Consider the following 413,664-nt stretch of genomic DNA (forward strand, 5'->3'; position numbering starts at 1 on the left):
CTCCATAATAGATTGCTTGATAAAGCTCTTTGACTGCTTGAGCCAGTCACTCTTGGGAATAGCATAAATGCTACTCAAATTATTGGAATTAACGTTGACATATTGTCATTCAGTTTTCAATGTTCATTTTGCAGTGTTCACAATCAACTATACCATTTTTAAATCTCGTTGACAAGTAATGAAGACTACTTAATATACTATAAAGACTTTTTAATAACTTCGCAAGTATCAATTTTACACTTGCTTGTTTTTAATTTTCAACAGTGTTTCAAGTCCGTGTCGTTTTCAGCGACTTTAATATCATATCAAGTCATCCTCTCACTGTCAACACATTAAAATAACTTTTTTTAAAAAAATCACCCCTCTATCAATAGAGGAGTGATTGGGTCAGTTATTTCTTCTTTCTCTTAGCTGTTACTTTCGTGTTTTTAACTGTCGTTACTTCCTGCTGGCCACGTGCTCTTCGTCTGGCTGCTCTCTCTTCTTTAGATGCCGCATTATACTTCGGCATCATTAAAAGCTGAAACGCATTGCATAGAAGTAAGGGGAAAATCGTACAGTACAACCATGTTGTATCTTCTACCTTTAGGAAAGGGATAAGCTCTACCGTTGTCATTACGATCATAAAGAACATCGCCGGAATCACAACGCCACTGTTTGTCAGTTTCTTCTTATAATAGCTCACAATGATTGCACAGATCAGTACGAGTACTGGAATCCAGATGAATTTAACAACATCACCATTCTGCTGGCCGAAACGTAGAAAACGAAAATAGACTAAATCGAAAAATGCAAATAAAGTAATAACTACTTGAATCGGTTTCCACGCTGTACGGAATATTCCGTGTCCTAGCTGATGTATGAATAAATAACTGAAATACGCCAGCTGACTGATAGAAGCAATAAGAAGTCCATATCCCATAAACCAGATCAATGCCGCGAAGAACTCTCCGATGTCTCCTTTAATAAGAAAGACCGTTAATTTATCATAGGCAAACAAGAGGCTGACTAAAACTGTCGTCAAAAGTCCTATTAAAAGAGTGGTGCCATAAAACTTAAGTAAATTTCTAATCGTCACGCTACTGCCTCACTATCTATTAGTTTTACTGATAATCTTTTCTGCCATACTCTGATAAATATGACCCAGTGTATGATCCTCCCCGTAAATAGAAGGTGCAAAATCCGCTTCATCCCATTCCGGCTGAGCAAGAGGAAGTTGTCCTAATAAATCAGTATGAAGTTCACTTGCCAGCTTCTCACCACCGCCTTTACCGAATACATATTCACGATTTCCCGTCTCTTTGCTCTCGAAATAGGACATATTCTCAACGACGCCGAGTATCTTATGATCTGTCTGCAGAGCCATCGCACCTGCACGTGCCGCAACGAATGCTGCCGTCGGGTGAGGGGTCGTTACAATGATTTCCTTACTCTTAGGCAGAATAGTATGGACATCAAGTGCAACATCACCCGTACCTGGTGGTAAGTCAAGCAGAATGTAATCCAGCTCTCCCCACTCTACTTCCTCAAAGAAGTTATTGATCATTTTACCGAGCATTGGTCCACGCCAGATAACAGGTGCATTCTCTTCTACAAAGAATGCCATTGAAATCACTTTAACACCGAAGCGTTCAACAGGTACTATCATCTGACCATTGATACCTGGTCGTTCTGTAATGCCCATCATATCCGGCACACTGAAACCGTAAATATCCGCATCTACAAGACCCACTCTTTTACCGAGACGCGCAAGTGCCACTGCTAAGTTAACCGATACAGTTGATTTACCAACGCCGCCCTTACCAGAAGCAATTGAAATGAACTGAGCATTCTCAAGTTTACGCTCGACAGGCGACGCTGCCTGACCACGGAACTGCTCAAGCTTATCAGATTCCAGTTCTTCGAAACGAAGTCCGACTGTCTTTGCTCCATTTGTCTTAAGTGTCTCTACAACTTGCTGCTGCAGATCAAGCTGAGGCTGCCCGCCTAACTTAGCGATAGCGATTTTTACGCTGACATGCCCTTTCTCTTCTTTAACTGTTAATTCTTTCACACCATCTGTTTCTTTTAATGGTCTATCAAGTACAGGATCTTTCAGCTGACCAACGAGTTCAATCATATGTTCTTTAGTTAACAAGTTAAACGCTCCTTCTTCTTCTATTAAAGCTAGTATAACAAAAAATAAATAATCACAGTATATTATTCTCATTTGCCTTACTTTCACTGTTCAGGGGTATACTATTATTATTCACAAACTAAATAAGCAGAGGAATGAGACGTCATGATACAGAATCATACAATTATGCAATATTTTGAATGGCATACAAACGGTGATGGCAATCACTGGACTAGACTTAAAGAAGATGCACCTCATCTAAAAGAAAGAGGGATAGATGCTGTCTGGATTCCACCTGTTACTAAAGCAGACAATGTTGCAAACCCGGGTTATAGCGTCTACGATGTCTATGATTTAGGTGAATTTGATCAAAAAGGTGAAGTACGTACAAAATACGGTACAAAAGAAGAACTGAAAGCAGCGATCAAAGCTTGCCATGATAACGATATTAAGGTTTATGTGGATATCGTGATGAATCATAAGGCAGGGGCAGATGAAACTGAAGTGTTCCAAGTAGTAGAAGTTGACGCTGAGAACCGTACAAAAATCATCAGCGAACCTTTTGATATTGAAGGTTATACGAAATTCACCTTCCCAGGTCGTGGTGATAAATACAGTCAGTTCAAATGGAACTATACTCATTTCAATGGAACGGATTACGACCATAAAACAGGTAATTCAGGTATTTATAAGATTTTAGGTGAAAATAAGGACTGGAACGAAAATGTCGATGATGAAAAAGGAAACTTCGACTATCTCATGTTCTGTAACATTGACTACAAGCATCCTGATGTTAGAAATGAAATGATTGAATGGGGAAAATGGCTGATTGACGAGCTCGAAATCGATGGTATGCGTCTCGATGCGATTAAACATATCGAATCTTATTTCATCCGTGATTTTGTCAACGCCATGTATGCTCATACGGAACGTCCATTTTACTTCGTTGGCGAGTTCTGGCTCCCTGATCTCGAAACGAATGAAAGTTTCCTCACGGATGCTGAATATGCGCTTGATTTATTTGACGTAAAGCTCCATTACAATTTCAAAGAAGCTTCAGAACAAGGCCAGGGCTATGATTTAAGAACATTATTTGATTATACACTTGTTAAAGAAAATCCTTTGAATGCCGTAACATTCGTTGATAATCATGATTCGCAGCCTGGTGAAGCGCTTGAATCCTTTGTCAAGGACTGGTTTAAACCGATAGCTTACGCTGCTATTTTACTCAGGTATGATGGTTTCCCGGTTATCTTTTACGGTGACTATTATGGCATCGGCGGTGAAATGCCGATTGAAGGTAAAAAAGCAATGATTGATACGCTGCTCTTCATCCGTAAACATAAGGCATACGGGCTGCAGATTGACTACTTCGACCATGAGCATGTCATCGGCTGGGTACGACGCGGAGCCAAGGAAGTTGAAAATTCAGGCTGTGCTGTTATTATCAACAGCAGTACAGAAGAAGCTGAGAAAACAATGTTCGTCGGTAAAGAACGACGAGGTCAAGTGTGGCTGGACTATAATAATATACGTGAAGATGAAGTTATTATTGATGATGAAGGTAACGGTGTCTTCAAAGTTAATCCAGGCAGTGTATCTGTCTATTGTCAGAAAGACGTATAAAAAGAGAGAGCTGCGAAAAATTCGCAGCTCTCTTTTTATCCTTCATCATTCTGATTTAAATCTTCACTATTCGGATAGAAGATTTCAGTCAGTGCATAAAGAATGGCTATAATCAGTAAAATCACAATAAAATTAATTTTAATATGCTCATAGTTAATATGAATCAGAAAATAGAAAAATAAAGTTGCGGACATCACAATGATGACATGAACATTTGGGGGTACAAAATATTGGTTACCCGGATAAAGCCGCTTCAGATTATTGAACATAAACTCAATCAATCTTAGTAGAAAGAAACCGCCCGCGATATAGGATCCGTAATAAAAAAGGTTATCTGCAAAACTCTGATTATAAGTAAACTCTGCCAGATGCAGAGCGAGAAGGATACGGCTCAGTCCAAATAATCCGAACGATACTAGTACAAGAAAAATAAAGCCTGATACCAGGAAAATGCCTGTCATAAAGGAGAGCGTGATGATTGTATTAAAGTTGAATTTAAAACCTTTCATCAAACGTCTCCTTTCATTTATCCATACATTATCGTCAACTTCTTAAAAAAAGAAGATATACCTATTACAGTATATCTTCTCTTATCTCAGACAATCAATTATAATCGAAGACCCATTTCACTGAATGTATCTCCACCATTGATATCGCCTGATTCAAAACCTTTTTGGAACCACTTCATACGCTGTTCACTTGTTCCGTGTGTAAAACTCTCTGGATTGACACGTCCAGTCGCATTTCTCTGGAGCGTATCATCACCTACTGCATGCGCTGCTTTAATGGCTTCTTCAACATCTCCTGCATCCGTAATACCTGATTTTTCTTCATAATGTGCGTAAACACCTGCGAAGTAGTCAGCCTGAAGTTCCATTGCAACAGAATACTTGTTGAACTGCTCTTCACTTAACTGCTGTCTTAAGTGATTGACACGGTCTGAGATACCGAGTTCATATTGAACATGGTGACCGATTTCATGAGCGATAACGTAAGCCATCGCAAAGTCACCAGGTGCATCGAACTGCTGCTCAAGCTGATCCATAAATGATAAATCGATATATACTTTCTGGTCACCTGGACAGTAGAAAGGCCCCATTGATGAGCTTGCGCTACCACAAGCTGTATTCACACCATTTGAAAATAAAACGAGTTTCGGCTGATGATAAGTACGACCGTTTTCTTCAAATATTTTTGTCCATACATCTTCCGTATCTTTTAACACAACAGATGCAAATTGCTTACGATCATCTGTTTTTTCATCAGATTGTGTCTGTGCCTGCTGCTGTTGAGTCGGCTGCTGCTGACCTGGGTCACCGCCGCCTAAAATATCACCTGGGTTACCACCCATCATCATATAGATGATCGCAATGATGATACCGAGACAGCCGATACCACCGCCACCTGCAGCCATACCGCCGCCCGGAAAGCCGCCACCACCGCTTCCTCTGATATCTTCTACATTAGAACTCCCTTGTCTTCCTCGCCACTCCATACGTTTACCTCCGTCTTCACTAATGATTAATTTAATTGTTAAATACCCCAAAAACGAGCTGATTATCACTCCATAAAAAAATAAGCCGATTTCAACGACTTATTTTTCAAAAGCGTGTAGTTTATCGATAGCTGATAAGCCCTTCGTCACCAGATAATACTGTGCTGCTTCACGTTCAACTGTAACAGTCTCATCTTTTTTATCGCTACCGTATACTTTTTTAACTACATATTTTGTCTTATTATTTTTTGTTTCTTTTTTTACGTATTTCTTCGGCAGCCAGACATGATCTTTTTGAGAAGGATGTATAATAATCGTCATCTTATCCCCCAAGTATAGGCCGACTGTTTTATCAAGCTGTCCTTCTATAAGGAAATTATCTTCTGCTTTTTCTTTCGTCAGTAACTCATTCTGCGGTGTAAGAGCTACTTTAGTCAGTTCACCTTTTACGGGCTGGTCACTTTCAGTCTTAAATTGAAGCATAGGTGCGAGCAGTTCTACTTGATTACGTCCTGCAAATCCCTCAAAGTAAGGTTGATCAATTCCCATCGTCACGACAGGCTTATCCTGACGATTGGCGGTAAACGCTTGTAATTGGTTGTTATCAATATCAAGGATAGTGCCTGATGCGCCTGCTTTAATTGTCTGTTCACCGATGTGATTATCAATTTCTTTTTGCTGCTGTTCAAGAATACTGATATTATTCTCTGCTTTTGTCTGTTCAGATTCAAGCCAGTTAATCTGAGCTTGAAGCGTCGTACTCTCTTCAGGTGCTGCTGTAGCGAGCCTTTCCTTATAAGCTGCAATCTGTCCTTCAATCTGTTCTTTTTCGACACGTTTGTTATCGAGCTGAAGGCTGAGTTCAGTTTGGTCATCCTCTTTGTCGTTCTCACCATAAGTGAAGAGTGGATTTCCTGCCTGTACTACTTCTCCTTCTTTTACATGTAGTTTAACCGCTTCTTTCTTACCCGGCTTTAAATAGTAGGCTGACTGCTGCTGAGCCACTTTGCCTTCTATTTTCAGGGTCTGATTTTTTATATAATTATCCACATATAGCGTATTTTCTGCTTCGTTCGATTTAACGGCCATATAAATGCCGGTGCCTGCTACAATCAATACAATCAGCAGAGACAGCAATAACGGCCAGAACCATTTACTTTTCATAATTCCCCTCATTCATCATGTCTTTCCTTTATTCTAACAGTTCCAGCTGCTGGTGAGATTAAAGTTTTGTAAATCATTTTATGAGACGATCGTCATCTGTTTTGATATGTCCATTAAAGTTCTTCACCTGCTGACGCTTCATCGATTGATGATAACGTACCAGTATAAAGAAGAAAAGAATCGAGACAAAAAGTGAGACAAAGCCCATCCATGTTAATTCTCCTCGTCCATCCGCCAGAATATAGTAGTAGGCAAAATATAGATTGATAAGTGCCATTGCGCCGAATCCGATATAAGGTAACATCTCTACCTCCTACAGAATATGATTATCAACCAGCGCCTGATGGGCTGTCTCGATACTATCTTTACCTTCTTTATTTTTGAGAGGACTGAATTCTGATGTACGGTCTACTTGTAATGTTTTAAAAGAATCAGCATAACGGAAAATGTCAAAATAGAATTTCTCAAATTTCAATGTCTCTTTTTTCTGAATAGCAAAATCTTCATCCAGCTGTTCAAGATTTTTAATCGCTAGATGGTAAGGGAGTGCTTTTGCTGAAGCCTCTTCAAGGAAGTCCCGTCTAAAAATATGAATACCGATATTCCCATTATCAAACTGGTTCTCCATTCCTTCTGGCAGCTCTGTATATTCCATCACCTGTTTTTTATTATCTGCCATGATCACACGACCTACACTCTCACCATTTAATGGCTTAATCGTCTTCGTCGTCACATCTGCCTCCGATTCCACTGCAAGACCGCAGAAAACAGGATCCAGTACTTTGACGAGGACGTTATCAATATTATTGAGATAAATGAAATCGACACCTCTTTTTTTCATGGTCTGATAGAGACCTGTCGCAGCAAGTGCCTCGTAGATACCGCCATTACCATTAGGTGCTGTTAATAAGCGGCCTTGTGCATTTAAGAGCAGCTGCCCTTCAGGTGATAGTGCAACGATATTAGGCTGTTTGAAGAAGGTAATATCTTTCTCGTCATAATTAAAATATTGATACGTCTTAAAGAATTCAATCGTTTCATCATGGTTGATATCACTCGTCATAATAAACCAGGGGATAGTGGTATTACATTCCGCTGACAGTTTCAGCAGCTGCTTCGCCTGAAGTTCAAACAGACTGATATCATTGAAACTGAATGTGCCTTTTGGTCCTGGATGAGCGAGACGTGTTCCCTGTCCACCTGCCATCAGAAGGGCAGCAAAGCGTCCGACTTTGATGGCTTCAAGTCCCAATTGTTCAAGAGACGAACGGCGCTCTTCAGTCATATCTGATTTCACTTCAACATCTACATCTGCCAGATGACCTGCAGGTGCTTCAACTTGTCGATTGACATAAACGTCGTTATAAAGCGTTTCGACTTCTTCCAGATTAATTCCATCCAGATCTAATGCCAGTTGGTTTTTTTCATCCTCTGACATCATGGTCAGCATATCTGCCAATGCGAATTGATTGTGTTGTGTTAAGTCCTGCAAGTTAGCCATAATTTCTCCTTTTAATTCCGTAATTTATTATCAATTTATCCAGCTCATTGTCCGATGAAACATTTCCACATAAATCAAGTAAGCAGTAAGCAATGAAAATGTCGTTGCAAGAGATAAGTCCATTATACCGCCTGTCTTGAAATTGATGGGCGATGTCACTTTAAAATCCAGAGGAAAGAAAAGTGCTACGCCTCTTGGAGTCAGCATATCGAGCAGGATATGACTCGCTATGCCTATTATAGCGCACACGATATAGGTAAAATCAATATTAAGCATCGTCAGCAGCACTGCTACAAGAGCCATAAAGAAAAAAGAATGCGTAAGCGTACGGTGTCCGAAAAAAAAGCTGATCAATTTGCTGAGCAACTTCATATGTCGGCCTATTTTACTGCCCGCATGACAGATATCAGGTACTAGACTGAACAATGCAGTGGTAGCAATGATTACAGCTGACGTCCCCACATCACTCGTTGTCTTCAGGGCATAACCTGTACCTACCAGAATACCAAAAGCGAGATGTGTCTTACCTGTCATCTGACTCCCTCCTTTTAGTTTTCATCCATTTCATCGCTTCACGCTCACTCAGTGGCGAGAGCTGATGATTGCTGACAAATCTTATAACAAAATCAGGATTTGTCTTGGAATATTCCCGCAGTATCCAGCCTATCGCTTTTCTAATAAAAAATTCTTTTTCGTGCTTCAGTTCATCTATCATTGCTATTAAGAGAGATTCATTCATCTGCTCTTTAAATTTAAGCTGATGGAGAAGGCCCGCACGCTGCAGCCAGAAGTTATCAGACTTCACCCAGGACCACATCCGATGAAGTTCATCTTCTCCTCTATTTTTTATGATGTGACCTGCAATATTAGGACTGATGTCATCGATTGAATCCCACCAGCTGTGCTGTAGCAGCAAACTTTCTAGAAAGTACAGGTCACAGGCATAAAGCGTATCCTTCTGACGTTCCAGTATGCGAATCGCCATATAATGATACTCACGCTCTTCTTCTAGAAAGAGGGCCTGCGCGAGGCACTTAAGCCCCTCTCCCTCAGGTAGAGTATATGTCTTAAAAAGCAATTTGTTGATCGGTGCCAAGTCCTTCTTCCTTATACCGAGAAATGGAAACTGATATCGCATATAGCGACTCATCGCTTCAGCCTCCACCTCATTGAGATGAGGCTGATAAGTATCTTTAATCGTTTTTAAATTCAAAATCATAAGTCACTCCGCACACTTTCTTCTATCCGTATTATCCATATATTATACTGTTTATCTGCCAAAAAGAAATTAATTATTCATGTCTATCATTCATGAGAAGAATAGCCGCTTTATTTGTAAGCGTGACAAAAAAACGGTATATTATAGATATACAAACATGAAAAGGATGTGTTTATCAATGGCAATGACAGTAACTAAGAATGATAAAGAGGTTAACATTAAATGGCGTGTTGCAGACATCACTATTCCTAACGAAGATATCGTAAGCGTTAAAGAAGATACAAATATTTATGCAACGACTGAAGAAGATAAAGATAATGTTGTACGTATCGGTTCTACATTCGGTAAAACGAACCGTATTCTTTTAGATACTAAAGATAAACATTACATCATCTATACACATAACGACAAAAAAATTCTTAATGAATTAAATAAATAATCAAATAGGTCGCACATTGTGCGGCCTTTCTATCTTATGGGGAGGTCTGTTCCATGGAAAATTTAAATGACAAAGTCGCTCTCGTAACCGGTGGGTCACGAGGGATAGGACGCGCTACAGCAATTGCTCTAGCTAATGAAGGAGCTAAAGTAGTCATCACAGGACGTGATTTTGATGCATTAAATGACACAATCGAGATGCTTGATACAGATGCGTCAGCTGTCGTCTGTGACATGACGCGTGCTGAAGATATTGAGGCTGCTGTTGCACATACCATTGAGACATTCGGACAGATTGATATTTTAATCAATAATGCCGGAATTATGAAAAATGCGACATTCCTTGAAACATCAGTTGAGGATCTACGTGATATGCTCAATACAAATGTCATCGGTGTTTTCACTATGATGCAGCAAGTACTGCCGCATATGATTGAACAGAAGTCAGGCGACATCGTTAATATTGCTTCGATGTCAGCAGTGAACGCTTCGGCTCAGACTGCTGCTTACTCAGCAACTAAATTTGCAGTGACGGGTCTTACTGAAGGAGTTATGCGTGAAATGCGTGAACATCAGATCCGTACTTTCACGATTAATCCATCAGCTGTACTCACAGATTTAATCGGCGAAACTTCACTTGATCCGGAAAGTATGATTCATCCGGAAGATATCGCAGAAGTGATTGTCAGCCAGTTGAAGTTGAATCGCCGTACATTTATTAAAACCAATCAGATCTGGGCGACTAACCCTGTTAAAAAATAAGGAGGTATTCACATGTTTATTGTAACGAACCGTATTAAAATGAAATCTGGATTCGCTGAAAAGATGGCACCCCGCTTCACTCAAGGTGGAGGTATCGAAGAACTTCAAGGTTTCATCAAGATTGAAACTTGGTCTGTACAAGGCAATGACGAACACGATGAGCTTCACGTCAATACTTATTGGGAAACACTTGAAGACTTCGAAGCATGGAAAACGTCCGATGTCTTCAAAAAGGCGCATCAGCGTCCATCAGGGGGATCACAAGGGGAATCACCGATGCTCGGCTCCGAACTCGTCATCTCAAAACTTGAAACATCACTTGAAAAATAACTAAAAGAGCCTGCTGAATTGAAGTGACCCCCGAAAGTTAGACTTTTTGGAATGGAGAAATCCATTCCTTTTTTTATGCAGTTTTCAAACTTAGAGTTTTCTCTCTCAGTTCGCCTGTAATCCTTCTGTACCCATAGTTCCCATCATTTTCTTCGAAAATCTTCTTTATCTCATCTTCTATCTCCTGGTCTTCATTTTCTTTATCAAACTGTTTCTGCCAGTACATATATGTCGCCTTCGGAAAATTTAGTGCTTCAAGGATAACCTTTAATCTGAATTCTTTTCTGAGTTCCTTAATGACCCGTGATTCGATTTTAGAAGTCGGCTCGGTATACTTATCCCTGAAGCTTTCAACTTTTTTATATAGGCCAGCTCAGCTCTAAGGAGTTCATTCTCGCGTTCAAGGTTTTTGACATAGTCAGTTTTACGCTTATCAAGTTTCTTCGGTTTATTCATCGATGGACGTCCTTTCTTCTTTTCAGTCAATCCATCTATAGCATGTCTGCGAAAAGCAATTCTCCAGGCAGCGATAAGAGACGGATTATTGATGCGGAATTTGGCGGAGGTGATGGTCAGTGAAGCATCATTTTCCCTCATCCATCTCAGTATAACAATTTTATCTTCCAAACTATATTTCGTTCTTGTTTTTTTACGTTCCAGTCCTTCTATGCCGGAGGCACAGTAGGCCAGATACCATTTTCGAACCATTGAATGACCAATTCCATGGCGTTTACCAATTATTTGATATCCTCCTAGACCATTGATATATTCATTTACTACTTTCAGCTTGAATTCCAAATCATATTTAGCCAAATAAAAACACCCCAAACGTTAGATTTTAGGTCTAACTTTTGGGGTGCAGTACAAATTCAACAGGCTCTTTTAGTTAATAAATAAGATGGGCCATCAATATGATGATCGGCAGGATAATAACCGTTCTAATTAAAAATATTGCAAATAATTTAGGTAGGCTGACCGGTATTTTAGATCCTAAAATAACGCCACCTACTTCTGACAAATAGATCAACTGAGAAATACTGAGAGCACCGATGACAAAACGCGTCATTTCACTCGGTACATCCTGAATGAGTATCGCCGGTAAGAACATATCAGCGAAACCAATTAAAATGGTCTGAGCTGCCTCCTGTGCATGTGGAACTTGTAAAAGATTAAGAATAGGTACGAAAGGTGCTCCTAACAGTTTAAAGAGCGGTGTAAATTCTGCCAGCATTGTTGCGATGGTACCTATTGCCATAACAACTGGTAGCACGGCGAACCACATATCCATGATCGTACGGAGTCCAAGACCAAAGAAATCACTAAAGTTACGGCCTCTATATCCTCTTCGAACTGCATTTTCAAAGCCAAAAGTAAAAGCATTATAACCACTTGGAATATCTTCTTTTAATTTTTCAGTCGAACCGTTCGAGTAAGTATCCGGCACCGAAGATAACGGCCAGATACGCGGCGTAATAAATGCCGCAATAAGACACGATGCAATAACTGTGAAGTAGAAATAGAAAAAGTGATTCATAACATCGACTTGTTTAGCGATAACAATGGCAAAAGTAATCGAGACAACTGAGAAACTGGTCGCAATGACTGTGGCCTCTCTTCTTGTATAGAAACCTTCAGCATATTGCTTGGAAGCCATCATCACGCCTACCGTTCCATCGCCAACGAATGATGCGAGATTTTCAACTGCTGAACGTCCCGGCAATGTAAACAGAGGTCTCATGACTTTGGAGAACATTGGTCCGATGAACTCGAATAAGCCGTAGTCCATCAGGAGAGGTAGGAAAAGTCCTGCAAACAGAAAGACGGTAACGAGTGTCGGTAGTAAATCATTGTAGATCAGCTGACCCGTCGCTTCAGTATTCACATATGGTATTGGCAGTTTAAAGTAAACCGCAATAGCAAATAATGTTCCTATAATACGAATTGTTAACCAGATCCAGTTCACTTCAAATAAATTTTTGATAAACGCTGATCTGGAATGGCGGCGAACCGAGAAATAAATCGATAGTAAAGTTGAGACAATAATAATCATCACAATAAATGTCGGCATAAAACTGCCTACTAATTGTTTTAACCAGCCTGCAAGTAAGGCAATCGGCAACGTCGTCTCACCGTCTACCCGAAGCGGTGTCATGAATAAAAATATACCTAATATCGATGTTAAAACGAATTTCCACATACCTATTCTATGCTGACGAGAAGTTAACTTTTCCATTTTTACCCTCCAAATGGATTGAAAATACATAAATATCAAGTATTATACAATCAGATTACAAATTATTGTTAAAATAATCATATCTTTAATTATTTTATACATTTGTATGAATTATTATACATACTTGTTTTACTATTTTCAATACTTAACGATGATTTTTTTGTAGCGCTTTCAAGAGCGAGAACATCATCATGAAAATAACTACTGAGAAGGGTAATGCCGCGATAATCAATACATTCTGCAGGCCCTGTGTTCCGCCTGCATACATAACGATACCTGCAATCAGTGATAACAGGAGTCCCCATGTCACTTTAACAAGTGAAGTCGGATGAATATCACCATTACTGCTCAGCATGCCCAGTACATAAGTAGCTGAGTCGGCAGAAGTGATAAAGAATAGAGCGATAACAAATAAAGTGATGAAACTCATGATTTTACCGAGTGGATAATGCTGTAACATCGCAAAGGTTGTGGTCTCTACCGGGAATTGTGATAAATCTATGCCATTCAACTGCAGATGCACAGCAGATGCACCGAAGACAGCAAAGAAAATGAAGCAGACCAGTGCTGGTACAAAAAGTACACCTAAAATAAATTCCTTGATCGTACGACCTCTTGAAACACGTGCAATGAATATGCCTACAAAAGGTGCCCACGCAATCCACCATGCCCAGTAGAAAACGGTCCAGTTATTGATCCATGTCCGTTTACCGTTCTCCAGTGGTTCGAGTCGTAATGTCATGTCAATAAAATGTGCAATGTAGTTACCTAAAGTATCCGTAAACGTATTTAAAATATATAATGTAGGCCCGACGAAAAATAAAATAATCATCAGCACAAAACCAAGTACCATATTGATATTACTGAGAGACTTGATACCTTTATCGATACCTGTCCATGCAGACCATGTAAAAAGAATAGTTGATACAATTAAAATCAACACTTGTATCATAAAATTACTTGGAATATGGAATAGGTAGTTCAATCCTTCGTTAATCTGTGCGGTACCAAAACCGAGTGTAGCCGCTACACCCATTACTGTTGCAATAATCGCAAGAACATCAATCGTCTTACCGATAGGTCCGGTCATACGTTTTTCTCCGAACAATGGAACAAGTGTCGCACTGATCAAACCTGGATAACCTTTATAGAAGCTGAAATAAGCAAGAACTAATGCGACGACACCATACACTGCCCAGGCATGAATGCCCCAGTGGAAGAATGCATATTGAAATGCATCATCTACCGCTTCATTAGAACCCGGCTTTGCGCCAGGTGTAGCTTTAAATGCATGACTGATAGGTTCTGCCGTCGTCCAGAAGACAAGTCCCATCCCCATGCCTGCACTGAAGAGCATCGCGAACCATGAGGGTAGTGAAAACTCCGCTTCTTCATCAGCAGCACCTAACTTGATGCCACCGAACGGGGAAAAGAGAATATAAAGACAAAATATCAAAATGATTGCCAATGTCAGTAAGTAGTACCAGCCAAAATTCTCCGTAATAAAAGAAGTCATATCTACTGTAATAGACTTCATATTATCGGGCAGTATAGCACCCCATAAAGCAAATAGCATACAGATCGCAGCCGAAATAATGAATACAGGTGTATATCTTTTCATAAATACCTCCCAAAACTTTTTTTACCGGCTACTTATTCCCTTAATCCAATCAATTAATCAACAAACAAAAAAGAGAAGCCGCGGCTTCTCCCCTTATTCAAATATGATGGATTCCAGCATCTCAATTTCTGATGCTCCCATTTCATCACCCGCTATACGGAACTGGGACTTTGCATTTTTAAAGTGTTCACAGGCCTGCTGCATATCGTTCTGTGCAGCATGCAGTTCACCCAGTGCTCGTTCAGTATGTGCAATGCTCAGTGCGTCCTGTGCTTTTGCACGTGCTTGTTTTAAGAGCTCCTGTGCTGACTGATAATCACCTTTCAACATGACAGTATAGCCATGTGCATAATGATTCGTCGCTTGTCCTTCGTGGTCATCGCTAGTCAGTAATGCTGCTTCCTGCTTGAAGTATTCTTCAGCTTGACTGAATTCACTATCCATCTGTTCAATTGTGCCCAGCTGGTGGAGGATGCTTGGTCGTTCTTCATCAGCTGCCTCTTCCAGCATTGACTGATAGTGTTCACGTGCCTTATCGAATTTCTGGTCAACAATATACAGATAACCTAGCGCATGCTGATAGGCGGATGCCTCTTCGCTGCCCGGTGTCACTTCATTTTTCATTTCTTCAAAAATCTTATAAGCCTGGGCAGTCTCACCATTCTCATATGCTTCAAATGCCGTCTCTATTTTCTGATCAATCATTTCAATTCCTCCCTTTTCATCCATTGTAAAGAGCTCTGATAACGATGTCCATCTGAAGACCATGTTATAATCATAATTAATTATATTGAAAGAGGAATGTTATGTCTTATTTTAAACTTTTTACCTTTATTCTCAGCATATTTGTAGTCGGTATGGTCGAACTGGTTGTAGCCGGTGTACTCACGCTGATCAGTGATGACCTCAATATCTCACCTGCACTGGCGGGCCAGCTGGTGACCATCTATGCCCTGACTTTCGCCATTTCGGGACCGCTTCTTGTCAAATTAACTGAACGCTTTAATCCTAAGTATGTTCTGTTAATCAGTCTTGCCATCTTTATGATAGGTAATGCTCTAAATGCAGCAGGACCTACATTTACTGTCATTGTCATCGGCCGTATTATTGCCTCCGCTGCCGCATCTATTATTGTCGTTAAGATTCTGGCTCTTACTGTTGTTCTCAGCCGTCCTGAAGCACGAGGCAGAATGCTCGGTCTCGTCTATGTAGGTTTCAGCGGTGCCAATGTGTTCGGTGTCCCTATCGGTACAAAACTAGGAGAACTGCTGGGCTGGCGTGCAACGTTCTGGTTAATCGTGCTGTTCAGTCTAGTCGCTGCGGTTCTCCTGATGTTCCAGCTGCCGAATAAGATAGCAACTCAACATAGTGAACCTGCTGACAATCAACTTCTTCATCCAAAAGAAGCGACTAAATACATCAGCATTACATTTATTTTACTCGCAGCGAACTCGGCAGTTTTCACCTATATCAGTCCCATTATGCTCGATCAAGGCTATAATCTGACCGATGTCTCTCTGGCATTATTTGTGGCAGGAATCGGCAGTATGACGGGTACCAGTTTTGGTGGCGCTATGACTGATCGCTTCGGCAGTAGAAAATGGCTGTTAATCAGTCTGAGCGTCTTCATGCTATCACTTTTAGTCTTTAACTTTGTATTATCATCATTTGTTGTGCTGCTATTCATCATATTAATCTGGAACTTCTCAGAATGGAGCACAAACCCGGCGATTCAGATGGGAATTATCAATCAGGTTAAAGGTGATACGAGTCAGATTATGGCATGGAATATGTCTGCGCTGAATGCTGGAATCGGTCTTGGTGCATTAATCGGGGGTATACTACTCGAAAACTTCTCTATTTATTCAAGTCCATTTATCGGTGCTTCTCTTATCGCTGTATGTCTGATGATTGCTTACTCAATTAAACGATAAAATCTAAAAAAAGCTGCCGCATAGAATGCGACAGCTTTTCTTAAACTTTACCGTAATAGCAACGCGTAGTATTGGGCACAATAACCATCCCATCTTCTGCGAACGTCTCAAATAACGAAGTCAGGGCAGCTTTAAAGGATTCATACTCCGGTGCATCCTCTTCTGGTGCATAACTGGACGATAAAGCACGTTCAATAAAACATTGCAGACCATAACTCAGATCATTCTGCGCCTCAAAAAGTTCAAAATCACCGTCGAAGAACTGACGAATCGTATCATCATTACTCGTGATTCCGTTACTGTTGCCGATATAATCAGGACAGTAAGCCTTGATGATATCCTCCGTCCGTCTATTGATCAGTGCATCTTCATCTTTCACATTCCATATCAGACAGACTTGTCCACAAGGCATGAGAATACGTCTGCATTCATCACGGAATAGCTGCCAGTCAAACCAATGAAAACTTTGAGCTGCTACGACAAGTTGAACAGACTTATCATCTATCTCCGAATGTTCTGCTGGTCTTTCAAAAACTTCAAGCTGATTGCACAGCAGTCCATCACGTAGTCGTTCTGCCATCTTCTGATTAGGTTCTACCGCTATAACCCGGCAGCCTAAGTCGAGTAACTTCTCAGTCAGCTTACCTGTTCCCGCACCCATATCAGCGATGCACGTCTCTTCTTTAATATTAAACTGCTGCTTTAAGAAGTTTAACAGTTCATCCGGGTAAGATGGTCTACTTCTCTCATAGAGAGCTGCTTTATTTGTGAAAATGTCTGTATAATCCACACATGTTCCTCCCGTCAAGGGACTAGATAAAATACTGTGTCAGTCGCCCTTTATCTTCAATCAATTCTATCATACCATAAGCCCCGTTAATAATCGCCATCTGTGGCGGCTTATGTCCAAAATCCACATCATAAATAACCGGTATGTTTAACTCTTTTGCAATATCCCGGTAAACATCAGGGTAGGTATAATCTTCTTTTATATCTGGTTTTCCGACGCGTCCAAACAATAGACCAGATGTATCTTTAAACCATCCAGCATACTTCATCTGAGTTAATGAACGTTTTAAATCGACTGTATCAAGCTCGCTGTCATCGATATACCACATGACCTGCTCACCTTGTGTGAAATGCTCCCTGAAATACGGAACGTTACCGTAAGGTGTTCCAATCAGATGACGTATCGTATCGATACATCCACCTAATATACGTCCTTCAAACTTTACTTCATGTAAGGGCTGGCCTTCTGCCCCTATGGCCTGCCACTTTGTATTCTCGGTCAAGTTAAAGACCATTTCAGTCGGGTGTTCATGATCCCATTCAAGCTGATACAACACTGATGCCTGCTGAGTAATTTTTTCACCCTGTTTTGTCTCTAGTACATCTGACCACTTTGCTGTCACTTCATCCATTTTTTGTCCTCGTAAATCGACAATATTGGCCATGTGGGCTGTCGCTATACCTGTACGTAGTGTAATCGGCAGAAGAAGTGTGGATATATCAGAATATCCTGTCAGCCATTTGGGCTTTATACGCTCAAAATCTAAATATTCGAGTACTTCGATAGCCAGATGACCGCCCCACGGTGGCATGATGAAGTCAATTCTGTCATCCTCCATCATTGCCATCAGACCCTCAGCTCTCTCTTTTGCTGTCGCTGCACGAGCTTTTTCATGGCCCCATATCATTTCATTTTTAATGACTTCAAAACCCCGTTCTTTCATACGAGTGAATGCAGTCTCGAACATCTCTTTCGCCGAACTGAAAATGCCATTTGAAACTGGTGTAATACCGATTGTACTGTTATCTGGTAGTTGTGGATACTGCATCTTTATCATCCTCTTCTATAATGTCCTGAATAATACCTACTGCACTTAAATAAGTATAGATAATGACAGGACCTACAAATTTAAAACCTCGTTTCTTCATATCCCGACTGATCATTTGTGATAATTCAGTCGATATAGGTACATCTTCTTCACAAGCGTAAGTATGAATAACAAGTTCACCTGCTGTAAACGACAGTAAATACTGTTCAAATGACCCACATTCCTCCTGTACCTTCTGAAAGGTCTGTGCGTTAGTAGTGATACTGCTAATTTTAAGTCTATGCTTAATCATTCCCGGTGCCTGCATAAGCCGTACAATATCTTCTTCCTTATACATGGCAAGCTGACCTACATCGAAGTCATGTAAGGCTGCAGTAATAATAGAACGTTTCTTGAGAATGGTCAGCCATGAGAGACCTGCCTGAAACCCTTCAAGAATGAGCATTTCAAAGAGATACTGATCATCTCCTCTCCTGCCCCATTCATTGTCATAGTAATCAGCCATCAAAGGATGACTGTCTGCCCATTTAGGTCTTACCATAGCCTCACTCCTCATTATTTTTATTATAACTAAAAAAGTGCTTTCCATAACAGAAAAGCACTCCTTTTATATGTTTTTTTCATTTATAGAAAACAAAGCCGATCATCAGTCCAGTTAGCACCACAAGCCAGGGTGCCATTTTCAAGTAATATAATGCACAAAAAAGAACAATAAAAAAGAAGTAGTCACGGATATCCACCAATGTATGGGTGATGATGGGGTTAATCCATGCAGCTGTCAGTATACCGATGACACCTGCATTGATACCAGCTAATGCTCGTCTCATCACCTGCTTCTCCCTTAGCTGATACCAGAAGGGCAGGCATCCTGACACGAGAAGAAAGGCCGGCAGAAAAATCGCAATCATCGCAAATAATCCACCGCGAAACCCAGCCATCACTGCTCCAATGTAAGAAGCAAAGGTAAATAACGGACCTGGTACTGCCTGGGCAAGACCATAACCTGCAATAAAATCATCCGCTGTTATAAAAGAAGGCACAAATTCCTGTTCAAGTAAAGGAAGCACGACGTGACCGCCACCAAAAACGAGCAGCCCTGAGCGATAAAACTTCTCAAAGACGACAAGTGATTCATAATCGTTCAATTTCGCCATTAACGGCAGCGCTAATAATAATACTAAAAGCGATAGGCTGACCATGCCTGTTTTTTTAGAAATCGGTAACTTAAAAGACTCATCCGCTACGATTGAACCGGATTTAAAGAACAGGATTCCCATCATGCCGGAGAATAAAATAATGACTATCTGCGTCAGGGAACTTGAGAACAGAAGACAACCACTGAGTGCCGTCATACTCAGTATAACTGCCTGCCAGGAGCTCAGGCTGATCTTCGCCATACCTATGATAGCTTGTAAAACGACCGCCACAGCGACCAGTTTAAGACCTTGTATCCAGTCAATATCTTCAGGCATAAAGCGGACTGCCAGTATAAGAAACAGAACTGAGGGTAAGGTAAAGCCTAAAAAAGCCGCAATACCACCGAACAGGCCGCCTCTGATCAGTCCGATCCCAATCCCTACTTGACTACTGGCAGGACCGGGCAAGAACTGACATAGTGCCACTAAATCCTGATAGGATTTATCAGACAGCCATCGCCGCTTCCCGACATATTCCTCCCTAAAATAACCAAGATGAGCAGTAGGACCGCCAAAAGAAGTCAAACCTAATTTTAATGCCACTAAAAATATTTCCACTAGTTGTCTCATCCGTCACCTCTTGACTCTGTTTATTCCATACTACAACAGAAAACAAAAAAGCAATCATTAAGAAATTGTAAAGATGTCTGGATTATTAAGATTTTGTGAAAACGTATACATATTTTAACTGTGAGTATATAATAAGAACATTAATAGTGAAAGAGGATGTGACCCTATGACGCAAATCACTATCAAATCCTATAAATATCCTAATGTCCCCTACATTGAATATTCAGGGGAACTGCTGGAAGAGACCAGTCACTACTGGTTTGTAAAATGTCCTGAAAACAATATTCTTAAGCACCATATCAAAAATAAAGAACTCACATATAAGGAAGCTTCTCTGCACTTTTTCTCAAAATATCACGGGTATACAGTCTCAATTGCCATTAATGAGCAGATGGCACCTATCAGTATGTTCTGCAACATTTCTACTCCATGTACGTTTAAAGACGGCCATATCACTTATACAGATATCGATATCGATTACGTAAAAAGCAGTGACGGACAATGGTTCATTAAAAATAGTGATACTTATATTGAAAACAGCCGGCAGTTTCATTATCCTATTCAGCTGACTAACTTCGCTGTCGTCTCGTTACAGGAACTGAAGAATAATATAGCAGATGGCATTTTTCCATTCGATGTCAGCAATTTCAGCTCCATTGAAAAATATTCTGCACACAAAAAATAGCGGTCATATAGACCGCTTTGCTTTATTTAAACCAGCCACGAATCAGTTTTTCAACTTCTGCTGCTTCATCGATGACTTCTTTAATCATCTGTACATTCTTCTGATCAGGAATTAAGTCAGCGATAATCGGTGAATCAAATACAGACTTTACAGCACCTGTAATCGTCTCATCTTTGCGGTCAGCCACTACTGCCTGAGCTGGTTCATCCTTATGTTCTACCCGTTTCTTCGAAGTGAACATATCGAGAACATCAAAAATCATATCTCTCAGCTCATTATAATTATTATGACCCACTAAATCATTCATCAATGTATTCACATCATCATATTTCTTCAATGTCTTACGTGCAGTTCTATAAGCAAGATAACCTGCGCCTGCACCAATACCTATTTTCACCCATTTATTCATTTTGGTTGCCTCCTCTGATTATCTTTAATGTTCTCCCTTTATTCTACCCAGTTCCCTTGTCTGAAAACAGGAACAATTTGACCCTCACGTGTAATACCGTCAATATCAAGCTGGTCGCTGCCAATCATAAAGTCGACATGAATAAGTGAATGGTTAAGACCTAATGCATCCTGTTCTTCATCAGACATGTCACTAGCGCCAAGCACTGGTCCTGGATAGGCTTTTCCGATTGCGATATGACATGAAGCATTTTCATCGAACAATGTATTGTAGTAGAGAATACCTGAATTGGAAATAGGTGAATCCACTGGTACGAGCGCTGCTTCGCCTAATCGACGTGCACCTTCATCTGTGGCTAATAATTCCGCTAATACGTCATAACCTTGCTCTGCTTCGAAGTCGGTAACGACACCCTCTTTAAATGTCAGCTTGAAACGATCGACTAACTGACCATTATAGCTGAGAGGCAGGGTATTGCTCACTACACCATTTACACGGCGATAGTCCGGAGATGTGAATACTTCTTCAGTCGGCATATTTACCCGGATATCCAAGCCTTTACGATTTTTGTGGCCGCCCCCTGTGAAGCGCGCACCATCAATAAGACCAATCTCAAGGTCAGTACCAGGTGCTGTATATTTCAGTCGATCAAAGTTATAGTCCGACAGCCATTTTGCACGTGATTTCAGGAACTTGCTGTGTTCGTCCCATGCTGCGACTGGATCTGGCTGATCGACACGAACTGTCTTCAGAATATAGTCCATCAGTTTCTCTTCTGCTTCTGCAACCGGTAATTCAGGGAACACGAGCGCTGCCCATTCAGCAGAAGGATATCCTACGATACACCAGTTCTGGTCATATTTCATGCGTGAAGCACTTAGTTCCGCCGCTGCTTCGCGTGCCGAGCGATTGGCTGCCATCATTTTATCAGTGTCCGCCTCCTTTAATGCTTCAGGAGACGTCGCATGAATATAGAGCATCGATATTTTTTCTTCTAAATAAAAGTTATTCTTAGCCTTTACTTGCGGTAAAATCTCCTCGAGTGTTTCCACCGTTTGATGTTTGGCATGCTGCAATGTTAAATCAGTATCTGATAGTTCAGTTAATACACGTTTTGCGCCTAATGTATAACAGGACTCTGTCACAGCACGTACCAGGTCAAGTGCCCGAATATCCGAAACAATAGCGACTGTTTCTCCCTGTTGAACATTAAGTCCGACTTTAGCGATGACCTCAGCATATTTTTTAATCTGTTCTTCAAATTTTTGCATATCAATATCACTCCTTAAATATTATTATATCGGAAACCGAAATAATGAGTAAAGCATAAAAAAAGGATGAACACTCGTTCATCCTTATCAATAATTATTGATCTTGCTGTGAAAGGACTTCGTAACCTTGATCTTCTATAGCATCGCGAATATCCTGAACAGTCGCTTTGCTGTCATCATAATCAACGTTTACTTTACCGTTCTCAAGATCGACATTAACTTGCTCGACTCCTCCAAGTGCGCCTACACTTGTCTCAACTGCATTGACACAGTGCTCACATGTCATTCCTCTGACATCTAATGTTTGACTAGCCATTTCAACCACTCCTTCTTTATTAATAGTATACCCATTTATTCGATTGGTATCCAAATTTCAGAGATATATGTGTCTGATTCTATATCACCCGGCAGATAATGTTCTAAAATAGCTGCTTCTCTTAATTTATAATGAGATTTCGGTAAAAATTCATGATGAATATCATCCATGACTTTTCTGAGTGCATAAGGGAGCTTACCCTTTGCCTCAAAAATAAGGTAGCGCCCTACAGGTATTTTGCGTACCTCAAGTTCCGCCGGCTGCTCATCTGAAGAAACGGCAATCATATAATCCAATCTATCATTCGGCTTTGGTATCAGGACCCCTAGAAAACCTGAAATCTGTTGATTATGGTATTGATCGAGTACTTTATCTTTTCCCCGCTTCGTGAAATCTGTCCAATAACTCTGGATACTTCTTCTTGCTTCTGCGGCAGTTTCATAATGTACGCATTCACCTACGAGCGGAATAGATTCGAATGTCACTTCACGATAGTTCATGATAAATCCCCCTGTTATGTTTATAATAGACATATTCATATTACCCCATTTTGTAATCACTCCATCATTAAATAGGAGGCTATTTTTATGTCAGAAATAATTATTGTAAGTGATGTATCTAAATCATATGATCAGCCTGTTCTGAAAAATATCGACCTGATCATCGACCGTGGAATCATTCATGGTTTCATCGGTCCTTCCGGCTCAGGCAAAACTACATTGATGCGCATGCTCGCCGGCCTTGAAACACCTTCATCCGGTTCTATTTACATCAATGATAAACGTATACCGGATTTAAAGCTGTTAAGCGCTATCGGTTATATGGCTCAATCTGATGCATTGTATACTGAATTATCAGGCTATGATAATCTGAAATTTTTTACCCGCCTGTTCAAGATGTCTAAGCGTCAGGCAGAGCTTCAAATACGATATGTAGCAGACCTTGTTAATCTTACAGATGACTTGAAGAAAAAAGTTAAAAACTATTCAGGTGGTATGAAAAGACGCCTCTCACTAGCTATTGCACTCCTTCATCAACCTGATGTATTAATACTGGATGAACCTACAGTAGGTATCGATCCTGAACTTAGAGCTTCTATATGGTACGAGCTCCAGCAGATGAAACAAGAAGGAAAAACAATTCTAATGACGACACATGTCATGGATGAAGCAGAACGCTGCGATTATATTTCTCTCATTCAAGAAGGCAGCATCCTCGTTTCAGGCACACCAGATGAACTGTTAAAAAAATATAACGCATCATCATTTGATGAGGTATTCATTCAAGCTGGGAGAGGTGAAAGAAGATGAGAATATTAGGATTAACACAGCGATTACTAACTGAACAGTTACGCGATAAACGAACGCTTGCCTTGCTTATAATCGCTCCTATTCTTATTTTGACACTCTTCTATTTCGTCTTCACTAGCGCAGAACCGACTGCTAAATTAGGTGCAGTTAATATGGAGGCTTCAGTGATTGATACGATAGAAAGTCAGGATATCGATGTGACTAAACTGAAAACCCCTGACCAGACACTGCTGAAAGATGAGAAGTTAGATGGAATCGCCGAGAAAAAGGGTGATGCTATCACTTTAACGTTGTTAAACGATGACGTCTCAATAGCCAGAAAACTGGAACTCGTTGTCAATCAGACTTACCAGAAAAAAGCCCAGATTACTGTCATCGATGATATGAAAGCTAAATTCAAAGATTTAACTAAGACATTGAATAAAATTCCATTCAGTCCTACTAAAAATATTCAATTTGATGAACCGAAAAAAACTGATATCACAGTAAAATATATTTATGGGAATGAAGATACGACTTTGTTTAATACTTTTGCTCCTCTTCTCATCGGTTTCTTTGTTTTTCTGTTCGTTTTCCTTCTTGCAGGGATGGGTTTCTTAAAAGAACGTATGACGGGAACGCTTGAACGCATGCTGACGACACCTGTCAAAAGGTATGAAATTGTACTTGGCTATGTGCTGGGATTCGGTATACTCGCTGTTTTACAGACAATCGCTATCGTATTCTATGCAGTCTACGTTCTTAAACTAGGACCGCCGGAATCTATCGGCAGTGTCATCATCATTAATATCGCTATTGCCTTTGTTGCTTTATCACTCGGCTTATTATTATCAGCTTTTGCAAAATCAGAGTTTCAGATGATGCAGTTTATTCCGCTCGTCATCGTACCTCAAATATTTTTATCCGGCCTCTTTCCACTGGATTCTCTAGCTCGCTGGATCCAAAGTCTGGCTTTTCTAACCCCTCTTTATTATGCAGGGGATGCACTGAAAGGTGTGATGTATAAGAGGTTGGCGCTCGGTGAGGTTACTTTGGATATAGTAGTGTTATTGCTCTTCGCAACACTCTTTTTAGCACTTAATATACTGGCGCTCAGAAAGTATCGTACCTTGTAAGAAAAAGATAATAGCAATTTGCACTGGACAAACCATAAATTCTGTTATATAATTAAAGAAATTAAATCGAACGTTAAAAAGGTAACACATTCACATGGTACAAAAGTAATCGTGGTTTGTTGATTCTTTTGTAACGTGTGAATTTTTCTTTTTAAAGAGGATTCTGATTTAGTAATAATATATTGGAGGTCATTACACATGACACAAGGTACAGTTAAATGGTTTAACGCAGAAAAAGGTTTCGGTTTCATCTCAGTTGAAGGTGGAGACGATGTATTCGCTCACTTCAGTGCTATTCAAGGTGAAGGCTACAAATCTTTAGAAGAAGGCCAAGCAGTTGAATTCGATATCGAAGAAGGTCAACGCGGACCTCAAGCTGCTAACATCGTTAAATTATAATTACTAATTCAGAGGGGCACATGCTCCTCTTTTTTATTTAATCAAACATTTGTTTGACTTTTTGGACAAGGCAAGTTATACTTAAACAAATAACATCAGACATATACATTCAAGTCATCTTCACATATTACAAAAAGTAATTTTGTTGATAAGTTACTTTTTGTAATATGTGAATTTTCTTTAACAGGATATTGATATTATTTAATAAAATTAATGGAGGTCATTATACATGACACAAGGTACAGTTAAATGGTTTAACGCAGAAAAAGGTTTTGGTTTCATCTCAGTTGAAGGTGGAGACGATGTATTCGCTCACTTCAGTGCTATTCAAGGTGAAGGCTACAAATCTTTAGAAGAAGGCCAAGCAGTTGAATTCGATATCGAAGAAGGTCAACGCGGACCTCAAGCTGCTAACATCGTTAAATTATAATTTAATGGTTAAAAAAACATCTCATTGATGAGATGTTTTTTTGTGTTCATTTATTATAAATCCGCCAGTTCTTCAGCTAAAGGTCTAAATAAAATATTCATCAGACTGAAGACCCCATAAATATAAAATAGAATCTGGAAACCGAATTCTTCAAGTAGAAAACCTGATAAGAAAGTTCCGATGAACTGTCCGGCTGCCAAACTAACAAAGGTCACGATGATTCCCATCGCAGGATATTCCACATAAAGTCTAGCACACCAGAAGGCATAGACACCCATAGCGAAGACATAAACTAAACCAAATAAGCCGGTTGAAAACAGCATCAATGCAAAATTTTCTGTCAGCACTAATGTGATATTCGCAATACCCAACAGTATCGAAGTAATAATATGGATTTTAGTCATCCCTAAACGTTCATTCAGATGACCTGCGAAACCGCCTAACATCCCCCCTATCCCAAGAACAATCCAAAATAAGTTCTTAAGGTCAGCATGCTGCGTCTGGAAAAGATAGGACTGGAAGTAAGTCCAGTAAGCTGAAGTCCCGATTCCTAAGAGTACAGTGGAAATAATCAGCTTCTTACCATAAAAGATATGTTTAAGATCAATACTATAATTCAGATGGCTCATCTCCACTTTCGGCAGCTTCTTATAGCTGAAATACATAATAATCAGACTGATGACTAGAAATAGTGCGTAGCTGATTCGCCATGCGTCACCTACCACCCACACAATCATGCCGACTAATATCAGACCTAAACCGATTCCTGTATTAATCCAGGAATTACTTCTATCCTGATGACCATACTGCACTTTTTCTTTAATAATCTGTCCAAATGGTGCGGTTGCGAGTCCAGCGGAAAATCCTAATATAATGACTCCAGCACCAAATAAAGGATAATGATCTGCAACCATCATGGCATAAAGACCATATAATGACAGCGATCCCGAAATAAGCAGAATAGCACGCGGCTGGTAATACTTAAAGATCGTAAACATGGAAACAATTCCAAGACAATATGTTAAATACGATATGGCTGATATGACACCGGAAACTCTATTAGTCAGATCAAGATCATCACCAAAGTAAGGTAAAAGCAGACCGTAACTAAAGCGGGATATACCATAAGCCATCGCAATAAAAACGATACCCGTAAATACAATTTCTTTCTCTTTATTCAATTTTAGTGTTCTCCTTTATTTAAAATACTTTACCTTATACCCTGACTTAATAAAATAAACCTGTCATTAAATGACAGGTTTATTTGTGTACTATTTTTCTGTTTCACTGAATTGTTTAATTCGAGCACCTATTGCATCACGTACTTGCTGGAATACAGACCAATCCTGACCTGCCGGATCTTCAAATCCCCAGTGTTCTGTTCTGACATGAGCAGGTGCAACAGGGCAGACATCTCTTGCATGATCACAAAGTGTTACGACTAAATCTGCATGATTCAAAATATCAGTATTAATTTTGTCAGAGGTCTGATCACTGATATCAATCCCTACTTCCTTCATAACTTCTATCGCTTTCGGATTGACACCATGCGTTTCAATTCCTGCTGAATAAACGTGCCAGTCAGTTAAATACTTCTTTGCAAATCCTTCAGCAATCTGACTGCGACATGAGTTACCTGTACATAAGAAATAAATCGTTTGAGTCATTTTAATCTCCTTAACCAAATATTTTCATTGATAAATACAAGCCGAGCAACGTAAAGAATAGTACGGGTATCGTAATGATAATCCCTGTTTTAAAGTAAATTCCCCACGAAATTTTAACACCCTTCTGACTGAGAACGTGGAGCCAGAGCAATGTTGCGAGGGAGCCGATCGGTGTGATTTTAGGACCTAAATCACTTCCGACGACATTGGCATAAGTCAGTCCCTGCTGGATAATACCTTGAGCGTGAGACTGGTCAATCGCAATCAAATCAATAAGCACAGTTGGCATATTATTCATAACAGAGGATAAGAATGCCGCCAGAAAGCCCATACCCATAATAGAACCAAACAATGTTCCATTAAATTGATTGATGATATCTGCAAGCACATTCGTCAATCCGACGTTTTTAAGACCATATACAACTACATACATGCCAATCGAGAAGAAAACAATTGCCCACGGAGCACCTTTAATGACTTCACCTGTCTGAACAGCCGGACTTTTTCTTGCAAGTAGAATAAAGACAAATGCAATCGTGCCGGCGATCAATGAGACGGGTACTTGAACGAAGTCACTTACCAAATAACCAGTCAGTAAGAGAAAAAGTACTAACCATGAAATTTTGAATAAGCGGAAGTCCTTAATAGCTGATGCAGGCTGACGAAGCATGGATTCATCATAGCGCTTCGGTATATAGCGTCTAAAATAAAGCCACAAGACTGCAATACTAGCGATCAAACTGAAAATATTAGGAATGAACATTATTTTTGCATATTCAGCGAAACCGATATTAAAATAATCGGCTGAAACGATATTGACTAAGTTACTGACTACTAACGGCAAACTTGTTGTATCCGCTATAAAACCAGAGGCAATGATAAATGGAAAAACTACTTTCTCGCTGAACTTCAAGTGACGGACCATAGCGAGTACAATCGGTGTCAGAATAAGAGCAGCTCCGTCATTCGCAAAGAATGCGGCGACAAGTGCACCCAATATACAGATATATACGAACATCAAGAATGAATTCCCTTTTGCAAGACGCGTCATATGCAGTGCTGCCCACTCAAAGAAACCGATCTGATCTAATATAAGAGAAATCAGAATGACTGCAATAAACGTGAACGTCGCATTCCAGACAATCGTCGTGACATCTATGACATCAGTCAGATTCACAACGCCAAACAGCAGCGCAAGAACAGCTCCCCCTACTGCCGAATAGCCGATAGATAAGTTTTTAGGCTGCCAGATGACAAGAAGCAGGGTCAGTAAGAAGATTATGATTGCAATAATCATCATTGTTCATCACCACACATGGAATGACAGATACATCGTTCATCTGCTGTAAATAACTGCTGATTTAAATTCAGCCAGTCAGAAGTTACCTTCGCATTCAATTGATACATCGTGTTCTTCCCCTCTCTCCATGATTCAACAAGCCCTGTTTCCACCAGCTGCTTCATATGATGACTAAGCGTCGGCTGAGTCACATCAAAATGAGACAGAATATCACAGGCGCATAGCGGACCGCACGATAGTAAATCTAGAATTTCGACTCTATTTTTATCTGATAATACTTTGAATATTTGAGCCATTCTGTCATAGTTCATTACATCACTTCCCTTATATAGATAATCATCTATATATAGAATACACAACATATAGATAATTGTCTATATGTTAAATGTCATAAAAAAGAACGCCGCAGCGTTCTTCTCTTAACAGGCATTAACCATCCAAGTAACTCCGTATGGATCTTTGAACATACCATATAATTTTGTCCACTCTGTCTGTCCAAGTGGCATGGTAGCTTCACAACCCGCTTCAATCGCCTGATTATAGAATGCAGTTGCTTTTTCAATCTCTTTCGTGTCATTGGCGTCAAACGTAAAACAGATATTTACTCCTTCATTGTTGACCGGACGCTGTCCCATTGTATCGCTCACCATAAATCGGTTACCTAGCAGTACAAATTCAGCATTCATCACGAACTTGCTGGCGACTTCTTGCGGCACCTTGTATTCATCAGGCATACCCTTAAACATATCGTCATCTCCCATTGTTTGAGTAATGACTTTGGCTCCAAGTTTATTTTCATAGAACTGCAATGCTTCTAGAGCGTTTGAAAAGTTGAAATAAGTCACTGCTTTAAACATCATCATCCTCCTCTTATTAAGTTATGTTGCATACTACATATATAACTACATTACGATGATATTGAACAGATGACCATCCGGATCCTGGAACATGATGCCGTAGTATCCCATACTCTCATGCGGAGGAGATAATAATCTGCCGCCCAGTTCTTCAATTTTAGCTGCAATCGTATCTACTTCCTCCTTCGTCTGTGCATCAAAAGAAATAATCGTCTCATTATGTGTATGTCCATCCTGTAATTCACGTCCGATATTTTTGGCTATGGCATCCTTCTGAAAGAACATCATCACCTGACTGCCAAGCTTAAAAGAAACACGTGCATCAGCGATATTTCCGCCTCCTTGAGTCATACCTACCCCTTCGTAAAACTGAATCGTCCGCTCGATATCTTTAACGGGCAAGTTAATCCAATATGAGTTCATTTTTATTCTCCTCTGCTATTAATGGCTATTAATTATATCTCTTCTTCAATATAAGGGGCATCGACACTCTTTTCAAATCTGAGTGCTGAAAATCTCAATTTATTTCACCCTTTTTATGTCGACAGTTCTATAATAAAGTTATCTAGGTAGAGGAGTGTTGTCTGTGTTTTATTTATTGATCGCCTTAATCATCGGTCTCGGTATCCCCATTCAAACCGCTATCAATTCAAGGTTAAGGTCCTATGTGCTATCTCCGTTTATCGCTTCTTTTATATCATTTTCAGTCGGTACGGTTTTTCTAATGTTTGTCACACTCTTCACTAAGCATACCCTTCTCATACCACGGGAGATTATCGTTCATTCACCTTGGTGGCTATGGATAGGTGGATTACTTGGTCTGATTGGTCTGACAGGTAATATTCTGCTCTTTCCGAAACTGGGCGGTGTTCAGACTGTTATTCTACCGATTCTCGGTCAGATTTTTGCCAGTATGATTATCGATCATTTCGGCTTTTTCGGTTCACCTGAAATCCCACTGTCTTTTATACGGATAGTCGGTGTCATTCTACTGATTGCAGGGATTGTCGCTGTTATCGTCTTACCGGAATATTTACGTAAAAGACAAGGCCACTCTATCGAACAGGCTGATGGCAGTAAGTTACCTTATCAGTTATTCGGTGTATTAGCAGGGATGTTGATGGCTACACAATCCGCTATTAACGGCAAACTGGGCGGCGTACTTGACTCGCCTGTTCATGCTGCATTTATTTCATTTCTAGTAGGAACCCTTCTACTTTTTATCGGTATCACCTTGATTCTTCGCAATGTCCATCAGGTTAAGCTGGCATTCGGTTCTGATAAGCCGAAGTGGATTTTACTCGGTGGTATTATTGGAGCCTTTTTCGTACTCAGCATGGCTGCTCTTGTGCCGATTCTTGGAACTGGAGTCGTTGTCGTTGCGAGTCTAGTCGGTCAATTGATATGCAGTATTGCCATTGATCAGTTCGGTTGGTTCAATGCAAGACGAGTACCTATTACCGGCGTCCAGATAGCAGGACTGATATTGATGATTATAGGTGTGGTTTTAATTAAACTTGTCTAAATAAGGAGAGACTGCGATGAGCCTCTCCTTATTTGTTAACCATATCAAATGACTTTGGATAGAAATTATATGCCATGCGGTCAAATGGAAACAGTCGTACAACCGCTTCGCCTACAACTTTATTTTTCTTAATTAAACCAAGTTCATAGCGACTATCACTGCTATTATCCCGATTGTCTCCAAGAACTAAGTATCTGCCTTCCGGAATCTTAGACTGCCCTTCTGAGTTAACCATATCTTTGACGCCGATATCTTCTGTCAGCACTCTATGCTGCTTATGCTGTTTATTTTCATCCAGATATTTTTCCTCAACTTTTTTATCATTGATGTAAAGCTGATCTTCCTTATATTCGACCGTATCTCCTGGAACTCCAATCAATCGTTTAATGTAATCCTTATCTTGACTGGCATGAAAAACAATGACATCTCCTCGCTGAATCGAATCCATGGATTTCGCTATTTTGCTGACAATAAGCCGGTCCTTAATACCATGCCTATATTTCTTTTTTCCGGCTCCAATCTCGTCACATCTTTACTGTTAAATAGAATACTGCCATCAGTAGGTTCATATAAACCAGCTAACATAAACAAGGTCGTACTTTTACCACATCCAGATGGACCAAGCAAACTAACAAGCTGTCCTTCTTCAATTTTTAAATTAACATCATGAACTGCTGTTGTATCCTTAAATTTCATCGACACATTTTTAAGCTCAATAGACACTTTATTTCCTCCTCCGCTAGCTATACTAGCATTTCAGAGTAGCATTGAATTTTTAAATGAATGTAAATATTATGTAAATAATTAATAAGAAACAAAAAACCGTAAACTCAAAGTTTCCGGTTCATCCTGTTATTTATTTTGTGCTGCAAAAGCCTTACTGATATTCACTAGTTTTTCCGGTGCATCCAGCATACCCATTGTCACTTCAATAAAATGCATTTTATCTGGCTGCTGATCAACTGTATCCATTACAGTCTTCAGTTCATTTGAAGTACTTGCTTTATGTGTCTGCACATGATCTTTTCCACCAAAAACAGCGGGTAATGCTGTATAGTCCCACATCTGAATGTCATTATAAATTTCCTTTTCACCATGAATCAATCGCTCAACGGTATAGCCATCATTATTGATAAGGAAGATAATCGGTTTCAGCTGATGACGAATCATCGTGGACAGTTCTTGAGCTGTCAGCTGGAATGAGCCGTCGCCGATCAATAGTACGTTGCGGCGCTTCTTATCGGCCATCTGTGTGCCTAATAATGCTGGGAGAGTGTAGCCGATTGATCCCCACAGAGGTTGCCCGATGAACTGATTACCTGCATATAATACTAAGTCATAGGCTCCAAAGAAGGATGTACCTTGTTCTGCAAGTAAAACATCATCTTGCTGCAGAAAATGATTGATCATCTTGAAATAGTTTTCCTGTGTCAATGCTTCATCATTCAAAATGAAGTCAGTCATATGCTCACGATTGAACGGTGTGAAGTTTGCTGTGTTCTCATAATTTAATGTCAACAGACTGCGCATCATGTCGCGTAATGAAACATCGGTATGATAAGTAGAATCAACTCTAAAGTCTTCATCATTAATGAAAATAACGTCTTCAGTCTTAAACTCATAAGAAAAACCTGCTGTTGCAGAATCAGTTAGCTTCGCTCCCAAGTTGATAATGCAGTCACTACTATTCACATAGTCTCTGACATCTTTGTGTGCAATTTTGCCATCAAAGATACCGATATAATGTGGGTTCTCTTCATTGAAAGCCCCTTTACCTAATGATAACTGTGCAACTGGAATATGAGTCTGATTAACGAATTGCTCAAGTTCTTCGTGCAGTTTAAATGAATTGATTTCATGACCTGCAATCAGCACAGGTTGTTGTGCTTCTTTTAGACGTTCTTGAATCAGGTCAGTAAAGACTGAGACATCTTGTGAAAGCATCGGTTGAACCGTCGCCTCTTTCACTTCGATTTCTGTCATCGCTACATCAATCGGCAGATGGATATGTACAGGACGCTGAAAACGAATGGCTTTAGCAATAATACGTGGAATTTCTATAGCAGCATTATCTGCTGTCAGATAAATCTGGCCACATGTAATCGGTTCGAACATGCGTTGATAGTCATCAAAGACACCCTCACCAAGTGAATGGTGCACGTAGCGTTTCGCCTGTTCCACAACCGTTGTCGGTGCTCCTGTAATAGCGACAACAGGCACTCGTTCTGCGTATGAACCTGCAATACCATTGACTGCGCTTAATTCACCCACACCAAATGTCGTCACAAGTGCTCCGAGTCCTTTGATGCGTGCGTAGCCATCTGCCGCATAGCTGGCATTCAGTTCATTCGTATTGCCGATCCATTCAACTTGCTCATGACTGACGATATCATCTAAAAATGCCAGATTAAAGTCTCCCGGCACACCAAATATTTGATCAACACCATATACACTGATCTGATCGATTAAATATTGTCCGACTCTTCTCTTCATCTCGTTCATCCTTTCATTAAGTGAATAAATTAAGTATAATATCAAATATTATTTAAGTCAAAATGGTTGACCTATTTTATCGTTCAGAAATATCAAAAATGATTTATAATAAAGATATCAATGATGAGGTGATTCAATGAAATCGAATGACGATGACTTAATGCTCTTTTATTTTGGCTACCAGACATTCATCAAAACTGCTGATGATATTATTAGTCAATATGGTATGAATAGACAGCACCATCGTTTCCTCTTCTTTATCAGTAAACTACCTGACATTACTGTTAAAGAGCTACTGCAGCTGATGGAAATCTCTAAACAAGGCTCTCACGAGACGCTGAAAACATTAAAAGCTCAGAACTTAATTGAGGAAAGACCTGCTGAACACGATAGGCGAATGAAACAACTCCATGCCACTCATGAAGGTGAAGCCTTAATACAGAAACTTAATCAGGCTCAGATTGAATTGTTCCAGACCGTATTTGAAAGTGCAGGGACTGACTGGCATGAAGTAATCGAGGCATTTGCATCTAAACGTCCCGGCTACGAGATCATCAGTCAATTTAAAAACAAAAAAAAGAGCGATTAATCGCTCTTTTAGTCACCATTGAACATCCAGTTAATTCCATATTTGTCTGTTAGTGCCCCCATCATACCACCCCAGAACTGTTTACCAAGTGGCATTGCGACCTCTGTATCGGGATGTGCGGCAATCTTTGTAAAAATATCATCAAACCGTTTCACTTCATCAGGATTCTGCTGATCAAAGTTCAGTGACAGTGAGATGCTGCGATTAAAATCGCCTGTTTCACTGAAACGATCAGCTGCATATAGCTTCTGCCCGCCCACTTCAAATTCTGAGTGCATCGTCATCTCTTCTGCCTTATCAGGGTCAACGCCAAATTGATCAGCTTGCTCACGACCGACCGGCACCCGATTAATATCAGTTGCACCGAATACATCTTCATAATAAGTGAGTGCTTCTTTAGTATTCTCAAACGATAAATATGGAATTAAACTAGCCATGATCAATAACCTCCCCTTTTTCATAGCACCATCATAGCATGATTCATTGAACTCAAAATGTCAGGGGTGTAAATTTTCTGTTAAAGCTGCTCCATAACAGCAAAATAGTTTTCGTCCGGATCACAGAAATTAAAGACTTTCATATTAGGCATAGCTGTAAGTTCGCCTACTGTAATCCCCTTTTCTTTGAACGACTGGTATAAATCATCTGCATTATTTACATTGAACATAAGTGAAGGCGTCTCCAGGCTCACCATCGGACTGTATTTTTTAATAAATGCCTTATCAAAAATGACAAGAGACGTCTCAGATTCTGCATGAGGTGCTATTTCCACTGACTGATAACCTTCCGGAAGTTCATTTTCAGCCAGCTTTTCAAATCCTACTTGTTCAGTCCAGAACTTAACTACCTCCTGCTGATTATCTACATAAAGCATCACCTGATGTAAACTAGCGATCATTTGCCCACCCTCATTTCCTTGTAATAACTAAACGATACTATAATTGAGATGAAGTTGTAAATCTGCAACTTAAATATCATCGACAAAAAATGATTTTAGAAAATGATCCTCATCCTTCGCTTTGGTCGTTAAATAGCGCTTACCGAATTCATCAAGTAAGCCGTGAAATTCTTTCGCTTCCGCATTAGTGAAGTCATCAATTTGAACCTCTTTTTTAAACTTATTATAGCTCTCCGTGTGTGAATAGCCCAACTGTCTGTAGAGGCGTCTCGTATAACTATCAGGTATAAATTCCACTCGTCCGAATAAATAGACGAGCAGCACATCAGCAGTTTCAGGCCCAATGCCATGCAGTGACAGAAGTGTCTGTCTTAATTCAGAACCCCATTTTTTATCGATTTCATCATATTGATAATCGAATGTTTCCAGCCAATTAAATAGGGCCATCAATGCTTTTGATTTATTTTTATAGAAACCACTCGGTCTAATCAGTTCCTGAAGCTTTTCAATAGAGAGGGCTGTTATTCTATCTGCCTCGAAATTTGTTTTTGCTTTTAAGTTAAGCAGCGACCGCTCTACATTGTTCCAGTTTGTATTCTGAACAAGTATAGCACCGGTCATCATCTCAATTTCACTCTCTGCAGGCCACCAGTGAAGCGGACCCATCTCCTTATATAGGATGTCAAATAGCGCTCTTGAACTAAGCATAGCAATATCTCCCTTGTTATCAATCTGTCTATATTAATTCGTCCACTGATTAATGATCGCCTTTAATAGTTCTACTGAATCTTGCTCTGTTCGATTATTATAATAGTTGGCAAATCTGTGGTCTGCTATATACATTTCCCCTAAACTGCGGTGGTAGTCCTTACTATAAAAGGGAGCCATAATTTCAAGCCACTCTCGATGTGCAAGAAAGGCGCGCTCTGCATGTGAATCATTGAGATCACTGATCCGATGTTCCAGAAGGTAATTCAGCTCTGAGATAAGACGTTCTTCAGCCGCTACAGCCCGGTCATAGTCCGCTTCGGAGAGGTGCTGCCAGTTCTGATTGGAACTCTCCACTGCCTTTTCTCCGTATCGTGCTCTGATTGCCTCACCATATAGCTGCTCATTTTCTTCTAATTTAGCCTGCTTAAAAGCCTCAAACTTCTCATGATCTGTCATCTCAATCTCTCCCTCATAATAGCTTATCGTTTGTTCGATATGATGCAGTAATTTATCCAGCTGTTTACGTTTCTGCAGCAGCTGATGCTTCTGATTAAGTAATGCGTTCTTTACGCTATAATCATCCTCGTCCAGTAGATGCTTGATTTCCTGCAGACTAAAATCAAGTGCCCGGTAAAAGAGGATCTGCTGCAACCTCTCCACTTCTACAGTACTGTATTTTCTATAGCCTGCATCTGTTAAAGTATGAGGTTTTAATAAATCAATGTTATCGTAATACCGGAGCGTCCGAGTACTGACACCTGATAAATCTGCTAATTCTTTTATGGTATACATCAACAACAACCTCCTTAACTTCATCATAAAGCCTGACGTAACGTTAATGTCAAATCTATTCACTAAATAAAGACTTCAGCAACCGCTGAAGTCTTTATTTAATATCTATCCAGAACCGTCTGACTTTAATGCGATTATCCTGCATAAAACTATTATCTTCCTGTCCTCCATTTTTAACAATCACACTGGCAGAAGCAGGATTATCTTCGTCACAAGTCACGAGTGCACGACTAATATTTAACTTTTTCAAGTATTCAAGAGCCTGCTTTAATATCAATGTGGCATAGCCTTTACTGCGCTCAGTCGGTCTAACGCCGTAACCGATATGTCCTCCTGTCTGAAGCAGTGCCTCATTCAGCTCATGACGTATATTCGCTGCACCCATGATTCTATCATCTTCAAAATAGAACAAGGTCGTATTGTTCACCCATTCCGATTCATCTTCACGTTGATTCAATGCAATCAGAAAATCAGCGAAATGATGGTAACGATTAAACTGTGTTGCAGAAGGTACTATTTCATCTGGAACAGACCATTCTCTATAGTAATCCATGAATGCAGTCTCATCCATTTGATTCAAACGTCTGAATTCATTCATATTATCCCTTCCTCTCGAGATGCTTTACTCTTAATATTACTGAAGTTCTTATTTAATTTCAATTTATCCTCAGTTGATTTCTATTAATTATGGCGCAGCTACAAAAAAACACTTCATCATAGTTATATGATGAAGTGCGTTTTATTTAAGCATGTTTTTTATTCTGATTTTTCTTGTAGTAATAAATTGGCACACCGAGTAATGTGATACCAATACCGATGAGTGCAAGTGTTGTCTGTGTCATCAGTGTGTTACCTAGTACAAAGAGACCAGATACAAGTGCAATCAGAGGAATGATTGGATAAAGAGGCACTTTATAAGGACGTTCCATATTGGGTTCTCTTTTTCTTAAAATCATAACTGCCACGAATGTCATACAGTAGAATAGCCAGATAACAAAGATTAACATGTTCGTAATTGAATCAAATGCACCAAGTGTTACCATGACCATCGCAATAATATATAAGATAAGGCCGCTGAACCATGGAGCACCTGAGTTTGTTAATTTAAGGAACCATTTATTGAATGGTAACATGCCGTTCTCTGCCATCGCATAAGGAACACGCATACCTGTCATTGTGTAGCCGTTCAGTGCACCATATACAGAAATCAGGATACCCATTGTGATTAATTTACCACCTTGATCACCGAATAATGCCATCGCTGTATCTGCTGCTGCGTTTTCGTTACCAGCTAATGCTGAGATTGGTAATGTTAATAAGAACGCTGCATTGATTAGTAAGTAGATAGCCATTACAAGACCGATACCTACTGTAATCGCAAGCGGTAAATCTTTCTTAGGATTTTTCATTTCCCCGGCAATGTTACCTACGTGCATCCAGCCATCATAAGCGAACATTGTCGCAAGTAAGCCAGCACCGATAATTGACATTAAGCCGTTATCTCCTTCAATCGGCGGGAATAGTGAAAAGTCGACATTTCCATGTTGGAATAAACCGAATACAATGATAAGTACAAGAGGAATTAATTTAACTACCAGTGTAATAGATTGAAGCATTCCACCCGCTTTTGAACCGATTAAATTGATAAGTAGAATTGATAATGCCGCAATAATTGAAATAGGTACAACTAAATTCTGATCTAAATGGAATAAGTTCACAAGTTGTGTACCAAAGACGATAGCTTGTGCTGCTACGTTAGCAGGAAAATAGATAAATGCAAGCGCCCATCCTGATAAGAAGCCCCAGAAGTCGCCATAAGTGTATTCAAGATACTTTGTCATCCCGCCTGTTTCAGGGATTGCTGCTGCAAGTTCTGCTGCTGTCAGTCCAGCACAGATGGTCATAATACCACCCAGTATCCAGACGAGCAGTGTAAGTCCGACTGATTGTGTAGAGTCTGTGATAGTTGCTACTTTAAAAAAGACGCCTGATCCGATTACTGTACCCATTACCAGCGCGAGGGCCGGGAATAGGCCAATATCTTTTTTTAATTCCGTGTTACCAGCCATTTTCTTCTCTCCTTTTATGTTTTAAACCTTGAAAGCACTTACAGTATACAACAAAACTTAACATTAAAGTACCTTAATTTTAATTATATTTAAATATTTTGTGACAACTTACACAAACTTTTAAAAAGGTATAAATTAATTAATTTATTGTTTATAAATAGAGAAATAATATTTAAATAACGCACTCGATTTTTCGAGTGCGTCTGATTTATTTACCTAAATATTTTTCAATATAAAAGGCAGATTCTTCAATTGATTTATATTCTGTATTGATTACCGTCGCATTGAGACGTTGGAAGACCTCTTCTGCATAACTCAGCTCTTCCTTGATTCGCTTTAAGTTATTATAGCTGGAGGCCTGACGAAGTCCCAATACTTTCACACGTTCAGTTCTGATATTCGCAATATAATCAGGGCTTGCTGTCAGACCAAATACACGCAGTCCTTTTTGGCGATAGACTTCTTCAGGTACCGGTGATTCTGGTACAAGCGGAATATTTGCAATCTTATAGCCCTTATTCGCGAGATACATGCTGAGTGGTGTCTTAGAAGTACGGGATACCCCGACAATGACTGCATCTGCTTCCTGCAGATTAGTAAAATTCTTACCATCATCGTACTTAACTGAATACTCCATAGCTTCAATTCGTTTGAAGTACTTTTCGTCAAGCTTGCGAAAAGCACCTCGCTCCATTAAAGGCTCCATGCCTGTATGATGCTGAATAACATGGATAAGACTTGTCATATAATCGATATAGGAGATTCCTTCACGTTCAGCGAATATCTTACCGAACTCATTCATTTCTTCATCTACTAAAGTGGTCACGATAATAGCATTATTTTTCTTTGCCATATTCAGGATATTAGTGAAACTTTCTTTATCATGGATGAAAGAAAACTTCTTGATTTCAATCATCTCAATCTTAGGAAACTGCGTCAGTGTAGCTTGTATCATACGTTGCGCAGTCTCACCAATTGAGTCTGAGATAACATATATTTTTAAGTCTTCCAACCGTCTTCCTCCTATTTACTCTGTGCCGCTGCTAAACGAGCGCCTGGCACACGGTAAGGTGAACATGACACATAGTCAATCGCAAGCGTATTAAAGTAGTTAATAGATTTAGGATCACCACCGAGCTCTCCGCAGACACCAATTTTGATATCTGATTTTACAGCTTTCGCTTGTTCTACTGCCATCTTGATCAGTCGGCCGATACCTTCTACATCAAGTGTCTGGAATGGATCAATCGCAAGAATATCTCCATCGATATAATCATTGATGAATTTACCTGCATCATCACGTGAGAAGCCATAAGTAAGCTGTGTTAAATCATTAGTACCGAAGCTGAAGAAATCACATACTTCAGCCAGCTCGCCTGCAATCAGACATGCACGCGGGGTCTCAATCATCGTACCAATTTTATATTCAACTGTTACATTAAGCTCATTGATTTTATTGACGATTGTTTCTTTCAGGATTGTGAATTCTTTAATAGTCGAAACAAGCGGAATCATAATTTCAGGACGACAGTTAATCCCTTCATCTTTTAATTTCTGGATACTTGTCATCATCGCTTCGACTTGCATTTCGTACAGTTCAGGATAAGTGATCGCTAATCGACAGCCACGATGACCCAACATCGGATTGACTTCCTGAAGTTCCAGGATACGACGCTCTAATTTCTCGACAGTAAGCCCCAGTTGAGAAGCAACTACTTCGATTTCCTCGCGTTCTTTCGGTACAAATTCATGTAACGGCGGATCCAGCAGACGGACGATCGTCGGTCTCTCTCCAGATAAACGGAAGATTTTCTCGAAATCTTCAGCCTGATATTTCTTCAGTTCATCAAGTGCTGCAACACGTTCCTCATGATTAGATGCAATGATGAAACGACGCATCTGAATCAGACGTTCTTCACCGAAGAACATATGCTCAGTACGGACTAAACCAATACCCGTCGCACCAAACTCATAACCAGCCGCGATATCCTGTTCAGTTTCGGCGTTCATTCGTACATTAAGACGTGCCACTTCATCAGTCCAGCTCATGAACTGCTCGAACTCAGTACTATGCTCTGCATTGGTCGTCTTCACTTCACCATGATAAATACGACCAGTAGCACCATCTACAGAGATAATATCTCCTTCAGCAAGTTCTCCACTTGGGAATTTAACAGTCTTATTCTTCGTATCGATATCAAGATCTGAACAGCCCGTCACACAACATTTACCCATACCGCGTGCCACAACAGCCGCGTGAGAAGTCATACCTCCATGAGTCGTGACAATCGCTTCACTCGCAATCATACCTTCAATATCTTCAGGAGACGTTTCAGGACGAACTAAAATAACTTTCTCTCCTGCTTCAGCGTGTTTTTTTGCATCTGCCGCTGTGAAAACAACTTTACCCGTTGCAGCACCCGGACTTGCAGGAAGTCCAATTTGTGAGATGACTTCCGCATCTTCAAGAGCCTGCGCTTCAAAGGCTGGGTGTAATAACTGATCAATCGATTTTGTTTCTACTTTAGAAATTGCTTCTTCTTTAGTCAGCACACCTTCTTCAACCATATCCACTGCAATCTTCATCGCTGCTTTTGCAGTACGTTTACCATTACGCGTCTGAAGGATGAAGAGCTTCTCGTCCTCAATTGTAAACTCAATATCCTGCATATCATGGTAATGCTCCTCCAGTTTGTGTGTTACATCAACAAATGCCTGATAAACAGCTGGCATCTGTGTATTTAATGTCTCGATTTCTTTAGGTGTACGAATTCCTGCTACAACATCTTCACCTTGAGCGTTCAGAAGATACTCACCGTATAATTTGTTTTCACCAGTAGACGGGTTACGCGTGAATGCCACACCTGTGCCACTCTTGTCTCCGCTATTACCGAACACCATTTCCTGTACATTGACGGCAGTCCCGATGTCATGTGGAATTTCATTCAGTTCACGGTAAATACGCGCACGGTCGTTATTCCATGATTTGAAGACCGCTTCTATTGCTTCGTTCAACTGTTCAAGCGGCTCCTGAGGGAAGGGCTTATAGACTTCTTCCATATAGACTTCTTTAAAATGCTCGCAGATTTCCTTGAGATCTTCAGCAGGAATATCTGCATCTGACGTATAACCTTTTTTCTTTTTATAATCATTGAAATAAGACTCAAATGCATGCATCGGAATTTCGTATACAACCTGTCCGAACATCTGTAGAAGACGGCGATAGCAGTCATAGGCAAAACGTTCATCATTCGTATTATTCGCAAGCTTTACAACGTTATCATCATTCAACCCTAAATTTAAGATAGTATCCATCATACCCGGCATAGAAATCTTCGCACCACTGCGCACAGAAACTAACAGTAAAGCATCATTAGAAAAGGATTTTTCCGTCTTTTTAAACAGAGACTGAAGTTGTTCCTCAAGTTCAGATTTCACCTGATCCGATAAACCACCATTCTCAAGATACTGGATACAAGCTTCTGTCGTGATAGTAAAACCATTTGGAACAGGAAGTCCGAGTCTCATCATCTCAGATAAGTTAGCTCCCTTACCTCCTAATAAATCTTTCATGGATTGCTGACCTTCTTCAAACGCGTAAATAAACTTGCTCATTAAATTCACCTCATTATTTAATATGTTATACTGTTTTGATTATTAGTATGTCACATTAAAATTTAAATAACAATCATTTATATAAGAAAATGTAAAATAGCCCATTCCTGAGAACGGGCTATTTTGTATCTACTAACATGCTGATGGTTAATCAACCAATTAGACTATTAATAAAACAATAGACCAGATATTATTCCAGTCTATCCACCTTAAATGGCATTAACATCTATTTCAATATCAATAGAATGCTTCAACGCTTTAGAGTATGGACAATAATTATGTGCTTTCTCTACGTATTCTTCTGCTTCTTCTTGAGACATATTGTGCAGCGTCACTTCAAGCGCAGCAGCTAACTTGACCCCTCCATCTGCTTTGTCAGGTAATAATGAAGCGGTGACTTTCACTTCTGGTTCTGCCTCTTCTACTTTCGCATTCTTCAAAATAAATATTAATGCATTATTGAAACAAGCGCTGTAGCCCGCTGCAAATAGTTGTTCTGGATTCGATTCAGTCGTTGCCTGACCACCCATTTCTTTTGGTGTCGCAATATCTAAATAGAATGTATTGTCTTCGCTGAAGACTTTACCATCTCTACCACCCTTACTAATAATAGCTGTCTCGTATAACGGTTTGACCATGCTTATCTCTCCTTCTCTATATTAATTAAGTCATTTAAGATATATTAAAGATTATACTATATTATAAATCATTAAGTCAATCGCACACGATTGAAAGGAGTCATAATGGCAGATCATTTAAATCAACTGACTAACCAACTTTGTTTCTCTGTTTATAATGCAAGTCGTCTTTTTATTAAATTCTATCATCAAGCATTGGCAGAATTTGAACTAACTTATCCTCAATATCTTGTATTACTGATTTTATGGCAGAAAGATGAACAACCCTTGCACGAAATCGGTAGACAGCTTAATCTCGCAAGTAATACTCTAACCCCTCTGCTCAAACGAATGGAACATGCAGGTTGGATTGAGCGCCGCGCAGCAGAAAGTGATAAACGTCAACTGCTCGTTTTTTTGACAGAAAAAGGACGTCAGCATGAATCATCTATCCTCTCCAAAATCCAGCATTGCCTCTCTGATCAAAATATCGATCTGAAGTTTTTACAGGAAACACACATCATGACACAGCAACTTGAACAACAGTTAATAGAAATCATCAAAAAATAGGGTCCATTCATATGAATGGACCCTTCTATAAAGTTGAGAAGTGATAAAATCAGCCTTTAACATTCCTTATTGATGATAGCAAAATATGCTCTAGAGGTAAGCCAGTACATCAGACCATAAACCAGCATAATGACTAATGCAACACCCAGATAACTGGTCAAAAAGAGTGAAACATCACGTATACCTAGCAGACCCATCAGCTGATAGATAATCTTGGAAGCAAAAGCTGTGTGAATAATCGCTGTCAGAATCGGCAAAGCAAAAATCCAGAAAATCTGTTTGTTGATACTTGTCTTGATCAATGACTCCGGCAAGCCGACTTTCTTCATAATCTGATAGTTCTCCTTGTCTTCATAACCCTCTGATATCTGTTTGTAGTAAAGAATCAGGAACATACCAGCAATAAGTATAATTGAAACGACTATTCCTATAAAAATCAGACCACCATTCATTTCATATAATTGTTTAGAAACTTCTTTTTTCTGACTAATTTCAATGTTATACTGCTTCTCTATAGATCGAATCTGTTTATTAAACTTATCCTCGTCACCTTTAATATTAAATGATAGACCTGTACTGATTGATGCTGGTTCATATTCTCTCGTTTCAATGTTCAAATCCTTGTAAATAGTTGTCAGACGTTTCATTTCATTATCATCCTTAACTACCATATAAATCGCATCAATACCTACTTTTGCCCCCACATAATCTTTATCCAGATTAATGACATCGAATTCTTTCTGGCCGAGTGTCACATTTTGAAAGTGAGTGAACCGTTCTGCATTGGAACTGATTGCGACTTGACCTTCTTTCAAAGAAAGATGTTCGTCATTCAAAGAATTGTGCCCTTCAACAGTAGTTACAAAACTATAGAATGAATTTTTGATATCCGACTGTGACGGTTTCATTTCCATTGCTTCAAAGGTACCACTCAGGTTATACATTCCTACGAAAATAGCATCTCCTTGTCTGAACTGGTCAACATCAGCATAATTTGATATGTCTTTTTTCAAATTTCCCAGTTGCTTAACTGCCTGGCTTTTAGACATTGTTACCTCATAATCATGCTTCATTACACTCTTTATCTGCATCTCTATCCCTCTATACGTCGTAAGCGACATACCGAGTGTGACCATCAGAAATGTGCAGAGAACAGCAATACTTGCTAGACCCACTGCATTTGCTCTCATTCTAGAAAGTAAGCCTGAGATTGAAATGAAATTTTGAGGTTTATAATAGATGCCCTGTATTTTCTGTAATGACTGCAGCACTAGTATAGTAAGTGACATAAATAAAAGGTATGTACTGATTGTTACGATTAAAACCGCTACAAATATAGTCTGTAATGAGTTAATGACACCTACTGTCGTTAATGCCATATAGTATGCGGCCACCAGACCGATAATCCCCAGCACAAACATTACTATAATGATCCATTTCTTCTGTTTCTTTTCTCCTGCTTTTTGCCCCTGCATCAGCTTTAACGGAGTATTTAAAGTAAGTATGATATTGTTGATCATGAATAAGAATATCATCAGTAAAGCAAGTAAGATTAATGAAATCATTGCAGCCCGCATATCAAACGGGTAATCCATTAAAGTAATGCCTGTACTTTTCACAAGTCGATTTAAAATCATAAAAATTAAGTTTCCGAACAAATAACCGCCTGCAATACTAATAATCGCAATAAGTATGAACTGGATAAGTGCTTCAAAACCAAGAATTAATCTCAGATGCTTCTTTTCCATTCCTAATATGGTATTCAGTGCAAATTCTTTTTTCCTTTGCTTCATTACAAAACGATTGGCATAAATGATGAATACAACTGTCAATATAGAGGTCAGTACATTGGCATAACCGATTAACTGCGGCAAATTTTCATGACGTTCCTGTATATACTCATTACTCATAAGCGATAGCATGATATATTCCAACCCGAACATTACACTTGCAGCTAAGATAAAAGGCATCATAATTTTGCTCAGTGATTTAAAATTTCGCATCACCAGTTTCCAGATTAGACTGAAGGTCATGATTACTCACCTCTTTCATTCAGCATGGCGATGCTATTTGAAATCCGCTTCTGAAAATCTGGTCTGCTGTCACGTCCTCTATAGATTTCATGATAAAGAATGCCATCTTTAATGAAAAGGACACGGTCTGCGTAGGCGGCATCGATAATAGAATGGGTCACCATGAGTATCGTCTGTTGTTCTTCGTTAATCTGTCTAAATAGGTTCATAATATCTTCTGATGTTTTTGAATCGAGCGCTCCTGTTGGCTCATCTGCCAGTAGTAGACTTGGGTTTGAAATGAGTGCACGTGCGATGGCGATCCGCTGCTGCTGTCCCCCTGAAATCTGGTAAGGATATTTTTCAAGCAGCTGACTGATACCCAACGGTTCCGCGATTCTATTCAGTCTTTCATTCATCTGATTGGGTTTAACGTTCGATAGCACAAGCGGCAGGAGGATGTTATCGTGATTAGTCATGGTATGCAGTACATTGAAATCCTGGAAAACGAACCCGAGTACGTCTCGACGAAACTTGGCGACTTCTCGCTGTTTGAGCTGTCCTACATTTTGCTGGTCAATAATGACAGTTCCTTCTGTCGGCTGGTCGAATGTTGCGATGATATTCAGCAAAGTTGATTTACCTGAACCTGATTCACCCATAATCGCAACGAATTCTCCTTCTTCCACTGAAAACGTCATATCTTTTAAAGCCATCGTCTGGTTAGCTCCTTTTCCAAATACCTTTTTCACATTTCTGATATCTAACATGTCCCTCACCCTTTCTGTTGTTATCTCTATCTTATGACAGAATAAAACCGGCTGCCTTTATTTACTCTTACAAAGGCAGCCGGTTATCTTACAAAAATGAAAGGTTTAATCAGTAGGTGTTAAACGGACTGAAAAGGTTGTTCCAACCCCTAGTTCTGATGCTACTATAATCGGTTGATTGAGTTTCTTAGAGATATCATTTGCAATGAACAACCCAATGCCACTTGCTTTATCATTCAATCGGCCATTAAATCCTGAAAAACCCCGGTCAAATATCTTCGGCAGATCGGCTTGATTGATACCGATACCGTTATCTCGGATGGCCAGCATACTTGTTCGAGTATCGTATTCAATCCATATATCTTTGCCGCGTGCATATTTCAGTGCGTTATTAATGAGCTGTTCAAGTAAAATTGACATCCATTTGGCATCAGTCAGTACTTCACTCTCGATACTGTCGTAATGAAGGCGCGTTTGATGGTGAATAAACTGGATAGAATAACGCTTAATAATCGGTCTGATGAGTTCATCAACGGTCACCGGTACAAATAGCATATCCGTACTGTTATTCATCAGTTTCAGATAACTGAGGGTCAGATTCGTATAGTTATCGATCTGCAGAATTTCATGACGCACTCTATCAACAACATCCTCTTCCGGATTTTCGAGCAAGAGCTTCGTTGCTGTAATAGGGGTCTTCATCTGATGGACCCACATCAGAAAATAAGATTCAATTTCATGCTGATAATCAATTTGTTCATTACGTAGCTGCTGAATCTTGTATTCAAGTTCACTATTACGTTCTTTCAAATTAATTTCCTGTTTGTAACTTATAAAACGAATGAGCATATAAAGCATAGTGATGAAAAGCGTAATGCAGGCAGCAAGAATATAAGCTTCTATAGGTAAATTAAAAAGAAAGAAAATCACTAAGAAAAGTATGAGCAGACTCATGAAATAAATGATTTCCAGACGGCGGCTATTGAGAAAAGACAAAATCATAAAGCCACCGCATATCCAATGTTCTTCTTAGTCGTAATAAATTGGTCGAGTCCAAGTGATAGCAATTTTTTACGTAGCCTAGTCATATTGACGGCGAGCGTATTATCATCTATAAAGTGCTCGGATTCCCAGCACTTTTCAATCAATGCGTTGCGACTGACAAACTGTCCTTTATGTTTGAATAGCATTGCTAGAATTTGAAGTTCTGTGTGAGTAAGCGTTGCATGCTGTCCATCATAGTAAACTCTTGCCTCATCAACTGCGAGCTTACATCCATCTACTTCCAGTTCGTTTTTCGTCTGCACGAAATCATACGTACGACGAAGGAGCGCCTGAATTTTGCTGATAGTCACCGACATATTGAACGGCTTTTCAATAAAATCATCTGCACCCATCTGCATCGCCATCACTTGGTCCATGGAGTCAGTACGTGAACTAATAAATATGATCGGCACATTAGAAGTGAGTCTGATCTGCTGGCACCAATGATAACCATTAAACGATGGTAAATTAATATCCATCAGAATAAGATGCGGATGAAAAGCTTCAAACTCTTCTAAAATATGATTAAAATCCTGGATAATCAGCGGATTGAACTGCCAGCGACTGAGTTCATCCTTTAGCGCGCGGGCGATAACGGGATCATCTTCTATAATGAGGATATTCATAAGTCACCTGCTTTCAGTTGGTGCGTTTAGGAGCGCTGAAACGCATCATATATCAGAAATTCGAAATTAAATCTTTTATTTTCTAATTATAACGATTATCTTTTATAATCTGATCAACAATTTCTTGCTGGGACATTTCGTCTTTAAATAATATCTCTTCTGCTACTCCCAGTATATCCTCTTCGAGATACCATTTTTTCATCTCTGCTTCACCAAATGACATATCTTTAAACTGATGACGCCGCAATGTCTCTTCATATGAAATGTTAAAGTAATAGACCGATACATTTCCATGATACCTATCGATTAAACCTCTTAACATCTTGCCATGTTTCTGGTTGGTCAGAATGCCTTCCAATATGACATAACGGCACCTTTGCATACCAAAATCCACTAAGGTCTCCAGTAAATCAGACGATATAGAGCCGACTGTATCCTTTACTCTCAACATCTGTCGTCGCACGACATCTTGCGACACCCGTATCGTTCCTTCTCCCAGCTCCTCTTGTAATTGTTGAGCCGTTGATGTCTTGCCGCGTGCTGAATTACCTCTTAATATAATGAGTCTAGTCATTTTTTAGCTGCCACCTCCACACGTCGCTCCGTCGTTTCAAAAAGTATTCAATTATCAGGCCCACACTCAAAGAAAGCAAAATCGTAATCAAACCTATCACCAATAACGTCCGACTAAAAAACACAATGATACCTAGAACCATTAACATCACCCAGGAAATGCTCACTTGAACAACCGTCAGTAGATAAATATCTTTCTCACGGCTGTACATAAAATGCCCTTCATTAGGTATATCCGTCAGATTCTTTTTCAGCCTTTTGAATATTGTAAAGAGATGCCATGCTAATGTAAGTAAAAACGCCAAGCCCTTTAAGTAGACATTGTCGCTACTCACTACAACTAGAGTCATAATCATAGTAACTATCAATCTTAAATCCTGCGGTCCTGACAATAATACCCCTCCTATTCTTCCCACTTTAATATATCACTATAGCCATACGTAAAGGATTCAATCAAATATGCAATAATCAAAGCAATCACTCCTAAATCAGCCACTATCCAGTTCCATGGTAATGAGAATATAACAATCCCTAATACAATCAAATTTATTCCAAATAATATCAGGAAATTTCTAAAATGATAAAGATAAATATCTTTCTCTCTGCTCATAAGAAATTTACCGTCAAGCGGAGCCTCTTCTAGCTGTTTTCTCATATTGAACAATATGTTCAATATTTTATAGCTAATAAACAGGTTTACAAGTGTCATCACGATTAATTTTGCAGTATCTTTGTCGAACCAATTAAATATCGCTTGAACCCACATGACTGTCACAATACTTATCCAGATACTTTTATCTTTCATGATTTCCTACTAATCCATACATTTATTACCATTGTATAGCGATTATTTAAAAAAGAAAAGCCATCTCCTATGAGATGGCTATGTTAGTATAATAAGCTAATATATTTCAATCTTCATTTTCTCTTTATTTTAAGTGCTGAAAACCAGTTTTTCTTTTTGTTAAAACTAGGGTTACTATAAAACCTATGCATAGTCCCATCACTACCATAATATAAGGTAGCTGGTATAAGTAAAAATTCCACGCTTTACTTTCATTTAAATTTAAATTTAAATTGTAATTATAATCATTAATAATTAGCATCGAATGAAAGCACATAATAAATAACATGCACAGAAAATAAGCAATTATGAATACCATATTAAAATTACCATTAAGTCGATGTACTGAATAAATATAATAGAAGTTCAACATTAAACTAATCCCTGCTGTCATTAATCCAATTATAATATACTCAGTGTGGTGATCTAATAAATTAAATATTCCCCAAATTATAAATCCTATCATATGTGAAACTAGTATTAGTATGACATCTGAATAAACATGCATTTTAGACGTTACAGGAAAAGTGTAATACCACTGTTCTAATTTAAACTTCTTTAAATTAAGTTGCTTTTGACTATATAACGTAAACATACTGAACATAGAAATATATGCAAATAATAGAGCAACTGTAAATTTTTCAGTAGTATCGGGCTTAATCAACGTATTAACCAACCAATTTACTATAAGCAACGTAAATGGAGCAAGAATCAACAATAAATATAAAGCTTTTTCTTTAATGACTATCCAATCCAGCAATAATCTAATGCTCATATTATTCTCCTCTCATAACGTTATAGTTATTATGACCATTAAGCATTTTCATCATTATTATGATGCTACCAATTAACCCAATGGTGATAAATATAATAGGAATCCATCTAAATTCTAAAGAAGTTTGAAACGCAGACTCTTTTAAATAATAGTTATGCACTGGCATATAATAGAATAAAAATAATAATATAATTCCTGCAGAAATCAACCACTCAACAATTCTATATTTTTTTCCATCATATTTGAAAGTCATATGGATAATTACATTTGAAAAAAACGACATCAGTATTAATCCCAACATTGGATACATCAGAATAAAAGCATTAATAGAAGCCAGATAAATACACCATATGATCACTGCCAGTACATGTCCAACCAGCATATTTAAATAATCCCCTTTAATCATCTCTTTTAAATTTTCTGGTAACGTTCTAGAAAATTGCTGCATTTTATTAGAAGAGTCATCTGCATAGTAAAGATAATTAGTACTCGTCAACACAATCATCATCAATAAAGAAGTTGTCATTAATAATGAATTCGTAAATGAAGTATGATAAATAACTGTTAAAATTAAGGTAACTAAATAGAGAGGCGTAAAGATTTTCAATGTATTCAACAAAGATTTACTCAAAACAACAGTCATATAAAAGTGTCTCAGCATTATCTAATCACCGTCTTCTGTAGGCGCTCTTTCTTCATAAAATACATTAATTCATCAAGTGTAATACTTCTACAAGAAACTTTTTCACCAAATAACTCTTTAAATACTCTTCCTTCGGTCGTTATACCTACAAAGCTACCTTCTCTTCCTTCCAACCCTATAATTAGTTCATCTAATTCATCATCAAGCAGTTGATCTGAACCTCTAATTAGTTGATACGAACTGAGTAACTTATCTTTTTCTTCCATCAATCGTAGCTCTCCTAGTTCAATAAAAGCCACAAAGTCTGCAACACTTTCGAGATCAGATGTAATATGTGTGCTAAAAAGAATAGTATGCTGTTCATCAAGCATCAGCTCCTGAAAGATTTGCAGTAATTCTAATCGAAATGTAGGATCAAGGTTTGAAGTCGGTTCATCTAAAATTAGTAGTTTTGCCTGATGACCTAATGCAGTAGCTAAACTTAATTTCACCTTCATACCTTGTGAGAATGATTTTATTTTTTGATGATATGGAATTTCAAACAATGTTAAATATTTTATAAATGTTTCATGTTCCCAGCGGGGATAATACATTTGGAATAGTTTTTCTAATTTCTTAGGGGACTGCCATTCAGGAAAATGATTTTCACTAAAAACAATACCAACATCAGATAAAATTTCAGCTCGTGCATTGTTATAACTTTTACCTAATACTTTAATATCACCTAACTTAGGTACCTTCAGGTTTAACAACTGATATATCAAAGAGGTTTTACCTGCACCATTTTCCCCGATCAGACCAGTAATATAACCTTGCGGTATATCAAGTTCATCAATCTTCAGTTCAAACGTCCCTTGTTCCATATAGAGATTTCGTATTTCAATCGCATTCATCATCATTCCTCCCATAGAAATTCTACAATGTCAGCATATTCGCTACGTTCAATGCTCAACTGTCTGGAAAGTTCAATACTTTCTTTAATTTTAAGTTCAAGCCGTCTCAATGATTGCTCTCTAATCATTGTCTGGTTCCCTTTCGCAACAAATGTCCCTTTTCCAGGAACAGAGTTGATATAACCCAGATCCTCAAGTTCTTTATATGCTCTTTTAGTTGTAATCACACTAATGCCTAAATCTTTAGCTAATGCTCTCATCGATAGCAATGACTCACCTTCCCTTAATTCTTTGCACATAATCAATCGAATTATCTCTGACTTCAATTGCTCGTAGATAGGCTTATCACTTTTTTGATTTAACTGGATGTTCATATTAACCTCCTTCGCCATACTGTATATACACAATATATACAAAGAGTACAGTAAAGTCAATAATTAAATTTTAAAACCTCTTATCTGGTTAAATTACTATGCATCATCTATCTAAAGGAAAAATTCAATATAACTGCTGAAGATTATATGAAATAAAAACAACCGAATCCATAAGGATTCGGTTGTTTTATTACTACTATTCGTTTAACTGTCCGACATTCTCTTTTGCACGCTGATAAATCTGTGCCGGATACTGATGAATACGCATCAGTTCTATCGCATTTGATGTCTTTGTGACACCCCTTTTTAGCAGATAATCGAATGTCACATCATTATCATCAGTCAATGTTTCTGAGAAATAATAAAAATCAAATGCTTCTGTCATCATAGAAGTCAGTTCAATATCATGTGTAGCCGTCATCAATGTTACATTAGGCTTGTCGTTCAAATATTTCAGTATCGCTTCTGCTGAGGCCACGCGTTCTTTTGTATTCGTACCTCTTAATATCTCATCGATGAAAATATATACAGAACGATCAGTCTGTTTCAGTATCCGCTTCAATGATTTAATTTCACTAATAAAATAACTATCTCCGGCCATAATGCTGTCCTCAAGATTCATAGACGTATAGAGATCACCCGGTGCTAAAATAAATCGTTCTGCTGTTGCTGTATGCAGACCTTTAGATAATACAATATTAAGAGCCAGCATCTTCATAAAGGTCGATTTACCTGACGCATTTGATCCAGTTAGAATAATGTTTTTCTCAACTTCGATATCATTCGCAACAAATGACTTCAAGAGTGGATGGTAACCTTCTTCAACAATCAGCTGACGCCCTTCCTCAGGCTGCGTATAGTAACTAAGCGTCTCGCGCCATAATGCTGTTGCATAGCTTAAATCATGCAAGCCAATAGTATGAAAACATGATTCATACGTATCATGATTACGATGCATTACTCCAACAGCATAGTGATAGAGGTGATAATCCGCATTAAAAGCTGTTTTCAGTGCGTTTATAATCTGAAGAAAGAAATTCTGATCATTCTGTTTATCATTCAGCATAAAGTAACTCAAAAATCCTGTGCTTCGAAGCTTTCCTTTTTGAACTGGATAAAATGGGCTTACCTTTGAGAGATGATCGGCGCTTCTAATCAGCTGAACAGCATAGAACAGTTCGCTATATTTCGCTTCATTTCTGGAAGTAAAGTTAAATGACTGCACCATATTAAAGCCGATACTCGCTATAAAAGCCGTTAATCCTGCAGTCCATGAGATTGAAAAGAAGAACAAACTCACAAACGGAAGCAGTGTCGTGATTATATACAACTTATTATAATGACTCGTCCGGATATCCTTAAAAATAAATTGAGAAGGGTCGCTGTTCGCATTTTTACCTAAATCAGCAAGCGCCATCGAAACTTGTTCTCTAAAATCTCTATCCGTTTTAATACGTTCCATCAGTTCTTCGTCTACTTTAGGTAAGGTGCCTGCATTTCTAAGGGCTGCATATAAATACTCCTCACCTACTGTGGTGAAATTATAATTGATCTGTCTGAACACAGTATCCATGTTCAAATCATTCCATGTAATATCATCGATGCCCTCATTTTCCAGACAAATACTAGCGTAGTAACCATCGTAACGGATGTAATCCCCTTTTTGAACCTTAAAGCTTATCCGCTTATCCCATAATCCTTTGATACGCTTGTTCATGTTACGTTTATCGTAAACCATCATAGCTAGCCCAAGCACTAGAAAGCCTAATGTAATCCATACATAGTTCAGCAGCATCATAAATCCCCTTCAAGTTTTCCTTTATTTTCTCATAATGGATTTGTTTTGTAAAAACCAAAAAAAAACCCTCCATAATGAAGGGATTCCTTTACTATTCAGCTGCCAGAACATCCTGATAGTCTTTATTTTCTTCTAATACTTTTTTCGCATATGTACAAACAGGTACAATCTTCTTATTGTTGTCACGTGCATATTGAACAGCCGCTTCTACCAGCTCTTTACCTTTACCTTGTCCTTGCAATTCCTCTGATACTTCTGTGTGGTCAATGACGATTTTGTCATCTCCATTAGATACATATGTCATCATTGCATCTGGTTTTGATTCAGAATCTCCAAGATAAAACATTTGATCACCGTGTTTTACATTACTCATTTGTCATCTCTCCCTTTTAATTATGATAGTTACCTATACCCTTTTTTATTGAAACTTTATCATTGACATTACTACTAACTAGTATTACCATAAAGAATGTTGCTACTAGTTAGTAGTATTTGAGGTGAGAAAATGGATATTTCAGTTGAACGTGACTCTGCTGTACATGCCATGATTGTTTTCCGCTTCGCTGATCGGACAATCAATAAGCATGTCGGCAAAAGTATTAAGCAGTCTAATCTTACTCACTCCCAGTTCGGCGTACTTGATGTGCTGTACTGCAAAGGTGAGATGCCAATCTGCAACTTAATGGAGAAGTTACTCGGTACTGCCGGTAATATGACAGTCATTCTGAAAAACATGGAACGAGATGGACTCGTCTACCGCCGAGTATTACCTGACGACAAAAGAAAATCAGTCGTCGGTCTGACAGACGCAGGTAAAGAAAAGTTTGAACAAGTGCTCCCCGCCCATCGCAGTGAGATAGATGAAGTCTTCGATGTCCTGACAGAAGAAGAACGTCATCAGCTCATCACGATACTTAAAAAATTTAAAAACAAATAAAAAGGAGTTTTTATCATGTCCAAAAAAGTATTAGTTATCAATGGTTCAGACCGTGAAGGTTCATTCAACGGCCAATTAGCAAGCCAGTTAGTAAGCGAATTAGAAAATAACGGTGTAAATGCAGAGGTTCTTGATTATACAGAGCTTCCATTACTCAGCCAGAACAACGAATACCCTAACCACACTTCAGTGACTGGTATCCGCGGACAAGTGAAAGAATCAGACGCATTAATCTTTGTTTCTCCAGAATACAACGGTTCATACTCAGCTCGTCTCAAAAACCTGGTCGACTGGTTATCACGTCCTACTGAACAAGGCAACAACGAAGAAGTAACAGTAATCAATGGTAAACCTGTTGCTGTTGCAAGTGCGGCAAACTCAACTTACGGTAAATTCGTTCGTAAAAACTTAAACGAACTCGTAGCATACACGCGTATGAAACCAATGGACCACGAAGGACTCGGTATCAAAATTCCTGGTTCAGCTTGGGGTTCAGGTCAATTAGAATTAGAAGAAGAACAACAACAAAAATTACAAGCATTCGTTAAAGACTTCATCGCATTTATCGGATAATCCAACAGACTGAGGCACAATCCTCAGTCTTTTTTTATGCTATAATTTGAACAAAAATGTGAGGTCTATACATTTGAAAATTAACTATCTTAATCTATGCATCGAAACAGAGAGACTCATTATTCGTCCACTTGAACTAATGGATTTTGATGCATTCCAACATAGCTTTGCCAGTAGAAATCCTAAGCAGAATGAATTTGATAGTGATGATATTGATGTATCTCACTACACACCTGAAACTTTCTCAGAGGTTATTCAAACATTTACCCAGCTTGCAGAATCAGATGAATCCTATATCTTTAGCATCTTCCTTAAAACTACAGGTGAACTACTCGGTAAAGTTGAATTCTCAACACTTTGCCGGGAACTGACAGGCGATATCAACTGGGGCGTACTGGGCTATATTATTCATAATCAGCACTGGGGACATGGGTATGGTTCAGAAGCAGTAAGGGCAGCCATCCCCTTCGCCATGCAGCATCTGCATTACCACAGAATAGAAGCTCATATCACTCCCACTAATACACGCTCCATCAAAGTGGCTGAACACGTTGAACTGAAATATGAATGCACACGTGAACGTTTTATACGTGAAGATGATCAGTGGATTGATAAATGCATATACTCTATTACAGCACCATAAAAAAAGTCAGCCACAGCTAACTTTTTTTATTTAAAATATGAAATGACTTCGTCTTTATCTTTTCGTAACTGCGGTCTTTTTGGATCATGGTCACGATAACCGAGAGACATCATAACGGAAATACCTTCATCATCATGAATGACACCTGCTTCAGTTAATATTTCATTAACTTTGCCATAATGAAAACCTTCAATCGGACAAGAATCCACACCAATTAAGGCAGCAGCAGTCATCATATTACCTAATGCAATATAAGTCTGTTTACTTGTCCAGTCAAAGAGCGCTTTCTCTGAATCAGCGATATCCATATGTTCAACTTGAAAATCTTTATATAAGTCCAACGTCTTTTCAACCTGTTCAGATGGTAACCCCCATCGTTCAGCCAGCTCACGGAATATCGGAGAATCATACTTAGCATTCTTACGTGCAACGAGCAATACAAAGTGGCTCGCTGTTTCGAATTGTTTCTTTGCACCCCAGCTAATGTCATGCAGAGCATTTTTCACTTCTTCATTTTCCAGAACGATAAAACGCCAAGGCTCAAGTCCAACAGAGCTTGGACTTAGACGACCTGCTTCTAATATATATTCAAGATCACTCTGTTCAATCTTCTTGTCAGGGTCATAAGATTTAATCGCACGACGAAATTCAAATGCTGATAATACCTGCTGTTTTACTTGTTCATTATTCATTGTAAAACCTCCTTACCGGCATAATAACATATTGGCTGCCAGAATTCTTTCTTATAAACTCTGAGATAGAAAAATCAAAAAAGCCTCGTTTCCGAGACTTTCAAAAATTCAAACTATGCTTTGACCCAGCCGACTGCGATTGTTCCATATCCTGTATGAACCCCTGCCACATGCACAAGTGGAAGCTTATCTATTGTTTTGTCAGGATATTGTTCTTTTAACCATTCAACCATTAAATCCGCTTCTTCTTGTTCACCGGCGTATGATACACCGATCTTAGATGGATTATCTTCAGCTACTTCTTTTTTAATCTTCTCATGAATAAAATTCAATGCTTTCTTTTTAGAACGAATTTTCTCAATCGGATATAATTTACCGCCTTCAAATTCGATGATCAATTGAATATTCAACAGTCCCGCAATAATACCTTGCGAACGGCTGACACGACCACTGTTTTTAAGCTGATTCAGATTCTTCGGATAGATGATAAGCGTTCCATCTTCAGCAAGTGTTTTAATCTTCCTAACAATTGCTTCGTATGATTCTCCTGCTTCGCTGGCTTTAATCCCTTCTTCGACCATACGACGAAGTGGATAATCACCTACATCTGAATTGATCACTGTAGATTCAATATCAAATTCGCGACTCGTCATCTCAGAACCCTGGTATGTACCCGTCAGTTCCTTCGTTGCATGGATCGCAATAATATGTTTATAGCCATTATCAATTGCTTTCTGATATGTATCATGAAACGATTGAGGAGAAGGCTGAAAAGTTTTAGCTCCATCACCGTAATCTTTTAATAAATCATAAAATTCATCCGTCTGAATATCGATGTAGTCGACATATTCTTTTTCATTCACTATGACACCCATCGGCACGACGAACACATCAGGGTGTTCATTAATACCAAACCCAGATGCTGAATCTGTAATAAATGCAATTTTACCCACGTCATTACCTCCTTGTTTTCCATATCATAGCATAGAAAAACAGGAATTTACTATTAATATCAAATAAATTTAAAAGGTTAAATTTTAACTATCACCTAATATCTGGAGGTTGACTCCTTTGCCAATTATTATTGATGAAAAATGTTTTTTTCATCAATTTTTCGTGAAATTGAATTGATTCACACTTTATATAGAGGATTTATTAAACACTATTATACTGCTGGTTATAGATGTAATAATAACGGTCACACTTACTATAACAGCCTGATAAATATCCGTTATGTGTATTTCTCCTGTTATCATGTTCATATTATTTTGAATTAGATATAGCGGTGAATAATCTGCAATATGCTGATTTAAATTCAGTAAGAACAAACCAACCACTAGCACCAATATTGAAATGAGTACCCCCATATAACTTTTAGTTACCACAGATGCAAGTATTATCACAGATAACAGCACCACTCCAAATTGCCACACCATCCCGTAACTTATCCATCGCTGCTGTCCTAATGGTTCGAAATAATAATTTGTGTACATATAATGTACTACTATTGAGAAAATATAAGCCATACTCCACAACAAGACTGCCATCAGCCATTTAGATAGAACTACATATTTTCTACTCAATCCTTTAGTCAGTAAAATAAGCAAAGTACCTTTTGAAAATTCAGCTGTTAAAGTACCTCCGAAAATAAGTATCATTAAAATTAAGCCAATCTGATTCATATTCTTGAAAAACTGAGTATATGAATGAAAATAAGTCGCTTCCGGTATCGTTACTTTGTCAGCTAAATCAGGCAAAGAATTTTTAATTATATCAGGCATCATTAAAGCAGTTAGAGGGCTCATAATAGCAATAAAAACCATGATCGCTAATACAGACACAACTTTATAAGTCCTTAAGCACTCCATCCATTCTTTTCTTAACATAACCATTAATATCTTCATTCCACCGCCTCCCTGTACAATTGTTCAAGTGTCTGAACATTTATAGCTATATATTCAGGGTAGACATTCAATCTCATTAACTGTTGATACAGTTTTTGTGTTTCTATCATTTTTGTATTTCCACCCAGTTCAATTTCCATAATTATTTTGTCACTACGTCCCTGTACTTCATAGTGTTCAGACAAACATTGCTGTTCTCTTTCGCTTACCTTCATTTCGACGGTTATCTTATTCAGAGCAGGATAGCGTTTCTGAATTTCATCAAGTGTCAGTAACTGCTGATGGCTTAGCACTATGACTTCATCACAGATACTTTCTATATCAGAAAGAATATGCGTCGAGAAAATCACAGTTGTATAGTTTTTAATCTGCTCAAGAATATGAAGCAAATCTCGCCTGCCTTGAGGATCAAACTCTTTTCATTATTTTTATAAATTATACTCTGTAAAAGTTATTGTCACAATTTACTTCTAAATGATGAAATGATACATTATTACTAACTTATTTTGAAATATGGAGCGATTTAAATATGTAGTTAACTTTTCTTCATTATAATACTCAGAAGATATCTTCTTCGTACATCGCGTCGAGCTTAGTTAAAAACTAAATATCAGCTTTTCTCTGGATAGAGCTTCTCTTTGTACGCGGACAGACGAGTCTGTGATTTGGAGAAGGATATGAAAAAACTATCTATTAATTTTAAATACCTGTATTTCAGTCAGCTATTCGCTAATGCAGGAGATATACTGTACATCGTTGCATTGATTGGATATGTCTATGAGCATACACATTCTGCTCAGGCTTCGATTTATGTACCCATCATCATTACTGCTGCTGTATTTTTAAGCGGCTGGTTCGTACCTTATGTGTATAGCAGATGGTCGAAAAAAGAGATATTATTATTTAATCAAACAGCTAAAACTTTTCTAATGGTTGTTATTCTAATATGTGTGGTGCTCACAGAACAAATTTATTCACTTTATCTGCTCGCTTTCTTCAATGCTTTTCTGGATGGTTTCACAAACCCACTGAAGATGGCATTGATACCTTTAACCGAACAGAATGACCATATTGGTTTTGCTAATGCGCAGATGAGTATGATGAGCGGTATTGTGCAGATCGGCTCATGGTCACTTGGTGGCATATTACTATTACTCGGCAGTGAACGGGTGATTGTTATCACCATAGTTCTGTATATTTCGTCAGTCATGTTAATAAGCAGATTAAATTTGCATCAAGACATCTTGGAAACCGAGCAAACATCTATATTCCGTAGCTTTAATAAAATGGTGACAACTAATAGACTATTACAGGAAAGCCATTTTTTAAACATGTCGACATTATTTGAATCAATAGGTCATAGCGTGTGGCTTGCTGCAATCTTGCTTGTATTTATAGCAGAAAGATTACATGCTAATACCTCGTGGTTCAGCTTTATCAATGCCCTGTTTTTTCTAGGTGTAGTAGTAGGAGGCGTACTCCTTACTAAGTTCAATGATACCTTAATGAACTATAGTCGTTTATATATCGTGTCGATTCCATTAGCACTAGCCCTGCTTAATATCCTGTTCGTTTATAATGAATTTTTATTTGTCACACTCGCTATTTCATTTATCTTTGGTATCTGTGACGAGTTGAGAGCAACTCTTATGCATACTCAGATTCAGATGAGACTGGACGATTATTCACTGACTGCGCTTTATACGCTTAACGGTATGATTTATTCACTGTGCTTCTGTGTCAGCTCATACTTGATAGGTACGATAGCAGATTATTCAGTTGTTACTGCGTTTATAATAGCTGCATGTGCTTACATTATTTGTTTCTTAATCAGTATAAAGTATAGAAAACTATTCAAATAAATAAACAAGCCCGATTTCTTAGATAATAAGAAATCGGACTTCATTCTTTTATTTAATCCACTTATCCGCTTCATGATTCTCTTCTTCATACTGCCAGTAGTATAATGTCTTCAGTAATGTATCATCTGCTGGTCTCAACTCTACTTTTTGCCCTATTATCATCGATATCTCCTCCACAAGACGCGCAAATCACATTTCCGCGTCTTGTGGACCGTTATTATTCTTCATCCATTACAACGCTTGGTGACTCAAAGATTTCTATGAAGTTAATCTGGTGGTCTGTCTTATCCAGTACACGGAATATATATCCTTCATGGAATATTTCATCTGCCTCTTCAAGGTGCGTGACCATCCAGCCACCCATTGTATCAATTGATTGACGTTCCATCGTAATATCCAACAACTTTTCGATATCATTGATGGCTGCACTTGAATGGACTTTGTAGTGATTATCTGCAATTTCGATGATACGGTCCGGCTCTTCTTCGTCATGTTCATCACGAATTTCACCGACTAATTCTTCAATAATATCTTCAATAGTCACGAGTCCACTTGTGCCACCGTATTCGTCCATCAGTACAGCCAGATGGATTCGTTTCTGTCTCATTTTTTGAAGTAAGCTGTTGAGTGACACCGATTCAATATCACGGATCACCGGATTGATATAATCACTCAGCTGACTTTGAATCACTTTTTCCCGATCCATCATTGTGAATTTAATGAAATCCTTCATGTGGATGAAGCCGACAATCTGGTCTTTATCGCCTTCATAAACCGGATAACGTGTATAGCGTTCTTCCGCTACTTTCTCCAGTACTTCCGCCATGCTTGCCGTCACATCAAAAGCGACGACTTCGTTTCGTGGTGTCATAATTTCCCGGGCCACTTTGTCATCAAATTCAAAAACGTTGTTGATAACGTTCAGTTCTTCAATATCAATCTCACCAGACTGGTAACTGTCTGACAATAACAGTCGTAGTTCTTCCTCACTATGCGTCAGTTCATGTTCACCTACCGGCTTAATACCTATCAGTTTGATTAGGAGTTGAGCTGAACCATTCAGAATCCAGATGAATGGATACAGAATACGGTAGAAGAACATAATCGGTTTACTGAACATTAAGGTCACCGCTTCTGCCTTCTGTATCGCGATAGTCTTAGGTGCGAGTTCACCGACTACAACATGCAGGAACGTTGCAATCACAAATGCACCGGCAATAGTGAAGCCATGAATCCAGCCATGCGGGATGCCGATTGTTTCAAATAATGGATTCAATATAAATTCGAATGTCTTCTCACCCACCATCCCGATGCCTAGAGCTGTGATGGTGATACCTAATTGACAGGCACTTAAATACTCATCAAGCTGAGAGACGACTTTCTGTGCAGACTGTGAACCACGCTTCCCTTCAGCGACAAGCTGATTCAGGCGAGAGTGTCTGACTTTAACGATAGCAAATTCTGTCGCTACGAAAAACGCTGTCAAAATGATAAGTATTGTAAATATTAATAAATTGATAAAGGTTTCCAATTAAATCCTCCGTTAATGTAATAGTAATAACAGTGATTTTATCACTGCTAAATCTTTAATAGCTAATTGCTTAATCTGATCCAGATTATCTGACTGGACTATGCGCTGAATGTCCTGTTCCAGTTCTTTCACTCGATTTTCGAGTGTACGTGCGGGAGTGATGATCTGACGGATATCACTGAGAGACTTACCTTGCTGTTTCAGATTTTCTATCATGTGTACCCGTTCAACCATCGCTGCACTGTACATACGATAATTTTTTGCTGTCCGTTCGAAATCCAGCAGATTTATCTGCGTGTAATAATCGATTGTCCGATTAGTGACTCCTGCTGCTTTTGCGAGTTCACCGATTTTTAATAAGTCCTTCCCATTGATTTTCCCTCCAAACCGTCACGTAATGGTTTTATTATAGAGGATTATCATTCTAATCACAAAAAAACAGCCTTATAGAAGGCTGTTAATCAAGTTCCATATCGATATGAGGAATATTGATGATTTCATAAACATCAGATGTCACTTCAAAGCCAAATGATTTGTAGAAATCTTTTAAGTACGCTTGCGCTGATATTTTAATCAGTTTACCGGGATATAATCTTTGAATTTCATCAATAGTAAACTGTACAATCTGGCGTCCCAGCTTCTGTTTACGGTATGCCTCCGGTACAAGTACGCGTCCAAATTTTACATAATCGGGCGTATCAATAATACGGGCATAAGCTGCAATTTTGTCCCCATCTTCTATTAAGACATGTTTACATGTCCGGTCGTAGTCATCAATCTCTCTATAATTTCCCCCTTGTTCAATGACAAAGACTTTGATACGCTCTTCCATAATATCCAACACTTCTTCCGGCGTTAAATCATGCAGTTCTCTTACTTTGAATTCCATCATAACAACCCCTTTAATGAAAGTTATTTTCATTATACACCACTCAAAAAAAGACCGCCCACTTTTGTGGACGGTCGCTATCATTATTCATTAATCGTCAGCTGATCGTCTTTCACGTTGATATTCACTTCCTTGACTTCTGGATTATCCAGGTAGTAATCAGTGATCATATCACGGACGTTCTGTTCAACGACACGACGTAATGGTCTTGCACCGAGTTTTTCATCGTAGCCTTGTTCGATGAGCCAGTTTTTCGCTTCATCTGTGATGTTCATTGTGATTTCTTTTTTATCCAGTGTGCGCTGAACATCTGCTAACATCAATTCAACAATCTGCTGTAAGTCTTCTTTACTTAAATGTTTGAATTCCACAATCGCATTGAATCGGTTCAGGAATTCTGGGCGGAAGTAGTGTTTTAAGTCATCAAAGATGCTGTCTTTATCCGCTTCCTGACCATCACCGAAACCAGCGTTTGATGTTGCGATAATGATTGTATTTTTGAAGTTGACGATATTACCTTGACCATCAGTCAGTTTACCATCGTCCAATACTTGCAGTAATAAAGTCAGAATCTGCGGGTTAGCTTTCTCAATCTCATCAAACAGAATAACTGAGTAAGGATTACGTCTCACTTGTTCAGTCAATGTGTTGGAGTTGTCATCATAACCGACATAACCTGCTGTTGTACCAATCATTTTAGACACTGCTGTCTGATCCATATATTCACTCATATCAAGTCTGATGAGTGAATCTTTGTTACCAAAGAGGTCAACCGCCAGCTGTTTCGCAAGTTCTGTCTTACCGACACCTGTCGGGCCGACGAATAGGAAGCTGCCGATTGGACGGTTGCCTTCATCGAAACCAGCACGGTTACGTCTGATGGCACGGGATACAGCTTTCACCGCATCAGCCTGCCCGATGATTTTTTCTTCCAGACGTGACTGAATATTTTTCAGACGCTCTAAATCATCGGAATCCATTTTAGAAACCGGGATACCTGTTAAACGTTCAACTGTCGCAGCCACTTCATCCACTGTCACTGTGTTTTTGTTGTCATCATGTGCGGCTGACACTTTATCGTTCAGTTCTTTGATCTGTGCCTGAATATTGCTTGCTTTTTCATATTCTTCGTTCTGCACCGCTTTTTCTTTTTCTTCAGTTAATGCAGCGATTTCCTTTTCAGCTTCCACTTTATCCACTGCTGTATGAGCAGCAGAAACGTGTGCTGCTGAGATATCCATCAAGTCAATCGCTTTATCTGGCAATGTACGCTGTGGAATGTACTGGATAGATAAATCGATTGCTGCTTTTAATGCTTCGTCCGGGATTTCTACGTTATGGTGTTTCTCGTAGTTATCACGGATGCCTTTTAAAATCTCGAAAGCATCTTCTTTAGAAGGTTCATTGACCACGACTTCATTGAAACGACGTGATAATGCAGCATCTTTTAAGATTGTATTACGATATTCATCCTGAGTAGTCGCACCAATCACTGAGATTTCTCCACGGCTGAGCGCAGGTTTGATGATATCTGACAGACCTTTACTGCCTGAGTCGCCGCCAGTAGAACCCGCACCAATGATCTGATGGATTTCATCCAGGAACAGAACGATGTTGCCATGTGATTTCACTTCATCCAGCAATTTCTGAACGTTCTCTTCAAATGCACCACGATACTGTGTACCTGCTTCCAGTGCTGAAATATCTAATGAATAGATTTCTTTATCTTTGATTGAAGCAGGCACATTGCCTTTAACAATCTCCTGAGCGAGACCTTCAACAATCGCTGTTTTACCGACCCCTGCTTCACCGACTAAAATCGGATTGTTTTTAATACGACGGCTTAATACTTCCGCTGTATCCTGAATCTCTTTGTCACGGCCGATTACTGGATCTAGTTGACCCTGACGTGCCTCCTCAGTTAAGTTACGGCCTAATTTACCTAATATGCCATCAGCAGATAATGCTTTACCTTGTGATTGAGCAGGTAACTGCTGCTGGTCTTCTTTGAACTGATAGCCTTGCTGTTTAAGTGCTGCTAGTTGTTCAGGTGTTACTTCATGTCCATTTATATAGTAGCGTTTTTTAGTGTAATTATTATTTGCATTCATCTCGTTAAACATACTGTTAAATAATGCATCAAAATCGTTGTTGAAAAATGAGTTATTCATAACTAATTCCTCCTAATATTCAATTGTCATTTTACTATCAAAGGTGTCTTATTCCTTTGATATATTCATTATATACCCAAGGTCAAAAAAGGTCAAACATTTTGTTGACCTTTTTTGACTATTAATTTTCACATAAAAAAGAGCCTCTATTTAGAGACTCTTCCTTCAATCTGATGATTTAATTTTGTCTGGCGGTTACACAGAATGGCATAGGTCAATAAACCTAATCCAAGGCCGATGATAACAGCGGGGCCTTCCTGATCAAAAAGCATACCAATACCTAAGCAGATAAATAATAACGCTGGAATAATATATGTAATATTCATTCTCTCTCCCCTTTTGATGAATATTTCTAGCTTATCATCATTTTACCAGATTCAGGGAGCTTTAAACTATTGTTTTGGATAACTTTTAAGAAATTTTTCCAGACGATTACAGCCTTCAACGATTTCTTCCATTGTACTCGCAAATGATAGACGGATATACCCTTCGCCGTACGAGGTAAAGGCTGCACCAGGTACAACTGCGACTTGCTCCGCTTCCAGCAGGTCAGTTGCAAATTGAAAAGAATCTGAATGGTATGCGGATATATTCGGTAGTATGTAGAATGCACCGGTTGGTCGTTCCACCGGCAGTCCCATCTGAGTCAATCTATCGTATAGATAGTCCCTTCTCTCGATATAGGCTGTATTCATATGCTTAAGCATCTGCTTACTATTTGGATGAGTCAACGCTGCAATTGCCCCGTACTGTGAAGGTGTTGCCACACAGATGGAGTTATAGAGATGCACTTTTGTGACTTGATCAATCGCATATTCCGGTGCCAGTATATAACCCATACGTGCACCCGTAATCGCATGTGATTTAGATAAACCATTAATATAAAAGAGCTGGTTGCGCACTTCCGGATATTCAATAAAGGAATGATGTTCTCCTTCATATATATTCTCGGAATAAATTTCATCAGTAATAATGAAGATTTCCTTATCTTTCAGTAACTGAACAAGTGACTGAATCACGTCAGCACTTAACGTTGTGCCTGTAGGATTCGTCGGATAGTTGAATAGAATTGCTTTTGTCTTAGGCGTAAGCGCCGCTTCAATCTGTTCAGCAGTCGGCACGAAATGTGTGGCTGTCGTATCAACAAATACTGTTTTCGCACCAAGCAACTGGATAAGGGGTTCGTATCCTGCATAAGCAGGCGCCGGAATAATGACCTCATCACCTGCATCCAGAATAGCTCTGAAAATACTATCTATTGCCTCTGAGCCACCATTCGTCACCAGTACTTCAGTTTCCGGGTCATACTCGCTATTGAAACGTTGTGCGGTATAGTCTGTGATGGCTGTTCTAAGTTCTATCAGCCCTTTGTTATGCGTGTAGCGTAACTTGCCGGCTTCTACCGCATCTACCATTGCCTGTCTGATGAAATCCGGCGCATCAAATCCTGACTGACCGAGCGTCAGATTGATACCGTTCTCGTACTGACTGACTTTATTCGCGAACTGACGAGTGCCAGGTACTTGCAAAGCGGTCACACGGTCATTGAATTGTGGCATGATTCATTCCTCCTTAGATGATGTCATTCTGAATCAATTGTGCTAGTGTCTGACGTTTAATAACCGGGCGGACACCTGATTCTGAGACAAAGACAACTGCCGGCTTCACCATCTGGTTGTAGTTTGAGCTCATACTATAGTGATAAGCGCCTGTTGATAAGACTGCAAGTAAATCTCCACGTTTAATACTTGCGGGGAGTTTAATATCACGACGGATAATATCTCCAGATTCGCATAACTTTCCTGCGATGGTCATCGTCTTGTCATGCGTCTCCTCACGGTCAACAAGTCGAAGTTCATATTTCGCATCATAGAGTGCCGTACGAATGTGATCGCTCATGCCTCCATCAATCGAAACATAGTAGTTCGTATCAGGAATCTCTTTAATGGTGCCCACTTCGTACAGTGTAATACCTGCTTCTCCGACGATAGAACGCCCTGGTTCAAGTGAAAGTTCCGGCACCGGATAACTATGAGCTTCACATGCTGCTTGAACCGCCTGGGTAATGGTTTTGATACCTTCTTCTATCGGATAGCTGACATCATCGTCCGTATATTTAATGCTGAAGCCACCGCCGATATTTAGTACTTGAATGTCGATATCATTCTCTTTTAACCATTCAATAACGAGCTTCACAGTTTCTACTGTACCAGTCGATTCAAAAATCTGTGAACCAATATGGAAGTGAACACCCATAAAATCAATATGTTCAGCTGCTTCAATCTGACGAACACCTTCCAGCGCCAGTCTTTTTTTAATGCTGAGACCAAACTTACTATCTTCCTGACCCGTCTGAATGAATTCATGGGTATGCGCTTCAACACCTGGATTAATACGAAGCACTGCTTTTACCTGTTTCGTCGCCAGGCGGTCGATACGTGCAATTTCGTCCAGACTATCAATGACAAAATATTCGACACCAGATTCAATTGCATAGAGTATCTCCCAGTCTGTCTTATTATTGCCGTGGAAATGAATGCGTTCCGGTGCTACATTGGATTGAAGCGCTGTATAAAGTTCTCCTTCACTGACAACATCAAGACCCATGTCTTCCTCTGCCATCATGTTAAAAAGCTGAACAGCAGAAAATGCTTTTGAAGCATAGGAAATCGTGTAATTCAGTCCCGAATCCTGAAGTGCAGTATGGAATCTATGGCACTGCTGACGAATCATTGTTTCATCATAAACGAACAGAGGTGTGCCATATTCACCAGCAATATCTTTGAGCCTGTGACCATGCATCGTCAGTTCATTGTCTATATATTGTAATGTCATTTAAATAATCTCCTTTTTCAACGAATGATGATTGAGGGCACTGAGCTGTTCTGAATTTGCGCCTACCCCTTTGAATGTATGTTCATCTATACGAATATCATTGCTGTATAAAATAACGGTATCACCTTGCTTAACCTTGTCATCTACTTCAACAAAAAGGTGACTCATCATCAGTGCGCGAATCGGATAACGTCTCCCGTTAATCAGACAATCATGCTGACTTCTTGTACGGAGAATACCATCACCATATCCGATATCAATCACTGCGATTTCCGTCTCTTTATCTGCTGTATAAGCGAAACTATAGCCCGCTGATTCTCCTGCCCCAAGAGTGCGGATCTGGATAACATTCGCACTCACTGTCAAGGCCTGGACTGTCACTTTCTCGTCCAGATTTGAGTACGGTCTGCTGCCGTAGAGAATAATGCCAAGTCGAGCATGTGTATGCTGAGCAAAAAGGCCATCTCTAACGAAGCTCGCACTGTTCTGAGCATGTACGAAGTCAAAATGATAATCCGCAAGCATCGCCTCAAGTCCAGTCAGCCATGCTGATTTCTCATCATTATAATCTAGTACATCAAACTCATCGGCATAACCGAAATGAGTCCAGATACCCCTGATATGCATCTGTTCATGCTGTAGACGTTGTTCATCAAGTTTAATGACTGCTCTCATTTCATCGAATGTTTTAAATCCAGAACGATGAAGTAGGTTCTCAAATTCCATGTGAACATGGATGCCAGACAGTTCAGCTTGATACTGTCTGTAAAATTCAAGCGAAGGTAATGTCATGTGTATGTCATTCTCTTTGAGAACCGCAAATTCTGTTGTCGGATTCATCAGGAAAATAGTAGCTTGAGGCGCTAGTTCACGTACGCGTACTGCTTCGTGCAGCACCGTCGTACTGAACGTATTGATACCCGCTGCCAGAAATGCATTCACTGCGAAGTCCAGTCCATAATGGTAGGCATTATTCTTCACCACTGCCATAACCGGCTGTCCTTGTATCACATGTTGAATGTTATCTTTAAATGTCTGTGTATCAAGTGTCCATTTTGCCGTCATAATGTCGCCTCAAATCTCGCGAGAATAGCGCTAAACAAATCTACGCCACCCAGCAGTACATGTTCATCAAAGTTCAATGTTGAAGTATGCAATCCTGTCACAAATTGCTGCTCGGCGTTACGGCATCCTAAAAAGGCAAAGGCTGTTGGAGCGACCTGACTATAGAAGGCGAAGTCTTCACCGAATAAATAAGGTTCCTCTTTTTCAATCCATTCCAGTGATGTCTCTTCACTTGCCTGCTTCATCAGCTGATAGGCATCTGTATCGTTAGAAGTAGACGGATAACCTTCAGAAAATTTTACTTCAACAGCTGTGCCTGTCACCACTGAACAAGCTTCTGCAATCTTTAACATCTGTTCTTTTACTGTCGCTAAGTCATCAGCAGCATATGTTCTGATCGTTCCTTCCAGATAACCGTTAGAAGGCACCGTATTGATTGCCTCACCTGCATGAAACTGACCGATATGCACAATATTCTGCCTGAGTCCCGGCAGATGATAATGCTGAAGCTGTGAAATCTGACTCAGAATAAAGCTCAGCGCTTCACCAGCGGAATGACCTTGTTCTTTATTTGCAACATGTGCAGATAATCCTTTAATGAAAAAACGATATTCTGTCGCACTCGCTGTGATCGGTCCTGGCTTTGATAAAACCAGGCCTTCTTCATTGTTAGGCATCATATGCAGACCGAAAATATAATCAGGCTTTAATTTGAATGAATAGGCATTCAGCAGCTGGTTTGCACCCGCCTCTGTTTCTTCTGAAGGCTGAAATATGAAATAGACAGTGGCCGTCAGCTTGCCCGCATCGTATAACGCCTTAACACGCTTAGCAAATGCGAGCAGAATCGTAGTATGACCATCATGTCCACATGCATGCATAACATGGTCAACACTCGAACGATAGTCCACATCATTCTCCTCATGGATCGGCAGGGCATCTATATCGGCACGAAAAGCAACTGCCTGCTCTGTTGTGCCTTTAAGATAGCCAATCACACCGGTCGGCAGTGGTGTATCATATGGAATGTCCAGCGCATCCAGTTCATTTTTAATGAAAGCTGTTGTTTCAAATTCCTGCATGCTCAGTTCCGGATGTTGATGCAGCCAGCGTCTTGTCTCTTTCAAATATTCATATTCCATTGCCTTCACCTCTTCATTAGTCGTTCAATTTACGGAGTGCCTGTACAATCTCAATTTTAGAACCTTCTACTTCATGCGCCTGTTTAATAACACGTGCCGGCATCCCAGCTACCACTGCACCAGCAGGTACATCTTCCGTCACAATTGCGCCAGCAGCTACAACTGCTCCTTTACCGATGCGTACACCTTCAAGCACAACTGCATTAGCACCGATCAATACATCATCTTCCACAATGACGGGCTGCGCACTTGGCGGTTCAATCACACCTGCAAGAACTGCGCCAGCACCCACATGGACATTTTTGCCTGTCGTTGCGCGGCCCCCGAGTGTTGCATTCATATCAATCATCGTCCCTGCGCCGACAACTGCACCGATATTTACTGTTGCACCCATCATGATAACTGCGCCGTCATGAATTTCAGCATGTTCACGAATCAATGCACCCGGTTCAATACGCGCATTGATTTTCGTCTGATCGATGAGTGGAATAGCTGAATTACGACGATCATACTCCACTTCCACACCTGTTATAACATTCTGATACGCCTCATAGAATGCAGACCAGTCTTTGAAGTCACCGAAAATAGTCTTTGATGATTCGCTGCCGAAGACTTTAAGTGTCTCAGGAAACGCAACTTCGCTGAAATTACCGTTCACATAAACTTTAACTGGTGTCTTCTTCTCGCTGTCACTAATATATTGAATGATTTCCTGTGCTGATTGTAATGTCATCATTATCTCCCCTTTTTATAAGTTATCAAATGTATAGTAGCCTTGTTTTTTGCTCACTAACTGCTCTGCTACATCCAGGCTGCCGCTTGCAAATATATCTTTGCTCTGTGCACGATGGATAATCTGAATCGTTTCGTCGTGACCGGCAAATAATACTTCATGCTCACCTACAATGGTACCGCCACGAACGACATTGATACCGATCTCCTCGTCTGATCTTGCTTGTTCCGTCTGCGTACGGTCATAGACAGGGTACGCAGCTTCGCGTTTTTCTTTAATTGCATCATATAATTTAACCAGTGTGCCGCTCGGTGCATCTACTTTTTTGCGATGATGCTTTTCTGTCAGTTCAATATCGAAATTCTGGAGAAGCGGTACACTGTATTTGATGATTTCAGTCAGGATATGCACCCCGTAGCTCATATTAGCACTGAAGAAGACCGGTTTAGTCTCAGCAGCTCCTTCAAGTGCTTCTATAATTTCTTCCTTGCGTCCTGTTGTCGCCATCACAAGCGGAATATCATGCTGTTTTCTAATTACAGGCAGTGAAAGCTCTGGATGCGAGAAGTCAATGATGACATCCGCTTCCGGCCACTGTTCTTCTATCTTAAATGATGGATAAGGATATATCTTATCTGATTTCGTAATAATACCTGCAATGTGATCACCACGCTCTTCAGCTAGACGTGCAACACGTTCGTTCATTGCACCGTAACCTACTAAAAGAATTTTCATTACGCTTCACCTTTATACGCTTGATAAGCCTCATGAATCACTTTGCTGTCTTCTTCTTCCAGAGGGACAAGCGGTAGTCTCACTTCTCCATTTGCAAACCCAAGTTCAGTCACCAGCGCTTTGATCGGCATTGGATTAACATCGACACCGAGTGCATCAATCAGTGGACTGACTTTATTGAAGAGACGTTCTGCTTCTTGTGGATCAGATGCATATGTCTCGTAGATCGCCTGGAATTCGGCAGGAACTGCATTCGCAACAACCGAAATCACACCGTCACCTCCGCGCTCGTAAAACGGAATAATAGAGTCGTCATTACCACTATAGAGTGTGAAATCAGTTGATACAATCGCTCTGACCTGCTTCAGATATTCCATATCTCCTGTCGCATCTTTCAAGGCAACGATATAAGGATGCTCTGCTAATATTTTAATCGTCTCCGGTTCAATGGTCATATTCGTTCTGGCAGGCACATTATAGAGAACAACCGGTAACTGGACTGCTTCCGCAATCGCTGTGAAGTGGGCCAGTAATCCACGCTGATTTGTTTTATTATAATAAGGTGTAATCAGCATAATGGCATCTGCATCTGCTTCTTTCACTTTCAGCGAGTGCTCAATAGAAGCCGCAGTATTATTAGTGCCTGTCCCTACAACAATCGGCACTCGTCCATCTGATACTCTAACGGCCAGCCTTACAAGTTCAAGTTTTTCTTCCTCAGTGAGCGTTGAACCTTCTCCTGTCGTACCATTGACGAATATAGACTGCATCCCATTATCGATTAGAAATTCGATATGTTTTTCAAATGTTGTATAGTCAACCTCCCCCTCTTTAAAAGGTGTTGTGACGGCGACTGCTGTCCCAGTAAATAATGTCATTATGCTTCTCCTCTCTCTTTAAGTAATGCTTCAAGAATTTGGACTGCATTAAGTGCGGCACCTTTTAGCAGGTTATCTGCCGTACACCAGATATGGAACGTATTATCAAGTGAGTCATCAGTGCGGATACGACCGACGAACACTTCGTCTCGTCCTGTTGAATGAATAGCGAGTGGATATTCATTGTTTTCAACATCATCAACAAGTACAATACCTTCCTGTTTGCTCAGCACTTCTCTAATAGCATCAACAGTCGCTGGTTTTTCGAGCGTTACATCCATTGCAACACTGTGACTATCTTCAACGGGTACACGCACGCATGTAGCTGTCACACGAAGATCGGGCAGATTAAGAATTTTTTTCGTCTCATCAATCATTTTCACTTCTTCTTTTGTGTAACCATCTTCCTGAAAGACATCAATATGCGGCAGTACATTGTTATAAATCGGATGTGGATAATTGGTCGGTGCTGCACCTTTTGCACCTTCGCGCAGATCATTCAGACCAGCAAGACCTGAACCGGACACAGCCTGATAAGTCGTGTAAGCCACACGTTTAAGACCAAACGCTTCAACAAGTGGTTTCAGTGGAACAACTGACTGAATAGTTGAACAGTTCGGATTTGCAATAATGGCACGGTTTAGTTTAGGCTTGTTCACTTCAGGTACAATCAGATCGATATCTCCCTGCATACGGAATGCACTCGAGTTATCAATGACAACAGCGCCTGCCTGTTCGAAAATAGGAGAGAATTTAAGTGATGTACTGCCTCCTGCACTCATCAGAACGTAATCAAATGGCTCTTCTGCGCGTGCTTCAGTCAGTTCCTGCACTTCATAATCCCGGCCTTTAAAAGAGATCACCTGTCCTGCTGATTTCTTAGATGAGAACAATGTCAGTTCATCAAACGGAATCGCTTTCCGTTCAACCACTTCCATCATCTTAGATCCCACTAATCCTGTTGCACCTACAATTGCTAATTTCATTTTTATTTCCTCCTCTTCTATAACTCAAAGACTGAACATAATTTCTCAACAGCCTGTGTCCCATTTTTTTGATCTACTACGTATGAAATACTAATTTCAGATGTTGTAACTTGATAGAACGGAATATTGTTGTTCAGTAATGTCATGAAAACTTTACTTGCAACACCTGACATATCTCTCATCCCTGACCCGATCACTGAAACCTTGACATAGTTCTCCTGAATGTTGAAATTCATTGATGGATATTCTTCATTGAGTACAGTAAAGATTTTATTGATCTGACTTGCATCTGTATCTTTCATCGTAAATGAAATCTGAAGTCCATCCATATTGACAATCTGTGAAATCATATCGATATTGACTTCTTCCTGTTCCAGCATTTCAAATAATTTTTTCAGTAAGGCTGCATCATTCATCGGATAACTGACTGTCACATAATCCATATCCTTATCAAGTGCTACACCGGTGACCGCCTTTTTCTCGAGTATCTCTTCCTGTGCCATAATCCATGTTCCTTTCTCATCTGATAATGTCTGTCCTAAATAAATTGGAATATTATAGTTCTTCGCAATTTCAACACTTCTCGTCTCAAGTACGCCTGCCCCGAGCGCACTCATTTCCATCATCTCCTCGTAGCTGACATAATCCAGTCGTTTTGCCGGATAGAGACGTGGGTCAGTGCCATATACGCCTGCTACATCTGTATATATTTCACATGAAACATTTAATGCAGAAGCAATGGCTACGGCTGTCGTATCACTACCGCCTCGGCCGAGTGTCGTAATTTCTCCAAGCTCATTCATTCCCTGGAAACCAGCGACCACAACTACATCGCATGTTTCAAATGCTTTTTCGAATTTTTGTTCATCTATATTGAGAATCTTACTTTTCAGATGGTGGCCTTTCGTACGGATACCGGCTTGAAAACCTGTCATCGCTTGAGTCGGTACATTTAGCTCCTTCAGAATGATGGACAGATAAGATATTGTCTGCTGCTCTCCTGTTGTTAATAACAACGCTAAATCCTGTTCATTCGGACTTGCGGTTAACAACTGAACATTCTTCAGCAGTTCATCAGTTGTCTTACCCATAGCTGAGACAACCACCACCAGCTGTTCATCTTTCTCAGTCCTATTCTTTAAATAATCAGCAATATTTCTTAGCTTTGTAAAATCGGCTACAGAAGTACCACCAAACTTGATTACTCTCCGCTTTGTCACTTTAAATCCTCCTATGGCATCTGAAAACAAAAAAACAAGTTCATGAAAGGCATGAACTTGTTTTATCTATTTACAAGTGATGCACTCCATTATTTTTAAAATAATGACAGACTGCGAGTTGTTCACCCGTCAATCCAACATAGCCACCCCTGCAAGAACGACTATATTTCGGCATCTCACCCTTTCAGTAAAGTATTTGCAGATTCCAGACTTTACTTACTGATGATCGATGCACCTCATCTCTATCTATTTAATTGTTGTAATTCATTATACATAAGAATTCACAGAATGTACAGAAAATTATAAATAGTACTGGTTACACTCATATTAAATCCGCTGATGATGATTGAGACTGTACTAGAAAACGATATATCTGCTGATAATGTTCATCTAGAAAGTCAGTCCACTTATACCATTCTCCGTCATAATAAATGCTTAATGTCTCCTTAAGAAGTTTTTTTGATAGTTCTACTTTCCCTATTTGAGTGATATCGAAACTTTCTTTAAATCCATCCATATTACCTATGCTTTCAGAATTGAACGATAAAATCCGGTTGCTCTCATCCAATGTTAATACACCCGGAAAGTTCACAATGCGAAATTGAAATGTCTTCATAGAACAGCGTGTTTTCACTTTTAATCATCCCCTTATATTTCCATTATAACTTATTGATACATAAAGATACCCTTATCAAAGTGCTATCTTTGATAAGGGTATTCATCAGCCTACCAGCTGGATTTCTTAACGCCAGGTATTTGACCTTTATGTGCCAGTTCGCGGAATGCAATACGTGATAATTTGAATTTGCGGTAAACCCCTCTTGGTCGACCTGTTACTTCACAGCGTCTCGTCAGTCGGCTAGGTGATGAGTCTCTTGGCAGCTTAGCGAGTGCTGCATAGTTACCTTCACGCTTTAATTGTTCACGTTTTTCTCTGTATTGTTCTACTAATTGCTGTCTCTTTCTCTCTTTAGCGATTTTAGATTTCTTAGCCATAGTTACTCCTTTTTTAAATCGTAATTATTTCGTTTTATAACTATATCATGAATCTGCTGCCTCTGCAAATAAAAAAACAGCCTCATATATATGAGACTGTTCAAGTGATTATGCTTTTGGTTTATCCAAACTTTTTGGAATAAATACTTTACTGAACAAGAATGCAATAACCGCGATCACGATATTAATAATAAATGCGATCATTGCCGCTTTGCTTGCCCCCATACTTGGTGCAAGCATTGAGTAAAGTGCAACCAGTATCGCAATCCCGAAGCCTGATCCTAAAGTCGAAGCCATTTTAAAGATTGCTGACGCAATACCTGTTTTTTCTTTAGGCAGTGTTGAAACCGCTGTATCTAATGCTGGTGTAGCAAATAGACCCACCCCAGCTCCGAAGAAAATAAAACCAATGGCGGCGACAATAATGTAAGTCCACCCTGTCAGGAATGTCAGAGCGAACAGCACAACACCGACAGCAAGAAGTAAAGGAGCGACAACAAGTGCCTTTTTAGGTCCATATTTAGCAATACTCTTTTCTCCTACACGTACGAGGAGAAGCAGCATAATCACATAAGGAAGTGTGACAAGTCCAGACTGGAACGTTGATAATCCCAGGCTTTTCTGAATGAAAATATTGAAAACTGCAATAGAACCCACCGACATATTCAGCAGGAAGTTTGCAGCAATAACACCCGTATAAGCTTTATTGCTGAAAAGAGAGAAATCGATAAATGGATATTGTTTCTTCTTCTCTACTAAATAGAAAATAATGGCTCCAATAATAGTGACTGCCAGAAGCGTAAGACCAACAGGTGTAAAGTAACCTAGAGTCTTACCTTGAGTAATGAAAATACTTAACGCTGCCATCACGATAGTAAAAATGAGTAAGCCGACAAAGTCAAAAGGCGTTGCGACTGTAGCTTTTGATAATTCAATTTTGCGTAAGTTCAGTAAGAGCACTAAACCAATTACAGCAAAGATAATTGAAATGATGAAAATCCACTGCCAAGCAAAATATGTAGAAACAAGTCCGCCGATAATAGAAGCAAGACCAGTACCACCAAACGCACCGATTGACCACCAGCTCAGTGCACTACGTCTTCTATCTCCTTCAAAAACTAAGTTCAGAATGGAGATAGTCGATGGCATCAAGAGCGCCGCTGAGAAACCTTGAATAACACGACCTGTCAGCATGACATAAGCATTCGGTGTCAGAATTAATAACAGTGAACCGATAATACTTAAAATGATACCGAGAAATGCCATCTTCTTCTGTCCGAAGCGGTCAGAAAAATTACCTGCTGCTACCATAAAAATGCCTGTAATTAAAGACGTCAGGCTGATAGATAAATTCAGTATGCTCTGTGATGTATGGAAAGTGTCTTGTAAAACATTCCCTAAGTTCAGGAACGTCTGTGCAAATAACCAGTATGTCATAATGGATAACACAATACCTAACGTGATTAAATTACCCTTTCGATGGGGCAGCTGATGTATAGGGTTGTTCATATATGTCTTCCTCCAATTAAAATAAAATATGAATTTACTATTACCTAAATTTATTTTTTCAAACTTCTCTCTCTATTATATCAGAGTTGACGCTGCAGCTGCTCTATCCATCTCCAGCTGAATAGTCAGAACAATACTGAGAATATAGGTGACTTCTGCAGTAGGTTCCTGGATGTCGATTTCAAATGCAGAATTTAAACTCATCAGTTTTTTAGAAATACGTGCGATCACTCTATCCATGGAATCCTTGATCGTATAATCATAAGCAAAAATAGAGCCTTCTACTACCCAGTCTTCACCTTCTATGAGATAGACAGGTATAAATGACAATGCCTTTTTTCTGACCGTCAACACCTGCTCTCCTTGAACGAAAACATCCATAGTCGTATTAAAGGATGCAGCCTGCTGTTTAATTAAGGCAAGTTCTTCATGATGCAGACTGTCCATCAAGCTGATTTTACGGCGACCTAGTAAATCAGCCCTACCATTCGCAATATAAACAACCTCTCCATCCTCATCAAAAAAATCAAAATTACGATGCCAGGAAAAAGCCTGCTGTTTCGCATAAAGTTTCATAATGGTCTCCTTTATCCGTCTCTATTTTATTTCCAGTACGATACAGAACTTGACTGGATTTATAATGAAGATACTACATAATGAAGTAATATTGAAGTTATCAGTATTGATTGCCTCTCTGCTTTCTGAGAAATCGTTATATTTAACACTAAAGTTTTCCTGTCACAATTATGCTAAAATATAAGTGTTTAGAAGGGAGACTATCATGAAAAAAACAGTAACGATTATAGGTGCCGGACTCAGTGGATTGGTAGCAGCGACTGAACTGCTTAAGCATGGCCATAAGGTGATAATGTTAGACCAAGAACCTGAACAAGCGATGGGCGGGCAGGCATTCTGGTCATTCGGTGGTTTATTTTTAGTTAATTCCAGTCTGCAGCGTAAGTTCCGCGTTAAAGATTCTTACGAGCTTGCTTTAAATGACTGGATGAATACGGCACGTTTTGACCGATTAGAAGATGAAGATATATGGGCCAGAAAATGGGCTGAAGCTTATATCCGCTTCGCTGCTTTCGAAAAGGAAAAATATCTGAAATCAATGGGTATCAAGCTGGCACCCGTCTTAGGCTGGGCAGAACGTGGCGGCACAAGTGCTGCTGGACATGGTAATTCCGTACCACGTTTCCATATTACATGGGGGACGGGCCCTGGATTGATACAACCCTTTGTTGAATACTGTCAGTCACACAAAAACTTCAAATTTTTAGCACGTCATCAAGTCACTGATTTATCCATTCAAGCTAATCAAGTACAACGGATTGCAGGAAATATTCTTGAGCCGAGTGACGTTGAACGCGGTGCACCCTCTTCCCGACTGGCAATTGATACATTTTCAATGGATGTCGATACATTAATTATTACAACAGGCGGCATCGGGGCAAATCATGAACTGATTAAGCAGAACTGGCCGAAACGTCTAGGTAAGGCACCTGAACATATGATTCAAGGTGTACCGGATTCAACAGATGGCAAAATGCTGAAAATCAGTGAAGATGCAGGCGTCCGACTCGTCAACAAAGACCGCATGTGGCACTATACAGAAGGGATCCAGAACCATACCCCTATTTGGAATCAGCACGGTATCCGCATCATACCCGGACCTTCCTCAATGTGGTTCGATGCAACGGGTAAACGATTTGAAGCGCCCGATTATCCCGGATTCGATACCCTTCATACACTCAAATCAATCTGTAAAACAGGCTATGATTATTCCTGGTTTATTCTGAGTGAAGATATTTTGAAAAAAGAATTTGTTTTATCTGGATCTGAACAAAATCCAGATTTAACGGATAAAGATATCAAAAAGATTATGAGTGAACGTTTATCTTTAAAAGCAACCGGCCCTGTCGAAAAGTTCCGTACAGATGGTGCTGACTTCGTTAAAGCCAATAATTTAAAGGATTTAGTAGCGAGTATGAATCAATTGACGAATACAGATTTACTAGACTATGAATCGATCAAAAAGCAAATTGAACTACGAGATTTACAGGTTGACCATCCATTTAGTAAAGACCCACAGATTACTTTCATCAACGGAGCGAGACATTTCCTAGGCGACAAATTTATCCGAACGGCAAAACCTCACAAACTGCTGGATGGCCGTCCTCTGATTGCCGTTAAACTGCATATCATCAGCCGTAAAACACTCGGTGGCATTCAGACTGATTTGAACAGTCAAGTGTTCAATCAAAACGAAGAACTTATCAGCGGATTATATGCAGCCGGCGAAGTAGCAGGTTTCGGTGGAGGCGGCGTCCATGGCTATGGTGCTTTAGAAGGGACTTTCCTTGGCGGCTGCATCTTCAGTGGATTACGAGCAGCAAAAGGTATCTTATCGAAATAAAAAATAGAAATTCTCGTGGGATTCCTGTCACTTGTCACGCAAACCTACTTTGCGTGACGTTTCATTTTGTAGAGAGTTGTTTCTTTACGTAATCATAGTATTCATCAGGTATCATATCAAAATCTGGATGTGATTGATAGTCGAGAAACTGTGTCATGAGTTCAGTGTCATTAAAATGATCCATCTCGAGAACTCGCCACTGATGATAAAATACAAGTTGAAATGCATCATCTAAGTAGGGCAGAACATGCATATAAACATCAGCAGCTACTTTATGGAGATCACTGCTATTAGTTGCAATTGCATAACGTGACAAAGCATCCGCAATACGACGTTCTTCAATATCGTAATCAAAGAAATAGTTAAGAATTCCTTCAATATCTTTCTCTTCAATCAATCCTCTTAATGCTTCAGGCAACTGACTCAGCAATATTTCTTCACTTCTCATAAACTAACTCCTTATTATTCAATTGTTCGATCAGGACAAGGACAGCAGGAGCAATATGATCACTCTCCACTAAATCAAAGTAGCGAATACCCGTGATTTCATTATTACTTGCTACCTCTTCCAGAGAACCGTCATAAGTAAAACACTCAAGTGAAACAGTCGCATCTTGAGGATAAGCAGGTCCTTCAACACACCCGAGATAACGAACAAGTGACGGATCCAGTACCACTCCAAGCTCCTCATAAACCTCCCGAATCGCTGCTGCCATCGGTTCCTCACCCGCTTCAATCTTGCCACCAGGTAAATAATATTTTTCAAGCTCCCTCACTCTCACTAATAACAATTGCTCATCTTTAATATAAACCAGCGCAGCACAATGAATATCTGCCATCATACCCAACTCCTTTCTCACCATTATAACGAAAAACACCAAAGCCTTTTCAGACTTTGGTGTTTTTATGCCTCCACCCAGAATCGAACTGAGGATTCATCATTACCATTGATACGTTATACCACTTAACTATGGAGGCGAAACTAACTACAAGTCTAATAAAAAAAGTTCTAAATTTCAATATTATTTTTCAGAGTCATTTTTAAAATAAGGATGTATATTAATCAAAACTGTAATCACTATACCGATGACTACTAATATACCGATCAGTATTCCTTCGGGAACTTCTGTAAATTCCAGCATCATCATATAAACCGCTGTGAACAGGACGAAGACACCCACTGCCTGAGTCGTTCTTTTCCCGTTATATTTTTTCTTTTCTTCCTCAGACATCGTATTGTAACCTGCAACAAGAAAACTGCCACGTCCCGACAGCATCACAACTCCTATTATCAAAAATAATAATACAACTATTATCATCAGTTTTCCTCCTTACGATATTTATTCATCAATTCCAATGGGATATGACAATAATGGTCAGGATATTTATCCAGATGATCCTGATGTTCTTCGGCACTAGGAATGTAATGAGTTAACTTCATCACTTCTACCGCTATTCTATCCCAGTCTGGTCGTGCTGCTATGTAATCTCTCGCCTTTTTAAGATGATCTTCATTATCACTATAAACACCTGTCCGGTACTTTTCACCGACATCAATGCCCTGCTTATTCATACTGTGAGGATCGATAATCAGAAATAGGTGATCCATCAATTCCTTAACATCAATCCGTTCCGGATCAAAGGTTGTTTTTACACATTCTGCGTAACCATCATACTCACCGTCTAATGTCTGACTTCGTCCATTCGCCCGGCCTGCTTCAGTTGTAATAACACCTGGAATAGTTTTAATAAATGCCTGTACACCCCATAGACAGCCACCAGCCAAATATATGATTTCCATCGTTATCCCCCTTTTTACTATCTTATCATACAGCATCTGTCATTCTGCATATATTGTGTAATCCACTGATTAAAAGGGTAGAAAAGATTAATATCAATCGAGGAGGATCTCTCTTATGAAACGACCTATTATCGGTATCACATCAGAAGTACTGAATAACGGTAATCACCATGCGCTTAAAGAATATACTGATGCAGTCTCAGACCTGGGCGGTGTTCCTCTGCTTCTGGCAAAGACAACGGTGGATGAGGCAATCAAAGAACAAATCAACAGAATCGACGGTCTCTATTTGACAGGTGGTACAGATATCGACCCTGCTACTTATGACGAAGAGCCTCATCCAATGCTGGGTCGCGTCGAGAGTGGCCGTGATGCTTATGAACTTAAGGTTCTTGAATATGCCTTACACAGAAATATCCCTATTTTAGCTATCTGCAGAGGCAGTCAGTTACTGAACATCATTCACGGTGGTTCAATGTATCAGGATATCAATTCCGAGATTGAGGGCGAGTTAATTCAGCATAAAATGCAGTCGGATAGAGATTTCCTGCAGCACTCCATCGAAGTTAAAGCAGGTACCCGTTTTCATGACATCATGGGTGACACTAAATTCCGTATTAATAGTGACCACCATCAGGCAAATGATAAAGTCGGTGAAGGCCTTATTATTTCAGCTACCGCACCAGATGGCGTGATTGAGGCAATTGAAAGCACAAGTGATACCTTTATGTTAGGGCTGCAGTTCCATCCTGAAGCACTCTATCATAAACATGAGCCTTCAAAGAAAATTATTAGTGCTTTTATAGAAGCAGCAGCAGAACATTATGCCTCAATGGGTGAAGAGATTGATGAACAGAAACAGAAAGAAATAGAGTAATGATATTATTACTGACCAGTCTTTTCATTCTCATATTTGTCCATTTATTCTCTAAACATGCGGTGAACGACCACCCCAATATGTTAGCAGGCTATCGTTCAAAACGTTCTATGCAATCAGAAGCCCATTGGCATTTCGCTCAGCAATATGCTAACCGCTTAATGAAAAATATTGCGAAGTGCCTGATTGTGATTGGTGCGATTTTAACACTACTTGAATTCTGGACTGGCTACGACTTATGGATCACCATCATCGGCACTTTTATCCTCATATGTGGATTAATCTATTTCGTCGTCAAAACTGAGAATGCGCTCAAGCGTTTCAATCCGTAAAAGGACACCTCAAATTTGAGGTGTCCTTCAACTTTTTTATCGTCTTCTTGGTGATATCGCTGCAGGTCCATGTGTTCTGACCAGGTGAAACAATGGCAGCCATGCATTCGTATGCTTCTTAGGAGGCAAGTCCTGCCCAAGTCTGCTGATTTGCTGCTCATAGTATGTCAGACCTGCGAAACCACCGATATTATCATCCAGTACCTTTATACCTGTCTTCAGTCGTGGGAGTTCAATATCATTGTAAGTCCCGTTCTGCAGTCTATTAGGCAGATCAGGACGCAGTACTAAAGGTCTCGCTACGCCAATCATCGCCACATCTGTCGTTTCAATGGCTTCTGTCATGCTCTCTTTCTTTCTAAATCCACCGATAACAGCGATCGGTATATCCACTTCCCGGCTGATTTTCTTGGCATAATCAAGGAAGTATACTTCTCCATCACTCATCATTTTTGGTTTCTCGTAATCTCCACCCGAAATTTCAATCAAATCCATACCCAGTTCGGCCATCTTTTTGATAACTGCTGTGGATTCGTCTTCAGTAAAGCTATCCTCTTTAAAATCAGTAGAATTAATCTTGAGACTGATTGGAAACTGTTCACCTAAAGCATCACGCATTCCCTGATAGATTTCAACAAGGAAACGCATACGGTTCTCAAGATTTCCTCCGTATTCATCTGTTCTCTGATTATCATGTGGAGACAAAAACTGACTGACGAGATAGCCGTGTGCCCCATGAATCTGAACACCTGTAAACCCTGCTTCCTTAGCTATTTCAGCAGTTGTCACAAAACGCTTAATTGTATCCTTAATTTCATCTCTAGTCATGGCGCGCGGTGGATTGAACCCACTGCCGGCAGTACCAGAGATAGGAATTGCACTAGGCGCAACAGGTTCTTTCGTCAATGACTTCGGACTCTGTTTACCCGGATGATTAATCTGCATCCAGATATGACTGCCATTCTCAGTACCGGCCTGTGCCCAGCGTTTTAAGGCGTCCATATCTCTATCATCTTCAATGACAACATTGCCAGGTTCACCTAAATAGCGACTATCAACCATCACATTACCTGTCAGTGACATACCAATGCCACCGTGTGCCCAGCGCTGATATACACGAATCAATTCATCGGTCGGACGATGGTTTTTTGCCATGCCCTCACTCATTGCCCCTTTATATAATCTATTTTTAATCACTGTACCGTTTGCTAGTTTAAGCGGTTCAAATAATTGTTTTGTCATCTTTAACACTCCTTTGTTGGTTCTTCACCCATTATAAACTCCATTTAATAAATAGAAAAACTGCACGCCTGAACAGCGTGCAGTGAATGAGTTTATTCAGCTACTTTAGTGAAAGTAATATTTTGACCTTTTGCAGCAGGAACTTCAAATTGATTTAAGTCCTCTACTTTGAAAACAACTGAACCTTGAGAATCAAGCTGCTTAGGTACATCGTTTGTCAATAAAGTATTGAGGCGCTGGAATTCAGCCTCCTGCCCTAAACTGAAACGACCTTGCGGCTCTTTTTTAAGGAGTGCAGCACAGAAATCAGTCATAAACTGAGATTTTGAATAAATCATTGAATGATTCACTAATCGTTGGATGCGTATAAATCTTGCCACGCAATACTTCACAAGAATATCATAACCTTTTTCAGTTGCCTCTTCAGCTGTTAATCCTACACGTGATAACGGCGGATCAATGAACACACTGTATGGTACTTCACCACGATTTTCTGTTGAGCGCTCGCCATTTCCAAATAATTGGTCTTTAACAATTCTAATGTTGTCCTCAAATATTTATCAGTCTTGATTTCGCCCTTTTCACCGAGTTCGATATCAGTACGCGGTTTACGTGCTACTGCAAGTAAAACAGCATCTGCCTCAAATGAATCTTACGATTTGTATCAGCACATCAGCAACTTTAACATTGCGATAGTGCTGTTTTAATCACTCATTTTCTTTTAATTGATAATCCGTCAGAACATGACTGATCTCTCTTGAAATCAGACAATCACTTTGATCGTTACCTGAAAATAAACGACCTTTTGACTTTCCTTCAACAAATGATGTGAAGAGATCAGAGAGTGAAGTCGTCAACGTCTCGCTGTTCGCATGAAAACCACCGTCCTTACCTCGAGAAGCATCAAGATAACCCGTTTCCTTCAATTTATTGGTCACCCGCCTCATCTGAACAGGATTGACACATACTCTCTCCGTAAGCTCAACACTGGTGAACTGTTCATCAGAATGTTTGGCAAGAAAACAGAGAGTATGAATGGCTGTATTAAACTCAAGATTCATTCTCATTCCCTCAATAGAAACTATTATAGTTACAATAAAACGTAATTAATTAATTAATTAAAGAATAGTGCGTATATATCAGAATTTAATCTGACTATCCTTCATTTGCATTCTCACCGTTCATTTTACTTAATATGTTATAATTTGGATGAAATATCTATTTGATTCTCATTTAGGAGGAATTGAGATGGATTATACAGGTCAATCGATTGCAGCGAACTATATCCAAGGATTTGAAGGTGTGGGAGGCAAACTACATTTTTCTGAAGATGGTATGGAATTCAGACCTCACTCTATCAACATACAGAAACCAACGCCCTTTATCCCCTATAAAGAAATTAAAACAATTTCCAAGAGAAATACATTAGGCCTAGTCCCTAACGGTATACTCGTAACTACAATTAACAATGATGAGCATAAATTCGTTGTATATAAAAGACAAAATATTATCGCTTTTTTACAGCAAAAACAGCACTGAGTTAAATTGACTCAGTGCTGTTTTTGTCTGCTATATCATTTAATCTTCACGCTTTTCAATCTGAGTGCGTTACTGACTACACTGACTGATGAAAGTGCCATTGCCGCCCCTGCTATCCATGGTGCAAGTAGTCCAAGTGCTGCAATGGGTATGCCGAGCATGTTGTACCCAAATGCGAATCCTAAGTTCTGCTTGATATTGCGAATAGTGGCATGACTCAGTTTAATGGCCTCTGGAATTAATGTCAGTTCTCCGCCTAGTATAGTAACATCAGCTGCTTCTATCGCCACTTCTGTTCCAGTACCAATTGCTATACCGATATCTGCAAGTGCCAGTGCCGGTGCATCGTTAACACCATCACCTACCATCGCTACTTTGTGGCCTGCGGCCTGCAGTTCTTTAATTTTGTCTGCCTTTTCTTCCGGTAATACTTGCGCGATCACTTCATCTATTCCCACTGAGTGCGCAATGGCCTGTGCTGTCAGTTGATTGTCACCAGTCAGCATGATCACTTCAATACCCATGTCCTTCATTGCCTTGATGGCTTGTGCTGCCGATTCTTTTACCGTATCCTGTACAGCTACAAGTGCGCGGATACGCTGGTCTATGGCAATAATCATCGCTGTCTTACCTTCGTTTTCATAACGTGACATTTCATCTGTATAGTCTTGAACTCCAATGCTGTTATCTGTCATCAGTTTACGGTTACCGATCAATATTTGATGATGATTGATCTCTGTCTGTATACCGCGGCCTGGTATCGCTGAGAACTGTTCGGTTTCCTGCAGTTCTATGTGCTGTCTTTTAGCATAGTCTACGATTGCTGTCGCCAGCGGATGTTCTGATGCTTGTTCACTTGAAGCAAGATACATCAGTGTTTCTGCATCCCCCGTAAAATCAGTGACTTCAGGTGTACCTTTAGTGACAGTCCCTGTCTTATCAAGAACTATTGTATTGATTTCATGTGTGCGTTCTAAATGCTCGCCACCTTTAAATAGAATACCCTGTTCTGCAGCACGGCCGGTTCCTACCATAATTGAAGTAGGTGTAGCAAGTCCGAGTGCACATGGACAGGCGATGACAAGGACTGCGATGGCCGCTACGAGTGCAGGTTCAAATTCACCAGGCGTTACAAATAGAATCCAGATGGCGAATGTCAGGAGGGCAATACCGATTACAATCGGTACAAAGTAACCTGATATAATATCAGCCATACGTTGAATAGGTGCCTTCGACCCTTGAGCCTGCTCCACCACTTTAATAATAGATTGCAGAGCTGTATCGCGCCCTACTTTGGTTGCCTTCATTAGAATATGACCGTTTTTATTCATGGTCGCTCCGATAACAGAATCCTCAATATTCTTTTCAACCGGTATAGACTCGCCTGTCAGCATGGACTCATCAACCGAAGTATTCCCTTTAATAATCACGCCATCCACTGGAATTTTTTCACCTGGTTTTATCACCAGCACATCATCTACCTGCACTTCATCCATCGGAACCATGACTTCCTCGTTATTACGGATGACCCTTGCTTCCTTCGCCTGCAAATTAAGCAGTGAAGAGAGCGCACGTGTTGTCTGTGTCTTCGCACGGGCTTCGAGATATTTACCGAATAAAATCAAGGTAATCAGCACTGCACTTGTCTCAAAATAGAGATGCGGCATGTAATCAGGATTGCCGATCGTCTTGAAGGCCTCATACAGACTATAGAAGAAGGCTGCGCTTGTCCCTAGTGCGACAAGCACGTCCATATTGGCGCCACCGCTTCTTAAGTTCTTATATGCTCCCACGTAGAATTGCCAGCCGATGATAAACTGGACAGGAAATGCGAATGCCAGCTGGAACCAAGGATTCATGAATAGATGAGGAAGTTCTAAATCAAATAAATGAGTCAGCATAGTGAGTAATAATGGTAGCGATAAAAGCGCTGAGATGATGAGTTTATACTTTTTCTTTTTAAGCGCTGCATCTTTTGCATCTGCTTTATTGTTTTCATCTGCTTTGACTTTCGCGTCATAACCCAGTTTACGGATGCGTTCGATTATCTGACTGCTATCCATGCTTCCTGAATAATATTCAACAGCCGCACTTTCAGTTGTTAAATTAACAGTCGCTGATTTAATATCAGGCTGCTTGTTCAGCACCTTTTCAATACGGCTTGAGCATGCCGCACACGTCATACCTATTACGTCGAACTCGCTAAGTTCAGTACGTACTCCGTATCCTAGTTTGCTGATACGCTCTGACAGATCCTGAACCGTTACTTTATCACTGTCATAGTTAACAGCAGCATTCTCTGTTGTTAAATTAACCTGAGCCTCAACACTGTCCATTTTATTCAGCACTTTTTCAATACGTGCTGAACACGCGGCACAGGTCATCCCTTCTATCGATAGATTAACTTGCTGTTTCATTCTATTCACCTACTTTCCGAATTGTCTGAGCACCTTCATGAGCTCAGCGATTGACTCTTCGCCCTCTCCTTTACGGATGGCATCCGATACGCAGTGATTCATATGACGTTCCGTTACTGAAAAGCCGACTTGTTTAAGGGCAGACTCGATAGCACTGATCTGAATCAGAATATCGATACAATAACGGTCGTCTTCAATCATCTTCTGAATACCACGAACCTGTCCCTCAATCCGTTTCAGACGTTTTAATACTTTCTCTTTTTCTTCTTCACTTCTAGGTGTCACTGCATACTTATGTTCCATCTCGCCACGACCTTTCTATACGGTTAGGGGATATAATATCAATTAAAAAATATAAATTATTTCCTTTTATAACTTCATCTTATACCCCCCTATGGTATAAGTCAAATTAAAAAAATAAGCTGCCATACCAGCAGCTCATTTTTATTTGATGATTCTTTTTTTCATGGTATACGCCGGATAGCGGGGTCCTTGAACTTCTTTTCCCAGCTCAAATCCTGCGTTTAGATACATGACTTTTGCCTGCGGATTCGGTTGATCAACAATCAGTGTAATGTACTGAATGCTCGAATAATAATCAGCGACAAAGCCCGGTAAAGCCTGTAATGCCTGCTTAGCATACCCTTTCCTCAGATGATTGGGGTGCGCTGCAAATGAACGGATATATATAGATGAGTCTACTTCAAAAAATGATTGATATTCACTGTCTTTATCAAGCACAAAGAATATCACAGCTTCATCTTCGCTGTTCAGACCGAATACAGGCTGTCTTGAAGATAGTGCTGCCGCTTCTTCAACATTCACTTGAGGCGACTTTACAAATTTCAATTGTTCATCTATCAGCTGAAAGGTGTCGAGCTGATGCTGCAGCGTCTCATTATACATTACGAGTTTCATTCAGCATCTGCTTTTACTGGGTTTCTCTTCAGTACGACATGAAGTATACTGCCTGCAACGACACCGACTGCCAGATTATGTGTAATTAATACAAGAATAATAGTCAGCAGAATCACAGCGATATCCGCTTTTGGCGCACGCTTCATTAATTTAAATGTCTTAAATTCAAAAGTACTGAATGCGACGACCACCATGATACCTGCCAGAATAGACATCGGTATCTGCACAAGAAAGTCTCCCATCACGACAATCAGGAACATCAAAAATAGACCTGCTGATAATGACGATAATCTAGTCGTGCCCCCTGACTTCAGGTTCATGACTGACTGGCCGATCATCGCACATCCACCGATTCCTCCGAATAAACCGGAAAGAATATTCGCGATACCTTGTCCACGTGTTTCTGTATTCTTGTCGCTATCAGAATCAAGTGTCTCATCAACTATACGTGCCGTCAGTAAACTTTCTACTAATCCAACGACCGCCATTGAGACTGAATAAGGCAGAATAATCATCAGCGTCTCAAAGTTAAATGGCACATCTGGTATTAGAAAACGGGGCAGTGATTTAGTGATTTCGCCCAAGTCACCGACTGTTCTAACTTCTGCCCCCGTCATCATCGAGATAATCGTCAGCAGAACAACAGCAATTAAAGGTGCCGGAATTCTTGTAAATACTCTAGGTAATAGCGTTACAATGATAATCGTGACAAGCGTGAACGCATAAGTTTCCCATGAATGTCCGAAAATATGCTGCAGCTGAGAGTGAAAAATCAAAATCGCAAGTGCATCAACAAAACCAATCATAACGGTATTCGGAATATATTTCATCAGATGACCGACTTTAAGGAAGCCGAGTATAATCTGGATAACTCCCATGAGAAGTGTCGCAGCGAATAAATAGTTCACCCCATGCTGCTGTACAAGCGGCAGCACAAGCAGGGCAATCGCACCTGCCGCAGCAGAAATCATGGCCGGTCTGCCACCTGTAAAAGCGATGGTGATCGCAATCACAAATGATGCATATAACCCAACCATCGGATCTACGCCCGCAATAACTGAGAACGCAATGACCTCAGGAATCAATGCCAGGGAAACCACTATCCCTGCTAATATATTGGCCCAGGGATTACTCAGCCATTCTTTCTTTATCTTATCTGTCATGGTGTCCTCCTTAAAATAATCAGTTCAGAGTATAATCCCTCTCAATATCTAATCATGTCTCTAACTCACTCAAATAATGTGATGAGTTGCTGTGTATAGGTCGCTCTTGCTGGCGAAAATAAGTCTGATGTTCTGAAGTCATCTACCACTTTCATCACATTAATACAATCACTGAAACGCATAACATGCAATAAGTTATGTATGATAATAAGCAGGGTAATCTATTATTCTGATGTCAGATCATTAATCAGTTCCATCAAAATAGTTTTTTCATCAATAAAACGCCTCCAGGTGTTATAACAACAAAAACAACCATAGAAAACTCCATGGTTGATCATCGTCAATCTGTTATGAGAAATCACAGTATATCAGCCATAAAATTCAGGTGAACAGCATGCTGTCTCTCACAGTTCTATTAACACTCTATAACTATTTAATTTAAATTGCTAGCGTAACGCTAATTGTCAGTATATTCACTATACAGAAAGCGATTTTATACCACTAATACTATTAATCAGTGCGTACTTTTCTGAAAAGCAAGGCCATCACAAGAAATGCAAGGAGAGACCAGATAAAGATAATGATGACAGGCATCCAGCCTCCATTTTCCGCGAGTTCCATATACTGCGATAGCGGCAAATATTTCATCACTTTCAGAAAACTACTCTCAATACCTAAGAATATTCTAAACATAGGACTCATCGCAAAAACAAATAGAATAGGCAGTAGGTAGAGACTAGTTTCAGACACAGATCTAACAATCAGACCCACGCCGATACCTAAGAATAAGAAGAATAAATACAGACCAATAAACCCTAAAACCATCTTATAATCTGTAAAAATATTCACCTTTATGTTTATCAATGAAATAATAACAGACAGTATCATCATGACCGTTACAACCAGGCTTTTACCTACCAGAATATCAATCATCGTTGCAGGGGAATTAATCAGACCTCTTAATGTGTGCTTCTCATTTTCTTCAGCCAGCATTGTCATCATTGCAGATGTAAGAACTGCGCCTAATGCCATTCCCATTAAAATAATGGCAATAAACTCTCTACCACCCTCCATCTCATCGAACGGCATATTACTATACATAGCGGCAAGAATAATCGGCAATAACGGCATCGTCAAAAGCATCATATTTCTCATAAATTCTTTGAAGTCTTTTTCTGCAATCGCGAGTATTCTATTCATCTTCATCTTAGTTAAGCTCCTTTCCTGTTAGCTTGATAAATACGTCTGATAACGTCGGTTCATTCGTCTGCATTCGTTTGATTTTGCTGCTTCTTATCCAGTCCCTGATCATATCTGCACCTGCTTCGTCCATACTGATAGAATGGCTACTACCATCTTTCAGTTCGACATTAATCGAGTCATCTGAATACTGATATCTCAGTTCTGCAGGTTCATCTACCGCTATTAATTGTCCTTCATTAATTAATGCAATTCTATCGCACAGCGTTTCAGCCTCTGTCATATCATGTGTTGTCAGAAAAATGGTCACACCGTCTTTTTTAAGTTGCAGCAACCCTTTATGGATATGCATACTTGTCTGTGGATCAAGGGCAGAAGTCGGCTCATCCAGGAAGAGGATTTCCGGTTGATGAATCAATGCTTTAGCTAATAAGATTCTTTGTCGCATTCCTTTCGACAGTTTCTTTACAACCGTCTTTTTTTCATCAATTAAATCAACGAATTTGAGCACTTCTTCAATTCTCTCATTTGATACTTCATATAATCCGGCAAACATTTTTAAGTTATCGTAAATGGTCAGACGTTCATACAGCGCACTATTGTCAGACAGTATGCCAATCTGTTTGCGATAATCAGATGTCTGTAAGGCGCTCCCTTTAACCTGCATCACTTGAATAAACCCTTCTGATGCAGCTGTCTCACCGGTCAGCATTTTAATCGTCGTTGTTTTGCCGGAACCGCTTGGTCCGAGTAGTCCGAATATTTCTCCTGCCTCTATTTTCAAAGAAAGTTGATGAACTGCTGTTTTCGTATCATAGACTTTCGACACGTCACTCATTGTAATAATCGACATAACAAAACCTCCTATTTATTTCTTGCACTCATTGTATAGGAGGTCTTCATGTCTATTCGATTGATTTCCTATGAACTGTAGCTAATTTTCCGTGAATGGTACCGTACTCCCATTAAAATAAGTCTGAAATTCCTTTAATTTTGCACGTGATAATGGCACAAAGTTCTGATTAGACGAATCCAGTTTAATAGAGTATGAATTTTTGGACCAGGTAATCATTTCTTTTACCTTCTGCAGGTTGACAATATAGGAGCGATGACATCGATAAAAGCCATATGGACTTAAACGTTCTTCAAGTTCTGTCAGTGAATAATCAGCCAGCCAGCTTTCATTATTTAAGTGAATATTGACCTTACCTTCGAATCCTTCAATAAAGTCGATGTCTTCCGGATTCAGAAATAATGTCTTATCTTCTGTTTTAACCGCCAGCTTAAAAACGTTCAGGACTTGCATATCCTGAGACGTATTCTCTTTTTCCTTTTCATTCTGTTCAACTTCCAGTCGCTTAATGGCTTCGTTCTTCACTTGATAAACTTCATCTGTCAGTAAGATAGCATGATCAATATGTGTCAGAAGGTGGACAATATGATGATCTGTTTCTTCAAAAATAGTCATCAGTTGCCGAATTTGATTAATCGTCTCGAAGTGCAGATTATATAGAATATCGTTAAAGACAAGCTGTTTGCAGGGCTGAATATAAGCGATACATAGTTTCATCAGTACATAGTCATCATACTGAATATGTTTAGTACGTTCACGCTGAATAGCATTAAGATTAAATAGATGAAGCAAGTCATTAACATTAAAATCGCTCTGAAACCATTTTATATAAAATTTAATGTTTTCTTTCACCGTCAGCCGTTCATGAAAAGGCTCTGAAAAACTCTCAGTCCATCTGCCATTAGCTTGATACCAGTCGAGCAGTAACTGTCTTTCCTCTTTTGAAGAGACAATTCCTAGCTGTCTGCTTGCTTCAAGCGTTTTCACAGTCTCGATGAGTGTCATGTGCTTCACTTCCATTCTTTATTGAATGATATTTTGAATCTCCATTAAATCACTTATTGTATAAGTGGCGTTCACTTGTTCAGTCCCAAAATAACAAGTATCAATAGCCATTTGCGCGGCGCCTCTGATATCTGATGTTATAGAGTCGCCTATCATCAGAATCTCAGAAGATTCAACGCCGACTCTTTTCATCGCATATTCAAAAAACTCAGGTTGTGGTTTTGAATAGCCTATTTCCTCGGAAATGAAATGATGAGTAAAATAAGGGAAAATACCTGAACCCTTCATGCGTTTCATCTGTGTGTCATAAACACCATTTGTTGCTGATGATAATATAACGGGTTTATCCTTTAAATAGTCTAGAATTCCAATTGCATGCGGCATTAAATGATGACTGTTATTAATTTCAGTTCTGAAAATCTGTTCCTTAGCACGACCCTCTACTGAAATTTTATGTAATTCAAAGAAATCACTAAAACGCCGGGTTAATATTTTGTCGCGTTCAATCTCGCCACGCTCAAGAGCCTGCCATAACCCTTTATTGATGGTCTGATACTGTTCCAGTAAATCTGCTGTCATCGCTAACCCTTCAGATTCAAACACTTTTGTAATCGCCAGATGCTCACCTTGTTCAAAATCCAGCAGCGTATGATCTAAGTCAAAAAATAGATGCTTATACATAAGTTCTCTCATTTCTTTTTCTTCTATTATATCTAAAATAACAGACATATAGATATATAATACAAAATGAGAGCATATTATTTTGAATAATTACACGACTCTTGTTATATTATAAGTATAAAAATTACACTAAAATTAGAAAGTGGGATTAAAATGTTAAACTATTTATCGGATCTTTATGTTGCGAAGGATATCTTCAAAAGCGGACTTCCAAAAGTGAAAGGCGACGAAGAAACAGCTGCTCAGTTCAAAGAAGGTTTCGGTCTTTCTAAAAACATGATGAAATTTGCAGGTTACTTCGAAGTAATCGGCGCTGCATTCCTTGCATTATCTATCTTTAATAAAAACTTCCGTCGTATTGGTACAGTGATGATCAACATCATCATGGCAGGCGCAATGTTCAATCACTTAAAAGCAGGACACGGCGTAGAAGCTACTAAACCAGCCGGTAAATACTTCGGTCTGAACTTATTATCATTATTATCAACATTCACTAAAAAATAATCATAAAAAAAGAGCTCATCATCTGAGCTCATTTTTTTATTCTTCCTCTAAGTTTTCAGCGTATAAAACCTCTTCTACCATCCATCCCTTTTTCTCTTTTACTAAAGTTAATGCTAGGTGATTACCCTAAACTCTTTGAATCACTGATTTACCAGTGACAAATTTTGATGACTTATACTGACCCAGCTGATTCTTAATAGAATTGAATTTCAAAGGACTGTTGATAACCATTCCATAAGCAATTGCCTTGTGGTCTTTTTGCTTAACTGACTTATTTTTCTCTTCAGAAAAACAAGAATAATATTGTCTTTCTTATCTACATAGATTAAATCACCATATGTGATTCCTTCCATCCTGTCAAAATCTTTCTGCATAGGTTTTCTAAAAACTGATTCAATCTGACCGAAAGTTTAACCTAAGCCCACACCCTTATATTTAAACGTACCTTTTTTCAAAGCTGCTACATTTTTAGCCCTCAATCATTCCGGATGAACAAGTGATTGGCTCGAAATCACTGACTCGTCAACCTCGTGAGTTGGACTAATTCCACCTTTTGCATTTGCATCTAAATGGTGAGTGATAGTCAGTAATAATCCCGTTGTTAGTATGGCACCGTTCACTCCAATAAATTATTTTATATTACATATTTAAGGAAAATTTAAGGTATTGTTTTAACAACAGCTCATATTAAAAAATGCGACTCTCCAATTGGAGAGCCGCATTTTTATTAACTATTCCTGTTTCTCAGCATATATGAAGTTCGGTCTGCTGAGGGCATCTGTTTTTACGCCTTTAACATTTTCTTTAATCAGTGAATTTGAGTAACCGAAGTTTACAGGTAAGATCGGTAATTCGTCCATCAGAATATCTTCTGCCTGATGCAGAAGTTCAAGACGTTTTGTATCGTCTTTTTCTTTAAGTGATTGTTCTAATAACTGATCATATTTTTTGTTTTTCCAGTTTGTGAAGTTACTTGAACTGTTTGATGCATATAACGCTAACACTGGATATGGATCAAGGAAATCGCCATTCCAACCCATACGTGCAAGTTGGAAGTTCTTCTGTTTAAATGTATCAATATATGTTTTCCATTCCTGAGTTTCGATGCTGACATCAATTCCTAAGTTCTTCTTCAGCATTTCCTGAATCACTTCTGCTGATTTCTTGTTGATTCCTTCACCATTTGTTTTTAAAGTCAATTTAGGTAATTGAGACAGTCCTTCTTCTTTTAATCCTTCTGCCAGAAGCTGCTTCGCTTTTGCTGGATCATATTCATAATATTTTTTGCCGTCATCTCTGAAGTCTTTACCTTCACTGTCTTTAACACCATATGATACGTAACCGTATGCCGGCTTCTGTCCACCTTTTAATACATTGGTTACGAATGATTGACGGTCAATCGCGTAGCTTAACGCCTGACGGATTTTTTTGTTATCTACAGGTTTTTCGTTAACGTTAAATGAATAAGTTCCTACTGAGAAATTATCATAGCTGACAAGTTCTTTGCTATCTTTCACGTTTTTCAGAATATCTGCCGGTACTGAAACGAGTAAGTCTAAATCACCACTCTGATAAAGCTGATATTCTGTATTGGTATCAGCAACCATGCGGAAATTAACATCTGATAATTTAATTTTATCTTTATCAAAATACTGATCATTTTTTGTAATCGCAAGTGAATCATTATGTTTCCAGTTTTTCAGTTTAAATGGTCCGTTAGATACTAATGTATCAGCACTTGCTGCCCAGTTTTTACCTTTCTCAACTGCTTTTTTGTTAACCGGGTAATAAGGCGCGCCTGTAATGACTTTAGGGAAGAAACTGATTGGATTTTTTAATTTTACTACAAGTGTTTTATCATCTTTCGCATGAATACCTACATCTTCAAGCTTACCTTTTTTCGTGTTGTAAGCTTCTGCACCTTCGATGAAATATAATGCTGACGGACTGTAGGCAGCCGTCTTCGGATCTAAGACACGTTTCCATCCATATTCAAAATCTTTCGCTGTCAGGTTATCTCCATTTGACCATTTTAAGCCATCTTTTAATGTAAACGTATAAGTTTTCTTATCCGGAGAAACGTCTACTTTTTCAGCTGCTTCAAGTTCAGGTTCACCGTTCTTCCCTTTTTTGTAGAGACCACTATAGATGCTGTCAATGACCCACCATGAAGTCGTATCTGATGCAAAGGCAGGATCGAGTGTGTACGGTTCTCCACCTAAATTCAGATTCAGAACCTGTTCTTTCGCCGGCTTCTTGCTCGCAGTCTGATCTTTCTGTCCTGTCTGTTCTGACTTCTTATCGCCACATCCTGCTAAAATCACTAATAACGCTGTCAACAATACTAAAATTTTCTTCATTTGTCTTCTCCTTTAATGTTGAGCCACAAAGTGCCCTGGATTGATTTCAATATATGATGAGACAGGTCCATAATCTGGACGTATTTCCTTTTCCGGTGAAGCTGGTTTTCTGCGTGAGGGATCCAGTACAGGACTTGAATCAAGCAGTCGCTTTGTATAGGGATGCTGTGGATGACTGAATATCTGTTCACTGCTGCCTGTTTCAAGCAGTGCACCATTATATAAGACAACGATTCGATCACTGATATAACGGACAATATTAAGATCATGGCCGATAAATACATAGGTCAGCTGCTTCTCTTTCTTCAGACGGCGCAGCAGATTGAGCACCTGCGCCTGAACGGAGACATCCAGTGCTGAGATAGGTTCATCAGCAATCAGCAGTTCAGGTTCCACGGCCAGCGCACGTGCAATACCGACCCTTTGTTTCTGTCCCCCTGACAGCTCAGAGGAATAACGATACTTGAAATCTGACGATAAACCGACTTCACTCAGCAATTGATCAACATAATCTTCTTCTGAGACAGCGAGCTTTATGTCGAATCCTTTCACCCCTTCTAAAATGATATCCTTAATCTTCATACGCGGATTAAGTGAAGAATCCGGATCCTGAAAGATCATCTGCACGCGACGGCGAAATCGTTTCAGATTCTGACCTGACAGCTTTGAAATTTCCTGGCCATCAAAAGTGATGCTTCCATGCTGATAAGGTTCAATTTTAGTGATCAGTTTTCCTAACGTAGACTTGCCGCTGCCACTTTCTCCTACGATTCCGAGTACTTCACCGCGCCGGATATCAAAAGTTACATCGTGTAAGACCTGTGTGGAGCCGCCTCCTTTCTTACGATAAAACTTGGATACATCTTTAAGTACTACATAAGCATCAGTCATTGACTCGTGCTCCTTCCGCTCTGTCATCCAGTAGCCAGCAATGGGCTGAGTGCTGCCCCGTCTGATAAGCTGGCGGATAATGGGTCAGGCAGACAGACATGGTCAGCGGACAGCGACTGGCGAATGGACAGCCTTCAGTTATCTGTCCGGCTTGTGGAGGCGTACCTTTAATAGAATGCAGAGGTTTCTCTTTATCCGTCTGTTCACCGACTAATGAACTGAGTAATCCAATCGTATAAGGATGTTTCGGATGATGAAAAATATCTTCTACTGTCCCGGTCTCGACTATCCGGCCGCTATACATGATGCCCACTTTATCTGCAATCTCTGCTACCACGCCTAAGTCATGTGTGATAAGCAATACTGCACTATCAGACTGTTCCTTTAACTTATACAGCAGATTCAGAATCTGTTTCTGCGTCGTCACATCGAGCGCTGTCGTCGGCTCATCCGCAATAATTAGCTGCGGTGATAAGGCCACTGCCATCGCAATCAGCACACGCTGTCTCATCCCTCCGCTCAGTTCATGCGGATACTGCTTAAGACGTGCTTCCGGCAGTGCGATCTCTACATCCTCCAGCAATCGAATCGCTTGTTCTCTGGCCGCTTTTTTCGACATCTTTTTCTTCACAGTGAAAATCTCCATCAGCTGCTTGCCGATTGTCACCGTCGGATTGAGTGACGTCATCGGATCCTGAAAGACCATGCCAATTTCAGTGCCGCGTATCGCAGTCCATTCCTTATCTTTCAACCTGTTTAGCTGTCTGTCATTGAAGACAAGCTTGTCAGCTGATACATCGATATTGCGTGGCAGCATGCCTGAAATTGCCTGAGTCGTCATGCTTTTTCCGCTGCCGCTTTCCCCGACTAAAGCAAATATTTCTCCTTTTTCAATCGAGAAAGAGACGCCTTTAATGATTTCTGTTGTCGATTTCCGCTTTTTAATCTGTACTTCCAGATTATCAACGGTGAGTAATGCGGTCATCCTGTTTCCTCCTATTCAGCTTCTACTTGCAGCGTATCCTGCAGCCCATCACCTATGACATTAAATGAGAACATCGTCAGTGCTATCAGTAGTGACGGGAAAAAGAGACGCCACCACTCACCACTTAAAATGACACTCAGTGCATCATTGGCCATCGTGCCCCAGCTGGCAGATGGGGCCTGCACGCCTAGTCCAAGGAAGCTGAGAAATGATTCAGCAAAGATAGCTGAAGGAATCGTAAAGGTCAGGTTAACGATGATGACTGCCATGATGTTCGGCAAGATGTGCTTTGCAATAATTGTCAGATGACTTGAGCCGAGTAATTCTGCTGCCGTGATAAACTGCTGCTGCTTAATCTGCAGTACCTGCCCGCGGACGATACGGGCCATGTTCACCCAGCCCGTTAAACTTAGTGCAACAATCATCGTCACAAGACCCGGCTTCATCAGAACGAGCAGCAGAATAACAATCAGCAGATAAGGAATACCGTAAAGTACTTCTACAATTCTCATCAGAACACTGTCAATGCGGTCTCCTAATTTGCTTCTGCCCGCTGAATAACCTGCAACTGCACCTACTGCTATACCGATAACGATATCAATCGTCGCTGCGATAATACCGATACCTAAAGAGATGCGGGCACCCAGCCAGATCCGTGTAAAGACGTCACGACCCAAATCATCAGTACCAAACCAGTGTTTACTGTCAGGGGCCAGATTGCCATCAATCAGTGACTGTTCCGCTCCACTATGACCGGATATGACAGGTCCAATAATCGCGAAAAGTGTAATGAAAAATAATACAATTAATCCGATAATTGCCAGCTTATGGCGACAAAAATTGCGTATAAACTCTTTGAAAGTAGACTGTCTATCAGACGTGATCTCAACAGGCTGCTGTTCAACAGCTTCAAACGTCAATGTATCATTCAAAGCGCTCACCACTTTTCAAGGATATTCTCGGATCAATCAAACGGTAACTTACATCCACCAGCAGTAAAGTAATAAGTAACACAAAACTATAGAAAATGGTGGTACCCATAATAACAGGATAATCGCGATTAAAGATACTCTCGACGAAATATTTACCGATGCCCGGGATTGAGAATACTTTTTCAACTACAAATGTCCCCGTCACTACAGCAGCGAAGAGTGGACCTAGAAACGTAATAACAGGTAATAAAGTATTGCGGAGAGCATGCTGAGTAATAATATATGACATCGGCAGTCCTTTTGCTTTAGCCGTTCTGATGTAATTGGAATTCAGCACCTCAATCATATTACTTCGTACATAACGCGTAATAATGGCAAGAGGACCTACCGCTAAAGCAATGGTCGGATTAACCGAGTGCAACCAGGAATCAAAATTGGCGATAGGAAGTAAATGCCATTCCACACCTAAATACTTAATCAATAGCGGAGCTAAAATAAAACTCGGGACAGAAATGCCGATAATGGCAATGAATAAAGAAATAAAATCAGGAATCCGTTGTTTATAGATAGCCGCTAAAGTACCGAGTATAATACCACCCAGTAATGCCACAACAATTGACTGGACACCAAGTAAAGCTGAAGCACCGAGCCCTTCCCCGATAATCGTGTTTACATCACGACTCTCAGACTGGATGGATGGCCCTAAATTGAAAGTGGCAATATTCTTAAGATAAATAAAATATTGAACAATCAAAGGTTCATCCAGATGAAACTTCGCCTTCATGTTCTGTAACTGATCAGCAGACAATGCTTTTGAATCGTTAGAAAACGGATCACCAGGAATGGAGTGCATGATGATGAACGTAATCGTCACAATCAGCCACATCGTCACCACTAAGCTAAGAATTTTTTTGATAAAAACCAATCTTATGATCTCCTTTAGTTAAATTCAGGAATAACAACAAAAAAATCCCATAGACTCGAACAAGTCCATGGGATAGTATATGCCAATAGTCTCGTCTCATCTTTACAACTTGCGTTGCAGGAATTGGCACAGTTTTCAGTATAAACTGACTCTGCTGCCGAGGTTTCGTAGGGCCTGTCCCTCCACCTCTCTGGATAAGAAAACTTTAGTTATTTAGTTGTGGTGTTTCTAGAACTTATATTACGATTAAAAAAAACATACGTCAACCACATATTTAAAACTTCTTTTTAAATAAATATTATTACTCGAATAATTTTATTATTTATCTAACTATTTTTTCTTATTAAAATACTCTTTCTTTATGTGAAAGCAACCATTAAGGCCCGTTACTGTGCTAATTCCGCTTCAGACGATTGATATAGTTGATATTCACTATCTCAGATTTCGATATAAGCACACCAACCATTCTTCCAGCTGATATAATCGCTCTCCCAGTCTGAGGCGTTCACCTGTTGTCATTACTGCGCAGACCGACTTATCTTCCATCACAATCAGTTTCTTCTGCTGATAGATTTTTTCCACACTGGCAATAACCTGCTGCAGCTCTTCTGTCATCTGTGGTGCTGATATTCTGATGACTTCTTCCGACAAATTCGAATCAATTTGTATATCCAGCTGCACCTCTTACCATCTCCCTTTCATCAACTTGCTGTTTACTTCTCTTACATTAAAACAAAAAGATTTCTTTAAAGATATAGCACCTGACTGAACGGTCTATATCAATATGTAAGTGGTATAATAACGCCTATAAAAAACAATCTGCTTCCCAGTTATGAGAAACGGATTGTTTTTTGATCAACTTTCTTTATCACTTTTGCAGGTGTGCCTGCGACAATCGTATTCGCCAGTACATCTTTCGTTACTGTTGAATCTGCTGCCACTATTGCATTCTCACCGATAATTACACCTGGCAGCACGGTCACATTCGCACCAATCCATGCATTTTTCTTCACAACGATTTTCTTCACTATCAGTCCACGTCTTTTAGCCGGATCTGTCAGATGGTTCACTGTAATCAGTCGTGCTGATGGACCGATCAGTACTTGATCTTCTATCTCGATACCGCCTAAATCAACGAAGGTCACATTCTTATTAATAAAGATATCACGGCCGAACTTCATATGTCTGCCGTAATCCGTATAGAATGGCAGCGAGACCACAACGCTTGAATCAATGGTCTGACCTGTCATTTTCTCTAGAACCTTCAGTACTTCTTCATTCGTTCTGAACGTTGTATTTAATTCAAAGGATAACTGTTCATTATCACCTTTATGCTCATGAATTTCGTCATACACTGCATCATCTTTTAATATTTCAATACCTTGGATTTTATCAACGAGTTTCATATATCCTCCTAAAGTCGTGTTATATCCATTGTAACGGTTAATAAAAAACACTGAAGATTTTTGACCTCCAGTGTTCTGATCTATACTTTCCGCACTGTTCTAAACAGCGGGTGTTCAGCTAGAATACTATCTTTCAATCGCTGAACAACTGGATATTTTGACTGCAGGAAATCAGTCGAGTTGTCATAAATCGCAACAAGTTTCCCTTCCTCAAGCACACCGATGCGGTCAGATATCGTGAACGCCGCACGGATATCATGCGTAATAAAGAGATACGTCAGCTGAGCAACTGTTTTAAGTTCAATCAGCAGTTCGAGTATCTTACTCTGCGTTACCATATCTAAGCTACTCACCGCTTCATCCAGCACGACTAGTTTCGGCTTAACGATAATCGCTCGGGCTATAGTCACACGCTGCAGCTGGCCGCCGCTGAGCTGATGAGGGTACTTCTGTAAGTCCGAAACTTTAAGTCCTACTTTTTCTATGATATCTCTTGCTTCTCTTCGTCGTTCTTCTTTAGAGACCTTCATATTGAGCAAAGGTTCTGTAATAATTTTCTCTATGGTCATATAGGGATTGACGGATGACACCGGATCCTGGAAGACTACCTGAATATTACGTCTAACAGCCTGATTGGAAGTATTATAAACCGGTTCGCCCATAAATAAAACCTGACCGCTTGTTGGATGATTAATACCCAGCACCATCTTACCGAGCGTCGTCTTGCCCGCTCCGCTTGTACCGATTAATGACAGACACGTTCCCTCTTCTATCGAAAATGAGATATCCTGCAGAATAGTTTTAACCGGTAATTTACGACCGAATAGCCTGCTCTGCTTCACTTCATAACTGACGTTTTCTACATTCAATAGACTCATCATGATCGCTCCACTTTATCTTCATAGTCAAATGAATAAGGTTTTTTCGTCGTGTATAACGACAGACGAGAAGTGAGCAGCTGCTTCGTATAAGGTTGTGCTGGCGCGTCAAAAAGATTGATGACATCATTCTTTTCTATGATTCTGCCGTCCTTCATCACTGCCACTTCATCCGCCATTTCTGCTATTACACTTAAATCATGAGAAATAAGCAGAATAGCTGTGCCCCACTTTGCCCGTACTTTCTCAAGGAGCATCAGTACTCTTTTCTGACTGTGCAAATCAAGGGCTGTCGTCGGTTCATCTGCAATGATTAAAGCGGGCTCCATACAGGCCGCCATAGCGATCATCACACGCTGCAGCATACCGCCACTTAATTCGAAGGGATAGCTCTTCATAATGCGGTCCGGCTCTGTCAGTTCCAGCTCGAGCATCGTATTGACAGCGAGCTGCCGTGCTTCTTTCTTACTCACTCTGCGGTGCGTACGAATCGTTTCAATGAATTGCTGACCGATTGTAAAGACCGGATTAAACGCGCTCATCGGGTTCTGCATAATCAAAGTAATAATATTCCCTCTGATCTGGCGCATCACTTTATCCGACGCCTCGTTCAGTTCCTGATCAAACAACCGGATATGTCCCGTTGTCTCGACATGCGACGGATGCAGCTGCATAATCGCTTTACTCGTCATCGTCTTACCACAGCCACTTTCACCGACAAGACCTAGAATCTGGCCACGATTGATGGAGAAGCTGACTTGATCAACAAGTCGCTGTTCTTTCACATCTACTACAAGATCGGTGACCGTTAATACGGTTTCAGTCATATTATACATCCCCTTTCCTGTATGATTTGCGGTCGATGCCGTAACGTTCAGATAACGATTCACCTAAGAGATTAAAGCAGCTGACAACGATAAAAATCAGTAATCCTGGATAGACCATAAGCATCGGATTCGTCTGAATATAAGCTTTGCCCTCGTTGATCATAGCACCCCATTCCGGTGTGGGCGGTTGAACGCCAAGTCCAAGGAATGACATGGACGACAGACTCATAATCGCCCAGCCCATCTCCAGTGTGCCGATCACTGTTAAAGGAATCAAAAGATTAGGCAGGATATGCCGTGTAATAACAGCAAGTTGTGAAGCACCGCCAATTCTAGAGGCAGTGATATAGTTCTCTTCTTTCACCGTCTGTACGAGTCCTCTGACGATACGAGCATAATACACCCATTGAACAATAATCAGACCGAGGACAACCTGCTTGATGCCTGTCCCCCATATACCGACAAAACCGAGGACAAAGATCAGACTCGGAATCGCCATCAGACCATCGCCTAAACGCATCAGAATCTGATCAACGATACCGCCTGTGTATCCTGCAATGATACCGACAATCAGTCCGATACCAAGAGCAGCAGCAAAAATCAGGGAAGCATAGCCAAGTGAAATACGCGTCCCGTGAATTAGTCGAGACAGCATATCACGACCGAGATGGTCCGTCCCCAGCCAGTGCTGAACAGAAGGCGACTGCAATCTTTCCGGCAGGTCGACTTTGAGCGGATTATAAGGTGCTAGCCAAGGTGCAAACAACGCAACCAATATAAGGATGATGAGAACTGTGACACTGAAAATAATCATCTTCTGCTGGCCGAAACCTTTTATCACCTTTTTCATCTGAACTGACTTCCTTTTCTGTAGATGCGCGGATTAATAAACATCTGAATGATATCCACCAGCAGGTTGCTGAGCAGATAGACGACTGCCGCTATAATAATATAGGCTCGTATAACAGGTACGTCCCGGTTGAAGATTGCATCGATAAAATAGCGACCGAAACCCGGCCATGAGAACACGACTTCCACGATAATCGCACCTGTCAATAAGTGGCCAAGGTTCATGCCAAGACCAGCTATCATCGGAGAAATCGAATTTCTCAGTAAATGCTTGCCATAAATCGCTGCAGGTTTCAGCCCTCTCGTTCTGGCAAACTGAACGTAAGGTTCCTTCAGCTGTTCCATCACATTGACACGCAGTAAACGTGTATAGATGGCAATCAGCGGGAAAGCAAGCGTCAAGGCAGGCAGAATATAGTTCGTCCAGTCTTCCATTCCGCCGACTGGCAGCAGATTGAGTTTGACTGCGAAGAAATAAATAAACAGGTAGCCTAACCAGAACGATGGAATAGACGCACCAACAAAAGAAAGGAAGCGACTCAGATGGTCGATTCCACTCCCTTTTTTTATACCCGCCAGAAATCCAAGCGGCACACTAATAACGACCGCTAAAATCAGGCTGATTATAGATAATAACAATGTCGGCACTAATCTAAGAGAAATTTCGTTCCATACCGGCTGGTTTGATACATATGATTTTCCGAGATTAAGTGTCAATGTATCTACCACACCCTTCGCATACTGCACGATAAAAGGCTGATCAAGTCCAAGTTCATGCCGTTTTTCTGCCAGCATGTCATCAGTCGCATGAATATGTGCAGCTGAGAAGTAAGCTTCCGCCGGATCAACTGACGATAGATGAATCATGCCAAATGTGATGAAAATCGCGAATAAATAGACCGGTATAATCATCGAAACACGTTTTAAAATAAATTGAACCATACATAACTCCAATTAAAACTTTATTTTTTCTGAATCCCTTCGAATGGATGCTCGTCCCTGTTTGCTGAGAAATTAAAGTTAGTAACATCTTTCTGATAAACCGCTGACTGCTTCAAGTAGGAAATCGGTACGATTGCCCCTTGTTCCTGAAGTGAACTGAGCAGATGATTATAAGTTTCTTTACGTTCATTCTCATCAGTCGACTGCAGCACTGTCTCCACATCTTTAATCAGTTCATCTTTGTTCGGATAAGCAGAAATCGCTTCACTGAAACCAAATCCTTTTGTTGCAATCACGTTTGCAAAGGCATGTGGATCATAAGGAGCACCATAATTACTGAAGAAGTTCAAGTCGAACTGATTCGCTTTGAATCGTTCAACTTGAGTCGTCAATTCAACACCTTCAAGTTTAAGGTCAACACCGAGACCTGCCCACTCAGACTGTAAAGTTTCAGCCATTTTCTTCTGAATAGCTTCAGCTGAGTTATACATAATAGAAACCGTTAATGGCTTGCCGTCTTTTTCACGAATTGTTTTACCTTCTGGTAATTTCCAGCCGGCTTTATCCAGTAATTGCTCTGCTTTTTTTGTGTCATAGTTGATAGGTGTCACTTTAAGATCAGACGTATACGGCAGGTTCGTCGGTAAAATGTAATCTGCTTTCTCTTCAATACCTGATGTCACTTCTTTAACGAGTACATCTTTATTGAAACCATACTGCAGCGCATGACGAACCGCTTCATCTTTAAGTATATCATTGGTTGTATTCATCACTAACTGACGTGTTGCGACAGGCTCTGATAAACTTGATTGATACTGATCATTGGATTTCAGTTGATTAAATGAATCAGCACTCAGCGCACCTTCACCGTATATTAAGTCGATGTCTCCTTTTTCAAAGGCCAGAACACGTGTCTCAGCATCAGGAATTACTTTTACTTTAATCTCTTTAACTGTCGGCTTTTCGCCCCAGTAGTTATCATTGCGTTTAAACGTTGCATACTCATCTGCTTTATAGTCATCTAAAATCCAAGGACCTGTACCGACTGATTTCTCAACACCTTTAGACGTATCTCCATCTTTCGGGAAACCAGATTCAGCGAGAAAACGAACAGGTCGAACAACTGCTAAATCCTGCAGAGTCGGGTAGTAAGCTTCTGTTAACGTTAACTTAAACTGATGATCGCCAATTGCTTCTGTATTAGCGATACGTGAGATTAAACCTAACCAGCCATGTGTCTCTTTATTCTTAAGAATTGCATCGAAATTCTTCTTGACGACTTTAGCATTGAAATCTGAGCCATCAGAGAATTTCACATTTTTACGTAAGTTGAACGTATACTGTTTACCATCCTCTGATACTTGCCATGACTCAGCCAGATGAGGCGTCAGTTTGCCTCCTTTATCGTAACTCACTAGAGGTTCAAAAATCATAGACTGTGCAAATAACTGTGACGGATTATATACATGGGGATTCATTTTACCAATATCCCTTGGCCAGGCGAGAGTTAATGTCTCCTTACTTTTTGCTTTTTCTTCTTTTGTTTCTTCCTTATTATTGCAACCTGTCAGCACGAGTAAGACCCCTATTATTAATATTAAAAACGGCTGAAAACGTAATTTTTGCATCGTCATTATATCCTCTTTTCGTAATTGATAATTATTTTCAATTGTATGCAATAACGCAAGCGCTGTCAACGTTTCGTACCTAATAGAGAGAGTTATTCCGACTAATTTTCTCGTATATTTTGAATACTATTAAATAATATTTCTCGCAAAGAATAAGCCCGGTTATAATAAACACTGACCATGAACTTGGCTTAATCCGTTTAGACTTATTCATTTACTCTCCCCTTCGACTTTCTTTTTGTATATCTTTTCATTAATATAAAAAAGCAGTCATTTTCTAATCACAGAGAATGACTGCTTAATATGATTAGTGATTGCCCATCACCACATGAGCTACATATTTGCCATCTGCAGTCTGGAAATAAACCATATGGCCGTTGACGTTATATGCATACTCCCGATTGAATGACGGATACGTATGAGGATACTTTTTATAAGCTTCTTTCACTTTTGCAACAGATAAAATAGCTGCTATTTTGTTTCATCCATTTCTCTATCGATAACTTGTGCAATCACCCATAACTTCTCCTCAGTCTCTTCTATCTTTTTGTTCAGATCAGTCAGTTCCTGATGGACTCTTGCATCTGTAAAAATATTATCAAACCAGATATCAAAGACTTCATCTTGCTGAGTATCAGATATACTAAATTCAGCAGAAAAATCAATATCCTCAAGTTCCGCTACCACTCTCTGCAGATCATCCTTAAGAATCGCAACTTGCGCATTAAGATTTTTAATATTCTGCCGCTTAAAATAACTCCCCAGCATGCCGTTGCCCATTATATCGAACCAACTCCAGGCCTTCGCATTACTTGTAATTTTCTTTATCTCTGCAATACGATCTAATGCCACATCTACCGCTTCTCTTGCTTCCCTCAATTGTTGATTCATCATCAGACCCCTTTTCTCTCTTCTTTTAGAATGCCATACACGTAACTATCTCTGAACTGACCATCAATCACCTTATCTTGTCTAAGCAAACCTTCATGCCCACTTTCTCCATTACTTTGTATGATGCAATATTCTCACTATCAGTAGATGCAAAAATACGATTTAAGTTCAGTTCATCGAATCCATAGTCGATTAGATACGCTGCCATATAAGTCCCTAAACCCTTGCCATAGTAATCAGGATGCAACAAATAACCTATCTCCCCTTTACGATGGCTACTCTGCACAGTAATCTGACAGGCTCCAATAACTTTATGCGCATCATTATCTTCTAGAACCAGATATTTCAGATGATCGCCAACATTACGAATAAAATTAAGGAAAGCCTCCGTCTCATCAAAAGACTCCAGCACCCAGCTCTGATAACGATAAGTCCGCTTATCAGTTAAAATCTCAAATAGGTCCTGATAATCTCCATCCTCTATTGCTCTGATTTGAACGTTCATATATAGAATCTCCACTCTTAATAATGATCAGCCTTTTATATAATCAACTAATGTCATCTTGTCATTTACTCTTCTTTCTTCGCCATTTCTTACATAACCCATTTTTTCATATAAGTAACAGTTACCTGCTTCTTCCAATATGGTTTCTAAAAACCAATGTTCAGATCCATGAAGTTGTTCAGCCACCTTTATTGCCTTTTGAGCTATACCTCTACCTCTATATTGAGGCAAAATAAATATAGGAGAAATTCTTTTTCTTTCTCCTCCTTTTTTATCCACCACCCTAACAGCACCAACAATCGTTTCTTCTTCACTGACAAAATAATAATAAGTGAAAGGTTGCTCCAAACGTCTTCTAACTAACTCAATATTTTCATTTGCAGGACTTGTATGATAATCCTGATATTCGTCTAATAAACTTTGAAATGACTCTAACTGCATTTTCCAAATTTGTTCAGTGTCATCAACATTTGCTCTGATTAATTTCATATATCCACCTCTTTGTTACTTTCAATTATATACAATTTTTACTTTTCACCCTATTAATATCTGCACATATTTGCTGTGATCCGAATATTTATTTTTTCCCACAAAAAAATCGCCATTTTCAGGCGGTTTCAAATTCATCTATTTCTCTACTGACACTTTTCGCTCATCAAATACTCTTTTCACTACTCTTAACGCATTTAGAACACGTGGGAATCCTGCGTATGGGATAAGGTGTATGACCGCGCCTACGATTCCTTCTGGTTTCAGTCCGATGTTTAGTCCCACATTTGTGTGCAGTTCAAGCTGTGGCTCTGTTCCTAATGTAACCCGATGTGATGCTTAAAGATAGAACCGCCAAAAAAATTCAATTAACAGATGCCTGAGAAGTTGTACTCGCTGAAGGTCAGCGAATTCTGGACTCACTGGATGACTTATCATTACATCAATATGATTTAAAGAAAGGCTTTAATCAGCTCTATCCTGATATAAAAATTAAAATCTCACAGGATGATTCTGAAAAAGTAAGACAGGATATCAACGACGGCACACTCAACCTAGGGATTGTTACCCTTAATTATTTTCCCTCATAATTTAAGGACAGTTTAATTTTATATAAAAAGCTCTCTATACGATATTATCCGTATAGAGAGCAGTGGTTTAACTAGCGATATCCCGTTTATTAAAGATATATGCTGCGAGTGCCACAATAACAATAAGTGCAATGATATTATAACCAAATGAAAACTCGTATGTCATATTTTTTACAGGTGGCATACCGGCAATATATTGATTCATTGACCAGTTAGCCGGCCAGAGATATTTAACAAGTTCTGTTTTTGAACTGATAAAATTGACTGCTAATGAACCAAGGAATAACAGTCCAAGTGCAATACCTTGTGCAGCTGCTGTATTTCTGAGTAGTACTGATAGCACGTAGGCAATCGTTGCTAAGATGATCACCATGATTAAGTCATTCATCATAATCTTGCCTAAATACGGCCAGAATTCAACCATCTTATAACCCCCAGTCTCTGCATCTGATACTGCTAGTTTAGATGTAGGGTTATGTTCCCTTGTAACAAGACCGATTATCGCGGCGACCCCGTATGTGAAAGCAACAAAGATAAACGAAGTCAATAGTACGAATATATATTTAGAGAAGAAGATTTTAATTCTTGAAGCAGGTCGAATCATCAGCAGTTTAATCGTCCCTTGCTGATGCTCACGACTCATCATGCTACCTGCAATAACGATCACCATTAACGCAACTAAATTAATAAGAGGTGAAGTCTCAAGCAAATAACTATATAAGTTCTCCTTCGCAGGGGGCTGAACATTTTTTTCAAGATAAAAACTCAGTCTCGATAATTCCTGTTCGCTGTTTGCTTGAGTGATCGCTTCGTCAAAAGACATTTTACTCGGATCTTTTTTACTAATTTCAGCTACTTTATCACTTAATTCTTTAATATCTGCTTTGACCTCTGTCTTCCAGTCTTTACCGTAAGATTTATTTTCCTCTGATTCACCCGTGGTAAATTGATTCAATGCGAGACCTAACATGAACATCAGTACAATGATAGCAAGCATCACCCAAGTGGCCGGTCGCATAAAAAACTTAATCCATTCATTTTTTATCAGATTAAACATGCTGTTCACCTCCGGTCATTTTCAGGAATCGTTCTTCCAATGTTTCCTTGTTCATAACAATGCTATAAACATCTACATCTGCCTTGACGAGTCCTCTGACAAGCTCAGGCACATCCTTCTGTTTCACTTGGACGACAAGACCATTCTCCTGCATAGATTGAATGCCGAGAGATGAAAAATAATGTTCCGCTGCATCTACAGGATAAACATCAAAACGATGTGTCACCACATCATTTGCTGTGCTAGTCTGGTGGACATCCTCTATACTGATCATCTGACCATGCTGAATGATACCAATACGATCACACATCATCTCCATCTCACTTAACAAGTGACTGGACACGATAACAGACAGACCTTCCTCGCGTGCCAGCTTACGGATATAATCGCGAATCTCTCTTATCCCCTGAGGATCAAGACCATTTGTCGGTTCATCCAGAATTAAAATAGAAGGATTATGCAAAAGCGCCTGAGCAAGACCAAGACGTTGACGCATACCTAGCGAATACTTCTTCACCTTATCTTTAATACTATGTTCAAGTCCCACCAACTTCACGACACGATCAATATCCTCACGACTGACAGCCTTCTGCATACGGGCAAACTGCTTCAGATTTTCAAGACCCGATAAAAAAGGATATAATTCAGGATTCTCAACAATCGCACCGACATGTTCCATCGCCTGGGCACGCTCTGTCGTAATCGGGTGGCCTAATATAGTAATATCACCAGCAGTCGGAGATGTCAGCCCGACAATCATTCTAATGGTCGTTGTTTTACCAGCACCATTCGGTCCCAGAAAGCCAAACACCTCGCCCTTACGGACTGCGAAATTAACATCATTGATAATAGTACGCTTACCAATATCCTTCTTTAAATGAGAAACGGAAAGACTAATATTCTCTTCCAAAACATAACCTCCTTTTTCTTCACTGTACACAAAATCGGAAATATTTGTAACCCAATTACTAGTAATTTAAGGAAACTTTAAGGTAAACAGGAAAATTAAAAGAAGCGAATCAGTAAATGATCAGCTTCTTTAGATACCCTTAAAAGGCTTGGAACATTAAAACACTTATTAACATTATAACCGTTACAATTGCTGTGAATACGGTAACTATCAGAACTTTTTCTAATAAATATTTCTTCTTATCTCTGGGAATCTTATTTATTTTATGACCATTTTCCATAAACTCTAAAATCTCACGATACGTCTGAACATCATGTTTTTTCTTCAATCTTTCAATTTTAATGGCATAATACATGCTTATAGCCCACAGGACTAAAGGTATCATAAAACCAAGGAATCCATCAGTATATTTGATTATTATACCGACGGATATAGCAGCCATCACCATAAACCCTAACATCATATTTCCATACAAATCCATCTTGTTCTTGTCCACAACATTTTTCATTTCTACGACATCTCCTTTAACAAGTTCGTCTAAAGAAACGTTGAACAGAATACTCAGAGCAATCAAGTTCTGCAAGTCAGGATAACTTCTCTCATTCTCCCAATTTGATATCGTCTGACTAGATACATAAATCTTTTCAGCTAACTCAACTTGAGAGAGATTAAGCTCTTTCCTGAAATACTTGATTTGATTTCCTATGTTCATCTTCAACAGCTCCTTCACTTACGACAATAACTTGAAAAAACAGGTAACGCCATCCAATGTCTTTATAATTAGAGCTTTTAATGACTATAAAATGATTTATAGTTATTAATATGCGTATTTTTCCTTACATTTCCCAGACAATGATCAGTGCATCAAATTTGTAATCATAATATGTGCTGCTATATACGGCAGTATGACATCCAGCCGTTCAATCATCATCAAACAAGGCGGCCCTGCCATACTCGCGCTTATCGTATTATTGCTGACTTAGGAGCAGACAGACTCACATCGGGTTTGTCTTTTTTATTTTGTATCCTGCTTTGTGGGCAGCGTCGAACTATGTTATATTTTAAATCGTAACATTACGATTTATAGAGGTGTTCATTTGGATATTATTATATTAGGCGGATTTCTTGGTTCAGGTAAAACAACGCTTCTCCAGCAACTTCTACAATATCAGCAGTCACAAGGATTAAAAACATATGTGCTGATGAATGAATTTGGACAGTATTCTGTCGACCATCTACTCGTAGATGACGATGTTCCACTTAAAAAGTTGCTTAATGGCTGCATCTGCTGCGACTTGAAAGTAGACGTTGAGATACAGCTGCATCAACTCTATCTGCTACATCAACCTGACTGCATTATTATAGAAAGCAGCGGTGTCGCGCATCCAGTTGAAATACTGGACGCTTGCCTGTCACCAGTACTTGCACCCTTCACCACCATTAAAGCATTGATCGGTGTTATAGATGGCACTCTGATTCAACGATTCAGCATCCTAACAGCAGATATTAAACAGCTGCTGATTGAACAGATCAAATACTGCTCGACTCTACTGATCAATAAAAGCGACCAGTTAGGCGACGAGCTGGAGAAAGTTATTTCAGACGTCAGACAGATTGCATCTACCAATCAAATAATAGAAACACAATACTGTCAGCTGGATGATATTAATGTGCTCTTTAAAAATTCAGTATCATCGGATTACGAAACGACCAGCAGACGTTCTCATAGCGGTATCAAATCAATCAGCTGTAAACTAGGTCGACCACTTGATGCCGAGCAGTTCGCAGAGTGGCTCGAACAATTGCCATCCTCCATCTTCCGGATTAAGGGCATTCTATCCTTCACAGAAAAACCGGATACTCTATATCTTGTGCAATATACAAATGGGACTATAGAAACACGGGAAATCCCCATCAAAATTCCACCTTACCTCGTCATTATCGGTGAACAAATGGATAAAGAAAGTATCAAAGATGAAATCGAACACATGCAGTAATAGTTCACAATGAGTTCTTTACAGTTCAAAAAAATTTTGTTAAAATATAAAACGTAATGATTACGCATTAATATATATGCTAACATTACTCTTTTTCATGCGACAAAAAAAGGGCGACTCCCAGCGCCCTTTTTTTATATGAATTTTTATTATTTCTATACAAAAACCCTCCAGCTTCTGCTGAAGAGTTCGATACATCTATTAAATATCCACTTCTGCCGCATAACGATTAAGCAATTGTCTCGTATGGGGTAGCCAGAGCTGGATTAAAGGTCCCATCGCAAAGGTTACGATAATAGTTCCTACAGAGACAGGTCCTCCTAACAGGTAACCTGCCACCATCACGACCACTTCCATAAATGTTCGTGCGGTTTTCAGATCCATCGGTGTGCGTTCAACAAGCAGCATCATAAAGGAATCACGAGGTCCTGCTCCTAACTGAGGTGTGATATATAACGCAATCCCAAAGGTCAGTATAGTAACGCCTATAATATACACTACTAGCTGCATAAACGTTCCATGTACTTCCGGCAGTATGTGATTGAATACATCTATAAATATACCGAGTGTCAGCATGTTAACATAGACACCTATTTTCGGCCACTCTCGGTTCAATAGGAATGTGATAAAGATAATAATAAGACCAATGATGATACTCCACATTCCGATAGACAGACCTAAGTTCTTCCACAATCCATAATGGAAAACATCCCAGCTACTGAGACCGAACTGACTGCCCCTCAGCATCATCGCAATACCTGCGCCCATAATCGTTAAACCTGTTACAAAAAATAACCAACGTACTTTATAATGTCCTCTATACATAAATGAAGCCTACCTTACTCTTAATTAAAGCATCTTGATAAGTGACAAAAATATCATCATTTTAAATCCTTATACAAAATGGCATATGGACATCTTAACACTAATGACAGCCTTTTAAAGAAATAATGCTTAGTCAATAGCTCACCAGCAGCATGATAGAATTCAAATATTTGAAAGCTATTTCCAGGCATACTACAATAATAGTAACTCAGAAAGGATGTTGATATCATGGATATATTTATCGTAGGTGGCAGCGGACGAGTAGGATTAGAACTGGCGAAATCACTCAGTGACAAGAATCATAACGTCACAGTAGGCAGCCGTTCTCCAGAGAAAATTGAAACAGATGGTTTCCATACAGCTAAGCTGGACTTAACACAGTCCGTTGCAGAAGCAGCAGAATCAATCGGTAAAGTAGACCTCATCTACTTCGTTGCAGGCTCACGAGGCAAAGACTTACTGCAGATTGATGCATTCGGTGCAGTGAAAACGATGCTTGCAGCAGAGAAAAATAATATCAAACGCTATATCATGCTGAGTGCATATGAATCACTCAACCCAGATGCATGGGAAGAGAAACCATATAGTGACTTAAAAGAATATTACCAGGCTAAGTACTTAGCAGATAAATACTTAATGGACAGCACGAAACTGGACTGGACCATCTTGCAGGCAGTTGCCTTAGAGGAAGAGGAAGGTAACGGTAAAGGTGATCATGCAACAGAACAATCCGTTGCAATACCAGACGTAGGACTTGCCCTAGCAGAACTCGCTGAACAAGATAATACGATCGGTAAAGTCGTGACAATCAGTAATGGTGATAAAGACATCACTTCATTATTTAAAGATGCATAAAAGAAGAAACACGCCTGTTGATCAGAAGATCAATGGGCGTGTTTTTGTTGTGGAAAGCGTTATTTATTCATTTCTTGGATTACAAGAATTGCTACATATAGAATGACAATTTTTTCTTTGTGCAGGATAATTTATAAATTTCATTAGTAAAATAATAAATATTTAAGTGTATTTTTGGAAAGACTTGAAAATAAGTAAATAATACTTTTTTTAAAAAAAGCACTCCCCGAATAATTTCGAGAAGTGCTGTAAACGTTGATATAATAACGATATTAACGTTTTGAGAACTGTGGTGAACGACGAGCGCCTTTAAGACCTGGTTTTTTACGTTCAGAAATTCATGAAGTTTCAGGTGTAGCCCTATAGTGTCTTAAGCCTTGATATTAAAGGATTTATAAAAATCAGGATATCATTAAAAATCACTCAATTTCACAAAAGGGTAGTTAAAAGGTAGTTAATAATCTGCTGGTCGGCAGTAATATTAATGTATTTAATTATAACTCTTTTTTTAATATTATTACAACTTCATAGTATATAAATAGCCTTCTTATAATACATCTTATGTAAACTAAATATTAAAATTATTTTGTGATATAATCTATGAGTCATCTACTTTCCGTTAGATGAATAATTTAACGGAAGGAGGTGTTACTTGTGGTTGATTACTTCGTTGGTACAATCTGTACAATTATTAGTAGTTGCACAGTTGCTTACTTTACTTATTGGCTAAATAGTAAAGACGAGCAAAATAAGTGGGTGCCAAAACTCACTAAAAACCCCATTTCTAGAAGGACAGAAAAGGGGGGTGTAGCTATAATTGGTACTTTAGTTAAAAAAGTTTAATATACTTAACTTAGAATTTCAGAGCTAGTCACATTCTACACATCGTATCTTTTTATTTGAAGTTATGAATCAAAACTTTATTTATACCATATTAATATTAATTTTTTCTAATTCATGAATTTTAAATTCATTCTTTATTTTTTGATTATCAATCACATTTAAATAATTAAAAATATCACTTTCTCTTAAATTCAGTTCTTGGCTGAAGAACATATATTCTTCCCCCATAGAAGGTTTTGCTATAGAATAATTTAAATTATACTTTATACTCCTATATTCTTCTCCATACATTTGAAATATATTTGGTGAAATATCATAAGTAAGAATCCACAAGCGTTTTTTCATTTTAGTTTTTATCAGATTGGACAGCTCTAAATGATTCTCATGGATATAAAAGTTTGTATAAAGACTAGGACCTTTTTGATAGTAAGGAGGATCAAAAAAGGTAAATGAATTTTTAGTTTTCATTATATTTTGATTAATAAAATCTTTAGCATCTTTATTAGTTAATACTACACTTGACGAATACTTTGATATTTTATATATTTTGTCTATTATAGATTCTTTATTGAAACGACAATCTATTAAGTAATTTCCATCTTGTTTTTTCCCTCCGATTACCCCAGCTTTAATAATTCCCGATCTATTAGTTCTATTTAAAAATAAAGTTGAAAATCCTAATTGCAAAAGATCTAATTCACTGTCAAGTTTTTTCTTTTGTACCTCTTTTTGTTTATACCATTCATCTATTGTTACAGGTGTTTCTTCAATTAACTTTATGAAACTGTCTGTATTATTAAATACACAATACCAAAACGCGTAGATTGATTTGTCATAGTCATTAATCGTGATTTTCTTTACATCATTATTTAAAAGTAACTTTATTGCTACTCCTGCTCCACCGGCATATGGTTCAATGTAATGATTACATCCATTTAATTCTATCAAACTCTTAATAAAGCCATACGTTTTTACTTTTCCACCCGGGTATCTTAATGGACTATAATTATTCATATTGCCTCCTTTCTTAGATTTATTCTTCAATTATTATCTTGTTGTTTTTCATTGTATATTTTAATACTTCTTTTAATTTAGTTATAAATATTTGCTTTTCTTCTACATTATTTTTAGCCCAATATAGAATTGGATCTGACTTTTTCCAATTATCCTTTTCAATTCTGAACCATTCTTTCCAAACCACTCTAGGAGGTTTATTGTAATGTGGTCCACCACTAACATTTTTGTGTTCTTCATTATAGCTTCCATTTCTTATAGACTGAATTACGTTATAATAACTATTATGCATAAACATTTGATATGTATAATCTTTATTTTCTTTCCAGAATTCACTGTTTTCATCTTTAAGTATATTAAAGACAAATTCTTCAGGATTTTCTTTTTTACCAGGGAGAGAAACAAAATTTTTCATCTTACTTATATCGAAAGGTATATCTGAATCCAAGCAGACAATCGAATTATATTTAAATTCATTTATATTTGCCTTGTACAGTGTTTGATAATTCGTACATGATAATTTAACCTTTTGAAAATTAACCAAGCTTGATATTGGTTTGTTGTTATATTTTTCTCCTCTTATCAATTTTTTAAATATATATTCAGCCTCAGCATCTTCAACATATAAATTTATTTTATCTATCAGCAATTTTTCTTTATTGATTATTAAAAATTCATTCATTAAATCCTTTAATTGAGGATCTACTTTTACTTCTAATTTTTTTGAATCATTTAGAAACGTTGATATGATTTTTATTGAATTTGGTCTATACTTACTTTCTAACTTTAAAGAATATATATATTCTAATAGACTCAAAGAGTGTGTAGTAAAAAAAATTTGAATTTTGAATTCTCTAGCCTTATTTATTAGTACATCTAGTAATTTATTTTGTGCTGCTGCATATAGAGTTGCATCAATCTCATCAATAATCAAAATACCGCCTTTATAATTGTCACCAAGAGCATTCTTAAGTTTCCTGAATGAGAACAATGCGAATAGAATTTGACCAATATTATCTTCTCCTGAAGATATCATTTGAATAGTTTTGTCTTCTTCTATAAAAGCAGCTGTATTTTTATTTTTTAAATCAGTATTAATACTTTTAAGATTATTGTCATACCGTTTAAGCAAGATCGATTCATATAAATTGTGAATCATAACTTTCTCTTCTTGTGACAAATCTAACTCTATATCATTATTTTTATTTGATTGAATTAAAGGGCTCACTCTTCCCAAACCCAAATATATAACAGGAAAAACATAATTAGAAGAAATACTATTTTCCCTCCTAGTTACTAACCTAGGAAGTTTTCTATCATGATTTGTTGACTCTATGTCAAATGCAACACCATTAGATAACTCTATTTTACAATGCTTAACTCCTCTTTTATCAAGATCTGACATTTTAAAATGTTCATTTGATTTTGATTCGAAATTTTGTCCAAATAATGTTAGTAAACTATTATACATTTGTATTTTTTCTTTTTCTAATTGTGTTTTATTAGGTTTAGCTTTTAATTTACTTATTTCATCCTTGCTTAAATTCTTTACACATTCAAACTCCTCAATATCAATAACCTGATTATTAAAAGAAAAGCCTTGGGCAATCATTCCCAATATTGTTGACTTGCCGGTACCGTTTTTCCCGGTGATAACATTAATTAATTGACCAGGTTTGATGTGGGCGTTTTCTATAATTCTAAAATCATTAATTTCTATAGATGTTATACTAATTTTATTACTTCCTGCCATAATCCCTTATCCCCTTGTATTATTTTCTTTAAAAAATTATAACATGTTATATAAGGTAATATTACATGTTTTTGAAAGTAATGAAACTTTCAAAAATATATCTAAATTGCAATTACAAGTTAGCCACCCTGACAAATCTAGTTCATATAGAATCCTAGGGATTCACTTAGTAGTTCTCTTTAATTAGTTCCTTCAAAAACACTTCCATCGCTGACTGTCCATTTAGTATCTTGCGTGGATATCTGTTCATCCATTCCTGGATTTTATGGACGGTAGAAGTTGTTACAGTTGAAATGGGGATACCTTTAGGAATATACCGGCTAATAAATCTGTGCTGATTTTCTTTCGTCCCTCTCTCCCAAGAGGCATAGGGGTGAGTGAAGTAGACTTCAGATAATCCTTTGAGGCATTCAGAAAGATCGCTGAATTCAGGTCCGTTATCTGATGTAATGGACTTGAATATTTTAGGGAAAGCATCTCCTGTTTCCTTTATCAGATGACGTAGTGCGTTGACTACATGGCAGCTTTGTTTACCATCAATCTTTAAGATAAGTTCATACCGGCTTTTTCTCTCAACCATCGTGAGGAGAACCTGATCCTCCCCAGACTTCTGGCCGACAACGGTATCTATCTCCCAATGTCCGAAGGTCGTGCGTGTATCCACTGCATGAGGACGTAGTTCGACAGACTGACCCAGTACTTTTTTATTAATACGAGTAAAGCCTGTCGGCTTCTTATTCTTAAGCTTTAACTTCATCAGAAGATTGATATTACGCGTCTTTATCAGTTTTCTGTCAATCCAGTTATAGAGTGTCTTTATGCAGGGTATGAATCTTTCTGGAAAAAGCTTAGCTTTCTTAGCAAGCATAATAACGGAAGCCGGAGACATTTCCTGATGTATCATCAGATGATCGGCCCATTCAACAAAGGGATTTCCTGTGATAGGAATAGGGCGACGTCCTGACTTGATACGATTTTCAAAGTATCTATCCTGAACAAGATCAGGTGAATAGATGCATTTGTAGTAGGTGTAAGTCTTATTATTCTGTATCTGCTGGCTCTTTTGTGTGTAAGTCCCACGCTTTATCTCATTATTGATGGTCTGTGGCGCTCTACCGAGCTTTCCGGCTATTTGTCTATTTGAATACCCTTCATTAATCAGCGTCTGTATGATGATTCGTTCATCTCTAGAAAGGTGTTTGCCCTTAACGGTTTTCGTGTTACCATTGATATGCGCCATACGAATTCATTCCTTTATTGTCGGTGTGAGAACTACAATATTAACATGAATTCGTCATGGCGTATTTTTTTATAAACAATTAATGTATCTTCCACCTTAGGTGGCTAACTTGATTGTATAACTTACCAATAGATTTATATAATAAGAATTTAAAAGTCTTTATAAGTGAATTTCATACTATAAAACTAAGAAAATAAGATTAAGTATCATGTGTATGAATAGCTAGCTATTATAATAGAAGAAACTCAAGCTATTTTTATGATTTAGAACGATTTTCTTCTTTTTCTAGGTATCGATAGATGGTAGATCTTGATACATTCCACTTCTCTGCAATAGTCTTAATAGACGTTCCGTTATCAACTAAAGTCCTGAGAAGTTGAACATCACTTTCATTAAACTTCTCAGGGCGGCCCCCAAGACGGCCCCTTGCTCGAGCAGCCACTCTTCCTGCAGCTGATCTCTCCAGTATAAGGTTACGTTCAAACTCTGCAAAGGCTGCAAACAAATGAAACATTAGCTGACCCGTTGAACTTGACCGATCCATCGTGATATTTTCCTGGATACTATGGAAACTGACACCTCTATCATTTAAGGCATTGACGATTGAAATGAGATCCTCCATATTTCTTCCGAGTCGGTCTAATCTCCAGACAATAACAGTATCCCCTTTCCGAGCAAATTCAATCGCCTGATCAAGTCCAGGTCGCTGACTTTTTGCCCCACTCATTTTATCAGTGAAGATTTTCTCACATCCATAATTTTCAAGACTATCATTCTGTAAATCCAAATTCTGTAATCCAGTAGATACTCGTGCATATCCAATTTTCATCCTGTCTCATCTCTCCTTTAAATGTATTATATCTTAATTTATAATTGGTTATCAAACATAGATTAAGAGACGGGTTATTGTACATAAATTTGGATCAAATCTGACTGAATTGTATATAAAAAAAGAGTGTACAGAAAATGGAGACTTTCTGTACACTTTAAATTGATTTATTACATTATGATTTATACTCCTTCAATCACTAGTTCTATATCTTTTGCTAAGGATAAATTATATTTCAATATTATCTGCAACTCGATTAATATTTTTTCAATAGAAGTCGGATATTTATACATATATAAATCTTTTAATATTTTCTTAATCATTCCATTAGAATAATGACTCACTCCAGCTACAAAGAACTTTCGATTATATTTTAGAAAAATATCTTGGATAGCTTCAGTGTAATCAACATATAAATAATATTCATTAGATAACTGATTATTTTTGAACTTGAAGGTAACTACTGGACCGGGACCTTCCCATTCCTCAGTAACAAAATATCTCATATTATCTCCTTCTTCTTTTTGATTTTTCCTTTCTATATTTATTATTATGGTAACTAACTATTTTACCTCTCTTCGTATAATATCCTCCATTTTTCCCTCTGACTCTATAACCCTTCTTACCATTACTTAATCTCACTTTTTCAAGATTACCTCGTCTTTTATTAGCTTTAAATGTAGTCCTAGCTCTTTGAGTATATCTCTTAACAGAATATCTTCCTTTTACTCCATGCTTCTTATAATGATACTTTGCATTTTGAGCTCTTGATTTAAATGTCCCTTTATCATAATGCCTATAAGTTTTATAATATTTCTTTCCATAATTATAGTCTGCCTTAATAATCATTCGAAATATTTAGAATAAATTTCTAATTAGTTGAAATGATCATAAAGAAAGTAATGAAATAATTCAAGTAATCTCTTACATCTACATGATATTTTTTACAATGTGAATAAAAAGATGCATGTGATTTATTGAGTGCAAATGAAACTACCAAATATTATTATGAGAAAATATGTTTACTAATGTATGAATTCCTGAGAAAAACCGGGTCATTTCATATGGTTTCAAACAGTTTCATATCATTGAATTTTAAGCAGGCTTCACACAAAATAGTTCTCCTAGGGGTAACTAAAAGGTAATTGAATACATAAATAAAAACACAAAAAAAGCACTCTTTGGAATAATCCAAAGAGTGCTTTAAACGTTGATGTAACAACGATATTAACGTTTTGAGAACTGTGGTGAACGACGAGCGCCTTTAAGACCTGGTTTTTTACGTTCAAAAAATTTTGATGTTTGAGCAATAGTCATGAAGTGTCGTAAACCTTGATACTAAAGGATTTATCAAAAAATAAGTATCAGTGAAAATCATATAATTTCAACAAAGGGTACTCAAAGGGTACTTAAAGGGTAACATTTTCAAACTAAAATCTGCTAGTCGGCAGCACTTTAAGTTATCTTCTATCTCCATTTAAATTAGTCTTATACTTCTGCAGGATTTTACATTGCACTAGTGGATTGTTCTATAGATTCTGAAACTAAGGTGTTTTAAAGGTTTTAATTTTTTATGTAGTAATTATATTAGGATCTAAAAGTTCACCTATAACTTATTTTGAGAATGAAATTAAATATGACGATGAAATTATGAACAAATCATTGTTATTGAATTTGGATATACCGTTCAATAAGAGTTATCTAGTAAGCTACAGACGACACTTGATTTCATTTCACATATAATGAGTTGTCATGTTCACACCTTCCTTTTTTGTTGTCCCTTCTGTAATTTCAGAAAAGTACCAATAAAAAGCAAATGGCATATCGACTAAAATCGATATGCCATTTGCTTTTACTTAATCCCTGTTATAGGCAAAAGTGATATCTTAAAGAATGATTAATTAAGATTAGAACCTACTAGAAATTATTTTTTTCTTCAGTTGTGACTTGCCACAAGAAAATCCATATCAGTCCTATAATTAGGACTAAAATTACCCATGAATCTGATAATACTTTAAGTTTTTCTAGTAATGAAAATTCTCTTGGAGTAACTGTCCGTTTTTCGTCAACTGTTTCCTGTTTTTTTTGAAAAGGCATTCTTTCAGAATAGATTAATAATCTTCTGCTACCATCGGGTGTACATGTCATCAGTGTCAAAATATCTCGATTTTTTATGACTGCCAATGATTCTACTTGATCCGGTGTTACAATTTTGCGATTAAAAACACGATAATATAGCTTCTCTTTATAATTACTAATGATAATCTGATCACCGTTCTTCAGTCGATCAATGTGTGTGAACCACTCATGTGTTGGTGAATATGAGTGGGCTGCCAATACACTATTTGTATTATTGCCTCCTAATGGGTAACTGGTCCCAATGACCCGTGAGACGCCTCTATTCAGGTTTTCAGGTGTTGCTTCAGTATATACTGGATAATGTAGTCTTAGAGCTGGTATCCTGATGGTCGCTATTATATCAGCATGCTTCGTCAGATTTTCTTCACTCTCATCTTTTTTGTTTTCAACAGCTGGTGATATGATTTTTGACTGTTGATTCTCTCTTTTATTGTAGTTTTCAAACGTTTGATATTTTAGTTGCTTATCGGGAGAAAGAGATTCGAATGACTGATCAGTTTTTTCAGACTCCACGCTCATACTGTAGTTATAGTAGACTTTTGTCCCAAGGGGATAGATACAGATAGCCAGTCCTATTATAAAGAGGAGTATAATGCTACTCTTTTTCATTCTGAATCCTTTTTCTTCTGCTTATGCAGTAACGGTATAGTAAGTAAATAACCAGGGCAATGAGAATACCAATGAGGTAGTTTTTGTAGACATTTAGAAATTTGAACCACCATGGATCTTTAGTAGCTTCATGTTGTTTTTTTACTTCGGGCGTATAGGGTACGCGATGCCCTGTAACAATTAGCCGATGTGAGTTAATCATATAAGGTGTACAGGTAAGGAGTGTTAGTTCATCTTTTCCTGGACGAATCTTAAGTTTTCGGAAGTCATTTGGTTCGATAACATCAATGGAATCTATCTTGTAAGCCAATATTTCTTTAATATTATGAACATAGACCATGTCGCCTTTTTCGACTTTATCTAAATCTGTAAACAATTTTTTATCCGGAAGGCCACGATGTCCGGTTATCACTGTATGAGTGGACTTTCCACCTACGGGCAGGGAAGTCCGTTCTAGATGACCGAGTCCCTGTTGCAGAATTCGTTCACTAGTTCCAGCGAACAATGGCAGATCCTGATGTATGCTCGGAATTTCTATATGTCCAATTTTCTCATGTACTTCCAGCATCTTAGCATATAGTGCTTTTCCTTCTTCCTTCTGTTTCTCTGAGAAGACATCTGTCAACATTTCACCGTTTGTCAATGTAGTGTTATAAGCTTTTGCTTTATTGATTCGAATATCAATCTCCCGGTCTGACAATGTTTCTAATTCCTTATCAAAATTATTGACGTCATTGCTGGACTGATAATCGTAGTATACTGCCGTTATAAATGGATAGAATAAAATGAGAATGCCCATCAGAAAGACAAGTAGGAAAGTGATATTAGATCGCCTGTTTTTCTTTTTGTTTGATTCGATAGTATCCATGAAAGCTCCTTTCAACAATAAAAAAGGCAGGACAACATACTGTCTCTGCCTCTAACTTTTTAGATTAAGCCTGTTTTTTTCTTCTGTAAAGGATAATAGCTAATGTCATTAACATCAGACCGACTACAGTAAAGAGAATTGTCCCCATCCCGCCGGTATTCGGAAGAATAGATTTTTTATTCAGAATTTGTAAAGAATCCAAGGTATAGGAATTTTCATTGACCGTAAAACCAGTTAAAGGATTAGTAGGAATCGTATAGCCTGTTGGAGCTTGGATTTCCTCCAGTTGATAGTCACCGAAGGCAAGACCTTTCACTTCGAAGTTACCAGAAGTATCGGACGTGAATACGGTAGCAGCATCTCTTGTACCCCAAGTGACTACAAGAGTCGCTGGATCTTGAATCAGATACTGGTCACCTTTTTTAACCACGAATTGTGCCCCTGATAAGTTTGTTGTTCCATCTGTCTTCACGAACTTTTTTCCGCCAGTCTGAACGGCAGGGATATCAGCATCAGCAACTGTTGCACTTCCTACAAGACCATGATTGTTGTCATAAGTTAAAGTTGCAGTGTTAGGAATCTTCTGGCCCATTACTGCCTGATTGTTGATGACTGTTGGAACGAGAATGTTCAGCTGAGCATCCGGACCGGCTGCTGCAATATTTTTAAGTCCAGTTGATGTGAATTTAACTGTCACTAGGCGTGTACCTGCATCATAAGTGGCATTGAAATCAGTACCTGCTGTCAATGTTGTGCCGCCGATAGTTGCAGTGATCTGTTTCGTGTTATCAAAATCAATTACTGCATTCAGTGTGTCGGTTACTGTGTAGTTTGCGTATTCATCGATACCTTTAGGTGTCGTTGGTTGAATGATCCAGTTGAAGGACTGTCCGATATCAAAGGTGCTTAATTTATTATTATCAGTTGCGATATCTTTATCGATGGTCGGGACTTCTTCAAGTGTGTTCTTTGGATAGACGTGTAAATCAGTGATATACCCAGTTCCTGCTTGATTTGTGATAGGTAAGGCAAGGCCGAACGGAACTGCTGCTGAAGTAGCGACTGCAGTTGACGGGTTTTCGATAAACCAGTAATAGCCTTCTGCTAAGCCTGCCACTTGTACAGTACCATCTGCCGCTGTATTACCGGTAGTTCCTGTTGCTGCACTGCCGACATAAGCTGAGACCTGGGCAGCTGTCTCATAGCTGCCTGAGTTTGCAATCATTGTATTAAACTGGTCTTCTGTTACTTTCCAGTAAGTGAAAGAGATATTAGAGATCGGATCACCTGCTGGCGGTGTCGTATTTGTCAATTCATCGTATGTCGCCGTTCTAGCAGTATCACCAGTAATTTTGTGAATCGTTACATTTGTACTTGGGCTTGCTGCATGTGCTGTAAATGGGGAAAAGAGACTGATGAGTAAACTGAGAATAAGAAATAAAGAGAAATACTTGGTAAATTTCGACATGTATGATGCCTCCTGTTTATTAATTAGCGTATGGCTTGGATTTTTTTAATATAAATGCAACAATCACCAATATGATGCCAATCATTGTGAAGGATAATGTCCCTTCGCCCCCTGTATTAGGAAGTACATTGGTATATTGCGGACTTTTGACGGTGACAGGTGTACTGCTACTTAATGTGATTGTTTTAGAAGCGCTGTCGAACCGATAACCTGAGCGTGTATTTGTCTGTTTAAGTGTATAAGTTCCGAGGGGGAGGTCACTGAATGTGATATTCCCTGCACTGTCAGATGTTTGAATGCCTATCAGCTTATTTGTTGAATCATAGAGCTGATATGTTACGCCACTAAGAGGCACATTCGTGTTAGCGTCATACGTATTAACAATGATGCTGGAAGCAGCCTTGTTCACGAAGTTGTAGGCACTGGATACAGTAGTATTATCCACTTTTATAACGCCGGTATTATCGATGAGTATAGTGTGTGTCAATGTATCCTTCAGGTAGCCAGCAGGTGCTGCAGTTTCGTTCAGTGTATAACTCCCAGGGGCTAGACTGGTAAACTGTACTAAGCCGTTAGCATCTGATGTCTTTGTGATGATGGCACCATTACTGGACTTTAAGTTGAAAGTGGAGCCTGACAGTCCTGTACCAGATTCATTGATTTTTTTGACAGTGAAGTTGAATAACCCGACTACTTTAATCGGTACAGAATCGCTGATTAGTTTATTGGGGCTCTGGGCTGTAACGGATAGAACAGTATCTTTCGGTTGAGCTGCTATTTTAACGCTGTAATTCCCTGAACTATCCGCTACTGCATTCCCCAATACTACACCGGAACTGTTACGTACTGTGACTGTAGCACCTGGTTCTGCTGTACCTGTCACCACTGTATCAGCAGAAGTCACCATATTCACAGTGGGTCCTGCCGTTTTTTTTGTGACTGTATTAGAGATACCATTTCTATCATACTTGATACCTAGTTCATCATAAGTCAGTTTTCCGACTGTAAGTGTGTAACTATTTAGATCAGGTGTCGTAATAGGTGTTGTAATCACGACAGTCACTAAGTCATTATTTTTCACATAATCCAGAAATATGGAGGATGTCCCTCCTGATGTTGTGACTGGCAGCTGGCCGGATCGAGTAGTCGTACCGCCATTGGTTACCGTATAATCTACTGAGCTTGGCATGGATATGCCTGTGCTCGTAGTAATATCATTGAACCAGACCGTCTTAGAAGCAAGTGTTCCATATGATAAAGTCAGCGTCCAGTTAATCGCTGTCTGTGTGCTGTTCATCTGACCAAGCAGCGTCATAGTCCCTGAACCTGTCGCAATATTGACAACAGCAGTAGATTTGGAGGACCCATACGTACTAGTTGGAGTCGCGGCTAATGCTCTAAATTGTAACGATGAAAATGTCGGAGTGAATGTAAAAGGCATGGATGTCTGGACAGATGGAGCCGTAACTGTCGGAGTCTCAGTCGTGACACCTTCTGTAGAAGCTTGCTCGGATGTTGGGGTCTCGGTTGTAATGCCTTCTGTTGAAACTTGCTCGGATGTTGGATTCTCGATTGTGACGCTTTCTGTGGAAGCTTGCTCGGATGTTGGGGTCTCGGTTGTAATGCCTTCTGTTGAAACTTGCTCGAATGTTGGATTCTCGATTGTGACGCTTTCTGTGGAAGCTTGCTCGGATGTCGGAGTCTCAGTCGTGATGCCTTCTGTAGAAGCTTGCTCGGATGTCGGAGTCTCAGTCGTGATGCCTTCTGTAGAAGCTTGCTCGGATGTTGGCGTTTCAGAAGATAACTTTTCGATAGGATTTACGTTTATATCGAATCCATTAATTTTGATATCGTATCCTGGAACTTCATCTGCTTCAATCTTGTAGATGATTTTGTTACCTTGGTTATCTTCAAGTGGTAAATCAGTTACTTCATAATGACCATCATCACTGATTTGTTTCATAGCGATAATCTCATTAGAACTCGAATCAATGATCTTAAGATTCACTGTCTGATGGTTAGGATTGCTGATGATACCTTGTACTTCTGTTGATTTGAAAGTGAGTAGTATATCGTATGATTGAATAGAAGCTGTAAAATTTGCTATCGGCACAATCTGAACTGAGTAATTGATTTTTTGTCCGGAATCATTGAACAGTCTCACATTATCAAATGTATAGGCAGTAGTAACTGGAGGAATAATCTGAGAACTTATTACCTGACCTGTCAGTTCATCAGTTAGATTCACAGTTACTGATGGCTGTTCCTGATTAGGTGGAAGATTCTCGAAACTTAGGGTCCCCTGGACACTAGTTGTAGGATAAACCACATCTTGTGCTGAAATTAATGAGCCCTGCATTGTTCCTGATAGAAACATTTTGTAATTCGACTGAGTATTGGAATCGACATATGTTGAAACAGTCAGGACGGTTGCTGGCAACTCTTTTGGTATTAAAAGCTGATAGGATATTCCATCTTGGATGGTCACTACATCTATTCCTTTTGATTTGAAAGCTGTCACAATCTCATTAGTGACAAATTTATGGGTTCCCTCTATGTGGAGAGTGACTTTCTGATCGTCGAATAGCTGATTTTCTGGATTTATCTTAATCTGCCAGTTCATTTGTGAAGCTTCATCACTTGGGCCGGTCACCTCTAAAAGATTAGGGTTAGAAGAAGACTGCGTCAATTGACTCGCTGATGATAGAGGATTAATGATAAACGTATTTAGATATAAAAATACAAAAAGCAGATAAAATAACTTTCTGATATTCAAACACCTCCTTAAAAATATGGAATTATACCAATCATAGTTTCTGTTTGGAATCACTAAGATATTATACATCATCCTGTGTAAAATTAAAATAAACATTTATTAATATCATTTATATTTCGTCGATAGTAAAATTAAACTAAACAACTAAAAAAGCCTTCTGTGCTAAACTCAATATATATTTCCGACCAAAGAAAACATAAGGAGTTAGCACAAATGGTCTATACACATCTTACCACGGATGAACTTGCGTTCATAGAATCATATTACTACCAGAAAATTTCGGTCAGTGAGATCTGCCGGAGAGTTAAACGTTCAAGACAGACCGTCTATAATGTAATTAATGCATTCAAAGCAGGTACATCTGCACTGGAATTCTATCAGAACTATAAGAAGAGAAAAACCCGTTGTGGAAGACGTAAGATCATCCTTCCCAAGCATCAGCTCAGTAAATAAACGATCTAGAAAATTTCTTGGTTACAGGATACCTTTGGAAGTATTTATGAGTTTCATCGAAGATGAGAAATTGTCTAGCTTATTTTGACGAACGAAATGATAAAAAATATTTCATTGCATTAAGTCATTATTTCTTTTCTTGCTCTCTTACTTTCTGCAAATCTTCATCTGAAATTTTAAACGTTACTTCACCTGTTTCAGTATCCAGAACCGCTATAAGTTCAACACCTGTATTAAAAAGTATACCTTGTTTCGTCTGTAGTCTTAAAGCAGATGAACCGTATGCCATCGTCTTCATTTCTTTTTTAGCCATATCTATTCCTCTCCCTGCTTTCTTTTAATTCTACTTCTTAATATCAGAATACCCTTTATTACAAAAATTATCATATTGTAGATTATTTGATAAATAAAAACACTCTCCAGTCTAAACTGAAGAGTGTTGATATATAATAACGAAATATTAACGTTTTGAGAACTGTGGTGAACGACGAGCGCCTTTAAGACCTGGTTTTTTACGTTCTTTCATACGTGGGTCACGTGTTAACATGCCCGCGCGTTTTAATGAACCACGGTATTCTGGATCCGCTTCAAGTAATGCACGTGCGATGCCGTGACGGATTGCTTGTGCTTGTCCAGTGAAACCTCCACCACGTACGTTTACTAATACGTCGTAGTTTCCTTTAGTTTCAGTGATATCGAATGGTTGGTTTAAGTCTAAGATTAATGATTCAAATGGTAAGTAATCACGTACGTCACGTTTGTTGATAGTGATGTTACCTTCGCCCGGTACTAAACGTACGCGTGCTACTGAATGTTTACGACGGCCTGTGCCTTGGTATTCAACTTGTGCCAATTTATTGTCCTCCTCTTAATTAACCACGTAACTCGTAGTTTACAGGTTGTTGTGCTTGGTTTTTGTGTTCTGGTCCAGCGTATACGTGTAATTTTTTGCCCATTTTGTCGCCGAGTGAACCTTTTGGTAACATCCCTTTGATAGATGTTTCAAGTAAGCGTACTGGGTTTTTCTCACGTAATTCACCTGCAGTGATTGATTTTAAACCACCCGGATGTAATGAGTGACGGTAGTATACTTTGTCTGCTGGTTTGTTACCTGAAAGGTAGATTTTTTCAGCGTTGATGATGATGACGTGATCGCCACAGTCAACGTGTGGTGTATAAGTTGCTTTGTGTTTACCGCGTAAGATAGATGCTACTTCTGAAGAAAGACGACCTAATGTTTGTCCTTCTGCATCAACAACGTACCATTTGCGTTCGATGTTTGATTCGTTTGCCATGAATGTTTGACGCATGTGTTTTTCCTCCTAAAATAAAAAAAATTCCCTCTGATTTCTGTCTATATATCTGTAACACAATAAGATTCCGGGGCTTATTGTAGTGGTTGATATTAAACAATACCGTTGTTTATCTTATAACATTCCGGGGTCAGTTGTCAATGGTTTGGGGTGATTTTTCATGATTATTTTTGTACCTGCTGGCACGTCCTGCTCGAGCTCTTCTGCTGTCAGATAAATCTTCTCGAGATAGAGTCCTTCTGCGGGCGCGGTCTTGCCTGCAACCTTTCTGTCACGTGCTGCGATGATGGCTACTGTCTCGCTGCCGTCTTTTTTGCCTTGTCCGATATCGAGCAAATGCTGCACCATGATTCTGACCATGTTGTAGAGGAAGCCTGAACCAATGACGTGGAAGTCATAGCCGTCCGGTGTCTTTGTCACCTTGAAGCTGTAGATGGTGCGCTCTTTATTCTCGATTTCTGTCTTTGCTGAACAGAAGGATGTGAAGTCATGGGTACCGAGGAAGTGTTGAGCCGCTTCGTTCATCAAGTCAAGATCCAGTTCGTGCGGATAATACGTCTCTATCCCGGTCTTCATCACGTCACGATGTAGTCCCTGGTAGATTTTATAGCGGTATGCTTTACCGATACAGTCATAGCGGCTATGAAAGTCTTCCGAGATTCGCTTGACCTCTGTGACATATATATCGTCAGGGAGCGCCGAATTGAAGGCATGCTGCCATTTCTCCGGTGTTAAGTTCAGATGTGTGTCGAAATGGACGTACTGACAGAGTGCATGCACGCCTCTATCCGTTCTTGATGACGGATGGATGCGTACAAACTGTTTATGCATCCGCTTCAGTATACGCTCCAGTTCATATTGGACGGTGCGGCCTTCGTTCTGGATCTGAAATCCTTGAAAGCCTGCACCGTTATAAGTAATCTGTAATAAAAAACGCATGGTCCACCTCTAGTTTCTAAAATAAAGGATAATAATCGCAATCGGAATAATGGCCAGGAGTGTCAGTGTATCAGTCATCTGCCAGTTCAGTCTGCGATACTTCGTGCGGTTGATATCCCCGCGGTAGCCTCTCACTTCCATAGCAACAGCCAGGTCCTCTGCCCGTTTAAATGCCGATACAAAGAGAGGGACAAGTAGAGGGACGAGCGCCTTCAGTCGCTTCATCACATTGCCTGTCGTCATATCAGAGCCGCGTGACATCTGGGCGCGCATGACTTTCTGCGTCTCATCCATCAATGTCGGAATGAAACGGAGTGCAATGGACATCATCAGCGCCAGCTCATGTACAGGAATTCTGATTTTCTTCAGCGGTCTGAAAAGTGTCTCGATAGCATCCGTCAGTGAAATGGGACTCGTCGTCAGCGTCATAATAGTGGTCAGGAAAATAATAAGGACAAATCTTAATGTAATGAAGATACCTTGCTCCACACCGTTCCGGTCGACCGTGATAAAGCTCAGACTGAATAGTGTGCCGCCCCCTTTCGTCCAGAAGATATGCATGACGAGCGTAAAGATCAGGAGCAGCAGAATCGGTTTCAGCCCACCGAGCACAAAGGATAGCTTTAACTTCGCTAAATAGAGTGTTATGAGCACAATCAGTATTAATACCGCATATGTGACGACATTATTGGCAAAGAAGATGATGATGGTCATCAGGAAGACGAAGAGCAGCTTCATGCGCGGATCGAGACGATGTACAAATGAATCCATCGGCACATATCTGCCGAGTACCATCTTATCAAGCATGGTCAGCCCTCCAGTCCTGATACATCGCTGTGAAATCTTCCATCGTTAATGCCAGGCGCGGGAATTGAATCGCATGCTTCTCTTCGACAGCACGCTGCAGCTGAACGACTTTAGGGGGCATGAGGTTATACGGCGAGAGGTCCAGACTGAATATGACTTCAGGTGTCCCCTCCTCTACAATCGTCCCTTCGTGCAGCACGGTAATACGGTCCGCTGTCGCAGCCTGATCCATCTGGTGCGTGACGAGAATAATCGTCATGCCCGTCTCTTGGTGAATCGTATCGAACAGCTGCATGATTTCCTGCTGTCCACGCGGATCGAGACCTGCTGTCGGTTCATCCAGTACTAGTATTTCAGGCTCCATCGCAAGGACACCTGCTATCGCAACGCGTCTCATCTGCCCGCCTGACAGATCAAAGGGTGAACGGTCCAGCAGTGAGGGGTCCAGCTGCAGCAAATCCATCAGTTTATAGGCTCTTGCTTCTGCTTCTACATGAGGGACACCGTAATTAAGCGGTCCAAATATAATATCCTTCAGTACTGTCTCCTCGAACAGCTGCTGTTCTGCAAACTGGAAGACGATCCCCACACGCCTTCTGAGCGGTGCTAGATGCTTGTTCTTAGTCTTAGTGCTCACTATTAAGTCATCGAACTGTATAGACCCTTCAGTGGGCTTTAAGAGCCCGTTCAAATGCTGGATCAATGTCGATTTACCGGAACCAGTGTGTCCAATAACAGCATAATACGCACCCAGTTCGAGTGTGGTCGTAATGTCATAGAGCGCACGCACTTCAAATGGTGTGCCTTTTGAGTAGGCGAAGCCTGCATGTTGAAAATTAATCATAAGTAAGTCAGCAGCTCCTCATCCTTCACAAATTTTGATTCACCTGTTATCAGCTGATACATCCGCATTGAGAACGGCAGAGGTAAACCGAGCGCCTGCAGTTCATCTCCTCGTTCAAATAAGTCTTGCGGAGTTCCCTGCATCAAGAGACGGCCTTGATGCATCACGAGCAGCCGGTCAGCTTCGACCGTCTCTTCCAAATCATGCGTAATCGCAATGACCGTGAGATTTAAGTCATGCTGCAGCTGGCGGATCACTGATAGCACTTCCCGCCGTCCTTCAGGGTCCAGCATGGCCGTCGCTTCGTCCAGAATGATAATATCCGGTCTCAGAGCAATAACGCCTGCAATGGCCACACGCTGCTTCTGACCACCTGACAGATGATGCGGCTCATGCGTCTTCATATGATGCATCGAGACAGCATCCAGCACTGTGTCTACCCGTCTGTGCATCTCCTCATAGTCAATCCCATAATTCTCTAAGCCGAACGCGATATCATCTTCCACAGTGGCACCTACAAACTGATTGTCAGGATTCTGAAAGACCATACCGACCTTGCCGTGGATATCATAACTATTTACTTCGCTCACAGCCAGACTCTCTACAGTAATACGTCCTTCCTGCAGCGGCAGAATCGCACCGAGCAGTTTGACCAGTGTCGATTTACCTGAGCCGTTATGCCCGACGATAGAGACCCATTCTCCTCGATTGATGGAGAAAGAGACATCTGTCAGTGCTGCTGTCTCCTGTTTCTCGTACTGGTAGCTGATATGACTCACTTCAAGCATACTCTTCCCCCCTTTCTCATTAGTATAGCAAATTCAAAACGCAAAAAAAGAGAAACATCTTGCAGTCTGCTATTCTTCATCTAATTAAAAAAACTCCCGAAATATCCGGAAGTTTTTATAGTGCCGTTTAATGATCTAACTCTGTCTCCATATGAATGCGAATCAGCTGCTGTCCAAGTGATGTCGGCGCGAATGTCAGAATGGTGAATGCTCTTTCCAGAACATTCTCCTCCTCATCTTCCCGCGTAATCGTAGAAGCTACAATCTCCTGATCCGCGCGATGAGCACGGTAATGCACATCGAACGTCCACTCCTGAAGCTGACTAAAACGGTCCTTGAAGATCTGGTTAACTCGTTCCATGTTATAAATAACAATATTATCATGACTTACAAAAGTCGCATGCAATTCTGGTGCAAGTATTTCTTCAATCTGACTGAGATCCTGATTCTTCCATGCTGTTAACAATTTAACGTAAGCCATAATGCGAGCCCCCTATAAAAAAAGAATCCATACAAGTGAGTAGGATTCTGATATGCCAAGAATGAAAAAAGCGCGCACTCTGCCACAGGAGTTCACGCATATGAATGTTCAATTGTGGCAGAATACTCTGAGCTAGACAATATCTATGTGTGGTAAACATTATCGTTGCACTCATTTGCTTATAGTATGTGTGTAAGATAAGTGATCTCTATAAACCGGATTATACTAATTCAATGATTACCATTTCTGAACCGTCTCCGCGACGTGGTCCAACTTTCATGATACGAGTGTATCCACCTTGACGCTCGTTATAGCGTGGTGCTACTTCATTGAATAATTTTTGTACTGCGAATTGAGTAGTGTCATCTTCATTAGTGATTTCAACACGGCGTAAGACTTGTGCTGCCTGACGACGAGCATGTAAGTCCCCGCGTTTACCTAAAGTGATTAATTTCTCAACGATTTTACGTAATTCTTTTGCGCGAGCTTCAGTTGTTTCGATACGTTCGTTCACGATTAAAGATGTAGCTAAATCGCGTAACATCGCTTTACGTTGATCTGAAGTGCGGCCTAATTTTCTGTAACCCATGAATCGTACCTCCTTCTACTAGTCTTCTTTTCTTAATCCAAGACCTAAGTCTTCGAGTTTAAACTTAACTTCTTCCAGTGATTTGCGTCCTAAGTTACGGACCTTCATCATGTCCGCCTCAGATTTATCTGCAAGTTCCTGTACAGAGTTAATGCCTGCACGTTTAAGGCAGTTATAAGAACGTACTGATAAGTCTAATTCTTCAATCGACATTTCAAGTACTTTTTCTTTGTGATCTTCTTCTTTTTCAATCATGATTTCAGCGTTTTGTGCTTCATCTGTTAAGTTAACGAAGATGTTTAAGTGTTCAGTCATAATCTTAGCACCTAAAGAAACTGCTTCCTGTGGTGTTAATGATCCGTCTGTCCATACATCTAATGTTAATTTATCAAAATTCGTACTTTGACCTACACGTGTATTTTCAACTGTGTAGTTCACACGCTCAACCGGTGTATACAGTGAATCCACTGGAATGACACCAATTGGTAAATCACTCGTATTGTTATCTTCAGCTAAAGCATAGCCACGACCTGCACTTGCGATTAAACGCATTTTCAGGTGTCCACCTTTAGATACAGTTGCGATTTTTAAATCTGGATTTAAAATCTCAACGTCGCTGTCATGCATGATATCTTTAGCAGTTACAACGCCTTCGTCTTTTACATCAATTTCAAGCACTTTATCTTCATCTGAGTAGATTTTAAGCGCAAGGCCTTTGATGTTCATGATCATTGTTGTAACGTCTTCTACTACGTTCTCTACAGTAGAGAATTCGTGCAGAACGCCTTCGATTTCGATGTGTTTAACAGCCGCACCTGGTAATGAAGAAAGTAGGATACGACGCAAGGAGTTTCCTAAAGTTGTCCCATAACCACGTTCCAACGGTTCAACAACGAATTTACCGAATTTAGAATCTTCACTGATTTCTATTGTCTCAATTCTAGGCTTTTCGATTTCAATCATTTATTTATCCTCCTTCAACAACGTCGAATAATTATTTTTAGTGCTACTGCTATTGTAAATGAACTTGAGTACTAAGAAAAATTATACGCGACGACGTTTGGGTGGACGACAACCGTTGTGAGGAACTGGTGTAACGTCTTTAATAGCAGTGATTTCAAGACCAGCTGATTGTAAAGCACGGATTGCTGCTTCACGACCTGCACCAGGTCCTTTAACTGTTACTTCAACATTTTTTAAACCGTGTTCCATCGCTGCTTTAGAAGCAGTTTCTGAAGCCATTTGTGCTGCGAATGGAGTAGATTTACGAGAACCTCTGAAACCTAACGCACCAGCTGATGACCAAGATAAAGCATTACCGAATTCGTCAGTGATAGTGACGATTGTATTGTTGAATGTTGAACGGATGTGAGCTACACCGTTTTCAATATTCTTTTTAACTCTACGTTTACGAGATACTTGTTTACGAGCCATTTATGTTTCACTCCTTTACTTATTATTTCTTTTTGTTAGCTACAGTTTTAACTGGGCCTTTACGAGTACGTGCATTGTTTTTAGTGTTTTGACCACGAACTGGTAAACCACGACGGTGACGGATACCTCTGTATGAAGAAATCTCCATCAGACGTTTGATGTTTAAGTTTCTTTCACGACGAAGGTCACCTTCAACTTTGTAACCATCAACTGTTTCACGGATTTTGTTTAATTCATCTTCTGTTAAGTCGCGCACACGTGTATCTTCAGAAATTCCAGCTTCTGAAAGAATTTTTTGTGCGGAAGTTTTACCGATACCATAAATGTAAGTCAACGCAATTACAACGCGTTTCTCACGAGGGATATCTACACCTGCGATACGTGCCATTTATAGTGCACCTCCATTTTATCCTTGTTTTTGTTTGTGTTTTGGGTTTTCACAAATTACCATTACTTTACCTTTTCTGCGGATAACTTTACATTTCTCACAGATTGGTTTAACTGATGGTCTTACTTTCATGTTTATAACCTCCTATTTATGATGGAGTTCGTTTATTTGAAACGATACGTGATGCGTCCACGAGTAAGATCATATGGACTCATTTCCACTGTTACTTTGTCGCCAGGAAGAATACGGATATAGTTCATACGAATTTTACCACTTACATGTGCTAAAATCTCATGTCCATTTTCGAGTTCTACTTTAAACATTGCGTTCGGTAAAGTATCAAGTACTGTACCTTCTAATTCAATAACATCTTGCTTAGCCATTATCATTTGCCCCCTTTTTTTAAGTTTCAAGACAGTCAATATACATTGTCAACTCATCTATTATAAATGATTCATTGTCATAAATCTATCGACTTGTTTGGACTTTAGGTGAGGATAACGTCTTATCACAATGATCGATTTTGGAACATTAAAAGTATCTTCACCCGGAGGCGAAACGGTATTATGAATTAAAGGTTAGTTAATATACTTTCAACGTCAGCTGTTACGTCCTGAATATCTCTTGAACCATCAATATTTTTCAGCACACCTTGTGCACGATAGAAATCGAGCAGCGGTTTAGTCTGCTTAATATTGACGCTCAGTCGATTAGCAACAGTTTCTGGATTATCATCTTCACGTTGATATAACTTACCACCATCGATATCACAGATACCTTCTACTTTTGGAGGATTAAATACAAGATGATAAGTCGTTCCGCAAGTTTCACAGATACGACGTCCCGTCAGACGGTTCATCAGTTCTTCTTCCTGAACTTCGATATTGATGACAGCTTCGATCTTACGACCTGCATCAGCAAGAATATCGTTCAGTGCTTCAGCCTGTTCAACTGTACGCGGAAATCCATCAAGTAAAAATCCTTTTTTAGCATCTTCTTCTGCTAAACGTTCTTTCACTATACCAATAGTCACTTCGTCCGGTACAAGTTCGCCTTTATCCATGAATGATTTAGCCTCGTTACCGAGAGCTGTACCATTCTTGATAGCAGCGCGAAACATGTCACCAGTTGAAATATGTGGGATAGGGTACTTCTTAATAATCTCACTCGCTTGAGTTCCTTTACCTGCACCAGGTAAACCCATTAAAATGATATTCATTAATATTCCCTCCTACTAACGTCTTCTGAAACCTCTATATTCACGTTGATTAAGCTGTGCTTTTAATTGAGCCATTGTTTCAAGTGCTACACCGATAACGATCAGTAAACTTGTTCCACCAATACGTAGTGATTGAGGTAAGTTCATGAATGACGTTGCGATCAGCGGCAGTATTGAGATAGCTGCCAAGAACAACGAACCTACAAAAGTTAAGCGATACAGGACACGCGTGATATAGTCCTGAGTTGATTTACCAGGACGAATACCTGGTACATAACTGCCTTGCTTTCTTAAGTTCTCAGCCATCTGTTCAGGATTAACCTGTACAAATGCGTAGAAGTAAGAGAAAGCAATAATCAGTAATACATAGATGACCATGCCAACTCCATGCGTTGGATCTGCATAAGTGGCAATGTTCTGTGCCCATTCCTGTTTAGGAAAGAACAGTGTCAGTGTCTTCGGTAACATGAAGAATGCCATAGCGAAGATAACTGGAATGACCCCAGCTGCATTAACCTTCATAGGAAGGAATGTCGCTTGAGGTGCTAGACGATTGCCTGTTTGACGTTTAGCATATTGAATCGGAATTTTTCGTACTGCCTGCAGTACGAACACCGCACCCGCTGTTAATAAAATCATACCTACAAGTAAGCCAATTGCTTTCAGGAATGCCATTGTTGTATCATCGGCACCAACGAAACTCTGTTGATAAAACTGTCCAAGTGCTGTAGGAATCGCAGATAAAATACCAGCGAAGATCAGCATGGATATACCATTACCTACTCCGTATACGGTGATCTGTTCACCTAACCACACTAAGAATGCAGTTCCTGCTGTTAAAACAAGCGCAATCAACAAGAAGTTCCAGATTGATGTATTATCGATTAACTGGCCTCCAAGCATATTGTTAAAGCTATAACTCATTCCCAGACCTTGAATGAAAGCAAGGATGATAGTGAAGTAACGTGTCACTTGTGTGATTTTCTTACGTCCTACTTCTCCTTGTTTTGACCATTCAGTCAGTTTGGGTACAACATCCATCTGCAGCAGCTGCATGACGATTGATGCTGTGATATAAGGCATTATCCCCATTGCAAGAATAGAGAAGTTCTTCAGTGCGCCCCCACCGAATGTGTTGAATAAATCAGTCACACCGGTATTCGCCTGAGTTTCAAACGCTTCGGGGTTCACACCTGGAACCGGAATATAAGTTCCGATTTTAAAGATTAATAACATTGCGAGTGTAAACAATATCTTGCTACGAACTTCTTTAGTTGTAAAGAAATTCTTGAGTGTCTCAAACATTAGATCACCTCGTGAGTTCCGCCCTTACTTTCAATTGCTTCAATTGCTGAAGCTGAGAATTTATGAGCTTTTACTGTAAGCTTTTTAGATAGTTCACCGTTACCAAGAATTTTGATTCCTGATTTTTCGTTACTGACCACACCAGTTTCAAGTAATAAAGCTGGCGTTACTTCAGTACCTTCTTCGAAACGATCTAATTCGCTTACGTTAACGATAGCATATTCTTTACGGTTAATGTTAGTAAAACCACGTTTAGGAAGACGACGGAATAATGGTAATTGACCACCTTCGAAGCCTAATCTTACGCCACCGCCTGAACGAGAGTTCTGACCACCATGTCCACGTCCACTTGTTTTACCGTTACCTGAAGCCATACCACGGCCGACACGGTTACGTTCTTTACGAGCACCTTCAACAGGTTTCATCTCATGTAATTTCATTACGGCACCTCCTTAATTGATAATCTTAATTATACTTCTTTAACTGTCACTAAGTGACTTACTTTATTGATTTGCCCACGAATCGCAGGGTTGTCATCAACTTCAACTGTCTGATGCATTTTTTTGAGACCTAAAGCAGCAACAGTCTTACGTTGTGTTTCAGGACGACCGATGATACTACGAGTGAGGGAAATTTGTAATTTAGCCATTTGTATGCCCTCCTTAATTTAATAGTTCTTCGACTGTTTTACCACGTAATTGTGCTACTTCTTCAGCCACTTTAAGTTCTTTTAATCCTTCAACTGTCGCGCGAACCATGTTGATTGGTGTGTTTGAACCTAATGATTTAGATAAGATATCAGTGATACCTGCAAGTTCAAGTACGGCACGAACTGGTCCACCAGCGATAACACCTGTACCAGGTGCAGCAGGTTTAATTAATACGCTACCCGCACCGAAACGACCTGTTACTTGGTGAGGTGTAGTACCTTCAACACGAGGAACAGTGATTAAGTTTTTCTTTGCATCTTCGATCGCTTTTTTGATTGCTTCTGGTACTTCTTGTGCTTTACCAGTACCGAAACCAACGCGGCCTTTTTTATCTCCAACGACTACAAGTGCAGTGAAACGCATACGACGTCCACCCTTAACTACTTTAGAAACACGGTTAATTGTAACTACGCGTTCTTCAAATTCTTTTACTTCTCTTTCACGACGCATTAAGTATACCTCCTTTTATTAAAATTGAAGTCCGTTTTCACGAGCTGCTTCAGCGAGCGCTTGAACACGTCCGTGGTATAAGTAACCTCCGCGGTCGAACACGACTGCTGTGATTCCTTTTTCTACGGCTGCTTTAGCGACTGCTTCGCCCACTTTTTTAGCTGCTTCTACATTTGATCCTGCATCTAATCCTAATGTTTGAGTAGATGCTTGTGCAATCGTAACGCCTTGTGCGTCATCAATTACTTGAGCATAGATATGTTTATTAGAACGGTATACGTTTAAACGTGGACGTTCAGTTGTACCAGCTAATTTGCTACGTACACGAGCATGTCTTTTTAAACGTACTTTGTTCTTATCGATTTTAGCGATCATTTAAATACTCCTTTCTTAAGTTAATTACTTACCAGTTTTACCTTCTTTACGACGAACATATTCGCCTTCGTAACGGATACCTTTACCTTTGTAAGGTTCTGGTGGACGAGTAGCACGAATTGTTGAAGCAATCGCACCTACGCGCTCTTTTGAGATACCTTCAACTTTAACGCTTGTGTTTTTCTCAACAGATAATGTGATACCGTCTTCTGCAACGATTTCAACTGGGTGAGAGTAACCAACGTTAAGAATTAAGTTTTTGCCTTGCATTTGAGCACGGTAACCAACCCCGATTAACTCAAGTTTCTTTTCAAATCCTTTAGCAACACCTTCAACCATGTTTGCGAGTAACGCACGAGTAGTACCATGAATTGTTTTGTGTGCTTTAGACTCAGAAGGACGCACTACTTCTAAAGTGTTCTCTTCTAAGTTGAATGTCATATCTTCGTTAAATGTTCTTGTTAATTCACCTTTAGGACCCTTAACTGTTACTGTGTGTCCATCGATCTTGATTTCTACACCAGCAGGGATGTCAATAATTTTCTTACCAACACGACTCATCTGTCGGCACCTCCTTCTTTAATTAATTCTTACCAGATGTAAGCTAATACTTCTCCACCGATGTTACGTTGACGCGCTTCTTTATCAGTTAAAACACCTTCAGAAGTTGAAACTAATGCGATACCTAAACCATTTAATACTTTAGGAAGCTCATCAGCTTTTGCGTATACACGTAAACCAGGTTTAGAGATACGTTTTAAACCAGTGATAACACGCTCGTTGTTAGAACCATATTTAAGAAACATACGGATAACACCTTGCTTATCATCTTCGATATATTCTACGCTTTTCACGAAACCTTCTTTTTTAAGGATTTCAGCGATTTCTTTTTTAATGTTTGATGCAGGGAACTCTAATTTCTCGTGACGAACCATGTTAGCGTTACGCACGCGAGTTAGCATATCTGCGATTGGATCTGACATTGTCATTAAAATATCCTCCTTTCAACTCTTTAATTTTACCAGCTTGCTTTTTTAACGCCAGGAATCTGGCCTTTGTAAGCTAATTCACGGAAACAAATACGGCAAAGTTTAAATTTACGGATAACTGAATGTGGACGTCCGCAACGCTCACATCGTGTATAACCTTGAACTTTGAATTTAGGTTCACGTTGTTGTTTAACGATCATTGATTTTTTAGCCATTAAGTTTTAGCCTCCTATTAGATTAGAGATTACTTTTGAAATGGCATACCGAATTGAGTTAACAATTCACGAGCTTCCTCGTCAGTGTTAGCCGTTGTAACGATAACGATATCCATTCCTCGTACTTTACTTACTTTATCATAGTCAATTTCAGGGAAAATTAATTGTTCTTTCACACCTAGTGTGTAGTTACCACGGCCATCAAACGCTTTGTTTGAGATACCACGGAAGTCACGTACACGAGGTAATGATACGTTAACTAATTTGTCGAAGAATTCGTACATTCTTTCGCCACGTAATGTTACTTTAGCACCGATCGGCATACCTTCACGTAAACGGAAAGTCGCGATAGATTTTTTAGCTTTAGTAACCATTGGTTTTTGACCAGTGATTGCTTGAAGTTCTTCAACTGCAGTATCTAATACTTTAGAGTTTTGAACAGCATCACCGATACCCATATTCACAACGATTTTATCGATTTTTGGTACTTCCATTACTGATGAGTAGTTAAACTTTTTCATCAATTCAGGTGTAATTTCATTATTGAACTTTTCTTTTAAACGAGTCAAAGTGAGAACCTCCTTCCAAGATTATTAAATGATTTCTCCAGACTTCTTCGCAACACGAACTTTTTTACCGTCTTCTACTTTGTAGCCGACACGTGTTGGTTTGTTCGTTTTAGGATCCAGTAACATTACGTTAGAAACGTGAATCGCAGCTTCGCGCTCTTCGATTCCGCCTTCTGGATTCATTTGTGTTGGTTTTTGGTGTTTTTTGATGATGTTAACACCTTCAACTACAACGCGATCTTTTTTAGGAAGTGCTTCAATTACAGTTCCTGTTTTACCTTTATCTTTACCTGTGATAACGATAACTTTGTCGCCTTTTTTCACATGCATGTCGGGACACCTCCTCTTTCTCTATATTATTATAATACTTCAGGTGCTAATGATACGATTTTCATGAAGTTGCCGTCACGTAATTCACGAGCAACTGGTCCGAAGATACGAGTTCCACGAGGACCTTTATCATCACGGATGATAACACATGCGTTTTCGTCAAATTTGATGTAAGAACCGTCGTTACGACGAACACCAGATTTAGTACGAACGATAACAGCTTTAACAACGTCACCTTTTTTAACAACGCCACCTGGTGTAGCATTTTTAACGGTACATACAATAACGTCACCAATGTTAGCTGTTTTACGGCCAGATCCGCCTAATACTTTAATAGTTAATACTTCACGAGCACCAGAGTTATCGGCTACTTTTAAGCGTGATTCCTGTTGGATCATTCTGAGTGACCTCCTTTATCTATTAATAATTAAATGATTACTGATTCTTCAACTACTTCGACTAAACGGAAGCGTTTTGTAGCTGATAAAGGACGTGTTTCCATAATTCTTACGATATCGCCCATTTTCGCTGAGTTGTTTTCATCATGTGCTTTATATTTTTTTGTATACTTGATACGTTTGCCATATAAAGAATGAGTTTTATAAGTTTCAACTGATACTGTGATTGTTTTATCCATTTTGTCAGATACAACTTTACCAGTGTAAACTTTACGATTATTTCTTTCGCTCACTAGAGTGTCCTCCTCTTTTCAATTATTTTTGTTCAGTTTTTTGTTGTTCAATTTCTCTTGCACGTACAACAGTTTTCATTCGTGCGATTGATTTCTTAACTTCACGAATACGTGCTGTATTTTCAAGTTGACCTGTTGCTAACTGAAAGCGTAGGTTGAAAAGTTCCTCTTTAAGCGCTTTTACTTTTGATTCAATTTCAGAAGTGGTTAAATCTCTAATTTCCTTAGCTTTCATTTGTGTCACCACCCAATTCTTCACGTTTTACAAACTTAGTTTTCACTGGAAGTTTGTGAGATGCTAAACGTAATGCTTCACGAGCTGTTTCTTCTGGAACCCCCGCGATTTCGAACATGATACGTCCAGGTTTAACTACTGCTACCCAGCCTTCAACGGCACCTTTACCAGAACCCATACGGACTTCTAAAGGTTTTTTAGTATATGGTGTATGTGGGAAGATTTTAATCCAAACTTTCCCGCCACGTTTCATATAACGAGTCATTGCGATACGAGCAGATTCGATTTGACGTGATGTGATCCAAGAAGCTGTAGTAGCTTGTAAACCATATTCACCAAATGTTACTTCATTTCCGCCTTTTGAACGACCAGTTGTCTTAGGTCTATGTTGACGACGGTATTTTACACGTTTCGGTAATAACATTATTATTTTCCTCCTTCACTAGACTTCTTAGTAGGAAGAACTTCTCCACGGTAGATCCATACTTTAACACCTAATTTACCATAAGTAGTGTCTGCTTCAGCATGTGCATAATCGATGTCAGCACGTAATGTATGAAGTGGAACAGTTCCTTCTGAATATTGCTCAGCACGTGCGATATCCGCACCACCTAAACGACCTGATACTTGAGTTTTGATACCTTTAGCTCCAAGTTTCATAGCGCGTTGGATTGCTTGTTTTTGTGTGCGTCGGAATGAAGCACGGTTTTCTAATTGACGAGCGATGTTTTCAGCAACAAGTGTTGCATCCATATCAACTTTCTTGATTTCAACAACGTTGATGTGTACACGTTTACCCGTTAAAGAGTTTAATGCATTACGTAATTTTTCGATTTCTGAACCGCCTTTACCGATAACCATACCTGGTTTACCAGTGTGGATAGCGATGTTTACGCGATTAGCTGCACGTTCGATTTCTACACGAGAAACAGAAGCGTCTTTTAAGTTTTCTGCGATATATTTACGAATTTTTAAGTCTTCGTGTAACAGAGTAGCGAAATCTTTTTCTGCATACCATTTCGCATCCCAGTCACGGATGATACCGACACGAAGTCCGATAGGATTAATTTTTTGACCCACTGTATTCCCTCCTTAATGAGATATTAATTATTTAGCTTCTTTATCTGCTACTACGAGAGTGATATGACTTGTACGTTTGTTGATCGCGCTCGCACGGCCTTGTGCACGTGGACGGAAACGTTTTAATGTCGGACCTTCGTTAGCATAAGCTTCTTTAACCACTAAACTGTCAATGTTCATGTCATAGTTGTGCTCAGCATTTGCTAAAGCTGACATTAATAATTTTTCAACCACTGGTGAAGATGCTTTGTTTGTCAATTTTAAGATGGCAATTGCTTCGCCAACTTCTTTACCTCGGATAAGATCTAAAACTAATCTCACTTTACGAGGTGCGATACGGATTGTTCTTGCTACCGCTTTTGCTTCCATGGTTTCTCCTCCTTAAATATGAAATTAGCGTCTAGTTTTCTTGTCGTCTGCACCGTGACCTTTGTAAGTACGTGTAGGTGCGAATTCGCCTAATTTATGTCCAACCATATCTTCAGTTACGAATACAGGTACGTGTTTACGTCCATCGTATACTGCGATTGTGTGGCCGATGAAGTTAGGGAAAATAGTAGAGCGACGAGACCAAGTTTTAATTACTGATTTTTTAGTGTTTGCTTCCATTGCTTCAACTTTTTTCATTAAGTGTTCATCAACGAAAGGTCCTTTTTTAAGACTACGAGCCATTGTGGCGCCTCCCTCTTATCCTGCTGTTTGCTGCGACTTATGCCGCAGCCAGCAAGTTGTTTTTATTATTTCTTACGTCCACGAACGATAAGTTTGTTAGAACGGTTTTTCTTCTTACGAGTTTTCTTACCAAGGGTTGGTTTACCCCATGGAGACATTGGAGATTTACGTCCGATTGGTGAACGTCCTTCACCACCACCGTGTGGGTGATCGTTAGGGTTCATTACAGAACCACGAACTGTTGGGCGTTTGCCTTTCCATCTTGAACGACCGGCTTTACCGATATTAATCAGTTCATGTTGTTCGTTACCTACTTGACCGATTGTAGCACGGCAAGTTGAAAGAATCATACGAACTTCACCTGATTTAAGACGGACAAGAACGTATTTACCTTCTTTACCAAGTACTTGAGCAGATGTACCAGCTGAACGTACTAACTGACCACCTTTACCTGGTTTTAACTCGATGTTGTGAATAACTGTACCCACTGGAATATTTTGAAGTGGTAATGCGTTACCTAATTTAATATCAGACTCTGGACCGTTGCTGATCATTTGACCTACAACTAAGCCTTTAGGAGCGATAATATAACGTTTTTCCCCATCAAGATAGTGGATTAATGCGATGTTCGCTGAACGGTTTGGATCGTACTCGATTGTAGCGACTTTACCTGGAACACCGTCTTTATTACGTTTGAAATCAATTACACGGTATTGACGTTTATGACCGCCACCTCTGTGACGAACTGTCAGTTTACCTTGGTTGTTACGACCCGCTTTTCTCGGAAGGGGCTCAAGTAATGACTTTTCAGGTGACGTTGACGTAATTTCAGCGAAATCTGAACCAGTCATATTACGACGACCATTTGTAATTGGCTTATAATGTTTAATTGCCATTGTCGTTTTACCTCCTTAATGGTAAATGGATTTTTTTAGTTGAAGAAATCAATTGTTCCTTCTTTTAATGTTACGATAGCTTTTCTTCTTTTATTTGTGTAACCAGTATAACGGCCTACACGTTTCTTTTTCGCTTTGTAGTTCATTACGTTCACTTTATCAACTTTCACGTCGAAGATTTCTTCGATAGCGATTTTGATCTGAGTTTTGTTAGCACGAGTATCTACATCGAATGTGTATTTATCGTCAGCCATCTGCTCAGATGAACGTTCAGTAATAACGGGGCGCTTAATGATATCGCGAGCTTCCATTAACCGAGCACCTCCTCTACTTTTTGAACTGCTGCTTGAGTCATTACTACTTGGTTTGCATGAACGATATCTAATACGTTCAGACCTGTTGCAGTTACGACTGTCACACCAGGGATGTTACGTGCTGATAAGAATACGTTAATATCTTCAGCGTCAATAACGAATAACACTTTTCTTGGTAACTCAAGTGTTGCTGTCATTGATTTGAATTCTCTTGTTTTTGGTGCATTGAATGTTAATGCATCAAGCACTGTGAATTCGTTGTCTCTTACTTTAGCTGATAATGCTGAACGAAGTGCTAAACGACGCATCTTCTTAGGCATTTTGTAAGAGTAGCTTCTTGGTGTTGGTCCGAATACGATACCACCACCACGCCATTGTGGCGCACGGATTGTACCTTGACGGGCACGTCCTGTTCCTTTTTGTTTCCAAGGTTTACGACCACCACCGCGTACTGCTGAACGGTTTTTCACTGCGTGAGTCCCTTGACGAAGTGAAGCACGTTGAAGATTGATTGCTTCGAATAATACATGTTGATTAGGTTCGATACCGAACACGTTATCGTTCAATTCGATTGAACCTGCTTTAGATCCATCTACTTTTAATACATCATAATTAGCCATTATGCTTATGTCCTCCTTTCAGCTATTATTTATTGCCTTTTTTAATTGAAGTCTGGATTTTAACTAATCCTTTTTTCGGTCCTGGTACATTACCTTTTACTAAGATAACGTTGTTTTCAACATCAACTTTAACGATTTCTAAGTTCTGCATAGTAACAGTATTACCGCCCATACGGCCTGGCAATGCTTTACCTTTGAATACTTTAGAAGCGTCAGATGCCATACCCATTGAACCTGGGCGTCTGTGGTAACGAGAACCGTGACTCATTGGTCCACGTGACTGTCCGTGGCGTTTGATAGCGCCTTGGAAACCTTTACCTTTTGAAGTTGCCGTCACGTCAACGATGTCACCAGTCTGGAACGCATCCACAGTGACTTCTTGACCTACTTCGTATTCAGAAGCATCTACGTTTCTGAATTCACGAATGAAGCGCTTAGGCGCTGTGCCTGCTTTTTTAGCATGGCCTTCAGCTGGCTTAGTTGCATATTTATTAGACTTGCGGTCTTTTTTGTATGCTTGTTTGTCTTCAAAACCGATTTGAACTGATGAGTAACCATCAACTTCTTCAGTTTTTTTCTGTAATACTACGTTTTGTGCTGCTTCTACTACAGTTACTGGAATTAACTCACCGTTTTCAGCGAATACTTGAGTCATTCCCACTTTTCTTCCTAAGATTCCTTTGGTCATCGAAAGTCGCACCTCCTACTTTAAATTATAATTTGATTTCGATGTCTACGCCTGATGGTAAGTTTAAGCCCATAAGAGCATCAACTGTTTTAGGTGTAGGGTTAACAATGTCGATAAGACGTTTGTGCGTACGTTGCTCAAATTGTTCACGTGAGTCTTTGTATTTATGCACGGCACGAATGATTGTGTAAACTGTTTTTTCAGTTGGTAACGGAATCGGACCAGATACTTCAGCACCTGAACGTTTTGCCGTTTCTACAATCTTCTCAGCTGATTGATCGATCACACGGTGATCATACGCTTTCAAACGAATACGAATTTTTTGTTTTGCCATTACTTTACCTCCTCTAAATGTCGTCTATTTTGGTTTGATAGACTTCTCCACGAAAATTGTCTCACACATCGCCATGGCAAAGCGGCCGGGTGTGTCAGTAACCTCTCGCTTCATCGCTTTTAAAAGTCCAACAGTAGATATAATACAGGACTTTGCCGTAAAAATCAACACTTTACACAATAATTGTTGAATTTATTTTCAAACCGTATTTTTATATTCTACCTATTAAAGATAGGGTGTGCAAGTCATAGTGCTTAAAGTCTAAAGACTAACATGATATAATTGAAGTATCTTCCATTAAGGAGGACTTTTTATTAGAAGATAGAAGAATGACAAGGAGGTTTCATATGAAGAATTCATTTCGTATCTTATTATTAGTACTCGGCATCATCGCTTTATTGCGTGAAGTCTTTCTAGGCATACCCGGTTTAGGTGGTACCTATATATTATCACTCGGCTGGGCACCTCTTGGTACGAGTATCTTACTTTTCGGCATAATGGCAATTATCATGTTCGCAGACCGCTATGGCCGCTCTAAAGAGCTGCTATGGGTTCCTGTAATGGGCATCGTATTCAGTTTACTCGCATTCATTCCTGTCATCGGCATGCTGCTGCACTGGATCATGACCTTCGTACTCGTTTACTTCATCATCCGTCTGATGAGTATGCCAGCTCAATATGGTAACACACGTGTGTATTACGGTGGCGATACAGATAAAACAGTTAATAGAAGATAATAAAAAAAAGCACGGCTCATGAGCCATGCTTTTTTTAGTGTTTAACGACCGCAAAGTAGACGACGAAAACGACAAACAACACATACATAATCGGATGAATCTCTTTACGTCTGCCTGCCATAATCATAGTGACTGGATAGAAGATGAAGCCACATGCAATCCCTGTTGCGATTGAATATGTCAGCGGCATCATAATCATCGTCAGAAAGGCCGGCACTGCTATTTCAAATCGATTCCATTCAATCTGATTCAGACTTGAAACCATGAGCACACCTACGATAACGAGCGCTGGTGCTGTTACTGCTGAAGTCACAACGGACATAAGTGGCGAGAAGAAGAGTGCAAGCGCGAAACACATAGCTGTCACTACACTGGCAAAACCTGTACGTGCGCCGACTGCTACACCCGCAGATGATTCAATATAAGATGTCGTCGTCGATGTACCGAAAACAGCACCTGTCATCGTTGCAAGTGAATCAGCAAATAATGCACGGCCTGCACGTGGCAGTTTGTTATCCTTAACGAATCCTGCCTGGTTTGCAACCGCAACTAAAGTACCTGCCGTATCAAAGAAATCAATGAATAAGAACGTTAAAACAACGACAAAGAAATGCCATGTGAAGAGTTGTCCCGGATTCGCAAATGCTTCAAATGCTTTTCCGAATGTTGGTTCCACACTTGGAATCTGACCGACAATCTGTTTAGGTGGATCAATAAGTCCGAATACCATACCGATGATTGCAGTCAGTATCATTCCAATAAAAATACTGCCCGGCACTTTACGCGCCATCAGAATAACAGTAAGCAGAATCCCTGCTACCGCAAGTAAAACATGCGGGTCATGAATATTCCCCATCGTCACAAGCGTCTCTGGATTCGCTGCAATAATACCTGAACCCTTTAATCCTACAAAAGTAATAAAGAGACCAATACCTGCTGATACTGCAAGCTTCAATTCAAATGGTATCGCATTAATAATCGTCTCACGCAAGCCACTCATCGTCAGGAGGGCAAATATCACACCGGAGAATAGGACACCTGTCAGACCAATCTGCCACGGAATACCATATGTCAGAACAACAGTGAAGGCGAAGAAAGCATTCAGCCCCATACCTGGCGCAAGTGCGATTGGATAGTTTGCAATCAGACCCATAAATAAACAGCCGACAATTGATGCGAGTATAGTGGCTACAAATACAGCACCCGCATCCATTCGCATCGACTCAGGTATACCCTCTACCCCTTTGAGTGATAACATCGCTGGATTGACCGCCAGTATATAGGCCATAGAAAGGAATGTCGTCAGACCTCCCAGAATCTCTCGTTTGTAATTAGTGCCGAGTTCGTCAAACTTGAAATAATTTCTCATACGTTCTCCCTTAACTTTATTAAATACTTGTATATTCTATTATGTGCCATATAAAAAAGCAATGTAAAATTCGAACATTATCAGATTAAAATGTTTTATTATTCGTAAAAAAGCCGGGAGCGTCTATCCCGGCTTTCGTCTTGCTCTATAGTTTCAACCCTTTTAAGGCATCCGCAAATGGATTATTAATGGGTTCTTCTTTTTGTGTATATTTCTTCAATTCCTGGCGCGACACTTTGCCAGTCTTCTTAGAACTGAAGCGTTTATCCATCTGTTCCTGCGTTTCATGGAAGCCGCAGACACAGCTGTACATCGCTTTTGGTCCTTTACCATGTAGTGTCAGTTTCTTCTTACAGTTTGGACAGCGCGCATTGGTCTTACGCTGTACGTTTTTCTTCGTCTTACAAGTTGGATCCTGACAGACCAGCATTTTCGCATTCTTCGTCTTAATCTCGAGCATGAATTTGCCGCATGCCGGACATTCTGTCGACGTTAAGTTATCGTGCTTAAATTTGTCTTCACTATCCTTAATACCTTGGATGAGCTTCTCAGTAAAAGCACGCATTTCATTGATGAAGGCTTTACGCTGATATTTACCACGCTCAATCAGTGTCAGTTTGTGCTCCCAGTCTGCTGTCAGTGCCGGCGACTTCAATTCTTCTGGTGCAAGTTCCAGCAGCTGTTTACCTTTATTGGTTACGCGAAGCTTACCACCATGTGATTCAATAGCATTCAAATTGTAGAGCTTCTCGATAATATCCGCTCGTGTTGCAACTGTACCGATACCGCCTGTTTCTTTCAATGTTGAACGACTTTCCTTATCCAGCTTGAAGATGGCAGCTGGATTTTCCATCGCTTTAAGAAGCGTTCCTTCATTAAAATAAGGAGGTGGTGTCGTTTCACCCTGTGTTTTAGAGAGTTTAGCTGATAGCACATCACCTTTATTGAAAGCGGGTGCCGTTTTTTCAGTTAACTGTTCATATAAAGCCTTAAAGCCGAGTTCAAGTGGTCTTTCATGTTTAGCTGTAAACTCTGTTTGTCCTATTTTTACTTTAACAGTCTGAAGTTCATAGCGATAAGGTTTGAGCAATACACTCAGGAAACGTTCAGCGATGAGCTCATAAATATGACGCTCACGTAATGTCAGATCATCCAGCCGTGCCTTCACTTCTGTCGGTACAATCGCATGGTGATCTGACACTTTCGTATCATCGATGAAATGTTTACTTCCTTTAATTGGTGTCTTGATCAAATCTACTACGACAGGTCTATATTGTGTTGCACTCAGTGAAGCCACTCGGTCTCTCAATGTCGGTATCATATCTTCCGTTAAATAGTTTGCATCTGTTCGTGGATAAGTCACAAGTTTATGACTTTCGTATAAATTCTGCATCGTGCTTAATGTTTCTTTAGCAGAATATTGATAGCGTTTATAGGCTTCCTGCTGTAATGAGGTTAAGTCATAGAGCTGATCAGGATATTTCTTTTTTTCCTGACGTTCTACACTGATAACGGTCGCGGTTTGTCCAGACAAGTCTTTGAGCATGTTATCGACTTGTGCTTCATCAAATATTTGATTAGGTCCATTGAAGCGTGTGCCATTGATAACCGCTTCAAGTCCGTAATATTGTCGTGCCTTGAACTGATTGATTTCGTCCTGACGCATCTTGACCATCTGCAAGGTCGGTGTCTGTACACGACCAGTTGATAGCTGAGCATCGTATTTTGTTGTCAAAGCACGTGTTGCATTAATTCCGACAATCCAGTCCGCTTCACTACGAGCAAGTGCCGCATCGTATAGACCCTGATACTGTCTACCGTCTTTTAGTTTATTAAATCCATCTTTAATGGCCTTATCTGTAACGGAGCTGATCCAGAGACGTTTGACGGGTTTATCCCCCTTACACTTCTCAAGAATGAGACGTGCCACCAGTTCCCCTTCTCGCCCGGCATCCGTTGCTATGATAACTTCACTCACATCGCTGCGTTCTATCTGATTCTTCACTGTATTGAACTGCTTACGTGTCTTGCTGATGACAACTGTCTTCATATATTTAGGTAGAATCGGCAGTTCGTTCAATCCCCATGTTTTATACTTAACGTCATATTGTTCAGGATCTGCATTCGTCACTAAATGTCCTAGCGCCCATGTTACGATATAACGATTGTTTTCCATATAGCCTTCTTTTTTCTGATTACAGCCGAGTACACGTGCAATATCACGTGCAACAGACGGTTTCTCAGCAAGTACGACTGATTTCATCGTATCACTCCTTCTCGTCAAGTCATTGCATCATTATAGCATTTTTTCAGTTGAGTTCGTACTTTAAGTGCTGTATGCTATGTTGAAATAAGGAGGAATAGCCATGTTAATGCCCAGACATATTCACGCTCTTGCCTGTTCTGATTTTGATGAAACTTACTTCGCCCACGACCGAAGCAACGCAGAAGATGTAGCAGCTCTCACCCAGTTCCTCAGCACACAGACTGACTTGCTCTTCGGCATTGTATCAGCCAGTACGCTTGATATGATAACGAGCTGCCTTGATGAGATGCAGATGGAATATCCTCATTTTATCTCTTCTAATTCAGGCACCGAACTCTACTACTATAAAGAGGGTGAACTTATCTATGATCAGTCTTATGAAGAGGTATTATTAGAGCAAGGATTCAGTAAAACAACCATTATAGAAACGGTGGAACAGTTGGAACAAGAAGGTATTCATCTTGAACTCCAAGCTTTGTTTGTCAATGCCCCTTTCTCACGTAACTACTATTATTATGAAACAGAGGCTGAGCAGGACAAGCTGCATTTAGAACGTATCCGTAACATTGCCACTCAACACGGCTTAATCGTTAACATCAGCAAATGTAATCCGCTGATCGGTGATCCAGCGAATGCTTATGATGTAGATTTCTTCCCTCAGAGGGCTGGCAAAGATGCGATCGTTCGTTACCTCATTCAAAAATATGATATTGATTTTGAACAGACTTATGCATTCGGCGACAGCGGAAATGATATTAAAATGTTGAAGGCAGTAAAACATGGGTATTTAGTAAGTAATGCGACAGCGGAAGCCAAGTCTCTGTATCCTCACCATGCATCTCATCCTTACAATAAAGGTATACTCTCTATTCTGCAGAAAAGGACTGTCTGATATGAATCGTAATCAAATTGCTCACTTCATCCATACACTCAACCAGCAGCCTGAACATAGAGTCGGCTATTTACCTCGTTCACTTAGTGCAATCGAAGCACTGCTGAATCAGATGAGTGATGGCGACTTTATCATAAGAGAATCATCAGATGGCACTGCTTTCCTCAGTCTAATTAAAAATGAATCAACCGCTCATGTTATCGGTCCATTAACAACTCATCCCGACTTAAAGCAGATACAGGGAATGTGGACAGAATTAACTGAGCGACACCCTGAAATCAGTAGCTATGAGTTCTATATAGATAACCGCCATCAATTTGGACAGCAGGCGATGAAAGCTCTCAAAACACAATATTTAGGCACGCAGTACACGATGACAGCAGATGCTTTATCTGAGAAAATTGATACAAGACAAGTTATTCAATATCAGCCCATCTATAAGAAGAGCTTCTGTGAGTTACTTAAAAATCTCTATATCGATGCATCCGAGAAGAAAAGATTGATTCTCGATTCTCTAGATGACAATCACGAACTTTTTATTCTGCTCAGTGAAGGTATCGTCAAAGGATATGTCATTCTGGAAGTTAATCCACAGAACATCTGTTATATCGATCATGTCGAAACACATAAACATTATCGCCAGCAGGGTATCGGCCATAAACTGGTAGCTCATGCAGCCACTCATGCTTTTGATGTCCATCAGGCTACTCAAATTAAGCTCATCGTTGAAGATAAACGTAAAAAGTCTATCCAGTTCTATGAAAAAGCGGGATTTAAAAAGACAGACGAAATGCACCATTTTAAATATACAGTGCATTGATTCAGATCTAGTAGGTCTGAATCTTTTTTTGTGGTGTTTCACAATGGAACAGCAGGGAATGAGGAGACAAACAGTTAATGTAAAGGAGTTTTTTATGGATATTTTAATTGCATTACTACCTGCCCTGCTGTGGGGTAGTGTTGTACTCATCAACGTTAAGGTCGGTGGCTCTCCGTATGAGCAAATTATGGGGACAGTTATCGGGGCATTTCTTATCGGTGTCGGCACTTATATGTTTGTCCAACCCGAAATGAGCTGGAAGATTCTCATCGTCGGTGTTATATCAGGTGCATTCTGGGCACTCGGGCAAGGGAATCAGCTTAAAAGTGTCGATATGATCGGTGTCTCACGCACCATGCCTATCTCAACAGGGATGCAGTTAGTCGGAACGACATTGATTTCTGTTATCTTCTTCAATGAATGGAAATCGACTACTGCTGTCGTACTTGGTATCAGTGCACTCGTATTACTCGTTGCAGGTGTGCTTCTTACTTCACTGAAAGGTGATAAGGACAAAGAAGAAGGTAAGAAAAATTCGTATGCCAAGGCCATTCCGATTTTAATCATTTCTAGTATCGGGTATATTACATATGTGGTTATCGGACAGTTCTTCGGCGTTGAAGGCTGGGATGCATTATTCCCACAATCTATCGGTATGGTAATCGGTGGTCTATTACTCAGCTTCAAACATCGCCTAGGTCAGAAGGCAGTACTTAAAAACATCTTCCCAGGTATTGTCTGGGCACTTGGTAATATGGCGATGTTCTACTCACAACCTCGTGTAGGTGTCGCAACAAGTTTCTCATTTTCACAGATGTTAGTCGTTGTATCTACACTCGGCGGAATTTTCTTACTTAGAGAAAAGAAAACAAAAAAACAATATATCGGTATTGCAATTGGTATCGTTCTGATTATTGCAGCCGCATTTTTACTAGGTTATGCCAAACAATAAGAAGAATTATTAAGGAGGAATTTTAAATGTATCCAGATTTAAAAGATAAAATCGTTGTTATTACAGGTGCATCAAGCGGAATCGGAAAAGCGATGGCTGAAGAGTTTGGTAAACAAGGCGCAAAAGTAGTCGTTAACTATCGCTCAAGCGAAGAAGAAGCAAATGAAGTCGCTCAAACAGTTAAGGAAAATGGCGGAGAAGCAGTCGTCCAACAAGGTGACGTCTCAAAAGAAGAAGATGTTATCGCACTCATTCAGACAGCGATTGACACATACGGCAGCTTAGATATCATGATCAACAACGCCGGAACTGAAAAAGCAACTCCAACAACAGAAATGTCAGCAGAAGAATTCAACCACGTTATGAATATCAATTTAACAGGCGCATTCGTCGGTAGCCGTGAAGCAGCTAAATATTTCATCGACAATGACATCAAAGGTAACATTATTAATATTTCAAGTGTACATGATGTTATCCCTTGGCCAAACTTCGTTAACTATGCAGCAAGTAAAGGCGGCATGAAACTGATGATGGAAACAATGAGTATGGAATTCGGACCAAAAGGTATCCGTGTTAATAACATCTCACCAGGTGCCATCATGTCTGCACACACAAGAGAGAAATTCACAGATCCAGAAACACGTGCGGAAACTGAAAAAATGATTCCAATGGGTGTCATCGGTGAAGCTCGACAAGTCGCAACAGTCGCAACATTCCTTGCAAGTGAAAATGCAAGCTATATCACAGGTGAAACAATTTACGTTGATGGTGGTATGACGAAATATCCAGCCTTTATGGGTGGTAAAGGTTAGAAACCGAAAAAAAACTCGCTGATTATCAGCGAGTTTTTTTAGTTTAGTCAAATCTCCTCTTTCATTAAGTGACGTGTGGAAAGATAATAGATTACGTTTTGTACTAGTGCTAAACCAAGGACTACAAGCATAACATTGAGCTTAGTGAAATAATTATTAGGAATCAAAAAGAATATACATACCAACACAGGTAATGCCAGTGAGTAAAAGGCATAAACTTTTCTCAATCCCTCGTGTGTGATGTATGACATGCCTTCATCATTTTCATTCAGTTCTGGCGGATAGACTGACATTAAATTAATACGTGAAGACTCGCGTTTGGCTTTTCTAGTGGCAATCGTCCATAAGATAATCGTCACCACGCTGATAAGAATCCCCAGTATAAATAACAGCACCATCCAACCTTCAATAACGATTTCAAAACCATATTCTTCACTGCTTAAATAATGATTAAATGCACTGAAGAGCGGGATCGTTATCAGTGATAAACCTAAAATAGCAGCTACATTCCACAGGGGATATTGCATTCTGTAATCATTTTCATTCATAATCTTTCTCCTCCAGTTCAAATAAATCTTCCACTTTACAATTGAATACTTGACAGATTTTAAGGACAAGGACAATCGACGGTGCAAATGTCCCTTTTTCAATAAAGCCGATAGTCTGTCGTGTAACGCCTACTTTATCTGCTAATTCTGTCTGTGAGAATCCATCACGCGCACGATATAATTTTAAATTCGATTTCATTCCTTCAGCTCCTACCTTAAATGTATAGTATTCTTAACATTATGTAAAGTTTTTCTAACATTTAATATAAAAATCGTCACCTTAGCTTACTAGCTAAGGTGATATCTGATTGGTATGATAGAGATATTATAACGATGAGGTGTTTACATGAATGATTTTATCAAATTACCGAGACTACTATCTATTATTGCCTTTATCATCATGTCTCTAGTGCTTCTTACAGCGATGGCGCTCTACTTCATGATTAATCTTACTTTCTTTCAGGATTTTCTCATTACACAGACAGACAATCTTGCTGTAACCACCCAGGCATTAAAGGATGTACTTCTTCCGTTCAGTATCATTATAGCTGTGCCTTGGTTTCTCAACTTACTCGGCATTCTCTATCTCAAGCGCCACATACTCGCCAGCGCCATCATGCTGATTGTTTCAGGTCTTATGATGCTCTATACCATCATTCTGCCTCTACTTCTTGTCACTGCTGGTACTATGCTGATCATTCGTTACAGACATTATACGAAGAATGAAAAGTATCAGACTCCTTATCAGTAGGAAGTGTCCAGCACTTCCTCCGGCACCCAGCCGACTACTCCATTCCGTTTAATTAGTGCATAGCCTGTATACTTCCCAACTAGCTTTACTTCTTCTCCTACTGTCACATCCATAAAGTAATCCGTATAATCATCTTTTAAACGATGATAGTCTTCTTCCGTCTTTATCCACTCTGTTTTCACCATTAGTTGAGTTTTACTTGAAAGGTGCTCTGCAAATGTAAAATATTCATCGCCTTCAAAGACTTCAATGGCATAGTCAGGGAATGTGAATGTATGGGGTTCCTGGTAGCTCACTTCAAAATCCTGTATCACCATCACAGTTGGATGATGGTCAACAGAAGCTGTATTGAGCGTTCCATCCGCTTCAATGATCAGTGCATTCAGTTGGCCTGTCTCCTTAACTTGATTACCACCATCAATTGCAATTATTCTACGCTCTTCATTTATTTTAACCGCATGACTATAGAGACCTTCCTCCACAAAATTCGCTGCAGGATAATGTCCCACAACGACTGTTTTTGCACATGAATGAGTCTGCTCATAGAATTCAGGCATGGTCAGTGCTACTTCTTTCGGTGTTTCGAGATAATCTGCTTCGATACCTGCGTGAACAAAAATATAGTCCTCAGTCTCAATAGCTACTGGACGTTGTCTGAACCACTGCTGATAGTCCCCATATTGATTGAGCACTGCCTGTGCGAAATCTTTTTGCGTCCTGTAATCGTCAAGCATGGTCCCTGTCTGTTTGAGAAATTCATGAGCGACTGTATGTCTGTAATTCATATAAGTATACAGCCACTCTTCTTCCAGCTCATCGAAGAAGCGGTCACAGTTCCCTGCTATCACATAAACATTTTCTAATTCTGACAGCTGCCGTATATACCGCATTGTCCCTAAGCTATCGGGTCCTTTATCTAAAATATCACCGTTAATAATGAGTATATCCTGCTCTGTCCACGCCACTTCTTCCAGCAGCTCCTTAAAAAGTGTCAGTTCGCCGTGTATATCAGAGATAACAATCGTTCTCTTATTTCGGATGTTAAACTGCACTAATTGATCTCTTAGTTTCATCGTATCACCTCTTTCAGCTGTGCATCTGCTGCTGTCACTAATGCGTCAGGTGCAAGTTTCATTTGAGTGCCACGCTGTCCAGCACTGACGATAATAAATTCAAGTACATCTGCTGACTGATCGATATAAGTTGGCAACTTCTTCTTCATACCAACAGGAGAACAGCCACCTCGAATATAGCCGGTTTTAGGCTGCAGTTCTTTCAGAGGTAGCATCTCAAGCTTCTTGACACCTGCTGCTTGCGCCGCTTTTTTCATATCAAGTTCAGCTGATACTGGGATGACAAAAACAAATAAATCCGATCCTGCATGTGTCACAAGTGTCTTATAGACAGTTACCGCATCCTCACCTATCTGTTCTGCCACACTGATACCGTCTGATATATCCTCACTATTATAATGAATAATCTCGTAATTTATTTTCAGTTGGTCTAATTTACGAATCGCATTTGTTTTTATTTTCTTGGTCATTTCAAGTCACCTCATTTAAGTCTTCTTCATTATAGCTTATAATAGATATACACTAGAATTAAAGGAGATTAACATGAATTCAAAACAACAGCTGATTGAACTTAAAGATGAATATGTCCGGATTCAAGGTGATATAGAAAAAGTCCAGTCTACTGGCCACACTGCTGACAGATTGGAGGCACGTCTTATTGAACTTGAAGATGAAATCAGACAAGTCCGTGAACAACTCGACGCCTAATCTCAAATCTTTCTTTGCCATACTGATGGCCATACAGTTCTTTATTTATTTCGGCTTCAGTATCGTCATTCCTGTCATCCCCGCTTTAGTCAAAAGTCTGGGTTTGAATGCCTTTCATATGGGCTTATTATTATCCGTCTATTCCATCGCCTCATTTATCGCAGCACCTTTCTGGGGTCAGCTATCCGATAAAATCGGGCGGAAAAAGATACTTATTATTGGACTGATCGGCTTTGCTGTCAGTTTCCTGACATTCGGTTTATTCATCGATAACCTGGCACTGCTCTACGCTTCCCGTATTATCGGCGGCCTGTTTTCTGGCGCCTGTTTCTCGACAACAACCAGTATCGTGGCTGACGTCACGACTTCAGAAGAACGCAACCGCTACATGGGTCTTATGGGTATGATGATCGGTTTCGGATTTATATTCGGTCCTGCAGTTGGCGGTCTTTTAGCAGGTTATTCTTATCAGCTGCCCTACTTTGTCACGACTGCTATTTTAGTCGCTATTATTATCGGTGTATTTCTCTCGCTGCCTGAAACACATCATCATGAACCAGGGCATCAAGTTAAGCAGAAGCTGAATTATACAGTTCCTATTATAATTCTTCTCATCAGTACTTTTATCGTCACTATGACGATGAGTGGTATGGAAAGCTCATTCCAGTTACTTGAAATTGAGAAAATCAATATCACACCTACTCAGATGGGTATGCTGTTTATGATTGGCGGTCTTGTCAATGGTTTACTGCAAGGCGGCTACTTACGAAAAGTGCAGCATGGTCAGGAAAAACGAGTGATGGTAGCAGGACAGATGATCACCATCATCGCCTTCATCATGTTACCTTTCACAATGAACCTCATCTATGCAGGCATCTGTCTCGTGCTGCTCATGTCAGGTAATGCACTTGTCCGCACATTGCTCACCTCAACTCTGACTAAAACAACTTCATCGAGAAACATGGGTAAATTAACAGGTGTCAGCTACTCTCTTGATAGTCTCGGTCGTATTATAGGGCCTTTATTATTCACGGGGCTTATGACTTACAGCTTGAGTCTGCCTTTCTTCATCGGTGCTGTGACTAGTTTAATTGCACTCGTACTGATCACCATCTACTTTACGAAAGGAACAACTGCATGATTTTATTATTGACATTACTGATTGTCACTTATTTGCTTATCGCCTATCTGAGTCTCTATTTCTTCAATACAAAATTGACACAGATTGCACGTATTATATTCGGTATCGCATTGATCATCTTCTCTTTTACCTGGCTATACGGTCTATCAGGTTCGCTGTGGGTTATACTTATCGTTATCTGTCTCGTGATCAATATAGAAATTACTGCCTTTAAATTTAAAATTAATGACTCAAAAGCTCTACAGATTTTGCATATCTTCACTATTGCGATGGCGGCTCTCATCATCATTACTGCCTTTATGCTCTAACAAAAAAACGGATGAATCCTAAGCTCAGGATTCATCCATTTTTTATTATTTATTTAAGTAGACCTCAAGCAGCCTCTCTAAAAAGGCATCTAACAGACTATCATCAACAGCGAGCGAAACGCGCACATAATGTCGTCCTCTCTCACCGAATGGTATACCCGGCGTCACAAGAACAGACTGTTCTTTCAGTAAATATGTGACGAAGGACTCTCCGTCATAACCTTGCGGTGTCTTTAACCAGAGGAAGATGCCACCATCAAGCGGACTGAATGGTATGTTGTTTTCTTTCAGTACCGCCACTACTTTATCTCTTCGTGCTCTGAAGAGTTCATTCTGCTCATCCAGAAATGGCTGTCCGAGCTTCAAGGCTGCAGTACTGGCATCCTGTAGTGCGCCCCACATTCCTACTTGTGTATGATCCTGAAGTTTATTCAGTCCAGCAATCATTTCCTTATTCCCTACTGCAAAACCGACACGAAAACCTGACATATTGAAGCCTTTAGACAATGAGTAGATTTCTACTGCCACTTCTTTGGCACCTGGAGACTGCAGGATACTTGGATTCTCATGGTTAAATCCAAATGCTGCATAGGCAAAGTCATGAACAATGCGTGTCTTCGTTTCTTTAAAACGATCAACAGTCGCATCAAAAAATGCTCGTGTTGCTACAGCACCGGTTGGATTACTTGGATAGTTAAGATAAATCAGCTTCGTATTGTCTAATTTCTCGGCAGGTACGTCATCAAAGTCAGGCAGATAACCTTTCTCTTCATATAAAGGCAAGGTATAATGCTCACCTCTTGCTAAAAGTACACCTGCCAGATAGTCAGTGTAACCGGGATCTGGCAGTAGCACACCGTCGCCTGGTTCTATCGTACAAAGCGGTAAATGAACAAGACCATTTTTCGTACCGTACAGGATACAGATTTCCTCATCTTTATCGAGATCTACATTATATGTTTCTTTGTAGAACTGCTGAATAGCTGTCTTAAATGTTTCTTTACCTCTGAAAACACCGTATTTATTATTGGCAGGGTCCGCTACTGCCTGCTGCATAGCCGTAATCACTTCATCTGGTGCCGGTTTATCCGGTATCCCTACGGCCATATTAATAAGTGGCTTCTTTCCTATCTCAAGTTTGCGGCCCATCGTTTTTCCGAAATAACTATCTGGTATTGTGTTCAAAATCTCCGTATATGACATTTATCTCATCCTCTCCATAAAAAAATGTCACCGCTTAATAGCGATGACATCTGTCACTTATCTATCAAGCATCCGCTTGCTGGAATTAGCACCGTGCACTTGCCGGTTGCTGAGATTTCACTGGGCCAGTCCCTCCATCTCTCTCTATAAGTTATTAAGTTATCCTTACTATAATATTTCTGTTTTGGCAGGTCAATCCATTATCTGACTTCTGTCACTTTGCGGCGGCGTCTGTTCTTGATTTTCATCAATGTTTCATACACAACCGGCACAACAATCAGAGTCAATAGTGTAGAAGAAACGAGTCCACCGATAACGGTTACGCCGAGTGCTTTACTGATCAGCACTGAGCCGTCCCCACCAAAAAGAAGAGGTGATAGTGCACCTACTGTTGCTAGTGCAGTCATTAATATCGGTCTCACACGTGTTGCTGCTGCTTCCAGAAGCGCTTCACGTGTAGATAAACCTCTATCCTCCATATGAATCACTCGGTCAATCAATACAATAGCATTGGTTACAACAATACCAATCAGCATGAGTACGCCGATCATTGAAGGGACAGAGAGCGTCTCACCCGATAACAGAAGACCGACGATAACACCGATAATTGTAAACGGAAGCGAGAAGAGAATGGCAAGAGGCGCAAGTCCTCCTTTAAATGTCAGTACAAGAATTAAGTACACGATACCGATAGCCGCAAGCATCGCAAGTCCTAGTTGTGAGAAGCTTTCGCCGATGTCTTCACTTGTACCTCCCACATTGACTTTAACATTGTTCGGCTTATCAATCTTATTGATCGCCTGTGAAACATCTGCTGTCGTTTTACCGACATCATCTGCTTTAATCTTACCGTCAACCGTCGCTGATACATCACCGTCTTTACGACTAATCGTATCTGATGACTGGCCTTTTTCAATGGATGCAACATCACTCAACTTAATGTCACGGCCCATCGGTGAAGTTAAGGTTGTATCTTTAAGCTTAGCTTCAGTCCAGTTCGTTTCCTGTTCTTTCGTCAGTATAACATCTGTTGACTGGCCAGCCTTCCCTATTTTAGTGACTACTGTTTCAGGTGAATACTGATTAAGTGCCATCGATACTTGACCCGCTGTTAAACCATTCTCAGCCAGTTTGTTCTGATCGACTTTAATGGTGTATTCTTCATAATTTTTAGAGAGTGATGAGCTAATATTTGATAATGCTTTTTGTTTCTTCATCACATTTTCTACTTCTTTTACTGTGCTGCGGATGGCCTCAGTTGAAGGTCCGACGACAGAGACAGCTACTGTATTAGAAGCACCCCCTGTTGCAAAGTCCTGGTTCTTCCATGTACCTGGATGTTTGTATGTCGCCACTTTATCCAGTACTTTCTCTGCTTCGTCGTCCCAGTTCGGTGTATCTTTATCGTATTCAACCATCATCGCCATATCATTCGATGCGACTGGACTGAATGGATTCTTACCGCCTACTGAGTATTGAATATTATTAACATACTTATTGTCACTAAGCGCTTTTTGAATTTCGTCACCATGCGCAACGACTTCTTCTTCTGTTTCGCCTGGTTCTGGTTTATAAGTCAGCGCCAGTAGTTTATCTTCACCTGTTGAGATAAAAGATGTCCCAACAAGGGGTGTCAGCATTAAGCTGCCGACAAGTAGCAATGTACTGAGTAAGGCAATGAGCCACTTATGATTGAGTGACCACTCCAGGATATTGCGATAAAAATGTGCAATGCGTCCCGGCTTCTCATCATGATGGCCTTTAATACCATTTCTAAAGAAAATATGACCGAGCATCGGCACAATCGTAATCGCAATCAATAATGAGGCAAGAAGTGCAAATACAACCGTCAGTGCAAATGGTCGGAACAGCTCACCGATAGAACCTGATACAAGTCCAAGCGGTAGGAAGACCGCGATTGTGACCATTGTAGAAGACATAATCGGAATAAACATCTCGCGTGTGGCGTCAGCAATTAATGCTGTACCACGTAAAGGCTCACTCTTGCTCGACATTCTACGGAATATATTCTCTATTACTACAATAGAATCATCGATGACACGTCCAATTGCCACCGTCATGGCGCCAAGCGTCATAATATTGAGCGTTACCCCTAACTGTTTAAGAATCAATAATGCAATCAGGATTGACATTGGGATAGATACAACTGCAATAAAGGTTGAGCGAATATTGCGCAGGAACACAAGAATCATCACGACTGCAAAAATAGCACCAATAACTGCTTTTTCAACCATCGTCTTCACTGAATCCTGAATTGGTTTTGCCTGGTCCATCATAAGTAATGCGTGAATATCTTTATTTTCATTAACGTATTGATCCACTATTTTTTTGGCATCATTCGCTACACTGACTGTATTGGCATTGTCAGTCTTAACGAGCTGGATGCTGAGTGAGTCATTACCATTCGTTTTTGAAATTGATTCACGGCTTTGAACGTTTTTAATCGTCGCCACATCACCTAATGTGACAGTTGGCACTTTAGCATTCTTCATTTTTTCAGCCATTGCTGCAGAATCCATCTGTGCTCCAGGTTGCTGACCTGGCGTCTGTGCGCCACTTGCTGAACCTGTTGCTGGAATCTTCAAGGATTTGAGTGCATCAACTGATGTGAATTGACCATCTACTATAATAGATTTTAAGTCGTTACCAAACGTGTAAAGACCAAGCGGTGCATTTGTCGTCGCACCTTTAATGAACTGCAGGACGGATTCCTGTGTCAGTCCTTCTTTCTTTAACTTATCTTCATCAAACTGAAGTTCAACCTGCTCCACTTCCTGCCCAGAAAATGAAACACTTGAAACACCTTCCACACCCTCCAGTTGAGGAAGCAGATCATCCTTTATCTTTTGAGTGAGGCTCTTCAGATCATTCACATCATTAGAAAATGAATAGCTGATGATCGGGAATGTATACATAGAAATCTGATCAATATTTGTATCCTTCACTTCTTCAGGAAGATCTAACGCATCGATAGCTTCCTGCACATCTTTTTCTGCCTTATCCATATCTGTACCAAACTCATATTGCAGAGTAATAGCAGAAGCATTCTGCATCGACTGACTGGATACTGTGTCAACGCCTTCCATACTCTTTACTTTCTTTTCGATCGGGTCAGTTACGTTATCAAGTACCGCCTCAGGTGTTGCACCTGGATAAGGGGTTGTGACTGTGAGAACGGGTGATGAAATACTCGGTAACATCTCCATCTTCATCGTCATAGCTGAGTAAATACCAGCAGCTGCAAGGAGTAACGTCATCAGCCACAGCGCCAGTTTATTATGTAACGAGAAATCAATGATTTTCTTTACCACATCTTGCCTCCTAAATAGTTTGTCTCTTAAGTAATATAGCTTAAATATATTGTCATTACTAATAATAATACCCAGTATTTTCTGGAGACCTTTATCTTATTACCTTCAGCAACTTTCTGTTTCGTTCAACCTTTTTTTCCATTACACTAAAAGAAATGGAGGGGTTATATGCAAAAAGTGCTGATGCTCTTATCAATCTTAATGCACATCGTCTTAATAGCAGGTTATTTCATCAACAGCGGAATCATTTTCTTTACGAGTTATTTCTGGATTATTTTCTGTCTGATTTCTTTATTTATTGGACTACACTATCACTTTTCTAAAGTAAACCTCAATGAAAAAGATCTGACTTATCGTATTTTAGCCATCATTCTTACAATCAGTAGTTCTGTGAGTCTGATTTTCCTTCTATATATTACGTTCATTAATCCATTTCTTTATCTCGATATGCGTTAAAAGTCTCATCCGACTGGATGAGACTTTTTTTATCGACGTCCTAATTTTCTTTTAAGATTCATAATTTGTGGTTTCACCTGTTCAATGAGCTGATAAACCGGTGGGTTCAATACATAATCAAATTCTCCGATTTTTGCACTCAGTTTTGTTCCCCACATCTTTTTAAACTGCCATAATCCGTAATACTCTGATTCTTTATCCGGGTGATTGCTTGTCCCACCGAAATCGTAAGTTTTAGCACCTTTATCACGTGCATAACGCATCATGGTAAGCTGCATGTTATAGTTCGGTAAGTAATCACGGTATTCATTGCTTGAAGCACCGTACAGATAATAAGCTTTATGCCCTGCGAATGTCAGAATAGAACCCGACAGCACCTTACCCTCAGGTGTGGTTTTCTCCATTTCAGTCAGTTCATCTATCTGCTTCTCAAGTTTCGCCAACTGAATATCCAGATCTTTAATCTGGTTTTCAATTTTTTGATTCTTCTCTTTTCCCTCAAGTCGCGCTTTCTTATCCAGGCGTACTTGACGTTCTTCGCGTAGTTTAGGCAGCACTTCACCTGGCACCAGTTTCACAAGAACAAGTTCTGCATCCCCGTCAGGATTGAGCGCATCATAAATATTTTCGAAGTAGGAGACGTCTCTTGTCAGGAAGCCATCTCTTGAACCTGTCTCCTGCATAAGATCTGCAAATGTCTGCAGTTCATCACGACTCGCAATGTATGCACGCGTCCCTTTCTTCTGACTCAGTTTCACACGTGAGCGATTATTTCGCTCAAAACTTTTAATCAGGTCTTCCTCGCTCTGATCAATATTTGTGACCATCGTCATACGCGGCTGGATATAATGCTTACTGAGACCATCTTCAAAGCCTTTATGCTTAAAGCCAATAGATTCCATGTAGTCCACGAGATCTTCTACTTCCGTCACTTCTACATCCGGATCAATTTTAATCGAATAAGCTCGTTCCGCTTTTGCGATTTCAATTCCCTGCTCAAGCAAAGCTTCCACAACCTCATGGTCGCGGTAATCACAGACGAATCCTCTTGAGATATAGCATAATGTATAGGGCAGTCTAGGTACTTTCTTAAAAAGAAGCTGTGCAACACCCGCTACTTCTCCAGCTCTACCAACCGCGATACGCTTACTGTACCAGCCTGCAGATTTTTTCACATCTCCCCATTTAGATAATTGAAGAAGGTCTCCATGAGGATGTGTCTTTACAAATTCATCATGTGCCTTATCTGTTATCGTTAAACGTTCAACTGTCATTGTTCTCTTCCTTTCACTTATCAAGCATCTTCATTATCAATTTGTTATAATAGCCGCATACTAAGAAAACGAGGTTATTATGTTTAAAAATATATTACTTGCCGTTGTCTCACTCATCAATCTGATATTCATCTTTTTGATTCAAGGACATCAATCTGTTAATCATATTGATATCCATATTATTGTCGCAGCCCTTGCTGTAATCCTGAGTGTACTCTTTTTGATTGTAAGAACGACTCGTCTTAACTTCACGTTGGCTATTATAACACTTTTAATCGCCGCAGTTCATATTTCACTCATTGTCATGCATATTTACAATTATGTCTATGCGTGAAAATGATAAGTCGCGCCCCTTATTTCCATAGAAGGATGTTCAATCCCGGACAGTGTGATGGATTCAATACTCTCCTGATCACCTTCAAATAATGTGAAAGTCGGTCCATCTGGAATTAATAATTGTCCATCCTTATAGTCAGCATTGAACCAGTCTATCCAGTTTTGGATAAACTGGTCTTTATTTTGAGTCATCAGCGCAATATCTGTTATATTCACAGACTGAAACATAGATTCCAGCTGCTCAGTGCGCTTCACATCATCATCACCCCACTGAATAAAGAAAGGAAGTTCACGGTCCTGTCTATCATCATCGATATAAAGCAACTGCCAGCTGACCACCGTTCCGTCCGACTTCGTACGAGACATTTTGCTCGGACCGATAGTCGACAGACCGCATGAGATAAAATGGTCATTCAGTGCCTCGATATTATCTGTCCGGAAGCACAGCCGCTTCCAGCCCTCTGTATAATCTGTTCTTTCTAAAGTGGCAGCAAAACTAAGACGTTGTTCTTCACTCGCCGCTGCCTGCTTTAATATATTCTGATCAAAAACATCAATAAATTCAATGTAACTCAGATCGGTATAACTTAAATCATTATAAGTGCCTAGTGCCTCATGACGACCACCTTCATGCAGCTGCAGTAAATCCTCAGGAAACTGAAAAGACGATAAATCATGAATATAGTGAATAATATGATCCCACTGTAATTTCATTATGCTCACCTCTACTTTATTGTAAATAAGAACACAAAAGAAAACACCTTAAAAGGTGTTTTCTGAAGGGAAATCTTATTGTTTTCTCAATTGACCTACATTTTTAGCAAATCCAGCTGTTACATCATTTAAATCATGCGTTATATCAACCGTTACTTTGCCATCCTTGATATCAGAATCAATATTATCTGCGGCTGCATTCTGGAATGTTTCCACTAAATTTTTAGGTTGGTCAAACTGCAGAACATAACGACCAACTGCAACATTAACTGTGTAGCGACCTTGCTTATCCGTTTTAACCTTTTCTACAAGTTTACCGTTTTGATATACATCGACACGAATATTACTTAATTTACGGTCTGGTGTATCATACTTACCGTTATTATTCTGGTCGAAGAATACAAAACCTTTTACATTATGCTTTATAACAGGTACTTCTGTCGTCGGTGCTTCTGTTGTTGGTACTTCTGTCGTCGGTACTTCTGTCGTCGGTACTTCTGTCGTCGGTACTTCTGTCGTCGGTACTTCTGTCGTCGGTGCTTCTGTCGTCGGCACTTCTGTTGTCGGTACGTCAGCAGTCTTCACGATAGAAGTCGGTAGTAATTTATACGCATTAAAGCTATAAGTGACGACACCTTCAATACGGTCATATGTTGCACCGATTTCAAGTGGTTCAGTCGTTTTCACTAGGGATTGATGTCCTGCTGCGTCTGTTACTGTATATTCGTTATGCGTATTGACTGACTCCACTTTTATTTTTTCAATAGCAATATACTCTGCTTCGGTCTCTTCACCAATCTGGTTTAATGCAGTCACTACAGGTACCACTGTTTTTTGTGCTGTCACTTTAACATTTTCAGTTTCAACTTGATAAAGTCCGTAATACTCAGTTGTAGAACCTGTTGCAGTAATAACGTCACCTACTTTAGGTGTGACCGTCTTACTTCTGACGACCATACCTGCTGTCTCGTCCTGAATATAGAGATTATAACCGTCGATAGCTGTAACAGTTCCTGAAACAATTACATTTGTTCCTATTGCTGCTGTTCTTGCTTCTTGAATCATCATCTCTTTTGCAGGTTCTGTTACAGGATCTGCTGGAAGTGTTGTGTCAGGTGCTACAGTATAACCTTGAGCAATGGCTTCTTCTTGTGCGAAGAAGATACGTCTTTCTACCGGAACTTTTTCAAAATCTTCCGGTGCATAATATAACTTCGTCTGTGAATCTCCCACATAACGCTGTAATCCCTTATTATCGTAACGTGCTCTGAACTCGAATGCTAATTCAAGTAATGGATGTGCTGTCTGCCAGATACCTAAATGATTCTGTTTAGCTTCAGCTACAGCATCCTGGAACATATGGTAATCTTCCATATTAGCGACCGGCCAGATGAAATAAGTTGAAGCCATGCCTTGTTTCACCATTTCAAGGTTTGTATTTACATTATCACTCTCTCTAACGACCTGCCCCAAGACACGTCCATATTGGTCAGTAATATTATCTGGATTGACCTTAACAGTAACAGGTGTGCCAGGTGCAAGTAATTCATTGAGAGCTTTTTTAGCCACTTCACCATGATATTTCTGGTTTTGATTCAAATCTGTATCAATCAATGCTGGATCATAAGATGTTAAGTGATACGTTTCAGGTGTATCAATATTAACGAATCTGATTGTATCTGATCCCATAATATCAGGAGAAACTTTGATTGTATCGCCATCGACTACTCTGACGACATTGACATGATATTCAGCTTGCGGTACTTCTGGAGCAGGTGGTGTGACATGTGCACTGAACGTACCTAGTTCAGAAAATGTATCTTTTGGCAGTGCTGTAAACTGCACTGATGGATCATAGGCATTATGAATATCAGTATCTGCAATGAGATTGTCTGCTGTGCGTACAAGCGTCATATCCAATGTTGATACTGCTGAACCAAATGCTGTACCTGGGTCTACACCCACTTGTCCGATTGAGTCATTGATATCACCTGATTTTGTTGAAGCATTATAGTTTTCAAATAATACAAGTGTGTCATCGCCATTAAAATTAACAGCTGTTGAACCTGTTTTTAAATCAGCCTGAGCTAGTATTTCAGGTGCTGCATTCTGGTTAGCAATGACATAGACATCACCTGGTGCAATTGTGCCGCTGAGTTTCAGTTCTGCGACAGTGCCCGATGTTTCATTCGCACCGTTCACAAAGTTAACAAATGAATAAGTAGATAAATCAACAGCCTCTTTTGTCGGATTATAAATTTCAACCGCTTTGTTGTAACCCGTACCTTCTATGTATTCTGAGATAACCAGTTTTCCAGCTGCCTGCACACTTTGAACCGTAAATGACAGTACGAGTGATAAAACCATCATCATTGACAGTATAACCTTGAAAGTAGTCTTCATCTTTTTTCTCCTCTAATTTATAGTAGAATGCTTATCTATTCTATCAATCTAATGTAGAGGTCATATTTAGATACTGTAAATATATAATTAAGAATGTAAAAGAACTGAAAAAAAGCTGTTCACATTGAAATGTAAACAGCTTCCCTATTCATTATGATAATCTATAGACTCTCGCTTCATATGGCTGTAATTGAATGGTTTCAGAAGTTTCTGTATCGTATGCATATTTATAGTTTGCGAGTTTTAAATTCTGTGGATTGAATTCTAGGTTCTCTGAATCATCTAACTCCACTTTTTCATTGGCAAGATTACCGATGACAAGTACTTTCTCATCATCCATTGTTCTCGTATAAGCAAATACTGAAGGATTGTCTGCATAGACAAGATCAAACGTACCATAAGTCATAACGAGATTGGATTTCTTAAAGGCAATCAGCTTTTTGTAGAAATTAAGGATAGAGCCTTCACGTTCCAGCTGATGTGCCACATTAAGATATGGATAGTTAGGATTCACTTTCATCCATGGTGTTCCGGTCGTGAAGCCGGCATGTTCTGACGCATCCCATTGCATCGGCGTACGTGAATTGTCACGACTCATCCGTTGCAGCATATCAATTACTTCTTCTTTTGTCGCTCCATTAATCAGTTCATTGTTATAAATATTCTTCGCATGTACATCATCAAATTCTGTAATATCTTTGAACGGATAATTCGTCATACCGATTTCCTGACCTTGATAGATGAACGGTGTTCCTTGCAGTAACATGTAGACTGTTGCATGACTCGTTGAACTCTGGAACCAATGATCTTTTTCATCCGCCCATGTCGACGGCACACGGGGACGATCGTGATTTTCGATAAAGAGTGCATTCCAGCCTTTATTTTCAAGACCCTTCTGCCATTCTGCAAGTACTTTCTTATAGCCTGGAATGTCGAATGATGTTCCGATATTATGATCCCATAAGTTTAAATGTTCAAACTGAAAGACCATATTGAACTTACCATTCTCATTGCCGACCCAGATATCAGCATCATCTGTTGTAACACCATTTGCCTCTCCAACAGTCATAATATCGTAATTTGAGAAGGTTTTTTCTTTTAATTCTTCAAGGTATTGATGAATACCCGGCTGATTCATATGAGCCTCAAACGACGGGACATAGTTCAAGCCCTCTGGATTAGGAAGGTCTCCTAATTCAAATGATTTTTTTATATGACTGATAGCATCGACACGGAAACCATCAATTCCTTTATCCAGCCACCAGTTAATCATATGGTAGATGGTTTCACGCATTTCAGCGTTCTCCCAGTTTAAGTCCGGCTGCTTACGACTGAATACATGCATGTAATACTGATCGGTAGTGGCGTCATATTCCCAGGCAGAGCCTTCAAAAATACTTGCCCAGTTATTAGGCTCTTTATTGTCTTTTGCATCCTGCCAGATATACCAGTCACGCTTCGGATTATCTTTTGCAATGCTTGATTCAATAAACCATGGATGCTCATCGCTTGTATGATTGATGACGAGATCCATAATGAGTTTCATACCACGTGCATGGACTTCAAGGAGCAGTCGATCAAAGTCTTCCATCGTGCCGAAATCTCTCATGATGGCCTGATAGTCACTGATGTCATAACCATTATCATCATTCGGCGATTTGTAAATCGGACTGACCCAGATAACATCAATGCCGAGCTCCTGCAAATAATCCAGCTTCTCAATAATACCGTTGATATCTCCTATACCATCTCCATTTGAATCTTTAAAACTACGCGGGTATACCTGGTAGCATACCGCTTCTTTCCACCATATACGCTTCATTTTGATTGGCCTCCTGAATTAAAAAAGCTATTAACATGTGCATGCTAACAGCTTTTTGCAGTCATTACAACTTATTAGTTTGTTTCAGCAATTAAATTGTGTTCAAGCTTCTGTCTTTCTTCTGCTTCATTTGCACGAGGGATACGCACACCTGTCTCACCATCAAAGAAATGTGCTTTTGTCATATCCATCACGAGTTTAATAATGTCACCATTACGGAACTGGTGGCTTGCATCAATTTTAGAGATAAATTCCTGTCCTTCAAATACAGAATAGACCATAACTTCTGAACCTAACAGCTCACTCACCGTTACTTTCGTCTCGAATGGTGTGCCTGACTGTGCGTCGAAATGAATATCTTCTGGACGAATACCGAATTTGATATCCTTACCGTTATAGCCCGCAACATCAAGTGTACGAGCCATTTCTGCAGGGAGATCAAATTCATAGTTGCCGATATACATACGATTGTCTGCAATGCGTGCTGAGAAAATGTTCATTGGCGGTGAACCGATAAATTCAGCCACGAAAATATTTTCCGGGAAATCATATACTTCCTTCGGTGTCCCGACCTGCATGATGTCGCCATCTTTCAGTACGACAATACGTGTGGCCATCGTTAATGCTTCTGTCTGGTCATGGGTTACATAAATCGTCGTTGTCTGCAGACGTTCATGTAATTTAGAAATTTCTGCACGCATCTGTACACGAAGTTTCGCATCCAGGTTTGATAATGGTTCATCCATCAGGAAGACTTTCGCTTCACGGACGATAGCACGACCTAATGCCACACGTTGACGTTGGCCCCCTGATAATGCTTTTGGTTTACGGTTCAGATAATCAGTCAGCCCTAGTATCTTCGCTGCTTCTTCAACACGTGTTTTAATCTCAGCTTTCGGCATTTTGCGAAGCTTCAGTCCAAATGCCATATTGTCGAAGACCGTCATATGCGGATAAAGCGCATAGTTCTGGAATACCATTGCAATATCACGATTTTTAGGTGGTACGTCGTTCATGCGTACGCCATCAATCGTCAAGTCTCCCGCTGTAATATCCTCAAGTCCTGCAATCATACGTAATGTCGTGGACTTCCCGCAACCAGAGGGTCCAACAAATACGATAAACTCTTTATCATGAATGTGTAGATTAAAATCTTTAACGACTGTATTACCACCGTCATATGTTTTCTGGATATGATCCAGTTTCAGTTCCGCCATTTAACTTCCTCCTTACACCCACCATATATCAGTCGGTGTCTCTTTAATCATTATTTGTTTTAAGTTTCGAACTGCTGTCTGGAATCCTTCTTCAATCGACATCAGCGGATCCTCATGTTCAATGCTGACGATATAATCATAGTTATATGTTCTAAGGGCACTCATCATCGCTGTCCATTCCTTCAAATCATGTCCGCAGCCTACACTTCTGAACGTCCAGCTGCGCGTGCGGACATCACCATAAGGCTGCATATCAAGAAGTCCGTACATATTGATATTATCCTGATCAAGATACGTATCTTTCGCATGGAAATGGTGGATGGCATTCTCTTTTCCTAAAATCTTGATGGCAGCAACCGGATCAATACCTTGCCACCACATATGACTTGGATCAAGATTCGCACCGATATATTCATTTGTTGCCTCGCGAAGTTTCAGTAATGTATAAGGAGAATGCACTAAAAATCCACCATGTAATTCCAGTGCGATCTTCACATTATTTTCCTTGGCAAGTTGTGCGATTTCCTTCCAGTATGGGATGAGCTTATGCTCCCACTGCCAGTTATAGATGTCGGCATATTCTGTCGGCCAGGCAACAACCGGCCAGTTCGGCTGCTTCGCTTCTTCTGAGTCTCCAGCTGTTCCACTGAAGCAGTTGACCACCGGTACATTCATCAGCGCTGCTAACTTAATCGTCTTTCTAAGCGCTGTATCGGATTCTGTACGAAATGCTTCGTCTGGAGAAATCGGATTACCATGACAGCTGAATGATGAGATGAACAGGTCATGCTCCGCAAATGCTTTTAAATAAACTTCTCTCGCCTCTTCATCCTCGAGCAATTGGTCTACATTGATGTGGTGGCTACCTGGATAACCTCCAGTTCCGACTTCCACTGCTTCAACACCGGCTGCCTGAACGTAGTCCAGCATCTCTTCAAATGATTTATCATTGAATAACGGATTAAACACACCTAACTTCATGATTACTCCTCCTCTATTCGAACAGCTCGTTGCTTTGCTGCACTAATATAAATAGCTTCTATAATGCTTGAGACGTCTTTCGCTTCCGCTGGTTGTACTCGCAAAGGAACTTCGTGCGTTATAGCGGCGATAAAGTTCTCAGCCTGTAAGTACTGGAAGGAATGATCAATCTGTATATAATCAATATTCAGCGTCGTCATCAATGTATCATCCGCCTGATTGACCTTCATCTTGAAAACATCCAGTCCACCTTTTGTGCCTGATATGCTGATATGCTCTTCGTCACTCTCGACGTTCGCAGCCCAGCTTGTCTCAAAGAGCATCGTGATATTATTCTCGAATCTGATGAATGCTGTGACATGATCATCCACTTCAAATGTCTCCGGATTGAACTGCCCCCACTCATTGACAGGATTCGGCATACGGCTTAACTGGTTATAAGTCTGAGCTGAGACTTCCACCGGCTTCTGATTACCTGTCAGCCACATCGCGAGATCCAGCAGATGACAACCATAGTCAATCAATGCACCGCCGCCTTGCAGTTCCTTGTTAGTGAAGACACCCCAGCCTGGCACTTTGCGTCGTCGCATCGCTTTAACCCGCACGACAAGCGGTTCACCGATGATTCCTTTATCGATGATTTTCTTCGCTGCAATCGCTTCCTTCATAAAACGGTAATGATAAGCAATATGAAGGATACCTTCGCTGTTTTCCTCAGCTTTCACCATGGCATCTGCTTCAGCTTGAGTAGTTGCCATCGGTTTTTCACACATGACAGAGATATTCTTCTCAAGCGCAGCGATCGTCAAAGGAGCGTGAAATTTGTTTGGTGTTGTAATCACCACTGCATCAATATGATTCAGCATCTCCTCGTAACTTGAAGCAACATGTGGAATCTGGAATTGATTGGCCACAACCATCGCCCGCTCTGTATTAATATCATAGACATGGGTGATTTCAACTTGATCGAAATTCCTGAAGGCAGGTATATGTCTATCTGTCGCTATACCTCCTACGCCTGCTATACCTAGTCTCACTTTCGTCATGTGTAACGCTCCTTAAACTTGTGTGATTGTTTTATTCTCAGCTGAATTTATCGCTTTAATAATGACATTGAGAGATGCTCGGCCTTCGCGTCCATCACAGATAGGTGTTTTATTTTCTGAAAGTGCGTCAATAAAAGCGTCAATTGTGTGTGAGTTTTTCTGACCCTCTTCATCGTTCGTCTGAATTTCACCGAGCTGCTTCTTCTCAATGTTGCCATCTGCTCCGAAGAACTGATAAGTATCTACATCATCTGCATTCAGTTTTAAAATACCTTTTTCGCCGTAAATAATCGTGCTGTTATCTTCTTGACCATTATACGCCCATGATGCGCTAAGAGAACCGATAATGCCATTCTCAGTTTTAAGTATCAGTACTGCATTATCATCCACATCTGCCTTCTTAGCCGATGTTTCAATCATTGCACCGACTTCTGAGAATTCAGTATCAAGAATGTAGCGCATTAAGTCGGCTTTATGCACACCAAGATCGCCCATCGCACCGATAAACGCACGTTTTTTATCGAAGAACCAGCTATCTGGTCCATCAACACTCCATCCTTCCGGCCCCGGATGACCGAATGTTGTCTTAAATGAGTAAATCTTGCCCAGTTTACCATCTGCTATATCTTTTTTAGCTTGTTGATGTGCTTCGTTAATACGCTGATTATGACCAATCATCAGCATCTTACCGTTATTATCTGCTGCCTGAATCATTGCATCCGCATCTTCAAGCGAAGTCGCCATCGGTTTTTCACATAATACATGTTTACCTGCCTGTAATGCTGCAATCGTCATCTCTGCATGCAGATAATTCGGTGTACAGATACTGACGACTTCCACCTCAGAATTAGCGAGAAGCTCATGATAATCAGAGTAGCTCGTACCACCGAATTCTTCAGCAAGTTCATCGCTGCGTTCCTTGACGATATCGCAGTAAGCAATAATTTCTGCATCTTCGTTGTGCTGATATTCAGGAATATGTCTGTGCGTTGCGATACTGCCGCAACCGATAATACCCACTTTAAAGGTCATCTGTCTTCTCTCCTTTACTCAGATCTTCAAGCGGCTGATAGTTACCATAAGTCGGATAGCCGTTTGTTGTAGGCTTCGCCCATCTCACAGCATTGTTGATGACGCGTTGAATATTTTTGTCGTAATAAGTTGGATAAGTTTCGTGTCCTGGACGGAAGTAGAAAATCTTACCGTTACCTCGTTTAAAAGTCGCACCTGAACGGAAAACTTCTCCACCCTGGAACCAGCTGATGAAAATCAGTTCATCTGGTGCTGGTATATCAAAATGTTCACCATACATTTCTTCCTGTTCAAGCTCAAAGTGCTCATCTAATCCTTCAGCAATGGGGTGGTTCGGCATTACAGTCCAGATTCTCTCTTTTTCACCCACTTCACGCCATTTTAAATCACAGCCCGTACCCATCAGTTTCTTGAATACTTTTGAGAAATGACCTGAATGCAGAACAATCAGTCCCATCCCTTCAAGTACACGCTTATGTACGCGGTCCACAATAGCGTTATCTACTTCATCATGTGCCTTATGTCCCCACCAGATCAGTACATCTGTTGTATTCAGCACTTCTTCTGTCAAACCATGCTCAGCTTCATCAAGTGTTGCTGTCGTCACTTCTGCATCTTCAATGAAAGAAGCAATATGCTGATGAATACCTTCCGGGTAAACACTTCTCACTTTTTCTGATTCTTTTTCATGTCTAAATTCATTCCATACTGTAACTTTCATTCGTCCCACTCCTTTAATGGTTTTGTAGATTGACGTTCGATAATTCGAGTTGGAATCATTTTACTCACTTTTAGCATATCACGATGGCATAAATATTCAATTAATCGACTAGCCGCTTCTTCTCCTAATCGTTCAGGAAAAATATCAACAACAGTCTGAGGAGGACAAGCTGTTTCGTTCAAATAAGAATCGTTAAATGTCGCTGTCTGAATATCCGCCGGTATACGGCGTCCTGCAAGATATAGTTCACTCAGCACATTCAAGTTCATCATACTGTCAGATGTAATGAGTGCAGTTATATCAGCCGGTAATGAGCGAATGATCTGTCTGACATCATCTGTGCCGGCAGCGCCTTCATACGTCGAGAGTGCTATCCCTGCATTTTTGCATGCTGTTCTATATCCCTGCAGACGGTCAATATTAACGGCATATGTCTTATTCTCTGCAATAAAGGCAATATGCCGGTGACCAAGAGAAATGAGATATTCAGTCAGCTGTTTTGAAGCTTCTACATTATCATTATCAATATATATATCATCGGCATCATTTAGTTGTTTACCGATGATAACAAAAGGACAGTTGTTTTCTCTTAAATAGTGGCGGACTCTATCCTCTTCTTTTGAATAAAGAACGATAAAGCCATCAACTGCATTGCCACTGATTAACTCCTTCACTTCAACAAGCAGCTCAGCTTCATCAGCACTTGTTGATATCACTGTCGAATAGCCACTATTTTTACAAATTTTCGAGATGCTCATCAAAACATCTGTAAAAAAAGGATTCTGACGCATTTCTTTTGAAGATGACTTCAACAGAATACCGATTGTATTTGACTGCTTTTTGACAAGTCTTCTTGCTGATACATTCGGAATATAGCCCATTTCATACATGATCTGTCTGACTTTCTGTGCTGTCTTTTCACTGATAGCATCATTGTTGCTGATGACACGTGATACGGTAGAAGGGGCGACATTCGCCCGCTTCGCTACATCCTTGATTGTCACCATACTATTTCACAGCGCCGTCAGAAACACCTTTAATAATCTGTTTCTGTGCGAAGAAGTAACCGATAATAACCGGAATAATTGAAATAGTGAGACCAGCCAGCGCTAAGTGCCACTGTTTCGTATATTGTCCGAAGAATAGGAACAATTTAAGTGGAATGGTCTCCTGCCCAGGTCCGAGAACTAAACTCGGTAACAGGTAGTCATTCCAGATCCAGATAACGTTCAGGATACCCACCGTTACTGAGATAGGTTTCAACAGCGGGAAGATAACATGCCAGTACACCTGCCATTTGCTCGCACCGTCAATCATCGCTGCCTCATCAAGAGATTTAGAAATCCCTTGTAGTGAACCGTGATACAGGAAGATAGACAGACTTGCACCGAATCCAAGATACATGAACATCAGACCCCAGATATTCAAGCTCTGCAGATCACCGAATATTTTAACGAGCGGAATCATAACAGACTGGAACGGCACCAGCATCGCCGCTACAAATAAGAAGAAAATCAAGTTGGACATCTTCCCTTTATTACGGCTGAGCGCATAGGCTGCCATACTTGAGAAGATAATAATAAGAGCCACACTCATAAATGAGACGAGAACTGAGTTCAGAAATGTCTGTGCAAAGTTCAATTGCTGGAAAGCACCAATAAAATTCTGGAACGTGAATGTTTCTGGGGGCTTCAATGTGTTGCTGAATATTTCAAGTTTTGTTTTAAACGCATTGACGATCATGAGATAGAAAGGTGAGAGCCATAATAATCCGATGACCAGTGCGATAATCTCAACAATAAACCACTTGATTTTCATTACATCTCAACCTCTCTTTTCTTATTGTAGTAAACCTGTACTAAACTGATCGCAGTGACAATCAGGAAGAAGACAACTGCTTTCGCCTGTGCAGAACCCATTAAGTTCATCTTAAAGGCCGTGTCGACGATATCCATCGCTACCATTTTCGTTGAGTTACCTGGACCTCCGTTTGTCAGTGATAAGTTCTGATCATAGACTTTGAAAGCGCCAGACAACGTAAGGAACATGCTGACCGTAAAAGCAGGTGCAACAAGCGGGAAGATGATATTTTTAAAACGCTGCCACGTATTAGCTCCATCAATTTCTGCTGCTTCAAGTAAGTCAACAGGTACATTTTCTAAGTAAGCAATATAGATAATCATGATATAACCTGCCATCTGCCATGTTGTCAGAATAACAAGTCCCCAGAATCCAGTTGCCGTATCACTTAACCAGCCCTGCATCCACTCTGAACCGATTGCTTCACCAATACTTGCGAATACTTTAGTGAAAATGAACTGCCAGATAAAACCAAGAATCAGTCCACCGATTAAATTCGGCATGAAGAAAATCGTACGTAAGAAGTTTTTGGACTTAATGCGGCTTGTCACGAGGAGTGCAAGACTGAGCCCGATAATATTAACAATCAATACAGATGCAATAGAATATTTAAAAGTAAACCATAAAGCATTTTTGAAAGTCTCATCGCTCAATAAATTGACATAATTACTGAACCCTACAAAATCTGGTACTTGGGATGTATCGCCGTTCCAGTTAGTAAATGAATAGTAAATACCATATATGAACGGAATAATGATGACCATAAACAATGCGACTAGAACCGGCATTAAAAAGAGCCAGAATGCGAAACTTTTTGTCTTCATTTTTTCACCTCAGATTTTAAAAAGGGGTGCCACAAGATGTGCCCCCCTTTTCAACTATTATTTTCTTGCTTTTTCCCAAGCATCTTGAGATTTTTTGATTGCTTCGTCAAATGATATTTTACCTGTTAAGTAATCTTGTAAGTAAGCACCTAACGCATCGTCAGTATATCCAGTTGGATAGCCTTTGAATACCCATGCAGTTGTTTTACCATCTTGAGAGTACTTATAGATTTCTTTTGATAGTGGATCAGCAATTTTAGATGTATCGTAGTCTTTATATGCTGGAATAAACTTGAAGTCTTCCATTACAATCTGTTTACCTTGATCAGATGTATATAACCAGTCAAGAAACTCTTTTGCTGCTTTTTGAACTTTTTCATCTGATTTTTTGTTGACTGCCCAGTTATTTGCAACACCTACTGGAATTGTCGCTTCACCTGAACTTGTCGGTACTGCAATCAGTCCTACATTTTTAGCTACTTCAGGATTAACCCCTTCAATGGTCGGATAAGCCCAGTTACCTTGCTGAATCATCGCTACTTTACCAGTAGAGAATAATTCTTCAACTTGTTGAGAGTAATCAAGAGATACAACAGGTTGTTTTGAATATTTGTTTTGAATATCTAAATACTGTTTTAACTGATCTTTCTGAGAGAAGGGTAATGTTTTTGCTGCAGCTGCTTTTTGAATATCGTTATCAAAATCTTTTGCTAAGAAAATATTGGCTGCGTGGTCGCTTAATACCCATTTTTCTTTAGCTGGTAATGCGAAGACACCGCTTAACCCTAGTTCTTCTTTTTTAGAATCAATAGTCTGAGAAACTTTTTCTAAATCATCAAGTGTTTTGATATCTTCAGCTTTAACGCCTGCTTTGTCGAAGATTTCTTTATTGTAGATTAAGCCGTAACCTTCCTGGTTCATCGGGATACCATATGTTTTACCATCCTTTTGAACAGGTGCAATTAATGCTTCATCAACTACTGCTTTAGTCGCTTTCATATCTGATAAATCTGCTAAACGGTTCGCGTGTACTTTTAAGTCTTCCGGTCCACCGATATTGAAAATATCAGGTTCGTTTTTAGAAGCAATTTTTGCTTTTAATGCTTGACCGTAGTCATTACCGCCACCAACAGTTTCGATGTTGATTTTCACATTCGGATGTTCAGCCATGTATTTCTTAGCCATTTCTTCAAACTGTTGTTTGAATTCTACTTTGAACTGGAATACGTTAACCGTTACTTGGTCTCCGTCTCCTTTTTTTGCAGTACCGCCGCCTGAACCTGAGTTACCGCATGCTGCAAGAACAGATGCTACGAGTAACGATACAACAAGCATTAATAATGATGATTTTTTCATCTCTTAATCTCCTTTTCCTCTCTATAATAGAAAACGTTTTCATTTCTTAAGCTCATCTTATCACAAGCTATTTTTCATCGTCAATGCTTTTTTGCAAACGATTGCATAAAAGAATAAAAAAAGAACTCACAGGTGTGAGTTCTATCTGTATAACGGTGTAGACTGGTCGATTATATTTTTAGCTACTGCTTTAATATCATTCGTATAGCTGATGATACCTTGAACAGCTGGAAATGCTTGAGATAATCCCATTTCTATCAGTGATCCTAGAACGGATTGGATAGGGTTTAATGATTTTAATTTAAAAGCACTTCTTAGAATTTGGACCATTTTTGCAAAATCCATTACATGAGAAAATGTGTTTTCCGGTTTCCCCTGCTGAGCAATATGTTTCTCGATAGAGGGCCACATATGAAATTTATCATAGACATCGTCTGCCTCTACTCTGAAGTGACTTCGTATCGTCCGTTCAAGAACGCTGTAGCTCTCTCTTGATATCACTTCTTTTAAAGCAGGCGTAAATAATTTTGGAAACACACTATTCACTTTATAGTTGAGATAACTTTCTTTCATTTCTGCACTGTTATACTGTTCAAGATATACTTGATATTGCGCTTCAAATAATGTTTTAAGCTGCTGCTGTAAGGTCTCTATCCCTTCACCTGTCAACGCACTAACAAACAAGTAATCTTTCTGCTCTTTAATATAAGGACGCAGCATGACTTTCAGTTCAGTATCCTTCGTATGTTTCAATGATTCCAGAGAGTCATCATGGTTGACATCAACCATCGCATCTACTTTGTTGTAAATGAAATGTACTTCTTTTTTCTCTTTATAGAGGTATTTAATTAACTCCATATCCGTCTCTCTAATCTTACTTCCAAATACGTAGTAGAAGGTCGAGATGTTACTTGCCTTAATCATTTTCTTATATTGTGATAATGTCACTTCTTCTGTCCCTACCCCCGGAAAGTCTATTAACTCTCCGTATATCGGATAATCGTATGATTGGGCTGTAAGCGTTGCATCTGTATGAACGCCTGTATAGGCTTTAGCCTTTGGCAGTAGCTTGTTGATTAGACTGCTCTTACCCGCATCCGGCTGTCCTATAAATCCGACAGCGTGCGGCGTTCGATTCGCAACAAACTTTCTATAAGCCTTCACTAAGGGATGATTGATCATCTTCATCACTCCATTATTATTATTATAACCTCTCTACCCTTTAACTATAACAATAAATCGAGAGGGCTATGCGTCTCGCGCATTCTTATTCATTAAATAGATAAAATACGGTGCGCCAATTAAACTGACAATGATGCCTGCCGGGACACCTGACGGTTGCAGCAATATTCTACCGATTGTATCAGAGAGCGCAAGTAGTATCGCTCCAATCAATAATGCAATTGGAAGAAACATCTGATGTCTGGGCCCCACAAGACCACGTGCAATATGCGGACCTAATAAACCGATGAATGCAATACCTCCGCTCACTGCAACTGCACTCGAACTTAAAAAGACTGCGATAGCAATCAACAGCAGGCGTTGTCTACTGACAGCGACACCTACTCCTATAGATATATGTTCATGTGTGTTTAAAATATTCAATGTGTTCGCCTTGGCGAAGACCAGTGGCACTAATATAAATACTGAAATGATCAGTATGATGGCAAACGGCCATGTATCACCCCAGATGGAGCCTGCATACCAGGAAGCCACAAATTCCATCTGTTCTTTTTTGAATGTTGAAGTCATCATAATTGAAGCACCACTTAATGCAGTCGCCATACCAATCCCCATCAGCACCATACGGACAGGTTGAATGCCCTCATTCTTTTTATAGCTCAGTATAAATATAATCAGTGCTGTCAGTAAGCCGCCTATCATGCTAAAGAGAGGCAGCACATAGACAAATGTCTGACTATCAACAGGTAAAAATATCATCAGCAGCACAATAAAGAAGCCACTGCCCGCATTAATACCGATGATGCCGGGATCCGCAAGTGGATTCCTTGTGATACTCTGCAGAAGTGCGCCACTTAAGGCAAGTGCAGCACCGCTTAGCAATGTGACTATCAGTCTTGGCATTCTGAATTCATACAGAATCATTGTATCGGTCGATTCACCCATACCGAATAATATCCGGAAGAATTGAGGGATCGTCATTTTGAAATCACCGGTCGTCATACTGAATGCCATTGTCAACAGCACAACGACACACAACACAGTAACACTAAGCCATTGTTTTCTTTTTCTATGTGCTTCAATCATAGTAATTTACCATCCCTTCTCACCAGATAGATGAAGAACGGCACACCTATAATTGAAATAATGGCACCGAGTGGTGATTCACCTGCAAGTCGTGCAATCGTATCTGCTACTACAATCGATAAGCCGCCGAGCAAAGCGGAGAATGGAAGAATCAGACGATAATCTGTCCCCACAAGAAATCTCACAATATGAGGCACCATTAACCCTACAAAGACCAGAGACCCTACTAACGACACAGCGATACCGGCAAGAAGCATCGTCATAATCGAAAAAAAGATACGAATTCGGTTTGTATCTGCACCTAAACCTTGAGCCATCTCTTCACCTAGGCTCAGTGCAGTGAGTTGACGTCCTCTCATCGACACCAGAACGATAATCACCAGAATTACTGGAGCGGCATAAGCAAGCTGCTGCCACGTTGTGCCTGCCACCCCACCAGCAGTCCAGAAAGTAATACTCTGATTCAGGCGGAATATGAGTGCTATACCTGAAGCAAGTGCGGTCAGTAAAGCGGAGATAGCTGCACCGGCTAATATAATACGCATCGTACTGAAACCCCCACGTCTCGAACTGCCAATAAGCAGGACCAATGTCCCACCGATCACTGCTCCAAGAAAACCAGCCAACATAAGCACAAGGAAACTTGCATTTTCAGAAAAAGCAAGAACCATACTGATCATCATCGAAGCACCGGCATTCAGACCAAGCAGTGCAGGATCTGCCAGGGCATTTTTAGTAATACCCTGCATAATAGCACCACTACAGGCGAGCGCCATGCCAACTAGCAGTGCACCGAGCTCACGAGGCACACGAATATCACGGATAATATTGTGACTTTCAATATTCTCATAGTGGAAGAAAGCAGAAAATATTTGACCTATAGAATAATTGACCGTGCCCAGACAAAATGAAATAAGCAGAATAATAATGATAGCGACTACTATCACCATACTTAACATCACATTCTTTACCGTTGTCCTCATCGCTTATATCCTCGTGTAATGTTTGCATAATAAGTCATAAGTCACCAGTAACGGCTTGCCGGTACGTGGATCTGTACTGAGTTCTGCATCAATATTGAACACCTCAGCCAGTACTTCCGTTGTCAGTACATCATTCGTTCTGCCTTGTGTCACAATTTTACCTTTTTTCATTGCAATCAGATGATCAGAGAAACGGACAGCCTGATTGATATCATGCAGAACCATAATAATCGTTGTCCCCTGCTCACGGTTAAGCGTCTGTACTAAATCCAGAATTTCAAGCTGATGAGAAATATCCAGATAAGTAGTCGGTTCATCAAGAAAAATGATATCTGTTTTTTGTGCAAGCGCCATCGCAATCCATACACGTTGACGTTGTCCTCCACTTAAATCGTTGACCGCTCTTTCCTTGAACTCGTAAGTTCCTGTCACGCTAAGCGCCCAGTCAATCACCTCTTTATCTTCTTTCGTCAGTCGGCCAAACCCTTTCTGATAGGGGAAACGTCCATAACTGACCAATTCACCTGCTGACAATCCGTCAGCCACTTCTGGTGATTGAGGTAATATCGCTATTTTGCGTGCTATCTCCTTTGTTGATTGTTGATGAATATTCCTGCCATCCAGTACAACCTGGCCTTCTTTTACAGGAATGATGCGAGCAAGCGCTTTCAACAATGTCGACTTGCCACATCCGTTTGGTCCAATAATTGAAGTTATTCTGCCGTCAGGAATAGTAACGGATAGTTCTTTTACAATATCGCGTTCGCCGTAACCTATTGTAATTTTCTCTCCGGATAATCTGTCCATTTTAAACCGCCTTCATTCAATTAAGTGATAATCATTATCAATGCATTTTATTTTATAGTATAATATGAAACAACGCAACTTAATGAAGTAAGGAGTTCTTAGTTTGAATCCATTATTAGATATAACTGTTATCGGTGGCGGACCCGCAGGTTTATATGGGGCATTTTACGCAGGCTTGCGTGGTATGAAAGTCCGCATTATTGATTTCCAGGATAAATTAGGGGGTAAAGTCAACCTTTATCCCGAGAAGATAGTCTGGGATATAGGTGGCATTACCCCTAAGCCTGCAGGCGATATCGTCAAAGAGATGGTCTCTCAAGGTCTCACATTTAAACCAGCTGTCCATCTTAGTGAAAAAGTCACAAATATTACTAAAAAAGATGAACAGCTTTTTGAGGTGACCACTGACCAGGATAGCTATTTATCAAAGGCTGTTATCATTGCAATCGGTAGCGGCATCATCTCTCCGATGAAGCTTGCCATTGAAGGTGCCGCACGCTATGAGGTCTCAAACCTCCATTATGTCGTCCCTTCTCTCACCCGCTTCAAAAATAAGCGTGTACTAATCTCAGGCGGCGGAAACGCAGCTATTGACTGGGCATATGATATTGCCCCCTTTGCAGAGCACGTTTCTATTCTCTGTCGAAAAGATGATTTTAAAGGTCATGAAGAAATGGTACGCCGACTGGACGCACGAGGTGTCGAAAAAATCATGAGTCATTCCATTTATTCACTGCAGGCAGAAGGCGACACGATTGAATCCGTCATCATTCAGAACTGCCGCACACGTGAACCACGTGAAATCATGGTGGATGACGTTATCATCAATCATGGTTTTCACATGGAGAGCGACCTGCTGGATAAATGTGATATTAAACTGGACCGACAGGATAATTTCTATATTAAAGGTAATGCCGATTCTTCCACACAAATATCCGGAGTATACGCAGTAGGTGATATACTCGCACATGACAGTAAAGTACAGCTTATGGCCGGCTGTTTCCATGATGCAGCTAATGCTGTCAACTTAGCTAAAACTTATATTGATCCATCCGCACATGAAGCAGGCATCGTATCCAGTCACAATGAAGTCTTCAAGGAAAAGAACGAAGAACTGCTCACTCAGCTGCTCTAGATGCAAATAAGCGACAACACAGAGTGTTGTCGCTTATTTGTATGAATTAAAATCGATTAAATGAGCTGCTTCTGCATCCATAATTACTTCTACATGAGGATGATCAAGCAGACTGCTGGCCGGAACTTGAATATCTGATTCTGTCATGTGATAAAGCTTCGCCATAATAGGTGCTTTCTTCTTTCCCAATGCCAGCATAATGATACGATTCGAATATTTTATCGTCTCAATCCCCATGGACACAGCTTGAACGGGTACATCTTCTTTACGTTCAAAGAATCGTGCATTCGCTTCAATCGTCTCCTCTGTCAGTTCAACGATCCGCGTCTGACTGTCAAAAGGTGTGCCTGGTTCATTGAAACCGATATGTCCGTTAATACCGATACCTAGCAATTGTATATCGAACGGTCCTTTTTGTCGGATCATTGCCTCATAATGCATATTATCTGCTTCAACATCCACTGAATCATTGTCAGGCAGATGATACTGCGCTTCTGTCAGACCGACTTTATCAAAAAATTGCTGCTTCATGTAACTTCTATAGCTATTCGGATCATTGGCATCAATATTAAAATATTCATCAAGATTGAAGGTTTCAAGACGGGAGATATCAGTGTGATGATGATTAATAAGCGAAGATAGCTGCTCATACATCTCCTCCATCGTTCCACCTGTAGCTAAACCTAACAGCGGATCTCCATTAAATTGAATCGTTTTGAACAGCTCCACCGCTACATAATGACTAGCCAGTTCCCTACTACCCAAATTCATGAATTTCATCATTTCCTCCTAATGTTCGGACATAAAACCATTACCTAATACATCCCTCACATCATGGACAACAACAAAGGCATTCGGATCAATCTTGCTGATCATTCGCTTCGTTCTAGATAACTGCAATTTATTAATCACACAATACAAAACCTCTGTTTCGCGTTTTGTGTAGTAACCTTTACCATTCAATAATGTCACACCACGTCCGATATCTTCATCAAGCATCTTTGCAATCGGATCAGGATTCTGAGAAATGATAGTGATTGCCTTTTTAGGGTTTGTCCCTTCAATCATGAAGTCCATTGCTTTTGTACCGATATAGAGACTGAGCGTTGTCAGAAGTGCTTTTTCAATCGGCATAACCGTCAATGAAATAGCGACAACGATTAAGTCAAAGAATAATAATGCATACGACGTACTCACATCTAGATACTTATGCGCAATACGTGCCAGAATAGTCGTTCCAGCAGTCGTACCTCCTACCATTACAATCAGACCAATACCGATCCCTACTAAAAATCCACCGAAGATCGTCGCTACGAGTACTTGATCCAGATGCAGCTGCCATGACTCCGTTAAATGCAGGAAAATCGATAACGAAATAATCGAGATAACAGTCAGCACCATCGAGCGTTTTGATAGAAACTTATAGCCCACTCCTAGTAGAACGAGGTTCATAATTAACGTAGAAATGGCCGGCGACCAGCCAAATGCATAAAGAAAGATGAGTGAAAGACCCGTCACGCCACCCTCTCCGAGATTAGCAGGAATGATAAACATATTAACTGCTGCAGAAAAAATAAAAGAACCTAAAATAACGATTAATATTGTTTTAAGAGAAATTTTCATAAAAACACTCACTTTCCAACTTTTTATTCCATGACTACTTTACCTTAAACAGAGGTCAATTAACAACCCGTGCTGAAAGTGCAGCTGTTGATTATTTATTTTATATTAAGGCAGATATTGTTTTAACGTTGTCACTGATTGATCAAGCAATGCTTTTTCATCATCACTGAGTTTTGATTCAATAACTTGTCTTACGCCGTGACGATTAATGATCGCAGGCACCCCGATATAGACATCCTGCTGTCCATATTCACCGTCTAAATATGCTGAGACAGTCAGCACTGCTTCCTCATTATTAAGAATAGCTTTCGTAATTCGCATCAACCCCATAGCAACTCCGTAAAACGTCGCACCTTTTGCTTCTATAATATGATAAGCTGCTTCTTTTACATTAGTGACAATCGAGTCCAGTTCACCTTCATGCTCAGGATGCTGCTCCAGATAATCTTTAAGTGACATACCTGCGATATTGGCAGTACTCCAGACTGCAAGTTCTGAATCTCCATGTTCACCAATGATATTAGCATGAATACTTCCAGGGGCTACATTAAACTTTTCACTTAATAGATAACGAAAACGCGCAGTATCAAGAATCGTACCTGACCCTATCACACGATGATGAGGAAGACCTGAAAATTTCATAGTAGCATAAGTCAGAATGTCCACAGGATTCGTAGCTACGATAAAAATACCCTCAAATCCACTCTTCATAATTTCATCGATAATCGATTGGAAAATCGCTAAATTCTTATTGACCAGATCCAGACGAGTCTCACCCGGTTTCTGCGCAGCACCTGCACAGAGCACGACTATGGATGCATCATGACAATCGCTGTAGTCACCTGCTTTAATCTTAGTCGGACTCGGCGCATAAAGGACACCATGATTAAGATCCATGACGTCACCCATTACTTTCTCTTTATTCAAATCGATGATGACAAATTCATCACATAACCCTTGATTCATCATACTGAATGCATAACTTGAACCCACTGCACCATTACCTACTAAAACGACTTTATTTCCACTTATATGAGCCATATACGTATTCTCCTTTGCTTACTGTAGTTAACTCTCATATGTCCTTACCCTTCTTGAACAAAAAATAGACTGACCTTAAAAGGTCAGCCTATTAACAAGTTGCTGTTGGCAGCTTCGGAATAAGGGATTTTTTTAGTCGGCGGCGTAAGTTTCTCAGTATTCGGTTAGTCATGAAAAAGCCTCCTTTTTCAATCTCTGACCACCTACGATTATATACCTATACTGTTAATCCCTTATGGATTCTTTATGAAGTTGCTGTAAATTTACCAGACGAATAGTCCAACAAATGCAGCAGATAATAATGAAACTAAGATACCTGCTAATAACATCATCGGAACATATTTGCTGACGAAATCAGATGTTTTAATATCAACGATACCTTTTAACGTACCAATAATCATACCGACTGTTGAGAAGTTCGCAAATGAGATAAGGAACGTAACAAGAACAGCTTTCATATGCTCAGGCATCGTTTTAAGTGCATCTTGAATTCCAATCATTACTACGAATTCATTAGTAACAATTTTAGTCGCCATATGACCACCGACTGTTACTGCTTCATTCCAAGGTAAGCCGAGAAGCATTGCAAATGGCGCCATAATTAGACCAAGAATTGTTGATAGACGAATTTCCATACCTGTAAAGCGGTCTGTCAGTGACAGCAGCATGTCAATGAAATGAGCTAATGATACGAATGCAATTAAGAACGCGATGATGATTAAGATCAGTTTCCCTGCTCCTAGTACTGAATCACCAAGGAATGAGAAGAATGGCTGGCGTGTTTCATTCTTGATTTCAACGACATAATCTTCTTCCGGTGTAATACGTACAGGATTCAAGATAGTCGCAATGATGATCGCATTGATAATGTTAAGCGGAATAGCTGTCAGAACCAGTTCACCCGGTACCATCGTTACGTAAGCACCAACGATTGAACCTGAGATACAGCTCATCGACATTAAAGCAATTGTCAGAACACGTGCCGGACTCATTTCGCGTACTTGTGCGTTAGAAACAGCAAGTGCTTCTGTATTACCAAGTACCATCATCTCTACTGAGAAGAATGATTCGAATTTAGGTTGTCCTGTGACTTTGGAGATTAACCAGCCGACCCATTTGATGATGAACGGTAGAACGCCGATGTACATCAGGATATCAAATAATGGTACAACGAAGAGGATAGGCAGCAGTGCGGATACAGCCATATCCATCTTACCCGGGCCAGGTGCTGTCCAGCTACCGAATGGCATGCCGATACCGACATAAGCAGCCTGCAACATCCAGCTGAATCCATCTGCTACTGCTTTAACCGCTGTACGGCCCCAAGGGAATTGTGTGAAGAACCATGCAAGGAATAAGTTGACAACGAGCATGACGGCAACTGCTTTCCAGTTGATGTTCTTACGGTCGCGTGAAAAAAGGTAAGCAACAAGTATAAAAACAAAGAGACCTAGAATGTTAAGCAATAAATAGAGATTCATATTTTCCACCTTTAATTTTGATAGAAAGATTATAGCATTTTTTTCATCTAAATAGTTAAACAATTTTGATAATAAACGAACAATATTTTGTCTATTTATAATGAAATCGTTTGAAAATCGAATGATATACATGTTTTCATGCAAAATATACATCATTTATGACCTAAGATTTTGATTGCTATATAAGCGATGGAGTTGTGATAATATAAGACTATTACATATATTAAACGAGGTTGTATGATGCAAATTTTATTTAGATCTTTTCTTTCTGTTTTACTATTATCCATCTTGATGAGTACACCTGCTTATGCAAAATCACCTGTTGAGATTGCTAATGAACAAGGGGCGCAGATGGGTGCCCAATATGAACCTAACGGCACAATAGTGATCGCCCAGAAAAATGGACAAGTGCTCTATAGTGATGATCCGACGATTAAATGGCCCCCTGCTTCAATGTCAAAACTGATGACAATTTATTTAGTCTATGAAGCGATGGATCAGGGGAAATTCAATAAGCAGACAGAGGTCACTGTTAACCAGAAATTCTATGAAATTTCACAGCTGCCTATGCTGAGTAATAATCATCTAAGACTCGGTGCTCGCTACACAGTTGATGAACTGCTTCAGACTTCAATTACGGCCTCGTCAAACTCAACAACCTATATGCTCTCATCACTTGTTAATAAAAACGATACTCAGTTTATTGACTTGATGAATAAAACAGCAGAAGACTTACACATGAAGGATACACATTATTATAATCCAGTAGGTGCCCCCAATAACTTGATGCGTCAGTACAAGGCTGAAGGCTATCCGGAAGATGAAGACAATATTTCTTCCGCTAAAGACTATGCTATTCTGACCCAGCACTTACTGAATAGACACCCTGATATCCTTAACTATACGAAAAAAGCTGAAGTCACTGTTAAAAAAGGAACGCAGGATGAAGAAACTTTTCATACTTATAACCACTCACTTGAAGGCGCTAAGCTAGGCTATAAAGGTGTGGATGGTCTGAAGACTGGATCGAGTGATACAGCAGGCTTCAATACAACTATTACAGGCCAGAAAAATGACTTTCGCATCGTTCTCGTGATGATGGGGGTAATGGATTGGTATGATCCGCCTGCTGAGTTCAACCGCAATATTATGGCTAATGCTATTATGGATGAAGTGTATAATCGTTACAGTATCAAGAAAGTATTATCAAAAGGCAAGCATACATTCGGAGACGAAGAAGTCTATGTTCACAATGACCTTTACGATATTGTCGACAAAGAACATAAAGGCACATTTCATTACAAAGATGGTCTTGTACATTATGACTATAAGCGACAGTTCGTTGATTCAGACTATCAGCCTCCGACAGTAAAGTATGAAAATTATCGTCATTATGCCATCCGTACATTTATTCATGATTACTACGGCTGGATTATTTCAGGCGTTATTCTTTCTCTTTTAGCTGGCACATTACTTCTTATCTATTCATTTAAGCCGCACTACTTCCGCGACTTGTGGAACAAATAAAATAAAGATGCATCTCACGACCGATGAGATGCATCTTTATTTATGTTAAGTTCTGTTGAAGGAGGATGATATGTTAGATTTTTTAATTTCACCTATTACTATTAATATGCCATTCATTATAATCATAGCAGCATTTTACGTGCTGATTAATATACGATTTCATCACCATTTTCTTTTGCGCTGGATTCATTTCATTCCGATATTACTGCATGAATTTGGTCATGCTATTTTCTGTCAGCTGACAGGTGGTCATGTTAAAGATATTGTGGTGGTGACGAGCAGGCGGGAAAGGAACATGACAGAACGTACAGGGTTCGCTATTACAGCGACAAGAGGTAAATTCAATCAATTTATGACTCTGATAGGCGGCTATCTCTTTCCCCCTATCATTCTGCTGATCAGCATACTGTGCATTAATTACCGCTATCCTGTCATTTTCTGGTTTATCTTAATGCTGATATTTATTTACTATTTATTTAAAACATCAAGAAAGTGGCTGCCCTTTGCGATTCTGATTATCATTTTAACTTTTAGTTATTTTATGTGGCGGCAGCCTGCTTATCAGTATGATTTGCTGAATGACTTTATATATCAGCTGATGATTGCGGTCCTGCTTGCTGATACTTTACTAACGTCCCGTACGTTAACACAAGTTTACTTCAACGGTCATCCCGGATGGGATGGTGCTGCACTGAGTCGTCTCACTCGTATACCAGCCTTTATTTATTACTTTTTCTTCATTATTGTTAATATCGGCTCATTATATTTAGCGTTATGGTTACTATTCTAGAATATCTGTAAAACGTTTACGATTCAATGCGCGTACAATCTGTGCGCTGACTGTACGGATTAAAATAATAACGATAAAAGGAAGAACTGATTTTTCACCCATGATTCCCACTGCTGTACCTCATTATAGCTCAACGTTTAATGCAGGGAGAAGCGGGAATTATTAACATATGACTATTATGAAAGAAGGGTTTATACATGAGTGAAGCAATCAACAATGTACATACTCAATTATTTATAGATGGCGAGTGGATAGATGGCGACAGCAAAGAAACAAAAGATGTTATTAATCCGGCTACGGGTGAAGTCATCGCATCAGTTGCGCAAGCGGGTGAAGCTGAGACGAAACGCGCTATTGAGGCAGCTAAAAAGGCTTACCCCGCATGGCGTGATATGGAACTGAAAGATAGGGTAGAACTTCTTAATAAGGTAGCAGATTTGCTTGAAGAAAAAGCAGACTATATCGCTGAAATCATGACGATTGAACAAGGTAAACCGTTTAAAGAATCTCAGGCAGAAGCAGCAAGTGGTGCTGATCTTTTCAGATGGAATGCTGAAGAAGCACGCCGACTTTATGGTGAACTGATTCCTGCTCCAAATGAACACAAATTTGAAATTGTCTATCAGCCTATTGGTGTGGTAGGTGCTATTACACCTTGGAACTTCCCAGCAGGTATGGTCACACGTAAACTTGCACCTGCACTTGCTGCAGGTAATACAGTCGTACTTAAGCCATCAGGTGATACACCGCTTACGGCACTTGCTATCTTTGAACAATTTGAAGCAGCTGGATTACCAGCCGGTGTGGTCAATTTAGTAATGGGGAGCTCAGAAGAAATCGGTAAAACAATGACAGACTCTGATGTTGTACGTAAACTAACCTTTACAGGTTCAACACCTATCGGTCAAGAACTTTATAAACAGTCTGGTGATACGCTTAAGAAATTATCACTTGAACTAGGAGGACATGCACCGTTTATCGTCCATGCAGATGCAGATGTCGAGCAGGCAGTTGAAGGACTTGCTGCTGCTAAATTCCGCAATAACGGGCAGGTGTGTATCTCTCCAAACCGTATTTTCGTTCACGAAAGTATCAAAGAAGAATTCACTGAAAAGTTACTGACAAAAGTAAAAGAGCTCAAAGTCGGCAATGGTATGGATGAATCAAGCGATGTCGGACCTCTTATCCGTGAAGATGCTATTGATAAAATTCAGGAACAACTGGATGATGCCACTGAAAAAGGTGCTAAAATTCTCATTGGCGGCGAACGTCTGACTGATGGGGAATATGCTAAAGGTACATTCTATGCACCTACTGTTCTCGATAACGTCGATCAATCAATGGATATCTTCTATAAAGAAACATTCGGTCCCGTCGTTCCACTCATCAGCTATTCTGATTTAGACCATGTCATTGAAATGGCTAATGATACTGAATTCGGACTTGCTTCCTATGCCTTTGCTTCATCCGCAAAAGTCATTCAGGAAATCTCAAGACGTCTTGAATATGGTATGGTCGGTATTAATGCCGTTTCAATCTCACAACCTGAAACACCATTCGGTGGTGTTAAACATTCAGGATTTGGTCGTGAGAACAGTCATCTAGGCATTAAAGAATATGTTGTTGAAAAATTCGTCAATACAAGATTTATATAGGTTAATAGAATCGGATACTTCGGTATCCGATTTTTTTATTGACTTTAATTCTTTTTTTGTTATAGTTAGTTAGGTTAACTAACTAAAAGGAGTGTTGTTATGGATGAGAATCAGCGGTTTTTCGATTCAATTCTTCTTATTCATCGTCGTTATGTTGAAGAACTTAATGTCATGCTCAGTCACTACCAGTTATCGACCGCCCAGTGGCTGCTCTTTAAGACTATTAAACAGATGAGTCCGACTACTTTAGTCGAAGTGGCAAAAGTACGCAGCATCGAAAAACCGACAGCCACTAAAATCATACAGCGCTTAATAGAACTCAAATATATTATCACTGCACCTGGACAGGATAAGCGTGAAAAAATTCTGACACTCACTCCACAAGGAGAACAGACTTATGATGAAGTGATGCATAAAGTGAAATTAATTCAATCTCAATCACTTGAATCTGTAGACGTCTCTCTCGTTAATATACAACTGGAACCTGTTATCCATTATTATCATGAAAGGAAATTATAATGACTGAAAATAAACAACCTCTCTGGACTCGTGAATTTATCTTTGTGTCTTTAATCAATTTTATTATTATGCTCTCTATGTTCTTACTGCTGGTCACTATCGCCAGCTATGCAGTAGAAGAATATCATGTCGACAAAAGTACAGCAGGACTTGTTTCCGGTATCTTCATTGTCGGTAGTTTATTCGGTCGCTTCTGGGCTGGAAAATATATCGATATTATGGGTCAGAAAAAAATTCTGATCACCGGTGTCATAATTTTTACAGTAACCACTGCGCTATATCTTATTTCTAATGGCCTGCCGATGCTGCTGATTGTAAGGCTGCTCAATGGTGCAGGTTGCGGGATTGCTTCAACTGCGACCGGAACTATCGCCGCTTTCATTACACCGATCAGCAGACGCGGGGAAGGAATCAGTTACTTTAGTATGAGTGCTGTCATGGCCACTGCTGTCGGGCCTTTTCTCGGTATGCTTCTGCTGCAGTACATCACATTTCAGCAGCTCTTCTATGTCTGTCTGGCACTCGCATTTGTAGCGCTTATCATGCTGCCGTTCATCCATATCCGTCCTCAGACTCATCAATCGGCAGCTTCCAAAGGTTTTAGTTTAGGTGATTTTATCGACAAGAATGCACTTCCTATCGGTTCAGTTGTTCTTGTAGTCTGTCTGACATACTCCAGTATTCTGAGTTTTATTTCATTCTTCACACGTGAGAATCATCTTGTGACGGCGGGTACTCTATTCTTCCTTGTTTATGCCATCTTCATTTTAATTTCCCGGCCATTTACAGGACGTATTCTTGATCAAAAAGGGACCAATATCGTGATGATTCCTTCATTCATCAGTTATATTATCGGTCTGCTATTACTCAGCTATACGCATAGCAGCTGGATGTTATTAGTGAGTGCAGCCTTTATCGGACTGGGTTATGGTAATTTCTTATCCGTCGCTCAAACCATTGCTGTCAAAGTAACGGAACCTCATAAAATAGGACTCGCTACTTCCACCTACTTCATCTGCCTTGATTTTGCACTTGGCTTTGGTCCTTATGTACTCGGTGCATTAATTCCTGTCCTCGGTATGCATGGTCTTTACCGTACGATGAGTATCGTTGTACTCGGCGGTCTCATGCTTTACTTCATCGTCCATGGTCGTAAAGCAGCTCGATATCAATAAAAGCAGAGTGCCCGGCCGGGTACTCTGCTTTTATTTTGCATACTTCTTATATTCACCGAATGTAATAAATCGTTTTCGTTCTGGATCATAAAGTTTATATTTAAGTGATTCAAAACTTTTGCGGATATCAATCGTCGTTGCATGCTGCAACGGCGTCACTTCATTGTGTGCCTGTTCTAACAAGTAGTTCGGAATTCTTGGGCTTAAGTGATGCACATGGTGAAAACCAATATTACCTGTCAGCCATTGGAATAGTTTAGGCAGACGATAGTAGGAGCTACCTTCTACAGCCGCTTTAACATAGTCCCATTCCTTCTCATCTTCAAAATAAGAATCCTCGAATGTGTGCTGAATATAGAACATCCATATCCCTAGCATCCCTCCGATGAAGAGGACAGGTCCCATCACACTGAAAAATCTTGCGGGTCCAAGTAAATAAATCAGCAGACCGTATATCACTAAAATAGCCAGGTTATGCAGATAAGTGTTACGTTTCTCTGCCGGTTTTGCATTCTTGTCATTCATACGATTTGTAATAAAGAGCAGATAAATCGGTCCTAATACAAACATCACAAAAGGATGTCGATAAAGTCTGTATCCAAGACGCGTCATCGGTGTGGCTTCTTCATATTCTTCAATCGTCATCATCCAGATATCGCCGGTTCCTTTTTTATCCAGGTTACCGCTTGTTGCATGGTGCGTGATATGTTCACGACGCCACTTTTCATAGGGAAATAACGTCATAACGCCCGTAATATTACCTAAAATTTTGTTGGCTTTCTTACTTTTGAAGAATGAGCCATGTGTGCAGTCATGAAAAATAATGAAACTACGTACTAAAAAGAACGCCCCTATTCCACCGCATAATATGGATAGCCATGGTGATACACTATATAAAATAAACCCCAATGCTATCAATGCGATATAAAGAACTAATGTGTTCAGTATTTGAATAATACTGATTTGCAGACTAGTTCGCTCATAAGGTTTGACTGATTTTCTAAGCTGTAACTTTTTTTCTCTTTCCATAATTCACCTCTAATAAAAATAATATGAAACCAATATACTGTGATGGAAGTTTAAAAGTAAAAGCAGCTTTTATGTCCCTTTCATTATACACGGGATAGATGCTAAAATCATCAAAAATTTATACCTGATACTAATATCTGATGCTAAATAATATATTATTATATAAATTAAAGATTTAAAAGGTATTAAAAACGGTATTTATCGATTGTTTCAATATTTTAATATAATAAAAAAAGAGGCCTCAGCCTCCTATATAATTCATATTAATCTTCTTTTTCTGTCTGTTTTTGACGCTTTCTTCCGTGCGCTCATCTGAATAGCGATCCTCACGTCTTGACCAGAGCTGTATCAGCTTATGCTGTAGTTCAGCATCAGTCACACCATTACGAATAAACCGTTTCAGATCAAAACCGCCTGTTGCAAAGAGACAACCGAATATTTTACCATCTGAACTTAGACGCACGCGTGTACAGCTCGAACAGAATGATTCAGAAACACTAGTGATAAAACCAATTTTAGCTCCATTATCATGTTCATAATACTTAGCTACTTCTCCAAAATATTTAGGCGCTACAGGCTTAATATCAAACTGTTCAGATAATGAGTCAATCATCTGCTGCTTAGTAATCACTTTGTCGAAATTCCAGCCATTATCGTTACCGACGTCCATAAACTCAATAAAGCGCAGTGTAATGTGCTTATCTCTGAAGTAAGTAACCATCGGCACCATCTGATGCTCATTCATTCCTTTTTGAATGACCATATTCACTTTAATATCAAAACCAATTGATTTAGCATAATCAATCTGGTCGAGAATCGTTTCAGCTTTAATGCCACGCCCGTTAACGGCTTCAAACGTCTCATCCAGCGCATCCAGACTGATGTTAAGACGGCGTAAACCAGCATCGTATAGAGCCTGTCCATGTTTTTTAAGCAGCAGACCATTCGTCGTAAGTCCGATATCTTCTATGCCTGGTATGTGATTCAGTTCTCGAATCAAGTCAGGTAAATCTCGTCTCAGTAAAGGTTCTCCACCCGTCAATCTGATCTTTTTAACACCTAGAGCTGCATACTGTGTCGCTATGCGTACCAATTCTTCAAAGGAGAGTAACTCATCTTTAGGCATAAAGACATAATCATCCCCAAATATTTCTTTCGGCATACAATAAGTACAACGGAAATTACAACGGTCCGTCACTGATATTCTTAAATCTCTGATGGGACGTCCGAGCTTATCGGTTATCTGTTCTGTCATGCTCGCACACTCCTTTCAAGTCTTCCGGGCAATTGATATTAGCATACCACTCACCTTTGACTTCGTTGACATTCACATATTGTGTATGCTCATCATACAGCTGTCGCAATCTCAGTTGATGATGCTTCAGCTGCTGTTCGATTTTCTCTTTAATTGCTGCGGGGTATATTCCGATTGTCGCATGAATCTGAGTGTTATCACGATAGACTGTCGTATTACCATGGAAATGATGGATTAAATGATGGATTGCTTCTACATTGATGAAGGGTGTATCCACTGATACGATAAAATATGCCTCAGCTGGTACTTCGTTCATCACTGTATATAGCCCTGCTAAAGGGCCCATGCCCTGGTACGCTATATTATCAACAATGACAGGATATTTAAAAGCATCTGCCAGCTGTTGATTTGTATTGATGACTATCGTATCAAATCGCTGACATGCCTCCATCGTTTCATAAATATGCTGATAAAACGGCTTGCCTTCTAACAGATGGAGCGCCTTCTGACTGCCAAAGCGCCTTGATTCTCCTCCGGCAAGTATGACACCAATCATCCGCCGCTCACTGGAGGAATCAGTGCAACCACATCTTCCGGCATGATCATATCTGTATCACGTACAAATTCTTCGTTCACCGCCACCTGGAATTTCTCTCCTTGGAGGTCAGGATAAGTTGTACATAAGTGCTGACGGAATGCGGTAACTGTAATCGGTTCACTAAACGTAAACTGATCTTCTCTGCGGTCTACAATCTCTTTCGTATGTGCGAAATAAAGTACTTTCATTATGACTCCTCCTTATAAGAAGAATGGTAGCCGCGCTGGCCTCCCATCCATTCCTCTCCGTCTTCCCAGATTTCTTTCTTCCAGATAGGGACTACTTCTTTAATTCGCTCAATCGCATATTCATTCGCTGCATAGCTGTCTTTTCGATGAGGTGAAGAGACGGCAATGACAACGGCAATGTCTGAAATATCGAGTGCGCCGATACGATGTCCGATGCTGGCGACTGTACCTGGCCATTTTTCATTAATTTCATCCCCGATTTCAGCAAGCTTCTTCTCTGCCATCGGAACGTAGGCCTCATATTCCAGATATTCAGTGCGAATCCCTTTCGTCCACTCCCGGACGATGCCGACAAAAAGACAGACAGCACCTTGCTTAGGATTGACTGTAAACAGACGATATTCATCTGGAATCAACTCATGGTCTACTACTTCAAATTGCTTCATTGTCTTCATCCTTATTATAAAAATTGACTAAAATCAGTCATTGAAATCTCAGCCGTTTCGATGACGCCTTTAATATTTACAAGTTCTCGTAATTCACAATCTTCTGTTGATCTCAGCAACACCAGTTTATCATACGCTGCATGCTTATAGCCTTCAATCAGTATTAAATCCGGCGCAGCGGATATGTCTTCAGCGATAATTTGTTCAAGCGTTTTGTGCCTCATAAGTTTATGGACATAGTCGTAACCTTCCACAATACTTTCATCAGCACCACTTGCCATATAAGTAACATGATCTCTCTTCAAAGGGATATCAATTTCCTGGCCACTCTTATCACCGTGATGTTTAATCACACTGACTGTCATTCCTTGTGCTTTTGCCGCTTCAATCAGACGGTTGACGACAGTTGTTTTGCCGCTTTTCTTATAGCCGACGACCTGCAGTATTTTTACCATGACTGTCCTTGATCAGTCAGGCGGGTTAACATTACTTTTACGGTATCGCCGTTCTGGAATCCTCTTGTGCCACCTGGCAGGATAATCATACTGTTGCTTTTTGCGATAGCAACTACAGCATTACTTTTATTGAAACCAGCTGGTCTGACTGTCCGGTTCACAATATCGAGCTCGGCCCGAATAAAGCGAGTGAATGGATTCGCCTTCGTGAAATCCTCACTGAGCTCAGCCTCCATAACCGGTGCATGAACATGCTTAGCACCAAGCATCTTCTTGATGACAGGTTTTGTGAACAGTTCAAAGCCGGAATAACAGGCACTTGGATTACCTGATAATCCAAACAGCATCTGCTCATCTTTGACAGCTACTGTCGTTACACTGCCTGGACGCATCGCCACTTTATTGAATAGCACATCTGCTTCAATCGCCTTATAGATAGCTGGCATAAAATCAAAGTCACCGACTGAAACACCGCCTGTTGTAATCACAATATCATGCTTGCTGAGCGCTTGCTGCACAATACTCAGCAAATGTTCAAAATGATCTTCTGTCACGCGGTAACTCTCTGTTTGAATATGCATTTCATTAAGTAAGCCTGCAATCATCGGGCCATTTGAGTTGCGAATCTTACCGGGCGTAAGTTCTGCATCTGCTTCAGCAAGTTCACTGCCCGTTGCAATCAAAGCGACAGAGGGTCTTTTTCTAACAGCGACCTGCTGGTAGGAAAATGTAGCCAGAACAGCTATCACACCCGGTGTAATGAGGGTGCCTGATGTAAGGATGACATCGCCTTTTTTACATTCCTCACCTTGCTTTGATATATTCTCACCAGAGGTAAAGGACTTGCGTAGTGTAAAGCCCTCCTCCGTTGCCACGGTCTGTTCCAGCATCACGACTGCATCTGCACCTGATGGGATGGGCGCACCTGTCATAATACGCACTGCTTCGTTATGTGATAAGGTCTTATCACTGACTGAACCCGCTCCAATATGATCGATACTCTTAAACGCAACGCGGTTATCACCACTTGCGCCAGCTGTTGCAGCACTTCGCACTGCATAGCCGTCATATGGTGATTTATCAAACATCGGAATATCATAACTGGCAATAATATCTTCAGCCAGATAATAACCCAGGCTTTTTTCAAGTTCCACTTCTGTAGTCGGCATTTCTGTTGCATATATGATACAGCGATTGATTGCTTCCTGCACATCAATCACCGTTCTTTTTTCCAGCATAGTCATCCCACTTTCTCTAGCAATAAGTTATAATCATTATAAACGAAAGGATGAAACGAATGAATCAATTAACCCATTTCAATGAAGAAGGCCGTGCCCGTATGGTCGACGTGTCAGACAAAGAAGTCACGACACGTGTTGCGACTGCCATCAGTTCCATTGAAGTCAATGCGATCATCTATGACCAGATCATCCATCACACTGCCCAAAAAGGTGATGTGCTTGCTGTCGCTCAAGTAGCAGGTATTATGGCAGCAAAGGATACATCCCGCATTATCCCGATGTGTCACCCGCTTCAGCTCAGCGGCATTGATATCCACTTCAACTGGCAGAATACAGAAAACAAATATATTCTTGAAATCAGCTGCACTGTTAAAACAAAAGGGATGACCGGGGTCGAGATGGAGGCACTCACCGGCGCTTCTGTTACCGCTTTAACTATTTATGACATGACGAAAGCAGTCGACAAGGGCATGATCATTGGTCCCACTTATCTAAAATCTAAATCAGGCGGCAAGAATGGTGACTTCAGTCGCTGATTATTTATTAAGCTCATGCACAATGTGAAAAACCTCTTGTGTAATGAGCTTTTTCATTGCCAGATTAACTGCCCCCACTGAGCCAGGAATCGAGAAGATAACGGTTTTAGCATACGTCCCGCAAAAGGCACGGGATAAAATGGCTCTCGTTCCCACATCTTCTGTATAGCTTAAATAACGGAAGATCTCCCCGAATCCTTCCATCTCCTTATCGACAAGGGGACGCACCGCTTCAATCGTCACATCACGCTGTGCCACACCAGTGCCACCTGTTGTGATAATCACATCCACTTGTTTAAGAAGAGGTTGCACGACTGCTTGTATTGCTTCGTAGTCATCTTTAACAATACTATAATGCGCAATCTCAATCTTACTTTCTTCAAGATGAGAGATAACCGTTCTTCCCCCTTTATCTGTTTCTTCAGTACGTGTATCGCTGACTGTAATGACAGCTGCTTTAATAGCCTTATAATCATTTGTATGCATTTATATCACCTATCCAAATATTTGATAATAAATCTTCTGTCCTTCTGCCACACTCTTTACTTCATGGACAAGCAGTCTGCCTCCACGGAACCAGATAACCGGCTTACGATCGACATAAAATCGGACAAAATAGGGTGTCTGCTGAAACTCAATCTTTAAACAGGTCAGAAAATCAATCAGCTGCCTCATATCTGTCACTGGTGACTCAAACTGCACCGTGTCCCGGCCACAGAGCATGGTCCGTATCGTTCTATTCTGCAGGTGGGGATAAGTGGGTTCATCTCCGCATGTGGCGCAGCTGACCTCACCCATACGACTGAATTTTATGGCGCTATGTTCCAGCGACCATATATCTCCGTAAACCAGTTTCGGTTCGAATGGCTGTTCAGTGAGAATCTTTAAGGCATACGTCGCTTGGTAACTTGTCGCCTGACTGACAGCGGGTTCTATGACACCCACTGTATCACATGTCCTGTTCATAACGGGCAGCATGCCCATGACACAATTGAAGCAAGGGGTGACATCCGGTATAAACGGACATGCAGCATAAGTTGATTCGACACATGCCCCGTATATCCAAGGTATTTTATATTTGTAACAGAAATCATTCACAGTCTGTCTGACATCAAAGTTATCGGAGCCATCAATAATCAGATGACATGATGAAAACGCCGCTTCAAGAAGCGGCGCATCACAATGTTCAATATGAACCTCTATTTCAATATCTGTTCTGATTTTATGGAGTTCTTCCTGTGCCGCTATGACTTTAGGTGTCAGTTCAGCAGCATGCCGTTCAGTGAACAGCGTCTGTCGCTGTAAATTAGAAGCTTCAACATAATCCCGGTCAACTAAAATCAGCTTCTTAATACCAGCTCGGACGAGCGTATCCGCTGTATGGGTACCTAATGCACCGATACCAATGATCCCTACCGTCTTTTCACTGATTTGCTGCTGGCCCTTTAGACCAATACCTTTAAATTTCTGTTGTCTGTCATAACGATTCATGATTAAGCCCTCTGTTCTTTTTTATCCATCCACATCATTGTGATTAATGCTATTATACCAAACAATGCTAGGAAGAAGAAAGCAAGCTTGTTCGTACCCATTGCTGCCGTTACTGCCGCAATAACAAGCGGTGGGAAGAAGCCGCCTAGACCACCCATCATTGATACAATCCCGTTCACTGTTCCTACTTCAGTTGTGTAGTAAGAAGGTACAAGTTTGAAAATCAGGCCATTACCTAGACCCGCACATGCCGCCACAATAAGACAGCCTGCTGTAAAGAAGAAAATCTGATGATTGATGGATAACATTGCTGCACCGATAATCAGACCGATAAAGACCACTTTCAGCGCATCCATCGCACGTAATTTATCTCCTAAAATCCCCCCTACCGGACGTAAAAATGTAGCTAAAGCGATGAATGTACCTGTACGAATACCTGCATCGACTTTATCGAGTCCATAGTTATTGACGAGGAAGTTTGGTAAGAATAATCCAAATGCGACGAAAGAACCAAATGTGATGAAATACCAGAAACTGAGTAAGTATAATTTGTAATCAGGTAAAACACCTTTAATCTGCTGCATAAGAGGTTGTTTTACTTTCGGTTCATCTTTATCACCGAATATGAAGTTGAGTAAGGCAAAGACTGCCATCACGATTAAATACGATTTAATCGTATTGCTCCAGCCGATGTTCGCTGCAATAGCAGGTGCCGCAAAAGCTGATATAGCTGTCCCTAAGTTACCCATACCATAAACACCATTCGCAAAACCATGTTTTTCTTTTGGATAATACTTCGGCACACTTGTAACACCGACTGAGAAAATAGCGCCCCCAATACCGAGGAATAAACCGGCAATCATCAGTGCTGTCGTTGAAGATGCTTCACTTAAGAAGAAGACAGGAAATAAAAGAAAAATAAAACTGAATAAGAAGACTTTACGTGCACCGATTAAATTTGCGAAATAACCCAGCGGAATGCGGAGAATAGAACCTAAAATAACGGGAATCGCTAAAATCAGTGCTTTCTGACTTTCTGGAATTAAGAAATCCTGTGACATGAATGGCAGTAATGGTGCAATAATAGTCCATGCCATGAATCCTGCCATTAAACTGAACGTCTGTAATGGCAGTTGAACTTTACCTGTAGATCTGTTCATTTGCTTCACCTTTTTTCATAAGTTTGTGATTTACTATACAATCTTATTTTAAGGTTTCAATGGCCATTGTCATATTAGGGAAGTGCCCCTACACAGTCGATAATTTCCCTATACGCAAAAAAGTCTCGTGCTTAAGACGAGACTTTTCAACCATATATTTTAGTATTCACCGCTTCCAGTAATATATCTTCATCCTTGATTTTGAAGACTTTTTCCGCCATCGGAAAGAGCACACTTTCTTCTTTGTACATATGTACCATCAGAATTTCGTAACCTTCATTCAAGTCCTTTAATATCAATTTCATCTGTTCTACTGACATATCCACTGAAGGATGTGTCATAAAATGAGTGAAATACTGATTCATTTCATCATGCTCTGCTTCAATCGTCACAACAGGTCCTTGGTTTGTACCCACATAAGCACCAAGTATCGGAAAGAAAAACTTCTCTTCTTTCTGCTGATGCTTATCAAGAACAGGCATAAAATCTACCATTAAGTCTTTAATTTTCTTCATCTGCAGTCTTAACGGCATCTCTGCATCCATTTGACTCGCTGCATAAAGTTCTGTAAACCATTCCTGCATCAAGTGTCTGATGAGGAGATGTTCATTTTCAAGAATACGTAATGCTTTCATCTTAGTATTAAACATTATTATACCTTCTTTAGAAATCCAGTAATTTTTTCTTCATGGCATATTCAACAAGTTCCGGTCTTGATTTGAGCTCCAGTTTATCCATAATTCTTGCTTTATGTGCTTCAACAGTCTTAACAGAGATAAAAAGCATCTCAGAAATCTCCTTATTGCCATAGCCTTTCGCAATAAGTGGCAGTATTTCCAGCTCTCTTTTGGATAAAATCTTAAAAGGATCATTAGTCGCGCTTGCATTACCATGTGTAATGAGTTCATTGACAAGCGACGTCGCCATCTTAGGATCAATATAAGTATCACCTGAATAAACGGTTCGCACTGCTTGCAGCAGCTCCTCGTCAGGTGCATTTTTCAGGATATAGCCATTCGCACCGTTGCGCAGCACGTGGAAAAGGTATTCCTCATCATCATACATCGTCAAAATCAGAATGCGCGTTTCGGGGAAATCCTCTTTAATCTTTCCTGTTGCAATTAATCCTGACTCACCGGGCGGCATACTTAAATCCAGAATCAGAACGTCAGGTCTATGCTTCGCTACTTTCTGATATGCTTCGATACCATCTGCAGCAGTTGCCACTACTTCCATATCAGGCTGATAGTTCAGTATCATCGAAAAACCTGAACGAACTACTGCGTGATCATCTGCAATTATAACTTTCATACTCACCCTCCTATCGGAATGGTCAGCGTCACTTGCGTCCCTCTTCCCGCTTCGCTATTAATGTTCACTGTTCCCCCTACAATCTCTGCCCGCTCCTGCATACCGAATAGACCGAGACCTGTTCCTTTCGGCGGAGAGCTGATATCAAAACCTTTGCCCTGGTCCGCGATTTCTACTGTCAGTTCATCCTTGTCATAAGCAATGTTAATGTAGACTTCATCAGTTTCCGCGTATTTCATGGCATTCAGAATTGCCTCCTGTGTCACACGGTAGACAACCGTTTCTATTTCACTATCAAAGCGACGTCCTTCTAAATTTGAAAGCATCTCCACTTCCAGTCCGTAATTTTTTTCAAGCTGACGGAAATGAGAGCGGAATGCTGCTTCAAGACCGAAGTCGTCCAGTGATGAGGGGCGTAACTCAAGAGATAGATTACGAATATCATCAATGAGTCGCGTCATCGTCCCTTCCATCAGCTGTGTATGCTTCGACAGTTCCTCGTCAGTTTTATATTTGAGCAGACGGAAATCCACGACAACGTTAAGCAGTTCCTGCACTACGCTGTCGTGAAGTTCACGTGATATACGTTTCCGTTCGCTCTCCTGTGTACTGATAATCTTCTGCGTCAGCGTCTTCTGATGATGAATCGCCTGAGTGCGAAGCTGAGGTGAGACATCCTGCATACTGAGCACTTTGATTTTCTCCTCACCTGCCATCTCAACATATGACGCTGAATACGGAACTGTATTGCCCTCCTTATCCTTCATGAATACTTGAAACGTTTCATTCTGAAGTTTCTGGTTGTGAGTAAAACAGTTGATGCATGTCATCTTCTCACTCTCATTAGTGAATCCCTGACAGTAAGTACACAGTGCATCAGTAATCTGACTGACGTTTTCTCCAGTCGTCAAAACTTTTTGAGCTGCATGGTTCATATAAAGAATATGATTATGTTTATCCAGAAAGATAATCATATCAGATGATTCTTCGAAGTATTGCAGCATCCATTTATCCAGGTTGACCACAGTTGAACACATCCTCTCCATAAAAAGGACCAAAACCTGCTGCTAAGTTCAGATCAACTAACTGCTGTATATTGTCAGCAAGCGGTCTGTTTTCACGATTCCCTAATAATAATACCCCTGCTACTCTATTATACTTCCAAAGAGGGACAGCAATAAAGCTCGTCAACTTTTCAGAACGGATAATCGGGTAATTAAATCGGTCATCCGGGAATGTGTGTGCATCAATGTGATGCTCTAACCATGCTCGCCCTGATTTCATAACGGATCCGGCAATCCCTTTTCCGCGCTGCAGGTGGATGCGCTGGTAACGTTCATTATCTGCTCCAGACACATGCAGCCAGCGAATATCATCTTGTACAGCCAGATCGGAAGGCATCGCGATACCAGCAAAATCTACTCGCAATGATTGTCTCAGTTCATACAAATGCTGCTGATAATCAAATGGCATCCTCTGCCTCCTCTCTTTCTATACTTTATGTTTACGATAAAGTATATGACTACGTCCTACATAATTAACCGGCACACTCCAGACATGCACGAGACGTGTAAATGGCCATAATGCAAAAATCAGAAAACCTGTCAGTACATGCAATTTGAAAGCCCACGGAACATCTATCATATAGCTTGCTTCTGGTCGAAGGGCCAGGAGTCCACGGAACCAGACTGAGATAGTCTGACGATAGTCGAAGTGTGGTAATGATGCATTCGTTACAATCGTAGAATAACATCCAATAAATACAATAAATAGTAATAAGATATTGACTAATATATCAGATAACGAACTGAGTTTCCTAACATTTTCGTTTGTGATACGACGTGCAGTGAGTAATAACATCCCAATCAATGTGACAATCCCAAAAATACTGCCGACGTAAACAGCACCGATATGGTACAGGTGATCACTGACACCTATTGCACGCAGCCAGTTTGCCGGTATACCGAGACCGACGACATGTCCCAGTATAACGGGAATAATACCTAAGTGAAACAGTAAACTGCCCCACATTAAACTTTTTTTCTCGATAAATTCACTGGACTTAGCTGTCCATGAGAACTGGTCATACTTAAAACGAAAAAGATGACCGATGATAAAAATAGCAATACAAGCGTACGGAAAAATGACCCATATAAATTGATCAAGCATGCGTTTCCACTCCCTCTTTCAAGCACGCTTTACATGTTTCACGTATCGCGAGCACAAGGTTATAATACGGACTGCTAATAGCTTCAAGCGATTGAAGCAGATTATAAGTACCATCTTCAATGACCATCAGTACTAGATTCATACTCTCCTCAGCACGATCATCATCACGCCAGTCAGCAGCATAAATAAATTCACACATGAGCGGCAGAAAATCTGACAGTTCAGACGATGGCATTTCAAGACCGAACATCTCATACAGTACTTTCAGACGTGCCAGCATCTGCCCACGCTCCTTTTTATCCTGGAATTTGACGAATGTCATATATAAGGTCGTCTTCTGTTCGAAGTCGAACGTGTGCGTATAAACTTCCTGAATCTCTGACAGACTGATTTCATGCATGTCCTTCCAGTACTGGTTCACGGCTTCATATGCAGGATGCTCCGGTGAAAAGACACCCTCAAATTCACGAGGGTGAAAATTTAACTTCTCAGGGTAAATCAACTGGTGGCTGAAAAATCCAAATGACTTCTTATATTGGTAGAGTTTATTTAAATCAATCACGCCAGATGCCTCCGTAGAAGTTATCTTCATAGACTTCTTTTCCGGATTTGCCGACAGCGACTGGTCCACAACCGTCACAATCAGCTCCAAAGTTATCACTTGTATAACCCTCGCCACCTTGAGCGCTATATGTGTTAACGTATCCTTCTTTATGAGAAGTCGGAATTACAAAACGGTCTTCATGCTTCGCAATAGCAAGCAGACGATACATCATCTTGATCTGTTCAGCTGACATACCGACACGGCCCAGCTTCGTCATATCAAACTCCTTACCGCTTGATGCTGCACGCATATAGCTGCGCATCATCGCCATACGTTGAAGTGCTTCTTTAACAGTTTTTGTATCGCCCGCTGTCAGCATATTTGCTAAGTACTGGATTGGCAGACGCATTTCTTCAATTGCAGGGAAAATCATATCCGGATTTCTGATAGAGTCTTTACCTTCGAAGTAGTTCATAATCGGGCTGAGCGGTGGGCAGTACCACACCATTGGCAATGTACGGTATTCAGGATGTAATGGGAATGCAAGTTTATATTCGATTGCCAGTTTATAGACGGGTGAATTCTGTGCTGCTTCAATCCAGTCCTGTGCAATACCATCACGTTCAGCCTGAGCGATCACTTCTGGATCATTTGGATCTAAGAAGAGATCAAGCTGAGATTGATATAAATCCTGTTCATCAGTCACTGATGCCGCTTCAAGTACTCTATCTGCATCATATAACATGACGCCCAGATAACGCATACGACCTGTACATGTCTCTGAACAGACAGTCGGTAATCCTGCTTCTACACGCGGGAAACAGAAGGTACATTTTTCAGCTTTGTTTGTTTTCCAGTTGAAGTAAACTTTTTTGTAAGGACAACCGGTCATACAGTATCTCCAGCCACGACATGCATCCTGGTCAACTAACACGATACCATCTTCATCACGTTTGTACATTGCACCTGATGGACAGCTTGCGACGCAGGCAGGGTTCAGACAGTGTTCACACAGACGAGGTAAGTACATCATAAATGACTGTTCGAAGTTGAATTTGATTTCTTCTTCGATTTTTTCGATATTCGGATCAGTCGGTCCTGTAATATGAGCACCCGCTAAATCATCCTCCCAGTTCGGACCCCATTCCAGATTCATCTTTTTACCTGTAATGATGGATTCCGCTTTTGCGACTGGAGAGTGCTTTGATTCTTTAGCAGTGGTTAAATGACGATAGTTATAAGTCCACGGCTCATAATAATCCTTCATTTCCGGCATATCTGGATTATAGAAGATTTTACCTAAAGCGATCTTAGATAATTTTGAACCTGACTTCAGTTCAAGTCTGCCGTTACGACCGAGGCGCCAGCCCCCTTTATATTGTTCCTGATCTTCCCAGCGTTTCGGATAACCGATACCTGGTTTCGTTTCTACGTTATTGAACCACATGTATTCGGCACCCGGACGGTTCGTCCAGGTACTTTTACAGGTCACACTACATGTATGACAGCCGATACATTTGTCTAAATTCAGAACCATTGCAACTTGCGCTTTAATCTTCAAGCCAGTCGACCTCCTTCATCTTCCGTACTGCTACGTATACGTCACGCTGGTTACCGATCGGTCCATAGTAATTAAATCCGTAGCTGATTTGTGCATAACCGCCCACTAACTGAGTCGGTTTCAAGTGAATACGTGTCGGTGCATTGTGTGATCCACCACGTGTATCTGTAATTTCTGAGCCTGGTGTTTCGATATGTTTATCCTGGGCATGATACATGAACATCGTACCGCGCGGCATACGGTGAGAGACGACAGCACGTGCTGTTACGAGTCCGTTACGGTTGTATACTTCAAGCCAGTCGTTGTCATTAATATCATTTTCGGCTGCGTCATCATTATTCATCCAGACAGTTGGACCTCCGCGGAACAATGTCAGCATATGCAGGTTATCCTGATAAGTTGAATGGATATTCCACTTACCGTGAGGTGTTAAGTATCGAAGGACTAAGCTGTCGACGCCACCTTTGATCTGTTTATCTTTTGTACCGAAGACCATTGGCGGTAATGTCGGTTTATAGACCGGTAATGCCTCGCCGAACTGCTGGAACACTTCATGATCAATGTAATAACTTTGACGACCTGTTAATGTTCTGAACGGTACGAGACGTTCTATATTTGTTGTGAATGGTGAGTAACGCTGACCATCTTTGTTGGAACCTGGGAAGACGGCTGTCGGAATCACTTCTCGCGGTTGTGCAGTAATATTACTAAAAGTAATCTTCTCTGCTGCACGTTCTGCAGAGATATCTTTTAACTTCATACCTGTCTGCTCTTCTAAGTTCTCATATGATTTCTGAGAAACTTTACCATTCGTTGCAGAAGAGACATTTAAGATCACATCAGCTACACGGCGTGCTGTATCAATTTTCGGCAGACCATTTTTCACCGTATCATCATAGTAAGTACCGACCATTGATTTCAGTTCGTTATACTGTTCTTTAACGCTGAATGCCACACCATGCGCCCCTACTTTTCCACTCTCAAGAAGTGGACCTACTGAAATATACTTATTGTATACATCTGTATAAGTTCGGTCGACAACAGCAAATCCCGGCATTGTTTTGCCTGGCACTGCTTCTACCTCACCTTTTGTCCAGTCACGCACTTTACCCATCGGTGTTGCAATTTCTTGAATAGAGTCATGTGCAAGAGGTGACGTCACGACATCCTTGAAGGTACCTGGCAAGTGGCGTTCAGCCATCTCAGAGAAGGTCTTCGCGATTGATTTATAAATATCCCAGTCACTACGTGATTCCCATAGTGGATCTACCGCTGGATTAAACGGGTGAACGAATGGGTGCATATCAGTAGATGAGATATCATGTTTTTCATACCACGTAGCAGCCGGTAGTACAACATCCGCATAGAGCGGTGTAGCAGTCATACGGAAATCCAGTGCAACAAGTAAGTCCAGTTTACCTTCAGTATCTTCACGCCATACAATTTCTTCTGGTCTTTCTGTCTCATTCGGCTCAGCAAGAAGACCGTGCTTTGTGCCCAGTAAATGCTTCATGAAATATTCCTGACCTTTAGCAGAACTTGAAATTAAATTAGAGCGCCATACAAATAAGGTCTTAGGATGGTTTTTCTTATTGTCAGGATCTTCAACTGCGAATTTTGTTTCACGTGAAGCGACGCTATCTACTGCACGTTTTAATATCGCTTCGTTAGTGAATTCACCTGCATCACGCGCTTCCTCACCAAACAATAAACTGTTCTTATCGAACTGTGGATATGAAGGGAGCCAGCCTAGACGAGCTGCTGTAACGTTATAATCAGCTGGATGCTGATGCTTTACATTTTCTGCAAGTGGAGATGTCAGCATATCGACACCTGTTTCTTCATACTTCCACTGATCTGTTGCGAAATAATACCAGCTTGTCGCATTCTGAAGACGTGGAGGTCCCTGCCAGTCTTTAGCAAAGGCAATGGTTGACCAGCCTTCAATCGGACGACATTTTTCCTGTCCAACGTAATGCGCCCAGCCACCACCGTTCACACCTTGGGTCGCACATAACGTCACTAAGTTCAGAACTGAACGATAAATCGTATCTGAGTTGAACCAGTGATTGATACCTGCCCCCATAATGATCATGGAACGTCCGCCTGTATCGATTGCATTCTGTGCAAACTCACGCGCAATCTGCACGATGATTGAAGCTTTAACGCCCGCAACATGCTCCTGCCATGCAGGTGTATAAATACTTTCTGGATCATCGTATCCTTTTGCTTCTAACGCAGTGTTATATCGGTTAATACCGTACTGCGCAATCATCAGATCATAAATAGTTGTATAGTAAACTGTTTCACCATTCTGCAGCGTTGCTTTTTTAGCTGCAATCGGACGTTTAAAAGTACCATTGCCTGCATTGTCGAAGAAGGGGAATGCCATTTCAATGACTTCAGCCTGCTCATCTTTAATTGACAGTGCTGGGTCAATCTTCGTACCATCCGGTGTCTCCAGTTTTAAGTTCCATTTCACATCTTTTTCCCAGCGTTGTCCCATCGTTCCGTTCGGCACAACAATCTTACTTGATAGTGAATCATAAACGACAGGTTTCCATTCGCTATGTTCTGATGTGTCACCGAAATCACTTGAGCGAAGGAATCGCCCTGCTTTTAATGTATCTTCATGCTGATCCAGACGAATGAGGAACGGCATATCTGTATATTGTTTTGCATAGTTGATAAACATCGGTTCCTGGCGTTGCTCATAAAACTCATCCAGAATGACATGAGTCATTGCCTGTGCAACCGCCGCATCCGTACCCGGATGAGGTGCCAACCAGTTATCTGCAAATTTCACGTTCTCAGCATAGTCTGGTGCAACTGACACTACTTTTGTTCCTTTATAACGGACTTCAGTCATAAAGTGAGCATCTGGTGTTCGAGTCAGAGGGACGTTCGAACCCCACATAATAATGTAACCTGAGTTATACCAGTCACTGGATTCCGGTACATCTGTCTGTTCACCCCAGATTTGCGGTGACGCAGGAGGTAGATCGGCATACCAGTCATAGAACGACAGCATTTCCCCGCCAAGTAATGAAATAAAACGAGCGCCTGATGCGTAAGAGATCATACTCATCGCAGGAATCGGTGTAAAACCTGCAATACGGTCAGGACCGAATTTCTTAATCGTATAAATAAGCTGGGCAGCGATTAACTGAGTGACCTGGCGCCAGTTAACACGGACATGCCCACCCATACCACGAGCCTGTTTATAGCTGCGTGCTTTTTCTTCATCTTCTACAATTGATTGCCACGCGCGGACAGGGTCACCATATTCTTCCAGTGCATCCTGCCATAAACGCCATAATACACCTCGTACATACGGGAACTTGATGCGTAACGGGCTATATTCATACCATGAGAATGAAGCACCACGTGGACATCCACGAGGTTCAAATTCTGGCATATCCGGACCACATGACGGGTAATCAATCTGCTGATTTTCCCATGTGATAATACCGTTTTTAACGAATACTTTCCATGAACATGAACCTGTACAGTTGACACCATGCGTTGTTCTGACTACTTTATCATGACTCCAGCGCTGACGATAAACCTTTTCCCATTCACGACTTTTCTCTTCTAGTACTGACCAGTTTCCATTGAATCTTTCAGTTGGTTTAAAGAAACGTAACCCTGTTCCTATTGCCATATTTACAACTCCTTATAGACAGTTTAGTCCTCTTAAGCTATATTATGAAACATTTCACAAACTAAACCTATCGGGGAAACGCCTATCGAATTAGGGGGATTCCCTGAAAAATAATTGATACGGCGCTATGGACATAGGTTATAATAGAAGAAGTGAAGGGAGACACTCTTATGCCAGAAGATATCACTTACAACCAGTCCATCATTAAATATAGTGATGGTCATTATATAGAACAGACTGATGACATCGCGACAGAGTTTCCACTCACCCTCTATGTCAATCAGCAGGAGTTTGCAACAATCGTTTGCAGTCCCACAAATTTGCATGAACTTGTCCTCGGTTTCCTCGCTTCAGAAGGTGTTATCTTCAGACGAGCCGATATTAAGGATATCCATATAGATGATAGTAAAGGGTTCTGCCATATTATACTGAACCGCGAAATTGAACAGCATTATGGTCAATATACAAAACGAATGATCAGTTCATGCTGCGGTAAAAGCAGACAGTTTTATTTCGTAAATGATGCTGCTACCTCCAAGGTCTCACTGACTGATAAAACAGTAACGGCCGCTGAAATCTTTAAGATGATGAATGCTTTGCAGACGGAAAGTACAGATTTCAAACAAACAGGTGGTCTGCACAATGCCGCAATCAGTGACGGTAAGGACTTTTATATTCACCGCTCAGATATTGGTCGCCATAATGCACTCGATAAACTTTTTGGCTACTGTATTGAACAACGAATTCCAATCAGAGATAAAGTACTGATTTTTTCAGGACGAATTTCCTCGGAAATTCTAATCAAAGCTTCTAAAATCGGTGTCGGTATCATCCTTTCAAAATCAGCACCGACTGACCTCGCCATTAAACTGGCGAGTGACTTAAATATTACAGCTGTCGGGTTTATCAGAAATGAATCATTTAATATTTATAGTCATGCAGAACGCATCAAATAAAAAAGGCTCGAGCTATTTCAGCTCGAGCCTTTCACTTTCAGCAGTTCATAACGTTCACTGACTTTTTTGTAGCCTTGCTTTTCATACATCTCTCGTGGTGTATCATTTCCATCCGCAATCAAGATAAGTGATTCCCCGTATGTAAGTACTTGTGCCTGAAGTGCACTCCCAATCCCTTTACCTCTGGCATCTTCCAGGACATAAAAATCATCCAGCTCAATAAATGAATCATTCAGGATAGCTTCAAGCTTACCGACTGGTCTGCCTCCATTGTAGGCTACCAGCTGAATAATCGTCTCATCTCCTAAATCGGCTGTATGCATCTCCTCTTTCAGATCCACAAAATCTTCATCATATTGCAGCTCACCGGCACGACAGACCTGCAGGAAGTCGCTGAATGTCTGATCGTCACATACGACTTTCACTTCTCCAGCTTGACGTTTTACAGATAACTCTTTCGTCTCATATAGTTCCATCTTCTCGATTTTATAATTCTGTTTCTCCGCATAGTTAATAAGTTCCTGCGGCAGCGTCTCGTTCTCCGGAAAAATAAATAGCAGATGCTGCTGATTTCGCGCCTGATGAAACTGCTGCTGCTTGCTCTCATCCTGCTTGAATGTTATCAGGTCAGGCATCTCTTTATACTCGAAAAAGTTAGAATAGTAACGAATCAGTTGTGACGGTGTATGGTAATGCTTATATCTGCTATTATCCTCATACAATTCTGCAACTTGCTTTGTCTCTTTGAATGTCGCCATACCTATCCCCCCTTAACGACTATTATATCGTATTAAAGAAACGTCTTATGGATGGAATTTCTCTTAGTCTGACTGCTAGAAATGCAGCGATGAGGGCCTTAACTAAATCACCGGGTACAAAGACAATGACTGTCTTCAGCGCCTTAATAATAGGTAAATGCAAGTTGAATGCCATAAATAGACCACCGATTAAATTACAGAGAATTGCGCCGATTAAGCCATTGATCAGAAAGACCTGCCAGACATTTAACGACTGAAATTTCCTTTCAGTCAGCAGACCTATTAAATAAGCAACTAACGGAAATGAAAGAATATAACCGCCAGTAGGTCCGAAAAATAAGCCGAAACCACCATGTCCCCCTGATAAAAGCGGGAGACCCATTGCAACCATCAATACAAATAGCAGAACGCTCAGTCCGCCTCTCTTACTCCCTAAAAGACAACCTGCTAAAATATAACCTAAATTTTGAAATGTAAAAGGCACACCGATACCCAAATTAATGGCTGGCAATAAACCTAATACTGCAATTAAAGCAGTAAACATCGCAACGATGACTAAATCTTTCGTTTTCACTCTCATTTCCCCTTTCGACAATAATCTGATTATAACCCAATTGTCAACTTGTTAAAATATAAAGTTTACAATACTGCCCAAAAAAAGATGCACCGTAGCGCACCTTGTTATTTTAGTTTCAGTAATTCTTCTTTTAATACTTTACGCTGGTGTTCCAGTGAAATAGGATCGTTGAACCAAAAGTCCTCTGCATCGTACTGGATGACACGATTGTTTTTTGATGCATCCATGTTTTTCCACACATTTGACTGAACGATACTATTTGAGTCTTTACCTGCATCACTTGAATACAGAACAACATCGCCTGCATATTTAGCGATTTCTTCGGCAGAAATCTTTTTCCAGCCTGTTGGTTTGATATCTTTAGCTACGTCTTCCTGCATCTTCAGACCAAAGGCCTGATAGATAATCTCGGAGCCACGTCCCCAGTTATCACCGTATGCATAAATATCTTTCTGGAAGAACTGATAAATAGTATACGCTAAATCATCGCCTAAATGTGATTTAATTTCCTTACCGTCTTTAGCTGTTTTTTCCTTCCATTGATCAACAAATGCTTTTGCCTCTTTTTCTTTTCCTACAATTTTACCTAGTTCCTCATGAATTTCTAAATACCCATGTTTTGCATAAGATACAGGAATAGTAGGGGCGATTTTTTCATATTTACTGTTATTCTTGTCTGTATCAAAAGAAATAATTAAATCTGGTTTTAATGTTGCGACTTTCTCAACATCACCCGCACCTAATTTTTCCACACCTTTTAATTTCGGAGCTAAAATCTCAGATTGGAATGCATATTCATCAACACCGACCGGCTTAACACCTAAATCCAGTAAATTACCTGTATAGCTTGCTCCCATTAATACAATGCGCTTCGGTTCAGCAGGTATTTTAATCATTTTTCCATTATCTAATTTATAATCAACCATACTATCAGACTTTTCTTCTTTCCCCTTGTCATCTGATGTATTACCACATGCAGCTAAAGTCATGATACATACTAGTAAAGCGAACAGCCACTTTTTCATCCTCTTCCTCCTAATTGATATTCATTCTCATTTATAATACACAGTTTCCGACGTTCGTGCAATCTCTTTATCAAAAAAAGAGTCTTAATGACTCTTTTTGATTTTATTTGCAAGTTGATTCATGACTGCATCTTCCATCGGTGGATTGTGAAGTCCTGCTCTGATACTGCGATAGCGTCTTTCAATCAGACCGCTTGTATTCAGACTTTGACCGCCGATAATACGCATAGCTAAGTCAGTTACTGCGATACCTTTATTCAATACTTGGACTTTAGCTACACCATATGTAGCTAAAAGATTTGATTTGCCTTCTACGTGTAACTGAGCCGCCTGATAGAGGAAATGCCGACTAGTCATCATCTCGAATTCAATCTGTCCTAGTTTTGTTTCAATATGAGGGATGTCAGCGATAACACCTTCTATTGAATCAGGTGAATGTTGAAGGGCAAAGTCAGTTGCATCATCGGCTGCGCCTTGAGCGATACCTAAATAAACAGCTGGAATGAGCAGCAGCCACGGGTTTTCCTGTTTCTCCCGGCTCCACTCTACTCTATAACGATCAGGCACAAACACATCATTAAGTATCAGGTCGTGACTGGCAGTCGCACGCATGCCTATTACATCCCACGTTTCTTTTATTTCACATCCTGTCGTCTCTCTCGGTATATAAAAGAAAGAAAGACCTCCTGTCTCTTCATCATAAGCACCGACAAGATAATGTGTCAGGCGATGACTCATAGAAACATAGGTTTTAACGCCATTAAGCAGCCAGCCCTCTTGATGTCGAACTGCATTGGTCGCAGCTCTGCCACCACGTGTCGGACTTCCCATCGCAGCTTCTGATACAACCCGGTTCGTTATTCCACCGGCCTGAATATCTGTCGCCAATTCAGCCAGCATCTCATCTGACCAGATGCTAAACTCAAAAACTTCCCCCACTACACCAAGATGCCAGCCGATACTCAGCGCCGTCGACTCATCATAAGTAGCCAGTGCTTCATGTATAAGGACCGCTGACTTTACATTACAACCAAAACCACCATGTTCTTCTGGTAATGTCAGGCGGTTATACCCTTTGTCAATCAGCCAGTCTATCAGCTGATGATTCAATTCTCCTTTAATATCTGCCGTGCGCGCAGATTCAATTATCCATTCCCGGTTATCTTCAAATAATGACAGCCATTTTCTTTCTATGTCATTTTCTATAAATAATTCGCGGTCCATATTATCACCTCATAGACATACTACCACTGTTAAAATCAGCCAAACAAAAAAACCGACTTTAAAAGTCGGTTTTATAATCTAAGGCTTCAGTACTACTTTAATATTATTATCTTTTTTCTCATCAAAGATTTCATAAGCTTTTGATGCTTCATCAAGTGACATCGTATGAGTGATGATTTCTGTCGGGTCAAATACTCCATCACGGATCATATCATATAACTTCGGCATTAAGTGAATAACAGGTGCCTGTCCTGTTTTCACTTGCACGTTACGATTAAAGATAAGTGGTAATGGGAAGTTTGCAGCGGGTGTCGCATAAACCCCTGTAATCTGAATCGTACCAAATTTACGAACTGCTTCAGCAGCTGTTTCAATCGGACTGATTGTTCCACGCTGTGGTGTCACTAGATTAGTCGCTCTTTCTTTTAGTTTTACCTGACCATCCATACCGACACAGTCAATAACGACATCTGCGCCGCCTTTTGTATTTTCACGGAGTAATTTTCCGATCTCTTTCTCTTTATCGAAGTTATAAACTTCTACTTGGTTAAACTTCTTCGCATGTTCTAAACGATGCTCAACATTATCAACTGCAATAATACGATTCGCACCTTTTAATTTGGCAAACTTCTGTGCCATTAAGCCAATTGGGCCACAACCTAGTACTATCACTGTATCGCCTGCTTTAACGCCTGCATGTTCTACACTCCAGTAAGCAGTAGGTACGACATCAGATAAGAAGAGTACCTGTTCATCTTTCATATCGCTATCAGGTACGACGAATGATGAGAAGTCAGCAAATGGTACTCTTAAGTATTCTGCCTGACCACCCCAGTGATTGCCGTGCATTTTACCAAATCCGAATAAGCCACCATTGTCCATTTTCCAGTTCGCCTGTTCTTCATTTGAGTTATCACATTGTGATTCCATATCATGCGTACAATAGTAGCACTCTCCACAACCGATATTAAATGGAATAACGACACGGTCGCCTTTTTTAAGTTTAGTGACTTGACTACCTACTTCTTCAACAATTCCCATCGGTTCATGACCGATAACAAAACCAGGATCCATCATCATGTCTCCCTGGTGGTATAAATGTAAATCAGAACCACAGATACCTGTAGCTGTAATTTTAATAATTGCATCAGTTGGTGCTTCAATAATCGGGTCTTTTACCTGCTTCACTTCCATCTTCTTTTTCCCTTGGAATGTTACTGCTTTCATAGTTAGACACCTCATTTTTGTATTTTTGATACTATACCCGTTTCCTCTTATATAAACTCACTTTATATGTACACCTCATTTTTATTTCAGGTTTTAAATTATATTAACTTATGTATAATGGAATTATTAACGACGGGGGGTACACTATGAAAAAAACATTATTATTTTTTTCCTTACTAGCGCTAAGCGGCTGTGCCAATCACGGTAGTTCACAGTCTAAAGAAAAGAGTGTTATAACAGTCTCTGCTGCCGCTAGTCTGAAAGAAGCTCTCAGCGACATTGAAGTAACTTATGAGAAGGCGCATCCGGACATCGATATCAAATTCAACTACGGTGCTTCCGGCTCACTGAGCAACCAGATTAAAGCAGGCGCGCCAGTGGACCTCTTCTTCTCAGCAGCACAAAATAAAGTAGATGATTTAGTTGAGGCGGGTACTGTTAAAAGTGATGATCAGAAGACTGTACTGCATAATCAGCTTGTTGCTGTTTCAAAAAATAAGTTGAATGGACTCTCTGACTTAAACAATAAGGCCATTAATAAAATAGCTATCGGCACTCCGCAAGCTGTCCCTGCCGGTGCTTACGCTAAAGAAGCTCTAAGTAAAGCACAGCTCTGGTCACCGATTAAAACAAAACTCGTTTATACAAAAGACGTCAGACAAGCGCTGACTTATGTGCAATCCGAGAACGCTGATGTAGGGATTGTCTATATGACGGATGCTAAAAATACGGAATTAAAACAGTTACCGATTGATGATGAATTACATCAGCCTATCACTTACCCTCTTGCACTGATCAAGGATAGCTCAATCAACAAAGCGTTCTATCAATATCTGCAGTCTGATGCTGCTAAGAAAGTATATCAATCATATGGATTTATTACTGAGTGAGGCCTTTCTCTCCCCCATCATCATTTCACTGAAGGTAGCCCTGACAGCAACTGCGCTCAGTCTTTGTATCGGTCTCTTACTGCTCTATCTAATGGAACAATCATTTCCCGGGAAATCAGTCATTGAAACAATCATTATGTTACCTATGGTCCTCCCGCCTACGGTCATCGGCTTCCTTTTGCTCTTTTTGTTCGGTAGACAAGGTCTTGGTCATTTACTTGGTGTTAGTCCGATTTTCACTATTTATGCTGCCATAATGGCAGCGACTGTTGTTGCCGTACCTCTCATGTATCAATCACTTAAAATAGGAATTGACAATGTGACCTCCGATGTCATCGATGCTGCTAAAGTAGACGGTGCTGACGGCATGCATATCTTCAGATATATCATCATTCCTTTAGCAAAAAATGCTTTACTGACAGGTCTCTTATTCTCTTTTGCACGTGCACTCGGTGAATTCGGTGCAACACTTATTTTTGCCGGCAATATCCCCGGTCTTACACAGACTATGGCAACGGCTATTTATATCGCAATTGATAATAATGAGTTAAAACTCGCGAGTGCCTGGGTCATCCTGATGATTGTTTTCTCATTTATATTGATGCTACTGATACAGAACTTTAAAAAAAATACATAAAAATAAGAGACGATTTCTGGAATCGTCTCTTATTTTATATTAATTGATTTGAACGCCACCTGTTACACCATAGACTTGTCCTGTTACATAGCTTGCATTATCAGAAGCCAGGAATACATAGACATCTGACAATTCAACTGGTTGACCTGCACGCTGCAGATCTACTTTCTGTCCAAACTCCGGAATCTTCTCCTGAGGTTGTCCTCCTGTAATCTGAAGTGCTGTCCAGATTGGACCTGGGGCAACCGAATTGACTCGGATACCTTTATCAGCAAGCTGAGTTGCAAGTGATTTAGTAATAGATACAATCGCACTCTTAGTGGCTGCGTAATCTACTAAATTTTTGCTTGGATTATATGATTGTACTGATGAAGTTGTAATGATAGAAGCACCTGGATTGAGGTGTGGTAATGCTGCTTGTATTGTCCAGACTAATGAATAGACATTGGTTTCAAATGTAGAACGAAGTTGTTCTGTTGATAAGTCTTCAATCTTTTCAACAGCAGTCTGTTCGCCTGCTACGCTACACAGAATATCAATACCACCGAGTTCTTTAACAGCTTGTTCTACTAATTCCTTGTTGAACGTTTCATCTCTCAAATCTCCAGGAATCAGAACTGCTTTTTGACCCGCTTCTTCTATTACTTTTTTAACTTCCTGTGCATCTGCTTCTTCAGCAGGCAGATAATTAATCGCAACATCTGCCCCTTCTTTAGCATAAGCAATAGCTGCTGCGCGGCCAATACCAGAGTCTCCGCCTGTTACTAAAGCTTTCTTGCCTGTTAATTTATCCGTTCCTTTATATGAAGTTTCACCGCAATCAGGGACAGGCGTCATCTTCTGCTGTAAACCGGGTGCTGCCTGTTCCTGTTTTTCAAACTTGCCGTCGTAATGTTTAGTTAATGGATTTTCATTTATCATCACTATCACTCCCTTATAGTCCATACTATTTCACTGATTCAAGGAATTAAACATAATAGTTTAGCATCTTTTCTTGATAAAACGTTTACTAGTCGGTAGACTAAAAGCGAAGACAACATAAAAAAGGAGAATGTCCTATGACACAATCAACACCTCATATTAAACCAGAAAATAATCCAATCGCAGAAACGATTCTTTTACCCGGCGATCCGCTTCGTGCTAAATTCATTGCTGACACTTACTTGGAAGACGTTGTTCAGTTCAACGAAGTACGTAATATGTTTGGTTACACAGGTACATATAAAGGCAAAAAAATCTCTGTTATGGGTACAGGTATGGGTATCCCGTCCATCGGTATCTATTCTTATGAACTGATTCATACATTTGGCGTTAAGAACTTGATCCGTGTGGGTTCTTGTGGTGCAATGCAGGAAGGCATCAACGTCTATGATGTCATCATCGCTCAAGGTGCCTCTACAGACTCTAACTATGTGGCACAATATGGTCTGCCAGGACATTTCGCGCCTATCGCAGATTACAGCTTGCTTGCACGTGCAAAACAACTGGCAGATGAAAAAGGTGTACCGAATCATGTGGGTAACGTCTTGTCATCTGATATTTTCTACAATGCGAACCAGGAAGCTACTGATAAATGGCGTTCTATGGGTATTCTTGCTGTCGAAATGGAATCAGCTGGTCTTTATATGAATGCAGCTTATGCAGGCGGTGATGTCAAAGCACTTGGCATCTTCACAGTAAGTGACCACTTACTCACTCATGAAGAAACAACTCCTGAAGAACGTCAGACTTCATTCACTAAAATGATGGAAATTGCACTTGAAATCGTTGAATAAAGCACAAAAATAAGAAGCCGTGAAGGCTTCTTATTTTTTGCGTTTATCAAGCTGTTCGTTAACGAAATCAGCGAATACTTGCGCAGTACCGTTACCGATATCCCGAATTCTGATATCTCCCATATCGAACTGTACAGTTACTGCACTATCTTCAACTTCTACACCTTTAATATCATCATAGCTGATGACACGTTGGTAAGGCTGACCATTCATATCTGTTACCATAAAGAAACGCATATCTGTCGGGATATATTCTCCTGTAAATTCTTTTTGGTCACCTACTGCAAATTCAATAATACCGACAACGCTTGGGCCTCTCTTTTCGTTCGGACTTAGTTCTGATGCATTAAATAATTCTGTCATCTTCATTACCTCCTTAATAGTCATTATTCTATACCCATTATTAAAGTTTACAAGTCATAATATGAATAATTGGAAACTTACATAATATTAGCATTCAAATGACTGTTTCGTTAGACTGGGGGTATATATATCAATGAGAGGTGACTTATGCAGCAATGGATTATGGACGTCATGGAGCAGTTCGGCTACATCGGCGTATTTCTGTTAATTTTACTTGAAAATATCTTTCCCCCTATCCCTTCCGAAGTTATATTGACGTTCGGTGGCTTTATGGTTACAAAATCGAATAGTTTGAATTTCGCTGGCATGCTGATTGCTTCGACACTCGGTGCAGTAATAGGCGCATTATTACTCTATTATTTAGGTCATTTACTAGGAATGAAACGTCTGGAATCTATCGTAGAACGTTATGGCAAGTTTCTCCGTCTCTCTAAAGATGATTTGCATAAAGCGGATGCATGGTTTAATAGATACGGAGGTATCGCAGTTTTTCTATGTCGTTTTGTACCCCTTATCAGAAGTTTAATTTCTATCCCAGCCGGTCTAAATAGAATGAATCTTGTGACCTTTACGCTCTATACGACAGTAGGTACCATCATATGGAATGCCGTTCTGATCTATCTGGGTTATACACTCGGAGAAAACTGGGAAAAAGTTCTGCATACATTTGATACGTATTCAACTTTCTTTTATATATTGATGGGAATAGGTATTATCGCTTTCATCATCTATCTCTATAAGAGAAAACCTAAGGAGGATTAATAATGAATAAACAATTTAAAGTTATTATTTTAGGTGGCGGTTCTGGTGGTATCTCCACTGCCAGCCGACTTGTTAAAGCGGGTATTAAAAATATCGCTATTATAGAACATTCAGATTATCATGCCTACCAACCCGCCTGGCCCCTTGCAGGAAGTGGCGCTGAAAAGAAAGAAGACAGTCGTAAAAAAATGAAGAAAATCATCCCTTCAGGCGTGAAATGGATCAAGCAAAAAGTGACAGGTATCCAGGCACCGGAAAGAATCATTCGTCTTGATAACGGTGAACAGGTTAATTACGAATACTTAGTAGTAGCGCTCGGCTTACAACTGGATTTTAATAAAATTGATGGCTTAACAGACACTTTAGGTAAACATGAAGTATGTACGAACTATCTATATGACTACGTCGATTATACTTATCAAACATTAAAAAAAGTAAAGTCTGGCAATGTTATTGTGACGAAGCCTTCAACGCCTATTAAAGGCGGAGTTGCGCCTGAAAATTCACTTTTTACATTCGATGAGTTTTTTAAAAAAAATAAAAAGAATCGACCTACTCTTTATTTAAAAACTGCAAAAGATTTGCTATTCCCTGTCGAAAAGTATCGTAAGCAAATTTCAAAGCTGATTAATAAAAAAGGTATTCAATATGATTTATCGCACGACTTAATCGCAGTCGATGGACCTCATAAAAAGGCCACATTTAAAAATCTCATAACTGGTGACACGTACGATATGTCATTTGATATGCTTCTTGTGACACCGCCAATGAGCGCCCCAGATGTTATTAAGCAGTCATCATTGAGTGACGCTGATGGCTGGCTGGATATTAATAAACATACCCTTCAGCATATCAGACATCAGAATATCTTTGGGATAGGTGATTGTACTAATCTACCAACCGTTAAAATGGGTGCTGCTGTGCGTAAACAAGTACCCGTACTTGCGGATAATCTTGTGGCACAGATAAAAGGTAAATCATTGACTGCCTGCTATGATGGCATGACCGCTTGTCCAATCGCTACTGAGTATGGTCAGGCAATCATGGCGGAATTTGGTTACGATATGAAACCAAAGGAATCACTTCCTATCGATCAATCTAAAACTAATCCTATCCTTTATTATCTTAAAAAGAGAGCTATTCCTTTTATGTACTGGCATGGAATGCTAAAAGGTCATAGTTAAATATTCTATTTTGAAACCAGAATTCAGCTGAATTCTGGTTTTTTACAGTCTTTTATTTCCTTAAATCGTAATTTTAACGATTTATTTTTTAATATTTTATTATTTTTCTATATTCGTATACTGAAATTCGTTACAATACATTTAATAGATAAAAATTAAAAGGACGTGTACGGATGTTCAGAAAATTTCTTAAACCTATTCATAAAAAGCTATTGAGTCACTATGATGACCGTTATAGTGCTCAGACATTCGAGCAGCTGATTACTCAACTTTCTCTCCGTCAGCTGAGTGACAGTGCAATGTATTATCAGCTGGAGTTCAACGATAAAACGTCTAAAGAAGAATTAATTCGTTTACTGACTGAACGTTTTCATAAGGAGAATAGTCTCTACTATGAAATGCTTATCCATAATGAAGCTGAGTTTCATTTACTCCGTGATGCCCTATCTGCTCATCATAATGCATTTAATTTATCCAGTGACGATATGGAACAGATGACTGCTGCTCTTATAGTATTCGACGTTGATGATCAGCTAATATTGCCAAGTGATACATTTGATGCGCTTATAGCATTACCACTTGATAAAATAGAACAGAAGAAAGAGAAATATGAACAAGATTTCACTTTCATTACCAGTAACTTAATGCTGTACGGTTTCTTGACACGAGACCATCTGGAATCTCATTATAAGAAGGTTTATCATACATCTTTTGAACCTGATAGTATCGACCTTTTTCTTTCTATTTATGATATTGAAAGTCATAATGGCTTTATCGTTGATACACTCCTTGACTCATGGGTGGATGATAAAGGAGATTATCAGGACTTAAGATCATTGCCTTATTACGAATTCCAAAATCAGCGGGAGGTCTATGATTATGTGGGGCCTGATCACCATCTTCAGACTTTACAGATGAAATCACTCAGCAAATTTCTGAAGAAAAAGACTGATTTATCACCAGATGAGTGGGACCAGTTAATTGAAAGTATCCAAGTCTATACAATGGGTGCTCCAGATTATGAGAGTGCTAGAGAAGAAATAAGTTCACTTGTCAGAGGTATGTTCTCGCGTGAAGAAAGAAATACATTCAATACGCTTTATCAGGATATGTTCAATCATACGAGACAATGGATGCTGGCAGGACATACACCAGTTGAAATCGAAGAGATGATACGCCAGCAAGAAGAGATTAAGCACTCCCTCAAAACTAATAAAATCGTGACCCTAAATGATATTAAAGCAGCAAAAAAGGATTAATCATCATGACTAATCCTTTTTTATCTATATTAAAGTTTTCTTGCCCAGTGGCGTTGTTCCACAAGGTTGTTTAAGTAGTCTTTTAAATCACTGCCTACTAATACGATACCAGGTTCACCTTCTTTAACGGCTGTTTGAGCAAGTACCGATTGTACTTTTTGAGTGTAACCAATTGTTTTATAATGACGATTTGCTGCTTCAATAGAATCTTTCACTGGCGGCATCAATGGTTCAGCAACATCTGCTACGAGAATACCATCAAATGACGTTGAGTGAACAGTATCAAAGGTTTCAGTCACTTTAAGGTCACCGAGTTTCATCGCACGGTCTGCAATGAGTTTGTAGTTTACTTTATTCGTTGCAAGTTCTTTTAAATAACTCTTGATTTGTTTAGCATCAGAATCAGCAGTAACGAACACAGCTACTGAAAGTGTATCTAATTTTTTAATTGTATCTAAAGTACTTAATGCTTTAGAGACCTTAGTTTCTTTAGATTCTTCATCAGCTGTCGGCACTTCAGCACCTACACGCAAAGCAACTTCTTCTGCTAATTTTTTATCTACTTTATTTAAATTATTAACAGCGTTTTGTTTAACAAAGTCAAGTTTACATTTACCGATTTCGAAGCTGAACGCGTCAGTCAAATGTTGACGTTCTGGTTGTGATAAGCTATTTAAGAACATCTTAGCCTGTGAATAGTGGTCTAAGAAGCTGTCACTTCTTGCACGTACTTTATGTGCTTCAATTCTTTCATGATAGGGTTCGAATCCGCCTTCTCCAGCTGGAGTTGTATGCGGTTCGTTATTGTTGATGCCATTATTATGATAGCTTGTCATGCCCTTATGAATCTGATGTTGATGTAAACCATCACGTTGATTATTAGCAAATGGACAGATTGGTGCATTAATTGGAATCTGATGGAAGTTCGGTCCACCTAAACGTAATAACTGTGTATCTGTATATGAGAAAAGACGACCTTGTAATAATGGATCATTACTGAAATCGATACCTGGAACTACATGAGCCGGACTGAACATCACTTGTTCCGTTTCAGCAAATACATTATCAACGTTGCGATTTAAAGTCATCTTACCGATGATTTGCACAGGAACATCTTCTTCCGGCCAAACTTTGGTCGGATCCAGAATATCAAAATCAAACTTGAACTCATCTTCTTCTTTAATTAACTGGATACCCAGTTCCCATTCAGGAAAGTCTCCTTTATCGATTGCTTCATATAAATCTTCACGGTTGAAGTCGATATTTTTCCCAGCAATAATCTGTGCTTCATCCCATACAAGTGAATGTGTGCCAAGGAGTGGCTTCCAATGGAACTTGACGAAATGTGATTGTCCTTGTTTATTGATCAAGCGGAACGTATTAACTCCGAATCCTTCCATTGTACGGAAACTTTTCGGAATACCGCGATCACTCATCGTCCACATTGTCATATGCGTCGATTCTGGATTTTGTGCAAAGAAGTCCCAATAAGTATCATGAGCTGTGCCCGCCTGCGGAATTTCATTATGGGGTTCTGGTTTAATAGCATGTACTAAATCAGGGAATTTAATTGCATCCTGAATGAAGAAGACGGGGATATTGTTACCCACTAAATCATAGTTACCTTCTTCAGTATAGAACTTCGTTGCAAAACCTCGTCCATCACGCACTGTTTCAGGTGATCCTTTAGAACCTTGAACAGTTGAAAAGCGAACAAAGACAGGTGTCTTTTTAGACGTATCATTTAAGAATTTAGCTTTTGTGTACTTCTCTTGAGATTCATATAATTCAAATTCACCATGAGCACCATATCCACGTGCATGGACAATCCTTTCTGGTATACGTTCATGGTCAAAGTGAGTCATTTTTTCTCTGAAATGAAAGTCTTCCAGTAAAGTGGGTCCACGTTCTCCAGCCTTTACTGAGAATTCATCTTCAGCCATTTTTAAACCTTGATTCGTTGTTAATGCTGCTGGTTGAGTAGTGTCGACTGTATGTGCCTTTAACTGTTTATCTTTTTCATTAGACATTTTCATTTTCCCCCTCAATCGCTTGAATAACTTAAATACTTCTATTACATACCCGATTGTAAGACACAAAAACATTTAATGTGCATATAAATAGTTAAAACTTCCTTATTTTTTCTGTTACTTTTTTATGTTATAATATAAAAAACAATACTTTAGACTTAAGTCAAAGGGGAGTAACTCGGGATGTAGAGTCCTAGTATAATTTCGTCAATACGAAGGGTAACCTTCTGGGATTATAGAACATTTGTTCAGTGAGACCTTTGCCAATGCTACTTGGCAAAGGGTTTTTTATTGTTAAAAATATAAAGGAGGTTCCTTATGGATCCAAGTATTATGATGTCCTACCTCTGGGTTTTACTTGTCTTAATTGTCCTTGAAGGTTTGCTTGCCGCTGATAATGCTATTGTTATGGCCGTTATGGTCAAGCACTTAGAGCCTGAACAACGTAAAAAAGCTTTATTTTATGGGTTAATCGGTGCTTTTCTTTTCCGAATGGTCTCGCTATTCATGATTGCAATCCTCGCACAATACTGGCAAATTCAAGCACTTGGTGCAGCATATTTGATTTTTATGTCTATTAAGAATTTAACCGACTATTTCAAACATAAAAACGATGCGGAAGATGCTGTGCCTGATGCTGCTGAAGAAAAAGCATCTGAAACAAAAGGAAGCGGCTTCTGGATGACTGTGTTGAAAGTTGAACTTGCAGACATCGCATTCGCTATCGATTCAATGTTGGCAGCTATTGCTATAGCTGTGACCCTGCCTCACTATGGTCCTGATTTTATGGGAATGAATGCCGGACAGTTTGCGGTTATGTTTACGGGCGGCATGATTGGTGTTATTCTGATGCGTTTTGCAGCTAATTATTTTGTAGCTATCCTTGCTAAGTATCCTTCACTTGAAGCAGCAGCATTCGCTATTGTGGGCTGGGTAGGTATCAAACTCGTTGTTCTCGTCCTAGCGCATGAAAAGATTCATATTCTACCGCACGACTTTCCACATTCTTGGCAATGGCAATTGATTTTCTGGACAGTGTTAGTAGGAATTGCTTTAACTGGCTTTATATTAGGTAAACGCAGTCAGAAAAATGCTTAAATAATATTTTTAAAAGTGCTCAAGTAAATTTTGAGCACTTTTTTTATACATATTACACCCTGACTTACGTTATAATAAATTTAAGTTCCAGGAAAGGACTGTATATATTATTACTTCAGCTCATTCATTTTCAAAAACTCGATTATTATTAATTCAGACCTTAAATAATATGCTAAAGGACGCTACGTTAGAAGATATCACGATTATCTCTCTCGTTAAAGAAAGCAAAATAACGCGCTCAACGTTTTACACCTATTATCACGATAAATATGAATTATTCGAAGATCTTTTCCTCTATATCTGCATCAATGCTGCTGAATTTATACAATTAACAAACATACCTGCAGATAACGAACAGTGGCTAGCTCTGCTTAAAACCAACTATACTGACACGTTACAGTTTCTTTATGATCATCAACATGTTTTTCAGCAGATTGCTAGTAAAAGCAGATTGTCTGCTATTAGAAAAGGTATTGAACTGTCAAAAGACGAATTTATTTATCGGCTTGAACAATTTAACTATCATCCTGCTATTAATAAAGAATATGTTGCCAATTTCTTTTTATCCGGCTTATTCATGACTTATGAACTCTGGATATCCAATAATTATGATGTCCCGATTGACGAATTAAGTATTCAATTAACCCATTTAACAGTTGCTTATTTCAATCTAACGATTTAAGTTGCTGCTTTTTGTGATGCCTGTCTAAAATTACTTTTCCGCTGAAAGTCAGCCTAACCACATCTTCACATAAAATTAAATTTTCTTGCTGCAATCTCAACATTTCATTGGTGAAATTTTCTACTTCTATGTCTGATAATGCATGAACAGTAAGTTGGTTGATTTGATTATACGTCAGAGGATTGCGATGATTTTTCTCTATTAGATTTAATAAGTAATAAGCTAATACATTTTCCATCCATTTTACTCCTTTTAAGTTTTTTATATCCATTTAATATCAAATTATGCTAATTTAAATTGTGGCAAATTTAAGTCATCACTTATTTAACTTAACAAAAAATGTATTTTGTATTACAATAACATTATAATTAAATTAATGAGGCGTTACAATGCACAATACGAATCAAAAAATATTTTATTTACCCGGACTTGATGGTTTAAGAGCCATTGCAGTGATTGCCATTATTATTTATCATCTTAATCCTAAGTTTTTGACTGGTGGCTTTTTAGGAGTAGATACTTTCTTTATTATTTCAGGATATTTAATAACCACATTGTTATTGAAAGAACATAGAGAAACAGGTTCAGTTGATTTAAGTAAATTTTATGTTAAGAGAATCAAACGACTTTTCCCAGCATTATGGTTTCTGCTCACCTCTGTTTTCATCTATTACTCTTACTTTGAACCTTCTCTGCTTCATCAGCTGAAAAAGGATATGCTTGCTGCTTTTTTTTATGTCTAAAATTGGTGGTACATCTTTGATCATGTAGATTATTTTCAAGGCTTAGAACCTAGACCACTTCAGCATTTATGGTCACTTGCAATAGAAGAACAATTTTATATTTTCTTTCCTATCATGCTCGTTATTCTTTATAAGTATTTTTCCAAAAAAGCCGTTGTCATTTGCTTCTCAATTCTATCAGTTATATAAGCATTGGGGATGGCGGCCCTTTATTATCCAGGAATTGATGTGTCACGTCTCTACTTCGGTACTCATACGAGAGTTCAGACCATGATGCTCTGTGTATTGCTCGCGTTTATATGGCCACCTCATCGATTAAAGAAAAGCCCTTCTTCTCAAGTTAAAATAGTCATCTCTTTAATAGGCTTTATTAATTTCTTTATTTTGATGATCGGTTTTATGTTTATTTCAGAATCAGAAAGCTTTCTCTATCATGGTGGTTTTTTTATTTTAGGAATTATAACTCTTTCTATAATAGCTTCATGTGTTTATCCAGGCAGTTATTTAAATTCATTACTGAGTTTACCTTATTTAACTAGAGTAGGCCGTTTATCCTATAGTCTTTATTTATGGCATTATCCAGTCATCGTCATCATAAATTATTACTTTATTAATGGCCAGCAACCTATTTATGCTTATATTCTGCAAGTTATATTAACTATACTTTTAGCATGGTTTAGCTATCGATTTATTGAATTACCTTTCAGAGGAGACGGTCTGAAATATTTTCAACTTAGTAAATTAAAGCAGCGTTTACCAATCGTCATCTTGTTACTATCTATGATTAGTTATACAGCCTATTCTTTATTACAGGTTGCACCTGATGAAGCAACACAAGTTTATACGACACGCACATTAAGTACTGTTACAAGTCCAAAATTAATACATTCAGTCCAATGGAATGAAAGTACAGAATCAATCTCCGACCAGTACTTAGCTCCTCTATTTATTGGGGACTCCATTCTTGTTGATATTAATCAGAGTTTAAAGCAGCTTTATCCTAATGCGACAATTGACGGAGAAGTGGGACGTAATATCTATAAAGCCATACCGCTAGCAGACCAGTATCAATACATGAATAAAAAAAATGAGATTGTAGTGCTTGGTATCGGTACAAATGGTGATTTTCAAATGTTGCAATTAAATCAGTTGCTTAACAAGTTCAGTAAGGCAAATGTCTACTTAGTGACAACACGTGTTCCAAGAGATTATGAAACACATGTCAATACGCTGATGAAGCAAGCTGCATCTATACATAAGAATGTAAAAATAATCGATTGGTATGCTGCTTCAGCAAATCATCCAGAATATTTTGCTTATGATGGTATTCACCTTGAAAGTCCAGGTATTCAGGCAATGACACAATTATTTTCTGATTCTATTAAATAGCATATTGATTGAAATGGATGTCTACTTGCTTTACGCTTATAGTATCAAATCCGGGGGTGTTAATATGACAGAACAACTTTCAAATCAAGAAAAGCGTCAACGTTTACACGATTTACTTGAGAAAAATGATATTGCAATGTTAACGACTTTATCAGGAGATAAACTGGTCTCTCGTCCTATGGCTTATAAACATTTAGAAGAAGATGCAGATTTATGGTTCTTTACAATGAAAGACACTGATAAAGCTGAAGAGATTAAAAAAGATAACCGTGCCAATATCGCGTTTTCAAAAGAAGGTTATGCTTCAATCTCAGGTACTATCCAGATCGTTGAAGACGACGCAAAGAAAAAAGAATACTGGTCTAAGTCAATGGAAGCTTTTCTTCATACATCTTATGAAGACCCAAATGTCATCTTACTTAAAGTTGAAGCTGACTCAGCAGAATACTGGAGTACTGATCAGACAACTAAAACTGTATTAAACGGCTTAAAAACATTAATCTCAGGCGAAGAGAAAAAACAAGATAAATCACTGAATGACACAGTAGAACTGTAAAAAAAGAGCCCTCGGGCTCTTTTTTTATAAATTAATATCACGATCTTTCCACTTACTCTTTTTTAAGATATAAGTATTGAACCAGGACCAGGTAAAAATAACGAGAAAATAGACAAAAGTAATGCTTGAGCATAATGCCGTCCACATAGTAAATGAGCCGGTTCGACGACTCATAGTATAGAAATGCCAGGCATATAAACTATAAACAATGAGAGCCGAGATAAAGATCAAGTTATTCTGTGCTACACCCCAAATAACAAATATCAGACTAGCCATACTACCTACCATCCAGTAAAGAATACCTATCATAATCCAGAGCTCAGTCGCAGCAGCCCCCGTCGCAAAATGTTTAGCCCAGCCTCTTCCCATTGATTGAATACCATCAGGATACATACGAAAATTCACTATTCCTTTACCGAGATATGCATCTACAGGTAAACCAGCTTGATAAAAAATATCTGCGAGACCAAAGCCTTCAATCAACTGATGACGTATAGCGGAATGGCCATTCGTTTTTTGGTAATGTGCTTTTGAACAAAGGACAACAGGTCCAAATGCTGAAACATGCTTACTTCTGACGGGCGTAAAAATATTCAGCCCTATAATAGTCAGCAGATTAAACCAGACAGATAACTGTTCATAAGGTTTTCGTGTCTGATGATAAGGCTGCACCGAAACCAGTCCACCATTGTAATTGGACAAGAGAATATTCAACGCATCGCTTTTTTCAAACCACGTATCTGCATCCAGAAAGAGTAAAAGATCAGAGTCTGCCTGCATAGCTCCCAAATAACAGGCCGCTGACTTGCCTTGCCAATCTGTTTCTTGAGGAGGAGATAGAACAGTTGCACCGTATTGTCTGGCAATATCTGCCGTCTGATCTGTCGAACCATCATCCACGACGATGCAATCAAATTCTATCGTCTGTTTACTGAGTGAATGGAGTAGATGTGGTAGATTATGCGCTTCATTACGAGCTGGAATAATAATCGTCAGTGTTGCAGCTGAAGTAGAATTCTGCTTCATATATGGCTGTCTGTAAAAGACGATGTGACCAGCCACTATCGATAAAATAATAAAAGCGATAATAGCAATTAGCACTGTTCACGTTCCGAAATCATTCGTCCTACCTGCTGTCCGCTTAAAGTGACCATTGGCATCCCACCACCTGGATTGACTGTGCCACCGACGAAATATAGATTATTAAAATATTCACTTTGTTTAGGATGCTTAAAGCCTTTGTTTTTTTTCTTATCGGAGACTGTGCCATAGATTGCACCACGGTCAGAACCATACGTCTTCTCAATATCCTCAGGCATCCAGAAATCTTCTGTTACAATATGCTTTCTTAAATCTGTTAGTCCCATACGTTCTAACTTAATCAACACACGTTCCCGTAATACTCTATATTCAGCTTGAGTAAAAGATTTTTCTTGAATATATGGAACATGGGGCAGAATTTTAATATTTTCGTGTCCTGCTGGTGCCTGTCCTGCATCTGTTTTATTTGTATTAACAAGATAGATAGTAGGATCGTCCGGAAGTTTCTTATCATGAAAGACTTGCTTGAAGTTCTTCTTTGAATTCTGTGAGAAGAAGAAGTTATGATGCGCCAACTGTGGATATTCACGATTAACCCCAATATGCATCACAATACCGGAAGCAGCAGGTTCAAATTTCTCTTTTTTCTTTTGAATATCAGGTGTCTTAGATAGCATCTTCTCATAGAAAGGAATTACCTCCATATTGGAGACGAAGTAGTCGGCAGTAAGTTTTTCACCCGCCTCAGTCGTGACACTGCTAATCCGTCCTTGCTCAACATCTGCTGATACGATACGGGTACGAGTTAAAAATTTCACTCCTATCTCCTCACCTAGCTTTACCAGAGCTTCAGCAATTCGATTCATACCTCCCGGCACATACCAGGCGCCTTGTGCATGCTGCATATGTATCATCATATTCAGAACTGCCGGTGCATCGTATGAAGAAGAACCTACGTACTTAATAAAGTAACCGAGTAAGGTACGGAATTCTTCATTATTGATACGTTTATCAATACCTTGCTGCATCGTATGAAAATAGTCAAAGCCTTGCAACGCCTGCATGGGTCCATGATGTTTAATTAATGGCCATGTATAATCAATCCCTTGTTCAAAATAACTTTTTTCAGTCATCATATGAATTTTCCCTGCATATTTCAGAAAGCGACGATAATCTTCTATATCCTTCTTGCTTAAATCAGGGTTCATTCGCTCCATCTTATCAAGGTCTCCGTAGAGGTTATAGATGTGACCTGTCTCAAAGAAACCTCGCCATTCAAGGTCAAGACGTACTGTCTTCAGATAATCTTCCATTCGCCTGTCACTGCGTTCAAATAAGCGTTCAAATATATAAGGCATTGTCAGAATAGAAGGTCCTAAATCGAAACCGAATCCTTCCTGTTCAAGACGATTCAACTTCCCTCCAAGATGCGCATTAGCTTCATACAATGTGACATCAAACCCTTGTTGTCTAAGTGTAATAGCTACCGATAAACCACCTAGGCCTCCTCCAATAACAATCACTTTCTTCATCGCTGCTCCCCCTTTAACATCTGCTCTGCATACTGATTTAATTTATTTTTCTGCCATAAGCTGACCTTATTTCGTTTAGACAGACAATTATAATGATGACGTCTCACTTCATTGAGTACCTCTGCATAGACAAGTGTTGCGACAAGGAGTGGTTTTCTACAGGAAGCTTTATAGTCTGAAATGCTGGGATAGAATTCGTTGTACCGACTTTCTGCATCCTGTGCTAATCGTTCCCACATCTCAATGAACGATTCATTAATTGTCAGCTGTGCCAGATTATCTTCGGTATAACCATAAGTTTTCATTACATCACTTGGCAGATAAATACGTTGATGTTGAACATAATCTTCACCTATATCTCTCAGTATATTTGTCAGCTGCATAGCAATGCCTAGACTGTCAGCCATCTGTCTCCCTTCAATAGTATCTTCATCAGCTAAAACAGGGTATAGCAGCTCACCGACCGAACCCGCTACAAACGAACTGTAATAATGAAGATCTTCCATTGTGCGCGGCTGACTGAAGTTAAGATCCATCATCTGCCCTTCCAACTGTTTATCAAACATAGTTAAGTCCAGCGGGAATTTTGACCTTACATCTGACAGTGCCCGCCACATAGGGTGATCAATGCTTATAGATTCCTCAAAGCGCTTCATCTGGACTTTAAGCTCCTGAAGCTTCTCTATTTTTACCGCGAGATCCTGATGGTCATCAACAATATCATCCGCCATACGACAGAACGTATAGATTGCATATACTGCGTTTGCTTCGTCTTTAGGTAGCTGACTGAAACCATAATAAAAACTTTTAGAATGTTTCTTGATGATATTTCTACAATATTCATAATCCTGCTCTATATTCATATAACCGCTCCTTTATAAGGCATCATCCAGCATGAGTTCTTCAGCTGCTATTTTAGAAGATAAGAGTACAATAGGGACCCCCGCTCCTGGGTGTGTACTGCTACCTGTGAAATAGAGATTCTCACAATGTGTCGCTTTACTTTGAGGTCGCAGATGATTGCTCTGCAGCAAAGTAGGCTGGAGACCAAATGTTGCGCCATTATAAGCATTAAACTGTTTTCTGAATTCTTTTGGCGAGATAAATGTTTCTGTTACAATCTCATTTCTGATATTGTGCATACCAGGTAGAGTCTCTACTTTAGATAATGCTTTATCACGGTAATAAGCGACTGTCTCTTCATTCCATTCATATTGAGCTGTTGAGAGTTCTGATATCGGCATCAGAATATACAGTCCATCTTTTCCTGCAGGTGCCATTGTAGGCTCTTCCTTAGACGCAATATACATGTAAATAGACGGATCCGTTAACAGACGCCCTTCAAATATCTGTTCGATATTGTCGTCCAGATCTTCTGAAAAAATAAAGTTATGAATGTCATCAATCTCCTTATACTGCTTATCCATACCCAGATAGAGGACAAAACATGAACATGAATAATCCATTTTATCAATATAGTGATCTGTATATTTCCCTTTTGCTTTTACATCTTTAACGAGGTTTTTCTGAGCATAAGGAAAATCTGCATTACACATTATATAATCTGCGTAGATCATCCCGACATTTGTTCTGATGCCTATTGCACGGCTATTTTCGATCAGAATTTCGTTAACAGGTGCATTGTAATGTATCCTACCTCCCAGTTCTATAAAGAGGTCTGCCATAGCCGTAGCCATACGGTGCATCCCCCCTTCAATAAACCAGACACCGTACAGAAACTCAATCATAGGGATAATCGTATAGAGTGATGGACTCTTAGCTGGAGAGATACCGATGTAAAGCGTCTGAAAACTGATAATATCTCTTAAACGCTTATCTTTAATATATTTAGCCATACTATTTTCGGCATTACCTAATGTCCGTAGCTTCAAGCCTTGTGTCAACGTTGAGAGATTATAGAAATCTTTAGATTCTCTAAATGGACGTTGCAGAAAATGATGTTTTGCGATATTAAAACGTTGGTACAGATCACTGATGTATTTCAGAAATCCTTCTGCATCTTTTTCGTCGACACCTTCAAATAATTCCATCAACTGTACAAGATCATTTGAAACCTTTAACTTTTCTGTGCCATGATTAAAATAAGCACTGTACATAGGTGACAACTTTTTCATTGGAATGTAATCATCTGCATTACGTCCTGTCAGCTCAAAAACCTCTCGGTAAAGCTCCGGCATCATTACGATGGTCGGTCCTAAATCAAATTCATAACCTTCACGTTTAATCCGGTGCATTTTCCCACCAGGTAAACTTTCTTTTTCATAAATTTCAACTTCGTAGCCCGCATGCTGTAAGCGGATAGCAGAGGCCAGGCCAGCTACTCCGGCACCTATCACAATAACTTTTTTCATCGCTTTCTCTCCCTTTCATTTCTTTGTCTCTGCCAGGACTCCAGTTCAGGCGACAGAATATAAGGCACTTGCTTTAGAGCTATTATATCCTTAGCGCCAAGTATCAGTGCAATATCTTTCATATGTGCTTTAAAAAGCTCTATGAATTGAATAGCAGCTTCTACACCATTCAACTCCACTTCTTTCAGAACAGCACGTGATAATCCGACTGCTTTAGCACCCATAACAAGGGATTTAATGGCATCAAGTGGCGTCTGGATACCTCCACTTGCTAAAATATCTATATCTCGCTGGAAAGGAAGACTCTCGAGTAATGACACCGGTGTCGTCTGTCCCCAACCTATTAAATACGACTGATCTTTTTGTGGTCGTCTTTCGTTTTCAATATAAACAAAATTAGTTCCACCTCTGCCACTGATATCTGCACCTTCTATACCGATTGAGGTAAGTTGCTGTAATGTTTCACGACTCATGCCAAACCCTACTTCCTTGGCAATAACAGGTACTGACACCTTCTCATTGATGGCTTCAATATTGGTTAACCAGTCTGAGAAATCTCGGCCACCTTCCGGCATCACCACTTCCTGGGGTGCATTGAGGTGAATCTGAAGGGCATCTGCATCTATCATCTCTATTGCACGCTGTGCGAAATCAAGTGGGACATCGGCACCAATATTGGCAAATACAGTACCGCTTGGATTAATAGTTCTAATCACTTGATAAGTAGGAATAAGTGCAGAATTTTTAAGAGCAGCATGCATGGAACCTACTGCCATTGCTATATTTGTTTCACGTGAAATAACAGCAAGTTTTTGATTGATTTCCCCTGCCCATTTACTGCCTCCTGTCATGGCATTAATGTAGAGCGGGAATTCAAGAGGAAGATTTGAAATCATTGTTTGAAGATTAATATCTGTCTGATTGACACTCGGTATGGAATGATGGATTAACTGAATATGGTTAAAGTCAGACAGTTGTTCTGGATGATTCAAAGCTAATCTGATATGATCATCTTTTCTTTGTTCTCGTTGTGTCATATTTTCTTCCTTTCTTTTTGAGCAGTTGCTCTATTTTAGGTCGGTTATAACGTTGTATGATAATAAAAGGAAGGTTGCTCATTATTGCAAAACCTAAATTCAGCCTCGCAGCCCATTTAGGATTCCATAGATAGAAGAGAGGGAATAGAAGGAGGGAAAATCCATGTGTCATCTCAGCACGGTTCGCTTCAATTCGGAATGTATTGAGCGTTTCATCATCTGTGGCCTCCAAGTTGCGGTGATTAAAACTCTTACTATAAATTGAAGAGCTATCCGGCAGAACGGTCTTCCATTGTTTCACTTTAAACCATCGTTGCCAGACATCACCCCCCTGCTCCCAGGAAAATGTGCGGAAACAGCAACTTAATTTATCAAAAAAATGAGCAGGTATTTTCATAAAGAGATAAGATAAGGAGAGTTGAAGTGTGAGCCATGCAAAAGTATTTTTAATAAAAAGCCAAAATATCTTCATTTTCTTCTCCTTTTTATAAACATGATTTCAAATATCATCCATTTTAGCCGAAATTTAAATATCTTCCCTTTTTATCTTACCCAATATTGTTGTCATTATAAAGCCAGGAGTGATTAAATAATGAATTTTAATTTTAATAATAGCTATCGTTTTTTATCGACAGATTTTTATGAACTGACTGAGTTAAATAGTGTCAAAGAACCAGAAGTATTATTAGTTAACAAAGAGCTTAGTACAGAACTTGAGCTAGACGCTGAAGCGCTGCAACATGCTGCTGCAGAATTATCCGGCAGCACTAAAATACCTCATTCGGAACCTATAGCGCAGGCTTATGCGGGCCATCAGTTTGGTCACTTCACCATGCTGGGCGATGGACGTGCTTTACTTTTAGGTGAACATATGACAAATGATGGTCAGCGTTTTGATATACAGTTAAAAGGTTCTGGTCGAACAGCCTTCTCACGTATGGGAGATGGACGTGCGCCTCTTGGTCCTATGCTGCGTGAATATATAATCAGTGAGGCTATGCATGCACTGCATATCCCTACTACAAGAAGTCTCGCTGTAACAGCAACAGGTGAAACAGTGCAACGCGAGCGAGCTTTACCCGGAGCAGTCTTAACGCGTGTTGCTAAAAGTCATATTCGCGTCGGTACATTTGAATATGCAGCACGCATCAATAAAGTTAAAGAACTGGCAGACTATACGATTCATCGCCACTATACAGAACTGAAAAATTCTCAAACACCTTATATTGATTTTCTAAAAGCAGTTATCGACCGGCAGGCATCACTAATTGCAAAATGGCAATGTATCGGATTTATTCACGGCGTGATGAATACAGATAATATGGCTATCAGCGGCGAAACAATAGATTACGGTCCCTGTGCTTTCATGGATACATTTGACCGTGCAACAGTTTTTAGTTCTATCGACCGACAAAGCCGTTATGCTTATTATAATCAACCAGGTATTGGACAATGGAACTTGGCTCGATTTGCAGAATGCCTGCTGCCTCTACTAGATGATGAGACAGAGACTGCTATCGCAATCGCTAAAGATGCATTAACATCATATGAGCTGCTATTCGATACGTACTGGTTAAAAGGAATGGCTGAAAAAATCGGTATTCATCAACCGAATGAAGACGACCGTGAATTGATTGGTGAACTTCTGGCTACGATGGAAGACCTGGAACTCGATTTTACACAGACCTTTAGAAAGTTATCACTCAAACAGCCGGTAGATAATGCGCTGGACGACTGGAAAATACGCTGGCAGCATAGACTGACAGCAGAAGAGTCTCCTTATGAACTGATGACAGCAGTGAATCCTGCTGTCATACCAAGAAATCATCTCGTTGAAAAATCAGTCAACCAGCTTGATCTGACTGATTTCAAAGATTTACTGAAAGTCGTCACAGATCCTTATAATGATAACCACCCTGCTATTTATCAGACTCCTGCTGAAGAGTCAGAACAAATTTTTCAGACTTACTGCGGTACTTAAACAACAAACAACAGCTAGGCTTAAAAAGCCTGGCTGTTGTTTGTTATTATTTGCGCCAGAATGTCTGACAATCTTTTTTATCTTGAATATTATAATCAATCAATTCCTGCAGCAGTTCATAATGTACAGGTTCATCCCATTTAATACGGAATAACATGGCTGTCTGAGAATAACCCGCTGCCTGAATCTTATCTTTAAATTGCAGGAGTGTTTCCTTTTCAGGGGCAATCGCCATATGCTTTTTAGCGACACTGAAGCCAATAATAAAAGTGCCATGGTGCTGATACATAGGCTGATTCCATTTCATAACAGGTTCAAGCTCAGCATAATTTAAGTGAATCCATTCAAATATTTCGAGCAAGCGTTCACGTTGAGTTACTGGCAGATCAGCTAAAAATGTATCGAATTCCACCCCAGGGCCTCCTTACTTCATTTCATTTTCTAATTTTTCTATATACTCTTGAAGTTTCTCTTTTTCTTCACCTGTTATCTCAGGAAATTGCGGATTAATCTCTTGTAAAACATTAATCATGATTTCTGATACAAGACTTCTTGCATACCATTCATCATCAGCCGGCAGAACATACCACGGACTATGCTCGGTTGAAGTCTGATTCAACATATCCTCAAATGCCTGTTGATATTGGTCCCAGTATTCACGTTCCTTCACATCATTGAATGAAAATTCCCAGTTTTTTTTAGGGTTTTTCATACGTTCGAGAAGACGATCACGCTGCTCACCTTTAGACATATTAAAAAAGAATTTAACGACATGGAAGCCATTTTCAGTCAGATATTTTTCGTAGTCATTAATCTGACGGTAACGTACATCCCATATTTCTTCTCTATTTTTATCATCTGGAATATGAACATCATCAATGAGATCATGTACACGGGTTACGATAACTTCTTCATAATAAGAACGATTTAAAATCCCGATTTCACCGCGCGCAGGCAGTCCACCATGTAGACGCCACATATAATCATGTTTACTTTCCTCTTCTGACGGCTTTTTAAATGAAGTCGTTTTAAGACCTTGTGCGTTTAAATTTGAGAAGATATAACTGATTGTCTCATCTTTACCAGCCGCATCAAGGGCTTGAAGTACAACTAAAATTCCTTTCTTTTCTTCAGCATGCAATTTTAAATGTAAATCTTTCAGTGTATTTACCAGCTCTGGAATCTTAATTTCTCTTATATCATCATTATGTTTCTTCATATCCTCTGAAGTCGGATATTGACTGAGGACAACTTGGGAATTAACAGGCACTTTATAGTTTTCAATATTCATCATATAACCTCCTATTTTCGTATCTATTCCTACAAATTAATGTGACTAAACATTTTTGTTAAGCGTATGATAGTGATAAAGGAGTGATTAATATGACGAAGTTTACTGATATCACAGCACCACAAAATTTTAAGATTTATGACAGTTGTCCGTTACTTAAACTGAAATTCGAATTTAACGCTCATTGTCGTATCTTTTTTACAGTTGATAAATACAAAGACCTCAGTCATCATCATTATGCTTTCTATTTGACTGTGAGCAGCCCAATCAATCATATGGGCCTAGGAGTTGATTTTTTTGAAGTCGAAAAAATATATACTACTTATCTTGCCCCAAAACTAAACGATCAGTTATTAAACCATACACTACCTGAAATGAATATGACTGCTGAAAATATTGCCTACTGGCTCTGGCAGCAATTCGAACAGTACTTACCCTCAGATGTTGACATCGAGACACTTGAGTTATTTGAAGCACCCACTCATTCTGTTATATTGAACCGGCAAATTATGAACGAGTAAGCAGGCGAATGACTTTAAAGTGCAGCAGAAATGCACCTAAGGCCATGATGAAAAGGGATAATATAGCAATACGGCTCGCAGTAGCACCATAATCGCTTAGCAGCCATGTAATGGTTCCATATATAAAAGGACCCATGACGGCTGATAATTTACCACTCATAGAAAAAAGACCGAAAAATTGTCCTTCATGTTCTGCAGGTGATAACTCGATAATAAGTGTCCGTGAAATAACCCATATAGAACCCATTGCAATCCCGAACAGAATGGCACATAAATAAAACCACTCTTTCGGTAATGGTAAACTTGCAAGAATCAAGGCAATCATCAGTACAAGTGCTACCCATTGAAGCGCTTTTGCGGAGCCGATGTGCTTAGCAATATAACCAAATATAAAAGCACCGACAACACTGAAGACTGTCGCAATCATAAAGATACCAATAAAAGCACTATTTGAAAATCCGACGACTGTTGTTGCATAGGGCTGCATCATACTGATAGCAGTAGCGAGGGCATCGTTCAGGAAAAAATAGACGATGAGAAAGATATAGATGGCCGGCTCTTTTTTAGCGAGTTTGAATGTCTGCCATACTTCCTTATAACCATTAGTTTTAATCTGCTGCTTCTTAATCTCCTTTTTATCATCTCTACCAAATATAAAAATGGGGATGCTGAATAACAGGAACATAACTGCAGTCGGTATAAAGGTATCGGCCGCATGTTTAGTTCCGACGAGCCACATAACGCTGAGTACTCCGACCAAAGTACCGAGGTATCCAAGGGCAACACCAAAACCAGAGATAACAGAATGATCCTCTTTCGGTGCGAGGCTGCTCATCATTGCATCATAGAAAACGAGACTTGAGTTATAAGTAAATTTCGCAATCGTAAAAAGGAGAATAATCAGCAGGAATGACAACGGCAGCCCAAATAATGTCTGTTCCATACTAATTTGATTCAAATAACCCATTAGAAATGTACAGCTAAAGACTATAAGACTGAAAATAATAATCCATTTCTTTTTCTTGTGGGTGCGATCGATGTAAACGCCGTACAACGGACTCAGTAAAATAAGAAAGAAAGCAGCTATACTGGCCGAATAGGCAATCCACGTCGAAGCAATCTGTTCCTGTACAGGGTCAGTACCGAGTTGTTCAGTGACAAACTGCGGAAAAAATAAAGTGATGATATTCGCACTGAAGATGGTGTTACTGAAGTCATAGAGTGCCCAACTAAGTACAGGCACTGAGAGCAATAATTTTATATCTCGTTTCATAAAGGCTCCTTTTACACCATACTAGAATCTCTTTTATTATAATGGATTGCATAAAAAAATAAAGCTGTTTCCTAAGAAACAACTTAATATCTCATACAATATTCCTGCAGTTCATCCAGCATTCCTCTTAAATAGTCAGCTTGCGGTAAGGATGGCAGCTCTATAATATCCAGTGACTGCTGATACTCTATCTGTTTCGCTATATGGCTGAAGGCCAGCATATAATCGCTCAGTATCTCCTGGTCAAGCGGTTCAAGCGGTTCTTCTTTCAGACGATTTAGCGTAAAACTAATCTGTTCTAGTAAGGTGATGACTGGATAGTAAGCAGCAATCTTGTTTTGATCTGCTGAAAGCTCTCCAGATGCCTGTGTATAGGTGAGACGACTGTTGAAAATCTGCTGATTAAGTGGAAATGACCGTTCTTTTAAATACGCATCATCAGTCATCGTGAAAAGATCATGGAACGCTACCGCTTCCTGACGAACAAGGGCCGCTAACATACCAGGCAGGCGGGAACTTGCCGTCACACGTCCTAAAATCAATGTGCCGATTACAGCGATGACTACACCGAGCATAACGTCAGTAATCCTTAAATATGCAAAACTTTGTGAGAGGTGCCCCGCTGCTACTGATGACATCAGCAAGACTTGAATCGTTATAAATATCATGGCGAGTGAATAATTAGAGGCCACAATCATCTCTGTAATGCCCCCTGTCAGTGCAATAACAATGAGTATAACGAGAGGACTCGGTTCTAATGGAATGACGAGTAACATAATTGCAAGACCGATTAAAGTACCAATTACCCGCGCTCCTGCCCGCTGCATACTAGATACTGTATGAATACCCAGCATAACGGTATGTGTGGATAACGCGACCCAGTAAGGACGTTCAATATGGAATAAGAGCGCAATAGTAATAGCTGTTGTCATAATCACGGCATATTTAATCGTCATGACAAATACCATAGACTCTGGCGTTAAATTCTCAATTAACCGTTTAAAATAGCTGGTGCCACGTGAACGCATTTTATATGAGACTTGTTCTGGTGGTGCATTAAGAAATTCTTCTGTTCTGAATAGAGCAGCAAAAAGGGATTCGTAGCGCTCATCTGCATCTACTGCTGCGTGCCATGGCGCTTGTTTCTGTCCTTCAATGTTACTGCTGATATAGTGCAGCATCTCTATAAATGACTTCGGCAAATGTTGATGACCTCGTGCATGAAGTTCGAGTAATTCTGCAAAGATGACTTGTGCCATCTCATGGAGAAGAAGTCTTCTCTCATAATGGGATTGATTGAATTTGAGTCCTACATCTGCACTTTTTAACGTACCTGTACTGGCTGTGAACGTCTGCAGTGCTAGATGGCTCTGCTTTTTAAATGCTTCTGAATCATCAAAAGCAGTAGATAATCTTATCAAAGTTCTGAAGTCGTCGATGACGGCCTGCTGCTGTGTTCTATTTTTAAATAGCAGTGCCTCCAGATAAACCAGTATCACACACAATAAGCCGCCCAGCATAACAAGTGCCCCTCTCCATAGAGCAGCCTCAGGGTGAAACGGCATATAAGAAGCAAGTCCAAACGCAACTATAAAGAATGTGGAAGACGGTCCCTTTACCCCTAGTGCTGTGAAGACATAAAAAGGAATAACTGAAAACCCGATTAGTAAAATTGCATACAGCAAAGCGTGGTGACCCGTTAAAGAACCCATTATCATCGCTAGTGCCAAGGTTGCACTGACTAGTAATGACGTCCTGATTTTAGCAGCAAGTGGACCACCAAATAGATAGATATGTGCGAGCGTCCCCATTGATACAAGCAATCCTGATTGTAAGTCTCCAAAAATATAGAAGATAAATAAAGCCATAAAAATAAGCAGCCCTTGTCTGATGCCTTTGGGGACATCGATTTTGGCTGCATCTATCATCAGTAATGATTGATAATAAGCTTTCATGATACTTCCACCTTCCCACAAAAAAGCCACACAAATAAATTTGTGAGGCTTCTATCTTTTACTATTAAGCATAGACCTGTATCCATCTTTTTTCAACTCTATTGCTTTAATCATTCATCCCTTTACCCTGCAAAATCGCGTCTATATACTTCTCAACTCGTGCAGTTCTCGTTTTGCTCTGTTTGGCCTGCCCAATATGAAGAAGATAAGCACGCTGCCTGCCAGGTGTCAGTGCTGTAAATGCATCTTCCAGACCTTCTACCTCATTAAATTTCACCTGCAGCTCTTCCGGTATTTCATAATCATCATGCTTTTTCTTTACAACTCTTTTTCCCGACTTCTCTACTTCAATAGCACCTTTGATATAAGCATGAATTAAAGCAGTTCTAGTATGAATATCTTCAATATCCTTAAAACGCAGTTGTCTGGCCGCTTGAACATTTTCAGTCTGCCGGACTAATTGCTGCTGATCGTCTACCAGCAAGGCACCTTTATGAAACAACAAAGCGATATAATCTTTAAAAGAATGAATCAACACGACATTTTTACCATTCAGCGTGTAGCAGGGATGCATCCATTTAAAATCTTCATCAAGCTCAGTCTGTAGAATGATCGACCTCAGCGCTTTATATTCTTCTTGCCATGTTCGGACCTGATCTATGAAGGCATCAACTTTGATATGGGTCTTTTCCGCCATCTATATTCTCCTGTTTTATATTATTGTCTTAATATTCACACTATATTATACTGAATGCTACACTTGAAAGCGAGGTTATTCTGATGACTAAGATTATAATGTTCAATACAAGAGAAGAAGAAAGAACAGCTGCAAATGAATGGGCGGTTCGTCATAATATTGACTTAACACTTTCGACAGAAACACTGAACTTGAATCACCTTGAACGATTGAAGAATTATCAGGGAATATCCACTTCACAGACTACCCCCATTGATCCAGCCATCTATCCTGCCCTGGAAAAACTGGGTATCAGACAGATCGCCCAGCGAAGTGCCGGATTTGATATGTTCGACCTTAAGCTGGCTAATAAACACCATCTCATTATCTCCAATGTTCCAAGTTACTCCCCAAACTCCATCGCTGAATTTGCTGTCACTACTGCACTACAGCTAGTCAGAAAAACAGCTCAGATTGAAAAAAATATTCAAAATTATGATTTCAGATGGAATCCCGCTCTTATGTCACGCAGCATTAAAGATCTGACAGTCGCAGTAATTGGTGCCGGCCGTATCGGACAACATACAGCAAGGATTTTTAATGGCTTCGGCAGCAAAGTTATCGCCTATGATCCTGTCCAGAATGAAGAACTGACCCGCTTTGTAGAGTACAAAGATTCACTTGAAGAAGCAGTCCAAACAGCTGATATTGTTTCCGTTCATATTCCACTGACTGCTGAAAATCATCATCTATTCAATGAAAAACTATTCACTCAGTTTAAGAAGGGGTCCCTCTTTATCAACGCCGCGCGTGGAGGAATTGTTAATACTCACGCATTATTAGCTGCTGTTAATCAAGGGCATCTCGCAGGAGCAGCACTCGATACTTATGAAAATGAGGGCGATTATTTCAAAAATGATTTCCGCAAAGAAGTGATTCAAGATGAGATGCTTAAGGAACTCATCCGACATGACAAAATTATTATCACGCCTCATATCGCTTTCTTCACCGATGTCGCTGTCCAGAATCTTGTTGAAGGTGGCCTGGACTCAGTTCTACAAGTCATCAACACAGGTACATGTGATAATAGAGTCAACTAAAAAAGCCGATCGATTAAGATCGGCTTTTTCTTATTCTTCTATTTGCTTAATAAATGCTTCTACAGACTCACTGTTCGCCCAGTCATCTATAAACATTGAATCAAGGTGTGTAAGAATCGCACCATCGACAAGCAGATATTCACCGTCTTCAGAATTTAATCCTGCTCTTACGACTTGCTTTCCTTGCTTCGTATAATAATCAGTAATCGCTGCTGCAGCTTCATCTCTTGTCTCGATATATGATTTTACTTCGCTATTTTCAACCATATAAGCGTCTACCTTTGTAGCACCTTCAACCATGCCATTTATCTGAGGAATAATAGGCACTTCAAACCAGTTAATCAGAATAGACTCTGTACTATCAAAACTATAGCGTGTAAGTGGATAACGACTACTTTCAAAGTTAACTTCAGTATAACCACTTAATTGTTCGCCTTCCAGATAATAAGTATCATCTTCAACTGTCACTGGTAATGACTTCAACCAATTCTTAATTTGTTCTTCATTTTCAAATAAACCAACATCTACAATCAGTTCACTCTGCAAAAATTGTAATAGTAACATGAAGTATCCTCCTAATAATGTTCAAATATTATTTTCACGCTTATTATACGTAGAAAAGACAAGAATTGCACATCATGACAAATAAAAGTCTCTATTCCCTCGGAAATAGAGACTTTTTATTAATGACGAATTAAGTAGTCAAATGCACTAAGCGCCGCTGTTGCACCTGAACCCATTGAGATGATGATTTGTTTGAATGTCTGATCTGTACAGTCACCTGCTGCAAAGATGCCTGGTACATTAGTTGCACCGTTACGGTCTACGATAATTTCGCCGCGTTCATTACGTGCGACTTTATCTCCCACAAACTCAGTATTTGGTACTAAACCAATCTGTACAAATACGCCTTCTAAATCAATTGATTTTTCTTCGCCTGTGTGACGCTCTGTATATGTCAGTTTATTTAATTTATCTGTACCTGTTAACTCTTTAGTTGCTGCTTGTGTAATGATTTCTGAGTTAGGCAGTGATGCAAGACGTTCCTGCAGTACTGCATCGGCTCTTAATGACTCACCGAATTCAAGCAATGTGACATGCTCAGTGATACCCGCTAAATCAATTGCTGCTTCGACACCTGAGTTACCGCCGCCGACTACAGCGACACGTTTACCTTCAAAGAGAGGACCGTCACAGTGTGGACAGTATGCGACACCTTTATTTTTATACTCTTCTTCACCAGGTACATTCATATTACGCCATTTAGCACCTGTACCGATAATTAATGTTTTAGATGTCAGTTTTGCACCATTTTCCAGTTCAACTTCAACGATATCATTGACTTTGTTGACATCAGATACACGGACTGCTGTCATAACGTCAATCTCGTAGTCACGGATATGTTCAGCAAGATTTTGAGATAGTGCAGGTCCTGTTGTTTCCTTAATACCGATCAAGTTCTCAATTGCTGCTGTATCGTTCACCTGTCCGCCAATACGTTCAGCGACCATACCCGTACGTAAGCCTTTCCGCGCTGCATATATCGCTGCTGCTGCACTTGCAGGCCCACCACCGATAACAAGTACTTCGAATTCTTCTTTGGCATTTAATTCTTCTGTATCAAGACCGCCGCCGACTTGCGCAACGATTTCATCGACTGTCATACGACCGCTGCCGAACTCTTCACCATTCAGCATAATAGTTGGCACAGCCATAATATCCTTTGATTCTTCACGGAATACGGCACCATCTATCATTGTGTGCGTAATATTCGGATTAACCACTGACATTAAGTTGAGTGCCTGCACAACATCAGGACATTTCGTACATGTCAGACTGATATAAGTCTCAAAATGTAAAGGTTGGTCAAGTTTACTAATTTGATCAAGTGTAGATTGTTCTTCTTTTGGCGCACGTCCACTCACCTGGAGAAGTGCAAGCACAAATGATGTGAACTCATGACCAAGAGGAACACCCGCAAACGTAATTCTCGCCTCTTCCTCAGGACGTGATAATGTAAAACTTGGTGTACGTTTTAATGAAGCTTCTTTTAAAATGATGTGAGATGACATTTCTTCTACTTCATTTAATAATTCCATCATATCTTTTGAAGCTTTATCATCGTCTGTACTTGCAGTGATAACGACATCACCTTCTAACAGTTGTAAGTACTGACCTAATTGCTTTTTTAAAGTATCATTCAACATAATTTCTTCCTCCTTCATTGAGATGCCACAACGCTTTAAACAACGCTGTGGCATTTTGTAACTATTTATTTAGCACTTGTAAATTAGATTTTACCTACTAAGTCTAAACCAGGTGTTAATGTTTCTGATCCTTCTTTCCATTTTGCAGGACATACTTCACCATCATGTGAACGTACATATTGAGCCGCTTTCACTTTATCAACAAGTACACTTGCTTCACGACCGATACCATCGTTATTGATTTCCATTGTTTGAACAACACCATCTGGATCAATTAAGAATGTCGCACGTTGTGCAAGACCTTCTGATTCTTCTAATACATCGAAGTTACGTGCGATTGTGTGAGATGGGTCACCAATCATTGTATATTGAATTTTAGAGATTGCATCTGAGTGATCATGCCATGCTTTATGAGTGAAATGAGTATCACATGAAACAGAATAAACGTTAACGCCTAAGCCTTGTAAAGTTTCATATTGATCTTGTAAATCTTCTAATTCAGTTGGACATACGAATGTAAAGTCAGCTGGGTAGAAGCAGAGAATGCTCCAATCACCTTTCATTGATTCGTTAGATACTTCAATGAATTTGTCTTCTTTTGGATTATATGCATTTGCTGTGAATGGTAAGATTTCTTTATTGATTAATGACATGAATAGTTCCCTCCAAGAGATAGTTATTAGATTTAGATTATAATTATTATAATCTGATACCCTCTTATTGTTACATGTTTGATATTTGAAGTCAACCACAAAAGCTTGGCTCAAATGTGAAAGAATTATTGTTATCTTCGTGATTAATATCACTTTTTCAAGCCCTATATGATTATCAATCAAATATCTATTTTCTCATTCGAATATTAATATACTCTTAAGTGTTATAGTTTCAAAAGAAAAAAGTCAATCCAAATGGACAGACTTTTTACCTTACATCATTAAGTGCTGTAACCGGCCAGTAATCAGCCATCAGAAACGCTGAAAAAACAAGTATTGCAATAACAGCTAAAAAGATAAGATCATAAAAGCTGAATGGTACATAGTAATAATACGTTCTCGGTCCTTCTTTAAAGCCTTTTTTCTCCATAGCAACTGCTAATCGATGTGCTTTTCGAATGTTCTGACTCATCAATGGAATTAATAAATGCTTGATGCGTTTAAATCCTCTATACTGACTGGAATCAATCATCTCATAGCGCATCTTGAGTGAATTTCTCAGCTGAAAAAATGATTCAATCATTAATGGCACCATTCGAATCGCCGCCATAAATGCATAAGCATATTTAGGCTTCACTTTTAAATGTTGCATTAAACTGTAGAAGATCATGACTACTTGCGTTGTAAAGGCGATGGTCAGACCTAGAGCACTGACCATTATCGTCCGCAAAGAGAGATGCAGGCCGCGAAACAGACTTTCAGTGGTGATATGGATAATACCCCATTTGAAAAGTGTATGTATACCATCTCCATAAAAAATCATAAAGAGAGAGGAAGTCACACTGAATAGCGCAATAATCGAAAATAAGGTTAGAACTACTTTTATTTCTGTTCCTGAAAAAATCAGCATAAACAAAAACATCATGATAGCCATATATAACATGACATCAAAACGATGAATGAAAATAACAAAGAAAAAGAGTAGTACACCTACAATCATCTTCGTCAGAATATTAACATGATCCATAAATGTGGTACGCGTCTTCCATTTCTCATACATGATGAACACCTACTTCTGTCAGACGTCCTGATTCAACATGAAGTCTTCTTGATGGATAACGTTCGACGATATGCGAATCATGGGTCACCATCACCAGGGTCTGCCCCTGTCTGACACGTGCTTTGAATAGTTCGAGCAGCTGAAATGTATTCTGACTATCAAGTCCAAAAGTAGGCTCATCAAGTAAAATCATATCAGCCGGTGAACTAAGGGCAGTCGCTACACTTAAACGCCGCTTCTGTCCCATCGACAGCTCAAATGGATGTTGTTTGGACACATGTCTGAGCTGGAGCAATTGTAGCATATGCTCCGTCTTTTCTATTGCTGTCGTTTTATCCTGATGAAAGTAGTTGATGTATATTTCATCATACACGCTGTTCTGTATAAATTGTAATTCTGGATTTTGATAGACCAGATAAAAGTATCGTGCCGCATCTTTCACTTTTCTTAACTTCTGATCGTTATAAGTCATGGTCCCTTTATAAGGCACCATCTGAAGCATTGATTCCAGCAGTGTCGTTTTTCCTGTACCATTGTTACCCGTAACCACTATCCATTCACCTAACCCTACTTCAAGACAGCCCACTTCATAAAGTTTACGGTTCCCTCGTATAACGGCGCCTTGTTCACACTTAAATAATGGCGATGATTGTGACGTATATTGCAACGGTTCTGGTGCATGCTGCCAAGCTCTTGGATGCCAAACACCGTATTCACTAAGAAGATTTTCATAATGCTCCAATATATAGACCGGATTACCCTGCTGAATAATCTCTCCTCGCTCATTCATTACAATGACGCGATCAACATGTTGCCAGATATGCTCTACTTTATGTTCAACAATAACAACTGTCTGATCATGCCAGAGCTGAATCAGAAGTTCCCACAGATGCTCGGTCGCTTCGGTATCCAGCATAGCTGAAGGTTCATCGAGAAAGAGAGTATGAGCATTTTGTAGTAGTGTCCCCGCTATGGCAAGTTTCTGTTTCATGCCCCCACTTAACTGATTAATAGTCTGATCTTCGTCAATTTCAAGTCCAACCAATCGGAGGACCCGCTCAATTTGTGGTTTCATTTCATTTCGTGGGACTTGCTGATTCTCCAGGATAAAAGCCAGTTCTTCATAAACTTTCGGCATACAGAACTGACTATCAGGATCTTGAAAGATTACTGCAGCATCAGTATCTATCTGTAACTCATCATACTTCATCGGTAATTCAATCAAATCAGGTACGATGCCTGCTAAAACATTCAATAATGTACTTTTCCCACAGCCTGAAGGTCCAAGTAGCAGTACTTTTTCTTTATCTTTTATTTCGATATCCAGTTGATCAAAAATTTTATTCTGACCTCCTGGATATTTAAGTCGCAAGTTTGTAACTCGAATTGAATCAGAGTGCATCATAATCTTCCTGCGAAGCTGAACGGAATAGTTTAGTCACACCCGTCTTATCCAGTGCTTTAACGAGGATGTATGGTAGAATGCCTGCCAGTACAGCTCCACTGATGACACGGAATAAAATAAAAATGATTAAATTCCACGTGGCCACTTCTTTCATGTAACCATAGTAATAATCAATAGGTAAACTGATCAAAGCAGCTGCGACACCTGCCAGCATACAGACCATTACACTACGAGATTTGTATCTGAATGCCATAAATACAAGTTCGCATGCTAAACCTTGAAGTAATGCGTAAATTAAAGTAGGGATGTCAAATTTACCCATGACAATCGTTTCACCTGCACCAGCAGCAAACTCAGCAAGTAAGGCAACACCAAACTTAGGTACAATCAGATAAGCAACGACTGCTGCTGCAAACCACATGCCGTAAGCCAATTGATCGAAATGTAGGCCTAGTGGTTTTACTACTTCATATGGTAACCACCATAAGTTGTAGATAAACCCAAAAATCACCGAAACTAAAACTGTCACTAAAATATCTGATAACGTTAAACCTTTTCTCATTTCTATTTCCTCCTTAACAAAAAACACGCAACCATCACGAGATGATTGCGCGTCAAAAAAGACATAGAAAGTCTGTTATCTATACACTTTCCTCCGCTAGCATCAACTAGATCAGGTTCAAAGGGTTCGAGTCAACTCGTCTCAGTTATATAAAACACCCCTAGTGTTTCTTTTATTTATTTGTACTTAAACTCTATACTTGAAAGAATAAGATGTCAACTCTATTTCTCAGGAAATTAAAAAAACGATGCCTCAGCATCGCTTTTAATAATTAATCGTGGTAAACCGTTCTTTCTCTTTTACCTCTAGCTTTATCCTTTTTATCATAACCTAGCATAAAGTACATTGCCGTTACAATAGCGAGGAATACAAATCCAATGATAACCGAAATACGTGTATCTGGATTAATTAACATGAAAACCAGAACTAGAACAAGGAAACCGATTGTCAACCAGTTAGTCACTGGTGCTCCAGGCATTTTGAAGGGATGTGTTGCTATAAGTTCAGGTGATTTTTTTCTGAACTGCATATGACTGATTAGAATCATGAACCAAGGTACCATACCCGGTAAGATAGACGCACTGTATACATATACGAAAATCTTATCTGCACCCGGTAATGCTACATTTAAAACAACCCCTAGGAAAATACCTACTGAAATAGCAAGTACTGCGTAGAATGGAACGCCTGTTTTCATTACTTTAGCGAAAATACGAGGCATTTTCCCTTCATTCGCTAATGTGAAGACCATACGACTTGAACTGAAGATACCTGCGTTACAACCAGACATTGCTGCTGTTACAACTACAAAGTTAATCAGTCCTGCTGCTGCAGTAATACCAATCTTCGCAAATGTTGCTACGAATGGACTACCAATTGTACCTAATTGATCCCATGGATATACAGTAACGATTACAAATATAGCACCGATGTAGAAAATCAGAATACGCCATACAATACTGTTAACAGCTTTTCTGATATTTGTCTGAGGATCCTTTGTTTCACCTGCTGTGATACCGATTAATTCAACCCCTTGATAAGCACCGACTACAATCGAAAGTGCAAATAAGAAACCTGTCAAACCATTCGGGAAGAAACCACCGTGTGCTGTTAAATTACCAAAACCAATCGGATTTCCACCATTACCGAAACCGAATAAAATAACACCAAAACCTGCGATAATCATTAAGATGATTGTTACAACTTTAATCATCGCAAACCAGAATTCAAATTCACCAAATGCTTTAACAGATGCTAAGTTGGCTACAGCTAATGTAACAACAACGATTAAACCTGGTATCCAAGTTGGTAGATCCGGCCACCAATACTGCATATACTGACCTACTGCGATAACTTCACTCATCCCAACGACTACCCACTGGAATATATTACTCCAGGCTGTAGCATAACCTGCTACCGGGTGAATGTAGTCACTTGCATATTCTGCAAATGATCCTGTTGTTGGATAAAGGTAAACCATTTCGCCCATCGCACGCATAATAAAGAATAAGAAAATACCTGCTACTAAATATGCGAGGAGCGCTGACGGACCTGCCCATTTGATTACACTTGATGCACCCATAAATAAACCCACACCAATAGTACCACCTAATGCAATCATCTGAACTTGACGAGAACTCAGTCCTCTGTGTAATTGATTGTCTTCCATCTTTTTTCTCCTTTTTTTAAATATGTCTAAACATATATTTAATATATACTGTTATTATACAGTTTTTTTTGATTAAGTAAATCATAAATTGAAAGCGTTTAAGCATTAAAGTATTAAATAATAAAATTACTCTATAATAGAACATTTTAACCCTATTCAGGCTATTTATATGCTATTAGAATAGTTATTTTCTTGTTTCTTCCTGCTATATAACACACTTATAGATTATAATATAAAAAAGAGCACCCTTCAGTGCTCTTTCACTATTATTAGCGCACAACTTGTTCCTGTACATATTGTGAATATAAAGCATGGGTTTTAAGCAAGGTCTGATGATTGCCTGACCCAGTAACCTGTCCTTTGTCAATAAAGTAAATACAATCAGCATCTACAATGGTCGATAGACGGTGAGCAATCACTAAAGTTGTCCGTTCCTTCATCAGTTGATTTAATGCGCGTTGTACTTGTTCTTCTGACTGAGAATCAAGACTCGCAGTTGCTTCATCAAGCATCAATATTTTCGGGTTGCGCAAGAACGCTCGTGCTATCGCAATGCGCTGCTTCTGTCCTCCTGATAATTTAACGCCTCTCTCACCAATCTCAGTTTCAAGCTGCTCAGGAAATGCTTTGACGAACTGTTCAGCATAGGCAAGTGATAAACCTTGCCAAAGTTCTTCATCAGATAACTCATACGTCAATCCGTATTGCAGATTTTCTCGAATTGTTCCCGCAAATACAGCACTGTCCTGTGAGACAAAACCAATTTGCTGACGCCAGTTTGATAAATCTATATCACTGATAGATGTATTTCCAATTTTAATATGGCCGGAATTAGGTTCATAAAATCGTTCGAGCAAGGCAAAAACAGTTGATTTACCACCACCACTCGGTCCTACAAATGCAATCACTGAATTCTGCTGTGCCTCAAATGAGATATTTTTCAGGATAGGACGATTCTCAACATAATGGAAACTCACATTCTCCATTTTAATAGGCTGACCTGTGACGTCTATAGTCTGACTAAGTGCAGCCGCTTCAACCGGTAATTCAAGCAACTGAACAATCCGTTCCGTCGCACCCATCGCTTTTTGTAATTGTGAGAAGAAAGTAGCAAAGCTTCCTACAGGCATCATGATGTTGAATAAATAAAGTAGAAAAGCAACAAACTGACCACTTGTCAGCGTGCCTGACTGTACACGTACTGCTCCATAACCAAGAACTACGACAAACAGTCCGAGCATTGCAGTCATCATGATAGGCTGCAATACAGCTTCTACTTTGGCATCTTTAATGCCTAATTTGAAGATTTTTTCAATCAATCTACGTCCCGATACTTTTTCATGCGCCTCTCCATTACTAGATTTAATCAGTCTGATCTCAGATAATTTTTCACTGGCATCTGCATTGAAATTTGCTGTCGCTGTCTGCAATTCCCGGCCGATTTTAGACATCATTCGTCCGATAGGTATCATGATCAACGCAATAACCGGGACAGCAAGGAACATAAGAGATGCCATCTTCCAGTCCATCACAAACAGAATGATGAGTGAACCTATCAGCTGTATGCCGCCGGTAATGAAATTCGGAAAGTGTGATGTCATCAATTCTTTAATCACGGTCGTATCATTGACCAGTCTCGAACTGGTTTCTCCTGATTTATGGTTGTCATAATAAGTGATCGGGAGTGCCAAGAGATGATCCCAGAGCTTTTCACGAAGGGATCTGATGGTGCTTTCTCCGACAAAACGGAGCAAATAACTGCCTACTGCACCAAATACGAGCTGTGCTATAAAGGCAAAGGCCAAAATAAACAACATACGCTTGTTAAGGCTCATCAGTTGACTCGAATCCACTAAATTTTTGGTTAGTTGCGGCACTATCAGACTTGCGCCACTAGTCATGAGGCTGAGCAGCATTCCAAGGGCAAAAATCGCTTTCTTAGGATTGACGCTATTCACCAGCGCCATAAAATCCTTTACTTTAAAATTACTTTTTTCTTGTTCTGTCATTTATTGCTCTCCTTATATAGTGAAGCACCTATCTTCATATTTTTTCCATTATGAATAGGTACCTAACTATTGTCAATAAAAAATACACCAGAAAAATTCTGGTGTATGAATGTTTAAAGCACACGTCTAATCAATGTTTTAAGCGGCGGCATTTTTTCAAGTTTGCCTTCTTCAATTAAAGAACGGATTTCGAATTTTGCATAGCCAAGCATTTCATCGAAAACAATCTGTCCAGGTAACGGTGCAGCGTCTTGATCTACGTAGATATTAACAATCGCTGGTTTATTAGCAGCTTTTGCTTGAGCAAGTGCAGGCGCTATTTCATCAGGATGAGTGACATTAAATCCTACCCCACCACAGCTCTCAGCGAATTTTGCATAGTCAATATCTGCCAGGTCAATCGCATACTCCAGTTCACCTGCAGCCTGCTGCTCATATTTAATAAATGACAGCTGCTGATTGTTAAGAACGACTACAATCATCGGCAGGTTGTAATAGACAGCTGTAACAAAATCCTGCATTACCATTGAGAAGCCGCCGTCTCCTGAGATCGCAAAAGCTTCTCGTTCTGGAAAAGCAATTTTACTCGCGATAGCTCCTGGTAATGCACAACCCATTGTACCGAGCCAAGCTGATGTAATAAATTTATTCTGATGGTTAAGTCTTAAATAACGTGTACTCCATACTGTAGAAGTACCGACATCGATAGAGAATGTCGCATCTTGATCAGCAACTTTTTCTATTTCCGCCATTACACGTTCTGGACGGATAGGCCTACTATCTTTCGCTCTATCTTCTTCCAACCATTTATTCCAGTTTTCCATATTTTCCTGACAAGCCTGAAGGAACGGACGTGTTGTGACTGGCTCACATGCATGCGTCAATTCAGGTAATATATCTTTAGCGTGACCGATGAGTGGCACATCCACATCGTAACGTTTACCGATATTTTTAGGATTTAAATCAAGCTGAATACAAGGTACATTCTCATCAGGCAAGTAATCGACGTAAGGATAGTTAGTGCCTAACAGAATAAGTAAGTCAGCTTCTTTCATCGCTTCAAATGCCGGCTTAGTTCCAATTTTACCGATATTACCGAGAGACTGTGGATGTGTATCCGGTACTATACCTTTACCTGGTAAAGTAATCATAGTAGGTGCCTGAATATGTTCAATAAAATCAATGACTTCATCTTTAGCACCTTTTGTACCTACACCTGCTAACACAACTGGGTTTTCACTCTTTTCAATCAGTTCAGCCGCCTGTTTAATTTTATCATCAGGTGCTGCAAAGTGAGGTCTTTCATATACATAAGGTTTATCCAATGTATGGTCTTCAATCTCTGTTTTAAGAATATCACCAGGAATAGTCAGAACAGCGACACCTTGTTCATCATATGCGGTCTTAATCGCTTCATTGACCGTATCAAAGATACGAGCTGGATCTGTAATGATCTGGTTGAATACAGCAACCCCTTGGAACATAGTCGAAATATCTACTTCCTGGAAATAACCTGAACCAATTTGATCAGTATTTGTATGTCCACATAAAACGAGTGTCGGTACATTGTCCATTTTTGCATCATACATCCCGTTCAGTAAGTGAACGGCACCTGGACCACCGATACCAAGTGAAACTGCTATTTTACCTGTCAATTTTGTATAGCTTGCCGCAGCAAGTGTCGCCACTTCTTCATGACGAACGTTATAAAATTTAATGTTCTCTTCTTCCTGTTTTAGTGCATCTACTACTGAGTCAATGGAATCACCCGGAATACCATACACATGATCAATGCCCCAGTTTTTCAATGCTTTTACTAATGCCAGATTTGCTTTAATTTTACCCATGTCATTACCTCCAGTAATCTGCTCACTTTTCCATATACCCGTATTTTTTTATCACTAATCACATTTACAACTGCCGGACAGGGTATATGAAGGTTAAATCAATAGTATAGGGAGGTATTACAATGAAAAAAATCTTATTGACCGGTGGTACAGGACTTGTCGGTTCACGGTTTATTGAACTGACAGACGAAATGCCTTATGAGTTTTACATTATGACACGCTCAGCTAAGGCCGATACTGCTCGTATAAAATATATCAACTGGGACGATATCAATCGTATACCCGATATTGATTTAGTCATTAATCTAGCCGGTGCCAGCCTTAGTCAAAGGTGGACATCTGAACATAAAAAAGCTATCGCCGGCAGTCGTATTGAATCAACGCGTAAATTAAAAGCGATTATCGATCGACAACAAACAAAACCTTTCCTGATTACAGCAAGTGCTGTCGGTTACTATCCACCGGCAAAACATCTGACTTACACGGAGAAAGATACTTTCAAACCTTTTGATTTCTTATCAGAAACAGTCTCCTTATGGGAACAAGAAGCTCAAAAAATAGAAGATACAGGTGTACAGACAGCCTATTGCAGATTTGGTGTCATTTTCTCTGACAAAGGCGGTGCTTTACCGCTGATGATTAAACCTTACCAGTTTTATATCGGAGGCAACATTGGTGATGGACAGCAAGTCTATTCATGGATTCATATCGATGACCTTATTCATGCCTTACTCTATATTTACCATCACCAGCTGACAGGTGTCTATAATATCACTGCTCCCAATCCTGCGACACAAGAAGAAGTCGGAAAGGCCATTGCGGCCACCCTTCATAAGCCGCATATGATACCGGTACCTGATACTGTCCTTGATGTAGTGCTAGGTGAACAATCCATTATGGTCACTGATGGTCAGCGTGTTCTCCCTAAGAAACTGCAGGAAGCAGGCTATGACTTCACATATCCTACGATTGATAAAGCTCTGGTGAATTTATATGGACAATAGTAAAGAACAGAAAAAAGCGGTAGAGAAACGGTGGCGCGAAGAGAAATATAAAGTGATGTATTACAGCCAGCAGCACTATAATTCTATACGCCAACTGATGAAAAACCAGTTGGCTGATATTGATAGATTGAACAGAGAAATTGCTGAAGCTTATTCTATAGAACCGACTCATGGTTCTATGGTCAATACATTCCAGCACATCTGGGGATACTTCAAGAAAAAAGCGACTGAAGAAGAAAAAAAACATATCTTGAACTTAATAGATGCACTGCCTAGTTCCAACGATGCTCTTATTACCGAACTTTCTCAGCTTGCCATCCAATATGAGATCCAGTACTTAAAAGATAGCAGCCTGTTAAAAGCCCCTCTTCATTAAGAAGGGCTTTTCTGCTGCCATCCGCAACGTGGACTGATAGTATCATTCAGCCATTTTTCATGCAGTAATTCCTTATAAGCAGCGTAAACTTTGTCACCCGTTAATTTCACGTCACCATAAACAAAAAAAGGCGGTAACGATTCATGTGAGAATAAATGCTGGTTTAAAGTAATGGTCTCGGCAAGCTGCTCGAGATCTGATTTAAAAGCAGCTGAGCGTTTGCCCCCTCTTCTCTGATGTTCTTCGTCCATTGCAATCAACATCTGATAGAGATCCATTATAAATGGCGAGCCATTATTATAGGCGTGTTTGACAATAGGATGATGGAGATAACGAGTATTTCCTTCGATAATCTTTATCTCAGCCAAACAGACACGAATAATCTGGTACAGTTCCAGTACTTGCTTAGACAGCCGTCTATTATCTAAATATTTGGCACTGATATTATGATCAGCCTCTACTCTAAAAATTTGCATTGCTTACCTTCCTTATCATTTATTTAAAGAACAGCTATTGACGGTGCTTGCGTCCTTCTTTATAATAATTCGTAACCATTACGTTTTATAGGAGGATATATGAACACATTAGCTAAAGGATTTGGTGTTATCTCTCTTGCTGCTCTATTGACAGCATGCGGTAATACAGCAACAGATAAAGAGAACGAGAAAACTCAGGAACATAGTCATGAAGAACACAGCCATAAAGAACATGAGAAAGCGCATGAACACGACCACGGTCATGATCACCATCACATGTCAGAAGCAGATAAAAAAATCTATGAAGGTTACTTTGAAGACAGTCAAGTTAAAGACAGAGCTCTCACGGACTGGGAAGGTGACTGGCAATCCGTCTACCCATTCCTGAAAGACGGTACACTCGATAAAGTTTTCGAACATAAAGCAAAAGAAAAACCATCTATGACTGCCAAGGAATATAAGGACTACTATACAACGGGTTACAAGACAGATGTTTCACGCATTAATATCGGCAAAGAGAATATTGATTTCTATAAAGGTGATGAGAAATATTCCGGCAAATATATTTACGACGGCAAAGAGATTCTGAACTATGAAAAAGGAAACCGTGGTGTTCGCTTCATCTTCAAAAAAGTATCAGGAGACAATCAAGCACCTAAATTCATTCAGTTCAGCGACCATAGTATTGCACCAAAACGGGCTGAGCACTTCCATATTTATATGGGCAATGAACGTGCCGCTCTTCTTAAGGAAATGGAGCATTGGCCAACTTATTACTTCAGTGATATGACAGGCGATGAAATTGCTGAAGAAATTATGGCGCACTAATTTTTCAGATGATATTCAGTTGAATATCATCTTTTTTGCGGCGTGGTCTGACGGCTCGGTACCAGCTGAGGCACATCATATAAATAATAACAAGTTCAATGATATCTCCTCCGTAATACATCACCATCGCCCCCTGCTGCGATTGTTCAGTACTTACGCCTGCAGGTGGATAAGGATAGAATGATTTTGACAGAATTTGATGAAGTGCAATCGAAACAATCATTACAATTGAACGATATTTAAATGAATAAGGATGACGTGTTGGTTCGATTTCAAGCATAACAGACGTCAATAAGTAGCCTGCCATAAATATATGGAAATGAATCAAATAATGCAGGACTGGATAATGATGCATCAGCATAAATAAATCCGTGCGATATAGAAGCCATAAACCGCCTGTATTTAAAATGAGTGCTACAACCGGATGTGTTACGAGTCGGACGTAGCGACTGCCGAGCAGTTTCGATATCCGCCTGCCTTGCTGAGCTGGCAGAGTTCTAAAAAGTAAGGTTATCGGTGTCGCAAGCACTAACAGTAATGGGGCTAACATTCCAAGCAGGAGATGACCATACATATGTGCTACAAAATGATGGTGCATCTGTTCTGCCAAGGGACCTACCATTACAACCAATCCACAGAGCATACCTGCTATCCAGCTCACTATTTTAAATAATGACCATTCTTGAGTCTGTCGTAATGCGGCATATAGATAAGCTACTATTAATAAAACAACAATAAGAACTATCACTATATCCATTACAGGGAAAACATCTTGATGATGCGCATGCATTACTTCATCATCCCTCTACGTCTCGACATGATATAACCGACTATAATCATCAGGAGTCCGGTAATAATCCATACGATATCATAAGTAATGACATTATCGACATAACGAATCTGATGCATTCTCAGCACTTTATGATTGATGATGCCATCATACACTTGAAAAGAACCCATTCCCATCAGTGTGCGACCTATCCAGAACTGCCAGTCAGTCGGATATTTACGTCTGGCATCCGCGAGAAGAAATAGTCCAAATATAATAAAAAATCCACACATGGCATTTAAAATACCGTCTGATAAGAGACCTATCTCCCTAGTCATCTGATCATAAAAATGATGCCATTGCAAAAACTGGTGAAACACAATTTCATCTATTAAACCTGCAAGTCCTATACCAAAAATAAAACCTGACCATTTATGTTCTTTCAAATATGTGCCATTCTGCTTCATATTGATCTCCTCATCATCTTTTAGATACCTCTACCCTCTTTTTTATCATGAACACAAAAAACAGCCATTCGGCTGTTTTCTATTTTACATTAAACAATTCATTAAATGATTCAATAATAGTCGGGTGCGTATAGAGAGCATCCCTTAATACTTCGTAAGACGTCTGCTGTTCCATCGCAAACTTGATCAAGTTAATCAATTCTTCAGATTTAATACCGTAAAGCGTTGCGCCTAGTATTTGATTCGTTTTCTTATCTACAACTGATTTAAAGAGACCTCTTCCCTCATTCTCAATCGTCTGACACGTAATACTTGAAACTTTAACTTTGCCTTCCATAATCTCATAGCCCTGCTCTATAGCCTGTACAGCAGTCAGTCCCACAATCGATATAGCCGGGGTAATAAATACAGTATAAGGGATTATCCCTCTATTTTGAGTCGTTCGTTTTCTTTCTCCGACCAGACCATCTTTAATGATACGGAAATCATCAAGCGAAATATAAGTAAACTGTGGGCCGCCCGTCACATCACCCGCTGCATAAATACCAGGTACCGTCGTTTCCAGATATTCATTGACTTTTATTTCACCACGCGCACCAAGCTCGATATCTGTATTTTCCAGTGCAAGGTCCGTATGAGGCTTACGTCCTGTAGCAAGCAGCACAGCATCAGCCTCGAAGTCACCCTGATCCGTTTTAACGATCACTGAATCACCATTATCTTCAAAGCCTGTAGTATTCGTATTCAGAACGAACTTAACATTTTGAGCCTCCATATCTTTTATGGCGAGTTCAGCAACCTCAGCATCTTCTCGTCCTAAAATCTGGCTGCCACGCTCAAGTACTGTCACTTGTGTGCCAAAACCACCAAATGAAGCTGCAAACTCCAGCGCAATATAACCGCCTCCCACAATAACGAGATGTTCCGGCTGCTCAGTAAGCTGCATAATACCTTCTGAATCATAAATATGCTTTGATTCCTTAATGCCGTCAATAGACGGAATGTTCGCAACTGCCCCGGTATTAATCAGAATATATTCAGCCGTAATTATTTCTTTATGATGATCTGCAAAGTGAAGCTCAATCTCCTTATTAGATTTGAATTGTGCTTTAGCATCAATGACCTCTACATTGTCTTCACCTGATAATTTATGATAGTTTTTCTTATTAAGAAGACCTGTAACTTGATCCTTACGAGCAACAGCCTGATTGAAAGTCATATGAGTCATACTGTCATGGATCAATATTTTGGAAGGAATACAGCCGATATTAATGCAAGTACCCCCGTACATTCTTCTCGATTGTTCAATCACCGCTACTTTATTACCTTGCTGGGCCATAAACTTGGCCAGTGTTTTACCCGCCTTGCCAAAACCAATCACTATTAAATCATATTGTCTCATCAATAAACCTCCCCATCTCAGTTACTCATGCTGATGAAAGCGCTTTACTTTATTATCTCATTGTCATGCAAAGATTTCCATTTGTAACTCAAGTATGGCCAGATTCATATCATCAATATTCCTGTTTTAACTGCTCGATTCTTAAACTGAGATCACTAAAATCAATAATACGTGCCTGTCTATGATACTCTCTATCTTTATTAAATAGAATGACAACGGGTGAAGTAAAAAGACTAAGTTGCCCAGCTACTTCAGGTATCTTGTCTACAAGTAACCAGTAGCCTTCTATATAGTGTTCTGTCACTAATGATTCAATACGTGGATAATCTGCATGACAGACTGAACATCCAGTTATCATCGTATAAACTAATTTTTTATGGCCATCATTAAGTACTGTCACTAATTCATCGTACGAATTTATTTCTTTCATCATTGACCTCCAAAAAAAGAGACAGCGACTTCTGTCGCTGCCTTCATTTTATTCACCTTTTAAATAATCTTGTACAACTGTACCCACTGCTTTAGCAGCAATTAATAAAGATTTTTCACTAATATTGAACTTAGGATGATGATGTGGGAAGATATCTCCGTCTTCCGGTGCAGCACCGACATAGATGAAGGCACTTGGACGTTCTTTTGCGTAATAGGCAAAATCTTCTGAAGGCGGCTGTGCTTCACACTCTTCAACCGGGATATCTTCAAGTTTATCTTTCAATGTCGACGATACATACTCTGTAAACTCAGGATCATTATAAAGAGCCGGATAATCGTCCTTATAATCAAGCTCACATGTCACACCGAACATCTCATCTAATCCTTTAACTAAACGTTTAACTTCTTTTTCAATAGTCTGCTTCGTTTCTTCAGTCAGACCACGTACGTCACCTTCTAATGTAACATGGTCACTAACCGCATTGAATGGGCCTTTACCATCAAATGAACCGATTGTAACGACGCCTGTCTCAAATGGATTTAGTCGACGTGATACAATAGTCTGAACGGCTGTAACGAAATGGCTGGCTGCGACAATCGCGTCATTCGCCATATGAGGGGATGAACCGTGTCCACCTTTCCCATTGACTTTCAGTTTGAAGAATGCACGGCCTGTCTGAACAAAACCAGGTCTGTAATATACTTTACCTGTATCCATCGTACTCATAACATGCACACCTATAACATTATCAACACCTTCAAGTACACCATCTTTAATCATACCTTGCGCACCACCTGGTGGAACTTCTTCTGCTGGCTGATGAATGACGATGACCTTACCTATCAATGAATCTTTCATTTCAGCAAGTGTTTCTGCCAGAACGAGCATATAAGCAGTATGTGCATCGTGACCACACGCATGCATGACACCTGGATTTTTTGAAGCGAAAGGCAGGCCTGTATCCTCTTCAATTGGCAGTGCATCGAAGTCTGCTCGAATGGCAAGTGTCTTACCTGGTTTACCCGAGTCAATCGTTACCTTGATTCCTCGTTCACCTATATTAGTATCAACTTGTACATCTTTATCTTTGTAAAAATCAGCGATGTATTTTGAAGTTTCTTCTTCCTGGAAAGAAAGTTCTGGATTTTCATGTAAATGACGTCTAATCTCAATCATCTTATCTTCTTTTTGTTCAAGAGCCTTGAGTAATTCTGTTGTCATTTTCTTCATCTCCTTTATTAATACATCTACTATACCCGTTATTTCACTCTTTTATCATCATTAGGTACAAGGAAAAGAATAGCCAGGAATGAAATGAGTGCCATCGCGACGTTCACCCATAATGCAACCATTGCGCCACTTGCCATACCTAGGCTGAGGACTGCCGTTGCAAATACGGCACCACTGATCGCCATACCAAAACCATTACCAAGCGATGAAGCCATCTTATAAATACCGGCAGCAACCCCTGCTTTGTTATCTGGTGCTGTAGCTACTGCTGTATCTGTTGAAGGTGTCGCATAAATACCCAGCCCTAGACCGAACAGTAAGTAACCGATTACGGAACTGATAATGTAGATTGTTGATGGCAAGAATGTAAGTGAAATGAGTGCAATACCTACTAATGTAATCAGTGACCCTAACATCATCGGTTTTTTAGCTCCCATTTTCTGAAGCAGTTTTTCACCAACACGGATCATTGAAAGCACCATCACTAGATAAGTCAGTGATAAGAGACCTGCCTGGAAAGATGTAAAACCTAAACCTTGCTGTGCAAATGTATTGGCAACAATCAATGTACCCCCTACTGCGTTCAGCAGGAAGTTTGAAATGACTGCACCCGTATAAGGTTTGTTAGAAAATAAATGAAAATCAATCAGCGGATTTCTAGAAACACGTTCTCTAAAGAAGAACACGATAAATGAAATGACAATTAAAGCAATTAAGCCGAGAGATATAGGTGAAGTATAACCAAATTCCCCACCTTTAGTGATAAACAGTTCAAGTGCAAGGACAAAGACAACAAGAATCATTAAACCCGGTACATCAAAACGTGTTCTTGATTCTTCGTCTGCTTTTGTTTCAGGTGTTCCTTTAATTAAAAAGAACGCGATAATTGAAAGAATAATTGAAAATACGAAAATCCATTTCCACCCCATAAACGTTGCTACTGCTCCACCGAAGAATGAACAGATACCAGAACCACCCCATGAACCGATTGACCAGAAGCTAAGAGCTCTCTGACGATCAGCACCATGGTAATAGGCCTTAACAATCGCTAGCGTTGCAGGCATGATTGCTGCTGCAGATAAACCTTGAATTACACGTCCAACCATTAGTACAGCCGGGATATTGGTTGCGATTACAAGAGCTGAACCGATAATACTTAAAATCAGACCGATTTGTGTCACTTTTACACGACCATATTTATCAGCAATACCACCTGCGCCTACAACAAACATACCGCAGAAAAGGGCAGTCAAGCTGAGGGCGGCGTTGACGTTCCCCATGCTCGTATTAAAGCTTTCTTTTAATGTCGGTACGATATTAACAAGTGACTGAGCAAATAGCCAGAACGTTAATACTGAAAGCACGATACCGATAATCAGTTTATTATTACCTTTGTACGTTTCATTCATTTTTTATTCACCTAATATTCCTCTCATTATTAATCTTAAAATTGATCTCTATATTTCTCTTCACTACTCATCAAACTGTTTATTAACAGCCAGCTTGAAAATATAATCAGAACACAACAAGCCTGACGCAATTGCACCTGCCAGTAAAGTAATTTCCAGTATGATCTCCACAGGTCCTGACGTCTGTTCCATCACCATCTTCATCGCAGCATCATAAGCCAGCCCTCCCGGTACAAAAGGAATAATACCTGGAATCATGAATAAGTTACTCGGTTCTTTATATATTCTAGCCATCATATGGCACATAACCCCGAGAATGATACTACCAAAAAAGTAGCCGTAAATCTGCGGGAAATGGAGTAACTTAATCAGGCTTTCGCTCGTCATCCATGCTGCCGCTCCAACAAAACCGGATGGCAGAAACAGTCGTTTAGGAGAATCAAATAGAACTGCAAAAAAATAAGATGCCGTAAAACTAAAAATTAAATTAATCAGCCAGTCCATTTGCACCTCCTAAAAGATATAAAGTATAGACGCAACGCCGGCACCTATTGCGAATGCTGTAACCGCCGCTTCCAGTCCTTTGGTCAGTGCCATCAGCATATTACCAGCCAATAAGTCCTGCAATGAATTAGTGATAAGGACGCCGGGAACAATCGGCATGACTGAAGCGATGATGGTCACCGATAATTTACTGTCGGGAATAAATCTGTATACGCTTACAATTATAAGCGCAATAAATAACGATGCAATAAATTCAGGTATGAAAAAGTTCCGAATTTTATCTGCAATCTGTTCTTTTATGACAAAACCTAAAGCCGCCGCTACCATCGCTGTTAAAACATCTTGCCATACGCCTCCCTGTAAAAAAAGGAAACTCAGCCCTACAATTGCACTCGCTACTGCTTTATAAACCAGATTATAATTTTTTGTTTTCGTTTTAATATCATATAATTGTTGTAACGCAGCTGGAACTGATAAATTTTCATTCGTTATCTGCCGAGAAGTTTCATTGACCTGAGAGATTTTGATGAGATTGGTATCCCGTTTCTTTACCCTCTGAACGCGTGGATAAGTCAGGTCATGTAGGCTGAAGTTAATCACTGTATTCGTTACAAAACTATTGCAATTCATATAACCGAAGTGATGCGCGATGATATTCATCGTATTCTCAATACGAAAACCATCTGCACCAGATTCCAGTAAAATCTGACCTGCTAAAACGATTACATCCTTTAACTCTTCTTCTTTAATATTTACATTCAAGACCCTTCTCTCCTACTTGTCTTTAATAAAAACATCATACCATCAATCAAGTTAAATCATCATTAAATATATGAACAATTAAAGAAACTGACACGTATAAAATGTGTCAGTTTACATTTAAATAGTTATATTTATCTAATTGATTACATGTTTTTGTGTTGGATTTACATTTTTAATAAATATCTGACTCGTTTTTAAACTGTTTCAGATTCTCTTTAACATCTGCTAAGAAACGTCCCGCAGCAAGTCCATCCAGAATACGATGATCAATAGACAGGCAGAGATTAATCATATCAGCGAACTTAAAGCCACCATCATCCGTTGGCACTACCCGCTTATTGATACTCTCAATCTGCAGAATGGCTGCTTGAGGGTAATTGATAATACCTTGTGACATCACTGAGCCGAATGAACCGGTATTATTAACAGTAATTGTACCACCTTGCATCTGTTCAGGTTTAAGTGTATGATTTCGTGCTGCTTGTGCTAAACGATTCACTTCTTTAGCTATGCCCATTACTGAGTATTCGTCTGCATTTTTAATAACCGGCACAAATAAATGTTCATCAGTCGCTACTGCAACTGAAATATTAATATCCTTGAAATAAGTAATCTCGTTATCCACCCATGAGGCATTCATTTTAGGATGTTTCTTTAGAGCTTGAACAACTGCTTTGATAAAAAATGGATAGAAGGAAAGAGAAATACCTTCCTGTTTTTTAAATTCATCTTTATGTGCATTACGAAGTTTAACGAGTTCTGTGACATCTGCCTCTACCATCAACCAGGCATGAGGAATTTCATTGACGCTTTGAACCATTCGTTTAGCAATTGCTTTTCTGACGCCATCCGGTTTAACGACTGTATCATTGCCTGGCGATAACGGCGCAGGTGCTTCTACTGTTTTCTCTTCTGCTATCAGCTGCTGATTTTCAGCAGCTGCAGGTTGTTCTGATGGAGTAAAGTTCAGTACATCTTTACGTGTGATACGTCCATTTCGTCCAGTTCCTTTAACTTGTGACAGGTCGATGCCCCGCTCCTGTGATATTTTTAAGACAGCAGGTGAATAGCGCATCCCTTCTGTACTCATTTTCTTTGTCTCAGAGAATACGTCTATTTCTTTATTTGCTTCTTCATTAGATGCAATAGCACCTGACATACTTGCAAGCGGTGCTTCAACCGTTTCCTGCTGCACTGCCGGTTTTTCTTCCGGAATCATTGCCGTTTCAGTCGCCTCTGATGTGGTTGCTTCTTTAACCTCTGTTCCTTCAACTTCAATGGTCATAATCGGTTCATGGATTGCAATATCTGTATCAAGTTCTACCAGCAGTTCTTTCACTATCCCTGCAAAGTCAGATGGAATATCAGTCGTCACTTTATCAGAAGTCGCTTCTGCAATGGGTTGATAACGTTCTACTATATCTCCCGGCTTCACCAGCCAGTTTGATATAGATGCCTCGGTCACACTCTCACCTAAACCAGGTAATGTAATTGTTTTAATAGCCATAACTTTTCCCCTCTTCCTAGAATTCTGCAAGTTCGCGAATGGCATTCTTGACTTTGTCTTCATTGATTAAGAAAGCTCGCTCGAGTGATAAAGCATACGGCATACTCGGTGCATCAGGTCCTGCCAGTCGCTGAATCGGTGCATCCAGATCAAAGAGTGCTTCTTCTGCAATGATGGCTGCAATCTCACTCATCACACTCTGTTCCTTATTATCTTCTGTAACGAGAAGGACTTTACCTGTTTTTTTAGCGGCATTGACCAATGTTTCTTTATCAAGCGGATAAAGTGAACGGACATCTACTACTTCAGCATTAATATCTTCTTTAGCCAGTGCTTCTGCTGCCTTCAGCGCGAATTGAAGCGCCATACCGTATGCAATAACCGTCACATCATCACCTTCTCTGACAATGTTCGCTTTATCGAGTGGCACGACATAGTCAGTTTCAGGTACATCTTCTTTTAATAGACGGTAAAGGCGCTTATGTTCATAGAATAAAACCGGGTCATTACTGCGAATCGCTGCTTTAATCAACCCTTTTGCATCATAGGCTGAGGACGGCGTCACGACGCGGAGTCCAGGTTGCCCTACAAAAATCTTATCTGTCGTCTGTGAATGATAAAAACCACCACGCACACCGCCACCATAAGGCGTACGATAGACGATAGGAGTCGTCCAGTCTCCTTTTGTTCGATAACGCATCCGTGCAGCCTCAGACATAATTTCATTTACCGCAGGCAGAATATAGTCCGCAAACTGGAATTCTCCGATTGCCCGGTAACCTCTTACCCCAAGTCCTACTGCTAAACCACCAATCAGGCCTTCAGTAAGCGGTGTATTAAAGACGCGTTTATCGCCGAATTTGGCTGCTAGTCCTTTCGTTACACCGAAGACACCACCTTTGTCGCCACCTACATCCTCACCAAAAATCACTACTTTATCGTCTCTTTCCATTTCTTCAGCAATGCCTCGGTTAATCGCTTCTAAATATGTCATGATTGCCATCATTTTGTTCTCCCCTTCTATTTATCGTCTTCAGCCCACACGCCGACTAATATCTCTGCAGGATCCGGATCAGGCATTGCTTCTGCTTCATCTGTTGCCTGATTGATTTCAGATTTCAGTTCTTTTTCCATCACTTCTATCTCTTCAAGTGTCAAATATCCTTCGTCAATCATCTGTTTCTGGAATGCAGCAAGTGGGTCCTTTGTTTTCATTTCTTCCAGTTCTTCTTTAGAACGATAAATGGACTGATCATCATCTGATGAGTGAGAGGTCATACGTGAGACCATCAGTTCCACAAGTGCCGGTCCTTTACCTTCACGCGCAGCTGCCACATATTTTTTAAATGCTGTATAACACTCAACAAAGTCATTGCCATCTACTCGTATTCCTTCAAAGCCATAAGCTTGAGCTCGGTCTGCCATCTGCTCATTGGCATACTGCTCCTCTATGCCCACTGAAATCGCCCACAGGTTGTTTTCCACTACAAAAATAATCGGCAGTTTCTTAATAGCTGCAAAGTTCATCGCTTCAGCCACTTCACCCTGGTTAAACGAACCTTCACCTGTTGTGGCTACTGACACTGAATCTGATTCTTCAAGTAACGCAGCATAGGCGACGCCTGTCGCTACATTCATCTGAGTGGAGACCGGTGACGAGTGTGAAATGATATTATGTTCCTTAGAACCATAATGGTTAGGCATCTGACGGCCATGTGAGGATGGATCTGCTTCTTTACCAAATGAACCAAGAATAATATCCTTAGTTGTCATCCCCCATGCAAGACAAGCTGTCATATCACGATAATACGGGAGAAAATAATCTTTCTCGGAGTCAAAGGCCATTGCCATAGCCACTTGGCCGACTTCTGCGCCTTGTCCCGAAATATTGAATGATGTTTTACCGATACGAGTGAGCTGCCAGAGACGTTCATCGAGCCGGCGTCCTCTTAATACGTGTCTGAAAGCTTCGATTAATTCTTCTTTAGTGAGTCCAGATTCTTTTAACTTTTTCATTATCTTTTCACTCTCTTTCTTATTTATGAATGGCAAGCCCATATGCGTCAAGTGCTGCTTCCATTACCGATTCTGAGATTGTAGGATGTGCATGGACTGCTTCACCTAGTTCAAGAGCCGATGCATTGAGATAGATTGCCGTACTCGCTTCACCGATTAAGTCAGTAGCATTCGGTCCGATAATCGTAACGCCTACTAAATCATCTGTCTCTTCATCTCTCAGTACTTCTACAAAGCCATCAGCATCTCCATGAATCAATGACTTACCGTTACCTTTAAAATAAAATTTTCCTACTTTAACGTTCATATTTTCCGGGAAATTAGATGAATGATAACCGACACTCGCAATTTCGGGATGTGTGTACGTACATTTCGGTACATCGTTATAATTAAGCGGCTCAACTGTTTCACCACATAAATGATTAACAGCGATTTCACCTTCTTTAGAAGCAACATGTGCCAGTTGCAATGTATTGATACAATCACCAATCGCATAAATATGACTCTCAGTGGTCTGATAGTATTCATTGACATGAATGCCTTTATCATCAAACTGTACAGATGTATTCTGTAATCCGATACCATTGACGTTCGGTGTCCGTCCAACTGCAACCATTACTTTATCAAACTGCATCTCTTGCTGCTCTTTTACTCTGACACTCACTTTATCAGCTATTACTTCAGCTGATTCGACAGCTGCCTGGGTCATGATATGAATACCGCGTTTCTTGAACTGCTTTTTCAGTTCACGGGATACTGATTCACTCTCATTGATAACTAGGCGATCAGCATACTCAATAATCGTGACGTCGACACCGAAGCTATTGAGAAGTGACGCCCATTCCACACCGATTACGCCACCGCCGATTATGGCCATTTTTTCAGGTAGTGTTTCCAGTTCGAGCATACCATTAGATGACAGAATGTATCTTTCATCAATCGCCACATTCGGCAGGCTACGAGGTGATGATCCTGTTGCAATAATGAGTTTTTTCGGTACAATAATTAGATCTTCTTTATCGCTGTCAGGGAAAGTAATCGCCACTGCACCAGATACCGGCGAGAAGATTGAAGGACCGAGAATAGCGCCTTCTCCGTTATAGATTTTAATTTTGTTTTTCTGACATAATGCCTGTACTCCTTGATGCAGTTGCTCTACTACTTTTTCTTTACGCGCCTGAACTTTCAAAAAGTCAAATCCAGCTTCAACACTTGATATACCAAATTCATCTGCACTCTTTACTGTTTCGTATACTTCAGCGCTTCGCAGCAAGGCTTTTGTAGGGATGCATCCTCTATGGAGACATGTCCCTCCTAGCTTTGACTTCTCCACAATCACTACATTTTGACCTTTTTGAGCAGCACGGATAGCCGCGACGTAACCGCCTGTTCCGCCTCCTAATATCAGTAAATCTGTTTCTGCAGCCATAGTTTAACAACCTTCCTTAGTAAATTTGAGCTTCTTCCTGTTTATTCAGAACGCGCATTACACCGTCGTACAGGGCTTCCATCTCTTTCTCACCCGGTACCACTTCGACATGTGCAATCCAGTTGACGTAAGATTTCAAGTACTCCACTACATAAGCAGAGTAACTGATACCTCCTGTCAAAATAATCACATCTACATTACCTTGTAGGACAATCGCCATTTCTCCGATACATTTAGCCACCTGGTAACACATGCCGTCCAGATAGTTCTTAGTATCCATATCACCTGCCAGCGCTTTTTCCTCTACAATACGCATATCAATCTCACCTGTGTAAGATTTAATACCACCTTCACCTGCCAGAATTTTCTTTATTTGTTCCAGACTTAGGCTTTCTTCAATAATTTTTTTAGCAAATGTAATCAGCGGCAGACCACCTGTTCGTTCAGGAGAATAAGCGCCTTCTCCGTCAATGCCGTTCACTACATCAATTACTTTACCATATTGATGGGCGCTTACACTGATGCCACCCCCCATATGCGCAACGATGACATTGTATTTCTCGTACTGTTCTGCCAGGATAGCACGTGCTGCTGCCTTTGAATTCAGGGCGTGAAAGACACTGCGTCTCTCAATACCTTTAAGTCCGCTAATACGTGCAATTTCATGCATTTCATCGACGACCACCGGATCAACTGTATATGCAGATACACCATATTCATCCGCAAATGCCTGGGCAAGACTCGCGCCCAGATTAGAAGCATGACTTCCGTATTCGCCTGATGCCAGATCCTCCAGCATATCCTTGTTAACAAGATAGGTCCCCCCACTGATTGGCTTTGATAGACCACCACGTCCAACTACTGCAATAATGTCCCCTTTTTTAACGTCATTTTCATTCAAGTATTCATCAATTTTGATTTTTCTGAACGCCTGCTGATCATTAATGGATTTAAATGCACCTATCTCCTCAGCAGTGTAACGAATGACCTTTTCACTGATCAGTTCACCATTTCCGAATAGAGCTACTTTACCTGATGTAGAGCCTGGGTTGATCACTAATACTAAGTTTCTGGACATCTCTTACCTCCTATACTTGAACTTGTTTAATGGCAAAATCAAGTGCGAATAGTTTACTTTCTGTCTCGTCACTTCTTGAAGTTAAGACAATAGGTACTTTAGCACCAACAATCGTACCTCCGTTGACAGCATTCCCTACAATGACAAAAGATTTATACAGTGCATTTCCTACGTCAATATTCGGCACTACAATCACATCTGCATCGCCTGCTATCGGTGCTTCAAAGCGCTTATGTCTGACAGCCTTTTCTGATATAGCAAGATCTAATGATAGCGGTCCGTAAATAACAGCCTGCTTATAGTCCTTCATACGCGTCATCACTTCTGATGCAAGAACTGAGGACGGCATCTTAGGATTGAACTTCTCAGCAGAACTCAGCAGCGCAACCTTTGGTGTTTTAATCCCTATACTGTGACAGACTTCCACTGCGTTCTCAATAATTTGTACCAATTGATCAGCAGTAGGTTCAATATTCATTGCAGCATCTGTCAGCATAATCTGTCTATCTATCTGAGGTAGATGGACAAGTGTCACATGAGATAACAATGTCTTATCACGTAAATCGTTCTCTTTTTTCAGCACTTCCTTTAACACAGTTCGCGTCTGAACAAGCCCCTTCATCAAAATCTGGGCATCACCATTTACAATTGCTTTTACTGCTGCTGCCACGCTTTCCTCTTCATCTTCACAATATTGATAGGTCCATAGACCGGGAGCAAGGTTATCAGTTGAATCAAATACGAGAAAGTGAACGTTATCCCCATACGCTTTTTGGGCCGCCATCATGACGTCTACTATTTCCTGACGCGAACCACCTGGGACAGCAATTGTGATCATTTTATTACCTCCCTCAAATTTGTATACGCTTACATTTTTATTATAAGTATTCTTTCCTCTTGATACTATCATTATATCGTGATGATGTTGAACAGTTTCATTATAGAGAGAGGCAACTTAATTGTAATTTATATAATTACTATATAGAATAGAAAAGTAATTGACCTGACTTAAAGGAGTATATAATGGACTCTCCCATATCGGTTTCACTATTCCACCTAATGTAGATGCATTACTGGGTAGGAGAAGGAGAAGCAGGTCCAGGTCCTTCTTATATAGATGCAGAACAGAATAATGAGTTCACTAAGCAGCATATCGAATAGCTAGGTTATAACACAATGCACGTCGCGAAAATGCTGAACACGCATCCTATCCCGCAGAAGGCAATCTGCTTAATTAAAAAATACGCAGGAGTCACAATGAAAAAATTCTTTATAGCCCTGACTTTTATTATGGCAAGTCTATTCATCTGGTCTTATCAGGAAGATTTAAAACGTCTGGTGATGCCAGATCCCATGGCTTATAATACTTATGACAAGGGACAGTGCACATTCTATGTTTTCGATAAAGTGAAGCTGGACGGCAAAATGATAGAACGGTCATGGCGAGATGCAAAATACTGGGCCGAGCACGCAAAAGAAGATGGCTATACAGTAAATCAGCAGCCTGCTCAAGGTGCCTTGCTTCAATCACGAAGGGGCAAGCAAGGTCACGTCGCTTATGTGGAGCATGTCTATCCGAATGGTAGTATTAAAATTACCGAAATGAACTATATTGAGCCTTTCCATGTTTCTGAACGCCTATTAACTTCTTCCGATATCAAGCGTTACCAATTTATCCACCCTAAAATAAATCCAGTCCTATAAAAAAAGACCGCTTCTCATAAAAATTGAGAAGCGGTCTTTCAAATTATAGCGTTTGATACCATTGAATAGCAGCCTGTAATTCTTCCTGTGTTAAGGAATGGCCCTGCTCATGCCAGAACACTTGAACTTCAGCACCTGCTTGTTCAAGCATAGCCTGTAGCTCATCTATTTCACTTTTAGGTGCATAGGGATCTCCTGTTCCAGCACCGATGAAAACTTTCTTGCCAGATAAATCTGGCAGTTCGATACCGCTTAACGGTACTATCGGATGGAAGAGAATCGCTGCATCGAATACTTCATTAGAATGAAAGAGTGAACTCGCTGCAATATTCGCTCCGTTTGAATAGCCGATAGCTACAATCTCACTCGACTGTAATTCATTCTCTTTTGCTGTCTTGACAACAAAATCATTTAATTCATGTGTACGTTCCACTAAATCTTCCTCATCGAACTGACCTATTGCAAGCCTCCTGAAAAAGCGAGTCATACCATTCTCTGACACATTCCCTTTCACACTGATAACAGGTGCTTCTGCATCAATCATCTGAGCGATAGGCAGCATATCATATTCATCTCCACCCGTACCGTGTAACATGACGAGAGTACGTGGATGGGTGCTATTCGTCTCATTTTTTAAAATATGTTGCATCATCATTCCTCCTTACTTAACTTCTTAAATATATTTATTATACTAGATATATTTATTATACTTATAAAAGCAATTATTTTCAATTCTGTTGTTTGAAAAAACCGCTTCTCGTGAGAGAAACGGTTTATAGACTTTCAATCAGTTTAGGCATATCACCTGGTGTGATGATACCTGTGATATCTTCTCGCTTATTAATACTGCCTGTTTGAGTAATCAGAATAACGAGTTTAGAATGACCTTTCTCATTAATAAGGTTCATCATTTTATGTTCTACTTCATATAACGGTAAATCTTCTCTAACAACTAAATACGAAGAACCTTTCTCGTCTTTTGGCAGAATGTCTTTTACATGATAATCTGTCAGCCGCAATAATTCCTCATTCATATGAGCAGCCAGCCAATTCGCTATACCATTATCCGTCAATATACCATGAAACTTCTGACCGCTGAAAACTGGATACTGAGAGACATGATGCTGTTCAATCAGTTCAAGCACTTTTTTAAGGGTATCATCCTCATTCAAAGAAATAACTTGTTTCTTAAACTGACTCACTGTAGCTGGATTCTCAAATTGTAATCGTATTTTCTTGAGAGAATCGATAAATTCTGCTGTAGGTTCTGCAATATTAAACGTATCTTTCTTTTCATGAATCAATAGGTTGCGGAGCTGACGTGCCATATCAATCGTATCCTGATGCTGTTTAATCACTGCATGTTTATCTTTCAACTGGTAGAAGAGTGAACCGAAACTATCATCCCGTTTTGTGTAACGTTTCATCGCTTCGTGCAGCTGATTAAATTCTGAAATAAATTCGTCTAAGTTAGTCATAATGCTCCGCCTTTTTTGTAACTCTCCTGTTAAATAAAACAAGCCGAAGAAGTCATTATCCTCTCCGGTTGCTAATTGTTATTATGAACGGACGATATCGTTTCTTCTACCATTTAAGTAAGCATATACAAGGCCGACAAAGATACCACCACCGATATAGTTACCGATAAAAGCAAAGACAATGTTTTTAAGTACATCAATCCAAGAAAGCGCATCGTAGTTATAGAACATCATCCCTGCGAAGAGCCCCGCATTGTAGACAACGTGTTCATAAGCCATGAAGACGAAGATCACAACACCCAGACCAATGAAAAATGCTTTAGCTAGTGCTTCTTTACACTGAAGCGCAATAAAGATTCCGATATTGATGAAGAAGTTTGCGAAAATACCTTTAATCATAATACCGAGCCATGTCGATTCAATTGTTTTAGCTGTTACTGTTTTCGTTAAAGCAGCGATCATTTCCGGGGTCATAATTTTAGTGCCTGTCATCATACCGAACAGAATAAAACCACCGATGATGTTACCAAGAAAGCACAGTAAGAAGATTTTGATGACCTTACCTAATGAAATGGTTTTATAATAAAGGCCAACAGTAAAAAACATGAAATTACTTGTCAGAAGTTCCGCTTTCGTCAGCACAATCATAATAAGTGCGATACTAAAGGCAATAGCACCTAAAATATTAATAAGACCTGGGTTCGAACCAGCAAACTGTGTCTTGACTGCCAGCATAAAGACCGCCATAATGGCGAGCAGGAAGCCTGAAATAATTGATTTCAGCATAAAGCGTCCTAATTCTTTATCTGCTGTCACTTCTTTTGTAGCCACTTGATTCAGGATATCAGCAATATTCTCCGATGATGTGTAAGTATCTTCCACAGTTTTAACGGGTTTCTCAATCTGCATATTCATTCTCCTTATTGTGAAAAGTTTAACAATATCTTTACACCTTTATATTATCACTTTCCCCTTAAAGTACATAGACTAATCATGTGTAAAGTGAAATTAAAATTAGAACTATTCTTCTCTTATCACATAAAGTGTAATGACAAGATAAAGCAAGTGTCCTATCATCCAAATTGTAAATCCGAGAAACGTGGCATTCAGACTAATCGTAACAGCAAGTTCAGACAACAGGAAGTATAAGAGCATGAACATTGCTACTACCGCCATAATCACATCATTAAAATAGAAGGTGTAATGATAAAAATAAACTAAAGTATAATACAGCAGGATGCCTACTATAATATGCAGGAGCAGCTCCCAGTGAAAAGCAAGATGATCAAATAAAAAATCTACATTAAGTAATAAACGAACTGTCTGAGTATGCCAGACCTCATCCAGAAGTGAAAGAATCAAGTAAAGTGCCACACTGGTCAGTATTGCTGATATTAAACGCCGCATCTATTCTGTTTGCTCTTCTTTCAGATACTCATGCATCAGTTTAAGGGGACCATTATACGCCATTGCAAATGCATACTTTGCAATATCTTCTTTCGATTCTTTCATACCATTTTTGACCCATTCCTTAATCAATCCAGTCTGCGCATTCACAATAAAAGCAAAATAATATTCAATCGGAACGATATCTAACTTATCTGGCAAGTTTATATTATCCTGAATATGTTTACGGACTATGCGGGAAAATAACTGCGGTAAACCTAAGTCCTGATGAATCAATGTCACACTGAAAAAGTCTTTGTGATTGATGATAACCTGTAAAATGACTGCAATTAATTGTGTCGAATATTTCTCCGGATCTCTAAAGACCTGCTGATGATCATGCTGACTTAGAGTCTCTTCCAATTCAGCCATAATTTCTCCTTCTAATTGATCTCTTAAATCAAATTTATCGAGATAATGCAGATAGAATGTCCCTCTATTAATATCCGCTTTCTCTGTAATCTGATTAATCGTAATATCCTTGAATGGCTTCTCGGTCAATAAATTGAAATAAGCATTTTTAATACTTTCTTTCGTTTTTCTTACTCTTCTATCTTCCATTCTTTTCCTACTTTCGTTCATTAATGGACACTTTTAAATAATTAGTTCATTAAGCATCATATTATTTATTATTGATTATTGTGTTCTTTATTAATCGAATTATAATATACAGAGTAATTATTAATCAACAATATGTTCAATGAAGGAGAACAGATATGAAAATTTTAAAAAATAAATTATTTTACATTCCACTTATTGCCGGCTCTTTACTCATCTGGATATTATCACTCGCTTTTTTCCCGGCATTCAACCCTAAACCAAAGGATCTGCCTATCGCAATTGTCAATCTGGATACAGGTCTCGAGGTTCAAGACAAGGACATGAATATCGGTAAAACATTCATTGATAAAATCAAAGATAATAAAGACTTAAATGAAACTGTCGATTTTATTACTGTAGATAGTGAAGATGAGTTGAAGAAAGGATTTGACAGCAATCAGTATTACAGCGCATTAGTCATCCCTGCTAACTTTACTGAAAATGCAACAAGTGCCATGCGTCACGAAATACAGACCGCTAAAAAAGCTGAGGCTCAGGCAAAAGCTGAAGCAACACAAGCCGATTTAAAAGCCAAAGTGGCAAGCGGTGCTATTCCACCGCAGCAAGCCCAGAAAATCGTCCAGGAAATGCAGACAAAAATGAAACAGCTGCAGGCTCAAAATGCTGACCTGTTAAAGCCAATCACGGTTAACAAAGGACAGTTGGAAATCATCATCAACCAAGGTGCATCTTCACAAGCCGCTCAGATCAGTGACAAAATGCTGTCAACTATGGGTGATAATATTAATAACATGTTAAGCAAACAGACAATCAAAACATTATCAGACAACAATGTAAGTGTTACAGCTGACCATATGGAGCAGCTGATGAATCCTGTTGACGTCAAACATACAACAATGAACAAAATTCAGGACCATCAGGCAAACGGTATGGGAGGCATGCTGCTATTTACACCTATCTGGATGGGTTCACTTGTCTCAGGTGTTCTATTATTCTTCGCCTTCCGTACTTCTCACCTTGTAACAAGAGGCGAACGATTAAAAGCATCATTTATGCAGTTTATTATGGGTGCGCTCGCAGCCACCGTGTCCAGCATACTGGGTGTCTGGTTTATCACTCAAGTCCTTGATTTCTACATGCCTGATATCACACAGACAACAATATTTATTGCTATCTCAATGTTTGGCTTTATCATGTTGATTCTCGGTGTTATGTCATGGCTTGGTATGAAAGCTATTCCATTATTCGTACTGCTTCTATTCTTCAGCATGCAGATGCTGACATTACCTAAACAGATGCTGGGTGAGTTCTATCAGAAATACGTTCTGACTTGGGACCCGTTCGGATTCTATGTCGATGGATTACGTGAACTGATTTACCTGAATAAAGACTTAACAATTAATACACCTGTTATCGTGATGGTCGGACTTGCAACGTTCGGTATGGCATCCACACTACTCGCCGCTGCACTCCGTAAGCATAGTGAAAAACGCGCAGAAGTGCCTGCATAGTAGATATTGAACAGCAAATAAAAGGAAGCCTGGCATTCATTCGCCAGGCTTCCTTTTATTTATTATTCGTTTGAATAGTCTTCGTCATCTCTATTCAGCAGCCAGTTGCCTCCATTTAAGTACGTCGCGTAACTCAGCCACATCACGTATGGAATCATCATGAGTCCTGCTTTTTTATCTGCTTCATAGAACTGAACTGCTGCAACGATTGCTGCTGCGAGTAAGCAGTAACTTTCAATCAATGCTGTACCGCGTAGTTTAAGATTGAAGTACAGGATTGACCAAGCGTAGTTCAAGGCAAGCTGTGTATAGTGACTTTTCGTCAGCTTATCATCTTTCTTGCTTTCATACGCCATATTATATGCAACACCCATCACTGTATAGAGTGCAGGCCAGACAACCGGGAATGCTGCAGGGGGTGGCGAGAATGGTGGTGTTTTGTAATCTTTATAGTCTTCCTGTGCTTTTGCTGTTAAACGTCCTATTACGAGTCCCCCAGCTAAAGGGATAAATAATCTAGCTGCTTTTTTATAATTAGCCAAAATAATACCTCCAATAGTAATAAATATATGATTGGTTCTGTCAAAATGGGTTAAGTAGTATGTATACTATATTAATACCCAATATTAGGGAAAGCAATCGACAGTCATAGTCAAAATGTTAAGTGGCAGGAGGACTCATGAATAATTATCATTATATGAACATCAAAACCCAGCAAAATATTCAAGGCAGTTTCATTGATTTACTCTCTGAGAAAGATTTTTCTAAAATCAGCATTCAAAACATTGCTGATAAAGCAGATATCAACAGAGGCACATTTTACCTGCATTATTTAGATAAATATGACTTACTTGAACAGATCATTACCCAACTGCTTCATTCGTTAGAGCATTATATTAATAATATCCAGCAGCAAGAAGTACTCAAATCTGTTCACCAAGGTGATCTCATCTCCCACTCGACACCTATTTTTCAATATATCAAAAATAATCAGAAGCTATTTACTACCTTAATGACTTCCACATATCCTTTTAACTTTCAGCAACAATTCAAACAATTACTCATTACTCAGTTTACTGAAAAAACAGAAGAACCCGCTGATGATCAGACTTATCAAGCCTATATCACAAACTTTACTTCTTCCGCTTATCTCGGTGTCATCGAAGAGTGGATCAATCGGGACATGAAGGAAACACCAGAAGAATTATCAGCACTTTATATGAAAATTATATTAAAGATTCGAGAGATGTGAAATGTTCATCAAACAGATTACCTCTAACTTCAACTATGACAATTTACAGTACTGGCATGACATACCGGCAATCAAAAATATGAACACCTTAAAGTTCACTCAGCCTGTAACTTTATTTATCGGTGAAAATGGAAGCGGCAAGTCTACCTTAATTGAAGCGATTGCTGTCCACTATGGTATGAATGCTGAAGGTGGAGGCCGCAACTTTAACTTCAGTACACAGGATACTCATAGTAATCTCGATGCAGAATTACGCATCGGAAAGTTACATATGCCAGAAGATACTTACTTTTTAAGAGCTGAAGGCTTTTATAATCTTGCCAGCAATATCGATTCGCTGGGAGATATCATTAATAGTTACGGCGGAAAGTCGTTGCACCATCAGTCGCACGGAGAATCATTCCTTGCTCTTATGCAGCACCGCTTCAGAAAAAATGGTCTCTATATCCTTGATGAACCGGAATCTGCACTCTCACCGATGCGACAGATGAATATGCTCGTTCGCATGCATGAATTGGTGATGCAAGGATGTCAGTTTATTATCGCCACACATTCCCCTATCCTAATGACCTATCCAGATGCAGAAATTATAGAATTCAATGATACAGGTATGACATCGGTGAATTATCAGGAGACCGATCATTACTTGATTACTAAGGCATTTATAGAACGACCCAAGATGATGATTGACACTTTATTAAATGAAGAATAATTAAAAAAGACCTTATCATCCTTTCACTTAAATAGTGATTGAATGATAAGGTCTTTTAATTCTAGTGAGTCTGATAACCAGGTTTTCGTGTTTTGTAAATAATAAAACCGATAATAAAACCGATAAGTGCTGGCAGAACCCAGCCCATGCCGATTGAGAAGAATGGCAAATATTTCTCACCGAATGCAAGTACCGCCTGCGCGAAACTCGTATTGACAAGAAACTCGGGACTCGCCTTAATACCATCAATCAGTGCTGCCACCATCGTAAAGTAAATCGTCATCTGATAAACCATTCTGGAATCATGATATGCTCCACTGAATAATGTCAGTAGTATCAGTACGATGGATAATGGATATAAGAACATCAGCACTGGAATAGAATAAGCAATAATCTGAGTCAAACCAACATTGGCGATAATAAATGATACAATACTGACCACTGTTGCAAACATCACATATGTTTTACCTGCAAATAATTCCACAAAGGTCTCTGAAAATGCTGTAATCAGACCGATTGCTGTTTTCAGACATGCTACGATAATAATTAATGAAAGTAAGATGATGCCATATTTACCTAAATAGAAGTTAGCAATCTGAGCGAGTGCAATTCCACCATTATCACTCACTTCGAATTTACCAAGACTCATTGTGCCCATGTAAGCAAGTAATGTATAAATAATACCCATCAAGATAACACTGATTAATCCAGATTTCACTGTTTCTTTAGCAATTATTTTAGGATCATTAATTCCCAGCTTCTTAATAGTTGTAACAATAATGATACCGAATGCAAGTGACGCTAATGCATCCAGTGTATTATAGCCATCAATAAAACCTTTCAGCAGAACAGACTCTTTGTAATTGTCTGAAACAGCTGCACCACTTACGCCACCCATTGGATGAATAAAAGCAAGTAATATCAATAAACCCAGTAGTACTAAAAAGACAGGGTTTAAAAACTTGCCGATGTAATCAAGAATTTTTGACGGTTTACGTGCGAAAAACCAGGCAGTCAGAAAGAAGGCAGCACTGAAAAGCGCTAAGTAAAGTCCGCCCGAGCCTTTCGGAATAAAAGATGAAAACGCAATTTCAAATGAAGTGGTCGCTAGTCTTGGTAATGCGAAAAATGGTCCTATCACAAGATAAAGAAGAATCGTAAAAATATAGGCATAAGTTTTATTAACACGACTCGCGATATCAAAAAGACCATTTGTTTTAGAAATACCCACTGCGATAATACCAAGAAAAGGTAAGCCGATCGCTGTAATCAAGAAACCTAAGTTAGCTGTAAATACATTCGAACCTGCTGTCTGTCCAAGATGAATGGGGAAAATTAAATTGCCTGCTCCGAAGAACAAACCAAATAGCATCGAACCGATAAAAATATTTTCCTTAAAAGTAAGTCTTGTTTTCATAACAATCTCCCCACACTATATTTACTTAGACACGGCTTAAACAATTAGTTAAATCTCTAACACGTTAAAGCATTGGTCATAAGTATCATTTTATTATAGTATAACTGTCAGAAAATTTGAATAAGTTTTTTATTATAGGTCTTATTAATAAAATTGAAGTAGTCTCATTTAACAGTAACTAAAAAATACAGCGGGGACTCATCTGTCCTCGCTGTATTCATTATATTTTTACAACTTTTTCTCGGTTGCGTGTCAAATTATAAACAGACACTGCTAGCTGAACAATTATTGAACCTGCCAGCGTGATACCGAGTCCGTCAAAGTGAAAACCATTTTCTGCCCATATTGCAGTGAATGCGTAAACAAATACGAGCGGATAAACAAAGTCACGATATTTTACTGAGATATAAGCTGCAAGTAATGTTGCTACAATCAACATAATAATCGTCCATGTCAGCTCATCCATTCCTAAAACAGTTGAAATATTAGTCGCTTTAATCCAAGTAAATATATTTACTATAGTTGCAACTGTAACCCAAGCAAAATAAATACCGAATACTATTTTATCAAATGGACGATGCTGTACTTTTCTATAGATCATCACAAGTGTGATCAATAAAGCAGCAATAACGAAAGTCGATAGTAATTTCGATGCTTCTGAGAATACGTATATCCATAACCCATTTAATACAAAATTGGCTGCCGGCCAGTAACCTGTATTTAAATAATCATGTTTGTGTGTCTGATTTTGAAAAGCCATGATAGTGATTCTGATCAGCCAGATGAATAGTAGTATGTATATTAAACCCCAGATTGAGAATGCCCAACCTGCCGGCTGGATAATAGCCTGATTATTATCCGTTTCATCTCCTACGTTAAGTGTAGATAAATAGTTCATAATGAGCATGCCAAAAAATAGCAGCCAGTAAACAAGTACTTTGATTTTAGACATTAAGTAACCTCCAATAGATTGAGTTATTAGATAAATACCCTAAATATTTCTTGTTAAAGAATAAAATCCAAGTAAAGGTCAAATAAAAAACACCCCAGAAGTTAGATTTGTAGTCTAACTTTTGGAGTGTAGTTCATCCATACTTTTTAAGTTTGCTATTTTGTTTTGTAACCGAATTCAGGAATATTTTCCCAACGTTTCTTAAAATAATGTCCACAGCTTTTGGCTTTCTATCTCTCGTGAAAATTCCTTTTTTATTTCCTTGAACGCGTATGATACCGACACTTGTTTCAAAGTCTGCAAAGTTCCACGTCTGTTCACCAACAAATTGAGGATACTAATCCACTACTTCATGGTTGGCTTCATAATATCTGACTTGATACTCTTCCGTGAACATGATGTCATCAATTGCATGAAACCCTGCTACTGTATCTGCACCGTATTCAGTAAACATAATCGGCTTTCCAGGTTGTCTGGCAGTCCATTCATCCATTTCTTTTTTCAGCGCCACTTTTGCTTCTTCCAAATCACCTGACTGTGTATACCAACCGTAATAGCGGTTCAGACATAACACATCAACCAAGTCCTGTACTTCACATACATCTGGTTGTGCCATTAAAATTGTGACAATCGTCACCGGTCTTTTCTGTGAATCCAGTTCACGAGCCAGTTCTATAAAAGGTGTGAAGTATTCTTTTGCGCCTTTTTCATTTGATGCAGGTTCATTAGCAATAGACCACATCACAACCGCCCAATACGAATTGATAAGTCATCTGCAGAGTCATATAATCGTCTGCCGGTTGACTGATCATGTAGCTGTCATGATGATTCAGAAGGATAATATCTCCTGCTTCATACACTTTCTTCTGATTATCAATTGAACAAATCATCTCACCCTTCAGTATAAACAACAGCATAACACCATTACTTTTAGATAATGTTCTTAGACGATTACTGTTAAAATCGATATGATAATAGTTCATTTCGTCCTCTTAAAAACTGTGTTATATCCGCTCGTGAAAAGGTTTGATTTCAGCAAGAAACGTGATAGTGTCTGGTCGACTGATGCGTCTTTCATTGCAACCTGATCCAGTAGACCTGAAATAACATCCGATGCTATGTGAGCGTCTGTTACCGTTTTAACTGTTTTTTTCGATTTGCATTGGAGCACTCCTTGTATGTGATTTTCCAACAATAATACATTCTTATCTGACTCCCCTGCTATTTAAAGAGAACTATAAAATATGATATCCTCAACTGAGAATACTGGTTTAAATAATGCCCCTTCTCGTTAAATATTTCTGAGAATTTACAGGAAGAGCAGTATGCCATTTATCAAATTAAGTCCAATTACAAGAAAAGTAACACTTAGAAACACACGACTTACAACAGAGTCTGATAGTCGCTTATTAAAGACTGAACCCACATACCCTCCTATAACAGCTGCGGGAATAATACTCATTAAATAACTTAAATCAAACTGATCAGTTCCTACTGTCACGAAAGTTGTAGTGAGAGTTGACAACTGAGAAAAGAAAATTGTCACTATAGAATAGATAGTTGCCTCCTTAATCGATAGGCCAAATAATAACATTAATAACGAGACATTGATGGGCCCGCCCCCTATACCGAGCAAGGTCGAGACTAGTCCCAGTGCGAGTGTAGCAATAAAATAAATCGGAAGAGAGTTAAAGCGGTAGGTTTTGAATGGTTTGATATTATAAATCACGACAAATGTGAGCAAAATAACCGATATAATAATCTGAACTAACTGGACTTGAGTTGTCGATGAAAAAAAAATAGTAGATAACTAAAAAGTGATTGTCCCCCAATCCCCCCCAGAATGGAACCGGCAGCAATGGTGACTAACTTATTAAGCTTCGTCGTGAAGCCTGATTTATATTGTTTATATAGTGAGACGATGGACATAGTGAACACTGCTGCTGCAGAGTAGAAGTTAATAGCATCGAGTGGATGGATCTTTAGTGCATCTAGACTAGGTTTAATGATGACTCCGCCGCCCATGCCTGATATCGCACCAATTGTATTCGCAAATAAGATAATAATGAAATAAATAAAGTAATTCATTTCAACCTCCTTTGTTATTTTAGTTTAACATAGGGGAATAACCGTATTAACAATCAATTAAACTTTTTCACTAAAAGGAGGAATTTCATTGACTCAACCCAATATCATTCTGTTATTTGCCGATGACTTAGGTATAGGAGATGTCTCAGCCTTTAATCCTGAGGCTCAGTTCAACACACTACATATTGACCGCCTCGCACAAAAAGGAATACGATTCACAGATTCACACGCTACTTCATCGCTCTGTACACCGTCGCGATATGGCCTGTTAACTGGTCGCTATAATTGGCGTTCCAGACTGAAAAGTTTTGTTATCCCTGGAGACTCAGCAACATTAATTGAAAAGAACAGACTGACATTACCGCAATTCTTGAAGAAAGAAGGTTATAATACGGCAGCAATCGGTAAGTGGCATCTTGGTATGGACTGGACGTTAAAAGAAGATAAAGACTATGCATTATATGGACTCGATCAGAATAAAATTGAATCGGAAACTGCCCCACATCAAAGTGGGCGCTTTGAGTTCGGAAATACGACACAGTTCCCACCAATTGTCGGTCTCGATATCGATTACTCTAAACCTATCCAATATGGACCACTAGATTTCGGTTTTGATTATTTCTACGGAACAGCTGCCTCTCTGGACCAAGGACCCTTTGTTATCATAGAGAATGATTGTGCGCTCGGAGAACCCGTCAACCTGCTCGGCAATCCGAACATCACACGTGTCGGCTCAAACACACAGCAATCAGTCGAGCTCAGTGTTGCCGCTGCTGAATTTAGTCCCTATCACGTACCTGATAATATGCAGAAAAAAGCCCTCGACGTGTTAGATGGTTTTTTAAAGCAGGATGAACCGTTCTTTCTTTATTACCCTAATCACCTTGTACATGGTCCTATTCTTCCTGCTGAACGCTTCAAAGGCAAATCTGGTATAGGCGATTATGGTGACTTTGTGCTTCAATTAGACAGCTATGTCGGTGAACTAATCGATAAATTAGAGGAATATGATGCATTTAATAATACTCTGTTTATCTTTACATCAGATAATGGTGTATCAAGTATTGTCGGCCTTGATGATTTGAAAGCCAAGGGACACGATTCAAGTGCAGGTTATCGTGGACACAAGATGCATATCTGGGAGGGCGGACACCGTGAACCCACTATTATCACTTATCCGGATTTAATCAAAGCTGGACAAGTCTCCAATCATGTGGTGAGCCATTCTGATATTTTTGCAACAATCGCTGAACTGTTGCAGGTTAAAATTCCAGAAGATGCAGCTGAAGACTCTTTTTCTAACTTATCTCTCTGGAAAGGCGAAGAGACAGCAGTTAGAAGGGACATTATTCATTCTTCAGGAAATGGCGGGTTTTCTATCAGACGGGATAACTGGAAGCTGATTCTCGTTGAAGATGGAGGACTTGCAGTCGGTTATGACCGAGATAAAGAGACTTATAAAGAGGTCTTTAAACCAACTGAACTCTATAACATACAGAAAGATATTAGTGAACAGCATAATATAATCGATGACCATCCTGATGTCGTAAAAGAATTAACTGCTGCACTCGCAGATTATGTTAAAAAAGGACGTTCAACAGAAGGAGCGACCCAGATGAATGCACCGGATTGCCCGACAGGCGACTGGGAACAGCTTGCTTGGATGGATCACTATGAAGACTATGTAGCATCACTTAATTCACAAGAGGATCAGGCATGATTTCATTAACAGGTGGCACCTTTCTCATGGGAACAGACGGTAAGGAAGGCTTTCCGATAGATAAAGAAGGCCCCAGACAAATTGTCAATTTAGAACCGTTCAGCATCGCCCCCTATCCTGTGACTAATGAAGATTTTCTACATTTCTACCTTGCCACCGGCTATATTACAGATGCAGAGAGATTTGGCAGTTCTAATGTTTTTCATCTACTGCTTGAAAGTGAATACAAACCACTCAGCTCAGCAATTGACTGGTGGTATGAAGTACCAGATGCTAACTGGCGTTGTCCAGAAGGTAAAGGTTCATCTATCAAAGACCGGATGGACCACCCGGTTGTCCATGTTTCTTGGAATGATGCAATGGCTTATTGTAAGTGGGCAGATGTCAGATTACCAACGGAAGCAGAATGGGAGTATGCTGCAAAAGGTGGTCAGGACACTCTCTTTCCATGGGGGAATGAGCTTGTACAAAACGGAGTGTATAGAGCTAATACTTGGCAAGGCGAGTTCCCTGTATTTAATACGCTTGAAGATGGCTATCTGGGTACTGCACCGGTCCGTACATATGAACCGAATAATTATGGTATCTATCAGATGATCGGCAATGTCTGGGAATGGTGTCTGAATCCCGGACGTATCTCATTAAGTGAATTCACCCATAAAAAAAGTGATATATTTGTCAAAGAAAACGTCACTCCCTCTGCAGAGTCCTATGCACTTAAAGGTGGCAGCTTTCTCTGTCACGCTTCATACTGTCAACGTTATCGAATTGCAGGACGAAATGCCAATACTGCTCACTCCTCAAGCTCGAATACAGGGTTCAGAGTGGTAAAAAGTTGATAACAGGCTTAATAGAAGGCTCTCCAGATTAATGGCATCTGGAGAGCCTCCTATCTTATTATTTAAAATATGTCCGGCCCATCAGGATGACAATCATCCCGCAAATTGAGCGAGTGAGACATTTTCATTTAGAAAGATATAGCTGAGCAGGCATGTTCCAATCATTACTCCTAATATTGCGTAAGTATGTATTCTTGCATTATAAAAATACTTTCACTATACTTGACGAGTGAATGAAATATTTTCACTTTTCTAAATTTAATAGGGAGTGTGTATATATATGAAACTACAATTAGCATTAGACTTAGTGGATATCCCAGGCGCAATTGAGGTTGTCAAAGAAGTAGAACAGTATGTCGATATCGTCGAAATTGGTACACCTGTTGTCATCAACGAAGGACTTAAAGCAGTGAAAGAAGTTAAAGCTGCATTCCCTAACATGACAGTGCTTGCTGACTTAAAAATTATGGATGCTGCTGGTTATGAAGTAAGTCAGGCTTCAGCTGCTGGTGCAGATATCATTACTATCCTTGGTGCAGCAGAAGACGAATCAATTAAAGGCGCGGTTGAAGAAGCAAAATCACAAGGTAAACAGATCCTTGTTGATATGATCGCAGTAAAAGATATCGCAACACGTGCTAAAGAATTAGATGCACTTGGTGTAGACTATATCTGTGTTCATACTGGTTATGATTTACAAGCAGTCGGAAAAGACTCATTTGAAGACTTAGCAACGATTAAAAGTGTCGTAACAAACGCTAAAACAGCCGTTGCAGGTGGTATTAAATTAGATACACTTCCTGAAGTGATTAAACAGCAGCCTGATTTAATTATCGTAGGTGGCGGTATTACTGGCCAAGACGATAAAAAAGAAGCAGCTCGTAAAATGCAGGAACTGATCAATCAGTAATGAAAACAACTGATTATTTAAATACAATCATTCAGGAATTAAAAGCTGCTGCTTCTGCTGTCTCTGACAGCGAAGCAGAACAACTAGCTAAGCAGATTATTCAGTCAGACAAAGTTTTTGTAGCAGGTGCTGGACGCTCTGGACTTATGAGTCGCTCACTCAGCATGCGTCTGATGCAGATGGGACGAGAGAGCTATGTAGTCGGTGAAACGTCGACACCTCCATTACAGTCAGGCGACTTACTGATTGTGGGTTCAGGATCCGGAGAGACTAAAACATTGCTCGCTATCGCTGAAAAAGCGAAGAGCCTGGGCGGTAAAGTAGCTGTTATTACAACAGCACCTGATTCTACAATCGGGAGACTTGCTGATATTACTGTTCAATTAACAGGTGCAACAAAAGACCAGACAGCGAATAACACACAAACCATTCAGCCGATGGGTTCATTAGTCGAACAGACGATGCTGCTCTTCTATGATGCAGTTGTTCTAAGACTGATGGAACTGACTGAACTTGATACTGAAAAAATGTATGCTCATCATGCTAATCTTGAATAAACTTAAAGGCAGCCACTCAGACGAGTGACTGCCTTCTTCTATATTTATTTGAATGACATGGCCATTACTTTAGGGGTAGGCGCTTCAAAGCGCATCTGCTGATGGGTCGCAGGATGTGTGAAGGCAATAACGCTTGCATGTAGACCAATTCTTCGGAAAGGATTGGTCGTTGCACCATATTTCTTATCGCCGACAATCGGATGTCCGAGCTCCTGCATGTGAATACGAATCTGATTTTTACGACCCGTCTCTAAATTAACTTTCAATAATGTCTGTTTGCGATTCGTCTTCAGCACTTCATAGTGTGTCGTCGCTTTCTTTCCATTATTCTCTGTCTTACTTGACTGCATCTTGAGTCTGTTATCCTCAGTCAGCCATGAAGTGATTTCTCCATCCTCTTTAACACGTCCTTCAACGAGTGCAAGATAAGTTCGTTCAGTTACGAGACGCTTCCAATTATTCTGTAAAGTTTTCTGTGCTGATGGATTTTTAGCGTACATCATCACACCAGACGTCTCACGATCCAGACGATGAACCACATAAATACGATTCTTCGGATTTGAATGCTTCACATAATCTGATAGAAGACGATAAGCTGTCTTTGCGTCACCCTTATCAGAGGCAATGGATAATAATCCTGCTTCCTTATTTACGATGATTAAATCATCATCTTCATGTAAAATCTCAAGTCCTGGAATTTTAATTTTCTTATTTGGTGCACTCGTACGAATTTCTACCACATCACCTGAGACTAGTGCATCATTAAACTGACTAGTCGACTCGTGATTGACGAAGACCTGTCCTCTTGAAAGTAATTCTCTGACCGATTTCTTACTCCGCTCAGGCATAGCCTCAAATAAAAATTTCAATAATTCATTAGGTTGGCTGATAACCCAGCGTTCATCACTATTATTTTTTCTCATCATTAAACATCCTTCTCGCCGTTCTTCTATTTAGAATCATCTTCTATTATAACGTATTTAAAGAAGTTCGTTAAAAATAAAAAAGAAAGTCTGTTTTCATTCTTCCGAAATCATTGGATTGATAGTAAATGCATACAGTGACTTCTCCACCTCTTCTTTGAGATTATCAGTACGCCATTCTCTTTTATAGCCTAAGCAACTGCATATATAGTGAACACCTTGTTCATAGAGTTTTTTTCTAAAATGGACGTGTCCCATAATACTTAATTCAATAGGATAGTTTTTATATAAGTCATCGTAATCTGATGTACCGATAAAGGCATTGAAAAAGTTAAACAACCTGTTCGGAAGAGGTATGCTGAATGCAGGATGAGTGACGACATGAGTCATTAAAATAATTTTTTTATCTTTTACTTGTTCTAACTGCTGTTTTGTTTCAGCTGCAAAGCGCCTAGAAATTGTTTTATCATCTGCGTTCCAATTCACGAATTCTTTATCTCTCCACTGCCCCCCTTTAAATCTCCCTCGTTCGAGACGTTCTGCTGTGTATTCAGCTGATGCATGACTGTGATCATACCATCCACAATGGCCGACGATGGCATAGTCGCCTATTATATAAGGTCCATGCAGCAGGCATTCTGATTTTGACTTGAAATATTGATAAATTTGAGTAGTTTTTTCACCATTTTGACTCCATAAATCATGATTACCGGGTACAAATCGAATATCAATCTTCAATTTAAGCTGAAGGGTTTTAATAAAATGGTAAGACAATTTGTGATCTGAACTAATATCCCCTGCTATAAGTAGCATTTCAATATTCTTTTTCCGTACAGCTTGAACCAGAGCTTCTACATAATCATCAAATTGACTGTCTTCTATGTGAATATCTGAGATAGTACCAATGTTCATATGCATTCCTTTCTATTAAAATCTTGTTTGTATTTTTACACTATATACATATATTTTACATATTAACTTAAATATTGTTTTAATTTACTGTAATATGTAATTAAAGAACAGAATTTTCTGATATGTTTTATTTTATCAGGTTTCTGAAAATGAAAGGGGATTGGATGAAAAAAATATTTGTTATCAGTAGTGCATTTATCGGGATTATTGTAGGGGCAGGGTTTGCTTCTGGACAGGAAATTCTTCAATATTTCACAAGTTACGGTTTAGCGGGAGTTTATGCTGCTATACTAGCTACTATTCTTTTTACCTATATCGGTATGAATTTAGTATGGCTCGGCAGCCGCTTTAAAGCCACGGATCATCAGTTTGTGATTAAAGAGATTACGGATTATCCTGTAATCGGTAGGTTACTATCTTGGATTATAGATATTGTTCTCATCATTACGCTTTTCAGCTTCGGTGTCGTTATGCTTGCAGGTGCGGGGTCTAACTTAGAACAGCAATTTGGTGTACCTCCATTTGTCGGCACATTGCTAATGACTATACTCGTTATTCTATGTGGGATGTTAAATGTCGATAAGGTCGTCAGCCTCATTGCTAATATCACACCCTTTATTATCGGTTTCTTAGTACTGATCTCCATTTACAGTTTTATGACTTTAGATGTACCACTGTCATCTTTAGAAGCAACTGCAACGTCGGTTAAATCTCCATTTTCAAGCTTAATCGTATCAGGTTTGAACTATGTCTCTATGAATATCGGCTTAGGTGCTGCCATGGCTATCGTAATGGGTGGTGCAGAGGTTAGCCGTAAAACAGCGGCTATCGGAGGACTGGTTGGAGGACTTGTACTCGGCTTAATGATTACAATCAGTTATTTCGCTATCTTCTCACAAATTGAAGACGTAAAAGATTTACCAATGCCGACACTAGGTATCGTCAATGAAATCTCTCCAATACTCGGTATCTTAATGTCAGTTGTTATTTTCGGTATGATTTTCAATACTGCGATCGGTATGTTTTACTCCTTTGCTGCGAGATTCACACAAGTTAACTCTAAGAAATTCAAGATCTTTTATACTATTGCAACATTGGCAGGTTTTGCGCTTAGCTTTGTAGGTTTCACACAGCTAGTCGGGAAAGTTTATCCGATTCTCGGTAACTTGAACTACTTGCTCGTTATCATTATTATGGTAGCGCCACTATGGTTAAAACATAAAGAAAAGAAAGCAATATAATTGTGAAGAGGCTTATCGTCCGATAAGCCTCTTCTACGTTTCATGTGGAACATATATACAATACATAAAATGATAATTTATACTGTCTTTTTATTTTTTGCTTTTGTCATTTCTTTTAAGCCTGCAGCAAATATGCCATAGCCCGTCACTGTTTTTATTATCCACTGAGTAAAGCCACTGCGCTCTGAACGACGATTTAATAATGTGGGAATTAATGTGCTGATTGAATAAAGTGCCAACACTTTCTGATATCTTTTGTTCATCATAACATCTCCTTTTTATAACTTTATTATAAAACATATATTATATATATACCTTTTAATTTATGGCGATTTTATGGTATATTATAAAACGTAATTATTACGTTTTAGGAGTGTTGAAATGAATAAAGTACCTGTTACTGTACTCAGTGGTTATCTCGGATCAGGAAAAACAACATTACTCAATCATCTACTACATAATAAACGAGATATGCGTATTGCAGTCATCGTCAATGATATGGGCGAGATTAATATCGATGCGAATCTTGTTGCGAATACCGGTGGTCTTGATCAAACTGATGAACAATTGGTCGAGTTGTCCAACGGCTGTATCTGCTGTACATTGCGTGAAGATTTACTGATTGAAGTAGAAAAACTGGTGAAAAAAGGCGGCATAGATTATATCGTCATCGAATCAACAGGTATTTCTGAGCCCATTCCAGTTGCACAGACGTTCTCTTATATAGATAGTGAACTAGGTATTGATCTCACTGAGATATGCCGTCTGGATACGATGGTGACGGTAGTAGATGCGCATCGTTTCCTAAAAGACTTCCAGTCTGGTGATAAGTTACTTGACCGCAAGCAGGAAGTCGGTGAAACTGATGACCGCGAAATTGCTGACTTATTGATTGATCAGATTGAGTTCTGTGATGTTCTGATTTTAAATAAAATTGATCTGGTGACTGAAGAAGAAAAAATTAAGCTGAAACAAGTACTGACATCATTACAACCTGAAGCACTACTCATTGAAACAACACATGCCGAAGTAGAACCTGAATGCCTACTCAATACGCACCGCTTTGATTTTGAAAAAGTATCAGATTCTGCCGGATGGATACAGGAATTAACAGCTGGACATCATGAGCATACACCGGAAACTGAGGAGTATGGTATCTCATCATTCGTCTATCATCGTCGTCTGCCCTTCCATCCTCAGCGTTTCCATGACTGGATGAACAAGATGGATGCAGCTATCATACGCGCAAAGGGTATTGTCTGGCTCAGCAATTATCACACCGTAGCCTGCCTCTTCTCTCAGGCAGGTCCGTCTGTTGATATTCAGCCTATTACTTTCTGGGTCGATGCGATGAGTGAACGCGCCAAACATCAGATTATCTCTGAACGACCTGATGTTCTGGAAGAATGGGACATTGAGTATGGTGATCGCCATACAAAATTCGTTATTATCGGTATTAATCTTGATCAAGAGGCCATCACTCAGTCACTGGATGCTTGTCTCGTTAACTTCGATGAGATGAATCAAGACTGGACACAGTTCGACAACCCGTACGGCTGGAATATCAGACAGCCTGAATAACAGTAACGCCTAGGCACAGACCTAGGAGTTTTATTATATGGCATTATTCGTTCTTTTTATGCTGAATGACATCGACATCTTTATTTTCTGCGATTTCCTTCGCACGTTTTACTGCCTCATTTTTTGTGTCATGGGTAGAGTCAGCACGCTTAGCTCCTTTAGTCTTCACTTGCCATGCATGATTTACATAATAGACTTCCACATCATGATCCATCAGCTCTGGACGTGCTGATGAATCTTTTTTATGCTGCGTAATCTTCTTGTTTTTAAGTTCATTCAGTTCTTCATCAGATGCATCCTTAAACCATTCCTGCGCTTGTTTCGTTGCAATCGGAATAAGATCCTCTTCTTTATAACCATCTGTCATCATCGCATTGCCAATATCAATCGCTTTCTTACGCTCTAACTGATCGAAATTTTTCCAACTGTTCGGATAATCATCCATCGTCCACATATTTATCTCTCCTCCATGATATAGTCACTATTCATTTAACCCCATTATCTCTGAATAATCATCTTATGTTCTTTTTCTCAACAGATAGATTAAAGCTGTTCATCGCTCCTGGATTAAGTGCGCTATATCATTAACTATAATCTTATTTGAAAGAAGGATTCATATGTTAAAAAAATTTATTTTAATCATCTTTACGATTATCGCGATTGCTTTATTAGCCTATACATCTATCACTCAAAACGGATCTCAGAAGCTGTTAATGACCTTTCTCACACTCGGTTTTGGTCTCGCACTGTTACGATTATTCGTAAATCATTCAATTAAGAAAATGAAAGGTAAATCCATGGGAAGAAAATTATTATTTTTTGCTATTTTATTAAGTATAGGCCTACCTGTTCAATACTGGTTCAGAACCCGGATCTTAATGACCATAGATCAAGAGTATCTGGCCAGCTGTATCACTATCTTAATAAGCGGAATGGTCATTATGACATGACTCGCTCATAAACTAACATTAAGATCATGAGAGTCTCAACTTGAATAATCTTGATCTTATATTAGCAATACCGATTAAAACCTCCCTCACTATTAATCAGCAATTTTCTGGTAAATGGCAGGGTCTTTTTCAATATAACCCGTATCTGTCGGGCCTGGATTAACAACATTCACTCTTATATTACGGTCAGCCAGCGCGTATGAACATTGCATACCTAAATTCGTAATGGCTGCTTTTGATACAGCATAAGGTATCTCAGAAATTATCGGTCCTAAATGCTGACCAGATGTAAATAAAGTAATGCACCCTTTTTCTGACTTTAACTGTTTCTTAAAATATTGAATCAGTAGCATAGTTGCTGTCACGTTCGTCATAAGATGGTTATTAATATCTTCAGTATTCCATTTTCCAAGTTCACACTGTGTACTATAAGCATGGCAAATAATCATATGTGAGAAGTCTTTGTCAGCCAATTCAGACAGCAATGATTCAATATTTTCTGATACTGATAAATCACAATCGCTCAACCTTATAAACTGATCTTGATATAAATCACCCGCATCAGAATAACCTATTTCATAATCATATTCACTGGAGCCATGTGCAAATACTTTGTACCCTTCTTCTAAAAAATGTCGTACTAAATTGGCGCCTATTCCACCTTTACAACTAACACCTGTTATTAATATACTTTTCACACTTTCACTTCCTTACTTATTATTGGACTCTCAATCTGCTAACCCTCTTTTTAATGCTTCAATAGATTCTCTGATTGCCTTTTTGCTAATCCCCGAGTCTGGTACCATTGCTTCAAATTCATGATAACCGCCTGGATAGAGATGAAATTCAACAGGAACTCCTGCATCCGTTAATGCTCTCACATAGTTCATCGTCTCATCTCTGAAAGGGTCGAGTGAACCAACTGTTGTATAAGTCGGTGGTAATTGACTGAAGTCAGTCTCTCTCATCGGTGCAGCATATTTCGGTGTGTCACCTTCCACACCTTTTAAGTACATAGACCAAGCGAAGCGATTTAAATCTCTGCTCCACACACGTTTATCCGTAAACTCATTACTGGAATAAGTCGTACATGAATCATCAAGCATTGGAAAGAGTGGCATCTGGAATTTAACATCAGGACCTTTTCTATCTCTCGCTAGCAATGTTAATGCTGCTGTTAATCCCCCGCCCGTACTGCCGCCTACTACAGCAACTTTAGTGGTATCTATATTGAGTTTTTTATGTTCATTAACCATCCACTGAAGAGCAGCATAACAATCTTCAATTGCAGCAGGATATGGATTTTCGGGTGCTAATCGATAATCCACTGATACCACTACACAGTTGATCTCTTTTACATATCGTGCACACTTGGCATCATCACCCTCTATTGAACCAAACATATAACCGCCACCATGAATAAAAAGAACAGCTGGTAATTGAGCAGATTGATTAACCGGAGCGTACACTTTCACTCTGATGTCTACATTATCCATTTTATTTTTAATCATATATTCTTGCTGAGTAATACCTGCATCGATATAAGGCTGAATTAATTTTTTCATAACACCCCCGAAGTAACGGCAATGTTTCTTCAGAAATGTTCATCGGTGACTGTCTTTTAAACGTTTCTAATAATTCCTTATGTATCCTATCTTCCACTCACTCTACCTCCACTCATATATTCACACACATCTTATTTCATTTATACTAGAAAAGTATACAAGGTAACTATTAATGAAGCTATCTAAAACGGTGTAGGGCGTATGTGAGAAAGGAAACTCTCATTTCAATTATTGGAATAAAAAACTGAAAAAATAGAGAAGTAGCCTCAAAATAGCTGCTTCTCTTTCTTAGAAATAAAATTCACAGGAAATAAAGTTATCCATGATTCACTTCTCTCAGTCGTTTCAATACTTTCTTCTTATTGGCATCACTGATCCAGTAAATATACTGACCTTCTTCGTTTAAGTTCACTTCATAACGATTGCAGCCTGTGATGTGATAAATACTTTCAATGGGTGCATCCAGTTTCTTAGTTTCTCTATCCAATGCCATCATCAAGTCCGTATTATTTACTGAGCGACTGAATATAATCCAGCCCATGCCAAGTGCTAGAAGGAGTAGCAAAGTAAGAATGCGCCAATCTTCGATCTCCCAAACACGGTATGCTGTTAAATAAGCAATAGCACCAAATATTATCAGAATAAACTTCAGTGGATAGTGTCTAACTTTATCGGTAACTCCCTTTAAGTCCATCTCGCGCCCTGCCTTCTTTTCGTTTTATACTCAATAGTATTATACCAAATATTGTATGTTACGTATCGTTATTTCGAGCTATTGCCCATTTAGATAAATAAAAGACTGCAGCCTCACTCTCTTCAGAAAGTTTGTCTGCAGTCTTTTTAAATGAATTAGTCTAAATCTCTTGTATTCAATCTGATATTCGGCATTTTCAGCTTTATTAAGTACGCTAGATATAATAAAGTTGCAAATACAATCCCTATAACCGCAATAATCATCATGGCCTGACTATATGGGATATTCCCATTAAAGCCAAAGATCGATTCTCGCAATGCTTTAATAACATAAGTCATCGGTGAATAAGTGTGCAATGTCTGGAAAAATTTATTCGTTAACTGGATAGGGAATGTTCCTTCACTTGAACCGAGTTGTAGAATCAATACAATGATGGCCAGGAATTTACCAATGCTGCTGAAAGCACCTGTTAAGAATGTGACAATCATCATGGCTGTCAGTGACCAGAGAATGATGGTTGCTACAAAGTGAACAGGATTTTCAATCGTAATACCGATTACTTTAATAGTAAAAATGGCTAAAAACAGGCCTTGTAGTAGACCATGGAGAAGGATGAGCATCATTTTACTCGTCCACCATTTATATGCTCTATCTGTATGTCCCGCGCGTTTATCAACTGGATAAATAGTTACAAAAGCAATTGCTCCGACATATAAGCTTAAGCTCAATACGTAAGGTGCAAAACTTTGACCGTAGTTATCTACTTTAGTGACATCATTCTCATTAATAGAGACCGGATCACTGAGCATTTCAGCATTTTTCTTTTCAAATGAAAGATCAATAGATTTCTGTAATGACTCATCTATTTTAGCCGTCATCTTCTCAGTTGAACTTGATAATCCATTCAGACCTGATGTAACTTGTTTTGAACCTTCTGCCATCTTTGCTACTCCTGCATTTTGTGGAGACGGAAGTGCTGCCTGCAGCTGACCTAAACCATTATCAACTTGACCTGAACCCTGCGCAAGCTGGTCTTCAGCTTGTTTCATTTTTTTCAAGTTAGCAGAAAGTTCTTTTGTATTGTCTTCCATTTTTGTTGCCGAACTAAAAATTTCTTTCAAATAAATCTCACGGATGGCAAGCGAGATATTATCTTTAACCGCCTGAGCACTTTTATCACCTATACTTTGACCTGAATAACTATAACCTGGATTCTTCTGCACATTTATTGTCAGTTTTTTAGGATTCTTTTCAAGTATTGTGGATGCATTTTCTGAAAAATCTTCCGGGAACTCAATAGCTGCAAAGTAGTCCCCTTTTTCAATACCTTTTGTAGCCTCATCTTGATCAACAAATTCCCACTTGAACTTATCATTGTCTTTCAGCTTTTTAATGACACGTTCACCGAGATTCTCATTTTTATTTTGAATTTTAGCACCTTTATCATGGTTGACAATCGCAATAGGTAAATCTTCTGTCTGACCATAAGGATCCCACATCGAATAAATAAAGACGGCACTATAAATAATAGGCAGAAATAATAAGACACATAATGCAACTAATAAAAACGGATGCTTTGCTAATGCCTGGAAATCTTTCAACATATTCTCCCTCCTTAAAGTTATATTATTATATCATTTGTGTTTTTTTAATCTAATAAGTTGCTCATAGTACTTTTCTAAAATAACAAATGGCTTGTATTACTATCCTGATGAATTGAAGCTGCGAAAAACATAGATGCACTTAGTTTGTTATAATGTGACCAATATAGAATTTAAGGAGTCCTACATGCGAATTCAAGATCATTTAATTTTCAAGACACTGATTACGATTATAGGTTCATTTATTATCGCTATTAGTTTCAATCTTTTCCTGCTCCCCCATCATGTTCTAAGTAGTGGGCTGAGTGGTGCGGCACTTTTGATTCATATTTTGACGTCATATAATACAGGTATCATCAACTTGCTGATCAATCTGCCACTTATTATTTTAGGTTTTTTCAAACTGCCAAGACAAGTCATGTTACAATCCCTACTCAGTGTGGCGGTTATCTCATTCTTTTTATCAATTATACCTATTATCAAGATTTCACCTGAACCTCTTGTAGATGTTATTTTTGGAGGCGTACTCTGCGGTGCTGGCGTCGGTATTATATTGAAGTATTCTGGCACAACAGGCGGCATGGATATTATTGCGATGATCATCTCCCGCCAGAGCAACATTTCAATCGGCGCGATTATGACTATACTTAATGGTATCATTGTCCTCTGTTCAGGATTCTTTCTTGGCTGGAGCAGTGCGCTTACGACTTTAGTTTCTATCTATATTACAGGTAAAGCCATCGATACCATCTTCACGTCTCATATCAAGCTGACTATTAATATCGTGACGTCAGAAGGTGAGGCCGTAAGACAGGCGCTCATTGCATCTATTAGAAGAGGTATGACCATCAGTGATACACGAGGAGGCTATACAGGAAAGCCCGCTCAGATGATTGTGATGGTACTGACGCGTTATGAACTGCAGGATGCCATACGTGTCGCAAAAGAAGCTGACCCTCACTGCTTTATCAATGTCTACGAGACAACTGAAGTGCACGGAAATTTTGCAAAATCAGGTTAGACTTAGGCTCACTTTCTTTTCAAATTAACTTTTGCATGCTATAATGATATTAATTAAATACCTATAGACATCTGTCGAAGGGGAGTAACTCTAGTATAATCTCGTCATTACGAAATCGTTGCATTTCCGGGATTATAGGGCTGATGCCTAGTGAGACCTTTGCCAATTTATTTGGCATGGGTCTTTTTTTGTTAAAAATTTAAAAGGAGGGCTCCAAATATGGATCCAAGTATTTTACTCGCCTATTTATGGGTGGTCGTCGTATTAATCATTTTAGAAGGACTCCTTGCCGCTGATAATGCCATCGTAATGGCTGTTATGGTCAAGCACCTTAAACCTGAAGAACGAAAGAAAGCATTATTTTATGGCTTGCTAGGTGCGTTAGTATTCCGTATCATCTCACTCTTCATCATCACTATTCTCGCTAACTATTGGCAGATCCAAGCATTAGGTGCCGCGTATCTCTTATTCATGTCTATTAAGAATATCAGAAGATACTTCAAGCATAAAAATGCTTCCGAACAGGAATTAGCGGCAGAAACTGTTAATACAAAACAGGATGGCTTCTGGAAGACTGTATTAAAAGTAGAATTAGCAGACATCGCCTTTGCTATTGACTCTATGCTGGCTGCTATCGCAATTGCTATCACATTGCCACCTGTCGGCCCTGACTTCGCAGGCTTGAACTTAGGACAGTTCCTCGTTATGTTCACAGGAGGTATCATCGGTGTTATTATCATGCGCTTCGCTGCCAATTACTTTGTTGCGATTCTTGAAAAATATCCTTCATTGGAACTGGCAGCATTTGCCATCGTCGGCTGGGTCGGCGTAAAACTATTCGTCCTTGTCCTTGCACACGATAAAATCGGCATCTTGCCACATGAATTCCCACACTCATGGCAGTGGCAAATCATCTTCTGGACAGTATTACTCGGTATGGCTATCGCAGGTATTGTGAGTGGTAAGCTCAGTCAGAAAAAATAAGTGATTAGAATTAATAATGATTATAAAAAATAACCCATCAAAGAGGAATCATCTTTGATGGGTTATTTTGTTATTTTCAGGGATTAGAATCGACTTTATAAAATTTCATTCCTTCGCCCATTCCATCCATATCGGTAAGAGAGAATGGATTGCTGCATTAGAAAATCAGAAGGCTGTCTATCTAATCACTGATATGAACAACGGAAAATTATATGTTGGATCTGCAACGAGTAATAGTCAGATGCTGCTGACACGTTGGTCTAACTATGTACAGAATGGACATGGCGGCAATAAAGAGCTGGTTGCGTTGGTCAATGAAAAAGGATTGGATTATGTGAAAAAATATTTTCAGTATACGATACTAGAGAACTATAATGGTAAAGTTGATGATAAAATTGTCTTACAGAGAGAGTCGTACTGGAAAGAAGCATTGCAGAGTAGAACTTTTTGATATAATGCCAACTAAAAAGAATATTAATCAAAATAAAATTCACGCTGATGCTTGAGATAAGTTTCAAGTATCAGCGTGCTGTATTAGTTTAGTTATTTAATGGCTTCATAGCCTCTTTTTATATTAACGATATTATTAAATCCTTTTTGATTCAGTACACTCATCGCTATTGCACTTCTAACACCTGACTGGCAGTGGACATAGATTTTCTCTTCTTGGTTAAATGGAATCTCTTCCTGCATTAGCTTACCGAAATGAAGATGTTCCGCTTCTTCTATATGACTTTCATTCCATTCTTTCTGTGTCCGCACATCTAGTATATTGATTGCACTATAATCCAGTTCCTTAAAGTCAGTCGGTTCTATTTGTGGATATGCTGGACCTGCTGCATCTGGAATGTACGTTTTCACTTTGTCAAAACCAATCATTTTAAGATCATGTGCTGCTTGCTGTACTGTTTCGAAATCACCAATAAGCTGTAAGTCCTGGCTGTAATCTAGATACCAGCCAGTAAAGGATAAGAATTTCTTATTATAAGGTATATTAATTCCCCTACTCATATTCTCTGCAAATACTTCTTTATCTCGTAAGTCAATTGTGTGACCCTCTATTTGTTCTGCAGGTACAACTAAATCATTATGCATCAGCTCAAAACCATCCCGATTAATGCGTTTCATTTCTGAGAAGTAGGTCGGTGGCTCCGGCTGATCTGCTGTTAATGCTTTGATAAATGCTCGTTCATCATCATACTGGAAAGCCCAGCTGTTCTGACGTTCATAGCCTAATGTAGTCACAGGAACAGCACCTAGTGACTTACCACATGCGCTGCCTGCACCATGTCCCGGCCATATCTGAATATAGTCAGGCAGCTCATCCACCTTGCGCAGTGAGTTGAACATCTCGCGTGCGCCTATCTCTGTTGTATCCTTAATACCTGCAGCTTCTTCCAGTAAATCAGGACGGCCGACATCACCGACGAATATAAAGTCACCTGTGAATATACCCATCGGTACCTCTGAGCCATTGTCATAGAGCAGGAAACTGATGCTTTCTGGTGTATGCCCTGGCGTATGCATCACTTGCAGCTTCACATTACCGACTTTAATGATGTCTCCATCCATTACTGTTTCTGCTTCCACTTCTTTATAGCTCCAGTCTTTACCGCCATGCCCTGAGACGAATCCTTTAGCCCCGGCGTTGACCATTTCTCGCAATCCTGATGCGAAATCTGCATGGATATGTGTCTCTGTGACTTGTGTGATTTTGAGCCCTTCTTGTTCAGCCGTTTTAAAATAAGGGGTAAGGTCTCTTAACGGATCGATAACAATTGCTTCTCCTGTTTTCTGACAGCCTACCAAGTAAGACATCTGTGCAAGTTGTTCATTGAAAAATGATTTAAAAAACATATGATACACTCCTTAAATAAATAGATTTAAATTCGCTTTTTCCGTATCTCCCAGATAAGTGGCCACACCACCATACTCCACACCATCGATGAGTTCTTCCTTTGTAATAGCCATAATATCCATACTCATCGTACATGCGACCATTTTGACACCCATAGACTGAGCTTTCTCTATCATGGTTTCGAGTGAGTCCACTTTCTTTTTGTTCATCACATGACGAATCATACGTGCACCTGCACCTGCCATATTCATTTTAGAGATAGGCAGTTTACCCGCATGTTTAGGCATCATTTTACCGAATGCTCTGTCCAGACCTTGTTTCGTGACTTTAACGCCTGGCTGCTTGATGACATTGAGACCCCAGAATGTGAAGAACATCGTCACTTCCTTACCATAAGAGGCAGCACCTGTTGCAATAATGAAGGATGCTAATGCTTTATCGAGATCTCCACTGAAGACTACCATCGTTGCCCCATTTTTTGTTTCCACTAACTGATGACCTGCTGAATCATTCATGACATTGATAGGGAGGCTATTACCTTTCTGAACGACTGCTTTTACTTTACCGCCCTCTGTCTGATTGCTGATAACCGTATTGCCTGTCGCCTTTGCCCAGGCATCAATATCCGTACAAAAACCGAAGTCTGTTACATGAATCTCAAGCTGTTCACCCTCCTGCATGTCATCTATATTTTCTTTTACTTTTAGAATAGGGCCCGGACACTGCATACCACTTGCTTCAATAAAACGTCTATCTGTCTTCACTGTTGGTATCTCCTTCTTGACTTCTTTGTTAACTTTTTTCTCAACTGGCTGTTTTACGTTCATCTGTTTGTAGAGCTTATAGCCTCCGTCCAGATTGATGACATCAAAGCCGTGATTCTTCAGAATACGTGCCGCGTTATAACCTCGCTGTCCTACCTGACAAAAGACAGTGACCGGCTGTGTACGGTCGAGTTTATTCAGACGTTCTCTCAATGAACCAAGTGGAATATTCTGCGCTTCCCCGATGGTCCCCATGTCATATTCAATCGGTTCACGCACATCAATTAACTGTGCGGCAGAAGCGACTTCATCATATTGAATCATCTGCATGTCATCATTGAGTACATTTTCAGCGATATAGCCTGCCATATTGACTGGATCTTTAGCAGATGAATAAGGCGGTGCATAAGCAATCTCTATTTTCTGTAAATCTGTTACTTTTTGATTGAAGGTCATGGCACTTGCAATCAGATCAATGCGCTTATCGACACCTTGACGTCCGACAATCTGAGCACCGTATATCTGACCTTCCGGACTGAAGATGACTTTAATGGTCATCGGCGTCGCACCTGGATAATACGTCGCGTGAGACTGACCTGATACGTGAATCACATGATAAGGTTTACCAAGCTGCTTAAGTTGTTTTTCATTCAATCCTGTGTTCGCCACAGTCAAATCAAATACTTTGGCAATCGCTGTACCTATCGGTTGTAACGGTTCAATCGTTTTACCATTTAAGTGATCTGCTAACAACCGGCCTTGACGATTAGCAATCCAGGCAAGCGGAATATGTGTCTCTACCTCACTTATTTTGTGCGTTACTTCGCTGACATCACCGATTGCATAGATGGATGAATCAGATGTCTGAAAGACGTCATTAGTACGAACTGCTTTCTTAACTCCTAATTCTAACCCCGCTGCTTCAGCAAGTGTCGATTCAGGAAGTACACCAACCGCCATGATGACCATATCAGCTTGAATCGTCTCTTCAGTGCTTGTTGTCACCGTGTCTTCATCAATATGTACAAGAGATTGCTGCAATCTTAAATCTACACCTTGCTGAATCAAGTGTTCATGAAGCTGTACTGCCATATCAAAATCAAGGCCTGGCATCACCTGATTGCCTAGTTCGAGAAGTGATACTTCAATACCAAGTGCGCGTAGATTTTCAACCATTTCAAGACCGATGAATCCCCCGCCCACTACTGCTGCTGTTTTAACATGGTGTTCATTAATGTAATTTTTTATGTGGTCCATGTCAGGAATATTTCTTAATGTAAATACGTGATTTTTTTCTTTGCCCTTAACTGGAATTTCAATGGGTTTAGCACCCGTTGACAGAATGAGAATATCATAATCAAGGACTTGTTCCTCTTGCCCTGCTTTGACTAAAAGCTGCTGCTGATCTCTATCAATCTTCAGTGCCTCTGTTTCCGTCATTACGTGAATATTCATTCGTGCTTCCATCAACTCTGGTGTCTGAATCAGTAATTTCTCCCGATCTGTAATTTCATCACCGATATAGTAAGGTAGCCCACAGTTGGCAAACGATACATGTGGTCCACGTTCAACCAGTGTGATGTGATCTGTTTCATTCAATCTTCTCAGTCTGGCAGCAGCAGAAGCACCACCTGCTACACCGCCGACTATCACTATTTTTCTCAAATTGATTTCCTCCTGTCATAATACCTATGGGGGTATCATAATATGTTTATTGATTTTTGTCAAATACCCCGTACGGTATTTTTAAATTGACAGTAATACCGCATGGGGTATATAGTGATAACACAGATGAACAGATGAGGAGAGATTCCATGAAATACGATAAAAATTCAATTAACCGTTTAAAAAGATTACAAGGACAGTTAAACGGTGTTCTTAAAATGATGGAAGAAGACAAGGACTGTCGTGACGTTGTCACTCAGCTCAGCGCGTCCAGAAGCGGACTGGAGCGCCTGATTGGTGTCATTGTCAGTGAGAACTTGGCAGAATGTGTTAAGGAAAATGTTAAGAATAACGAAGATACAGACGACCTTGTAAAAGAGGCTGTTAATTTACTGATTAAAAGCAGATAGGAGAACAAAATGAAACTTATAACTGTAGAAGAACTAGAAACGTTAATCAATAATACTTCACACATTAATTTAATCGACGTAAGAGAAGAGCATGAGTTCGCTGAAGGGCATATTGACGAAGCAAAGAACATCCCTTTATCCTGCTTAGAAGAACACACTTCAGAATTCTTACAGCATGAAGATTATTATCTGATCTGCAGATCCGGCAAACGAAGTGAAACAGCTGGCCGTTACCTCGCTGAACATCATATTCACACGACGAATATCGAGGGTGGCATGCTGGCCTGGGATAAACTTCACAGATGACTTTATTGCTGATTATTCTTGTCATTGGAATTATAGGTGCATTTATGTCTGGTTTAGTAGGTATAGGCGGATCGATTATCATCTATCCCCTACTCCTTTTCATTCCTAGAATATTTGGCTACGAACTCTCACCTCATGAAGTAGCAGGTCTGACTGCTTCACAAGTGTTCTTCAGTACATTAAGTGGCAGTATCAGCCAGCGAAATAACGAAAACCTCAGTTACCCTCTTATCATTTCAATGGGTATCGGCATATTAATAGGCAGTTTAGCCGGAGCATATTCAGCCACTCTTTTTGATGAAAGTATCATTAATCTGGTCTATACCATTCTAGCTATTGTCGCTGTCATTTTAATGTTCATTAAAGTCACGCCGCAGCCAGAAAAACAGAATCATCATTATATCCTTCTGACGCTGACGGCCTTAGTCATCGGTTACGTTTCAGGCATTGTAGGAGCTGGAGGCGCATTTATCATTGTGCCTGTGCTACTCGCTATCTTTAAAGTGCCGTTCAGAACTGTTGTGGCGAATAGTATCGTTATTGCATTTATCTCTTCCATCGGTACATTTGCACTTAAAGCCTTTGCAGGAGAAGTAAGTTTTCAACTTATGATTCCACTCGTCATATCTAGTCTTATTTTTGCGCCACTCGGTGTCAGAGTATCCCATAAAACAGACCAGAGAATATTAAAGTGGATTCTGAGCTTAATGATATTAGCGGCAGCGGTGAAAATGGTTTTTGAAATTATTAACTAACTTTTGTATTAATAGCTAAATTAAAAAGTCAGGTATATTTCCAAATTGAAGCGTTACTAACTCTTCTATAGAGAGATGGTAGTGATACCAGGACTTACAAAATAAAATGAGCAAGTATATTCCTGATATACTCGCTCATTTTTTTGATTCTAGTGCAAATAATAGTTTAAAATCCCCACTTTTATTCTCTTCTGTCTGACAAAAATAGTGAATAATAATGCGACTGACAGTAAAGTCATCCATGTTAATGAATGAGAGACATGGATAAATAGAAGACTGAGAATGTAATAAATAATAAGTATATACTGCAATAATCATTCCTTAGTATTGTTCAAAATATCAATTATCGTCCTCGAAAACCTCTAGGCTATAGAACACCGTTGAAAGTATTTGTGAGTTTCATCGAAGTTAAAAAACTGTCTAGCTTAATTTGACAATCTAAATTCTTAAAACAGTTAATTAATTATTATAATTTTCTTGCAAATTATTTGAAAACTTCCATATTCAAGTATAAAATTAATATAAATAGTAAATATTATCTAAAGGAGTGATTATCAATGAAAGCAGCAATATGGTATGGTCCTAAAGATATTCGTGTGGAAGATAAAGAAATCAGAGAGATGAAACCAAACGAAGTACGTGTAAAAGTGGGTTATGCAGGTATTTGTGGATCAGATTTACATGAATACGAAGAAGGTCCTGTCTTTATACCGGTTGATAAAGAAGATGAATTAACAGGTGGAAAAGCACCTTTAATTATGGGACATGAGTTTTCTGGAACAATTGTTGAAGTTGGAAGTGAGGTTAACGGTTTCAAAGTAGGCGATCGTGTATCAGTCAATCCCACAATTACTCATGGTAAAAGTATTGACGAATTAGACGTATATGATGGATTTAGCTTTATTGGCTTACACACTGATGGTGGATTCACTGATTTAGTGAACGTGCCAGAGGTAAACGTTTATCACTTACCAGATTCAGTATCATTACGTGTCGCTGCAACAATTGAGCCCTTAGCGGTAGGTGTTCAAGCCGTAAAAGAAAGTGAAATAGAATTCGGGGATACAGTGGCAATCTTTGGAGCTGGCCCAATCGGTCTATATACGACATTAGCCGCACGTGCAGCAGGTGCAAGAAAAATCATTGTATTAGATTTGTCTAAAGAACGTCTAGAAAAAGCATTAGAATGTGGTGCAACTGACGTAATTAATTCTGGTGAAGTAGATCCTATTGAGGCGATAAAATCTATTGTTCCTGGAGGCGTTGATCGATCATTTGAAGTTGCTGGTGTAGAACAAACATTCAAACAAGCAATAGATGCAACTCGCCCTCGAGGTAAAATGGTTATTGTATCAATTTTCGCTGGTGATATTTCTTGGCCACCTTTACAATTAACTAATACAGGCGTTCAAATTACTTCTACCATTGCTTATTCAAGAGCAAGCTACCAACAAACGATTGATTTATTAGGTAGTGGACAAGTTGATACTGAAAATACAATCACAAAAGAGATTGAATTAAATGATATTGTTACTGAAGGTTTTGAAACATTAACAAACGATAAAAGCCAAGTAAAAATCTTAGTTAAACTAAATGGTGAAAGCTAAGTTATTGTTTCTCATACTTTGTTAACTTGATAGATATTAGATATAATTTCATAGGTAGACAATAGAAAATATAATTAGTGCTGAGGCTATGCTTTTATAAGTATAGCCTTTTTTAATGAAATTTTTATTTATTCCTCAGTTCAATAATTGTAGAAAACGATATATACTGATTAATTATTACAACATCACCTTCTCGAGTCCTTTATTGAATGCTTAATAATCTCTAATTCTTCTTTTATTTTATTGTACATATTTTTCATCCCTTTAACCTCAATGTAATTGGTCTGTCAACATAATATTGGACAGACCAAGATGATACGCTTGAGGGTATCGATTAAGACGAGGATTTTCCTTATCACTTACTTCATCATTTTTAATGAACGCTAAGTCAAACGCTCATCATGACAAATAATCTTCGGCTTGTTCTCCATGTTTCTTGCCGTATGATTCCATCATTCTTAATATCGGTAAAATTTCCATCCCCATTTCAGTCAATGAATATTCCACACGCGGCGGTACTTCTGGGTGTACTTTACGATGTATAAGACCGTCATTTTCTAATTCCTTTAATTGTTTCGTGAGCGATCCTTGTGAAATACCAGATAGAAATTTTTTAATTTCACTAAAGCGTTTCTTCTCATCCTTTAAAAACCATAAAATAAAGTATTTCCACCGTCCAGATAATAGATTTTGCGTAAATCCAATACCATATAGATCTCGTTTATTAATGATGATAGAATCATCAAAACCATATTTACAGATTTTTGCCATTCAAACCCCGTCCTTATACAAGAGTACTAAAAATAGTACTAACTCATTATTTATTGCCGTCTTCTCAAACTTAATAATCAGTATATAATTTATACTACGTTAACTCAAACAAAGAAGGAGCTTATCATGACAATTAATAAAAGAGATGGCAAGATGAAATTGGCTTTACAGATGGTATCAGGATATGGTGGTGAATTTAAAACGTGGCGTCTGCCTGGTGCTGCGGCAGACGCCTATACGAATATGGATTATTATGTCGAAAATGCCAAAATGGCTGAAAAAGGTAAAATTCATACGTTATTTATTGCTGATACGCCTGCACTGCCAAATGATCTATCCACTAATTCTCCGATGCACCCGATGGATCCGACGATTGCCTTGGCGGCTGTTGCACGTGAAACAAAACATATCGGTCTCGTATCTACCTATTCAACCACCTATACTGAACCCTATAACTTAGCACGTACATTAAAAACATTAGACGTTATCAGTAACGGACGCATGGGATGGAATGCTGTAACGACTTCTAATCATGAAGCTGCAGCCAACTTTGGAAGACCCCTGCCAGATCGTGATACTCGGTATGAAATGGCTCAAGAACACATTGAAGCAGTCCAGACACTATGGGGTACATTTGGTAAGGATGCTTATATTCATAACCAGAAAACGGGTGAATATGTAGATATGTCAAAAGTTGAACTGGGTAACTACCGAGGTAAACACTATCAAACACGAGGACCCTTACCCATTCCGGCATCACCTCAAGGGCAGCCTCCTATCTTTCAAGCAGGCGGTGGCGACAAAGGCCTGGAACTAGCTGGTCGATTCGCTTCAGGGGTTTATGCCAATCCATTTACAAAAGAAGATGCGAAACTCCACCGCATGATGCTGCGTAAAAGTGCTGAAGCTCATGGTCGTAAGGCGGATGATATTAAAATGTTTGCAGGATTTATGTTCTCAATTGGTAAGACAAAAGAAGAAGCAATGGAACGTCGATATATGATACAGCAATTCGCTCCGAGAGAAACCGCCCATCATGTTGAATATTTAGGTCATATGGTCGGTTTACGATTGAGTGTCAATACAATAGATATCACAGAACCGTTACCTCAAAGTTTAATTAATCAGATGTACCCATCACCAATGGATCCTCGTGCAGAAAAAGCATTCGAATTATTAAAGACAGGTATGTCAATTAAAGATGTACTCGCGAATGGTGTGATTAACTACCATCCAGTTGTTGTCGGTACACCTGAAATGGTAGCTGACTTCTTGGAGGAATGGTATCTAGCCGATGCGACAGACGGATTCTCGATAGTCCCTGACTCCTCACATGATGGGATTAAAGATTTCGTAGAACTTGTGGTCCCTATTTTACAGGAACGCGGATTATTCCATACAGAATATGAAGGCGAAACATTAAGAGACCATCTAGGCGTGTCGTATGAATATGGATTGACTTATTAATATAATCGTTAAAAATAATATGAGCTAGGAGAATGAATATGAACATAGGAATTATCGGTGCCGGCCCGATCGGCACAACCCTCTCACAACATTTGTTTAACACAGAACATGACGTTAAAATTGCTGACACCAGATCGATTAAAAAATTAGAAGGGAAAGACTTTAAAGGGAAAGCAGTAACTTTTGATGAAGTGATTCAAAATATTGATGTGTTAATCATCTCTCTACCTTTCCATGTTATACCTACAATTAAAGAAAAATTAGCACCACTTGATGACGATACTATCATCGTCGATACAACAAACTATTACCCATTCAGAGATGGCAACATTCAGGCAATTGACGAAGGAAAAGTCGAAAGTGTCTGGGTAGCTGAGCAAATTGAAAAACCTGTTATTAAAGCATTTAACCACTTACTTGCAATGACACTACAAAATATTACATCAGCTGATGGATCAAAAATTGCCATGGCGATTTCTGGAGATAACCAAAGCCATAAAGATATTATTGCAAAAATGATTCATAAAATAGACATCGATGTTGTTGATAATGGTGATTTAAACAACTCCTGGAGACATCAACCAGGTTCTCCTGCATATTGTACTGAACTTAATCAGTCACAATTAGAACGTGCATTACAACTAGCGTACAAATCTGCCACACCGATTCATCGTGACGAAGTAATGAATCATTTCAGACCTGACATGCAGCATGAAGATATCGTCGCCATGAACAGAAAAGTATATGGTGCGGGTCATCTATAAAAAAGATTTCAAATAAGGTCTTTTTTTAAAATTTAGATTGTCAAATTAAGCCAGACAATTTCTCATCTTCAATAAAACTCATAAATACTTCCAAAGGTGTTCTATACCCTAGAGATTTTCTAGGACGATGATTGATATTTTGAGCAATACTGATGATATGATCGCCAGTGACTAGATCGAAGTCTAGTTCTTTATCTAATCCACTACGTCTAAGTATCCCGTTAGAATGTTCATTCAGGCCCCGCTGCGATGGAGTCCCTGAATCAGCGAAGAAGTTTGAGATATCATGACAGTTAGAGATCGTTTTCCAGCTAGAGAATTCCTTACCACAATCAAATGTAATTGATTTAAAAATATTCCGTTTTTCACACTATCTAACCTCTTTATTATAGAACACAATGAGTTTCTACATCATTTTTTAGTGAACGAAAGGAATTGACATACTACCTTTAGCATGATACCGTTATTTCGAAATGTTTGGAAATAATAAAAGAAGGAGCCATGGCTATGGAAATTGAGCAAATGGTAAAAATTCATAAAGCATTGGGTGATCGTACTAGATATTTAATCATGCAGTCAGTCATTAAAAATAAAAGTATCTGCCCCGGAATGTTATGTGAAGAGATGCAGAATGTTGCTTCCTCAACGATGTCACATCATTTAAGATTACTGGCTGATAGCGGCCTAATCATTCCTGAAAAACAAGGAACTTATATTTTTTATCGTCCTAATCAGCCAATAGTTGATCTTTTTTTTCAAGATATTTAACCGGCTCATATATTTATTTAAACCTTATTTCGATATTTTTAGAATTATAAAATAGTTAAATTTGACAATAGGAGATTCATGATGACGAAACAATACAATTCAAAAGCCATTCTTATGGCAATTCTCATCTGTGCATTTGCAGGTATGTTCAGCGAAACAGCATTAAATATAGCCATTACAAGATTAATGGAAGTATTTGATATTACGGCTCCCACTGCACAGTGGTTAACAACAGGCTATTTGCTGACATTAGGTGTGGTAATGCCCGTAAGTGGGATATTAATTCAATCAGTTCCAACGAGACAATTATTTTTTGGTGCGACAACAAGTTTAGCGTTAGGTACTTTTCTTGCCGCCCTGTCAGTTAACTTTGAAATGTTAATGTTTGCAAGAGTATTACAGGCACTAGCGATGGGCATTTTGTTACCATTAATGTTCAACACTGTAATGGTCATCTTTCCTATGGAAAAACGGGGTTCTGCTATGGGAATGATAGGCCTTGTTCTTTCATTTGCACCAGCCTTGGGACCTGCAGTAAGTGGCATATTAATACAATACATGTCTTGGAGAATGATTTTCTGGTTGTTATTACCGTTTATATTATTCGGCATTTTCGTTGCATATAAAAATTTAGAGAATGTAACTGAAGTTAAAAAACAGAAAATCGACATCTTGTCAGTAGTATTATCAACATTAGGTTTTGGATCTATTGTCTATGGCTTCAGTTTAATGGGGGAATCATTTACCAATCCAACAGCACTTATCATTGTCGGCATAGGTATTGTCGCATTAATTGGATTTGTCTTACGTCAAAATAGAGAAGAACCACTGCTAAATCTTTCAGTCTTTAAATATCCAATTTATGTGATGGGCATGCTGCTTGTATTAATGTGTATGTTTACAGCAATGAGTACAATGATTATTCTGCCGATGTATATGCAAACGGGCGTAGGCTTATCAGTGCTCATCACAGGATTAATGTTGTTACCAGGTAGTATTGTAAACGGCAGTCTTCAATTAATGGCGGGAAGAATCTTTGATGCATATGGTCATAAGGTCCTAATCATCCCCGGCTTAATTATCATGTTGATTTCATTGTTCATCTTTACAACATTAACACCTGAGTCAAACATTGCTCTTATTGTGTTATCACATGTAATCTTAATGGGGGGCATTGCTATTGTTTGGACTGGTGCTCAAACATATGGAATGAACCAATTATCACCTCATTTGTATCCTCATGGTTCGGCGGTATTAAATACATTACTTCAAGTCAACGGAGCAGTAGGTACTGCAATTGCAGTAAGTATATTGACAATTGGTAAAAACAAATATTTAAAAACAAATAATAATATTTCTGATGCTATCGTGTATGGTTCAAATCATGTATTTATCATGCTGCTTATAATTGTCGGAATTGGATTCATCGTTGGATTAATGTTATCCAATAATAAAATTATCAAGAAACTAAAAAGAAGTATTTAATTCAAGATGCAGGGTTTCTGTACAGTCATTATAAGATGTTCAGATTATCATAATGACTATTGATTGTGCTTTAGGGCATATCCATATGAAGATACGACAGGAAATCAGAAGGAGTTAGCTATGGATAAAAATAATAAACAAATGTTGCTCGGATTGGGATTTACAGGTGCATACGGTGCAAATGCTAAAGCATGGAAAAGTGAAGGCGTCACTGGTCATATTTATCCAGATATTGAGGCAGATATTCGTTACGCTCAACTTGCTGAAAAAGGAAAATTTCAGTTTCTTTTTATAGGTGACTTCCCTGGTGCAATACCGAATGATAATAGTGAGGTGCCATCAATGACGCTAGAACCTATTATTACCGCCACTGCAATTCTACAAAGAACAAAAAACATCGGTATAGCAGCGACTGTACATACTCAGTGGAATGTCCCTTATACTGTCGCACGTCAATTTAAGGGAATCGATTTAATGAGTGGCGGACGTATTGCCTGGAATGCTGTTACGGGATCAAGCCCAAAAGTAGCACAACTTTTTGGGGTGAACTTAATGGACCGACAATCACGTTACGAAAGTCATTATGAATTTGTTGAGGCTGTCCAGCAGTTCTGGGCAACTTGGGGAGAAGATGCCCTTAAAGCTGATAGAGAAACCGGTGTCTTTGCTGATTACAGACAAGTAAAACCTGTTTATATATCCGGCAAATACACGCAGGCAAATGGTGCTTTACCTATTCCACCATCTTCTCAAGGACAACCCGTCATCTTTCATTCTGGTGGGTCTCCCGCCAGTATCGCATTTGCCGGTCGCTATGCGAATGCAATGATTGGTGAAGTATGGACAATAGAACAAGGTATTGAAACACGAAAAGCACTCCGTCAGGCAGCGATAGATGCCGGCCGAAATCCGGATGAGATCAAATTTATCGCAGGACTTATGCCGGTTATTGCAGATTCTAAGCGTGAAGCCATTGACCGTCATGCAACCTTTATGGATGAAAAGGTAGTTCAGCAACGTGTTTATCATATCGGAATGGTGTTAGGCTTAAGATTGACACCTGCTGACTTAGATCGCCCGATAGCACCAGAACTTTTAAACAGTGTAGAAATTGATAGTTATTCTGATCCTCGTATTGAAAATGTTTTAAAAGTAGCACATGAAGGCTGGACCTTACGTGATATCATTTATCACTCTGTCATTGATTATCATCCAGCAACATTAGGTGATGCAAAAGAAACGGCTGATCATCTGACTACGTGGTTTGAGGCAGGGGCAGCAGACGGATTCTGGATATTACCTGATGCTTATGAAACTGATTTACATCGCTTTGTAAATGAAGTGGTGCCTATCTTACAGGAACGTGGTATTTTCCATAAAGAATACGAAGGAGAGACCTTACGAAAAAATCTGGATGTTCCTTATCAGTATGGTGTAGACGAACGTTTAAGATGAATCGTCTACACTTAGTTGGACAATTTCTATGTGAATAGATATTGTTAATTTAAGAAGGTAGGCGATATATTTATGTCACGTGAAAGAAGAAGTTTCAGTCTTGAATTTAAATTACAGATGGTCAAACTTTATGAGAACGGTAAGCCTAGAAATGAAATTGTACGTGAATATGACCTGACGCCTTCGGCATTAGGAAAATGGATCAAACAGCATCAATCCACCGGGTCATTTCAGCACAATGATAATCTGAGCGATGAAGAGAAGGAACTAAAAAAATTACGCAAAGAGAATCAGCAGCTGAAGATGGAGAATGACATTTTAAAGCAAGCAGCGCTGATCATGGGACGAAGATAGATGTCATTCGTGAGAATGCCGATAAATATTCAGTATCAGCAATGTGTAAAGTCCTGCGAATTCCTAGAAGCACCTATTATTATGAAGTAAATAAGCTGAATGACAGGGAAAAAGAGAATCTCGATGAAGACGTCACTGAGAAGATTAATCAGATCTTCAATACAAACCGGCGTTGTTTTGGAACGAGAAGAATCAAGATCGCCTTAGATAAGCAAGGACTTAAAGTTTCCAGAAGACGGATTGGCCGTATCATGAGAACCAAAAATCTTGTCTCCACCTATACATCCCGGCGTTACAGGGTCTTTTCGGCTCAGCCAAATGAACATAATATCACCAATGGTCTGGGCAGAGCATTCTATAGAGAAAGACCGAGGGAAGTGCTTGTTAGCGATCTGACCTATGTAAAGGTGGCAGGAAAATGGCATTATATATGTCTATTTATTGATCTCTTTAACAGAGAAATTGTTGGTTAAAGTGCAGGGCCCAATAAAGATAGTCGACTTGTTTCAGCAGCTCTCAGCACCATCAGATATGATTTAAGAGAGGTCCAGATGTTCCATACAGACAGAGGAAAAGAGTTTGATAATCATCTTATCGATGAAGTGCTTGGTACCTTCGGTATCCAGAGGTCACTGAGTATGAAAGGATGCCCGTATGATAATGCAGTCGCTGAAACAACGTTTAAAGCGATGAAGACTGAATTTATCAATCAATATAACTCTCAGTCTATTAATCATTTGAATATTGAACTTTTTGATTATGTGAACTGGTATAACAATATCAGACCACACGGCGCATTGAATTATCTAACACCGAAGGAATATAAAGAAATATTCTATAAAAACTGTTCAATATTATGTTGACAGACCAAAATCTGAACGACCTTCTCAGTGACATCTCCATCGTGATGATTTTTTCCTGTGTCATTCAGTTTATTCGCTTCATAATAGTAGGTGCTTCTGGGAATCTGCAGGACTTTACACATTGCTGATACTGAATATTTCTCGGCATTCTCACGAATGACGGCTATCTTCGTCCCATGATCAGCGCTGCTTGCTTTAAAATGTCATTCTCCATCTTCAGCTGCTGATTCTCTTTACGTAATCTTTTCATTTCCTTCTCTTCATCGCTCAGATTGTCATTGTGCAGAAATAATCCTGTGGACTGATGTTGTTTGATCCATTTCCCTAATGCCGAAGGCGTCAGGTCATATTCACGTACAATTTCATTTCTAGGTTTACCGTTCTCATAAAGTTTGACCATCTGTAGTTTAAACTCAGGACTGAAACTTCTTCTTTCTCGTGACATAAATAAATCGCCTACTTTCTTAGATTAACAATATCTATTCACATAGAAATTGTCCAACTAAGTGTAGACGATTCAGTTATATCAGACCGTTTGAAATTAAAGACAGTATCGAAGAACAGCATAGTAAAATTAAGACAATAGCGACTGACGTTAAAATCTACCAGGAAGATCATCATCAAAATAAGAATAGAACTGCGTTAGAGACGCTGTTAGAATGTATGAATTCCGAGGATGAACTCTACGTCACAGATTTTTTCATCCTTGCTGATTCTACTGCACAACTCTCTCAAATCATCACGGACTTTGAAAAATACCATATCAGGTTAATCAATATCAATAAAAATATAGCGGTAGATTCTACTTATTTAGCTTCGTTCAATCAGATGCTTGATATCATTGTCGATTTTGAGAGAAATCTCATACGCTATAAGACCAAGCACGGTATGTCTAAAGCAGCACAGAATGGAAAAGCCATCGGGCGCCCTAAAAGAACAGATGAAAACATGCAACGAGCGATTGAGATGTACTTAAGTAAACATTATACACTTGATCAAATAAAAGAAGAGACTAGCATCAGTCGTTCCACATTATACAGACATTTAGCACGTTAGACCAAATTAAGAATAAGGAGTTGTATTTATGCCTGAACAATTATTTTTTGATGGCTATGAAACTATTCTGCGAACGGTTTTAATAGGAATTATGGGGTATGTATCACTTATCATTGTACTAAGGATAAGCGGCAAAAGAACATTGACAAAACTGAATGCATTTGACTTAATTGTCACGGTTGCGCTGGGTTCTATACTGGCAAGTATCATGACTAGTAAAGACATTGCTATTTCTCAAGGATTAGCTGCATTTTTAACTTTAATAGTTCTTCAATACATTCTCACTAAACTATCTGTCTATAGTTCTTCTATCAGTAAAGTCATCAAATCCAGTCCTTCATTACTTTATTACGGTGATGAATTTTTGCATGAAAATCTTAAAAAAGAACGTATTCTGGAAAAAGAGATTTTTCAAGCTGTCAGATCAAGCGGCCATGCTTCAATGGAAGATATACAGCTTGTTATACTCGAAACAGATGGAACTTTGTCGATTATTAAGTCGGAACAAAGTATCAATATTAGCACATCGAAACTTTTTCACCAGATATAAAGTTCATACTTAATGAAAAACAGACTGACAAGAAAAATAACTTCTTGTCAGTCTGTCTGCCATTAAAGGTACATGTAATTAATGCTACTATCTATCTTCCACTTTCTTTGCCATGACAACAGCTATAAACCATTCAGTCAATACATAGCTACCTTTTCGGTTGATTAATCAAATATGATAGGTTTATGATTCTCTTATTTATCGAGATGACGATAGAGTGTTGCTCTACTGATGTTGGTTTTCTCTTTGATTTCATCTAATGTATATGATTTTGAGAGATACATTTTTATTGCTCTGTCTAAGTTGTCGTCAGAACGCTTGGGGCGACCAATTTGCTTGCCTTCTTCTCTGCTTTTCGAAATGCCTTGTTTAGTTCGGAATCTGACGACATCTGTCTGAAACTGAGTAATTATCTCTAATGTATCTATAAAATTAAAACTGACTGTTCGATTGATGACTATTCCAGTATTATACACATGTATCTTGAAGTTACTATCTTTCATCATATTAATAATGTCTGAAAGATGTTTTGTAGAATCCGCCAGTATAAACAGATCTGTAACGATGAGTTCATCGTCTTCCTTTAATTGCTTTAATAACTCATCCAAAACTTTTCTATTTTTATTTTTAGCATGATTCTCCTTAAATATCTCCTCAGTCAATGAATTCAACTTTTTCATTTGATTCTCTTCTGTATCTTTCAAATCAATAGGTCTTATATAGCCATATTTCATATTAACTCATCTCCTCGCATCAATTATATCAAGAAAGTTTCAAAAAGGGGTATACTTATCATAATATATCCTGTATATTAGTTTCATAAATATATATTTATGAAACTAAGGAGGATATCATGCTTAATACAATAAAATCTCAATGGCTTATAGAGCCAAAGACCAATATATTGGCAGGTATAGTGGTTGCGCTAGCTCTCATTCCTGAAGCCATTGCTTTTTCCATTATCGCTGGCGTTGACCCTATGGTGGGTTTGTATGCTTCGTTTATAATTGCAGTAACTATCTCCATTGTTGGAGGCAGACCTGCGATGATTTCAGCTGCAACTGGCGCTATCGCTTTACTTGTGCTTCCATTAGTCAAGGACTATGGCATAGATTATTTGCTTGCTGCCACTATTTTAATGGGGATCATTCAAGTTATACTAGGCCTGCTGAAAATAGGACGTCTAATGAAATTCATTCCGAACTCAGTGATGATTGGTTTTGTTAATGCTCTTGGTATACTGATTTTTATGGCTCAGATTGAACATATATTCGGTATATCAATTGATACCTATCTCTATGTAATTCTTACTCTCTCTATCGTCTATATTATTCCTCGTTACTTTAAAACCATTCCAGCACCGCTTATAGCGATTGTCTTACTAACTGCTTTTTATATGTTAATGCATTCTGAAGTGAAGACAGTTGGAGACTTAGGAACAATCAAGCGTACACTGCCACACTTCTTTATTCCTGATGTTCCGTTTAATTTTGAGACTTTAAAAATTATATTTCCCTATTCACTCTCCATGGCTTTAGTCGGCTTAGTAGAAAGTTTACTTACTGCAAAGATTGTAGATGACGCAACAGACACATTCAGCAGCAAAAATAAAGAATCCCGTGGTCAGGGAATAGCCAATATCATTACAGGATTCTTTGGTGGTATGGGTGGATGTGCAATGATAGGTCAATCAATCATCAACGTAAAATCAGGTGCGACAACTCGTCTTTCAACTTTTACTGCCGGAGTCGTATTGATGTTCATGATTATAGTACTAGGCAATTTCGTCATTCAAATACCAATGCCCATATTAGCAGGTATTATGGTAATGGTGTCAATCGGCACCTTTGACTGGGGATCCTTCAAGTATCTTAAAAAAGCACCAAAAACAGATGTAACAGTCATGTTACTGACAGTCTTCACTGTCATCTTCACTCATAATCTGGCTATCGGTGTCATAGTCGGTGTCATCTTTAGTGCTCTCTTCTTTGCGACCAAGATATCAAATGTTGAAGTAATTAAACGTGAAATCAATGACGAGATAAAGTATGAAATTAAAGGACAGATATTCTTCGTTTCTATCGATTCTATGATGAATCAGATTAACTTAAATGATGAGAATAAACATATCGAATTAGATTTCAGAAATGCTCATCTGTGGGATGATTCAGCTGTAGATGCTATAGATACTCTGGTTAATAAGTTAACTGAAAAAAACAATCGCGTTTATGTCAGCAATCTTAATGAAAATAGCCATAAAATTATTTCTGAACTTAGCGATATCAATCAAGAACATTTAATCTAAGGAGGAAAATAGGATGTATCATTCAATTTTACTAGCAGCAGATGGATCAGATAATAGTTACAGAGCAGCAGAAGAAGTGATTAAACTTACATGTAATGAATCTATCGTTACGTTACTTCATGTCATTTCTATTGACGATTCAGTAGAAAGTGTTCTTCATTCCACTGAAGGACATAATCTGAAAGAAGAAAGAAAAACGAAGCTTAAGAGAATCATAACTCTTTTCGAAGAAAATAATGTAAAATGTATATTAAAAATTGAAAAAGGTGAACCTAAAGTAAAGACTGTAGAAGTCGCAAACAGCGGGCAGTATGAGATAGTTGTACTCGGTACACGTGGTCTCAATGCCTTACAAGAAATGGTCTTAGGTAGTGTCAGTCATAAAGTCGCTAAACGTTCTGAAATTCCAGTGCTGATAGTAAAATAGAAACCTTTATAAAGATAAAAGCGTGTACAGATGACTTTCTCTGTACATGCTTTATTATCGTTTGATACTCGTATGATTGAATTACATAATAACCCTGTCATTTCTCGATCCTTTAGATTGACGACATCAGTCAATAAAATAATAACTTCATCTGCCACTGATGTTATACCGATATCCAAGCTCTTAGACTGCCAGATTACTAATATGAATGTAAGTAAAAATGTTATACCTGCAAGAATCAGCTCCGACAATTTGCGCGCCGATTATCTTATTTGTAAAAGTTGTATCATATGGTAAAGTTTTGAAAGTTGATGAAATTAAAGAGCTTATTAACCAAAATCTATAGAAGTAATGTCATCATATCAGAAGAAAAGATGAAAAAAATTAACTATATAGATATCATCCATAATAAAGACTTAAAAGAAGCTGACTCATTTTATGGCAGCTTCTTTTTTATTCAATCTTATTTATGATAATTTTGTGCGTATCTCTAAAGACTGCGATATTTTCTAGAAAAAAACCGCATCATTTATGATAACTTTCAGCGTATCGGTTAAATGTGCGGTTAAAAATTAATAAGAAAGCTGACCGTTGTTAGTCAGCTTTCTTAATCATTCCATCATTTTCTTTAATAATTTTTTCTAGCACTTTATCTGCTCTTCCGACAAATTTCAAATTTTTGGGAAAATCAAACTCGATAATAACTCTTTCTCCTGGTTTAATCGTTTCTTCAGAATCAGTAAATTTCAGATCTTTATTCATAAATATTATCCTCCTTAGAGATGTTCTATTTCATATAAAAGATTTCATTCACAGTCGCTTCAAAGTATTCACTTAAAGCTAATGCAAGCTTTAAGGTTGGATCGTATTTATCTTGTTCTATAGCAATAATAGTTTGTCGCGTTACACCCATTGATTTTGCTAATTGCTCTTGGGTTATTTTTCTTTCTTTTCTTAATATCTTCAAATTGTTTTTCATCAGCTTAAATATCCATATACCAAACCTAGTATAAGACAAATTGCGAATACAAGGAACATTGTTATTACGATAGGTTTTATTTTGTTATTTCCCATTTTACTTTGCATCATCATCATATTAGCTCGATAAACAATCAACATTGATAACATCACTAAAAATGAATTAGAAAGATTACCGTTAACGACAAAGTGAGAGATACTAATAATCAGCAGCATTCCCATACCGAATATCCAACTCAATTTAATACTTTGGTTTGATTGATGTAATTCCATCTCATCTGGTTTTCTCATCTAAACTCCTCCTTAAAATGTTAAAAGTTCTTTACATTCTTATAGTATAATTTTCACACTAAAATGTAAAGAACTTTTAACATTTATCATTCCCATTATATTTTCCTATTTACTCTAACGTCACGTCATACCTTACGATTAAAGTAAGGAGATGATGACATGGAATTCTATCAAATGCCGTTGTTTAATAAAATATTGGTGAGAGATATTGAAAAAGCTGAGAAGTGGTATCGTCACACTTTAGGATTTCAAAGTGTATTCAAGTTTTGTAATGAATCAAATGAAGTAATAATGAATCATCTAAGACTGGAAAAATATCAGGATATTATGCTGATTCAGTCTGATGACTTTACTAGTGGAAATGGTTGTTTCATTAATATTCTTGTTGATGAAATCGAAACCATTGCAAAGTCGATATCCGAAAAGTATGTGTTACAACCGTTAGAACAGATGCCGTGGAATGCGAAGGAAATGACTATTGTTGATCCTGATGGTTATCAAATAACATTAACGGAATCGAATATTAGTGATGAGAATTTTGCGAAGTTAATGAATAGTGTTTCAAAAAACTATTAAAATAAAAAGTAGCGACTTATTGGATTAAGTGCTACTTTTTTCATTTTTAATCAGGAAATATATCTTCTTTGTCATCATCGGGATACGCTTCAATCATTTTACTTTGATCTGACACATAACGAACTAACGCACCATCGGGGTCTATATACCATTTTTCTCTATCATAAGGATCAGAATTTTTTGAATCTTTCACATCAACAGTTAGAGAATTATCACTTTTATCACTAACAACGTCATAATAAATATGCTGATATTCTTCTTTAGGGTATTCTTTTTCCCAAACTATCACTTCATCTTCAGTAATTTTATAAAAGAAATTTTCTGATGACCATGTTCCTTGCACATCATTTTTTATCCCGCCACATCCACTTAAAAGTAATAAAAACAGTAAAGAACTTAGTTTTAATGATTTCATAATATTCTCCTATTCAAATAAATAACTAGTTTCTATTAAAAATTCATATTATTCCCTTTAATTTTACAATACTTTTCAAATTAATCACTCAAAGAATTTTAGATTATAAAATTTACACAACTAAGGTTAAATATTATTAAAAAGACTAAAAATCAAGCTACTCCTTTATCTGTTCCAAACTTAAAGTATAATGCTATAATAATTATGGCGAAATTAGCATATTCTCCTAGAAGTTCACCCAAAATAAAAAATACGATTATGATTATTAAAGTAGGTATAACTATCGAAGCACAAAGATAAATAACATCATTCCCGTCTTCACTCCTTGATAACTCTCCCAATAAATTCGGAATAATCCCCGTACAAATTATAAATAAGTTTTTATAAATATAGAGCGTGCTAAACAACACTAGAATTATCATTAACTCACTCATCCTTCTCAAAATGGATTTTATTAAGTTCTTTTAATTTGTATTTAAAGCCTCATTTAGCGCTCGAATAGAATCTGATACTGCTCTTTTACTTATCTCAGAATCAGGAACCATTGCTTCAAACTCATGATATCCACCTGGATATAAATGAAATTCAACGGGTACTCCTGCTTCCGTTAATGCTTTTACATAGTTCATCGTCTCATCTCTAAAAGGATCAAGTGAGCCAACTGTCGTATATGTGGGTGGTAAATTGCTAAAGTCTGTTTCACGCATTGGTGCAGCATACTTAGGTGTCTCACCTTCAACACCTTTCAGATACATAGACCAGGCGAACTGATTCAGTTCCTTGCTCCACACTCTTTTATCACTAAATTCATTACTTGAATATGTTGTACAGCTATCATCAATCATTGGGAATAACGGCATCTGAAATTTAATTTTTGGACCTTTACGATCTCTTGCTAGTAATGATAATGCAGCAGTAAGACCACCGCCAGTACTCCCACCGACTACTGCAAGTCTATCAACATCAATATTAAGTTGAACTTGATTTTCAACAATCCATTGAAGTGATAGATAACAATCTTCAATTGCTGCAGGATATGGATTCTCTGGAGCTAATCGATAATCCACAGATACTACAACACAGTTCACTTCTTTTACATAACGTGCACACTTAGCATCATTACCCTCTACCGAACCAAACATATAACCGCCACCATGAATGAATAACACCACAGGTAATGTATCTGTCTGATTCACAGGAGCATAGACTTTAAGCCTAGCTTGTATATCCTCCTCATCATGCTTGGCAAAGTATTCTTTCTGAGTAATCGCTTCATCAATATAAGGCTTGATTAACAGTTTATTAGCTGTTCGAATTGAAGGAAGCTTTTCTTCTGACAAATCCATGGGTGTCAGATTCTTAAATGTTTCTAGTAATTCTTTATGTACTCTACTTTCCATTTATACGTCCTCCACTTATGTAATTCACCATACTCAGTAATACTTCCTGATTTTCAGTAGGGATATCGTATGTCATAATATTTTCCTCTGTATTGTTTAAAACGTTACCTGTTATATATTCACGATCCGCTTCCACCAAATCACTTAACGTCTCTTTTGTCGTTTCCATATGGAATTGTAATCCAATCACATTTTCATTATAGATGAAGGCTTGATTCTCACAATACGTTGAACTGTATAGTCTTTTTGCTTTATCAGGTAAAGTGAAGGTATCTCCATGCCAGTGCAATACATCTAACTGTTGTGGCAGGAATGAGTATTCATTAGTTTGTTTGTTAATAACACCAAATCCTACTTCTTTTCCTTTAGAGTTTGGATATACTTCTCCACCAAGAACTTCTGCGATTAACTGAGCACCGAGACATATTCCAAGTAAAGGCTTATTATTGTGTATCAAACCTTTAATTAATGCCTTTTCATGATTAAGCCACGGGATATCATCGTGTACACTCATCGAACCACCTAGCACAATAAGCAGGTCGATATCCTTTTCATCAGGTAAAGTATGATTGTTTTCATATAACTTAATAACTTTTGCATTCAATGCTTCGAGAATACCTGGATTTTCAAAAGGTACGTGTTGTAGGATGTATGTATTCATTCAATTGTTCCTCTCTATTTACAATTAGATTTTATAAGTACTCTTTATATTCGATATCATCATATGCATTCGTCCGATCAAAATTAATTTTCAATAATATTATTTTGATATTATTATATTAATAGACTTTCAAAAAAACCATCACTCATGATTACTCTGAGCTTATCGGTTAAGACGGATGTTAATCTACTTAAAGAAGGATTTCATCTCACTTCTTAACTCTTCTAGATAAGTGAATTAAAAAAAGAGTAACCATCTATGAAAGCATATACTTACTATCACATTTTTCCACTAACTTTTTCCCTCGCTCAAGAATATTTTCATTTGCTTTACCTAGAAATTCATTTATTTCATTAATTGTTTGGGGACGTGTATTCTCCTCATGCTTTGCCCAATAATAGATTGGCTTTTTGGTATATTCATTTACATAATCGTCTAATAAATAATAATTTATGAAAGGCTCCCAACTTTTTAATGGACTAAGGAATTCATAAAGTGAATGCATAGTCAAATCCCAATAATCCTCATAAGGACGTGCTCTTCCTGTATTAATCATGTGTGGGATTGCTATAAAATTTCCAATTGTATAAGTTAGTTCAGCGTACTGCTTTAATAAATTGTTTTGCTCATGAACTTCTTTAAAAGTATCAAAATTATTAATGAGAAAATCTAGACTTTCTAATGATGGCCAATTTTGTTGTCTACAAGCAATTCTATTTGCTGAAAATTCAATTTCTCTACCATTTTCATATGTAAGGTTCATTAATCTAGAATAAACATTCCAAAAAGAATTCATCGTATCTCCACGTATTGAGTTATGCTGTGGAGTTTGCCAACCTAATTCTCGATAAATAAAAAATGCTAATTTATCACATTCTCCTTGATATTCCAGAGGAACATTCTCATTGAAAAGATTATCAAATTTACAATTCCCTTTTTTGTACTTAAGAATTTTTAATATAATATTTTCATCTGTTTTAGGCTCATCTTTATTTGTGTAACATGACAAAAAATTAAATTTTTCTGGATAATTAAGTTTTAAAAACTTTTTAATGATTGTATTCTCATTTTCCATAATACTCTGCATCCTCGATTTAATTTTTTTTATGATCATAAGTTGATAACAAAAATTCTGTTATAGCTTTTGCTGCATTAACAGCTAGTATGGCGTGTCTGGTTTCTGGCTTGTAATTCTTTATAGATTTACCGTGAGCGTCACCGTACTCATTGCGTATTTCATCTAATCCATTAATAACATTGATCATACCGCTTAAGATTGTCTTAAACATCGATTCATTATGACCACCAGGAGAAAGATTCATAATTTGACTTACTTTTTTGTAAAGATCTCTTAGACCATCATTATTTTTGTATCCCTTACCTTCTGAATCTAAGATATGTTTTAAGCTACTCTCTACCATTGCTTTTGCTGATGTAATGGCATCTTCAGGATCAGTTTCAGCTTCTTTTTCAATTCTTTCACACTCTTTTAGTATATAATTGAGATCATTTCTTTTTGCTAATTCCTTGATATTGGTTAAGCTAATTTTAGCTCCCCCACTATTTACAAGACCTAAATCCTTTTCATAATCAAAACCAGTTAATTTAATTATCTTAATAAGTCTTCTTATTTCTTCGTCATCGTCCCAATCATCAAACTCTATTTGCCATCTCATTAGATAAATTTCAATGACTTTTAAAAACTTTTGAAAATCTACATCATTTTCAATATTTAATGTAGAAATGTATTCCCATGCTAAAGATTTTCTCTGTCCACTGTATTTAGGTACAACATTACGATTTCTTGTTATATTAGCATCAGTAAAAGAATTGTCTATCTCTTCTAATACACTTCTACTAGATAAAATACTTAAAAATTTGTCAATTAATAATTGCCTATTTATATCTGCCAACTCCCATTATTTATTATTATTAACCTAATTACTTATGATATGCCTGGCACCTAGTAATCCTAAAATAACTTTTTAAAGTACATTCAAAATAAATGTACTTAGTTTTATTTATGATACGCCTGCCCTTTCATAATCCTATAACTTCTATAAACCTGCTCCAGCAATATGACTTTCATCATCTGATGCGGGAATGTCATCTTACTGAAGGATAGTTTGTAATTAGATCTCGCACTCACGCTGTCATGCAGACCGTTTGAGCCGCCGATGATGAAGGTCAGGTGGCTTTTGCCTGTGTTCATATTGTTTTCGATATGTTGCGCGAGTTCGACTGAGTCTAGTTGTTTCCCTTGTATTTCCAGTGTATAGATGTAGCTGTCGTCTTTGATTTTACTTAATATGCGTTCCGCTTCTTTGTTCTTCGCAATTTCAATGTCTTTGTCACTCATATTATCTGTATCTTTCTCATCCTGCACTTCTATCAGTTCTATCTTCGTATACGCGCCGAGTCGCTTCACATACTCATCTACGGCTTGCTTCCAGTATTTCTCTTTCAACTTACCCACAGTTATAATTGTAATTTTCATATTTATTCATCCTTTTTGTATGACTTATTCGAGTTATCCACATGTTATTAACTTATTAACATTTCACAAGCCCTATTTTATCGCATTTTTCCTTTTTTGACTGTATTTCTTCCATTTTCTTCTGCATAAACATAAAAAAAGATGCCTTGTTTCCAAGACATCTTATACACTTGTGGATAACTTTTATTCTATCCACAAAGTTATTCATGGTTATCCACACTATTGTGTGAATTTACTGTAAATCATGTAAACTACAGTTCATAAATCTTTGTTGCTATCTCTTTATCCGTATCATGTAGCATAACATCATTTCTCGTATCGATATCATGCGTGTTTAATACTTGCTCTACACTCATACGCGCTAAATCTTTTAAATTATTATCGCGGGATAAGTGGGAGAGATAGATACGTTTTGTTGAGCCTGTGATGACTTCTCTCATCGCATAAGCTGCATCTTCATTCGATACGTGTCCCATATCGCTTAATATACGTTGCTTCGTCTTCCATGGGTAACGTCCCATTCTCAGCATATCCACATCGTGATTACTCTCAAATACGAAGCAGTCACTGCCATGTATCATACCTTTCATACGGTCTGATACGTAGCCTGTGTCTGTGATTAATGTTAACTTCTTATAGTCGTTATGGAAGATATAGAACTGCGGGTCAATCGCATCATGTGAGACGTTGAATGATTCAATATCAAAGCCTGCGATACTTTTTGTTTCATACGGATTGAAGATCATCTTCTGGTCCTGCGGGATATTTTTATCCGCACGCTCGATGGCCTTCCATGTGTTCTCGTTGGCGTAGACTGGCAGTTTATATTTTCTCGCTAGTACGCCGAGTCCTTTTATATGGTCGATATGTTCGTGTGTAACGAGTATACCGTCCAAGTCTTCTATTTTACGGTCTATCTGACTGAATAGTTCAGCCATCTTTTTACCTGACAGGCCGACATCAACTAATAATGACCCTTTGTCGCTTTCGACATAGGTCGCATTGCCTGTTGAGCCGCTTGCCAGTACTGACATTTTGATCATGGGTTATCACTCACTTCAATATAGGTTCTTGCGGGTTCAGTGCATCAACATAGAAGGTCTCACGTTTACCATTCTTATGCAGCACTGCGACTTGCCATGTCGGCTTCAGTACTTGTCCTTCAATATTAGGAACGACAGAGTAGTAACCGAGTCTGATAGCTGTTATTTCATCACCTGACTTCAGTTCATTCTGATAGTATAGGATTTCAAGTGCTCGTCGTGCTTCTACGACCTGCTTCTTCTTGTTGTTACTACCAATACCCTCCTGCAGATCTTCAATATAAGATTGCTCGTAACTATAGGCTTCATTATCCTTATTATAGTTAATGATAATTTTAGCTGTATCGTTGCTGAGAATCGGATATTTATTGAATGTTTGTTCGTATATAATTCGTTTATTTTTGCGGTCTAAGCCACTGATGATATATTCTGTTCCTCGGTAAGGTGTACTATCGATAAAGACTTTTAAATCTTCCATCAACGTATTCGCTTCTATATCAGAAAGTGGCAGATTCGTTGCGATTTTTTCTTTAATGACTGTATTGTCTCGTACGGTATTACTGCCTGTGAATTTCTTACTGCGTCCTGATAAATAGTTCAGTTTAACGCCTTCTGAATTCGGCAGTTCATCCGGCAGTATAATGTTTTCTTTATCGAATGATAATATTTTCTCATCAGCAGTATCAATCTGATTAGACCGTTCTACCTTCTGATAATAAAGGAATCCCAGCCATATATTGATGATCAGGAAGACAAAGATAAAGAGTGAACTTGCTCGTTTCCAATCCACTTATTTCAGCCTCCCCTTATCATACTTCATCCATGTGCCGTCATATTCAACATACCAGTACGGTTCAAATAATAGATTTGCCTGTATTTCGCTATCTGGTGACTTTGCCATCTCATAACCAATCATCATCTTGTTTACTTTCTCAAGCTGATAGTTTCTAGAAGATGCGATATCAAAACGTACTTTTTCGGCGCTCGGTAGTTTCTCCACTTCCTGCGTGGAAGGGACAGCGACACTTGTTGACAGCAGACCCCGACGATATTCGTACTCCTCATCTTTACCCCACACTACTGAGATGTCCGATAAGCCTTCGCTATTGAAGACTGGTCTGCCGCTTAAGAACATCTGATAATTGATGGTACGGCTGTCATCATCGATATCAAATAGACGGTAATCATCTGTGAAACCACCGTGACTACTGATGAACTTAAATGATTTCACCAGAGTATCTCTCGGGGCAGACTTCAGTAGATCTGTTTCAGATAGATTGTTGTATTTATAAATGTCATTGGCATCGACTGATACAATCCCTGTATTACTGAAATAAGTCGTGCCTTCCTCGCGATCACGTTGAATGATGTTGTCCTGATCATCCAGTACAGCATCATTGATATCTTTAACGTCGATGCGGTCTGCAATGAAACGATAGGCTTTGACATCGTCAGCTTGTGCCGGCATATAGAGCTGCGTCTTATCGCTTGATGTGTGTACATTAGTGACCAGACTCGAATAGTCGGTCATTTTTTCCCGCTGATTTTTAACAAGCTGATTAAAATGATCACTTTTAGCATCGGTCTCTATTTTCAGCACCTTATCTTTACCAACAAAGTAAAGAGTGATTGTCTCAAAGCTTTCACTGTCTACTAATATACGGTTGAAAGTATATTTATCATTGGATTTATAAGTCATCTCAAGAATATTAGTAATGTACATGGTCTGCGGGATATCCTCAGTAAAATCAAACAAGATATAATCCTTGCCAATATCTTTTGCCTGAAACTTACCGTTATTATCAAGGAGATAGGCTGACAGAATCTTGTTTTCACTTAAATCATTCGTCAGCTCCATGATCAGATTACTATCTGTCGTGCCTTTCATATCGCCCTCCTTATAGGAGACGAGCTGAAAGGGCATATAAATGTTTTTGATATTATCAACAAATCGTGGGCCAATGGTTGTCTTCTCTTCTACTAAGTTATCCACGTTAGTCAACTGAGGTTTAAAATTCCAGATTTGATAAGTCAGTATCACACTGCTGCAGACGAGAATGATCAGTATGATGCTTTTGATAATATTTTTATACATCCCAATCACCGTCATCTAAGACTTCACAAGGTAAAGTAATATAAACAGACGTGCCTTTACCTTCCTGGCTGTTGGCCCAGATACGGCCGTTGTGTGCTTCTACAATCTCTTTACTGATGGCAAGGCCTAGACCTGTTCCACCCATCTTCCGTGTTCTCGCCTTATCGACGCGGAAGAAGCGATCGAATATTTTATCCACTTTATTCAGCGGGATACCGATTCCGTTATCTTTAATCTGAATCGTCATCCGGTTGAAAAGCAGATTTTGTTTCACATGAAATTCCACTTTTTTCTTGCCCTTAGAATACTTCAGCGCGTTTGAAATGACGTTATCAAACACTTGTGTCATCTTATCCGGATCAATCTCTACAAAAATACCTGATTTAGGTATATCTCGCACAAAGGTCGCAGATTTCCCTTCACTCATCTCGAAGCGATTAATGATTTTATGAATGAACATATTAAAGTCAATCAGCTCACGATTCAGTGTTTCATTAGAGTTATCCATTTTAGAGAGCTGCAGCAGATCATTGACTAGACGAATCATGCGGTCAATCTCTTCTCGTGTAACACTCAGGAACTGAGGTGCGAGGTCCGCGTTCTGCCATGCCCCTTCTTCCAGCGCTTCGATATAACTGCGCATAGAAGTCAGTGGTGTACGCAGTTCATGTGAAACGTTCGCCACGAATTCACGACGCTCATTCTCTACATGGTGCTGCTCAGTTACATCATGCAGTACCGCGATATAACCCGTAATAAATCCTGTATCCTGAATAATGGTCGAGAAACTGACACGGACGATGAGCGGATACTCGCCGTCAATATCAATAATGACGCCGCCGCTATTTTCCTGCAGTTCCTCCAGTGAGTAATGCTCTTCCATTTTGAGGACATCCAGTACGTGACGACCTTCTATTTCATCATGGTTGACCGTCAGCATACGCAGCGCCATATCATTAACGATACGTACGCGGCCACGACGGTCAGTCGCAATGACACCGTCTAACATATGGGTAATGACAGAGTCCAGTCTTCGTTTCTCACTTTCTGTATTCGCCTGCGCTTCCTGTACGCGTTTAGCGAGGTTATTGAAAGTCAGCGCCAGTTCGCCAATTTCATCGCTACCATATACTTTTACGCGATTGGTATAGTTCCCTTTTGACATCTCGAGCGCCTGATTACGCATATCCGAGATAGGTTTTGTAATCGTACGGGCAATGAAAAAACCGAGAAGACCGGTAATCAGTAAAGACAGACCTGTCCCGATGATGAAAATCTGATTGATTTTATCGAGCTGCTGGTAGACTGTCTCAATGCTTGATTCAACATGGATTACGCCCATGACTTCATCATTCACTTTAATCGTTTCGTTTTTAACCCAGACACGCTTCTTGCTTGCGCCTTCTTCTTTCAGCTGAATCTGATCATTGCTCTGTCCGAGTGATAAAGCTTTCTGAATCTGTGTATCTTTATTTTTCTGGTCGATTGACACACTGTCGGATACTTTACTCGTCGCTATAATCAGCTCATTCGTATTGATAAAACGAATTTCATCAATATCTGAACGTGCCTCACCCACGCCGGAGCGTGATGTGTAATCATCAATGATCGATTGTATTTTTCGTTCTGTATTGTCATCATTATTCTCTTTATAAGCTTCGTCTATATCATAAGCCAGCTGTCTGACCTGGCGTTCAACATTGTCTTTGAAGTTTTCAGTCAACTCTTTTTCAAGATTATTTGTAAAATACAGACCGATAATCTGCATACCAATAATAATCAGCAGGACATAGACGACCACAAGTTTAATATGCAGTGATTGTAATTTTTTAATAAAAGCTTGAATATATTTCATTATTTTTCTTGTGACTGTAAGAAGTAGCCGACACCGCGTCGAGTGACGATGTATTCAGGATGTGAAGCATCATCTTCAATCTTTTCTCTTAAACGACGGATCGTCACATCAACCGTTCTTACATCTCCAAAATAATCATAGCCCCAGACTGTCTGAAGCAAATGTTCACGTGTCATAACCTGACCGATATGGCGCGCTAAATAGTGGAACAATTCGAACTCACGATGCGTCAGTTCAATGCTTTCACCGCGCTTTTTAATGGAATAAGCATCTGGATAGACCGTGATATCTTTAATGACAATATCATTAGTCTCTTCTTTTTCTTCAGACTGAGCCTGCGTGTAGTGACGACGTAGATTCGCTTTAACACGTGCAATCAGTTCACGCGTGCTGAACGGTTTTGTCACATAGTCATCTGCGCCCAGTTCAAGCCCGAGCACTTTATCAATTTCTGAGTCTTTAGCTGTCAGCATGATAATCGGCATATCATATTTTTTGCGGACTTCACGACAGACTTCCATACCGTCGCGACCAGGCAGCATGATATCAAGCAGCACAATATCAGGTTGTATTTCATAGATCAGCTCTACTGCGTCATCCCCGTCATAAGCGACATGTACATCGTAACCTTCTTTTTTCAGGTTAAATTCCAGAATATCTGCAATCGGTTTTTCATCATCTACTACGACTATTTTTCGTGCCATACGCAACCTCTTCTCTTTAGAGTTTCATCTACTAACCTCTAATTTACCATTTTTAAGTCTTTTTTTCTATCTACTAATCCACAACAAAAAAAGACATGCAGCAACTGCATGTCTCTAGAGCGGTCCCGACCGGGATCGAACCGGCGATCTCCTGCGTGACAGGCAGGCATGTTAACCGCTACACCACGGGACCTAAAGCTATTTAAATGGTGACCCCTACGGGATTCGAACCCGTGTTACCGCCGTGAAAGGGCGGTGTCTTAACCGCTTGACCAAGGGGCCATTATTTTTTTAGCACAAGATTGATTATAGCATGTGTTATGATTAACTGACAACAGTATTTTTAAAAAAAGTTTAAAAAAATTGAAAAATATCAAAAAAATCTAGTTTCTGAAATTTCACTTTATTCTATATAGTATAATAGAGAGAGCAATTAGAAAAGAGGGATGCTATGTCAGAATTAACCATTGAAAAAATCCATAAGAGACTGCCGCTAAAAGAGAAAATCAAGCGCTTTGTCATGATTACAATCGGTGCGCTTCTGATGGCGGTAGCGCTCGAACTATTTCTTGTGCCGAATGCCGTACTGGACGGTGGTATTGTAGGTATCTCAATTATTACTAGTCATCTAGCCGGTCTTCCACTCGGACTTTTCATCTTCATCTTTAACTTACCTTTCTTTTTCCTTGGCTATAAGCAGATCGGTCGCTCTTTTGCCTTCTCCACTATTTATGGCATCGTGGTATTATCAATCGCGACTGCTTTTTTACATCCTGTGCCACCCTTCATTGAAGAGAAGTTCCTTGTGACGATTTTCGGGGGTGCTATTTTAGGCCTTGGTGTAGGTCTCGTCATCCGTTACGGTGGATCGCTTGATGGGACAGAAATATTAGCTATTTTAATCAGTGGTAAGACTCCTTTTTCTGTTGGTGAAATCGTGATGGTCATCAATTTCTTTATATTTATTGCCGCAGGTTTTGTTTTTACCTGGGAATCCGCTATGTATTCAGTGATTGCTTATTTTATTGCTTTCAAAGCGATTGATATTGTTCAGCTCGGTCTTGATGAATCAAAGTCAGTCTGGATCATCAGTGATCAGTATGAAGAAATTGGTGATGCCATCAATGCACGGTTAGGTCGAGGCGTGACTTACCTGACAGGTGAGGGTGCTTATACCGGAGAAGACAAAAAAGTGATTTTCGTGGTAATCACCCGTCTTGAGGAATATAAGCTGAAAGATATAATCAACCACTTTGATGAATCTGCATTCGTTGCGATTGGTAACGTCTCAGAAGTTAAAGGCGGTCATTTCAAAAAACGAAATATTCATTAAAAAAAAGAGCTCAGATGAGCTCTTTTAATTTTGCCATAAATCTTCCAGCAGATTCGTCTGCGTACGGTCAGGACCGACTGAGAAGATAGAAATTTTAACGTCACAAAGTTCCGAGATACGTTCTAAGTAACGGCGTGCATTATCAGGTAACTCATCAAGTGATTTACATGATGTCACATCTTCTGTCCAACCTGGTAATTCTTCAAAGATAGGTTTACAGCGTTTTAAGTTGTTTAAGTTCGCAGGATATTCAGTAATCTCTTCACCATCGAGCTCATAGGCTGTACAGATTTTCACTGTATCAAGACCTGTCAGTACATCGATTGAGTTAATGGATAAGTCTGTAATCCCACTCACACGACGTGAGTGACGTAATACGACTGAATCGAACCAGCCAACACGACGTGGACGGCCTGTTGTTGTACCATACTCACGGCCCACTTCACGGATGTGATGTCCATCTGTGTCAAATAATTCAGTCGGGAATGGACCATCACCGACACGTGAAGTATAGGCTTTACATACACCGATAACACGATCAACGAAAGTCGGACCTACACCCGTACCTACCGTTACGTTACCTGCGATTGGATTACTTGATGTAACGAATGGATATGTACCATGGTCGATATCCAGCATAACGCCTTGCGCGCCTTCAAATAGAACTTTTTCGTCTGCCTGGAATGCATCATCGAGTACTTTTGAGATGTCAGTGACATACTGTGCTAAACGTTGACCTGCAGCATAATATTCATCAAAAATCTCTTCGAATTTAAAGCCTTCTGCATTGAACATTTTTTCGAACAATTCATTTTTAGCAGCCAGATTCGTTTTCAGCATTGTTTCAAACGTTTCTTTATCCAGTAAATCTGCCATACGGATACCGATACGTTGAACTTTATCGACATAAGCAGGGCCGATACCTTTTTTAGTCGTACCGATTTTATTATCACCGCGCTTTTCTTCTTCCAGTTCATCCTGTTTCAGATGATAAGGTAGAATCACTTGTGCACGATTAGAAATACGCAAGTTATCCGTAGAAATTCCGCGTTCGTTCAGTGCGTCCAACTCTTTAAGTAAAGCCACTGGATCCACTACTACACCGTTACCGATGACTGATAATTTATCAGAATAGAAGATACCTGACGGCACTAAATGTAATTTATATGTTTCCCCGCCGAATTTAATTGTATGCCCTGCATTATTACCGCCTGAAAAACGTGCGATAACTGTTGCTTGTTCTGCTAAGAAGTCTGTGATTTTGCCTTTACCTTCGTCTCCCCATTGTGTACCAACAACTACGATAGATGACATTCTTGCACCTCCAAATTTTATAACCTTAGCCATTTTAACAATTAATAGGGCAAAAATCAAACGAAATCCGAACGTTTAAAATGTAAATTTTTGAATTCTAATATCATTCTGTCATTCAGCAATAAATAGTTAAAACCCTTTAATATCAATATATCAGGTCCTTTATGCATTAAATATCAATACAGACATCCATCAGATAGACACTGTTAAAAAGCATTAAAAAACGTACATTAATATTTATTAATAAAATAATGTACGTTTTTTAATGTGTTATTTAATTTTCATAACCTTCATATTCATAGCTGATATCAGCGAATTTATTATATTGTTTCATGAAATTAAGCTTTACAGTACCTGTCGGACCGTTACGCTGTTTAGCAATAATAATCTCAATTTCACCGTTCTCATCTTGTACGCCTGCATCAACTACTTCCTCGCCGTCTTCATTATTTCCCCGGTTATAATAATCATCCCGGTAAAGGAAGGCGACAATATCTGCATCCTGTTCGATTGAACCTGATTCACGAATATCACTCATCATCGGACGCTTATCCTGTCTCTGCTCCACGCCACGCGATAATTGACTGAGGGCAATAACCGGACATTCAAGTTCACGAGCCAGCGATTTCAGCATACGAGAGATTTCGGATACTTCTTGCTGACGATTATCTGAACTACGGGCACCTGAACCTTGAATCAACTGTAAATAGTCAATAAGAATCATATCGAGACCATATTCCTGTTTCAGACGACGGCACTTCGCACGGATATCAGTAATACGGATACCAGGTGTATCATCAATAAAGATTTTCGTACGAGATAACTTACCGACTGCAACAGTGAATCGGTTCCAGTCCTCATTCTCCATTGTACCTGTACGTAGTCTGTTGGAATCCACATTGCCTGTACTACAGATCATCCGCGTTGCCAGCTGGTCTGCTCCCATCTCAAGTGAGAAGATAGCAACAGAATAGTTATTGTCGTGCGTCGCAACTTGCTGCGCGATATTCAGTGCAAAAGCTGTCTTACCGACAGAAGGACGAGCCGCAATGATAATCAGATCGTTGCGGTTAAATCCTGCTGTCATCTTATCAAGGTCACGATAACCTGTTGGAATACCGGGCGTCTGTCCTTGATTACGGTCCAGCTCCTCAGCATTTTCGAAGACGACCTGCAGAATATCTCTGATACTCTGAAAACCCTCTGTCCCCCGATCAGCAGAAATATTCATAATCCGCTTCTCAGCATCACTGAGCAGCGATTCGAGTTCTAGTTCATTGTTATAGCCATCCTTGGCAATCGAGTCTGCTACATTGATCAGCTGACGTTTTACAGCATCATTAAAAACAATTTCAGTATAGAAATCAATATTGCGTGTCGTCGGGACGAAACCTGACAACTCAATCAAATACTGAGGGCCTCCCGATTCATCAAGTGTGCCCTCTTTTGTCATCTGATCGGTCAGTGTCACAATATCGACTTCTGTATTTTTCTCTGCAAGAGAGAGCATAGCCTGGAAGATATGCTGATGACTTCTGCGATAAAAATGCTGCGGTAAAAGTTTCTCAAGCGTTGGAATCAACAGCTCAGGATTCAGCAGAATGGCACCGAGAACAGATTGTTCTGCCTCATTATGATGCGGCATCTGCTGTGTTTGATAGTCCTCCATCCATGCCCCTCCTTCTTACATTTCTGTTACGTGTACTTTCAATGTCCCAGAAACTTGATTGTGCAGTTTCACAGGCACATTTGTATAGCCTAGACTTCTGATACCATCCGGCAGATCCATTTTACGTTTATCAAGTTTAATGCCGTGCTGTTCTTTCAATGCTTCAACGATCTGTTTCGTACTCACTGAGCCGAAAAGACGACCGCCTTCACCTGATTTGGCTTTAACTTCTACTTCAAGTGCCTCAATTTTCTCTTTTAAGTTCTGAGCATCGATTAAGTGCTGTTCTTTATCTTTTTCGATACGTTCATTTTGTGCAGCCAGCTGCTTCAGATTACCTGGTGTTGCTTCTACTGCATAATTATTTTTCAGGAGAAAGTTGTTCGCGTAACCGACTGGCACTTCTTTCACTTCACCTTTTTTACCTTTACCTTTAACATCCTGTTTGAAAATAACTTTCATTATTCTTCACTCCTTCTAAATTGTTCAGCGATAGCATCTTCCAAGTCCAGAAGTGCTGTCTCAATCGAAATACCTTTTAACTGAGTGGCTGCATTAGATAAGTGTCCACCACCACCCAGTGCTTCCATCACAAGCTGGACATTAATTTCACCTAATGAACGAGCTGAGATACCTACAATATCGTCCGCACGTCGTGCCACAACAAATGAAGCCTCTACACCATTAATACTCAGCAGTTCGTCAGCAGTCTGTGCAATCGTGACTGGATCATAGATAGTCTGCTCATCACCGTGAGCAACAGCAATCCCATCTGTGCCGAGCTGAACGGTTTTAATCAAGTCACTTCGCTGCAGATACGTCTCCATATTATCCTTCAGGAAGTGCTGACAGAGAATCGTATCAGCGCCGTGACTTCTCAGATAGCTCGCCGCATCGAATGTCCGTGAACCTGTTCTCAGCGTAAAGTTACGTGTATCCACGATAATACCTGCCAGCATGACCGTAGATTCAAGACGTGTCAACTTATGTTCCTCAGGCTGGTATTCCAGTAGTTCGGTCACAAGTTCTGCTGTTGAACTTGCATAAGGTTCCATATAGATCAACAGAGGGCTGGAGATGAAATCTTCTCCTCGTCTATGATGGTCGATCACCACTTTACGTGATGCCTTATTTAGAATATTTTCATCGATAACCATATCCGGTTTATGCGTGTCCACTACCACGAGCGTCGTCCGGTTAGTCATCAGTGACCAGGCTTCATCTGAAGTGATGAAAACTTCCTTCAGTTCCGGTTTCTCTTCGATTTCCAGCATGACTCGACTGAGGGTCTCATCGATATCATAGGAATTCAGTACGATATAAGCATTTAGATTATTCATACGGGCAAAACGTGCGACACCAATGGCTGCACCAATGGCATCCATATCAGGACGTTTATGACCCATAATAATAACGTTATCGCCTTCTATCAGAATATCTCGAAGAGCATGAGAGATAACGCGGGCTCGTACTCTTGTTCGTTTCTCCATCGGATTCGTCTTACCACCGAAGAAGCGTACACCGCCCGCTGTATTCTTAATAGCGACCTGGTCTCCGCCGCGACCTAGAGCAAGGTCTAAACTCGACTGCGCCAGTTCGCCAAGTGTGATGAGGTCATCAGTGCCTTCACCAATCCCCACGCTTAACGTTAAATGTGTTTTCTTCTCGCGACTTTTCTCACGGATGCGGTCCAGTAAGTTAAACTTCGTACTCTCAAGTTCTGCCAGGATACGATTATTCAAAAAGATCACGAATTGATCAGATGAAAAACGTTTGACATAAATATGATTTTCCGCCGCCCACTGATTAATTTCATTGGTCATCATACTATTCATTTCTGTACGATTCGCATCGCTCATATTCTGTGTGATTTCATCATAGTTATCGAGGAACAGCATACCCACAACGGGCTTAGATTTCTCAAACACTTCAAATGTCTCAACGCGTTCTGTCTCATCCAGAAAATAAAGCATGTGTGTGTCAGCAGCATATCTGACTTTGAATTTCGTTTCTTTATATTGAGCATGTACTTCAACGACACCGTCAATCTTCAGCTGATTGAGTAAATTAGGGAAAATTTCATTGATGGAATCAGATAGAATCGGCCGGTCGATTTTCTCCCGGATAAACTGGTTATACCATTCTACCTTATCTGACTCATCCAGCAGAATCATACCGATGGGAATCTCATTGATAGCAATCTTATTACCGCGACTTACTTTAACCGCAATGTTATCTAAATAAAGTTCGCTACGGATCAAACTCTTCTTAAGCATCAAACCTGTTATTACCACAATGAAAATAACGATAACACCTGCTAGTGCAGCCATAAGAGGATGTACTGTAAAAAGCAGTCCGATTAGAATAAAGACTAGAAGACTCATCACAATGAAAGGTGTGATCAATGTCTGTCTCATATATTTACGGTCCATTTCTTTTCCTCCTATTACGGTTTAATTCTCGTCTTGATTCGGAATATCAGGTCCAGTATACCGAAGAACTGGGTCACCGGCGCCATTAGAAAGGCTAATACAAAAAGTAATACTTTTACAAAGGATGGCATCCTTTTAACCTTCAGAAAGAAGCTGAGGAGCGATAAACCTTGAATGAACATAATCCATTCTAACACATACTTTAAGTTGACGACTATCCCGAGCAGAACAACATCTTCTGGTGATAGGAACCAACCTGTGATACTTGCTGCAAAATATAAATAAAGGGCTATTTTAGGCATCTGCCATAAATACAGCGGACGAAAATTCGGTGTTGCCACTTTTAATTTACGCAGCAGTGGTAACGTGATGACCAGCGTCAGTAGTATAAGTAAAAATAGATTAAAGATAATCAGTCCTGGTACTTGAAGCTGCATAGCATCCAGCGCTGAGTTAAATAAAGTGACATTTTCACGTGTAATATTCCCGTTTTCAATCTCACTTTTCGCAAGTGTTTCATATACTTCTTTCAGCTCACCGAACCATTTCTTAGTCGTCGGCATCATATCCGTCAGCTGGAGAAAGATAATGGAGAGGAGTACGTACATGCTGAGTAAGGCAGTCATCGTGAATAACATCAATTCACGTGATACGCGACTGGTTAATAAATAGCCAAGTATATAACTCATAATCAGAATAGCTAATATCATCTGAAAGGCTACAATCGTCATAAAAATCATCGAAATAAGGGTCACAATCGCTGCCATCACATAAAATGAAGGGCGGCTTTTCATATAGAGATAAGTACCCGGAATTAGTGAAAAGGGGGCGATGAGTATAATGAGCCCTGGTCCCACATTGATCAGAAAAGCGATAGCAAGCAAAATCAATGTGATAATACTTGTCTTCAGGAAATCAATCTTCAAATTAAAAACTCTCTTTCTCAGTTGAATTTCATACCTTTCTATTTTACAACTATTAGGGCGTTTGCTCAATGTATCTCACTTTATCACAAAAAAGACCGGAACAAATGTCCCGGTCTTGTGTATAAAATATTGATTTAAGCTTCGATTGTAAATTCTGCGCCCACTTCGAAGTCAACATCTTTACCGACCATTACGCCGCCTGTTTCAAGCGCCTGGTTCCAAGTGATGCCATATTTCTCGCGGTTGATTTTACCTTTAACGATAACACCTGTTACTTCGCCATCTGTCATAGGGTTTTTAGATACACCGTTATGCTGCACATCGAATGTTTCTTCGTGTGTCTCGCCTTTAATTGTTAAATCACCTGTAATTGTTGAATCAGTGATAGATTTTGATACGAATGTGATTTCAGGATATTGTTCAGCATCGAAGAAATCAGCTGATTTTAAGTGTCCGTCACGGTCAGCATTTCTTGTATCGATTGAATCTACTTTTACTGAGCCTTTAAGCTGTAATGAAGATGTGTCATTCGCATCTCCCGTTAATTCTCCATCGAATGAAGTAAATTCACCTTTTACTTTTGATACCATTAAATGTTTGATAGAAAATGCTACTGAACTGTGTACTGGATCTAATTTGAAGTTTGTCATTTGAATAACCTCTTTCGTCTTTGTTTTATTTGATATATTTAATATATCAAATATATTTTTTATATTCAAGGATAAAGTCTTTATTTTTTAAATTTATGATTTCTACTCTTTATTTACTCTTTTTAAATGCCATCGTTCACCGAAAAAAATCCCTCTATCAATTGATAGAGGGACCTGAATTATTTAATGACTGTCTGACCGCCCATATAAGGGACTAATGCTTCAGGTACTGTAATCGTACCATCTTCGTTCTGGTAGTTCTCAACAACTGCTGCAAATGTACGGCCAACAGCGAGACCAGAACCGTTTAATGTATGTGCATATTCTGTTTTGCCACCTTTTTCTCGTTTGAAGCGGATATTAGAACGGCGTGCCTGGAAGTCAGTCATATTAGAACAAGAACTGATTTCTTTATAGGCATCATAGCTTGGTAACCACACTTCAATATCATAAGTTTTAGCAGCGCCAAAACCGATATCACCTGAACATAATGCAATCGTACGGTATGGGATTTTCAGCAACTGCAGAACTTTCTCACCGTGTGATGTCATTTCTTCAAGTGCTGCATAAGAATTCTCAGGTAGTTCAAAGCGTACCATTTCTACTTTGTTGAACTGATGCATACGAATCAGACCACGTGTATCGCGACCTGCTGAACCTGCCTCAGAACGGAAACACGCTGTCAGTGCTGTAAATTTAACAGGGAACTGATCTAAGTTCATAATTTCATTACGATAATAGTTTGTCAGCGGTACTTCAGAAGTCGGAATGGTATAAAGACCTTCTTTTTCCACTTTGAATAAATCTTCTTCAAATTTTGGCAGCTGACCTGTACCATACATAGAATCTGCATTAACGAGCTGAGGCGTAACCATTTCCTGATAGCCATGCTCTTTCGTGTGCAGATCAAGCATGAAGTTATAGAGCGCGCGTTCAAGACGTGCACCATCACGCGTTAAGAAAGCAAAACGAGCGCCTGAAACTTTAGCTGCACGTTCAAAATCAGCCATCTTCAAATCTTCAACGATATCCCAGTGTGCTTTCGCTTCGAAATCAAATTGACGAGGTTCGCCCCATTTGCGGACTTCAACGTTCTCGTCTTCATCTTTACCGAATGGTGTTTCATCGCTGACTAAGTTAGGTAAGCTAGATAATTCTGTTTTTAAATCAGCATTGATCTGATTCAGTTCAACATCAATTGTTTTGATGTCATCTCCAACTGTGCGCATAGCTTCAATCGCTTCATCCGCATTTTCCTTGTTACGTTTTTTAAGTGCAATTTCTTCACTTGCTTTATTACGTTTAGCTTTTAATTCTTCAGTCTGCTGCGTCAGTTCACGTGCTTTTTTATCGAGGTCTACAATTTTCTCAACGATTGATGGATCAATTCCACGCATTTCGAGTTTCTTTTTGACAAAATCTGGTTCTGTTCTAAACAATTTGATATCTAACATTGTATTGCCTCCTCATTTTTATTTTTGGGGACAAAAAAATACCACGTCCCTCGAAAGGGACGTGGTATTACGCGTTGCCACCCTAATTAACAGCTAAAGCTGCTCACTCCATTAACATAACGGTCAGACCGATTGTCTGTAATAATTGGATAGATTTCGTTTCCTGTCTTTATCAGTTCACACCTACCACTGACTCTCTTTGAAAGACTTCAGAAAGTACTTATTCCAAGACAATAACTTATTAAGTTGTCTATATAATATCAGAACCCCTATGAGAATGCAAATATATCTGTTAAACTGACTGTATTAAATTTAAGGGAGTTAATCATGCAAACTATCGAGAGCATCACTATACCTAGACGCGACCCTAAGTCTCATAAGGGCGATTACGGCAGAATTCTGTTAATCGGTGGTAATCAGAATATGGGCGGTTCTATTATGTTATCGTCACGTGCCTGTGTATACAGTGGCGGTGGGCTGACAACAGTCTGTACCCATCAGTCTAATCATACCGCTCTTCATTCACGCTGTCCTGAGGCGATGGTCAGTGATCTGGCTGACATTAAACGCCTGACTAAACTTGTCACAGAAGCAGACTGTATTCTCGTAGGTCCTGGGCTTGGGCTTGATATTAAAGGCAATAACACACTGACCTTTATCTTCCAGCACATTCAACCTCATCAGACCATTATCATTGACGGAGATGCCATCACTATCCTCAGTAAACTACGTCATCCACTACCGGAGTGTGAAGTGATTTTTACACCGCATCAGATGGAATGGGAACGGCTGAGTAGTATCCCAATTGACGAACAGACACCGGAAAAAAATAGAGCCGCAGCCGAGCGACTAGGTGCACATATCATCCTAAAAAAACATCATACAGAGCTTTATCTTAAATCCGGTAACTTTAAAATCGAAAAAGGTAATCCTGCAATGGCATCCGGTGGTATGGGAGATACACTCGCAGGTATGCTGGCAGGGTTAATCGGTCAGTTTGAAATCGAGGATGCCATTAAATATGCTGTCTATATCCATAGTAAAATTGGTGATCAGCTGTCTGAAAAGATGTACGTGACACCGCCATCAAAAATTATTGATGAAATCCCTTATATGATGAAACGACTAGAAGCAAATAAATAACAGACAGAAGCCGTATGCTTGAATCAAGCATACGGCTTCTTTATAAATATTATTCTTCATCATCTTTCAGTTCATCCAGTGTTTCAACATCATCACTGTCACTAAAGATATCTTCTTCGATTTCTTCAGCTGTCTCTTCTGCTTCACCGACCAGAAGACCTTCTTCTCGTTCAATTTCTTCATCCATTTTTTTCTGCACAACAGATGTTAAATCCTCTTCTTGAGGCGCTACTACCTCTTCTTCATCTGACTTTTCAACTTTAGCGACTGTCGCCACGTGCTGATCATCAGATAATCTGATTAATTTAACCCCTTGTGTACTTCGGCCCGTATGTGAAATTGAATTAACATCGAGACGAATAATGACACCTTTATCTGTCACAATCATCAGATCTTCTTCACCCGTTACAGTTGCCATATAGACGAGTGTACCATTTCTTTCTGTCAGGGCAGCGGTCTTAATACCCATACCGCCCCGATTAGAAATGCGATAATCCTGTACAGTTGTTCGTTTACCGAAGCCTTTTTCAGTTACGATGAGGATCTCTTCCTCACTGTCAGGTCTGACTACATCAAGACCGATAACCTCGTCACCTTCTCTGAGTGCAATACCTTTAACACCGGCTGCTGTACGGCCAAGAGGTCTAAGAGTATTCTCTTCAAAACGGATGAGCGACGCATTTTTAGTGCCGATGATTAATTGATTGTCACCTTCAGATAAACGTACGCCCACCAGTTCATCATCCTCACGGAAGTGAATGGCGATTTTCCCATTTTTATTGATGCGTGAGAAGTTAGAAAGGCTTGAACGTTTCACTAGTCCTTTTTTCGTCGCGAAAATAATAAATGCATCTTCACGGTCTAAGTTCTTAACAGCAATCATCTGACTGATTGTCTCGTCCTTATCGAGTTCCAGGGCATTCACAATCGGAATACCTTTAGATTGACGGGACAACTCAGGGATTTCGTAGCCTTTTAATTTATAGACACGGCCTTTGTTCGTAAAGAACAGCACATGGTCATGCGTAGATGTCGTCACAATCTGGCTGACAAAATCATCCTCGATTGTATTCATGCCCTTTATACCACGACCCCCGCGGTTCTGTGCACGATATGTTGAAGCTGATAGACGTTTCACATAGTTATTGTGGCTCAGCGTGATCACAATCTGATCTTCTGGAATCAGATCTTCATCTTCCAGCTGGTCAAAACCGCCAACTGTAATTTCAGTCCGACGTCCATCACCAAATTTTTCTTTTATTTCAGTGAGTTCCTCACGGATAATCTCTAAAATACGTCCTTCATCTGATAAAATAGCTTTTAACTCTGCTATATAGGCCATTAATTCCTGATATTCTGTTTCGATCTTATCTCGTTCAAGACCTGTCAGACGACGAAGACGCATATCGAGGATAGCCTGAGCCTGGCGTTCAGATAAACTGAACTGAGACTGCAGCTCTTCAATCGCGACACGATCATTATTTGATGCACGAATCAGTTCAATGATTTTATCGATATTATCCAGAGCAATACGTAGTCCTTCGAGTAAGTGAGCACGGTCTGCTGCTTTTTTAAGGTTGTATGCCGTACGGCGACGGATAACGACCTTCTGATGCTCAAGATAATGATAAAGCATCTGTTTTAAATTCAGCAGTTCAGGCTTTTTATTGACAATAGCAAGCATGTTCATGCCGAACGTTGTCTGCAGAGGGGTCTGCTTGTAAAGGTTATTCAGAATGACATTGGCATTCGCATCACGACGAATATCGATGACAATTCTTACGCCTTCTTTTAAGCTCGTCTCATCTCTTAAATCAGTGATGCCATCCACCTTTTTATCACGCGCGAGCTCAGCAATCTTTTCAACGAGCTTCGCTTTATTAACTTGATAAGGGATTTCTGTGATGACAATTGTTTCCTTACCATTTTTACGCGTTTCAATCAGCGTCTTCGCACGCATGATGACAGAACCTCGTCCCGTCTCATAGGCACGACGGATACCGCTTCGTCCTAAAATATAACCGGCAGTCGGAAAATCGGGGCCGTGAATGTGTTCCATTAATTCTGGAATCGTGATATCCGGATTCTCACTGAGTGCCAGCACTCCGTCAATCACTTCATTCATGTTATGCGGTGGGATATTCGTTGCCATACCTACAGCGATACCTGATGCGCCGTTTACGAGTAAGTTAGGGAAACGTGCAGGCAGAACAAGCGGTTCACGTTCATTACCATCATAGTTATCTCCGAAATCAATCGTATCTTTATTGATATCACGCATTATTTCCATAGCAAGTTTCGTCATGCGAGCTTCTGTATAACGCATCGCAGCTGCACCATCGCCGTCCATTGAACCGAAGTTACCTTGACCATCGACAAGCGGATAGCGATAGCTGAAATCCTGTGCCATACGTACCATCGCCTCGTAAATAGAGGAGTCACCGTGCGGGTGATATTTACCCATGACATCTCCGACGATACGTGCTGACTTTTTATAAGGTTTATCAGCTGTCATCCCTTGATCATTCATCCCGTATAAAATACGGCGATGAACAGGTTTCATACCATCTCTGACATCAGGCAGAGCGCGCGAAACGATAACGCTCATCGCATAATCGAGGAACGATTCGCGCATTTCCTTGCTGATATTTCTTTCCTGTAATCTTTCGTTATTTTCAGCCATTTCGGCGCCTCCTATATGTCTAATGTCGCGTATTGAGCATTTTCCTCAATAAACTGACGGCGATATTCTACGACATCTCCCATCAGCATTTCGAATGTCTGATCCGCTTCAATAGCATCTGTTAAAGTCACCTGTAACATACTTCTGTTTTCCGGATTCATCGTTGTTTCCCACAACTGATCGGCATTCATTTCACCGAGCCCTTTGTAACGAGCAAGCTGCGGTTTAGGGGTTGCAGGTAACTCTTTTCTCAGTATTTCAAGCTCCCGGTCGTTGTAGACGTAGTAAGTTTTTTTACCTTGTTCAACTTTAAAGAGGGGAGGCTGAGCGATGTAAATATAACCTGCATCAATTAAAGGACGCATAAATCGGTAGAAGAAAGTCAGTAACAGTGTACGAATGTGTGCACCATCGACGTCAGCATCAGTCATGATGACAATTTTGTGGTAACGTGCCTTCGCGATATCAAATTCTCCGCCAATACCTGTACCCATTGCAGTAATCATGGAACGGACTTCATTGTTCCCTAGAATGCGGTCAAGACGTGCTTTTTCTACATTCAGGATTTTACCTCGAAGCGGAAGAATCGCCTGTATTTTAGAATTACGTCCAGATTTAGCTGAACCACCCGCAGAGTCACCTTCGACGATAAATAATTCGCATTCTTCTGGTACTTTACTTGAACAATCCGCCAGTTTACCCGGCAGACTTGCAACGTCCAGTGCAGTTTTACGTCGTGTGACTTCACGCGCCTTCTTCGCTGCAAGGCGTGCACGGGAAGCCATAATCCCTTTATCCACAATGATGCGAGCGACTTGAGGATTCTCATATAAGAAGCGTTCAAAGTGCTCTGCAAACAATGAGTCCGTCAGCTGACGGACTTCAGAATTCCCCAGTTTAGTCTTCGTCTGTCCTTCAAACTGCGGGTCTTCATGCTTGATAGACACGACTGCTACCATACCTTCACGTACATCGTCACCTGTCAGCTTCTCATCATTGTCTTTAATCAGCTTATTCTTTGAGCCGTAGTTATTGATAATACGTGTCAGCGCACGTTTAAAGCCGTCTTCATGCGTGCCACCTTCATAAGTATGAATATTGTTGGCATAAGACAGTAAATTGGTCGCATAACCTGTGTTATATTGAATAGCAATTTCAACTTCTACTACATCTTTTGACGCATGAATATAAATAGGCTCAGGATACAGCACTTCTTTACTGTCATTCAGCATCTCAACGTATGACTTAATCCCACCTTCATAGTAGTATTCATCTGTTCTGACTTCTTCTTCACGCTCGTCTATGATGTCAATTTTGATCCCTTTATTCAGGAAAGCGAGCTCACGGATACGCTTCTGAAGTGTTTCATAATCATATGCGGTCGTCTCCGTAAAGATTTCAGGGTCAGCCTTGAAACGGATAACAGTCCCTGTCTTATCCGTTTCATCAACGACTTTCAGATCAAAGGCAGGTACACCTTTATGATAAGCCTGATGATGAACTTTATGGTCCTGATGAACATACACTTCAAGTGTGCTTGATAAAGCATTCACGACGGATGAACCTACACCGTGCAGACCACCCGATACTTTATAACCACCACCGCCGAATTTACCTCCGGCGTGTAATACTGTCAGGATGACCTCCACTGCAGGTCGTCCCATTTTTTTATGCATATCGACTGGAATTCCGCGTCCATTATCTTCTACCCGAATCCAGTCATCTTTCTCAATTGTGACTATGATATGATCTGCATAGCCTGCAAGCGCCTCGTCAATACTGTTATCAACAATCTCCCATACGAGATGATGTAACCCTCGTGCTGCTGTTGATCCAATATACATACCCGGTCTTTTACGTACCGCTTCTAAACCTTCAAGGACCTGTATCTGATCTGCGCCGTACTGATCTAAATTCTGTTCCACACACGTCACCTACTCTTTATTAGTTATACTACCTTGATCGACAAAGAATAACTTTGCCTCTTTGATTGTTTCATGCTCAATGCCATCAACAGAAGTGGTTGTGACAAATGTCTGCACCTTATGTTGAATGGTTGTCAGAAGATGCGTCTGTCTACTGTCATCCAGTTCACTTAAAACGTCATCTAATAATAAAATCGGATACTCTCCGACCTCTTCATTAATCAATTCTATTTCTGCTAGTTTAAGTGATAGCGCTGTTGTCCGCTGCTGGCCCTGTGAACCATAAGTCTGGACATCGATATCGTTAATACTAAAAGTCAGATCGTCCCGGTGAGGGCCGTAAAGACTCGTCATCCGGTCTATTTCCCGCTCCATCACTGACGACAGCTTAGCATACGTATCCTCCACCATATTGTCACTGATTTCAAGACTTGATTCATAATGGACTGCCAGCGCTTCAGCACCCTTCGTGATACCGTTATGAATCGCAATCGCCTTCTCTTCCAGCTGATTGATAAACTGCTGACGTCTCAGCGTCAACTTTACGGCATAATCCGCAAACTGCTGATTGAGTACTTCCAGCATCGTCCGGTCGCTTGTCGCATTTAGCTTCAGTTGCTTTAAATAGTGATTTTTCTGTTTGAGAATGCGCTGATAGTTGGATAAATCATTTAAATAAACGGCGGATATCTGCCCGATTTCAATATCGATAAAACGACGGCGTACTTGCGGACTCCCTTTCACCAGATTCAAATCTTCCGGTGCAAAAAGAACGACATTCATATGTCCGACATACTGAGTCAATTTACTTTGCTCCAGATGGTTGGCTTTTGCTTTCTTGCCTTTTGAGGAAATCTGGAGGGAAAGGGGCATGACACCGTAACGATATTCAAGTTCACCTTCAATCAATGCAAAATCAGACTGCCACTGAATCAGTTCCTTATCTTGTGTTGCACGGTGGCTCTTAGCAAGTGCGAGGCAATATATCGCTTCAAGCAGATTGGTTTTACCCTGTGCATTCAAACCGATAAGAACGTTCACTTCATCATGAAAGTTAAGCGTGACTTGCTCGTAATTACGGAAATGTGTCAGCTTAAGTTGTTTGAGCTTCATCCTTCTTCTGAATAAGAAATCTTAAACTTGCCTTCACCTTCAATATCAACGATATCATTCTGAGCAAGTTTCTTTCCTCTTCTTGTCTCAAGCGTGCCATTCAAGTAGACCGTGTTCTCTTGTAAAAACCATTTAGCCTGTCCACCAGTACCGATAATCCCTTCGGATTTAAGTAACTGTCCAAGCGTTACTTGACTATCAAACTCTACTTCTTTCATCATGTCACGGTTCCTCCTATCCGTATAAGTCATCATATAATTATACCTTTTTTCAGCAAAAATTGCATGTGTAATCAATTAAAAGAAGCGATGGATCATCCATCGCTTCTTTTTAACGGTTTACTGGGCGTCTGACCATTAACATGCAGACTGTAATCAACAGAAAAGCAGTTCCCGCAAGAAACGGGATCGTAATAAATCCGCCCCAGTTAATATACTGAGTACTGCATGGTACGCCGCTGATACATGCCTTGACAGGAGTAAAGCCAGGTACCTTCTGCTCCATATAGTGATAAATCGAAAAACACAAGCCGATAACCGAGAATATCAGTATTAGATATTTCATTTTGTATTCTTCCTGCAAAGCAGCGAAACCAACTACAAGTACGAGCGGATACATCAGAATACGCTGGTACCAGCACAGTTCACACGGTACAAAATGACGAATCTCTGAGAAGAAGAGACTACCCAGCATCGCAATAATAGCGACAAGCCACGCAGCAAAGAACATCATACTATTACGTGACATTATTTTTTAGCCGCTTCTATCGCTTTTTCAAGCGATTCTATATTCAGCTGGTCATTGACGACTTTGCCGTCTACCACAATCGTAGGTGTCTGTGTCACATTATGTTTTTTATATAACTCGATATCCTTGTTGACTGCTGTATCTTCTTTTGCCGCTGTTACTTGATCAGCATCACTGACACCAACCTTTTCAGCTGCTTTCTTTACAACGTCTTTTGTCAGCCAGTTATTACCTTCTTCATGAGTTGCGGGCTGAGCTTCAAAAAGTGCATTGTGAAATGCCCAGTACTTTGTAGGCTCATTTTTCCATACGTATTCTGCTGCATGAGCGCCGATAAGTGAACCTTCACCGTGGAAAGGTGTATTGATGAAGTACATTTTGACGTCACCTTTATCCACATATTTCTTAATTAGTTCAGGCTGGATCTCCATATCATAATACTTGCAGGCAGGACACATGAAATCGCCAAATTCAACTAATGTAACAGGTGCACTTTCATCCCCTAACATCGGCTGGCCTGTCACATCTATCTCTCCTGTTTCAGTATTCGCTGTCTCTTCGTCTGATGAATTTTTCTGATTAAAAATAACCATTGCCGCTATTGCAGCGATGACAATCAATGCCAAAATCATCGCAAAAATCATATTGCTTTTATTTTTCATAATAATCTCCTCATCACAATTAATATATAGTATAAATTTTATACTATAGCCCATGATTATGAAAGTAGGGAATGATTAAGATTTTGTGACAATCTATTTCATTTTCAGCGCTTGTCTAAAGTTATTTATAAGCCCTTTACCATAGCTGAACACACTGCCTTTATAAATACGTGCAGCAAGTAATAAGGCCAGAATAACAGTCACGATAGAGATTACAATACCGATCATCATCTCAAAATCACTAGTATGCACAGACAATTTTCTCAGCAGCATCACCATAGGCGTGAATAACGGGATATAACTCGTTACTTTTACGAGCATATTGTCAGGCGTTGATAAATTAAAAATCGCGATATAGAAAGCAGCAAGATTAATAAATGTCACAGGCATCACTGCTTGCGCGATATCTTCAACTCGATTGGTCAATGCACCGATAATAGCCGATACACTGACATTCATCATCAGGCCAAGCAGCAGGAAAATCACTGTATAGATGATAATGCTGGTTGTTTCAGGACCTATCGTCACATCAAATGACTTCAGCACATCTCCCAGATCAAGTAGATAAATAGAGGCGACTATCGTTAATCCGACCGCTAGCATCTGAGTGAGAGCAACGGCAAGAATCGCAGAAATCTTCGCCATCAGATGATTAACAGGTGATACACTCGTCACAATCATCTCAATCACTCGGGATGATTTTTCCATCGCTATTTCTGTCGCTATCTGACTCGCATAGTTCAATGAAACCATGAAAATCAGAAAAAGACCGATATACACGATAGCGGTATTAATAAACTTCTGCTGATCATCCAACTGTTTATCCTGACTGCCGATCAGCTGTTCACTAACATCTGCTGGTGCTGTCAGAGAGTTCAGTTCAGCTGGTGATAAGTCAAGCGTCTGTGCGATACGGCTGCTCTGTAAAGTAGATAGAATAGTCTGAACGGGCTTAATGTCTGCGCTGTCTTTTGAATAGACTGTCGCATTCAGGCGCCCTTTATTTTCCTTAATCTCAATCAGCTGTTTATATATCTCGTCCTCTATCCCTTTTTTACCTGCTGCTCGATCAGTTTTCTTGAAGTTCATCTCTTTATCGGTCTGCTGATAGAGTTTAATAAATGCATCCTGCAGCTCAGGAGGTGCTGCTACGGCGATCACATCATCCTCACTATGATCAAAAAAATCTATAATTTTATCTATGTTACTAAGCCCAATAACCGCAAGCATCAGGATTAATGTTGTAATAATAAAGGATTTACTTGTCACTTTTTTGAGATACGTCATTGAAAATGTCGACATAAATTTATTCATGATGGCGTCCTACCTTTGCAAGGAATATATCGTTAAGTGAAGGTTCTGCCACTTCAAATCGTGAAACGTAGCCCAATCTGCTGACGGCCTCAAACACACGCGGTGCTGCTTCCATATCATCGATGGTCAGCTTGACATCCTGCCTGTTCTCTTTATAGGCGATGACATGAGGAATCTCCTGCAGATGACTGAAGTCATGGTCACCACGAATAATAATCTCTTTACGGCCAAAATCCTGTTTGACCTGCTGAATATTACCTTCTACAACAGTCAGCCCTCTATCTAAAATGCATACTCTGTCACACATTTCCTCTACATGCTCCATGCGATGTGAACTGAAGACGATTGTCGCACCGCTGTCATTGATCTCTTTGACCGCTGATTTCAGCAGTTCTACATTCACTGGGTCAAGTCCACTGAAGGGTTCATCCAGGATCAGCAGCTCTGGTTGATGAATGATGGCGCCTATCAGCTGTATTTTCTGCTGATTCCCTTTTGATAATGCTTCAATTTTCTTTTCTTTATTCTCAGTCACTTCAAAACGTTCGAGCCAGTAGTCAATCTCTCTGCTGATATCCCTCTTTTTCATCCCTTTCAGACTAGCTAAGTAGGTGAGCTGTTCACTCACTTTCAGTTTTGGATTAAGACCTCTTTCCTCTGGTAAATAACCGATTCGGTCGGTCACCTGATAGTTGATAGGTTGACCCTTGTAGGAGATAACACCGGTGTCACGCTCAAGTAAACCTAAAATCATTCGAAAAGTCGTTGTTTTACCTGCCCCATTTCCTCCTAAAAACCCAAGCATTTCTCCCGCCGGTACTTCAAACGTCAAATCATCGACAGCTTTAAAATGGCCAAACTTCTTTGTCACATTCTGAATATTTAACATAAAACACCATCCTTTCCATTTAATCTTATCAAAAAAAGACCTATGCCGGATAGCATAGGTCTAAAAACTTAATACGTACGAATTGGAAGAATTAACTGAATGACATTGTCATCGTCCTGAGGCTTCAGGATAAAAGGACGCATCGTTCCGAAAAATTCGATATTCACTTCACTGTTATCGATAGCTTTAAGAGCATCCATCATATATTTAGAGTTAAAGGAAATCTTGAGTTCCTCACCTTCAAATTGAGAAGTTTTAACATCTTCTTTTACCGTACCGATTTCAGGTGATGTAGAAGATAACTCAACCAGCTCACTTGCAGTCGATAATTTGATGACATTATTCCCACCCTCACGCGCGAGTAAAGAAGCACGGTCTATCGCATGGTAGAACTCATTGTTGTCAATAGTCAGTGATGTCTCATAACTTTCCGGGAATAACCTGCTCGTATCCGGATAATTTCCTTCAAGCAGACGAGAAATAAACTGAATATGTCCTACTTTGAATAAAACTTGGCTGGCTGCGAAGAAGACATCAATTGATTCATCTTCATCATTGATAATCTTGTTAAGTTCACTCAGCGCTTTTCCTGGAATAATAATATTGATGTTCTCGATAGTGTTATTTTCAAGCGGCAGTCGACGTAATGCCAGGCGATGTGAATCTGTTGCAGTACAGCTCAGAATGTTGTCTTGAATCAGCCAGTTAACGCCTGTCAGTACAGGTCGTGTTTCTGAGGTGGACACTGCGAAGTTAGTTTGTCGAATCATATTTTTCAGTACTTTAACTGGTAATGTGATGACATTGTCTTCAGATACTTGAGGTAACAATGGATATTGATCTGGATCGAGACCTGAAACATTGAATTCAGATTGACCTGACGTGATTTTCGCTTGAAATTGAGCATTAGTTTCAATAGTGACATCAGATGCAGGTAGCTTCTTAATAATATCAACGAAGAAGCGGCCAGGTAGAACGATTGAGCCTTTTTCCTGAATAGTTGCAATCTGATCACGATTAACTTCAGCTGGAATTGTAATCTCAATCGATACTTCAGAATCAGAACCTGTCAGTAATATACTGTTGTCAGTAGCATCAATTTTAATACCTGTCAGAATCGGTAAGGTTGTACGTGGTGAGATAGCTTTAAGTGTGTCATTCAGTTGATTGATGAAATAATCTCTTTGGATTGTGAATTTCATATAGATACTCCTTATCGTCGTTATATATATTATATTATCTCTTTTAAAATCGTAATAATAGTAATAGGGGGTGTGAATAGGTGGATAAGTGATGTGAAACCTACGCCGACAAGATATCCACCTGTTGATAAAGTGTGGATAAGGTTGTTTTATTTATTCACACTATCCACAACTTACCCAGAGATTTCTTTTTCAAGATTTTGAATCTCTTTTGCCAGTTTACTGTCGTTTTCTATCTGATTTTTGATTTTCTCATGTGCATGGATGACTGTCGTATGATCGCGGCCGCCGAATTCCTCACCGATTTTAGGAAGTGAGTAATCTGTCAGTTCACGTGCCAGATACATCGCAATTTGACGCGGGAAAACAATAGATTTAGTCCGTTTTTTAGCGCTGAAATCTTCCAGTCGTACATTATAATAGGCTCCTACTATCGTCTGAATATCCTGAATGCTGATTTTTTTAGGTTTATTGGTAGCGATGATATCTTTTAGTGCTTCTGCGACTAAATCAGGTGTCAATTCACGCTTTACAAGCTTTGAATAAGCACTGACGCGTGTAAGAGCGCCTTCCAGCTCTCTGATGTTAGAGTGGATTTGGCTTGCGATATAAAGCATAGCTTCATTAGGAATTTCAATATTTTCTTCTTCAGATTTCTTGCGTAAAATAGCAATTCTTGTTTCCAGATCTGGCGGCGTGACATCTGTGATGAGACCCCACTCGAAGCGAGAACGCAGACGATCTTCAAGCGTCGGTATCTCCTTAGGTGCCCGGTCACTGGATATTACAATCTGCTTATGATTCTGATGTAGTTCATTAAAGGTATGGAAGAATTCTTCCTGCGTTGACTCCTTGCCGGCTAAAAATTGAATATCATCGATGAGTAAAACATCGACATTACGATATTTAGAGCGAAATTCCTCTGTTTTATTGTCTTTAATGGAATTGATGAATTCATTTGTGAATTTTTCACTTGATGTATAGACGACTTGCGCATTGTCCTTATGTTCCATTACGTAATGCCCGATTGCATGCATTAGATGTGTTTTACCTAAACCGACGCCCCCATAAATAAAGAGAGGATTGTATGCTTTAGCAGGTGCTTCTGCTACAGCGAGAGAAGCAGCATGACTGAAACGATTGCCACTACCAATGACAAAGGTATCAAAGGTATTATCTACATTCAGCTGGTTAGGTAGAATTTCGCTGTCATTATGTTTTACCGGTTCAGGTTCAGGTACCATCATTTCTTCTGTATCGCCATTAGAGATAATTTTAATGGTCAATTTTTCACCAATAGTCTCCTGGATAGTCTCCTGGATAACAGAGATATAGTTTTTGACGAGCCAATCAGCGTTGAAAGCAGTCGGTGCCTCAATGACGATATGGTGATTATCGAGGGTTTTAACTTTAGTATTTACAAACCATGTTTGATAGCTAGGCGCAGACAATTTTTTTTCAAGATTTTCGAGGACTTTTGTCCATATAGAATCAATACCGCTCATATTGTGCCTCTTTCTTTAATTTTTTATCATTTTATTCACAGTATAATGAGCTGTGTATAAGGTTAAGCACAAGGTGTGAATAATTATCCACATCTTATCCACAATCTGTGGATAAGATTATTATATAGATTCATTTCCACACGAAATATAAACAGAATGATAACAAATAAATCTAGTAATATCAATAGTTTTGTAGAGTTATCCACAAATAAAAAATTAACCACATAGTAAGTTATACACAACTGTGTATTCGTGGATAATGAATTTTAAAAGCTGTGTATAATTTTAAAGACTTAAGAAATATCCACAGTTAGACGAATGAGCCATGTGGATAAGTGGATAACTTGGTGACTATAAATTTACATGTAAAACTTGCATAGATTTGTGTAATTTGCTATACTTCAGTAGTTATTGTCGATCACATATAAGTGAATAATAGATAAATAAGCAAACAGGAGGTGTCCTAAGTGGTAAAACGTACTTATCAACCAAATAAACGTAAACATAGTAAAGTTCACGGTTTCCGTGCACGTATGAGCACTAAAAATGGTCGTCGAGTTCTTGCTCGCCGTCGTCGTAAAGGCAGAAAAGTATTATCAGCTTAAGATCACTCTTGCAGTGGTCTTTTTTTTGTTTAAATGCAGTGAGCCATTTAGTATAATTGGAGAAAACGTGCGACAGAAGTGAGTGAAAACGTTGGAGAAAAGTTATCGGATTAAAAGAAATGAAGATTTTCAGAATGTCTATAAGAAGGGCAAGTCGGTCGCTAATCGGCAGTTCGTGATATATCGTTTTGATAAAAAAGAAGCAGAGCACTTCAGACTCGGTATTTCTGTCTCAAAAAAATTAGGCAACGCGGTTGTCCGTAATCGAATTAAGCGTTCTATTCGTGAAAGCTTTACACGACATAAGGATGATATTTTAGCAGCGGATTTTATTGTAGTTGCTCGTAAACCTGCTGCCGATATGTCAGTAGAAGAGGTCAATAAAAGTCTTGAACATGTAATGAAGATAGCCAAAGGATTTAATAAACGTATTAAATAAGGAGGCGCTGCAATGCAGGATAGATTTAGAGGGGCGACAGTAGAGGAAGCGGTACAGCAAGGTCTGAAGTCATGGCATGTGGATGAACAGCAAGTTAAAATTGAGGTAGAAGATCAAGGTAAAAAGGGTCTATTCGGTTTTGGCAGAAGAGAAGCTATCGTATCGCTGACAATTATTGATCCAGAACTGAAGAAATATACACTGGCTGAACTGAAAAACCGAACAGTTGAAAAAGAAGCTGGTCAGGAGAATGAAGCTAAAGATGAGCCTGAGATTGAACGAGTCAGTGTCCCTAAAAAAGATTTGACGGCATCAGCCGAAAAAACATTAAGCTATGTGGTTGCTGTGCTGGAAGAAATGAATATCAGTGCGTCAGGTGAAGTGATAGCTAAAGGAAATGAAGTGACCCTCAATCTTGTTTCAGAAGATGCGGCAAGAATCATCGGTAAACGTGGCCACGTGCTTAATGCGCTGCAAGTAATCGCTCAGACTTATATCCAGCAGGTTCATAAGGGTTATATTACTTTAATGCTTGATATCGAGAATTATCGGGAGAAACGTAAAGAAATTCTTGAAAATCTTGCACTTAATATGGCAAATAAAGCATTAGATGATGAAGAAATGGTCAAATTTGAGCCAATGCCGAACTATGAACGAAAAATCATTCATCAAGTATTAGGACGTATCCCGAATATTGAGACTTATTCTGAAGGACGAGAACCTCACCGGTATCTTGTTATTAGAGCGAAGCCACACCGTCAATAATATAATAAGTAATTAACTCTAAAAACTTTTGTTTTTAGAGTTAATCTATTTATTCAGAGCATATGGATTTGTTTTTATCACTATTCATCTTACAATCAACGGATGAGTAAACGGAGGTAATCATATGGAATTAGAAACTATTTCAAGCATCTCGACCCCCATGGGTGAAGGTGCCATTGCCATCGTCAGATTATCGGGTCACGATGCAGTTGAAATTGCAGATCGTCTCTATATAGGAAAGAAGACATTATCAGAAGTAGAGAGCCACACGATTAATTATGGACACATCAAAGATCCTGAAACTGATGAAATCATTGAAGAAGTTATGGTTGCTGTGATGCGTGCACCACGTACTTATACACGAGAGAATATTGTTGAAATCAATTGTCACGGTGGGATTATGACGGTTAATCGTATTCTTGAGCTTACTTTATCTCATGGCGCTCGTCTTGCGGAGCCAGGTGAATTTACGAAACGTGCTTTCCTGAATGGACGTATTGACTTATCTCAGGCGGAAGGTATTATGGATTTCATTCGTTCGAAGACCGATCGTGCAAGTAAGGTTGCTATGAGTCAGATTGAAGGCCGATTAAGTACGATGATCCAAGGACTGAGACAGTCTATTCTTGAAATTCTGGCACAAGTAGAAGTTAATATCGACTATCCTGAATATGATGATGTAGAGGAAGCGACGACTCAGTTCCTGCTGACAGAAGCACAGAAAATAGAGCAGGCGATTGACCAGCTGCTGACTACGAGTGGACAAGGCAAGATTTTACGTGAAGGTCTGGCGACTGTTATCATCGGTAAACCTAACGTAGGTAAAAGTTCAATGCTGAATACTCTTATTCAGGATAATAAAGCGATTGTCACCGAAGTAGCAGGTACGACACGTGATGTACTTGAAGAGTATGTCAATGTCAGAGGTGTTCCTTTACGTCTGGTGGATACAGCAGGTATAAGAGAGACTGAGGATGTTGTTGAGAAAATCGGTGTTGAGCGGAGCCGCGAAGCATTGAATAAAGCAGATCTCATTCTGTATGTGCTGAATTATAACGAACCTCTCACAGAAAGTGACTATCAGCTGGCTGAACTGATCAAGTCAGAGGATGTGATTGTTATCATCAATAAAACTGACTTAGAACAGAAGCTTGATATAGATGAAGTGAAGAAAATGATGGGAGATGCACCCATGGTTGAGACATCGATGTTATCGCAGGCTGGGATTGATCAGCTGGAGGAGCAGATTGCGAATCTCTTCTTTGAAGGAGAAGTACAGCAGCAGGATATGACTTATGTTTCTAACGCACGACACATCAGCCTACTTAAAAGTGCGAAGAAATCAATTCATGAGGCAATGATGGCAGCTGAAGCAGGTGTACCGATTGATATGGTACAGATTGACCTCATCAGAACGTGGGAATTACTCGGAGAAGTTATTGGAGAAGAAGTATCAGACAGCTTGATTGATCAGTTATTCAGTCAGTTCTGTCTAGGTAAATAAGGAGGAGATTATTTGGAAAGATATGACGTAATCGTCGTAGGAGCAGGTCATGCAGGTGTAGAAGCAGGACTTGCAGCAGCGCGTATGGGTGCAAAAACATTGATGCTGACCATCAACCTGGATTCAGTTGCCTTTATGCCCTGTAATCCGTCAGTAGGGGGACCGGCAAAAGGAATCGTAGTACGTGAAATAGATGCACTGGGCGGGCAGATGGCTAAGACTATCGACAAAACGCATATTCAGATGCGTATGCTGAATACAGGGAAAGGGCCAGCTGTTCGTGCACTACGTGCCCAGGCTGATAAAGTACTTTATCAGCAGGAAATGAAAGATGTGATTGAAAATACACCTAACCTAGATATTATGCAAGGTATGGTTGAACGACTGATTATTGAAGAGGGCACAGTTAAAGGCGTTGAAACGGTTATTGGCACCACTTATTTTGCAGATGCAGTCGTTCTGACAACTGGAACATTTCTGCGTGGAGAGATTATTCTCGGTAAAATCAAGTATTCATCAGGGCCAAACCACCAACTGCCATCCATTACGTTAGCGGATCACCTGCGTGAACTAGGCTTTAATATTGTCCGCTTCAAAACAGGAACCCCTCCTCGTGTGAACGGTAAGACCATTGACTACGATAAAACAGAAATTCAGCCTGGTGACGATGTAGGCCGTGCATTCAGTTACGAAACGACAGACTATATTCTAGATCAATTACCATGCTGGCTCACATACACGAATGACAAGACACATCAGATTATTGATGACAACCTGCACCTCTCAGCGATGTACTCAGGGATGATCAAAGGAACAGGGCCTCGTTACTGTCCATCTATTGAAGATAAATTTGTTCGTTTTAATGATAAACCACGTCATCAGATTTTCCTGGAGCCTGAAGGTCGTCATACGAAGGAAGTTTACGTGCAAGGTCTATCAACAAGCTTACCTGAACATGTTCAGCGTCAGATGCTGCAGTCTATACCAGGTCTAGAACGTGCTGATATGATGCGGGCAGGTTATGCGATAGAATATGATGCAATCGTCCCAACACAGCTCTGGCCGACACTTGAAACGAAAAAAATAACAGGTCTCTTCACTGCAGGACAGATTAACGGGACATCTGGTTATGAGGAAGCGGCAGGTCAAGGTCTGATGGCAGGTATTAATGCAGCAGCTAAAGTGCTGGAGCGTGAACCGGTTATACTGGGTCGCGCCGATGCTTATATTGGTGTATTGATTGATGATCTTGTAACAAAAGGTACGAATGAACCTTATCGTCTCTTAACAAGCCGTGCGGAATATCGTCTTCTCCTGCGCCATGACAATGCAGACCTGCGTCTGACTGAAATCGGGCATGAGCTTGGACTGATTTCTGAAGAACGATTCGCACAGTTTGAAGCGAAGAAAGAAGCGATTGCTGCTGAAATTAAACGTCTGACAGAGACGCGTATCAAACCGAATGAGCATACACAGAAGTTGATTGCTGAGCGCGGCGGTACTGCTTTAAAAGACGGTATTCTAGCTATTGATCTACTGAAGCGGCCTGAGATGGATTATGCAGCGATTCAGGAAATTCTTGATGACGGTCTGACAATCTCAGAAGAAGTGGCGGAACAAGTTGAAATTCAGACGAAATACGCCGGTTATATCGATAAGTCGTTACAGCAGGTTGAAAAAATGAAGCGAATGGAAAATAAAAAAATTCCGGATCATATCGATTATGATGATATTCACAGTCTGGCAACTGAAGCTCGTCAGAAACTGAAGGAAGTCAAACCGTTAAGTGTAGGACAAGCAGCACGTATTTCCGGGGTTAACCCGGCTGACGTATCGATTTTACTTGTCTATATTGAACAGGGAAAGATTGCGAAGGTGAAATAGATGAATGAACAACAATTTACTGAAGCATTACGCGCGAAAGGCTTTGAATTAACAGCAGAACAGCTGAAACAGTTTGCAATCTATTATGAAAATCTAGTAGAGTGGAATGAGAAAATTAATTTAACAGCAGTAACAGAAAAGGAAGAAGTCTACTTAAAGCATTTCTTTGACTCTGTGACCCCTGCTTTTTACTTTGATTTTACAGCAATTGAATCATTATGTGATGTGGGTGCAGGAGCAGGTTTTCCGAGTATTCCTCTTAAAATACTTTTCCCTCACCTTAAACTGACTATTGTTGATTCACTGAATAAGCGTATCAACTTCTTAAATCATCTGGCTGCTGAGCTCAATCTTGAACAGGTGAGATTTATTCATGACCGTGCGGAGACGTTCGGACGTACAGACCAGCGTGAGAGTTTTGATGTCGTGACGGCTCGTGCAGTAGCAAGACTGTCAGTTTTAAGTGAATTCTGTCTGCCACTCGTAAAGAAAGGCGGCCATTTCCTGGCGCTGAAAGGGGCGCAAGGGGAGACAGAAACAGAAGAAGGCGAATTTGCTGTTAAGCTTCTGGGTGGCGAGATTGTCGCTAATCATATGTTTACATTACCGATGGAAGAAAGCACGCGCTATATTGTAGAGATTGAAAAGCGTAGACAGACTGCAAAGAAATACCCGAGAAAAGCAGGAACGCCTGCAAAAGAACCGTTGATGAAATAATGATGTGATGAAAGTGAGTCGAATGAGATGAAGAAACCTTTTTCAAAGCTATTTGGATTGCGTGACAAAGAGGACTTAGCAATTGAACGTGCAGAGGGCAATGTCATTAAACTGGCGATTGAACGAATTGTACCCAACCGCTATCAGCCGAGACAAGTATTTGATGAAGAAAAAATTCAGGAACTGGCAGATTCCATTAAGTCATACGGCTTACTGCAGCCAATTGTAGTTCGTCCGATTGAAGAAGAGATGTACGAAATCATTGCAGGTGAACGTCGTTTTCGTGCGCTGAAATTAAATGGTGTGGCGGAGACTGAAGTCATTGTTAAACCGATGAATGATAAGGAAACAGCAGCTATTGCGCTGATTGAAAATATCCAGCGTGAGAATCTGTCGGTAGTCGAAGAGGCGGAAGCCTATAAAAAATTACTGGATCTTGACGGTATCACTCAGCAGGATTTAGCGACGAGTCTCGGAAAAAGTCAATCTTTTATCGCGAATAAGCTGCGATTACTCAGATTATCTTCACCCATTTTAGAAGCACTTGGCAAGTCACAGATTACAGAACGTCATGCGCGAAGTCTGCTCGCTTTATCAGAAGTGCAGCAGAAAGAAATGCTGCAGATTATTAAAAGTCAGAGTCTGAACGTAAAACAGACGGAAGAACGTGTAAAGCGCATGCTGGGCGGCGAAAATGTGAAACCGACTAGAATTGCGTTTACTCGAGATATGAAACTGGCTTTTAACACTATCAACGAAAGTGTAAAAGCGGTAGAAAAAAGCGGGATTAAAGTTAAACGTAAAGACACTGAGTATACCAATTTTTACGAAATCTCAATCAAGGTTTTCAAAAATCAGAATAAGCAGTAGAACCATCCACTCTGGATGGTTTTTTACTTTGTGCAGTTTGATGGTAATATTGTTATAATCTTAATGATGAATAAACAGCAGGGAGAGGAAAATATGAAGATTTTAGCTATCGCAAATCAGAAGGGCGGCGTCGGCAAGACGACCACTTCTGTCAACTTAAGTGCCGCTCTTGCTGAAAGAGGTAAGAAAGTTCTTTTAGTAGACACTGACCCTCAAGGTAATGCAACGAGTGGTGTCGGCATTGATAAGAATAATGTGAAATTTTCAGTCTATGATATGTTGGTGGAGGATGTCTCTATCAACCGTGTAGTACTGAAAACTGATCAGGAAAATTTATCTATTATTCCAGCGAATATTGCGCTTGCTGGTGCGGAAATTGAACTTGTCTCAGCCATGAGCCGGGAAGTCCGTCTGAAATATGCATTTAAAGAACTGGAAGAGGCATTTGATTACATTATCATCGACTGTCCACCATCACTTGGCCTGCTGACTATTAACTCATTCACAGCAGCGACGGGTATTATTATTCCAGTGCAATGTGAGTATTATGCACTGGAAGGTCTTAGCCAGCTGCTCAACACGATTAAACTCGTGCAGCGACATCTTAACCAGGCACTCGAGATTGAGGGCGTTCTCCTGACGATGCTGGATGCACGTACAAACCTCGGAAATGATGTGATGGCGGAAGTCCGTTCTCATTTCGGTGATAAAGTATACGATACGATTATCCCGCGTAACGTCCGACTGTCAGAAGCACCGTCTCACGGACAGCCGATCAATGTCTATGACGCGCGTTCAACAGGTGCTAAGACATATGCAGCATTAGCAGAGGAGGTCATCACTAATGGCTAAAGGACTAGGTAAAGGTCTAGGTCGTGGCCTTGATGCACTCTTCCAGGATAATAAAGGCGATGAAGTAGTCGAACAACTGAGATTGGATGACATTCGTCCCAATCCTTATCAGCCGCGAAACGAATTTGATGAAATAGCACTTGCTGAACTTGCTGAGTCGGTCAAACTGCACGGCATTCTGCAGCCGATTATCGTTAAAAAATCAGTTAAAGGTTACGATATTGTAGCAGGTGAGCGTCGTTACCGGGCAAGTAAGCTAGCAGGTAAACAAGACATTCCTGCTATTGTGAAATCGATGACTGATAAGCAGATGATGGAATTTGCCATCATTGAAAATCTTCAGCGTGAAGATCTGAATGCACTTGAAGAAGCGAAGAGTTATCAGCTCCTGATGGATCATTTATCTCTTAATCAGGGAGAAGCAGCTGACCGTCTTGGGAAATCGAGACCTTATATCGCTAATATGCTGCGACTGTTAAATTTACCGCAGGAAATCAAGCAACTCATCAACGATAAAAAGATTTCCGGTGCTCATGGTCGTACTTTACTAGGTCTCAAAGATCAGGAAGAGATGATTGCGATTGCACATCGTGTGGTGAAAGAAGCCTGGAGTGTCAGACAACTTGAGCAGTATGTGAAGTCATTATCACCTAAGGCTGATAAACAAAAGAAAGAGAACGCTAAACCGAAGTTTCTCGTGAAACATGAACAGACGTTAAAGCAACATCTCGGTACAAATGTTGAGATTTCAAAGTCTCGTAAAAAAGGAAAAATCGCTATTGAATTTACATCTGAAGAAGAATTTAATCGTCTGATTGAATTACTGGAGCGTGTATAATTGAATGACGCCGATGATTAAATCGTTATTTGAACCAGTATTAGATGCTGAAATGTGGAAGAGCATCGGACTCAATACATTCTGGTCCATCATCATTATCTTTGTCGCGTTTATCATCATCAAGCTTCTTCATTTCGTTATTTCACAGTTTTTTCAGGTTCGAAGACTTTCGAGACTCTCCAACTCAGAAAAAAGAGATACAACACTTGTTAAACTGCTGCAGAATATTGTCACCTATGTCGTCTGGTTTATTGTACTGACGACCGTTCTGAGCAATATGGGAATTAAAGTAGAGAGTCTGATTGCAGGTGCCGGAGTTGCAGGTATCGCTATCGGTTTCGGTGCACAGACACTCGTTAAAGATGTTATCACTGGATTTTTCATTATTTTCGAGAGTCAGTTTGACGTAGGTGACTATGTTCGTATCAACACAGGTGGAACTAAGGTGGCCGAAGGAACTGTCCAGTCTATTGGACTGCGCTCAACGCGCATCCGGTCGTTCACAGGTGAACTGACAATTCTGCCAAACGGAACAATGAATGAAATTGTGAACTTCTCAGTCAATAACTCTGTCGCCGTGTTTGAGGTCTCAATCTCAAGTGAAGAGAATATTGGAGCCGTTGAAGCAATGCTTGAGCCTTATCTTGCTACATTGAAGGATAAATATGAAGATGTAGTGAAGGTGCCTGAAATACTAGGTGTCGATATGGTAAAAGCTGGAGAAGCTGTCATTAAGATATCAGCTGAAACCTTGCCTAACAATCATACGAAAGTCTCTCGCCTCCTGCGTGGGGATCTGAAGGATTTTCTTGATGCAAAAGGAGTTAGAGCACCTGTTCCGAGAATGGTGATGTATAACCAGCCAAAGGGGGGACCTGGACATGATTAATTATCAGATGAATGATATTGTTGAGATGAAGAAGCAGCATGCTTGCGGCACCAATGCATTTCGCATCATCCGTCTAGGTGCTGATATTCGTATTAAATGTGAAAATTGTGGTAGAAGCATTTTACTGCCGCGCCCAGAATTCAATAAAAAACTAAAAAAAATTATTTCGTCAGCTGACGAATCATAAAAGGAGAACAATCATGGCATTAACAGCAGGCATCGTAGGTTTGCCGAACGTCGGTAAATCCACTTTATTCAATGCAATTACAAAAGCGGGTGCACTTGCCGCTAACTATCCATTCGCAACAATTGACCCGAACGTCGGTATCGTCGAAGTACCTGATTACCGATTAGATAAGTTAACAGAGCTTGTTACACCGAAGAAGACCGTTCCTACTGCGTTTGAGTTTACTGATATTGCAGGTATCGTTAAAGGTGCTTCAAAAGGTGAAGGACTTGGGAATAAATTCCTGTCTCATATTCGTGAAGTAGATGCTATCTGTCAGGTCGTCCGTGCATTCGAAGATGAGAATATTACGCACGTCTCAGGTAAAGTCAATCCTGTTGATGACATTGAAGTCATCAATATGGAGCTCGTACTTGCTGATATAGAGTCTGTCGAGAAACGTTATGCACGTGTGCAGAAAATGGCTAAACAGAAAGATAAGGATGCTATGGCAGAAGAAGCCGTCCTTTCGATTGTTAAAGAGGCACTTGAGAACGAACAGCCTGTCCGCAGTGTCGACTTTACACCAGAACAACAGCGTCTCGTAAAAGGGATGCACCTCCTGACAGCGAAGCCGATGCTATACGTGGCAAATGTGGCAGAAGATGATCTGTTAGACGCGGATGAGAATCAGTTTGTGAAAGCTATCCGTGAATATGCAGCAAATGAAGGATCAGAAGTGATTGTCATCAGTGCACGTATTGAAGAAGAACTAGCTGCACTGGATGATGAAGATAAACAGGAATATTTAACAGATCTCGGAATTGAGGAGTCAGGTCTGGATAAATTAATCAAAGCATCTTACAACTTACTTGGACTTGCGACTTATTTCACTGCTGGTGAGCAGGAAGTACGCGCGTGGACTTTTAAACAAGGTATGACAGCACCACAATGTGCAGGTATCATTCATACTGACTTCGAGCGTGGCTTCATCCGTGCTGAGACAGTCAGCTTTGACGACCTGGTCAATAATAACGGTATGAGTGGCGCGAAAGAAGCAGGTAAAGTTCGACTTGAAGGTAAAGAGTATCTCATGAAAGACGGGGATGTTGTTCACTTCAGATTCAACGTTTAATTCAAGGGGGTAGACATGAAAACTTTGAAGCGTATCATCTATGGCATTAAAGTCATTACGAAGTCAGGTGCTAAAGGACAGGAGATTTATAATGTCGTTTATTATTACTTCGTGCAGGCCGTCCAAAAAGATGATTATGTTGCTCTGAATGAAGATATATATAAGAAAATCAGTTATCCTGAAGATGCTATCCGCTATCTGGATATCATTAACTGTGAGGATATTGATCCTGAAGATAGTGATTATTATCTTTATGAGTACCTTCATTATTCAAAAGACATTAAGTTATTTCATGTTAAAGAAATGGTTGTCTATAAATTGGACGAAGTACTCTACTAATGTTGTAATGTGTATCATTCTATGCTATAATATTCAATTGTGAGTAATGAAAATTATTCCTTGCTTTACGAACCCGTAAAGCCGCATAGACCATAAGGAGGTGTAAAAGATGAGAACATACGAAATTATGTACGTAGTGCGCCCGACTATCGAAGAAGATGCTAAAAAAGCGTTAGTTGAACGTTTCAATGAAATCTTAACTTCAAACGGTGCAGAAATCATCGAAGCTAAAGACTGGGGTAAACGTCGTCTTGCTTATGAAATCAATGATTTCAAAGAAGGTTTCTACCAAATTGTACGCGTTAACTCTACTGATCAAGCAACAAATGAATTCGATCGTTTAGCTAAGATCAATGACGATATTATCCGTCATATTATTGTACGCGAAGAAGAAAAATAATAATCCACGGGGGCGAATTGCATGATTAATCGAGTTGTATTAGTAGGTCGTTTAACGAAGGATCCCGAATACAGAGTCACACCCTCAGGCGTATCAGTCGCTACGTTTACGTTAGCTGTTAACCGGACATTTACGAATGCTCAAGGAGAACGCCAAGCGGACTTCCTGAACTGTGTTGTGTTCCGTAAACAAGCTGAGAACGTCAATAACTATTTGAAAAAAGGTAGTTTAGCTGGGGTTGACGGTAGATTGCAATCTCGCAGCTATGATAATCAAGAAGGCCGCAAAGTGTATGTGACTGAAGTCGTTTGTGACTCAGTACAGTTCCTTGAGCCAAAAGGGGCTAATCAGAATCGTCAGAATGACAATACGTCTAATGACTATTCAAGTTATGACCCAGGTTTTGGTGGACAATCACAAGGTCAGAATTATCAATCAAATAGCAACCAATCCAATAATAATCAATCATCTCCTGCATCAAATAACCCATTTGCGAACGCATCAGGGCCAATTGATATCAGTGACGATGATTTACCGTTCTAAATCATTAAGTAAGGGAGGCAAAAATCATGGCAGGTGCACCAAGAAGAGGCGGACGTCGTCGTAAAAAAGTGTGTTATTTCACAGCGAATGGTATCACACATATCGACTACAAAGACGCAGAATTACTTAAAAAATTCATCTCAGAACGCGGTAAAATTTTACCACGTCGTGTAACTGGTACTTCAGCTAAATACCAACGTATGTTAACTGTAGCTATCAAACGTGCTCGTCATATGGCTTTATTACCATATGTTAAAGAAGAGCAATAAGATACACAATAAAGCCCTCAAGGTCATTTATGACCTTGAGGGCTTTTAGTTTTATGATAAATGGTCAAGGATGATTGATGTGATGACTCCAGCAGCCGTGAAGAGCCCCACTAAGGCCCCACCATCTTCATAGGCTTCTGGCATCATTGTAGCGCCAATCATCGTGATAATGCCGCCTGCTGCGAAGCTGGAAATAATTGAAATAACAGCAGGATTGGCATGATCCAAAAAGACATAACCAAACAGAGCACTAAGCCCAGCTACTATCGTAACCGTCACAAATAAGAAAAGTATCTTTCCTTTAGACTGTCCGCTTTTCAGCATGCCTGATGTACTGGATAAGCCTTCTGGGATATTACTGATAAATATAGCGAGTAATAAGAGCATACTGACACCTTTGCCACCGATTAATGTCGTACCGAGCATAATAGATTCAGGAATCGCATCCATAACAGTACCGATAAAGATACTGAGGCCACCGCCGTCGCTACTGTCATCATTCTGGTTATTATCCTGCAGTTCATGCGCATTCGAGCGCTTGCGATGCTTACCACCGTGATGTGTGATAATCGCTTCAAGAACAGTGAAGACGATAGCACCAGCAGCAAAGCCAATGACTGTATTCATCATTTCGCTCTTATCAAGTGATTCTTGCAGTAATTCAAATGTTGCTGCACCGATGAGGACACCTACACCAAAAGCCATGATAAAGCCCAATATTTTACGGGGAATATGAATAATCATACTGATAATAGCGCCAAGCAGAACTGCTCCGCCTGATACAGCACCCCAAAAGAAAGCACTTCCCATATTTTCTCCTCCAAAAAACCCCGGGAGTTATCTCCCGGGGTCACTCTATTCATTTAAGAATTAACGACGGTCAAGTAAGTCGTTGTCGCGACGGTCAACGTCAAGGCGGTCAGCATCAACGTGACGGTCATTTGTGTCATCGATTTCAACTTGTTCTTTACGAACTGTTTCAGATACGTGAGCTGTATCTTGAACACGGTTTTTCTTGATTACTAATTCTTCAGCAACAACGTTTTCTTTTTCAACGTTGATACGTTCTTCAGTTAATGGTACACGGATAGTGTCATCGTCTAAACGATTGAAGTCTACATCTCCATCTACTCTTTCGTCAACACGACGACGTTCGATTGTTACTTCGTCACGGCTTACAGGTACATCGAATTCTTGACGTTCTTCAACAACGTCTTTGTCGATACGTACTTCACCAGTTTGTACTTGTTCTTTACCTACACGGATACGTTCTTCGTGTAAACGGATTTTTTCATCATGTGATAAGTCGTTACGGCTCGCGATATCTTCGTCAAATACATAATCCTCGCGGCGGTCAAATTCGTTACGGTCTAAGTCTTTGTTAAATTCGTTTTTCATGTCTACATGTTCCTCTCTTGTTTGTAAGTTATTTGTACGGTGTTTCTCGGAATACTCTGCATCACTTTCAGATTCTAAACTTTGTCTTGAAGTCAGGCCAGTTGTGCCATCATCAGGATTAGAATACGCTCCTTCATGAAGTGTTTCATTTTTATCACGATTAACTACGTCAGGATTCGCAAATCCACCAACAACACCATTTGTATAAGTGTCTTCGTGACGAGCTTGTCCTTCAACATAATTGTGATCTGTTGCGTTAGAAGTATTGTAAGTTGCATCATTATCTACATAAAGTAAGATGTTGCCGCTTTCCACTTCTCTTTCATATTCGTTGCGTTGTGCATCAGATAAATTCAATTTATCAAATACACGACTCTGAGGATCTTCCCCAGTGAATAGTGAAGCTACTTTATCGCCAAATGATCCATCAGCATTCTTGAAGTTAACGTCTGTATAGTTTAATGCAGAACCTTCAAGTTTGTTTTTGGAGATGACGTGTAAGTCACGTTCAGCTACTCCTTGAGCTTTCAAGTTATCAATTCTACCTAATAATGCTTGTTCACTAGAAAATGATTCAATGTTTCCCATTGTAATTCTACCTCCCAATCACTAATGTGTTGTAAATCTCTAAGGTGTCGTTTTGATTTTCTTGTGATGTTAGAAATATACCCCGCCCTTTAGACCCTAAACACTCAAATATTAAAATAATTTAAATAAATTCAAAAATATTTGTTTCATTCTGCTCTATAAGCGACTCAAAACCTTTATTTGAAGCGGATTTGACCTTGATATTGACCCTTAAATTTGTTATCATCAATTAATAAAAAAATAATCAAAACACTCATATAATTAAAGGATAAGGCTTTTAAGTTTCTACCACGACACCGTAAATGACGTGACTATGAGTAAAAAATGAATCCATTCTCTCTATATTAAGAGCATGGACATTCTTTTTTTACTCGCCTATTCTAAAAAGGTGAGTTTTTTTATTTTAAGGAGGTTCATTGTGAAAGAGTTACAGAGGAAAGTGAAAGAAGAAGGTGTGGTCATCAAGGGTTCTGTTCTAAAAGTAGATGCGTTTTTAAACCATCAGATAGATGCATCACTGATGAAAAAAGTAGCCGAACACTTTTATACGCATTTCAAGGATAAAGGTGTAACGAAAATTTTGACAATTGAAGCATCCGGTATAGCGCCTTCTATTATGGCAGCTCTTGCATTTGATGTACCTTGCCTATTTGCGAAGAAGGCCGTACCTTCTACGTTGACTGAAGCGGTCTATTCGACAGATATTCACTCGTATACGAAAAATAAAACCAGTCACGTTGTGATCTCCCGGAAATTTCTTACTGCTGATGATAAAGTATTAATCATTGATGACTTTCTGGCGAATGGTGAAGCAGCGCTCGGGCTTTATGATCTTGTTAAACAAGCAGGTGCTGAATGTGTCGGTGTTGGTATCGTGATTGAAAAAAGTTTTCAGTCAGGTGCACAACGTCTTCAGGCTGAAGGACTTGATGTACTCAGTCTATGTCGTATCGCTTCTCTTGCAGGTGATAAAGTGACACTGGTAGGAGAAGAATAATGAAGAATCTTCTATTAAGTATCCAGCATTTACTGGCGATGTATGCAGGTGCCATCATCGTACCGATTATAGTCGGCAAAGCACTGAACTTCTCTCCTCAGGAAATCGCCTATCTTGTTTCAATTGATATATTCATGTGCGGTGTCGCAACATTCCTGCAGGTTTATAAAGGTATCGGTATCGGCCTGCCGGTCGTTCTAGGCTGTACATTCACAGCTGTTACACCGATGATTATGGTGGGTTCTAAGCATGGTATAGAAGTTCTCTATGGCTCTCTATTCGCATCAGGCATCATTATTGTGTTGATCGCCCCTTTCTTTTCTTATTTAGTGAAGATATTTCCGCCGATTGTGACCGGCAGTGTAGTCACGATTATTGGTATTACATTGATGCCAGTTGCGATGAATAATCTGGCAGGTGGCCAGGGCGCACCGACATACGGTGATCCCCTCAATATTATGCTGGGGGTCATGACATTAGCTATCATCCTTGTCATTCATCATTTTTCAAGTGGTTTTATTCGTTCCATCGCGATATTGCTGGGGCTTGTCATCGGTACGGTCATCGCTTCATTATTCGGTTTAGTAGATACGAGCGCTGTCCATAGCTCTAACTGGTTTGAATTACCTAAACCTTTCCGTTTTGGTGGCTTTAAATTTGAAATAGGTTCTATTTTACTGTTCGTCATTGTCGGTATTGTCAGCTTGATTGAATCAACAGGCGTCTATCACGCACTGAGTGAAATCACTCAAACACCTATCGACCGTAAAGATATCTCAAAAGGTTACCGTGCTGAGGGGATTGCCATTGTCTTAGGTTCTATCTTTAATGCATTCCCATATACGGCTTACTCTCAGAACGTCGGCCTTGTTTCATTATCAGGTGTTAAATCAAGAAATGTCATGTACGGCATGGTAGGGTTACTGCTTCTCGCAGGCTCAATGCCAAAATTCGGTGCACTGGCGACCATTATCCCTACACCTATTCTCGGTGGCGCAATGATTGCAATGTTTGGTATGGTAATGGCGTATGGTGTGAAGATGCTTGGAGCTATCGACTTCACGAAGCAGGATAACTTACTGATTATTGCAGTTTCAGTCGGACTCGGACTCGGCATTACAACCGTTCCAGGTGCATTTGCGAAGTTTGGTGAAGATTATGCATGGCTGACTCAGAATGGTATCGTACTCGGAACATTTGCAGCTATTTTACTTAATTTATTTTTTAATGGTATAAACAATCAACAAATCGAAGAAAATATGAAATAATAAACTAACAAATAAAATGGAGGTCACAATCATGTGGGAAACTAAGTTTCAAAAAGAAGGCTTAACATTTGATGATGTACTGCTTATTCCAGGGAAATCAGACGTATTACCGAACCAGGTTGAACTGAAAGTAGAGCTGTCAGAAAGACTGAAACTGAATGTACCGATTTTATCAGCAGGTATGGATACAGTAACAGAAGCGAAGATGGCTATTGCAATGGCACGTCAAGGGGGACTTGGTGTTGTCCATAAAAATATGTCTATCGAAGAACAGGCAGATGAAATCCTGAAAGTTAAGCGTTCAGAAAATGGTGTTATTACGAATCCATTCTTCTTAACACCTGACGAACAAGTTTTTGCAGCAGAACATCTGATGGGCAAATATCGTATTTCAGGTGTGCCGATTGTCAATAATGCAGAGGAAATGAAATTAGTCGGTATTCTGACAAACCGTGATTTACGCTTTATTGAAGATTACTCTATTAAAATTTCTGAGGTTATGACAAAAGAGGACTTAGTGACTGCACCGGTTGATACAACTCTTGAACAGGCAGAGAAATTACTGCAGCAGTATAAGATTGAGAAATTACCATTAGTAGATAACGAAGGTCACTTAAAAGGCCTTATCACTATTAAAGATATCGAGAAAGTCATCGAATTCCCGAATGCTGCAAAAGATGATCACGGTCGTCTCCTTGTTGCAGGTGCTGTCGGTATTGCAAAAGATACTCTCACACGTGCAAAACACCTCGTAGATGCAGGTACAGATGCACTTGTCATCGATACAGCGCACGGTCATTCTAAAGGTGTACTGGATATGGTCAGTTCATTAAAAGAAAACTTCCCTGATGTGACACTTATCGCAGGTAATGTAGCGACAGCTGAAGGGACACGCGCATTATTTGAAGCAGGTGCTGACGTCGTTAAAGTAGGTATCGGACCTGGTTCTATCTGTACAACACGTGTTGTAGCCGGTGTCGGTGTACCACAGATTACAGCAATTTATGATGCAGCAAGCGTTGCACGTGAACTTGGCAAGACAATCATTGCTGATGGCGGTATCAAGTTCTCAGGCGATATCGTCAAAGCACTGGCTGCAGGCGGACATGCAGTAATGCTCGGTTCACTGCTCGGCGGTACAGAAGAAAGTCCAGGCGCGACTGAGATCTTCCAAGGTCGTCAGTACAAAGTCTATCGTGGTATGGGTTCACTCGGTGCGATGGAAAAAGGTTCTAAAGACCGTTATTTCCAGGATGATAAAGAAGCGAAGAAATTCGTGCCAGAAGGTATTGAAGGACGTATTGCCTATAAAGGGGCACTTCAAGATACCATCTATCAATTAGTCGGCGGTATTAGAAGCGGTATGGGTTATACAGGCTCAAAAGACTTGCAGGCACTTCGTGAGGAAGCTCAGTTCATCAAGATGACAGGCGCAGGCTTAAAAGAAAGCCATCCACATGACGTTCATATCACTAAAGAAGCACCTAACTATTCTATCTAACTAAGGAGCATATACTATGGAAATGGCATTAGAACAGGAATTAATCCTGGTACTCGATTTCGGTAGTCAGTACAATCAGCTGATTACAAGACGTATTCGTGAAATGGGCGTCTACAGTGAACTGCACGATCATGAAATCTCGTTTGAAGAAATCAAAAAGATGAACCCAAAAGGAATCATCTTGTCTGGTGGACCGAACTCAGTCTATGAAGAAGGTTCGTTTACAGTTAATCCTGAGATCTTTAACTTAGGGATTCCGGTACTCGGTATCTGCTACGGCATGCAGCTGATGACGAAGTTACTCGGCGGTTCAGTTGAACGTGCGAACGAACGAGAATATGGTAAAGCAACAATTACTGCTGAAACACATTCACTCTTTAATATGCTGCCGGAAGAACAGACAGTATGGATGAGTCATAGTGATAAAGTTATCAATATCCCTGAAGGCTTCCGCATGATTGCCAACTCTCCAAGCTGTAAATATGCAGCAGTTGAGAACGCAGAGCGTCAGTTATACGGCGTTCAGTTCCATCCAGAAGTCCGTCATTCAGAGTACGGTAATGATTTACTTCGTAATTTCATCCGTAAAATCTGTAACTGTACAGGCGAATGGACGATGGAAAACTTCATCGACATCGAAGTGGAGAAAATCCGTGAACAAGTCGGCCACAAAAAAGTATTATGTGCGATGAGCGGGGGCGTAGATTCATCGGTTGTAGCGGTACTCCTTCATAAAGCAATCGGCGACCAGCTGACATGTATTTTCGTTGATCACGGCTTACTGCGTAAAGGCGAAGGTGACATGGTGATGAAGCATTTCGCAGAAGGCTTCAATATCAACATCATCCGCGTAGATGCAAAAGACCGATTCATGAGTAAACTTGCAGGTGTCTCTGACCCTGAACAGAAACGTAAAATCATCGGTAATGAATTTATCTATGTCTTCGACGATGAAGCTTCTAAATTACAAGGTGTTGAGTTCCTGGCGCAAGGTACACTATACACAGATATCATCGAGTCAGGTACAAAAACAGCACAGACCATCAAATCACACCATAACGTCGGTGGATTACCAGAAGACATGCAGTTCAAATTGATTGAACCGATCAATACACTCTTCAAAGATGAAGTCCGTGCGTTAGGTATCGAACTCGGTATTCCAGAACACTTAGTATGGCGTCAGCCATTCCCAGGCCCGGGGCTGGGTATCCGTGTGTTAGGTGAAATCACTGAAGAGAAACTTGAAATCGTACGCGAATCAGATGCGATTTTAAGAGAAGTCGTTGCTGAAGCAGGACTTGAACGCGACATCTGGCAATACTTCACAGTCTTACCTGACATCCGTTCAGTCGGGGTCATGGGCGACTACAGAACATACGATTACACAATCGGCGTCCGTGCCGTAACAAGTATCGACGGTATGACAAGTGACTTCGCAAGAATCGACTGGGAAGTGCTGCAGAAAGTATCAAGCAGAATCGTTAATGAAGTAAATCACGTAAACCGCGTGGTGTATGACATTACAAGTAAGCCACCAAGTACGATTGAGTGGGAATAGGTTTATAAAATAGAGAAACCCTTTAACCGCAACGGTTAGAGGGTCTTTTTTAATGATTGTATTTAAGAAAAAGGGCAGAAAAAGGGCAAAGTGTGAGAAAAACTATATACAAGGTAGTCCTAGCCAACGAAAAAGAGCCTTATAAGAGGCTCATAAAAAAGTAATTATTAAATAATACATAGCAGAAAACCATATAGCGATAAAAAAAGCTATAAAGTGCTTACCCTCTGATTTAAATGGACTAAATTTATTGATTAGAAATTGTGTTCCGTAATATGAAGCTAAACATAGAAAAAATATAAATACAGTAATTAATATAGTATTCATCATAGTCCTCCTAATAACTCACCGCTTCTAATTTACTCATCATGTCTTTATCCATCTGTTCGGTAACATGGCTGTAGATCTGTAATGTGGTCTTATGGTCTGTATGGCCTACTCTATCCATAATAGCCCGTAGTGACACGCCTAACTGACTTAACAGCGATATATGGCTGTGTCTTAGTGTGTGCGTTGTCACATGCTTATTAATCAACTTCTTGCCCTGGTCGTCCTTAATGTCATCTACAGCCGTCTTGATGTTGCGATTGACCGATGATAACGCCATAGGATTGCCGTAGTGGTTAGTGAAGATAAAGCCACGATCTATATAGTTGCTGTCCCACTGTATCGCTTTCTTATTCTCTAGCAGGACTTTACGCAATATATCACAGCTTCTAGTGGTCAGTGAGATAGTTCTATAGGACGCTTCCGTCTTAGTCGTGTCTTTCACGCCATGCCCCTGGTCGTCATCTACCCAGTGGATAGTACCGTCTATTTCTAGTGTCTGTTTATCAAAGTCAATGTTACTCGGCTGTATGGCCAGTAACTCACCTATACGCATACCATTGAGCGCCATGAACTCGACAATATAAGCAGTGATGATAAATGACCGCTTCATGTACCCCGTTCGTTTCTCTTTAGCAATATCATTCAGCTTATCCACTATCATCATGATCTGTGACATTTCTAAGTAATTCTCACGTTTAGCCTTTACCTCGTCCCTGGTCTTAGCTTGCTTAGGGATAGTCACGTCCTCCAGATAGGATATATCAGCGAGGTTATAACGTTTCTGTGTGTACTTCATGATGTTTCTGACAATGCTCATAGCGTCCTTGATGACTTTATGGCTTAACTTGTCATTAGAAGCGGAATTAATGAAGTCCTGGAATGTTTCAGCCGTCATATTCTTCACCAGTATGTCTTTATCCACATTCCGCTTGATGTGTTCAACCTTATAATATTTCGTTTCGATGGTGGACTGTTTAGACCCCGATACTATTTTGTAGTTATTAAACCATTCATCACATGCCTGGTGAAACGTGAGGCTTTTAAGTGTCGATGGCGTTCTATCATTCAGCTTCTCTTTAATCTTATCCTCTAACCGCTTCTGAGCCTCTTTCTGTGAGGGCTTCGTGTCCTTGTTCATCACAACAGATACACGCTTCCACTTGTCTGTTAAAGGGTCTTTATACTTCTCATAGAAGCGGTGTTTAGTGTCCCCGTGCTTGTCTGTGAACTGTTCTGACCACATAGGCTAGTCCTCCTTGTAATGTTCGTCATAGGCTTTAGTTAACTTTTGAATTTCGGAAGAAACTAAAGTTATCGCTTCTTCTAATGTTTTTTTGTCAAAATTGATTTTTTCAATTTCACCAAAATTTAAAAGATATAGATTTGTATTATATTCAAATCTAAAATTTTCTTCTGAAAAATTTTTATTAAGAGTGTTTAATATCTCTAAGTGTTTTCTTAATTTAGAAATTTTTTCGCTTATATTTATATCTACTAACATTTCATTATTTATTTTATTATTTTCTTCTATAGCTTGATTTATTTCTCCATCAATCTTTTCTTCTACTCCAGTTAAATAAAGCATTTCAGTAATCATAGTTAGAATATATCTTTTCTGTTTTTCCGTTAAATTAACATAATGATCATAATCATTTTTTTTGTAACTAAAAACCAAATCTAATTTGCTTGTTAATAAGTATTCTATGTTTAAATAAGGCTTATTTAATGTTTCGTTAGATAAATTGTCATACATTCCACGGAGCTTATTTAATTGATTAATAAAATTTTTGTTCCATGATTCAAATTCGTCTGGATAACCACATATCTTATATAAAGTATTTAATGTTTCTTTATAATCATAGCCTATACACTTTAATGCTTCTGCTAATCTTATTAAAACTCTTTTACTTGGAACGTTGTTGTTATTGTTGTTTTCTATAGCACTAATATACGATTGGCTATACCCTACATAACCGGCCAACTCTTTAGCCGTGACTTTCTTATCTTTTCTTAACTTCTTTATATATTCTCCTAACTTTTCAGCTTCTTTATTAATCATGTCTACCCTCCTAAAACTACTTATTAGAATATTATCATATTTTTATCATAAAAAGATAAAATTATTAATTTTATATTATAATTTGTGATATTTTTGTTGAAAACAATCTGAAACTGATTTATCATAAAATTATCATATAATATATTTATGATAAAAATTATGATAAACGAGGTGGTTAATTGTTTAAGTGTTATTCCATTCAGACCGAATTAGATAAACGTATGACTTTGAAGGGTCATACAAATATGACACTGGCGAAAACGGTGGGAGTGAGTTATCAGCATTTAAGTAGTATTAGAAATAAAAAGATAAATGCTAGCCCCAAACTTGCCAAACGCATAGCGGACACCCTGGGCGTAGAGATTGAAGAGATCTTCACAATTGAAGCTAAAAAGGAGGCTAACTAATGAAATTAGAAACCTGGAACGGCCACACGCTCCGCTTCATTGAGGTTAAGGGTGAGTGGCACGCAATCGGACAGGATATAGCTAATGCGTTAAATTTTAGAGATCCAAACGTAGCTACAAGGAAACTACCGCAGAAGTACAAGGGAACGTCTAAAGTACGTACCCCTGGTGGTGAACAAATCATGATTACTCTTACTGAAAAAGGTATTTATCGCTTAATCATGAGAAGTAATAAACCCGAAGCCGAAGCGTTTCAAGATTTTGTATTTGAAGTCATCAAAGAATTACGACAGCAGACAGGTTTAGAGGGCTTCCAGGTGTTTAGGTTGATGGATAAAGACCATCAAAAACAAGCGATGGAACGCCTATACAATGCCCTTAAAACTGACGACACGGAAGCGGTCAAGTTCAACAGTATTAAAGCAAACACAATCACTAATAAAGCTATCAGTATCATGTACGACTTGCCTAAGATGATTAGTAAAGAGGACATGACCCCAGACATGCTCGCAGATCGTCAGCGTCTCTTAGATGATGTGGTCAATCTAATGACGATGAAAGAGAAATACAAGCTAGATATATCAGTCAGTAAGGCCATCTATGACAGCATATTGAAACAAGTTAAGACAGCTTAGGGAGGTGATTTCATGAAAACAGTCATTAAAGTGATAGTCTATACCATTCTTGCTATGAGCCTGGGACAGACCTTTGATGTGACAGGACAGCACAGCTTAGCCATCACGTATTATTCATTACTCGGTTTTGCAACGTATGAATTAATGAAACTAGAAGAAAGAGAGGAATTGAAACATGTCAAACGTAGTTAAGTTACATGAAGAACCGACGCCCCAGAACAGCGTACTTAGAGAAGAACAGGTAGCACCCGTGAAGATGATTTACTGTAAGATTGCAACTTTACCCAAGCTATTCAATATCAGCCGAGCAACAGCCTACCGATTCTTAAAAGAAGCGGAGGACATGGAAGAGTTTAAAGGCCGTATCTGTACAGACGTATCAGCGACATTGACACTTGTTCATATTGACACATTCAGCGAGTTTTTAAGAAGTAAACACAAGAAGTATTTGTAATCACACTATTAGGAGGAAAAAACATGGAATTTATTAATTATCCCGAGGTCAAACACGCCCCACTAATCGAGTTAGGCTTTAACAATGGCATGGCCACAGGTTACGAGAAAGTAGAAGAGTTGATTAAGGAAGAAATGAACAAGTATGAGGGCGGTAAGTACCGGGTAGACAGCCCCGAGTATTTAGCTTTAAAAGGGCTAGAGTTGGAAGTGATGAAGTTAAGACACCAGGAAGAAGAGCGTATCAGCGAGTTAGAAAGCCATCTGAAAGAAGCGGTCAGCTACAATCAGCAGAAAAAGAAGCCGTCATTATTGAGTAGATTATTAGGAGGAAGAAGAGCATGAAAACAGAAGCACGATTAGAAGAGTTACAAACAGACGTAAGCATATTACAACGCAAGCTATCAGCATTAAGTAGCCTGGTCTATGACCGGTTAGAATCGGCAGAGACGAACGCAGAAGCTAAGTGGGTGGAACGTACACCAGTGGCTAAAAAACTGTATGAAGAGACAGCAGAAGACCTTTATCTAATCGCTACAGTGATCAGTGACATTTCAAAGAGTGTAGACACGATTATAGAAGAAAAAGCCTAGTTAACTAAGCACCTACCACAGCAACTAGTTAACTAAGCCCACAAAAAGAGGACTATTTTCTAAATAGTCCTACTTGCATTTTAACAGAAAGGAGTAGCCCTTTACACTAATTATATCATACCAGGGCTAGTTATGCCGATGGAAAATACTTTATTCACCGTTAATCATTACGCTAGTTTAGACGCTCATTCACATACAGGAACACTTAACTATACATTCAGCGAATTAGTGGACTATCTAAGTTATAGCACCATTTCAGATAACAAATATGAGGGCGGTCTCTTCCTTATCGGTGAAATGTCAGACACGCACCGTATTAATGACCATATCATCAATAAGCACGGGTTAGCGATTGATTATGACGAGTTGCCCGAGGGTTTTGATTTAGTACAGCAGATTAAGGACACATTAGGCTTCTCATGGATATGCTTCTCAACGCATAATCACACCGCACATAAGCCACGTTTACGCCTGGTGATACCTTTATCAAGTCCACTTCATAACGACTACTACAAGCACGCTATAGACGTGATAGACGAAGCGTTAGGCGTGAAGAGTGACCCTAGCAGTGTGAAGCTGAGTCAAGTACAAGCACGCCAGGTACTCAAAACCGCTTCAAGTGATCGTGTGTTTGAGTATAATGAAACACATTTACTTGATACGACTAAGCTAGTAGAAATGATTAAACAGCGACAGCTTAAATATAAGCCTTTAACCGCTTCTACAGGAAAAAGAAATAGTGAACATTGGTCTATAGCACGGGGGCATATAGCAGAGGGTGAGGGTCGTAATGAAGCCCTGGCAAGTTTGACAGGCTTATTACTGAGAAGATATGTCCCGTTAGATGTGACTATTCAATTATTGGAACATTGGAACGCTAGCAATCAACCGCCCCTAAGTGAAAAAGAGTTTGTAACAACTGTTAAATCAATCATAAAGATAGAGACTAAAAGACGAGGGAGTGAAGTCTTATAAACATTTTGGAAGAGATCAGACAGGAAGCACAACAGGAAGCGGAAGCACTCGAAGATATTAAAGGTTTGCCGTTAAAAGAAAGGCTTCATCAAATCGGTATGAATGAAAGAGCGTTACAAGTAGCACAGCATAAGGAAGAGGGGAAGCCAGGGAACGCACCTAAAACGTTAGACCCTGTAAGATGTGCAAGGCTATTGACCAAAGAAGTCCCCTTTATTCTCTTTGATAGCGAGGAAAATACCAAGCTAGCTATGTACCTGGATAATGACGGTATTTATACACAGAACTATAGTCTGATTAAGCGTGTTATTGCCTGGTTAGAGCCACGGCATAACAGCAATAAGGCGGAAGATGTGATTTACCATATTAAGAACTTAGTGGGTATCAAGAAAAAAACACAGTCACCCTATTTAATACCAGTAGGGAATGGCGTATATAACCGACAGACAGGACAATTAGAGCCATTTAGCCCCGATTATATATTTACGACCAAAGTCAGCACACCATACATAGAGGGTATCAAGTCCCCTATGATTGATGGTTGGACTATTGACGATTGGCTTAAAGAAATAGCTTGTCATGATAACGAGATCGTCACTCTTTTATGGCAAGTCCTAAACGACAGCTTAAATGGTAACTACACCCGTAAAAAAGCCATCTTTTTAGTAGGTGACGGGAACAATGGTAAGGGTACATTTCAAGATTTAATCAAGTACCTGGTCGGTGAGGAAAATGTCGCTTATCTGAAAATAGACGAGTTCGAGAAACAGTTTAAGACAAGCGTCTTGTTCGGTAAGACAGTCGTAATTGGCGATGATGTACCCGTAGGCGTATATATTGACGACTCTTCTACCTTTAAGAGCGTCACAACGGGCGACAGTGTACTAGTTGAGTTTAAAGGTAAACAGCCCTATAGTACTAATTTTTATTGTACGGTTATACAGTCCACTAACGGTATGCCACGCTTTAAGGATAAGACTAATGGTAATCTAAGACGGCTGTTAATTGTACCCTTTGAAGCGGACTTTAACGGACAGGTCGAGAACAGGAAGATAAAAGACGAGTACATTAAAAATAAAGAAGTCCTACAGTATGTATTGAGTAAAGCTATTAAATTGGACTTTGAAAATTTCACTATCCCAACCGCTTCACAGCGACAGTTAGATGTCTTCATGCAAGACAATGATCCTGTATATGATTTTAAAGTAAATGTCTTTGATGAATGGCTAAAAGGTCGAAGTATCAAATACTTGCCCCAGGCGTTCGTATATGAAGCATACGAGCGGTATATAGAGCATAACAATGGTAAGCCACTAGGGGAACGTCAGTTTGTTCAAAGGCTTTCTAAGTACCTGGGGAAAGAGTGGGAAAGCGGACAGCCTAGAAAGTTAACGACAGATAAACATATTCAAATTATTAATGAACTTGCAGAGAAAGAGCATATCACTTTTAACATTCAGCGTACTAAGACTTATAGAAACTTCATAAATAACTCAATTAAGTTAGTGGGCTAAAATACTACATTACAATGATTTTTACTACACTTTTACTACGCCTTTTTTATACTAACGTAGCATGGATAAAACCTTTAATATCAATACTTACAGCGTTTTTTACTACGTTACTACACTATTTTAATAAGTTATAAAAATATATATAAAAAGAGTATAAGAAAGAATATATATAATAATTTTAAAAATAAATGTAGTATCGTAGTTTTTTTCTTTGAAATCGATGGGGGAGTAAGGGTCAACTGTGCTACATTAGATAATTTTAATGTAGTACCTAATGTAGTAACGTAGCAAAAATTAAGGAGGCTAACCCTATGCAAAAAGAGTTTTACGGTGAGAAACTCACCCAGGAACAGTTAAAGACCATGGATAGAATGATAGATCACTTTAAGAAGCGGTGGGAAGTGGCCAGTATCGAAAAAGAGTTTATAGAAACGACTTATCACGATGACGGAACAGTCACTAAAAGTGTGGTCTTTCAGTTCACTTTAGCGGAAGAGATCAGAGAAGTCATTACACATATACTAACGGAGGATATTATCAATGAATGTAAAGCTGTTTAGTAAGCAATCTATAGAAGTTTCACCCTACACAAATAGATATGGTGATGTATCAACAAGAAGAAAAGAGACACAAGAAGAGTACGAAGCACGGCTAAATGACTTCTTGGAACAGCACCACATTATAGATATTAAACCTATCTATGATGGTGATTGGGACGAGGGCGGTGGCGGTATCTACTGTGAACTTATGGTGATGTATGAGCCTAGAGAAGTCAATAACCCGTTTGCTAGTAAATATATTTAGTATGTTTTTGGGAAATACAAAATAATAAATTTGTACTTATGTAAAGGACGGTGAGAAGCAAAGAGTGAAGTCATTATTAATTGAGTACCTCGAATCGAAGCGGCTCACCCAGGCCATGATAGAGAAGTGTAACGATGAAGCAGAACTTAAGATATTGAAGAGTATATTAAATGAATTGAACTTCATCATCAAGTGGATAGAGTGCGGTCACAATCCGACAGACTACAGAGGGATAAACAGGCGACAAGTTTACCTGGTAGATCAGCAAACACTTGAAATGGCTGTAGAAGATAATCATTACAGAAAAATATCAGATGAAGAGTATAGTGACTACCTACTTAATGACAACCATTTAAGCAGCCGAATGTTAAAAGGACTATCAAATAGAGAGATAGAGACGTTCATCATGATGAAGTGTGAGGGCATGAGTGCCGGGGACGTTGCGGAACTACTCGGTATAAAAACAACCTCTGTAGAATCATTCATAGAAAGGGCAAAAACGAAGCTGGCAGCGAACTTAGAAGATTTCGAAGTAGAACAGCTGATAAAAGAAAGCCGCTTCTCTATGAAGAAGCTAGAAGCGGTTATTATGTTGTCCTCTTATGATTACCAGACGGACACACTTAACTTCATGAATGAATCATCTGACGAGTATCGAATCACTCAATACTATTTAAGGAAACTAAAGCGAGTTGAGAAAAGGGTCTATCTGCTTAAAAGATGTTGTGGGAAAACGATATTAGAAATATCTGAGCAGTTGAAAACGAAGCAAGAAACAGTAGAGAAGAACTTTATCAATGCTCATAACTTATTGAGCGAACAGTTGGGCTGTGAGCCTATTAAACAGACAAGACGCATATCAAAGACAGTAAGAAGTGCGTAAAGTAAAAATACTTTACGATATTCATGGCGGTTTTTCAAAAGGTGGTCTATATGGATAAAGCAGTGAGCAACTATTTAGAGCATAAATTAATTGACCTTAAACCCTTGATATAGAGCCTTTTCTGTCATTTTATAATGCAAATTAATGTAATTTTAGCGAGGTTTTGAGGGCTATTGATTAAAGTTTAATTAACATTAAAAAACACTGTCATATCAACGGTTACAGCTATTTTTGACTTTAATTTATTTTAATTTCAGTGACTTTTAAAAGGTTGCATTTCTCAATATATTTAGGTGTTTCAGCTCTATATAACAAGCGAGGTGATGAATATGGCTTATACAGGCGTTAGTAAGCCCTATAAGGAACAGTTTATAGAGGTAGATATTAATAAAGCTAAGAACTTAATTAAACGCCCAGGCGTTAGAAGAGTGGGCGTGAAGATAGAGAACACTGAATTTAATTGCACAATAGAGGGCGTACAAGTGGGCTATGGCTTTAGACTGTTCTTTAAATGTAATTACTGTGATAGTCGAGTGACTAAACTATATTTAAAAGACCATGGCTTAAAATGTCGTCACTGTATCGACTTTAACTATATCTCACAGCAAGCAACTAAGACTGATCTAGTCTATGAATTTCATCTAATGAAGCGGTATGGCCGTATGTTAGACCCTAATTTCACTATGCCACATGGTATATCAACCCGTTGCCCCTGGAAGCCTAAGAATATGCACCAAAAGACTTATGACAAGATAAGGCACAAGTATTTGATAGTACAGAACAAAGCTATAAATAAGTGGCTTGCAATGGTCAATTTATAACCGCTTCTGATGGTCATTATTCCGACGAACTCAAATCGCTCAACAGAGCCATTTACAGCGAAAAACTATAACAAGGTTTAGGCAAGGTATAGCGAACTTTTAAAATGTCCTAGAATGGCTTTAAATAGCGTTTTAGAGTGTTTGGGAATGGTAAGGTTTTCGGGAGGTAACTGAAAACGATAAGATTATGACAAGGTATAGAAAGATTTTAGCAAGATAAGACCCTCCCCCTAGAACAAATCAGCTATCAAAACAGAAAACAAGGAACGGTATGGGGACTCTTCTTTCCACATTTAAAGCACTTTTTCTTCACGTGAGGGGGGTGCAAAAAGGGGAGGGGGGGTACGCTTGACAATCCCAGTAACGACGCTAAGGAAACACATTATGGGGTGTATAAATAATGATGATTTATTGAATAAGATGTGTGAATAATAGAGAAGAGGTGAAGTTATGAAACAAAATAAAAAGCGTTTAGATGGTGAGCCTATAAGTGTTAAAGAGTTTTTAAAATCATTAGAAGATGCAGAGAAAAGGCAAGAACAGAGAAGACAGAAACAAAAGCTAAAACAACCTAACCGTTTAGATGGAAAGCCTTATACTAAGGAAGAAACAGAAAGTTTCTTTAAAAAAGCATTAGAAAGAGAAGTAGAAAAATGAAATGTGAGTAAGCCCCCGTTTAATGTGACGGGGGTGTTTTCATATTGTAAGATAATAAAAAGTTAATAAATGTAATTATTTTATAGAATTAAAGATATTGCGGGAGATTTCACAGTGTTGTTTTTTCTGTACTTTTTGTCAAAAATCATAATAAAAAGTTAGTTTTTAATAACTATATGTAAATAAATGATGTATAAAAATATGTCTATTAAATGGCTATAAAATTTTATGAATATAAGATTATTTGTCAACTAAATGTTGCGAATACGCTACATTTGGGTATAATTAAAGTACCAGCAAACACAAAAATAGAACATATGTTCCCTGTTAGTTAAGACAAACTTTTTGTCAGATCAACAGAATATTTTAACAACATGACAAAAAGACAGTATCAAGACTGTCTATTTTTGTGTAGAAAACTATATTAAATCTTAAAAAGGTTTAATGAAAGGAGATAGTATCATGAGAGAATTAGTTAATCACATTTTAGCTGTAGCAGACGAACATGGCTTGGAAATAACTAATTTGCAATTACAAAAAATATTATATTTCTCATTAATTGAAGCATTTAGACGTAGAATTTTAACTAGAGCTCAATTGTTAGAAATTTATACTCAACCTTTCTTAGTATGGAGATATGGACCAGTAGTCGAAGATTTATATGAAGAATATAAGATATATGGAAGTTCTCCCATTTTAGAATATGGAACAGTAAGTGAAAGATTAAATGGACTCAATGAGTTTATAGATAGTCAATTGAGAAGAAGACCTTTTGATCTAGTTAATGAAAGTCATCAACACATGCATTGGATTAATAACCAAGATGCTATCGTTTATGGACGAAGTGACATTGAATATACTTTAGATGATTTATTACAAGAGGCTAGTTGAACATGAACAATGTCGAGATTTTCCGCAATGAATATATAGATCCCCAAAATAAACCTTTTACTGACCAACTTCATAAATTATTATTGAATTACTCATCAGGTCAATATGATAAATTAGATCCTCAAAAAGAATATATCCAAAATCTATTTGAAGCATGCGAGGGAATGGAACCCTCCATGCTTCCTTATGCGTCTATTACAACAAAAGTTTTTAATTTTGATGAAAAGAATAAAGAAAATGATTTAAATGACTTTAAAGGATTTATCTCTGAATGTTTATTAGAGCATTATAACCATTATGTTACAGGTGAAGAAGAATTAAAAAGATATTCTTCACAATATAAAGTATTAAGAAAATTTATAGAGCATTTCGATTTGGCTGTTAGTCAAAGAAATTCACTTTATGTGAGACAAAATAGTGATATAAACCGATTTAATAAATTTATTAAGAAACACGAGAAGAAACTAGAAGAATTTGGTCAACTAGAAACAAGGATTGATAAATTATCAGAAGACAAAAATCAAATTTACACTCAATTTGTAGCGATTCTAGGTATATTTACATCTATAATGTTTGCGGTTATTGGTGGCTTTAATGAAGTGACTACTTTAGCAAAAAGTGTACATAGTACGCCTTTACCTAAACTTCTTATTTTCTTATCTTTAGTTATGCTGGGTATAAATTTCTTAGTATTCATGTCTTATAATGCAATAAGTAAGCTGACTAACTTACCTTTAAGAAGTTGTCATTGTGAAAAAGATGGAAATGGTAATGTAATAGATTGTAATTGTAGATTCCATGAAAAGCACCCTACTGTTGTTATTTCAAGTACAGTATTCATATTGATAGCTTTATTAGGCTTTACCTTGGGAGCATTATATGATGAAGAACCTAATATGCAAATTGCCCCTCTTAACGATGAATTAGTTTCCGAATATCTCATAGCATTAGTTCCAATAAGTTTAATAGGTTATATATTATTTAGGTTATTTAAACTTAGAGATAAATTATAGAAGTAAGCAAAAATTTTTAAATGAAATTTTAAGGGCAAAAAAAGGGCAGATATTTGCAACTCGGGGCAACACCTGGGGACATAGTAGGACCTAATGAACGCTTCAAACCCTTGATATATAAGGTTTTGAAACTCTATGAAATTTCACTATTTCCTGTTTTGGATTGAGTGGGAATAGCACCCAAAAATCCTCTAACCTTCGCGGTTAGAGGATTTTTTGCATGTTATTTATTATCTTCTTTCGATGGCAGGGGATAGAATCCCGCTTTGAATTGCTGCAATAACGGTTCTGGGAGGTCATGTTTGTTCGGATCTTCTGGGTCAAAGTAAGAGATAATCTCGTCTTCTTTACCTTCTTTAATTTTAGCGACAAATGTATGGTCGAGCAGTAGTTCTCTGCCGACTGCGATAAGTTCTACTCCAGTATTCAGTGCATCAATCGCATCATCAGCTGTAAAGATTGAGCCGATTCCGATTAATGGCATACGACCATCTACCCATTGATGAAGTAGCTGGATACGATTTTCACCTGCGTATTTCCCTTCATGAACATCTCCGTGGATATGCATGAGTGAAGCGTGTAAATAGTGAAGTGGTTTTTCAATTAAGTGTTTAATCAGTTCTTCAGTTAATTCCATTTTAATGCCTGGGTTAAATGCTTCTTCTGGTGAGAAGCGGTAACCGATAATAAAGTCATCATTACCGTGTTCTTTTACTGTTTTAACGACTTCATCAACCACTTTCAGGGCAAATAAAAATGAATCTTTCCATTGGTCTGTACGTTTATTGAAGTGAGGGGAGACGAACTGATGAATGATATAGCCGTTTGCGCCGTGAATCTCAACACCATCGAATCCTGCTTCAATCGCACGTCTGGTTGCTTCGCCGAATGCTTTGATTGTTTCGTTGATCTCGTCTTCTGTCATTTCTCTCGCACTATGAGTATGTTCCTGACCGAAGCTTTTCAGCTCCATCGCGCTTGGCCCCACGACTTCGCCATCTGGTATATATTCCGGTAGTGCTTGTACGCCGCCGTGATGAATCTGAACGATAGCCTTAGCGCCGTTCTTTTTCATCGCTGTGGCTAAACGTTTCAAGCCTTCAATATCACTATCATGTGCAATAGATGGCTGTCCGGGGAAAGCTTGTCCGATATCCATGATGTTGGATGCTGCTGTGATAGACATGCCGACATCTTTAGAACGGCTTTCCATATAAGGAATTTCTCTATCAGCAATCGTTCCGTCTTCATTAGAGGAAATATGAGTAAGAGGTGCCAGAACAAAGCGATTGCGTAGTTCTACACCATTGTTTAATTTTAAAGGTTGAAATAAATCATTATATTTTGAGTTCATGATGGTGCCTCCTTGTGACCATCAGTATAGCATCTGTAGAGGTAATGATTAAAAAATTCTGCTTGCAATCATATAGAAGATGACCATCAAGATACCCATAAAAATGGCGTATTTAAAGTTATAAGGTTTCTTGTTCTCTGAGAAGTGATTCAATAGACGATCTGTGATGAGATAGATGATTTCAAAGACGATAAACATTAAGATGCTTGTAAGTAGTAAATTAGTGATATCCATTGCGGTGCCTCCTTATTGAACATGTATTTTTAAGATCACTAATATTGTAACATTTTTAAATGTGTAAGATAATGTCATTGAAGAGGGTGAGATAAATGTATAAATTCAGAACAGCGAATATCAATGATTTGCACCAGATTGCGGCTCTTGAACAGGAATCGTTTATCCCGGAAGTAGCCGATACAGAAGGGGCATTTAAAGAACGAATTGACAAGATCAGTGACACATTTATTGTAGCTGAGAAAGAGGGAGACATTGCAGGTTATATCAATGGACCAGTAATCGAGCAACCTTATATTACGGATGATTTATTTAAAAAGATTCCTGACACGAGAACAGGTGATTATTTATGTGTATTAGGACTTGCTGTATCTCGTCGTCATCAAAGACAAGGCCTAGCTGGACAACTGATTGATCGTTTTACTGCACTTGCAGAAGGATTAAAACTTAAAGCTATTACGTTGACTTGTACTGAGGACCTTGTCCCTTTTTACGAACGCTATGGTTTTAAAAGTCATGGACCATCTGCTTCCCAGCATGGGGGAGAACAGTGGTTTAATATGATCAAAGAGGTCTAAAGATGATTTATATCGCGCGTATTTATGATGATAAGAAAACGTATTTTAGTTGACCGGGTCTGGCCTCGTGGTATTTTTAAGGAAGCAGCACAGCTTGATGACTGGTTGAAGGAAGTCGCACCTTCTACTGAACTGCGCAAATGGTTTGATCATGATGCTGAGAAGTTTGTTGAATTTAAGCAATTGAAGTCTATAAAAGGGGCTGTGATTTTATTGTACGATGCCAAAGATGAAAAACATAATAACGCAGCTCCTTTAAAAGAGTTTCTGGAGAAATAATGAATGCATCTACAAAAATGTGGATGCATTCTTTTGAATTGTTAAAGAAGATGGACTGAGTGTCGCAAACCGCGCCACTCGTACCTCAAAACCAATCTGAGTGTCGCAAACCGCGCCACTCGCACGCCGAAACAAATCTGAGTGTCGCAAACCGCGCCACTCGTGCATCATAAATCATCTCAGTGGCGCTGCTCTCCTCCATATCGCTATAATAAATAGGATTGGAGTTGATGAAGATGATTAAATTAAAGAATCCGAGTCCTATTTATTTAAAAGGAAGTGACCATGCAATTCTCTTGCTACATTCTTTTACAGGGACTGTACGTGATGTGAAGGAGTTAGCGAAGCGGCTGAACGCGGAAGGGTTTACGACTTATGTTCCTTCTTACCCAGGGCATGGTCTACTGCTGGAAGATTTCCTGGAATATGATACAGATGACTGGTGGCAGGTAGTCGTCGATAGCTATGAGTTTCTGAAGAGTGAGGGCCATAAAAAAGTCAGTGCAGTAGGCGTGTCACTTGGCGGCTTGTATACGCTGAAACTACTGGAAACATATCCTGAAATTGAGCAAGGGGTTATCATGTCTGCCCCACGCTCCAAGGATGCGACGAGTATTGATTATAGACTCGAGCAATATGGCATGCGTCTGAATAAAATGCTCGGGATGGCTGATCATGAAAATGAACGTCAGCTGGCTCTTATTAAGAACTACTCACAAGGGACAGAGAAATTCTGTTCGATGATTGAGCATCTCATGGGAAATCTGGACAAAATAAAATCACCGGTCTTAGTCATGTATGGTGAGCGTGATGACAAGAGTTATGCGGAGAGTGCCCAGTTTATTCATGAGCAGTTAACCAGTCAGAAACAACTGGTCAGTCTTGCATCTGCAGGTCATCTTATGACTCTTGGACGAGGGCAGGCATCGACTGAGAAATATATTATCTCTTATTTCTGTCACAAAGATGTCTAAACCTGAAAACGTATTTTTTTATCTGAATGGTGTATGATAATGATACGTTAAATAAAGGAGTGAGATTATGTCTAACACTATGAAGAAACTCATTGTGTTCGTTATTGGACTCGCTGAGATTATGGCAGGTTTTGCTATATATGAGACATCAGTATTCGGCGCATTTGTCTTTGTTGCCTTAGGTATATTGTTTATTGCGATCATGTTCTTGATTGATCAGCGCGCAAGAAATCCATATGATAGTCGCTATACCAATTAAACGCTAAGTCCAGCTGGACTCAGCGTTTTTTATTTTGTTCAATTAATCGTCTGTCAGCTGATATTTGATACATCTCATCTCTCAGCTGAATGATGTCATCATCTGGTAGAACAGATAGATATGGCCCTGCTTTTAGCAGTTCAAAATAAGGAATATCTTCTTCGATTTCCTGAGTAATAACGAGACGTCCTATTTCACTCACTTTACCGTCATGACGAATTTTTTCAATAGAGGTAGGCGCGCTATAACGTTCTGCATATAACTTGATATCCTCATGATACTCGACATGAAATCTGACATAGTCCTGTTCGGTTTTAAAGTAATGCAAGTTATGATAAATCTGAAATCTTCTTATCGTCGACAAAGGGAAATGCTTTGCTAATTTGCCTAGACGTTGACCAAATTGTTCAAGTTGACCTATTTTACGCAATAGATTAAATATGACCATCCAGTCATTCGTCTGCTTGATGGCATTCACATACGTTGTAAATTTAAGAATTGATTCTTTTTTTACAAACGGAAAATAAGGAAAATTGATAAAGATAAAATGGCTGTCAGTTTCATTAAAGCGAATAGCAAGACCTTTCAATGAAATGAGTTGTTCAGGTGTCCGCTTATTAGGCGGTGCATCCGATAATCTGACAAGAGCCGTTGTATTATCACCTAACAAGACCTTACCTTCATCCGTCAGTTCAACCGTTGCATTGTAGTAATAGCCACGCGCGTGAGCTCGCTTCAGTCCTTTGTCATGTACACCGAGCATTTCGATATAGTTAATGATTCTCTCTGCCGTTGTTGTCATCTCAACACATCCTTTTTCCTTCTATACCCATGCTTACTAAAAAAAGAACTGACGCTCGTCAGTTCTTTAAATATTTTTGGATCAATGCTTCTACTTCATGTTTCCAGAAAAAGCGATCAAATTTATTTTTATGGGCCACCTGAATCAGGTCATTTGTCATCCACATGGAGAGAACGTTAGGCGGGACCCCCATATCATATACCTCATTGGCAGTCACAAATGCATCGCGATGTGATTCCACATAATTCACCTTCTAATTAATTCTATTCAAGTAACCATCTTTCATTTCGTAAACTTTATCAAAGTATTTTGTCAGTCTTGTATCGTGTGTGACGACAATAGCTGCTTTGTCCATACCACGTACTTCTTCACGAATAAGCTCGATAACAGCAAATGCTTTTTCACTATCCAGACTTGCTGTCGGTTCATCAGCCAGGATGACAGATGGCTTCGTATAGATAGCCTTCAGGATAGCGACCCTCTGTCTCTGACCACCTGACAGTTCACTTGGATATTGGTTCATTACTTTTTCCAGACCTAGTGTCTGCACTTTTTCTGCCAGCTCTTCTTTTGACAGATGATTACGATTGACTTTATCCAGCAGTTTAAGCTGATCTTTCACTTTAAGGAAAGGGACTAAGTTTGAAGCCTGCAGGATAAAGCCGATTTCTTTTAATCTGATCTGAGAACGTTTTTTCTCGTTATAATCTGTTGTATTTGTATCATTAATGATAATACGACCTGATGAAGGTTTCTGCAGCAGCCCGGCGATAGTCAGCAGGGTACTTTTACCGGAACCTGAAGGACCGACAATAGCCACCATTTCACCACGTTCCAGATGGAAGTCAGTCGCTTTCAATGCTTCGACATACGTATTATCTTTACCGAAACTTTTGGATACACCTTCTAGGGTTAAGACCATTTTTTTCACCTACCCGATTGTTTTTAATGGATCGACTTTTTGTACAGAGCGGATTGAGAACAGTCCGCCTAATAATGCTGTAATAATTAATGTTGCAGCATAGATAGCAATGAGCTGCCATTTAAATATAATAGGAACTACTGGCGGCAGGAAGTAAGCGGTCAGTAATGTTAAGCCAAGCGCAATAAGAACAGCAAGAACTGATAAAATCAGTGTCTGGAAGATGACTGATTTTGCAAGGAAACTGTTGCTGATACCTTGTGCTTTTAAGAGACCATAAATAGGTGCTTTCTGAATTGTGATAACGTATAAGAAGATACCGATAATGAATGCTGAAATAGCAAATAAGAAATAACTCATAAAATCGAGTGTTAATTTCTGTTCAGTATAACCTGGTAACTTTTTAATAAATGATTCACTATCAATCACTTGTAAATCACTGTCCACTTTAACACCTTTAAAGTTTGAATCTTTTACAACGAACGCATTCACTTTGTCATTCAGACGACCATTTGTCAGAACATCTGCAGTTTCATCATTACTGTAAAGAATAGGCGCTGCATTATATTTAGCCCCTTCAGTAAACCCAGTAATCGTCAACGTCTCATCTGTGCCCGCGAGATCCAGTTTATCGCCGATTTTAAACCCTTTTTCTTTAAATGTATCATCTGCTACCACTTCAAAATCATCCTTGAACATTTTACCGTCGCTAATTTTTGGCTCAATAAACGAACCTTTTTGAATGCCAAATAACAGGGCGTTCTGTTTTCTGTCAGCTGTTGAAGTGATGACAGCTGTATTTTTAATCGGTGCAGCATTCTTGAATTTTCCATCTACTGCATCCTGATCCATAACGGACTGTGCTAAATTCTGGTTGGACTCTTCAGTCATCACGATGGCGTCTCCGCCCCATGTATCAATGGCTTCGCGGTTCATATTCATCAGACCGTTAGATAGTCCTGAAATAAGGAAAAGCAGGTAGCCAATTAAAACTAGTACACCAATGATTAAACTAAACTTTAATTTGTTATAAAGTAATTCTTTCCACGCTAAAAACATGTGTCAACCTCCTTTATTTTAATAAAAATGTGCGGATAATCATATCGAGTTGTGATCGACTCAGTGTTAATGTAGACTCACCGAAAAGCTTAAGCAGTTCAGCAGTATTATTATCTTCAAAAACCACTGATTTTTTGAAATATGGATCGAATACAGCGATATAAGAGTTGAGAATTTTTTCTTCGTCAGTGATAGTCGCTCTTTCACTTTCAGGTGCTACAGTCAACTGATCAAAATTCAAGTACTTCTTAATAATAGAAAGAATCTCCATATTATGTGGCGGTGCACTATTCGTAATATGATAAATTTTACCATCTTCAGCTTGAAGCGCATGGCCGAGTACACGAACAACATAATCGACAGGCACTAAATTAGATGTCCCGTTATCATGACCGAATAAGCGAAATTGCTGGCTAGTAACAGAGCGCGATATCTTCCGGCGAAATACTTTTAAGGCCTTCATAAAACCGTATAGTGTAAACTTCGAATCTGCGGCACCCGTGACAGAATCACCGATAATAATGGCAGGACGCAGTATAGATTTTTTCATAGGTGCCTGCATCACGACATGTTCAGCCTGAAGTTTACTTTCTTCATATGGATTATTGACAGGTGTAGATAGAGGATGCAGTTCTTCTTTAGCCTGTTCATTCTGACCGACTGTATAGGCTGTAGAAACATAGAGGAAGTGCTTCGTATTAAGTACTTGAGCTAAAGCGAGGGCATGTCTCGTGCCTTCAAGATTGATTTCAAAAAGTTGCTGACGTAATTCTTCGTCGAATTTAACGAGGGCAGCTAAATGATAGAAGTAATCCATCTGTGGAAGATGATGGTGTGAAAAATCTACACCACAATTCTCAGAGGTGATATCTCCTTGTACAAAATGAAGAGAGGCATTAGGAAGCTCACTGATCAGCTTCTGTTTTTTCGCCTCATCTCTGTAGAGGATGTAAAGATGATGCTCAGGATTCTGAGCGAGTTGATGAATGAGCTGAGCGCCGACAAAGCCAGTCGCGCCCGTTAAAAAAATATTCAGGGTTTCCACTTCCGATTCTAAAGTAATCATATTTCCAGATATATCTATATATACCCAGAAAGTTGTACTATAATTGTAGCGTTATTGATAACAAAAAAACAAACGAAACGTGAGGATAAAAAGAATGCAAAATGTTTATTTTAATCATGATGCATTCTTTTTATATAACGTCGCTTGCTAAACAAGTTTAAATCAATGATGGTTGAAAATCATTTCAGTTTTGAGCTGGTCTGTAGCTTCATATACTTTCAGCTCTGTTAAGCGATGAATCAATGCCTGTTGAAGCTCAAATGCTTCAGCGGGTGTTTTTACTTTAGAAGAAAGCTCTACAATATGAGTCTCTCCAATATCCCACTTTTCCAGCTTGATTTTATAACTGTTCAATTTTCCGATATGTCTTTCGAATTCAACCGGTCCTACTAACGTAGATTCATCTAATTCGGTCAGATAGGGCGCAAATATGTCAGGCGCCTGCTCGGTAATATGCTGATGACTGACATCAAGAGCAGGTAAAATATGTTCATCGAGCGGAACTTCTACCACATGTGTCACACTGAGTGTCTGTGTATTGATGCCATACTCAACTTCCAGTTCGCCATTGATACCGTCTTTTTCAGCCTGTTTAATAGCAGCTTCCACATCATGGTCATTGATAGGGTATCGTTTCTTGTACTGCAGTTCCAGATGTTCATCGTATTCAGATTTTCTGACGCGAATGGTCACTTTGTTATCATAGTTCATTCTTGTCTGATGATCGATAAACTGAACGAGAAAATCTTCATCCTTACTTTTTGCTTTAAAAGCTTTTAATAATTTATTTTTAATATGTCCTTTTTTATTCAACACTTTAGTGCTATCCGCATAAACCTTTACTTCATAGATCATTTTATAGTGCCTCGCTTTCATTGATTAATCTTTACCCATTTTATATGAAAATTAAGATTAATCTTTACCCATTTTATATGAAAATTAAAAATAGCAAAACTGTTGACAAATATTTAGACATATTATAAGATTGATATTGTCTTATTTGGAGGAATACCCAAGTCCGGCTGAAGGGATCGGTCTTGAAAACCGACAGGGGCTTAACGGCTCGCGGGGGTTCGAATCCCTCTTCCTCCGCCATTATTTTTATAATTAAACGAAAATATATAGATCGATGTCCTGTTAATCAGGGCATCTTTTTTGTTTATATGAGATATGTTACTAAAGTAAATAAAATAACTGTGAAACCCCTTTCTGAAAGCATTTACAAACTTGTATAGACATTGATACAATTAAAGCATTCAAGTTAGAGGAGATGAAGTTATGGCAGTTAATAGAGATGATGTCAGACGAATTATTGATGCTATTGGCGGGAAAGAGAATGTCAATGCGGCAACACACTGTGTAACCCGTTTACGTTTAGCACTTGATGATGAGTCTAAAGTCAATAAAGAAGAATTGGATAAGATTGATCTTGTAAAAGGTTCATTCGCAGCAAATAACCAGTTCCAGATTGTTATTGGACCGGGAACAGTAGACGAAGCTTATAAGGTCTTTACTGAAGAAACAGGAATGGGTGAGAGCTCGAAAGAAGAAGTGAAAGCGGCGGCGGCAGACAAAATGAATCCACTTCAACGTGCGATTAAAACATTAGGTGATGTCTTTATTCCATTATTGCCTGCTATCGTAACAGCAGGTCTATTGCTTGGTTTAAATAATGTGTTAACAGCAGGTGGGTTATTTGGCAAACAATCTTTAGTTGAGATGTATCCGCAACTTAAAGATTTGGCAGAAATCATTAACTTTATTGCAGCAGCTCCCTTTATCTTTTTACCTGCCTTAATCGGTTGGTCGGCAATGCGTGTCTTTGGTGGTAGTCCAATTCTTGGATTAGTACTTGGTTTGATTATGTGTCACCCTGGTCTTGCTTCTCAATATAGTTTAGGTAATGCTGAGACAGGGCAACTGACAGAGATTCCTCAGTGGGATGTATTTGGACTTCATATTAATAAGTTAAATTATCAGGGTCAGGTATTACCGGTATTACTTGCAGCTTGGTTACTTGCTAAAGTAGAACGTTTCTTAAATAAACGTGTTCACGATTCAATCAAAATGCTAGTTGTTGGACCTGTTGCTTTATTATTAGTTGGATTCTTATCATTCTTAATTATTGGACCTGTTGCTTTATGGTTAGGTACGCAAATTACAGGTATTATCCAATTTATTTTCGGTCAAGCGGGCTGGTTAGGCGGACTTATTTACGGACTTATTTATGCACCACTTGTAGTGACAGGGCTGCACCACATGTTCCTGGCAGTTGACTTCCAGTTGATGAGTTCATCTCTTGGTGGCACTTATTTATGGCCGATTCTAGCTATTTCAAATATTGCTCAAGGTTCTGCAGCATTCGCGGCTTGGTTCTTATACAAACGTCGTAAAATGGTGAAAGAAGAAGGGCTTGCTCTTACTTCAGGAATTTCAGGCTGGTTGGGTGTTACTGAACCGGCTATGTTCGGTGTTAATATTCCCCTCAAGTATCCATTTATCGCTGCTGTTATTACGACTGGAATCGTGGGAGCATTATTTGGCGCACAAAAAGTACTAGGTAAAGTAGGCGTAGGTGGCGTACCAGGTATCATTTCAATTAATGAAGGATTCCGTATGACATTCTTAATTGGTATGGCCATCGCAATGGTATTACCGATTGTACTGACACTTATTTTCTCAAGATTTTCTAAAGGTAGTGAAGCAGCACCGATTGTAAAAGACGAAAAATTAATGAAGTAGTGAGGAGTTTTAAAAATGGCAGTTACTGATTGGAAGAAATCAGTCGTCTATCAGATTTATCCGAAATCATTTAAAGATACGACAGGTAATGGACAAGGTGATATTAATGGGATTATCGAGAAACTGGATTATTTAAAAGTGCTGGGTATTGATTATATCTGGCTCACGCCTGTTTATCGTTCACCTATGAATGACAATGGTTATGATATCAGTGATTATTATGAGATTAATCCTGACTTCGGTACGAAAGAAGACTTTAAACGTCTGCTCGACTCGGCCCATGCACGTGGCATCAAGATTATGTCGGATATCGTGATCAATCATACCTCTACCTATCACAACTGGTTTGTTGAATCTCGTAAATCTGAAGATAATCCATATCGTGACTACTATATCTGGAAAGATGGACAGGATGGTCCGCCGACGAACTGGGAGTCCAAGTTCGGTGGTAATGCATGGCAATTCGACGAGGCAACGGGTCAATATTATCTGCGTCTCTTCGATGTCACTCAGGCCGATTTGAACTGGGAAAATGAAGCGGTACGTCGTGATATTTACGATATGATTAATTACTGGATTGATTTTGGTATGGATGGCTTCCGTTTTGATGTCATCAATCTGATTTCAAAAGGTTCTTACGATAATTCACCAAAAGAAGGTAAAGAATTCTATACGGATGGACCGAAAGTTCATGACTATCTGCATGAGATGAATCGTGCGACATTTGGTGATAAAGAAGGTTTTATGACAGTAGGTGAGATGAGTTCGACGACGCTTGAACACTGTATTAAGTATACGAAGCCTGAGCGACAGGAACTGAGTAGTGTCTTTAACTTCCATCATCTTAAAGTGGATTATCAGGACGGTGAGAAGTGGTCTGAGATGCCGTATGATTTTATCGAACTGAAGAAAATTCTCTTCAGGTGGCAGACGGGTATCGCAGCAGGTGGCGGCTGGAATGCGATTTTCTGGTGTAACCATGATCAGCCTCGTGTCGTTTCAAGATTTGGTGATGATTCTTCCGAAGAGAATCGTGTGCTTAGCGCAAAAATGCTGGCTATTACGCTTCATTTTCTGCAAGGGACTCCTTATATTTATCAAGGCGAAGAAATTGGTATGACGAATCTTGGTTTTGAAGATATGAGTCAGTACCGTGATGTAGAGTCGTTGAATGCTTATCCTATTATGCTTGAAAAGGGCATTTCACATGAAGAAGCGATTCGGATTCTTCAGCAGAAATCACGTGATAATTCACGGTCACCTGTTCAATGGGATGCTTCTGATAATGCCGGTTTTACTACGGGCACACCATGGATTGATGTTGCCCATAATTATAAGACTATTAATGTGGAACGTGCACTGGAGGATGATCGGTCAATCTTCTATACGTATCAGAAATTGATACAACTACGTCATGATCTTGATGTTATGACTTACGGTAGTATTGTTCCGGAACTTATTGATCATCCTCAGATTTTCGCTTATAGACGTCAGTATAAAGGGCAGGAAGTAACGGTCCTGGCGAATTTCAGTAAGGAAGCTGTCAAAATTCCCGCATCAATGGCTATAATGGGAGAAACTTTAATAAACAACTATGAAGGGGTTCATGATACGCTTCAACCTTATCAGGCAGTTGCAATATTAAAATAACTTCATCACCAAGAATAAGAGGGATAATAATGAACAGGAATAAATACCAGGCTATCTATCAGGAAATCAGTGGACAGATTCTTCAAGGAGAATATGAATTCCATGATCAACTGCCTTCTGAGAGCATATTGGTCAAACACTATAATGTATCACGTGAAACGGTGCGTAAGGCACTAAATTTACTGCAGTTAAATGGCTATATCCAGAAGTTAAAAGGAAAAGGGTCAGTCGTTATCTATCAGGAGAGTACTAATTTCCCTTTTTCCAAGTTGATCAGCTTCGAGGAAATTAATAATTCTTTAGGTATGGATTACGAGACGAAAGTAGAATCATTTCAGCGGGTATCTGTCAGTGGACATCCTCTTGTTAAAGCAGCACTTCATTTAGAGGATGAAGCTGATCTGTATGAAGTCATCCGTTCTCGTCGCAAGAATGGCCGGGTTAATATTATTGATACAGATTATTTCCTCGCTGATATTGTAGAAGGTCTGACAGAAGAAATAGCACAACAGTCTATCTATGCCTATATAGAGAATGAGCTGGATTTAAATATCAGTTATTCGAATAAAGCCATTACTTTTGAGCCGATGACAGATGCAGAACTTGAAATCTTTGGTACAGTTGAACCGCCTTATGCTGCGACTGTCCGTTCAATCGTTCATTTATCGAATGCAGTTCCTTTTCAATATAATATTTCTAAACATAGAGCAAGTGAGTTCAAATTTGTCGATTTTTCTAGAAGAAACCTAGAAGCGGATAAATAACTTGCAAAGTACAAGAGACATATAGTATCATATATACTACCGTGCTAAGTGGGGAGGTAGCGGTTCCCTGTACTTGCAATCCGCTTAGGCAAGACTGAATTCCTTTGCTACGGTAAGCAATTTGTGAGGTCTGACTTTGACACGTAGTGTTGAGAAGTCGGTCCTGGTCAACATAAGCCCATGAATCATGTCAGGTCCGGAAGGAAGCAGCATTAAGTGGTACCTTGTGTGTGGCTGGGGTAGCCGTCTTTGAGCTGTCGATCAAGGTTCCGCTCATGCCTGCTTAACAAAGCAAAGGTGCACGGCTTTTTAATTTCTTAATCTTATATTTAAACTTCAAGACATATCCAGTGGATATGTCTTTTTAATTTTTTCAAATTATGTCATAATTTGAAAGTGAATCGAGGAGGAGTAATAATATGAAATTCTGTGAACTGACGATTGATGAATTTGATTCATTTGTAAAAGATGAATTCAGTCATTATACGCAATCACGTGCACACTATGAAGGGCGAAAGGCTATGAACCTGGATGTTCATTTAGTAGGTGTGAAAGAAGGTGAGCGTGTGCTTGCGGCCTGTCTATTAAACGGGGCGCCAAGCTTTAAATTCTTTAAATATTTTTATACGCATAAAGGACCGGTTATGGACCACCATAACGAAGAACTGGTGAGATTCTTCTATACACATCTCACTAAATACCTGAAAGCACGCAAAGGTCTATTCGTTCTTGTCGACCCGTATGTGACAAGAAATTATCTGGACGGAGATGGCAATGTCACAGAAGAACAGCCGGTTGATGAGATTATTGAGACAATGACATCACTGGGTTATATGCATAAAGGTTATTCAGTAGGCTATTCTTTAGATTCTCAGGCGCGTTATTTCTCTGTTCTTGATCTGACAGCGAAGTCGGATGCTGAGCTGCTGAAGGAGATGGAATATAAGACGCGTCGTAATATCAATAAGACTATTGAAATGGGTGTGCAGATTCGTGATTTAGCCGATGATGAGATGGAGAAGTTTTTCAGACTGTATCGTATGGCAGAAGATAAGCATGATTTCTCACTCTTTGACCTTGCTACATTCAAACGTATGAAAAAGATGTACGGGGACAATGCGCGTGTTGTGATGACTTATATCGATCTGAATGAATATTTAGAGCGTCTAAACGTGCAGTTAAAAGAAAAACAGTCTGAATTCGAAGCGTCTGACGCAGAGCTGAAAGAAAACCCGGATTTCAGAAAACTGAAGAATAAAACAGCTGAACTTGAAAAAGCCGTGAAGCAGATTGAGAAAAAGATTAAAGAAACAGAAGAATTAAAGACAACTGACGATGATGTACTTGAACTGGCGAGTGCCATCTATATCTTCAATAATCATGAGCTTTACTATTTATCAAGTGGCTCTAATCCTAAATATAATAAATTTATGGGTGCTTATCTTATGCAGTGGGAAATGATTAAGTTTGCCAATCAACTCGGCTTAAAACGCTATAATTTTTACGGGGTCAGCGGTGATTTCAATGAAGAAACTTCACCGGATATGGGTGTCATTAAGTTTAAGAAAGGCTTCAATGCTTACATCGATGAACAGATCGGAGACTTCATTAAACCGCTTAATGCACCTGCCTATAAGCTCTATAAATTATTAAAACGAAAATAATGTTTGAATAGGGACACTACTTGTGTTCCTATTTTTTGTGATTGAAAATGGTATAATAGATTTATTACAACGTGTGGAGGGGACGTCTTGAGTTATCAAGCTTTATATCGTGTATTCCGGTCTCAATCATTTGAAGAAGTGATAGGCCAGAAACATGTCACAACGACGCTGAAAAATGCGATTGCCAGAAATAAGATTTCTCATGCTTATCTGTTCAACGGTCCGCGCGGAACAGGCAAGACAAGTATTGCGAAGATATTTGCCAAAGCGATTAATTGTACAGAGAGATATGACGGAGAGCCGTGCAATACGTGTCCTAGTTGTATCTCGATTACAAACGGCTCCAATTCAGATGTTATTGAGATTGACGCAGCGAGTAATAATGGGGTCGATGAAATTCGGAATATTAGGGATAAAGTCAAATATGCACCTGGTGAATCTAAATATAAGGTCTATATTATCGATGAAGTGCACATGCTGACAACAGGCGCTTTTAATGCATTGTTGAAAACGTTAGAAGAGCCGCCTGCGCATGCTATTTTTATTTTAGCAACAACTGAACCGCATAAAATCCCGCCGACCATTATTTCAAGATGTCAGCGCTTTGATTTCAAAGCCATCAGCACACCTGATATCATGCAGCATTTGGCTTATGTCTGTGATAAGGAAGCGATCACTTATGAACAGGCAGCGCTTGAGTTTATTGCACAGTCGGCTGAAGGGGGGATGCGTGACGCCCTTAGTATTCTTGACCAGGCGATTGCATTCGGTGATGAATCACTGACATTACAGCATGTTCTAAATGTAACAGGAAGTGTCGGCAAAGAGGAATTCAGACAGTTGACGGATTTGATTATACAGCATGATGTACGAGGCGCGTTTGATCTCTTCCATCAGCTTCTAAGTGATGGTAAAGAAGTAAATCGCCTAGTGAATGACCTTATTTACTTCTTACGTGACGTCATCGTTGATTTTGTAACAGGCGAGCAACAAGAAGGAGAGATTTACACGCTCGAGCTCTCCACTATCTATGAAATGATCGATAAAATTAATGATACGCTTGTCTCTATGCGTTTTGCGGTCAACATGAATCTTCACTTCGAAGTGTTGATAGTAAAGTTATCTGAGCTGGTTAAAGTAAAAGAGAAAATAAATGGTCCTGCAACTGAAACGATAGATCATGCTTATATTGATGAACGTCTGAAAGCATTTGAAGAAAAACTATCAGCAGTTCAGTTGAATCCAGTGGTATCAGCACCATCCAAGCCTGCCAAAAGAGAAAATAAAACAAAAAATCATTTTTCAATGGCGCAGATTGAAACAGTACTGGATAACGCAAATAGGGAAGATCTGACGTATCTGCAGGAAAACTGGCAGTCCTTAATTGATCACGTTAAACAAAATGATCAGCGTGCACTTGTCAGTCTGCTACAGAATTCAGAGCCTGTTGCAGCGAGTGCAACCCACGTGCTGATTAAATTCAGTGATGACATTCACTCTGATATTGTTAACAAAGATGAAGAAAAACGAGAAAAGATTGAGTCGATTGTGTACACAATCATCAATAAAAAAGTTAAAATGGTAGGTGTACCAGACTCACAGTGGCTGCAGGTCAGACATGAATATATCCAGAACCGTAAAGCACAACCGGTTGATAAGCCGAAACAGCAGGATATTGTGAAGACAGCAGAAGAGTTATTTGGGAAAGATACCATTAATATCATTGACTAATAGGAGGAAATAATTATGCGCGGTGGCGGAAATATGCAGCAAATGATGAAACAAATGCAGAAAATGCAAAAGAAAATGGCTGAAGAACAGGAGAAATTAAAAGAAGAACGTATCGAAGGTACAGCAGGTGGCGGTATGGTGACTGTTGTAGTATCAGGTCATAAAGAAGTAATCGATGTCATCATTAAAGAAGAAGTAGTAGATCCAGAAGATATCGAAATGTTACAGGATTTAGTGTTAGCAGCGACAAACGAAGCGTTATCTAAAGCAGATGATGTAACAGCAGAACGTTTAGGTCAGCACACTAAAGGATTAAATATTCCGGGAATGATGTAATGCATTATCCTGCACCTATATCAAGATTGATTGATAGCTTTATGAAGTTACCAGGTGTTGGACCGAAGACAGCTTCACGACTTGCTTTTCATGTCCTGGACATGAAAGAAGAAGACGTGATGAACTTTGCCAAAGCCTTAGTTGATGTAAAAAGAGAACTGACTTACTGTTCTGTATGCGGACACATTACGGATACAGATCCTTGTTACATCTGTCAGGATAAAACACGAGACCGTTCGATGATCTGTGTAGTTGAAGAGTCAAAAGATGTGATTGCGATGGAGAAAATGCGTGAATATAAAGGGCTATATCATGTCCTGCAGGGCGCTATCTCTCCGATGGAAGGCATTGGTCCTGAAGATATCAATATCTCGAGCCTCTTAACGCGTCTGAAGGATGAGGAAGTTCAGGAATTGATTCTCGCAACTAATCCGAATATCGAGGGTGAATCAACAGCAATGTATATCTCAAGACTCATCAAACCAATCGGCATTAAGACCACACGTCTCGCACATGGTCTCCCAGTCGGTGGCGACCTTGAATATGCAGATGAAGTGACTTTATCTAAAGCGATATCCGGACGTACAGAAATATAAGAAGAAACCTCCCCAAAAAGGGGAGGTTTCTTTTGTTTATACGAGACGTTTACGAATCATACCTGAGATGGTATCAACTATCACAACCATGATGATGATACCAATCAGTATGATGCCGACACGGCTCCATGTTCTACCTTGCAAGGCGAAGATAAGAGGTGTACCGATACCACCCGCACCAATCAAACCGAGAATAGAGGCACTTCTCAGATTGATTTCAAAACGATAGAGCACAAAGGAGATAAATGCTGGAAGAATCTGCGGTACGACAGCAAACATCAATGTCTTTGTCTTGTTAGCGCCTGTCGCTGTTAGGGCTTCAGAAGGACCGAGGTCCAGATTCTCCATGTCCTCAGCAAATAACTTACCGAGCATACCGATTGAGTGGATTCCTACTGCCAGTACACCAGCAAAAGCGCCTGGCCCTACAGCTTTAATGAAGAGGAGTGCCATAATGATTTCAGGAAAGACGCGAATAAGGCTGAGGAAGAACTTACTCACTTCTGATAAGAAGCGATTCGATATATTCTTTGCAGCGAGAAAAGCGAGCGGGATACATAATACAGCTGAAATAGCAGTCCCTAAAAAGGCGATAGCGAATGTTTCAAGCAGACCTCGAAGCAGATCTTCTCCTTCAGGCATATAGACGTAACCCCAGTCCGGGTGAATAATGCCTTTTAAAATATTGGAAAGAATCTCCCATGACTTATCTTTGATTTCAATCTTCGGCATTCCGCTGAATGCCCAGATGTAGATACTGAGAAGAAGAAGGATGAGAACGACATTTCTAATGACTGCAGGAGCTGATGATTTCGGCTTTAAGTAGTTATAATTGCTCATAATAATCGCTCCCTTACTCTCGTACTTGTGTAGTCGATGATCAGCACAATCACTAATGTGAAGATAATGATTGTTGTCACTTTTGGATATTCAAAGTAACCGAGTGTCTTATCATAGAAGAGACCGATACCACCTGCACCGACCAGGCCTAGAACAGCAGCTGCACGTATATTGATTTCAAACGTGAACAGAACGAATGAAAGATAAGGTGCCAGAGCCTGTGGCAGCACGCCGAAAGTAATCCATTTTGTTTTGTTAGCACCCACAGCAGTCATCGCTTCAAGCGGGCCCTCATCTATATTTTCAAGTGCCTCATAAAAAAGCTTGGCAACAATACCGAATGACAGTACGGTTAAGGCAAATATACCTGGCAGTGCACCGATACCAAATACAGCTACAAATATAGAAGCAAGAAGCAAATCAGGGACTGTACGGATAATGTTTAGGATAAAGCGGACCGGCATATTGATCCAGCGAGATTTAAAGACGTTGTTCGCTGATAATAAAGCGACCGGTACAGCGAGCAGTGCGCCGAATGTAGTGCCCAGCACCGCCATACGGATAGTATCCAGCATGGGTTCTATAATTTCTGTGAAGTAGGACCAATCTGGCGGCAGCATCTCTTTAACAAGATTCATCATTTCCGGAAAACCGAGTGCCAGGCTTGAGAAACTGAACTGCGTCTGATAACCACTCCATATCAACAGTGCTAGTAATAATAGAAGAGTAAAGATGGTTTTAATGCGACTAGCTGAATGAACTGGTGTCATCACTTAACCCCCATCATCTCATCATCTTTAATTTCCCGTCCATAAATGTGAGAGAATGCTTCTTCAGTTGCACGTTCTACAGGACCGTCAAATACGACTTTTCCTGCACGGAGCCCGATGATACGTGTTGCATATTCGCGTGCAAGATCGACAAAGTGAAGGTTGACGATAACGGTAATTCCGAGCTCCTGATTAATACGCTTTAAGTCATCCATTACTTGCTTTGTTGTTAATGGATCGAGTGAGGCAACAGGCTCATCTGCAAGAATGATCTTAGGTTCCTGTGCCAGTGCACGAGCAATAGAAACACGCTGTTGCTGTCCGCCTGACAGTTCATCAGCCCGGTTATAAGCCTTCTCAACGATATTGACGCGGTCCAGTGCTTCAAGGGCGATTTGTTTATCATGTTTAGGGAAAAGACCCAGCACCATCTTCCAGGTCGGATGATAGCCTACACGGCCGCTGAGTACGTTTCTGATGACAGATGAGCGTTTAACAAGGTTGAAGCTCTGAAAGATCATGCCGATGTTGCGACGCATCATCAGTAATTTATTGCCTTTAGCACGCGTGATGGACTGTCCGTCGATTGAAATATCACCTGCTGAGATTTCATGCAGGCGGTTGATGGAACGCAGTAAGGTAGATTTTCCGGCACCTGATAACCCGACAATCACAATGAATTCACCCTGATTGATTTCCAGGTTGACGTGATCGAGCCCGACATGACCATTGGGATAGACTTTGCTGACATCTGTAAATACAATTTGACTCATTTCTACACTCCTTAATATAAAAAGCTAAACTCACCGAGTGAGTCTAGCTTTTTCTGATCGATGCTTGTGATGGATAGATTATTCTTTAACCTTTTTGTCATAGTCACGGATGATATCAAATTTAGAATCATCAGATTTAATGTAACCTTCGTGTGAGTAGACTTCACGGATAATTTTTTGTCCTTCTTTATCTTTACCGATTTTAATGAAGGCATCAGAAATTTTCTTTTTCCACTCATCTGTCATATCAGAACGAGCTGAGATTGTATCGTTAGGAATCTTTTCTGTATATTTAACGATTTTAGTATCTTTAAAGACATTAGGCTGGTCACCTTTAACAATGTTACGTGCATCCTGGAACGTTACAGCGACGTCAACATCGTCATTTAATAATGAAATAACCGCTTGGTCGTGTCCTTTAACAGTTGTTACTTCCATATCTTTAAGAGGGTCAATGCCTTCTTTTTTCAGTTCAACCGCTGGGAAGACATAACCTGCAGTAGAAGTAACATCCTGCATTGCAATTTTTTTGCCTTTCATATCTTTGAGGTCTTTAATACCTGAATCTTTTTTCACGATAAACTGTGATTTGTAGTAATCTACTAATTCTTTAGTCGGTGTACCGTCATTATTAACACCGTAGCGTTGTGCCTGAAGTAATACGTCAGCTGCTTTCTGCTGATGCGCAAGAACGTAAGCAGTAGGAGGCAGGAAGCCGATGTCTACTTTTTTGGATTTCATTGCTTCAACAATTGTATTATAGTTAGTTGAAACAGAAACTTCGACTGGAATCTTCAACTCATCTTTTAATAATTTTTCAAGCGGTTTAGCTTTTGCTTCAAGTGTTTCAGCATTTTGAGAAGGAACGAACTGAACAGTTAATTTTTCAGGTGCATAGCCTTTTTCACTAGTAGCCGACTTTGTATCACCTTCTTTAGCTGCATCTTTTGAAGATGAATCATTGGTACCACAAGCTGTGAGCATAGTAACTGCCATCAATGCGGGAACTGATGTTTTTATAATCTTTTTAAACATAATAACGCTCCTTTTTTCCATTTAATTGTTAAAACCCTTAACCATCATAACAAAGAGGTCAGGTAAATTGTGTAAATTAAAAGTTAAATTTTCCAGCTTAATATTTACAAATTGTTAATACTATCTTAAAACACAAATCGTATAATTAATTTATTAATCAAATTTGATGGAGATGACATATGCTGAAAAAAATCCTGACAAGTTCCTTATTCTCGCTCGTCATACTAAGTGGCTGTGCACAAGCTGAGAACTTCAATGATAAGGCACCTGAACAACTACCGACTACAGCTAATGGATTAAAGGTACTGTTTGATAATACACACGGTCAGACTGCAGGGGCAGCGGACTGGGTCATTGACGGTGCTTTCTCAGATTTTGGACAGGGATTGATGCACCGGGGCTACGCTGTTAAGGAACTGCGCAAAAATACACCGATTGTGTTATCAGATCTTCAGTCTTATGATGCATTTGTCATTCCGGAAGCAAACATTCCCTTTAAAGCGACTGAGCAAGCAGCGCTTGTTTCTTATGTTAAGGCAGGTGGCAGTGTATTTTTTATTGCTGATCATTACAATGCTGATAGAAATCTGAATCGCTTTGACTCGTCAGAAGTGTTTAATGGTTATAGACGTGGAGCTTATTCGGCTCCCACTAAAGGCATGACGACTGAAGAAAGACAATCATCCCGCATGTCAGGGGTAACGGGGTCTGACTGGTTAAGTAATAACTTTGGGGTCCGTTTCAGATATAACGCGCTCAATAATATAGATGCCACACATGTCGTCAGCACGATTGATTCTTTCGGTATAACAAAGAATGTCAGCCATGTAGCGATGCACGCAGGTTCCACTATTGCAATCACTAATCCTGATATTGCAAAAGGCATCGTTTATCTGCCTGATGGTCTGACGTCTTCTGATAAGTGGGGTCCTGGAGTCGATCAGGGTGTCTACTTTGGTGGAGGCGTTGCTGAAGGGGCTTACGTGGCCATCAGTAAGGTAGGACTTGGGAAAGCTGCTTTTATCGGTGACTCTTCTATGGTAGAAGATGCAACATCTAAATATAAAAGAGAAGATAATGGCCAGACAAAAACAACTTATGATGGCTACAAGGAAGCTGACGATGCTACTCTTCTGAATAACTTAGTAGACTGGCTGACGAAAGACGAAAGCTACACGACTTTTAAGGAAAAAGGCATTAAGTTGGACGAGGTTTCACCGCAGCTTGCTACTGAGAATCCTGCTACATCTACTGAGCCTGAGCATGAACCCTGGGGAACTCCTGCTAGTGGTTATAAGTGGTATGACGAAAGTACATTTAAATCAGGCAGTTATGGTTACGGAACAGCTGCACCTGCTCCTACGCCGGCTTCTCCTGTCACAAGTAAATATGATTTTATCGTTCCTGTGATTACGAACGGGACTGAATTTAATCTGACACTTCAGTTGAATGGACTTACACCCAACACCTTGTATAGTGACCTGAAGGTGGGCATCTATAATACGAGCGGTACACAGCTCGGTTCTTTCTATATGAATGGCAGCTGGAGTCCAGTGGGCTATAGTCCGTCATTCTCTGCTAAGACTGATGCTTCTGGCAATGCGATAGTACTGTTAAAGACGAAAACGATTAAAGGCCAGACAGGAACGGCCAGTATCAGACTTAAAAAGGGAACAACTTCTCTCTATACAGAAACAACAGCAATTAAATAAAAATGATTGATGTGAAACAGCCGATAAGGGCTGTTTTTTTATTTTGCTATTAAATTTTGCTATAATATGGAATACATGAATATTGAGGTGACGACGATGGAGAAAAAAGGTTTAGTTTTAGAAGGTGGAGGTATGCGTGGCATTTACACTGCTGGAGTACTGGATTGCTTTTTAAATCATGAGATTTCATTTGATTATGTAATCGGTGTATCAGCAGGTGGGAATATGGCAGCTTCCTATCTATCTAAACAAAAAGGGCGCAATAAGCGAGTGACGTTAGAGTACTTAGACGATAAGCGCTATCTCTCAATCGGAAATTACATTAAAAATCGTGAAATGTTTGGTATGGACTTTTTATTCGATGAGATTCCGAATGTTTTAGAACCTTATCATATGGATGACTTTCTTCTGTATGAAGGAGAGTATGTTATTGCGTGTACGAACTGTGAAACGGGGGAGACGGAATATTATGATAAAAGTCATCTTAAAGAAGATATGCTCACGATATTAAGAGCTTCTAGTTCATTGCCGTTAATGGCACCTGTAGTAGAATATAAAGGCAAGAAGTTATTAGACGGAGGCGTAACAGACCCTATACCTTTAAGAAAAGCACAGCAGGATGGCATTAAGAAGAACGTAGTGGTATTAACGCGTCCGAAAGGCTACTTTAAAAAGTCGAGTCGTATAGCCAAGTATTTTAAAGTGAAGCAATATCCGGCCATTAATGAAGCAATGCGCAGACGGCCAGGTCGTTATAATGAAACTCTGCATTATATAGAGAGAGAAGCAGAGGCGGGTCACGTCCTTCTCATCAGACCCTCACTCGATCTAAAGGTAGACCGCATGGAGAAGAATAGAGACAAGCTCCATCAACTCTATGAACTAGGCTATCGGGATGCAGAGCAAAAAATTAGGGCAATTAAGGACTTTTAAAATAAATGATGAGAAGTGTAATTTTGATGCTTGTTCAATGCTTATAAAGCCTGTATAGTTATATCTTGTCCGGCAGAGATAATAACCAGCACTGAAAAAGAAATTTAAAGAAGTGTTGACTTCATCAAATGAAGAGCGTATAATTAAAACTTGTCCGGTAAAGATATAACTTAACGGCTTGAAAATAAATTTTAAAAGAATTTAAAAAAAGTAGTTGACTTTCATAACGAAAGAGAGTATAGTTAAATCTTGTGAGACGAAAGATGAACATTGAAAACTGAATGACAATATGTCAACGTTAATTCCAATAATTTGAGTAGCATTTATGCTATTCCCAAGAGTGACTGGCTCAAGCAGTCAAAGAGCTTTATCAAGCAATCTATTATGGAG

458 protein-coding genes, 4 tRNA genes, 1 other RNA gene, 9 pseudogenes, 5 riboswitches and 1 other annotated feature are annotated in these 413,664 nt (G+C 39.5%); of the genes and pseudogenes, 144 read left to right on the forward strand and 328 right to left on the reverse strand.

Features of this window, described 5'->3' with window-relative positions; genetic code table 11:
• Window positions 1–391: 391 nt before the first annotated feature.
• Window positions 392–1,078 carry a KinB-signaling pathway activation protein gene (locus tag ERX37_RS05525; RefSeq protein ID WP_133429684.1) on the reverse strand — a complete coding sequence of 229 codons (687 nt, stop codon included), beginning with the start codon at window positions 1,076–1,078 and terminating at the stop codon, window positions 392–394.
• Window positions 1,079–1,090: 12 nt separating this feature from the next.
• Window positions 1,091–2,119: a P-loop NTPase gene (locus tag ERX37_RS05530; protein WP_373282952.1), complete on the reverse strand. Its 1,029-nt coding sequence runs from the start codon at window positions 2,117–2,119 to the stop codon at window positions 1,091–1,093.
• A gap of 162 nt (window positions 2,120–2,281) precedes the next feature.
• Here ERX37_RS05530 and ERX37_RS05535 point away from each other — a divergent pair, with 162 nt between their 5' ends.
• A complete protein-coding gene (locus tag ERX37_RS05535) occupies window positions 2,282–3,742 on the forward strand; it encodes an alpha-amylase (RefSeq protein WP_133429686.1) in 1,461 nt (486 codons plus the stop codon).
• Window positions 3,743–3,777: 35 nt separating this feature from the next.
• Here the strand turns inward: ERX37_RS05535 and ERX37_RS05540 are convergent, their stop codons facing one another.
• From ERX37_RS05540 to ERX37_RS05570, 7 genes are all read right to left on the reverse strand, one after another.
• Window positions 3,778–4,251 (reverse strand): SepA family multidrug efflux transporter, encoded by a 474-nt coding sequence (locus ERX37_RS05540; RefSeq protein ID WP_133429687.1) that lies wholly within the window; start codon window positions 4,249–4,251, stop codon window positions 3,778–3,780.
• A gap of 98 nt (window positions 4,252–4,349) precedes the next feature.
• Complete coding sequence (gene ypfJ, locus ERX37_RS05545) at window positions 4,350–5,237, reverse strand: KPN_02809 family neutral zinc metallopeptidase (RefSeq protein WP_133429688.1); 888 nt, start codon at window positions 5,235–5,237, stop codon at window positions 4,350–4,352.
• A gap of 99 nt (window positions 5,238–5,336) precedes the next feature.
• On the reverse strand, window positions 5,337–6,401 hold the full coding sequence (locus tag ERX37_RS05550; RefSeq protein ID WP_133429689.1) for an efflux RND transporter periplasmic adaptor subunit: 1,065 nt from the start codon (window positions 6,399–6,401) through the stop codon (window positions 5,337–5,339).
• A 73-nt stretch (window positions 6,402–6,474) separates the two neighbouring features.
• A complete protein-coding gene (locus ERX37_RS05555; RefSeq protein ID WP_133429690.1) occupies window positions 6,475–6,705 on the reverse strand; it encodes a hypothetical protein in 231 nt (76 codons plus the stop codon).
• Between the two features lie 9 nt (window positions 6,706–6,714).
• Window positions 6,715–7,902 (reverse strand): UTP--glucose-1-phosphate uridylyltransferase, encoded by a 1,188-nt coding sequence (locus ERX37_RS05560; RefSeq protein WP_133429691.1) that lies wholly within the window; start codon window positions 7,900–7,902, stop codon window positions 6,715–6,717.
• A 30-nt stretch (window positions 7,903–7,932) separates the two neighbouring features.
• Complete coding sequence (locus tag ERX37_RS05565) at window positions 7,933–8,436, reverse strand: metal-dependent hydrolase (RefSeq protein WP_133429692.1); 504 nt, start codon at window positions 8,434–8,436, stop codon at window positions 7,933–7,935.
• Window positions 8,426–9,121, reverse strand: coding sequence for a DNA alkylation repair protein (locus tag ERX37_RS05570; protein ID WP_133429693.1), 696 nt, complete (start codon window positions 9,119–9,121; stop codon window positions 8,426–8,428). The genes ERX37_RS05565 and ERX37_RS05570 overlap by 11 nt, the downstream gene beginning before the upstream one ends.
• Before the next feature lie 178 nt (window positions 9,122–9,299).
• Here ERX37_RS05570 and ERX37_RS05575 point away from each other — a divergent pair, with 178 nt between their 5' ends.
• The 3 genes from ERX37_RS05575 to ERX37_RS05585 are packed head-to-tail and all read left to right on the forward strand — an operon-like array spanning window position 9,300 to window position 10,651.
• Window positions 9,300–9,560 carry a SunI/YnzG family protein gene (locus tag ERX37_RS05575; RefSeq protein ID WP_133429694.1) on the forward strand — a complete coding sequence of 87 codons (261 nt, stop codon included), beginning with the start codon at window positions 9,300–9,302 and terminating at the stop codon, window positions 9,558–9,560.
• 53 nt (window positions 9,561–9,613) lie between these two features.
• Window positions 9,614–10,321, forward strand: a complete 708-nt coding sequence (locus ERX37_RS05580) for an SDR family NAD(P)-dependent oxidoreductase (RefSeq protein WP_133429695.1) — start codon at window positions 9,614–9,616, stop codon at window positions 10,319–10,321.
• A 12-nt stretch (window positions 10,322–10,333) separates the two neighbouring features.
• Window positions 10,334–10,651 (forward strand): heme oxygenase, encoded by a 318-nt coding sequence (locus ERX37_RS05585; protein WP_133429696.1) that lies wholly within the window; start codon window positions 10,334–10,336, stop codon window positions 10,649–10,651.
• A gap of 73 nt (window positions 10,652–10,724) precedes the next feature.
• Here the strand turns inward: ERX37_RS05585 and ERX37_RS05590 are convergent, their stop codons facing one another.
• The 5 genes from ERX37_RS05590 to ERX37_RS05610 all read right to left on the reverse strand — a co-directional run bounded on the left by ERX37_RS05590 (window position 10,725) and on the right by ERX37_RS05610 (window position 15,210).
• The gene (locus ERX37_RS05590) at window positions 10,725–10,877 is read right to left on the reverse strand and encodes an IS3 family transposase (RefSeq protein WP_133429697.1); all 153 of its coding nucleotides are present in this window, start codon (window positions 10,875–10,877) and stop codon (window positions 10,725–10,727) included.
• Between the two features lie 41 nt (window positions 10,878–10,918).
• On the reverse strand, window positions 10,919–11,464 hold the full coding sequence (locus ERX37_RS05595; RefSeq protein ID WP_133429698.1) for a transposase: 546 nt from the start codon (window positions 11,462–11,464) through the stop codon (window positions 10,919–10,921).
• Between the two features lie 73 nt (window positions 11,465–11,537).
• Window positions 11,538–12,884 carry a YjiH family protein gene (locus ERX37_RS05600; protein ID WP_133429699.1) on the reverse strand — a complete coding sequence of 449 codons (1,347 nt, stop codon included), beginning with the start codon at window positions 12,882–12,884 and terminating at the stop codon, window positions 11,538–11,540.
• Between the two features lie 145 nt (window positions 12,885–13,029).
• Window positions 13,030–14,505, reverse strand: a complete 1,476-nt coding sequence (locus ERX37_RS05605; RefSeq protein WP_133429700.1) for a BCCT family transporter — start codon at window positions 14,503–14,505, stop codon at window positions 13,030–13,032.
• 93 nt (window positions 14,506–14,598) lie between these two features.
• On the reverse strand, window positions 14,599–15,210 hold the full coding sequence (locus tag ERX37_RS05610) for a tetratricopeptide repeat protein (RefSeq protein WP_133429701.1): 612 nt from the start codon (window positions 15,208–15,210) through the stop codon (window positions 14,599–14,601).
• A 101-nt stretch (window positions 15,211–15,311) separates the two neighbouring features.
• Between ERX37_RS05610 and ERX37_RS05615 the strand changes: the two genes are divergently transcribed.
• Window positions 15,312–16,439, forward strand: coding sequence for an MFS transporter (locus tag ERX37_RS05615; RefSeq protein ID WP_133429702.1), 1,128 nt, complete (start codon window positions 15,312–15,314; stop codon window positions 16,437–16,439).
• Between the two features lie 40 nt (window positions 16,440–16,479).
• On the opposite strand, the gene ERX37_RS05620 is transcribed toward ERX37_RS05615, so the two are convergent.
• The 4 genes from ERX37_RS05620 to chrA form a co-directional block, all read right to left on the reverse strand.
• Entirely contained in the window at window positions 16,480–17,229 is a 750-nt protein-coding gene (locus tag ERX37_RS05620) for a class I SAM-dependent methyltransferase (RefSeq protein WP_133429703.1), read from the reverse strand.
• Between the two features lie 22 nt (window positions 17,230–17,251).
• Window positions 17,252–18,277, reverse strand: coding sequence for a S66 family peptidase (locus ERX37_RS05625; RefSeq protein ID WP_229713178.1), 1,026 nt, complete (start codon window positions 18,275–18,277; stop codon window positions 17,252–17,254).
• Complete coding sequence (locus ERX37_RS05630; protein ID WP_133429705.1) at window positions 18,252–18,818, reverse strand: DNA-3-methyladenine glycosylase I; 567 nt, start codon at window positions 18,816–18,818, stop codon at window positions 18,252–18,254. Before ERX37_RS05630 ends, ERX37_RS05625 begins: the two co-directional genes overlap by 26 nt.
• A 79-nt stretch (window positions 18,819–18,897) precedes the next feature.
• Window positions 18,898–20,043, reverse strand: a complete 1,146-nt coding sequence (chrA, locus tag ERX37_RS05635; protein ID WP_133429706.1) for a chromate efflux transporter — start codon at window positions 20,041–20,043, stop codon at window positions 18,898–18,900.
• A 166-nt stretch (window positions 20,044–20,209) separates the two neighbouring features.
• Between chrA and ERX37_RS05640 the strand changes: the two genes are divergently transcribed.
• Window positions 20,210–20,728 (forward strand): DUF402 domain-containing protein, encoded by a 519-nt coding sequence (locus ERX37_RS05640; protein WP_133429707.1) that lies wholly within the window; start codon window positions 20,210–20,212, stop codon window positions 20,726–20,728.
• Between the two features lie 22 nt (window positions 20,729–20,750).
• Here the strand turns inward: ERX37_RS05640 and ERX37_RS05645 are convergent, their stop codons facing one another.
• The 4 genes from ERX37_RS05645 to ERX37_RS05660 form a co-directional block, all read right to left on the reverse strand.
• Entirely contained in the window at window positions 20,751–21,137 is a 387-nt protein-coding gene (locus ERX37_RS05645; protein WP_133429708.1) for a hypothetical protein, read from the reverse strand.
• A gap of 38 nt (window positions 21,138–21,175) precedes the next feature.
• Window positions 21,176–22,408 carry an aminopeptidase gene (locus ERX37_RS05650; protein ID WP_133429709.1) on the reverse strand — a complete coding sequence of 411 codons (1,233 nt, stop codon included), beginning with the start codon at window positions 22,406–22,408 and terminating at the stop codon, window positions 21,176–21,178.
• 94 nt (window positions 22,409–22,502) lie between these two features.
• Window positions 22,503–22,724, reverse strand: a complete 222-nt coding sequence (gene copZ / locus ERX37_RS05655) for a copper chaperone CopZ (protein ID WP_133429710.1) — start codon at window positions 22,722–22,724, stop codon at window positions 22,503–22,505.
• Window positions 22,725–22,759: 35 nt separating this feature from the next.
• A complete protein-coding gene (locus ERX37_RS05660) occupies window positions 22,760–23,224 on the reverse strand; it encodes a GyrI-like domain-containing protein (RefSeq protein ID WP_165981978.1) in 465 nt (154 codons plus the stop codon).
• Window positions 23,225–23,311: 87 nt separating this feature from the next.
• Here ERX37_RS05660 and ERX37_RS05665 point away from each other — a divergent pair, with 87 nt between their 5' ends.
• From ERX37_RS05665 to ERX37_RS05680, 4 genes are all read left to right on the forward strand, one after another.
• Window positions 23,312–24,034: an ABC transporter ATP-binding protein gene (locus ERX37_RS05665; protein ID WP_133429712.1), complete on the forward strand. Its 723-nt coding sequence runs from the start codon at window positions 23,312–23,314 to the stop codon at window positions 24,032–24,034.
• Window positions 24,031–25,149: an ABC transporter permease gene (locus tag ERX37_RS05670; RefSeq protein WP_133429713.1), complete on the forward strand. Its 1,119-nt coding sequence runs from the start codon at window positions 24,031–24,033 to the stop codon at window positions 25,147–25,149. Before ERX37_RS05665 ends, ERX37_RS05670 begins: the two co-directional genes overlap by 4 nt.
• A gap of 198 nt (window positions 25,150–25,347) precedes the next feature.
• Window positions 25,348–25,548: a cold-shock protein gene (locus tag ERX37_RS05675; protein WP_133417978.1), complete on the forward strand. Its 201-nt coding sequence runs from the start codon at window positions 25,348–25,350 to the stop codon at window positions 25,546–25,548.
• Between the two features lie 229 nt (window positions 25,549–25,777).
• Window positions 25,778–25,978 (forward strand): cold-shock protein, encoded by a 201-nt coding sequence (locus ERX37_RS05680; RefSeq protein WP_133417978.1) that lies wholly within the window; start codon window positions 25,778–25,780, stop codon window positions 25,976–25,978.
• Between the two features lie 53 nt (window positions 25,979–26,031).
• On the opposite strand, the gene ERX37_RS05685 is transcribed toward ERX37_RS05680, so the two are convergent.
• The 6 genes from ERX37_RS05685 to ERX37_RS05710 form a co-directional block, all read right to left on the reverse strand.
• Window positions 26,032–27,159 (reverse strand): MFS transporter, encoded by a 1,128-nt coding sequence (locus ERX37_RS05685; RefSeq protein WP_133429714.1) that lies wholly within the window; start codon window positions 27,157–27,159, stop codon window positions 26,032–26,034.
• Between the two features lie 90 nt (window positions 27,160–27,249).
• Window positions 27,250–27,645 (reverse strand): arsenate reductase (thioredoxin), encoded by a 396-nt coding sequence (gene arsC / locus ERX37_RS05690; RefSeq protein ID WP_133429715.1) that lies wholly within the window; start codon window positions 27,643–27,645, stop codon window positions 27,250–27,252.
• Window positions 27,646–27,655: 10 nt separating this feature from the next.
• Complete coding sequence (locus ERX37_RS05695) at window positions 27,656–28,945, reverse strand: arsenic transporter (RefSeq protein WP_133429716.1); 1,290 nt, start codon at window positions 28,943–28,945, stop codon at window positions 27,656–27,658.
• Window positions 28,942–29,256 (reverse strand): ArsR/SmtB family transcription factor, encoded by a 315-nt coding sequence (locus tag ERX37_RS05700; RefSeq protein WP_133429717.1) that lies wholly within the window; start codon window positions 29,254–29,256, stop codon window positions 28,942–28,944. The genes ERX37_RS05695 and ERX37_RS05700 overlap by 4 nt, the downstream gene beginning before the upstream one ends.
• 108 nt (window positions 29,257–29,364) lie before the next feature.
• Window positions 29,365–29,802: a VOC family protein gene (locus tag ERX37_RS05705; RefSeq protein WP_133429718.1), complete on the reverse strand. Its 438-nt coding sequence runs from the start codon at window positions 29,800–29,802 to the stop codon at window positions 29,365–29,367.
• A gap of 45 nt (window positions 29,803–29,847) precedes the next feature.
• Complete coding sequence (locus ERX37_RS05710) at window positions 29,848–30,225, reverse strand: VOC family protein (protein WP_133429719.1); 378 nt, start codon at window positions 30,223–30,225, stop codon at window positions 29,848–29,850.
• A 163-nt stretch (window positions 30,226–30,388) separates the two neighbouring features.
• Between ERX37_RS05710 and ERX37_RS05715 the strand changes: the two genes are divergently transcribed.
• Complete coding sequence (locus ERX37_RS05715; protein ID WP_133429720.1) at window positions 30,389–31,327, forward strand: DMT family transporter; 939 nt, start codon at window positions 30,389–30,391, stop codon at window positions 31,325–31,327.
• Window positions 31,328–31,355: 28 nt separating this feature from the next.
• Here ERX37_RS05715 and lepB read toward each other — a convergent pair whose 3' ends face one another.
• From lepB to ERX37_RS05730, 3 genes are all read right to left on the reverse strand, one after another.
• Window positions 31,356–31,775, reverse strand: a complete 420-nt coding sequence (lepB, locus tag ERX37_RS05720) for a signal peptidase I (protein ID WP_133429721.1) — start codon at window positions 31,773–31,775, stop codon at window positions 31,356–31,358.
• Between the two features lie 8 nt (window positions 31,776–31,783).
• On the reverse strand, window positions 31,784–32,050 hold the full coding sequence (locus ERX37_RS05725; protein WP_133429722.1) for an ATP-binding cassette domain-containing protein: 267 nt from the start codon (window positions 32,048–32,050) through the stop codon (window positions 31,784–31,786).
• A gap of 129 nt (window positions 32,051–32,179) precedes the next feature.
• Window positions 32,180–33,820 carry an alpha-keto acid decarboxylase family protein gene (locus tag ERX37_RS05730; protein WP_133429723.1) on the reverse strand — a complete coding sequence of 547 codons (1,641 nt, stop codon included), beginning with the start codon at window positions 33,818–33,820 and terminating at the stop codon, window positions 32,180–32,182.
• Between the two features lie 136 nt (window positions 33,821–33,956).
• On the opposite strand from ERX37_RS05730, the gene ERX37_RS05735 reads away from it, so the two are divergent.
• Window positions 33,957–34,409 (forward strand): MarR family winged helix-turn-helix transcriptional regulator, encoded by a 453-nt coding sequence (locus ERX37_RS05735; protein ID WP_133429724.1) that lies wholly within the window; start codon window positions 33,957–33,959, stop codon window positions 34,407–34,409.
• 8 nt (window positions 34,410–34,417) lie between these two features.
• Here the strand turns inward: ERX37_RS05735 and ERX37_RS05740 are convergent, their stop codons facing one another.
• The 9 genes from ERX37_RS05740 to ERX37_RS05780 form a co-directional block, all read right to left on the reverse strand.
• Window positions 34,418–34,846, reverse strand: coding sequence for a VOC family protein (locus ERX37_RS05740; RefSeq protein WP_133429725.1), 429 nt, complete (start codon window positions 34,844–34,846; stop codon window positions 34,418–34,420).
• A gap of 80 nt (window positions 34,847–34,926) precedes the next feature.
• Window positions 34,927–35,307 (reverse strand): VOC family protein, encoded by a 381-nt coding sequence (locus tag ERX37_RS05745; protein WP_133429726.1) that lies wholly within the window; start codon window positions 35,305–35,307, stop codon window positions 34,927–34,929.
• 69 nt (window positions 35,308–35,376) lie between these two features.
• Window positions 35,377–36,015 carry an endonuclease III domain-containing protein gene (locus tag ERX37_RS05750; protein ID WP_133429727.1) on the reverse strand — a complete coding sequence of 213 codons (639 nt, stop codon included), beginning with the start codon at window positions 36,013–36,015 and terminating at the stop codon, window positions 35,377–35,379.
• Window positions 36,016–36,048: 33 nt separating this feature from the next.
• The gene (locus ERX37_RS05755) at window positions 36,049–36,810 is read right to left on the reverse strand and encodes a MerR family transcriptional regulator (protein WP_208001680.1); all 762 of its coding nucleotides are present in this window, start codon (window positions 36,808–36,810) and stop codon (window positions 36,049–36,051) included.
• 94 nt (window positions 36,811–36,904) lie between these two features.
• Entirely contained in the window at window positions 36,905–37,408 is a 504-nt protein-coding gene (locus ERX37_RS05760; RefSeq protein WP_133429729.1) for a GNAT family N-acetyltransferase, read from the reverse strand.
• A 145-nt stretch (window positions 37,409–37,553) separates the two neighbouring features.
• A complete protein-coding gene (locus ERX37_RS05765; protein WP_133429730.1) occupies window positions 37,554–38,879 on the reverse strand; it encodes an APC family permease in 1,326 nt (441 codons plus the stop codon).
• A 208-nt stretch (window positions 38,880–39,087) separates the two neighbouring features.
• Entirely contained in the window at window positions 39,088–39,906 is an 819-nt protein-coding gene (locus tag ERX37_RS05770) for a pyruvate, water dikinase regulatory protein (protein ID WP_133429731.1), read from the reverse strand.
• Window positions 39,903–42,494 carry a pyruvate, phosphate dikinase gene (ppdK, locus tag ERX37_RS05775; protein WP_133429732.1) on the reverse strand — a complete coding sequence of 864 codons (2,592 nt, stop codon included), beginning with the start codon at window positions 42,492–42,494 and terminating at the stop codon, window positions 39,903–39,905. The genes ERX37_RS05770 and ppdK overlap by 4 nt, the downstream gene beginning before the upstream one ends.
• A 209-nt stretch (window positions 42,495–42,703) precedes the next feature.
• The gene (locus tag ERX37_RS05780) at window positions 42,704–43,132 is read right to left on the reverse strand and encodes an organic hydroperoxide resistance protein (RefSeq protein WP_133429733.1); all 429 of its coding nucleotides are present in this window, start codon (window positions 43,130–43,132) and stop codon (window positions 42,704–42,706) included.
• 105 nt (window positions 43,133–43,237) lie between these two features.
• Between ERX37_RS05780 and ERX37_RS05785 the strand changes: the two genes are divergently transcribed.
• A complete protein-coding gene (locus ERX37_RS05785) occupies window positions 43,238–43,681 on the forward strand; it encodes a MarR family winged helix-turn-helix transcriptional regulator (protein ID WP_133429734.1) in 444 nt (147 codons plus the stop codon).
• A gap of 56 nt (window positions 43,682–43,737) precedes the next feature.
• Here ERX37_RS05785 and ERX37_RS05790 read toward each other — a convergent pair whose 3' ends face one another.
• From ERX37_RS05790 to ERX37_RS05850, 13 genes are all read right to left on the reverse strand, one after another.
• Window positions 43,738–45,714: an FtsX-like permease family protein gene (locus tag ERX37_RS05790; protein ID WP_133429735.1), complete on the reverse strand. Its 1,977-nt coding sequence runs from the start codon at window positions 45,712–45,714 to the stop codon at window positions 43,738–43,740.
• A gap of 2 nt (window positions 45,715–45,716) precedes the next feature.
• Entirely contained in the window at window positions 45,717–46,463 is a 747-nt protein-coding gene (locus tag ERX37_RS05795; RefSeq protein ID WP_133429736.1) for an ABC transporter ATP-binding protein, read from the reverse strand.
• A gap of 105 nt (window positions 46,464–46,568) precedes the next feature.
• The gene (locus ERX37_RS05800; RefSeq protein ID WP_133429737.1) at window positions 46,569–47,465 is read right to left on the reverse strand and encodes a sensor histidine kinase; all 897 of its coding nucleotides are present in this window, start codon (window positions 47,463–47,465) and stop codon (window positions 46,569–46,571) included.
• A complete protein-coding gene (locus tag ERX37_RS05805; protein WP_133429738.1) occupies window positions 47,462–48,133 on the reverse strand; it encodes a response regulator transcription factor in 672 nt (223 codons plus the stop codon). Before ERX37_RS05805 ends, ERX37_RS05800 begins: the two co-directional genes overlap by 4 nt.
• Window positions 48,134–48,215: 82 nt before the next feature.
• Window positions 48,216–48,707 (reverse strand): AAA family ATPase, encoded by a 492-nt coding sequence (locus tag ERX37_RS05810; protein ID WP_133429740.1) that lies wholly within the window; start codon window positions 48,705–48,707, stop codon window positions 48,216–48,218.
• Window positions 48,700–49,098 carry a hypothetical protein gene (locus ERX37_RS05815; protein WP_133429741.1) on the reverse strand — a complete coding sequence of 133 codons (399 nt, stop codon included), beginning with the start codon at window positions 49,096–49,098 and terminating at the stop codon, window positions 48,700–48,702. The genes ERX37_RS05810 and ERX37_RS05815 overlap by 8 nt, the downstream gene beginning before the upstream one ends.
• 11 nt (window positions 49,099–49,109) lie before the next feature.
• Window positions 49,110–49,511: a hypothetical protein gene (locus ERX37_RS05820; RefSeq protein WP_133429742.1), complete on the reverse strand. Its 402-nt coding sequence runs from the start codon at window positions 49,509–49,511 to the stop codon at window positions 49,110–49,112.
• Window positions 49,512–49,635: 124 nt separating this feature from the next.
• The gene (locus ERX37_RS05825) at window positions 49,636–50,325 is read right to left on the reverse strand and encodes a hypothetical protein (RefSeq protein WP_133429743.1); all 690 of its coding nucleotides are present in this window, start codon (window positions 50,323–50,325) and stop codon (window positions 49,636–49,638) included.
• 1 nt (window position 50,326) lies between these two features.
• Window positions 50,327–50,968 (reverse strand): ABC-2 transporter permease, encoded by a 642-nt coding sequence (locus tag ERX37_RS05830; protein ID WP_165981979.1) that lies wholly within the window; start codon window positions 50,966–50,968, stop codon window positions 50,327–50,329.
• 17 nt (window positions 50,969–50,985) lie between these two features.
• The gene (locus tag ERX37_RS05835) at window positions 50,986–51,861 is read right to left on the reverse strand and encodes an ATP-binding cassette domain-containing protein (RefSeq protein WP_165981980.1); all 876 of its coding nucleotides are present in this window, start codon (window positions 51,859–51,861) and stop codon (window positions 50,986–50,988) included.
• A gap of 2 nt (window positions 51,862–51,863) precedes the next feature.
• The gene (locus ERX37_RS05840) at window positions 51,864–52,235 is read right to left on the reverse strand and encodes a GntR family transcriptional regulator (protein WP_133429747.1); all 372 of its coding nucleotides are present in this window, start codon (window positions 52,233–52,235) and stop codon (window positions 51,864–51,866) included.
• Between the two features lie 196 nt (window positions 52,236–52,431).
• Complete coding sequence (locus ERX37_RS05845; RefSeq protein ID WP_165981981.1) at window positions 52,432–54,030, reverse strand: MutS-related protein; 1,599 nt, start codon at window positions 54,028–54,030, stop codon at window positions 52,432–52,434.
• A 94-nt stretch (window positions 54,031–54,124) separates the two neighbouring features.
• On the reverse strand, window positions 54,125–54,406 hold the full coding sequence (locus ERX37_RS05850) for a GNAT family N-acetyltransferase (protein ID WP_133429749.1): 282 nt from the start codon (window positions 54,404–54,406) through the stop codon (window positions 54,125–54,127).
• 132 nt (window positions 54,407–54,538) lie between these two features.
• Between ERX37_RS05850 and ERX37_RS05855 the strand changes: the two genes are divergently transcribed.
• The 3 genes from ERX37_RS05855 (at window position 54,539) to ERX37_RS05865 (ending at window position 56,186) form a co-directional block, all read left to right on the forward strand.
• The gene (locus ERX37_RS05855; RefSeq protein WP_133429751.1) at window positions 54,539–54,970 is read left to right on the forward strand and encodes a MarR family winged helix-turn-helix transcriptional regulator; all 432 of its coding nucleotides are present in this window, start codon (window positions 54,539–54,541) and stop codon (window positions 54,968–54,970) included.
• A gap of 15 nt (window positions 54,971–54,985) precedes the next feature.
• Window positions 54,986–55,543 (forward strand): NADPH-dependent FMN reductase, encoded by a 558-nt coding sequence (locus ERX37_RS05860; RefSeq protein WP_133429752.1) that lies wholly within the window; start codon window positions 54,986–54,988, stop codon window positions 55,541–55,543.
• A 73-nt stretch (window positions 55,544–55,616) separates the two neighbouring features.
• Window positions 55,617–56,186, forward strand: coding sequence for a GNAT family N-acetyltransferase (locus ERX37_RS05865; protein WP_133429753.1), 570 nt, complete (start codon window positions 55,617–55,619; stop codon window positions 56,184–56,186).
• A gap of 26 nt (window positions 56,187–56,212) precedes the next feature.
• Here the strand turns inward: ERX37_RS05865 and ERX37_RS05870 are convergent, their stop codons facing one another.
• From ERX37_RS05870 to ERX37_RS11545, 4 genes are all read right to left on the reverse strand, one after another.
• Window positions 56,213–56,878, reverse strand: coding sequence for an NAD(P)H-dependent oxidoreductase (locus ERX37_RS05870; protein ID WP_133429754.1), 666 nt, complete (start codon window positions 56,876–56,878; stop codon window positions 56,213–56,215).
• A 113-nt stretch (window positions 56,879–56,991) separates the two neighbouring features.
• Entirely contained in the window at window positions 56,992–57,831 is an 840-nt protein-coding gene (locus tag ERX37_RS05875) for a DegV family protein (RefSeq protein WP_133429755.1), read from the reverse strand.
• Window positions 57,832–58,017: 186 nt separating this feature from the next.
• Window positions 58,018–58,782, reverse strand: a complete 765-nt coding sequence (locus tag ERX37_RS05880; protein WP_133429756.1) for an ABC transporter permease — start codon at window positions 58,780–58,782, stop codon at window positions 58,018–58,020.
• Window positions 58,779–59,171, reverse strand: a complete 393-nt coding sequence (locus tag ERX37_RS11545) for an ATP-binding cassette domain-containing protein (RefSeq protein ID WP_188352354.1) — start codon at window positions 59,169–59,171, stop codon at window positions 58,779–58,781. Before ERX37_RS11545 ends, ERX37_RS05880 begins: the two co-directional genes overlap by 4 nt.
• Window positions 59,172–59,459: 288 nt before the next feature.
• Between ERX37_RS11545 and ERX37_RS05890 the strand changes: the two genes are divergently transcribed.
• Entirely contained in the window at window positions 59,460–60,644 is a 1,185-nt protein-coding gene (locus tag ERX37_RS05890) for an MFS transporter (RefSeq protein WP_133429757.1), read from the forward strand.
• Window positions 60,645–60,861: 217 nt separating this feature from the next.
• On the opposite strand, the gene ERX37_RS05895 is transcribed toward ERX37_RS05890, so the two are convergent.
• The 18 genes from ERX37_RS05895 to ERX37_RS05980 all read right to left on the reverse strand — a co-directional run bounded on the left by ERX37_RS05895 (window position 60,862) and on the right by ERX37_RS05980 (window position 77,910).
• The gene (locus ERX37_RS05895) at window positions 60,862–62,175 is read right to left on the reverse strand and encodes a hemolysin family protein (protein ID WP_133429758.1); all 1,314 of its coding nucleotides are present in this window, start codon (window positions 62,173–62,175) and stop codon (window positions 60,862–60,864) included.
• A gap of 12 nt (window positions 62,176–62,187) precedes the next feature.
• The gene (locus ERX37_RS11710) at window positions 62,188–62,550 is read right to left on the reverse strand and encodes a MerR family transcriptional regulator (RefSeq protein WP_133429759.1); all 363 of its coding nucleotides are present in this window, start codon (window positions 62,548–62,550) and stop codon (window positions 62,188–62,190) included.
• An 82-nt stretch (window positions 62,551–62,632) separates the two neighbouring features.
• Window positions 62,633–63,064 carry a GNAT family N-acetyltransferase gene (locus ERX37_RS05905; RefSeq protein ID WP_133429760.1) on the reverse strand — a complete coding sequence of 144 codons (432 nt, stop codon included), beginning with the start codon at window positions 63,062–63,064 and terminating at the stop codon, window positions 62,633–62,635.
• An 83-nt stretch (window positions 63,065–63,147) separates the two neighbouring features.
• Window positions 63,148–65,235, reverse strand: a complete 2,088-nt coding sequence (locus tag ERX37_RS05910; protein ID WP_133429761.1) for an ATP-dependent Clp protease ATP-binding subunit — start codon at window positions 65,233–65,235, stop codon at window positions 63,148–63,150.
• A 146-nt stretch (window positions 65,236–65,381) separates the two neighbouring features.
• Window positions 65,382–65,561 (reverse strand): hypothetical protein, encoded by a 180-nt coding sequence (locus tag ERX37_RS05915; protein WP_133429762.1) that lies wholly within the window; start codon window positions 65,559–65,561, stop codon window positions 65,382–65,384.
• Between the two features lie 66 nt (window positions 65,562–65,627).
• A complete protein-coding gene (locus tag ERX37_RS05920; RefSeq protein ID WP_133429763.1) occupies window positions 65,628–66,794 on the reverse strand; it encodes an aminotransferase class I/II-fold pyridoxal phosphate-dependent enzyme in 1,167 nt (388 codons plus the stop codon).
• 13 nt (window positions 66,795–66,807) lie between these two features.
• The gene (gene lysA / locus ERX37_RS05925) at window positions 66,808–68,070 is read right to left on the reverse strand and encodes a diaminopimelate decarboxylase (protein ID WP_133429764.1); all 1,263 of its coding nucleotides are present in this window, start codon (window positions 68,068–68,070) and stop codon (window positions 66,808–66,810) included.
• Window positions 68,071–69,135, reverse strand: a complete 1,065-nt coding sequence (alr, locus tag ERX37_RS05930; protein WP_133429765.1) for an alanine racemase — start codon at window positions 69,133–69,135, stop codon at window positions 68,071–68,073.
• Window positions 69,132–70,277: a M20 metallopeptidase family protein gene (locus ERX37_RS05935; RefSeq protein WP_133429766.1), complete on the reverse strand. Its 1,146-nt coding sequence runs from the start codon at window positions 70,275–70,277 to the stop codon at window positions 69,132–69,134. Before ERX37_RS05935 ends, alr begins: the two co-directional genes overlap by 4 nt.
• A 16-nt stretch (window positions 70,278–70,293) precedes the next feature.
• Window positions 70,294–71,010 (reverse strand): 2,3,4,5-tetrahydropyridine-2,6-dicarboxylate N-acetyltransferase, encoded by a 717-nt coding sequence (gene dapD, locus ERX37_RS05940; RefSeq protein WP_133429767.1) that lies wholly within the window; start codon window positions 71,008–71,010, stop codon window positions 70,294–70,296.
• A gap of 15 nt (window positions 71,011–71,025) precedes the next feature.
• Window positions 71,026–71,745 carry a 4-hydroxy-tetrahydrodipicolinate reductase gene (gene dapB / locus ERX37_RS05945; RefSeq protein ID WP_133429768.1) on the reverse strand — a complete coding sequence of 240 codons (720 nt, stop codon included), beginning with the start codon at window positions 71,743–71,745 and terminating at the stop codon, window positions 71,026–71,028.
• Window positions 71,745–72,623, reverse strand: coding sequence for a 4-hydroxy-tetrahydrodipicolinate synthase (gene dapA, locus ERX37_RS05950; protein WP_133429769.1), 879 nt, complete (start codon window positions 72,621–72,623; stop codon window positions 71,745–71,747). The genes dapB and dapA overlap by 1 nt, the downstream gene beginning before the upstream one ends.
• A complete protein-coding gene (locus tag ERX37_RS05955; protein WP_133429770.1) occupies window positions 72,623–73,609 on the reverse strand; it encodes an aspartate-semialdehyde dehydrogenase in 987 nt (328 codons plus the stop codon). Before ERX37_RS05955 ends, dapA begins: the two co-directional genes overlap by 1 nt.
• 17 nt (window positions 73,610–73,626) lie before the next feature.
• Entirely contained in the window at window positions 73,627–74,829 is a 1,203-nt protein-coding gene (locus tag ERX37_RS05960; protein ID WP_133429771.1) for an aspartate kinase, read from the reverse strand.
• Between the two features lie 71 nt (window positions 74,830–74,900).
• Window positions 74,901–75,077: riboswitch (Lysine riboswitch) on the reverse strand.
• A gap of 74 nt (window positions 75,078–75,151) precedes the next feature.
• A complete protein-coding gene (locus ERX37_RS05965) occupies window positions 75,152–75,463 on the reverse strand; it encodes a hypothetical protein (RefSeq protein WP_165981982.1) in 312 nt (103 codons plus the stop codon).
• 92 nt (window positions 75,464–75,555) lie between these two features.
• Window positions 75,556–75,825 carry a 30S ribosomal protein S14 gene (rpsN, locus tag ERX37_RS05970; RefSeq protein ID WP_133429773.1) on the reverse strand — a complete coding sequence of 90 codons (270 nt, stop codon included), beginning with the start codon at window positions 75,823–75,825 and terminating at the stop codon, window positions 75,556–75,558.
• A gap of 108 nt (window positions 75,826–75,933) precedes the next feature.
• Window positions 75,934–77,334, reverse strand: a complete 1,401-nt coding sequence (locus ERX37_RS05975; RefSeq protein WP_133429774.1) for an MFS transporter — start codon at window positions 77,332–77,334, stop codon at window positions 75,934–75,936.
• 75 nt (window positions 77,335–77,409) lie between these two features.
• Window positions 77,410–77,910: an LURP-one-related/scramblase family protein gene (locus ERX37_RS05980; protein ID WP_133429775.1), complete on the reverse strand. Its 501-nt coding sequence runs from the start codon at window positions 77,908–77,910 to the stop codon at window positions 77,410–77,412.
• Window positions 77,911–78,115: 205 nt separating this feature from the next.
• On the opposite strand from ERX37_RS05980, the gene ERX37_RS05985 reads away from it, so the two are divergent.
• Complete coding sequence (locus ERX37_RS05985; RefSeq protein WP_133429776.1) at window positions 78,116–79,753, forward strand: FAD-binding dehydrogenase; 1,638 nt, start codon at window positions 78,116–78,118, stop codon at window positions 79,751–79,753.
• A 61-nt stretch (window positions 79,754–79,814) separates the two neighbouring features.
• On the opposite strand, the gene ERX37_RS05990 is transcribed toward ERX37_RS05985, so the two are convergent.
• The 5 genes from ERX37_RS05990 to ERX37_RS06010 all read right to left on the reverse strand — a co-directional run bounded on the left by ERX37_RS05990 (window position 79,815) and on the right by ERX37_RS06010 (window position 81,554).
• Window positions 79,815–80,201, reverse strand: coding sequence for a hypothetical protein (locus ERX37_RS05990; protein ID WP_133429777.1), 387 nt, complete (start codon window positions 80,199–80,201; stop codon window positions 79,815–79,817).
• Window positions 80,191–80,592, reverse strand: a complete 402-nt coding sequence (locus ERX37_RS05995; RefSeq protein ID WP_133429778.1) for an NUDIX hydrolase — start codon at window positions 80,590–80,592, stop codon at window positions 80,191–80,193. The genes ERX37_RS05990 and ERX37_RS05995 overlap by 11 nt, the downstream gene beginning before the upstream one ends.
• A gap of 68 nt (window positions 80,593–80,660) precedes the next feature.
• Window positions 80,661–80,731 (reverse strand) — tRNA-Thr (locus ERX37_RS06000).
• A 44-nt stretch (window positions 80,732–80,775) separates the two neighbouring features.
• Window positions 80,776–81,072: a DUF3784 domain-containing protein gene (locus ERX37_RS06005; protein ID WP_133429779.1), complete on the reverse strand. Its 297-nt coding sequence runs from the start codon at window positions 81,070–81,072 to the stop codon at window positions 80,776–80,778.
• The gene (locus ERX37_RS06010; protein ID WP_133429780.1) at window positions 81,072–81,554 is read right to left on the reverse strand and encodes a peptide-methionine (S)-S-oxide reductase; all 483 of its coding nucleotides are present in this window, start codon (window positions 81,552–81,554) and stop codon (window positions 81,072–81,074) included. The genes ERX37_RS06005 and ERX37_RS06010 overlap by 1 nt, the downstream gene beginning before the upstream one ends.
• A gap of 115 nt (window positions 81,555–81,669) precedes the next feature.
• Here ERX37_RS06010 and ERX37_RS06015 point away from each other — a divergent pair, with 115 nt between their 5' ends.
• Both ERX37_RS06015 and ERX37_RS06020 read left to right on the forward strand, forming a co-directional pair.
• On the forward strand, window positions 81,670–82,431 hold the full coding sequence (locus ERX37_RS06015; RefSeq protein WP_133429781.1) for a gamma-glutamyl-gamma-aminobutyrate hydrolase family protein: 762 nt from the start codon (window positions 81,670–81,672) through the stop codon (window positions 82,429–82,431).
• On the forward strand, window positions 82,431–82,763 hold the full coding sequence (locus tag ERX37_RS06020; protein WP_133429782.1) for an SdpI family protein: 333 nt from the start codon (window positions 82,431–82,433) through the stop codon (window positions 82,761–82,763). The genes ERX37_RS06015 and ERX37_RS06020 overlap by 1 nt, the downstream gene beginning before the upstream one ends.
• A 36-nt stretch (window positions 82,764–82,799) precedes the next feature.
• Here the strand turns inward: ERX37_RS06020 and ERX37_RS06025 are convergent, their stop codons facing one another.
• From ERX37_RS06025 to ERX37_RS06040, 4 genes and pseudogenes are all read right to left on the reverse strand, one after another.
• Complete coding sequence (locus ERX37_RS06025; protein ID WP_133429783.1) at window positions 82,800–84,005, reverse strand: NADH:flavin oxidoreductase/NADH oxidase family protein; 1,206 nt, start codon at window positions 84,003–84,005, stop codon at window positions 82,800–82,802.
• 92 nt (window positions 84,006–84,097) lie between these two features.
• Window positions 84,098–84,385 carry a hypothetical protein gene (locus tag ERX37_RS06030; protein ID WP_424960694.1) on the reverse strand — a complete coding sequence of 96 codons (288 nt, stop codon included), beginning with the start codon at window positions 84,383–84,385 and terminating at the stop codon, window positions 84,098–84,100.
• Window positions 84,312–84,654, reverse strand: a pseudogene (locus ERX37_RS11615) (hypothiocyanous acid reductase MerA); the annotation flags it as partial. The pseudogene ERX37_RS11615 and the gene ERX37_RS06030, both read right to left, overlap by 74 nt.
• 58 nt (window positions 84,655–84,712) lie before the next feature.
• Window positions 84,713–85,066, reverse strand: a complete 354-nt coding sequence (locus tag ERX37_RS06040) for an Rrf2 family transcriptional regulator (protein ID WP_133429785.1) — start codon at window positions 85,064–85,066, stop codon at window positions 84,713–84,715.
• A gap of 187 nt (window positions 85,067–85,253) precedes the next feature.
• Here ERX37_RS06040 and ERX37_RS06045 point away from each other — a divergent pair, with 187 nt between their 5' ends.
• Window positions 85,254–85,544 (forward strand): GRAM domain-containing protein, encoded by a 291-nt coding sequence (locus tag ERX37_RS06045; protein WP_133429786.1) that lies wholly within the window; start codon window positions 85,254–85,256, stop codon window positions 85,542–85,544.
• A gap of 35 nt (window positions 85,545–85,579) precedes the next feature.
• Here ERX37_RS06045 and ERX37_RS06050 read toward each other — a convergent pair whose 3' ends face one another.
• The 8 genes and pseudogenes from ERX37_RS06050 to ERX37_RS06085 form a co-directional block, all read right to left on the reverse strand.
• Entirely contained in the window at window positions 85,580–87,961 is a 2,382-nt protein-coding gene (locus ERX37_RS06050) for a heavy metal translocating P-type ATPase (protein WP_133429787.1), read from the reverse strand.
• Window positions 87,962–87,970: 9 nt separating this feature from the next.
• Window positions 87,971–88,264, reverse strand: a complete 294-nt coding sequence (locus tag ERX37_RS06055; protein ID WP_133429788.1) for a metal-sensing transcriptional repressor — start codon at window positions 88,262–88,264, stop codon at window positions 87,971–87,973.
• Window positions 88,265–88,405: 141 nt separating this feature from the next.
• Complete coding sequence (locus tag ERX37_RS06060) at window positions 88,406–88,879, reverse strand: GNAT family N-acetyltransferase (protein WP_133429789.1); 474 nt, start codon at window positions 88,877–88,879, stop codon at window positions 88,406–88,408.
• 44 nt (window positions 88,880–88,923) lie between these two features.
• Window positions 88,924–90,042, reverse strand: a pseudogene (locus ERX37_RS06065) (SulP family inorganic anion transporter); the annotation flags it as partial.
• A 510-nt stretch (window positions 90,043–90,552) separates the two neighbouring features.
• The gene (locus tag ERX37_RS06070; protein WP_133429791.1) at window positions 90,553–91,248 is read right to left on the reverse strand and encodes an ABC transporter permease; all 696 of its coding nucleotides are present in this window, start codon (window positions 91,246–91,248) and stop codon (window positions 90,553–90,555) included.
• A gap of 1 nt (window position 91,249) precedes the next feature.
• Window positions 91,250–92,095, reverse strand: a complete 846-nt coding sequence (locus tag ERX37_RS06075; RefSeq protein ID WP_133429792.1) for an ABC transporter ATP-binding protein — start codon at window positions 92,093–92,095, stop codon at window positions 91,250–91,252.
• Window positions 92,096–92,176: 81 nt separating this feature from the next.
• Window positions 92,177–93,100, reverse strand: coding sequence for a LytR/AlgR family response regulator transcription factor (locus ERX37_RS06080; RefSeq protein ID WP_165981984.1), 924 nt, complete (start codon window positions 93,098–93,100; stop codon window positions 92,177–92,179).
• An 18-nt stretch (window positions 93,101–93,118) separates the two neighbouring features.
• Window positions 93,119–93,793 (reverse strand): YjjG family noncanonical pyrimidine nucleotidase, encoded by a 675-nt coding sequence (locus tag ERX37_RS06085; RefSeq protein ID WP_165981985.1) that lies wholly within the window; start codon window positions 93,791–93,793, stop codon window positions 93,119–93,121.
• A 141-nt stretch (window positions 93,794–93,934) separates the two neighbouring features.
• Here ERX37_RS06085 and ERX37_RS06090 point away from each other — a divergent pair, with 141 nt between their 5' ends.
• Entirely contained in the window at window positions 93,935–94,285 is a 351-nt protein-coding gene (locus ERX37_RS06090) for a DoxX family protein (RefSeq protein WP_133429795.1), read from the forward strand.
• Window positions 94,286–95,016: 731 nt separating this feature from the next.
• Here ERX37_RS06090 and ERX37_RS06095 read toward each other — a convergent pair.
• The 19 genes and pseudogenes from ERX37_RS06095 to ERX37_RS06185 form a co-directional block, all read right to left on the reverse strand.
• Complete coding sequence (locus ERX37_RS06095; RefSeq protein ID WP_133429796.1) at window positions 95,017–96,645, reverse strand: peptide ABC transporter substrate-binding protein; 1,629 nt, start codon at window positions 96,643–96,645, stop codon at window positions 95,017–95,019.
• Window positions 96,646–96,657: 12 nt separating this feature from the next.
• Window positions 96,658–97,563, reverse strand: coding sequence for an ATP-binding cassette domain-containing protein (locus ERX37_RS06100; protein WP_133429797.1), 906 nt, complete (start codon window positions 97,561–97,563; stop codon window positions 96,658–96,660).
• On the reverse strand, window positions 97,529–98,521 hold the full coding sequence (locus ERX37_RS06105) for an ABC transporter ATP-binding protein (RefSeq protein WP_133429798.1): 993 nt from the start codon (window positions 98,519–98,521) through the stop codon (window positions 97,529–97,531). The genes ERX37_RS06100 and ERX37_RS06105 overlap by 35 nt, the downstream gene beginning before the upstream one ends.
• An 11-nt stretch (window positions 98,522–98,532) precedes the next feature.
• Window positions 98,533–99,405 carry an ABC transporter permease gene (locus tag ERX37_RS06110; RefSeq protein WP_229713213.1) on the reverse strand — a complete coding sequence of 291 codons (873 nt, stop codon included), beginning with the start codon at window positions 99,403–99,405 and terminating at the stop codon, window positions 98,533–98,535.
• Between the two features lie 40 nt (window positions 99,406–99,445).
• Complete coding sequence (locus tag ERX37_RS06115; RefSeq protein WP_133429800.1) at window positions 99,446–100,378, reverse strand: ABC transporter permease; 933 nt, start codon at window positions 100,376–100,378, stop codon at window positions 99,446–99,448.
• A gap of 93 nt (window positions 100,379–100,471) precedes the next feature.
• Window positions 100,472–100,579, reverse strand: a riboswitch (SAM riboswitch).
• 231 nt (window positions 100,580–100,810) lie between these two features.
• The gene (locus ERX37_RS06120; protein WP_133429801.1) at window positions 100,811–101,059 is read right to left on the reverse strand and encodes a hypothetical protein; all 249 of its coding nucleotides are present in this window, start codon (window positions 101,057–101,059) and stop codon (window positions 100,811–100,813) included.
• 149 nt (window positions 101,060–101,208) lie between these two features.
• Window positions 101,209–101,784 carry a DapH/DapD/GlmU-related protein gene (locus ERX37_RS06125; protein ID WP_133429802.1) on the reverse strand — a complete coding sequence of 192 codons (576 nt, stop codon included), beginning with the start codon at window positions 101,782–101,784 and terminating at the stop codon, window positions 101,209–101,211.
• A gap of 80 nt (window positions 101,785–101,864) precedes the next feature.
• Window positions 101,865–102,665 (reverse strand): ABC transporter ATP-binding protein, encoded by an 801-nt coding sequence (locus ERX37_RS06130; protein WP_341777436.1) that lies wholly within the window; start codon window positions 102,663–102,665, stop codon window positions 101,865–101,867.
• A complete protein-coding gene (locus tag ERX37_RS06135; RefSeq protein ID WP_133429804.1) occupies window positions 102,662–103,498 on the reverse strand; it encodes an ABC transporter ATP-binding protein in 837 nt (278 codons plus the stop codon). The genes ERX37_RS06130 and ERX37_RS06135 overlap by 4 nt, the downstream gene beginning before the upstream one ends.
• On the reverse strand, window positions 103,491–104,339 hold the full coding sequence (gene nikC, locus ERX37_RS06140; protein ID WP_133429805.1) for a nickel transporter permease: 849 nt from the start codon (window positions 104,337–104,339) through the stop codon (window positions 103,491–103,493). Before nikC ends, ERX37_RS06135 begins: the two co-directional genes overlap by 8 nt.
• Complete coding sequence (locus tag ERX37_RS06145) at window positions 104,336–105,280, reverse strand: ABC transporter permease subunit (protein WP_133429806.1); 945 nt, start codon at window positions 105,278–105,280, stop codon at window positions 104,336–104,338. Before ERX37_RS06145 ends, nikC begins: the two co-directional genes overlap by 4 nt.
• Window positions 105,281–105,300: 20 nt before the next feature.
• Window positions 105,301–106,908, reverse strand: coding sequence for a nickel ABC transporter substrate-binding protein (gene nikA, locus ERX37_RS06150; protein WP_373282946.1), 1,608 nt, complete (start codon window positions 106,906–106,908; stop codon window positions 105,301–105,303).
• 471 nt (window positions 106,909–107,379) lie between these two features.
• On the reverse strand, window positions 107,380–107,799 hold the full coding sequence (locus tag ERX37_RS06155; protein WP_133429808.1) for a hypothetical protein: 420 nt from the start codon (window positions 107,797–107,799) through the stop codon (window positions 107,380–107,382).
• A gap of 67 nt (window positions 107,800–107,866) precedes the next feature.
• Window positions 107,867–108,304 carry a GNAT family N-acetyltransferase gene (locus ERX37_RS06160; RefSeq protein WP_133429809.1) on the reverse strand — a complete coding sequence of 146 codons (438 nt, stop codon included), beginning with the start codon at window positions 108,302–108,304 and terminating at the stop codon, window positions 107,867–107,869.
• Between the two features lie 27 nt (window positions 108,305–108,331).
• Entirely contained in the window at window positions 108,332–108,793 is a 462-nt protein-coding gene (locus tag ERX37_RS06165; RefSeq protein WP_133429810.1) for a GNAT family N-acetyltransferase, read from the reverse strand.
• Between the two features lie 138 nt (window positions 108,794–108,931).
• Window positions 108,932–109,129: pseudogene (locus tag ERX37_RS06170) on the reverse strand (carboxymuconolactone decarboxylase family protein); the annotation flags it as partial.
• A 321-nt stretch (window positions 109,130–109,450) separates the two neighbouring features.
• Window positions 109,451–110,440, reverse strand: coding sequence for an ABC transporter permease subunit (locus tag ERX37_RS06175; protein WP_133429811.1), 990 nt, complete (start codon window positions 110,438–110,440; stop codon window positions 109,451–109,453).
• Window positions 110,433–111,350: an ABC transporter ATP-binding protein gene (locus ERX37_RS06180; protein ID WP_133429812.1), complete on the reverse strand. Its 918-nt coding sequence runs from the start codon at window positions 111,348–111,350 to the stop codon at window positions 110,433–110,435. The genes ERX37_RS06175 and ERX37_RS06180 overlap by 8 nt, the downstream gene beginning before the upstream one ends.
• A 139-nt stretch (window positions 111,351–111,489) precedes the next feature.
• Window positions 111,490–112,062 carry a helix-turn-helix domain-containing protein gene (locus tag ERX37_RS06185; RefSeq protein ID WP_133429813.1) on the reverse strand — a complete coding sequence of 191 codons (573 nt, stop codon included), beginning with the start codon at window positions 112,060–112,062 and terminating at the stop codon, window positions 111,490–111,492.
• Between the two features lie 166 nt (window positions 112,063–112,228).
• Between ERX37_RS06185 and ERX37_RS06190 the strand changes: the two are divergent.
• Together ERX37_RS06190 and ERX37_RS06195 are read left to right on the forward strand one after the other, a co-directional pair.
• Window positions 112,229–112,333: pseudogene (locus ERX37_RS06190) on the forward strand (DUF1304 family protein); the annotation flags it as partial.
• A 114-nt stretch (window positions 112,334–112,447) separates the two neighbouring features.
• Window positions 112,448–113,347, forward strand: a complete 900-nt coding sequence (locus ERX37_RS06195; protein WP_165981987.1) for a CobW family GTP-binding protein — start codon at window positions 112,448–112,450, stop codon at window positions 113,345–113,347.
• 201 nt (window positions 113,348–113,548) lie between these two features.
• Here ERX37_RS06195 and ERX37_RS06200 read toward each other — a convergent pair whose 3' ends face one another.
• Window positions 113,549–114,172 (reverse strand): YczE/YyaS/YitT family protein, encoded by a 624-nt coding sequence (locus tag ERX37_RS06200; RefSeq protein WP_133429815.1) that lies wholly within the window; start codon window positions 114,170–114,172, stop codon window positions 113,549–113,551.
• Window positions 114,173–114,400: 228 nt separating this feature from the next.
• Here ERX37_RS06200 and ERX37_RS06205 point away from each other — a divergent pair, with 228 nt between their 5' ends.
• Entirely contained in the window at window positions 114,401–115,027 is a 627-nt protein-coding gene (locus tag ERX37_RS06205; protein WP_133429816.1) for an NAD(P)H-binding protein, read from the forward strand.
• A gap of 272 nt (window positions 115,028–115,299) precedes the next feature.
• Here ERX37_RS06205 and rpsI (ERX37_RS11775) read toward each other — a convergent pair whose 3' ends face one another.
• On the reverse strand, window positions 115,300–115,365 hold the full coding sequence (gene rpsI / locus ERX37_RS11775) for a 30S ribosomal protein S9 (protein ID WP_133430116.1): 66 nt from the start codon (window positions 115,363–115,365) through the stop codon (window positions 115,300–115,302).
• A 316-nt stretch (window positions 115,366–115,681) separates the two neighbouring features.
• Here rpsI (ERX37_RS11775) and ERX37_RS06215 point away from each other — a divergent pair, with 316 nt between their 5' ends.
• Window positions 115,682–115,870 carry a type I toxin-antitoxin system Fst family toxin gene (locus tag ERX37_RS06215; protein WP_133429817.1) on the forward strand — a complete coding sequence of 63 codons (189 nt, stop codon included), beginning with the start codon at window positions 115,682–115,684 and terminating at the stop codon, window positions 115,868–115,870.
• Between the two features lie 81 nt (window positions 115,871–115,951).
• Here ERX37_RS06215 and ERX37_RS06220 read toward each other — a convergent pair whose 3' ends face one another.
• The 11 genes from ERX37_RS06220 to ERX37_RS06270 all read right to left on the reverse strand — a co-directional run bounded on the left by ERX37_RS06220 (window position 115,952) and on the right by ERX37_RS06270 (window position 128,566).
• The gene (locus ERX37_RS06220) at window positions 115,952–116,884 is read right to left on the reverse strand and encodes a DNA adenine methylase (protein WP_133429818.1); all 933 of its coding nucleotides are present in this window, start codon (window positions 116,882–116,884) and stop codon (window positions 115,952–115,954) included.
• 19 nt (window positions 116,885–116,903) lie between these two features.
• Window positions 116,904–118,637, reverse strand: coding sequence for an ATP-binding protein (locus tag ERX37_RS06225; RefSeq protein WP_133429819.1), 1,734 nt, complete (start codon window positions 118,635–118,637; stop codon window positions 116,904–116,906).
• A 166-nt stretch (window positions 118,638–118,803) separates the two neighbouring features.
• Window positions 118,804–119,877, reverse strand: coding sequence for an IS30 family transposase (locus tag ERX37_RS06230; RefSeq protein ID WP_133429820.1), 1,074 nt, complete (start codon window positions 119,875–119,877; stop codon window positions 118,804–118,806).
• A 256-nt stretch (window positions 119,878–120,133) separates the two neighbouring features.
• The gene (locus tag ERX37_RS06235) at window positions 120,134–120,706 is read right to left on the reverse strand and encodes a recombinase family protein (protein ID WP_133429821.1); all 573 of its coding nucleotides are present in this window, start codon (window positions 120,704–120,706) and stop codon (window positions 120,134–120,136) included.
• Window positions 120,707–120,888: 182 nt separating this feature from the next.
• A complete protein-coding gene (locus ERX37_RS06240; RefSeq protein WP_133429822.1) occupies window positions 120,889–121,212 on the reverse strand; it encodes a hypothetical protein in 324 nt (107 codons plus the stop codon).
• A gap of 1 nt (window position 121,213) precedes the next feature.
• Window positions 121,214–121,555, reverse strand: a complete 342-nt coding sequence (locus ERX37_RS06245) for a hypothetical protein (RefSeq protein ID WP_133429823.1) — start codon at window positions 121,553–121,555, stop codon at window positions 121,214–121,216.
• A gap of 378 nt (window positions 121,556–121,933) precedes the next feature.
• Entirely contained in the window at window positions 121,934–122,023 is a 90-nt protein-coding gene (gene rpsI, locus ERX37_RS11780; RefSeq protein ID WP_133429824.1) for a 30S ribosomal protein S9, read from the reverse strand.
• Between the two features lie 600 nt (window positions 122,024–122,623).
• Complete coding sequence (locus ERX37_RS06255) at window positions 122,624–123,454, reverse strand: class C sortase (protein WP_133429825.1); 831 nt, start codon at window positions 123,452–123,454, stop codon at window positions 122,624–122,626.
• A complete protein-coding gene (locus ERX37_RS06260) occupies window positions 123,441–124,322 on the reverse strand; it encodes a class C sortase (RefSeq protein ID WP_133429826.1) in 882 nt (293 codons plus the stop codon). Before ERX37_RS06260 ends, ERX37_RS06255 begins: the two co-directional genes overlap by 14 nt.
• 64 nt (window positions 124,323–124,386) lie before the next feature.
• Window positions 124,387–125,790 (reverse strand): SpaH/EbpB family LPXTG-anchored major pilin, encoded by a 1,404-nt coding sequence (locus ERX37_RS06265; protein ID WP_133429827.1) that lies wholly within the window; start codon window positions 125,788–125,790, stop codon window positions 124,387–124,389.
• 19 nt (window positions 125,791–125,809) lie between these two features.
• Window positions 125,810–128,566 carry a SpaA isopeptide-forming pilin-related protein gene (locus ERX37_RS06270; RefSeq protein ID WP_165981988.1) on the reverse strand — a complete coding sequence of 919 codons (2,757 nt, stop codon included), beginning with the start codon at window positions 128,564–128,566 and terminating at the stop codon, window positions 125,810–125,812.
• Between the two features lie 177 nt (window positions 128,567–128,743).
• Here ERX37_RS06270 and ERX37_RS06275 point away from each other — a divergent pair.
• Window positions 128,744–129,013 (forward strand): annotated as a pseudogene (locus ERX37_RS06275) (helix-turn-helix domain-containing protein); the annotation flags it as partial.
• 133 nt (window positions 129,014–129,146) lie between these two features.
• On the opposite strand, the gene ERX37_RS06280 reads toward ERX37_RS06275, so the two are convergent.
• The 37 genes from ERX37_RS06280 to rpsJ form a co-directional block, all read right to left on the reverse strand.
• Window positions 129,147–129,332 carry a hypothetical protein gene (locus ERX37_RS06280; RefSeq protein ID WP_133429830.1) on the reverse strand — a complete coding sequence of 62 codons (186 nt, stop codon included), beginning with the start codon at window positions 129,330–129,332 and terminating at the stop codon, window positions 129,147–129,149.
• Between the two features lie 147 nt (window positions 129,333–129,479).
• Window positions 129,480–129,872, reverse strand: coding sequence for a 30S ribosomal protein S9 (gene rpsI / locus ERX37_RS06285; protein ID WP_133429831.1), 393 nt, complete (start codon window positions 129,870–129,872; stop codon window positions 129,480–129,482).
• Window positions 129,873–129,891: 19 nt separating this feature from the next.
• The gene (gene rplM, locus ERX37_RS06290; RefSeq protein ID WP_133417864.1) at window positions 129,892–130,329 is read right to left on the reverse strand and encodes a 50S ribosomal protein L13; all 438 of its coding nucleotides are present in this window, start codon (window positions 130,327–130,329) and stop codon (window positions 129,892–129,894) included.
• Window positions 130,330–130,446: 117 nt separating this feature from the next.
• Window positions 130,447–131,271, reverse strand: a complete 825-nt coding sequence (truA, locus tag ERX37_RS06295; protein WP_133429832.1) for a tRNA pseudouridine(38-40) synthase TruA — start codon at window positions 131,269–131,271, stop codon at window positions 130,447–130,449.
• A gap of 9 nt (window positions 131,272–131,280) precedes the next feature.
• Window positions 131,281–132,078 (reverse strand): energy-coupling factor transporter transmembrane component T family protein, encoded by a 798-nt coding sequence (locus ERX37_RS06300; protein WP_133429833.1) that lies wholly within the window; start codon window positions 132,076–132,078, stop codon window positions 131,281–131,283.
• Window positions 132,071–132,922, reverse strand: a complete 852-nt coding sequence (locus tag ERX37_RS06305; RefSeq protein WP_133429834.1) for an energy-coupling factor transporter ATPase — start codon at window positions 132,920–132,922, stop codon at window positions 132,071–132,073. The genes ERX37_RS06300 and ERX37_RS06305 overlap by 8 nt, the downstream gene beginning before the upstream one ends.
• Entirely contained in the window at window positions 132,919–133,710 is a 792-nt protein-coding gene (locus ERX37_RS06310) for an energy-coupling factor transporter ATPase (protein ID WP_133429835.1), read from the reverse strand. The genes ERX37_RS06305 and ERX37_RS06310 overlap by 4 nt, the downstream gene beginning before the upstream one ends.
• A 127-nt stretch (window positions 133,711–133,837) precedes the next feature.
• Entirely contained in the window at window positions 133,838–134,191 is a 354-nt protein-coding gene (locus tag ERX37_RS06315; RefSeq protein ID WP_133429836.1) for a hypothetical protein, read from the reverse strand.
• 220 nt (window positions 134,192–134,411) lie between these two features.
• Window positions 134,412–134,780 (reverse strand): 50S ribosomal protein L17, encoded by a 369-nt coding sequence (gene rplQ / locus ERX37_RS06320; protein WP_133417859.1) that lies wholly within the window; start codon window positions 134,778–134,780, stop codon window positions 134,412–134,414.
• Between the two features lie 18 nt (window positions 134,781–134,798).
• Window positions 134,799–135,743 carry a DNA-directed RNA polymerase subunit alpha gene (locus ERX37_RS06325; protein ID WP_133429837.1) on the reverse strand — a complete coding sequence of 315 codons (945 nt, stop codon included), beginning with the start codon at window positions 135,741–135,743 and terminating at the stop codon, window positions 134,799–134,801.
• An 81-nt stretch (window positions 135,744–135,824) separates the two neighbouring features.
• Window positions 135,825–136,214 carry a 30S ribosomal protein S11 gene (rpsK, locus tag ERX37_RS06330; protein WP_133429838.1) on the reverse strand — a complete coding sequence of 130 codons (390 nt, stop codon included), beginning with the start codon at window positions 136,212–136,214 and terminating at the stop codon, window positions 135,825–135,827.
• A gap of 22 nt (window positions 136,215–136,236) precedes the next feature.
• Window positions 136,237–136,602: a 30S ribosomal protein S13 gene (rpsM, locus tag ERX37_RS06335; protein WP_133429839.1), complete on the reverse strand. Its 366-nt coding sequence runs from the start codon at window positions 136,600–136,602 to the stop codon at window positions 136,237–136,239.
• 18 nt (window positions 136,603–136,620) lie between these two features.
• A complete protein-coding gene (gene rpmJ, locus ERX37_RS06340; RefSeq protein ID WP_003156543.1) occupies window positions 136,621–136,734 on the reverse strand; it encodes a 50S ribosomal protein L36 in 114 nt (37 codons plus the stop codon).
• Between the two features lie 32 nt (window positions 136,735–136,766).
• On the reverse strand, window positions 136,767–136,985 hold the full coding sequence (infA, locus tag ERX37_RS06345; RefSeq protein ID WP_133417855.1) for a translation initiation factor IF-1: 219 nt from the start codon (window positions 136,983–136,985) through the stop codon (window positions 136,767–136,769).
• Between the two features lie 188 nt (window positions 136,986–137,173).
• The gene (locus ERX37_RS06350; RefSeq protein WP_133429840.1) at window positions 137,174–137,821 is read right to left on the reverse strand and encodes an adenylate kinase; all 648 of its coding nucleotides are present in this window, start codon (window positions 137,819–137,821) and stop codon (window positions 137,174–137,176) included.
• Window positions 137,822–137,836: 15 nt separating this feature from the next.
• Window positions 137,837–139,126 carry a preprotein translocase subunit SecY gene (gene secY / locus ERX37_RS06355; RefSeq protein ID WP_133429841.1) on the reverse strand — a complete coding sequence of 430 codons (1,290 nt, stop codon included), beginning with the start codon at window positions 139,124–139,126 and terminating at the stop codon, window positions 137,837–137,839.
• On the reverse strand, window positions 139,126–139,566 hold the full coding sequence (gene rplO, locus ERX37_RS06360; protein ID WP_133429842.1) for a 50S ribosomal protein L15: 441 nt from the start codon (window positions 139,564–139,566) through the stop codon (window positions 139,126–139,128). The genes secY and rplO overlap by 1 nt, the downstream gene beginning before the upstream one ends.
• A gap of 29 nt (window positions 139,567–139,595) precedes the next feature.
• Entirely contained in the window at window positions 139,596–139,775 is a 180-nt protein-coding gene (gene rpmD / locus ERX37_RS06365; protein WP_133417851.1) for a 50S ribosomal protein L30, read from the reverse strand.
• Between the two features lie 13 nt (window positions 139,776–139,788).
• Window positions 139,789–140,286, reverse strand: a complete 498-nt coding sequence (rpsE, locus tag ERX37_RS06370) for a 30S ribosomal protein S5 (RefSeq protein WP_133429843.1) — start codon at window positions 140,284–140,286, stop codon at window positions 139,789–139,791.
• Between the two features lie 18 nt (window positions 140,287–140,304).
• A complete protein-coding gene (gene rplR, locus ERX37_RS06375; protein ID WP_133429844.1) occupies window positions 140,305–140,661 on the reverse strand; it encodes a 50S ribosomal protein L18 in 357 nt (118 codons plus the stop codon).
• 24 nt (window positions 140,662–140,685) lie between these two features.
• Window positions 140,686–141,222, reverse strand: a complete 537-nt coding sequence (gene rplF, locus ERX37_RS06380; RefSeq protein WP_133429845.1) for a 50S ribosomal protein L6 — start codon at window positions 141,220–141,222, stop codon at window positions 140,686–140,688.
• Between the two features lie 29 nt (window positions 141,223–141,251).
• Complete coding sequence (rpsH, locus tag ERX37_RS06385) at window positions 141,252–141,650, reverse strand: 30S ribosomal protein S8 (protein WP_133429846.1); 399 nt, start codon at window positions 141,648–141,650, stop codon at window positions 141,252–141,254.
• A 29-nt stretch (window positions 141,651–141,679) separates the two neighbouring features.
• Window positions 141,680–141,865 carry a 30S ribosomal protein S14 gene (rpsN, locus tag ERX37_RS06390; RefSeq protein WP_133429847.1) on the reverse strand — a complete coding sequence of 62 codons (186 nt, stop codon included), beginning with the start codon at window positions 141,863–141,865 and terminating at the stop codon, window positions 141,680–141,682.
• A gap of 29 nt (window positions 141,866–141,894) precedes the next feature.
• Entirely contained in the window at window positions 141,895–142,434 is a 540-nt protein-coding gene (gene rplE / locus ERX37_RS06395) for a 50S ribosomal protein L5 (RefSeq protein ID WP_133429848.1), read from the reverse strand.
• Between the two features lie 24 nt (window positions 142,435–142,458).
• Entirely contained in the window at window positions 142,459–142,764 is a 306-nt protein-coding gene (gene rplX, locus ERX37_RS06400; protein WP_133429849.1) for a 50S ribosomal protein L24, read from the reverse strand.
• 29 nt (window positions 142,765–142,793) lie between these two features.
• A complete protein-coding gene (gene rplN / locus ERX37_RS06405; RefSeq protein WP_133429850.1) occupies window positions 142,794–143,162 on the reverse strand; it encodes a 50S ribosomal protein L14 in 369 nt (122 codons plus the stop codon).
• Between the two features lie 29 nt (window positions 143,163–143,191).
• Entirely contained in the window at window positions 143,192–143,455 is a 264-nt protein-coding gene (rpsQ, locus tag ERX37_RS06410) for a 30S ribosomal protein S17 (protein ID WP_133429851.1), read from the reverse strand.
• 22 nt (window positions 143,456–143,477) lie between these two features.
• The gene (gene rpmC, locus ERX37_RS06415) at window positions 143,478–143,690 is read right to left on the reverse strand and encodes a 50S ribosomal protein L29 (RefSeq protein WP_133417843.1); all 213 of its coding nucleotides are present in this window, start codon (window positions 143,688–143,690) and stop codon (window positions 143,478–143,480) included.
• The gene (gene rplP / locus ERX37_RS06420) at window positions 143,680–144,114 is read right to left on the reverse strand and encodes a 50S ribosomal protein L16 (RefSeq protein ID WP_133429852.1); all 435 of its coding nucleotides are present in this window, start codon (window positions 144,112–144,114) and stop codon (window positions 143,680–143,682) included. The genes rpmC and rplP overlap by 11 nt, the downstream gene beginning before the upstream one ends.
• A 2-nt stretch (window positions 144,115–144,116) precedes the next feature.
• Window positions 144,117–144,770, reverse strand: coding sequence for a 30S ribosomal protein S3 (gene rpsC / locus ERX37_RS06425; protein WP_133429853.1), 654 nt, complete (start codon window positions 144,768–144,770; stop codon window positions 144,117–144,119).
• Window positions 144,771–144,797: 27 nt separating this feature from the next.
• Window positions 144,798–145,139 (reverse strand): 50S ribosomal protein L22, encoded by a 342-nt coding sequence (gene rplV / locus ERX37_RS06430; protein ID WP_133429854.1) that lies wholly within the window; start codon window positions 145,137–145,139, stop codon window positions 144,798–144,800.
• A 24-nt stretch (window positions 145,140–145,163) separates the two neighbouring features.
• Window positions 145,164–145,442 carry a 30S ribosomal protein S19 gene (gene rpsS, locus ERX37_RS06435; RefSeq protein ID WP_133429855.1) on the reverse strand — a complete coding sequence of 93 codons (279 nt, stop codon included), beginning with the start codon at window positions 145,440–145,442 and terminating at the stop codon, window positions 145,164–145,166.
• A gap of 65 nt (window positions 145,443–145,507) precedes the next feature.
• Entirely contained in the window at window positions 145,508–146,338 is an 831-nt protein-coding gene (gene rplB, locus ERX37_RS06440) for a 50S ribosomal protein L2 (protein WP_133429856.1), read from the reverse strand.
• 35 nt (window positions 146,339–146,373) lie between these two features.
• Window positions 146,374–146,649: a 50S ribosomal protein L23 gene (gene rplW / locus ERX37_RS06445; protein ID WP_133429857.1), complete on the reverse strand. Its 276-nt coding sequence runs from the start codon at window positions 146,647–146,649 to the stop codon at window positions 146,374–146,376.
• A complete protein-coding gene (gene rplD / locus ERX37_RS06450) occupies window positions 146,649–147,272 on the reverse strand; it encodes a 50S ribosomal protein L4 (RefSeq protein ID WP_133429858.1) in 624 nt (207 codons plus the stop codon). The genes rplW and rplD overlap by 1 nt, the downstream gene beginning before the upstream one ends.
• Before the next feature lie 25 nt (window positions 147,273–147,297).
• Window positions 147,298–147,960, reverse strand: coding sequence for a 50S ribosomal protein L3 (gene rplC / locus ERX37_RS06455; RefSeq protein ID WP_133417835.1), 663 nt, complete (start codon window positions 147,958–147,960; stop codon window positions 147,298–147,300).
• Between the two features lie 25 nt (window positions 147,961–147,985).
• Window positions 147,986–148,294: a 30S ribosomal protein S10 gene (rpsJ, locus tag ERX37_RS06460; protein WP_096077503.1), complete on the reverse strand. Its 309-nt coding sequence runs from the start codon at window positions 148,292–148,294 to the stop codon at window positions 147,986–147,988.
• A 347-nt stretch (window positions 148,295–148,641) separates the two neighbouring features.
• Between rpsJ and ERX37_RS06465 the strand changes: the two genes are divergently transcribed.
• Window positions 148,642–149,031, forward strand: a complete 390-nt coding sequence (locus tag ERX37_RS06465) for a hypothetical protein (RefSeq protein WP_133429859.1) — start codon at window positions 148,642–148,644, stop codon at window positions 149,029–149,031.
• A gap of 34 nt (window positions 149,032–149,065) precedes the next feature.
• Here the strand turns inward: ERX37_RS06465 and ERX37_RS06470 are convergent, their stop codons facing one another.
• Both ERX37_RS06470 and ERX37_RS06475 read right to left on the reverse strand, forming a co-directional pair.
• Complete coding sequence (locus ERX37_RS06470) at window positions 149,066–150,400, reverse strand: NCS2 family permease (RefSeq protein ID WP_133429860.1); 1,335 nt, start codon at window positions 150,398–150,400, stop codon at window positions 149,066–149,068.
• Between the two features lie 145 nt (window positions 150,401–150,545).
• Complete coding sequence (locus ERX37_RS06475; protein WP_133429861.1) at window positions 150,546–152,663, reverse strand: DNA topoisomerase III; 2,118 nt, start codon at window positions 152,661–152,663, stop codon at window positions 150,546–150,548.
• 103 nt (window positions 152,664–152,766) lie between these two features.
• Between ERX37_RS06475 and ERX37_RS06480 the strand changes: the two genes are divergently transcribed.
• The 4 genes from ERX37_RS06480 (at window position 152,767) to ERX37_RS06495 (ending at window position 156,142) form a co-directional block, all read left to right on the forward strand.
• On the forward strand, window positions 152,767–153,558 hold the full coding sequence (locus ERX37_RS06480; protein ID WP_133429862.1) for an HAD-IIB family hydrolase: 792 nt from the start codon (window positions 152,767–152,769) through the stop codon (window positions 153,556–153,558).
• A gap of 1 nt (window position 153,559) precedes the next feature.
• Window positions 153,560–154,378, forward strand: a complete 819-nt coding sequence (locus ERX37_RS06485; protein WP_165981989.1) for a GNAT family N-acetyltransferase — start codon at window positions 153,560–153,562, stop codon at window positions 154,376–154,378.
• A 94-nt stretch (window positions 154,379–154,472) separates the two neighbouring features.
• A complete protein-coding gene (locus ERX37_RS06490) occupies window positions 154,473–155,330 on the forward strand; it encodes a GRP family sugar transporter (protein WP_133429864.1) in 858 nt (285 codons plus the stop codon).
• Between the two features lie 26 nt (window positions 155,331–155,356).
• Entirely contained in the window at window positions 155,357–156,142 is a 786-nt protein-coding gene (locus ERX37_RS06495) for a glucose 1-dehydrogenase (RefSeq protein ID WP_133429865.1), read from the forward strand.
• 47 nt (window positions 156,143–156,189) lie between these two features.
• On the opposite strand, the gene ERX37_RS06500 is transcribed toward ERX37_RS06495, so the two are convergent.
• Complete coding sequence (locus ERX37_RS06500) at window positions 156,190–156,690, reverse strand: hypothetical protein (protein WP_133429866.1); 501 nt, start codon at window positions 156,688–156,690, stop codon at window positions 156,190–156,192.
• Window positions 156,683–156,889: a helix-turn-helix transcriptional regulator gene (locus ERX37_RS06505; protein ID WP_133429867.1), complete on the reverse strand. Its 207-nt coding sequence runs from the start codon at window positions 156,887–156,889 to the stop codon at window positions 156,683–156,685. The genes ERX37_RS06500 and ERX37_RS06505 overlap by 8 nt, the downstream gene beginning before the upstream one ends.
• Before the next feature lie 147 nt (window positions 156,890–157,036).
• On the opposite strand from ERX37_RS06505, the gene ERX37_RS06510 reads away from it, so the two are divergent.
• Complete coding sequence (locus ERX37_RS06510; protein ID WP_133429868.1) at window positions 157,037–157,441, forward strand: hypothetical protein; 405 nt, start codon at window positions 157,037–157,039, stop codon at window positions 157,439–157,441.
• On the opposite strand, the gene ERX37_RS06515 is transcribed toward ERX37_RS06510, so the two are convergent.
• Window positions 157,435–158,514 (reverse strand): metallophosphoesterase, encoded by a 1,080-nt coding sequence (locus ERX37_RS06515; RefSeq protein WP_133429869.1) that lies wholly within the window; start codon window positions 158,512–158,514, stop codon window positions 157,435–157,437. The two genes, ERX37_RS06510 and ERX37_RS06515, sit on opposite strands and share 7 nt — an antisense overlap.
• The gene (gene ybaK / locus ERX37_RS06520) at window positions 158,511–158,984 is read right to left on the reverse strand and encodes a Cys-tRNA(Pro) deacylase (RefSeq protein ID WP_133429870.1); all 474 of its coding nucleotides are present in this window, start codon (window positions 158,982–158,984) and stop codon (window positions 158,511–158,513) included. The genes ERX37_RS06515 and ybaK overlap by 4 nt, the downstream gene beginning before the upstream one ends.
• Window positions 158,985–159,057: 73 nt before the next feature.
• Here ybaK and ERX37_RS11410 point away from each other — a divergent pair, with 73 nt between their 5' ends.
• Genes ERX37_RS11410 through ERX37_RS06530 form a run of 3 tightly spaced genes read left to right on the forward strand, consistent with a single transcriptional unit; the run spans window position 159,058 to window position 160,671 of the window.
• Window positions 159,058–159,222 carry an SE1832 family protein gene (locus ERX37_RS11410; RefSeq protein WP_165981990.1) on the forward strand — a complete coding sequence of 55 codons (165 nt, stop codon included), beginning with the start codon at window positions 159,058–159,060 and terminating at the stop codon, window positions 159,220–159,222.
• On the forward strand, window positions 159,173–160,363 hold the full coding sequence (locus ERX37_RS06525; RefSeq protein WP_229713185.1) for an MFS transporter: 1,191 nt from the start codon (window positions 159,173–159,175) through the stop codon (window positions 160,361–160,363). Before ERX37_RS11410 ends, ERX37_RS06525 begins: the two co-directional genes overlap by 50 nt.
• Window positions 160,360–160,671 (forward strand): hypothetical protein, encoded by a 312-nt coding sequence (locus tag ERX37_RS06530; RefSeq protein WP_133429872.1) that lies wholly within the window; start codon window positions 160,360–160,362, stop codon window positions 160,669–160,671. The genes ERX37_RS06525 and ERX37_RS06530 overlap by 4 nt, the downstream gene beginning before the upstream one ends.
• Before the next feature lie 45 nt (window positions 160,672–160,716).
• Here the strand turns inward: ERX37_RS06530 and ERX37_RS06535 are convergent, their stop codons facing one another.
• A complete protein-coding gene (locus ERX37_RS06535; protein WP_133429873.1) occupies window positions 160,717–161,874 on the reverse strand; it encodes an aminotransferase class I/II-fold pyridoxal phosphate-dependent enzyme in 1,158 nt (385 codons plus the stop codon).
• Between the two features lie 54 nt (window positions 161,875–161,928).
• Window positions 161,929–162,027, reverse strand: a riboswitch (SAM riboswitch).
• A gap of 47 nt (window positions 162,028–162,074) precedes the next feature.
• Window positions 162,075–165,206: an efflux RND transporter permease subunit gene (locus tag ERX37_RS06540; protein WP_133429874.1), complete on the reverse strand. Its 3,132-nt coding sequence runs from the start codon at window positions 165,204–165,206 to the stop codon at window positions 162,075–162,077.
• Window positions 165,207–165,374: 168 nt separating this feature from the next.
• Here ERX37_RS06540 and ERX37_RS06545 point away from each other — a divergent pair, with 168 nt between their 5' ends.
• Window positions 165,375–165,662 carry a hypothetical protein gene (locus tag ERX37_RS06545; RefSeq protein WP_133429875.1) on the forward strand — a complete coding sequence of 96 codons (288 nt, stop codon included), beginning with the start codon at window positions 165,375–165,377 and terminating at the stop codon, window positions 165,660–165,662.
• A 29-nt stretch (window positions 165,663–165,691) separates the two neighbouring features.
• Here ERX37_RS06545 and ERX37_RS06550 read toward each other — a convergent pair whose 3' ends face one another.
• A complete protein-coding gene (locus ERX37_RS06550) occupies window positions 165,692–166,936 on the reverse strand; it encodes a lipid II:glycine glycyltransferase FemX (protein WP_133429876.1) in 1,245 nt (414 codons plus the stop codon).
• Window positions 166,937–167,015: 79 nt separating this feature from the next.
• On the opposite strand from ERX37_RS06550, the gene ERX37_RS06555 reads away from it, so the two are divergent.
• Complete coding sequence (locus tag ERX37_RS06555) at window positions 167,016–167,270, forward strand: hypothetical protein (protein ID WP_133429877.1); 255 nt, start codon at window positions 167,016–167,018, stop codon at window positions 167,268–167,270.
• Here ERX37_RS06555 and ERX37_RS06560 read toward each other — a convergent pair.
• From ERX37_RS06560 to ERX37_RS06635, 16 genes are all read right to left on the reverse strand, one after another.
• Window positions 167,261–167,986 (reverse strand): VOC family protein, encoded by a 726-nt coding sequence (locus ERX37_RS06560; RefSeq protein WP_133429878.1) that lies wholly within the window; start codon window positions 167,984–167,986, stop codon window positions 167,261–167,263. The two genes, ERX37_RS06555 and ERX37_RS06560, sit on opposite strands and share 10 nt — an antisense overlap.
• A gap of 75 nt (window positions 167,987–168,061) precedes the next feature.
• Complete coding sequence (locus tag ERX37_RS06565) at window positions 168,062–170,389, reverse strand: thermonuclease family protein (protein WP_133429879.1); 2,328 nt, start codon at window positions 170,387–170,389, stop codon at window positions 168,062–168,064.
• A 151-nt stretch (window positions 170,390–170,540) separates the two neighbouring features.
• Window positions 170,541–172,211: a glycoside hydrolase family 13 protein gene (locus ERX37_RS06570; protein ID WP_133429880.1), complete on the reverse strand. Its 1,671-nt coding sequence runs from the start codon at window positions 172,209–172,211 to the stop codon at window positions 170,541–170,543.
• Window positions 172,212–172,285: 74 nt separating this feature from the next.
• Window positions 172,286–173,428 carry an ABC transporter ATP-binding protein gene (locus ERX37_RS06575; protein WP_133429881.1) on the reverse strand — a complete coding sequence of 381 codons (1,143 nt, stop codon included), beginning with the start codon at window positions 173,426–173,428 and terminating at the stop codon, window positions 172,286–172,288.
• Window positions 173,429–173,440: 12 nt separating this feature from the next.
• On the reverse strand, window positions 173,441–174,409 hold the full coding sequence (locus ERX37_RS06580) for a sugar phosphate isomerase/epimerase family protein (protein WP_133429882.1): 969 nt from the start codon (window positions 174,407–174,409) through the stop codon (window positions 173,441–173,443).
• Window positions 174,410–174,411: 2 nt separating this feature from the next.
• A complete protein-coding gene (locus ERX37_RS06585; RefSeq protein ID WP_133429883.1) occupies window positions 174,412–175,455 on the reverse strand; it encodes a Gfo/Idh/MocA family protein in 1,044 nt (347 codons plus the stop codon).
• A 12-nt stretch (window positions 175,456–175,467) separates the two neighbouring features.
• Window positions 175,468–176,487 (reverse strand): Gfo/Idh/MocA family protein, encoded by a 1,020-nt coding sequence (locus ERX37_RS06590; RefSeq protein WP_133429884.1) that lies wholly within the window; start codon window positions 176,485–176,487, stop codon window positions 175,468–175,470.
• Window positions 176,477–177,208, reverse strand: coding sequence for a ThuA domain-containing protein (locus ERX37_RS06595; protein ID WP_133429885.1), 732 nt, complete (start codon window positions 177,206–177,208; stop codon window positions 176,477–176,479). The genes ERX37_RS06590 and ERX37_RS06595 overlap by 11 nt, the downstream gene beginning before the upstream one ends.
• Window positions 177,205–178,215 carry a LacI family DNA-binding transcriptional regulator gene (locus ERX37_RS06600; RefSeq protein WP_133429886.1) on the reverse strand — a complete coding sequence of 337 codons (1,011 nt, stop codon included), beginning with the start codon at window positions 178,213–178,215 and terminating at the stop codon, window positions 177,205–177,207. Before ERX37_RS06600 ends, ERX37_RS06595 begins: the two co-directional genes overlap by 4 nt.
• A gap of 1 nt (window position 178,216) precedes the next feature.
• Complete coding sequence (locus ERX37_RS06605) at window positions 178,217–179,026, reverse strand: carbohydrate ABC transporter permease (protein ID WP_133429887.1); 810 nt, start codon at window positions 179,024–179,026, stop codon at window positions 178,217–178,219.
• Window positions 179,026–179,892 carry a carbohydrate ABC transporter permease gene (locus ERX37_RS06610; RefSeq protein WP_133429888.1) on the reverse strand — a complete coding sequence of 289 codons (867 nt, stop codon included), beginning with the start codon at window positions 179,890–179,892 and terminating at the stop codon, window positions 179,026–179,028. Before ERX37_RS06610 ends, ERX37_RS06605 begins: the two co-directional genes overlap by 1 nt.
• 57 nt (window positions 179,893–179,949) lie before the next feature.
• Complete coding sequence (locus ERX37_RS06615; protein WP_133429889.1) at window positions 179,950–181,248, reverse strand: ABC transporter substrate-binding protein; 1,299 nt, start codon at window positions 181,246–181,248, stop codon at window positions 179,950–179,952.
• Between the two features lie 141 nt (window positions 181,249–181,389).
• A complete protein-coding gene (locus tag ERX37_RS06620; protein ID WP_165981991.1) occupies window positions 181,390–182,430 on the reverse strand; it encodes a GTPase domain-containing protein in 1,041 nt (346 codons plus the stop codon).
• A gap of 66 nt (window positions 182,431–182,496) precedes the next feature.
• Window positions 182,497–183,516 carry a FecCD family ABC transporter permease gene (locus ERX37_RS06625; protein WP_133429891.1) on the reverse strand — a complete coding sequence of 340 codons (1,020 nt, stop codon included), beginning with the start codon at window positions 183,514–183,516 and terminating at the stop codon, window positions 182,497–182,499.
• Window positions 183,513–184,499 carry a FecCD family ABC transporter permease gene (locus tag ERX37_RS06630; protein WP_133429892.1) on the reverse strand — a complete coding sequence of 329 codons (987 nt, stop codon included), beginning with the start codon at window positions 184,497–184,499 and terminating at the stop codon, window positions 183,513–183,515. The genes ERX37_RS06625 and ERX37_RS06630 overlap by 4 nt, the downstream gene beginning before the upstream one ends.
• 3 nt (window positions 184,500–184,502) lie before the next feature.
• Window positions 184,503–185,306, reverse strand: a complete 804-nt coding sequence (locus ERX37_RS06635) for an ABC transporter ATP-binding protein (RefSeq protein WP_133429893.1) — start codon at window positions 185,304–185,306, stop codon at window positions 184,503–184,505.
• A gap of 103 nt (window positions 185,307–185,409) precedes the next feature.
• Here ERX37_RS06635 and ERX37_RS06640 point away from each other — a divergent pair, with 103 nt between their 5' ends.
• Window positions 185,410–186,441 carry an NAD(P)/FAD-dependent oxidoreductase gene (locus ERX37_RS06640; RefSeq protein WP_133429894.1) on the forward strand — a complete coding sequence of 344 codons (1,032 nt, stop codon included), beginning with the start codon at window positions 185,410–185,412 and terminating at the stop codon, window positions 186,439–186,441.
• Between the two features lie 33 nt (window positions 186,442–186,474).
• Here ERX37_RS06640 and ERX37_RS06645 read toward each other — a convergent pair whose 3' ends face one another.
• From ERX37_RS06645 to ERX37_RS06660, 4 genes are all read right to left on the reverse strand, one after another.
• Window positions 186,475–187,221: a glucosamine-6-phosphate deaminase gene (locus ERX37_RS06645; RefSeq protein ID WP_133429895.1), complete on the reverse strand. Its 747-nt coding sequence runs from the start codon at window positions 187,219–187,221 to the stop codon at window positions 186,475–186,477.
• Window positions 187,222–187,230: 9 nt separating this feature from the next.
• Entirely contained in the window at window positions 187,231–188,064 is an 834-nt protein-coding gene (locus ERX37_RS06650; protein WP_133429896.1) for a YitT family protein, read from the reverse strand.
• Between the two features lie 105 nt (window positions 188,065–188,169).
• On the reverse strand, window positions 188,170–189,105 hold the full coding sequence (locus tag ERX37_RS06655; protein ID WP_133429897.1) for an L-lactate dehydrogenase: 936 nt from the start codon (window positions 189,103–189,105) through the stop codon (window positions 188,170–188,172).
• Window positions 189,106–189,368: 263 nt separating this feature from the next.
• A complete protein-coding gene (locus tag ERX37_RS06660) occupies window positions 189,369–190,586 on the reverse strand; it encodes a NupC/NupG family nucleoside CNT transporter (protein WP_133429898.1) in 1,218 nt (405 codons plus the stop codon).
• A 240-nt stretch (window positions 190,587–190,826) separates the two neighbouring features.
• Between ERX37_RS06660 and ERX37_RS06665 the strand changes: the two genes are divergently transcribed.
• From ERX37_RS06665 to ERX37_RS06685, 5 genes are all read left to right on the forward strand, one after another.
• Window positions 190,827–192,113 carry a DUF1958 domain-containing protein gene (locus tag ERX37_RS06665; RefSeq protein WP_165981992.1) on the forward strand — a complete coding sequence of 429 codons (1,287 nt, stop codon included), beginning with the start codon at window positions 190,827–190,829 and terminating at the stop codon, window positions 192,111–192,113.
• Window positions 192,114–192,183: 70 nt separating this feature from the next.
• Complete coding sequence (locus tag ERX37_RS06670; RefSeq protein ID WP_133429900.1) at window positions 192,184–192,903, forward strand: M50 family metallopeptidase; 720 nt, start codon at window positions 192,184–192,186, stop codon at window positions 192,901–192,903.
• Between the two features lie 197 nt (window positions 192,904–193,100).
• Window positions 193,101–194,558: an NAD-dependent succinate-semialdehyde dehydrogenase gene (locus ERX37_RS06675; protein ID WP_133429901.1), complete on the forward strand. Its 1,458-nt coding sequence runs from the start codon at window positions 193,101–193,103 to the stop codon at window positions 194,556–194,558.
• Window positions 194,559–194,657: 99 nt separating this feature from the next.
• Window positions 194,658–195,077, forward strand: a complete 420-nt coding sequence (locus tag ERX37_RS06680; RefSeq protein WP_133429902.1) for a MarR family winged helix-turn-helix transcriptional regulator — start codon at window positions 194,658–194,660, stop codon at window positions 195,075–195,077.
• Window positions 195,077–196,252, forward strand: a complete 1,176-nt coding sequence (locus ERX37_RS06685; protein WP_133429903.1) for an MFS transporter — start codon at window positions 195,077–195,079, stop codon at window positions 196,250–196,252. Before ERX37_RS06680 ends, ERX37_RS06685 begins: the two co-directional genes overlap by 1 nt.
• A gap of 30 nt (window positions 196,253–196,282) precedes the next feature.
• Here the strand turns inward: ERX37_RS06685 and desA are convergent, their stop codons facing one another.
• The 7 genes from desA to ERX37_RS06720 all read right to left on the reverse strand — a co-directional run bounded on the left by desA (window position 196,283) and on the right by ERX37_RS06720 (window position 201,461).
• Window positions 196,283–197,281, reverse strand: coding sequence for a Delta(5) desaturase DesA (desA, locus tag ERX37_RS06690; protein ID WP_133429904.1), 999 nt, complete (start codon window positions 197,279–197,281; stop codon window positions 196,283–196,285).
• A gap of 241 nt (window positions 197,282–197,522) precedes the next feature.
• On the reverse strand, window positions 197,523–198,536 hold the full coding sequence (gene moaA, locus ERX37_RS06695) for a GTP 3',8-cyclase MoaA (RefSeq protein WP_133429905.1): 1,014 nt from the start codon (window positions 198,534–198,536) through the stop codon (window positions 197,523–197,525).
• On the reverse strand, window positions 198,514–199,092 hold the full coding sequence (mobA, locus tag ERX37_RS06700; protein ID WP_133429906.1) for a molybdenum cofactor guanylyltransferase MobA: 579 nt from the start codon (window positions 199,090–199,092) through the stop codon (window positions 198,514–198,516). Before mobA ends, moaA begins: the two co-directional genes overlap by 23 nt.
• The gene (gene moaD, locus ERX37_RS06705; RefSeq protein ID WP_133429907.1) at window positions 199,089–199,322 is read right to left on the reverse strand and encodes a molybdopterin converting factor subunit 1; all 234 of its coding nucleotides are present in this window, start codon (window positions 199,320–199,322) and stop codon (window positions 199,089–199,091) included. The genes mobA and moaD overlap by 4 nt, the downstream gene beginning before the upstream one ends.
• On the reverse strand, window positions 199,322–199,768 hold the full coding sequence (locus tag ERX37_RS06710; protein WP_133429908.1) for a molybdenum cofactor biosynthesis protein MoaE: 447 nt from the start codon (window positions 199,766–199,768) through the stop codon (window positions 199,322–199,324). Before ERX37_RS06710 ends, moaD begins: the two co-directional genes overlap by 1 nt.
• A gap of 14 nt (window positions 199,769–199,782) precedes the next feature.
• Window positions 199,783–200,223, reverse strand: coding sequence for a molybdopterin-guanine dinucleotide biosynthesis protein B (gene mobB, locus ERX37_RS06715; protein ID WP_133429909.1), 441 nt, complete (start codon window positions 200,221–200,223; stop codon window positions 199,783–199,785).
• On the reverse strand, window positions 200,217–201,461 hold the full coding sequence (locus ERX37_RS06720; protein ID WP_133430117.1) for a molybdopterin molybdotransferase MoeA: 1,245 nt from the start codon (window positions 201,459–201,461) through the stop codon (window positions 200,217–200,219). The genes mobB and ERX37_RS06720 overlap by 7 nt, the downstream gene beginning before the upstream one ends.
• 59 nt (window positions 201,462–201,520) lie before the next feature.
• Between ERX37_RS06720 and moaC the strand changes: the two genes are divergently transcribed.
• Entirely contained in the window at window positions 201,521–202,000 is a 480-nt protein-coding gene (gene moaC, locus ERX37_RS06725; protein ID WP_133429910.1) for a cyclic pyranopterin monophosphate synthase MoaC, read from the forward strand.
• Here the strand turns inward: moaC and ERX37_RS06730 are convergent, their stop codons facing one another.
• The 11 genes from ERX37_RS06730 to ERX37_RS06780 form a co-directional block, all read right to left on the reverse strand.
• Window positions 202,001–202,486, reverse strand: a complete 486-nt coding sequence (locus ERX37_RS06730; protein WP_133429911.1) for a MogA/MoaB family molybdenum cofactor biosynthesis protein — start codon at window positions 202,484–202,486, stop codon at window positions 202,001–202,003.
• A 9-nt stretch (window positions 202,487–202,495) separates the two neighbouring features.
• Window positions 202,496–203,491, reverse strand: a complete 996-nt coding sequence (locus tag ERX37_RS06735; protein ID WP_133429912.1) for a ThiF family adenylyltransferase — start codon at window positions 203,489–203,491, stop codon at window positions 202,496–202,498.
• 2 nt (window positions 203,492–203,493) lie between these two features.
• The gene (locus tag ERX37_RS06740) at window positions 203,494–204,651 is read right to left on the reverse strand and encodes a nitrate/nitrite transporter (protein WP_133429913.1); all 1,158 of its coding nucleotides are present in this window, start codon (window positions 204,649–204,651) and stop codon (window positions 203,494–203,496) included.
• 146 nt (window positions 204,652–204,797) lie between these two features.
• Window positions 204,798–205,301, reverse strand: coding sequence for a hemerythrin domain-containing protein (locus ERX37_RS06745; protein WP_133429914.1), 504 nt, complete (start codon window positions 205,299–205,301; stop codon window positions 204,798–204,800).
• 13 nt (window positions 205,302–205,314) lie between these two features.
• A complete protein-coding gene (gene nreC / locus ERX37_RS06750; RefSeq protein ID WP_133429915.1) occupies window positions 205,315–205,962 on the reverse strand; it encodes a nitrate respiration regulation response regulator NreC in 648 nt (215 codons plus the stop codon).
• Window positions 205,963–205,964: 2 nt separating this feature from the next.
• Window positions 205,965–206,987: a sensor histidine kinase gene (locus ERX37_RS06755; RefSeq protein ID WP_279523285.1), complete on the reverse strand. Its 1,023-nt coding sequence runs from the start codon at window positions 206,985–206,987 to the stop codon at window positions 205,965–205,967.
• Window positions 206,971–207,435: a GAF domain-containing protein gene (locus ERX37_RS06760; RefSeq protein ID WP_133429917.1), complete on the reverse strand. Its 465-nt coding sequence runs from the start codon at window positions 207,433–207,435 to the stop codon at window positions 206,971–206,973. Before ERX37_RS06760 ends, ERX37_RS06755 begins: the two co-directional genes overlap by 17 nt.
• An 18-nt stretch (window positions 207,436–207,453) precedes the next feature.
• Window positions 207,454–208,131: a respiratory nitrate reductase subunit gamma gene (gene narI / locus ERX37_RS06765; protein ID WP_133429918.1), complete on the reverse strand. Its 678-nt coding sequence runs from the start codon at window positions 208,129–208,131 to the stop codon at window positions 207,454–207,456.
• Complete coding sequence (gene narJ / locus ERX37_RS06770; RefSeq protein ID WP_133430118.1) at window positions 208,124–208,693, reverse strand: nitrate reductase molybdenum cofactor assembly chaperone; 570 nt, start codon at window positions 208,691–208,693, stop codon at window positions 208,124–208,126. Before narJ ends, narI begins: the two co-directional genes overlap by 8 nt.
• Window positions 208,686–210,236, reverse strand: coding sequence for a nitrate reductase subunit beta (gene narH / locus ERX37_RS06775; protein WP_133429919.1), 1,551 nt, complete (start codon window positions 210,234–210,236; stop codon window positions 208,686–208,688). Before narH ends, narJ begins: the two co-directional genes overlap by 8 nt.
• The gene (locus ERX37_RS06780; protein WP_133429920.1) at window positions 210,226–213,900 is read right to left on the reverse strand and encodes a nitrate reductase subunit alpha; all 3,675 of its coding nucleotides are present in this window, start codon (window positions 213,898–213,900) and stop codon (window positions 210,226–210,228) included. The genes narH and ERX37_RS06780 overlap by 11 nt, the downstream gene beginning before the upstream one ends.
• A gap of 170 nt (window positions 213,901–214,070) precedes the next feature.
• Here ERX37_RS06780 and fdhD point away from each other — a divergent pair, with 170 nt between their 5' ends.
• The gene (gene fdhD, locus ERX37_RS06785) at window positions 214,071–214,856 is read left to right on the forward strand and encodes a formate dehydrogenase accessory sulfurtransferase FdhD (protein ID WP_133429921.1); all 786 of its coding nucleotides are present in this window, start codon (window positions 214,071–214,073) and stop codon (window positions 214,854–214,856) included.
• A gap of 17 nt (window positions 214,857–214,873) precedes the next feature.
• Here fdhD and ERX37_RS06790 read toward each other — a convergent pair whose 3' ends face one another.
• From ERX37_RS06790 to ERX37_RS06810, 5 genes are all read right to left on the reverse strand, one after another.
• Window positions 214,874–215,614 carry a GNAT family N-acetyltransferase gene (locus ERX37_RS06790; protein ID WP_133429922.1) on the reverse strand — a complete coding sequence of 247 codons (741 nt, stop codon included), beginning with the start codon at window positions 215,612–215,614 and terminating at the stop codon, window positions 214,874–214,876.
• Between the two features lie 22 nt (window positions 215,615–215,636).
• Window positions 215,637–216,188 carry a biotin transporter BioY gene (locus tag ERX37_RS06795; protein ID WP_133429923.1) on the reverse strand — a complete coding sequence of 184 codons (552 nt, stop codon included), beginning with the start codon at window positions 216,186–216,188 and terminating at the stop codon, window positions 215,637–215,639.
• 107 nt (window positions 216,189–216,295) lie between these two features.
• The gene (locus ERX37_RS06800; RefSeq protein WP_133429924.1) at window positions 216,296–217,216 is read right to left on the reverse strand and encodes an ABC transporter substrate-binding protein; all 921 of its coding nucleotides are present in this window, start codon (window positions 217,214–217,216) and stop codon (window positions 216,296–216,298) included.
• Window positions 217,217–217,300: 84 nt separating this feature from the next.
• Window positions 217,301–218,440 carry an acyl-CoA dehydrogenase family protein gene (locus tag ERX37_RS06805; RefSeq protein WP_133429925.1) on the reverse strand — a complete coding sequence of 380 codons (1,140 nt, stop codon included), beginning with the start codon at window positions 218,438–218,440 and terminating at the stop codon, window positions 217,301–217,303.
• Between the two features lie 78 nt (window positions 218,441–218,518).
• Window positions 218,519–219,667 (reverse strand): zinc-dependent alcohol dehydrogenase, encoded by a 1,149-nt coding sequence (locus ERX37_RS06810; protein WP_133429926.1) that lies wholly within the window; start codon window positions 219,665–219,667, stop codon window positions 218,519–218,521.
• Between the two features lie 146 nt (window positions 219,668–219,813).
• Between ERX37_RS06810 and modA the strand changes: the two genes are divergently transcribed.
• On the forward strand, window positions 219,814–220,557 hold the full coding sequence (modA, locus tag ERX37_RS06815; RefSeq protein WP_165981993.1) for a molybdate ABC transporter substrate-binding protein: 744 nt from the start codon (window positions 219,814–219,816) through the stop codon (window positions 220,555–220,557).
• The gene (modB, locus tag ERX37_RS06820; RefSeq protein WP_188352357.1) at window positions 220,538–221,194 is read left to right on the forward strand and encodes a molybdate ABC transporter permease subunit; all 657 of its coding nucleotides are present in this window, start codon (window positions 220,538–220,540) and stop codon (window positions 221,192–221,194) included. Before modA ends, modB begins: the two co-directional genes overlap by 20 nt.
• A gap of 39 nt (window positions 221,195–221,233) precedes the next feature.
• Here the strand turns inward: modB and ERX37_RS06825 are convergent, their stop codons facing one another.
• Window positions 221,234–222,115: an SDR family oxidoreductase gene (locus ERX37_RS06825; protein WP_133429928.1), complete on the reverse strand. Its 882-nt coding sequence runs from the start codon at window positions 222,113–222,115 to the stop codon at window positions 221,234–221,236.
• Between the two features lie 137 nt (window positions 222,116–222,252).
• On the opposite strand from ERX37_RS06825, the gene deoD reads away from it, so the two are divergent.
• Window positions 222,253–222,969, forward strand: a complete 717-nt coding sequence (deoD, locus tag ERX37_RS06830; RefSeq protein WP_133429929.1) for a purine-nucleoside phosphorylase — start codon at window positions 222,253–222,255, stop codon at window positions 222,967–222,969.
• A gap of 30 nt (window positions 222,970–222,999) precedes the next feature.
• Here deoD and ERX37_RS06835 read toward each other — a convergent pair whose 3' ends face one another.
• The gene (locus ERX37_RS06835; RefSeq protein ID WP_165981994.1) at window positions 223,000–223,332 is read right to left on the reverse strand and encodes a PH domain-containing protein; all 333 of its coding nucleotides are present in this window, start codon (window positions 223,330–223,332) and stop codon (window positions 223,000–223,002) included.
• A 147-nt stretch (window positions 223,333–223,479) separates the two neighbouring features.
• Here ERX37_RS06835 and ERX37_RS06840 point away from each other — a divergent pair, with 147 nt between their 5' ends.
• The 3 genes from ERX37_RS06840 to ERX37_RS06850 all read left to right on the forward strand — a co-directional run bounded on the left by ERX37_RS06840 (window position 223,480) and on the right by ERX37_RS06850 (window position 226,537).
• Window positions 223,480–224,094: a DedA family protein gene (locus ERX37_RS06840; protein WP_133429931.1), complete on the forward strand. Its 615-nt coding sequence runs from the start codon at window positions 223,480–223,482 to the stop codon at window positions 224,092–224,094.
• Between the two features lie 2 nt (window positions 224,095–224,096).
• Window positions 224,097–225,278, forward strand: coding sequence for an NAD(P)/FAD-dependent oxidoreductase (locus ERX37_RS06845; protein WP_133429932.1), 1,182 nt, complete (start codon window positions 224,097–224,099; stop codon window positions 225,276–225,278).
• 173 nt (window positions 225,279–225,451) lie between these two features.
• The gene (locus ERX37_RS06850; protein WP_133429933.1) at window positions 225,452–226,537 is read left to right on the forward strand and encodes a hypothetical protein; all 1,086 of its coding nucleotides are present in this window, start codon (window positions 225,452–225,454) and stop codon (window positions 226,535–226,537) included.
• A 29-nt stretch (window positions 226,538–226,566) separates the two neighbouring features.
• On the opposite strand, the gene ERX37_RS06855 is transcribed toward ERX37_RS06850, so the two are convergent.
• Window positions 226,567–228,567, reverse strand: coding sequence for a catalase (locus ERX37_RS06855; protein WP_133429934.1), 2,001 nt, complete (start codon window positions 228,565–228,567; stop codon window positions 226,567–226,569).
• Between the two features lie 318 nt (window positions 228,568–228,885).
• Here ERX37_RS06855 and ERX37_RS06860 point away from each other — a divergent pair, with 318 nt between their 5' ends.
• Window positions 228,886–229,665, forward strand: a complete 780-nt coding sequence (locus tag ERX37_RS06860; protein WP_133429935.1) for a TerC family protein — start codon at window positions 228,886–228,888, stop codon at window positions 229,663–229,665.
• A gap of 169 nt (window positions 229,666–229,834) precedes the next feature.
• Complete coding sequence (locus ERX37_RS06865; RefSeq protein WP_133429936.1) at window positions 229,835–230,347, forward strand: TetR/AcrR family transcriptional regulator; 513 nt, start codon at window positions 229,835–229,837, stop codon at window positions 230,345–230,347.
• On the opposite strand, the gene ERX37_RS06870 is transcribed toward ERX37_RS06865, so the two are convergent.
• On the reverse strand, window positions 230,331–230,585 hold the full coding sequence (locus ERX37_RS06870) for a hypothetical protein (protein WP_133429937.1): 255 nt from the start codon (window positions 230,583–230,585) through the stop codon (window positions 230,331–230,333). The two genes, ERX37_RS06865 and ERX37_RS06870, sit on opposite strands and share 17 nt — an antisense overlap.
• 151 nt (window positions 230,586–230,736) lie before the next feature.
• On the opposite strand from ERX37_RS06870, the gene ERX37_RS11620 reads away from it, so the two are divergent.
• From ERX37_RS11620 to ERX37_RS06880, 3 genes are all read left to right on the forward strand, one after another.
• The gene (locus ERX37_RS11620; RefSeq protein WP_229713189.1) at window positions 230,737–231,090 is read left to right on the forward strand and encodes an acyltransferase family protein; all 354 of its coding nucleotides are present in this window, start codon (window positions 230,737–230,739) and stop codon (window positions 231,088–231,090) included.
• 198 nt (window positions 231,091–231,288) lie between these two features.
• Window positions 231,289–232,479 (forward strand): acyltransferase family protein, encoded by a 1,191-nt coding sequence (locus ERX37_RS06875; protein WP_229713190.1) that lies wholly within the window; start codon window positions 231,289–231,291, stop codon window positions 232,477–232,479.
• A 64-nt stretch (window positions 232,480–232,543) separates the two neighbouring features.
• Entirely contained in the window at window positions 232,544–233,035 is a 492-nt protein-coding gene (locus ERX37_RS06880; RefSeq protein ID WP_165981995.1) for a pyridoxamine 5'-phosphate oxidase family protein, read from the forward strand.
• A 24-nt stretch (window positions 233,036–233,059) separates the two neighbouring features.
• On the opposite strand, the gene ERX37_RS06885 is transcribed toward ERX37_RS06880, so the two are convergent.
• The 6 genes from ERX37_RS06885 to ERX37_RS06910 are packed head-to-tail and all read right to left on the reverse strand — an operon-like array spanning window position 233,060 to window position 239,489.
• Window positions 233,060–234,136, reverse strand: coding sequence for a glycosyltransferase family 2 protein (locus ERX37_RS06885; RefSeq protein WP_133429939.1), 1,077 nt, complete (start codon window positions 234,134–234,136; stop codon window positions 233,060–233,062).
• Window positions 234,130–235,608 carry a phytoene desaturase family protein gene (locus tag ERX37_RS06890; protein WP_133429940.1) on the reverse strand — a complete coding sequence of 493 codons (1,479 nt, stop codon included), beginning with the start codon at window positions 235,606–235,608 and terminating at the stop codon, window positions 234,130–234,132. The genes ERX37_RS06885 and ERX37_RS06890 overlap by 7 nt, the downstream gene beginning before the upstream one ends.
• Entirely contained in the window at window positions 235,605–236,471 is an 867-nt protein-coding gene (locus ERX37_RS06895) for a phytoene/squalene synthase family protein (RefSeq protein WP_133429941.1), read from the reverse strand. The genes ERX37_RS06890 and ERX37_RS06895 overlap by 4 nt, the downstream gene beginning before the upstream one ends.
• Window positions 236,472–236,483: 12 nt before the next feature.
• On the reverse strand, window positions 236,484–237,980 hold the full coding sequence (locus ERX37_RS06900) for a phytoene desaturase family protein (RefSeq protein ID WP_133429942.1): 1,497 nt from the start codon (window positions 237,978–237,980) through the stop codon (window positions 236,484–236,486).
• The gene (gene fni / locus ERX37_RS06905) at window positions 237,977–239,017 is read right to left on the reverse strand and encodes a type 2 isopentenyl-diphosphate Delta-isomerase (RefSeq protein WP_133429943.1); all 1,041 of its coding nucleotides are present in this window, start codon (window positions 239,015–239,017) and stop codon (window positions 237,977–237,979) included. The genes ERX37_RS06900 and fni overlap by 4 nt, the downstream gene beginning before the upstream one ends.
• Window positions 238,989–239,489, reverse strand: a complete 501-nt coding sequence (locus ERX37_RS06910) for a glycosyl-4,4'-diaponeurosporenoate acyltransferase CrtO family protein (protein WP_165981996.1) — start codon at window positions 239,487–239,489, stop codon at window positions 238,989–238,991. Before ERX37_RS06910 ends, fni begins: the two co-directional genes overlap by 29 nt.
• A gap of 120 nt (window positions 239,490–239,609) precedes the next feature.
• On the opposite strand from ERX37_RS06910, the gene ERX37_RS06915 reads away from it, so the two are divergent.
• Window positions 239,610–240,998 (forward strand): protein adenylyltransferase SelO, encoded by a 1,389-nt coding sequence (locus tag ERX37_RS06915; protein ID WP_133429945.1) that lies wholly within the window; start codon window positions 239,610–239,612, stop codon window positions 240,996–240,998.
• A 46-nt stretch (window positions 240,999–241,044) separates the two neighbouring features.
• On the opposite strand, the gene ERX37_RS06920 is transcribed toward ERX37_RS06915, so the two are convergent.
• Window positions 241,045–241,410 carry an iron chaperone gene (locus tag ERX37_RS06920; RefSeq protein ID WP_133429946.1) on the reverse strand — a complete coding sequence of 122 codons (366 nt, stop codon included), beginning with the start codon at window positions 241,408–241,410 and terminating at the stop codon, window positions 241,045–241,047.
• A 12-nt stretch (window positions 241,411–241,422) separates the two neighbouring features.
• Window positions 241,423–242,289: a PPK2 family polyphosphate kinase gene (locus tag ERX37_RS06925; protein WP_133429947.1), complete on the reverse strand. Its 867-nt coding sequence runs from the start codon at window positions 242,287–242,289 to the stop codon at window positions 241,423–241,425.
• 92 nt (window positions 242,290–242,381) lie between these two features.
• Here ERX37_RS06925 and ERX37_RS06930 point away from each other — a divergent pair, with 92 nt between their 5' ends.
• On the forward strand, window positions 242,382–242,810 hold the full coding sequence (locus ERX37_RS06930) for a 6-pyruvoyl trahydropterin synthase family protein (protein WP_133429948.1): 429 nt from the start codon (window positions 242,382–242,384) through the stop codon (window positions 242,808–242,810).
• Here the strand turns inward: ERX37_RS06930 and ERX37_RS06935 are convergent.
• From ERX37_RS06935 to ERX37_RS06945, 3 genes are all read right to left on the reverse strand, one after another.
• Complete coding sequence (locus tag ERX37_RS06935) at window positions 242,797–244,083, reverse strand: MFS transporter (protein ID WP_133429949.1); 1,287 nt, start codon at window positions 244,081–244,083, stop codon at window positions 242,797–242,799. The genes ERX37_RS06930 and ERX37_RS06935 overlap by 14 nt on opposite strands.
• An 83-nt stretch (window positions 244,084–244,166) precedes the next feature.
• Entirely contained in the window at window positions 244,167–246,038 is a 1,872-nt protein-coding gene (locus ERX37_RS06940) for an FUSC family protein (RefSeq protein ID WP_133429950.1), read from the reverse strand.
• A 106-nt stretch (window positions 246,039–246,144) separates the two neighbouring features.
• On the reverse strand, window positions 246,145–246,735 hold the full coding sequence (locus tag ERX37_RS06945) for a YdeI/OmpD-associated family protein (RefSeq protein ID WP_133429951.1): 591 nt from the start codon (window positions 246,733–246,735) through the stop codon (window positions 246,145–246,147).
• 83 nt (window positions 246,736–246,818) lie between these two features.
• Here ERX37_RS06945 and ERX37_RS06950 point away from each other — a divergent pair, with 83 nt between their 5' ends.
• Window positions 246,819–247,814 (forward strand): D-2-hydroxyacid dehydrogenase, encoded by a 996-nt coding sequence (locus ERX37_RS06950; protein ID WP_133429952.1) that lies wholly within the window; start codon window positions 246,819–246,821, stop codon window positions 247,812–247,814.
• Between the two features lie 30 nt (window positions 247,815–247,844).
• Here ERX37_RS06950 and ERX37_RS06955 read toward each other — a convergent pair whose 3' ends face one another.
• The 9 genes from ERX37_RS06955 to ERX37_RS06995 all read right to left on the reverse strand — a co-directional run bounded on the left by ERX37_RS06955 (window position 247,845) and on the right by ERX37_RS06995 (window position 259,226).
• Complete coding sequence (locus ERX37_RS06955) at window positions 247,845–248,378, reverse strand: hypothetical protein (protein ID WP_133429953.1); 534 nt, start codon at window positions 248,376–248,378, stop codon at window positions 247,845–247,847.
• 119 nt (window positions 248,379–248,497) lie between these two features.
• Entirely contained in the window at window positions 248,498–250,021 is a 1,524-nt protein-coding gene (gene ahpF, locus ERX37_RS06960) for an alkyl hydroperoxide reductase subunit F (RefSeq protein WP_133429954.1), read from the reverse strand.
• Between the two features lie 83 nt (window positions 250,022–250,104).
• Window positions 250,105–250,674 (reverse strand): alkyl hydroperoxide reductase subunit C, encoded by a 570-nt coding sequence (gene ahpC / locus ERX37_RS06965; RefSeq protein ID WP_133429955.1) that lies wholly within the window; start codon window positions 250,672–250,674, stop codon window positions 250,105–250,107.
• Window positions 250,675–250,942: 268 nt separating this feature from the next.
• Complete coding sequence (locus ERX37_RS06970) at window positions 250,943–251,734, reverse strand: energy-coupling factor transporter transmembrane component T family protein (protein WP_133429956.1); 792 nt, start codon at window positions 251,732–251,734, stop codon at window positions 250,943–250,945.
• Entirely contained in the window at window positions 251,727–253,136 is a 1,410-nt protein-coding gene (locus ERX37_RS06975; protein ID WP_133429957.1) for an ABC transporter ATP-binding protein, read from the reverse strand. Before ERX37_RS06975 ends, ERX37_RS06970 begins: the two co-directional genes overlap by 8 nt.
• Window positions 253,126–253,701, reverse strand: a complete 576-nt coding sequence (locus ERX37_RS06980) for an ECF transporter S component (RefSeq protein ID WP_133429958.1) — start codon at window positions 253,699–253,701, stop codon at window positions 253,126–253,128. Before ERX37_RS06980 ends, ERX37_RS06975 begins: the two co-directional genes overlap by 11 nt.
• A 71-nt stretch (window positions 253,702–253,772) precedes the next feature.
• A riboswitch (TPP riboswitch) is annotated at window positions 253,773–253,873 on the reverse strand.
• Between the two features lie 99 nt (window positions 253,874–253,972).
• Window positions 253,973–255,370 carry an amino acid permease gene (locus ERX37_RS06985; protein WP_133429959.1) on the reverse strand — a complete coding sequence of 466 codons (1,398 nt, stop codon included), beginning with the start codon at window positions 255,368–255,370 and terminating at the stop codon, window positions 253,973–253,975.
• Between the two features lie 269 nt (window positions 255,371–255,639).
• Window positions 255,640–257,379, reverse strand: coding sequence for an ABC transporter ATP-binding protein (locus ERX37_RS06990; protein WP_133429960.1), 1,740 nt, complete (start codon window positions 257,377–257,379; stop codon window positions 255,640–255,642).
• A 113-nt stretch (window positions 257,380–257,492) separates the two neighbouring features.
• Complete coding sequence (locus ERX37_RS06995) at window positions 257,493–259,226, reverse strand: pyruvate oxidase (protein WP_133429961.1); 1,734 nt, start codon at window positions 259,224–259,226, stop codon at window positions 257,493–257,495.
• A 122-nt stretch (window positions 259,227–259,348) separates the two neighbouring features.
• Between ERX37_RS06995 and ERX37_RS07000 the strand changes: the two genes are divergently transcribed.
• Both ERX37_RS07000 and ERX37_RS07005 read left to right on the forward strand, forming a co-directional pair.
• Window positions 259,349–260,230 carry a TIGR01777 family oxidoreductase gene (locus ERX37_RS07000; protein ID WP_133429962.1) on the forward strand — a complete coding sequence of 294 codons (882 nt, stop codon included), beginning with the start codon at window positions 259,349–259,351 and terminating at the stop codon, window positions 260,228–260,230.
• On the forward strand, window positions 260,220–260,606 hold the full coding sequence (locus ERX37_RS07005) for a DUF1722 domain-containing protein (protein ID WP_133429963.1): 387 nt from the start codon (window positions 260,220–260,222) through the stop codon (window positions 260,604–260,606). The genes ERX37_RS07000 and ERX37_RS07005 overlap by 11 nt, the downstream gene beginning before the upstream one ends.
• Here the strand turns inward: ERX37_RS07005 and ERX37_RS07010 are convergent.
• On the reverse strand, window positions 260,603–261,082 hold the full coding sequence (locus tag ERX37_RS07010) for a pyrimidine dimer DNA glycosylase/endonuclease V (protein WP_133429964.1): 480 nt from the start codon (window positions 261,080–261,082) through the stop codon (window positions 260,603–260,605). The genes ERX37_RS07005 and ERX37_RS07010 overlap by 4 nt on opposite strands.
• 99 nt (window positions 261,083–261,181) lie before the next feature.
• Here ERX37_RS07010 and ERX37_RS07015 point away from each other — a divergent pair, with 99 nt between their 5' ends.
• On the forward strand, window positions 261,182–261,910 hold the full coding sequence (locus ERX37_RS07015) for a metal-binding protein ZinT (RefSeq protein ID WP_133429965.1): 729 nt from the start codon (window positions 261,182–261,184) through the stop codon (window positions 261,908–261,910).
• A 4-nt stretch (window positions 261,911–261,914) separates the two neighbouring features.
• Here ERX37_RS07015 and ERX37_RS07020 read toward each other — a convergent pair whose 3' ends face one another.
• The 14 genes from ERX37_RS07020 to ERX37_RS07085 form a co-directional block, all read right to left on the reverse strand.
• Complete coding sequence (locus ERX37_RS07020) at window positions 261,915–262,700, reverse strand: cytochrome c oxidase assembly protein (RefSeq protein WP_133429966.1); 786 nt, start codon at window positions 262,698–262,700, stop codon at window positions 261,915–261,917.
• The gene (locus ERX37_RS07025) at window positions 262,700–263,146 is read right to left on the reverse strand and encodes a DUF2243 domain-containing protein (protein WP_133429967.1); all 447 of its coding nucleotides are present in this window, start codon (window positions 263,144–263,146) and stop codon (window positions 262,700–262,702) included. Before ERX37_RS07025 ends, ERX37_RS07020 begins: the two co-directional genes overlap by 1 nt.
• A 79-nt stretch (window positions 263,147–263,225) precedes the next feature.
• Window positions 263,226–264,548: a hypothiocyanous acid reductase MerA gene (merA, locus tag ERX37_RS07030; protein ID WP_133429968.1), complete on the reverse strand. Its 1,323-nt coding sequence runs from the start codon at window positions 264,546–264,548 to the stop codon at window positions 263,226–263,228.
• A gap of 112 nt (window positions 264,549–264,660) precedes the next feature.
• Complete coding sequence (locus tag ERX37_RS07035) at window positions 264,661–264,978, reverse strand: YbbN family protein (RefSeq protein ID WP_133429969.1); 318 nt, start codon at window positions 264,976–264,978, stop codon at window positions 264,661–264,663.
• 48 nt (window positions 264,979–265,026) lie between these two features.
• Window positions 265,027–266,202: a M20 family metallopeptidase gene (locus ERX37_RS07040; protein WP_133429970.1), complete on the reverse strand. Its 1,176-nt coding sequence runs from the start codon at window positions 266,200–266,202 to the stop codon at window positions 265,027–265,029.
• 38 nt (window positions 266,203–266,240) lie between these two features.
• Window positions 266,241–267,620, reverse strand: coding sequence for an MFS transporter (locus tag ERX37_RS07045; protein ID WP_133429971.1), 1,380 nt, complete (start codon window positions 267,618–267,620; stop codon window positions 266,241–266,243).
• Window positions 267,621–267,683: 63 nt separating this feature from the next.
• On the reverse strand, window positions 267,684–268,124 hold the full coding sequence (locus ERX37_RS07050; protein WP_133429972.1) for a threonine/serine exporter family protein: 441 nt from the start codon (window positions 268,122–268,124) through the stop codon (window positions 267,684–267,686).
• A 9-nt stretch (window positions 268,125–268,133) separates the two neighbouring features.
• Window positions 268,134–268,886 carry a threonine/serine exporter family protein gene (locus tag ERX37_RS07055; RefSeq protein WP_133429973.1) on the reverse strand — a complete coding sequence of 251 codons (753 nt, stop codon included), beginning with the start codon at window positions 268,884–268,886 and terminating at the stop codon, window positions 268,134–268,136.
• 172 nt (window positions 268,887–269,058) lie between these two features.
• A complete protein-coding gene (locus ERX37_RS07060) occupies window positions 269,059–270,393 on the reverse strand; it encodes a dihydrolipoamide acetyltransferase family protein (RefSeq protein WP_133429974.1) in 1,335 nt (444 codons plus the stop codon).
• 16 nt (window positions 270,394–270,409) lie between these two features.
• The gene (locus ERX37_RS07065) at window positions 270,410–271,396 is read right to left on the reverse strand and encodes an alpha-ketoacid dehydrogenase subunit beta (RefSeq protein WP_133429975.1); all 987 of its coding nucleotides are present in this window, start codon (window positions 271,394–271,396) and stop codon (window positions 270,410–270,412) included.
• 17 nt (window positions 271,397–271,413) lie between these two features.
• Entirely contained in the window at window positions 271,414–272,409 is a 996-nt protein-coding gene (locus ERX37_RS07070; protein WP_133429976.1) for a thiamine pyrophosphate-dependent dehydrogenase E1 component subunit alpha, read from the reverse strand.
• A 19-nt stretch (window positions 272,410–272,428) separates the two neighbouring features.
• Window positions 272,429–273,838: a dihydrolipoyl dehydrogenase gene (gene lpdA, locus ERX37_RS07075; RefSeq protein WP_133429977.1), complete on the reverse strand. Its 1,410-nt coding sequence runs from the start codon at window positions 273,836–273,838 to the stop codon at window positions 272,429–272,431.
• Window positions 273,839–273,854: 16 nt separating this feature from the next.
• Window positions 273,855–274,916, reverse strand: coding sequence for a butyrate kinase (buk, locus tag ERX37_RS07080; RefSeq protein ID WP_133429978.1), 1,062 nt, complete (start codon window positions 274,914–274,916; stop codon window positions 273,855–273,857).
• A gap of 10 nt (window positions 274,917–274,926) precedes the next feature.
• Window positions 274,927–275,754, reverse strand: coding sequence for a phosphate acyltransferase (locus ERX37_RS07085; protein WP_133429979.1), 828 nt, complete (start codon window positions 275,752–275,754; stop codon window positions 274,927–274,929).
• Window positions 275,755–276,092: 338 nt separating this feature from the next.
• On the opposite strand from ERX37_RS07085, the gene ERX37_RS07095 reads away from it, so the two are divergent.
• A complete protein-coding gene (locus ERX37_RS07095) occupies window positions 276,093–276,620 on the forward strand; it encodes a CHAP domain-containing protein (RefSeq protein ID WP_373282943.1) in 528 nt (175 codons plus the stop codon).
• Between the two features lie 43 nt (window positions 276,621–276,663).
• On the opposite strand, the gene ERX37_RS07100 is transcribed toward ERX37_RS07095, so the two are convergent.
• The 5 genes from ERX37_RS07100 to ERX37_RS07120 form a co-directional block, all read right to left on the reverse strand.
• Window positions 276,664–277,269 carry an alpha/beta hydrolase gene (locus tag ERX37_RS07100; RefSeq protein WP_133429980.1) on the reverse strand — a complete coding sequence of 202 codons (606 nt, stop codon included), beginning with the start codon at window positions 277,267–277,269 and terminating at the stop codon, window positions 276,664–276,666.
• Window positions 277,270–277,393: 124 nt separating this feature from the next.
• Complete coding sequence (locus tag ERX37_RS07105) at window positions 277,394–278,098, reverse strand: CBS domain-containing protein (protein ID WP_133429981.1); 705 nt, start codon at window positions 278,096–278,098, stop codon at window positions 277,394–277,396.
• 81 nt (window positions 278,099–278,179) lie between these two features.
• Complete coding sequence (locus ERX37_RS07110) at window positions 278,180–279,007, reverse strand: formate/nitrite transporter family protein (protein ID WP_133429982.1); 828 nt, start codon at window positions 279,005–279,007, stop codon at window positions 278,180–278,182.
• Window positions 279,008–279,118: 111 nt separating this feature from the next.
• Window positions 279,119–279,505, reverse strand: a complete 387-nt coding sequence (locus ERX37_RS07115) for a hypothetical protein (protein ID WP_133429983.1) — start codon at window positions 279,503–279,505, stop codon at window positions 279,119–279,121.
• On the reverse strand, window positions 279,506–280,105 hold the full coding sequence (locus ERX37_RS07120; protein WP_133429984.1) for a TetR/AcrR family transcriptional regulator: 600 nt from the start codon (window positions 280,103–280,105) through the stop codon (window positions 279,506–279,508).
• 155 nt (window positions 280,106–280,260) lie between these two features.
• Between ERX37_RS07120 and ERX37_RS07125 the strand changes: the two genes are divergently transcribed.
• On the forward strand, window positions 280,261–281,616 hold the full coding sequence (locus tag ERX37_RS07125) for a YhgE/Pip domain-containing protein (RefSeq protein ID WP_133429985.1): 1,356 nt from the start codon (window positions 280,261–280,263) through the stop codon (window positions 281,614–281,616).
• Window positions 281,617–281,678: 62 nt separating this feature from the next.
• On the opposite strand, the gene ERX37_RS07130 is transcribed toward ERX37_RS07125, so the two are convergent.
• Window positions 281,679–282,158, reverse strand: a complete 480-nt coding sequence (locus ERX37_RS07130; RefSeq protein ID WP_133429986.1) for a TspO/MBR family protein — start codon at window positions 282,156–282,158, stop codon at window positions 281,679–281,681.
• Between the two features lie 137 nt (window positions 282,159–282,295).
• On the opposite strand from ERX37_RS07130, the gene ERX37_RS07135 reads away from it, so the two are divergent.
• Together ERX37_RS07135 and ERX37_RS07140 are read left to right on the forward strand one after the other, a co-directional pair.
• Window positions 282,296–282,868 carry a TetR/AcrR family transcriptional regulator gene (locus tag ERX37_RS07135; RefSeq protein WP_133429987.1) on the forward strand — a complete coding sequence of 191 codons (573 nt, stop codon included), beginning with the start codon at window positions 282,296–282,298 and terminating at the stop codon, window positions 282,866–282,868.
• Window position 282,869: 1 nt separating this feature from the next.
• Window positions 282,870–283,580: an AAA family ATPase gene (locus ERX37_RS07140; RefSeq protein ID WP_133429988.1), complete on the forward strand. Its 711-nt coding sequence runs from the start codon at window positions 282,870–282,872 to the stop codon at window positions 283,578–283,580.
• A 61-nt stretch (window positions 283,581–283,641) separates the two neighbouring features.
• Here ERX37_RS07140 and brnQ read toward each other — a convergent pair whose 3' ends face one another.
• From brnQ to ERX37_RS11555, 6 genes and pseudogenes are all read right to left on the reverse strand, one after another.
• Entirely contained in the window at window positions 283,642–284,997 is a 1,356-nt protein-coding gene (gene brnQ / locus ERX37_RS07145) for a branched-chain amino acid transport system II carrier protein (RefSeq protein WP_133429989.1), read from the reverse strand.
• Between the two features lie 220 nt (window positions 284,998–285,217).
• On the reverse strand, window positions 285,218–285,949 hold the full coding sequence (locus tag ERX37_RS07150; RefSeq protein WP_133429990.1) for a TspO/MBR family protein: 732 nt from the start codon (window positions 285,947–285,949) through the stop codon (window positions 285,218–285,220).
• Between the two features lie 155 nt (window positions 285,950–286,104).
• Window positions 286,105–286,697, reverse strand: a pseudogene (locus ERX37_RS07155) (glycoside hydrolase family 2 TIM barrel-domain containing protein); the annotation flags it as partial.
• Window positions 286,675–286,932 (reverse strand): hypothetical protein, encoded by a 258-nt coding sequence (locus ERX37_RS07160; RefSeq protein ID WP_133429991.1) that lies wholly within the window; start codon window positions 286,930–286,932, stop codon window positions 286,675–286,677. The gene ERX37_RS07160 and the pseudogene ERX37_RS07155, both read right to left, overlap by 23 nt.
• A gap of 326 nt (window positions 286,933–287,258) precedes the next feature.
• On the reverse strand, window positions 287,259–287,693 hold the full coding sequence (locus ERX37_RS11550) for a sulfite exporter TauE/SafE family protein (RefSeq protein WP_229713195.1): 435 nt from the start codon (window positions 287,691–287,693) through the stop codon (window positions 287,259–287,261).
• Between the two features lie 23 nt (window positions 287,694–287,716).
• Complete coding sequence (locus tag ERX37_RS11555) at window positions 287,717–288,037, reverse strand: TSUP family transporter (protein WP_208001683.1); 321 nt, start codon at window positions 288,035–288,037, stop codon at window positions 287,717–287,719.
• Between the two features lie 88 nt (window positions 288,038–288,125).
• Here ERX37_RS11555 and ERX37_RS07170 point away from each other — a divergent pair, with 88 nt between their 5' ends.
• From ERX37_RS07170 to hxlB, 4 genes are all read left to right on the forward strand, one after another.
• Window positions 288,126–289,757: a sulfatase family protein gene (locus ERX37_RS07170; RefSeq protein WP_133429992.1), complete on the forward strand. Its 1,632-nt coding sequence runs from the start codon at window positions 288,126–288,128 to the stop codon at window positions 289,755–289,757.
• Entirely contained in the window at window positions 289,754–290,596 is an 843-nt protein-coding gene (locus ERX37_RS07175) for a formylglycine-generating enzyme family protein (protein WP_133429993.1), read from the forward strand. The genes ERX37_RS07170 and ERX37_RS07175 overlap by 4 nt, the downstream gene beginning before the upstream one ends.
• A gap of 280 nt (window positions 290,597–290,876) precedes the next feature.
• Window positions 290,877–291,506, forward strand: a complete 630-nt coding sequence (gene hxlA, locus ERX37_RS07180; protein WP_133429994.1) for a 3-hexulose-6-phosphate synthase — start codon at window positions 290,877–290,879, stop codon at window positions 291,504–291,506.
• On the forward strand, window positions 291,506–292,063 hold the full coding sequence (hxlB, locus tag ERX37_RS07185; RefSeq protein ID WP_133429995.1) for a 6-phospho-3-hexuloisomerase: 558 nt from the start codon (window positions 291,506–291,508) through the stop codon (window positions 292,061–292,063). The genes hxlA and hxlB overlap by 1 nt, the downstream gene beginning before the upstream one ends.
• A 44-nt stretch (window positions 292,064–292,107) precedes the next feature.
• On the opposite strand, the gene ERX37_RS07190 is transcribed toward hxlB, so the two are convergent.
• Window positions 292,108–292,986 (reverse strand): RluA family pseudouridine synthase, encoded by an 879-nt coding sequence (locus ERX37_RS07190; RefSeq protein ID WP_133429996.1) that lies wholly within the window; start codon window positions 292,984–292,986, stop codon window positions 292,108–292,110.
• A gap of 96 nt (window positions 292,987–293,082) precedes the next feature.
• Entirely contained in the window at window positions 293,083–293,898 is an 816-nt protein-coding gene (locus tag ERX37_RS07195) for a metallophosphoesterase (RefSeq protein ID WP_133429997.1), read from the reverse strand.
• A gap of 164 nt (window positions 293,899–294,062) precedes the next feature.
• Between ERX37_RS07195 and ERX37_RS07200 the strand changes: the two genes are divergently transcribed.
• Entirely contained in the window at window positions 294,063–295,139 is a 1,077-nt protein-coding gene (locus ERX37_RS07200; RefSeq protein WP_133429998.1) for a YkvI family membrane protein, read from the forward strand.
• A 77-nt stretch (window positions 295,140–295,216) separates the two neighbouring features.
• On the opposite strand, the gene ERX37_RS07205 is transcribed toward ERX37_RS07200, so the two are convergent.
• Complete coding sequence (locus ERX37_RS07205; protein WP_133429999.1) at window positions 295,217–295,402, reverse strand: hypothetical protein; 186 nt, start codon at window positions 295,400–295,402, stop codon at window positions 295,217–295,219.
• A 118-nt stretch (window positions 295,403–295,520) separates the two neighbouring features.
• On the opposite strand from ERX37_RS07205, the gene ERX37_RS07210 reads away from it, so the two are divergent.
• Window positions 295,521–296,720: a GTP-binding protein gene (locus ERX37_RS07210; RefSeq protein ID WP_133430000.1), complete on the forward strand. Its 1,200-nt coding sequence runs from the start codon at window positions 295,521–295,523 to the stop codon at window positions 296,718–296,720.
• A 43-nt stretch (window positions 296,721–296,763) separates the two neighbouring features.
• Here the strand turns inward: ERX37_RS07210 and ERX37_RS07215 are convergent, their stop codons facing one another.
• Window positions 296,764–297,174 (reverse strand): DUF2188 domain-containing protein, encoded by a 411-nt coding sequence (locus ERX37_RS07215; RefSeq protein WP_133430001.1) that lies wholly within the window; start codon window positions 297,172–297,174, stop codon window positions 296,764–296,766.
• A 163-nt stretch (window positions 297,175–297,337) separates the two neighbouring features.
• On the opposite strand from ERX37_RS07215, the gene ERX37_RS07220 reads away from it, so the two are divergent.
• Window positions 297,338–297,670, forward strand: a complete 333-nt coding sequence (locus tag ERX37_RS07220; protein WP_133430002.1) for an MFS transporter permease — start codon at window positions 297,338–297,340, stop codon at window positions 297,668–297,670.
• 92 nt (window positions 297,671–297,762) lie between these two features.
• On the opposite strand, the gene ERX37_RS07225 is transcribed toward ERX37_RS07220, so the two are convergent.
• The 4 genes from ERX37_RS07225 to ERX37_RS07240 form a co-directional block, all read right to left on the reverse strand.
• The gene (locus tag ERX37_RS07225) at window positions 297,763–298,368 is read right to left on the reverse strand and encodes an SDR family NAD(P)-dependent oxidoreductase (RefSeq protein ID WP_133430003.1); all 606 of its coding nucleotides are present in this window, start codon (window positions 298,366–298,368) and stop codon (window positions 297,763–297,765) included.
• A gap of 30 nt (window positions 298,369–298,398) precedes the next feature.
• Window positions 298,399–299,235, reverse strand: coding sequence for an alpha/beta hydrolase (locus ERX37_RS07230; RefSeq protein WP_229713196.1), 837 nt, complete (start codon window positions 299,233–299,235; stop codon window positions 298,399–298,401).
• A gap of 316 nt (window positions 299,236–299,551) precedes the next feature.
• The gene (locus tag ERX37_RS07235) at window positions 299,552–299,929 is read right to left on the reverse strand and encodes a hypothetical protein (RefSeq protein WP_133430004.1); all 378 of its coding nucleotides are present in this window, start codon (window positions 299,927–299,929) and stop codon (window positions 299,552–299,554) included.
• A gap of 155 nt (window positions 299,930–300,084) precedes the next feature.
• Window positions 300,085–301,533: a YhgE/Pip family protein gene (locus tag ERX37_RS07240; RefSeq protein ID WP_133430005.1), complete on the reverse strand. Its 1,449-nt coding sequence runs from the start codon at window positions 301,531–301,533 to the stop codon at window positions 300,085–300,087.
• Between the two features lie 184 nt (window positions 301,534–301,717).
• Here ERX37_RS07240 and ERX37_RS07245 point away from each other — a divergent pair, with 184 nt between their 5' ends.
• The 3 genes from ERX37_RS07245 to ERX37_RS07255 all read left to right on the forward strand — a co-directional run bounded on the left by ERX37_RS07245 (window position 301,718) and on the right by ERX37_RS07255 (window position 303,986).
• Window positions 301,718–302,551 carry a YitT family protein gene (locus ERX37_RS07245; protein ID WP_133430006.1) on the forward strand — a complete coding sequence of 278 codons (834 nt, stop codon included), beginning with the start codon at window positions 301,718–301,720 and terminating at the stop codon, window positions 302,549–302,551.
• A gap of 219 nt (window positions 302,552–302,770) precedes the next feature.
• On the forward strand, window positions 302,771–303,535 hold the full coding sequence (locus tag ERX37_RS07250; protein WP_133430007.1) for a TerC family protein: 765 nt from the start codon (window positions 302,771–302,773) through the stop codon (window positions 303,533–303,535).
• A gap of 67 nt (window positions 303,536–303,602) precedes the next feature.
• Complete coding sequence (locus tag ERX37_RS07255) at window positions 303,603–303,986, forward strand: GIY-YIG nuclease family protein (RefSeq protein ID WP_208001684.1); 384 nt, start codon at window positions 303,603–303,605, stop codon at window positions 303,984–303,986.
• A gap of 92 nt (window positions 303,987–304,078) precedes the next feature.
• Here ERX37_RS07255 and ERX37_RS07260 read toward each other — a convergent pair whose 3' ends face one another.
• Together ERX37_RS07260 and ERX37_RS07265 are read right to left on the reverse strand one after the other, a co-directional pair.
• Entirely contained in the window at window positions 304,079–305,392 is a 1,314-nt protein-coding gene (locus ERX37_RS07260) for an MBL fold metallo-hydrolase (protein WP_133430008.1), read from the reverse strand.
• Window positions 305,393–305,404: 12 nt separating this feature from the next.
• Window positions 305,405–307,822, reverse strand: a complete 2,418-nt coding sequence (locus tag ERX37_RS07265; protein ID WP_133430009.1) for an FAD-dependent oxidoreductase — start codon at window positions 307,820–307,822, stop codon at window positions 305,405–305,407.
• Window positions 307,823–307,971: 149 nt separating this feature from the next.
• On the opposite strand from ERX37_RS07265, the gene ERX37_RS07270 reads away from it, so the two are divergent.
• The 4 genes from ERX37_RS07270 to ERX37_RS07290 all read left to right on the forward strand — a co-directional run bounded on the left by ERX37_RS07270 (window position 307,972) and on the right by ERX37_RS07290 (window position 310,900).
• Window positions 307,972–308,232, forward strand: a complete 261-nt coding sequence (locus ERX37_RS07270; protein ID WP_133430010.1) for a metal-sensitive transcriptional regulator — start codon at window positions 307,972–307,974, stop codon at window positions 308,230–308,232.
• A gap of 9 nt (window positions 308,233–308,241) precedes the next feature.
• Window positions 308,242–308,538, forward strand: coding sequence for a rhodanese-like domain-containing protein (locus ERX37_RS07275; RefSeq protein ID WP_133430011.1), 297 nt, complete (start codon window positions 308,242–308,244; stop codon window positions 308,536–308,538).
• Window positions 308,535–309,293 carry a sulfite exporter TauE/SafE family protein gene (locus ERX37_RS07280; RefSeq protein ID WP_133430012.1) on the forward strand — a complete coding sequence of 253 codons (759 nt, stop codon included), beginning with the start codon at window positions 308,535–308,537 and terminating at the stop codon, window positions 309,291–309,293. Before ERX37_RS07275 ends, ERX37_RS07280 begins: the two co-directional genes overlap by 4 nt.
• Window positions 309,294–309,850: 557 nt before the next feature.
• Window positions 309,851–310,900 carry a 2,3-butanediol dehydrogenase gene (locus tag ERX37_RS07290; RefSeq protein WP_133430013.1) on the forward strand — a complete coding sequence of 350 codons (1,050 nt, stop codon included), beginning with the start codon at window positions 309,851–309,853 and terminating at the stop codon, window positions 310,898–310,900.
• Between the two features lie 399 nt (window positions 310,901–311,299).
• Here ERX37_RS07290 and ERX37_RS07295 read toward each other — a convergent pair whose 3' ends face one another.
• Complete coding sequence (locus tag ERX37_RS07295) at window positions 311,300–311,671, reverse strand: winged helix-turn-helix transcriptional regulator (protein WP_133430014.1); 372 nt, start codon at window positions 311,669–311,671, stop codon at window positions 311,300–311,302.
• Window positions 311,672–311,797: 126 nt separating this feature from the next.
• On the opposite strand from ERX37_RS07295, the gene ERX37_RS07300 reads away from it, so the two are divergent.
• Window positions 311,798–313,138, forward strand: coding sequence for an NtaA/DmoA family FMN-dependent monooxygenase (locus ERX37_RS07300; RefSeq protein WP_133430015.1), 1,341 nt, complete (start codon window positions 311,798–311,800; stop codon window positions 313,136–313,138).
• A gap of 38 nt (window positions 313,139–313,176) precedes the next feature.
• Entirely contained in the window at window positions 313,177–313,902 is a 726-nt protein-coding gene (locus ERX37_RS07305; RefSeq protein ID WP_133430016.1) for an NADPH-dependent F420 reductase, read from the forward strand.
• Window positions 313,903–313,942: 40 nt separating this feature from the next.
• Here ERX37_RS07305 and ERX37_RS07310 read toward each other — a convergent pair.
• A pseudogene (locus ERX37_RS07310) lies at window positions 313,943–314,263 on the reverse strand (IS30 family transposase); the annotation flags it as partial.
• Window positions 314,264–314,409: 146 nt separating this feature from the next.
• On the opposite strand from ERX37_RS07310, the gene ERX37_RS07315 reads away from it, so the two are divergent.
• From ERX37_RS07315 to ERX37_RS07330, 4 genes and pseudogenes are all read left to right on the forward strand, one after another.
• The gene (locus ERX37_RS07315; protein ID WP_165981997.1) at window positions 314,410–314,670 is read left to right on the forward strand and encodes an ArsR/SmtB family transcription factor; all 261 of its coding nucleotides are present in this window, start codon (window positions 314,410–314,412) and stop codon (window positions 314,668–314,670) included.
• 81 nt (window positions 314,671–314,751) lie between these two features.
• Window positions 314,752–316,155, forward strand: a complete 1,404-nt coding sequence (locus ERX37_RS07320; protein WP_133430018.1) for a DHA2 family efflux MFS transporter permease subunit — start codon at window positions 314,752–314,754, stop codon at window positions 316,153–316,155.
• Between the two features lie 120 nt (window positions 316,156–316,275).
• Entirely contained in the window at window positions 316,276–317,610 is a 1,335-nt protein-coding gene (locus tag ERX37_RS07325) for an NtaA/DmoA family FMN-dependent monooxygenase (RefSeq protein WP_133430019.1), read from the forward strand.
• 72 nt (window positions 317,611–317,682) lie between these two features.
• Window positions 317,683–318,827 (forward strand): annotated as a pseudogene (locus tag ERX37_RS07330) (IS3 family transposase).
• A gap of 8 nt (window positions 318,828–318,835) precedes the next feature.
• Here the strand turns inward: ERX37_RS07330 and ERX37_RS11630 are convergent.
• Window positions 318,836–319,272, reverse strand: a pseudogene (locus ERX37_RS11630) (transposase); the annotation flags it as partial.
• Window positions 319,273–319,352: 80 nt separating this feature from the next.
• Between ERX37_RS11630 and ERX37_RS11415 the strand changes: the two are divergent.
• Both ERX37_RS11415 and ERX37_RS07345 read left to right on the forward strand, forming a co-directional pair.
• A complete protein-coding gene (locus ERX37_RS11415) occupies window positions 319,353–319,883 on the forward strand; it encodes a recombinase family protein (RefSeq protein WP_268234327.1) in 531 nt (176 codons plus the stop codon).
• A gap of 28 nt (window positions 319,884–319,911) precedes the next feature.
• Entirely contained in the window at window positions 319,912–320,433 is a 522-nt protein-coding gene (locus tag ERX37_RS07345) for a DUF421 domain-containing protein (RefSeq protein WP_133430022.1), read from the forward strand.
• A gap of 194 nt (window positions 320,434–320,627) precedes the next feature.
• Here the strand turns inward: ERX37_RS07345 and ERX37_RS07350 are convergent, their stop codons facing one another.
• The gene (locus ERX37_RS07350; RefSeq protein ID WP_133430023.1) at window positions 320,628–321,167 is read right to left on the reverse strand and encodes a recombinase family protein; all 540 of its coding nucleotides are present in this window, start codon (window positions 321,165–321,167) and stop codon (window positions 320,628–320,630) included.
• A gap of 119 nt (window positions 321,168–321,286) precedes the next feature.
• Here ERX37_RS07350 and ERX37_RS07355 point away from each other — a divergent pair, with 119 nt between their 5' ends.
• Together ERX37_RS07355 and ERX37_RS07360 are read left to right on the forward strand one after the other, a co-directional pair.
• Window positions 321,287–322,738, forward strand: coding sequence for a SulP family inorganic anion transporter (locus tag ERX37_RS07355; protein ID WP_133430024.1), 1,452 nt, complete (start codon window positions 321,287–321,289; stop codon window positions 322,736–322,738).
• 13 nt (window positions 322,739–322,751) lie between these two features.
• Window positions 322,752–323,165 carry a universal stress protein gene (locus ERX37_RS07360; RefSeq protein WP_133430025.1) on the forward strand — a complete coding sequence of 138 codons (414 nt, stop codon included), beginning with the start codon at window positions 322,752–322,754 and terminating at the stop codon, window positions 323,163–323,165.
• Here the strand turns inward: ERX37_RS07360 and ERX37_RS11785 are convergent.
• The 4 genes from ERX37_RS11785 to ERX37_RS07375 all read right to left on the reverse strand — a co-directional run bounded on the left by ERX37_RS11785 (window position 323,117) and on the right by ERX37_RS07375 (window position 324,434).
• On the reverse strand, window positions 323,117–323,416 hold the full coding sequence (locus ERX37_RS11785) for an ArsB/NhaD family transporter (protein WP_133430026.1): 300 nt from the start codon (window positions 323,414–323,416) through the stop codon (window positions 323,117–323,119). The two genes, ERX37_RS07360 and ERX37_RS11785, sit on opposite strands and share 49 nt — an antisense overlap.
• A 343-nt stretch (window positions 323,417–323,759) precedes the next feature.
• Window positions 323,760–323,927, reverse strand: a complete 168-nt coding sequence (locus ERX37_RS11420; protein WP_165981998.1) for a hypothetical protein — start codon at window positions 323,925–323,927, stop codon at window positions 323,760–323,762.
• Window positions 323,928–323,952: 25 nt separating this feature from the next.
• Window positions 323,953–324,144, reverse strand: a complete 192-nt coding sequence (locus ERX37_RS07370; protein WP_111716904.1) for a helix-turn-helix transcriptional regulator — start codon at window positions 324,142–324,144, stop codon at window positions 323,953–323,955.
• The gene (locus ERX37_RS07375) at window positions 324,144–324,434 is read right to left on the reverse strand and encodes a hypothetical protein (protein ID WP_133430027.1); all 291 of its coding nucleotides are present in this window, start codon (window positions 324,432–324,434) and stop codon (window positions 324,144–324,146) included. The genes ERX37_RS07370 and ERX37_RS07375 overlap by 1 nt, the downstream gene beginning before the upstream one ends.
• A gap of 159 nt (window positions 324,435–324,593) precedes the next feature.
• Here ERX37_RS07375 and ERX37_RS07380 point away from each other — a divergent pair, with 159 nt between their 5' ends.
• Entirely contained in the window at window positions 324,594–325,010 is a 417-nt protein-coding gene (locus ERX37_RS07380) for a VOC family protein (protein ID WP_133430028.1), read from the forward strand.
• A 46-nt stretch (window positions 325,011–325,056) separates the two neighbouring features.
• On the opposite strand, the gene ERX37_RS07385 is transcribed toward ERX37_RS07380, so the two are convergent.
• The 13 genes from ERX37_RS07385 to ERX37_RS07445 all read right to left on the reverse strand — a co-directional run bounded on the left by ERX37_RS07385 (window position 325,057) and on the right by ERX37_RS07445 (window position 335,962).
• On the reverse strand, window positions 325,057–325,425 hold the full coding sequence (locus ERX37_RS07385) for a hypothetical protein (RefSeq protein WP_133430029.1): 369 nt from the start codon (window positions 325,423–325,425) through the stop codon (window positions 325,057–325,059).
• Window positions 325,426–325,889: 464 nt separating this feature from the next.
• On the reverse strand, window positions 325,890–326,825 hold the full coding sequence (locus ERX37_RS07390; RefSeq protein WP_133430030.1) for an alpha/beta hydrolase: 936 nt from the start codon (window positions 326,823–326,825) through the stop codon (window positions 325,890–325,892).
• Window positions 326,815–327,486, reverse strand: a complete 672-nt coding sequence (locus tag ERX37_RS07395; RefSeq protein WP_133430031.1) for a type 1 glutamine amidotransferase — start codon at window positions 327,484–327,486, stop codon at window positions 326,815–326,817. The genes ERX37_RS07390 and ERX37_RS07395 overlap by 11 nt, the downstream gene beginning before the upstream one ends.
• 256 nt (window positions 327,487–327,742) lie before the next feature.
• Window positions 327,743–328,561 (reverse strand): hypothetical protein, encoded by an 819-nt coding sequence (locus ERX37_RS07400; RefSeq protein WP_133430032.1) that lies wholly within the window; start codon window positions 328,559–328,561, stop codon window positions 327,743–327,745.
• A gap of 19 nt (window positions 328,562–328,580) precedes the next feature.
• Entirely contained in the window at window positions 328,581–329,399 is an 819-nt protein-coding gene (locus ERX37_RS07405) for an abortive infection family protein (protein ID WP_229713200.1), read from the reverse strand.
• Window positions 329,400–329,503: 104 nt separating this feature from the next.
• Window positions 329,504–329,983, reverse strand: a complete 480-nt coding sequence (gene rlmH / locus ERX37_RS07410) for a 23S rRNA (pseudouridine(1915)-N(3))-methyltransferase RlmH (protein ID WP_133430033.1) — start codon at window positions 329,981–329,983, stop codon at window positions 329,504–329,506.
• 251 nt (window positions 329,984–330,234) lie between these two features.
• The gene (locus ERX37_RS07415) at window positions 330,235–331,026 is read right to left on the reverse strand and encodes an MBL fold metallo-hydrolase (RefSeq protein WP_133430034.1); all 792 of its coding nucleotides are present in this window, start codon (window positions 331,024–331,026) and stop codon (window positions 330,235–330,237) included.
• A gap of 10 nt (window positions 331,027–331,036) precedes the next feature.
• Window positions 331,037–331,816 (reverse strand): two-component system regulatory protein YycI, encoded by a 780-nt coding sequence (locus tag ERX37_RS07420; RefSeq protein WP_133430035.1) that lies wholly within the window; start codon window positions 331,814–331,816, stop codon window positions 331,037–331,039.
• On the reverse strand, window positions 331,817–333,121 hold the full coding sequence (locus ERX37_RS07425) for a YycH family regulatory protein (protein ID WP_165981999.1): 1,305 nt from the start codon (window positions 333,119–333,121) through the stop codon (window positions 331,817–331,819).
• Window positions 333,114–334,976, reverse strand: coding sequence for a cell wall metabolism sensor histidine kinase WalK (gene walK, locus ERX37_RS07430; protein ID WP_133430037.1), 1,863 nt, complete (start codon window positions 334,974–334,976; stop codon window positions 333,114–333,116). Before walK ends, ERX37_RS07425 begins: the two co-directional genes overlap by 8 nt.
• Window positions 334,976–335,680, reverse strand: a complete 705-nt coding sequence (yycF, locus tag ERX37_RS07435; protein ID WP_133430038.1) for a response regulator YycF — start codon at window positions 335,678–335,680, stop codon at window positions 334,976–334,978. The genes walK and yycF overlap by 1 nt, the downstream gene beginning before the upstream one ends.
• 120 nt (window positions 335,681–335,800) lie before the next feature.
• Window positions 335,801–335,873: transfer RNA gene (locus ERX37_RS07440), tRNA-Asp, on the reverse strand.
• A 14-nt stretch (window positions 335,874–335,887) separates the two neighbouring features.
• Window positions 335,888–335,962: transfer RNA gene (locus ERX37_RS07445), tRNA-Glu, on the reverse strand.
• Window positions 335,963–336,131: 169 nt separating this feature from the next.
• Here ERX37_RS07445 and ERX37_RS07450 point away from each other — a divergent pair.
• Entirely contained in the window at window positions 336,132–337,013 is an 882-nt protein-coding gene (locus ERX37_RS07450) for a YitT family protein (protein ID WP_133430039.1), read from the forward strand.
• Window positions 337,014–337,037: 24 nt separating this feature from the next.
• On the opposite strand, the gene ERX37_RS07455 is transcribed toward ERX37_RS07450, so the two are convergent.
• The 7 genes from ERX37_RS07455 to serS form a co-directional block, all read right to left on the reverse strand.
• The gene (locus ERX37_RS07455; RefSeq protein ID WP_133430040.1) at window positions 337,038–338,327 is read right to left on the reverse strand and encodes an adenylosuccinate synthase; all 1,290 of its coding nucleotides are present in this window, start codon (window positions 338,325–338,327) and stop codon (window positions 337,038–337,040) included.
• Window positions 338,328–338,601: 274 nt separating this feature from the next.
• Window positions 338,602–339,996, reverse strand: a complete 1,395-nt coding sequence (gene dnaB / locus ERX37_RS07460) for a replicative DNA helicase (protein WP_133430041.1) — start codon at window positions 339,994–339,996, stop codon at window positions 338,602–338,604.
• Between the two features lie 15 nt (window positions 339,997–340,011).
• Window positions 340,012–340,458, reverse strand: coding sequence for a 50S ribosomal protein L9 (gene rplI, locus ERX37_RS07465; RefSeq protein WP_133430042.1), 447 nt, complete (start codon window positions 340,456–340,458; stop codon window positions 340,012–340,014).
• Complete coding sequence (locus ERX37_RS07470; RefSeq protein ID WP_133430043.1) at window positions 340,458–342,428, reverse strand: DHH family phosphoesterase; 1,971 nt, start codon at window positions 342,426–342,428, stop codon at window positions 340,458–340,460. Before ERX37_RS07470 ends, rplI begins: the two co-directional genes overlap by 1 nt.
• 14 nt (window positions 342,429–342,442) lie before the next feature.
• A complete protein-coding gene (locus ERX37_RS07475; protein WP_165982000.1) occupies window positions 342,443–343,354 on the reverse strand; it encodes a DUF2232 domain-containing protein in 912 nt (303 codons plus the stop codon).
• Between the two features lie 134 nt (window positions 343,355–343,488).
• Complete coding sequence (locus ERX37_RS07480; RefSeq protein WP_133430045.1) at window positions 343,489–344,004, reverse strand: YceI family protein; 516 nt, start codon at window positions 344,002–344,004, stop codon at window positions 343,489–343,491.
• 179 nt (window positions 344,005–344,183) lie between these two features.
• Window positions 344,184–345,458, reverse strand: a complete 1,275-nt coding sequence (serS, locus tag ERX37_RS07485) for a serine--tRNA ligase (RefSeq protein ID WP_133430046.1) — start codon at window positions 345,456–345,458, stop codon at window positions 344,184–344,186.
• A gap of 52 nt (window positions 345,459–345,510) precedes the next feature.
• Window positions 345,511–345,701: a binding site (T-box leader), on the reverse strand.
• Window positions 345,702–345,785: 84 nt separating this feature from the next.
• On the opposite strand from serS, the gene ERX37_RS07490 reads away from it, so the two are divergent.
• Window positions 345,786–346,601 carry an NAD(P)H-hydrate dehydratase gene (locus ERX37_RS07490; RefSeq protein ID WP_133430047.1) on the forward strand — a complete coding sequence of 272 codons (816 nt, stop codon included), beginning with the start codon at window positions 345,786–345,788 and terminating at the stop codon, window positions 346,599–346,601.
• A gap of 49 nt (window positions 346,602–346,650) precedes the next feature.
• On the opposite strand, the gene gyrA is transcribed toward ERX37_RS07490, so the two are convergent.
• The 10 genes from gyrA to dnaA form a co-directional block, all read right to left on the reverse strand.
• A complete protein-coding gene (gyrA, locus tag ERX37_RS07495) occupies window positions 346,651–349,284 on the reverse strand; it encodes a DNA gyrase subunit A (protein WP_133430048.1) in 2,634 nt (877 codons plus the stop codon).
• A gap of 11 nt (window positions 349,285–349,295) precedes the next feature.
• A complete protein-coding gene (gene gyrB, locus ERX37_RS07500; protein ID WP_208001685.1) occupies window positions 349,296–351,209 on the reverse strand; it encodes a DNA topoisomerase (ATP-hydrolyzing) subunit B in 1,914 nt (637 codons plus the stop codon).
• A 9-nt stretch (window positions 351,210–351,218) separates the two neighbouring features.
• Window positions 351,219–352,322: a DNA replication/repair protein RecF gene (gene recF, locus ERX37_RS07505; RefSeq protein ID WP_133430050.1), complete on the reverse strand. Its 1,104-nt coding sequence runs from the start codon at window positions 352,320–352,322 to the stop codon at window positions 351,219–351,221.
• The gene (gene yaaA, locus ERX37_RS07510) at window positions 352,319–352,543 is read right to left on the reverse strand and encodes a S4 domain-containing protein YaaA (RefSeq protein WP_133430051.1); all 225 of its coding nucleotides are present in this window, start codon (window positions 352,541–352,543) and stop codon (window positions 352,319–352,321) included. Before yaaA ends, recF begins: the two co-directional genes overlap by 4 nt.
• Before the next feature lie 109 nt (window positions 352,544–352,652).
• Window positions 352,653–353,069 carry a disulfide oxidoreductase gene (locus tag ERX37_RS07515; RefSeq protein WP_229713202.1) on the reverse strand — a complete coding sequence of 139 codons (417 nt, stop codon included), beginning with the start codon at window positions 353,067–353,069 and terminating at the stop codon, window positions 352,653–352,655.
• Window positions 353,069–353,731, reverse strand: a complete 663-nt coding sequence (locus ERX37_RS07520; RefSeq protein WP_165982001.1) for a DsbA family protein — start codon at window positions 353,729–353,731, stop codon at window positions 353,069–353,071. The genes ERX37_RS07515 and ERX37_RS07520 overlap by 1 nt, the downstream gene beginning before the upstream one ends.
• 93 nt (window positions 353,732–353,824) lie before the next feature.
• A complete protein-coding gene (locus tag ERX37_RS07525; RefSeq protein WP_133430053.1) occupies window positions 353,825–355,045 on the reverse strand; it encodes an ABC transporter permease in 1,221 nt (406 codons plus the stop codon).
• Window positions 355,038–355,934 carry an ABC transporter ATP-binding protein gene (locus ERX37_RS07530; protein ID WP_133430054.1) on the reverse strand — a complete coding sequence of 299 codons (897 nt, stop codon included), beginning with the start codon at window positions 355,932–355,934 and terminating at the stop codon, window positions 355,038–355,040. Before ERX37_RS07530 ends, ERX37_RS07525 begins: the two co-directional genes overlap by 8 nt.
• 68 nt (window positions 355,935–356,002) lie before the next feature.
• The gene (gene dnaN / locus ERX37_RS07535) at window positions 356,003–357,136 is read right to left on the reverse strand and encodes a DNA polymerase III subunit beta (protein WP_133430055.1); all 1,134 of its coding nucleotides are present in this window, start codon (window positions 357,134–357,136) and stop codon (window positions 356,003–356,005) included.
• A gap of 173 nt (window positions 357,137–357,309) precedes the next feature.
• Window positions 357,310–358,641 carry a chromosomal replication initiator protein DnaA gene (dnaA, locus tag ERX37_RS07540; RefSeq protein WP_133430056.1) on the reverse strand — a complete coding sequence of 444 codons (1,332 nt, stop codon included), beginning with the start codon at window positions 358,639–358,641 and terminating at the stop codon, window positions 357,310–357,312.
• Window positions 358,642–359,108: 467 nt separating this feature from the next.
• Here dnaA and rpmH point away from each other — a divergent pair, with 467 nt between their 5' ends.
• The 16 genes from rpmH to rpsR all read left to right on the forward strand — a co-directional run bounded on the left by rpmH (window position 359,109) and on the right by rpsR (window position 370,856).
• Complete coding sequence (rpmH, locus tag ERX37_RS07545; RefSeq protein ID WP_133417655.1) at window positions 359,109–359,246, forward strand: 50S ribosomal protein L34; 138 nt, start codon at window positions 359,109–359,111, stop codon at window positions 359,244–359,246.
• A gap of 91 nt (window positions 359,247–359,337) precedes the next feature.
• Window positions 359,338–359,685, forward strand: a complete 348-nt coding sequence (gene rnpA / locus ERX37_RS07550; protein ID WP_133430057.1) for a ribonuclease P protein component — start codon at window positions 359,338–359,340, stop codon at window positions 359,683–359,685.
• Between the two features lie 12 nt (window positions 359,686–359,697).
• A complete protein-coding gene (jag, locus tag ERX37_RS07555; RefSeq protein ID WP_133430058.1) occupies window positions 359,698–360,450 on the forward strand; it encodes an RNA-binding cell elongation regulator Jag/EloR in 753 nt (250 codons plus the stop codon).
• 124 nt (window positions 360,451–360,574) lie between these two features.
• Window positions 360,575–361,954 carry a tRNA uridine-5-carboxymethylaminomethyl(34) synthesis GTPase MnmE gene (mnmE, locus tag ERX37_RS07560; RefSeq protein WP_133430059.1) on the forward strand — a complete coding sequence of 460 codons (1,380 nt, stop codon included), beginning with the start codon at window positions 360,575–360,577 and terminating at the stop codon, window positions 361,952–361,954.
• Window positions 361,955–361,966: 12 nt separating this feature from the next.
• Window positions 361,967–363,838, forward strand: coding sequence for a tRNA uridine-5-carboxymethylaminomethyl(34) synthesis enzyme MnmG (gene mnmG, locus ERX37_RS07565; protein ID WP_133430060.1), 1,872 nt, complete (start codon window positions 361,967–361,969; stop codon window positions 363,836–363,838).
• A complete protein-coding gene (gene rsmG / locus ERX37_RS07570; RefSeq protein WP_133430061.1) occupies window positions 363,839–364,555 on the forward strand; it encodes a 16S rRNA (guanine(527)-N(7))-methyltransferase RsmG in 717 nt (238 codons plus the stop codon). It begins immediately after the preceding gene.
• Between the two features lie 27 nt (window positions 364,556–364,582).
• Window positions 364,583–365,425, forward strand: coding sequence for a nucleoid occlusion protein (noc, locus tag ERX37_RS07575; protein WP_133430062.1), 843 nt, complete (start codon window positions 364,583–364,585; stop codon window positions 365,423–365,425).
• Window positions 365,426–365,518: 93 nt separating this feature from the next.
• Entirely contained in the window at window positions 365,519–366,277 is a 759-nt protein-coding gene (locus ERX37_RS07580) for a ParA family protein (protein WP_133430063.1), read from the forward strand.
• Entirely contained in the window at window positions 366,270–367,115 is an 846-nt protein-coding gene (locus ERX37_RS07585) for a ParB/RepB/Spo0J family partition protein (protein ID WP_133430064.1), read from the forward strand. Before ERX37_RS07580 ends, ERX37_RS07585 begins: the two co-directional genes overlap by 8 nt.
• A gap of 13 nt (window positions 367,116–367,128) precedes the next feature.
• Window positions 367,129–368,004 carry a mechanosensitive ion channel family protein gene (locus tag ERX37_RS07590; protein WP_243715921.1) on the forward strand — a complete coding sequence of 292 codons (876 nt, stop codon included), beginning with the start codon at window positions 367,129–367,131 and terminating at the stop codon, window positions 368,002–368,004.
• Window positions 367,997–368,191 carry a DUF951 domain-containing protein gene (locus ERX37_RS07595; protein ID WP_133430066.1) on the forward strand — a complete coding sequence of 65 codons (195 nt, stop codon included), beginning with the start codon at window positions 367,997–367,999 and terminating at the stop codon, window positions 368,189–368,191. Before ERX37_RS07590 ends, ERX37_RS07595 begins: the two co-directional genes overlap by 8 nt.
• Window positions 368,192–368,204: 13 nt before the next feature.
• Window positions 368,205–369,305: a redox-regulated ATPase YchF gene (gene ychF, locus ERX37_RS07600; protein ID WP_133430067.1), complete on the forward strand. Its 1,101-nt coding sequence runs from the start codon at window positions 368,205–368,207 to the stop codon at window positions 369,303–369,305.
• Window positions 369,306–369,320: 15 nt separating this feature from the next.
• On the forward strand, window positions 369,321–369,644 hold the full coding sequence (locus ERX37_RS07605; RefSeq protein WP_133430068.1) for a hypothetical protein: 324 nt from the start codon (window positions 369,321–369,323) through the stop codon (window positions 369,642–369,644).
• A 109-nt stretch (window positions 369,645–369,753) separates the two neighbouring features.
• A complete protein-coding gene (gene rpsF / locus ERX37_RS07610) occupies window positions 369,754–370,044 on the forward strand; it encodes a 30S ribosomal protein S6 (protein ID WP_133430069.1) in 291 nt (96 codons plus the stop codon).
• Between the two features lie 21 nt (window positions 370,045–370,065).
• Window positions 370,066–370,587 (forward strand): single-stranded DNA-binding protein, encoded by a 522-nt coding sequence (ssb, locus tag ERX37_RS07615; protein WP_133430070.1) that lies wholly within the window; start codon window positions 370,066–370,068, stop codon window positions 370,585–370,587.
• Window positions 370,588–370,613: 26 nt separating this feature from the next.
• Window positions 370,614–370,856 carry a 30S ribosomal protein S18 gene (gene rpsR, locus ERX37_RS07620; protein ID WP_133430071.1) on the forward strand — a complete coding sequence of 81 codons (243 nt, stop codon included), beginning with the start codon at window positions 370,614–370,616 and terminating at the stop codon, window positions 370,854–370,856.
• A gap of 51 nt (window positions 370,857–370,907) precedes the next feature.
• Here the strand turns inward: rpsR and ERX37_RS07625 are convergent, their stop codons facing one another.
• Both ERX37_RS07625 and ERX37_RS07630 read right to left on the reverse strand, forming a co-directional pair.
• Window positions 370,908–371,666, reverse strand: coding sequence for a ZIP family metal transporter (locus ERX37_RS07625; protein ID WP_133430072.1), 759 nt, complete (start codon window positions 371,664–371,666; stop codon window positions 370,908–370,910).
• Window positions 371,667–371,726: 60 nt separating this feature from the next.
• Window positions 371,727–372,842: a DUF2382 domain-containing protein gene (locus tag ERX37_RS07630; RefSeq protein WP_133430073.1), complete on the reverse strand. Its 1,116-nt coding sequence runs from the start codon at window positions 372,840–372,842 to the stop codon at window positions 371,727–371,729.
• 233 nt (window positions 372,843–373,075) lie between these two features.
• Window positions 373,076–373,176, forward strand: a riboswitch (purine riboswitch).
• Between the two features lie 84 nt (window positions 373,177–373,260).
• Here ERX37_RS07630 and xpt point away from each other — a divergent pair.
• Genes xpt through guaA form a run of 4 tightly spaced genes read left to right on the forward strand, consistent with a single transcriptional unit; the run spans window position 373,261 to window position 378,166 of the window.
• On the forward strand, window positions 373,261–373,839 hold the full coding sequence (xpt, locus tag ERX37_RS07635; RefSeq protein WP_133430074.1) for a xanthine phosphoribosyltransferase: 579 nt from the start codon (window positions 373,261–373,263) through the stop codon (window positions 373,837–373,839).
• Window positions 373,839–375,107: a nucleobase:cation symporter-2 family protein gene (locus tag ERX37_RS07640; protein ID WP_133430075.1), complete on the forward strand. Its 1,269-nt coding sequence runs from the start codon at window positions 373,839–373,841 to the stop codon at window positions 375,105–375,107. Before xpt ends, ERX37_RS07640 begins: the two co-directional genes overlap by 1 nt.
• 31 nt (window positions 375,108–375,138) lie before the next feature.
• Window positions 375,139–376,608, forward strand: a complete 1,470-nt coding sequence (gene guaB / locus ERX37_RS07645) for an IMP dehydrogenase (RefSeq protein WP_133430076.1) — start codon at window positions 375,139–375,141, stop codon at window positions 376,606–376,608.
• Window positions 376,609–376,624: 16 nt separating this feature from the next.
• Window positions 376,625–378,166: a glutamine-hydrolyzing GMP synthase gene (gene guaA, locus ERX37_RS07650; RefSeq protein ID WP_133430077.1), complete on the forward strand. Its 1,542-nt coding sequence runs from the start codon at window positions 376,625–376,627 to the stop codon at window positions 378,164–378,166.
• A 337-nt stretch (window positions 378,167–378,503) separates the two neighbouring features.
• Here guaA and ERX37_RS07655 read toward each other — a convergent pair whose 3' ends face one another.
• Entirely contained in the window at window positions 378,504–379,739 is a 1,236-nt protein-coding gene (locus ERX37_RS07655) for a tyrosine-type recombinase/integrase (RefSeq protein WP_133430078.1), read from the reverse strand.
• Between the two features lie 3 nt (window positions 379,740–379,742).
• Window positions 379,743–380,555, reverse strand: coding sequence for a helix-turn-helix domain-containing protein (locus tag ERX37_RS07660; RefSeq protein ID WP_133430079.1), 813 nt, complete (start codon window positions 380,553–380,555; stop codon window positions 379,743–379,745).
• Window positions 380,556–380,776: 221 nt separating this feature from the next.
• Here ERX37_RS07660 and ERX37_RS07665 point away from each other — a divergent pair, with 221 nt between their 5' ends.
• From ERX37_RS07665 to ERX37_RS07735, 15 genes are all read left to right on the forward strand, one after another.
• Window positions 380,777–380,962 carry a helix-turn-helix transcriptional regulator gene (locus ERX37_RS07665; RefSeq protein WP_133430124.1) on the forward strand — a complete coding sequence of 62 codons (186 nt, stop codon included), beginning with the start codon at window positions 380,777–380,779 and terminating at the stop codon, window positions 380,960–380,962.
• Window positions 380,962–381,597: a BRO-N domain-containing protein gene (locus ERX37_RS07670; protein WP_133430080.1), complete on the forward strand. Its 636-nt coding sequence runs from the start codon at window positions 380,962–380,964 to the stop codon at window positions 381,595–381,597. Before ERX37_RS07665 ends, ERX37_RS07670 begins: the two co-directional genes overlap by 1 nt.
• Before the next feature lie 12 nt (window positions 381,598–381,609).
• A complete protein-coding gene (locus ERX37_RS07675; protein ID WP_133430081.1) occupies window positions 381,610–381,789 on the forward strand; it encodes a hypothetical protein in 180 nt (59 codons plus the stop codon).
• Window positions 381,773–382,051 (forward strand): helix-turn-helix domain-containing protein, encoded by a 279-nt coding sequence (locus tag ERX37_RS07680; protein WP_133430082.1) that lies wholly within the window; start codon window positions 381,773–381,775, stop codon window positions 382,049–382,051. Before ERX37_RS07675 ends, ERX37_RS07680 begins: the two co-directional genes overlap by 17 nt.
• Before the next feature lie 23 nt (window positions 382,052–382,074).
• Window positions 382,075–382,395 (forward strand): hypothetical protein, encoded by a 321-nt coding sequence (locus ERX37_RS07685; RefSeq protein WP_133430083.1) that lies wholly within the window; start codon window positions 382,075–382,077, stop codon window positions 382,393–382,395.
• On the forward strand, window positions 382,392–382,643 hold the full coding sequence (locus tag ERX37_RS07690) for a hypothetical protein (RefSeq protein WP_133430084.1): 252 nt from the start codon (window positions 382,392–382,394) through the stop codon (window positions 382,641–382,643). The genes ERX37_RS07685 and ERX37_RS07690 overlap by 4 nt, the downstream gene beginning before the upstream one ends.
• A gap of 132 nt (window positions 382,644–382,775) precedes the next feature.
• Window positions 382,776–383,618, forward strand: a complete 843-nt coding sequence (locus ERX37_RS07695) for a primase alpha helix C-terminal domain-containing protein (protein WP_133430085.1) — start codon at window positions 382,776–382,778, stop codon at window positions 383,616–383,618.
• A gap of 5 nt (window positions 383,619–383,623) precedes the next feature.
• Window positions 383,624–385,132, forward strand: coding sequence for a DNA primase family protein (locus ERX37_RS07700; protein ID WP_229713206.1), 1,509 nt, complete (start codon window positions 383,624–383,626; stop codon window positions 385,130–385,132).
• 311 nt (window positions 385,133–385,443) lie between these two features.
• Window positions 385,444–385,692, forward strand: coding sequence for a hypothetical protein (locus ERX37_RS07705; protein WP_133430086.1), 249 nt, complete (start codon window positions 385,444–385,446; stop codon window positions 385,690–385,692).
• Window positions 385,673–385,936, forward strand: coding sequence for a hypothetical protein (locus tag ERX37_RS07710; RefSeq protein ID WP_133430087.1), 264 nt, complete (start codon window positions 385,673–385,675; stop codon window positions 385,934–385,936). Before ERX37_RS07705 ends, ERX37_RS07710 begins: the two co-directional genes overlap by 20 nt.
• 64 nt (window positions 385,937–386,000) lie before the next feature.
• Window positions 386,001–386,819, forward strand: coding sequence for a sigma factor-like helix-turn-helix DNA-binding protein (locus tag ERX37_RS07715; protein WP_133430088.1), 819 nt, complete (start codon window positions 386,001–386,003; stop codon window positions 386,817–386,819).
• A 329-nt stretch (window positions 386,820–387,148) separates the two neighbouring features.
• Complete coding sequence (locus tag ERX37_RS07720; RefSeq protein ID WP_165982002.1) at window positions 387,149–387,640, forward strand: hypothetical protein; 492 nt, start codon at window positions 387,149–387,151, stop codon at window positions 387,638–387,640.
• A gap of 450 nt (window positions 387,641–388,090) precedes the next feature.
• The gene (locus tag ERX37_RS07725; protein WP_133430090.1) at window positions 388,091–388,297 is read left to right on the forward strand and encodes a hypothetical protein; all 207 of its coding nucleotides are present in this window, start codon (window positions 388,091–388,093) and stop codon (window positions 388,295–388,297) included.
• A gap of 462 nt (window positions 388,298–388,759) precedes the next feature.
• Window positions 388,760–389,188, forward strand: a complete 429-nt coding sequence (locus ERX37_RS07730; RefSeq protein WP_133430091.1) for a Panacea domain-containing protein — start codon at window positions 388,760–388,762, stop codon at window positions 389,186–389,188.
• A gap of 2 nt (window positions 389,189–389,190) precedes the next feature.
• Window positions 389,191–390,201: a GAT domain-containing protein gene (locus tag ERX37_RS07735; protein ID WP_133430092.1), complete on the forward strand. Its 1,011-nt coding sequence runs from the start codon at window positions 389,191–389,193 to the stop codon at window positions 390,199–390,201.
• A gap of 223 nt (window positions 390,202–390,424) precedes the next feature.
• Here ERX37_RS07735 and ERX37_RS07740 read toward each other — a convergent pair whose 3' ends face one another.
• Entirely contained in the window at window positions 390,425–391,555 is a 1,131-nt protein-coding gene (locus ERX37_RS07740; RefSeq protein WP_133430093.1) for an NADH-dependent flavin oxidoreductase, read from the reverse strand.
• Between the two features lie 48 nt (window positions 391,556–391,603).
• On the reverse strand, window positions 391,604–391,789 hold the full coding sequence (locus ERX37_RS07745; protein WP_133430094.1) for a hypothetical protein: 186 nt from the start codon (window positions 391,787–391,789) through the stop codon (window positions 391,604–391,606).
• A gap of 95 nt (window positions 391,790–391,884) precedes the next feature.
• Here ERX37_RS07745 and ERX37_RS07750 point away from each other — a divergent pair, with 95 nt between their 5' ends.
• The 4 genes from ERX37_RS07750 to ERX37_RS07765 all read left to right on the forward strand — a co-directional run bounded on the left by ERX37_RS07750 (window position 391,885) and on the right by ERX37_RS07765 (window position 393,879).
• Window positions 391,885–392,367 (forward strand): GNAT family N-acetyltransferase, encoded by a 483-nt coding sequence (locus ERX37_RS07750; RefSeq protein WP_133430095.1) that lies wholly within the window; start codon window positions 391,885–391,887, stop codon window positions 392,365–392,367.
• Between the two features lie 24 nt (window positions 392,368–392,391).
• On the forward strand, window positions 392,392–392,646 hold the full coding sequence (locus tag ERX37_RS07755) for a DUF488 domain-containing protein (protein WP_133430096.1): 255 nt from the start codon (window positions 392,392–392,394) through the stop codon (window positions 392,644–392,646).
• 236 nt (window positions 392,647–392,882) lie between these two features.
• A complete protein-coding gene (locus tag ERX37_RS07760) occupies window positions 392,883–393,620 on the forward strand; it encodes an alpha/beta hydrolase (RefSeq protein WP_229713207.1) in 738 nt (245 codons plus the stop codon).
• 67 nt (window positions 393,621–393,687) lie between these two features.
• Window positions 393,688–393,879 (forward strand): hypothetical protein, encoded by a 192-nt coding sequence (locus ERX37_RS07765; RefSeq protein ID WP_133430097.1) that lies wholly within the window; start codon window positions 393,688–393,690, stop codon window positions 393,877–393,879.
• A 19-nt stretch (window positions 393,880–393,898) separates the two neighbouring features.
• On the opposite strand, the gene ERX37_RS07770 is transcribed toward ERX37_RS07765, so the two are convergent.
• The 6 genes from ERX37_RS07770 to ERX37_RS07795 all read right to left on the reverse strand — a co-directional run bounded on the left by ERX37_RS07770 (window position 393,899) and on the right by ERX37_RS07795 (window position 398,583).
• On the reverse strand, window positions 393,899–394,681 hold the full coding sequence (locus ERX37_RS07770) for a catalase family protein (protein WP_133430098.1): 783 nt from the start codon (window positions 394,679–394,681) through the stop codon (window positions 393,899–393,901).
• Window positions 394,682–394,739: 58 nt separating this feature from the next.
• Window positions 394,740–394,922, reverse strand: a complete 183-nt coding sequence (locus ERX37_RS07775) for a hypothetical protein (RefSeq protein WP_133430099.1) — start codon at window positions 394,920–394,922, stop codon at window positions 394,740–394,742.
• 12 nt (window positions 394,923–394,934) lie between these two features.
• Window positions 394,935–395,603 carry an ABC transporter ATP-binding protein gene (locus ERX37_RS07780; RefSeq protein ID WP_133430100.1) on the reverse strand — a complete coding sequence of 223 codons (669 nt, stop codon included), beginning with the start codon at window positions 395,601–395,603 and terminating at the stop codon, window positions 394,935–394,937.
• Between the two features lie 9 nt (window positions 395,604–395,612).
• Window positions 395,613–396,662: an ABC transporter permease gene (locus ERX37_RS07785; protein WP_133430101.1), complete on the reverse strand. Its 1,050-nt coding sequence runs from the start codon at window positions 396,660–396,662 to the stop codon at window positions 395,613–395,615.
• Window positions 396,663–396,675: 13 nt separating this feature from the next.
• Window positions 396,676–397,728 carry an SDR family oxidoreductase gene (locus tag ERX37_RS07790; protein ID WP_229713209.1) on the reverse strand — a complete coding sequence of 351 codons (1,053 nt, stop codon included), beginning with the start codon at window positions 397,726–397,728 and terminating at the stop codon, window positions 396,676–396,678.
• A 162-nt stretch (window positions 397,729–397,890) separates the two neighbouring features.
• Window positions 397,891–398,583, reverse strand: a complete 693-nt coding sequence (locus tag ERX37_RS07795) for a CYTH domain-containing protein (protein ID WP_133430102.1) — start codon at window positions 398,581–398,583, stop codon at window positions 397,891–397,893.
• Window positions 398,584–398,730: 147 nt separating this feature from the next.
• On the opposite strand from ERX37_RS07795, the gene ERX37_RS07800 reads away from it, so the two are divergent.
• The 9 genes from ERX37_RS07800 (at window position 398,731) to recR (ending at window position 407,211) form a co-directional block, all read left to right on the forward strand.
• Window positions 398,731–398,823, forward strand: a tRNA-Ser gene (locus ERX37_RS07800).
• Between the two features lie 183 nt (window positions 398,824–399,006).
• A complete protein-coding gene (treP, locus tag ERX37_RS07805; protein ID WP_133430103.1) occupies window positions 399,007–400,470 on the forward strand; it encodes a PTS system trehalose-specific EIIBC component in 1,464 nt (487 codons plus the stop codon).
• A 15-nt stretch (window positions 400,471–400,485) separates the two neighbouring features.
• Window positions 400,486–402,120 (forward strand): alpha,alpha-phosphotrehalase, encoded by a 1,635-nt coding sequence (gene treC, locus ERX37_RS07810; RefSeq protein WP_133430104.1) that lies wholly within the window; start codon window positions 400,486–400,488, stop codon window positions 402,118–402,120.
• A 29-nt stretch (window positions 402,121–402,149) separates the two neighbouring features.
• Window positions 402,150–402,884: a trehalose operon repressor gene (gene treR, locus ERX37_RS07815; RefSeq protein WP_133430105.1), complete on the forward strand. Its 735-nt coding sequence runs from the start codon at window positions 402,150–402,152 to the stop codon at window positions 402,882–402,884.
• A gap of 39 nt (window positions 402,885–402,923) precedes the next feature.
• An RNA gene (ffs, locus tag ERX37_RS07820) (signal recognition particle sRNA large type) lies at window positions 402,924–403,189 on the forward strand.
• Between the two features lie 114 nt (window positions 403,190–403,303).
• Window positions 403,304–404,548, forward strand: coding sequence for an aminoacyltransferase (locus ERX37_RS07825; RefSeq protein WP_133430106.1), 1,245 nt, complete (start codon window positions 403,304–403,306; stop codon window positions 404,546–404,548).
• Window positions 404,549–404,635: 87 nt separating this feature from the next.
• A complete protein-coding gene (dnaX, locus tag ERX37_RS07830; protein ID WP_133430107.1) occupies window positions 404,636–406,279 on the forward strand; it encodes a DNA polymerase III subunit gamma/tau in 1,644 nt (547 codons plus the stop codon).
• A 15-nt stretch (window positions 406,280–406,294) separates the two neighbouring features.
• A complete protein-coding gene (locus ERX37_RS07835) occupies window positions 406,295–406,615 on the forward strand; it encodes a YbaB/EbfC family nucleoid-associated protein (RefSeq protein ID WP_133417615.1) in 321 nt (106 codons plus the stop codon).
• Window positions 406,615–407,211: a recombination mediator RecR gene (recR, locus tag ERX37_RS07840; protein ID WP_133430108.1), complete on the forward strand. Its 597-nt coding sequence runs from the start codon at window positions 406,615–406,617 to the stop codon at window positions 407,209–407,211. Before ERX37_RS07835 ends, recR begins: the two co-directional genes overlap by 1 nt.
• Before the next feature lie 36 nt (window positions 407,212–407,247).
• Here recR and phnE (ERX37_RS07845) read toward each other — a convergent pair whose 3' ends face one another.
• The 4 genes from phnE (ERX37_RS07845) to ERX37_RS07860 form a co-directional block, all read right to left on the reverse strand.
• A complete protein-coding gene (phnE, locus tag ERX37_RS07845; RefSeq protein ID WP_133430109.1) occupies window positions 407,248–408,051 on the reverse strand; it encodes a phosphonate ABC transporter, permease protein PhnE in 804 nt (267 codons plus the stop codon).
• A complete protein-coding gene (phnE, locus tag ERX37_RS07850) occupies window positions 408,048–408,821 on the reverse strand; it encodes a phosphonate ABC transporter, permease protein PhnE (RefSeq protein ID WP_133430110.1) in 774 nt (257 codons plus the stop codon). Before phnE (ERX37_RS07850) ends, phnE (ERX37_RS07845) begins: the two co-directional genes overlap by 4 nt.
• Entirely contained in the window at window positions 408,821–409,594 is a 774-nt protein-coding gene (gene phnC / locus ERX37_RS07855) for a phosphonate ABC transporter ATP-binding protein (protein WP_133430111.1), read from the reverse strand. Before phnC ends, phnE (ERX37_RS07850) begins: the two co-directional genes overlap by 1 nt.
• A 78-nt stretch (window positions 409,595–409,672) precedes the next feature.
• The gene (locus ERX37_RS07860; protein ID WP_188352359.1) at window positions 409,673–410,629 is read right to left on the reverse strand and encodes a phosphate/phosphite/phosphonate ABC transporter substrate-binding protein; all 957 of its coding nucleotides are present in this window, start codon (window positions 410,627–410,629) and stop codon (window positions 409,673–409,675) included.
• A 179-nt stretch (window positions 410,630–410,808) separates the two neighbouring features.
• Between ERX37_RS07860 and ERX37_RS07865 the strand changes: the two genes are divergently transcribed.
• Together ERX37_RS07865 and ERX37_RS07870 are read left to right on the forward strand one after the other, a co-directional pair.
• Window positions 410,809–412,341, forward strand: a complete 1,533-nt coding sequence (locus ERX37_RS07865) for a DNA-binding protein (RefSeq protein WP_133430113.1) — start codon at window positions 410,809–410,811, stop codon at window positions 412,339–412,341.
• A gap of 96 nt (window positions 412,342–412,437) precedes the next feature.
• Window positions 412,438–413,274 (forward strand): patatin-like phospholipase family protein, encoded by an 837-nt coding sequence (locus ERX37_RS07870; RefSeq protein WP_133430128.1) that lies wholly within the window; start codon window positions 412,438–412,440, stop codon window positions 413,272–413,274.
• The last annotated feature ends 390 nt before the right edge of the window (window positions 413,275–413,664 follow it).

Origin of the sequence: Macrococcus hajekii, assembly GCF_004359505.1 — a bacterium.
In the GTDB taxonomy this organism is placed as follows: domain Bacteria; phylum Bacillota; class Bacilli; order Staphylococcales; family Staphylococcaceae; genus Macrococcus; species Macrococcus hajekii.

What these genes read in the sequence shown, in the direction of transcription:
- ERX37_RS05530 (WP_373282952.1), bottom strand. Translation starts at nt 2,119, where the DNA reads ATGATTGAACTCGTTGGTCAGCTGAAAGATCCTGTACTTGATAGACCA.
- ERX37_RS05535 (WP_133429686.1), top strand. Translation starts at nt 2,282, where the DNA reads ATGATACAGAATCATACAATTATGCAATATTTTGAATGGCATACAAAC.
- ERX37_RS05540 (WP_133429687.1), bottom strand. Translation starts at nt 4,251, where the DNA reads ATGAAAGGTTTTAAATTCAACTTTAATACAATCATCACGCTCTCCTTT.
- ypfJ (WP_133429688.1), bottom strand. Translation starts at nt 5,237, where the DNA reads ATGGAGTGGCGAGGAAGACAAGGGAGTTCTAATGTAGAAGATATCAGA.
- ERX37_RS05550 (WP_133429689.1), bottom strand. Translation starts at nt 6,401, where the DNA reads ATGAAAAGTAAATGGTTCTGGCCGTTATTGCTGTCTCTGCTGATTGTA.
- ERX37_RS05555 (WP_133429690.1), bottom strand. Translation starts at nt 6,705, where the DNA reads ATGTTACCTTATATCGGATTCGGCGCAATGGCACTTATCAATCTATAT.
- ERX37_RS05560 (WP_133429691.1), bottom strand. Translation starts at nt 7,902, where the DNA reads ATGGCTAACTTGCAGGACTTAACACAACACAATCAATTCGCATTGGCA.
- ERX37_RS05565 (WP_133429692.1), bottom strand. Translation starts at nt 8,436, where the DNA reads ATGACAGGTAAGACACATCTCGCTTTTGGTATTCTGGTAGGTACAGGT.
- ERX37_RS05570 (WP_133429693.1), bottom strand. Translation starts at nt 9,121, where the DNA reads ATGATTTTGAATTTAAAAACGATTAAAGATACTTATCAGCCTCATCTC.
- ERX37_RS05575 (WP_133429694.1), top strand. Translation starts at nt 9,300, where the DNA reads ATGGCAATGACAGTAACTAAGAATGATAAAGAGGTTAACATTAAATGG.
- ERX37_RS05580 (WP_133429695.1), top strand. Translation starts at nt 9,614, where the DNA reads ATGGAAAATTTAAATGACAAAGTCGCTCTCGTAACCGGTGGGTCACGA.
- ERX37_RS05585 (WP_133429696.1), top strand. Translation starts at nt 10,334, where the DNA reads ATGTTTATTGTAACGAACCGTATTAAAATGAAATCTGGATTCGCTGAA.
- ERX37_RS05590 (WP_133429697.1), bottom strand. Translation starts at nt 10,877, where the DNA reads ATGTACTGGCAGAAACAGTTTGATAAAGAAAATGAAGACCAGGAGATA.
- ERX37_RS05600 (WP_133429699.1), bottom strand. Translation starts at nt 12,884, where the DNA reads ATGGAAAAGTTAACTTCTCGTCAGCATAGAATAGGTATGTGGAAATTC.
- ERX37_RS05605 (WP_133429700.1), bottom strand. Translation starts at nt 14,505, where the DNA reads ATGAAAAGATATACACCTGTATTCATTATTTCGGCTGCGATCTGTATG.
- ERX37_RS05610 (WP_133429701.1), bottom strand. Translation starts at nt 15,210, where the DNA reads ATGATTGATCAGAAAATAGAGACGGCATTTGAAGCATATGAGAATGGT.
- ERX37_RS05615 (WP_133429702.1), top strand. Translation starts at nt 15,312, where the DNA reads ATGTCTTATTTTAAACTTTTTACCTTTATTCTCAGCATATTTGTAGTC.
- ERX37_RS05625 (WP_229713178.1), bottom strand. Translation starts at nt 18,277, where the DNA reads ATGCAGTATCCACAACTACCAGATAACAGTACAATCGGTATTACACCA.
- ERX37_RS05630 (WP_133429705.1), bottom strand. Translation starts at nt 18,818, where the DNA reads ATGGTAAGACCTAAATGGGCAGACAGTCATCCTTTGATGGCTGATTAC.
- chrA (WP_133429706.1), bottom strand. Translation starts at nt 20,043, where the DNA reads ATGAGACAACTAGTGGAAATATTTTTAGTGGCATTAAAATTAGGTTTG.
- ERX37_RS05640 (WP_133429707.1), top strand. Translation starts at nt 20,210, where the DNA reads ATGACGCAAATCACTATCAAATCCTATAAATATCCTAATGTCCCCTAC.
- ERX37_RS05645 (WP_133429708.1), bottom strand. Translation starts at nt 21,137, where the DNA reads ATGAATAAATGGGTGAAAATAGGTATTGGTGCAGGCGCAGGTTATCTT.
- ERX37_RS05650 (WP_133429709.1), bottom strand. Translation starts at nt 22,408, where the DNA reads ATGCAAAAATTTGAAGAACAGATTAAAAAATATGCTGAGGTCATCGCT.
- copZ (WP_133429710.1), bottom strand. Translation starts at nt 22,724, where the DNA reads ATGGCTAGTCAAACATTAGATGTCAGAGGAATGACATGTGAGCACTGT.
- ERX37_RS05660 (WP_165981978.1), bottom strand. Translation starts at nt 23,224, where the DNA reads ATGAACTATCGTGAAGTGACATTCGAATCTATTCCGCTCGTAGGTGAA.
- ERX37_RS05665 (WP_133429712.1), top strand. Translation starts at nt 23,312, where the DNA reads ATGTCAGAAATAATTATTGTAAGTGATGTATCTAAATCATATGATCAG.
- ERX37_RS05670 (WP_133429713.1), top strand. Translation starts at nt 24,031, where the DNA reads ATGAGAATATTAGGATTAACACAGCGATTACTAACTGAACAGTTACGC.
- ERX37_RS05675 (WP_133417978.1), top strand. Translation starts at nt 25,348, where the DNA reads ATGACACAAGGTACAGTTAAATGGTTTAACGCAGAAAAAGGTTTCGGT.
- ERX37_RS05680 (WP_133417978.1), top strand. Translation starts at nt 25,778, where the DNA reads ATGACACAAGGTACAGTTAAATGGTTTAACGCAGAAAAAGGTTTTGGT.
- arsC (WP_133429715.1), bottom strand. Translation starts at nt 27,645, where the DNA reads ATGACTCAAACGATTTATTTCTTATGTACAGGTAACTCATGTCGCAGT.
- ERX37_RS05695 (WP_133429716.1), bottom strand. Translation starts at nt 28,945, where the DNA reads ATGATGATTATTGCAATCATAATCTTCTTACTGACCCTGCTTCTTGTC.
- ERX37_RS05700 (WP_133429717.1), bottom strand. Translation starts at nt 29,256, where the DNA reads ATGAACTATGACAGAATGGCTCAAATATTCAAAGTATTATCAGATAAA.
- ERX37_RS05705 (WP_133429718.1), bottom strand. Translation starts at nt 29,802, where the DNA reads ATGTTTAAAGCAGTGACTTATTTCAACTTTTCAAACGCTCTAGAAGCA.
- ERX37_RS05710 (WP_133429719.1), bottom strand. Translation starts at nt 30,225, where the DNA reads ATGAACTCATATTGGATTAACTTGCCCGTTAAAGATATCGAGCGGACG.
- lepB (WP_133429721.1), bottom strand. Translation starts at nt 31,775, where the DNA reads ATGGATTCGATTCAGCGAGGAGATGTCATTGTTTTTCATGCCAGTCAA.
- ERX37_RS05730 (WP_133429723.1), bottom strand. Translation starts at nt 33,820, where the DNA reads ATGAAGAGAAGAGTCGGACAATATTTAATCGATCAGATCAGTGTATAT.
- ERX37_RS05735 (WP_133429724.1), top strand. Translation starts at nt 33,957, where the DNA reads ATGAAATCGAATGACGATGACTTAATGCTCTTTTATTTTGGCTACCAG.
- ERX37_RS05740 (WP_133429725.1), bottom strand. Translation starts at nt 34,846, where the DNA reads ATGGCTAGTTTAATTCCATATTTATCGTTTGAGAATACTAAAGAAGCA.
- ERX37_RS05745 (WP_133429726.1), bottom strand. Translation starts at nt 35,307, where the DNA reads ATGATCGCTAGTTTACATCAGGTGATGCTTTATGTAGATAATCAGCAG.
- ERX37_RS05750 (WP_133429727.1), bottom strand. Translation starts at nt 36,015, where the DNA reads ATGCTTAGTTCAAGAGCGCTATTTGACATCCTATATAAGGAGATGGGT.
- ERX37_RS05755 (WP_208001680.1), bottom strand. Translation starts at nt 36,810, where the DNA reads ATGTATACCATAAAAGAATTAGCAGATTTATCAGGTGTCAGTACTCGG.
- ERX37_RS05760 (WP_133429729.1), bottom strand. Translation starts at nt 37,408, where the DNA reads ATGAATGAATTCAGACGTTTGAATCAAATGGATGAGACTGCATTCATG.
- ERX37_RS05765 (WP_133429730.1), bottom strand. Translation starts at nt 38,879, where the DNA reads ATGGCTGGTAACACGGAATTAAAAAAAGATATTGGCCTATTCCCGGCC.
- ppdK (WP_133429732.1), bottom strand. Translation starts at nt 42,494, where the DNA reads ATGAGCAAGTTTATTTACGCGTTTGAAGAAGGTCAGCAATCCATGAAA.
- ERX37_RS05780 (WP_133429733.1), bottom strand. Translation starts at nt 43,132, where the DNA reads ATGGTCAAACCGTTATACGAGACAGCTATTATTAGTAAGGGTGGTAGA.
- ERX37_RS05785 (WP_133429734.1), top strand. Translation starts at nt 43,238, where the DNA reads ATGGCAGATCATTTAAATCAACTGACTAACCAACTTTGTTTCTCTGTT.
- ERX37_RS05790 (WP_133429735.1), bottom strand. Translation starts at nt 45,714, where the DNA reads ATGACCTTCAGTCTAATCTGGAAACTGGTGATGCGAAATTTTAAATCA.
- ERX37_RS05795 (WP_133429736.1), bottom strand. Translation starts at nt 46,463, where the DNA reads ATGTTAGATATCAGAAATGTGAAAAAGGTATTTGGAAAAGGAGCTAAC.
- ERX37_RS05800 (WP_133429737.1), bottom strand. Translation starts at nt 47,465, where the DNA reads ATGATTTTGTCTTTTCTCAATAGCCGCCGTCTGGAAATCATTTATTTC.
- ERX37_RS05805 (WP_133429738.1), bottom strand. Translation starts at nt 48,133, where the DNA reads ATGAATATCCTCATTATAGAAGATGATCCCGTTATCGCCCGCGCGCTA.
- ERX37_RS05810 (WP_133429740.1), bottom strand. Translation starts at nt 48,707, where the DNA reads ATGACTAGACTCATTATATTAAGAGGTAATTCAGCACGCGGCAAGACA.
- ERX37_RS05820 (WP_133429742.1), bottom strand. Translation starts at nt 49,511, where the DNA reads ATGAAAGATAAAAGTATCTGGATAAGTATTGTGACAGTCATGTGGGTT.
- ERX37_RS05825 (WP_133429743.1), bottom strand. Translation starts at nt 50,325, where the DNA reads ATGAGCATTAGATTATTGCTGGATTGGATAGTCATTAAAGAAAAAGCT.
- ERX37_RS05830 (WP_165981979.1), bottom strand. Translation starts at nt 50,968, where the DNA reads ATGACTGTTGTTTTGAGTAAATCTTTGTTGAATACATTGAAAATCTTT.
- ERX37_RS05835 (WP_165981980.1), bottom strand. Translation starts at nt 51,861, where the DNA reads ATGAATGCGATTGAAATACGAAATCTCTATATGGAACAAGGGACGTTT.
- ERX37_RS05840 (WP_133429747.1), bottom strand. Translation starts at nt 52,235, where the DNA reads ATGAACATCCAGTTAAATCAAAAAAGTGATAAGCCTATCTACGAGCAA.
- ERX37_RS05845 (WP_165981981.1), bottom strand. Translation starts at nt 54,030, where the DNA reads ATGCTGCTGAACTATGTATGGATTACATTAGGCTTTCTAGTGCTTGGG.
- ERX37_RS05850 (WP_133429749.1), bottom strand. Translation starts at nt 54,406, where the DNA reads ATGAGTAATGTAAAACACGGTGATCAAATGTTTTATCTTGGAGATTCT.
- ERX37_RS05855 (WP_133429751.1), top strand. Translation starts at nt 54,539, where the DNA reads ATGGATATTTCAGTTGAACGTGACTCTGCTGTACATGCCATGATTGTT.
- ERX37_RS05860 (WP_133429752.1), top strand. Translation starts at nt 54,986, where the DNA reads ATGTCCAAAAAAGTATTAGTTATCAATGGTTCAGACCGTGAAGGTTCA.
- ERX37_RS05870 (WP_133429754.1), bottom strand. Translation starts at nt 56,878, where the DNA reads ATGAATAATGAACAAGTAAAACAGCAGGTATTATCAGCATTTGAATTT.
- ERX37_RS05880 (WP_133429756.1), bottom strand. Translation starts at nt 58,782, where the DNA reads ATGAAGATATTAATGGTTATGTTAAGAAAAGAATGGATGGAGTGCTTA.
- ERX37_RS05890 (WP_133429757.1), top strand. Translation starts at nt 59,460, where the DNA reads ATGAAAAAACTATCTATTAATTTTAAATACCTGTATTTCAGTCAGCTA.
- ERX37_RS05905 (WP_133429760.1), bottom strand. Translation starts at nt 63,064, where the DNA reads ATGGAATTCAAAGTAAGAGAACTGCATGATTTAACGCCGGAAGAAGTG.
- ERX37_RS05910 (WP_133429761.1), bottom strand. Translation starts at nt 65,235, where the DNA reads ATGAATAACTCATTTTTCAACAACGATTTTGATGCATTATTTAACAGT.
- ERX37_RS05915 (WP_133429762.1), bottom strand. Translation starts at nt 65,561, where the DNA reads ATGAATATTACATATATTATTCCAGCGTTATTATTTATCTGCTTAGGT.
- ERX37_RS05920 (WP_133429763.1), bottom strand. Translation starts at nt 66,794, where the DNA reads ATGCCACAATTCAATGACCGTGTGACCGCTTTGCAAGTACCTGGCACT.
- lysA (WP_133429764.1), bottom strand. Translation starts at nt 68,070, where the DNA reads ATGACATTACAATATATAGACAATGAACTGACGATGCATGGTCACAGG.
- alr (WP_133429765.1), bottom strand. Translation starts at nt 69,135, where the DNA reads ATGACGGCAAAATGGACACTTGATACACAGACATTTAAAGATAACATT.
- ERX37_RS05935 (WP_133429766.1), bottom strand. Translation starts at nt 70,277, where the DNA reads ATGGAATATGAATATTTGAAAGAGACAAGACGCTGGCTGCATCAACAT.
- dapD (WP_133429767.1), bottom strand. Translation starts at nt 71,010, where the DNA reads ATGACATTACAATCAGCACAGGAAATCATTCAATATATTAGTGACAGC.
- dapB (WP_133429768.1), bottom strand. Translation starts at nt 71,745, where the DNA reads ATGAAAATTCTTTTAGTAGGTTACGGTGCAATGAACGAACGTGTTGCA.
- dapA (WP_133429769.1), bottom strand. Translation starts at nt 72,623, where the DNA reads ATGACATTATTTACTGGGACAGCAGTCGCCGTCACAACACCTTTTAAA.
- ERX37_RS05955 (WP_133429770.1), bottom strand. Translation starts at nt 73,609, where the DNA reads ATGAAATTAGCAATTGTAGGTGCAACAGGATTAGTGGGATCTAAGATG.
- rpsN (WP_133429773.1), bottom strand. Translation starts at nt 75,825, where the DNA reads ATGGCTAAGAAATCTAAAATCGCTAAAGAGAGAAAGAGACAGCAATTA.
- ERX37_RS05975 (WP_133429774.1), bottom strand. Translation starts at nt 77,334, where the DNA reads ATGAACAACCCTATACATCAGCTGCCCCATCGAAAGGGTAATTTAATC.
- ERX37_RS05980 (WP_133429775.1), bottom strand. Translation starts at nt 77,910, where the DNA reads ATGAAACTTTATGCGAAACAGCAGGCTTTTTCCTGGCATCGTAATTTT.
- ERX37_RS05985 (WP_133429776.1), top strand. Translation starts at nt 78,116, where the DNA reads ATGAAAAAAACAGTAACGATTATAGGTGCCGGACTCAGTGGATTGGTA.
- ERX37_RS05990 (WP_133429777.1), bottom strand. Translation starts at nt 80,201, where the DNA reads ATGAGAAGTGAAGAAATATTGCTGAGTCAGTTGCCTGAAGCATTAAGA.
- ERX37_RS05995 (WP_133429778.1), bottom strand. Translation starts at nt 80,592, where the DNA reads ATGGCAGATATTCATTGTGCTGCGCTGGTTTATATTAAAGATGAGCAA.
- ERX37_RS06005 (WP_133429779.1), bottom strand. Translation starts at nt 81,072, where the DNA reads ATGATAATAGTTGTATTATTATTTTTGATAATAGGAGTTGTGATGCTG.
- ERX37_RS06010 (WP_133429780.1), bottom strand. Translation starts at nt 81,554, where the DNA reads ATGGAAATCATATATTTGGCTGGTGGCTGTCTATGGGGTGTACAGGCA.
- ERX37_RS06015 (WP_133429781.1), top strand. Translation starts at nt 81,670, where the DNA reads ATGAAACGACCTATTATCGGTATCACATCAGAAGTACTGAATAACGGT.
- ERX37_RS06020 (WP_133429782.1), top strand. Translation starts at nt 82,431, where the DNA reads ATGATATTATTACTGACCAGTCTTTTCATTCTCATATTTGTCCATTTA.
- ERX37_RS06025 (WP_133429783.1), bottom strand. Translation starts at nt 84,005, where the DNA reads ATGACAAAACAATTATTTGAACCGCTTAAACTAGCAAACGGTACAGTG.
- ERX37_RS06040 (WP_133429785.1), bottom strand. Translation starts at nt 85,066, where the DNA reads ATGAATCTTGAGTTTAATACAGCCATTCATACTCTCTGTTTTCTTGCC.
- ERX37_RS06045 (WP_133429786.1), top strand. Translation starts at nt 85,254, where the DNA reads ATGGATTATACAGGTCAATCGATTGCAGCGAACTATATCCAAGGATTT.
- ERX37_RS06050 (WP_133429787.1), bottom strand. Translation starts at nt 87,961, where the DNA reads ATGAAACAGCAAGTTAATCTATCGATAGAAGGGATGACCTGTGCCGCG.
- ERX37_RS06055 (WP_133429788.1), bottom strand. Translation starts at nt 88,264, where the DNA reads ATGGAACATAAGTATGCAGTGACACCTAGAAGTGAAGAAGAAAAAGAG.
- ERX37_RS06060 (WP_133429789.1), bottom strand. Translation starts at nt 88,879, where the DNA reads ATGAAACTCGTAATGTATAATGAGACGCTGCAGCATCAGCTCGACACC.
- ERX37_RS06070 (WP_133429791.1), bottom strand. Translation starts at nt 91,248, where the DNA reads ATGAAGATGAATAGAATACTCGCGATTGCAGAAAAAGACTTCAAAGAA.
- ERX37_RS06075 (WP_133429792.1), bottom strand. Translation starts at nt 92,095, where the DNA reads ATGTCGATTATTACAATGAGTGACGTGTCGAAAGTCTATGATACGAAA.
- ERX37_RS06080 (WP_165981984.1), bottom strand. Translation starts at nt 93,100, where the DNA reads ATGACACTCATCGAGACTGTGAAAACGCTTGAAGCAAGCAGACAGCTA.
- ERX37_RS06085 (WP_165981985.1), bottom strand. Translation starts at nt 93,793, where the DNA reads ATGAGAGAACTTATGTATAAGCATCTATTTTTTGACTTAGATCATACG.
- ERX37_RS06090 (WP_133429795.1), top strand. Translation starts at nt 93,935, where the DNA reads ATGTTAAACTATTTATCGGATCTTTATGTTGCGAAGGATATCTTCAAA.
- ERX37_RS06095 (WP_133429796.1), bottom strand. Translation starts at nt 96,645, where the DNA reads ATGAAGAAAATTTTAGTATTGTTGACAGCGTTATTAGTGATTTTAGCA.
- ERX37_RS06100 (WP_133429797.1), bottom strand. Translation starts at nt 97,563, where the DNA reads ATGACAGAGCGGAAGGAGCACGAGTCAATGACTGATGCTTATGTAGTA.
- ERX37_RS06105 (WP_133429798.1), bottom strand. Translation starts at nt 98,521, where the DNA reads ATGACCGCATTACTCACCGTTGATAATCTGGAAGTACAGATTAAAAAG.
- ERX37_RS06125 (WP_133429802.1), bottom strand. Translation starts at nt 101,784, where the DNA reads ATGAAACTCGTTGATAAAATCCAAGGTATTGAAATATTAAAAGATGAT.
- ERX37_RS06130 (WP_341777436.1), bottom strand. Translation starts at nt 102,665, where the DNA reads ATGATGAGTCTATTGAATGTAGAAAACGTCAGTTATGAAGTGAAGCAG.
- ERX37_RS06135 (WP_133429804.1), bottom strand. Translation starts at nt 103,498, where the DNA reads ATGTATAATATGACTGAAACCGTATTAACGGTCACCGATCTTGTAGTA.
- nikC (WP_133429805.1), bottom strand. Translation starts at nt 104,339, where the DNA reads ATGAAAAAGGTGATAAAAGGTTTCGGCCAGCAGAAGATGATTATTTTC.
- ERX37_RS06145 (WP_133429806.1), bottom strand. Translation starts at nt 105,280, where the DNA reads ATGGTTCAATTTATTTTAAAACGTGTTTCGATGATTATACCGGTCTAT.
- nikA (WP_373282946.1), bottom strand. Translation starts at nt 106,908, where the DNA reads ATGCAAAAATTACGTTTTCAGCCGTTTTTAATATTAATAATAGGGGTC.
- ERX37_RS06155 (WP_133429808.1), bottom strand. Translation starts at nt 107,799, where the DNA reads ATGAATCAACAATTGAGGGAAGCAAGAGAAGCGGTAGATGTGGCATTA.
- ERX37_RS06160 (WP_133429809.1), bottom strand. Translation starts at nt 108,304, where the DNA reads ATGAACGTTCAAATCAGAGCAATAGAGGATGGAGATTATCAGGACCTA.
- ERX37_RS06165 (WP_133429810.1), bottom strand. Translation starts at nt 108,793, where the DNA reads ATGAAATTAATCAGAGCAAATGTTGATGACACTGAACAAATTTGGAAA.
- ERX37_RS06175 (WP_133429811.1), bottom strand. Translation starts at nt 110,440, where the DNA reads ATGTTTAATCTGATAAAAAATGAATGGATTAAGTTTTTTATGCGACCG.
- ERX37_RS06185 (WP_133429813.1), bottom strand. Translation starts at nt 112,062, where the DNA reads ATGAACATAGGAAATCAAATCAAGTATTTCAGGAAAGAGCTTAATCTC.
- ERX37_RS06200 (WP_133429815.1), bottom strand. Translation starts at nt 114,172, where the DNA reads ATGTATAGAGGACATTATAAAGTACGTTGGTTATTTTTTGTAACAGGT.
- ERX37_RS06205 (WP_133429816.1), top strand. Translation starts at nt 114,401, where the DNA reads ATGGATATATTTATCGTAGGTGGCAGCGGACGAGTAGGATTAGAACTG.
- ERX37_RS06220 (WP_133429818.1), bottom strand. Translation starts at nt 116,884, where the DNA reads ATGAATAATTATAGTCCATTAAGATACCCGGGTGGAAAAGTAAAAACG.
- ERX37_RS06225 (WP_133429819.1), bottom strand. Translation starts at nt 118,637, where the DNA reads ATGGCAGGAAGTAATAAAATTAGTATAACATCTATAGAAATTAATGAT.
- ERX37_RS06230 (WP_133429820.1), bottom strand. Translation starts at nt 119,877, where the DNA reads ATGGCGCATATCAATGGTAACACGAAAACCGTTAAGGGCAAACACCTT.
- ERX37_RS06235 (WP_133429821.1), bottom strand. Translation starts at nt 120,706, where the DNA reads ATGAAAATTGGATATGCACGAGTATCTACTGGATTACAGAATTTGGAT.
- ERX37_RS06240 (WP_133429822.1), bottom strand. Translation starts at nt 121,212, where the DNA reads ATGAGATATTTTGTTACTGAGGAATGGGAAGGTCCCGGTCCAGTAGTT.
- ERX37_RS06245 (WP_133429823.1), bottom strand. Translation starts at nt 121,555, where the DNA reads ATGATTATTAAGGCAGACTATAATTATGGAAAGAAATATTATAAAACT.
- rpsI (WP_133429824.1), bottom strand. Translation starts at nt 122,023, where the DNA reads ATGACTATTGCTCAAACATCAAAATTTTTTGAACGTAAAAAACCAGGT.
- ERX37_RS06255 (WP_133429825.1), bottom strand. Translation starts at nt 123,454, where the DNA reads ATGAAAAAGAGTAGCATTATACTCCTCTTTATAATAGGACTGGCTATC.
- ERX37_RS06260 (WP_133429826.1), bottom strand. Translation starts at nt 124,322, where the DNA reads ATGGATACTATCGAATCAAACAAAAAGAAAAACAGGCGATCTAATATC.
- ERX37_RS06265 (WP_133429827.1), bottom strand. Translation starts at nt 125,790, where the DNA reads ATGTCGAAATTTACCAAGTATTTCTCTTTATTTCTTATTCTCAGTTTA.
- ERX37_RS06280 (WP_133429830.1), bottom strand. Translation starts at nt 129,332, where the DNA reads ATGGCTAAAAAAGAAATGAAGACGATGGCATACGGTTCATCTGCTTTA.
- rplM (WP_133417864.1), bottom strand. Translation starts at nt 130,329, where the DNA reads ATGCGTCAAACATTCATGGCAAACGAATCAAACATCGAACGCAAATGG.
- truA (WP_133429832.1), bottom strand. Translation starts at nt 131,271, where the DNA reads ATGCGTTTTTTATTACAGATTACTTATAACGGTGCAGGCTTTCAAGGA.
- ERX37_RS06300 (WP_133429833.1), bottom strand. Translation starts at nt 132,078, where the DNA reads ATGCTTGATAAGATGGTACTCGGCAGATATGTGCCGATGGATTCATTT.
- ERX37_RS06305 (WP_133429834.1), bottom strand. Translation starts at nt 132,922, where the DNA reads ATGATTAATTTTCAACATGCAGGCTTCGCCTACTCAAAAGGCACACCA.
- ERX37_RS06310 (WP_133429835.1), bottom strand. Translation starts at nt 133,710, where the DNA reads ATGCTTGAAGTGAGTCATATCAGCTACCAGTACGAGAAACAGGAGACA.
- ERX37_RS06315 (WP_133429836.1), bottom strand. Translation starts at nt 134,191, where the DNA reads ATGGCTTACGTTAAATTGTTAACAGCATGGAAGAATCAGGATCTCAGT.
- rplQ (WP_133417859.1), bottom strand. Translation starts at nt 134,780, where the DNA reads ATGGGTTACAGAAAATTAGGCCGCACTTCAGATCAACGTAAAGCGATG.
- ERX37_RS06325 (WP_133429837.1), bottom strand. Translation starts at nt 135,743, where the DNA reads ATGATTGAAATCGAAAAGCCTAGAATTGAGACAATAGAAATCAGTGAA.
- rpsK (WP_133429838.1), bottom strand. Translation starts at nt 136,214, where the DNA reads ATGGCTCGTAAACAAGTATCTCGTAAACGTAGAGTTAAAAAGAATATT.
- rpsM (WP_133429839.1), bottom strand. Translation starts at nt 136,602, where the DNA reads ATGGCACGTATCGCAGGTGTAGATATCCCTCGTGAGAAACGCGTTGTA.
- rpmJ (WP_003156543.1), bottom strand. Translation starts at nt 136,734, where the DNA reads ATGAAAGTAAGACCATCAGTTAAACCAATCTGTGAGAAATGTAAAGTT.
- infA (WP_133417855.1), bottom strand. Translation starts at nt 136,985, where the DNA reads ATGGCTAAGCAAGATGTTATTGAATTAGAAGGTACAGTACTTGATACT.
- ERX37_RS06350 (WP_133429840.1), bottom strand. Translation starts at nt 137,821, where the DNA reads ATGAATATCATTTTAATGGGTTTACCTGGTGCAGGTAAAGGAACTCAA.
- secY (WP_133429841.1), bottom strand. Translation starts at nt 139,126, where the DNA reads ATGTTTGAGACACTCAAGAATTTCTTTACAACTAAAGAAGTTCGTAGC.
- rplO (WP_133429842.1), bottom strand. Translation starts at nt 139,566, where the DNA reads ATGAAATTACATGAGATGAAACCTGTTGAAGGTGCTCGTAAAGAACGT.
- rpmD (WP_133417851.1), bottom strand. Translation starts at nt 139,775, where the DNA reads ATGGCTAAATTACAAATTTCCCTCACTCGTAGTATCATCGGTCGTCCT.
- rpsE (WP_133429843.1), bottom strand. Translation starts at nt 140,286, where the DNA reads ATGCGTCGTGAAAGAGAAGTAAAAGAATTTGAAGAACGCGTAGTTACA.
- rplR (WP_133429844.1), bottom strand. Translation starts at nt 140,661, where the DNA reads ATGATCGCTAAAATCGATAAGAACAAAGTACGTTTAAAAAGACATGCT.
- rplF (WP_133429845.1), bottom strand. Translation starts at nt 141,222, where the DNA reads ATGAGTCGTGTTGGTAAGAAAATTATTGACATCCCTGCTGGTGTAGAA.
- rpsH (WP_133429846.1), bottom strand. Translation starts at nt 141,650, where the DNA reads ATGACAATGTCAGATCCAATCGCAGATATGCTAACTCGCGTGCGTAAC.
- rpsN (WP_133429847.1), bottom strand. Translation starts at nt 141,865, where the DNA reads ATGGCTAAAAAATCAATGATCGTTAAACAACAACGTGAACCTAAATTC.
- rplX (WP_133429849.1), bottom strand. Translation starts at nt 142,764, where the DNA reads ATGCATGTGAAAAAAGGCGACAAAGTTATCGTTATCACAGGTAAAGAT.
- rplN (WP_133429850.1), bottom strand. Translation starts at nt 143,162, where the DNA reads ATGATCCAACAGGAATCACGCTTAAAAGTAGCCGATAACTCTGGTGCT.
- rpmC (WP_133417843.1), bottom strand. Translation starts at nt 143,690, where the DNA reads ATGAAAGCTAAGGAAATTAGAGATTTAACCACTTCTGAAATTGAATCA.
- rplP (WP_133429852.1), bottom strand. Translation starts at nt 144,114, where the DNA reads ATGTTATTACCGAAACGTGTAAAATACCGTCGTCAACATAGACCTAAG.
- rplV (WP_133429854.1), bottom strand. Translation starts at nt 145,139, where the DNA reads ATGGAAGCAAAAGCGGTAGCAAGAACAATCCGTATCGCACCTCGTAAA.
- rpsS (WP_133429855.1), bottom strand. Translation starts at nt 145,442, where the DNA reads ATGGCTCGTAGTCTTAAAAAAGGACCTTTCGTTGATGAACACTTAATG.
- rplB (WP_133429856.1), bottom strand. Translation starts at nt 146,338, where the DNA reads ATGGCAATTAAACATTATAAGCCAATTACAAATGGTCGTCGTAATATG.
- rplW (WP_133429857.1), bottom strand. Translation starts at nt 146,649, where the DNA reads ATGGAAGCTCGCGATATCATTAAGCGCCCCGTTATTACTGAACGTTCA.
- rplD (WP_133429858.1), bottom strand. Translation starts at nt 147,272, where the DNA reads ATGGCTAATTATGATGTATTAAAAGTAGATGGATCTAAAGCAGGTTCA.
- rplC (WP_133417835.1), bottom strand. Translation starts at nt 147,960, where the DNA reads ATGACCAAAGGAATCTTAGGAAGAAAAGTGGGAATGACTCAAGTATTC.
- rpsJ (WP_096077503.1), bottom strand. Translation starts at nt 148,294, where the DNA reads ATGGCAAAACAAAAAATTCGTATTCGTTTGAAAGCGTATGATCACCGT.
- ERX37_RS06465 (WP_133429859.1), top strand. Translation starts at nt 148,642, where the DNA reads ATGAAGAATTCATTTCGTATCTTATTATTAGTACTCGGCATCATCGCT.
- ERX37_RS06470 (WP_133429860.1), bottom strand. Translation starts at nt 150,400, where the DNA reads ATGAGAAATTATTTCAAGTTTGACGAACTCGGCACTAATTACAAACGA.
- ERX37_RS06475 (WP_133429861.1), bottom strand. Translation starts at nt 152,663, where the DNA reads ATGAAATCAGTCGTACTTGCTGAGAAACCGTCTGTTGCACGTGATATT.
- ERX37_RS06480 (WP_133429862.1), top strand. Translation starts at nt 152,767, where the DNA reads ATGTTAATGCCCAGACATATTCACGCTCTTGCCTGTTCTGATTTTGAT.
- ERX37_RS06485 (WP_165981989.1), top strand. Translation starts at nt 153,560, where the DNA reads ATGAATCGTAATCAAATTGCTCACTTCATCCATACACTCAACCAGCAG.
- ERX37_RS06490 (WP_133429864.1), top strand. Translation starts at nt 154,473, where the DNA reads ATGGATATTTTAATTGCATTACTACCTGCCCTGCTGTGGGGTAGTGTT.
- ERX37_RS06495 (WP_133429865.1), top strand. Translation starts at nt 155,357, where the DNA reads ATGTATCCAGATTTAAAAGATAAAATCGTTGTTATTACAGGTGCATCA.
- ERX37_RS06500 (WP_133429866.1), bottom strand. Translation starts at nt 156,690, where the DNA reads ATGAATGAAAATGATTACAGAATGCAATATCCCCTGTGGAATGTAGCT.
- ERX37_RS06505 (WP_133429867.1), bottom strand. Translation starts at nt 156,889, where the DNA reads ATGAAATCGAATTTAAAATTATATCGTGCGCGTGATGGATTCTCACAG.
- ERX37_RS06510 (WP_133429868.1), top strand. Translation starts at nt 157,037, where the DNA reads ATGAATGATTTTATCAAATTACCGAGACTACTATCTATTATTGCCTTT.
- ERX37_RS06515 (WP_133429869.1), bottom strand. Translation starts at nt 158,514, where the DNA reads ATGAAACTAAGAGATCAATTAGTGCAGTTTAACATCCGAAATAAGAGA.
- ybaK (WP_133429870.1), bottom strand. Translation starts at nt 158,984, where the DNA reads ATGACCAAGAAAATAAAAACAAATGCGATTCGTAAATTAGACCAACTG.
- ERX37_RS11410 (WP_165981990.1), top strand. Translation starts at nt 159,058, where the DNA reads ATGAATTCAAAACAACAGCTGATTGAACTTAAAGATGAATATGTCCGG.
- ERX37_RS06530 (WP_133429872.1), top strand. Translation starts at nt 160,360, where the DNA reads ATGATTTTATTATTGACATTACTGATTGTCACTTATTTGCTTATCGCC.
- ERX37_RS06535 (WP_133429873.1), bottom strand. Translation starts at nt 161,874, where the DNA reads ATGTCATATACGGAGATTTTGAACACAATACCAGATAGTTATTTCGGA.
- ERX37_RS06545 (WP_133429875.1), top strand. Translation starts at nt 165,375, where the DNA reads ATGCAAAAAGTGCTGATGCTCTTATCAATCTTAATGCACATCGTCTTA.
- ERX37_RS06550 (WP_133429876.1), bottom strand. Translation starts at nt 166,936, where the DNA reads ATGACAGTTGAACGTTTAACGATAACAGATAAGGCACATGATGAATTT.
- ERX37_RS06555 (WP_133429877.1), top strand. Translation starts at nt 167,016, where the DNA reads ATGTTTAAAAATATATTACTTGCCGTTGTCTCACTCATCAATCTGATA.
- ERX37_RS06560 (WP_133429878.1), bottom strand. Translation starts at nt 167,986, where the DNA reads ATGAAATTACAGTGGGATCATATTATTCACTATATTCATGATTTATCG.
- ERX37_RS06565 (WP_133429879.1), bottom strand. Translation starts at nt 170,389, where the DNA reads ATGAAGACTACTTTCAAGGTTATACTGTCAATGATGATGGTTTTATCA.
- ERX37_RS06570 (WP_133429880.1), bottom strand. Translation starts at nt 172,211, where the DNA reads ATGAAGCGTATATGGTGGAAAGAAGCGGTATGCTACCAGGTATACCCG.
- ERX37_RS06575 (WP_133429881.1), bottom strand. Translation starts at nt 173,428, where the DNA reads ATGGCGGAACTGAAACTGGATCATATCCAGAAAACATATGACGGTGGT.
- ERX37_RS06580 (WP_133429882.1), bottom strand. Translation starts at nt 174,409, where the DNA reads ATGAAGTTAGGTGTGTTTAATCCGTTATTCAATGATAAATCATTTGAA.
- ERX37_RS06585 (WP_133429883.1), bottom strand. Translation starts at nt 175,455, where the DNA reads ATGACGAAAGTGAGACTAGGTATAGCAGGCGTAGGAGGTATAGCGACA.
- ERX37_RS06590 (WP_133429884.1), bottom strand. Translation starts at nt 176,487, where the DNA reads ATGACCTTTAAAGTGGGTATTATCGGTTGCGGCAGTATCGCAACGCAC.
- ERX37_RS06595 (WP_133429885.1), bottom strand. Translation starts at nt 177,208, where the DNA reads ATGAAAGTTACAGTATGGAATGAATTTAGACATGAAAAAGAATCAGAA.
- ERX37_RS06600 (WP_133429886.1), bottom strand. Translation starts at nt 178,215, where the DNA reads ATGGTGACAATCAAGGATGTAGCGAAGCGGGCGAATGTCGCCCCTTCT.
- ERX37_RS06605 (WP_133429887.1), bottom strand. Translation starts at nt 179,026, where the DNA reads ATGAAAATCAAGTGGTTTATTGTTGAGATTATCGCACTGGTCATCGGA.
- ERX37_RS06610 (WP_133429888.1), bottom strand. Translation starts at nt 179,892, where the DNA reads ATGAAGACAAAAAGTTTCGCATTCTGGCTCTTTTTAATGCCGGTTCTA.
- ERX37_RS06615 (WP_133429889.1), bottom strand. Translation starts at nt 181,248, where the DNA reads ATGAAAAAATCATCATTATTAATGCTTGTTGTATCGTTACTCGTAGCA.
- ERX37_RS06620 (WP_165981991.1), bottom strand. Translation starts at nt 182,430, where the DNA reads ATGATCAATCATCCCTTAGTGAAGGCTTATAGAAAGTTTGTTGCGAAT.
- ERX37_RS06625 (WP_133429891.1), bottom strand. Translation starts at nt 183,516, where the DNA reads ATGATTGAAGCACATAGAAAAAGAAAACAATGGCTTAGTGTTACTGTG.
- ERX37_RS06630 (WP_133429892.1), bottom strand. Translation starts at nt 184,499, where the DNA reads ATGAGGACAACGGTAAAGAATGTGATGTTAAGTATGGTGATAGTAGTC.
- ERX37_RS06635 (WP_133429893.1), bottom strand. Translation starts at nt 185,306, where the DNA reads ATGGACAGATTATCCGGAGAGAAAATTACAATAGGTTACGGCGAACGC.
- ERX37_RS06645 (WP_133429895.1), bottom strand. Translation starts at nt 187,221, where the DNA reads ATGAAATTCATGAATTTGGGTAGTAGGGAACTGGCTAGTCATTATGTA.
- ERX37_RS06650 (WP_133429896.1), bottom strand. Translation starts at nt 188,064, where the DNA reads ATGAAAATTTCTCTTAAAACAATATTAATCGTTATTTTAGGTTCTTTT.
- ERX37_RS06655 (WP_133429897.1), bottom strand. Translation starts at nt 189,105, where the DNA reads ATGGCTCATATAAGTGGAAATAAAGTCGTTTTAGTAGGTAATGGTGCA.
- ERX37_RS06660 (WP_133429898.1), bottom strand. Translation starts at nt 190,586, where the DNA reads ATGAATCTCTATTTATTGCTTAACATTCTAGGTCTCTTTGTTTTTATA.
- ERX37_RS06665 (WP_165981992.1), top strand. Translation starts at nt 190,827, where the DNA reads ATGCAAATTTTATTTAGATCTTTTCTTTCTGTTTTACTATTATCCATC.
- ERX37_RS06670 (WP_133429900.1), top strand. Translation starts at nt 192,184, where the DNA reads ATGTTAGATTTTTTAATTTCACCTATTACTATTAATATGCCATTCATT.
- ERX37_RS06675 (WP_133429901.1), top strand. Translation starts at nt 193,101, where the DNA reads ATGAGTGAAGCAATCAACAATGTACATACTCAATTATTTATAGATGGC.
- ERX37_RS06680 (WP_133429902.1), top strand. Translation starts at nt 194,658, where the DNA reads ATGGATGAGAATCAGCGGTTTTTCGATTCAATTCTTCTTATTCATCGT.
- ERX37_RS06685 (WP_133429903.1), top strand. Translation starts at nt 195,077, where the DNA reads ATGACTGAAAATAAACAACCTCTCTGGACTCGTGAATTTATCTTTGTG.
- desA (WP_133429904.1), bottom strand. Translation starts at nt 197,281, where the DNA reads ATGGAAAGAGAAAAAAAGTTACAGCTTAGAAAATCAGTCAAACCTTAT.
- moaA (WP_133429905.1), bottom strand. Translation starts at nt 198,536, where the DNA reads ATGACAGAACAGATAACCGATAAGCTCGGACGTCCCATCAGAGATTTA.
- mobA (WP_133429906.1), bottom strand. Translation starts at nt 199,092, where the DNA reads ATGATTGGTGTCATACTTGCCGGAGGAGAATCAAGGCGCTTTGGCAGT.
- moaD (WP_133429907.1), bottom strand. Translation starts at nt 199,322, where the DNA reads ATGAAAGTACTTTATTTCGCACATACGAAAGAGATTGTAGACCGCAGA.
- ERX37_RS06710 (WP_133429908.1), bottom strand. Translation starts at nt 199,768, where the DNA reads ATGAAGCAATTTGAAGTAGTAGACCATGAGTTGATTCCAGATGAATAT.
- mobB (WP_133429909.1), bottom strand. Translation starts at nt 200,223, where the DNA reads ATGGTAAAAATACTGCAGGTCGTCGGCTATAAGAAAAGCGGCAAAACA.
- ERX37_RS06720 (WP_133430117.1), bottom strand. Translation starts at nt 201,461, where the DNA reads ATGCTGGAAAAAAGAACGGTGATTGATGTGCAGGAAGCAATCAATCGC.
- moaC (WP_133429910.1), top strand. Translation starts at nt 201,521, where the DNA reads ATGAATCAATTAACCCATTTCAATGAAGAAGGCCGTGCCCGTATGGTC.
- ERX37_RS06730 (WP_133429911.1), bottom strand. Translation starts at nt 202,486, where the DNA reads ATGCATACAAATGATTATAAGGCTATTAAAGCAGCTGTCATTACAGTC.
- ERX37_RS06735 (WP_133429912.1), bottom strand. Translation starts at nt 203,491, where the DNA reads ATGAATCGTTATGACAGACAACAGAAATTTAAAGGTATTGGTCTAAAG.
- ERX37_RS06740 (WP_133429913.1), bottom strand. Translation starts at nt 204,651, where the DNA reads ATGAACAGATCTACAGGTAAAGTTCAACTGCCATTACAGACGTTCAGT.
- ERX37_RS06745 (WP_133429914.1), bottom strand. Translation starts at nt 205,301, where the DNA reads ATGTTTAATACTAAGATGAAAGCATTACGTATTCTTGAAAATGAACAT.
- nreC (WP_133429915.1), bottom strand. Translation starts at nt 205,962, where the DNA reads ATGAAAGTTATAATTGCAGATGATCACGCAGTAGTTCGTTCAGGTTTT.
- ERX37_RS06760 (WP_133429917.1), bottom strand. Translation starts at nt 207,435, where the DNA reads ATGCCATTTGATTATCAGCAGCATTTGTATGAACTGAGACAATCATTG.
- narI (WP_133429918.1), bottom strand. Translation starts at nt 208,131, where the DNA reads ATGCTTGATCAATTTATATGGGTCATTTTTCCGTACGCTTGTATTGCT.
- ERX37_RS06780 (WP_133429920.1), bottom strand. Translation starts at nt 213,900, where the DNA reads ATGGCAATAGGAACAGGGTTACGTTTCTTTAAACCAACTGAAAGATTC.
- fdhD (WP_133429921.1), top strand. Translation starts at nt 214,071, where the DNA reads ATGCCAGAAGATATCACTTACAACCAGTCCATCATTAAATATAGTGAT.
- ERX37_RS06790 (WP_133429922.1), bottom strand. Translation starts at nt 215,614, where the DNA reads ATGGCGACATTCAAAGAGACAAAGCAAGTTGCAGAATTGTATGAGGAT.
- ERX37_RS06800 (WP_133429924.1), bottom strand. Translation starts at nt 217,216, where the DNA reads ATGAAAAAGTGGCTGTTCGCTTTACTAGTATGTATCATGACTTTAGCT.
- ERX37_RS06805 (WP_133429925.1), bottom strand. Translation starts at nt 218,440, where the DNA reads ATGGACCGCGAATTATTTATAGAAAATGACATAGAAAGAAAATGGCTG.
- ERX37_RS06810 (WP_133429926.1), bottom strand. Translation starts at nt 219,667, where the DNA reads ATGAAAGCAGTAACATTCCAAGGGAAAAAGAAGATGGAAGTGAAGCAG.
- modA (WP_165981993.1), top strand. Translation starts at nt 219,814, where the DNA reads ATGAAAAAAACATTATTATTTTTTTCCTTACTAGCGCTAAGCGGCTGT.
- modB (WP_188352357.1), top strand. Translation starts at nt 220,538, where the DNA reads ATGGATTTATTACTGAGTGAGGCCTTTCTCTCCCCCATCATCATTTCA.
- ERX37_RS06825 (WP_133429928.1), bottom strand. Translation starts at nt 222,115, where the DNA reads ATGATAAATGAAAATCCATTAACTAAACATTACGACGGCAAGTTTGAA.
- deoD (WP_133429929.1), top strand. Translation starts at nt 222,253, where the DNA reads ATGACACAATCAACACCTCATATTAAACCAGAAAATAATCCAATCGCA.
- ERX37_RS06835 (WP_165981994.1), bottom strand. Translation starts at nt 223,332, where the DNA reads ATGACAGAATTATTTAATGCATCAGAACTAAGTCCGAACGAAAAGAGA.
- ERX37_RS06840 (WP_133429931.1), top strand. Translation starts at nt 223,480, where the DNA reads ATGCAGCAATGGATTATGGACGTCATGGAGCAGTTCGGCTACATCGGC.
- ERX37_RS06845 (WP_133429932.1), top strand. Translation starts at nt 224,097, where the DNA reads ATGAATAAACAATTTAAAGTTATTATTTTAGGTGGCGGTTCTGGTGGT.
- ERX37_RS06850 (WP_133429933.1), top strand. Translation starts at nt 225,452, where the DNA reads ATGTTCAGAAAATTTCTTAAACCTATTCATAAAAAGCTATTGAGTCAC.
- ERX37_RS06855 (WP_133429934.1), bottom strand. Translation starts at nt 228,567, where the DNA reads ATGTCTAATGAAAAAGATAAACAGTTAAAGGCACATACAGTCGACACT.
- ERX37_RS06860 (WP_133429935.1), top strand. Translation starts at nt 228,886, where the DNA reads ATGGATCCAAGTATTATGATGTCCTACCTCTGGGTTTTACTTGTCTTA.
- ERX37_RS06865 (WP_133429936.1), top strand. Translation starts at nt 229,835, where the DNA reads ATGCTAAAGGACGCTACGTTAGAAGATATCACGATTATCTCTCTCGTT.
- ERX37_RS06870 (WP_133429937.1), bottom strand. Translation starts at nt 230,585, where the DNA reads ATGGAAAATGTATTAGCTTATTACTTATTAAATCTAATAGAGAAAAAT.
- ERX37_RS11620 (WP_229713189.1), top strand. Translation starts at nt 230,737, where the DNA reads ATGCACAATACGAATCAAAAAATATTTTATTTACCCGGACTTGATGGT.
- ERX37_RS06875 (WP_229713190.1), top strand. Translation starts at nt 231,289, where the DNA reads ATGGCGGCCCTTTATTATCCAGGAATTGATGTGTCACGTCTCTACTTC.
- ERX37_RS06880 (WP_165981995.1), top strand. Translation starts at nt 232,544, where the DNA reads ATGACAGAACAACTTTCAAATCAAGAAAAGCGTCAACGTTTACACGAT.
- ERX37_RS06890 (WP_133429940.1), bottom strand. Translation starts at nt 235,608, where the DNA reads ATGAAGAAAGTGATTGTTATTGGAGGAGGCCTAGGTGGTTTATCGGTA.
- ERX37_RS06895 (WP_133429941.1), bottom strand. Translation starts at nt 236,471, where the DNA reads ATGAATATAGAGCAGGATTATGAATATTGTAGAAATATCATCAAGAAA.
- ERX37_RS06900 (WP_133429942.1), bottom strand. Translation starts at nt 237,980, where the DNA reads ATGAAAAAAGTTATTGTGATAGGTGCCGGAGTAGCTGGCCTGGCCTCT.
- fni (WP_133429943.1), bottom strand. Translation starts at nt 239,017, where the DNA reads ATGACACAACGAGAACAAAGAAAAGATGATCATATCAGATTAGCTTTG.
- ERX37_RS06910 (WP_165981996.1), bottom strand. Translation starts at nt 239,489, where the DNA reads ATGAAGATATTTTGGCTTTTTATTAAAAATACTTTTGCATGGCTCACA.
- ERX37_RS06915 (WP_133429945.1), top strand. Translation starts at nt 239,610, where the DNA reads ATGAATTTTAATTTTAATAATAGCTATCGTTTTTTATCGACAGATTTT.
- ERX37_RS06925 (WP_133429947.1), bottom strand. Translation starts at nt 242,289, where the DNA reads ATGAATATTGAAAACTATAAAGTGCCTGTTAATTCCCAAGTTGTCCTC.
- ERX37_RS06930 (WP_133429948.1), top strand. Translation starts at nt 242,382, where the DNA reads ATGACGAAGTTTACTGATATCACAGCACCACAAAATTTTAAGATTTAT.
- ERX37_RS06935 (WP_133429949.1), bottom strand. Translation starts at nt 244,083, where the DNA reads ATGAAACGAGATATAAAATTATTGCTCTCAGTGCCTGTACTTAGTTGG.
- ERX37_RS06940 (WP_133429950.1), bottom strand. Translation starts at nt 246,038, where the DNA reads ATGAAAGCTTATTATCAATCATTACTGATGATAGATGCAGCCAAAATC.
- ERX37_RS06945 (WP_133429951.1), bottom strand. Translation starts at nt 246,735, where the DNA reads ATGGCGGAAAAGACCCATATCAAAGTTGATGCCTTCATAGATCAGGTC.
- ERX37_RS06950 (WP_133429952.1), top strand. Translation starts at nt 246,819, where the DNA reads ATGACTAAGATTATAATGTTCAATACAAGAGAAGAAGAAAGAACAGCT.
- ERX37_RS06955 (WP_133429953.1), bottom strand. Translation starts at nt 248,378, where the DNA reads ATGTTACTATTACAATTTTTGCAGAGTGAACTGATTGTAGATGTTGGT.
- ahpF (WP_133429954.1), bottom strand. Translation starts at nt 250,021, where the DNA reads ATGTTGAATGATACTTTAAAAAAGCAATTAGGTCAGTACTTACAACTG.
- ahpC (WP_133429955.1), bottom strand. Translation starts at nt 250,674, where the DNA reads ATGTCATTAATCAATAAAGAAATCTTACCATTCACAGCAAATGCATAT.
- ERX37_RS06970 (WP_133429956.1), bottom strand. Translation starts at nt 251,734, where the DNA reads ATGTATGAGAAATGGAAGACGCGTACCACATTTATGGATCATGTTAAT.
- ERX37_RS06975 (WP_133429957.1), bottom strand. Translation starts at nt 253,136, where the DNA reads ATGCACTCTGATTCAATTCGAGTTACAAACTTGCGACTTAAATATCCA.
- ERX37_RS06980 (WP_133429958.1), bottom strand. Translation starts at nt 253,701, where the DNA reads ATGAGAAAAGGTTTAACGTTATCAGATATTTTAGTGACAGTTTTAGTT.
- ERX37_RS06985 (WP_133429959.1), bottom strand. Translation starts at nt 255,370, where the DNA reads ATGGAAGACAATCAATTACACAGAGGACTGAGTTCTCGTCAAGTTCAG.
- ERX37_RS06990 (WP_133429960.1), bottom strand. Translation starts at nt 257,379, where the DNA reads ATGACAGAACAAGAAAAAAGTAATTTTAAAGTAAAGGATTTTATGGCG.
- ERX37_RS06995 (WP_133429961.1), bottom strand. Translation starts at nt 259,226, where the DNA reads ATGGGTAAAATTAAAGCAAATCTGGCATTAGTAAAAGCATTGAAAAAC.
- ERX37_RS07000 (WP_133429962.1), top strand. Translation starts at nt 259,349, where the DNA reads ATGAAAAAAATCTTATTGACCGGTGGTACAGGACTTGTCGGTTCACGG.
- ERX37_RS07005 (WP_133429963.1), top strand. Translation starts at nt 260,220, where the DNA reads ATGGACAATAGTAAAGAACAGAAAAAAGCGGTAGAGAAACGGTGGCGC.
- ERX37_RS07010 (WP_133429964.1), bottom strand. Translation starts at nt 261,082, where the DNA reads ATGCAAATTTTTAGAGTAGAGGCTGATCATAATATCAGTGCCAAATAT.
- ERX37_RS07015 (WP_133429965.1), top strand. Translation starts at nt 261,182, where the DNA reads ATGAACACATTAGCTAAAGGATTTGGTGTTATCTCTCTTGCTGCTCTA.
- ERX37_RS07020 (WP_133429966.1), bottom strand. Translation starts at nt 262,700, where the DNA reads ATGCATGCGCATCATCAAGATGTTTTCCCTGTAATGGATATAGTGATA.
- ERX37_RS07025 (WP_133429967.1), bottom strand. Translation starts at nt 263,146, where the DNA reads ATGAAGCAGAATGGCACATATTTGAAAGAACATAAATGGTCAGGTTTT.
- merA (WP_133429968.1), bottom strand. Translation starts at nt 264,548, where the DNA reads ATGAGACAATATGATTTAATAGTGATTGGTTTTGGCAAGGCGGGTAAA.
- ERX37_RS07035 (WP_133429969.1), bottom strand. Translation starts at nt 264,978, where the DNA reads ATGAAAGAAATAAATTCGTACGATGAATTAGTGACAGTACTTAATGAT.
- ERX37_RS07040 (WP_133429970.1), bottom strand. Translation starts at nt 266,202, where the DNA reads ATGACAACAGAATTACTCAAGGCTCTTGAACAAAAAGAAGATAAGATG.
- ERX37_RS07045 (WP_133429971.1), bottom strand. Translation starts at nt 267,620, where the DNA reads ATGAATGAAACGTACAAAGGTAATAATAAACTGATTATCGGTATCGTG.
- ERX37_RS07050 (WP_133429972.1), bottom strand. Translation starts at nt 268,124, where the DNA reads ATGGACTGGCTGATTAATTTAATTTTTAGTTTTACGGCATCTTATTTT.
- ERX37_RS07060 (WP_133429974.1), bottom strand. Translation starts at nt 270,393, where the DNA reads ATGGCTATTAAAACAATTACATTACCTGGTTTAGGTGAGAGTGTGACC.
- ERX37_RS07065 (WP_133429975.1), bottom strand. Translation starts at nt 271,396, where the DNA reads ATGGCAATCATGACATATTTAGAAGCGATTAACCGAGGCATTGCTGAA.
- ERX37_RS07070 (WP_133429976.1), bottom strand. Translation starts at nt 272,409, where the DNA reads ATGAAAAAGTTAAAAGAATCTGGACTCACTAAAGAAGAATTAATCGAA.
- lpdA (WP_133429977.1), bottom strand. Translation starts at nt 273,838, where the DNA reads ATGGCTGCAGAAACAGATTTACTGATATTAGGAGGCGGAACAGGCGGT.
- buk (WP_133429978.1), bottom strand. Translation starts at nt 274,916, where the DNA reads ATGTCCAGAAACTTAGTATTAGTGATCAACCCAGGCTCTACATCAGGT.
- ERX37_RS07085 (WP_133429979.1), bottom strand. Translation starts at nt 275,754, where the DNA reads ATGATCACAATTGCTGTCCCAGGTGGTTCGCGTCAGGAAATAGTAGAC.
- ERX37_RS07095 (WP_373282943.1), top strand. Translation starts at nt 276,093, where the DNA reads ATGCACGTCGCGAAAATGCTGAACACGCATCCTATCCCGCAGAAGGCA.
- ERX37_RS07100 (WP_133429980.1), bottom strand. Translation starts at nt 277,269, where the DNA reads ATGCAACATATTTTAAAAAATGAGACGAATAGCACCCATCCACGTACT.
- ERX37_RS07105 (WP_133429981.1), bottom strand. Translation starts at nt 278,098, where the DNA reads ATGACTAACTTAGACGAATTTATTTCAGAATTTAATCAGCTGCACGAA.
- ERX37_RS07110 (WP_133429982.1), bottom strand. Translation starts at nt 279,007, where the DNA reads ATGCAGATTGAGAAACCCGTTAAAACTGTGGAAGATACTTACACATCA.
- ERX37_RS07115 (WP_133429983.1), bottom strand. Translation starts at nt 279,505, where the DNA reads ATGCGGCGTTTAATATCAGCAATACTGACCAGTGTGGCACTTTACTTG.
- ERX37_RS07120 (WP_133429984.1), bottom strand. Translation starts at nt 280,105, where the DNA reads ATGGAAGATAGAAGAGTAAGAAAAACGAAAGAAAGTATTAAAAATGCT.
- ERX37_RS07125 (WP_133429985.1), top strand. Translation starts at nt 280,261, where the DNA reads ATGAAAATTTTAAAAAATAAATTATTTTACATTCCACTTATTGCCGGC.
- ERX37_RS07135 (WP_133429987.1), top strand. Translation starts at nt 282,296, where the DNA reads ATGAATAATTATCATTATATGAACATCAAAACCCAGCAAAATATTCAA.
- ERX37_RS07140 (WP_133429988.1), top strand. Translation starts at nt 282,870, where the DNA reads ATGTTCATCAAACAGATTACCTCTAACTTCAACTATGACAATTTACAG.
- brnQ (WP_133429989.1), bottom strand. Translation starts at nt 284,997, where the DNA reads ATGAAAACAAGACTTACTTTTAAGGAAAATATTTTTATCGGTTCGATG.
- ERX37_RS07150 (WP_133429990.1), bottom strand. Translation starts at nt 285,949, where the DNA reads ATGTCTAAAATCAAAGTACTTGTTTACTGGCTGCTATTTTTTGGCATG.
- ERX37_RS07160 (WP_133429991.1), bottom strand. Translation starts at nt 286,932, where the DNA reads ATGAACTATTATCATATCGATTTTAACAGTAATCGTCTAAGAACATTA.
- ERX37_RS11555 (WP_208001683.1), bottom strand. Translation starts at nt 288,037, where the DNA reads ATGAATTACTTTATTTATTTCATTATTATCTTATTTGCGAATACAATT.
- ERX37_RS07175 (WP_133429993.1), top strand. Translation starts at nt 289,754, where the DNA reads ATGATTTCATTAACAGGTGGCACCTTTCTCATGGGAACAGACGGTAAG.
- hxlA (WP_133429994.1), top strand. Translation starts at nt 290,877, where the DNA reads ATGAAACTACAATTAGCATTAGACTTAGTGGATATCCCAGGCGCAATT.
- hxlB (WP_133429995.1), top strand. Translation starts at nt 291,506, where the DNA reads ATGAAAACAACTGATTATTTAAATACAATCATTCAGGAATTAAAAGCT.
- ERX37_RS07190 (WP_133429996.1), bottom strand. Translation starts at nt 292,986, where the DNA reads ATGAGAAAAAATAATAGTGATGAACGCTGGGTTATCAGCCAACCTAAT.
- ERX37_RS07195 (WP_133429997.1), bottom strand. Translation starts at nt 293,898, where the DNA reads ATGAACATTGGTACTATCTCAGATATTCACATAGAAGACAGTCAATTT.
- ERX37_RS07200 (WP_133429998.1), top strand. Translation starts at nt 294,063, where the DNA reads ATGAAAAAAATATTTGTTATCAGTAGTGCATTTATCGGGATTATTGTA.
- ERX37_RS07205 (WP_133429999.1), bottom strand. Translation starts at nt 295,402, where the DNA reads ATGAACAAAAGATATCAGAAAGTGTTGGCACTTTATTCAATCAGCACA.
- ERX37_RS07210 (WP_133430000.1), top strand. Translation starts at nt 295,521, where the DNA reads ATGAATAAAGTACCTGTTACTGTACTCAGTGGTTATCTCGGATCAGGA.
- ERX37_RS07215 (WP_133430001.1), bottom strand. Translation starts at nt 297,174, where the DNA reads ATGTGGACGATGGATGATTATCCGAACAGTTGGAAAAATTTCGATCAG.
- ERX37_RS07220 (WP_133430002.1), top strand. Translation starts at nt 297,338, where the DNA reads ATGTTAAAAAAATTTATTTTAATCATCTTTACGATTATCGCGATTGCT.
- ERX37_RS07230 (WP_229713196.1), bottom strand. Translation starts at nt 299,235, where the DNA reads ATGAAAAAATTAATTCAGCCTTATATCGATGCAGGTATTACTCAGCAA.
- ERX37_RS07235 (WP_133430004.1), bottom strand. Translation starts at nt 299,929, where the DNA reads ATGGACTTAAAGGGAGTTACCGATAAAGTTAGACACTATCCACTGAAG.
- ERX37_RS07240 (WP_133430005.1), bottom strand. Translation starts at nt 301,533, where the DNA reads ATGTTGAAAGATTTCCAGGCATTAGCAAAGCATCCGTTTTTATTAGTT.
- ERX37_RS07245 (WP_133430006.1), top strand. Translation starts at nt 301,718, where the DNA reads ATGCGAATTCAAGATCATTTAATTTTCAAGACACTGATTACGATTATA.
- ERX37_RS07250 (WP_133430007.1), top strand. Translation starts at nt 302,771, where the DNA reads ATGGATCCAAGTATTTTACTCGCCTATTTATGGGTGGTCGTCGTATTA.
- ERX37_RS07260 (WP_133430008.1), bottom strand. Translation starts at nt 305,392, where the DNA reads ATGTTTTTTAAATCATTTTTCAATGAACAACTTGCACAGATGTCTTAC.
- ERX37_RS07270 (WP_133430010.1), top strand. Translation starts at nt 307,972, where the DNA reads ATGAAATACGATAAAAATTCAATTAACCGTTTAAAAAGATTACAAGGA.
- ERX37_RS07275 (WP_133430011.1), top strand. Translation starts at nt 308,242, where the DNA reads ATGAAACTTATAACTGTAGAAGAACTAGAAACGTTAATCAATAATACT.
- ERX37_RS07280 (WP_133430012.1), top strand. Translation starts at nt 308,535, where the DNA reads ATGACTTTATTGCTGATTATTCTTGTCATTGGAATTATAGGTGCATTT.
- ERX37_RS07290 (WP_133430013.1), top strand. Translation starts at nt 309,851, where the DNA reads ATGAAAGCAGCAATATGGTATGGTCCTAAAGATATTCGTGTGGAAGAT.
- ERX37_RS07295 (WP_133430014.1), bottom strand. Translation starts at nt 311,671, where the DNA reads ATGGCAAAAATCTGTAAATATGGTTTTGATGATTCTATCATCATTAAT.
- ERX37_RS07300 (WP_133430015.1), top strand. Translation starts at nt 311,798, where the DNA reads ATGACAATTAATAAAAGAGATGGCAAGATGAAATTGGCTTTACAGATG.
- ERX37_RS07305 (WP_133430016.1), top strand. Translation starts at nt 313,177, where the DNA reads ATGAACATAGGAATTATCGGTGCCGGCCCGATCGGCACAACCCTCTCA.
- ERX37_RS07315 (WP_165981997.1), top strand. Translation starts at nt 314,410, where the DNA reads ATGGAAATTGAGCAAATGGTAAAAATTCATAAAGCATTGGGTGATCGT.
- ERX37_RS07320 (WP_133430018.1), top strand. Translation starts at nt 314,752, where the DNA reads ATGACGAAACAATACAATTCAAAAGCCATTCTTATGGCAATTCTCATC.
- ERX37_RS07325 (WP_133430019.1), top strand. Translation starts at nt 316,276, where the DNA reads ATGGATAAAAATAATAAACAAATGTTGCTCGGATTGGGATTTACAGGT.
- ERX37_RS07345 (WP_133430022.1), top strand. Translation starts at nt 319,912, where the DNA reads ATGCCTGAACAATTATTTTTTGATGGCTATGAAACTATTCTGCGAACG.
- ERX37_RS07350 (WP_133430023.1), bottom strand. Translation starts at nt 321,167, where the DNA reads ATGAAATATGGCTATATAAGACCTATTGATTTGAAAGATACAGAAGAG.
- ERX37_RS07355 (WP_133430024.1), top strand. Translation starts at nt 321,287, where the DNA reads ATGCTTAATACAATAAAATCTCAATGGCTTATAGAGCCAAAGACCAAT.
- ERX37_RS07360 (WP_133430025.1), top strand. Translation starts at nt 322,752, where the DNA reads ATGTATCATTCAATTTTACTAGCAGCAGATGGATCAGATAATAGTTAC.
- ERX37_RS11420 (WP_165981998.1), bottom strand. Translation starts at nt 323,927, where the DNA reads ATGAATAAAGATCTGAAATTTACTGATTCTGAAGAAACGATTAAACCA.
- ERX37_RS07370 (WP_111716904.1), bottom strand. Translation starts at nt 324,144, where the DNA reads ATGAAAAACAATTTGAAGATATTAAGAAAAGAAAGAAAAATAACCCAA.
- ERX37_RS07375 (WP_133430027.1), bottom strand. Translation starts at nt 324,434, where the DNA reads ATGAGAAAACCAGATGAGATGGAATTACATCAATCAAACCAAAGTATT.
- ERX37_RS07380 (WP_133430028.1), top strand. Translation starts at nt 324,594, where the DNA reads ATGGAATTCTATCAAATGCCGTTGTTTAATAAAATATTGGTGAGAGAT.
- ERX37_RS07385 (WP_133430029.1), bottom strand. Translation starts at nt 325,425, where the DNA reads ATGAAATCATTAAAACTAAGTTCTTTACTGTTTTTATTACTTTTAAGT.
- ERX37_RS07390 (WP_133430030.1), bottom strand. Translation starts at nt 326,825, where the DNA reads ATGGAAAGTAGAGTACATAAAGAATTACTAGAAACATTTAAGAATCTG.
- ERX37_RS07395 (WP_133430031.1), bottom strand. Translation starts at nt 327,486, where the DNA reads ATGAATACATACATCCTACAACACGTACCTTTTGAAAATCCAGGTATT.
- ERX37_RS07400 (WP_133430032.1), bottom strand. Translation starts at nt 328,561, where the DNA reads ATGGAAAATGAGAATACAATCATTAAAAAGTTTTTAAAACTTAATTAT.
- rlmH (WP_133430033.1), bottom strand. Translation starts at nt 329,983, where the DNA reads ATGAAAATTACAATTATAACTGTGGGTAAGTTGAAAGAGAAATACTGG.
- ERX37_RS07415 (WP_133430034.1), bottom strand. Translation starts at nt 331,026, where the DNA reads ATGATCAAAATGTCAGTACTGGCAAGCGGCTCAACAGGCAATGCGACC.
- ERX37_RS07425 (WP_165981999.1), bottom strand. Translation starts at nt 333,121, where the DNA reads ATGTATAAAAATATTATCAAAAGCATCATACTGATCATTCTCGTCTGC.
- walK (WP_133430037.1), bottom strand. Translation starts at nt 334,976, where the DNA reads ATGAAATATATTCAAGCTTTTATTAAAAAATTACAATCACTGCATATT.
- yycF (WP_133430038.1), bottom strand. Translation starts at nt 335,680, where the DNA reads ATGGCACGAAAAATAGTCGTAGTAGATGATGAAAAACCGATTGCAGAT.
- ERX37_RS07450 (WP_133430039.1), top strand. Translation starts at nt 336,132, where the DNA reads ATGTCAGAATTAACCATTGAAAAAATCCATAAGAGACTGCCGCTAAAA.
- ERX37_RS07455 (WP_133430040.1), bottom strand. Translation starts at nt 338,327, where the DNA reads ATGTCATCTATCGTAGTTGTTGGTACACAATGGGGAGACGAAGGTAAA.
- dnaB (WP_133430041.1), bottom strand. Translation starts at nt 339,996, where the DNA reads ATGGAGGACTATCAAACACAGCAGATGCCGCATCATAATGAGGCAGAA.
- rplI (WP_133430042.1), bottom strand. Translation starts at nt 340,458, where the DNA reads ATGAAAGTTATTTTCAAACAGGATGTTAAAGGTAAAGGTAAAAAAGGT.
- ERX37_RS07470 (WP_133430043.1), bottom strand. Translation starts at nt 342,428, where the DNA reads ATGGACCGTAAATATATGAGACAGACATTGATCACACCTTTCATTGTG.
- ERX37_RS07480 (WP_133430045.1), bottom strand. Translation starts at nt 344,004, where the DNA reads ATGACAAACTTCAAATTAGATCCAGTACACAGTTCAGTAGCATTTTCT.
- serS (WP_133430046.1), bottom strand. Translation starts at nt 345,458, where the DNA reads ATGTTAGATATCAAATTGTTTAGAACAGAACCAGATTTTGTCAAAAAG.
- ERX37_RS07490 (WP_133430047.1), top strand. Translation starts at nt 345,786, where the DNA reads ATGCAAACTATCGAGAGCATCACTATACCTAGACGCGACCCTAAGTCT.
- gyrA (WP_133430048.1), bottom strand. Translation starts at nt 349,284, where the DNA reads ATGGCTGAAAATAACGAAAGATTACAGGAAAGAAATATCAGCAAGGAA.
- recF (WP_133430050.1), bottom strand. Translation starts at nt 352,322, where the DNA reads ATGAAGCTCAAACAACTTAAGCTGACACATTTCCGTAATTACGAGCAA.
- yaaA (WP_133430051.1), bottom strand. Translation starts at nt 352,543, where the DNA reads ATGATGAAAGAAGTAGAGTTTGATAGTCAAGTAACGCTTGGACAGTTA.
- ERX37_RS07515 (WP_229713202.1), bottom strand. Translation starts at nt 353,069, where the DNA reads ATGTCACGTAATAGTATGATGTTCTTTGCTGCGTGGCTTGTCGCTATT.
- ERX37_RS07520 (WP_165982001.1), bottom strand. Translation starts at nt 353,731, where the DNA reads ATGAAAAATAAAAGCAATATGATTTTTGCGATGATTTTGGCATTGATT.
- ERX37_RS07525 (WP_133430053.1), bottom strand. Translation starts at nt 355,045, where the DNA reads ATGAATAAATTTATGTCGACATTTTCAATGACGTATCTCAAAAAAGTG.
- ERX37_RS07530 (WP_133430054.1), bottom strand. Translation starts at nt 355,934, where the DNA reads ATGTTAAATATTCAGAATGTGACAAAGAAGTTTGGCCATTTTAAAGCT.
- dnaN (WP_133430055.1), bottom strand. Translation starts at nt 357,136, where the DNA reads ATGAAATTCACAATCCAAAGAGATTATTTCATCAATCAACTGAATGAC.
- dnaA (WP_133430056.1), bottom strand. Translation starts at nt 358,641, where the DNA reads ATGAGCGGTATTGATTCTATATGGACAAAAGTCCTCGAAAATCTTGAA.
- jag (WP_133430058.1), top strand. Translation starts at nt 359,698, where the DNA reads ATGCAGGATAGATTTAGAGGGGCGACAGTAGAGGAAGCGGTACAGCAA.
- mnmE (WP_133430059.1), top strand. Translation starts at nt 360,575, where the DNA reads ATGGAATTAGAAACTATTTCAAGCATCTCGACCCCCATGGGTGAAGGT.
- rsmG (WP_133430061.1), top strand. Translation starts at nt 363,839, where the DNA reads ATGAATGAACAACAATTTACTGAAGCATTACGCGCGAAAGGCTTTGAA.
- noc (WP_133430062.1), top strand. Translation starts at nt 364,583, where the DNA reads ATGAAGAAACCTTTTTCAAAGCTATTTGGATTGCGTGACAAAGAGGAC.
- ERX37_RS07580 (WP_133430063.1), top strand. Translation starts at nt 365,519, where the DNA reads ATGAAGATTTTAGCTATCGCAAATCAGAAGGGCGGCGTCGGCAAGACG.
- ERX37_RS07585 (WP_133430064.1), top strand. Translation starts at nt 366,270, where the DNA reads ATGGCTAAAGGACTAGGTAAAGGTCTAGGTCGTGGCCTTGATGCACTC.
- ERX37_RS07590 (WP_243715921.1), top strand. Translation starts at nt 367,129, where the DNA reads ATGATTAAATCGTTATTTGAACCAGTATTAGATGCTGAAATGTGGAAG.
- ERX37_RS07595 (WP_133430066.1), top strand. Translation starts at nt 367,997, where the DNA reads ATGATTAATTATCAGATGAATGATATTGTTGAGATGAAGAAGCAGCAT.
- ychF (WP_133430067.1), top strand. Translation starts at nt 368,205, where the DNA reads ATGGCATTAACAGCAGGCATCGTAGGTTTGCCGAACGTCGGTAAATCC.
- ERX37_RS07605 (WP_133430068.1), top strand. Translation starts at nt 369,321, where the DNA reads ATGAAAACTTTGAAGCGTATCATCTATGGCATTAAAGTCATTACGAAG.
- rpsF (WP_133430069.1), top strand. Translation starts at nt 369,754, where the DNA reads ATGAGAACATACGAAATTATGTACGTAGTGCGCCCGACTATCGAAGAA.
- ssb (WP_133430070.1), top strand. Translation starts at nt 370,066, where the DNA reads ATGATTAATCGAGTTGTATTAGTAGGTCGTTTAACGAAGGATCCCGAA.
- rpsR (WP_133430071.1), top strand. Translation starts at nt 370,614, where the DNA reads ATGGCAGGTGCACCAAGAAGAGGCGGACGTCGTCGTAAAAAAGTGTGT.
- ERX37_RS07625 (WP_133430072.1), bottom strand. Translation starts at nt 371,666, where the DNA reads ATGGGAAGTGCTTTCTTTTGGGGTGCTGTATCAGGCGGAGCAGTTCTG.
- ERX37_RS07630 (WP_133430073.1), bottom strand. Translation starts at nt 372,842, where the DNA reads ATGGGAAACATTGAATCATTTTCTAGTGAACAAGCATTATTAGGTAGA.
- ERX37_RS07640 (WP_133430075.1), top strand. Translation starts at nt 373,839, where the DNA reads ATGAAGAATCTTCTATTAAGTATCCAGCATTTACTGGCGATGTATGCA.
- guaB (WP_133430076.1), top strand. Translation starts at nt 375,139, where the DNA reads ATGTGGGAAACTAAGTTTCAAAAAGAAGGCTTAACATTTGATGATGTA.
- guaA (WP_133430077.1), top strand. Translation starts at nt 376,625, where the DNA reads ATGGAAATGGCATTAGAACAGGAATTAATCCTGGTACTCGATTTCGGT.
- ERX37_RS07655 (WP_133430078.1), bottom strand. Translation starts at nt 379,739, where the DNA reads ATGTGGTCAGAACAGTTCACAGACAAGCACGGGGACACTAAACACCGC.
- ERX37_RS07660 (WP_133430079.1), bottom strand. Translation starts at nt 380,555, where the DNA reads ATGATTAATAAAGAAGCTGAAAAGTTAGGAGAATATATAAAGAAGTTA.
- ERX37_RS07665 (WP_133430124.1), top strand. Translation starts at nt 380,777, where the DNA reads ATGACTTTGAAGGGTCATACAAATATGACACTGGCGAAAACGGTGGGA.
- ERX37_RS07670 (WP_133430080.1), top strand. Translation starts at nt 380,962, where the DNA reads ATGAAATTAGAAACCTGGAACGGCCACACGCTCCGCTTCATTGAGGTT.
- ERX37_RS07675 (WP_133430081.1), top strand. Translation starts at nt 381,610, where the DNA reads ATGAAAACAGTCATTAAAGTGATAGTCTATACCATTCTTGCTATGAGC.
- ERX37_RS07680 (WP_133430082.1), top strand. Translation starts at nt 381,773, where the DNA reads ATGTCAAACGTAGTTAAGTTACATGAAGAACCGACGCCCCAGAACAGC.
- ERX37_RS07685 (WP_133430083.1), top strand. Translation starts at nt 382,075, where the DNA reads ATGGAATTTATTAATTATCCCGAGGTCAAACACGCCCCACTAATCGAG.
- ERX37_RS07690 (WP_133430084.1), top strand. Translation starts at nt 382,392, where the DNA reads ATGAAAACAGAAGCACGATTAGAAGAGTTACAAACAGACGTAAGCATA.
- ERX37_RS07695 (WP_133430085.1), top strand. Translation starts at nt 382,776, where the DNA reads ATGCCGATGGAAAATACTTTATTCACCGTTAATCATTACGCTAGTTTA.
- ERX37_RS07705 (WP_133430086.1), top strand. Translation starts at nt 385,444, where the DNA reads ATGCAAAAAGAGTTTTACGGTGAGAAACTCACCCAGGAACAGTTAAAG.
- ERX37_RS07710 (WP_133430087.1), top strand. Translation starts at nt 385,673, where the DNA reads ATGAATGTAAAGCTGTTTAGTAAGCAATCTATAGAAGTTTCACCCTAC.
- ERX37_RS07720 (WP_165982002.1), top strand. Translation starts at nt 387,149, where the DNA reads ATGGCTTATACAGGCGTTAGTAAGCCCTATAAGGAACAGTTTATAGAG.
- ERX37_RS07725 (WP_133430090.1), top strand. Translation starts at nt 388,091, where the DNA reads ATGAAACAAAATAAAAAGCGTTTAGATGGTGAGCCTATAAGTGTTAAA.
- ERX37_RS07730 (WP_133430091.1), top strand. Translation starts at nt 388,760, where the DNA reads ATGAGAGAATTAGTTAATCACATTTTAGCTGTAGCAGACGAACATGGC.
- ERX37_RS07735 (WP_133430092.1), top strand. Translation starts at nt 389,191, where the DNA reads ATGAACAATGTCGAGATTTTCCGCAATGAATATATAGATCCCCAAAAT.
- ERX37_RS07740 (WP_133430093.1), bottom strand. Translation starts at nt 391,555, where the DNA reads ATGAACTCAAAATATAATGATTTATTTCAACCTTTAAAATTAAACAAT.
- ERX37_RS07745 (WP_133430094.1), bottom strand. Translation starts at nt 391,789, where the DNA reads ATGGATATCACTAATTTACTACTTACAAGCATCTTAATGTTTATCGTC.
- ERX37_RS07750 (WP_133430095.1), top strand. Translation starts at nt 391,885, where the DNA reads ATGTATAAATTCAGAACAGCGAATATCAATGATTTGCACCAGATTGCG.
- ERX37_RS07755 (WP_133430096.1), top strand. Translation starts at nt 392,392, where the DNA reads ATGATGATAAGAAAACGTATTTTAGTTGACCGGGTCTGGCCTCGTGGT.
- ERX37_RS07760 (WP_229713207.1), top strand. Translation starts at nt 392,883, where the DNA reads ATGATTAAATTAAAGAATCCGAGTCCTATTTATTTAAAAGGAAGTGAC.
- ERX37_RS07765 (WP_133430097.1), top strand. Translation starts at nt 393,688, where the DNA reads ATGTCTAACACTATGAAGAAACTCATTGTGTTCGTTATTGGACTCGCT.
- ERX37_RS07770 (WP_133430098.1), bottom strand. Translation starts at nt 394,681, where the DNA reads ATGACAACAACGGCAGAGAGAATCATTAACTATATCGAAATGCTCGGT.
- ERX37_RS07780 (WP_133430100.1), bottom strand. Translation starts at nt 395,603, where the DNA reads ATGGTCTTAACCCTAGAAGGTGTATCCAAAAGTTTCGGTAAAGATAAT.
- ERX37_RS07785 (WP_133430101.1), bottom strand. Translation starts at nt 396,662, where the DNA reads ATGTTTTTAGCGTGGAAAGAATTACTTTATAACAAATTAAAGTTTAGT.
- ERX37_RS07790 (WP_229713209.1), bottom strand. Translation starts at nt 397,728, where the DNA reads ATGATTACTTTAGAATCGGAAGTGGAAACCCTGAATATTTTTTTAACG.
- ERX37_RS07795 (WP_133430102.1), bottom strand. Translation starts at nt 398,583, where the DNA reads ATGATCTATGAAGTAAAGGTTTATGCGGATAGCACTAAAGTGTTGAAT.
- treP (WP_133430103.1), top strand. Translation starts at nt 399,007, where the DNA reads ATGGCAGTTAATAGAGATGATGTCAGACGAATTATTGATGCTATTGGC.
- treC (WP_133430104.1), top strand. Translation starts at nt 400,486, where the DNA reads ATGGCAGTTACTGATTGGAAGAAATCAGTCGTCTATCAGATTTATCCG.
- treR (WP_133430105.1), top strand. Translation starts at nt 402,150, where the DNA reads ATGAACAGGAATAAATACCAGGCTATCTATCAGGAAATCAGTGGACAG.
- ERX37_RS07825 (WP_133430106.1), top strand. Translation starts at nt 403,304, where the DNA reads ATGAAATTCTGTGAACTGACGATTGATGAATTTGATTCATTTGTAAAA.
- ERX37_RS07835 (WP_133417615.1), top strand. Translation starts at nt 406,295, where the DNA reads ATGCGCGGTGGCGGAAATATGCAGCAAATGATGAAACAAATGCAGAAA.
- recR (WP_133430108.1), top strand. Translation starts at nt 406,615, where the DNA reads ATGCATTATCCTGCACCTATATCAAGATTGATTGATAGCTTTATGAAG.
- phnE (WP_133430109.1), bottom strand. Translation starts at nt 408,051, where the DNA reads ATGAGCAATTATAACTACTTAAAGCCGAAATCATCAGCTCCTGCAGTC.
- phnE (WP_133430110.1), bottom strand. Translation starts at nt 408,821, where the DNA reads ATGACACCAGTTCATTCAGCTAGTCGCATTAAAACCATCTTTACTCTT.
- phnC (WP_133430111.1), bottom strand. Translation starts at nt 409,594, where the DNA reads ATGAGTCAAATTGTATTTACAGATGTCAGCAAAGTCTATCCCAATGGT.
- ERX37_RS07860 (WP_188352359.1), bottom strand. Translation starts at nt 410,629, where the DNA reads ATGTTTAAAAAGATTATAAAAACATCAGTTCCCGCATTGATGGCAGTT.
- ERX37_RS07865 (WP_133430113.1), top strand. Translation starts at nt 410,809, where the DNA reads ATGCTGAAAAAAATCCTGACAAGTTCCTTATTCTCGCTCGTCATACTA.
- ERX37_RS07870 (WP_133430128.1), top strand. Translation starts at nt 412,438, where the DNA reads ATGGAGAAAAAAGGTTTAGTTTTAGAAGGTGGAGGTATGCGTGGCATT.